This is a genomic window from Variovorax sp. MSC1_012 (assembly GCF_023667525.1).
Classification (GTDB): domain Bacteria; phylum Pseudomonadota; class Gammaproteobacteria; order Burkholderiales; family Burkholderiaceae_C; genus Variovorax; species Variovorax beijingensis_B.
Genome location: NZ_CM174443.1, coordinates 2,751,395 through 3,204,323, shown reverse-complemented (window position 1 = coordinate 3,204,323; position 452,929 = coordinate 2,751,395). Strand labels below are relative to the sequence as shown.

General features: G+C 67.4%; 423 protein-coding genes and 2 tRNA genes (2 of these 425 cut by a window edge). 261 read left to right on the top strand and 164 right to left on the bottom strand.

The window, feature by feature from the left end; translation table 11 throughout:
- A protein-coding gene (gene ilvA, locus L1081_RS15185; protein WP_489412922.1) for a threonine ammonia-lyase, biosynthetic crosses the window boundary here: on the bottom strand, positions 1-218 show its start. 1,396 nt of this gene lie to the left of the window's left edge; only the first 218 of its 1,614 coding nucleotides appear in the window; its start codon is at positions 216-218; its stop codon lies off the left edge, out of view.
- Between the two features lie 50 nt (positions 219-268).
- Between ilvA and L1081_RS15180 the strand changes: the two genes are divergently transcribed.
- Complete coding sequence (locus L1081_RS15180) at positions 269-1,399, top strand: hypothetical protein (RefSeq protein ID WP_489412921.1); 1,131 nt, start codon at positions 269-271, stop codon at positions 1,397-1,399.
- Between the two features lie 91 nt (positions 1,400-1,490).
- Here L1081_RS15180 and L1081_RS15175 read toward each other — a convergent pair whose 3' ends face one another.
- On the bottom strand, positions 1,491-2,696 hold the full coding sequence (locus tag L1081_RS15175) for a porin (RefSeq protein ID WP_489416786.1): 1,206 nt from the start codon (positions 2,694-2,696) through the stop codon (positions 1,491-1,493).
- 266 nt (positions 2,697-2,962) lie between these two features.
- Here L1081_RS15175 and L1081_RS15170 point away from each other — a divergent pair, with 266 nt between their 5' ends.
- A complete protein-coding gene (locus L1081_RS15170) occupies positions 2,963-3,412 on the top strand; it encodes an OsmC family protein (RefSeq protein ID WP_124960948.1) in 450 nt (149 codons plus the stop codon).
- Positions 3,413-3,424: 12 nt separating this feature from the next.
- Here L1081_RS15170 and coq7 read toward each other — a convergent pair whose 3' ends face one another.
- Positions 3,425-4,054, bottom strand: a complete 630-nt coding sequence (coq7, locus tag L1081_RS15165) for a 2-polyprenyl-3-methyl-6-methoxy-1,4-benzoquinone monooxygenase (protein ID WP_489412920.1) — start codon at positions 4,052-4,054, stop codon at positions 3,425-3,427.
- A 281-nt stretch (positions 4,055-4,335) separates the two neighbouring features.
- On the opposite strand from coq7, the gene L1081_RS15160 reads away from it, so the two are divergent.
- From L1081_RS15160 to ygiD, 8 genes are all read left to right on the top strand, one after another.
- A complete protein-coding gene (locus tag L1081_RS15160) occupies positions 4,336-5,523 on the top strand; it encodes a porin (RefSeq protein WP_489412919.1) in 1,188 nt (395 codons plus the stop codon).
- A 197-nt stretch (positions 5,524-5,720) separates the two neighbouring features.
- On the top strand, positions 5,721-6,701 hold the full coding sequence (locus tag L1081_RS15155) for an ABC transporter permease (RefSeq protein ID WP_012746238.1): 981 nt from the start codon (positions 5,721-5,723) through the stop codon (positions 6,699-6,701).
- Between the two features lies 1 nt (position 6,702).
- Positions 6,703-7,977, top strand: coding sequence for an amidohydrolase (locus L1081_RS15150; RefSeq protein WP_489412918.1), 1,275 nt, complete (start codon positions 6,703-6,705; stop codon positions 7,975-7,977).
- Between the two features lie 33 nt (positions 7,978-8,010).
- The gene (locus tag L1081_RS15145; RefSeq protein WP_489412917.1) at positions 8,011-9,597 is read left to right on the top strand and encodes an ABC transporter substrate-binding protein; all 1,587 of its coding nucleotides are present in this window, start codon (positions 8,011-8,013) and stop codon (positions 9,595-9,597) included.
- A gap of 119 nt (positions 9,598-9,716) precedes the next feature.
- On the top strand, positions 9,717-10,628 hold the full coding sequence (locus L1081_RS15140) for an ABC transporter permease subunit (protein WP_489412916.1): 912 nt from the start codon (positions 9,717-9,719) through the stop codon (positions 10,626-10,628).
- Between the two features lie 22 nt (positions 10,629-10,650).
- Positions 10,651-11,721, top strand: coding sequence for an ABC transporter ATP-binding protein (locus tag L1081_RS15135; RefSeq protein ID WP_489412915.1), 1,071 nt, complete (start codon positions 10,651-10,653; stop codon positions 11,719-11,721).
- Positions 11,718-12,716, top strand: coding sequence for a dipeptide ABC transporter ATP-binding protein (locus L1081_RS15130; RefSeq protein WP_489412914.1), 999 nt, complete (start codon positions 11,718-11,720; stop codon positions 12,714-12,716). The genes L1081_RS15135 and L1081_RS15130 overlap by 4 nt, the downstream gene beginning before the upstream one ends.
- Positions 12,717-12,775: 59 nt before the next feature.
- The gene (gene ygiD / locus L1081_RS15125; RefSeq protein ID WP_489412913.1) at positions 12,776-13,708 is read left to right on the top strand and encodes a 4,5-DOPA-extradiol-dioxygenase; all 933 of its coding nucleotides are present in this window, start codon (positions 12,776-12,778) and stop codon (positions 13,706-13,708) included.
- 10 nt (positions 13,709-13,718) lie between these two features.
- On the opposite strand, the gene zwf is transcribed toward ygiD, so the two are convergent.
- A complete protein-coding gene (gene zwf / locus L1081_RS15120; RefSeq protein ID WP_489412912.1) occupies positions 13,719-15,188 on the bottom strand; it encodes a glucose-6-phosphate dehydrogenase in 1,470 nt (489 codons plus the stop codon).
- Between the two features lie 144 nt (positions 15,189-15,332).
- Here zwf and L1081_RS15115 point away from each other — a divergent pair, with 144 nt between their 5' ends.
- The 4 genes from L1081_RS15115 to L1081_RS15100 are packed head-to-tail and all read left to right on the top strand — an operon-like array spanning position 15,333 to position 20,352.
- Complete coding sequence (locus tag L1081_RS15115; RefSeq protein ID WP_489412911.1) at positions 15,333-16,346, top strand: extracellular solute-binding protein; 1,014 nt, start codon at positions 15,333-15,335, stop codon at positions 16,344-16,346.
- A complete protein-coding gene (locus L1081_RS15110; RefSeq protein ID WP_489412910.1) occupies positions 16,347-18,620 on the top strand; it encodes an ABC transporter permease subunit in 2,274 nt (757 codons plus the stop codon).
- Between the two features lie 19 nt (positions 18,621-18,639).
- Complete coding sequence (locus tag L1081_RS15105) at positions 18,640-19,689, top strand: ATP-binding cassette domain-containing protein (protein WP_489412909.1); 1,050 nt, start codon at positions 18,640-18,642, stop codon at positions 19,687-19,689.
- Between the two features lie 12 nt (positions 19,690-19,701).
- Positions 19,702-20,352: an HAD-IA family hydrolase gene (locus L1081_RS15100; RefSeq protein ID WP_489412908.1), complete on the top strand. Its 651-nt coding sequence runs from the start codon at positions 19,702-19,704 to the stop codon at positions 20,350-20,352.
- Here L1081_RS15100 and L1081_RS15095 read toward each other — a convergent pair.
- On the bottom strand, positions 20,339-21,016 hold the full coding sequence (locus tag L1081_RS15095) for a lipocalin family protein (RefSeq protein WP_489412907.1): 678 nt from the start codon (positions 21,014-21,016) through the stop codon (positions 20,339-20,341). The genes L1081_RS15100 and L1081_RS15095 overlap by 14 nt on opposite strands.
- Before the next feature lie 250 nt (positions 21,017-21,266).
- On the opposite strand from L1081_RS15095, the gene tal reads away from it, so the two are divergent.
- The 3 genes from tal to L1081_RS15080 all read left to right on the top strand — a co-directional run bounded on the left by tal (position 21,267) and on the right by L1081_RS15080 (position 24,276).
- Complete coding sequence (tal, locus tag L1081_RS15090; RefSeq protein WP_489412906.1) at positions 21,267-22,223, top strand: transaldolase; 957 nt, start codon at positions 21,267-21,269, stop codon at positions 22,221-22,223.
- Positions 22,224-22,225: 2 nt separating this feature from the next.
- Positions 22,226-23,788 carry a glucose-6-phosphate isomerase gene (gene pgi / locus L1081_RS15085; protein ID WP_489412905.1) on the top strand — a complete coding sequence of 521 codons (1,563 nt, stop codon included), beginning with the start codon at positions 22,226-22,228 and terminating at the stop codon, positions 23,786-23,788.
- 158 nt (positions 23,789-23,946) lie between these two features.
- Positions 23,947-24,276, top strand: coding sequence for a DUF805 domain-containing protein (locus tag L1081_RS15080; protein ID WP_319430038.1), 330 nt, complete (start codon positions 23,947-23,949; stop codon positions 24,274-24,276).
- Positions 24,277-24,284: 8 nt separating this feature from the next.
- Here L1081_RS15080 and L1081_RS15075 read toward each other — a convergent pair whose 3' ends face one another.
- Both L1081_RS15075 and L1081_RS15070 read right to left on the bottom strand, forming a co-directional pair.
- Positions 24,285-25,349: a 4-hydroxythreonine-4-phosphate dehydrogenase PdxA gene (locus L1081_RS15075; protein ID WP_489412904.1), complete on the bottom strand. Its 1,065-nt coding sequence runs from the start codon at positions 25,347-25,349 to the stop codon at positions 24,285-24,287.
- 53 nt (positions 25,350-25,402) lie between these two features.
- Positions 25,403-26,380 (bottom strand): tripartite tricarboxylate transporter substrate-binding protein, encoded by a 978-nt coding sequence (locus L1081_RS15070; RefSeq protein ID WP_489412903.1) that lies wholly within the window; start codon positions 26,378-26,380, stop codon positions 25,403-25,405.
- A gap of 91 nt (positions 26,381-26,471) precedes the next feature.
- Here L1081_RS15070 and L1081_RS15065 point away from each other — a divergent pair, with 91 nt between their 5' ends.
- The 11 genes from L1081_RS15065 to xylB all read left to right on the top strand — a co-directional run bounded on the left by L1081_RS15065 (position 26,472) and on the right by xylB (position 38,556).
- Positions 26,472-27,407, top strand: a complete 936-nt coding sequence (locus L1081_RS15065) for a LysR substrate-binding domain-containing protein (RefSeq protein ID WP_489412902.1) — start codon at positions 26,472-26,474, stop codon at positions 27,405-27,407.
- 175 nt (positions 27,408-27,582) lie between these two features.
- The gene (locus L1081_RS15060; protein WP_489412901.1) at positions 27,583-28,893 is read left to right on the top strand and encodes an extracellular solute-binding protein; all 1,311 of its coding nucleotides are present in this window, start codon (positions 27,583-27,585) and stop codon (positions 28,891-28,893) included.
- Between the two features lie 153 nt (positions 28,894-29,046).
- The gene (locus L1081_RS15055) at positions 29,047-29,904 is read left to right on the top strand and encodes a carbohydrate ABC transporter permease (RefSeq protein ID WP_319430049.1); all 858 of its coding nucleotides are present in this window, start codon (positions 29,047-29,049) and stop codon (positions 29,902-29,904) included.
- Between the two features lie 5 nt (positions 29,905-29,909).
- Complete coding sequence (locus L1081_RS15050; RefSeq protein ID WP_489412900.1) at positions 29,910-30,734, top strand: ABC transporter permease subunit; 825 nt, start codon at positions 29,910-29,912, stop codon at positions 30,732-30,734.
- 17 nt (positions 30,735-30,751) lie between these two features.
- Positions 30,752-31,789: a sn-glycerol-3-phosphate ABC transporter ATP-binding protein UgpC gene (locus L1081_RS15045; protein WP_489412899.1), complete on the top strand. Its 1,038-nt coding sequence runs from the start codon at positions 30,752-30,754 to the stop codon at positions 31,787-31,789.
- A 79-nt stretch (positions 31,790-31,868) separates the two neighbouring features.
- Positions 31,869-33,260, top strand: a complete 1,392-nt coding sequence (gene dalD, locus L1081_RS15040) for a D-arabinitol 4-dehydrogenase (protein WP_489412898.1) — start codon at positions 31,869-31,871, stop codon at positions 33,258-33,260.
- Positions 33,257-34,045 carry an L-iditol 2-dehydrogenase gene (locus L1081_RS15035; protein WP_489412897.1) on the top strand — a complete coding sequence of 263 codons (789 nt, stop codon included), beginning with the start codon at positions 33,257-33,259 and terminating at the stop codon, positions 34,043-34,045. The genes dalD and L1081_RS15035 overlap by 4 nt, the downstream gene beginning before the upstream one ends.
- 381 nt (positions 34,046-34,426) lie before the next feature.
- Positions 34,427-35,098: a transaldolase family protein gene (locus L1081_RS15030; protein WP_489412896.1), complete on the top strand. Its 672-nt coding sequence runs from the start codon at positions 34,427-34,429 to the stop codon at positions 35,096-35,098.
- A gap of 20 nt (positions 35,099-35,118) precedes the next feature.
- Positions 35,119-36,087 (top strand): PfkB family carbohydrate kinase, encoded by a 969-nt coding sequence (locus tag L1081_RS15025; RefSeq protein WP_489412895.1) that lies wholly within the window; start codon positions 35,119-35,121, stop codon positions 36,085-36,087.
- 12 nt (positions 36,088-36,099) lie between these two features.
- Entirely contained in the window at positions 36,100-37,038 is a 939-nt protein-coding gene (locus L1081_RS15020; protein WP_489412894.1) for a helix-turn-helix domain-containing protein, read from the top strand.
- A 45-nt stretch (positions 37,039-37,083) separates the two neighbouring features.
- Positions 37,084-38,556 carry a xylulokinase gene (xylB, locus tag L1081_RS15015; protein WP_489412893.1) on the top strand — a complete coding sequence of 491 codons (1,473 nt, stop codon included), beginning with the start codon at positions 37,084-37,086 and terminating at the stop codon, positions 38,554-38,556.
- Between the two features lie 152 nt (positions 38,557-38,708).
- Here the strand turns inward: xylB and groL are convergent, their stop codons facing one another.
- The 5 genes from groL to L1081_RS14990 form a co-directional block, all read right to left on the bottom strand.
- Positions 38,709-40,361 carry a chaperonin GroEL gene (gene groL, locus L1081_RS15010; RefSeq protein ID WP_021005833.1) on the bottom strand — a complete coding sequence of 551 codons (1,653 nt, stop codon included), beginning with the start codon at positions 40,359-40,361 and terminating at the stop codon, positions 38,709-38,711.
- Positions 40,362-40,391: 30 nt separating this feature from the next.
- The gene (locus L1081_RS15005) at positions 40,392-40,682 is read right to left on the bottom strand and encodes a co-chaperone GroES (protein ID WP_021005834.1); all 291 of its coding nucleotides are present in this window, start codon (positions 40,680-40,682) and stop codon (positions 40,392-40,394) included.
- A gap of 168 nt (positions 40,683-40,850) precedes the next feature.
- On the bottom strand, positions 40,851-41,600 hold the full coding sequence (locus L1081_RS15000; protein ID WP_489412892.1) for a DUF4198 domain-containing protein: 750 nt from the start codon (positions 41,598-41,600) through the stop codon (positions 40,851-40,853).
- A gap of 46 nt (positions 41,601-41,646) precedes the next feature.
- Positions 41,647-43,746: a TonB-dependent siderophore receptor gene (locus L1081_RS14995; protein WP_489412891.1), complete on the bottom strand. Its 2,100-nt coding sequence runs from the start codon at positions 43,744-43,746 to the stop codon at positions 41,647-41,649.
- 65 nt (positions 43,747-43,811) lie between these two features.
- A complete protein-coding gene (locus L1081_RS14990) occupies positions 43,812-45,416 on the bottom strand; it encodes a phospholipase D-like domain-containing protein (protein ID WP_489412890.1) in 1,605 nt (534 codons plus the stop codon).
- Positions 45,417-45,599: 183 nt separating this feature from the next.
- On the opposite strand from L1081_RS14990, the gene L1081_RS14985 reads away from it, so the two are divergent.
- The 4 genes from L1081_RS14985 to L1081_RS14970 all read left to right on the top strand — a co-directional run bounded on the left by L1081_RS14985 (position 45,600) and on the right by L1081_RS14970 (position 51,325).
- A complete protein-coding gene (locus tag L1081_RS14985; protein ID WP_489412889.1) occupies positions 45,600-47,702 on the top strand; it encodes a TonB-dependent siderophore receptor in 2,103 nt (700 codons plus the stop codon).
- 30 nt (positions 47,703-47,732) lie between these two features.
- Positions 47,733-48,932 carry a PepSY-associated TM helix domain-containing protein gene (locus L1081_RS14980; RefSeq protein ID WP_489412888.1) on the top strand — a complete coding sequence of 400 codons (1,200 nt, stop codon included), beginning with the start codon at positions 47,733-47,735 and terminating at the stop codon, positions 48,930-48,932.
- Positions 48,929-49,111, top strand: a complete 183-nt coding sequence (locus L1081_RS14975) for a hypothetical protein (RefSeq protein WP_319441010.1) — start codon at positions 48,929-48,931, stop codon at positions 49,109-49,111. Before L1081_RS14980 ends, L1081_RS14975 begins: the two co-directional genes overlap by 4 nt.
- Before the next feature lie 63 nt (positions 49,112-49,174).
- Complete coding sequence (locus L1081_RS14970) at positions 49,175-51,325, top strand: TonB-dependent receptor domain-containing protein (RefSeq protein WP_489412887.1); 2,151 nt, start codon at positions 49,175-49,177, stop codon at positions 51,323-51,325.
- Positions 51,326-51,328: 3 nt separating this feature from the next.
- On the opposite strand, the gene L1081_RS14965 is transcribed toward L1081_RS14970, so the two are convergent.
- The 6 genes from L1081_RS14965 to metK form a co-directional block, all read right to left on the bottom strand.
- A complete protein-coding gene (locus tag L1081_RS14965; protein WP_489412886.1) occupies positions 51,329-52,633 on the bottom strand; it encodes an FAD-dependent oxidoreductase in 1,305 nt (434 codons plus the stop codon).
- Positions 52,634-52,642: 9 nt separating this feature from the next.
- The gene (locus L1081_RS14960) at positions 52,643-53,374 is read right to left on the bottom strand and encodes an amino acid ABC transporter ATP-binding protein (RefSeq protein ID WP_319430083.1); all 732 of its coding nucleotides are present in this window, start codon (positions 53,372-53,374) and stop codon (positions 52,643-52,645) included.
- Entirely contained in the window at positions 53,371-54,021 is a 651-nt protein-coding gene (locus L1081_RS14955; RefSeq protein WP_145740976.1) for an amino acid ABC transporter permease, read from the bottom strand. Before L1081_RS14955 ends, L1081_RS14960 begins: the two co-directional genes overlap by 4 nt.
- Positions 54,022-54,057: 36 nt before the next feature.
- On the bottom strand, positions 54,058-54,819 hold the full coding sequence (locus tag L1081_RS14950) for a transporter substrate-binding domain-containing protein (RefSeq protein ID WP_489412885.1): 762 nt from the start codon (positions 54,817-54,819) through the stop codon (positions 54,058-54,060).
- A 30-nt stretch (positions 54,820-54,849) separates the two neighbouring features.
- A complete protein-coding gene (locus L1081_RS14945) occupies positions 54,850-55,497 on the bottom strand; it encodes a helix-turn-helix domain-containing protein (RefSeq protein ID WP_319430089.1) in 648 nt (215 codons plus the stop codon).
- A gap of 149 nt (positions 55,498-55,646) precedes the next feature.
- The gene (gene metK, locus L1081_RS14940) at positions 55,647-56,828 is read right to left on the bottom strand and encodes a methionine adenosyltransferase (RefSeq protein ID WP_124957455.1); all 1,182 of its coding nucleotides are present in this window, start codon (positions 56,826-56,828) and stop codon (positions 55,647-55,649) included.
- 216 nt (positions 56,829-57,044) lie between these two features.
- On the opposite strand from metK, the gene L1081_RS14935 reads away from it, so the two are divergent.
- On the top strand, positions 57,045-57,941 hold the full coding sequence (locus tag L1081_RS14935) for a lysophospholipid acyltransferase family protein (protein ID WP_489412884.1): 897 nt from the start codon (positions 57,045-57,047) through the stop codon (positions 57,939-57,941).
- Positions 57,938-58,822: an LpxL/LpxP family acyltransferase gene (locus tag L1081_RS14930; RefSeq protein ID WP_489412883.1), complete on the top strand. Its 885-nt coding sequence runs from the start codon at positions 57,938-57,940 to the stop codon at positions 58,820-58,822. The genes L1081_RS14935 and L1081_RS14930 overlap by 4 nt, the downstream gene beginning before the upstream one ends.
- A 12-nt stretch (positions 58,823-58,834) precedes the next feature.
- On the opposite strand, the gene L1081_RS14925 is transcribed toward L1081_RS14930, so the two are convergent.
- Entirely contained in the window at positions 58,835-59,746 is a 912-nt protein-coding gene (locus L1081_RS14925; protein ID WP_489412882.1) for an alpha/beta fold hydrolase, read from the bottom strand.
- Between the two features lie 75 nt (positions 59,747-59,821).
- Positions 59,822-60,565, bottom strand: coding sequence for a ribosome biogenesis GTP-binding protein YihA/YsxC (yihA, locus tag L1081_RS14920; protein ID WP_489412881.1), 744 nt, complete (start codon positions 60,563-60,565; stop codon positions 59,822-59,824).
- Between the two features lie 70 nt (positions 60,566-60,635).
- Between yihA and L1081_RS14915 the strand changes: the two genes are divergently transcribed.
- The 5 genes from L1081_RS14915 (at position 60,636) to msrQ (ending at position 66,728) form a co-directional block, all read left to right on the top strand.
- The gene (locus L1081_RS14915) at positions 60,636-61,301 is read left to right on the top strand and encodes a c-type cytochrome (RefSeq protein WP_124957450.1); all 666 of its coding nucleotides are present in this window, start codon (positions 60,636-60,638) and stop codon (positions 61,299-61,301) included.
- Between the two features lie 116 nt (positions 61,302-61,417).
- The gene (locus L1081_RS14910; protein WP_489412880.1) at positions 61,418-63,586 is read left to right on the top strand and encodes a cytochrome c biogenesis ResB family protein; all 2,169 of its coding nucleotides are present in this window, start codon (positions 61,418-61,420) and stop codon (positions 63,584-63,586) included.
- Positions 63,583-64,899, top strand: a complete 1,317-nt coding sequence (ccsB, locus tag L1081_RS14905) for a c-type cytochrome biogenesis protein CcsB (protein ID WP_489412879.1) — start codon at positions 63,583-63,585, stop codon at positions 64,897-64,899. The genes L1081_RS14910 and ccsB overlap by 4 nt, the downstream gene beginning before the upstream one ends.
- A 115-nt stretch (positions 64,900-65,014) precedes the next feature.
- On the top strand, positions 65,015-66,025 hold the full coding sequence (msrP, locus tag L1081_RS14900) for a protein-methionine-sulfoxide reductase catalytic subunit MsrP (protein ID WP_489412878.1): 1,011 nt from the start codon (positions 65,015-65,017) through the stop codon (positions 66,023-66,025).
- A 28-nt stretch (positions 66,026-66,053) separates the two neighbouring features.
- Positions 66,054-66,728, top strand: a complete 675-nt coding sequence (gene msrQ, locus L1081_RS14895; RefSeq protein ID WP_489412877.1) for a protein-methionine-sulfoxide reductase heme-binding subunit MsrQ — start codon at positions 66,054-66,056, stop codon at positions 66,726-66,728.
- A gap of 28 nt (positions 66,729-66,756) precedes the next feature.
- On the opposite strand, the gene lysA is transcribed toward msrQ, so the two are convergent.
- Together lysA and lptM are read right to left on the bottom strand one after the other, a co-directional pair.
- Positions 66,757-68,034: a diaminopimelate decarboxylase gene (lysA, locus tag L1081_RS14890; RefSeq protein WP_489412876.1), complete on the bottom strand. Its 1,278-nt coding sequence runs from the start codon at positions 68,032-68,034 to the stop codon at positions 66,757-66,759.
- Positions 68,031-68,249 (bottom strand): LPS translocon maturation chaperone LptM, encoded by a 219-nt coding sequence (gene lptM, locus L1081_RS14885; protein ID WP_489412875.1) that lies wholly within the window; start codon positions 68,247-68,249, stop codon positions 68,031-68,033. Before lptM ends, lysA begins: the two co-directional genes overlap by 4 nt.
- Positions 68,250-68,312: 63 nt before the next feature.
- On the opposite strand from lptM, the gene cyaY reads away from it, so the two are divergent.
- Complete coding sequence (gene cyaY, locus L1081_RS14880) at positions 68,313-68,645, top strand: iron donor protein CyaY (protein WP_012746287.1); 333 nt, start codon at positions 68,313-68,315, stop codon at positions 68,643-68,645.
- 22 nt (positions 68,646-68,667) lie between these two features.
- Here cyaY and L1081_RS14875 read toward each other — a convergent pair whose 3' ends face one another.
- The gene (locus L1081_RS14875) at positions 68,668-71,076 is read right to left on the bottom strand and encodes a PBP1A family penicillin-binding protein (protein ID WP_489412874.1); all 2,409 of its coding nucleotides are present in this window, start codon (positions 71,074-71,076) and stop codon (positions 68,668-68,670) included.
- A 238-nt stretch (positions 71,077-71,314) separates the two neighbouring features.
- Between L1081_RS14875 and pilM the strand changes: the two genes are divergently transcribed.
- From pilM to L1081_RS14715, 32 genes are all read left to right on the top strand, one after another.
- Positions 71,315-72,394 (top strand): pilus assembly protein PilM, encoded by a 1,080-nt coding sequence (pilM, locus tag L1081_RS14870; protein WP_012746289.1) that lies wholly within the window; start codon positions 71,315-71,317, stop codon positions 72,392-72,394.
- Positions 72,391-73,011: a PilN domain-containing protein gene (locus tag L1081_RS14865; protein ID WP_489412873.1), complete on the top strand. Its 621-nt coding sequence runs from the start codon at positions 72,391-72,393 to the stop codon at positions 73,009-73,011. The genes pilM and L1081_RS14865 overlap by 4 nt, the downstream gene beginning before the upstream one ends.
- Positions 73,012-73,018: 7 nt before the next feature.
- Positions 73,019-73,702, top strand: a complete 684-nt coding sequence (pilO, locus tag L1081_RS14860; RefSeq protein WP_124957440.1) for a type IV pilus inner membrane component PilO — start codon at positions 73,019-73,021, stop codon at positions 73,700-73,702.
- Entirely contained in the window at positions 73,699-74,241 is a 543-nt protein-coding gene (locus L1081_RS14855; protein WP_124957439.1) for a pilus assembly protein PilP, read from the top strand. The genes pilO and L1081_RS14855 overlap by 4 nt, the downstream gene beginning before the upstream one ends.
- Positions 74,238-76,376, top strand: coding sequence for a type IV pilus secretin PilQ (locus L1081_RS14850; RefSeq protein ID WP_489412872.1), 2,139 nt, complete (start codon positions 74,238-74,240; stop codon positions 76,374-76,376). The genes L1081_RS14855 and L1081_RS14850 overlap by 4 nt, the downstream gene beginning before the upstream one ends.
- Positions 76,377-76,399: 23 nt before the next feature.
- Positions 76,400-76,948, top strand: a complete 549-nt coding sequence (locus L1081_RS14845; RefSeq protein WP_489412871.1) for a shikimate kinase — start codon at positions 76,400-76,402, stop codon at positions 76,946-76,948.
- A gap of 33 nt (positions 76,949-76,981) precedes the next feature.
- Complete coding sequence (gene aroB / locus L1081_RS14840) at positions 76,982-78,094, top strand: 3-dehydroquinate synthase (protein ID WP_489412870.1); 1,113 nt, start codon at positions 76,982-76,984, stop codon at positions 78,092-78,094.
- 22 nt (positions 78,095-78,116) lie between these two features.
- A complete protein-coding gene (locus L1081_RS14835) occupies positions 78,117-79,247 on the top strand; it encodes a deoxyguanosinetriphosphate triphosphohydrolase (RefSeq protein ID WP_489412869.1) in 1,131 nt (376 codons plus the stop codon).
- The gene (locus L1081_RS14830; protein WP_489412868.1) at positions 79,244-80,506 is read left to right on the top strand and encodes an MFS transporter; all 1,263 of its coding nucleotides are present in this window, start codon (positions 79,244-79,246) and stop codon (positions 80,504-80,506) included. Before L1081_RS14835 ends, L1081_RS14830 begins: the two co-directional genes overlap by 4 nt.
- Positions 80,503-81,078: a DUF1415 family protein gene (locus L1081_RS14825; RefSeq protein WP_489412867.1), complete on the top strand. Its 576-nt coding sequence runs from the start codon at positions 80,503-80,505 to the stop codon at positions 81,076-81,078. Before L1081_RS14830 ends, L1081_RS14825 begins: the two co-directional genes overlap by 4 nt.
- Positions 81,075-81,959, top strand: coding sequence for a methyltransferase (locus L1081_RS14820; RefSeq protein WP_489412866.1), 885 nt, complete (start codon positions 81,075-81,077; stop codon positions 81,957-81,959). The genes L1081_RS14825 and L1081_RS14820 overlap by 4 nt, the downstream gene beginning before the upstream one ends.
- A gap of 49 nt (positions 81,960-82,008) precedes the next feature.
- A complete protein-coding gene (locus tag L1081_RS14815) occupies positions 82,009-82,704 on the top strand; it encodes a transposase (RefSeq protein ID WP_489412865.1) in 696 nt (231 codons plus the stop codon).
- 182 nt (positions 82,705-82,886) lie between these two features.
- The gene (locus L1081_RS14810) at positions 82,887-87,635 is read left to right on the top strand and encodes a glutamate synthase-related protein (RefSeq protein WP_489412864.1); all 4,749 of its coding nucleotides are present in this window, start codon (positions 82,887-82,889) and stop codon (positions 87,633-87,635) included.
- A gap of 32 nt (positions 87,636-87,667) precedes the next feature.
- Positions 87,668-89,146: a glutamate synthase small subunit gene (gene gltD, locus L1081_RS14805; protein ID WP_489412863.1), complete on the top strand. Its 1,479-nt coding sequence runs from the start codon at positions 87,668-87,670 to the stop codon at positions 89,144-89,146.
- Between the two features lie 65 nt (positions 89,147-89,211).
- Positions 89,212-90,072: an ATP-binding cassette domain-containing protein gene (locus L1081_RS14800; RefSeq protein WP_489412862.1), complete on the top strand. Its 861-nt coding sequence runs from the start codon at positions 89,212-89,214 to the stop codon at positions 90,070-90,072.
- Positions 90,073-90,097: 25 nt separating this feature from the next.
- Positions 90,098-90,880: a lipid asymmetry maintenance ABC transporter permease subunit MlaE gene (gene mlaE, locus L1081_RS14795; protein WP_018906525.1), complete on the top strand. Its 783-nt coding sequence runs from the start codon at positions 90,098-90,100 to the stop codon at positions 90,878-90,880.
- 38 nt (positions 90,881-90,918) lie between these two features.
- The gene (mlaD, locus tag L1081_RS14790) at positions 90,919-91,410 is read left to right on the top strand and encodes an outer membrane lipid asymmetry maintenance protein MlaD (protein ID WP_012746305.1); all 492 of its coding nucleotides are present in this window, start codon (positions 90,919-90,921) and stop codon (positions 91,408-91,410) included.
- Positions 91,407-92,153 carry an MlaA family lipoprotein gene (locus L1081_RS14785; protein WP_489412861.1) on the top strand — a complete coding sequence of 249 codons (747 nt, stop codon included), beginning with the start codon at positions 91,407-91,409 and terminating at the stop codon, positions 92,151-92,153. Before mlaD ends, L1081_RS14785 begins: the two co-directional genes overlap by 4 nt.
- A 186-nt stretch (positions 92,154-92,339) precedes the next feature.
- Entirely contained in the window at positions 92,340-92,999 is a 660-nt protein-coding gene (locus tag L1081_RS14780; protein WP_124957424.1) for an MlaC/ttg2D family ABC transporter substrate-binding protein, read from the top strand.
- Between the two features lie 4 nt (positions 93,000-93,003).
- A complete protein-coding gene (locus tag L1081_RS14775; protein ID WP_124957423.1) occupies positions 93,004-93,276 on the top strand; it encodes an STAS domain-containing protein in 273 nt (90 codons plus the stop codon).
- An 87-nt stretch (positions 93,277-93,363) separates the two neighbouring features.
- Positions 93,364-94,311 (top strand): ABC transporter ATP-binding protein, encoded by a 948-nt coding sequence (locus tag L1081_RS14770; RefSeq protein ID WP_124957422.1) that lies wholly within the window; start codon positions 93,364-93,366, stop codon positions 94,309-94,311.
- Between the two features lie 82 nt (positions 94,312-94,393).
- Entirely contained in the window at positions 94,394-95,158 is a 765-nt protein-coding gene (locus tag L1081_RS14765; protein ID WP_319441038.1) for an ABC transporter permease, read from the top strand.
- A gap of 19 nt (positions 95,159-95,177) precedes the next feature.
- Positions 95,178-95,420: a BolA family protein gene (locus L1081_RS14760; protein ID WP_012746311.1), complete on the top strand. Its 243-nt coding sequence runs from the start codon at positions 95,178-95,180 to the stop codon at positions 95,418-95,420.
- Between the two features lie 37 nt (positions 95,421-95,457).
- Complete coding sequence (gene murA, locus L1081_RS14755; RefSeq protein WP_489412860.1) at positions 95,458-96,747, top strand: UDP-N-acetylglucosamine 1-carboxyvinyltransferase; 1,290 nt, start codon at positions 95,458-95,460, stop codon at positions 96,745-96,747.
- Positions 96,744-97,385, top strand: coding sequence for an ATP phosphoribosyltransferase (hisG, locus tag L1081_RS14750; RefSeq protein ID WP_021005882.1), 642 nt, complete (start codon positions 96,744-96,746; stop codon positions 97,383-97,385). Before murA ends, hisG begins: the two co-directional genes overlap by 4 nt.
- A 19-nt stretch (positions 97,386-97,404) precedes the next feature.
- Positions 97,405-98,775, top strand: coding sequence for a histidinol dehydrogenase (hisD, locus tag L1081_RS14745; protein ID WP_489412859.1), 1,371 nt, complete (start codon positions 97,405-97,407; stop codon positions 98,773-98,775).
- 112 nt (positions 98,776-98,887) lie between these two features.
- Entirely contained in the window at positions 98,888-99,178 is a 291-nt protein-coding gene (locus tag L1081_RS14740; protein ID WP_489412858.1) for a hypothetical protein, read from the top strand.
- The gene (gene hisC / locus L1081_RS14735) at positions 99,175-100,266 is read left to right on the top strand and encodes a histidinol-phosphate transaminase (RefSeq protein WP_489412857.1); all 1,092 of its coding nucleotides are present in this window, start codon (positions 99,175-99,177) and stop codon (positions 100,264-100,266) included. The genes L1081_RS14740 and hisC (L1081_RS14735) overlap by 4 nt, the downstream gene beginning before the upstream one ends.
- Positions 100,263-100,886: an imidazoleglycerol-phosphate dehydratase HisB gene (hisB, locus tag L1081_RS14730; protein WP_489412856.1), complete on the top strand. Its 624-nt coding sequence runs from the start codon at positions 100,263-100,265 to the stop codon at positions 100,884-100,886. Before hisC (L1081_RS14735) ends, hisB begins: the two co-directional genes overlap by 4 nt.
- Before the next feature lie 19 nt (positions 100,887-100,905).
- The gene (gene hisH, locus L1081_RS14725) at positions 100,906-101,562 is read left to right on the top strand and encodes an imidazole glycerol phosphate synthase subunit HisH (RefSeq protein ID WP_319441045.1); all 657 of its coding nucleotides are present in this window, start codon (positions 100,906-100,908) and stop codon (positions 101,560-101,562) included.
- A gap of 63 nt (positions 101,563-101,625) precedes the next feature.
- Complete coding sequence (hisA, locus tag L1081_RS14720; protein WP_126745541.1) at positions 101,626-102,369, top strand: 1-(5-phosphoribosyl)-5-[(5-phosphoribosylamino)methylideneamino]imidazole-4-carboxamide isomerase; 744 nt, start codon at positions 101,626-101,628, stop codon at positions 102,367-102,369.
- A 23-nt stretch (positions 102,370-102,392) separates the two neighbouring features.
- Positions 102,393-103,568 carry an AAA family ATPase gene (locus L1081_RS14715; RefSeq protein ID WP_489412855.1) on the top strand — a complete coding sequence of 392 codons (1,176 nt, stop codon included), beginning with the start codon at positions 102,393-102,395 and terminating at the stop codon, positions 103,566-103,568.
- A 12-nt stretch (positions 103,569-103,580) separates the two neighbouring features.
- Here L1081_RS14715 and L1081_RS14710 read toward each other — a convergent pair whose 3' ends face one another.
- On the bottom strand, positions 103,581-104,498 hold the full coding sequence (locus L1081_RS14710) for a transporter substrate-binding domain-containing protein (protein WP_489412854.1): 918 nt from the start codon (positions 104,496-104,498) through the stop codon (positions 103,581-103,583).
- Between the two features lie 8 nt (positions 104,499-104,506).
- Positions 104,507-105,814: a cation:dicarboxylate symporter family transporter gene (locus L1081_RS14705; RefSeq protein ID WP_489412853.1), complete on the bottom strand. Its 1,308-nt coding sequence runs from the start codon at positions 105,812-105,814 to the stop codon at positions 104,507-104,509.
- Positions 105,815-106,003: 189 nt separating this feature from the next.
- Here L1081_RS14705 and L1081_RS14700 point away from each other — a divergent pair, with 189 nt between their 5' ends.
- From L1081_RS14700 to tatC, 9 genes are all read left to right on the top strand, one after another.
- Complete coding sequence (locus tag L1081_RS14700; protein ID WP_489412852.1) at positions 106,004-106,840, top strand: aldose epimerase family protein; 837 nt, start codon at positions 106,004-106,006, stop codon at positions 106,838-106,840.
- Positions 106,841-106,860: 20 nt separating this feature from the next.
- Positions 106,861-107,640, top strand: a complete 780-nt coding sequence (gene hisF, locus L1081_RS14695) for an imidazole glycerol phosphate synthase subunit HisF (RefSeq protein WP_489412851.1) — start codon at positions 106,861-106,863, stop codon at positions 107,638-107,640.
- Between the two features lie 30 nt (positions 107,641-107,670).
- Positions 107,671-108,069, top strand: coding sequence for a phosphoribosyl-AMP cyclohydrolase (gene hisI / locus L1081_RS14690; RefSeq protein ID WP_489416785.1), 399 nt, complete (start codon positions 107,671-107,673; stop codon positions 108,067-108,069).
- Complete coding sequence (locus L1081_RS14685; protein ID WP_012746326.1) at positions 108,066-108,446, top strand: phosphoribosyl-ATP diphosphatase; 381 nt, start codon at positions 108,066-108,068, stop codon at positions 108,444-108,446. Before hisI ends, L1081_RS14685 begins: the two co-directional genes overlap by 4 nt.
- Before the next feature lie 12 nt (positions 108,447-108,458).
- The gene (locus L1081_RS14680; RefSeq protein WP_489412850.1) at positions 108,459-108,848 is read left to right on the top strand and encodes a DUF4870 family protein; all 390 of its coding nucleotides are present in this window, start codon (positions 108,459-108,461) and stop codon (positions 108,846-108,848) included.
- Positions 108,838-109,197, top strand: a complete 360-nt coding sequence (locus tag L1081_RS14675; RefSeq protein WP_012746328.1) for a histidine triad nucleotide-binding protein — start codon at positions 108,838-108,840, stop codon at positions 109,195-109,197. The genes L1081_RS14680 and L1081_RS14675 overlap by 11 nt, the downstream gene beginning before the upstream one ends.
- Positions 109,198-109,262: 65 nt before the next feature.
- Positions 109,263-109,514, top strand: a complete 252-nt coding sequence (gene tatA / locus L1081_RS14670; protein WP_124957406.1) for a Sec-independent protein translocase subunit TatA — start codon at positions 109,263-109,265, stop codon at positions 109,512-109,514.
- Positions 109,515-109,527: 13 nt separating this feature from the next.
- The gene (gene tatB / locus L1081_RS14665) at positions 109,528-109,986 is read left to right on the top strand and encodes a Sec-independent protein translocase protein TatB (protein WP_124957405.1); all 459 of its coding nucleotides are present in this window, start codon (positions 109,528-109,530) and stop codon (positions 109,984-109,986) included.
- Positions 109,987-110,064: 78 nt separating this feature from the next.
- A complete protein-coding gene (gene tatC, locus L1081_RS14660; RefSeq protein WP_124957404.1) occupies positions 110,065-110,880 on the top strand; it encodes a twin-arginine translocase subunit TatC in 816 nt (271 codons plus the stop codon).
- Between the two features lie 4 nt (positions 110,881-110,884).
- Here the strand turns inward: tatC and L1081_RS14655 are convergent, their stop codons facing one another.
- Complete coding sequence (locus tag L1081_RS14655) at positions 110,885-112,045, bottom strand: trypsin-like peptidase domain-containing protein (protein WP_319430181.1); 1,161 nt, start codon at positions 112,043-112,045, stop codon at positions 110,885-110,887.
- A gap of 288 nt (positions 112,046-112,333) precedes the next feature.
- Between L1081_RS14655 and L1081_RS14650 the strand changes: the two genes are divergently transcribed.
- The 3 genes from L1081_RS14650 (at position 112,334) to pdxA (ending at position 115,562) form a co-directional block, all read left to right on the top strand.
- Complete coding sequence (locus L1081_RS14650) at positions 112,334-113,677, top strand: MFS transporter (RefSeq protein WP_489412849.1); 1,344 nt, start codon at positions 112,334-112,336, stop codon at positions 113,675-113,677.
- Positions 113,674-114,447 carry a Nif3-like dinuclear metal center hexameric protein gene (locus tag L1081_RS14645; protein WP_124957401.1) on the top strand — a complete coding sequence of 258 codons (774 nt, stop codon included), beginning with the start codon at positions 113,674-113,676 and terminating at the stop codon, positions 114,445-114,447. The genes L1081_RS14650 and L1081_RS14645 overlap by 4 nt, the downstream gene beginning before the upstream one ends.
- Positions 114,448-114,509: 62 nt before the next feature.
- Positions 114,510-115,562: a 4-hydroxythreonine-4-phosphate dehydrogenase PdxA gene (gene pdxA / locus L1081_RS14640; RefSeq protein ID WP_489412848.1), complete on the top strand. Its 1,053-nt coding sequence runs from the start codon at positions 114,510-114,512 to the stop codon at positions 115,560-115,562.
- A 32-nt stretch (positions 115,563-115,594) separates the two neighbouring features.
- Here pdxA and mscL read toward each other — a convergent pair whose 3' ends face one another.
- On the bottom strand, positions 115,595-116,026 hold the full coding sequence (gene mscL / locus L1081_RS14635; protein WP_489412847.1) for a large conductance mechanosensitive channel protein MscL: 432 nt from the start codon (positions 116,024-116,026) through the stop codon (positions 115,595-115,597).
- A gap of 111 nt (positions 116,027-116,137) precedes the next feature.
- On the opposite strand from mscL, the gene L1081_RS14630 reads away from it, so the two are divergent.
- From L1081_RS14630 to L1081_RS14590, 9 genes are all read left to right on the top strand, one after another.
- A complete protein-coding gene (locus L1081_RS14630) occupies positions 116,138-116,830 on the top strand; it encodes a phosphatase PAP2 family protein (RefSeq protein WP_489412846.1) in 693 nt (230 codons plus the stop codon).
- Positions 116,831-117,201: 371 nt separating this feature from the next.
- Entirely contained in the window at positions 117,202-118,365 is a 1,164-nt protein-coding gene (locus L1081_RS14625; RefSeq protein ID WP_489412845.1) for a polysaccharide biosynthesis/export family protein, read from the top strand.
- The gene (locus tag L1081_RS14620) at positions 118,362-118,817 is read left to right on the top strand and encodes a low molecular weight protein-tyrosine-phosphatase (protein ID WP_124957396.1); all 456 of its coding nucleotides are present in this window, start codon (positions 118,362-118,364) and stop codon (positions 118,815-118,817) included. Before L1081_RS14625 ends, L1081_RS14620 begins: the two co-directional genes overlap by 4 nt.
- The gene (locus L1081_RS14615; protein ID WP_489412844.1) at positions 118,814-121,066 is read left to right on the top strand and encodes a succinoglycan biosynthesis protein ExoP; all 2,253 of its coding nucleotides are present in this window, start codon (positions 118,814-118,816) and stop codon (positions 121,064-121,066) included. Before L1081_RS14620 ends, L1081_RS14615 begins: the two co-directional genes overlap by 4 nt.
- A 342-nt stretch (positions 121,067-121,408) precedes the next feature.
- On the top strand, positions 121,409-122,122 hold the full coding sequence (locus L1081_RS14610; RefSeq protein WP_489412843.1) for a sugar transferase: 714 nt from the start codon (positions 121,409-121,411) through the stop codon (positions 122,120-122,122).
- A gap of 22 nt (positions 122,123-122,144) precedes the next feature.
- Complete coding sequence (locus tag L1081_RS14605; protein WP_489412842.1) at positions 122,145-123,308, top strand: polysaccharide pyruvyl transferase family protein; 1,164 nt, start codon at positions 122,145-122,147, stop codon at positions 123,306-123,308.
- Positions 123,309-123,317: 9 nt separating this feature from the next.
- A complete protein-coding gene (locus tag L1081_RS14600) occupies positions 123,318-124,385 on the top strand; it encodes a glycosyltransferase (protein ID WP_489412841.1) in 1,068 nt (355 codons plus the stop codon).
- The gene (locus L1081_RS14595; RefSeq protein WP_489412840.1) at positions 124,385-125,662 is read left to right on the top strand and encodes a glycoside hydrolase 5 family protein; all 1,278 of its coding nucleotides are present in this window, start codon (positions 124,385-124,387) and stop codon (positions 125,660-125,662) included. The genes L1081_RS14600 and L1081_RS14595 overlap by 1 nt, the downstream gene beginning before the upstream one ends.
- Positions 125,663-125,678: 16 nt before the next feature.
- A complete protein-coding gene (locus L1081_RS14590; RefSeq protein WP_489412839.1) occupies positions 125,679-126,908 on the top strand; it encodes a lipopolysaccharide biosynthesis protein in 1,230 nt (409 codons plus the stop codon).
- Between the two features lie 58 nt (positions 126,909-126,966).
- Here L1081_RS14590 and L1081_RS14585 read toward each other — a convergent pair whose 3' ends face one another.
- The 3 genes from L1081_RS14585 to L1081_RS14575 form a co-directional block, all read right to left on the bottom strand.
- Positions 126,967-130,059: a YjbH domain-containing protein gene (locus L1081_RS14585; protein ID WP_489412838.1), complete on the bottom strand. Its 3,093-nt coding sequence runs from the start codon at positions 130,057-130,059 to the stop codon at positions 126,967-126,969.
- The gene (locus L1081_RS14580) at positions 130,056-130,676 is read right to left on the bottom strand and encodes a YjbF family lipoprotein (RefSeq protein ID WP_489412837.1); all 621 of its coding nucleotides are present in this window, start codon (positions 130,674-130,676) and stop codon (positions 130,056-130,058) included. Before L1081_RS14580 ends, L1081_RS14585 begins: the two co-directional genes overlap by 4 nt.
- A gap of 134 nt (positions 130,677-130,810) precedes the next feature.
- A complete protein-coding gene (locus tag L1081_RS14575; RefSeq protein ID WP_021005916.1) occupies positions 130,811-131,104 on the bottom strand; it encodes a hypothetical protein in 294 nt (97 codons plus the stop codon).
- Positions 131,105-131,387: 283 nt separating this feature from the next.
- Between L1081_RS14575 and petA the strand changes: the two genes are divergently transcribed.
- From petA to L1081_RS14545, 6 genes are all read left to right on the top strand, one after another.
- A complete protein-coding gene (gene petA, locus L1081_RS14570; protein WP_489412836.1) occupies positions 131,388-132,005 on the top strand; it encodes a ubiquinol-cytochrome c reductase iron-sulfur subunit in 618 nt (205 codons plus the stop codon).
- Positions 132,006-132,019: 14 nt separating this feature from the next.
- Complete coding sequence (locus tag L1081_RS14565) at positions 132,020-133,456, top strand: cytochrome b N-terminal domain-containing protein (RefSeq protein WP_489412835.1); 1,437 nt, start codon at positions 132,020-132,022, stop codon at positions 133,454-133,456.
- 29 nt (positions 133,457-133,485) lie between these two features.
- A complete protein-coding gene (locus L1081_RS14560) occupies positions 133,486-134,259 on the top strand; it encodes a cytochrome c1 (RefSeq protein WP_012746351.1) in 774 nt (257 codons plus the stop codon).
- Positions 134,260-134,354: 95 nt separating this feature from the next.
- Positions 134,355-134,966 (top strand): glutathione S-transferase N-terminal domain-containing protein, encoded by a 612-nt coding sequence (locus L1081_RS14555; RefSeq protein ID WP_012746352.1) that lies wholly within the window; start codon positions 134,355-134,357, stop codon positions 134,964-134,966.
- 157 nt (positions 134,967-135,123) lie between these two features.
- Positions 135,124-135,717 (top strand): ClpXP protease specificity-enhancing factor, encoded by a 594-nt coding sequence (locus tag L1081_RS14550; RefSeq protein ID WP_319441067.1) that lies wholly within the window; start codon positions 135,124-135,126, stop codon positions 135,715-135,717.
- Positions 135,718-135,795: 78 nt separating this feature from the next.
- Positions 135,796-135,871 (top strand) — tRNA-Thr (locus L1081_RS14545).
- Positions 135,872-135,957: 86 nt separating this feature from the next.
- On the opposite strand, the gene L1081_RS14540 is transcribed toward L1081_RS14545, so the two are convergent.
- Positions 135,958-136,353 carry a hypothetical protein gene (locus tag L1081_RS14540; RefSeq protein ID WP_489412834.1) on the bottom strand — a complete coding sequence of 132 codons (396 nt, stop codon included), beginning with the start codon at positions 136,351-136,353 and terminating at the stop codon, positions 135,958-135,960.
- A 159-nt stretch (positions 136,354-136,512) separates the two neighbouring features.
- On the opposite strand from L1081_RS14540, the gene L1081_RS14535 reads away from it, so the two are divergent.
- On the top strand, positions 136,513-137,301 hold the full coding sequence (locus L1081_RS14535; RefSeq protein WP_489412833.1) for a DUF1275 family protein: 789 nt from the start codon (positions 136,513-136,515) through the stop codon (positions 137,299-137,301).
- Here L1081_RS14535 and L1081_RS14530 read toward each other — a convergent pair.
- The 3 genes from L1081_RS14530 to L1081_RS14520 all read right to left on the bottom strand — a co-directional run bounded on the left by L1081_RS14530 (position 137,276) and on the right by L1081_RS14520 (position 141,099).
- Positions 137,276-138,289, bottom strand: a complete 1,014-nt coding sequence (locus L1081_RS14530) for an SDR family oxidoreductase (RefSeq protein WP_489412832.1) — start codon at positions 138,287-138,289, stop codon at positions 137,276-137,278. The genes L1081_RS14535 and L1081_RS14530 overlap by 26 nt on opposite strands.
- A 123-nt stretch (positions 138,290-138,412) precedes the next feature.
- A complete protein-coding gene (gene recJ / locus L1081_RS14525; protein WP_489412831.1) occupies positions 138,413-140,134 on the bottom strand; it encodes a single-stranded-DNA-specific exonuclease RecJ in 1,722 nt (573 codons plus the stop codon).
- Positions 140,131-141,099: a hypothetical protein gene (locus tag L1081_RS14520; protein WP_489412830.1), complete on the bottom strand. Its 969-nt coding sequence runs from the start codon at positions 141,097-141,099 to the stop codon at positions 140,131-140,133. The genes recJ and L1081_RS14520 overlap by 4 nt, the downstream gene beginning before the upstream one ends.
- 74 nt (positions 141,100-141,173) lie before the next feature.
- Between L1081_RS14520 and L1081_RS14515 the strand changes: the two genes are divergently transcribed.
- From L1081_RS14515 to L1081_RS14505, 3 genes are all read left to right on the top strand, one after another.
- Positions 141,174-142,430 (top strand): lipoprotein-releasing ABC transporter permease subunit, encoded by a 1,257-nt coding sequence (locus L1081_RS14515; protein WP_021005926.1) that lies wholly within the window; start codon positions 141,174-141,176, stop codon positions 142,428-142,430.
- Complete coding sequence (gene lolD / locus L1081_RS14510) at positions 142,423-143,130, top strand: lipoprotein-releasing ABC transporter ATP-binding protein LolD (protein ID WP_489412829.1); 708 nt, start codon at positions 142,423-142,425, stop codon at positions 143,128-143,130. The genes L1081_RS14515 and lolD overlap by 8 nt, the downstream gene beginning before the upstream one ends.
- Positions 143,131-143,224: 94 nt before the next feature.
- Positions 143,225-143,818: an ATP-dependent Clp protease proteolytic subunit gene (locus L1081_RS14505; RefSeq protein WP_489416784.1), complete on the top strand. Its 594-nt coding sequence runs from the start codon at positions 143,225-143,227 to the stop codon at positions 143,816-143,818.
- A 16-nt stretch (positions 143,819-143,834) separates the two neighbouring features.
- Here the strand turns inward: L1081_RS14505 and L1081_RS14500 are convergent, their stop codons facing one another.
- The gene (locus L1081_RS14500) at positions 143,835-144,221 is read right to left on the bottom strand and encodes a RidA family protein (RefSeq protein ID WP_489412828.1); all 387 of its coding nucleotides are present in this window, start codon (positions 144,219-144,221) and stop codon (positions 143,835-143,837) included.
- A gap of 184 nt (positions 144,222-144,405) precedes the next feature.
- Between L1081_RS14500 and L1081_RS14495 the strand changes: the two genes are divergently transcribed.
- The 11 genes from L1081_RS14495 (at position 144,406) to L1081_RS14445 (ending at position 160,923) form a co-directional block, all read left to right on the top strand.
- The gene (locus L1081_RS14495) at positions 144,406-145,980 is read left to right on the top strand and encodes an ABC transporter substrate-binding protein (protein ID WP_489412827.1); all 1,575 of its coding nucleotides are present in this window, start codon (positions 144,406-144,408) and stop codon (positions 145,978-145,980) included.
- 22 nt (positions 145,981-146,002) lie between these two features.
- Positions 146,003-146,944, top strand: a complete 942-nt coding sequence (locus L1081_RS14490) for an ABC transporter permease (protein ID WP_489412826.1) — start codon at positions 146,003-146,005, stop codon at positions 146,942-146,944.
- Between the two features lie 9 nt (positions 146,945-146,953).
- Positions 146,954-147,793, top strand: coding sequence for an ABC transporter permease subunit (locus L1081_RS14485; RefSeq protein ID WP_489412825.1), 840 nt, complete (start codon positions 146,954-146,956; stop codon positions 147,791-147,793).
- Positions 147,793-148,830: an oligopeptide/dipeptide ABC transporter ATP-binding protein gene (locus L1081_RS14480; RefSeq protein ID WP_489412824.1), complete on the top strand. Its 1,038-nt coding sequence runs from the start codon at positions 147,793-147,795 to the stop codon at positions 148,828-148,830. The genes L1081_RS14485 and L1081_RS14480 overlap by 1 nt, the downstream gene beginning before the upstream one ends.
- Positions 148,831-148,978: 148 nt before the next feature.
- Positions 148,979-149,956 (top strand): ABC transporter ATP-binding protein, encoded by a 978-nt coding sequence (locus L1081_RS14475; RefSeq protein WP_012746367.1) that lies wholly within the window; start codon positions 148,979-148,981, stop codon positions 149,954-149,956.
- The gene (locus L1081_RS14470; protein ID WP_489412823.1) at positions 149,953-151,266 is read left to right on the top strand and encodes an alanine racemase; all 1,314 of its coding nucleotides are present in this window, start codon (positions 149,953-149,955) and stop codon (positions 151,264-151,266) included. Before L1081_RS14475 ends, L1081_RS14470 begins: the two co-directional genes overlap by 4 nt.
- Before the next feature lie 10 nt (positions 151,267-151,276).
- On the top strand, positions 151,277-152,188 hold the full coding sequence (locus tag L1081_RS14465) for a MurR/RpiR family transcriptional regulator (RefSeq protein ID WP_319441078.1): 912 nt from the start codon (positions 151,277-151,279) through the stop codon (positions 152,186-152,188).
- Positions 152,185-153,660 (top strand): amidohydrolase family protein, encoded by a 1,476-nt coding sequence (locus L1081_RS14460; protein WP_489412822.1) that lies wholly within the window; start codon positions 152,185-152,187, stop codon positions 153,658-153,660. The genes L1081_RS14465 and L1081_RS14460 overlap by 4 nt, the downstream gene beginning before the upstream one ends.
- A gap of 36 nt (positions 153,661-153,696) precedes the next feature.
- Positions 153,697-154,302, top strand: a complete 606-nt coding sequence (locus L1081_RS14455) for a flavin reductase (protein WP_489412821.1) — start codon at positions 153,697-153,699, stop codon at positions 154,300-154,302.
- A 303-nt stretch (positions 154,303-154,605) separates the two neighbouring features.
- Positions 154,606-156,762 (top strand): type VI secretion system tip protein TssI/VgrG, encoded by a 2,157-nt coding sequence (gene tssI / locus L1081_RS14450; RefSeq protein WP_489412820.1) that lies wholly within the window; start codon positions 154,606-154,608, stop codon positions 156,760-156,762.
- 24 nt (positions 156,763-156,786) lie between these two features.
- Positions 156,787-160,923 carry an RHS repeat-associated core domain-containing protein gene (locus L1081_RS14445; protein ID WP_489412819.1) on the top strand — a complete coding sequence of 1,379 codons (4,137 nt, stop codon included), beginning with the start codon at positions 156,787-156,789 and terminating at the stop codon, positions 160,921-160,923.
- A 12-nt stretch (positions 160,924-160,935) separates the two neighbouring features.
- Here the strand turns inward: L1081_RS14445 and L1081_RS14440 are convergent, their stop codons facing one another.
- The 15 genes from L1081_RS14440 to L1081_RS14370 all read right to left on the bottom strand — a co-directional run bounded on the left by L1081_RS14440 (position 160,936) and on the right by L1081_RS14370 (position 175,908).
- A complete protein-coding gene (locus tag L1081_RS14440; protein WP_489412818.1) occupies positions 160,936-161,496 on the bottom strand; it encodes a methyltransferase in 561 nt (186 codons plus the stop codon).
- 30 nt (positions 161,497-161,526) lie between these two features.
- The gene (locus L1081_RS14435; protein ID WP_489412817.1) at positions 161,527-162,285 is read right to left on the bottom strand and encodes a glucose 1-dehydrogenase; all 759 of its coding nucleotides are present in this window, start codon (positions 162,283-162,285) and stop codon (positions 161,527-161,529) included.
- Positions 162,285-164,339, bottom strand: coding sequence for a phenylacetic acid degradation bifunctional protein PaaZ (gene paaZ, locus L1081_RS14430; protein ID WP_489412816.1), 2,055 nt, complete (start codon positions 164,337-164,339; stop codon positions 162,285-162,287). The genes L1081_RS14435 and paaZ overlap by 1 nt, the downstream gene beginning before the upstream one ends.
- A 142-nt stretch (positions 164,340-164,481) precedes the next feature.
- Positions 164,482-165,210 carry an ATP-binding cassette domain-containing protein gene (locus tag L1081_RS14425; protein WP_489412815.1) on the bottom strand — a complete coding sequence of 243 codons (729 nt, stop codon included), beginning with the start codon at positions 165,208-165,210 and terminating at the stop codon, positions 164,482-164,484.
- 124 nt (positions 165,211-165,334) lie between these two features.
- A complete protein-coding gene (locus tag L1081_RS14420) occupies positions 165,335-167,221 on the bottom strand; it encodes an ABC transporter permease subunit (RefSeq protein WP_489412814.1) in 1,887 nt (628 codons plus the stop codon).
- On the bottom strand, positions 167,218-168,246 hold the full coding sequence (locus L1081_RS14415) for an ABC transporter permease subunit (protein WP_489412813.1): 1,029 nt from the start codon (positions 168,244-168,246) through the stop codon (positions 167,218-167,220). Before L1081_RS14415 ends, L1081_RS14420 begins: the two co-directional genes overlap by 4 nt.
- 138 nt (positions 168,247-168,384) lie before the next feature.
- Positions 168,385-169,533, bottom strand: a complete 1,149-nt coding sequence (locus tag L1081_RS14410; RefSeq protein WP_489412812.1) for an ABC transporter substrate-binding protein — start codon at positions 169,531-169,533, stop codon at positions 168,385-168,387.
- 37 nt (positions 169,534-169,570) lie between these two features.
- Positions 169,571-170,665, bottom strand: a complete 1,095-nt coding sequence (gene paaE, locus L1081_RS14405) for a 1,2-phenylacetyl-CoA epoxidase subunit PaaE (RefSeq protein WP_489412811.1) — start codon at positions 170,663-170,665, stop codon at positions 169,571-169,573.
- A gap of 3 nt (positions 170,666-170,668) precedes the next feature.
- Positions 170,669-171,199, bottom strand: coding sequence for a 1,2-phenylacetyl-CoA epoxidase subunit PaaD (paaD, locus tag L1081_RS14400; protein ID WP_489412810.1), 531 nt, complete (start codon positions 171,197-171,199; stop codon positions 170,669-170,671).
- Complete coding sequence (gene paaC / locus L1081_RS14395) at positions 171,196-171,975, bottom strand: 1,2-phenylacetyl-CoA epoxidase subunit PaaC (RefSeq protein WP_489412809.1); 780 nt, start codon at positions 171,973-171,975, stop codon at positions 171,196-171,198. The genes paaD and paaC overlap by 4 nt, the downstream gene beginning before the upstream one ends.
- Before the next feature lie 10 nt (positions 171,976-171,985).
- A complete protein-coding gene (gene paaB, locus L1081_RS14390; RefSeq protein WP_489412808.1) occupies positions 171,986-172,282 on the bottom strand; it encodes a 1,2-phenylacetyl-CoA epoxidase subunit PaaB in 297 nt (98 codons plus the stop codon).
- Positions 172,279-173,292 (bottom strand): 1,2-phenylacetyl-CoA epoxidase subunit PaaA, encoded by a 1,014-nt coding sequence (gene paaA / locus L1081_RS14385; protein ID WP_489412807.1) that lies wholly within the window; start codon positions 173,290-173,292, stop codon positions 172,279-172,281. Before paaA ends, paaB begins: the two co-directional genes overlap by 4 nt.
- Before the next feature lie 40 nt (positions 173,293-173,332).
- On the bottom strand, positions 173,333-174,643 hold the full coding sequence (gene paaK / locus L1081_RS14380) for a phenylacetate--CoA ligase PaaK (RefSeq protein WP_489412806.1): 1,311 nt from the start codon (positions 174,641-174,643) through the stop codon (positions 173,333-173,335).
- A 14-nt stretch (positions 174,644-174,657) separates the two neighbouring features.
- Entirely contained in the window at positions 174,658-175,101 is a 444-nt protein-coding gene (paaI, locus tag L1081_RS14375) for a hydroxyphenylacetyl-CoA thioesterase PaaI (RefSeq protein WP_489412805.1), read from the bottom strand.
- A 3-nt stretch (positions 175,102-175,104) separates the two neighbouring features.
- Positions 175,105-175,908: an enoyl-CoA hydratase-related protein gene (locus L1081_RS14370; RefSeq protein WP_489412804.1), complete on the bottom strand. Its 804-nt coding sequence runs from the start codon at positions 175,906-175,908 to the stop codon at positions 175,105-175,107.
- A 130-nt stretch (positions 175,909-176,038) separates the two neighbouring features.
- Here L1081_RS14370 and L1081_RS14365 point away from each other — a divergent pair, with 130 nt between their 5' ends.
- Positions 176,039-176,641, top strand: coding sequence for a phenylacetic acid degradation protein PaaY (locus tag L1081_RS14365; protein ID WP_489412803.1), 603 nt, complete (start codon positions 176,039-176,041; stop codon positions 176,639-176,641).
- 68 nt (positions 176,642-176,709) lie between these two features.
- The gene (locus L1081_RS14360; protein WP_489412802.1) at positions 176,710-177,366 is read left to right on the top strand and encodes a TetR-type transcription factor C-terminal domain-containing protein; all 657 of its coding nucleotides are present in this window, start codon (positions 176,710-176,712) and stop codon (positions 177,364-177,366) included.
- On the opposite strand, the gene L1081_RS14355 is transcribed toward L1081_RS14360, so the two are convergent.
- The 4 genes from L1081_RS14355 to L1081_RS14340 form a co-directional block, all read right to left on the bottom strand.
- Positions 177,350-178,387 (bottom strand): VWA domain-containing protein, encoded by a 1,038-nt coding sequence (locus L1081_RS14355; protein WP_489412801.1) that lies wholly within the window; start codon positions 178,385-178,387, stop codon positions 177,350-177,352. The two genes, L1081_RS14360 and L1081_RS14355, sit on opposite strands and share 17 nt — an antisense overlap.
- On the bottom strand, positions 178,384-179,373 hold the full coding sequence (locus tag L1081_RS14350) for a DUF58 domain-containing protein (protein WP_489412800.1): 990 nt from the start codon (positions 179,371-179,373) through the stop codon (positions 178,384-178,386). The genes L1081_RS14355 and L1081_RS14350 overlap by 4 nt, the downstream gene beginning before the upstream one ends.
- A 109-nt stretch (positions 179,374-179,482) precedes the next feature.
- Positions 179,483-180,496, bottom strand: coding sequence for an AAA family ATPase (locus L1081_RS14345; protein WP_319441100.1), 1,014 nt, complete (start codon positions 180,494-180,496; stop codon positions 179,483-179,485).
- A gap of 46 nt (positions 180,497-180,542) precedes the next feature.
- On the bottom strand, positions 180,543-181,535 hold the full coding sequence (locus tag L1081_RS14340; protein WP_489412799.1) for a S1C family serine protease: 993 nt from the start codon (positions 181,533-181,535) through the stop codon (positions 180,543-180,545).
- 91 nt (positions 181,536-181,626) lie between these two features.
- On the opposite strand from L1081_RS14340, the gene L1081_RS14335 reads away from it, so the two are divergent.
- From L1081_RS14335 to L1081_RS14305, 7 genes are all read left to right on the top strand, one after another.
- Complete coding sequence (locus tag L1081_RS14335) at positions 181,627-182,487, top strand: TatD family hydrolase (RefSeq protein ID WP_489412798.1); 861 nt, start codon at positions 181,627-181,629, stop codon at positions 182,485-182,487.
- 58 nt (positions 182,488-182,545) lie between these two features.
- The gene (locus L1081_RS14330) at positions 182,546-183,013 is read left to right on the top strand and encodes a hypothetical protein (protein ID WP_489416783.1); all 468 of its coding nucleotides are present in this window, start codon (positions 182,546-182,548) and stop codon (positions 183,011-183,013) included.
- Positions 183,014-183,092: 79 nt separating this feature from the next.
- Positions 183,093-183,620 carry a DNA-deoxyinosine glycosylase gene (locus L1081_RS14325; protein WP_489412797.1) on the top strand — a complete coding sequence of 176 codons (528 nt, stop codon included), beginning with the start codon at positions 183,093-183,095 and terminating at the stop codon, positions 183,618-183,620.
- Positions 183,620-184,402, top strand: coding sequence for a spermine/spermidine synthase domain-containing protein (locus L1081_RS14320; RefSeq protein WP_489412796.1), 783 nt, complete (start codon positions 183,620-183,622; stop codon positions 184,400-184,402). The genes L1081_RS14325 and L1081_RS14320 overlap by 1 nt, the downstream gene beginning before the upstream one ends.
- Positions 184,399-186,186, top strand: a complete 1,788-nt coding sequence (tfpB, locus tag L1081_RS14315; protein ID WP_124957340.1) for a type IV pilus assembly ATPase TfpB — start codon at positions 184,399-184,401, stop codon at positions 186,184-186,186. The genes L1081_RS14320 and tfpB overlap by 4 nt, the downstream gene beginning before the upstream one ends.
- A gap of 116 nt (positions 186,187-186,302) precedes the next feature.
- A complete protein-coding gene (locus tag L1081_RS14310; RefSeq protein ID WP_319430317.1) occupies positions 186,303-186,791 on the top strand; it encodes a tripartite tricarboxylate transporter TctB family protein in 489 nt (162 codons plus the stop codon).
- 16 nt (positions 186,792-186,807) lie between these two features.
- A complete protein-coding gene (locus tag L1081_RS14305; RefSeq protein ID WP_319430318.1) occupies positions 186,808-188,319 on the top strand; it encodes a tripartite tricarboxylate transporter permease in 1,512 nt (503 codons plus the stop codon).
- A gap of 86 nt (positions 188,320-188,405) precedes the next feature.
- Here the strand turns inward: L1081_RS14305 and L1081_RS14300 are convergent, their stop codons facing one another.
- The gene (locus tag L1081_RS14300; RefSeq protein WP_489412795.1) at positions 188,406-189,332 is read right to left on the bottom strand and encodes a LysR substrate-binding domain-containing protein; all 927 of its coding nucleotides are present in this window, start codon (positions 189,330-189,332) and stop codon (positions 188,406-188,408) included.
- 98 nt (positions 189,333-189,430) lie between these two features.
- Here L1081_RS14300 and L1081_RS14295 point away from each other — a divergent pair, with 98 nt between their 5' ends.
- From L1081_RS14295 to L1081_RS14280, 4 genes are read left to right on the top strand one after another with little or no spacing between them, the layout of a single operon-like run.
- On the top strand, positions 189,431-190,408 hold the full coding sequence (locus L1081_RS14295; RefSeq protein WP_489412794.1) for a tripartite tricarboxylate transporter substrate-binding protein: 978 nt from the start codon (positions 189,431-189,433) through the stop codon (positions 190,406-190,408).
- A gap of 11 nt (positions 190,409-190,419) precedes the next feature.
- Positions 190,420-192,033, top strand: a complete 1,614-nt coding sequence (locus L1081_RS14290; RefSeq protein WP_489412793.1) for a gamma-glutamyltransferase — start codon at positions 190,420-190,422, stop codon at positions 192,031-192,033.
- Between the two features lie 21 nt (positions 192,034-192,054).
- Positions 192,055-193,005: an EamA family transporter gene (locus L1081_RS14285; protein WP_489412792.1), complete on the top strand. Its 951-nt coding sequence runs from the start codon at positions 192,055-192,057 to the stop codon at positions 193,003-193,005.
- A 26-nt stretch (positions 193,006-193,031) separates the two neighbouring features.
- Positions 193,032-193,826, top strand: coding sequence for an SDR family oxidoreductase (locus L1081_RS14280; protein ID WP_489412791.1), 795 nt, complete (start codon positions 193,032-193,034; stop codon positions 193,824-193,826).
- 37 nt (positions 193,827-193,863) lie between these two features.
- Here the strand turns inward: L1081_RS14280 and L1081_RS14275 are convergent, their stop codons facing one another.
- Complete coding sequence (locus L1081_RS14275) at positions 193,864-194,772, bottom strand: EamA family transporter (RefSeq protein WP_489412790.1); 909 nt, start codon at positions 194,770-194,772, stop codon at positions 193,864-193,866.
- Between the two features lie 101 nt (positions 194,773-194,873).
- Here L1081_RS14275 and L1081_RS14270 point away from each other — a divergent pair, with 101 nt between their 5' ends.
- A complete protein-coding gene (locus tag L1081_RS14270) occupies positions 194,874-195,857 on the top strand; it encodes an NADPH:quinone reductase (protein WP_489416782.1) in 984 nt (327 codons plus the stop codon).
- 16 nt (positions 195,858-195,873) lie between these two features.
- Here L1081_RS14270 and L1081_RS14265 read toward each other — a convergent pair whose 3' ends face one another.
- Positions 195,874-196,830: an IS110 family transposase gene (locus tag L1081_RS14265; RefSeq protein WP_489412789.1), complete on the bottom strand. Its 957-nt coding sequence runs from the start codon at positions 196,828-196,830 to the stop codon at positions 195,874-195,876.
- A 292-nt stretch (positions 196,831-197,122) separates the two neighbouring features.
- Here L1081_RS14265 and L1081_RS14260 point away from each other — a divergent pair, with 292 nt between their 5' ends.
- Complete coding sequence (locus tag L1081_RS14260; protein WP_489412788.1) at positions 197,123-197,533, top strand: response regulator; 411 nt, start codon at positions 197,123-197,125, stop codon at positions 197,531-197,533.
- 16 nt (positions 197,534-197,549) lie between these two features.
- Here L1081_RS14260 and L1081_RS14255 read toward each other — a convergent pair whose 3' ends face one another.
- The 10 genes from L1081_RS14255 to L1081_RS14210 all read right to left on the bottom strand — a co-directional run bounded on the left by L1081_RS14255 (position 197,550) and on the right by L1081_RS14210 (position 209,830).
- The gene (locus tag L1081_RS14255) at positions 197,550-199,211 is read right to left on the bottom strand and encodes a Na/Pi symporter (protein ID WP_489412787.1); all 1,662 of its coding nucleotides are present in this window, start codon (positions 199,209-199,211) and stop codon (positions 197,550-197,552) included.
- A 64-nt stretch (positions 199,212-199,275) separates the two neighbouring features.
- Positions 199,276-200,139 (bottom strand): metallophosphoesterase, encoded by an 864-nt coding sequence (locus L1081_RS14250; protein WP_489412786.1) that lies wholly within the window; start codon positions 200,137-200,139, stop codon positions 199,276-199,278.
- The gene (locus L1081_RS14245; RefSeq protein WP_489412785.1) at positions 200,136-201,197 is read right to left on the bottom strand and encodes an ATP-binding cassette domain-containing protein; all 1,062 of its coding nucleotides are present in this window, start codon (positions 201,195-201,197) and stop codon (positions 200,136-200,138) included. Before L1081_RS14245 ends, L1081_RS14250 begins: the two co-directional genes overlap by 4 nt.
- Positions 201,187-201,987 carry an ABC transporter permease gene (locus L1081_RS14240; RefSeq protein WP_021005985.1) on the bottom strand — a complete coding sequence of 267 codons (801 nt, stop codon included), beginning with the start codon at positions 201,985-201,987 and terminating at the stop codon, positions 201,187-201,189. Before L1081_RS14240 ends, L1081_RS14245 begins: the two co-directional genes overlap by 11 nt.
- A gap of 16 nt (positions 201,988-202,003) precedes the next feature.
- Positions 202,004-202,825, bottom strand: coding sequence for an ABC transporter permease subunit (locus L1081_RS14235; RefSeq protein ID WP_489412784.1), 822 nt, complete (start codon positions 202,823-202,825; stop codon positions 202,004-202,006).
- 169 nt (positions 202,826-202,994) lie between these two features.
- Positions 202,995-204,014 (bottom strand): extracellular solute-binding protein, encoded by a 1,020-nt coding sequence (locus tag L1081_RS14230; RefSeq protein ID WP_489412783.1) that lies wholly within the window; start codon positions 204,012-204,014, stop codon positions 202,995-202,997.
- Between the two features lie 51 nt (positions 204,015-204,065).
- Positions 204,066-205,079: a substrate-binding domain-containing protein gene (locus L1081_RS14225; protein ID WP_489412782.1), complete on the bottom strand. Its 1,014-nt coding sequence runs from the start codon at positions 205,077-205,079 to the stop codon at positions 204,066-204,068.
- Positions 205,080-205,293: 214 nt separating this feature from the next.
- Entirely contained in the window at positions 205,294-205,806 is a 513-nt protein-coding gene (lspA, locus tag L1081_RS14220) for a signal peptidase II (RefSeq protein WP_028254282.1), read from the bottom strand.
- Entirely contained in the window at positions 205,806-208,670 is a 2,865-nt protein-coding gene (gene ileS, locus L1081_RS14215) for an isoleucine--tRNA ligase (protein ID WP_489412781.1), read from the bottom strand. The genes lspA and ileS overlap by 1 nt, the downstream gene beginning before the upstream one ends.
- Before the next feature lie 122 nt (positions 208,671-208,792).
- Positions 208,793-209,830, bottom strand: a complete 1,038-nt coding sequence (locus L1081_RS14210; protein ID WP_012746418.1) for a bifunctional riboflavin kinase/FAD synthetase — start codon at positions 209,828-209,830, stop codon at positions 208,793-208,795.
- Positions 209,831-209,996: 166 nt separating this feature from the next.
- Here L1081_RS14210 and L1081_RS14205 point away from each other — a divergent pair, with 166 nt between their 5' ends.
- A complete protein-coding gene (locus L1081_RS14205) occupies positions 209,997-210,557 on the top strand; it encodes an HNH endonuclease (RefSeq protein WP_012746419.1) in 561 nt (186 codons plus the stop codon).
- Here the strand turns inward: L1081_RS14205 and L1081_RS14200 are convergent.
- The 4 genes from L1081_RS14200 to L1081_RS14185 all read right to left on the bottom strand — a co-directional run bounded on the left by L1081_RS14200 (position 210,554) and on the right by L1081_RS14185 (position 215,110).
- The gene (locus L1081_RS14200) at positions 210,554-211,342 is read right to left on the bottom strand and encodes an enoyl-CoA hydratase (protein WP_489412780.1); all 789 of its coding nucleotides are present in this window, start codon (positions 211,340-211,342) and stop codon (positions 210,554-210,556) included. The two genes, L1081_RS14205 and L1081_RS14200, sit on opposite strands and share 4 nt — an antisense overlap.
- A 21-nt stretch (positions 211,343-211,363) precedes the next feature.
- Positions 211,364-212,716: an alpha/beta fold hydrolase gene (locus L1081_RS14195; protein WP_489412779.1), complete on the bottom strand. Its 1,353-nt coding sequence runs from the start codon at positions 212,714-212,716 to the stop codon at positions 211,364-211,366.
- 84 nt (positions 212,717-212,800) lie between these two features.
- A complete protein-coding gene (locus L1081_RS14190; RefSeq protein WP_489412778.1) occupies positions 212,801-213,916 on the bottom strand; it encodes an acyl-CoA dehydrogenase family protein in 1,116 nt (371 codons plus the stop codon).
- Positions 213,917-213,928: 12 nt separating this feature from the next.
- The gene (locus L1081_RS14185) at positions 213,929-215,110 is read right to left on the bottom strand and encodes an acyl-CoA dehydrogenase family protein (RefSeq protein WP_489412777.1); all 1,182 of its coding nucleotides are present in this window, start codon (positions 215,108-215,110) and stop codon (positions 213,929-213,931) included.
- Positions 215,111-215,253: 143 nt separating this feature from the next.
- Between L1081_RS14185 and purN the strand changes: the two genes are divergently transcribed.
- Both purN and L1081_RS14175 read left to right on the top strand, forming a co-directional pair.
- A complete protein-coding gene (purN, locus tag L1081_RS14180) occupies positions 215,254-215,850 on the top strand; it encodes a phosphoribosylglycinamide formyltransferase (protein ID WP_489412776.1) in 597 nt (198 codons plus the stop codon).
- A 35-nt stretch (positions 215,851-215,885) separates the two neighbouring features.
- The gene (locus L1081_RS14175; protein ID WP_489412775.1) at positions 215,886-216,200 is read left to right on the top strand and encodes an I78 family peptidase inhibitor; all 315 of its coding nucleotides are present in this window, start codon (positions 215,886-215,888) and stop codon (positions 216,198-216,200) included.
- Between the two features lie 37 nt (positions 216,201-216,237).
- Here the strand turns inward: L1081_RS14175 and L1081_RS14170 are convergent, their stop codons facing one another.
- On the bottom strand, positions 216,238-216,474 hold the full coding sequence (locus tag L1081_RS14170) for a DUF1653 domain-containing protein (protein ID WP_489412774.1): 237 nt from the start codon (positions 216,472-216,474) through the stop codon (positions 216,238-216,240).
- Between the two features lie 44 nt (positions 216,475-216,518).
- Between L1081_RS14170 and L1081_RS14165 the strand changes: the two genes are divergently transcribed.
- From L1081_RS14165 to L1081_RS14155, 3 genes are all read left to right on the top strand, one after another.
- Entirely contained in the window at positions 216,519-218,372 is a 1,854-nt protein-coding gene (locus L1081_RS14165; RefSeq protein ID WP_489412773.1) for a M48 family metalloprotease, read from the top strand.
- 28 nt (positions 218,373-218,400) lie between these two features.
- Complete coding sequence (locus L1081_RS14160) at positions 218,401-219,672, top strand: RsmB/NOP family class I SAM-dependent RNA methyltransferase (RefSeq protein WP_489412772.1); 1,272 nt, start codon at positions 218,401-218,403, stop codon at positions 219,670-219,672.
- A 133-nt stretch (positions 219,673-219,805) separates the two neighbouring features.
- Positions 219,806-221,020: a DesA family fatty acid desaturase gene (locus L1081_RS14155; RefSeq protein ID WP_489412771.1), complete on the top strand. Its 1,215-nt coding sequence runs from the start codon at positions 219,806-219,808 to the stop codon at positions 221,018-221,020.
- Positions 221,021-221,167: 147 nt separating this feature from the next.
- Here the strand turns inward: L1081_RS14155 and rpmG are convergent, their stop codons facing one another.
- From rpmG to trxB, 3 genes are all read right to left on the bottom strand, one after another.
- Complete coding sequence (rpmG, locus tag L1081_RS14150) at positions 221,168-221,341, bottom strand: 50S ribosomal protein L33 (RefSeq protein ID WP_007830291.1); 174 nt, start codon at positions 221,339-221,341, stop codon at positions 221,168-221,170.
- A gap of 11 nt (positions 221,342-221,352) precedes the next feature.
- Complete coding sequence (rpmB, locus tag L1081_RS14145) at positions 221,353-221,586, bottom strand: 50S ribosomal protein L28 (protein ID WP_007830293.1); 234 nt, start codon at positions 221,584-221,586, stop codon at positions 221,353-221,355.
- A 179-nt stretch (positions 221,587-221,765) separates the two neighbouring features.
- Positions 221,766-222,725: a thioredoxin-disulfide reductase gene (trxB, locus tag L1081_RS14140; protein WP_489412770.1), complete on the bottom strand. Its 960-nt coding sequence runs from the start codon at positions 222,723-222,725 to the stop codon at positions 221,766-221,768.
- Positions 222,726-222,906: 181 nt separating this feature from the next.
- Between trxB and L1081_RS14135 the strand changes: the two genes are divergently transcribed.
- The 8 genes from L1081_RS14135 (at position 222,907) to L1081_RS14100 (ending at position 232,149) form a co-directional block, all read left to right on the top strand.
- The gene (locus L1081_RS14135; RefSeq protein ID WP_319441129.1) at positions 222,907-223,581 is read left to right on the top strand and encodes a Crp/Fnr family transcriptional regulator; all 675 of its coding nucleotides are present in this window, start codon (positions 222,907-222,909) and stop codon (positions 223,579-223,581) included.
- Between the two features lie 94 nt (positions 223,582-223,675).
- Positions 223,676-226,075, top strand: coding sequence for a DNA translocase FtsK 4TM domain-containing protein (locus tag L1081_RS14130; RefSeq protein ID WP_489412769.1), 2,400 nt, complete (start codon positions 223,676-223,678; stop codon positions 226,073-226,075).
- 154 nt (positions 226,076-226,229) lie between these two features.
- The gene (lolA, locus tag L1081_RS14125) at positions 226,230-226,862 is read left to right on the top strand and encodes an outer membrane lipoprotein periplasmic chaperone LolA (protein ID WP_489412768.1); all 633 of its coding nucleotides are present in this window, start codon (positions 226,230-226,232) and stop codon (positions 226,860-226,862) included.
- Positions 226,863-226,882: 20 nt separating this feature from the next.
- Positions 226,883-228,175, top strand: coding sequence for an AAA family ATPase (locus L1081_RS14120; protein WP_489412767.1), 1,293 nt, complete (start codon positions 226,883-226,885; stop codon positions 228,173-228,175).
- A 239-nt stretch (positions 228,176-228,414) separates the two neighbouring features.
- A complete protein-coding gene (locus L1081_RS14115; protein WP_215246055.1) occupies positions 228,415-229,344 on the top strand; it encodes a branched-chain amino acid ABC transporter permease in 930 nt (309 codons plus the stop codon).
- A 13-nt stretch (positions 229,345-229,357) separates the two neighbouring features.
- On the top strand, positions 229,358-230,554 hold the full coding sequence (locus L1081_RS14110; protein WP_489412766.1) for an ABC transporter permease subunit: 1,197 nt from the start codon (positions 229,358-229,360) through the stop codon (positions 230,552-230,554).
- 19 nt (positions 230,555-230,573) lie between these two features.
- Positions 230,574-231,347, top strand: a complete 774-nt coding sequence (locus L1081_RS14105) for an ABC transporter ATP-binding protein (protein WP_124957304.1) — start codon at positions 230,574-230,576, stop codon at positions 231,345-231,347.
- 16 nt (positions 231,348-231,363) lie between these two features.
- Positions 231,364-232,149, top strand: a complete 786-nt coding sequence (locus tag L1081_RS14100; protein WP_124957497.1) for an ABC transporter ATP-binding protein — start codon at positions 231,364-231,366, stop codon at positions 232,147-232,149.
- Positions 232,150-232,254: 105 nt separating this feature from the next.
- On the opposite strand, the gene L1081_RS14095 is transcribed toward L1081_RS14100, so the two are convergent.
- Both L1081_RS14095 and L1081_RS14090 read right to left on the bottom strand, forming a co-directional pair.
- Complete coding sequence (locus L1081_RS14095) at positions 232,255-233,229, bottom strand: tripartite tricarboxylate transporter substrate-binding protein (RefSeq protein WP_489412765.1); 975 nt, start codon at positions 233,227-233,229, stop codon at positions 232,255-232,257.
- Between the two features lie 36 nt (positions 233,230-233,265).
- Positions 233,266-234,330 carry a 2Fe-2S iron-sulfur cluster-binding protein gene (locus L1081_RS14090; RefSeq protein ID WP_489412764.1) on the bottom strand — a complete coding sequence of 355 codons (1,065 nt, stop codon included), beginning with the start codon at positions 234,328-234,330 and terminating at the stop codon, positions 233,266-233,268.
- 53 nt (positions 234,331-234,383) lie between these two features.
- On the opposite strand from L1081_RS14090, the gene L1081_RS14085 reads away from it, so the two are divergent.
- A complete protein-coding gene (locus L1081_RS14085) occupies positions 234,384-235,316 on the top strand; it encodes an SDR family oxidoreductase (RefSeq protein ID WP_489412763.1) in 933 nt (310 codons plus the stop codon).
- Between the two features lie 42 nt (positions 235,317-235,358).
- On the opposite strand, the gene L1081_RS14080 is transcribed toward L1081_RS14085, so the two are convergent.
- Positions 235,359-235,443: transfer RNA gene (locus L1081_RS14080), tRNA-Leu, on the bottom strand.
- A gap of 130 nt (positions 235,444-235,573) precedes the next feature.
- On the opposite strand from L1081_RS14080, the gene cysM reads away from it, so the two are divergent.
- From cysM to L1081_RS14065, 3 genes are read left to right on the top strand one after another with little or no spacing between them, the layout of a single operon-like run.
- Entirely contained in the window at positions 235,574-236,476 is a 903-nt protein-coding gene (gene cysM / locus L1081_RS14075) for a cysteine synthase CysM (protein WP_145741265.1), read from the top strand.
- An 8-nt stretch (positions 236,477-236,484) separates the two neighbouring features.
- On the top strand, positions 236,485-237,063 hold the full coding sequence (locus tag L1081_RS14070; RefSeq protein ID WP_319430422.1) for an NUDIX hydrolase: 579 nt from the start codon (positions 236,485-236,487) through the stop codon (positions 237,061-237,063).
- Positions 237,053-237,280: a sulfurtransferase TusA family protein gene (locus L1081_RS14065; protein WP_012746445.1), complete on the top strand. Its 228-nt coding sequence runs from the start codon at positions 237,053-237,055 to the stop codon at positions 237,278-237,280. Before L1081_RS14070 ends, L1081_RS14065 begins: the two co-directional genes overlap by 11 nt.
- 40 nt (positions 237,281-237,320) lie before the next feature.
- On the opposite strand, the gene galU is transcribed toward L1081_RS14065, so the two are convergent.
- Positions 237,321-238,211 carry a UTP--glucose-1-phosphate uridylyltransferase GalU gene (gene galU, locus L1081_RS14060; protein ID WP_489412762.1) on the bottom strand — a complete coding sequence of 297 codons (891 nt, stop codon included), beginning with the start codon at positions 238,209-238,211 and terminating at the stop codon, positions 237,321-237,323.
- 109 nt (positions 238,212-238,320) lie between these two features.
- Positions 238,321-241,200, bottom strand: a complete 2,880-nt coding sequence (locus L1081_RS14055; RefSeq protein ID WP_489412761.1) for a valine--tRNA ligase — start codon at positions 241,198-241,200, stop codon at positions 238,321-238,323.
- Positions 241,201-241,307: 107 nt separating this feature from the next.
- Here L1081_RS14055 and yaaA point away from each other — a divergent pair, with 107 nt between their 5' ends.
- The 10 genes from yaaA to L1081_RS14005 all read left to right on the top strand — a co-directional run bounded on the left by yaaA (position 241,308) and on the right by L1081_RS14005 (position 250,759).
- Positions 241,308-242,090: a peroxide stress protein YaaA gene (gene yaaA, locus L1081_RS14050; RefSeq protein WP_489412760.1), complete on the top strand. Its 783-nt coding sequence runs from the start codon at positions 241,308-241,310 to the stop codon at positions 242,088-242,090.
- 1 nt (position 242,091) lies between these two features.
- Entirely contained in the window at positions 242,092-242,931 is an 840-nt protein-coding gene (locus L1081_RS14045; RefSeq protein WP_489412759.1) for a 2OG-Fe(II) oxygenase, read from the top strand.
- A 15-nt stretch (positions 242,932-242,946) separates the two neighbouring features.
- Complete coding sequence (locus L1081_RS14040; RefSeq protein WP_489412758.1) at positions 242,947-243,846, top strand: alpha/beta fold hydrolase; 900 nt, start codon at positions 242,947-242,949, stop codon at positions 243,844-243,846.
- Positions 243,843-244,721, top strand: coding sequence for an NADPH-dependent 7-cyano-7-deazaguanine reductase QueF (gene queF, locus L1081_RS14035; protein ID WP_489412757.1), 879 nt, complete (start codon positions 243,843-243,845; stop codon positions 244,719-244,721). Before L1081_RS14040 ends, queF begins: the two co-directional genes overlap by 4 nt.
- Positions 244,722-244,835: 114 nt before the next feature.
- Positions 244,836-245,741: an SDR family NAD(P)-dependent oxidoreductase gene (locus L1081_RS14030; RefSeq protein ID WP_489412756.1), complete on the top strand. Its 906-nt coding sequence runs from the start codon at positions 244,836-244,838 to the stop codon at positions 245,739-245,741.
- Positions 245,742-245,837: 96 nt separating this feature from the next.
- Complete coding sequence (locus tag L1081_RS14025) at positions 245,838-246,728, top strand: LysR substrate-binding domain-containing protein (protein ID WP_489412755.1); 891 nt, start codon at positions 245,838-245,840, stop codon at positions 246,726-246,728.
- Positions 246,729-246,747: 19 nt separating this feature from the next.
- On the top strand, positions 246,748-247,635 hold the full coding sequence (locus L1081_RS14020; RefSeq protein WP_489412754.1) for a LysR substrate-binding domain-containing protein: 888 nt from the start codon (positions 246,748-246,750) through the stop codon (positions 247,633-247,635).
- Positions 247,636-247,741: 106 nt separating this feature from the next.
- A complete protein-coding gene (locus tag L1081_RS14015) occupies positions 247,742-248,896 on the top strand; it encodes an enolase C-terminal domain-like protein (protein ID WP_489412753.1) in 1,155 nt (384 codons plus the stop codon).
- 141 nt (positions 248,897-249,037) lie between these two features.
- Positions 249,038-250,045, top strand: coding sequence for a tripartite tricarboxylate transporter substrate-binding protein (locus L1081_RS14010; protein ID WP_489412752.1), 1,008 nt, complete (start codon positions 249,038-249,040; stop codon positions 250,043-250,045).
- Entirely contained in the window at positions 250,046-250,759 is a 714-nt protein-coding gene (locus tag L1081_RS14005; RefSeq protein ID WP_489412751.1) for an arylmalonate decarboxylase, read from the top strand. It abuts the gene before it with no gap.
- Positions 250,760-250,783: 24 nt separating this feature from the next.
- Here L1081_RS14005 and L1081_RS14000 read toward each other — a convergent pair whose 3' ends face one another.
- Genes L1081_RS14000 through L1081_RS13990 form a run of 3 tightly spaced genes read right to left on the bottom strand, consistent with a single transcriptional unit; the run spans position 250,784 to position 254,112 of the window.
- Positions 250,784-252,145 (bottom strand): MmgE/PrpD family protein, encoded by a 1,362-nt coding sequence (locus L1081_RS14000; protein ID WP_489412750.1) that lies wholly within the window; start codon positions 252,143-252,145, stop codon positions 250,784-250,786.
- Positions 252,146-252,154: 9 nt separating this feature from the next.
- A complete protein-coding gene (locus L1081_RS13995) occupies positions 252,155-253,318 on the bottom strand; it encodes an acyl-CoA dehydrogenase family protein (RefSeq protein ID WP_489412749.1) in 1,164 nt (387 codons plus the stop codon).
- Between the two features lie 5 nt (positions 253,319-253,323).
- A complete protein-coding gene (locus L1081_RS13990; protein ID WP_489412748.1) occupies positions 253,324-254,112 on the bottom strand; it encodes a citryl-CoA lyase in 789 nt (262 codons plus the stop codon).
- Positions 254,113-254,218: 106 nt separating this feature from the next.
- Here L1081_RS13990 and L1081_RS13985 point away from each other — a divergent pair, with 106 nt between their 5' ends.
- The 3 genes from L1081_RS13985 to L1081_RS13975 are packed head-to-tail and all read left to right on the top strand — an operon-like array spanning position 254,219 to position 259,098.
- Positions 254,219-256,546, top strand: a complete 2,328-nt coding sequence (locus L1081_RS13985) for an acyl-CoA dehydrogenase family protein (protein WP_489412747.1) — start codon at positions 254,219-254,221, stop codon at positions 256,544-256,546.
- 44 nt (positions 256,547-256,590) lie between these two features.
- Entirely contained in the window at positions 256,591-257,583 is a 993-nt protein-coding gene (locus L1081_RS13980) for a tripartite tricarboxylate transporter substrate-binding protein (protein WP_489412746.1), read from the top strand.
- 3 nt (positions 257,584-257,586) lie between these two features.
- On the top strand, positions 257,587-259,098 hold the full coding sequence (locus L1081_RS13975) for an AMP-binding protein (RefSeq protein ID WP_489412745.1): 1,512 nt from the start codon (positions 257,587-257,589) through the stop codon (positions 259,096-259,098).
- On the opposite strand, the gene L1081_RS13970 is transcribed toward L1081_RS13975, so the two are convergent.
- Entirely contained in the window at positions 259,095-259,511 is a 417-nt protein-coding gene (locus tag L1081_RS13970) for a nuclear transport factor 2 family protein (RefSeq protein ID WP_489412744.1), read from the bottom strand. The two genes, L1081_RS13975 and L1081_RS13970, sit on opposite strands and share 4 nt — an antisense overlap.
- A gap of 143 nt (positions 259,512-259,654) precedes the next feature.
- On the opposite strand from L1081_RS13970, the gene L1081_RS13965 reads away from it, so the two are divergent.
- On the top strand, positions 259,655-259,834 hold the full coding sequence (locus L1081_RS13965) for a DUF3606 domain-containing protein (protein ID WP_021006041.1): 180 nt from the start codon (positions 259,655-259,657) through the stop codon (positions 259,832-259,834).
- Between the two features lie 183 nt (positions 259,835-260,017).
- The gene (locus tag L1081_RS13960) at positions 260,018-260,695 is read left to right on the top strand and encodes a hypothetical protein (protein WP_489412743.1); all 678 of its coding nucleotides are present in this window, start codon (positions 260,018-260,020) and stop codon (positions 260,693-260,695) included.
- Here the strand turns inward: L1081_RS13960 and L1081_RS13955 are convergent.
- Positions 260,641-261,879 (bottom strand): DNA topoisomerase IB-related protein, encoded by a 1,239-nt coding sequence (locus L1081_RS13955; protein WP_489412742.1) that lies wholly within the window; start codon positions 261,877-261,879, stop codon positions 260,641-260,643. The two genes, L1081_RS13960 and L1081_RS13955, sit on opposite strands and share 55 nt — an antisense overlap.
- A gap of 121 nt (positions 261,880-262,000) precedes the next feature.
- On the opposite strand from L1081_RS13955, the gene L1081_RS13950 reads away from it, so the two are divergent.
- On the top strand, positions 262,001-263,059 hold the full coding sequence (locus L1081_RS13950; RefSeq protein ID WP_489412741.1) for a phosphorylase family protein: 1,059 nt from the start codon (positions 262,001-262,003) through the stop codon (positions 263,057-263,059).
- A 6-nt stretch (positions 263,060-263,065) separates the two neighbouring features.
- On the opposite strand, the gene L1081_RS13945 is transcribed toward L1081_RS13950, so the two are convergent.
- Both L1081_RS13945 and L1081_RS13940 read right to left on the bottom strand, forming a co-directional pair.
- On the bottom strand, positions 263,066-263,746 hold the full coding sequence (locus tag L1081_RS13945) for a TIGR02117 family protein (protein ID WP_489412740.1): 681 nt from the start codon (positions 263,744-263,746) through the stop codon (positions 263,066-263,068).
- 13 nt (positions 263,747-263,759) lie between these two features.
- Positions 263,760-265,010 carry a Y-family DNA polymerase gene (locus L1081_RS13940; RefSeq protein WP_489412739.1) on the bottom strand — a complete coding sequence of 417 codons (1,251 nt, stop codon included), beginning with the start codon at positions 265,008-265,010 and terminating at the stop codon, positions 263,760-263,762.
- Positions 265,011-265,129: 119 nt separating this feature from the next.
- Between L1081_RS13940 and L1081_RS13935 the strand changes: the two genes are divergently transcribed.
- A complete protein-coding gene (locus L1081_RS13935; RefSeq protein WP_489412738.1) occupies positions 265,130-265,969 on the top strand; it encodes an RNase A-like domain-containing protein in 840 nt (279 codons plus the stop codon).
- A 27-nt stretch (positions 265,970-265,996) separates the two neighbouring features.
- Here L1081_RS13935 and L1081_RS13930 read toward each other — a convergent pair whose 3' ends face one another.
- Positions 265,997-266,617 (bottom strand): hypothetical protein, encoded by a 621-nt coding sequence (locus L1081_RS13930; protein ID WP_489412737.1) that lies wholly within the window; start codon positions 266,615-266,617, stop codon positions 265,997-265,999.
- A 125-nt stretch (positions 266,618-266,742) separates the two neighbouring features.
- Between L1081_RS13930 and L1081_RS13925 the strand changes: the two genes are divergently transcribed.
- Positions 266,743-267,306, top strand: coding sequence for a putative glycolipid-binding domain-containing protein (locus L1081_RS13925; RefSeq protein WP_489412736.1), 564 nt, complete (start codon positions 266,743-266,745; stop codon positions 267,304-267,306).
- On the opposite strand, the gene L1081_RS13920 is transcribed toward L1081_RS13925, so the two are convergent.
- Together L1081_RS13920 and L1081_RS13915 are read right to left on the bottom strand one after the other, a co-directional pair.
- Complete coding sequence (locus L1081_RS13920; RefSeq protein WP_489412735.1) at positions 267,303-268,304, bottom strand: tripartite tricarboxylate transporter substrate-binding protein; 1,002 nt, start codon at positions 268,302-268,304, stop codon at positions 267,303-267,305. The two genes, L1081_RS13925 and L1081_RS13920, sit on opposite strands and share 4 nt — an antisense overlap.
- Entirely contained in the window at positions 268,301-269,221 is a 921-nt protein-coding gene (locus tag L1081_RS13915; protein WP_489412734.1) for a LysR substrate-binding domain-containing protein, read from the bottom strand. The genes L1081_RS13920 and L1081_RS13915 overlap by 4 nt, the downstream gene beginning before the upstream one ends.
- Positions 269,222-269,341: 120 nt before the next feature.
- On the opposite strand from L1081_RS13915, the gene L1081_RS13910 reads away from it, so the two are divergent.
- Genes L1081_RS13910 through L1081_RS13900 form a run of 3 tightly spaced genes read left to right on the top strand, consistent with a single transcriptional unit; the run spans position 269,342 to position 274,462 of the window.
- The gene (locus tag L1081_RS13910) at positions 269,342-272,104 is read left to right on the top strand and encodes a tannase/feruloyl esterase family alpha/beta hydrolase (RefSeq protein WP_489412733.1); all 2,763 of its coding nucleotides are present in this window, start codon (positions 269,342-269,344) and stop codon (positions 272,102-272,104) included.
- Entirely contained in the window at positions 272,104-273,459 is a 1,356-nt protein-coding gene (locus L1081_RS13905) for an alpha/beta hydrolase (RefSeq protein WP_489412732.1), read from the top strand. The genes L1081_RS13910 and L1081_RS13905 overlap by 1 nt, the downstream gene beginning before the upstream one ends.
- Before the next feature lie 28 nt (positions 273,460-273,487).
- Positions 273,488-274,462, top strand: a complete 975-nt coding sequence (locus L1081_RS13900; RefSeq protein ID WP_489412731.1) for a tripartite tricarboxylate transporter substrate-binding protein — start codon at positions 273,488-273,490, stop codon at positions 274,460-274,462.
- A 27-nt stretch (positions 274,463-274,489) separates the two neighbouring features.
- On the opposite strand, the gene L1081_RS13895 is transcribed toward L1081_RS13900, so the two are convergent.
- The 3 genes from L1081_RS13895 to L1081_RS13885 all read right to left on the bottom strand — a co-directional run bounded on the left by L1081_RS13895 (position 274,490) and on the right by L1081_RS13885 (position 277,282).
- Entirely contained in the window at positions 274,490-275,647 is a 1,158-nt protein-coding gene (locus tag L1081_RS13895; RefSeq protein ID WP_489412730.1) for an alpha-hydroxy acid oxidase, read from the bottom strand.
- A 137-nt stretch (positions 275,648-275,784) separates the two neighbouring features.
- Positions 275,785-276,669: a LysR substrate-binding domain-containing protein gene (locus L1081_RS13890; RefSeq protein WP_489412729.1), complete on the bottom strand. Its 885-nt coding sequence runs from the start codon at positions 276,667-276,669 to the stop codon at positions 275,785-275,787.
- Between the two features lie 22 nt (positions 276,670-276,691).
- A complete protein-coding gene (locus L1081_RS13885; protein ID WP_489412728.1) occupies positions 276,692-277,282 on the bottom strand; it encodes a TetR family transcriptional regulator in 591 nt (196 codons plus the stop codon).
- A 93-nt stretch (positions 277,283-277,375) separates the two neighbouring features.
- On the opposite strand from L1081_RS13885, the gene L1081_RS13880 reads away from it, so the two are divergent.
- The 7 genes from L1081_RS13880 (at position 277,376) to cynS (ending at position 283,826) form a co-directional block, all read left to right on the top strand.
- Positions 277,376-277,798: a DUF1348 family protein gene (locus tag L1081_RS13880; RefSeq protein WP_489412727.1), complete on the top strand. Its 423-nt coding sequence runs from the start codon at positions 277,376-277,378 to the stop codon at positions 277,796-277,798.
- Positions 277,799-277,874: 76 nt separating this feature from the next.
- A complete protein-coding gene (locus tag L1081_RS13875; RefSeq protein WP_489412726.1) occupies positions 277,875-279,062 on the top strand; it encodes a PAS domain S-box protein in 1,188 nt (395 codons plus the stop codon).
- A gap of 378 nt (positions 279,063-279,440) precedes the next feature.
- A complete protein-coding gene (locus L1081_RS13870) occupies positions 279,441-280,109 on the top strand; it encodes a response regulator (RefSeq protein WP_489412725.1) in 669 nt (222 codons plus the stop codon).
- Between the two features lie 149 nt (positions 280,110-280,258).
- Positions 280,259-281,614 carry an ABC transporter substrate-binding protein gene (locus L1081_RS13865; protein ID WP_489412724.1) on the top strand — a complete coding sequence of 452 codons (1,356 nt, stop codon included), beginning with the start codon at positions 280,259-280,261 and terminating at the stop codon, positions 281,612-281,614.
- 3 nt (positions 281,615-281,617) lie between these two features.
- Positions 281,618-282,487, top strand: a complete 870-nt coding sequence (gene ntrB / locus L1081_RS13860; protein WP_489412723.1) for a nitrate ABC transporter permease — start codon at positions 281,618-281,620, stop codon at positions 282,485-282,487.
- Positions 282,488-282,509: 22 nt separating this feature from the next.
- Entirely contained in the window at positions 282,510-283,337 is an 828-nt protein-coding gene (locus L1081_RS13855) for an ATP-binding cassette domain-containing protein (protein ID WP_489412722.1), read from the top strand.
- Positions 283,338-283,382: 45 nt separating this feature from the next.
- Positions 283,383-283,826 carry a cyanase gene (gene cynS / locus L1081_RS13850; RefSeq protein ID WP_215246153.1) on the top strand — a complete coding sequence of 148 codons (444 nt, stop codon included), beginning with the start codon at positions 283,383-283,385 and terminating at the stop codon, positions 283,824-283,826.
- A gap of 17 nt (positions 283,827-283,843) precedes the next feature.
- On the opposite strand, the gene L1081_RS13845 is transcribed toward cynS, so the two are convergent.
- Positions 283,844-284,596: an SDR family NAD(P)-dependent oxidoreductase gene (locus L1081_RS13845; RefSeq protein WP_489412721.1), complete on the bottom strand. Its 753-nt coding sequence runs from the start codon at positions 284,594-284,596 to the stop codon at positions 283,844-283,846.
- A gap of 88 nt (positions 284,597-284,684) precedes the next feature.
- The gene (locus L1081_RS13840; protein ID WP_489412720.1) at positions 284,685-286,148 is read right to left on the bottom strand and encodes an aminotransferase class I/II-fold pyridoxal phosphate-dependent enzyme; all 1,464 of its coding nucleotides are present in this window, start codon (positions 286,146-286,148) and stop codon (positions 284,685-284,687) included.
- A 134-nt stretch (positions 286,149-286,282) separates the two neighbouring features.
- Between L1081_RS13840 and L1081_RS13835 the strand changes: the two genes are divergently transcribed.
- Positions 286,283-287,431, top strand: coding sequence for an aminotransferase class I/II-fold pyridoxal phosphate-dependent enzyme (locus L1081_RS13835; RefSeq protein WP_489412719.1), 1,149 nt, complete (start codon positions 286,283-286,285; stop codon positions 287,429-287,431).
- 66 nt (positions 287,432-287,497) lie between these two features.
- On the opposite strand, the gene L1081_RS13830 is transcribed toward L1081_RS13835, so the two are convergent.
- Positions 287,498-288,433, bottom strand: coding sequence for a serine hydrolase (locus tag L1081_RS13830; RefSeq protein WP_489412718.1), 936 nt, complete (start codon positions 288,431-288,433; stop codon positions 287,498-287,500).
- Between the two features lie 121 nt (positions 288,434-288,554).
- Here L1081_RS13830 and L1081_RS13825 point away from each other — a divergent pair, with 121 nt between their 5' ends.
- Positions 288,555-289,352, top strand: coding sequence for a hypothetical protein (locus L1081_RS13825; RefSeq protein ID WP_489412717.1), 798 nt, complete (start codon positions 288,555-288,557; stop codon positions 289,350-289,352).
- A gap of 24 nt (positions 289,353-289,376) precedes the next feature.
- On the opposite strand, the gene L1081_RS13820 is transcribed toward L1081_RS13825, so the two are convergent.
- From L1081_RS13820 to pbpC, 3 genes are all read right to left on the bottom strand, one after another.
- Positions 289,377-290,657: an MFS transporter gene (locus tag L1081_RS13820; protein WP_489412716.1), complete on the bottom strand. Its 1,281-nt coding sequence runs from the start codon at positions 290,655-290,657 to the stop codon at positions 289,377-289,379.
- Between the two features lie 55 nt (positions 290,658-290,712).
- Positions 290,713-291,405 (bottom strand): FCD domain-containing protein, encoded by a 693-nt coding sequence (locus L1081_RS13815; RefSeq protein ID WP_489412715.1) that lies wholly within the window; start codon positions 291,403-291,405, stop codon positions 290,713-290,715.
- 103 nt (positions 291,406-291,508) lie between these two features.
- On the bottom strand, positions 291,509-293,773 hold the full coding sequence (pbpC, locus tag L1081_RS13810) for a penicillin-binding protein 1C (protein ID WP_489412714.1): 2,265 nt from the start codon (positions 293,771-293,773) through the stop codon (positions 291,509-291,511).
- Positions 293,774-294,039: 266 nt separating this feature from the next.
- Between pbpC and L1081_RS13805 the strand changes: the two genes are divergently transcribed.
- Positions 294,040-294,246: a hypothetical protein gene (locus L1081_RS13805; protein WP_489416781.1), complete on the top strand. Its 207-nt coding sequence runs from the start codon at positions 294,040-294,042 to the stop codon at positions 294,244-294,246.
- A gap of 18 nt (positions 294,247-294,264) precedes the next feature.
- Here the strand turns inward: L1081_RS13805 and L1081_RS13800 are convergent, their stop codons facing one another.
- The 5 genes from L1081_RS13800 to mnmH are packed head-to-tail and all read right to left on the bottom strand — an operon-like array spanning position 294,265 to position 297,254.
- Positions 294,265-294,891, bottom strand: a complete 627-nt coding sequence (locus L1081_RS13800) for a LysE family transporter (protein WP_489412713.1) — start codon at positions 294,889-294,891, stop codon at positions 294,265-294,267.
- A 28-nt stretch (positions 294,892-294,919) separates the two neighbouring features.
- A complete protein-coding gene (locus tag L1081_RS13795; RefSeq protein WP_489412712.1) occupies positions 294,920-295,189 on the bottom strand; it encodes a DUF2277 family protein in 270 nt (89 codons plus the stop codon).
- A gap of 37 nt (positions 295,190-295,226) precedes the next feature.
- A complete protein-coding gene (locus L1081_RS13790) occupies positions 295,227-295,721 on the bottom strand; it encodes a GNAT family N-acetyltransferase (RefSeq protein WP_489412711.1) in 495 nt (164 codons plus the stop codon).
- The gene (locus tag L1081_RS13785; RefSeq protein ID WP_489412710.1) at positions 295,718-296,143 is read right to left on the bottom strand and encodes a GNAT family N-acetyltransferase; all 426 of its coding nucleotides are present in this window, start codon (positions 296,141-296,143) and stop codon (positions 295,718-295,720) included. The genes L1081_RS13790 and L1081_RS13785 overlap by 4 nt, the downstream gene beginning before the upstream one ends.
- A 37-nt stretch (positions 296,144-296,180) precedes the next feature.
- Positions 296,181-297,254, bottom strand: coding sequence for a tRNA 2-selenouridine(34) synthase MnmH (mnmH, locus tag L1081_RS13780; protein WP_489412709.1), 1,074 nt, complete (start codon positions 297,252-297,254; stop codon positions 296,181-296,183).
- A 198-nt stretch (positions 297,255-297,452) separates the two neighbouring features.
- Here mnmH and L1081_RS13775 point away from each other — a divergent pair, with 198 nt between their 5' ends.
- The 5 genes from L1081_RS13775 (at position 297,453) to L1081_RS13755 (ending at position 301,258) form a co-directional block, all read left to right on the top strand.
- Complete coding sequence (locus L1081_RS13775) at positions 297,453-297,929, top strand: hypothetical protein (RefSeq protein WP_489412708.1); 477 nt, start codon at positions 297,453-297,455, stop codon at positions 297,927-297,929.
- Positions 297,930-297,942: 13 nt separating this feature from the next.
- Complete coding sequence (locus L1081_RS13770; protein WP_489412707.1) at positions 297,943-298,389, top strand: reverse transcriptase-like protein; 447 nt, start codon at positions 297,943-297,945, stop codon at positions 298,387-298,389.
- A gap of 42 nt (positions 298,390-298,431) precedes the next feature.
- Positions 298,432-298,680 carry a DUF3297 family protein gene (locus tag L1081_RS13765; protein WP_431123796.1) on the top strand — a complete coding sequence of 83 codons (249 nt, stop codon included), beginning with the start codon at positions 298,432-298,434 and terminating at the stop codon, positions 298,678-298,680.
- Positions 298,681-298,907: 227 nt separating this feature from the next.
- Positions 298,908-300,713: a pectate lyase gene (locus tag L1081_RS13760; protein ID WP_489412706.1), complete on the top strand. Its 1,806-nt coding sequence runs from the start codon at positions 298,908-298,910 to the stop codon at positions 300,711-300,713.
- 23 nt (positions 300,714-300,736) lie between these two features.
- Positions 300,737-301,258, top strand: a complete 522-nt coding sequence (locus L1081_RS13755; RefSeq protein ID WP_489412705.1) for an O-acetyl-ADP-ribose deacetylase — start codon at positions 300,737-300,739, stop codon at positions 301,256-301,258.
- Between the two features lie 34 nt (positions 301,259-301,292).
- On the opposite strand, the gene L1081_RS13750 is transcribed toward L1081_RS13755, so the two are convergent.
- Together L1081_RS13750 and L1081_RS13745 are read right to left on the bottom strand one after the other, a co-directional pair.
- Positions 301,293-301,937 carry a putative DNA-mimic protein gene (locus L1081_RS13750; protein ID WP_489412704.1) on the bottom strand — a complete coding sequence of 215 codons (645 nt, stop codon included), beginning with the start codon at positions 301,935-301,937 and terminating at the stop codon, positions 301,293-301,295.
- Positions 301,938-301,981: 44 nt separating this feature from the next.
- A complete protein-coding gene (locus L1081_RS13745; protein WP_489412703.1) occupies positions 301,982-308,014 on the bottom strand; it encodes an alpha-2-macroglobulin family protein in 6,033 nt (2,010 codons plus the stop codon).
- 151 nt (positions 308,015-308,165) lie between these two features.
- Here L1081_RS13745 and opgC point away from each other — a divergent pair, with 151 nt between their 5' ends.
- Positions 308,166-309,308 carry an OpgC domain-containing protein gene (gene opgC, locus L1081_RS13740; protein WP_489412702.1) on the top strand — a complete coding sequence of 381 codons (1,143 nt, stop codon included), beginning with the start codon at positions 308,166-308,168 and terminating at the stop codon, positions 309,306-309,308.
- A gap of 18 nt (positions 309,309-309,326) precedes the next feature.
- Here the strand turns inward: opgC and L1081_RS13735 are convergent, their stop codons facing one another.
- On the bottom strand, positions 309,327-310,103 hold the full coding sequence (locus L1081_RS13735) for a GDSL-type esterase/lipase family protein (protein WP_489416780.1): 777 nt from the start codon (positions 310,101-310,103) through the stop codon (positions 309,327-309,329).
- 183 nt (positions 310,104-310,286) lie between these two features.
- On the opposite strand from L1081_RS13735, the gene L1081_RS13730 reads away from it, so the two are divergent.
- A complete protein-coding gene (locus tag L1081_RS13730; RefSeq protein WP_489412701.1) occupies positions 310,287-310,823 on the top strand; it encodes a hypothetical protein in 537 nt (178 codons plus the stop codon).
- 17 nt (positions 310,824-310,840) lie between these two features.
- Positions 310,841-312,142, top strand: a complete 1,302-nt coding sequence (locus tag L1081_RS13725) for a tetratricopeptide repeat protein (RefSeq protein WP_489412700.1) — start codon at positions 310,841-310,843, stop codon at positions 312,140-312,142.
- A 13-nt stretch (positions 312,143-312,155) separates the two neighbouring features.
- Here the strand turns inward: L1081_RS13725 and L1081_RS13720 are convergent, their stop codons facing one another.
- Positions 312,156-313,634 (bottom strand): rhomboid family intramembrane serine protease, encoded by a 1,479-nt coding sequence (locus L1081_RS13720; RefSeq protein ID WP_489412699.1) that lies wholly within the window; start codon positions 313,632-313,634, stop codon positions 312,156-312,158.
- A 15-nt stretch (positions 313,635-313,649) separates the two neighbouring features.
- A complete protein-coding gene (gene argH / locus L1081_RS13715; RefSeq protein ID WP_489412698.1) occupies positions 313,650-315,047 on the bottom strand; it encodes an argininosuccinate lyase in 1,398 nt (465 codons plus the stop codon).
- 22 nt (positions 315,048-315,069) lie between these two features.
- Here argH and L1081_RS13710 point away from each other — a divergent pair, with 22 nt between their 5' ends.
- From L1081_RS13710 to L1081_RS13700, 3 genes are read left to right on the top strand one after another with little or no spacing between them, the layout of a single operon-like run.
- On the top strand, positions 315,070-316,170 hold the full coding sequence (locus tag L1081_RS13710; protein ID WP_124957226.1) for a sensor histidine kinase: 1,101 nt from the start codon (positions 315,070-315,072) through the stop codon (positions 316,168-316,170).
- On the top strand, positions 316,167-316,913 hold the full coding sequence (locus tag L1081_RS13705) for a LytR/AlgR family response regulator transcription factor (protein ID WP_489412697.1): 747 nt from the start codon (positions 316,167-316,169) through the stop codon (positions 316,911-316,913). The genes L1081_RS13710 and L1081_RS13705 overlap by 4 nt, the downstream gene beginning before the upstream one ends.
- Positions 316,910-318,172: an AI-2E family transporter gene (locus L1081_RS13700; protein ID WP_489412696.1), complete on the top strand. Its 1,263-nt coding sequence runs from the start codon at positions 316,910-316,912 to the stop codon at positions 318,170-318,172. Before L1081_RS13705 ends, L1081_RS13700 begins: the two co-directional genes overlap by 4 nt.
- 4 nt (positions 318,173-318,176) lie before the next feature.
- On the opposite strand, the gene L1081_RS13695 is transcribed toward L1081_RS13700, so the two are convergent.
- A complete protein-coding gene (locus L1081_RS13695; protein ID WP_489412695.1) occupies positions 318,177-319,430 on the bottom strand; it encodes an MFS transporter in 1,254 nt (417 codons plus the stop codon).
- A complete protein-coding gene (locus L1081_RS13690; protein WP_489412694.1) occupies positions 319,417-319,950 on the bottom strand; it encodes a GNAT family N-acetyltransferase in 534 nt (177 codons plus the stop codon). The genes L1081_RS13695 and L1081_RS13690 overlap by 14 nt, the downstream gene beginning before the upstream one ends.
- 49 nt (positions 319,951-319,999) lie before the next feature.
- Between L1081_RS13690 and L1081_RS13685 the strand changes: the two genes are divergently transcribed.
- Positions 320,000-320,941: a LysR substrate-binding domain-containing protein gene (locus L1081_RS13685; protein WP_489412693.1), complete on the top strand. Its 942-nt coding sequence runs from the start codon at positions 320,000-320,002 to the stop codon at positions 320,939-320,941.
- Here the strand turns inward: L1081_RS13685 and L1081_RS13680 are convergent.
- The 5 genes from L1081_RS13680 to ppc form a co-directional block, all read right to left on the bottom strand.
- Positions 320,925-322,160, bottom strand: coding sequence for an MFS transporter (locus L1081_RS13680; RefSeq protein ID WP_489412692.1), 1,236 nt, complete (start codon positions 322,158-322,160; stop codon positions 320,925-320,927). The genes L1081_RS13685 and L1081_RS13680 overlap by 17 nt on opposite strands.
- A 158-nt stretch (positions 322,161-322,318) precedes the next feature.
- The gene (locus tag L1081_RS13675; RefSeq protein WP_489412691.1) at positions 322,319-322,858 is read right to left on the bottom strand and encodes a hypothetical protein; all 540 of its coding nucleotides are present in this window, start codon (positions 322,856-322,858) and stop codon (positions 322,319-322,321) included.
- Between the two features lie 29 nt (positions 322,859-322,887).
- Positions 322,888-331,077 (bottom strand): GH36-type glycosyl hydrolase domain-containing protein, encoded by an 8,190-nt coding sequence (locus tag L1081_RS13670; RefSeq protein ID WP_489412690.1) that lies wholly within the window; start codon positions 331,075-331,077, stop codon positions 322,888-322,890.
- A 94-nt stretch (positions 331,078-331,171) separates the two neighbouring features.
- The gene (locus L1081_RS13665; protein WP_489412689.1) at positions 331,172-331,390 is read right to left on the bottom strand and encodes a hypothetical protein; all 219 of its coding nucleotides are present in this window, start codon (positions 331,388-331,390) and stop codon (positions 331,172-331,174) included.
- 184 nt (positions 331,391-331,574) lie between these two features.
- Positions 331,575-334,418: a phosphoenolpyruvate carboxylase gene (ppc, locus tag L1081_RS13660; RefSeq protein WP_489412688.1), complete on the bottom strand. Its 2,844-nt coding sequence runs from the start codon at positions 334,416-334,418 to the stop codon at positions 331,575-331,577.
- Positions 334,419-334,500: 82 nt separating this feature from the next.
- On the opposite strand from ppc, the gene hemC reads away from it, so the two are divergent.
- The 4 genes from hemC to L1081_RS13640 all read left to right on the top strand — a co-directional run bounded on the left by hemC (position 334,501) and on the right by L1081_RS13640 (position 338,679).
- Complete coding sequence (hemC, locus tag L1081_RS13655) at positions 334,501-335,427, top strand: hydroxymethylbilane synthase (protein ID WP_489412687.1); 927 nt, start codon at positions 334,501-334,503, stop codon at positions 335,425-335,427.
- Between the two features lie 17 nt (positions 335,428-335,444).
- The gene (locus L1081_RS13650) at positions 335,445-336,218 is read left to right on the top strand and encodes a uroporphyrinogen-III synthase (RefSeq protein ID WP_489412686.1); all 774 of its coding nucleotides are present in this window, start codon (positions 335,445-335,447) and stop codon (positions 336,216-336,218) included.
- On the top strand, positions 336,215-337,306 hold the full coding sequence (locus L1081_RS13645; protein ID WP_489412685.1) for a uroporphyrinogen-III C-methyltransferase: 1,092 nt from the start codon (positions 336,215-336,217) through the stop codon (positions 337,304-337,306). Before L1081_RS13650 ends, L1081_RS13645 begins: the two co-directional genes overlap by 4 nt.
- 89 nt (positions 337,307-337,395) lie before the next feature.
- A complete protein-coding gene (locus L1081_RS13640; protein ID WP_489412684.1) occupies positions 337,396-338,679 on the top strand; it encodes a heme biosynthesis HemY N-terminal domain-containing protein in 1,284 nt (427 codons plus the stop codon).
- A gap of 117 nt (positions 338,680-338,796) precedes the next feature.
- Here L1081_RS13640 and L1081_RS13635 read toward each other — a convergent pair whose 3' ends face one another.
- Positions 338,797-341,991 carry an Rne/Rng family ribonuclease gene (locus L1081_RS13635; protein ID WP_489412683.1) on the bottom strand — a complete coding sequence of 1,065 codons (3,195 nt, stop codon included), beginning with the start codon at positions 341,989-341,991 and terminating at the stop codon, positions 338,797-338,799.
- 559 nt (positions 341,992-342,550) lie between these two features.
- On the opposite strand from L1081_RS13635, the gene L1081_RS13630 reads away from it, so the two are divergent.
- Genes L1081_RS13630 through L1081_RS13615 form a run of 4 tightly spaced genes read left to right on the top strand, consistent with a single transcriptional unit; the run spans position 342,551 to position 345,755 of the window.
- A complete protein-coding gene (locus L1081_RS13630) occupies positions 342,551-343,663 on the top strand; it encodes an RluA family pseudouridine synthase (protein ID WP_489412682.1) in 1,113 nt (370 codons plus the stop codon).
- On the top strand, positions 343,656-344,327 hold the full coding sequence (locus L1081_RS13625) for an HAD family hydrolase (RefSeq protein WP_018903243.1): 672 nt from the start codon (positions 343,656-343,658) through the stop codon (positions 344,325-344,327). Before L1081_RS13630 ends, L1081_RS13625 begins: the two co-directional genes overlap by 8 nt.
- A 10-nt stretch (positions 344,328-344,337) precedes the next feature.
- Positions 344,338-344,709 carry a Rieske 2Fe-2S domain-containing protein gene (locus tag L1081_RS13620; RefSeq protein ID WP_489412681.1) on the top strand — a complete coding sequence of 124 codons (372 nt, stop codon included), beginning with the start codon at positions 344,338-344,340 and terminating at the stop codon, positions 344,707-344,709.
- Positions 344,710-344,711: 2 nt separating this feature from the next.
- Positions 344,712-345,755 (top strand): S49 family peptidase, encoded by a 1,044-nt coding sequence (locus L1081_RS13615; RefSeq protein WP_489412680.1) that lies wholly within the window; start codon positions 344,712-344,714, stop codon positions 345,753-345,755.
- Positions 345,756-345,774: 19 nt separating this feature from the next.
- Here the strand turns inward: L1081_RS13615 and L1081_RS13610 are convergent, their stop codons facing one another.
- The 3 genes from L1081_RS13610 to L1081_RS13600 are packed head-to-tail and all read right to left on the bottom strand — an operon-like array spanning position 345,775 to position 348,274.
- Positions 345,775-346,929, bottom strand: coding sequence for an MFS transporter (locus tag L1081_RS13610; RefSeq protein WP_489412679.1), 1,155 nt, complete (start codon positions 346,927-346,929; stop codon positions 345,775-345,777).
- 2 nt (positions 346,930-346,931) lie between these two features.
- Positions 346,932-347,696, bottom strand: a complete 765-nt coding sequence (locus L1081_RS13605; protein ID WP_489412678.1) for an SAM-dependent methyltransferase — start codon at positions 347,694-347,696, stop codon at positions 346,932-346,934.
- The gene (locus tag L1081_RS13600) at positions 347,693-348,274 is read right to left on the bottom strand and encodes a Maf family nucleotide pyrophosphatase (protein WP_489412677.1); all 582 of its coding nucleotides are present in this window, start codon (positions 348,272-348,274) and stop codon (positions 347,693-347,695) included. The genes L1081_RS13605 and L1081_RS13600 overlap by 4 nt, the downstream gene beginning before the upstream one ends.
- Positions 348,275-348,357: 83 nt before the next feature.
- On the opposite strand from L1081_RS13600, the gene L1081_RS13595 reads away from it, so the two are divergent.
- The 22 genes from L1081_RS13595 (at position 348,358) to nagZ (ending at position 367,814) form a co-directional block, all read left to right on the top strand.
- Positions 348,358-348,915, top strand: a complete 558-nt coding sequence (locus L1081_RS13595; RefSeq protein WP_489412676.1) for a YceD family protein — start codon at positions 348,358-348,360, stop codon at positions 348,913-348,915.
- A 146-nt stretch (positions 348,916-349,061) separates the two neighbouring features.
- Positions 349,062-349,244 (top strand): 50S ribosomal protein L32, encoded by a 183-nt coding sequence (rpmF, locus tag L1081_RS13590; RefSeq protein WP_007830466.1) that lies wholly within the window; start codon positions 349,062-349,064, stop codon positions 349,242-349,244.
- Between the two features lie 61 nt (positions 349,245-349,305).
- On the top strand, positions 349,306-350,403 hold the full coding sequence (gene plsX, locus L1081_RS13585) for a phosphate acyltransferase PlsX (protein ID WP_405547132.1): 1,098 nt from the start codon (positions 349,306-349,308) through the stop codon (positions 350,401-350,403).
- Positions 350,403-351,380 (top strand): beta-ketoacyl-ACP synthase 3, encoded by a 978-nt coding sequence (locus L1081_RS13580; RefSeq protein ID WP_489412675.1) that lies wholly within the window; start codon positions 350,403-350,405, stop codon positions 351,378-351,380. The genes plsX and L1081_RS13580 overlap by 1 nt, the downstream gene beginning before the upstream one ends.
- A 52-nt stretch (positions 351,381-351,432) precedes the next feature.
- Complete coding sequence (fabD, locus tag L1081_RS13575; RefSeq protein WP_489412674.1) at positions 351,433-352,386, top strand: ACP S-malonyltransferase; 954 nt, start codon at positions 351,433-351,435, stop codon at positions 352,384-352,386.
- 26 nt (positions 352,387-352,412) lie between these two features.
- Positions 352,413-353,156, top strand: a complete 744-nt coding sequence (gene fabG / locus L1081_RS13570) for a 3-oxoacyl-ACP reductase FabG (protein ID WP_145741438.1) — start codon at positions 352,413-352,415, stop codon at positions 353,154-353,156.
- Between the two features lie 99 nt (positions 353,157-353,255).
- Positions 353,256-353,495 (top strand): acyl carrier protein, encoded by a 240-nt coding sequence (gene acpP, locus L1081_RS13565; protein WP_007830471.1) that lies wholly within the window; start codon positions 353,256-353,258, stop codon positions 353,493-353,495.
- 99 nt (positions 353,496-353,594) lie between these two features.
- Positions 353,595-354,839, top strand: coding sequence for a beta-ketoacyl-ACP synthase II (gene fabF / locus L1081_RS13560; protein WP_319430652.1), 1,245 nt, complete (start codon positions 353,595-353,597; stop codon positions 354,837-354,839).
- A 13-nt stretch (positions 354,840-354,852) separates the two neighbouring features.
- Positions 354,853-355,335 (top strand): hypothetical protein, encoded by a 483-nt coding sequence (locus tag L1081_RS13555; RefSeq protein ID WP_489412673.1) that lies wholly within the window; start codon positions 354,853-354,855, stop codon positions 355,333-355,335.
- Positions 355,336-355,344: 9 nt separating this feature from the next.
- Positions 355,345-356,019 carry an RNA polymerase sigma factor RpoE gene (gene rpoE, locus L1081_RS13550; RefSeq protein WP_012746540.1) on the top strand — a complete coding sequence of 225 codons (675 nt, stop codon included), beginning with the start codon at positions 355,345-355,347 and terminating at the stop codon, positions 356,017-356,019.
- 29 nt (positions 356,020-356,048) lie between these two features.
- The gene (locus tag L1081_RS13545; protein ID WP_489412672.1) at positions 356,049-356,702 is read left to right on the top strand and encodes an RseA family anti-sigma factor; all 654 of its coding nucleotides are present in this window, start codon (positions 356,049-356,051) and stop codon (positions 356,700-356,702) included.
- A gap of 20 nt (positions 356,703-356,722) precedes the next feature.
- On the top strand, positions 356,723-357,793 hold the full coding sequence (locus L1081_RS13540; protein ID WP_489412671.1) for a MucB/RseB C-terminal domain-containing protein: 1,071 nt from the start codon (positions 356,723-356,725) through the stop codon (positions 357,791-357,793).
- A 99-nt stretch (positions 357,794-357,892) separates the two neighbouring features.
- The gene (locus tag L1081_RS13535; protein ID WP_489412670.1) at positions 357,893-359,383 is read left to right on the top strand and encodes a Do family serine endopeptidase; all 1,491 of its coding nucleotides are present in this window, start codon (positions 357,893-357,895) and stop codon (positions 359,381-359,383) included.
- A 522-nt stretch (positions 359,384-359,905) separates the two neighbouring features.
- Positions 359,906-361,717, top strand: coding sequence for a translation elongation factor 4 (gene lepA, locus L1081_RS13530; protein ID WP_319430660.1), 1,812 nt, complete (start codon positions 359,906-359,908; stop codon positions 361,715-361,717).
- A 9-nt stretch (positions 361,718-361,726) separates the two neighbouring features.
- Positions 361,727-362,692 (top strand): signal peptidase I, encoded by a 966-nt coding sequence (gene lepB, locus L1081_RS13525; protein WP_124957193.1) that lies wholly within the window; start codon positions 361,727-361,729, stop codon positions 362,690-362,692.
- Between the two features lie 31 nt (positions 362,693-362,723).
- Positions 362,724-363,092, top strand: a complete 369-nt coding sequence (locus tag L1081_RS13520; RefSeq protein WP_489412669.1) for a DUF4845 domain-containing protein — start codon at positions 362,724-362,726, stop codon at positions 363,090-363,092.
- A gap of 17 nt (positions 363,093-363,109) precedes the next feature.
- Positions 363,110-363,796, top strand: a complete 687-nt coding sequence (gene rnc, locus L1081_RS13515) for a ribonuclease III (RefSeq protein WP_012746547.1) — start codon at positions 363,110-363,112, stop codon at positions 363,794-363,796.
- A 7-nt stretch (positions 363,797-363,803) separates the two neighbouring features.
- Positions 363,804-364,769, top strand: coding sequence for a GTPase Era (gene era, locus L1081_RS13510; protein WP_489412668.1), 966 nt, complete (start codon positions 363,804-363,806; stop codon positions 364,767-364,769).
- Position 364,770: 1 nt separating this feature from the next.
- Complete coding sequence (gene recO, locus L1081_RS13505; RefSeq protein WP_489412667.1) at positions 364,771-365,544, top strand: DNA repair protein RecO; 774 nt, start codon at positions 364,771-364,773, stop codon at positions 365,542-365,544.
- Positions 365,541-366,305 (top strand): pyridoxine 5'-phosphate synthase, encoded by a 765-nt coding sequence (locus tag L1081_RS13500; protein ID WP_489412666.1) that lies wholly within the window; start codon positions 365,541-365,543, stop codon positions 366,303-366,305. The genes recO and L1081_RS13500 overlap by 4 nt, the downstream gene beginning before the upstream one ends.
- A gap of 13 nt (positions 366,306-366,318) precedes the next feature.
- Positions 366,319-366,711, top strand: coding sequence for a holo-ACP synthase (gene acpS / locus L1081_RS13495; protein WP_489412665.1), 393 nt, complete (start codon positions 366,319-366,321; stop codon positions 366,709-366,711).
- Positions 366,708-367,814 carry a beta-N-acetylhexosaminidase gene (nagZ, locus tag L1081_RS13490; protein ID WP_489412664.1) on the top strand — a complete coding sequence of 369 codons (1,107 nt, stop codon included), beginning with the start codon at positions 366,708-366,710 and terminating at the stop codon, positions 367,812-367,814. The genes acpS and nagZ overlap by 4 nt, the downstream gene beginning before the upstream one ends.
- On the opposite strand, the gene L1081_RS13485 is transcribed toward nagZ, so the two are convergent.
- From L1081_RS13485 to L1081_RS13470, 4 genes are all read right to left on the bottom strand, one after another.
- Entirely contained in the window at positions 367,799-368,347 is a 549-nt protein-coding gene (locus L1081_RS13485; RefSeq protein ID WP_489412663.1) for a YgjP-like metallopeptidase domain-containing protein, read from the bottom strand. The genes nagZ and L1081_RS13485 overlap by 16 nt on opposite strands.
- Positions 368,344-369,606 carry an Hsp70 family protein gene (locus L1081_RS13480; RefSeq protein ID WP_489412662.1) on the bottom strand — a complete coding sequence of 421 codons (1,263 nt, stop codon included), beginning with the start codon at positions 369,604-369,606 and terminating at the stop codon, positions 368,344-368,346. The genes L1081_RS13485 and L1081_RS13480 overlap by 4 nt, the downstream gene beginning before the upstream one ends.
- 2 nt (positions 369,607-369,608) lie before the next feature.
- Positions 369,609-371,171, bottom strand: coding sequence for a lysine--tRNA ligase (gene lysS, locus L1081_RS13475; protein WP_489412661.1), 1,563 nt, complete (start codon positions 371,169-371,171; stop codon positions 369,609-369,611).
- A gap of 124 nt (positions 371,172-371,295) precedes the next feature.
- Entirely contained in the window at positions 371,296-371,943 is a 648-nt protein-coding gene (locus tag L1081_RS13470) for an LON peptidase substrate-binding domain-containing protein (protein WP_489412660.1), read from the bottom strand.
- Positions 371,944-371,992: 49 nt separating this feature from the next.
- Here L1081_RS13470 and L1081_RS13465 point away from each other — a divergent pair, with 49 nt between their 5' ends.
- Entirely contained in the window at positions 371,993-372,553 is a 561-nt protein-coding gene (locus L1081_RS13465; RefSeq protein ID WP_124957183.1) for a YggT family protein, read from the top strand.
- Between the two features lie 12 nt (positions 372,554-372,565).
- On the opposite strand, the gene accD is transcribed toward L1081_RS13465, so the two are convergent.
- From accD to L1081_RS13370, 19 genes are all read right to left on the bottom strand, one after another.
- On the bottom strand, positions 372,566-373,438 hold the full coding sequence (gene accD, locus L1081_RS13460) for an acetyl-CoA carboxylase, carboxyltransferase subunit beta (protein ID WP_489412659.1): 873 nt from the start codon (positions 373,436-373,438) through the stop codon (positions 372,566-372,568).
- Positions 373,439-373,501: 63 nt separating this feature from the next.
- Entirely contained in the window at positions 373,502-374,347 is an 846-nt protein-coding gene (gene trpA, locus L1081_RS13455) for a tryptophan synthase subunit alpha (RefSeq protein ID WP_489412658.1), read from the bottom strand.
- Positions 374,347-375,621, bottom strand: coding sequence for a tryptophan synthase subunit beta (gene trpB / locus L1081_RS13450; protein ID WP_489416779.1), 1,275 nt, complete (start codon positions 375,619-375,621; stop codon positions 374,347-374,349). The genes trpA and trpB overlap by 1 nt, the downstream gene beginning before the upstream one ends.
- Before the next feature lie 61 nt (positions 375,622-375,682).
- Entirely contained in the window at positions 375,683-376,378 is a 696-nt protein-coding gene (locus tag L1081_RS13445) for a phosphoribosylanthranilate isomerase (RefSeq protein WP_489412657.1), read from the bottom strand.
- On the bottom strand, positions 376,375-377,187 hold the full coding sequence (gene truA, locus L1081_RS13440) for a tRNA pseudouridine(38-40) synthase TruA (protein ID WP_489412656.1): 813 nt from the start codon (positions 377,185-377,187) through the stop codon (positions 376,375-376,377). Before truA ends, L1081_RS13445 begins: the two co-directional genes overlap by 4 nt.
- 30 nt (positions 377,188-377,217) lie before the next feature.
- Entirely contained in the window at positions 377,218-379,944 is a 2,727-nt protein-coding gene (locus L1081_RS13435) for a FimV/HubP family polar landmark protein (protein WP_489412655.1), read from the bottom strand.
- Between the two features lie 224 nt (positions 379,945-380,168).
- Positions 380,169-381,311, bottom strand: a complete 1,143-nt coding sequence (gene asd, locus L1081_RS13430; protein ID WP_489412654.1) for an aspartate-semialdehyde dehydrogenase — start codon at positions 381,309-381,311, stop codon at positions 380,169-380,171.
- Between the two features lie 89 nt (positions 381,312-381,400).
- A complete protein-coding gene (leuB, locus tag L1081_RS13425) occupies positions 381,401-382,489 on the bottom strand; it encodes a 3-isopropylmalate dehydrogenase (RefSeq protein ID WP_319441242.1) in 1,089 nt (362 codons plus the stop codon).
- A 40-nt stretch (positions 382,490-382,529) separates the two neighbouring features.
- Positions 382,530-383,180 (bottom strand): 3-isopropylmalate dehydratase small subunit, encoded by a 651-nt coding sequence (gene leuD, locus L1081_RS13420; RefSeq protein ID WP_489412653.1) that lies wholly within the window; start codon positions 383,178-383,180, stop codon positions 382,530-382,532.
- A gap of 19 nt (positions 383,181-383,199) precedes the next feature.
- On the bottom strand, positions 383,200-384,618 hold the full coding sequence (leuC, locus tag L1081_RS13415) for a 3-isopropylmalate dehydratase large subunit (protein WP_489412652.1): 1,419 nt from the start codon (positions 384,616-384,618) through the stop codon (positions 383,200-383,202).
- Positions 384,619-384,661: 43 nt separating this feature from the next.
- On the bottom strand, positions 384,662-385,615 hold the full coding sequence (locus L1081_RS13410; RefSeq protein WP_489412651.1) for a LysR substrate-binding domain-containing protein: 954 nt from the start codon (positions 385,613-385,615) through the stop codon (positions 384,662-384,664).
- A 116-nt stretch (positions 385,616-385,731) separates the two neighbouring features.
- Positions 385,732-385,872 (bottom strand): entericidin A/B family lipoprotein, encoded by a 141-nt coding sequence (locus L1081_RS13405; protein WP_319430678.1) that lies wholly within the window; start codon positions 385,870-385,872, stop codon positions 385,732-385,734.
- Between the two features lie 123 nt (positions 385,873-385,995).
- Positions 385,996-387,306: a citrate synthase gene (gltA, locus tag L1081_RS13400; protein ID WP_489412650.1), complete on the bottom strand. Its 1,311-nt coding sequence runs from the start codon at positions 387,304-387,306 to the stop codon at positions 385,996-385,998.
- A 24-nt stretch (positions 387,307-387,330) separates the two neighbouring features.
- The gene (locus L1081_RS13395) at positions 387,331-387,654 is read right to left on the bottom strand and encodes a succinate dehydrogenase assembly factor 2 (RefSeq protein WP_489412649.1); all 324 of its coding nucleotides are present in this window, start codon (positions 387,652-387,654) and stop codon (positions 387,331-387,333) included.
- 18 nt (positions 387,655-387,672) lie between these two features.
- A complete protein-coding gene (locus tag L1081_RS13390; protein WP_012746572.1) occupies positions 387,673-388,374 on the bottom strand; it encodes a succinate dehydrogenase iron-sulfur subunit in 702 nt (233 codons plus the stop codon).
- Between the two features lie 27 nt (positions 388,375-388,401).
- Positions 388,402-390,210: a succinate dehydrogenase flavoprotein subunit gene (gene sdhA / locus L1081_RS13385; RefSeq protein WP_431123662.1), complete on the bottom strand. Its 1,809-nt coding sequence runs from the start codon at positions 390,208-390,210 to the stop codon at positions 388,402-388,404.
- A gap of 16 nt (positions 390,211-390,226) precedes the next feature.
- Positions 390,227-390,592 (bottom strand): succinate dehydrogenase, hydrophobic membrane anchor protein, encoded by a 366-nt coding sequence (gene sdhD / locus L1081_RS13380; protein WP_028254163.1) that lies wholly within the window; start codon positions 390,590-390,592, stop codon positions 390,227-390,229.
- A 13-nt stretch (positions 390,593-390,605) separates the two neighbouring features.
- Positions 390,606-391,052 (bottom strand): succinate dehydrogenase, cytochrome b556 subunit, encoded by a 447-nt coding sequence (sdhC, locus tag L1081_RS13375; RefSeq protein WP_489412648.1) that lies wholly within the window; start codon positions 391,050-391,052, stop codon positions 390,606-390,608.
- Positions 391,053-391,277: 225 nt separating this feature from the next.
- Positions 391,278-392,036: a UTRA domain-containing protein gene (locus L1081_RS13370; protein ID WP_489412647.1), complete on the bottom strand. Its 759-nt coding sequence runs from the start codon at positions 392,034-392,036 to the stop codon at positions 391,278-391,280.
- Between the two features lie 184 nt (positions 392,037-392,220).
- On the opposite strand from L1081_RS13370, the gene L1081_RS13365 reads away from it, so the two are divergent.
- The 6 genes from L1081_RS13365 to L1081_RS13340 all read left to right on the top strand — a co-directional run bounded on the left by L1081_RS13365 (position 392,221) and on the right by L1081_RS13340 (position 400,701).
- On the top strand, positions 392,221-393,207 hold the full coding sequence (locus tag L1081_RS13365; protein WP_018903264.1) for a malate dehydrogenase: 987 nt from the start codon (positions 392,221-392,223) through the stop codon (positions 393,205-393,207).
- Positions 393,208-393,222: 15 nt separating this feature from the next.
- Positions 393,223-394,002, top strand: a complete 780-nt coding sequence (gene tam / locus L1081_RS13360) for a trans-aconitate 2-methyltransferase (RefSeq protein WP_489412646.1) — start codon at positions 393,223-393,225, stop codon at positions 394,000-394,002.
- On the top strand, positions 393,999-394,997 hold the full coding sequence (locus L1081_RS13355; protein WP_489412645.1) for an aldolase/citrate lyase family protein: 999 nt from the start codon (positions 393,999-394,001) through the stop codon (positions 394,995-394,997). The genes tam and L1081_RS13355 overlap by 4 nt, the downstream gene beginning before the upstream one ends.
- Before the next feature lie 31 nt (positions 394,998-395,028).
- Positions 395,029-395,580, top strand: coding sequence for a hypothetical protein (locus L1081_RS13350; protein WP_489412644.1), 552 nt, complete (start codon positions 395,029-395,031; stop codon positions 395,578-395,580).
- 81 nt (positions 395,581-395,661) lie between these two features.
- Positions 395,662-398,250, top strand: coding sequence for a bifunctional aconitate hydratase 2/2-methylisocitrate dehydratase (locus L1081_RS13345; RefSeq protein ID WP_489412643.1), 2,589 nt, complete (start codon positions 395,662-395,664; stop codon positions 398,248-398,250).
- Positions 398,251-398,442: 192 nt separating this feature from the next.
- On the top strand, positions 398,443-400,701 hold the full coding sequence (locus L1081_RS13340) for an acyl-CoA dehydrogenase (RefSeq protein WP_489412642.1): 2,259 nt from the start codon (positions 398,443-398,445) through the stop codon (positions 400,699-400,701).
- Here the strand turns inward: L1081_RS13340 and L1081_RS13335 are convergent.
- Positions 400,607-401,452, bottom strand: coding sequence for an MmyB family transcriptional regulator (locus L1081_RS13335; protein WP_489412641.1), 846 nt, complete (start codon positions 401,450-401,452; stop codon positions 400,607-400,609). The genes L1081_RS13340 and L1081_RS13335 overlap by 95 nt on opposite strands.
- Before the next feature lie 132 nt (positions 401,453-401,584).
- Between L1081_RS13335 and L1081_RS13330 the strand changes: the two genes are divergently transcribed.
- The 7 genes from L1081_RS13330 to L1081_RS13300 all read left to right on the top strand — a co-directional run bounded on the left by L1081_RS13330 (position 401,585) and on the right by L1081_RS13300 (position 409,355).
- Positions 401,585-401,998 (top strand): hypothetical protein, encoded by a 414-nt coding sequence (locus L1081_RS13330; protein ID WP_489412640.1) that lies wholly within the window; start codon positions 401,585-401,587, stop codon positions 401,996-401,998.
- Positions 401,999-402,151: 153 nt separating this feature from the next.
- Complete coding sequence (locus tag L1081_RS13325) at positions 402,152-405,019, top strand: aconitate hydratase AcnA (RefSeq protein WP_489412639.1); 2,868 nt, start codon at positions 402,152-402,154, stop codon at positions 405,017-405,019.
- Complete coding sequence (locus L1081_RS13320) at positions 405,016-405,468, top strand: YfcE family phosphodiesterase (protein WP_489412638.1); 453 nt, start codon at positions 405,016-405,018, stop codon at positions 405,466-405,468. Before L1081_RS13325 ends, L1081_RS13320 begins: the two co-directional genes overlap by 4 nt.
- A gap of 146 nt (positions 405,469-405,614) precedes the next feature.
- Entirely contained in the window at positions 405,615-405,923 is a 309-nt protein-coding gene (locus L1081_RS13315; protein ID WP_319430691.1) for a FeoA family protein, read from the top strand.
- Entirely contained in the window at positions 405,916-407,811 is a 1,896-nt protein-coding gene (feoB, locus tag L1081_RS13310; RefSeq protein WP_489412637.1) for a FeoB small GTPase domain-containing protein, read from the top strand. Before L1081_RS13315 ends, feoB begins: the two co-directional genes overlap by 8 nt.
- Positions 407,812-407,874: 63 nt before the next feature.
- Positions 407,875-408,165: a DUF6587 family protein gene (locus tag L1081_RS13305; protein WP_489412636.1), complete on the top strand. Its 291-nt coding sequence runs from the start codon at positions 407,875-407,877 to the stop codon at positions 408,163-408,165.
- A gap of 5 nt (positions 408,166-408,170) precedes the next feature.
- Positions 408,171-409,355, top strand: coding sequence for an FAD-dependent monooxygenase (locus L1081_RS13300; RefSeq protein ID WP_489412635.1), 1,185 nt, complete (start codon positions 408,171-408,173; stop codon positions 409,353-409,355).
- 29 nt (positions 409,356-409,384) lie between these two features.
- Here the strand turns inward: L1081_RS13300 and L1081_RS13295 are convergent, their stop codons facing one another.
- The 7 genes from L1081_RS13295 to L1081_RS13265 all read right to left on the bottom strand — a co-directional run bounded on the left by L1081_RS13295 (position 409,385) and on the right by L1081_RS13265 (position 415,956).
- Positions 409,385-410,635, bottom strand: coding sequence for a carbohydrate kinase family protein (locus L1081_RS13295; RefSeq protein ID WP_489412634.1), 1,251 nt, complete (start codon positions 410,633-410,635; stop codon positions 409,385-409,387).
- A gap of 72 nt (positions 410,636-410,707) precedes the next feature.
- On the bottom strand, positions 410,708-411,556 hold the full coding sequence (gene kynA, locus L1081_RS13290) for a tryptophan 2,3-dioxygenase (protein WP_489412633.1): 849 nt from the start codon (positions 411,554-411,556) through the stop codon (positions 410,708-410,710).
- A complete protein-coding gene (kynU, locus tag L1081_RS13285) occupies positions 411,553-412,830 on the bottom strand; it encodes a kynureninase (protein ID WP_489412632.1) in 1,278 nt (425 codons plus the stop codon). The genes kynA and kynU overlap by 4 nt, the downstream gene beginning before the upstream one ends.
- A gap of 11 nt (positions 412,831-412,841) precedes the next feature.
- Positions 412,842-413,495 carry an arylformamidase gene (kynB, locus tag L1081_RS13280; protein WP_489412631.1) on the bottom strand — a complete coding sequence of 218 codons (654 nt, stop codon included), beginning with the start codon at positions 413,493-413,495 and terminating at the stop codon, positions 412,842-412,844.
- 78 nt (positions 413,496-413,573) lie between these two features.
- The gene (locus L1081_RS13275) at positions 413,574-413,885 is read right to left on the bottom strand and encodes a YkgJ family cysteine cluster protein (RefSeq protein WP_489416778.1); all 312 of its coding nucleotides are present in this window, start codon (positions 413,883-413,885) and stop codon (positions 413,574-413,576) included.
- A 32-nt stretch (positions 413,886-413,917) separates the two neighbouring features.
- Positions 413,918-415,303 (bottom strand): ATP-binding protein, encoded by a 1,386-nt coding sequence (locus L1081_RS13270; RefSeq protein ID WP_489412630.1) that lies wholly within the window; start codon positions 415,301-415,303, stop codon positions 413,918-413,920.
- On the bottom strand, positions 415,300-415,956 hold the full coding sequence (locus L1081_RS13265) for a response regulator (RefSeq protein ID WP_489412629.1): 657 nt from the start codon (positions 415,954-415,956) through the stop codon (positions 415,300-415,302). Before L1081_RS13265 ends, L1081_RS13270 begins: the two co-directional genes overlap by 4 nt.
- 116 nt (positions 415,957-416,072) lie before the next feature.
- Here L1081_RS13265 and L1081_RS13260 point away from each other — a divergent pair, with 116 nt between their 5' ends.
- Positions 416,073-418,067 (top strand): prolyl oligopeptidase family serine peptidase, encoded by a 1,995-nt coding sequence (locus L1081_RS13260; RefSeq protein WP_489412628.1) that lies wholly within the window; start codon positions 416,073-416,075, stop codon positions 418,065-418,067.
- 21 nt (positions 418,068-418,088) lie between these two features.
- On the opposite strand, the gene argF is transcribed toward L1081_RS13260, so the two are convergent.
- Both argF and L1081_RS13250 read right to left on the bottom strand, forming a co-directional pair.
- Positions 418,089-419,024 (bottom strand): ornithine carbamoyltransferase, encoded by a 936-nt coding sequence (gene argF, locus L1081_RS13255; protein ID WP_055799605.1) that lies wholly within the window; start codon positions 419,022-419,024, stop codon positions 418,089-418,091.
- Positions 419,021-420,229, bottom strand: a complete 1,209-nt coding sequence (locus L1081_RS13250; protein ID WP_489412627.1) for an acetylornithine/succinylornithine family transaminase — start codon at positions 420,227-420,229, stop codon at positions 419,021-419,023. Before L1081_RS13250 ends, argF begins: the two co-directional genes overlap by 4 nt.
- 159 nt (positions 420,230-420,388) lie before the next feature.
- Between L1081_RS13250 and L1081_RS13245 the strand changes: the two genes are divergently transcribed.
- The gene (locus tag L1081_RS13245; RefSeq protein ID WP_319430704.1) at positions 420,389-420,709 is read left to right on the top strand and encodes a DUF3579 domain-containing protein; all 321 of its coding nucleotides are present in this window, start codon (positions 420,389-420,391) and stop codon (positions 420,707-420,709) included.
- A 139-nt stretch (positions 420,710-420,848) separates the two neighbouring features.
- Here L1081_RS13245 and rpsT read toward each other — a convergent pair whose 3' ends face one another.
- Positions 420,849-421,163: a 30S ribosomal protein S20 gene (gene rpsT / locus L1081_RS13240; protein ID WP_007831346.1), complete on the bottom strand. Its 315-nt coding sequence runs from the start codon at positions 421,161-421,163 to the stop codon at positions 420,849-420,851.
- Between the two features lie 105 nt (positions 421,164-421,268).
- Between rpsT and murJ the strand changes: the two genes are divergently transcribed.
- The 6 genes from murJ (at position 421,269) to L1081_RS13210 (ending at position 426,519) form a co-directional block, all read left to right on the top strand.
- Positions 421,269-422,822, top strand: a complete 1,554-nt coding sequence (murJ, locus tag L1081_RS13235; RefSeq protein ID WP_489412626.1) for a murein biosynthesis integral membrane protein MurJ — start codon at positions 421,269-421,271, stop codon at positions 422,820-422,822.
- Positions 422,823-422,922: 100 nt separating this feature from the next.
- A complete protein-coding gene (locus L1081_RS13230; protein WP_124957143.1) occupies positions 422,923-423,774 on the top strand; it encodes a SirB1 family protein in 852 nt (283 codons plus the stop codon).
- Positions 423,774-424,202 (top strand): bleomycin resistance protein, encoded by a 429-nt coding sequence (locus L1081_RS13225; protein ID WP_438998520.1) that lies wholly within the window; start codon positions 423,774-423,776, stop codon positions 424,200-424,202. Before L1081_RS13230 ends, L1081_RS13225 begins: the two co-directional genes overlap by 1 nt.
- 129 nt (positions 424,203-424,331) lie before the next feature.
- On the top strand, positions 424,332-424,754 hold the full coding sequence (locus tag L1081_RS13220) for a YciI family protein (protein ID WP_489412625.1): 423 nt from the start codon (positions 424,332-424,334) through the stop codon (positions 424,752-424,754).
- Between the two features lie 28 nt (positions 424,755-424,782).
- Entirely contained in the window at positions 424,783-425,202 is a 420-nt protein-coding gene (locus L1081_RS13215) for a YciI family protein (RefSeq protein WP_307654747.1), read from the top strand.
- A 3-nt stretch (positions 425,203-425,205) separates the two neighbouring features.
- Positions 425,206-426,519: a DUF6596 domain-containing protein gene (locus tag L1081_RS13210; RefSeq protein ID WP_489412624.1), complete on the top strand. Its 1,314-nt coding sequence runs from the start codon at positions 425,206-425,208 to the stop codon at positions 426,517-426,519.
- Between the two features lie 24 nt (positions 426,520-426,543).
- Here the strand turns inward: L1081_RS13210 and L1081_RS13205 are convergent, their stop codons facing one another.
- The 4 genes from L1081_RS13205 to purM all read right to left on the bottom strand — a co-directional run bounded on the left by L1081_RS13205 (position 426,544) and on the right by purM (position 430,377).
- Entirely contained in the window at positions 426,544-427,533 is a 990-nt protein-coding gene (locus tag L1081_RS13205) for a helix-turn-helix domain-containing protein (RefSeq protein WP_489412623.1), read from the bottom strand.
- A complete protein-coding gene (locus L1081_RS13200) occupies positions 427,503-428,108 on the bottom strand; it encodes an isochorismatase family protein (RefSeq protein WP_489412622.1) in 606 nt (201 codons plus the stop codon). The genes L1081_RS13205 and L1081_RS13200 overlap by 31 nt, the downstream gene beginning before the upstream one ends.
- 121 nt (positions 428,109-428,229) lie before the next feature.
- Positions 428,230-429,294: an AI-2E family transporter gene (locus L1081_RS13195; RefSeq protein WP_489412621.1), complete on the bottom strand. Its 1,065-nt coding sequence runs from the start codon at positions 429,292-429,294 to the stop codon at positions 428,230-428,232.
- A gap of 42 nt (positions 429,295-429,336) precedes the next feature.
- Complete coding sequence (purM, locus tag L1081_RS13190) at positions 429,337-430,377, bottom strand: phosphoribosylformylglycinamidine cyclo-ligase (RefSeq protein ID WP_489412620.1); 1,041 nt, start codon at positions 430,375-430,377, stop codon at positions 429,337-429,339.
- 119 nt (positions 430,378-430,496) lie between these two features.
- Between purM and hda the strand changes: the two genes are divergently transcribed.
- The 5 genes from hda to L1081_RS13165 all read left to right on the top strand — a co-directional run bounded on the left by hda (position 430,497) and on the right by L1081_RS13165 (position 435,259).
- Positions 430,497-431,183: a DnaA regulatory inactivator Hda gene (gene hda / locus L1081_RS13185; RefSeq protein ID WP_489412619.1), complete on the top strand. Its 687-nt coding sequence runs from the start codon at positions 430,497-430,499 to the stop codon at positions 431,181-431,183.
- Positions 431,184-431,202: 19 nt separating this feature from the next.
- Positions 431,203-432,843: a polynucleotide adenylyltransferase PcnB gene (gene pcnB / locus L1081_RS13180; protein WP_489412618.1), complete on the top strand. Its 1,641-nt coding sequence runs from the start codon at positions 431,203-431,205 to the stop codon at positions 432,841-432,843.
- Positions 432,840-433,475 carry a 2-amino-4-hydroxy-6-hydroxymethyldihydropteridine diphosphokinase gene (folK, locus tag L1081_RS13175; RefSeq protein WP_489412617.1) on the top strand — a complete coding sequence of 212 codons (636 nt, stop codon included), beginning with the start codon at positions 432,840-432,842 and terminating at the stop codon, positions 433,473-433,475. Before pcnB ends, folK begins: the two co-directional genes overlap by 4 nt.
- Before the next feature lie 115 nt (positions 433,476-433,590).
- Positions 433,591-434,235: a DUF47 domain-containing protein gene (locus L1081_RS13170; RefSeq protein WP_012746613.1), complete on the top strand. Its 645-nt coding sequence runs from the start codon at positions 433,591-433,593 to the stop codon at positions 434,233-434,235.
- Positions 434,236-434,248: 13 nt separating this feature from the next.
- Positions 434,249-435,259, top strand: a complete 1,011-nt coding sequence (locus L1081_RS13165) for an inorganic phosphate transporter (RefSeq protein WP_319430716.1) — start codon at positions 434,249-434,251, stop codon at positions 435,257-435,259.
- Positions 435,260-435,289: 30 nt separating this feature from the next.
- Here the strand turns inward: L1081_RS13165 and L1081_RS13160 are convergent, their stop codons facing one another.
- Together L1081_RS13160 and L1081_RS13155 are read right to left on the bottom strand one after the other, a co-directional pair.
- Positions 435,290-435,736: an NINE protein gene (locus L1081_RS13160; RefSeq protein ID WP_489412616.1), complete on the bottom strand. Its 447-nt coding sequence runs from the start codon at positions 435,734-435,736 to the stop codon at positions 435,290-435,292.
- Complete coding sequence (locus tag L1081_RS13155; RefSeq protein ID WP_489412615.1) at positions 435,733-436,257, bottom strand: GNAT family N-acetyltransferase; 525 nt, start codon at positions 436,255-436,257, stop codon at positions 435,733-435,735. The genes L1081_RS13160 and L1081_RS13155 overlap by 4 nt, the downstream gene beginning before the upstream one ends.
- Before the next feature lie 183 nt (positions 436,258-436,440).
- On the opposite strand from L1081_RS13155, the gene rpsP reads away from it, so the two are divergent.
- The 7 genes from rpsP (at position 436,441) to hisC (L1081_RS13120) (ending at position 441,566) form a co-directional block, all read left to right on the top strand.
- Positions 436,441-436,704 carry a 30S ribosomal protein S16 gene (rpsP, locus tag L1081_RS13150; RefSeq protein ID WP_007831311.1) on the top strand — a complete coding sequence of 88 codons (264 nt, stop codon included), beginning with the start codon at positions 436,441-436,443 and terminating at the stop codon, positions 436,702-436,704.
- Positions 436,705-436,720: 16 nt separating this feature from the next.
- Positions 436,721-437,275: a ribosome maturation factor RimM gene (gene rimM, locus L1081_RS13145; protein ID WP_489412614.1), complete on the top strand. Its 555-nt coding sequence runs from the start codon at positions 436,721-436,723 to the stop codon at positions 437,273-437,275.
- 16 nt (positions 437,276-437,291) lie between these two features.
- Positions 437,292-438,038, top strand: a complete 747-nt coding sequence (gene trmD, locus L1081_RS13140; protein ID WP_489412613.1) for a tRNA (guanosine(37)-N1)-methyltransferase TrmD — start codon at positions 437,292-437,294, stop codon at positions 438,036-438,038.
- A 123-nt stretch (positions 438,039-438,161) separates the two neighbouring features.
- Positions 438,162-438,545, top strand: a complete 384-nt coding sequence (rplS, locus tag L1081_RS13135; protein WP_018903298.1) for a 50S ribosomal protein L19 — start codon at positions 438,162-438,164, stop codon at positions 438,543-438,545.
- A 146-nt stretch (positions 438,546-438,691) separates the two neighbouring features.
- Positions 438,692-439,411 (top strand): CoA pyrophosphatase, encoded by a 720-nt coding sequence (locus tag L1081_RS13130; protein WP_489412612.1) that lies wholly within the window; start codon positions 438,692-438,694, stop codon positions 439,409-439,411.
- A gap of 48 nt (positions 439,412-439,459) precedes the next feature.
- Positions 439,460-440,461 (top strand): CobD/CbiB family protein, encoded by a 1,002-nt coding sequence (locus L1081_RS13125; protein ID WP_489412611.1) that lies wholly within the window; start codon positions 439,460-439,462, stop codon positions 440,459-440,461.
- A gap of 16 nt (positions 440,462-440,477) precedes the next feature.
- Positions 440,478-441,566 carry a histidinol-phosphate transaminase gene (hisC, locus tag L1081_RS13120; protein ID WP_489412610.1) on the top strand — a complete coding sequence of 363 codons (1,089 nt, stop codon included), beginning with the start codon at positions 440,478-440,480 and terminating at the stop codon, positions 441,564-441,566.
- On the opposite strand, the gene rsgA is transcribed toward hisC (L1081_RS13120), so the two are convergent.
- Genes rsgA through L1081_RS13105 form a run of 3 tightly spaced genes read right to left on the bottom strand, consistent with a single transcriptional unit; the run spans position 441,560 to position 444,173 of the window.
- Positions 441,560-442,516, bottom strand: coding sequence for a ribosome small subunit-dependent GTPase A (gene rsgA / locus L1081_RS13115; RefSeq protein WP_436301456.1), 957 nt, complete (start codon positions 442,514-442,516; stop codon positions 441,560-441,562). The genes hisC (L1081_RS13120) and rsgA overlap by 7 nt on opposite strands.
- Positions 442,517-442,531: 15 nt before the next feature.
- Positions 442,532-442,879 (bottom strand): 4a-hydroxytetrahydrobiopterin dehydratase, encoded by a 348-nt coding sequence (locus L1081_RS13110; RefSeq protein ID WP_489412609.1) that lies wholly within the window; start codon positions 442,877-442,879, stop codon positions 442,532-442,534.
- A gap of 28 nt (positions 442,880-442,907) precedes the next feature.
- Positions 442,908-444,173: a M48 family metalloprotease gene (locus L1081_RS13105; protein WP_489412608.1), complete on the bottom strand. Its 1,266-nt coding sequence runs from the start codon at positions 444,171-444,173 to the stop codon at positions 442,908-442,910.
- Between the two features lie 58 nt (positions 444,174-444,231).
- Between L1081_RS13105 and orn the strand changes: the two genes are divergently transcribed.
- The 6 genes from orn (at position 444,232) to L1081_RS13075 (ending at position 450,950) form a co-directional block, all read left to right on the top strand.
- Positions 444,232-444,828, top strand: coding sequence for an oligoribonuclease (orn, locus tag L1081_RS13100; RefSeq protein ID WP_012746626.1), 597 nt, complete (start codon positions 444,232-444,234; stop codon positions 444,826-444,828).
- 233 nt (positions 444,829-445,061) lie between these two features.
- A complete protein-coding gene (locus tag L1081_RS13095; protein WP_489412607.1) occupies positions 445,062-446,990 on the top strand; it encodes a DEAD/DEAH box helicase in 1,929 nt (642 codons plus the stop codon).
- A 214-nt stretch (positions 446,991-447,204) separates the two neighbouring features.
- Positions 447,205-448,278, top strand: coding sequence for an NAD/NADP octopine/nopaline dehydrogenase family protein (locus L1081_RS13090; protein WP_489412606.1), 1,074 nt, complete (start codon positions 447,205-447,207; stop codon positions 448,276-448,278).
- Complete coding sequence (locus L1081_RS13085; RefSeq protein ID WP_489412605.1) at positions 448,268-449,275, top strand: 3-hydroxybutyryl-CoA dehydrogenase; 1,008 nt, start codon at positions 448,268-448,270, stop codon at positions 449,273-449,275. Before L1081_RS13090 ends, L1081_RS13085 begins: the two co-directional genes overlap by 11 nt.
- A complete protein-coding gene (locus tag L1081_RS13080) occupies positions 449,272-450,075 on the top strand; it encodes an alpha/beta fold hydrolase (protein WP_489412604.1) in 804 nt (267 codons plus the stop codon). The genes L1081_RS13085 and L1081_RS13080 overlap by 4 nt, the downstream gene beginning before the upstream one ends.
- Entirely contained in the window at positions 450,072-450,950 is an 879-nt protein-coding gene (locus tag L1081_RS13075; RefSeq protein ID WP_489412603.1) for a zinc-binding dehydrogenase, read from the top strand. The genes L1081_RS13080 and L1081_RS13075 overlap by 4 nt, the downstream gene beginning before the upstream one ends.
- On the opposite strand, the gene L1081_RS13070 is transcribed toward L1081_RS13075, so the two are convergent.
- Positions 450,947-451,423, bottom strand: a complete 477-nt coding sequence (locus L1081_RS13070; protein WP_489412602.1) for a MarR family transcriptional regulator — start codon at positions 451,421-451,423, stop codon at positions 450,947-450,949. The genes L1081_RS13075 and L1081_RS13070 overlap by 4 nt on opposite strands.
- Positions 451,424-451,582: 159 nt before the next feature.
- Here L1081_RS13070 and L1081_RS13065 point away from each other — a divergent pair, with 159 nt between their 5' ends.
- Positions 451,583-452,929, top strand: partial view of a thiamine pyrophosphate-dependent enzyme gene (locus L1081_RS13065; protein ID WP_489412601.1) — the 5' portion only. The gene runs 846 nt beyond the window's last position; only the first 1,347 of its 2,193 coding nucleotides appear in the window; its start codon is at positions 451,583-451,585; its stop codon lies beyond the right edge, outside the window.

Sequence of the window (452,929 nt, the reverse complement as noted above, 5' to 3'; positions counted from 1 at the left end):
TAGGCGCCCCGCAGCTTGAAGCTGAACACCGGCTGCTGGTCTTCGCGCTTGAGCAGCACGGTATTGCCGAGCCGTTCGCTGAGCGCATTGGCTTTCTCGAGCCCGGATTCGACTGCCACGTCGTAAACGCGGGCGTTCAAGATTTTCCTGAGATAGTCGGCGGGCGTCAGTGCCGGCACAGGTACGTCGCGCACGGTTTTGTCCAAGGGAGTCTTCAATTGATAAATGACGATGATAAGAGGCATCGGGACTGCGTACGGGATATGGCATGGACACAAATGTCATAAACCTCATCCAGAGAGCCCCGGCGGCGAACGATTCCGGTTTTTTTGCGCGCAGCTATCCCGCGAACCACGGGCCCGCCAGTCATTCAGCAAATGAGCAAAATCTGTTAACCGTTTTTGTCAGCGACCTTTCCAAAGGGTTGATGCAGGCGGAGGCCGCCCGCGTGCAGCGCGGCGAAATCGGACGGCCGACCTGGCAGGTGATGGGCAACAGATTGCGCGCGCACATCATTCCTTTGCTGGGCGCTGTGCCGGCGCAGGCATTCGCTACTTCCGATGCGCAGCGGCTGATCGACCATCTCGGAGCGCAGGGCTTCACCAGCACGACGATCGCGCAGTACCTTGTGTTGCTGCGAAAGGTGTTGATGCACGGCGTGAACATCGGCGTGCGTCGCGATGCACCTGCCTTTCCGAAGGTCAAGGTGCGCAGCCAGCCGCGCGGGAGCTTCAGCGTTGCGGAATACCGGAGCATCGTGGCGGCCGCGCGCAGGTTGCGTGGACAGCCGCATCCGGTGCTCGATCAGCTGGCGTCCGGCGAGCGCTTCTGGATCGCGCGCGAACTGCTCGTCATGCCGGAAGAGCTGCCATGGCTGATCCGCTGGATGGTCAACACCTTCGTGCGCCCAAGCGACATCAAGCTCATGAAGCACCGGCACATAGAAACCGTGCGCGGCAAGCACGTCTATCTGCGCATGAACCTGCCCGAAACCAAGCGGCACAGCCAGCCCATCGTGAGCCTGCGTCCGGCGGTACGGGTCTATGAATGCCTGCTTGCGCATCGTCGCGAGCAGGGCCTTGGCGGCGCGGAGGACTACATCTTCATGCCGCAATTGAAGAACCGCGAACACGCCCTGGCCGTGCTCAACTTTCTTTTCCATTGGGCCTTGGAAGCAACGTCGCTCCAGAAAGGCCCGCAGGGCCAGTCGAGGACGCTCTATTGCCTGCGCCATACCGCCATCACCTTGCGGCTTTTGTACGGGCAGGGCATCGACATGCTGACCTTGGCGCGCAATGCGCGCACGAGCGTCAACATGGTCGAACGTTTCTACGCTTCGGTTCTGAGCGGAGAAATGAATGTGGGACTGCTGCAAAGCAGGCGTGGCCGCGCGAACTGAGCAAAGCCAAAAAGCCGCCCGGCTTGCGCTGGGCGGCTTGATACTGGACTGATTCGAACTGGCTGAAGCCAGCATTGGAATCAGGCCGCGATCAGAAGGCGTGGCGGATGCCGAAGTCGTAGCCGGTCGAGGTCTTCGGGGTGAAGATGCTGTTGCTGACGAACTTCGGGCTGAAATCGCCGCTCACCCTCAAGTCCGCACCGTTCTTGTTGCTGATGCGAGCAACCGTTGCGTACAGGGCCGTGCGCTTCGACAGGTTGTGCACGTAGCCGAGTGCCAGCTTGTTGGCCTTGGGGTTCGGCTCGTTGAAGAACGGGTTGTTGTCTTCCGTCTTGTACTTCACGGCCGAATACGATGCGCGGATCAAGCCGGCGCCCACCGGGACCGTCACGCCCAGCAGCCAGCCATCGAGCCTGTCCGAAGCCACGGAGGCCGGGCGGGCGAAGAAGTCGCCGTCGATATCGGTCCTCTCCCTGGCCCGGGACAGTTCGCCGAAGAGCTTCACGGGACCGAAGTCGTACGAAGCGCCGAGGTTGAGGGTGTTGACCTTGGTGGTGGTGCCGTCGTAGTAGTTGTCGCCGACGGTGTTGCTGCCATAGGCCAGCGCAACGTCCAGGGGACCGTTGGCATAGCCGAAGCGGCCGCCCACGTATCGGCCGGTGCGCGAGTTGTTGGCCTCGTCGGGCGTGGCCAGGCCCGGGCTGTACTTGGTCTTCTCGTGGAAGCCGTACATCACCTGGCCGTAGAAACCGCCCAGGTTCGCCGGCAGGAAGTAGCTCACCGAGTTGCTCGCGCGGGTGGGGTTGCCGAATGCGCTGGTGGCCGTCTGGATCAGGTTGGTGCCGACGCCGTTGGTGCCGAACGGATCGAACACGGAGTTGTTGTAGAACGACGGCGTGTAGTCACGGCCGAGGCGGACTTCACCGAAACCACCCGACAGGCTCACGGTCGAACGGCGAGCGAAGGTGGCAACACCCTGGCTGCCGTCGTCATTGGCGACCGGGGCTTCGAGCCAGAAGCTGGCTGCCAGGCCGCCACCGAGGTCTTCCGTACCGCGGAAGCCCAGGCGGCTACTGCTGTTGCCCGAATGGGACATGCCGCGGCTACTGGTCCTGACGCTGCCCCGGTTGACGTAGAAGGGGTCATAGGCGACCGGGAAGCCGAAGGCGTTGTACGTCACGCCGTTGTTCAGGTCGCGCGAGCTGTTCGAATAGCCGCTGATCGAAGCGTCGACCACGCCGAACAGCGTAACGGACGACTGGGCCGAGGCAACACCGGCAACAGCCAGGGCAGCCAGAGCAACTGCCCTTCAGGTCCAAAAACTAGAGTGGGCCCGCAGCCGTTGCAGGCTTTGAAAAGAAAAAAGCCCCGAGCCTTGCAGCTCGGGGCTAAATCCACCAATTGGAAGGGTGGAGGAGACAACCGGTGCGCACGGTTTCGTACGCCATGAAATAAAGTATATCGGTTGTTTGTTGCGTTGCAACAAGCAAGTGACGCTTTTCCCACACACAAACGGATGTTGGCGTGATTTTTTGCTGAACATCCTGAATGGATCTGACACAGATGGAATGCACAGTAAGTTGGACCGGCGACGCCGGAACGCGCTCGGCCATGGGTTTCGTGGCCGAGACAGGCAGCGGCCATGTCTTGATGATGGACGGCGCGCCCGATGCCGCCAAACCCGAGAACGGCGGCCAGAACCTGGCGGCCAGGCCCATGGAAACCGTGCTCGCGGGCACGGGGGGCTGTACTGCCTACGACGTGGTGCTGATACTGAAGCGGGGCCGCCACCGCGTCGAGCGCTGCAGCGTCAAGCTGACCAGCGAGCGCGCAGAAAAGGACCCCAAGGTCTTCACCAGGATCCACATGCACTTCACCGTGGCGGGCAAGGGCATTCCTGCCGCGGCCGTCGAGCGTGCGATTGCCCTGAGCCACGAAACCTATTGCTCGGCCAGCATCATGCTCGCGAAGACCGCCGAGATCACCACCAGCTTCGACCTGATCGAAACCTGAGTCCGCAAGGCCTCAGATCCGGTGCGCCACCGTAGTCATCACGCGGGAGGCGAGCCGCATCAGGGCCTTGGCCGGGGCTGGCAGTTCCGCCGCGCCGGCGTCGATGGCCTGTGCGGCGTGCTGCGCCTCGTCGATCTTCATCTGCTCGACCACGGCCCTGGAAGCACTGTCGGCGGCCGGCAGGCGGCCGAGATGGCTCTCCAGGTGGGCTTCCACCTGGCGTTCGGTCTCTGCAACGAACCCGAGGCTCAGTGGATCCCCCAGGCGTCCGGCTATCAGGCCCAGGCCGAAGGCACCCGCATACCAGAGCGGGTTCAACACAGAAGGCCGGGCACCGAGTTCGTCCAGCCGCTGGCGCGTCCAGGCCAGGTGGTCGGTTTCCTCGTGCGAGGCCTCGAGCAGGCGGGCCCGCAGGACCGGGTCGCGCGCCACTGCGGCCTGCGCGGTGTAAAGCGCCTGGGCGCACACCTCGCCCACGTGGTTCACCCGCATCAATGCCCCGGCCTCGCGCCGCTCCGAATCGGTCATTTCGCCCGGCGCCTGGATGGGCGCAGGCGTGGCCCGTGTTGCATGGGGCCGGGCAAAAAGGGTGCGCAATGCCGCATCAGCCGCAGTCAGAACGGGGTCGAACGTGGAAGTCATGCCCGTATTTGAACGTATGCGGAAAGAGCAGCGCGAAACAGTTGCTTCATTTCACATCGTGGTTTGTGAGCGCGCCAAAGTCCTTTGTTGCAGGACTGCAACGAAACGCGCGGGCCACTGGAGATTTCGGGCGATTTGTTTTGCCCTGCCGCAGCGGCTCTGGTGCAATAGCATCAACTTCCCAAAAGGAGGTTGGCCCGGGGTCCGGTGGGAGCACAAAGTGCCAGTCACGGTGAGCCCTTCGCACCGGAGCCCTATGTTTAACCTTGGAGAAACTTGCAATGAAAAAATCTCTAGTTGCTCTGGCTGCCCTGGCTGTTGCCGGTGTTGCCTCGGCCCAGTCGTCCGTTACGCTGTTCGGCGTGGTCGACGCTTCGATCAGCAGCTATTCGAGCACCTCGCGTGACCTGAACGGTGCCACGTTCCTGAACCCGTTCTACCTGAACCAAGGCAGCGTCAAGGTCAGCCGTCGTGAACTGGCTAACTCGGGCTACAACTCCAGCCGTCTGGGCTTCCGTGGTACGGAAGACCTCGGTGGTGGCCTGGCAGCGAGCTTCTGGCTCGAAGCCCCGATCAAGAACGACGACGGCTCGGAAGGCGTTCAAACGTTCAACCGTCGTTCGACCGTGAGCCTGTCGGGTGGTTTCGGTGAAGTTCGCCTCGGCCGTGACTACAGCCCCACGTTCTGGAACGACACCGTGTTCGATCCGTTCGGCACCAACGGCGTTGGTACCAACCTGATTCACACGGCCTCCGCCGAATTCGGTCGCCCCACCCGTGCAAGCAACACCATCGGCTACTTCCTGCCGCCGAACCTGGGTGGCTTCTACGGTCAGCTGCAGTACGGCTTCCATGAGAAGACCAAGTACGATCCGGGCACCGCTACGCCTAACGTCGCGAACAACTCGCGCACCGGCCGTAACATCGCTGGCCGCTTCGGCTACGCGAACGGTCCTCTGGACGTCGCAATCGCTTACGGCAGCAGCACGGTTGGCGACCAGTTCTACGCTGGCACGACCACCAAGGTCAACACGCTGAACCTCGGCGCTTCGTATGACTTCGGTCCCGTGAAGCTCTTCGGTGAAGTGTCGCGCAGCAAGAACAAGGTCGACTACGAAGTCACCCCGTTCGCATCTGCTGCAGACGTCGACCTCACCGGCTACCTGCTCGGCGTGACTGTGCCGGTCGGCGCTGGTTTGATCCGCGCTTCGTATTCGCACGTCAAGTACGACTTCAACGAAGTCCAACTGCCGTTCGAACCGTCGGTTGCAGACCCGAAGGCCAACAAGCTGGCTCTGGGCTACGTGCACAACCTGTCGAAGCGCACGGCTCTGTACGCAACGATCGCTCGCGTGAGCAACAAGAACGGTGCAGCTCTGACCGTTGGTGGCCCGGCTTTCATCAACAACGCCGTCTTCACCCCGAAGAACTCCACCGGCTACGACTTCGGTATCCGTCACGCTTTCTAATTTGAGGCTGGCCTTGCGCCAGCTTTGATCGAAAGACTCAAAAGCCACTCGACGAAAGTCGGGTGGCTTTTTTATTTGTGGCTTCGCTGATGTTGCATGGCTACATCCGAAGCGCACCATCCGCGTGCACCCCCGGGGAATCACCGTGCGGGCACGCACCTTGCACTGCTAGCATGCCTGTTCACTTTGCTTGCTGAATGATTGCCTTCGTCCTGCGCCGCCTGATCCAGGCCGTGATCGTCATGATCGCGGTCGCGTTCATCGCCTTTCTTCTCTTCCAATATGTGGGCGACCCCGTCGTCTTTCTGCTGGGCCAGGACGCCAAGCCCGAGCAGATCCGCGAGCTGCGCGCCGCATTGGGGCTCGACCAGCCCTTCTTCGTGCAGTTCTGGCACTTTCTCGTCAATGCAGCCCAGGGCGAGTTCGGCCTGAGCCTGCGCCAGGGCGCGAAGGTGTCGCGCCTCATCGGCGAGCGCTTTCCGGCCACGCTCGAACTCGCGCTCGTGGCTGCGGTGCTGGCGCTGTTCATCGGCATCCCGATGGGCGTGTACACCGCACTGCGCCGCGGTACCTTCCTGAGCCAGGTGTTCATGACCGTGTCGCTGCTCGGCGTGTCTCTGCCCACCTTCCTGATCGGCATCCTTCTGATCCTGGTCTTTGCTGTGATGCTGGGCTGGTTTCCGAGTTTCGGGCGCGGAGAGACCGTGCAGTTCGGCTGGTGGAGCAGTGGCCTGTTCCGGGCCGACGGATGGCATCACATCATCCTGCCGGCCGTCACGCTCGCGATCTTCCAGCTGACCCTGATCATGCGGCTGGTGCGCGCCGAGATGCTCGAGGTGCTGCGCACCGACTACATCAAGTTTGCGCGCGCACGCGGCCTGACGAACCGCGCCATTCATTTCGGCCATGCGCTCAAGAACACGCTGGTGCCGGTGATGACCATCACGGGCCTGCAGCTCGGCGGCCTCATCGCCTTTGCCATCATCACCGAGTCGGTGTTCCAGTGGCCCGGCATGGGGCTGCTGTTCATCCAGGCCGTGACCTTTGCCGACGTGCCGGTGATGGCGGCCTACCTGTGCCTCATTGCCTTGATCTTTGTGGTGATCAACCTGGTGGTCGACCTGCTGTACTTCGTGGTCGATCCGCGGCTGCGCGTGGGCAAGGCGGGAGGACATTGAAATGACGGTTGTCGCAGCAGCTGCAGCACCGCGACTGCAAGCCTCGGGCAGGGCGTTTGCGCACATCGCGAGCTTCTACCCGGAGATCACGGCCTTTCGCCGCGACCTGCACGCCCATCCCGAGCTCGGCTTCGAAGAGGTCTATACGGCCCGCCGCGTGCGCGAAGCGCTGCGTGCCTGCGGCGTGGACGAGATTCACGACGGCATCGGCAAGACCGGCGTGGTGGGCGTCATCCGCGGCCGCTCCACGGCGAGCGGCCGGATGATTGGCCTGCGCGCCGACATGGACGCGCTGCCCATGCGCGAGGACAACGACTTCGGCTGGCGCTCCGCCAACGACGGCCTGATGCACGGCTGCGGGCACGACGGGCACACGGCGATGCTGGTCGGCGCGGCGCGCTACCTGGCCGAAACCCGCAGCTTCGACGGCACTGCGGTGCTGATCTTCCAGCCTGGCGAAGAAGGCTTTGCCGGTGCGCGCGTGATGATCGAGGACGGCCTGTTCGACCGCTTTCCGGTCGACTCTGTCTATGCGATGCACAACTGGCCCGCCATGCCCGCAGGCACGGTGGGCATCAACCGCGGCGCCATGATGGCGGCGGCCGACCGCATCACGATCGAGATCAAGGGCAAGGGCGGCCACGGCGCCCATGCCTACCAGACCATCGACCCCGTGGTGGTTGCCGCGCACATCATCACGGCCGCGCAAACCATTGTCTCGCGCAGCGTGCGGCCGATCGATGCAGCGGTGGTCAGCATCTGCGCGGTGCAGGCGGGCGACCTGGGCGCGATGAGCGTCATTCCGGGCGAGGCCACGCTGGTGGGCACCGTGCGCACCTTCAGCGCGCGCGTGCAGGCGCAGGTCGAGCAGCGCCTGACCGAACTGTGCACGGCCGTGGCCGCGGGCTTCGGCGCCACGGCCACCATCAGGTACGAGCGCATCTATCCGGCCACCATCAACACCGCACCGGAGGCGATGTTCGCGGCTGACGTGGCCGAGTCGCTGGTGGGCGCCTCCAACGTCGAGCGCAGCATGGAGCCCAGCATGGGCGCCGAGGACTTCTCCTTCATGCTGCAGAAAAAGGCCGGCGCCTACCTGCGCATCGGCCAGGACGCCAAGTGCGGCGCCTTCCTGCACAACAGCCGCTACGACTTCAACGACGAGATCCTGCCGCTCGGCGCCGCATTGCATGCGGGGCTGATCGAGCAGGGCATGCCGCTGGCTGCTACCCGCAGCGAGCAGCCCGTGAGAGACGCCGCTACCGCGACGCCTTGATGTATTTCAGATTCCAACCCGAGGAGTGTTCCCATGAGTTTCCAGAAGAAGGCGGCCGCGGTCGCAGTTTTGTGCCTGCTGGGCGCCACCAGCCTGATGGCCGGCGCGCAGACCATTCGCGTCGCAAACCAGGGCGACGCGCTGTCGCTCGACCCGCACTCGCTCAATGAGTCGCTGCAGCTGAGCACCACCGCCAACGTCTATGAAACGCTGGTCGGCCGCAACAAGGACCTGAGCGTTGCCCCGCTGCTGGCCACCAGCTGGAAGCAGACCTCGCCCACCGTGTGGCGCTTCGAACTGCGCAAGAACGTCCAGTTCCACGACGGCACGCCTTTCACGGCCGACGACGTGCTCTTCAGCTTCGCCCGCGCCGCCGGCGAGGGCTCGGACATGAAGTCCAACACCACCGACATCAAGGAAGTGCGCAAGGTCGACGCGCACACCATCGAGATCGAGACCAAGGGCCCGTTCCCCATCCTCCCGGACGTCATCACCCAGCTCATGATCATGAGCAAGAAGTGGTGCGAGGAGAACAAGGCGGTCACGCCCGTCGACCGCCGCAAGGGCATCGAGAACACCGCCTCGTTCAAGGCCAACGGCACGGGTCCGTTCCGCGTGCGCGAGCGCCAGCCCAACGTGCGCACGGTGTTCGTGCGCAATCCCACCTACTGGGGCAAGATCGAAGGCAACGCGCAGGAGATCATCTTCACGCCCATCGCCAATCCCGCCACTCGCGTCGCGGCGCTGGTGTCCGGCGAGATCGACGTGATGGAGCCGGTGCCGGTGCAGGATGTGGCGCGCATCAATGCGAGCCCGAGCGCGCGCGTGATCTCCGGCCCCGAACTGCGCACCATCTTCCTGGGCATGGACCAGAAGCGCGACGAGCTGCTGTACTCCAGCGTCAAGGGCAAGAACCCGTTCAAGGACAAGCGCGTGCGCCAGGCCTTCTACCAGGCCATCGACATCGCCGGCATCCAGCGCACGGTGATGCGCGGCGCATCGCGTCCCACGGCGCTGATGGTCGGCCCCGGCATCAACGGCTGGAACGAAGCGCAGGACAAGCGCCTGCCCTTCGACGTGGAGGCCGCCAAGAAGCTGCTGGCCGAAGCCGGCTATCCCAGCGGTTTCGAAGTGACCATGAACTGCCCGAACGACCGCTACGTGAACGACGGCCAGATCTGCCAGAGCGTGGCTTCCAACCTCGCGAAGATCGGCGTCAAGATCAACCTCGCGGCGGAAACCAAGGGCACCTACTTCCCCAAGATCCTGCGCCGCGACACCAGCTTCTACCTGCTGGGCTGGACCCCGACCACCTACGACTCGCACAACGCGCTCACGGCGCTGATGGCCTGCCCCGACGACAAGACCGGCGCCGGCCAGTTCAACCTGGGCGCCTACTGCAATCCCAAGGTCGACGAGCTGACCAAGAAGATCCAGTCGGAGACCGACAAGCCCAAGCGCGACGCGATGATCAAGGAAGCCTTCGACCTGCACACCGCGGACGTCGGCCACCTGCCGCTGCACCAGCAGGCGCTGGCCTGGGGCGTGAGCAAGAAGGTGGCGCTGACGCAGATGGCCGACAACTACATGCCCTTCAAGTGGATGAGCATCAAGCCGTAAGGATGTCTGCCCCCCGGCTTTTCACTCCGCTGCGCTGCGTGTAATTCGCCACCCCCCGAGGGGGTGGCACGGCCGCCTTGGGGCGGCCCGGCGGCGGCCTTACGCGGATTTGCCTCACGATGAAAAAAACACTTGCCCGCTGGCTCGACAGCGACGTCGGCTACAGCTTTCGCACTTCGCCCGTGGCAATGGTGGCAGCGCTCATCGCGCTGGCCTGCCTGTTCTGCGCGGTCTTTGCCGGATGGGTCTCGCCGCACAACCCCTTCGACCTTGCGACGCTCGAACTCGGCGACGCGCGCCTGCCGCCCGCATGGAGCGCCGAAGGCTCTTCCAAGTACCTGCTGGGTACCGACGACCAGGGCCGCGACATCCTCTCGGCCGTGATCTACGGCGCGCGCATCTCGCTGATCGTCGGCATCGTATCGGTGGCGCTGTCGATCACGGTGGGCGTGGTGCTCGGCCTGCTGGCGGGCTTCCTCGGCGGCTGGCTCGATTCGTTCCTCATGCGCCTGTGCGACGTGATGCTGTCGTTTCCGCCCATCCTGGTGGCGCTGCTGATTGCCGGCGTCGGCCGCGCGCTGTTCCCCAATGCGCATGAGTCGCTGGCCTTCGGCGTGCTCATCATTTCCATCTCGCTGACCGGCTGGGTGCAGTACGCACGCACGGTGCGCGGCTCCACGCTGGTGGAGCGCAACAAGGAATACGTGCAGGCCGCCCGCGTGACCGGCGTGGCGCCGCTGCGCATCATGTTGCGCCACGTGCTGCCCAACGTGATGGGGCCGGTGATGGTGCTGGCCACCATCCAGGTGGCGACGGCCATCATCACCGAGGCGACCCTGTCGTTCCTCGGCGTCGGCGTGCCGCCGACCTCTCCTTCGCTGGGCACGCTGATCAGCATCGGCAACCAGTACCTGTTCTCGGGCGAGTGGTGGATCACCGTGTTCCCGGGCCTGATGCTGGTGCTCATCGCGCTCAGCGTGAACCTGCTGGGCGACTGGCTGCGGGACGCGCTGAACCCGCGGCTGCGCTGATGGAAAAAAGGACAACGCCACCATGACGCTGCTCCAGGTCAAGAACCTTGTCGTCGAGTTTCCGCACCGCCGCGGCACGCTGCGCGCGCTCGACGGAATTTCATTCGACATCGCGCCCGGTGAAATCCTCGGCGTGGTGGGCGAGTCGGGCGCCGGCAAGTCGCTCACGGGCGCGGCCATCATCGGGCTGCTCGAGCCCCCGGGCCGCGTGGCCAGCGGGGAGATCGTGCTCGAAGGCCAGCGCATCGACAACCTCGGCTTCGATGCGATGCGGCCGATCCGCGGCCGCAAGATCGGCGCGATCTTCCAGGACCCGCTGACCTCGCTGAACCCGCTCTACACCGTCGGCCGGCAGCTGGTGGAAACCATCCGCGCCCACCTGCCGGTGACCGAGGCCGAGGCGCGGCGCCGCGCCATCGGCCTGCTGCAGGACACCGGCATTCCGGCCGCCGAGCAGCGCATCGACCACTTCCCGCACCAGTTCTCGGGCGGCATGCGGCAGCGCGTGGTGATTGCCCTGGCGCTGGCGGCCGAGCCCAAGCTCATCGTGGCCGACGAGCCGACCACGGCACTCGACGTGTCGATCCAGGCGCAGATCATCCAGCTGCTCAAGCGCATCTGCAAGGACCGCGGCGCTGCCGTGATGCTGATCACGCACGACATGGGCGTGATCGCCGAAACCTGCGACCGCGTGGCCGTGATGTACGCGGGCCGCATTGCGGAGATCGGCCCGGTGCACGAAGTGATCCACCAGCCGGCGCATCCCTACACCTCGGGCCTGATGGCCTCGATTCCCGACATGACGAGCGACCGCGAACGGCTCAACCAGATCGATGGCGCCATGCCGCGGCTCAATGCCATCCCGCAGGGCTGCGCCTACAACCCGCGCTGCCCGCGCACCTTTGCGCGCTGCCTGGCCGAGCGGCCCGAGCTCATGCATGCGGGCGCCACGCGCGCCGCATGCTGGCTGCACGATGCCACCGATCCGCACAAGGGCCAAGCCGAGCTGGCGGCCCGGCACCACGACGCGCAGCTGGCCGGCGAGCGCGCCGTGCCCGATGCGGCCGCACCGCTTGCGGAGGTGACCCGATGAGCGCCGCACCGCTCGTGGTGGCGCACGACCTCGCCCGCACCTTCGATGTCTCGCCGCCGTGGCTCAACCGCGTGCTCGAACGCAAGCCGCGCGTGCTGCTGCATGCGGTGGACGGCGTGAGCTTTTCAATCGAGCGCGGCAAGACGCTGGCGCTGGTCGGCGAATCGGGCTGCGGCAAGAGCACCGTGGCGCGGCTGCTGGTGGGCCTTTACGCCCCCACGCGCGGCGGCCTGCAGTTCGACGGGCAGGACGCGCATGCCGCGTTCAAGACGCCCGAAGGTCGCAAGCTGCGCCGGCGCATCCAGATGATCTTCCAGGACCCGTATGCGAGCCTGAACCCACGCTGGATCGTGGAAGACATCGTCGGCGAGCCGCTGCGCGAGCACGGCATTCTCAGCGACAAGGCCGAGCTGCGCGAGCGCGTGGGCCAGCTGCTCAAGTCGGTCGGCCTCTCGCCGCTGGACATGAGCAAGTATCCGCACCAGTTCTCGGGCGGCCAGCGCCAGCGCATCTCCATTGCGCGCGCGCTCGCCACCGAGCCCGAGTTCCTGGTGTGCGACGAACCCACCTCGGCGCTCGACGTCAGCGTGCAGGCGCAGGTGCTCAACATCATGAAGGACCTGCAGCGCCAGCAGGGGCTGACCTATCTCTTCATCTCGCACAACCTCGCGGTGGTGCGGCACGTGGCCGACCAAGTCGGCGTGATGTACCTGGGCCGGCTGGTCGAGGTGGCCGACAAGCAGAAACTCTTCGCCGAGCCGCAGCATCCGTACACGCGCATGCTGCTCGACGCGATTCCGCAGATGAAGCACACCGGCCGCGCGCGCACGCCGGTGCAGGGCGAAGTGCCGAACCCGCTGAATCCGCCGACCGGCTGCGCGTTTCATCCGCGCTGCCCGCACGCGAATGCGCGGTGCTCGGCCGAGCGGCCGAAGCTGCTGAACATCAGGGGCGTGCAGGTGGCCTGCCACGCGGCGGAGGAAGGCCGGATCTAGCCCGAGGAGGTGTGCGTAAACGCACCGACAAGCACGGCAAAGCGGCGCAGAGTGCGGCCATGACGATGAAGCAGAACACAGGCACCGGCGGCAGCCCGGCGATCCCGTCGGCGCTGGGCCGACGCGAATTTCTCATCGGTTCCGCGCTAGCGGCCACTGCAACGCTGGCTTCGCTTTGTTCGCTGTCGCACGCCGCCACCGGGGCGCCGTCGCAGCGGATGCCGGTCATCTTCATCGGCCACGGCTCGCCCATGAATGCGCTGGCCGACAACGCCTTCACGCGCCGACTGGCCGCCTGGGGCAGGGAGCTTCCGCGGCCCTCGGCCATCCTGAGCGTTTCGGCCCATTGGTTGAGCCGCGGCGCCACAGGCGTCGGAATGCAGGAGCGGCCAAAGACCATCCACGACTTCGGCGGCTTTCCGCAGGCGCTCTTCGACATCGAATACCCGGCGCCCGGCCACCCCGCGCTCGCGCGCGAAGCCGTCGGCGCGGTGAAGCAGGCCGCGGTGGTCGGCACCCAGCAGTGGGGCCTGGACCACGGGACGTGGACGGTGCTGAAGCACCTCTACCCGAAGGCCGACATTCCGGTCTTCCAGCTCAGCATCGACTACGACCAGCCGGCCGCCTTCCACTACGCGGTCGGACGCGACCTGGCGGCACTGCGCGAAAAGGGCGTGCTCGTGATGGGAAGCGGCAACGTGGTGCACAACCTGCGGGCCACCGACCGCGGCACGGCCGATGGGCCCGCGGCCAGCCGGCCGTGGGCGCAATCGTTCGACGACGCGGTGAAGGCCGCGCTCGCGGGGCGGGACGACCGCGCGCTGGTCGGCTATGAAAAGCTGGCGGGCGCGTCGACCGCGGTCGCCACGCCGGACCACTACTTTCCGTTTCTCTACGCGCTCGGTGCCGCGGGGACGAGCGAGCGTGCAAAAACGGTCTACGAGGGATTCCAGTCGGGCACGTTGAGCATGCGCTGCGTGCAGTTCGGCTGAACGCGCAGGCCTACTGTTCCTCGCTCCACGCGAACCCGTCGCGCGCAATCATCGCGCTCGAGGCGCTCGGGCCCCAGGTGCCCGCGGCGTAGGGGCGCGGCCCGCCGTCCGATGCCCAGCTGTCGATCAGCGGCTCGACCCAGCGCCATGCCTCTTCCTGCTCGTCGCTGCGCACGAACAGGTTCAGGCGGCCGTCGATCACGTCGAGCAGCAGCCGCTCATAGGCACCCACGCGCTCGGCGCCGAAGCGCTTGTCGAAGTCGAGGTCGAGCTGGACGGGCGCGAGCTGTGCGGCACTGTGGTGGCCGTTGCTGCTGCGGCGGTTGTCCTGCGCCTGCGCGAGCATGTGCAGTTCCAGGCCGTCCCGGGGCTGGAGGTTGATCACCAGCTTGTTGACCGCTCCGGCGGGCGCGCGGTAGATCGCATGCGGCGTGGGCCTGAAGTTGACCTCGATGCGCGCGTCGCGCGAGGCCAGCCGCTTGCCGGTGCGGATGTACAGCGGCACGCCGGCCCAGCGCCAGTTGGCGATCTCGGTGCGCAGCGCCACGAAGGTCTCGGTGCGGCTGTCGGGGTCGACGCCCGGCTCGTCCTTGTAGCCCGGCACGCGTTCGCCGTAGGCCGTGCCGGCCGTGTACTGGCCGCGAATGGCATGCAGCCCCAGCGTCTCGGGCGTCCAGGGCTTGAGTGCGCGCAGCACCTTGAGCTTCTCGTCGCGGATGGCGTCGGCATGCGAGTTGATCGGCGGCTCCATGCCGATGGCGCAGACCAGCTGCAGCGCATGGTTCTGCACCATGTCGCGCAGCGCGCCGGTCTGGTCGTAGAAGGCGCCGCGCTTTTCGACGCCCAGGTCTTCGGCGATGGTGATCTGGATGTTGGCAATGTGCTCGCGGCGCCAGATGGGCTCGAACAGCGCATTGCCGAAGCGCATGGCGAACAGGTTCTGCACCGAGGGCTTGCCCAGGTAGTGGTCGATGCGAAAGACCTGCTTCTCGTCGAGCACCTTGCAGACCGCGGCATTGATCGCGCGGTTGGATGCCAGGTCGTGGCCCAGCGGCTTTTCCAGCACCACCCGGGTCGACGGGCCATTGAGGCCGGCCGCGGCAATCTGCTCGACCACCTGGGTGAAGAGCGCGGGTGCCGTGGCCACGTACATCACCACGGTGTCGGCGTTGCGCTGCTTGAGCAGGTCCGAAAGCCGCGCGTAGTCGGCCGGCTTGGACAGGTCCATGCGCAGGTAGTGCAGCAGCGAGGCGAACTTCTCGAACTCCTCGGCCGAAGGGCGCTTGGCGCCTTCGACGGCATTGAAGCGCGACTGGATCAGCTCGCGGTACTGGTCGTCCGAGAGGTCGTCGCGCGCCACGCCGACGATGCGTCCGTCTTTCGGGAGGCTGCCGTGCCTGAAGGCCTGGAACAGCGCGGGCATCAGCTTGCGCCATGCGAGATCGCCAGTGCCGCCGAACAGAACGAGATCGAAGCTCATGAGTCGAATTTCCTTTGGTCTTGGTGCCGAGTGGGCTCTCCGGTTCAACCGAATGGTACTTGTACCAATTCATGAAACCTGTACGAAAGCTACGCTCAACCCCGGCCGGGAGGCCTATTTTTGTTTTGGAGGCGGGGTTTTCACATGAAGAAGCTTTTTACTGCAGCGGCCTTGCTGGGTTTGTCGGCCGCCGCGTCGGCGCAGGGCACGGTCAACGTGATCTGCTCGGTCCAGGCCGAATGGTGCAACGTGATTGCCACCGTGTATGCGCGCACCACCGGTACCCGCATCAACATGTCGCTCAAGGGCTCGGGCGAGGCGCTGGCCCAGCTCATCGCCGAGAAGGACAACCCCAAGACCGACATCTGGTTCGGCGGCACCGGAGACCCGCACCTGCAGGCGGCCGAACAGGGCCTGACGCTCGAATACAAGTCGCCCACGCTGGCGCAGCTGCACCCCTGGGCCCAGCAGCAGGCGAAGCAGTCGGGCTACAGGACGGTAGGCATCTATTCCGGCCCGCTGGGCTTCGGCTACAACCCCGAGCTGCTTGCCAAGAAGAAGCTGCCGGTGCCCAGGACCTGGACCGACTTGCTCAAGCCCGAATACAAGGGCGACATCCAGGTGGCCAACCCGGCGTCCAGCGGCACGGCCTACACCATGATCGCCACGCTGGTGCAGCTGATGGGCGAGGACAAGGCCTTCGACTACCTGAAGGCGCTGCACAGGAACGTGGGCCAGTACACCCGCTCGGGCACTGGCCCCATCAAGGCGGTGGCGCGCGGCGAAACGGCTGTGTCGATCAGCTTCGTGCACGACGGCCCGGGCGAGAAGATGCAGGGCTTCCCGGTCGAGACCATCACGCCGAGCGACGGCACCGGCGCCGAGATCGGCTCCATGAGCATCATCAAGGGTGCCCGCAATCTGGAGGCCGCGAAGAAGTTCTACGAATGGGCGCTCACGCCCGGTGCGCAGGAACTCGGTGCCGCCAACAAGCAGTTCCAGCTGCCGAGCAACGCGAATGCCAAGCTCGACCCGCGCATTCCCGACTTCAAGAAGATCAGGTTCATCAACTACGACTACGCGAAGTACGGCGCCAGCGCCGAGCGCCGGCGCCTGATTGCGCGCTGGGAAAAAGACGTCAATTCGCTGCCGCGCTAGGTGCAAGCCCCTTCCATCGGCGGCGCGCCGATCAACCCGGCGTCGGTGGCCGCCGCCCGGCGGGCGCAGCGCTGGATTTGGGCCTGGGTGGCGCTGGGCCTTGCGGCCTACCTGCTGCTGCCCTGGTACGCGATCCAGGACGCCACCTGGTACGAAGCCATTCCGCAGGTCTTCGGCCAGGCCGAGGGCGCCAACGGCCTGATGCAGGCGGCCACGCAGGGGCGCGGCTGGCTCTTCATCGGGCTTGCCGGCCTGGCAATGTGCGCCGTGGGGGCCTGGCTGCCGGCCGGCCGCGCGCAGGGGCGCTGGCTGCTGGCGGGCGGCGCCATCGGTGCCTTCGGCCTTGCCATCGCCGGCTTCGCCATCGGCGCGCGCGGCTGGAGCTTTGCGGCGCTCAACGCGCAGTTCGGCGAACTCGCGGTCAACCAGTTCGGCATCGGCGCGGGCGGCTTCGTGGCGCTCGCGGCGCTCACAATGCTGGCGGCCTTCGGCATTGCGCGGCTCGGGCTTTTCAAGGGCGACCTGTTCGTGGCGGCCGCAGTCATCGGCTGCGGGGTGCTGATGGCGCTGTTCATCGCCTATCCGGTGAACAAGGCGCTCGCAGGAGCGTTCCTCGACGAAGACGGCCGCTGGTCGATTGCGGCCTTTGCCGCGCGCGTGTTTGCCGAGCGCATCTGGGGCGTGGGCTGCCTGGCGGGCGGCGTGCGCTGCGGCGTGGCCTGGAACACGCTCGTGCTGGCGCTGCTGACGGCCGCCGGCACCACCTTCCTCGGCACCCTGATGGCGCTGATGGCCGAGCGCGGCAGCAAGCGCGGCCAGGGCGCGCTGCGGGTGCTGGCGCTGCTGCCGATCATCACGCCGCCCTTCGTGGTGGGGCTGGGGCTGATCCTGCTGTTCGGCCGCGCGGGCATCGTCAACCAGCTGCTCGAGAGCGTGTTCGGCATCGAGCCGACGCGCTGGTTTTACGGCATGCCGGGCGTGCTGGTGGCGCAGCTGTTCGCCTTCACGCCCATTGCCTTCATGATCATGCGCGGGGTGGTGCAGGGCATTGCGCCCAGCCTCGAAGAGGCGGCGCAGATGCTGCGCGCCGACCGCCGCCGCACCTTCTTCACCATCACGCTGCCGCTTTTGAAGCCCGGGCTGGCCAATGCCTTCCTGGTCGGCTTCATCGAGAGCATTGCGGACTTCGGCAACCCGGTGGTGGTGGGCGGGCAGTTCTCGGTGCTGTCGACCGACATCTTCTTTGCCATCGTCGGCGCGCAGTACGACCAGGGCCGCGCGGCCTCGCTGGCGTGGGTGCTGACGATCTTCGCGCTTGGCGTGTTCGCGCTGCAGCGCGGGGTGCTCGGCAGGCAGAACTACACCACCGTGAGCGGCAAGGGCGACGCGGGCATTGCGATGGCGCTGCCCGACGGCGTGCGGCGCACCATCCAGTGCATCGCGCTGCCGTGGATCGCGTTCACCGCGGTGGTCTACCTGTTCGCCTTTGCCGGCGGCTTCGTGCAGACCTGGGGGCGCGACTACAGCTTCACGCTCGATCACTTCAAGAATGCGTTTGCGCTCGAATGGGGCCAGTTCGGCCTGGTGTGGGCCGGCACCGCGTGGAATTCGCTGCTCACCACGCTCAAGCTCGCGGGCATCTCCGCGCCCATCACGGCTGCGCTGGGCCTGCTGATTGCCTGGCTGCTCGCGCGCAACGAGTTCAAGGGGCAGGGCGTCTTCGAGTTCGGCGCGCTGCTGGCCTTTGCCATTCCGGGCACCGTGCTGGGCGTGAGCTACATCCTGGCCTTCAACGTGCCGCCGTTCGAACTCACGGGCACCGGGCTGATCATCGTGCTGTGCTTCATGTTCCGGAACCTGCCGGTGGGCGTGCGGGCCGGCACGGCGGCCTTCAAGCAGCTGGACCGGTCGCTGGACGAAGCCTCGCTGATGCTGCGCGCCTCCACCGCCCAGACGCTCTTCAAGGTGGTGCTGCCGTTGCTGAAACCCGCGCTGGTGGCCGCGCTGGTCTACAGCTTCGTGCGCGCCATGACGACGGTGAGCGCAGTGATCTTCCTGGTCACGGCCGAGAACGAACTGGCCACCACCTACATCATCGGCCGCGTGGGCAACGGCGACTACGGCATCGCGCTGGCCTACTGCACGGTGCTGATGGTGCTGATGTCGCTGGCGATTGCGCTGGTGCAGGTCGTGGTAGGAGAGCGTCGGCTGGGGCGGCGCGGGGCCACGCCGCCGCACCAGGGGCATCACAAGATGGAAAACCTGGCGGCATGAGCCGCGCGGAGATCATGGAATGAACGGCATCGAATTGCGCAACGTCACCAAGCGCTACGGCATCGACAGGAACGCGCCGCTGGCGGTCAAGGGCATCAGCTTCGAGGTGCCGGCCGGAACGCTCACCACCATCCTCGGGCCTTCGGGCTGCGGCAAGACGACCACGCTGCGCATGATCGCGGGGCTCGAATCGGCCAGCTCGGGCTCGATCTTCATGGGTGGCCGCGACGTGACCACGCTGGGTCCGGCCGAGCGCAACGTGAGCATGATGTTCCAGAGCTACGCGCTGTTCCCGCACATGAACGTGATCGAGAACGTGGGCTATGGCCTGCGCATGAGCGGCGTGAAGAAGGACGAGGCCGCCCTGCGGGCGCGCGGCGCGCTCAAGGGCGTGGGGCTGGTCGGCTTCGACGAGCGGCTGCCCAGCGAACTCTCGGGCGGCCAGCAGCAGCGCGTGGCACTGGCGCGCGCGCTGGTGCTGGAGCCCGCGGTGCTGTTGTTCGACGAGCCGCTGTCCAACCTCGACGCCCGGCTGCGGCGCGAAATGCGCGAGGAGATCCGCGCCCTGCAGCAGCGCCTGAAGCTCACGGTGGCCTACGTCACGCACGACCAGAGCGAGGCCCTGGCCGTGAGCGACCAGATCATCGTGATGGACCACGGCGTGATCGCCCAGCGCGGCACGCCCGAGCAGCTCTATGCCCGGCCCGAGAGCGAGTTCGTCGCCGGCTTCATGGGCGAGGCGATGGTGTTCCCGGCGATGGCCGAGGCCGACGGCAGCGTCGCGCTCGGCCCGCTGCGCCTGCAGCCGCGCCATGCGGTGCCGCCCGGCACGGTGAAGGTGGCGGTGCGGCCCGAGGCCTGGGAAATTGGGGCGGGCGGCGCCAGCGAGGGCCTGCCGGCCACGCTGCGCAAGGCGGCCTACCTCGGCAGCTTCTACGAATACGGCTTCGACACGCCGCTGGGGCCGGTGTTCGTGGTGTCGACCGATCTGTCGAGGCCCCTGGCCGCGGGCGCCGAGGCCACGCTGTCGCTGGCGGCGCATGGCGTGAGCGTGGTGCCCGGCGCGTGAAACAATGGCGCCATGAACGTGGTTTTCGATCTTGGCGCCGTGCTGCTGGCATGGGAGCCCACCCGGCTGGTGCAGACCCATCTTCCCGAGCATGCCCCCACCGAGGCTGCCGCAGCGGCGCTGGGCCGGGCGCTTTTCCACCATGACGACTGGATGAGCTTCGACTGCGGCATGCGTTCGCTGGACGAGGCCATCGCGCGCATGGCCCGGCGGCTGTCGCTGCCGGCGGCCCGGCTCGACGACATGCTCGGCACGCTCGGAGAGCGCCTGGAGCCCATAGCCGTCACCGTGGAACTGCTGGAGGGCCTGTTCGCCCGGCGCGAGGCCGGCGAGGCCCTGCGCCTGTACTACCTGTCGAACATGCCGGCGCCTTACGCGCGCGCGGTCGAGCACCGGCACGGCTTCATGCGGCGCTTCGACGGGGGAGTGTTTTCAGGCGATGTGAAGTTCATCAAGCCGGAGCGCGAAATCTACGAACTGCTGGCGGTGCGCCATGCGCTCGATCCCGCCGAGACGGTGTTCATCGACGATTCGGCCGCCAATGTGGAGGCCGCGCGCGCCTTCGGCTGGCACGCCATCCACTGCACCCATCCCGCGGCGCTGGCGGCGCAGCTGGCGCGCCATCTGCCGGCTGTCCCGGTTGCCCCGTCTATCGGCCGGTGAGCACCACCTTGGACGTGTCGAACCCCAGGCTGGCGGCGTAGTCCAGCTCGGCCTGCAGCGCGTCGTCCTCCAGGCGCGGCGCACGCGAAAGCACCCAGAGGTATTCGCGGTCGGGCGTGCCGACCAGCGCGACCTGGTAGTCGCGGTCGAGCTTCAGGATCCAGTAGTCGCCCCAGGCCATCGGCAGCCAGCTCAGCCACGAGGGCGCAAAGCGCACTTCGAGCCGGCCCGCGCCGGGCTGGCCCGCCACCGGCACCACGCGGGCCGTTCCCACCGCCTCGTCGAAATTGCCATCGGGCCGCACGCAGCGGTTGAGCACCTGCATGGTGCCATCGGCCTGGAGCGTGTACTCGGCGCTCACGGGACCGGCGCACTGCTTCTGGAAGCGGTTGGGCAGGCGGGCCTGTTCGTGCCAGATGCCGGCATAGCGCTGCAGATCGACCGGCGCCACCACCTGCAGCGGCGCACGCATGAGCGGCGCGCCATCGGCCGGCCCGGGCAGCTGCGTACGCGCAGTGCGGCCCGCACCCATGGCGACCCAGGTGGCGACACCGCCCACCACGAAGGCCGCGGCCAGGGTGCCGATGGAACGGCTGGTGCGGCGGTCGTCGAATGGCGCGCGGCTGGCGGCGGCAGGCGCGGCGGAGCGATGGCGAAAAGGCATGGGCGTGGCACTCCTGTGGTCGAAAGCATCAATCGGAAACAGCCAGCCTAGTCCCCGACCAGGGCGGCGCGCCGTCAGCGGCGGACCACAGCCGCTGTAGGGCAGCGCGGCCGGACGGCTGCGTACAACCCTGTCGGCGGCAGGCTGATGCAGGGCGGTGAAAACCCGTGCTACGGTGCGCATGAAAACATCGGCCCCGGCGCAACAGCGTGCAGGACTTGTCATCACCCGCACTGGATAATCTTTCTCCATGAATCAACTCGATGCTCTCCGCCAATGGACCACCGTGGTCGCCGACACCGGCGACTTCAAGCAACTTGCCATTTCCAGGCCGCAGGACGCGACCACCAATCCCTCGCTCATCCTGAAGGCGGTGCAGAAGCCCGAGTACCGGCCGCTGCTCGACGAAGCCGTCAGCAAGCACGCGGGCAGGCCGCTCGACGAGGTCATCGACCGGCTGCTGGTGCGCTTCGGCACTGAAATCCTCTCGATCATTCCGGGCCGCGTGTCGACCGAAGTCGACGCCCGCCTTTCGTTCGACACGGCCGCCACCATTGCGCGCGGCGAGCGCATCGTGGCGCTCTACAGGGCCGAAGGCATCGACACCGAGAAGCGCCTGCTGATCAAGGTGGCCTCCACCTGGGAGGGCATCGAGGCGGCGCGCGCCCTGGAGCAGAAGGGCATCCGCACCAACCTCACGCTGCTGTTCTCGTTCGCGCAGGCCGTGGCCTGCGGTGCGGCCGGCGTGCAGCTCATCTCGCCCTTCGTGGGCCGCATCTACGACTGGTACAAGAAATCGGCCGGCGCCCAGTGGAACGAGGCCGCCAGCGCGGGTGCGAACGATCCGGGCGTCAAGTCGGTGCGCCAGATCTTCGAGTACTACAAGCAGCACGGCCTCAAGACCGAGGTGATGGGCGCGAGCTTCCGCAATGTGGGACAGATCCGGGCCCTGGCCGGCTGCGACCTGCTGACCATCAGCCCCGAGCTGCTGGCCGAGCTGGCCGCGAGCAACGAGCCGCTCGCGCATGCGCTCGATGCCTCCGCCGCGCCCACGGCCGACATGCAGAAGCTGAACTACGACGAGGCCGGCTTCCGCTTCGCGCTCAACGAAGACGCCATGGCCACCGAGAAGCTCGCCGAGGGCATCCGCGCCTTCGCGGCCGATGCCGTCAAGCTCGAAAAACTCATGCAGGAAAGCGGCAAGTAAGCATGGCCATGACCCTTCGCTGCGACCGCGCGCCCGCCTGGGCGCAACTGCAGGCCGCCTTCGAGACCGCGGGCCGCCAGTTCGACGCGCGCCATGCCTTTGTCGACGACGCCGGCCGTTTCGAACGCTTCAGCCAGGAGGCACCGTACCTGTTCGCCGACCTGTCGAAGAACCTGATCGATGCACGCACGGAAGAACTGCTCTTCGCGCTGGCCCGCGAGTGCGGCCTCGAGGCGCACCGCGACGCGATGTTCGCGGGCGAGCACATCAACAACACCGAAGACCGCGCCGTGCTGCACACGCTGCTGCGCGCCCCCGCCGATGCGAAGGTGGGCAAGACGGCCGACAAGTTGCGCGAGGTGCACGAAACGCTCGACGCGATGCTGGCCTATGCCGAGAAGGTACGCGCCGACCACACGATCACCGACGTGGTCAACATCGGCATCGGCGGCTCCGACCTCGGGCCGCAAATGGCGGTATTGGCACTGGCCGAGTTCGCCGCACCGGGCAAGCGCTTCCACTTCGTCTCCAACGTCGACGGCCACGAGCTGGCGGGCGTGCTGCGCGACCTGGCGCCGGAGCACACGCTGTTCCTCATTGCCTCCAAGACCTTCACCACGGCCGAGACCATGACCAACGCGCTCTCGGCCAGGCGCTGGTACGAGCAGTCGGGCGGCACCGACATTGCCGGGCACTTCGCCGCGCTCACCACCAACGTCGAGGCCGCGAAGCAATTCGGCATCGACACCACCTTCGGTTTCTGGGACTGGGTGGGCGGGCGCTATTCGCTGTGGTCGGCCATCGGATTGCCGATTGCGCTGGCCATCGGCGCCGACGGTTTCCGCCGGCTGCTGGCGGGCGCGCACGCGATGGACGAGCACTTCCGCAGCGCGCCGCTCGAGCAGAACCTGCCGGTACGGCTCGGCCTGCTCGACGTCTGGTACCGCAACTTCCACAAGTTCACGAGCCGCGGCATCGCGCCGTACCACAGCGCCCTGAAGCGCCTGCCGGCCTACCTGCAGCAGCTCGAGATGGAGAGCAACGGCAAGCAAGTCGATGCGAGCGGCGCGCCGCTGCCCGCCGGCCTGGGCACCTCGCCCGTGCTCTGGGGCGAGCCCGGCACCAACGGCCAGCATGCCTACTTCCAGATGCTGCACCAGGGCACCGACGTGATCCCGCTCGAATTCGTGGCGGTACGCGATGCGGCGCACGACCTCGACGGCCATCATCCCAAGCTGCTGGCCAATGCACTCGCGCAGGCGCAGGCGCTGATGGTCGGCAAGCTCGATGCCGGCGGCCACAAGAACTTCCCGGGCAACCGGCCGAGCACCTTCTTCGTGTTCGAGAAGCTCACGCCCGAGGCGCTGGGCGCCTTCCTCGCGCTGTACGAGCACCGCGTGTTCACCAGCGGCGCGCTGTGGGGCATCAACAGCTTCGACCAGTGGGGCGTGGAGCTCGGCAAGGTGCTCGCGAAGGACATCGAGCCGCGCCTTGCCTCGGGCGACATCATGGGGCTCGACGCCTCGACGGCCGGCCTCCTGAAACGCCTGGGCACGCAGGCCTGATCCGCTGAAAGGCCGGGGCAGCAGGCCCGGATAGGCCGAGATAGGCCGATCCATAGGCCATTTGTTTGCGAACTGATGGCCGAATTTGCCGTTGAATGATGCGTCGATATGATCGGCCCGGGGAATTTCCCTGGGATTCAATCAAGAGGAGTCGATCAATGGACTTTCAGACAGCGGTCAAGACCTGTTTCAGCAAATACGCCGATTTCAAGGGACGCGCATCGCGTTCGGAGTACTGGTGGTTCGTGCTGGCCGAGGTCGTCATTCTCATCGTGGCGAGCCTGATCCATGAGTATGTGTACGTCATCGCGGCGCTGGGCTTCCTGCTGCCCGTGCTGGCCGTGGGCGCGCGCCGCCTGCACGACATCGGCAAGAGCGGCTGGCTCCAGCTGTTGATGCTCATTCCGATCGTCAACCTGGTGCTGATCTATTTCTACGTGCAGCCCTCGCAGCCCGAAACCAACCCGCACGGCGCGCCCGCCGCCTGAGCCTCGCGTCAGGCTGCAATTTCCGCGCTGGAAAGCGCGCGTACCGGCCCATCGCTGGCCATGCGCACGCACAGGTCGAAGGCCTGCTGCAGTCCTTCGACCTGCGCGACGCCCTTGCCCGCGATGTCGAAGGCGCTGCCGCTGGCCGAGGTGGCCACCGGAACGGGCAGGCCGCCGTGCAGCGTCACACCCTGCTCGAAGCCCATGAGCTTCATCGCGATCTGGCCCTGGTCGTGGTACATCGATACCACCGCGTCCACATCACCGCGTCGCGCGCCGATGAACACCGTGTCGGGCGAGAACGGGCCGCGCGCATCGTAGCCCTCGGCGCGCAGCCGCTCGATGGCCGGCGCGATGATCTCGATCTCTTCCATGCCGATCGAGCCGCCGTCGCCCGCATGCGGGTTGAGCCCCGTCACCGCGATGCGCGGCTGCGCGACACCGGCGCGGCGCAGCGCCGATGCAATGATCTTCACCGCATCGCTCACGCCCTCCACCGTGATGTGGCTTGCCACCTCCTTCAGCGGAATGTGCGAGGTCACGCGCGAGGTCCACAGCGAGCCCGTGAGGTTGAACTCGCAGACGAAGCCCGTCACCGCGAAGCGCTCCTGCATGTAGCGCAGCTCGTCCTCGTGCACGAGGCCGCCCAGGCGCAGCGAATGCTTGTTGAGCGGCGCGAAGAGAATGCCCTCGGCCTGGCCGCGCTGCACGGCCGCGGTGGCCAGTTCCAGCGCCTCGAAGGACGCGCGGCCCGAGGCCTCGTTCGACTCGCCGAGCACGGGCTCCCGGCCCCCCATCCAGTCGTGCTGCAGCAGGGTGGGGCGGCCGTCCTCGAAACGCAGGTCGTCGAATCCGTCGATTCGCAGCGGGTCCAGCTTCATGCCCGCCGCGCGCTCGCCCGCGGCCAGCACCACCGGGTCGGCAATCAGCAGCACGCGCGCGGCGTCCAGGTTGCGCTGGCGCGCGAGCAGCTTCACGGCCATCTCGGGGCCGATGCCGCCGGGGTCGCCGAGCAGCACGGCGATGCGGGGCTTGGCGGAGATCGGGTTCGGGGTCTTCGATGGGGTGGGCATGAAGTCGGAAATGAAGTGGAGGAATGAAGTGAAGGAATGGAAGGGAGAAGGCCTCATTCGGCCTTGATGTTGGCGTCGCGCACGAGCTGGCCGTAGTGGTCGAACTCCTGCCTGTTCATCGCCGCGAAGGCTTCGCCGGTCAGCGTGCCGGGCTCGCCGCCCAGGGCCTTGATGCGCGTTTGCACGTCGGAAAGCTTCAGCGTGCGCACGAGCTCGGCGTTCAGCCGCTCGACCGCGGGCCGCGGCGTGCCGGCCGTCACGTAGAGGCCATACCAGGTGGACACATCGGCGCCCTTGATGCCCTGCTCGGCCAGCGTGGGCACGTCGGGCAGCTCGGGCGAGCGCTGCGGCGCGCTCACGGCCAGCGCGCGGAACTTGCCGGCCTTGATCTGGCCCATGGCGGAGGAGGTGCTGTCGAACATCATGTCGACCTCGCCGCCGATGATGTCGACGTGCGCCTGCGAACTGCCCTTGTAGGGCACGTGGATCGACTTCATGCCGGTGGCCAGGTTGAAGGCCTCGCCGCCCACGTGCTGCGTGCTGCCGATGCCGGAGGAGGCGTACTTGAAGCCGCCCGGCTTGGCGCCCATGGCCGCCACCAGCTCCTTCACCGATTTGTAGGGCGAGCTGGCCGAGACCACCAGCACGTTGGGCATCACCGCCACCAGGCCGATCGGCTGCAGGTCTTTCAGCGGGTCGTACTTGAGCTTGAGGATGTGGGGTGCCACCGCCTGCGCGGTGTTGGTGGCCAGCAGCAGCGTGCTGCCGTCGGCCGCGGCGCGCGCCGTGAGCTCGCCGGCAATGGTGTTGGAAGCGCCGGGCCGGTTCTCCACCGTCACGGGCTGCTTGAGCACCGGCGCGAACTTGTCGGCCAGCACGCGCGCCAGGATGTCGGTGCCGCCGCCGGGCGAGGCGCCGACCAGGATGCGCAACGGCTTGTCGGGGTAGGCCGGCTGCTGCGCACCGGCGGTGGCGGCCATCAGCGCCAGCGCAGCCGCGCCCGCCGCGCGGGCCAGAAAAGATTGTTTCATCGGTGTGTCTCCTGCTTGTTTGGCGCGAGCTTAGGGAGCTTCGTACGGCCGATCCAATCGAAAAAGCCCGAAACTCCATATACTTTTGTGCATGACTTCCGGTTCCGGCCTGACCGACACATCGCTGATGCTCCACGTGCGGCCGCGCCAGTTGCTCCTGCTGGCCCGGCTCGATGCCCACCGCCACCTGGGCCGCGCGGCGGAGGCCATGAACATCAGCCAGCCGGCCGCCACCAAGCTGCTGCAGCAGCTGGAGGATTCGCTCGGCGAAAGGCTTTTCGAGCGCCTTGCGCGCGGCATGGAGCCCACGCCCTACGGCGAGATCCTGATCCGCTACGCCCGCCGCGTGCTCAGCGACTTCGGCAGCGCCCGCGAGGAAATGCTCGCGCTGCGCTCGGGCCTCAGCGGTTCGCTGCGCGTGGGCAGCGTGCCGGGCGCCGTGCCCGAGCTGCTGGCGCCGGCGCTGGTCGAGTACCACCGCCGCCATCCGCAGGTGGCCGTGTCGGTGGTGGTCGAGACCAGCGACGTGATGCAGGCGCAGCTGGAGCAGGGCGATGTCGACCTGGTGCTGGGCCGGCTCACCGACAGCCACGACGAAGCGAAGTACGCGAGCGTGCCGCTGCTGGGCGAATCGCAGGTGGTCGTGGTGCGCGCCGCGCACCCGGTGTTCGAGCGCGCCACCGTCACGCTGGCCGAGATGGCGAACTGGTCCTGGGTGCTGCAGCCGCCGGGCTCGCCGCAGCGCGGGCGCTTCGAGGCGGCGATGCGCGAGGCGGGCATCCAGGCGCGGCTCGACATCATCGAAACGGCATCGCCCATCGCCATCACCGCCTTGCTGGAAAACTCCGACATGGCGGCCGTGATGCCGGCTTCGCAGGCCAGCCACTACGCCCGCCTTGGCGTGCTGCGCACGGTGCCGGTGGAGCTGCCGGTGCGCGTGCCGCCGATCTGCCTCGTCACCCGGCAGGACCGCGCGCTCTCACCGGCCGCGGCGCAGTTCCGGCGCCAGCTGCTGGGTGGCACCTGAAGCCTTTGGATTGAGCTTTTCCATGCTGTATTGCATCAACTAGGGAATCTCCTAGCCAACTGGTGCATGAAAGTACCAAGGCGAGCCGGCGAAGTACCAAACCCGCAAGCACGTTTCTCCAGAATCCCGCCACGGCGACCCAAACACAGGGCGTCGCTCACCTCTAGGAGACAACATGAAGCGTTTTCTGAAAGCGGGCCTCGTCCTCGCACTCGCCGGCACGGGGCTCGCCTCCCAGGCCGCAACCGAACTCGTGATCGCGACCGTCAACAACGGCCACATGATCGAGATGCAGAAGCTCACCCCCTTCTTCGAAAAAGCCAACCCCGACATCAAGCTCAAGTGGGTCACGCTGGAAGAAGGCACGCTGCGGCAGCGCGTGACCACCGACATCGCCACCAAGGGCGGCCAGTTCGACGTGATGACCATCGGCCTGTACGAGGCGCCGATCTGGTCGAAGAAGGGCTGGCTCCAGCCGATTGCCACCGACGCCGCCTACGACGCCGACGACCTGCTTCCCGCCATCCGCGCCGGCCTGTCGCATGAAGGCAAGCTCTACGCCGCGCCGTTCTATGGCGAGAGCTCGATGCTCATGTACCGCAAGGACCTGGCCGACAAGGTCGGTTTCCAGATGCCCGAGCAGCCCACCTGGGCGCAGGTGAAGGAGCTGGCCGGCAAGGTCCACGACCCGAAAGCCGGCGTGTACGGCATGTGCCTGCGCGGCAAGCCCGGCTGGGGTGACAACATGGCCTTCCTGACCACGCTGGTCAACACCAACGGCGGCCAGTGGTTCGACATGCAGTGGAAGCCGCAGATCGATACCAAGCCGTGGAAGGACGCGATCAACTTCTACGTCGACCTGATGAAGTCCTATGGCCCGCCCGGCGCCTCGGCCAACAGCTTCAACGAAAACCTCGCGCTCTTCAACGAGGGCAAGTGCGGCATGTGGGTGGACGCGACCATCGCCGCCTCGTTCATCAGCGATCCGAAGCAGTCGAAGGTGGCCGACAAGGTCGCGTTCGCGCAGGCGCCCGTGGCCGTCACGCCCAAGGGCGCCAACTGGCTGTGGACCTGGAACCTGGCCATTCCCGCCAGCTCGACCAAGGGTGCGGCCGCGCAGACCTTCGTGAAGTGGGCCACTTCCAAGGAATACGTGAACCTGGTCGCCAAGGAACATGGCTGGGGCACGGTGCCCACCGGCACGCGCAAGTCGACCTATGCGAACCCCGAGTTCCAGAAGGTTGCCAAGTTCGCCGCGGCCGAGAAGAAGGCCATCGACACCGCCAACCTCAGCGACAGCACCTTGCCCAAGTCGCCCTACGTGGGCGTGCAGTACGCGGCCATTCCCGAGTTCCAGGCCATCGGCGTGGCGGTGGGCCAGCAGATGAGCGCGGCGCTGTCGGGCAAGGTCACGGTCGACCAGGCGCTGAAGACCTCGCAGACGGCGGCCGAGCGCGAGATGAAGAAGGCTGGCTACTACAAATAAGCCGGGCTTTCTTTCTTGCTCCCTCCCCTCCCGGGGAGGGTTGGGGTGGGGGCACGCGGCGCACCAACCGCCGCAGCGCTCGAGCAGCGAGCCCCCATCCCCGCCTTCCCCCAGAGGGGGAAGGAGCCAGAGACAACGAGAAGGAACCTCTTCATGAAACGACTCCTGCCCCGCGCCCTCATGGCGCCCGCCGTGCTCACGCTCCTCTTGTGGATGATCGTGCCGCTCGCGATGACGCTGTACTTCTCGTTCGTGAACTACAACCTCATGCAGCCCGGCGAGCGCACCTTCGCGGGCATCGAGAACTTTCACTACTTCGTCACCGATCCGGACTTCTGGCCCGCGACCTGGAACACGCTGATGCTGATCGGCAGCGTGATCGTCATCACGGTGGTGTTCGGCGTGCTGCTCGCGCTCTTGGTGAACGAGCCCTTCCCGGGCCGCGGCATCGTGCGGGTGCTGCTCATCTCGCCCTTCTTCGTCATGCCCGCGGTCAATGCGCTGCTGTGGAAGCACATGATGATGAACCCCATCTACGGCATCCTGGCCGACGTGTGGCGCTTCTTCGGCGCGCAGCCGGTCGACTGGCTCACCGACGTGCCGCTGTTCTCGGTGATCGTCATGGTGGCCTGGCAGTGGCTGCCCTTTGCCTGCCTGATCTTCATCACCTCGCTGCAATCGCTCGACCGCGAGCAGATGGAGGCCGCGCGCATGGACGGCGCGAGCGCGTTCCAGCGCTTCTTCTACCTGACCATCCCGCACCTCGGCCGGCCGATGGCGGTGGTGATCATGATCGAGATGATCTTTCTGCTCAGCGTGTTCGCCGAGATCGCCATCACCACCAACGGCGGCCCGGGCAACGAGAGCACCAACATGACCTACCTGATCTTCAAGCAGTCGCTGATGAACTTCGACGTGGGCGTGGCCTCGGCCGGTGCGCTGTTCGCGGTGGTGCTGGCCAACATCGTGGCGGTGTTCCTGATCCGCATCATCGGCAAGAACCTGGACTAACGACCATGCAACCCAGCAACTTCCTTTCGCAACTGCTGCGCACCGTGGGTGCCTGGGCCGTGGCGCTGCTGCTGTTCTTTCCGCTCGGCTGGCTGTTCCTCACGGCCTTCAAGACGGAGCTACAGGCGATCCACGTGCCGCCGCTCTTCATCTTCGAGCCCACGCTCGGCAACTTCAGCGAAGTGCAGCGCCGCAGCGACTACCTGCTGTATGCGCGCAACTCGCTCATCACCAGCCTGGGCTCGACCGTCATCGGCCTGCTGATTGCGGCGCCCGCCGCGTACTCGATGGCCTTCTTCCGCACGAAGAAGACGCGCGACATCCTGATGTGGATGCTCTCCACCAAGATGATGCCGGCCGTCGGCGCGCTGGTGCCGATCTACGTGCTCGCGCAGACGGCGGGCCTGCTGGACTCGCTCACCGCGCTGACCATCGTGTTCACGCTGTCGAACCTGCCGATCATGGTGTGGATGCTCTACAGCGCCTACAAGGACATTCCGAACGAAATCCTCGAAGCCGCGCGCATGGACGGCGCCAGCCTGTGGACCGAGTTCCGCCATGTCGTGCTGCCGCTGTCGGTGGGCGGCCTCGCATCGACCGGCCTCTTGTGCCTGGTGCTGAGCTGGAACGAGGCCTTCTGGGCGCTCAACCTCAGCTCGGCCAAGGCCGGCACGCTGGCCACGCTGATCGCCTCGTACTCCAGCCCCGAGGGCCTGTTCTGGGCCAAGCTGTCGGCCGCCTCGCTGATGGCCATTGCGCCGATCGTCGTGTTCGGCTGGTTCAGCCAGAAGCAGCTCGTCCAGGGCCTGACCTTCGGCGCCGTCAAGTAAAGAAAGGGAGACACCTCATGGCCTACCTGCAACTCAAAGACATCAAGAAGAGCTTCGGCGACGTCGACATCATCAAGGGCGTCGATCTCGAAATTCAGAAGGGCGAGTTCATCGTCTTCGTCGGGCCTTCGGGCTGTGGCAAGTCGACGCTGCTGCGCCTGATCGCGGGGCTCGAGCCGATCACCAGCGGCAATCTGCTGCTCGACGGCAAGGACATCACCTGGGCGCCTTCGGGCAAGCGCGACCTGGCGATGGTGTTCCAGAGCTATGCGCTCTATCCGCACATGAGCGTGTACGACAACATGTCCTTCGCGCTCAAGCTCGCGGGCGTGCCCAAGGACCAGATCAAGACCAAGGTCGAGTACGCGGCCAGGACGCTCAACCTCACGCAGTACCTCGACCGCACGCCCAAGGACCTGTCGGGCGGCCAGCGCCAGCGCGTGGCCATCGGCCGCGCCATCGTGCGTGCGCCCAAGGTGTTCCTGTTCGACGAGCCGCTGTCCAACCTCGATGCGGCGCTGCGCGGCAACACGCGCGTCGAGATCCACAAGCTGCACCGCTCGCTCGGCGCCACCACCATCTACGTGACGCACGACCAGGTCGAGGCCATGACGCTGGCCGACCGCGTGGTGGTGCTCAGGGACGGGCTGATCGAGCAGGTCGGCACGCCGCTCGAGTTGTACGACCATCCGGCCAACCAGTTCGTCGCGCAGTTCATCGGCATGCCGTCGATGAACATGGTGGCGGCAAGCGCCATTCCGAGTTTTTCCGCCGCCACCGGCGGGCGCCTGCCGAGCGACGGCTTCCTGGGCGTGCGGCCCGAAGGCCTGCGCGTGCATCCGAAGCAGGCCGCCGCCACGGGCGTGCCGGGGCGTGTCGAGCTGATCGAGGCGCTGGGCGCCGACACGCTGATCCACGTCGACGTGGGCGGCGTGCCGCTGATCGCGCGCCAGAACGAGCGCACGCCGCTGCATGCGGGCGACGACGTGGCGGTCGAGCTCGATCCGTCGGTGCTCCATTTGTTCAACCGCGAAGGCCGTTCGGTCTCCGCCTGATTTCTTCCGGAACATTCCCGTGACCCTCGCAGCAGCGCCTCTCGGTGCGCCAACTCCACCCCCGGCTCCTTCGGAGTTCATGGTGCTTCACCTTGGACTCGGCTCGTTCCATCGGGCCCACCAGGCCGTTTACCTGCAGCGGCTGATCGATGCGGGCGACACCCGCTGGTCGCTCTCGGGCGCCAACATCCGTCCCGACATGGCCGAGGTCGTCACCGCGCTGCAGGCCCAAGGCGGGCGCTACACGCTCGAAACCGTGTCGCCGGCCGGCGAGTACCGCTACGAACAGATCGAGGCCATCCGCGAAGTGCTGCCTTATGAGCCCTCGCTGGCCGCGGTGGTCGCTCGCGGCGCGGCACCGTCCACGCGCATCGTGTCCTTCACCGTGACCGAAGCCGGCTACTACCTCGACACCAAGGGCCGGCTGGACCTGTCGTTCGGCGATCTCGCGGCCGATATCGAGCGCGCGCGGCGCGGTGAGGCGGGCGGCGGGGGCTTGACCATCTATGGCGCCGTCTGCGCGATCCTGCGTGCACGCAAGGCCGCGCAGGCCGGCCCGGTGACGCTGCTCAACTGCGACAACCTGCGCCACAACGGCGACCGCTTCCGCGCCGGACTGCTCGAATTCATCGAGCGCGCGGGCGATAGCGATTTGCTGGCATGGGTGCAAGCGAACACGGCCTGCCCGAATGCGATGGTCGACCGCATCACGCCGCGCCCGCCGCCCGAACTGCGCTCTCGCGTGAAGGCCGCGACCGGCCGCGACGATGCGGCAGCCATCACCGGCGAGAGCTTCATCCAGTGGGTGATCGAAGACAACTTCGCGGCCGGTCGGCCCGACTGGGGCCGCGTGGGCGTGGAACTGGTCGATTCGGTGCAGCCTTATGAAGAAGCCAAGATCCGCATCCTCAATGCCACGCACAGTTGCATCGCCTGGGCCGGCACGCTGGCGGGGCTGAACTTCATCCACGAAGGCACGCACCACGCCGCCATCCGCAAGATGGCGTTCGACTACGTCACCGACGACGTGATCCCATGCCTGAGCCCAAGCCCGATCGACCTCGCGGCCTACCGAGACGTGGTGCTCGACCGCTTCGGCAACCCTGCGATCCGCGACACCAACCAGCGCGTGGCGGCCGACGGCTTCTCCAAGATCCCGGGCTTCATCGCGCCCACGGTGCGCGAGCGGCTTGCCGCGGGGCAGCCGATCGACAGCGTCGCGATGCTGCCCGCGCTGTTTTTGGCCTTCCTGCAGCGCTGGCATCGCGGGGCGCTGCCCTATGCCTACCAGGACCAGGGCATGGACGAGGCCGTGGCGCATGCGATCTGCGACGTCGCCGATCCGGTGCTCGCGCTGTGCTCGGACCCGGCACTGTGGGGCGCCGCCGCGGGCGATGCGCGGCTGGTGGGCGCGGTGCGCGCGGCGAGTGCGCGCGTGGCAAATTTCCTGAACCCTGGAGCAACGACATGAGCGAACGTTTGAAGAACCGCCACGTGCTGCTGACCGGCGCCGGTGGCGGCATCGGCCTGGCCGTGGCAGAGGCCTGCATTGCAGAGGGCGCGCGCTGCAGCGTGATCGACCGCGCCGCGGCGGCGCCCGAGGCGGTGCGCGCGCTGCAGCAGCAGCGCCCCGACAAGCTCGCCTACATCGCGGCCGACGTGACCGATACGCAGGCCATCGCGCACATGCTGGCGGAGGCGCAGGTCGCCTTCGGTCCGATCCACACGCTGTTCAACAACGCCGCGGTGTTCGACCTGGCGCCGCTGCTCGACAGCGACGAAGCTTCGTTCGACCGGCTGTTCGCGGTCAACGTGAAGGGCATGTTCTTCGTGATGCAGGCCGTGCTGCGCCACATGGTGGAGGCCGGCACGCAGGGGGCGTCGGTCATCAACATGGCCTCGCAGGCGGGGCGGCGCGGCGAGGCGCTGGTGTCGCACTACTGCGCGACCAAGGCCGCGGTCATCAGCTACACCCAGAGCGCGGCGCTGGCCATGGCGCCGCACGGCATCCGTGTCAACGGCATTGCACCCGGCGTGGTCGACACGCCGATGTGGGACCATGTCGACAGCCTGTTCGCCAAGGCCGAGGGGCTGCCGCCCGGCGAGAAGAAGCGCCGCGTGGGCCTGGAGGTGCCGCTCGGCCGCATGGGCGTGCCGGCCGACATCGCGGGCGCGGCCGTGTTTCTTGCCAGCGACGAGGCGCGCTACATCACGGCGCAGACTCTCAATGTCGACGGCGGTAATGTCATGAGCTGAGATGAAAGCTTGTTTGTTGATTCGTTGCGTTGTGGGGCGTTCGGGGCGCGATCCCGCCGACGGGGTACCTTGCTCCGCGAATGTCCCCCGGCCTTCGGCCTCCTCCTTTATTTCGCTGCGCAAGGCACCCCATCGACGTGATCGTTGGACAGCGCGTTGGTTGATCGGCGGTACACCGGCAGCGTGCCCAGGTGCACAGGGCATCGGGTGCTCCCCGCAGCGAAATCAAGGAGGAGGCCGCAGGCCGGGGGACATTCGCGGAGGGGAGTACCCGGTGGCCTGGGCACACGCCCTGAACAACAGCGCCCCGAACAACATTGCCAAGAACAACAGCACCAAGAACAAGAGCACCAAGAACAAGAGCACCAAGAACGCACAGTCATGACCGAAGACTTCCATCTGTACCTCGACAGCGCCGACCTGTCTGAATTGCAGGCCTGCCTGCCGCACCCGGTGGTGCATGGCGTGACGACCAACCCGACGCTGCTCAAGCGCGCCGGCATCGGCCGCGGCGAAGTGCTCGGTTTGCTCAAGCGCTGCATCGAGCTGGGCGCGCGCCAGGTGCAGGCGCAGGTGTATTCCAGTGAAGTCGACGGCATGCTCGAAGACGCGGCCGCCTTGCTCCCGCACTTCAACCGGGGCCAGCTGGTCGTGAAGATTCCCGCCACGCGCCAGGGCCTGGATGCCGGCGCGCGGCTCATCGCGCAAGGCGTGCCCGTCACGTGGACGGCCGTGTACGCGCCCGAGCAGGCGCACTTCGCGGCGCAACTGGGCGCGGCCTATGCGGCGCCGTATCTCGGGCGGCTCGACGACGCCGGCGTCAATGGGCTGGTGCTGATCGCGCAGATGCAGGCGCTGGTGGCGCGGTGCCCTTCGTCCGGCACGCGCCTGCTGGTCGCCAGCATCCGCTCGCGCGAGGCCTATCTTTCGTTGCTTGCGCTGGGCGTGGACGCCATCACGATTCCGCCGCGCCTCTTTGCCGAACTGCTCGACCATCCCGCCACGCTGGCCGCGGAGCGCGGCTTCCTGGCCGATGCGCGCGCCTTGCCCTGACAGAAGAGAATCCGAGAACCATGCGCATTGCACTCACGGGCGAAGCCCTCATCGATTTCACCGCCAGCGAGGCCGGCACGCTCGCATTCCTGGGCCACGAGGGCGGCTCACCGCTCAACACCGCCGTGGCCTGCGCGCGCCTCGGCCAGCCCACCGGCTTTCTCACGCAGCTGTCGACCGACCTGTTCGGCGAACGGCTGATGCGCTTTCTCGAACGCAACGGCGTCGACACCAGCTTCATCCTGCGCAGCAATGCGCCGTCGACGCTGGCCTTCGTCGAGCGCACGCCGCAGACCAACCGCTATGCCTTCTACACGCGCGGCAGCGCCGACGCCACCTGGGCGCCCGAGCCGCCGCCGCAGCTGCCGACGGAGTGCCGCTTCCTTCATTTCGGCTCGATCTCGCTGCTTCAGGAGCCGGCGGCCACGCGCATTGCCGAGCTGGTCACGGCCAACGCCGGGCGCCGCGTGATCGTGTTCGACCCGAACGTGCGGCCCAGCCTGATTCCCGACATGGCGGCCTACCGCGAGCGCGTGACGGGCTGGCTGGCCATGGCCGACCTGGTCAAGCTCAGCGACGAGGACGCCGAACTGCTCGCCCCCGGCCAGCCGGTCGATGCGCTGGCCGCGGAGTGCCTCCAGGCCGGCGCGCATGCCGTGGTCGTCACGCGCGGCGGCGCGGGCGCCACGCTCTGGCGCACGGGGCATGCGCCGCTCGCCGTGGCGGCGCCGCAGGTCAAGGTGGTCGACACCATCGGCGCGGGCGACACCTTCACGGCCGGCCTTTCGGTGGCGCTGCTTGCGCACGGCGTCGAGCACCCGGCCCAGCTCGGCGCGCTCGGCGACGACGCCTGGCGCGAGGTGATGCGCTTCGCCGCCACCGCCGCCGCCCTCAACTGCACCCGCGAAGGTGCCGATCCACCCACGCTCGACGCGGTTCACGCCGCGCTGGCGCAGGAAGACAATGAGGCCGTCGCTTCCCGGCCCTGACCCCGTGCTGCCATGACAACGTCCACACGCAAACGCTCGATTCCCCGTCAGCGCCAACCCGAGCTGGAGCGCGACATCGCGCGCTCCCCGTCTCTGGGCTACGAGGCCCCCGAAACCGGCCTGGTGCGCTGCCTGGCGCACGGCTTTCCGAGCCCGCTGGTGCGATGGCACTTCCATGAAGACTACGAGCTGCACCTGATCACCGAGACCTCGGGCAAGGCCTTCATCGGCGACTGGATCGGGCCGTTCCAGCCCGGGCACCTCGTGCTCTGCGGGCCGCGGCTGCCGCACAACTGGATCTCGCTGGACGTGCCCGAAGGCGGCGCCGCGGGACGCGACCGGGTGATCCAGTTCCGCCACGAGCCCATCGAGCGCGCCGCGGCCGAAATTCCGGAACTGCGCGAGGTGATGCAGCTGTTCGAACGCGCGCGGCATGGCATCGAGTTCTTCGGCATGTCGCAGCAGGCGCAGACGCACTGGGACAACATCAAGGCCGCGCGCGGCGTGCGCCGGCTCGGGCTGTTTCTCGAGTTCGTGGCCGACCTCGCGCAATGCACCGACTACCGGCTGCTCTCCAGCGTGCAGATGCAGGGCGCGCACGGCGTGGAGGGCGATGCTCAGGTCGACCAGATCAACGACATCGTCAACCGCATCACCAGCAACATGGCCGAGCCGATCTCCATGTCGGATGTGGCGGCCGAACTCGGCATGAGCGAAAGCCGCTTCAGCCGCTTCTTCCGGCGCTCCACGGGCAACAGCTTCACCGACTTCGTCAACCGCGTGCGCATCAACAGCGCCTGCCACCTGCTGATGCAGACCGACCACTACGTGACCGACATCTGCTACCAGGTCGGCTTCAACAACGTGGCCAACTTCAACCGGCGCTTCCTCGAGATCAAGGGCATGACGCCGAGCGAGTTCAGGCGCCAGGCCGACACGCGGTTCGGCTGACGTCGAGACCAAGCGCTTTCAAGGCACCAATCAGGGAGCACCATCTTGTATCTGGGACTCGACCTCGGCACGTCCGAGCTCAAGGCGCTGCTGCTCGCCGGCGACCACCACATCGTCGGCGTGGCGCGCGCGCCGCTCACGGTCGACCGGCCCCAGCCGCTCTGGTCGGAGCAGATGCCGGGCCGGTGGTGGCAGGCGCTCGAACAGGTCATGGCCGAGCTGCAGGGCGCGCATGCCGAAGCGCTGCTCGCGGTGCGCGCCATCGGCCTGTCGGGCCAGATGCACGGCGCCACGCTGCTCGATGCCGCGGGCGAGGTGCTGCGACCCGCCATCCTCTGGAACGACGGGCGCAGCGGCGCGCAATGCGAGGCGCTCGCGCGCGCCGTGCCGCGCCTGGGCGAGATCGCGGGCAACCTCGCGATGCCCGGCTTCACCGCGCCCAAGCTGCTGTGGGTGCGCGAGCACGAGCCTGAAATCTTCAACCGCACGGCGCGCGTGCTGCTACCGAAGGACTGGCTGCGCTTCATGCTCAGCGGCGAGGCCGTCAGCGAAATGTCCGATGCGGCCGGCACGCTGTGGCTCGATGTCGGCGCGCGCGACTGGTCCGACGAACTGCTCGCGGCCACCGGCCTCACGCGCAGCCACATGCCGCGGCTGGTCGAGGGCAGCGAGGTGTCGGCGCAGCTCAAGCCCGAACTGGCCGCGCGCTGGGGCGTGGGCAATGGTGGCGCGGTGCTCATTGCCGGCGGTGCGGGCGACAACGCCGCGAGCGCGGTCGGCATGGGCTTGGTGGAACCGGGGCAGGGCTTCGTGTCGCTCGGCACCTCGGGCGTGGTGTTCGTCTCGACCGACCGCTTTTTGCCCAACCTCGCGCAGGCGATGCACGCCTTCTGCCATGCGCTGCCCGGGCGCTGGCACCAGATGTCGGTGATGCTTTCGGCCGCGAGCGCCGTGAGCTGGGCCGCCAAGGCCTTCAGGTTCGCCGACGAGGCGGCATTGCTCGAAGCTGCCGCGTCGGTTGCACCGGCACAGCGCGAGCGTTGCCCGTTGTTCCTGCCGTACCTCTCGGGCGAGCGTTCTCCGCACAACAACCCGAACGCGCAGGGCGTGCTGTTCGGGCTCACGCATGCGCACGGTCCGGCGGAGATCGCCTATGCCGTGGTCGAGGGCGTGAGCTTCGGGTTGCGCGACGGCTTCGACACCCTGCGCCTGCCGGCCGGCATGCCGCTGCGCGAAGTGGCGCTGGTGGGCGGCGGCGCGCGCAGCGTCTGGTGGGGTCAGCTGCTGGCCGACATCTTCGAGCTGCCGCTCACGCTCTATGCGGGCAGCGAGACGGGTGGGGCGCTGGGTGCGGCTCGCCTTGCCTGGCTGGCCGACGGAGGCACCGTGGCCGAGGTGTGCACGCTGCCGCCGGTCAAGCAGCGGCTCGTGCCCTCGCAAGACGGCGCCACCGCGCACGCGGCGCGCCATGCGCGTTTCAAGCGCCTCTACACAGCATTGCGCGATCAGTTTCGATGAGCGACGCATTGTGAAGCGCCCATAAAAAAACCCGTCGAGAGACGGGTTTTTTCGTTCGGGAGACACCGCGGATCCGGCTCCGCCGGTCCGCAGGTGTCGCCCCCTGGAGGGGGAGGCGGCTACACGCAGTGAGCCGCTTCGGGGGTGGGCAATTACATGCCCATGCCGCCCATGCCGCCCATGCCACCCATGTCGGGCATGCCGCCGCCGGCACCGGCCTCATCCTTCGGTGCGTCTGCGACCATGGCTTCGGTCGTCAGCAGCAGCGAGGACACCGATGCTGCGTTCTGCAGCGCGGTGCGGGTGACCTTCGTCGGGTCCAGGATGCCCAGCTCGAGCATGTCGCCGTACGTGTCGTTCGCAGCGTTGAAGCCGTAGTTGCCCTTGCCGGCCAACACAGCGTTCACCACCACCGAGGCTTCGCCGCCGGCGTTGTTCACGATTTCGCGCAGGGGTGCTTCGATGGCCTTGAGCACCAGCTTGATGCCGGCGTCCTGGTCGGCGTTGTCGCCCTTGATCGAGTCGCCCACGGCTTGCTTGGCACGCAGCAGAGCCACGCCGCCGCCAGCCACGACGCCTTCTTCCACTGCAGCGCGGGTGGCGTGCAGGGCGTCTTCGACGCGAGCCTTCTTTTCCTTCATTTCGACTTCGGTGGCAGCGCCAACCTTGATCACTGCAACGCCGCCGGCCAGCTTGGCCACGCGCTCTTGCAGCTTTTCACGGTCGTAGTCGCTCGTGGCTTCTTCGATCTGCACGCGCACTTGCTTCACGCGGGCTTCGATGTCGGCCGCAGCGCCCGAACCGTCGATGATGATGGTGTTTTCCTTGCCCACTTCGATGCGCTTGGCTTGGCCCAGGTCGGCCAGCGTCACCTTTTCGAGCGTCAGGCCCACTTCTTCAGCGATGACCTTGCCGCCCGTCAGGATGGCGATGTCTTCCAGCATGGCCTTGCGGCGGTCGCCGAAGCCAGGTGCCTTCACGGCCACGACCTTCAGGATGCCGCGGATCGTGTTCACGACCAAGGTAGCCAGGGCTTCGCCCTCGACTTCTTCGGCAATGATCAGCAGCGGACGGCCAGCCTTGGCGACTTGTTCCAGCGTGGGGAGCAGGTCGCGGATGTTGCTGATCTTCTTGTCGAACAGCAGCACGAAGGGGTTGTCGAGCAGCGCCGATTGCTTCTCGGGGTTGTTGATGAAGTAGGGCGACAGGTAGCCGCGGTCGAACTGCATGCCTTCGACGACGTCGAGTTCGCTGTCCAGCGACTTGCCGTCTTCCACGGTGATCACGCCTTCCTTGCCGACCTTGTCCATCGCGTCAGCGATGAGCTTGCCGATGGTTTCGTCGCTGTTGGCCGAGATCGAGCCGACTTGAGCGATTTCCTTCGACGTGGTGGTGGGCTTGGAAGCCTTCTTCAGCTCGGCGACCAGGGCCGTCACGGCCTTGTCGATGCCGCGCTTCAGGTCCATCGGGTTCATGCCGGCAGCCACCAGCTTGAAACCTTCGCGAACGATGGCCTGAGCCAGCACGGTCGCGGTGGTGGTGCCGTCACCGGCGTTGTCCGAAGTCTTGGAAGCCACTTCCTTCACGAGCTGGGCGCCCATGTTCTGGAGCTTGTCCTTGAGTTCGATTTCCTTGGCGACCGACACACCGTCCTTGGTGACGGTGGGGGCGCCGAACGAGCGCTCGAGCACCACGTTGCGGCCCTTGGGGCCCAGGGTCACCTTGACGGCGTTGGCGAGGATGTTGACACCCTCGACCATGCGTGCGCGGGCTTCACCGCCGAAGACTACGTCTTTTGCTGCCATGTTTTATTACTCCGAATGGGGATGGATGGATTACTTCTCGACGACCGCGAACAGGTCGTCTTCCTTCATGACCAGCAGTTCGTCGCCATCGACCTTGACGGTCTGGCCGCTGTACTTGCCGAACAGGACGCGGTCGCCGACCTTGACGGTCAGTGCGGTCAGGTCGCCCTTGTCGGTGCGCTTGCCCGGGCCCACGGCCAGGACTTCACCCTGATCGGGCTTTTCGGCGGCTGCGTCGGGGATGACGATGCCGGAGGCGGTCTTGGTTTCGCTGTCGATACGCTTGACGATCACACGATCGGCCAAAGGACGAAGTTTCATTGCATCTCCTGGATAAGAAACGGGGTTGTGGTCGGGCGCTGGCGGGAAAAACCGGCAGCCCATCGACTGGAAGCGAGGCTTGTTAGCACTCGTCAGCAGCGAGTGCTAATCATAAGGGCAATCGGCGGACTTTCAAGGGCCGGGGCGCGACCCCCGGGCGCTGCCCGCCTATTCCGGCGCGTGCGCCAGCACAAAGGACAGAGATGCCAGGTGCTCCACCTTGTCGGTCTTGAGGGGATCTTCCGGCGGTGCGGCCCACTGGGCGGTCACGACGTTCAGTCCCTGGTTTCGCACCTTGATGACCACGCTGCCGTCGGCGCCGCTTTCCATGGGCCGGGCGTCGGGATCGTTGACGAAATCACTCAGCACCAGGGCGCCCGCCACGGGCTTGCCCTGGTAGAGCACGCGCAAGCGCAGGTCTTGCCCGAGCTTCTCGGGCAGGGTGGCATCGACCGGGACGATCTGCAGCGTGTGCCCGGGCAGCGGCGGCAAGGCATTGCGCAGCGGGCTGCGCAGGTGTACCGCATATTTGAAGTTGTGGCCGCTGGTGAGCGCGCCGGGAACTTCGTTCTTGCCCCTCTTGAGCCACTTGCCTTCCGGCGTCTTGCTCCAGATGCCGTTGTCCAGCACCGCCGCAACGATGGCGGGTTTCTCCTTCGTGTCCACCAGCAGCAAGCGCCCGTTCACCTCCAGGGCAGTCGGCACGGGCTTCCCGAATGCGTCGTAGGCGCTGACCGCGGTGATCAGCGGCTGCCGCTTGACCGTGTCCAGGTCGTCGGCGCCTTCGCCATAGATCAACGCGAGTTCGCCCGAGCGCTGGGCAAACCAGATGCCGTGCGCCTGCGCGCCCGCGGAAGAAAGTACGGCCGCCGCTGCGAGCGTGGCCAGGGCGGCGATCCGGTGCAGCCTGTTCATCATTGGGTGTCCAGTCGAAAAAATACGGGTACGGGAGGAATGCACGGCTTCAGAGGTCCAGCTTCAGGCTGGCCACGACGCTGCGCTTGGCGCCCGGAATCACATACAGGTTGCCCCACGAGGCGGTGTAGAAATTCCTGTTGAAGAGGTTGTGCACGTCGATCGATACGCGGGCGGTCCTGTTGATCTGCCAGAAGCTCACCAGCTTGACGGTGGTGTAGGCCGGCAGCGCGTAGGTGTCGGCGCTGTTGCCCGAACGGTTGCCCACGTAGTTGATGCCGGCACCCACGCCATAGCGGCTGCCGTCGGCCAGCGCATCCTCGCGGATGGCGAACAGGCCGGCGCTCGTCTTCGGGATGTTCACGATGCGCGTGCCGGGCGCAAGCGTTGCGTCCTTCGATATCCGGGCGTCGACGTAGGCGAAATTTCCGCTCACCCGCCAGTTCTTGTCGATCTGGCCATAGACATCCGCCTCGAAGCCGCTGCTCTTGACCTCGCCGGCCGCAACGGAGAAGCCGGGCGTGTCGCTGGCCGTCAGCACGTTCGTCTTCTTGATGTCGAACACGGCCAGGTTGGCGCCCAGGCGCTGGTCCCGTGTCTGCAGCTTCACGCCGGCTTCCAGCGCGGTGGAGCGCTGCGGATCGAAGGCCTGGCCGTTCTTGTCGGTGCCGCTGTTGCCGCGAAACGACTTGCCGGCGGAGACGTACCAGGAGCTCCAGTCGTTCGGCAGGTAGGTCAGGCCGGCCCGCGGCGAAACGGCATCGTGCTTCTGGGCGCTGTTGCGGTTCACGCGGTCCTCGATGCTCTGCCTGAAGTGGTCGTAGCGGGCGCCCACCAGCAGCTTCCACTGCGGCGAAAGGCTGATCTGGTCCTGCAGGAAAACGGCGCTCGCACGCTGGTGCTCGTCCGAGCTGGAGGTGAGCGACGTGAGCGGCGGCTGGGGCCTGCCATAGACAGGCAGGTAGATATCGATCGGATAGTTGCCCGAGCGGAGGATTTCGGTGTTCATCCACAGCCTGGACGCTTCCACGCCGACCAGCAGCGTGTGGGCCAGCGCGCCGGTCGTGAACTTGCCTTCCAGCTCCGCCTGGAAAGAAGTGTCGCGCGACGGCAGCTGGCGCCAGGTGGCGCGGCGGTTGAGCGTCCGGTTGTTGCTGGCCAGGGAAGTCGCTTCGGTGTAGTTGCCGGAGAAGGTGCTTTCCTTGTAGCTCGCACCGATGCGCGCGCGCCAGTTTTCCGACAGCTGGCGGTCCAGCGTGAGCTGGTGCGTATTGCTGGTGAGCGTCATGTTGCCGTCGCCGGGCTCGTTGAGCACCCGGTCGCGCGGCAGGGTTCCGAGCAGGCCGCGAACATTGATCAGCCCGCGGTCCAGCGGCGTTTTCGAACGCAGGAACTCGGACTCGTAGTTGAGGACTGTCTTGTCGTCGATGACCCAGGTCAGCGCGGGCGCCACCAGCGTGCGCCTGTTGCTCAGCAGGTCGCTTCGGCTGTCGCCTTCTTCCACCGCCAGGTTCAGCCGGTAGGCCACGTTCTGGCTCAGCGCGCCGGTGCTGTCCAGCGTGCTGCGGCGCAGGCCCTGGCTGCCGATGCTGAAATCGGCGGTGTTGCGGCGCGTGAACTCCGGCTTCTTCGTGACGATGTTGATGGTGCCGCCTGGCTCGCTGCTGCCGTAGACGGCCGAAGCCGGGCCCTTGAGGAATTCGAAGCGCTCGACGGTGGCGGTGTCGCGCGGCGGGTTGTAGCCGCGCGAGCCGGGAAAGCCGTTGACCAGGAATCCCATGTCGGTACTGCTGAACCCGCGGATGCCGAAGTTGTCCCAGGTGCCGCCGAAGTCGTTGAGGCGCGTGATCCCGCTCACAAAGCCCACCGTGTCGGCCAGGCGCGTTGCACCCATGTCTTCGATCAGCTGGCTGGAGACAATGCGCACCGACTGCGGCACCTCTCGCAGCGGCGTGCTGGTGCGCGTGGCGCCGCTGCTGCTCGTGGGGTTGTAGCCGCCGGATTCGGGCTCTGCGACAACATGCACTTCGGGCAGCGATGTGTTCGCAGGGTCCGGCTGTCCGGTGCCTTGTGCCATGGAGAGCGGGGAAATGGAAGCGAGGGGGAGCAAGGCAAAAGCGATGCGTGACGAGCGGATGCGGGATCTCATTGCAATTTGTTGACGTTTTATTTACAGTTAATGAGAATAACTCTCATTACCTATTGTAGACGTCCCTACAGCTGGTCGGTCGGCACGAACCAGGAAAACAGCAGCAGCTGCAGCCGCGTGAGCAGGCTCGAATCGGGCTCGCTGTCGAGCACCTCGTTGTCCACGTCGCCGGTGCCTATCCATTGCACGTTCTCGCCGTCGGGCAGCAGCACGACGCGGTAGACGCCCTCGATGTCGTCCAGCTGGTAGGCATAGAGCAAGGCCTGGGTCAGCTCGAAACTTCGCACGCGAACGCCGAATTCGGTGTTCAGCCGCGCCGAGCGCGGGTCGAGATTCATCGAGCCGAGCAGCACCCATTCGCGGTCGACCAGCGCGAGCTTGGCATGCAGGCGGCCGCGCGCCTTCTTGAGCAGGTCGCGTAGCTGCCGGTTGCGCCTGAGCTGCCGGGTGCTGACCTCGTACAGGTTCACGCCCAGCTTCAGCATGTCGACGCGATAGCGGTTGTAGTTGATGTTGACCAGCGGCTCGTCGCTGTCGGCCAGCGAATTGGTGACGACGCTGATGCGCACGCCGCGCTCCCGGCCCTCGCGGATGCGGGCCATGCCTTCGTCGCCAGGGATGAAGTAGGGCGAGATCACCACGACGTCCGAGCGCGCCGTGGCGGTCATTTCATGAAAGCGCGCCGCCAGCGATTCGGCCGGCGACGCGAGGGTGCCCAGCGCCTTGTTGGGGCTGTCGGCCGCGGCATGGGCGTCGGCTCGCATCCACTTCATGCGGCCGATGTCGGCCAGCTGGGCGCCGAGCGGCGGATCGCCCATCAGGTCGGTGCCCTGCAGGGCGGCGGGCGGCGGGGCATGGGCTGGCGAGGTGGCGGCGTCGAACTCCGACTTCAGCGCCTCCGGTGTGCCGCTGGCGCCGGCGATCCGCTGGAGCGGGTAGACGACGTCGCTGTTCCAGTAGGTGTCGAAGATGCGGGCGGCTTCCGGAACCACCGGGCCGGCCATGATCAGTTCGAAGTCGATGAAGTTGGCGCCCTCGCTGCGCAGGAAGTATTCGTCGGCCAGGTTGCGGCCGCCCGCGATGGCCATGGCGCCATCGGCCACGAAGAGCTTGTTGTGCATGCGATGGTTGAGCCGGCGGAAATCGCCGAAGAACTCGAGCCAGCGCGTGGCCGAGTGGTCGCGGGCATTCACGAACGGGTTGAACAGCCGGACCTCGGCGTTGGGTTCCGCGGCCAGGCCGAGCAGCAGGCGGTCCATGCCGGTCGTGTGGAAGTCGTCGAGCAGCAGGCGCACCCGCACGCCGCGCCGCGCGGCATCGCGCAGTTCGCGCAGCAAGAGGCGGCCGGTCTTGTCGTTGCCGAGCTGGTAGGTCTGCACGTCCAGCGAGGCCTGCGCCCGCCGCATCAGCTCGAAGCGCGCATCGAGCGCAAAGGACGCCTCCACCAGCGGCTGGATGCTCGACAGGCCGTCGTGCGCGGCGTTCAGGCTGGCCGCTGCACGGCCGAGCGTGGTGGAAGGGGAGGCGGCAATCGACAGCGTTGGCGGCTCGGGCGTGCGCGGAGGAAGGCCGGCGCAGCCGGCGAGCACCCAGGCGATGCCAGCGGCCATCAGCCACAGCGCCAGGCCGCGCAGCGCGGGAAACGAAGAGGCGATGAGCTTGTCGGGCATGGGCCAGGGGACGCACACGGCGTGCGGCCGGGATCGTAGCCGCTTTGCCCTGTGCCACGCCGCACCGTCGGCGCAAGCGCTGCCGGAACGCCCCCTTGCCGATGCGGGGAAATCGGAACAAATGAGACTTTATAACTATTAGAATGCGAATCGTTCTTAATAATCTTACGGAGTGGAGCAGGAATGAAGAGGTTGATGGCGGGGCGCAAAGTCGCATCGGTGCTGGCAGGCTGCATGGCGATTTACGTGCATCACCAGGTTCTGGCCCAGACCACGGCGCCCGGCGCCTTGCCGGAAGTGAAGGTCGATGCAAGCGCCGAAGTTGAAACCGCAACCTCGCCGGTGATCGGCTACCGCGCCAGGAACGCCGCAACCGCCACCAAGACCGACACGCCGCTGGCCGAAACGCCCCAATCGGTGACCGTGGTCACGCGCGACCAGATGGTGGACCAGGGCGCGGGCAATCTTCAGGACGCGCTCAACTATGCGGCCGGCGTGCGCTCCGATGCCTATGGCCAGGACTCGCGGACCGACTCCGTGCGCATCCGGGGCGCCACGCCCGACGTCTACCTGGACGGCCTGCGCCAGTCCTATGGCTACTACACCAGCACCACGCGCACCGAGCCCTACACGCTGGAGCGGCTCGAAGTGCTGCGCGGCCCGGCGGGCATGCTGTTCGGCGCGGGCACCGCGGCGGGCGTGGTCAACATGGTCAGCAAGCGTCCGCTGCAGGAAACCCAGCGCGAAGTGGGCGTGCAGTTCGGCAGCTTCGGCCGCAAGCAGATCCAGGCCGACCTCACGGGGCCGCTGAATGCCGACGGCAGCCTGTCGTACCGTCTGATCGCGTTGCAGCGCAAGTCGGACTCGCAGGTCGACCACGTGCCCGACGACCGCAGCGTCATTGCGCCCTCGCTGACCTGGCGGCCCAACGCGGCGACCTCGCTCACATTGCAGGGGCTGTGGCAAAAGGACAAGAGCGGCAGCAGCTCGCAGTTCCTTCCGTGGGAGGGCACCTTGCTGCCGAACCCGAACGGACGCATTCCCGCCAGCCGCTTCATCGGCGAGCCGGGCTTCGACTACTACAACAGCGAACGCAAGACTTTCGGCTGGCAGTTCGAGCACAAGTTCAACGAGAACTGGCGCGTGCGGCAGAACTTCCGCTACGCCAAAAACGAGAACGACAACCGCTACCACTATGGCGCCGCCTTCAGTGGAGCCGAAAGCTGGGACGCCACCGATCCGATCTTCAAGCGCGTGCTCGGCCGCTACTACGACAGCTACCTGACGCGCAACCGCACGCAGACGCTCGACAACCATGTCGAAGGCCATTTCCAGACCGGCGCCCTGAAGCACACGCTGCTGGTCGGCGCGGATTTCGCCAGGCAGCGCGAGAACGTGTGGGGCGCAACGACCTTCGACACCATCGACGTCTACGCACCCGTGTACGGCCATGTCGACCTGCCCGAGCGCGCGCCGCTGCCGCGCACCCGCCAGCGCCAGACCGGCGTCTATCTGCAGGACCAGATCAAGCTCGACAACTGGATCTTCGTGGCGGGCCTGCGGCATGACAGGGCGGTGTCCAGCACGGCAGGCAGCGACGAGCAGAAGAGCAGCGCAACCACCAAGCGCTTCGGCCTGATGTACGCCATGCCCTCGGGCTGGTCGCCGTATGTGAGCTACACCGAGTCGTTCACGCCGCAGTCGCCGCGCAACGGACAGATCTTCACGCCCTTGCGCGGTGAGCAATGGGAAGCCGGCGTGAAATACGAGCCGAAGGACCGCGCGCTGGCGTTCAGCGCGGCGGTCTACGATCTGCGGGAGAAGAACCAGATCACTTCGCCGTCGCCGAATGTGTACACGCAAGCCGGCAAGACCAAGACCAAGGGCGCGGAGCTCGAGGCCAAGGGCTCCATCGGACCGAACCTCGACCTCATCGCCCACTACAACTACACCGATGCCGACGAGCAGATCGAGGGCCTGCCCAAGCACCAGGCGAGCGTCTGGGCCAAGTACCGTTTCTCGATCGGCGGCGTCAGCGGCTTCTCGGCCGGTGCGGGCGTGCGCGTGATGAGCTCGTTCCGCGACCTGCAATTCGGCGTGGGACCGCGCGTGCCGGGCGTTGCGCTGGCCGACCTCGTGTTTGCCTACGACACTGCGCAGTGGCGCTATGCGCTCAACATCAACAACGTGACGGACAAGACGTATTTCAGCACTTGCCTGTCGCGCGGCGACTGCTGGTACGGCTCGCGCCGCAACGTCGTGGCCAGCGCGACCTATCGCTTTTGATATTTTCCTTTCGACAAGGGCAGCAACGACATGAACAGCCGAAAGATCAAGACCTGGGCCTGGGTGCACAAGTGGAGCAGCCTCGTGTGCACCGTGTTCATGCTGCTCCTGTGCATCACGGGCTTGCCGTTGATCTTTCACCACGAGATCGGCCACCTGCTGGGCACCGAGGTCGAATCGCCCAAGATGCCCGCGAATACGCCGCGCGTGAGCATGGACCGCGTGCTCGAAACGGCGCGCGCGAAGCATCCCGACCGCGTAGTGCAGTTCGTTTCGCAGCCCGAGGATGACGACGGCCTCTGGTTCGTCACGCTCACGCCAACGCCCGCACCCACCGATGACTTCAAGTCGGTGGTGGTCGACGCGCGTACCGGCGCCGTGCTTGCGCAGCCGAAGTTCGACGAAGGCTTCATGTACGTGATGTTCAAGCTGCACGTCGATTTGTTCGCCGGACTCGCGGGCAAGCTGTTCCTGGGATTCATGGGCTTGCTGCTGCTGGTGGCCATCGTCTCCGGCGTGGTGCTCTATGCGCCGTTCATGCGCAAGCTCGACTTCGGCACCGTGCGGCGCGAGAAGCGCCCGCGCCTGAAGTGGCTCGACCTGCACAACCTGCTGGGCATCGTCACGCTGGTCTGGCTGTTCGTGGTGGGTTCCACCGGCATGATCAACACCTGGGCCGACCTGGTCATCAAGTACTGGCAATACGATCAGCTCAGCGCGCTTCTTGCACCCTACAAGAACGAGCCGACGGTGCCCGTAGCCCAGCGCGCATCGGTGCAGCGCTCGATGGAGGTTGCGCTCCAGCAGACGCCCGACATGAAGCTGTCCTTCATCGCGTTCCCCGGCACGGCGTTCTCGAGCCCGCACCACACCACCTTCTTCATGCGCGGCAACGAGCCTTTCACCTCGAAGCTGCTGCAGCCGGTGCTGGTCGACGCCAAGACGGCCCAGGTGACCGCGGCGCCGAAGATGCCTTGGTACCTGACGGCGCTGCTCGTGTCGCAGCCGCTGCACTTCGGCGACTACGCCGGCATGCCGATGCAGATCATCTGGGCGCTGCTCGATATTGCGACCATCATCGTGCTGGGCAGCGGGCTGTACCTGTGGCTCAAGCGCGGCAACACCGTGCCTGCCCCGGCCGCACCGGTGCCGGCAGGCCCCGGGCACAGGCCGCAGCAGCATGGCGGGCAGCAGCCTGACCCGGCGCCTGCGATGAAGGTGCAGGCATGAAGCAGCGCCACAGCTTCTGGCACATGTGGGGCTGGCCGATCGTGCTCGGCGTGCTGACCACCGTCGGGTTGATCTCGGCGCTGTTCAGCGACGGCGGCCTTGGAGACATGCTGGCCTGGTTCGCGCTGGGCATTCCCGTTGCCGTGTGCGGCTGGTACGGCTGGCGCAGAAGAAGCTGAATCCGGCCCGATCGGGTTCCTGCTAGTACGGGCAGGTGCTCGCGCCGAAGCAGAATCGGCGCAATGAAGCCTGCACTTTCCGCTACCGCCACTGCCGCTGTCCGCCTGCTCCTGCTGGGGGTTCCGCTCGCTGCCCAGGCGCAGCAGCAGCTGGAAATGCAGCCGCAGGCCGACCGCGGCAGCCTGCCCCCAGTCACCGTCTCCACGCCGCGCGGCGAGGTCGCTCCGTTCAACGTGCCGGGCTCGGTCGATCGCGTCGATGGCGCCGAGATGCGCGACAGCCGGCTGCAGGTCAATCTTTCCGAAAGCCTGGGCAACGTTCCGGGCCTGCAGGTGCAGAACCGCATGAACTATGCGCAAGACCTGCAGCTGTCGATCCGCGGCTTCGGCGCGCGTTCCACCTTCGGCGTGCGCGGCGTGCGGCTGTATGTCGACGGCATTCCCGCCACGCTGCCCGACGGCCAGGGCCAGACCTCCAACATCGACATCGGCTCGCTCGACCGCGTCGAGATATTGCGGGGTCCGTTCTCGGCGCTCTACGGCAACTCGTCGGGCGGCGTGCTGCAGGCCTTCACCGCATCGGGCGAAGGGGCGCCGCGGCTTTCGTACTCGGCGGCCGGAGGGAGCTTCGGCACCTGGCGCCAGTCGCTCCAGGCCAGCGGGTCGCAGGGCGCGGTCGACTACCTGCTGAACGCGAGCCGCTTCCAGACCGACGGCTGGCGCGAGCACAGTGCGGCACGGCGCGACATTGCGAACGGCAAGCTCGGCATTGCGCTGGACAACGGCGACAAGCTCACGCTGGTGCTCAACAGCGTGCGCATCAGCGCGCAGGATCCGCTGGGTCTCACGGCCGGGCAGTACGCGCTGGCGCCGCGTAGCGCACCGCTCGCCACGCAGTTCGACACTCGCAAGACGGTGGAGCAGACGCAGGCCGGCATGCTCTATGAACGGCGCATCGCCGCCGCGCAATCGCTGCGGCTCATGGTCTACGGCGGCGAGCGCAAGACCGTGCAGTACCAGTCGATTCCGCCGTCGGCGCAGCAGAATCCGCTGCATGCGGGCGGCGTGATCGATCTCACGCGCCAATACGGCGGGGTCGATCTGCGCTGGACCGCCGCGCTGCAACTGGCCGACCGGCCGCTCGAATTGGTGGCGGGCCTGGGCTACGACAGCCTGCGCGAACAGCGCCGTGGCTACGAGAACTACTTCGGCCGCGTGGCCTCGCCCGTACTGGGCGTTCAAGGACGCCTGCGGCGCAGCGAGCGCAACGAGGTCTGGAACCTCGACCCCTATGCCCAGGCCACCTGGCACCTCGCGGAACAATGGACGCTCGAGGCCGGCGTGCGCCGAAGCAGCGTGCACTTCGATTCGCAGGACCGCTACATCGTGGGCGCCAACCGCGATGACAGCGGCAGCGCGCGCTACAGCAAGACGCTGCCGGTGGCTTCGCTGCGCTACCAGGCCACGCCCGATCTCGCGCTGTATGGCTCGATCGGCCGGGGCTTCGAGACGCCGACGCTCAACGAGTTGTCGTACCGCGCGGGCGGCGCCAGCGGGCTCAATTTCTCGCTGCGGCCCTCGGTCAACGACAGCATCGAGCTGGGTGCGAAGGCAAGGCTGGGCGGAGGGCTGCTGACGGCGGCGCTGTTCCAGACCCGCACGCGCGACGAGATCGTGACCGACACCAACACCGGCGGCCGCGCCACTTTCCAGAATGCCGGCCGCACGCGGCGCAACGGCTTCGAACTGGCCTGGCAGCACGAGACGGCCAACCACTGGCGCACCCAGCTGGCCTACACCTGGCTCGACGCACGCTATCGCGATGCCTTCTGCTCGCCGTCGCCCTGCGCAGCATCCAACACGGTGGAGGCGGGCAACCGCATTCCGGGGATCGCGCGGCAGTCGCTCTTCGCATCGCTGGGCTGGGTGCCGCCCGAAGGCTGGCGGGCCGGCGTCGAGATGCGTGCGCTCGGGCGCATGCAGGCCAACGATCTCAACACCGCCAGCGCGCCGGGCTATGCCGTCGCCGCGCTGTACGCCGGCTACCTGAAGAAATGGGAACGCTGGGAGTTCAACGCCTTTGCGCGCGTCGACAACCTGTTCGACCGCCGCTACGTGGGCTCGCTGATCGTCAACGAGGGCAATGCGCGCTACTACGAGCCCGCGCCGGGCCGCAACTGGACGGTGGGCCTGAGCGGCGCCTACCGCTTCTGAGGCTCAGACGCCGCCGTCCGTCATCCGGTACCAGCCGATCACGGCCGACACATAGAGGCGGCGCAGGCCATAGAGCGGGAATGGCCGCATCTCCGAAGGCTGCACCGGCAGCGCCTTCCTGTCTCCCGTGGCGATGTACTGCGCCAGGGCCTGGCCCATGCGCGTCTGCAGGCCGACACCACGGCCCTGGCAGCCGATGTCGATCAAGAGGCCCGGTGCGGGCTCGTGCAGGTGCGGCAGGTAGTCGCGCGTGATCGCGACGTGGCCGCACCAGCGGTAGGCAATGGGCACGCCCGCCGCCTGCGGGAACAGCTTGGCAACCACGTGCTCCAAGTGCGACCAGTCGCCCGGCTGGCCGGCGTCGGGCTCGCGGAAAGTGCCGCGTCCGCCCATCAGCAAGCGGCCGGCGTGGTCCAGGCGGTAGTACAGCAGCAGGTTGCGCGCATCGGAGGACACGTGGCCTTCGGGCAGCACGGTCTTGCGTATTGCCTCGGGCAGCGGCTCAGTTGCCACCTGGAACGAGTTCGCGTTGATGATGGTCTTGCGCAAGCCGGGCCACAGGCCGTCGGTGTAGCCGTTGGTGCACATCACCACGCGCTCGGCCGTCACGCGCGGGCCGCGCGCGGTGGCGGCCTGCCATTTGCCGTTGGCCTGGATGAGCTGCGTCACGGGCGTGCCGGTGTGGATGGTCACGCCGGCCGCCTGGGCCGCGCGCGCCAGTTCGCGCGCATAGCTCAGCGGTTGCACGCCGCCGCCGCGCGGATCGAGCCAGCCGCCGAAGTACTTGTCGGTGCCCAGCAGGTGCGCGGTCTCGTTGCGGTCGAGCTGGCGCGCGGCCACGCCCTGTGCCTGCCACTCGCGCGTGCGGCGCTCGGCCAGCTGCAAGGCGGCCGGCGTGTGCGCGCCCTGGATCCAGCCCTGGCGCGTGCGGGGCACGTCCATGCCGTGCTTCTCGATGAGCTCGAACACCGCGTCTGCTGTGCCCTTGGCAAAGTCGACCAGGCGCTGGCCTTCTTCGGGGCCGAACATGCGCAGCAGTTCGCTCGGGTCGTGCTTGAGGCCCGGGATGACCTGGCCGCCGTTGCGGCCCGAGCCGCCGAAGCCGATCTCCTTCGCTTCGAGCACCACCACGCGCACGCCGCGCTCGGCCAGGTGCAGCGCCGTGCTGAGGCCGCAGTAGCCAGCGCCAACGACGATCACTTCGGCCTGCGTGTCGGTGTCCAGCGGCGTGGTTGCTGGCGCGCGCGCCGCGGTGGCGGCCCAGAGCGACGGTGCAAGCGGAAAGAAATCCTGCGACGCGTTCGGCATGAAAGGCCTTCAGAGCGGATGGAGCACGCGGCGCAGGAAGTCCTGCGTGCGCGGGTTCTGCGGGTTGTTGAGCAAGCCGGCGGCGGGGCCCTGCTCGACGATCACGCCGCCGTCGATGAAGATCACGCGGTCGGCCACTTCGCGCGCGAACTGCATCTCGTGCGTGACCACCACCATCGTCATGCCGGTGCCGGCGAGCTTGCGCATCACCTGCAGCACGTCGCCGACGAGTTCGGGGTCGAGGGCCGAGGTGGGCTCGTCGAACAGGATGGCCTTGGGCCGCATGGCCAGCGCGCGCGCAATGGCCACGCGCTGCTGCTGCCCGCCCGAGAGTTCCGGCGGATGCGCCGCGGCCTTGTCGGCCAGGCCCACGCTCGCGAGCAGTTCCTTCGCATGCACGATGGCGGCGGCGCGGTCTTCGCCCTTCACGTACACAGGCCCTTCGATCACGTTCTCGAGCACCGTGCGGTGCGGAAACAGGTTGAAGCGCTGAAACACCATGGCCACTTCGGCGCGGATCGCCTTGATCGATGCATGGCGGTTGTCCACGCGGCGGCCGTCGATGTCGACGCTGCCGCCCGAGTAGCTCTCGAGCCCGTTGATGCAGCGCAGGATGGTCGACTTGCCCGAGCCCGAAGGCCCGACGATGCAGACGACCTCGCCCTGCGAGATCGAAGCGTCAATGCCCTTGAGCACGTGGTGGCTGCCGAAGGATTTCTGCAGCCCGCGGATCTCGATCATTTCCTGCCCCGCTTCTCGAAGTGGCGCACCAGCAGGATGAGCGGCACGCACATGATCAGGTAGAGCAGCGCCACCAGCGAGAACACGGTGGCGTTCTGGAAAGTGGAGGTGGCGATCAGCTTGCCCTGCAGCGCGAGCTCGGCCACGGTGATGGTCGAGGCCTGCGACGAGTCCTTGAGCATCATGATCATGATGTTGCCGTAGGAGGGCAGCGTGATGCGGAAGGCCTGCGGCAGCACCACGCGACGCATCGTGAGCCGCCAGCTCATGCCCATGGCCTGTGCCGCCTCCACCTGGCCGTGGTCCACGGCCTCGATGCCGGCGCGGAAGTTTTCCGACTGGTAGGCCGAGTAGGCGATGCCGAGCCCGAGGATGCCCGCCTGCAGCGCTGTCAGCGAGAGGCCGAAGTCGGGCATCACGAAGTAGATGAAGAACAGCAGCACGATGATCGGAATGCCGCGCAGCAGGTTGATCACGCCTGCGCTGATCTTTGCGAGCAGCGGAATGCCCGAGACCCGCATCGCGGCCCAGACCAGGCCGAGCAGCGTGGAAATGACCAGCGAGCCCAGCGTCACCAGCACCGTGAGCTTGGCGCCCTGGAGCAGGATCGGCAGGAACTCCCAGACGTTGTGCAGGAAGGTGCTCATGCGCAGGGTCTGTCAGTGGGCAGGCAGAAATGCCGCTCAGCTGTTGAGGCCCCATTTCTTGAGGATCGCGTCGATGCTGCCGTCGGCCTTGAGCTTGGTGAGCGCCGCGTTCACCTTGGCCATGGTTTCGGTGTCGCCCTTGCGGGTGGCGATGCCGATGCTGTTAACCATCGTCGGCTGGTAGGTCGTCACCAGGCGCAGGTTCGGGAACACGTTCTTGGAGATCGCGTAGGCGGCAATCGGCGAGTCGAGCACGCCCGCGTCGATGCGCCCGGCATTGGCGTCGCGCATCAGGTCGGCGGTGGTGTCGTAGAGCTTGACCTCGCTGAAGATGCCGAGTTTCTGCAGCGGCTCGACAAAGGCCGTGCCCACCTGCACGCCCATGCGCTTGCCTTTGAACTCGGCGAAGCTGCGGTAGGCGGTGGTGTCCTTCACGGGCACTACGATGCCTTCGCCATAGCTGTAGATCGGCTGCGAGAAGTCCACCACCTCCTGGCGCACCGGCGTGATGAACATCGCGGCCGAGATCAGGTCGATGCGCTTGGAAGTGAGCGAGCCGATCAGCGCCGAGAACTGCATCGGCTCGATCTGCACCTCGAAGCCCGAGGTCTTGCCGACGGCCTTGACGATGTCAGCCATGATGCCGTCGATAGTGTTGGTCTTGGTGTCGAGAAAGGTGAACGGGTTGCCGGTGGGCGTGGACCCGACCTTGAGCACGGTCTGAGCCGAGGCCTGGCCGCCGAAGACCAGGGTGAACGTGGCCAGCACGAAGGCTGCGAGGGAAGAAGCGATTTTCATGGGGGTTCCTCTTCAAAAAAATATCGGGGCCTATGCAGGTGAACACGTGATCGCCCAAAGGACAGTGGTGGGTGTGGTGCCGGGATTGCGCCAGCGGCGCGGCATGCCCCCGTCGTAGCAAAAACTGTCGCCGGCCTTCAGCTTGAGCAGGCGCTCGCGCACGAAGAGTTCGAGTTGCCCCTCGATGACGTAGCCGACCTGTTCGCCCTTGCGCGTGAAGAACAGGTCGTCGCCCGTGGAGCCGCCCGGATCGATCACCGCCCGGTACATCTCGACGCCACCCGCGGCGGCGGGCGGCGTGAGGTTTTCCTTGTGGATGCCCTTGTCGCCGAGGTCGATGCGCTTGTGTGTGCCGGCGCGTGCCACCGCGCCCTCGGCCTCGCCTTCGCTGTACTGGGTGTTGCGCACCAGGGTCTCGATGGGCAGCTGCAGTTCCTGCGCCAGCGCGCCGAGCGTGCGCATGGAGATGGAGCGGTGCCCGCGTTCGAGCTGGCTCAGCAGACTGACCGAAATGCCGCAGGCCTGAGCCACCTGCTGCAGCGAGCGGCCGAGGGCCTGGCGCCTTCTGCGCAGTTGTTCCCCAAGCCAGAGGTCGATGACCGAATGGATGCGCTGTGCCCGGCCGGCATCGGGTGCCGGAACAGGGGCGGGAGGCGGACGAACCGGCAATTGCGACACCAGAGCCTTTGTAAAATTTTCACAAGACGCTCAAGTTTTACACACAACGCAGCGCACCGCCAGCAAATTCGGCCGGGGTATTCCAGAAGCGCAAATGCCGGCGCGAGGCCGGCATTTGCGTGGGAGGAGGGCGGAAAGCCCCCGGGGAATTACAGGCCGGCCGCAGCGCGCAGCGCAGCCGCCTGCGTGGTCGCTTCCCAGGTGAACTCGGGCTCCTCGCGGCCGAAGTGGCCGTAGGCGGCGGTCTTCTGGTAGATCGGGCGCAGCAGGTCGAGCATCTGGATGATGCCCTTGGGGCGCAGGTCGAAGAACTCGCGCACGAGCTCGGCGATCTTGGCGTCCGGGATCACGCCGGTGCCTTCGGTGTAGACCGTGATGTTCATCGGCTGGGCCACGCCGATGGCGTAGGCCACCTGGATCTGGCACTGGCGCGCGAGGCCCGCGGCGACGATGTTCTTGGCCACGTAGCGTGCGGCGTAGGCGGCCGAGCGGTCGACCTTCGACGGGTCCTTGCCCGAGAACGCGCCGCCGCCGTGCGGGCAGGCGCCGCCGTAGGTGTCGACGATGATCTTGCGGCCCGTGAGGCCGCAGTCGCCCTGCGGACCGCCGATGACGAAGCGCCCGGTCGGGTTGATCAGGTAGCGCGTGTCCTTGAGCCATTCCTTCGGCAGCACGGGCTTGATGATCTCCTCGATGATGGCTTCGTTGAACGAGGCCTTCATCTTGGTGGGCGTTTCGCTCTGGTCGGGGCTGTGCTGGGTGGAGAGCACCACGGTGTCGATGCTGTGGGGCTTGCCGTCCACGTAGCGCATCGTGACCTGGCTCTTGGCGTCGGGCCGCAGGAACGGCAGGCGGCCGTCCTTGCGCAGCTGGGCCTGGCGCTCCACGAGGCGGTGCGCGTAGTAGATGGGCGCGGGCATGAGTTCGGGCGTCTCGTCGCAGGCATAGCCGAACATCAGGCCCTGGTCGCCGGCGCCGGTGTTCAGGTGGTCGTCGCTTGCGTGGTCCACGCCCTGGGCGATGTCGTTGGACTGCTTGTCGTAGCAGACCATCACGGCGCAGCCCTTGTAGTCGATGCCGTAGTCGGTGTTGTCGTAGCCGATGCGCTTGATGGTGTCGCGCGCCACCTGGATGTAGTCGACGTGCGCGTTGGTCGTGATTTCGCCGGCGAGCACCACGAGGCCGGTGTTGGTCAGCGTCTCGGCGGCCACGCGGCTGCGCGGGTCCTGCTCGAAAATCGCGTCCAGGATGGCGTCCGAGATCTGGTCGGCGACCTTGTCGGGGTGGCCTTCGGAAACCGATTCGGACGTGAAGAGGAAGTCGTTCGCCATTTTGTTCAAAGCTCCTTGAAGTGATTTGGCGCGTTGCCAACTCTGCGGAGCCCTGGCGAACGCTTTAGCAGATGCCGATGAATCGGCGGGGCACAATCGCTTTTGCGCTTGTGTTTGTCGCCCTGCAAGTTGTTCCGTAACTCGGCGACAATTTGCATTCTATTCGAGCCGCGCCAAATCGTGCGCGCGCGTCCTGGTTTTCACTCCCTGTTGCCCATGGTCACCCTGTTCCGCCTGCTTGCCCGCGTACCGATGCCCGTGATGCATCGGCTCGGCGCGCTGCTGGGCTGGATCGTCTGGTATTGCGCGCCGGACTACCGCCGCCGCTTCAAGGCCAATGCCGAGAGTGCCGGGTTCACTCCCGGGCAGTACCGCCCCGCCATCGCGGCCGCCGGCCAGATGGCTGCCGAGCTGCCGTGGCTCTGGCTGCGTCCGCAAGGCAAGAGCGTGCTGCGGCGCGTGGTGCGTTGGGAAGGCGTGGAGGCCTTCGAGGCGGCCATGCGGGAGAAGAAGGGCGTGATCCTCGTGGCCCCGCACCTGGGCAGCTGGGAGATGTGCGGCCAGGCGATCGGCGAGCGCTTTCTCGAGACCTTCGGGCCGATCACCGCGCTGTTCCGGCCCGCGCGCAAGAAATGGATGGCCGAGCTCATCGCCGCGGGCTCGCGCGACCGGCCCGGCCTGCAGACGCTGCCCACCAACAACACCGGCGTGCGCGGCCTCATCCGCACGCTGCGCAGCGGCGGCTACACCGGCATCCTGCCCGACCAGGTGCCGCCGCTGGGGCAGGGGGTGTGGGCGCCCTTCCTCGGCCGGCCGGCCTACACCATGACGCTGCTGCCGCGGCTCGCGCAGCAGACCGGCGCCGCCTGCTTCCTGAGTGTGTGCGAAAGGCTGCCGCGCAGCGCGGGCTATGTGATCCGCTTCGAGCCGATCGTGGGCACGCCGCTCACCGATCCGGCCGCGCCCATCGAGGCCGCGGCTGCCGCCATGAACGACGCCATCGGGCGCCTGATCCACAGCCTGCCGGGACAGTACGTGTGGGACTACGCGCGCTACAAGGAGCCGCGCGGTGAAACCGCAGCGGCGGCCCAGCCCGGGGAGCAGGCACGATGAGTCTCGGTTCCCGGCTCGGCATCGCCTTCATGCGCGCGATCGCGCCGCTGCCGCTGCCGCTGGTGCGCGGTTTCGGCGCGCTGCTCGGCCGCGTGCTGCACACCATCGCCTTGCCGCGGCGGCGCGTGGTCGATACCAACCTGGCGGTGTGCTTTCCAGAAAAATCCGAAGCCGAACGCCGCCGCATCGCGCGCGAGACCTTCGTGTACGTGGCGCAGTCGTGGCTCGACCGCAGCTGGCTCTGGCATGCGCCCGAAAAGGTGGTGGCCAGCCGGCTCAAGGTGGTCGGCGCAGCGCGGGAGATCCGCGAGATTGCCGATGGCGACGAGCCGATGATCCTGTTCGCGCCGCACTTCTACGGCCTCGACGCCGCGGCCACGGCGCTGACCATGCACACGGCCCGGCCCTCGGCCACCATCTACACGACCCAGCGCGATCCGATGGTCGACGAATGGATTCGCGAAGGCCGCACGCGCTTCGGCAACGTGGCGGCGCTCAACCGCGTCGACGGCATCAAGCCGGTGCTCGGAGGCTTGCGCAAGGGCGGCCTCCTGTACCTGCTGCCCGACATGGACTTCGGCCGCGACCAGACGATCTTCGTGCCGTTCTACGGCGTGCAGGCGGCCACGGTGCCCTCGCTCTCGCGCTTTGCGCGGCTGGGCAAGGCGAAGGTGGTGCCGGTCGTCGCGAAGCTCACGCCTGAAGGCTACGAGATCGAAGTGAGGCCGGCCTGGCAGAACTTTCCGACCGACGACGTCGAAGCCGACACGGCGCTCATGAACCAGCGGCTGCAGGGCTACATCGACACGATGCCCTCGCAGTACTACTGGGTGCACCGCCGCTTCAAGACGCGACCCGAAGGCGCGCCGCCGATCTATTGAAGCGAAGCGATCTCAGTTCCTTCCGAGAAAGGCCTCGATCTCGCCCGCGACCAGCTGCGGCTGCTCGTGCACGATCCAGTGGGTGGCGTTGGGCAGCTTCTTGACCTCGAGCTTCGGCACGTAGTCCTCCAGGCCTTCGAGCAGGCCCGGCAGCAGCGCCGCATCGTCGAGCGCCCAGAAGACGAAGGTCGGCACGTCGATGGTGAGCCGCTCGCGCGGCAGCACCGGAATGCCGTCGATGGTCTGGCCCGGCAGCGGTGGCTTCATCGGCGTGACGCGATAGAGATTGCAGGCGCCCGTGAGGCCTGCGTTCCACACCTCGCGGTACTGCTGCTTCACGTCTTCGGTCAGCCAGCCGAAGCCGTCGGGCCCGGCCTTCATCAGGGTGAAGAAGGGCCACATGCGCTTGAAGTCGTCGGCCGAGAGCAGGGCTTCGGCATCGGGCCGCGCGAGAAAGTTCATGTAGGCGCTGGCCTGCTGCTGCGCCGGGTTGTGGCGCAGCTCGCGCGTGAAGGTGCCGGGGTGCGGCGAATTGATGATGACCAGCCGGCCGACCTGCTCCGGAAAAGCATTGGCATAGCCCCAGCCGAAAGCGCCACCCCAGTCGTGCGCCACCAAGGCAGCCATGGTGCCGTCGGCGCTTTCGGTGGTCACGAGCTGCTGGATGTCCTGGATCAGCAGGTGGGCCTTGTACGCTGCCACTTCGGTGGGCGCGCTCGATTTCTCGAAGCCGCGCAGATTGGGCGCAATGCAGCGGTAGCCACCGTGTGCGGGCTCGGCAAAGTATTCGAGCAGTTCGTCCCAGATGAACGCGGCCTCGGGAAAACCATGAAGGAACACCATCAACGGGCGCCCGGGCGTGCCGGTTGCGCGGCAGCTCAGCGTGATTCCGTTGGGCAGGCTGCGCTGGAACGTCTCGATCATGCCTAGTCTCCTTCGTTCGTTGCTATTGTTCTGATAGCGGATCACGCGCATGGGACGGCAACGAGCCGGGTTTCCCTAGGCGTCTTCCGGCCCCACGGGCGGCTCGGCTTCTACCGGTGCTTCGCCGGGCGGATGCGCCCAGCGCCACAGCAGCTCGGCGGCTTCGCCCACACCTTGCTTCTTGAGGGCGGAGAACAGTTTGACCTCGCCGCCGCCGGCCTGCAGTCGCGTAATGGACAGCACCTTGGCGCCCTCGCTGCGCGTGAGCTTGTCGGCCTTGGTCAGGAGCACGAGGAACTTGAGCCCCTGCTCCACGCGCGGACGGATCACGTCGAGCAGGATCTCGTCGAGCTCGGTCAGGCCGTGGCGCGGGTCGCACATCAGCACCACGCCGCGCAGGTTCTCGCGCGTCATCAGGTAGTTGCCCATGACACGCTGCCAGCGCAGCTTGGCTTCCTTGGGAACCGCCGCATAGCCGTAGCCGGGCAGGTCGGCCAGCACGGCATCGTCGGCCTTCTGCTTGCCGACGCCGAACAGGTTGATGTGCTGCGTGCGGCCTGGTGTCTTGGAAGCGAAGGCCAGGCGCGTCTGCTGCGTGAGCGTGTTGATCGCGGTCGACTTGCCCGCGTTCGAGCGGCCGACGAAGGCGATCTCGGGCAGGTCGAGCGGGGGCAGATGCTCCAGCTGCGGGGCGCTGGTGAGGAAGTGCGCCGTGTGCAACCAGCCGAGCGCGATGCGCTCGCGCTCGGCGACAAGGGGGTCGACGGCAGGGGTCGCGCGGGAAGGGGGAGCAGCGTGCTTGCGCGACGGGGTGATCATCAATGAGCTTTCGGAACGGGCTGCCATTGTAGAATCGCGCGGTTTTGCGCCAATAAATCGAGCCCCCGATATGAAGTTGTTTGCCAATTTTCTGCTTGCAGCCCTCATGGGCGTCGCAGCCAGCGCGAGCCTTGCGGCTGACGATCCTGCCGCCGCACCGGCTGCAGCCGCCGCGGCCAAGCCGGCCAAGCCCGATCCCGCCAAGGGCGACGCGGTCTTCAATTCCGCCGCCCAGGCCTGTGCTTCCTGCCACAACGCAGACGGCAACTCGGCCATTGCGGCCAACCCCAAGCTGGCGCAGCAGCACCCCGAATACATCCTCAAGCAGCTGCAGGACTTCAAGTCCGGCAAGCGCAAGAGCCCCATCATGCAGCCCCTGGCCGCCAAGCTGTCCGACGAGGACATGCGCAACATCGCCTGGTTCGTGGGCTCGAAGAAGGTCAAGACCGGCTTCTCCAAGGAGAAGGACCTGGTCGCGCTGGGCGAGAAGATCTACCGCGGCGGCATTGCCGATCGCCAGATCCCGGCCTGCGCCGGCTGCCACAGCCCCAACGGCGCCGGCATGCCCGCGCAATACCCGCGCCTGGGTGGCCAGCATGCCGACTACACGGTGGCACAGCTTGTTGCTTTCCGGGACAACGTGCGCCAGAACAGCGCTCCCATGACCGGCGTGGCCGCAAAGCTCAACGACCGCGAAATCAAGGCTGTTGCAGATTACATCGCCGGCCTGCGCTGACACCACGCGCTTCAGCGTGAACTAACCGCCGATAAAAAACCCAAACAGAGGGCGGGCCGATCCAGCTGGATGGCCCGCCCTTTGCTTTTTCCCTGTTCCTTTTTCCCCACCGACCGATGTCTGTCTCCACCCACGGCCTTCGCGTTCATCGCGGCCCGCAAGTGCTTCGCGCTGCGGTGGAACTGTTTTCGTCGATGCGCTTCGCGATTGCGCTGCTCACCGTCATCTGCATCGCATCGATCATCGGCACGGTGCTCAAGCAGCACGAGTCGATCAACAACTACATCAACCAGTTCGGGCCGTTCTGGGCCGAGCTGTTCCGTGCGGCCAAGCTCGATTCGGTCTACAGCGCCTGGTGGTTCCTGCTGATCCTGCTGTTCCTGGTGATCAGCACGACGCTCTGCATCGCGCGCAACACGCCGCGCATCTTCATCGACCTGAAGACCTTCAAGGAAGGCATCCGCGCGCAGAGCCTCAAGGCCTTCGGCCAGCGCGCCGAGACCCGGCTGGACGAGGCGCCCGCCGCGGCGGCCAACCGCATCGGCCAGCTGCTGGTGAGCGGCGGATGGAAGGTCAAGCTCCAGCAGCGCGAAGCTGCCGGCGGACATGCCGAAGCCGGCTGGATGGTGGCCGCGCGCGCGGGCGGCGCCCACAAGCTGGGCTACATCGCCGCCCACAGCGCGATCGTGCTGGTGTGCATCGGCGGCCTGCTCGACGGCGACCTGGTGGTGCGGGCCCAGACCTGGTTCAATGGCAAGAGCGTGTTCACTGGCGGCGGCATGATTGCCGACGTGCCGGCGCAGCACCGGTTGTCGCCGCGCAACCCGACCTTCCGCGGCAACATCCTGGTGCCCGAGGGCGCGCAAGGCAGCGTGGCCATCCTGCAGCAGTCCGACGGCGTGCTGCTGCAGGAGCTGCCGTTCTCGATCGAGCTCAAGAAATTCATCGTCGACTACTACTCGACCGGCATGCCCAAGCTGTTCGCAAGCGAGGTGGTGCTGCACGACCGCGAGACCGGCGCCCAGGTGCCCGCGCGCATCGAGGTCAACCATCCGGCCAGCTACAAGGGCGTGGAAATCTACCAGTCGAGCTTCGACGACGGCGGCTCCAAGGTGAAGCTCAAGGCGGTGCCGATGGCGGCTGCGGCCAAGCCCTTCGAGGTCGAGGGCGTCATCGGCGGGCCGAGCACCGAAATTACCAACGGCCGCGAAAAACTCACGCTCGAATACGCCGCGCTGCGCGTGATCAACGTCGAGAACTTTGCCGACGGCGGCGCCATGGGCAGCGGCGCCGACGTGCGCAAGGTCGACCTGCGCCACGACATCGAATCGCGCCTGGGCGCCGCCAACAAGACCAGCAAGCCGAAGGTGCTGCGCAACATCGGGCCGAGCATCGGCTACAAGCTGCGCGATGCCGCGGGACAGGCGCGCGAATACCAGAACTACATGGTGCCGGTCGATACCGGCGATGGGCAGCCGGTGTTCCTGCTCGGCATGCGCGAGAAGCCCGAGGAGCCGTTCCGCTACCTGCGCGTGCCGGCCGATGAGCAAGGCTCCATGGACAGCTTCGTGCGCATGCGCACCGCGCTGGCCGACGCCGACACCCGCAACCGCGCGGTCGAGCGCTACATCGCCAAGGCAGTCGATCCGAAGCGGCCCGAGATGGCCGAACAGCTGCGCGTTTCGGCGGCGCGCGCGCTCGCCCTCTTTGCCGGCAGCGAGCGCGCCAAGGCCGACGCCACCACCCTGGGTGGCTGGCAGGCGATTGCGGAATTCATGGAAGCCAACGTGCCCGAGGCCGAGCGCGAACGTGCCGGTGCGGTGCTGGTGCGCATCCTCAACGACGTGCTGTTCGAGGCGCTCAACCTGAGCCGCGAGGGCGCGGGGCTCGCAGCCTTGCCGAGCGACGAGAAGTCGCAGGCCTTCCTTACCCAGGCGGTGCTGGCCATCAGCGACGCGTACTTCTATCCGGCGCCGGTCGCCATGATGATGACCGACTTCACCCAGGTGCAGGCCAGCGTGTTCCAGGTGGCGCGCGCGCCCGGCAAGAACGTGGTCTATCTGGGCTGCCTGTTGCTGATCGTCGGGATTTTTGCCATGCTGTACGTGCGCGAGCGCCGGCTCTGGGTGTGGCTCACCCCCGACGGCGCGGGCTCCGGAGACAACACCACGGCCGCCACGATGGCCTTCTCGGTCAACCGCAAGACCATCGACAGCGATCGCGAGTTCGAGCACCTCAAGCACAAGCTGCTTGCCTTGAAGAAAGAAGGACCGGCGTCACCATGAACACCACCACCCTCACGCTGCACGAAAGCTGGTTTTCGCGGCGCAACCTTTTCGACTGGGTGTTTGCGGCGCTGGTGCTGGCAGGCGGTCTTTTTGCCTTTGCCCGGTACGCGGGCTCGATGGACTCGTACGAGAAACCCATCCTCGCCGCCGCGATGATCTCGGTCATTGCGATCGGCTGGTTCTGGCGCCCGCTGCGGGTGTTGGCCATCGTGGTGGCTGCGGCCTCGCTGCTGGCCATCAGTTCCTACCAGGGCGACCTGGCGCGCGCGGACACGGTGTTCTGGCTCAAGTACTTCCTGTCGAGCCAGTCGGCCATTCTCTGGATGAGCGTGCTGTTCTTCATGAGCACGCTTTTCTACTGGCTCGGTTTCTTCGGCGGCAAGCAGGGCGACACCTTCGACCTGATCGGCTCCCGGCTGGCCTGGGCCGCCATTGCCATGGCGCTCATCGGCACCATGGTGCGCTGGTACGAGAGCCACCTGCTGGGGCCGGACATCGGCCACATTCCCGTCAGCAACCTGTATGAAGTGTTCGTGCTCTTTTGCTGGCTCACGACGGCCTTCTACCTTTACTTCGAATCGCGCTACGGCACGCGCACGCTCGGTGCCTTCGTGATGCTGGTGGTGAGCGCGGCGGTCGGCTTCCTGCTCTGGTACACGCTGGTGCGCAATGCGCACGAGATCCAGCCACTGGTGCCGGCGCTGCAGAGCTGGTGGATGAAGCTGCACGTGCCGGCCAACTTCATCGGCTACGGCACCTTCGCGCTCGCGGCCATGGTGGCCTTCGCTTATCTCATCAAGGAGCAGGCGCAGGAAGCGCGCTGGTACAAGCTCACGCCGATCTGGCTCCTGGGCGTGGCGCTGTGCTTCGTGCCGGTGGCCTTCCGCCAGCGCGTGCAGGAGGCCGGCGGCAGCTACTGGGTGATCTATGCGGGCATCTCCGCGCTCATTGCCGCGGGCATTTTGCTCGGCCGCAAGCGCATTGCCGCTCGGCTGCCCGCCAACGAGGTGCTCGACGACGTGATGTACAAGTCGATCACGGTCGGCTTCGCCTTCTTCACCATTGCCACCGTGCTCGGCGCGCTGTGGGCGGCCGACGCCTGGGGCGGCTACTGGAGCTGGGACCCGAAGGAAACCTGGGCCCTGATCGTCTGGCTCAACTACGCGGCCTGGCTGCACATGCGGCTGGTCAAGGGCCTGCGCGGCACCGTGGCGGCCTGGTGGGCGCTGGCTGGCCTCGCGGTAACCACCTTCGCGTTCCTGGGCGTGAACATGTTCCTGAGCGGACTGCACAGCTACGGCACGCTGTAGGTAGGGTTGCGGCTTTTCGCGAAGAATTGAGACCACGCGCAGCGATCGCGCGTAACCGGATCAGGGGATTCCACGAACTACCCTGAGCACAACGATTCACGCGAAAGGCCATCACATGTCGTTCCATTTCCGACCGCAGGGTCGCAGCAGCGGTTTCATCCATCCGCTCTCGAGCGAAATCACGCCGCGCGCCGTCTACGAAGGCCGGCGGGATCTGCTCAAGCTGATGGCCAGCGGCGCAGCCGGTGCCGCGCTGGCGAGTTTCGCGGGACGCGAGGCTTTCGCCCAGGCCACGGGCCCGCACAAGCTGGCGCTGCTTCCGGGTGCGAAGTCCGCCGTGCCGGGCGCGCAAACGATGGAAAAGCTCACCGACTACAAGGACGCGACGAGCTACAACAACTTCTACGAGTTCGGCACCGACAAGGGCGACCCGGTCAAGAACGCCGGCACGCTCAAGACCCGCCCATGGACCGTGGAGGTCGAGGGCCTGGTCAAGAAGCCCGGCAAGTACGGCATCGAAGACCTGCTCAAGCTCAGTGCCCAGGAAGAGCGCATCTATCGCCTGCGCTGCGTCGAGGGCTGGTCGATGGTCATTCCCTGGGTGGGCTATTCGCTGGCCGAACTCGTCAAGAAGGTCGAGCCGCAGGGCAATGCGAAGTACGTGGAGTTCGTGACCCTGGCCGATCCCAAGACCATGCCCTTCGTGGGCTCGCGCGTGCTCGACTGGCCCTACACCGAAGGCCTGCGCATGGACGAGGCCATGCACCCGCTCACGCTGCTGGCTTTCGGCATGTACGGCGAAGTGCTGCCCAACCAGAACGGCGCGCCGGTGCGCATCGTGGTGCCGTGGAAGTACGGGTTCAAGTCGGCGAAGTCGATCGTCAAGATCCGCTTCGTCGAGAAGGAGCCGGGCACGGCCTGGAACAAGGCGGCGGCACAGGAATACGGTTTCTATTCGAACGTCAATCCGAACGTCGACCATCCGCGCTGGAGCCAGGCCACCGAGCGCCGCATCGGCGACGGCGGCGGACTCTTCGCCAAGAGGCACAAGACGCTGATTTTCAACGGCTATGAAGCCCAGGTCGGCCAGCTCTATGCGGGCATGGACCTGAAGAAGAACTACTGAGCCGCCGCCGCCACGCGGCCCTTGCCCTATGAACAAGCTGCTCATGCATCCGGCGGCCAAGCCGGTCATCTTCCTGCTGTGCCTGCTGCCGTTCGCGCGGCTGGCCTATGGCGCGTTTGCCGGCGGGCTGGGTGCGAATCCGGCCGAGTTCCTGATCCGCGCCACCGGCGACTGGACCCTGCGCTTCATCTGCATCGTGCTGGCGGTGACGCCGCTGCGCGTGATGGCCAGGGCCAATGCGCTTGCGCGCTTTCGCCGCATGCTCGGGCTGTTCGCGTATTTCTATGTGGTGCTGCACCTGCTGTGCTACAGCTGGTTCGACATGGGCTTCGAGTGGGCCGACATCGCCAAGGACATTGCCAAGCGGCCGTTCATCCTGGTGGGGTTCTCGGCCTTCGTGCTGCTGACGCCGCTGGCGGCCACCTCGTTCAACCGCGCCATCAAGGCCATGGGCGCCAAGCGCTGGCAGATGCTGCACAAGCTGGTCTACCTGATCGCCGGCCTGGGCCTGCTGCACTTCTTCTGGATGCGCGCGGGCAAGAACGACTTTGCCGAGGTGTTCGTCTATGCCGCGATCATCGCGGTGCTGCTCGGATGGCGTGTGTGGAACTATGCGAGCAAGCGCAGGCCGAAGCCATCGGCCGGCGTGCGCGAGGGTAGCCGCAACAGCAGCGAAAAGTCGCTGCGCAGCAGCACCGGCTGACCGGCGCGAATCACGCGGATCGCGCGGATCAGATCTGCTCGCTGCGCAGCTGGTCTTCCATCGTCTCGCGGCGGCGGATCAGCGTGGCGCTCTGGCCGCTCACCAGCACTTCGGCGGCACGGCCGCGCGTGTTGTAGTTGCTGGCCATGCTCATGCAGTACGCACCGGCCGACAGCACCGCCAGCAGGTCGCCGGACATCACGTTGAGCGCGCGGTCGCGGCCGATCCAGTCGCCGCTTTCGCAGACCGGGCCGACCACGTCGTAGGTGGGCGCGTCGCCGGCGCGGATGCGCAGCGGTACGATTTTCTGGAACGCCTGGTACATCGCGGGGCGGGGCAGGTCGTTCATGGCCGCGTCGACGATGCAGAAATTCTTGTCTTCGCCCGGCTTGGTGTAGAGCACCTCGGTCACGCACACGCCCGCATTGCCGACCAGCGAACGGCCGGGCTCGATGACGAGCTTGCGCTGTCCGAAGCCGCGCGCATCGAGTCGCGCGAGCAGTTGCTGCCAGAGCGCATCGGCCTTGGGCGGCACTTCGCCGTTGTAGTCGATGCCCAGGCCGCCGCCGAAGTCGAGGTGGTGAATGGGCACGCCGGCCGCCTCGATGGCCTCGACCAGGTCGAGCACCCGGTCGCAGGCGTCCAGGTAGGGCGAGGCCTCGGTGATCTGCGAGCCGATGTGGCAGTCGATGCCGACCACCTCGAGCCCCGGCAGCCTGGCGGCGTGGCGATAAGCCTCGACCGCGCGGTCGTGGGCAATGCCGAACTTGTTGCCCTTGAGGCCGGTGGAAATATAGGGATGCGTCTTCGGATCGACGTTCGGGTTGATGCGGATGCTGATGGGCGCGCGACGCCCTTCGGCCAGCGCCACTTCGTTGAGCACGTCGAGTTCGGCTTCGCTCTCGACGTTGAAGCAGGCGATGCCGGCCGCGAGCGCCTGCCGCATTTCGGCGCGGGTCTTGCCCACACCCGAGAAGATGATCCTGGCCGGGTCGGCGCCCACCGCCAGCACGCGCGCAAGCTCTCCGCCCGAGACGATGTCGAAGCCGCAGCCGGCTTCGGCGAACACGCGCAGCACGCCGAGCGACGAATTCGCCTTCATCGCGTAGCAGATCAGGGCGCTGCGGCCCTCGAAGCCGCGCTGGTAGGCGGCCAGCGCGTCGAGCATCCACTGCTTCGAATAGACGAACAGCGGCGTGCCATGCTCGCGGGCCAGCGCTTCCAGGCCAAGGCCTTCAACGTGGAGCGCGCCGTCGCGATGCGCAATGTGCGGATGGCCGGGAAGGGGCGAGGAGGCGTTGGTCACTTTTGCGTTCCGGTGCTGGTGGCCGGAGCCGGGGCGCTGCTGGCCGCAGCGGGCTTGGGCGCGGCTTCGGCTTCGGAGGCGGCGCGCGGGCCGCCGGGGGTCAGCAGCTGAGGCAGGGTGGCACGCTGGGCCGCTGCCGGATCGGTCGGCAGGAACAGCGGTCCGCGCTGGCCGCAAGCAGCCAACGCGACCGCCGCCGCGGCAAGACTGACCATGAGCACAGCGCGGGCGGGGGCGCTCACTAGAATTTGACGAACATTCAACATAACGAAATTGTAATGACCGACTCCGAATACATGGACCGCGCCGAAGCCGCACTCGCCGCCATCGAGCAAGGCTGCGACCGCATCAACGATGCGACCGACGCCGACATCGACAACCAGCGCGTGGGCGGCATGATCACGATTTCATTCAAGAACGGCAGCCAGCTGATCGTGAACCTGCAGAAGCCCCTGCAGGAAATCTGGCTTGCCGCGCGCTCCGGCGGCTATCACTACCGCTACGACGGCAAGGCCTGGGTCGACACCAAGACGGGCGAGGAATTCTTCGGCAATCTTTCCCGTGAGGCGAGCCTTCAGGCCGGGCAGCCGCTGGAGTTTGCGGCCGCCTGAACCGTCGTCGTCAGGGTCTTCTTCAGTTCCTGAAAAGGTCGAGGATGCGGTTGCGCTCCTCGGGCGGCGGGGGCGGGCTCACCGGAACGCCGCTCAGGGACTCCGCCGGCGGCGATGAAGGGGCATCCACGCCAAGGCTGGACACGCCGCGGCCCGGCGCGTAGTCGTCGTAGTACCACTCGCCGCCCACACTCACGACGCCCGACGGCGGCGTGGCGGAAAGGTCGGTCACGGGCACGCCCTTGATCGCCGTTTCCATGTAGTTGATCCAGATCGGCAGGCTCAGGCCGCCGCCGGTTTCGCGGTCGCCCAGGTTGCGCGGCGTGTCGTAGCCGATCCAGGAGATGGCCGTCATCGTGGGCTGGAAGCCGGCGAACCAGGCATCGAGCGAGTCGTTGGTGGTGCCGGTCTTGCCGTAGAGGTCGGGCCGCTTGAGCATCGCCTGGGCCTTGGCCGCAGTGCCGGCGCGCGCCACCGATTGCAGCAGCGTGTCCATGATGAACGCATTGCGCTGGGGAATGGCGCGGATCGTTTCGTTGAGCAGCGGCGGCTGCTTGTCGACCAGCACCCTGTCCTTGTGGTCGGTGATGCGGGTCACCAGGTAGGGGTTGACGCGGTAGCCGCCATTGGCGAACACCGAATAGGCGGTGGCCATCTGCATCGGCGTGACCGCGCCGGCGCCCAGCGCCATCGGCAGGTAGGCCGGGTGCTTGTCCTTGTCGAAGCCGAAATTGGTGATCCATTCCTGGGCGTAGCGCGTGCCGATCGATTGCAGGATGCGGATCGAGACCAGGTTCTTCGATTTCATGAGCGCAGTGCGCATCGACATCGGGCCGTCGTAGCCTCCGCCGTAGTTCTTGGGCTCCCAGGGCTGGCCGCCGGTGGTGCCGGCATCGAAGAACAGGGGCCCGTCGTTGATGACCGTGGCCGGCGTGAAGCCCTTCTCGAGCGCGGCCGAGTAGATGAAGGGCTTGAAGCTCGAGCCCGGCTGGCGCCAGGCCTGCGTGACGTGGTTGAACTTGTTCTTGCCGAAGTCGAATCCGCCCACCAGCGCCTTGATGGCGCCGTCGCGCGGGTCCATGGCGACGAAGGCGCCTTCCACTTCGGGCAGCTGGGTGATTTCCCAGGTGTTCTTGGGCGTCTTCACCACGCGGATCACCGCGCCGCGCCGAATCTTGATGTTGGGCGGTGCCTTGTCGGCAAGGCCGGACTGCGCGGGCTTGAGGCCGTCGCCGGTGATCTGCACCGGGTCGCCGTTGCCGCGCACGGCCGAGATTTCCTTGGCGTTGGCCTTGAGCACCACCGCCGCCATCACGTCGCCGTTGTCGGGATGGTCGGTCAGGGCGTCGTCCACTGCATCGTCGAGTTCCTTCGGGTCGTTGGGCAGCTCGACGAACTTCTCGGGGCCGCGGTAGATCTGGCGCCGCTCGTAATCCATGATGCCCTTGCGCAGGGCCTTGTATGCCGCAGCCTGGTCGGCGGCGACCAGCGAGGTGTACACCTTGAGTCCGCGTGTGTAGGTGCTGTCACCATACTGCGCATACATCAGCTGGCGCACGGTTTCGGCCACGTATTCGGCGTGCAGCCGGTTCGGGTCGGCCGCATCGCGCAGGTGCAATTCCTCCTTCTTGGCTTCGGCGGCCTGTTCGGCGGTGATGAAGCCTGCGTCCTGCATGCGGTCGATCACATAGAACTGGCGACCCCGCGCGCGCTGCGGATTGTTGACGGGGTTGTTCGCGCCCGGCGCCTTCGGCAGGCCCGCCAGCATGGCCGCCTGCGCAATGGAGAGTTCCTGCAGCGGTTTGCCGAAATACGCCTCCGAGGCCGCCGCGAAGCCGTATGCGCGGTTGCCGAGGTAGATCTGGTTCAGGTAGATCTCGAAGATCTGGTCCTTGGTGAGCAGGTGCTCCAGCTTGAAGGTGAGCAGCACCTCGTAGATCTTGCGGGTCAGCGTTTTCTCGGAGCTCAGGTAGACGTTGCGCGCCACCTGCATCGTGATGGTCGACGCGCCCTGGCTCTTCACGCGGTTCATGTTGGCCAGGCCGGCGCGCACCATGCCCTTGTAGTCGACGCCGCCGTGGTCGTAGAAGCGCGTGTCTTCGGCAGCCAACACCGCCTCCTTCACGAGCTTGGGGATTGCCGCGATCGGGGTTAGATTGCGTCGCTCTTCGCCGAATTCACCAATCAGGATGCCTTCCGCGGAGAAGACCCGCAACGGCAGTTTCGGCCGGTAGTCCGACAGCTCGGAGATGTCGGGAAGGTTGGGGTAGGCGACAGCCAGGGCGACGGCGATCACGCACAGCAGCGCCAGAACACCGGCCGCGGCAATGCCGAACCCCCAGACCATGAAGCGCAGCAGCCATTTCAGCCAGGCTGGTCGTGTGGAAGGAGGGGTCTTGGCTGGCCCTTTGGGGCGTGAAGTTTCTTGCATGTGGGCCCGGGGAGTCACCGCACATTATAAAAAGCCGCCTCCTTGCCACGGGCCGAACTTGGGCGCATCGTTGCGGGCTAAACCAAAAGTTACCAAATGTGGCTTCAGCGTCAGCTTTTGACAACGGTCCGCCATTTTGCCGGCGTGGGTTGTTTGGTCGCCGCTACGTCTGCTGCTAGCATGCAACCGAACGCAAATTTTTCCATTGGTTACAAATGCAGGGGTAAAGGGACCTAACTTGGCTGCTTTCGGATCATTGTTTCGCCGACAGAACGCCCCCATGCTCGGCCTGGATGTCAGCTCTTCCAGCGTGAAGCTGGTCGAGCTCGGCCGTGAAGCCAGTGGCAAGCTGGTTCTCGAGCGCTGCGCGATCGAACCCCTGGAACGGGGCTGGATCACCGACGGCAACGTCGAGAAGTTCGACGAAGTGGCCGAAGCCGTCCGCCGCGTCGTGCGCAAGAGCGGTACCCGTACCCGTAACGTCGCGCTGGCGCTGCCTCCCTCGGCCGTCATCACCAAGAAGATCATTCTTCCGGGCGGCATGAGCGAGCAGGAGCTCGAAATCCAGGTCGAGTCCGAAGCCAACCAGTACATCCCGTTCTCGCTCGACGAAGTCAGCCTCGATTTCTGCGTGACCGGGCAGAGCACCGCTTCCGCTGGCGATGTCGAGGTGCTGATTGCCGCGTCCCGCAAGGAAAAGGTCCAGGACCGTGAAGGCCTGGCCGAAGCGGCCGGGCTGAAGGCGGTGATCCTCGACGTCGAGTCCTATGCCTCCCGCCTCGCGACCGCTCGCCTGATCGAGCAATTGCCCGGCAAGGGCCTCGATGCCGTGGTGGCGCTTTTCGAAGTGGGCGCCTTCACTACCAGCATGCAGGTGCTGCGCAACCAGGAAGTGCTGTACGACCGCGACCAGGCCTTCGGCGGCGCGCAGCTGACCCAGCTGATCGTGCGCCAGTACGGTTTCTCGGCCGAAGAGGCCGAAGCCAAGAAGCGCAGCGGCGATCTGCCCGACGACTACGGCTCGGGCGTCCTGAAGCCCTTCGTGGAAAGCATCGCGCAGGAAATTGCCCGTGCGCTGCAGTTCTTCTTCACCAGCACGCCCCACAACCGCGTGGACTACGTGCTGCTTGCAGGCGGCTCGGCCTCGCTGCCCAGCCTCACCAGCGCCGTGACGCGCCAGACCTCGTTCGCCTGTTCGCTCGTGAACCCGTTCGACGGCATGGAACTGGGTCCGAACATCCGCGAGAAGAAGGTCCGGCGCGAAGCGCCTTCCTACCTGACCTCTTGCGGCCTGGCCATGCGGAGGTTCGTGCAGTGATCCTCATCAACCTGCTTCCGCATCGCGAAGCCGCGCGCAAGCGGCGCCGCGAAGCGTTCTACGGCACCCTGGGCGCGGCCGCCGTGCTCGGCGTGCTGATCGCCGGCCTGGGCTATCTCTGGTTCGAGGCGCAGATCTCGGCCCAGCAAGACAAGAACAATTTCCTGAAGACAGAGATCACCAAGCTCGAAGTCGAAATCAAGGAAATCTCGACCCTGCAGGAAGAAATTGCCGCGCTGCGCGCGCGCCAGCAGGCGGTCGAAGACCTCCAGGGCGACCGCAATCTGCCGGTGCACCTGCTCAACGAACTGGTTCGCCAGCTGCCCGACGGCGTCTACCTGACCAGCATGAAGCAGGACAACCAGACCGTCACGCTGCAGGGCATGGCGCAGTCGAACGAGCGCGTCTCGGAGCTGCTGCGCAACCTGGGCAACAACAGTCCGTGGCTGGTCAAGCCCGAACTGGTCGAAATCACTTCCGCGACGGTGAGCCTGAGTCAGCGCGACCAGCGCCGCGTGGCGAACTTCACGATGCGCATCGGCCTCAAGCGGCCGACCGACGCGCAGAAGGCCGCAGCCGACAAGGCGCTGGCTGCAGCGGCGCCAGCCAAGGGGTAGACGGATCATGGCAAGCAATCGCCCCTCTCAAAAAATGGACGTCGGCGCTGCGCTGCGCGGCTTCGGCGACCAGTTCCGCAACCTGAATCCGAACGACCCGTCCGCATGGCCGGCGGTGCCCCGCTACGCCCTGTGCCTGGCGGTGACCGCCCTGGTGCTCGCCGGCCTGTGGTTCCTGTGGCTGACCAACTCCAACGACGAGCTCGAGAGCGAGCGCGCCAAGGAAGTCACGCTGCGGGCCGACTACCAGAAGAAGGTGGCGCTGGCCGCCAACCTCGATCTGCTGAAGAAGCAGCGCGAGCAGGTGCAGCAATACGTGACGCTGCTCGAGAAGCAGCTGCCCAGCAAGGCGGAAATGGACGCATTGCTGTCCGACATCAACCAGGCCGGCCTTGGACGCAGCCTGCAGTTCGAACTGTTCCGTCCGGGACAGGTTTCGGTGAAGGACTACTACGCAGAGCTGCCGATCGCCGTGCGCGTGACCGGCCGCTACCACGACATCGGCTCCTTCGCCGCCGACGTCGCGAGCCTCTCGCGCATCGTGACGCTGAACAACCTCACGATCACTCCGCAACAAAAAGACAAGGACGGCACCCTCACGATGGATGCCACGGCACGCACCTACCGCTATCTCGATGACGAAGAGCGCGCGGCCCAGAAACGCGCCGCGGCGCCGAAGGCGAAGAAATGAGGACGACCGCCAACCTCCTGTGGCTGGTCGCGGCCGCCCTGGGCCTGAGCGCCTGCGCCGATTCGGAGCAGGAAGACCTGCGCCGCTGGATGGTCGAGCAGCGCGCCCAGGTCAAGCCTACGGTGCCGCCGATCACGGAACCCAAGAAATTCACCCCCCAGGCCTACACCGAGGGCGCGGCATTCGAGCCGTTCAACCTGCTGAAGCTGACCCAGGCGCTGCGCCGGGAATCGAACCAGCCCAGCACGTCGGAACTGATCGCACCCGAGCTGGTGCGCCGCAAGGAAGCGCTCGAAGCCTTCCCGCTCGACTCCATGGCCATGGTGGGCAGCATGAACCGCAACGGCCAGCCGGTGGCGCTGGTTCGTGTCGACAAGCTGCTCTACAAGGTGCGGGTGGGCGAGTACCTGGGCCTCAACTACGGGCGCATTACCCGTATCAACGAAACCGAAGTCGCCCTGCGTGAAATCGTGCAGGACGCCGCCGGTGAATGGATCGAACGCGTGGCGACATTGCAGCTGCAAGAGAGTGCGAAATGAATCAGAAAAAATCAACGATGGCACAGCGGCTGCGAGCTGCGGGGCTGGGTCTGCTGGCACTTGGCGCTTTCGCTTTGGCCCATGCGCAAAACGCCATCGAGGCGGTGACCAGTTCGACGCAGTCCGGCGCGGAGGTGATCCGCATCGACCTTGCCCAGCCGCTCGCGGCCTTGCCGACCGGCTTTGTCGTGCAGACGCCGGCGCGCATCGCGCTCGATTTCCCGGGCGTCACCAACGCCATCGGCCGCTCCGCCATTGAGGTGAACCAGGGCAACCTGCGTTCCGTCAATGTGGTCCAGGCCGGCGAGCGCAGCCGGGTGGTGCTCAACCTCAAGCAGGCAACCGCATACAAGACCGAGATCCAGGGCAAATCGCTGCTGGTGATTCTCGAGCCGGCGGCCGGCACCGCGCTGGCGTCGTCCACGCCCACCGTCTTTGCCGAGAACCGCAACCGCGACACCCTGCCGCTGCGCGACGTCGACTTCCGCATGGGTGCGGACAACACCGGCCGCGTGATCGTCGACCTGCCGAACAACCAGGTGGGCGTCGATGTCCGCCAGCAGGGCAAGAACCTGGTGGTCGAGTTCACCAAGTCGACCCTGCCCGAGGGGCTGCGACGCCGCCTCGACGTGGCCGACTTCAACACGCCGGTCCAGCTGATCACTTCGCAGCAGTCGGGCGACCGCGTGCGCATGACGATCGAGGCCAAGGGCGACTGGGAGCACAGCGCCTACCAGAGCGAGAACCAGTTCGTCGTCGAAGTGCGTGCCCGCAAGGTGGACCCGACCAAGCTGACGCAGGGCGTGGGCTACACCGGCGAGAAGCTCTCGCTGAACTTCCAGAACATCGAGATCCGCTCGTTGCTGCAGGTGATCGCCGACTTCACGAACTTCAACATCGTGACCTCCGACTCGGTCACCGGCGCGCTGACGCTGCGGCTGAAGGACGTGCCCTGGGATCAGGCCCTGGACATCATCATGCAGGCCAAGAACCTGGGCATGCGCAAGAACGGCAGCGTGCTGTGGATTGCGCCCAAGGACGAGATCAACGCCAAGGAAAAGCTCGAATTCGAAGCCAAGGCCGCGATCGAGAACCTGGAGCCGCTGCGCACCCAGTCGTTCCAGCTCAATTACACCAAGGCGATTGCCATTGCCCAGGGCCTGACCGGCACCGGCGCCTCGGCCGGCGGCGGTGGCGGCTCCGGCACCACCACGCGCATCCTGAGCCCGCGCGGCAGCGTGATCGCGGAGTCGCGCACCAACCAGCTGTTCGTGTCGGACATTCCCTCGCGCCTGGCGCAAGTGGCCGACCTGATCCAGAAGCTCGACATTCCGGTTCGCCAGGTGCTGATCGAAGCGCGCATCGTGGAAGCCTCCGACACTTTCGGCAAGTCGCTGGGCGTGCGGCTGGGCGGCGGCATTGCCGGCGAGCGCATTGCCTCGTCGTCCGGCAACCGGGCGTTCGGCACCGTGGGCGTGATGCCTGTCACAGGCACCGGCACCACCGGCCCGACCACCACCTGGACCAACTCCAACTTCATCAACCTGCCCGCAGGCGACGCCGGCGGTACGGGCAATGCGGCGGGCACCTTCGCGATCTCGCTGTTCAACTCGAGCTTCTCACGCATGCTCAACCTCGAGATCTCGGCGCTCGAGGCCGACGGCAAGGGCAAGCTGGTGTCCAGCCCCCGCGTCATCACCGCCGACCAGACCAAGGCGCTGATCGAGCAGGGCGAGGAAATTCCCTACCAGCAGGCCACGTCCAGCGGCGCCACCTCCATTTCGTTCCGCAAGGCGGTGCTGAAGCTCGAGGTCACGCCGCAGATCACGCCCGAAGGCAACATCATCCTCACGCTCGACGTGAGCAAGGATGCCCGCGGCGTCAACACCTCGGCCGGCCCGGCCATCAACACCAAGCACGTGCAGACCGAGGTGCTGGTCGAGAACGGCGGCACGGTCGTCATCGGTGGTATCTTCGAACTCACCGAAACCAATGACGAATCGCGCGTGCCGGTGCTGGGTGAAGTGCCCTACCTGGGTGCACTGTTCCGCAAGCGCGAACGCGTTGCCAACAAGACCGAAATGCTCGTCTTTATCACTCCGAAGATGATTACCGACCGCAACGCCGCGCGCTGACGCGCAGGCGTAGCAGCCACCGCGTGGCGGTCGCACTCGTCGGGTTGCCCGGCGCCGGCAAGTCCGCAGTGGGCCGGCGCCTGGGTGCACGCCTGGACCTTCCCTTCATCGACACCGATCACGTGATCGAGCAGCGCATCGGCTGCTCGATCCGCGACTACTTCGAGCGGGAGGGCGAAATCGCCTTCCGCGACCTCGAGCAGACGGTCATTGCCGACCTCGCCGCCCAGCCCCACGGCGTGCTGGCCACGGGCGGCGGCGCCGTGCTGCGGGAAGCCAACCGCCAGCAGCTGCGGGACCACTTCCACGTGATCTACCTGCGCTCCTCGCCCGAGGACCTGTTCCGGCGCCTGCGCCATGACGTCAAGCGGCCCCTGCTGCAGGTGGCCGATCCGCTGGGCCGGCTGCGCGAACTGCACGATGCGCGCGATCCGCTCTACCGCGAGACGGCCCACGAGGTGGTCGATACCGGGCGCCCCTCGATCGCCATGCTGGTCAACATCATCGTGATGCAGCTGGAGCTCGCCGGCATCGTGGCTGCGGGCACGCCGCCGGAAGAGCCCTCCGACTGAAGCGCCGGGCGCGCAGCGCCTAAACTCGCTGCCATGCCATTGCCCGCACCTTCCGTACCGCCAGAACGCGTCGACATCCAGCTCGGCGAACGCAGCTACCCGATCCTGATCGGCGCCGGCCTGCTGGGCGAACCCCAGAGCTTCGCCGCCGTGCCCGCGGCCGCCAGCGCGCTGGTCGTCAGCAACACCACGGTGGCGCCGCTCTACGCCAAGGCCCTGCGCCAAGCGCTGGCCGGGCGCTTTCGCACCGTGCACCTGCTCGAGCTGCCCGACGGCGAGGTGCACAAGAACCTCGAGACCCTGAACCTGATCTTCGATGCCTTGCTCGGCCACGGCAGCGACCGCAAGACCGTGCTGTTCGCCCTGGGCGGCGGCGTGGTGGGCGACATGACCGGCTTCGCCGCCGCGAGCTACATGCGCGGCGTGCCCTTCGTGCAGGTGCCGACCACGCTGCTGGCGCAGGTCGATTCGTCGGTCGGCGGCAAGACCGCCATCAACCACCCGCTCGGCAAGAACATGATCGGCGCTTTCTACCAGCCGCAGCTGGTGGTGTGCGACCTGGGCACGCTGCAGACGCTGCCGCCGCGCGAGCTGAGCGCGGGCCTGGCCGAGGTCATCAAGTACGGCCCGATCCACGACATGGCCTTCTTCGACTGGATCGAGGCGAATGTAGGCGCCCTCGTGGCACGCGAGCCGGCGGCGCTGGCCTACGCGGTCAAGCGCAGCTGCGAGATCAAGGCGCTGGTCGTCGGCCAGGACGAGCGGGAGACCGGCCTGCGCGCCATCCTGAACTTCGGCCACACCTTCGGCCATGCGATCGAGTCGGGCCTGGGCTACGGCGAGTGGCTGCATGGCGAAGCGGTCGGCTGCGGCATGGTGATGGCGGCGCACCTGTCGCAGCGGCTCGGCGGCGTCGATGCGGCATTCGTCGAACGGCTCACGCGGCTGATCGAGCGTGCCGGCCTGCCGACCGTCGGCCCCGCACTGGGCGCGGACCGGTACCTCGAACTGATGCGGGTCGACAAGAAGTCCGAGGCGGGTGAAATCCGCTTCGTGGTGATCGACAAGCCGGGCTCCGCCGTCGTCAGCAGCGCGCCCGATGCGCTGGTGCGCGAAGTGCTCGCGCGCTGCTGCCAGGCGGAATGAGCGCAGCGCCGAGGGTGCACCGATGAGCCTCGCGGCCTATGCCTGCCACCCGGCGCGCTCGCGCGGGAGGCGCCATGCCGAGCCGCCGGCGCCCACCCGCGACGCCTTCCAGCGCGACCGCGACCGCATCGTGCATTCCACCGCGTTCCGGCGGCTGGTCTACAAGACGCAGGTCTTCCTGAACCACGAAGGCGACCTGTTCCGCACCCGGCTCACCCATTCGCTCGAAGTCGCGCAGCTGGGCCGCTCCATCGCGCGTGCCCTGCGCATCAACGAAGACCTGGTGGAAGCGATTGCCCTCGCGCACGACCTCGGCCACACGCCGTTCGGCCATGCGGGCCAGGACGCGCTCAACGCCTGCATGGAAGGCCACGGCGGCTTCGAGCACAACCTGCAGAGCCTGCGCGTGGTCGACGCCCTGGAGCACCGCTATCCGCAATACGACGGCCTGAATCTCAGCTTCGAGACCCGCGAGGGTATCCTCAAGCACTGCTCGCGCGCCAATGCCGAGCGCCTGGAGGCCGGCGAGCCCCATGGCGTGGCGCGCCGCTTCCTCGACCGCACGCAGCCGGGCCTCGAGGCGCAGCTTTGCAACCTGGCCGACGCGATTGCCTACAACGCGCACGACATCGACGACGGCGTGCGCTCCGGCCTCGTCAACGTCGAGCAGCTCGGCGAGGTGGAGCTGTTCGAGCGCTACCGCCGCGAAGCGCTGGCCGAATACCCCCAACTGGAAGGGCGGCGCGTGCTCTACGAAACCATCCGGCGCATGCTGAGCGCCCAGGTCTACGATGTGATCGACGCCACCCGTGCGGCACTCGAAACGGTGAAGCCGGCCGATGCCGATGGCGTGCGCAGCGCGCCGCCTCTCGTTGCGTTCAGCGAAACCATGCAGACGCAATCGAACGAGCTCAAGGCCTTCCTGTTCCGCAACCTCTACCGCCATCCGCAGGTGAGGCAGACCACCGACCAGGCGCAGCAGGTGGTGCGGGAACTGTTCGAGGCCTATCTGGAGCGTGGCGCCGAGATGCCTGTTTCCTATGCAGACCGCCGCGACCGGCATCGCGCCGTGGCCGACTACATCGCCGGCATGACCGATCGCTTCGCCATGCGCGAGCATGAACGACTGACCGGCCGACGCGGGATTTCATGAGTTCTGCGGCCGCTGCTTCCGCGCGCGTTCCGGCCGCCGCCTTTGCGGTGGTGCTCGGCGGCGTCAGCGCCGCGCTGCACCTGGGCAAGCTGCCGCCCGCGGTGCCGGCGCTGCAGGCGTCGCTCGGCATCGACCTGGTCGAGGCCGGATTCCTGCTGTCGCTGGTGCAGGTGGCGAGCATGAGCCTGGGACTGATCGCCGGGCTCGCGGCCGACACCATCGGCCTGCGGCGCAGCATGCTGACCGGGCTCGTGGTGCTGACGGCGGCGAGCCTGCTGGGCGGCGCCGTCGGCGCGGGCTTGCTGGGTGGCGCCTTTGCGGTGCAATGGCTGCTCGGCCTGCGCGCGCTCGAAGGCATCGGCTTTCTGCTGGCGGTCATGCCGGGGCCGGGGCTGATCCGCGCCCTCACGCCACCGGGCGCGGACAAGGCCGCGCTCGGTGTATGGGGTGCCTACATGCCGCTGGGCGTTGCGCTTGCGCTGCTCTTCGGGCCGGCGCTGATCGCCTGGGGCGGATGGGCCGACTGGTGGTGGACGCTGTCGGCCGTTTCGGCCGCCGCGGCGCTCTGGCTGTGGCTGGCGGTGCCTGCGGACGCATTGCGCACGGGTGCGGCGGGCAGCGTGGCCGGCGGCTGGCCGTTGCGCCTGCGCGCCACGGTCGGCGCACGCGCACCCTGGATGATCGCGCTGACCTTCGCCGTGTATTCGGCCCAGTGGATGGCGGTGATCGGCTTTCTTCCGGCCATCTACGCCGGCGCCGGCGTGCCGGCCGGCTGGGGCGCGGTGCTCACGGCGGTGGCGGCCGCGATGAACATCGTCGGCAATGTCGCGGGCGGCCGCTGGCTGCAGCGCGGCGTCGCGCCCGAGCGCCTGCTCCAAGCGGGTTTCCTGGCCATGGCGCTGGGCGGCTTTGCGGCCTTTGCGCAGGTGGGGCAGGGCGCCGACGCACTCGGCCTGCCGCCGGTGCTTCGATATGCTGCGGTCTGCGTCTTTTCACTGGGCGGCGGCATGGTGCCGGCGACCCTGTTCCTGCTCGGGGTCCGGCTGGCGCCCGGCCCGTCCACGGTTTCCACCACCGTCGGGCTCATGCAGCAGGCATCGTCCCTGGGGCAGTTCCTGGCGCCGCCGGCGGTGGCCTGGGTCGCCTTGCGTGCCGGCGGCTGGCACTGGACGTGGACCGCCACGCTCGCATGCTCGCTGGCGGGCATGGCCCTGGCGCGGCACCTCGGCAAAATTCGCCCTTCGGCGGAGGTGGCATGACCAGCCCGACGACAATCGATGCCATCCAGGCCGAAGCCGACATGCGGCGCTGGCTCGAACGCGCGGTGATCGGACTCAACCTATGCCCGTTCGCGAAGGCGGTGCACGTGAAGGCGCAGATCCGCTATGCCGTGTACCTGTCCGCTGACGAAGCCGCGCTGATCGACATGCTCCTGGCAGAGGCCGATGAACTCGCCGCGCTCGATGCCTCCGTGCGCGACACCACCTTGCTGATAGCACCCAACACCTTGGCCGATTTTCTGGATTTCAACGACTTCACGGCACGCGCCGAACGCAGGCTCGCGCGCGCGGGCTTCGACGGCATGTTCCAGCTCGCGAGCTTCCATCCGCGGTTCCAGTTCGCAGGCACCGATGCCGACGACATCGGCAACGCCACCAACCGCGCGCCTTACCCCACGCTGCATCTGCTGCGCGAAGACAGCGTGAGCCGCGCGGTCGAGGCCTTTCCCGAGGCTGAAGCCATTTTCGAACGCAACATCGAGACGCTCGAAGCGTTGGGGCCGGACGGCTGGGCCGCGCTGGACGTGGGCCCCGGGAGCGCCCGGCCATGAGCGCGCCGGCAGCAACCAAGGCCGTGAAGACGGCCAAGACCGCCAAGGCCGAAGCCGAGCTGACGGAGGTTCTGCGTCCGGGCCAGTCCATCGAGCTTTTGAAGGAACTGCACATCCTCACGCGCGAAGGGCGGCTCAACCAGGATTCGCGGCGCAAGCTCAAGCAGGTCTACCACCTGTTCCAGTTCATCGAGCAGCTGCTGCGCGAACTGCCGGGCGGCGGCGCGGAGGCCACGCTGGCCGACCATGGCGCCGGCAAGTCGTACCTGGGCTTCATCATCTACGACCTGTTCTTCCGCTCGCGCGAGGGCGGCCATGTCTACGGCATCGAGACGCGCAGCGAGCTGGTCGAGAAATCGCGCGCGTTGGCACGCCAGCTCGGCTTCGACCGCATGTCTTTCCTGAATCTCACCGTGGCCGAATCGGCCCAGGCGAGCGAGTTGCCCGAGCGCATCGACGTGGTCACCGCGCTGCACGCCTGCGACACGGCCACCGACGACGCGATTGCCTTCGGGCTCGCAAAGAAGGCGCGCTGCATGGTGCTGGTGCCCTGCTGCCAGGCCGAGGTGGCAGCCTGCCTGCGCGAAACCAAGGCGCTGGCACTGTCGCGCACGCCATTGGCCGAGCTCTGGCGCCATCCGCTGCACACCCGCGAAATCGGCAGCCAGCTCACCAACGTGCTGCGCTGCCTGTACCTTGAGGCCAATGGCTACAGCGTCACCGTCACCGAGCTGGTGGGTTGGGAGCACAGCATGAAGAACGAGCTGATCCTGGCGCGCCACACCGGGCAGCGCAAGGCCGGTGCAGCGGCACGGCTTCGCGAGCTGCTGTCGCAGTTCGGCCTCGACACCCTGGGCGAGACGCGGTTTCGCCTGCCCTGAACTCCCGCCGAAGCGCATAGCGTCACGTCACGTCACGTCTCGTCACGCCATGGCCCGCCTGCCCCGCCTCACGCTCCCCGGCCTGCCGCACCACGTGATCCAGCGTGGCAACAACCGCCAGGCCATCTTCATCGACCGCGCGGACCACGAGCGGCTGCTCGGCCTGATGGCGGACGCGGCCCCGCGCTTCGGCGTGGCGCTGCATGCCTACGTGCTGATGGACAACCATTTCCATCTGCTGGCCACGCCCGACACGACCACCGGGCTGCCGCAGTTCATGCAGTCGGTGGGGCGCAGCTACGTGCGCTATTTCAATGATCGCCACGGCCGCAGCGGTACCCTGTGGGAAGGGCGCTACAGGTCGACGCTGATCCAGACCGACCGCTATCTGCTGATCTGCATGGCGTACATCGACCTGAACCCTGTGCGGGCCGGCATGGTGTCGGACGCGCGCGACTTTCCATGGTCCAGCCATGGGCACTACGCGGGCCTGCGGCACGACAAGCTGCTGACGCCGCATCCGCTCTACTGGGAGCTGGGCAACACGCCCTTTGCCCGCGAGGCGGCCTACGTCGAACTGGTGCGCGGCGGCGTGCGCGCGGCCGACCAGGGCACGCTGACCGAGGCCACCTTGCGGGGCTGGGCGGCCGGCGATGCGGATTTTCTTGCATCGCTTCAGAAAGCGACAGAGCGCCGCGTCGCCAAGGCCAAGGCCGGGCGTCCGCCGGCGGCCTCCGATTCCTGAGCTGATGCTTTCTCTTCTTCGCGGGAGATAGAAGTTCTGCTCCCTTTTTTGATATGTCCCTAATTTTATTCTGACAAGAAGAGTCGGGATTTAATTGGAATCTGACCCCATTTAAAGTGTTTGGCATTCTTTGTGCATCGCAATATCCTTCTCATCCCTGCGAAAAACTGAAGGAGTGCGCCATGACGACGGCTGCCGAGATCGAACATCTCCAACAACACGGTCTGTATTCCGGTGCCGATGAACACGATGCCTGCGGCGTCGGCTTCGTCGCGCACATCAAGGGCGAGAAAAGCCATGCCATCGTGCTGCAGGGCCTGAAGATCCTCGAGAACCTCGACCATCGCGGCGCAGTGGGCGCTGACAAGCTGATGGGCGACGGCGCCGGCATCCTGATCCAGCTGCCCGACCGCCTCTATCGCGAAGAGATGGCAAAGCAGGGCGTCACGCTGCCTCCGCCCGGCGAATACGGCGTCGGCATGATCTTCCTGCCCAAGGAGCACGCCTCGCGCGAAGCCTGCGAACAGGAAATGGAACGCGCCATCAAGGCCGAAGGCCAGGTGCTGCTGGGCTGGCGCGATGTGCCGGTCAACCGCGACATGCCGATGTCGCCCACGGTGCGCGCCAAGGAGCCGCTGCTGCGCCAGGTGTTCATCGGCCGCGGCAACGACGTGATCGTGCAGGACGCGCTGGAACGCAAGCTCTACGTGATCCGCAAGACCGCCAGCGCCAACATCCAGCGCCTGAAGCTCAAGCACAGCAAGGAATACTACGTTCCGAGCATGTCGAGCCGCACCGTGGTCTACAAGGGCCTGCTGCTCGCCGACCAGGTCGGCACCTACTACCTCGACCTGCAGGACAAGCGCTGCGTCTCGGCCCTGGGCCTGGTGCACCAGCGCTTCTCGACCAACACCTTCCCCGAGTGGCCGCTGGCCCACCCGTACCGCTATGTCGCCCACAACGGCGAAATCAACACGGTCAAGGGCAACTACAACTGGATGAAGGCGCGCGAAGGCGTGATGTCGTCGCCCGTGCTGGGCGCCGACCTGCAGAAGCTCTACCCGATCAGCTTTGCCGGCCAGTCCGACACCGCCACCTTCGACAACTGCCTCGAGCTGCTGACGATGGCCGGCTATCCCATCAGCCAGGCCGTGATGATGATGATTCCCGAGCCCTGGGAACAGCACGCCACCATGGATCCGCGCCGCCGCGCGTTCTACGAATACCACGCCGCCATGCTGGAGCCCTGGGACGGCCCGGCCTCCATCGTGTTCACCGATGGCCGCCAGATCGGCGCCACGCTCGACCGCAACGGCCTGCGCCCCTCGCGCTATTGTGTGACCGACGACGACCTGGTCATCATGGCCTCCGAATCGGGCGTGCTGCCCGTGCCCGAGCAGAAGATCGTGCGCAAGTGGCGCCTGCAGCCCGGCAAGATGTTCCTGATCGACCTGGAGCAGGGCCGCATGATCGACGACGAGGAGGTCAAGGCCACCCTCGCCAACAGCAAGCCCTACAAGCAGTGGATCGAGAACCTGCGCATCAAGCTGGACAGCGTCGAGGCCGAGCCGGTTCCCGCGCCGCTCTCGCAGGTGGCACTGCTCGACCGCCAGCAGGCCTTCGGCTATACCCAGGAAGACATCAAGTTCCTGATGAGCCCGATGGCGCAGGCCGGCGAAGAGGGCATCGGCTCCATGGGCAACGACAGCCCGCTGGCCGTGCTCTCCAGCAAGAACAAGCCGCTCTACAACTACTTCAAGCAGTTGTTCGCGCAAGTGACCAACCCGCCGATCGACCCGATCCGCGAGGCGATCGTGATGTCGCTGGTGTCCTTCATCGGCCCCAAGCCCAACCTGCTGGACATCAACCAGGTCAACCCGCCGATGCGGCTCGAAGTGAGCCAGCCGATCCTCGACTTTGCCGACATGGCCAAGCTGCGCGACATCGGCACCTACACGCAGGGCAAGTTCAAGAGCTACGTACTCGACATCACCTACCCGCTCGCCTGGGGCTACGAGGGCGTCGAAGCCAAGCTCGCATCGCTGTGCGCCGAAGCGGTGGACGCCATCAAGGGCGGCCACAACATCCTGATCGTGAGCGACCGCGGCGTGAGCCCGACGCAGGTGGCGATCCCCGCCGTGCTGGCGCTGTCGGCCGTGCACCAGTACCTGGTGCGCGAGGGCCTGCGCACCACGGCGGGCCTGGTGGTGGAAACCGGCTCGGCGCGCGAAGTGCATCATTTCGGCGTGCTGGCAGGCTACGGCGCGGAAGCCGTGCACCCCTACCTCGCGATGGAAACGCTGGCCGCGATGCACGCCGACCTGCCGGGCGACATGAGCGCGGAGAAGGCGGTCTACAACTACGTCAAGGCGATCGGCAAGGGTCTGTCCAAGATCATGTCGAAGATGGGTGTCAGCACCTACATGAGCTACTGCGGCGCGCAGCTGTTCGAAGCCATCGGCCTCAACACCGAGACGGTGAACAAGTACTTCACCGGCACCGCCAGCCGCGTCGAGGGCATCGGCGTGTTCGAGATTGCCGAGGAAGCCATCCGCATGCACAAGGCGGCTTTCGGCGACGACCCGATTCTTTCCAACATGCTCGACGCCGGCGGCGAATACGCCTGGCGCACGCGCGGCGAAGAGCACATGTGGACGCCCGACGCCATCGCCAAGCTGCAGCACAGCACGCGCTCCAACAACTGGAACACCTACAAGGAATACGCGCAGCTCATCAACGACCAGAACCGCCGCCATCTCACGCTGCGTGGCCTGTTCGAGTTCAAGCTGGATCCGGCCAAGGCCATTCCGGTGGACGAGGTCGAGCCTGCCAGCGAGATTGTCAAGCGCTTTGCCACGGGCGCGATGTCGCTCGGCTCGATCAGCACCGAGGCGCACTCCACGCTCGCCATTGCCATGAACCGCATCGGCGGCAAGAGCAACACGGGCGAGGGCGGCGAAGACCCAGCGCGCTACCGCAACGAACTCAAGGGCATCCCGATCAAGCAGGGCGACACGCTCAAGAGCGTGATCGGCGCGGCCAACGTCGAGGTCGATCTGCCCCTGAAGGACGGCGACTCGCTGCGTTCGCGCATCAAGCAGGTGGCGTCGGGCCGCTTCGGCGTCACGGCCGAGTACCTGCATTCGGCCGACCAGATCCAGATCAAGATGGCGCAGGGCGCCAAGCCGGGCGAAGGCGGCCAGCTGCCGGGCGGAAAGGTCACCGAGTACATCGGCAAGCAGCGCTACGCGGTGCCGGGCGTGGGCCTGATCTCGCCGCCGCCGCACCATGACATCTACTCGATCGAAGACCTCGCGCAGCTGATCCACGACCTGAAGAATGCCGCGCCGCACGCGAGCATCAGCGTCAAGCTGGTGAGCGAAATCGGCGTGGGCACCATCGCTGCGGGCGTGGCCAAGTGCAAGAGCGACCACGTGGTGATCGCGGGCCATGACGGCGGCACGGGCGCCTCGCCCTGGTCGTCGATCAAGCACGCGGGCAGCCCGTGGGAAATCGGCCTGGCCGAAACTCAGCAGACGCTGGTGCTCAATCGCCTGCGCAGCCGCATCCGCGTGCAGGCCGACGGCCAGATGAAGACCGGCCGCGACGTCGCCATCGGCGCGCTGCTGGGCGCCGACGAGTTCGGCTTTGCGACCGCACCGCTGGTGGTCGAGGGCTGCATCATGATGCGCAAGTGCCACCTGAACACCTGCCCGGTGGGCGTGGCCACGCAAGACCCGGTGCTGCGCAAGAAGTTCTCGGGCAAGCCCGAGCACGTCGTCAACTACTTCTTCTTCGTGGCCGAAGAAGTGCGCCAGATCATGGCCCAGCTCGGCATCCGCAAGTTCGACGACCTGATCGGCCGCGCCGACCTGCTCGACATGCGCAAGGGCATCGAGCACTGGAAGGCCTCGGGCCTCGATTTCAGCCGCCTGTTCGCGCTGCCGATCGTGCCGGCCGAAGTGCCGCGCTACCACGTCGAGAACCAGGACCACGGCCTGGAGCGTGCGCTCGACGTCAAGCTCATCGAGAAGTCGCGTCCGGCCATCGAGCGGGGCGAGAAGGTGCAGTTCATCGAGGTGGCGCGCAACGTCAACCGTTCGGTGGGCGCCATGCTGTCGGGCGCGCTGACCAAGGTGCATCCGCAGGGCCTGCCCGACGACTCGATCCGCATCCAGCTCGAAGGCACGGGCGGCCAGTCGTTCGGCGCCTTCCTGGCGCGCGGCATCACGCTCTACCTGATCGGCGATGCCAACGACTACACCGGCAAGGGCCTGTCGGGCGGCCGCGTGGTGGTGCGCCCGAGCCTCGACTTCCGTGGCGAAGCGGTGCGCAACACCATCGTGGGCAACACTGCGCTCTACGGCGCGACCACCGGCGAGGCTTACCTCTGCGGCGTGGCAGGCGAGCGTTTTGCCGTGCGCCTCTCGGGTGCCACGGCCGTTGTCGAAGGCACGGGCGACCATGGCTGCGAATACATGACGGGCGGCACGGTCGCGGTGCTCGGCAAGACGGGCCGCAACTTCGCTGCCGGCATGAGCGGCGGCGTGGCCTTCGTCTACGACGAGGACGGCCAGTTCGCCACGCGCTGCAATCTCTCGATGGTGTCGCTCGACAAGGTGCTGACCTCGGCCGAGCAGACGGCGAGCATGCACCGCAAGGTCTGGCACGGCGGCGAGACCGACGAGGCCCAGCTCAAGAAGCTGCTCGAAGAGCACCACCGCTGGACCGGCAGCAAGCGCGCGCGCGAACTGCTCGACAACTGGGCGGTCTCGCGCACCAAGTTCGTCAAGGTGTTCCCGAACGAGTACAAGCGCGCGCTTGCCGAGCTGCACGACCGCAAGGTCGAACTCACGAGCAGCGGCAACAACGCGCACATGGGCCTCGAGCCGCATGCGTTGGTCGCACCGGCCACGACGGCTGCGGTCTGAGCGGCAACGAACGAAGAACAGAGGAAAGCACGATGGGAAAGATCACCGGCTTCATGGAGCATGAGCGTATCGAAGAGGGCTACAAGCCCGTCGAGGAGCGCGTCAAGCACTACAAGGAATTCGTCGTCGGCCTGACGCCGGAGCAGGCCAAGGTGCAGGGCGCGCGCTGCATGGACTGCGGCACGCCGTTCTGCAACAGCGGCTGCCCGGTCAACAACGTCATTCCGGACTTCAACGACCTCGTGTACCGCAACGACTGGCAAAACGCCTTCGCGGTGCTCGACTCGACCAACAACTTCCCCGAGTTCACCGGCCGCATCTGCCCCGCGCCCTGCGAGGCGGCCTGCGTGCTCAACGTGAACGACGACCCGATCGGCATCAAGTCGATCGAGCACGCGATCATCGACCGCGCCTGGGATGAAGGCTGGGTGGCGCCGCGCGTCGCCAAGCACAAGACCGGCAAGAAGGTCGCAGTGGTGGGTTCAGGGCCAGCCGGCATGGCGGCGGCGCAGCAACTCGCGCGCGCCGGCCATGACGTGACGCTGTTCGAGAAGAACGACCGCATCGGCGGCCTGCTGCGCTACGGCATCCCCGACTTCAAGATGGAAAAGACCCACATCGACCGCCGCGTCGAGCAGATGAAGGCCGAGGGCGTGACCTTCCGCACCGGCGTCGTCGTCGGTGCAGCGAAGGATCCGCTCGGCAAGGGGTCCAAGGTCACGAACCTGGCCAAGGAAACCGTCACGCCCGAGCAGCTGCAGAAGGACTTCGACGCCGTGGTGCTCACCGGCGGCGCCGAGCAGTCGCGCGACCTGCCGGTGCCGGGCCGCGACCTCGACGGCATTCATTTTGCGATGGAGTTCCTGCCGCAGCAGAACCGCGTCAACGCGGGCGACAAGGTCAAGGGCCAGCTGCGCGCCGACGGCAAGCACGTGATCGTGATCGGTGGCGGCGACACCGGCTCCGACTGTGTGGGCACCAGCAACCGCCATGGCGCGGCCAGCGTCACGCAGTTCGAGCTGATGCCGCAGCCGCCCGAGGAAGAAAACCGCCCGCTGACCTGGCCCTACTGGCCGATCAAGCTGCGCACCAGCTCCAGCCATGAAGAAGGCTGCGAGCGCGAGTTCGCCATCTCCACCAAGGAATTCATCGGTGAAAAAGGCAAGGTCACCGGCCTGAAGACCGTGCGCGTCGAGTGGAAAGACGGCCGCATGCAGGAAGTGGCCGGCAGCGAGCAGATTCTCAAGGCCGACCTCGTGCTGCTGGCCATGGGCTTCGTGAGCCCGGTGGTCAACGTGCTGGATGCCTTCGGCGTCGAGAAGGATGCACGCGGCAACGCCAAGGCCACGGTCGACTTCATTGGTGGCTATGCCACCAGCGTGCCGAAGGTGTTTGCTGCGGGCGACATCCGCCGCGGCCAGTCGCTGGTAGTCTGGGCAATTCGCGAAGGCCGCCAGGCCGCGCGCTCGGTGGACGAGTTCCTGATGGGATTCAGCGACCTGCCGCGCTGATTTTTGTTTCAGTTTTGCGGGGCCGGCCACGGCCCCGCTATCATTCGCGGAAACCGCATGCCGGGATGCCTGAGAAGGTGCCCGGCTTTTTTATTGAGATGGAATCAGCCGCACCACTGCCACACCCCTTTGTCGAGTTCCGCGACGTTTCGTTCGGCTACGGCGCACGGGCGATTCTCGGCGGTGTGTCGTTTGCCGTGCCGCGCGGCAAGGTGACGGCGCTGATGGGCGCCTCGGGCGGCGGCAAAACCACCGTGCTGCGGCTCATCGGCGGCCAGCAGCGGGCGCAGCGCGGCGAGGTGCTTTTCGATGGCCAGGACGTCGGCAAATTTGACGCCGCCGGGCTGTACAAGGCCCGGCGCCGCATGGGCATGCTGTTCCAGTTCGGTGCCCTGTTCACCGACATGAGCGTGTTCGACAACGTCGCGTTTCCGCTGCGCGAGCACACGCAGCTCTCGGAAGCGCTGGTGCGCGACATCGTGCTCATGAAGCTCGACGCAGTCGGCCTGCGCGGCGCGCGCGACCTGATGCCCAGCGAGGTGTCCGGCGGCATGGCACGGCGCGTGGCCCTGGCGCGCGCCATTGCGCTCGACCCCGATCTCGTGATGTACGACGAGCCCTTTGCCGGCCTCGACCCGATTTCCCTGGGCACGGCGGCGCGGCTGATCCGCCAGCTCAACGACACGCTGGGGCTGACCAGCATCGTCGTGTCGCACGATCTCGAGGAAACCTTCCGTATCGCCGACCACGTGATCATCCTGGCCAACGGCGGCATCGCCGCACAGGGCACGCCTGAAGAGGTGCGGGGGAGCGCCGATCCATTGGTGCATCAGTTCGTCAATGCGCTGCCCGACGGGCCGGTGCACTTTCACTACCCCGTGGTCGGCATCGAGGAAGATTTCGGCGATGAAGGAGGGCGGTCATGAGCGCAGCGCTGAGCAGGGGGCAGGCATGAGCTGGTGGAAGCCCGCCGACATCGGCTTTGCCGTGCGCAGCAAGCTGGCCGACCTGGGCTATGGCGCCAAGCTGTTCCTGCGCCTGCTGGTGCAGGGGGCACGAAGCTTGCAGCGCTTCGGGCTGGTGCGCGACCAGATCCATTTTTTGGGCAACTACTCGCTGGCCATCATCGCGGTGTCGGGGCTTTTCGTCGGCTTCGTGCTGGGCCTGCAGATGTACTACGCGCTGCAGCGCTACGGTTCCTCCGAGGCGCTCGGCCTGCTGGTGGCGCTGAGCCTGGTGCGCGAGCTCGGGCCCGTGGTGGCCGCCTTGCTGTTCACGGGGCGTGCCGGTACTTCGCTCACCGCGGAGATCGGCCTCATGAAGGCCGGCGAGCAGCTCAGCGCCATGGAGATGATGGCGGTCGACCCGGTGCAGCGCATTCTTGCGCCGCGTTTCTGGGCCGGCGTGATCACGATGCCGCTGCTGGCGGCCGTGTTCAGCGCGGTCGGCATCATGGGCGGCTATGTGGTGGGCGTGCTGATGCTGGGCGTGGACCCGGGCGCGTTCTGGGGCCAGATGCAGGGCGGCGTCGACGTCTGGCGCGACGTGGGCAACGGCGTGATCAAGAGCATCGTGTTCGGCTTCACCGTGACCTTCATCGCGCTGCTGCAGGGCTACGAGGCTCAGCCCACGCCTGAGGGCGTGTCGCGCGCGACCACGCGCACGGTGGTGATGGCGTCGCTTTCGGTGCTGGGGCTCGACTTCCTGCTCACGGCCATGATGTTCAGTATTTGACGGAGCCCCGGCTCCAATCGTTCTAGAGAGTGCAAACCATGCAACGTTCCAACAACGACATCTGGGTCGGCCTGTTCGTCCTGATCGGCGGCGCGGCGCTGCTGTTCCTCGCGCTGCAGTCGGCCAACCTGCTGAGCCTGAACTTCCAGAAGACCTACAACGTCACCGCGCGTTTCGACAACATCGGCGGCCTCAAGCCGCAAACGGCGGTCAAGAGCGCCGGCGTGGTGGTCGGCCGTGTGGAATCCATCTCGTTCGACGACAAGTCTTTTCAGGCCAGCGTCACACTGGCATTGCAAAACCGTTACAGTTTTCCCAAGGACAGCTCGCTCAAGATCCTGACCAGTGGCCTGCTCGGCGAGCAGTACATCGGAATCGAGGCGGGCGCCGAGGAGAAGAACCTGCAAGCCGGCGACACCGTCACCTCGACCCAATCGGCCGTGGTGCTGGAAAACCTGATCAGCCAGTTCCTCTACAGCAAGGCGGCCGAAGGAAATACCTCGACGCCGGGAACAGCCAATAAGAAATGAAAACAAGCCTTTTTTCGTCCTTCGCTATTAATAACATGGCGAAATATGCTCGCTGGGCGAGTGCTGCAGCTGCTTTTTCGCTCGTTGCAGGATGCGCGACCGGTCCCGGGGCCAATCCGGCCGACCCTTTCGAGCCCATGAACCGAGGCGTCACCCGCTTCAACGACACAGTCGACGAGGCCGTGCTCGTGCCCGTGGCCACGGCCTACCAGCGCGTGCTGCCTTCCATGGTGCGCACCGGCGTGAGCAATTTCTTCGGCAACCTGGGTGACGTCTGGAGCTTTGCCAACAGCGTGGCCCAGCTCAGGCTGCAGAACAGCGCCGAGACCTTCATGCGGGTCAACGTCAACACCCTGTTCGGTCTTGGCGGCCTTCTCGACATTGCCACCGAGGCAGGCATCGACCGCCACGAGGAAGATTTCGGCCAGACGCTCGGCCGCTGGGGCGTGGGCGCCGGCCCGTACGTGGTGCTGCCGGTGTTCGGCCCGTCGACCCTGCGCGATACGGCGGCATTGCCGGTCGACCGCGCCGGCAGCGTGCTCGGCAGCATGAACGACGTGGCCTGGCGCAATTCGCTGTCGTTCCTAGAGGCTGTCGATACGCGGGCGAAGTACCTGCGCGCCGGCCGCCTGCTCGATGATGCGGCGCTCGACAAGTACACCTTCACGCGCGACGCCTTCCTGCAGCACCGCCGCAACGACGTCTACGACGGCAATCCGCCTGGCGACGAAGGCGGAAAATAAAGCACAAAAAGGCGCGGAATAGGGGCTTTTCGCGGACGGACGAGCAGTTTTCCTGCTTGCATCCCGTTTCAAGGCTTCACCTGCGCTTCAGGAACCCGGTCGGCCGGGAGCCTGTCGAACACGTTCTTTCCAGGAGGCGCGGCTTCAATCCGTGTCTTGCCGGATTTTCAACTCGAGGGAATTGCCATGAACAACAAGATCTTGCAACGACGCGGCTTTGGCCGCCTGGTGCTGGCCAGCGCCTTGCTTTTCGGTGCCGCCACGGCTTTCGTGCGTCCGGCCCATGCCGCCGACGAAGCGCCCGATGCACTGGTCAAGCGTTTGTCGACCGATGTGCTCGAAACCATCAAGGCCGACACTTCCATCAAGGCTGGCGACGTCAGCAAGATCATGGTGCTGGTCGACAGCAAGATCATGCCCAACGTCAACTTCCAGCGCATGACGGCTTCCGCTGTCGGCCCGGCATGGCGCCAGGCCACGCCCGAGCAGCAAAAGCGGCTGCAGGAAGAATTCAAGACCCTGCTGGTGCGCACCTACGCCGGCGCGCTCGACCAGGTGAGCGACCAGACCGTCACGGTGCGTCCGTTCCGCGGGTCGCCTGAAGACACCGAAGTGCTGGTTCGCACCGAGGTCAAGGGCCGCGGCGATCCGGTGCAGCTCGACTACCGGCTCGAGAAAACGCCCGGCCAGGGCGGCGGCTGGAAGGTCTACAACCTCAATGTGCTGGGCGTCTGGCTGGTCGACACCTACCGCACCCAGTTCTCGCAGGAAATCAACGCCCGCGGCATCGACGGCCTGATTGCAGCGCTGGCGGCGCGCAACAAGGGCAACAACGGCAAGAGCTGAGGCCATGCTGGTCCTGCCCTCCAAACTCACCCACGACGAAGCCCCGGCCTGCATGCGCATGCTGCAGCAGGGGCTGACGGGGCAGACCGATACATCCACGGTGGTGGACGCCAGCGCGCTGGCGCAGTTCGATTCCTCGGCCTTGGCGGTGCTCCTGGAGTGCCGCCGCGAATCGAGCGCGCTCGGCCGGGGCTTCGCGGTCAAGGGGCTTTCGCCGCGGCTGCGCGAACTGGCCGCGCTCTACGGCATCGCAGGGCTTCTGCCGGCGGCGCCCTGATCGCCGGCGGCCCGGCAGCGGCCGCGTCAGGGCATCCGGCCGCCGCCGAGCGGCCTGCGGGGCGGGCCCGTAAAATCGCCGGCTCCCATGCCCGCGATCTCATTCCAATCGGTCTCCAAGACCTACCCTCCCTCCAGACAACAGCGGGCCCAAGGCAAGCAGGGGCTGCGCGCCGTCGACGAGGTCAGCTTCCAGATCGAGCCGGGCGAGTTCTTCGGCCTGCTCGGGCCCAATGGCGCGGGCAAGACCACGCTCATCAGCATGCTGGCAGGCCTGTCCCGCCCCACGGCCGGCGCCATCAGCGTCCATGGCTTCGACGTGCAGCGCGACTATGCCGAGGCCCGGCGCCAGCTCGGCATCGTGCCTCAGGAGCTGGTGTTCGACCCCTTCTTCAATGTGCGCGAATCGCTGCGCATCCAGTCGGGCTACTTCGGCATCAAGAACAACGAGCCCTGGATCGACGAGCTGCTGCAAAGCCTGGGCCTGGCCGACAAGGCCACGGCCAACATGCGCCAGCTCTCGGGCGGCATGAAGCGCCGGGTGCTGGTGGCGCAGGCGCTGGTGCACAAGCCGCCGGTCATCGTGCTGGACGAGCCCACCGCCGGGGTCGACGTCGAGTTGCGGCAGACGCTCTGGCAGTTTGTCGCCAGGCTCAACAAGGAGGGCAGCACCGTGCTGCTCACCACTCATTACCTCGAAGAGGCCGAGGCGCTGTGCAGCCGCATCGCGATGCTCAAGCTCGGCAAGGTGATCGCCCTGGACCGCACCAGCGAGCTCTTGAAGTCGGCCGCCAGCAACGTGCTGCGCTTCAAGACCGACGCCATGCTGCCCTGGGCCATTGCGCAGCATGCGCGCATCACCGGGCGCATCGTGCAGCTGCCGGCGCAGAACGCCCATGAAGTCGAACAACTGCTGGCCGCGATCCGCGAAGCCGGCGTCGCCGTGGAAGACGTGGAAATGCGCAAGGCCGACCTGGAAGACGTGTTCATCGACCTGATGGCGGGCGAGCAGACGCCGCTGGAGGTTGCGAGATGAGCGCCGCGCCGGGCCGCCCCAAGCAAGCGAAGCTCCCCCTCGGGGGGACGCGAGGACACGCAGTGCCGAGCAAGGGGGCCCTATGATGGCCGTTACAGGGTGGCGCGCGCTGCTCTACAAGGAAACGCTGCGCTTCTGGAAGGTCGGCTTCCAGACCGTCGGCGCGCCGGTGCTCACCGCGCTGCTCTACCTGATGGTGTTCGGCCATGTGCTCGAAGACCATGTGAAGGTCTACGGCTCGGTCGGCTACACCGCCTTCCTGGTGCCGGGCCTCGTGATGATGAGCGTGCTGCAGAACGCCTTCGCCAACAGCTCGTCGTCGATCATCCAGAGCAAGATCATGGGCAACCTGGTGTTCGTGCTGCTCACGCCGCTGTCGCACTGGGGCTGGTTCTTCGCCTACGTGGGCTCGTCGGTGATCCGCGGGCTGGCCGTGGGGCTCGGCGTGTTCGCGGTCACCGTGTTCTTCGCGATGCCGAGCTTCGTTGCGCCGCTCTGGATCCTGGTGTTCGCGCTGCTGGGCTCCGCGATGCTCGGCACGCTGGGCCTTATTGCCGGGCTCTGGGCCGAGAAGTTCGACCAGATGGCGGTGTTCCAGAACTTCCTGATCATGCCCATGACCTTTCTGTCTGGCGTTTTCTATTCGATCGGTTCGCTGCCGCCGTTCTGGCAGGGCGTGAGCCACCTGAACCCGTTCTTCTACATGATCGACGGCTTCCGCTACGGCTTCTTCGGCGTGAGCGACGCTTCGCCCTGGCTCAGCCTGGGCATCGTCGGCGCCGCATGGCTGGTGGTGAGCGCCATCGCCGTCCACCTGCTGCGCATCGGCTACAAAATCAGAGGCTGAAAGGCCCTTTCCAATTCCCATGACCGCCGAACAACTCCAGGCCCTGATCCAGTCCCACCTTCCCTGCGAGCACATCACGCTCGAAGGCGATGGCCGGCATTGGTACGCCACCATCGTCTCGGCCGAATTCGAGGGCAAGCGCGCGATTCAGCGCCATCAGCGGGTCTACGCGACCCTGGGTGCGAAAATGCATACCGACGAGGTGCATGCGCTCTCGATGAAGACCTACACGCCGGCCGAATGGGCGGCGTTGGAAAAATAACTCTCCGGCCCCCGGGCCCTGATTCGCTGGAAATTCGATGGACAAACTTCTGATTCGCGGCGGGCGCCAGCTCCGCGGCGAGGTACTCATTTCCGGCGCCAAGAACGCAGCCCTGCCAGAGCTGTGCGCCGCGCTGCTGACCGACCAGCCCGTGACGCTGCACAACGTGCCGCGCCTGCAGGACGTGTCGACCATGCTCAAGCTGGCGCGCAACATGGGCGTTGCGGCCGAGCGCGACGACAACGGCACGGTGCGGCTCGATGCGGGCGACCTCAGCAACCCCGAGGCGCCCTACGAACTGGTGAAGACCATGCGCGCCTCCGTGCTGGCCCTGGGCCCGCTGCTCGCGCGTTTCGGCCATGCCAAGGTGTCGCTGCCCGGCGGCTGCGCCATCGGCTCGCGGCCGGTCGACCAGCACATCAAGGGCCTGCAGGCGATGGGCGCCGAGATCGTGGTCGAGCACGGCTACATGATCGCCAGCCTGCCGGCCGGACGCACCCGCCTGAAGGGCGCGCGCATCCTGACCGACATGGTGACCGTCACCGGTACCGAGAACTTCCTCATGGCCGCCGCGCTCGCCGAGGGCGAAACGCTGCTCGAAAACGCTGCGCAGGAGCCCGAGATCGTCGACCTGGCCGAAATGCTGATCCGCATGGGCGCGAAGATCGAAGGCCACGGCACCAGCCACATCCGCATCCAGGGCGTCGAGAAGCTGCACGGCTGCGAGCACGCCGTGGTGGCCGACCGCATCGAAGCCGGCACCTTCCTGTGCGCCGTTGCGGCCACCGGCGGCGACGTGTTCCTGCGCCACGCGCGCGCCGACCACATGGACGCGGTGATCGACAAGCTGCGCGACGCCGGCTGCACCGTCGCGGCGCAAGAGGGCGGCGTGCGCATCAGCTCCAGCGCCCCGGCCTGCGAGCACCTCAAGGCGCAGAGCTTCAGCACCACCGAATACCCGGGCTTCCCGACCGACATGCAGGCCCAGTTCATGGCCCTGAACGTGATCGCGCGCGGCGCCTCGATGGTCACCGAGACCATCTTCGAGAACCGCTTCATGCACGTGAACGAGATGGTGCGCCTGGGCGCGACGATCCACGTGGAGGGCAAGGTGGCGATGGTCGAGGGCGTGCAGCAGCTCTCGGGCGCCACCGTGATGGCGACCGACCTGCGTGCCTCGGCCAGCCTGGTGATCGCCGGCCTCGTGGCCGATGGCGAGACGCTGGTCGACCGCATCTACCACCTGGACCGCGGCTACGATCGCATGGAAGCCAAGCTGCGCGGCCTGGGCGCCGACATCGAACGCATTTCGGGAGCCGCCGCATGATCACCCTGGCGCTCTCGAAGGGCCGCATCTTCGAAGAGACGATGCCGCTGCTGGCCGCGGCCGGCATCGAGGTTACCGAAGACCCCGAAAAATCGCGCAAGCTGATCCTGGCCACCACCCGGCCCGACGTGCGCGTGGTGCTGGTGCGCGCCTCCGACGTGCCCACCTACGTGCAGTACGGCGGCGCCGACCTCGGCGTGACCGGCCTGGACGTGCTGCTGGAAAACGGCAACCAGGGCATGTACCAGCCGCTGGACCTGCGCATTGCGGCCTGCCGTCTCAGCGTGGCGGTGCGCGCCGACTACGACTACGCCTCGGCCGTGAAGCAGGGCTCGCGCCTGCGCGTCGCCACCAAGTACGTGGGCCTGGCGCGCGACTTCTTCGCCACCAAGGGCGTGCACGTCGACCTGATCAAGCTCTACGGCAGCATGGAGCTCGCACCGCTCACCGGCCTGGCCGACGCCATCGTCGACCTGGTCTCGACCGGCAGCACGCTCAAGGCCAACCACCTGGTCGAGGTCGAGCGCATCATGGACATCAGCGCGCGCCTCGTGGTCAACCAGGCCGCGCTCAAGCTCAAGCGCGAGCCGATCCGCCGCATCATCGACGCCTTCGCGTCGGCCATTCCTTCCGCCTGACTTCCGCCCGAACCCTCCCATGACCCCGAAAGCAGCCCCCGTCCGCCTCTCCACGGCTTCAGCCGGCTTCGACGCTGAATTCAAGGCGCGGCTGCATTGGTCCGCGGATGCCGACGCGGCCATCGAGAAGGTGGTGGCCGACATCCTGGCCGATGTGCACAAGCGCGGGGACGAAGCGGTGCTGGAGTACACGCGCCGCTTCGATGGCCTCGGCGCTGCGGCCGTGCCGGAACTCGAACTGACGCAGGCCGATTTCAAGGAGGCCTTCGACTCGCTCCCTGCCGCTCAGCGCGATGCACTGCAGGCCGCGGCCGATCGCGTGCGCAGCTACCACGAGGCGCAGAAGAAGGCCAGCGGCGAGAGCTGGAGCTACCGTGACGTGGATGGCACCCTGCTGGGCCAGAAGGTCACGCCGCTCGACCGCGTAGGCATCTACGTGCCGGGCGGCAAGGCCGCCTATCCGTCCAGCCTGTTGATGAACGCCATTCCGGCCCATGTGGCGGGCGTCGGCGAAATCATCATGGTGGTTCCCACGCCCGTGAAGGGCAGCGTGGCCACGGGCGGTTCCGGCGGACAGTCGTCCAGCAAGGGCGAACGCAATGTGCTGGTGCTCGCCGCCGCCTACGTGGCGGGCGTCACGCGCGCCTTCACCATCGGCGGCGCGCAGGCCGTGGCCGCGCTGGCCTACGGCACCGCCACCATCCCCGCGGTCGACAAGATCACCGGCCCCGGCAACGCCTATGTGGCAGCCGCCAAGCGCCGCGTTTTCGGCACCGTGGGCATCGACATGATCGCGGGTCCGAGCGAGATTCTCGTGCTGGCCGACGGCAGCACGCCGCCCGACTGGGTGGCGATGGACCTGTTCAGCCAGGCCGAGCACGACGAGCTCGCGCAGAGCATCCTGCTGTGCCCCGACGCCGCATACATCGACCGCGTGCAGGCCGAGATCGACCGCCTGCTGCCCGGCATGCCGCGCGCCGAAATCATCGCGGCTTCGCTCAACGGCCGCGGCGCGCTCATCCACACGAAGAGCATGGAAGAGGCCTGCGAGATCAGCAACCGCATCGCACCGGAGCACCTGGAGGTGAGCAGCAGCGAGCCGCAGCGCTGGGAGCCGTTGCTGCGCCACGCCGGCGCGATCTTCCTCGGCGCCTTCACCAGCGAGAGCCTGGGCGACTACTGCGCGGGCCCCAACCACGTGCTGCCCACGAGCGGCACGGCGCGCTTCTCGAGCCCGCTCGGTGTGTACGACTTCCAGAAGCGCTCCAGCCTCATCGAAGTCAGCGAAGCCGGCGCACAGGTGCTTGGCCCCATCGCCGTCACGCTGGCCGAAGGCGAAGGCCTGCAGGCGCACGCCGAAGCGGCGCGCATGCGCCTGCACAGGATCTGAAGCCCTCCGGCCGCGGACAGGGCAAAGCAAGATGGCTCGATGCCGTTCTTTTCATCGTTCGCGCGCGGCGGCATGGCTGCTGGCGCTCGCGGCTGCGGGCTCGGCGCACGCCATGAGCATCCGCGAACTACGCACGCTGGAAGCAAACGAGAAGGACGGCAAGGCCTACGCGAGCTACTACCTCGTCGGCGTGCTCGAAGGCCTGCGCGAAGGCGCGGAAGCCTCGCAGCGCAACGGCCAGAAGCCGGTCTTCTGCGTCGAGGGCCGGCGCCTCGAGCCTTCGATGGCACGCTCCCTCTACCAAACAGAGCTGACCCGCAACGCCGACAGCTACGAAGCCGACATGCCCGTTCAACTGGTCATGTCCGGCGCCCTCAGAAACAGCTACCGCTGCACCCGATGACATCTTCTCTGCCCGCCGCCCGACCGATCGACCGCATCCGCTGCGACGTGCAGTCCATGCATGCCTACGCGGTGCAGGATGCACGCGGCTTCGTCAAGCTCGACGCCATGGAAAACCCCTTCGGCTTGCCGCCCGCATTGCAGGCTGAGCTTGGCGCACGGCTCGGCGCGTTGGCGCTCAACCGCTATCCGGGCGAACGCGGCGCCGACCTTCAGCGCGCGCTGGCCGCGCACGCGCAGATGCCTGAAGGCTTTTCGCTGATGCTGGGCAACGGTTCCGACGAACTGATTTCGCTGCTCGCCATTGCCTGCGACATGCCCGGCGCCACGGTGCTCGCGCCCGTACCCGGCTTCGTGATGTACGCGATGAGCGCGCAACTGCAGGGCCTGCGCTTCGTTGGCGTGCCGCTCACGGCCGACTTCGAGCTCGACGAGGCAGCCATGCTCGCCGCCATCGCGCGCGAGAAGCCGGCCATCGTGTACCTGGCGTATCCGAACAATCCCACCGCCAACCTCTGGGACGATGCCGCCATCGAGAAGATCGTGCAGGCCCAGGGCGAGCAGGGCGGCCTGGTGGTGATCGACGAGGCCTACCAGCCCTTCGCGGCCCGAAGCTACATCGACCGCATCGCGCGGCACGGCCACGTGCTCCTGATGCGCACGCTCAGCAAGTTCGGCCTGGCCGGCATCCGCCTCGGCTACCTCATGGGCCCCGCCGCGCTGGTCGCCCAGATCGACAAGGTGCGCCCGCCCTACAACATCAGCGTGCTCAATTGCGAATGCGCACTGTTCGCGCTCGAGCATGCCGAGGTGTTCGAGGCCCAGGCAAGGCAGATCCGCGACGAGCGCCACCGCCTCATGATGGGGCTGGGCCGCCTTGCGGGCGTGAAGGTCTGGCCAAGCGACGCCAACATGATCCTCGTGCGCGTGCCCGATGCCGCCAAGGCCTTCGAGGGCATGAAGGCGCGCGGGATTCTTGTGAAGAACGTTTCTAAAATGCACGAACTGCTCGCAAACTGCCTGCGCCTCACCGTCGGAACGGCCGACGAGAATGCGCGGATGCTTGCGGCACTCGAAGCCTCACTATGACCACCCCCCAAACAGCCGACACGGGCACTGCCGATCGCACCGCATCGGTCACCCGCAACACCGCCGAAACCAGGATCACCGTCAGCGTCAACCTGGACGGCACGGGCAAGGCCAGGCTCTCCACGGGCATCGGCTTTTTCGACCACATGCTCGACCAGATCGCCCGCCACGGCCTGATCGACCTCGAGATCGATTGCCAGGGCGACCTGCACATCGACGGCCATCACACGGTGGAAGACGTGGGCATCACGCTGGGCCAGGCGGTGGCCAAGGCCGTGGGCGACAAAAAGGGCATCCGCCGCTACGGCCATGCCTACGTGCCGCTCGACGAGGCGCTGAGCCGCGTCGTCATCGACTTCTCGGGCCGCCCGGGCCTGGTGATGCACGTGCCGTTCACGAGCGGCATGATCGGCACCTTCGACAGCCAGCTCACCTACGAATTCTTCCAGGGCTTCGTCAACCACGCCTTCGTCACGCTGCACATCGACAACCTCAAGGGCGTCAATGCGCACCACCAGTGCGAGACCGTGTTCAAGGCCTTCGCGCGCGCGATGCGCGGTGCGCTCGAACTCGACCCACGCTCCGTGGGCGTCATTCCATCGACCAAGGGCTCGCTCTGAACGCCCCTGCCGCCAAGCTATGAAATCTGTAGCAAATACCGTCGCCGTGGTCGACTACGGCATGGGCAACCTGCGCTCCGTCTCGCAGGCCGTGCAGCATGCGGCCGACCAGGTGGGGGTGCAGGTCTTCGTCACCTCCGACCCCGAGGTGGTGCGCAAGGCCACGCGCGTGGTGCTGCCGGGGCAGGGCGCCATGCCCGACTGCATGCGCGAGCTGCGCGACTCCGGCCTGCAGGAGTCGGTGCTCGAGGCTGCGGCGAGCAAGCCGCTCTTCGGCGTGTGCGTGGGTATGCAGATGCTGCTGTCGCGCAGCGACGAAGGCCCGACCGACGGGCTCGGGCTGATTCCGGGCGAAGTCGTCAAGTTCGACCTGGCGGGACGCTTGCAGCCGGACGGCAGCCGCTTCAAGGTGCCGCAGATGGGCTGGAACCAGGTGCGCCAGGCCCGGCCGCACCCCGTGTGGGCGGGCGTGCCGGACATGAGCTATTTCTATTTCGTGCACAGCTTCTATGCCCGGCCGGCCGACATCCGGCACAGCGTGGGCGAGGCCGATTACGGGGCATGCTTTACCGCTGCCGTCGCACGCGATAACATTTTTGCCACCCAGTTCCACCCGGAGAAGAGTGCGGACCATGGGTTGCAGCTCTACCGAAATTTCCTCCACTGGAATCCCTGACCTTATATTTCCGCCCGGGCCGAACCTTCCTCAGCCCGGATTCCGCACACTCGCGTCACTTCCATGCTCCTCATTCCCGCCATTGATCTCAAAGACGGCCACTGCGTTCGCCTCAAGCAGGGCGACATGGACCAGTCCACCATCTTCAGCGAAGACCCCGCCGCCATGGCCCGCAAGTGGGTCGAGGCCGGCGCGCGGCGGCTGCACCTGGTCGATCTGAATGGCGCATTCGCCGGAAAACCGCAGAACCATGCGGCCATCAAGGCGATCCTGCGCGAGGTGGGCGACGACATTCCGGTGCAGCTGGGCGGCGGCATCCGCGACCTGGACACCATCGAGCGCTACATCGACGATGGCCTGCGCTACGTGATCATCGGCACCGCCGCGGTCAAGAACCCGGGCTTCCTGAAGGACGCCTGCGTGGCCTTCGGCGGCCACATCATCGTGGGGCTCGACGCCAAGGACGGCAAGGTGGCCACCGACGGCTGGAGCAAGCTCACGGGCCACGAGGTGGCCGACCTGGGCAAGAAGTTCGAGGACTACGGCGTCGAATCGATCATCTACACCGACATCGGCCGCGACGGCATGCTCTCGGGCATCAACATCGATGCGACCGTCAAGCTCGCGCAGGCATTGACCATCCCGGTGATTGCCTCGGGCGGCCTGTCGAACATGGCCGACATCGACCAGCTCTGCGCGGTCGAGTCCGAAGGCGTCGAAGGCGTGATCTGCGGCCGGGCCATCTATTCGGGCGACCTCGACTTCGCCGCCGCGCAGGCCCGCGCGGACGAGCTGGCCGGCGTCTGAGGCGCTTCCTTCCGTAGCGCGGCGTGCTTTCCGCGCTTGCCATCGCCAACTACCGCTCGCTGCGCCAGCTGACGGTGCCGCTCGGGCGGCTCACGGTGGTGACCGGGCCCAACGGCAGCGGCAAGTCCAGCGTCTACCGCGCGATGCGACTCCTGGCCGACATTGCCAACGGCGGCGTGATCCGCTCGCTGGTGCGCGAGGGCGGGCTCTCTTCCACCCTCTGGGCCGGGCCGGAGCGTTTTTCGGCCGCCATGCTGCGCGGCGATGTGCCGGTGCAGGGCACCGTGCGCAACGAGCCCGTGAACCTGCGGCTCGGCTTCTCGGGCGTCGAGACGAGCGACTTCGGCTACGCCATCGACATCGGACTTCCGGTGCCGCGTGAAACAGCCTTTGGAGGAGATCCTGAAATCAAGCGCGAGGCCATCTGGAGCGGCCCGGTTCTGCGGCCCGCCACCCAACTGGTCGACCGCAAGGGCGCAGCGCTGCGGCTGCGCGGCGAGCGCAGCGGAAGCTGGCAGGCGGTGGGGCGGCCTATCGCCCACTTCGCCAGCATGATGACCGAGTACGCCGATCCGCACGCCGCGCCCGAGATGCTCGCGCTGCGCGAGCAGATGCGCTCCTGGCGCTTCTACGACCACTTCCGCTCCGACGCCGATGCGCCCGCGCGCCAGCCGCAGCTTGGGACCTACACCCCGGTGCTCGCCAACGATGGCGCCGACCTCGCGGCCGCGCTGCAGACCATCCGCGAGATTGGCGACGGCGAGGCGCTCGACCGCGCCGTGGACGACGCATTTCCGGGCGCCCGCATCCAGGTGCGGGTGAACGAAGACCGCTTCGAAACGCTGATGCACCAGCACGGCCTGCTGCGTCCGCTGACGGCGGCGGAGCTTTCGGACGGCACCCTGCGCTACCTGCTCTGGATTGCCGCGCTGCTGACGCCCCGCCCGCCGGCGCTCCTGGTGCTCAACGAGCCCGAGACCAGCCTGCATCCCGACCTGCTGCCCGCGCTCGGCCGGCTGATCGCGCAGGCCGCGCGCGGGTCGCAAGTGATCGTGGTGTCGCATGCCGCGCGGCTGATCGCCGCGCTCGAAGACAGCAACGATCTGCAATCGGTGGTGCTCGAGAAGCGCTTCGGCGAAACCCGCATCGCCAACCTCGACATGAGCGAGATCCCGCATTGGGCGTGGCCGGCGCGCTGACCGCCGGAGCGGTTATTCCGCCTTCACCGCCATCGTCTGGATGATCGCTTGCAGTTGCGCGCTCATCGGCAGGTCGATGCTTTCTCCGGTGGGCAGCTTGCGCAGGAACCAGCGCTTGTATTGGCGCTCGATTTCGCCGTCCTGCGCCAGCACCTGGAAGGCGTCGTTGATCACCTTGGCCAATTGCGTATCGCCCTTGCGGTACATGATGCCGTAGGGGTCGTAGGAGAGGTAGTCGCCGACCACCTCGTACTGGGCCTTGGCGGCTTCCCGCGCGATCAGGCCGTAGAGCAGCACGTCGTCGGTGGCAAAGGCGTCGGCCTGGCCGCTTTTCACCAGCCCGAAGGAATCGGCATGGTCGCGCGCCACCCGCAGGTCGATATCGAGCCTGAACTTCTGCGACAGCTCGCGCAGCGTCTTCTCGTTGGTGGTGCCCGCGGTGACGGCCACCCGCTTGCCGGCCAGGTCGCGGAATGACTTGATCGACGCCCCCTTCTTCACCAGCACCTTGGTGCCCGAGACGAAGATCGTGGGCGAGAAGCTCACGCGCTTTTGCCGCTCGAGGTTGTTGGTGGTCGAGCCGCATTCGAGATCGACCGTGCCGCGCTCGACCGCATCCATGCGCGAATCGGAGGTCACCGGCACCCACTTGATCGCGAGGCTCTTGTTCACCGCATCTTCAATGGCCGTGACCAATTCGCGGCAGAGCTCGATCGAATAGCCGACAGGCTCCTGGCGTGCATTGAGAAAGGAAAACGGCACCGACGACTCGCGGTAGCCGATGGCGATGGCACCGCTCTCGCGCACCTTGGCAAGGGTGCCGGTCAGCGTTTCAGGAGCTTCTTGCGCCTGCACGGGAGCGCCCGTGGCAAGGGCGGCCGCCGCCAGCAGTCCGGCGATGAAAACCGGCAGCGTGGCCCTGGGCTTCATGGCGAGCCTCACGCGTGGGCCGGATGGGCGAGGGTGGCCGCGGCTTCGGCGTCGAGCGCCTTGGCATTCACCGCCGCGTCGCTCTCGGAGAGCAGTTCGCCCTCCCACTTGGCGACCACGGCCGTCGCGATGGAGTTGCCCACCGCGTTGGTGGCCGAACGCCCCATGTCCAGGAAGGTGTCGACGCCCAGGATCAGCAGCAGGCCGGCTTCCGGAATATCGAAGTGGTTGAGCGTGGCGGCAATCACCACCAGCGAGGCGCGCGGCACGCCGGCCATGCCCTTGGAGGTGAGCATGAGGATGAGCAGCATGGTGATCTGCGTGCTCAGCGGCATGTGGATGTTGTAGGCCTGCGCGATGAACAGCACGGCAAAGGTGCAGTACATCATCGAGCCGTCCAGGTTGAACGAGTAGCCCATCGGCATCACGAAGCTGGAGATCTTGCGCTTGACACCGAAACGGTCGAGCGCCTGCAGGATCTTCGGGTAGGCCGCTTCCGAGCTGGCCGTGGCGAACGAAAGCAGGAAGGCTTCCTTGATGAGCGCCATCAGCCTGAACACCCGGCGTCCCAGGAACGACACCCCCGCGAGAATCAGTACGCCCCACAGCACAAACAGGCCCAGGTAGAAGTCGCCCATGAAGACAGCGAACTTGAGCAGGATGCCCAGGCCGTTCGTCGCAACGGTGGCGGCCATGGCGGCCATGACGGCAAGCGGCGCCAGCTTCATCACGTAGCCGGTGATCTTGAGCATGGCGTGCGAGAGTTCGTCGATGGCGGCCACCAGCGTCCTGGCCTTGTCGCCGAGCGAGGCGAGCGCCACGCCGAAGAACATCGAGAACACCACGATCTGCAGGATCTCGTTGTTGGCCATGGCCTCGGCGAAAGACTTTGGAACCAGGTGGCTCACGAAGTCCTTGAGGGTGAACTTCGCGGTGGCCAGGTTGGCCGAAGCGCCGATGTCCGGCAGCGGCAGTCCCAGGTTTTCGCCGGGCTTCAGAAGGTTGGCCATGACCAGGCCGATGAGCAGCGAAATGAGCGAAGCGGTAAAGAACCATCCGAGCGACTTGCCGAACACGCGGCCCACCGACTTGGCGTCTCCCATGTGCGCAATGCCCACCACCAGCGTGGAGAACACCAGCGGCCCGATCAGCATCTTGATGAGGCGCAGAAACACGTCCGACACAATCGACACGTAGCCTGCGATCTGCGCCGCTGCCTTCTTGTCGGGAAAGCTCGTGAAGATCATGTAGCCGACAAGAATGCCGACCACCATGGCGATCAGGATCCAGGCGGCGGCCGGCAGTTTTCTCTTCATGTGTATCCCTTCGAGGTGTGTGTGGTTCCGGAGCGGGCGCGCATCGGCCGGCGCCCTGTTCTTGCGCGGCAGCGAAGGGTATCCAAGAAGGTCCCCTGCATGCAACCGGCACCGGCATGGCCGCGATGAAGCCTTAAGTGTCCAATGCCAATTCCGTGCCACGGAATTTCCGCTGCCTACAATTCTCCAATGGATATCAGCTCGATCGAGTTTCGCGGCCAGCCCGCGCTTCGTGCCGCCGGCGCCGATGGCAGCACCTTCACCGTGTCTGTGCACGGGGCGCAGCTGCTTTCCTGGACCACGGCCAATGGGACGGAAAGGCTCTACCTGAGCCCCTCTGCGGTGTTCGACGGGCAGGCGGCGATCCGCGGCGGCGTGCCCATCTGCTGCCCTCAATTCAACCAGCGCGGCATGTTGCCCAAGCATGGATTCATGCGCAATCTGCCTTGGGAAAACAGAGGTATCGACGCCACATCGGGCGAACTGACGCTGCGGTTGCGCGACAGCGAGGCCACGCGCAAGCTCTGGCCGCACGCTTTCGAGGCGCGCCTGCAGATCGGCATGGCTGCGGGCCGGCTGCGCACCACGCTGACACTGCTCAACGTCGGCCATGGCCCGTTCAGCTTTGCAGCGGCCCTGCACACCTACTTGCGCGTCGACGATATCGCGCAGGTGCGCCTCGAAGGCCTGCAGGGTGCCAACCGCTGGGATTCGCTGCGCGACGACCGCCATGTGGAAACGGCCCCGGCGCTGCATTTCGATGCCGAATTCGACAGCGTCTACGCCGCTCCCGCGAAGCCGCTGCACCTGGTGCAGCCCAGCGGCACGCTCGAAATTGCGCAAAGCGCCAGCTGCAGCGAAACCGTGGTCTGGAACCCCGGTGCCGTCCTTGGTGCGAAACTCGCCGACATGCCCGAAGATGGCTACAGGCACATGCTCTGCGTGGAGGCCGCGCGCATCGACGAGCAGGTGTTGCTCGCGTCCGGCGCCCAATGGCAGGGCTGGCAGCAGCTTCGCGTTCTCTGATTTTTCCCTTACGACCGACCATGCTCGCAAAACGCATCATTCCCTGTCTCGACGTCACCGGCGGCCGCGTGGTCAAGGGCGTCAACTTTCTCGAGCTGCGCGATGCCGGCGACCCGGTCGAGATTGCGGCGCGCTACAACGCGCAGGGCGCCGACGAGCTCACTTTTCTCGACATCACGGCCACCAGCGACGGGCGCGACCTGATCCTGCCGATCATCGAGGCGGTGGCCTCGCAGGTCTTCATTCCATTGACGGTGGGGGGCGGCGTGCGCACCGTGGCCGACGTGCGCCGGCTGCTCAATGCGGGGGCCGACAAGACCAGCTTCAATTCGGCGGCCATTGCCGATCCGCAGGTGATCAACGACGCCTCGCAGAAGTACGGCTCGCAATGCATCGTCGTGGCCATCGACGCCAAGCGCCGCAGCCCCGAAGAAGCCGCCACGCGCGGCGCGGGCTGGGACGTGTACAGCCACGGCGGCCGCAAGAATACCGGCCTGGATGCCGTCGAATGGGCGACCGAGATGGTGCGCCGCGGTGCCGGCGAAATCCTGCTCACGAGCATGGACCGCGACGGCACCAAGAGCGGCTTCGACCTCGAACTCACCCGCGCGGTCAGCGATGCCGTCAACGTGCCGGTGATCGCCTCGGGCGGCGTGGGCAGCCTCGACGACCTGGCCGACGGCATCCAGACCGGCGGCGCCGACGCGGTGCTCGCCGCCAGCATCTTCCACTACGGCGAGCACACGGTCGGCGAGGCGAAAGCCCGCATGGCCGCGCGGGGCATTCCCGTTCGGACCTGATCCGCTTCAGGGCCGCTCCGGGGTGGGACAATACCTGCCATGAATTGGCTTGACGAAGTGAAATGGGACGCGAACGGGCTGGTGCCCGTGATCGCGCAGGAACAGGGCAGCAACGACGTGCTGATGTTCGCCTGGATGAACCGCGAGGCGCTCCAAAAGACCGCCGAGCTCGGCCGAGCGGTGTATTTCAGCCGCTCGCGCAGCAAGCTCTGGTTCAAGGGCGAGGAATCGGGCCACGTGCAGACCGTGCACGAGATCCGCCTGGACTGCGACAACGACGTCGTGCTGCTCAAGGTCACCCAGCTCGGCCACGAGCCTGGCATTGCCTGCCACACCGGCCGCCACAGCTGCTTCTTCAGCAAATACGAGAACGGCCAATGGACCGTGGTCGAGCCGGTCTTGAAAGACCCGGAGTCGATCTACAAATGACGGCCACAGTGAACACCTCGGACGCCCTCGCACGCCTTGCCGCGGTCATCGAAAGCCGCCTGCCCGCGCGCGGCGGCGACCCCGACAAGAGCTACGTGGCGCGCCTGCTGCACAAGGGCCCCGACGCCTTCCTCAAGAAGATCGGCGAGGAAGCCACCGAGGTGGTCATGGCCGCCAAGGATGCCGACCATGGCGGCGACCGCACAAAAATAGTGAACGAAGTGGCCGACCTGTGGTTCCACACCATGGTGGCGCTGGCGCACTACGGTTTCTCGCCCGGCGAGGTGATTGCGGAGCTCGAGCGCCGCGAGGGCACCAGCGGCATCGAGGAAAAAGCCTTGCGCAAGGCGCAGGCCCGCGAGGCATCCAACGACTGAAAGGACGTCCCAATGGCCAACGACATCGTGAATGTGGAACCCGACGACTCGCTCAAGACCTGGGGCTGGATCAGCTATATCCTGCACCTGATCGTGGCCATTGGCGCCGTCCTGCCGGGGGCGCAGGCCTCGGTGGCGCTGCTGCTGCTGGCGCTGCTGATCGATTTCATCAAGCGCGACAACGCGGCCGGCACCTGGCAGGCCACGCATTTCAGCTGGCGCATCCGCTCGGTGCTGTGGGCGGGCCTTCTGTACATCCTGACCTCGTGGCTCTGGCTGCTCTTTCTCGTGCCGGGCTGGATCGCCTGGAGCCTCATTTCGCTGTGGTTTCTCTACCGGATCGTGAAGGGCATGATCCGCATGAACGGCAACCGTCCCATGGAACCCCAAGATGTCATCTGATCCGAACTGCGTCTTCTGCAAAATCATCGAAGGCAAGATCCCTTCGCGCAAGGTCTACGAGGACGACGAACTGTTCGGCTTTCACGACATCGCGCCCTGGGCGCCGGTGCATTTCATGCTGGTGCCCAAGCGGCACATCGCCTCGATGGCGCAACTCACCCCCGACGACGCCGCGCTGATGGGCCGGATCATGACGCTGGCCCCCAGGCTCGCGCTGGAGCAGGGCTGCAGGCCCTATCCGGAGGGCGGCTACCGGGTCGTCGTCAACACCGGCGCCGAGGGCGGGCAGGAGGTTCACCATCTCCATGTGCACGTCATGGGCGGCCCCCGCCCGTGGCTGCGCGGCTGAATCCCATTAATCCGAACTGTCACATTCAGCCCGACTAAAATCGGACACATTCTTAGGAGTCTTCCATGGGTTCTTTTTCTATCTGGCACTGGCTGATCGTGCTGCTCGTCGTGGTCATGATCTTCGGCACCAAGAAGCTGCGGAACATGGGTTCCGACCTTGGTGGCGCCGTCAAGGGCTTCAAGGACGGCATGAAGGACGGCACCACCACCGCCGATGCACCTGCCGCTTCGTCGGCCCCTGCAGCGCAGGTGACCGGCCAGCCGGCCAACAGCGACAAGTCCACGATCGACGTCGAAGCGCGTCAGAAGTCCTGAGCGCGGGTCATAAGTGCTCGACCTCGGCATTGAGAAGCTGGCGCTCATCGGCGTCGTGGCTCTGATCGTCATCGGGCCGGAAAAGCTGCCCCGGGTGGCCCGCACCGTCGGCACCCTGCTGGGCAAGGCGCAGCGCTACGTGAACGACGTCAAGGCTGAAGTCAACCGCTCGATGGAGCTGGACGAACTGCGCAAGATGAAGGGCACGGTGGAAGATGCCGCGCGGGACGTCGAGCAGAGCATCCACAGCGGCGCAAGCGAACTCGAGAAGCAGTTCTCCGGCTCGGGCGAGACGCTTTCGGCCTTGGCCGAACCCGAGCCCGCGGTGCCGGAATACAGGCACCCCCGCAAGAACTGGCGCCTGAAGCAGGGCGCCACGCCGCAGTGGTACAAGGCGCGCAACGGCGTGCGCACCAAGGCGCTTTCGGGTGCCGCGCGCGTCGCCCGCTTCCGTCCCCACAAGATCAACTAGCGGCTTTCCCACCAGCGCGTTCCTCGTGCGCCGCACGCCGGCCGAAGCCACGCTTTTCTCCTGCTTTTTCTCCTTCCAATGGCCGATTCCGACAACAAGAACAAAGACGCAGAAGACGAGCTGGCGGGCACCGAACAACCGTTCGTGCAACATCTGGTCGAGCTGCGCGACCGGCTGCTCTATTGCGTCTACGGCCTGGCGGTCGCGGGCATCCTGCTGGCCATCTGGCCCGGCCCGGGCGGGCTGATCGACCTGATCGCGATGCCGATCCGCGCGCACATGCCGCCTGACGCCAAGCTCATCGCCATTGGCGTGTTCTCGCCGTTCTTCGTGCCGCTCAAGGTGCTCATGATGACGGCGGTGCTGCTGGCGCTGCCCTGGCTCATGTACCAGGCCTGGATGTTCATTGCGCCGGGGCTCTACAGCCATGAAAAGCGTTTTGCGCTGCCACTGATCTTCTTCGGCAGCCTGCTGGCCTACGGCGGCATCGCCTTCGTGCAGTTCTTCGTGCTGGACAAGATGTTCAGCTTCATCCAGAAGTTCACGCCGGCCGCGGTGGCGGCCACGCCCGACATCTCCTCGTATGTCGAGGCCATTCTCTCGCTCTACATCGCGTTCGGCGTCGCCTTCCAGGTGCCCATCGTCGTGATGCTGCTGGTGCGCTTCGAGATGGTCACCATCGAAAAGCTGCGCTCGTTCCGCGGCTACTTCATCGTGGTGGCCTTCGTGATTGCCGCGGTGCTCACGCCGCCGGATGTGGTGTCGCAGCTCGCGCTGGCGGTGCCGATGTGCCTGCTCTACGAGGTGGGCATCATCGGCGCCCGCTATTTCGCCGGGGGCAAGAAGTCATCCGAAGAGAAGGAAGAAAGCGCGGATTCCTCCGCCTCTTCCTGACCGGTCATTCGGGCTGGTTCGGCACCTGCCGCATCGGGCTCTTGGGCCGCAGGCCCGGCGTCACGTCCAGTTCCATCTTGTCGGTGCCGCGCTGCAGCGCGAAGCGCGCGGTGCTGCCGGGCTTGAGGCCGGCCACGGCGGTCAGCAGGGCCTGCACGTTGTCGGTCTTCTTTTCGCCGACCGAGGTGATCACGTCGCCCGGACGAATGCCGGCCTTGGCTGCGGGGCCGTTCTGCAGCACGCCGGTGATGATGACGCCGGCATCGGCCTTCACGCCGAAGGTTTCAGCCAGTTCGGGCGAGAGTTCGTTCGGCTCGACGCCGATCCATCCGCGGCGCACCTGGCCGTCCTTCACGATGCCTTCGAGCACGATCTTCGCCATGGAAACCGGAATCGCGAAGCCGATGCCCATGCTGCCGCCCGAGCGCGAATAGATGGCGGTGTTGACGCCCAGGAGGTTGCCGCTGACGTCGATCAGCGCGCCGCCCGAATTGCCGGGGTTGATGGCCGCGTCGGTCTGGATGAAGTTCTCGAAGTTGTTGATGCCGAGCTGGTTGCGCCCGAGCGCCGAGACGATGCCGCTGGTGACCGTCTGGCCCACGCCGAAGGGGTTTCCGATGGCCAGCACCTGGTCGCCCACCTGGAGCTCGTCGGAATTGCCCAGCACGATCGCGGGCAGCTTGTCCATTTCGATCTTGAGCACGGCAAGGTCGGTGTCCGGGTCGGTGCCGATCACCTTGGCGCGCGTGTGGCGGCTGTCGTTGAGCGTGACCTCGATTTCGTCCGCGCCTTCGACCACGTGGTTGTTGGTGAGGATGTAGCCCTCGGCACTCACGATCACGCCGCTGCCCAGGCCGACCTGGGGCTGGTCGCCCTGGTCGCCGAAGAAAAAGCGGAACCACGGATCGTTGCTGCGGGGATGGCGCTGCGCGGCCTTGCTGGTGTTGATGCTCACGACGGCCGGCGAGGCTTTCCTGGCCGCCGCGCTCAGGCTGCCGGCGACCGGCACGGACGGGGCGCCCGCCGGCGCCTCGACGATCGACACCACGCCACCCAGGGAGGTGGCGCGGCGATTGATCCACTCGGGCTTGAGCGTGGCAACAACGAAGTAGGCCGCCAGGAGGACGGTCACGGCTTGGGCAAAGAGCAGCCAGGTGCGTTTCATGAAACTTTGGATAAAACGGGGGGAATACGCCGTCCACGCGGCGCCAACGGGTCCATTGTCCCTCAACCCCCATCCGCCAGAAACCGCGCGGTGCGGTCGAGAATGACAAGGTCTCGTGCGCCAATAAGGGATAACCCTTAGTATCGCGCAGCGAGCCCACACGGCTCCGAGCTCCGGCCTTCCGCGCCGCCCATCCGGTGGACGCGGCCAGGCGTTTCGCCGGCGCGCCGACTCTCCGCTCCCCATCCCTCGGCGGCCCGGCGCGCGGCAACGACCTTCCTGCCCGCCATGACTTCTCACGCAATTTCCCCGGACGGCACGCAGCCGGCGCCGGCGCGCTCGCTCGGCGCGCGCGACTACAAGACCTTGGCCCTGTCCGCGCTCGGCGGAACGCTGGAGTTCTACGACTTCGTCATCTACGTGTTCTTCGCCACCGTGCTGGGCGCGCTTTTCTTTCCCGCCGACATGCCCGACTGGCTGCGGCAGCTCCAGACTTTCGGCATCTTCGCCGCCGGCTACCTGGCCCGCCCGGTGGGCGGCATCGTCATTGCGCATTTCGGCGACCTGCTCGGCCGCAAGCGCATGTTCACGCTGTCGATCTTCCTGATGGCGGCGCCCACGCTGGTCATCGGCCTCCTGCCCACCTACGCGAGCATCGGAATCGCCGCACCCTTGCTGCTGCTCGCGATGCGCGTGCTGCAGGGCGCGGCCATCGGCGGCGAGATGCCCGGCGCCTGGGTGTTCATCGGCGAGCACGTGCCGGCGCAGCGCTACGGGTTCGGCATCGGCGCGCTGACTTCGGGCATCACCGGCGGCATCCTGCTGGGCTCGCTGGTGGCCGTGGCCATCAACCGCCACTATTCGCCGGCGGAGGTGAGCGGCTTTGCCTGGCGCATTCCCTTCGTGCTGGGCGGGGTGTTCGGCCTCGTCTCGGTGTACCTGCGCCGCTTCCTGCACGAGACGCCGGTCTTCAAGGAACTGGCAGACCGCAAGACGGTGGCGCGCGAGCTGCCGCTGCGCACCGTGCTGCGCGAGCACCGCGCGGCCAGCGTCTACGTGGCGCTGCTGACCTGGGTGCTGTCGGCCGCTATCGTGGTGGTGGTGCTGTACACGCCCACTTACCTGCAGAAGGTGCACCACATTCCGGCCGCGCTGGCGCTGGAAGCCAACGCCCTTGCCACGCTGACCCTGACCATCGGCTGCGTGCTGGCCGGCTGGGCCAGCGACCGCATCGGCACGCGCGCCGTGATGCTCATCGGATGGGGCGGATTGTTCGCGACGGCCTATCTTTTCTACACGGGACTGCCCGGCACGCCGGCCACGCTGTTCTGGCACTACGGCCTGGTGGGATTGTTCGTTGGCACCATCGCCACGGTACCGATTGCCGGCGTGCGCGCCTTTCCGGCGCCGGTGCGCTTCACGGGGCTTTCGTTCGCCTACAACATGTCGTATGCCGTGTTCGGCGGCCTCACGCCGGTGATCCTCACGCTCTGGCTGCAGCACGACACCATGGCGCCGGCGCATTACGTCGCCGTGCTGGCCGCGCTGGGCTTCGTGCTGGCCCTGTGGCCACTGGCGGCGCGCGGCCATGCGATGCGCGACGGCATCGGGAGCGCGACAATGGCGCGATGAGCACCACTCGCCATGAATTGCTGCATGCCTTCGACCTGCTCCTTGCGCCGTCGCGCTTCAAGGACTACGGACCCAATGGCCTGCAGGTCGAGGGCCGCACCGTGGTGCGGAAGATCGTCTCCGGCGTCACGGCGAGCCGCGCGCTCATCGAGGCCGCAATCCATGCCGAGGCCGACGCCATCTTTGTGCACCACGGCCTGTTCTGGCGCGGCCAGGACGGCTGCGTTACCGGCTGGATGAAGCAGCGCCTGGGGCTGCTGCTGGGCGATGACGTCAACCTCTTCGCCTATCACCTGCCGCTCGATGCGCATCCGGAGCTTGGCAACAACGCGCAGCTCGGCCTGCAGCTCGGCTTGCTCGCCCATGCCGGATCGGCCGGGCGCTTCGGCGACCAGGAGCTCGGCTTCCTGGGCGCACTCGAAAACGCAGAGACCTTTCCCAATGCCAAGGCGCTGGCCGCCCATGCGGAAAAGGTGCTGAAGCGGCCCGTCACCCTGGTGGATACGGCGCACCGCCCCATCAGGAACATCGCGTGGTGCACGGGTGGCGCCCAGGGTTACTTCGAGGCCGCGATCGCTGCCGGCGCTGACGCCTTCATCACCGGGGAGATCTCCGAACCGCAGGCCCACTACGCCCGCGAGATGGGCGTCGCCTTCCTGGCCTGCGGCCACCATGCCACCGAGCGCTACGGCGCCCAGGCGGTGGCCGGGCACGTGGCGGCCCAGCTCGGGCTGAAGCACGAGTTCATCGACATCGACAATCCGGCATGAGCGTAGCGCCGGGCCGCCCCAAGCAAGCTCGCACCGCAGCCCGTCAGGGCGAAGGTATTCCAATGAGCGGTCCAGCGGCTGCCATCGCCATCACGCTGGGCGATCCCGCGGGCATCGGCCCGGAAATCATCGCCAAGGCCTTCCACCAGGCGCCCGACGCCACGCGCGGCGCTTTTGTGGCCGGCGACGTGGCCACGATGCGCCGGGCATCGCAGGCGCTGGCGCTGCCCGGGCAACCCGCCTGGCCGGTGGCGCAGATCGAGCGCATTGCCGAAGCGGCCGCGGTGCCGCCGGGCTGCATCCCGGTGCTGCAGGTGGTGGCCGCGCCGGCGGAAGACATCATGCCGGGCCGGATCGGCGCCGAAGCCGGCCGCGTGGCCGGCGACTGCGTGGTCTGGGCTGCACGCGCCGCATTGCGGGGCGAGATCGCCGCCATCGTCACGGCGCCGCTGCACAAGGAAGCACTGGCCGCGGCCGGGTTTCCCTATCCCGGCCATACCGAGCTGTTGCAGGCCGAGGCCGCCGCGCATTCGGGCGTCGCGGTGGACGGCATGCCGGTGCGCATGATGCTGGCCAACGACGAGCTGCGCACCGTGCTGGTGAGCATTCACATGTCCTTGCGCGATGCCATTACGGCCGTGAGTTTCGGCAGCGTGCTGGAGACGCTGCGCATCACCCACCGGGCCTTGCAGCGCATGCTCGGGCGGGCGCCGCGCATCGGCGTTGCGGGCCTCAACCCGCATGCGGGCGAGGGCGGGCTGTTCGGCTCCGAAGAGCGCGACATCATTGCACCGGCCATTGCGGCCGCCCATGCCGAGGGCATCGACGCCCACGGGCCTTACGCGCCCGACACCGTCTTCATGCGTGCGCGTGCCAGGCCCGGGGTGCCGGGAAGCGGCGAGTTCGATGTGGTGATTGCGATGTACCACGACCAGGGCCTGATCCCGGTCAAGTACCTTGGCGTGGAGAAGGGCGTGAACGTGACGCTGGGCCTGCCGCTGGTGCGCACCAGCCCCGACCACGGCACCGCATTCGATATTGCGGGCACCGGCCGGGCCGATGCGTCGAGCCTCATCGAGGCGCTGCGCATGGCCAAAACGCTGGCGGGCGCCTGATCAGAAGGGCGCGCGAGGGCGGCTCAGGGGCCTCAGGGGCGCTTCAGGCTGTCGCGGATTTCGCGAAGGAGGGCGATGTCTTCCGGCGGTGCCACCGGTGCCGCGGGCGCCTCCGCCTGCGTCTTGCGCAGCTTGTTGATCTGCTTGACCATCATGAAGATGATGAAGGCAAGGATCACGAAGTTGACCGCGATGGTGATGAAGTTGCCATAGGCCAGCACCGGCACGCCGGCCTTCTTGAGGTCGGCCAGGTTGTTGGCGACACCCGCCGGCGCCGTGCCCAGCACCACGTACAGGTTCGAGAAATCCAGCTTTCCGAAGACCAGCCCGACGATCGGCATGATGATGTCGGCAACGATCGAATCGACGATCTTCCCGAATGCCGCGCCAATGATCACGCCGACCGCGAGATCGATCACGTTGCCCTTGACGGCAAATTCCTTGAACTCACTGAGGATGCTCATGATTTCAATATGCTCCAGGAGCGCTGGTGTTGAAGGTGCCGCAAGTATGCCTTCGGAACGGCTCCGACCGGCGCTGGCGCACCAATAGAAAAGCGCACTTATTTCACGTTAATGAATAATTTCTGGTTAATTGCCACCGGCTTCGGTGACAGTGGCTTCCTGTTGCCTACCGCATTGGGAATTGCAATTTGGCTTGCCATCGATCGCAGCACGCGCCCGGCAGCGGTGCGGTGGACGCTGCTATTCGGCGGTTGCGGCTTCATCGTGATGCTGTCCAAGCTTCTCTTCATGGGCTGGGGCATTGGCAGCGCCGATTTCGATTTCATCGGCTTCAGTGGGCATACCGCGCTGGCAACCAGCGTCTGGCCGGTCGTTTTCTGGCTGGCGGCACGGCGCCGCGCACCAAACGTGCGCATGGCGGCCGCGGTAGGGGGATGGGTATGGGGCGTCTTCATCGGTGTGTCGCGCCTGGCCCTCGAAGTTCACTCCACCGCGGAGGTCGTCACGGGGGCCATGCTTGGAACAGTTGTAAGCGCAAGCTTTTTGCTGTTGCATTGGCACCAGTCCATGCAGGTCAAGACACCGCGCTGGCTCGCCTTGGCGATGGCGCTGCCGCTCCTCTTTTTCATAGTGGGGCGGCCTGCATCCACACAGGACGCGCTGGAGGCCCTCGCAGCGTGGATGGCGGGCATCGAGCGTCCCTTCACCCGCGCCGATCTCCTGCAGAACCGAAGGGCCGTGCGTCAGCCTGCCAACAGCACACAGTTCCTTACAAAAGAGCAAAGCTTTCCAACCGGCGATTGACGCCGAAGATTTGTGGTCGGAGCGCCACAATTGCTCCGCGCAGCCGGTTAATTGATAGTTCACATTTGCAAACTGCAGGACACAGTTGCAAGCGTGCCATTGAAGCCCTTTTCTCCAATGAAAGAGGGACTTCAGGCATTGATCCCCGAGATAACCCCACCGAGCCTTGGGTTAATCCGCATATAGACACATTTTTTGCATCTATTGAACGGAAAAGGGTCAATGTGCGGGCAGCGACAATTCGCTCCAGCCCGCCTGTCGACGATGCGCGGGCTTTGCTTTGACAAACCGCGGCAAAAAAAGTCCTGCCCAATATCAACTGGGCTCGGGCCTTGCATATGAATCGCGGCTGCTGAAAACCAATTTGTGCAATGGGGATCAATTTGACACGCTTCGTGAACCCGATGGGGTGGGGTTTTGCCCTAATGGGCGCGTTATTGCTGCAGGGCTGCGCACCGGGCTTCAATTCCGTGGGCGCCTACGAGGCGGACCAGAGCCTGCCGCCGGAGTTCCAGTACCTGCCGGCCGATGGCGCGCCAGATGGCGTCATCACGTCCATTTCGCCGGCTTTGATCCGCACGATGGCCGAGTCCCAGCCGACCGCCGTTGCGCCGGAGGTGAAGGCGCTATTTGGCGAATCGCCGGTCTACACCATCGGCCCGGGCGACGTCGTGGGCGTGATCGTCTATGACCATCCGGAACTGCTGCCGAATGCCGGCGCGGTGATCACGCAGCAGGCAGACCCCACGGGCATCAGCGTGGCGCCCGGCTTCATCGTCGGCGCGGACGGGCAGATCACATTCCCCTACATCGGCCGCGTCAAGCTCCAGGGGCTGACCGAAATCGAGGCTTCCGACCTCATCGCGAACCGCATCGCCACCTACATCAAGGCTCCGCAGGTGACGGTGCGCATCCAGTCCTTCCGAAGCCGCCGCGCCTTCGTCGAGGGTGAAGTGCGGAACCCGGGGCTGCAGATCTTCACCGACGTACCGATGACGCTGGCCGAAGCCATCAGCCGGGCCGGCGGCATCACCGCCAACGGCGACCGCTCGTTCGTGACGCTCACGCGCGGCGACAAGACCACGCTCATCAACCTGCCCAACCTGCAGGACCTGGGCGCCGATGCCAGCAGGATTCCGCTGCGCAACGGCGACGTGGTCCAGGTGCGGCACCGCGACGAGAGCAAGGTGTTCGTGATGGGCGAAATTGCCCGTCCGTCGGCGCTGCTCATGCACAACGGGCGGCTCAGCCTCAACGAGGCGCTGGGCGAGGCCGGCGGCCCCAACCTGACTTCGGCCAACACGGGCCAGATCTACGTCATCCGCAACAACGCGCGGGGCTTGCCGGCCATCTTCCACCTGAACGCCAAGAACCCCGCGGCACTGGGCCTGGCCGAGCGCTTCCCGCTGCAGCCGCGCGACGTCGTCTACATCGATTCGGTGCCGCTGGTCACCTGGAACCGCCTGGCCAGCCTGATCCTGCCGGCCGCGCAGGTGATCAACGCCGGCGACGAAGTCTGGAGCCGCCACAGATGAAATCCGTCCTGACAGTCTGCATCGGCAACATCTGCCGCAGCCCGATGGCCGAAGGCATCCTGGCCGCGGGCCTGCCGCATCTTCGCGTGGTGTCGGCCGGCACCGGCGCTCTCGTGGGCAAGCCGGCCGATGCGATGGCGCAGAAGCTCATGCAGGAGCGCGGCATCGACATTTCCGGCCACCTGGCGCAGCAGGTGAACCAGCTGCTGTGCCGGCAGGCGGACCTGATCCTGGTCATGGACATGGCGCAGCGCCGCCACCTCGAGTCGGCCTACCCCTTCGTGCGCGGCAAGGTCTTTCGCATTGCCGAGGCCGCCAAGCAGGACGTGCCCGATCCCTACAAACAGGACGAGGCGGCCTTCGAGCATGCCCTGGCGCTCATCGACGTGGGAGCCAGGACATGGATCGACCGCATTTTGAAAATTACAAAACCTGAGCAGCAACCGACATGAACGCACCCCAGCAAGCCGCCCTGCCGATGCCCGCGCTGGAAGAGGAGAACGACGGGTTCAAACTCGTCGAGTACCTGGACATCCTGATCGACCACCGGTGGTTCATTGCCATCGTGGTTGCCATGGCCTTGCTGCTTGGCATGGCCTATGCCCTTTTCGGGCAGCCGATGTACGAAGCCAACGTGGCCGTGCAGGTCGAGGACTCCGGCAATTCGGCGGGCAGCTTCCTGGGCGATGCAGCGTCGTCGCTGCTGAGCGTGAAGACGCCGGCCGCGGGCGAGATCGAAATCATCAAGTCGCGCGCCATCCTCGGCCAGGCGGTGGAGAACACCAAGCTGTACATCAGCGCGCAGCCGCGCTATGCACCCATCGTGGGCAGCTGGCTCGCGCGGCGCGCCACCGAGCTGTCGGACCCGGGCTTCATGGGGCTTTCCGGCTACGTGACCGGGGCCGAGACGATCATGGTTCCGCAGTTCGACGTGCCCGCGGATCTCGAAGCGAAACAATTCAGGCTGACTCTCGGCGCGGACAACCGCTACGAATTGCTCGTTCCCAATGTCGAAGCCCCGCTCAAGGGCACCGTCGGAACCCCGCTCGTGGCCAACGTCCCGGGCGGCAGCCTCCGGCTGCTGGTCAGTTCCATCAGCGCCAAGCCCGGCGCGCAGTTCCAGCTGGTCCGCAGTTCCAGGCAATTGGCGCTGCTGTCGCTGCAGGACAACCTCAAGGTCGTCGAAAAAGGCAAGCAGTCCGGCGTCCTCGATGTCAGCCTGAAAAGCCCGAATCCGGAAAAGTTGACGCAGCTGCTCAATGAAATCGGGCGGCTCTATGTGCGCCAGAACATCGAGCGCAAGGCTGCCGAGGCCGAGAAGACCCTGGGCTTCCTGGACACCGCGCTGCCGCAGTTCAAGAAGCAGCTCGAGCAGTCCGAAGACCTCTACAACCGCTATCGAAACGAGAACGGCACCGTCAGCCTCGACGACGAGGCCAAGAATGCGCTGGCCCAGACGGTCGACCTGCAATCCAAATTGCTCGAAGCCGAACAGAAGCGGCGAGAACTTTCGGCCCGCTTCACCGACAAGCACCCGAATCTCCAGACGCTGGACGCGCAGATTTCGGCATGGCGGGGCCAGATCTCGGCGGTCGATTCGCGCATCCGGAAGATGCCGCTGCTGCAGCAGAACACCGTGCAGATGCAGCGCGACATCAAGGTCAACACCGACCTCTACGTGTCGCTCCTGAACAGTTCGCTGCAGATGCGGCTGGCCAAGGAAGGCAAGGTCGGCAACGTGCGCCTGCTGGACGACGCCATCGTTCCCGAGGAGCCCGTCTGGCCCAAGCGGCCGCTGATCATCGCGCTGGCCCTGCTGCTGGGCCTGGCGGCCGGCGTCGTGCTCGCCATTGTCAAGAACTCGCTGTTCGGCGGCATCCGCAATCCGAGCGAGATCGAGATGCACACGGGCCTCAATGTGTACAGCAGCATCCCGTTGAGCCCCGCCCAGCGGATGATCGACAAGAACATCGAGAACAAGTCGCCCGGGATGCACGTTCTGGCCCTCCAGCAATCGGAGGATCCCGCGGTGGAAAGTCTGCGCAGCCTGCGGACCGCATTGCAGTTCGCCATGCTGGAAGCGCCCAACAACCGCTTGCTCATCTCCGGCGCGACGCCGGGAGTCGGAAAGACCTTTGTCTCGGTCAATTTCGCGGCCATCACCGCTGCCTCGGGAAAGAAGGTCCTGCTGATCGACGCCGACTTGCGCAAGGGCCGGGTCAATCAATTCTTCTCCCTTTCCCGCTCGTCCGGCCTTTCGGAATTGATTGCCGGAACGCTGGGCTACGAAAAAGCCATTCGCTCGTCGATCCTGCCGAACCTGGATGTCATGACGACGGGGATGCTGCCGCCCAATCCGGCGGAATTGCTCATGAGCGATTCTTTTTCCCAGATCCTGGAAAAACTCTCGCCCAATTACGACCTTGTGATTATCGATACGGCGCCAGTGCTGGTGGCAGCAGACACCGCGTCGGTGGCGCCGCTCGCGGGCTCTCTTCTCCTCGTGGCCCGGGCGGAAAAGACGCACCTTGGCGAATTGAACGAAAGCGTGAGAAGACTGGCACACGCAGGCTGCTCGGCCAATGGCGTAATTTTGAATGCTATGGACTTATCCCGGCGCCACGCAGGTAGCAGCAGCTACAAATACGGCGGTTACCGTTACACACACTATAAATACAAAAACAACAGGGATACCACCTAGTCTGATGGACAGTTTCTGAGAAAATTCAGCGAGATTGTGATAATTATCACATTACGCACTAAATCGGTGCCATCAATCAAACGCTAATAACAAAGGATTAGGGGCAACTGCGTCGCTCTTTTGTATTACGTATTTGGATCGCTCGACCTGCGCATTGATTTTTCTGCGCAGCAACCTTCACGGCTTCCGTGCAAGGCCCTATTGGCCTGAAAACCAAGCCGCCGCGTATCACTGAACCCGAAAGGGACAAGCTCCTGCTTGTAAGACGAAAGGTTCTCCTGCAATGAGAGTTCTCAAGCTGCAAATTTGCCTCCGCTTCGAATGTGAGAAGGGAGCATTCCTATGACGAATTTCCGCCACGAAGAGTCGATGGCAGCCGGAGGCGAGGAAGCAGTCGGCGTCATCGCGGACGACATGGCATGGGTCAGAGTCCACCATCCCGCCATGCTGCGGGCCGGAAAAAGAGCGGTGGACGTTGCCGCTGCGCTGTTCTTTTTCTGCGCCTTCGGCTGGCTTTACGTCCTGATCGCCCTTGGGGTGTTCATCACGTCCGGAGCGCCTGTCCTGTACTCCCAGCCGCGATTCGGGCGGGGAGGGCGTGTGTTCAAGTTCTACAAGTTCCGCTCGATGCTGCCGAACTCCGCCCAGATCCTCGAGGAGCACCTCAAGAACGATCCGGTCGCGCGCCAGCAGTGGGACGACTATCAAAAGCTCGAAAACGACCCGCGCATCACGCGCTTCGGCAAGTTCATCCGCAAGACCAGCCTGGACGAACTGCCGCAGTTCTGGAATGTGCTCGTGGGCGACATGAGCCTGGTCGGACCCCGGCCGTGCATGCTCGACCAGAAGATCCTGTACGGGGCGGACTGGTCGTTCTATTGCGCTGTGAGGCCCGGCATCACGGGCCTGTGGCAGGTCAGCGGGCGCAACCAGCTGAGCTACAAGAAACGCGTGGCGCTGGATGTCGCCTACGTCGAGACGCTCTCGGTGGGCCGGGACATCGGCATCTTCATCAGGACCATCTGGGTGGTCGCCGTGGGCCACGGTTCGCGATGAATGGCTGCCTTCGATCGCATCGATGCCTGATTCACAGATGAAAAAGATACTTATCTGCGCCGTGCCCTTCAGCGACAACCTGGGGGACGGGGTCATCGCGGCATCGCTGGCTCATATTGCCGGCCTGAAATATCCGCAGGCGAGGGTTGAATTCCTGGACATTGCCGGCCGGCTCGGCTTCGAGGAAGAAAACCTGCGTGGCGGCGGCGCATTCCGGCTCTTTGCGAAGCTGCCTTCGTTCATCAGGTCGGTGATCGTGTTCCTGTATTGCCTCAAAGGCTATTTTCTCGGCTGGCGGAAGAACTGGAAGGCCGCGGTCGACGACGCGGACCTGATCGTCATTGGCGGCGGCCAGCTGTTTTGCGATGTGGCGCTCAATTTTCCGGCGAAGCTGTTTCTCCTGAGCCGGCTGCTGCGTGGAAAGAAGGTGGTGATCCTGTCGGTTGGCGTGACGGCGAAATGGTCTTTTCTCGGGCGCTTTCTCGTCGGGCGATTCCTGAAAAATGCGAGGCCCACCTTCTACGCCACGCGCGACCAGGAATCGGCCAGCAATCTGCACAATTACTTCCGAATTCCTAGAAGCGACATACAGGTCGTGCCCGACCCGGCGCTCATTTGCGCCGACGCTTTCTCGGAAGAGCTTTCGCCGGAAAAGAATTGGGACATCGGAATTTGCGTCAGCAGCCTCGATGCGCTGGTCATGAATTCTGAATACGAAGGCTCCAATTCGACGCAGTCGGCCAAGTTTTTTGCCACTCTGGCCGAATCGCTGCGGGCCGAGGGAAAGCGGGTGCTCTATTTCACGAACGGCGCTTCTGAAGACAACAAGGTCCTGGAAGAAATTTCCTCGACCTCCGATGCGCCGAAGTCCATTTTTCTTGTTCCCCGGCACCCGGACGAACTCGTTGCCTTGATCAGCGCCTGCTCGTGCATCGTGGCGCACCGGCTGCACGCGAATATCGTGGCCTACGGTTTGAACATTCCGTCCATAGGAATGAATTGGGACAAGAAGGTTGAGTCGTTTTTCGAATTGACCGGCAGGAAGCGCTACCTCTTCGACTTGTCGCCCCGGGTCGAAAAGCTGGGCACCTCGGTGCTGGGCCTGCTCGACGACCGGCACCCGGACCGGAAAGCGCTCGACGCATTGAGAAGCCAGGTGGTGGCCGGTATCCATGCATTGATCTGATTGGCACTTATGAAGATATTGCACGTTGCCGAAACGCTCAAGGGCGGGCTCGAAACCTATCTTCGGCTGGTTTCGGGCTTTCAGCAGAACTCTCCCGTGATCAGCCAGGCCAAGTTCATATTGCCCGGCCCGGTGGAGTGGCTGAGCTCGCAGGACACGCATGTGGTCCCCACGGCCCGCAGTCCTCTTGCCCTTGCGAGCTATGCCGCCGAGATCAAGAAAATCATCCGCTCGGAGCGCCCCACGGTGCTGCACCTGCACAGCTCGATTCCGGGCGGGATCGTTCGTGCCATGGCGCTGCTCGGCCAGGTGCCGGCCGAGACCAAGATCGTCTATTGCTCGCACGGCTGGGCCTTCGACCAGGTCGGGCCTTCGTACAAGAAGTCGATCTATCGATGGATCGAATGGCTGCTTTCCCATTGGAGCGACGCGATCATCTGCATCAGCGGCCACGAGTTCCGGGTTGCCGAAAAATTCGGCATCAAGCGGTGCAAGTGCATTCCGAACGGAATTCAGCCCACCGCTCCCATTGCGGAAAACACGGTGGCTCCCAAGGTTCCGGCACGGCCGCGACGGGTTCTTTTCGTGGGGCGGCTCGATCGGCAGAAGGGCATCGACGCCTTGCTCGACGCCTATGCCCGCGTCCAGCCCGGCTTCAAGCTCGTGATCGTGGGTGGCGCCGTCAGGAACGATCTTTCCCTTGCGCGCTCCAGCGAGATCGAGTTCGCCGGATGGCTCGAGAAGGACGAACTCGAAGAAGCCTACAGGTCGTGCGACGCGGTCATCGTGCCCTCCCGGTGGGAAGGCTTCGGCCTTGTCGCGGTCGAGGCCATGGCCCGGAGCAAGCCGGTTTTTGCGTCCGCCGTGGGCGGGCTTGTCGATATCGTCGAAGACAACAGGAGCGGCCGGCTGTTTTCGCTCGACGCGCTGGACGATGTGCTGCGCGAGATCGATCGGATCTCCGATGAGGAATTGCAGCGGATGGGGCGTGCCGGCCGGGAGATTTTCGAAGAGAAATACACCGCCGACCGAATGAACGCCGCCATCCTGGACTTGTACAAGGAGTCGGTACAGTGATGAAGTCTTCGTCTCTTTCTTCCGTTGCGGGGCGTTTGCTGAATGCTTTCAGGCTGCTGTGTGCTTCGGCGGCGCTGGCGGCCGTGGTCTGCCCGGCGCAGGCCCGCGGCATCGCCGAACTGGGCACGGAATATCCGGTCGCGCTGAGCGTGCAGATCGACCCGGCCACCATCACGAACGAGGATCTGAACGAGATCAGGGCATCGGGCTTCGAATTCGTGAGATTCGGCGCGCGGCCGCCGCTCAAGAGCGTCAACCCTGCATCGGTCGACTATTCGGGCCTGATCAAGCGCGTGAAAAACGCCAGGCTCCAGGCGATCGTGACCTTGTTCGGGGGCCGGGAGATCTGGGGGCAGAGTCCGGCAGAGGCGGGCGAAGGCCAGCGCGAAAAGCTGTTTGCCAAGTTCGCGCTCGAGTTCATGAGCGCGCACGCGGCCGATGTCGCCGTCTGGGAGCTGTGGAACGAGCCCGACCACAAGACCTTCCTGAACCCGGCGCTTTTTTCGAGCTTTGAAACCGCGACCGCCGAGTTCTGCCGCAGCATCGCGCAAATGAAGACCCCGCCGAAGATCCTCATGGGATTCGGCTTTGCGAAGCTTCCCTTCAGCCCGGGCCAGGTTCCCTCGCAGCTCGAGAATGCCTTCGTGTCGGCGGCCAAGGCCGACTGCCTGACGGACATATCGATCCATCCTTACCGCTCCATTCCGGAGACCGCCATTGCGGACTATGCAAAGCTGCGCGCGAAGCTGGACCAGCAGCAGCTCGGAAAGATCGGGATCGTCGCTTCCGAGTGGGGCTATGCCTCCTACCTGCCGGTCCGGGACCGCAACACCCAGGCTTCGCTGATCCTGCGGGAATACCTGACCAACGTGGCCGCGGGCATCAAGCTGCTGAATCTCTATGCCTGGCAGGACCGGGGAACCTCCGTCATCTCGAGGGAAGACAATTTCGGGCTCAAGTCGAAGGGCGGCGAGAAGAAGGAAGCCTTTTCGAGCCTCACCGAATTCCTCAAGATCGCCCGGAATTCGAAGAAGGTTTCATACCAGAGCAATGCCGGCCTGAACAAGCTGGTGCTGAGCCGCGGAAATTCCTTGCTGCATGTGGTGTGGACGCAGAGCGCCGAGCAGAACGTGCTGGTTCCCGCCGAGAAGGGAAAGAAGTGCACGCGGGTCGACTTCTTCCCGCAAGTGCGCCACGGAAGCTGCGGCAGCCCCGTCGACGGGGGCTTTGCTGCCAAGGCCACCGACTATCCGGTCCTGCTTTCCATTTCGGATTAGGGTGAACAGGCCCAGGATGGCGTCCCTGTCCGGAATTCGAAAACGCCTCGGAGGTCCGATCTATGCAGTTGCAGACCAGTGCATCTACAGCGCGAGCCAGCTGCTGCTGAGCTTTGCGCTGGCACGGGCGTTGTCGCCCTCCGACTTCGGCATTGCCTCGGCGTTCCTGGCGATCGTCAGCTTCCAGTACATCGTGCATACGGCGGTGGTGCACGAGCCGCTGCTGATCAAGCGCTATTACGCAGGCCGGTCCGCCGCCTGGTGGAGCTGGGCGCTCGTGCTGGCGGTTTCCATTGCCGGCTTCCTGGCCTGGCAGTTCACGAGTTTTCCGGGGCCGCTGAGCTGGGCCGGCGTGGCCCTGATCGCGGGCTATGAAGTATTCTGGATTTCCCGAAGCATCCTGCTCGTGGGACGCCGCTACCTGGTGCTCTGCGCATCCGGCGTGCTGATCTGCATCGGATACGTGGCGGTCCTGATCGGCCTGAAGCCTGCCTCATGGGCCCAGGCGCTGCTGTGGATTGCCGTCATCCAGCTGCCCTTTGCCATCCTGGTGGCGATGAGCCTGCGCCAGGTGATGGCGCCGCTGCCGGCACCCGCCAACGCGCAGGCCCTGACGCTCGGGGAGGCTGCCAGCTACGGCTGGAAGGCAAGCCTCTCGCAGTTCATGAGCTGGATCATGACGGGAGGCTCCATCCTGCTGCTGGGCTCCTCGGCGGACTCGGTGCAGGGCGGCCTGCTGAAGATCTACATCACCTTCCTGCTGCCGATGCAGTATGTGCTGCTTGCGCTGGGCTACTACATCCTGCCGAAGCTGGCGGCTGGCTGGAAATCCGAGCGGCGCAAGGACGCCTTCCGCCTGTTCGTCAAGTTCGTCGTCTTCGGCTTCGTGGTGGCCGAGATCGGCGGAATCCTGCTGGGCCTGCTGGGCCCGTACCTCGTGGTCCTGGCCTTCGGCAAGAACTACGGCGGCATGGATTTTTCGCCGTTCTTCTATGCGCCCGCCATCTTCGGCCTGACCATGTGCTTGCGGACGGGATTCAGGGCCGCAGGCCGGCCCGGTGCTCTTCTGTGGTGCTCGATCTTCGGCGCGCTGGTGTTCGCCGCCGCCATGCTTGCAGCCACACCGCCGATCTCCTACATCCAGACCATCAACGCCATGACGCTGGGCTTTGCCTGCATGGCGGCCGTGATGATGGCCTGGCTGTTCTTCATCATGCGCGGCGCCCCTGCGGCGCCGGCCCGCTGAGCCGGCAACGCACGAAAACGGCCCGGCCCTGGTAGCGAGCGAGGGGCGGGGGTGGGTCTTACCGCCGTTCGAAGTTCAGGATGTTGTCGCCCGTGCCCGGCGTGCCGCTGTCCGGCGGTGCGAACTTGTAGGCGCTCGGGTCGCGGGCCGAGGTCATTTCGTAAAGCGGGTGGATCCGGCCGAGCCGCGCACCGCCGTCGCGCACCAGCGGCGCCCAGGCGAAATTGGCGGTGAACTTGTTCGAACGCGGCAGCAGCGCGTCGAACGGAATGGAAAGGTAGATGCCCTTGTCGAAGCTGCCTTCGCCGAACTGTCTGGCCGATACGTTGGTCTTGGTGGCATAGGCGCCGAGCACCACGCCGTTGTCGAAGCGGCGGCTGATGTCGATGGTGACGCCACGGTCGCCCGCCAGGTACTGGCCGGCGCTGATCTTGGCCAGCACGCCGTGCCAGCCGGTGTCCCAGTAGAGCGTGGCGTGGCCGGTGTTCACCTTGTAGTCGCGCAGGCCGAAGTCCTGTTCGAAGTCGCGCTGGCGCACGTGGTTGAAGTCGACGCCGAAGGCGATCCGGCTGCGCCATGGCCGGTAGAGCCATTCTCCGCCAACGCCCGCATACATGGTTTCGAGGGCACCGCCGTACACGCTGAAGTATTGGTTGTCGGAGAGCCTGCCGACGTGCGTCAGCTGAAGCACCGGCATGGTCAGGCGCTTGGAGGTGACGTACTCGCGCTGGAGGGTTCGTGCGCGGGGCAGGTTGCTGCCCGCCGTGTAGGTGAACTTGTCGAAGTTGTCGACCATGCGCAGGTTCAGCGCGCCGTTGACCCAGGTGCTGGGCGTGAAGCGGTATTCCGCCACCGCCTGCACGCCGATCTGGTAGAGCAGGAATGCATTGGGCCCGCCTAGGATCTGGCCGAGGCTGGGCGTGAGGCCGATGCTGAACTTGTCGCTACGGCGCTCCCACGGGCCGAGGGCCTTGTTGTCGGCCGTGGTGGAAGAGGCGTCTGCGGATGCGGTCGCAGTGTTGGCGCTGCTGCCCGGCGGAACGAAGGTGGCCGGATCGCCCGAGCCCACGGGCGGGGGCGCATAGTCGCGCTGGCTGGCTGCACGAACCTCGCCGGGCGTCCGTGCCTGGTAGTGCGCCGTCACCCATTCGTTGCGGTTGACCACTTGCGCGTGCATCGGCAAGCCTCGCTCCGAGTAGTGGAGCACGAAGTTCTTGATCGAGGCCGGGGCATCGCGATGCAGCACGGCAATGATCTTCTCGACCCGCACATCCCGGTAGACGGTGGCGCTTTCGGTGATCCACACATGCAGCATCTGGCCTTGCGGTGCGATGCGCTGGATGGTCCAGTCCGTGCGGCTTTCGATGTCGGCCGCGGTGGCGGCCCAGCCCGGCGAGGCGGCCGGCGGGTCCGGCGAGAAGCTCGGCGCCGGCGGATCTGCCGCCTTGGGCATTTGCATCGTGGCCAGGTTGGTCTGCAGCGTGACGCCCAGCATCACCTTGTTGCCGCGTTCGAAGCCGGCCGAGAAAATCACGCCGGGGGAGTAACGGTACTCCAGGCCGACGTTGAACGGGGAGCGCTGCCGCTGGGGGTTATTGAGCGGCTCGTTCTTGTAGTCGTTGCCGTCGTATTCGAGCTTGAGCGTCAGCGGGTCCCAGGGCGTGCGCCATTGCACGCCGCCAAAGAGCGCGGCAGGTCCGCGAAAGAGCCGGCCGAAGTTGGCGCCGCCCCAGGTCGTCTCGCTCACGCGGGTCTTGAAGCGGCTGTTCAGCAAGCCGAAGGGATTGCTGATGTTGCCGCTGCTCCCCAGGTAGCCCCAGCCGATGCCAAGGCTGAAATCAAGGTCGCCGTGGCGCTTGCTGGCCACCAGGTACTCGGACGAAAAGAGGCCGGTACCGCCGATGTCGCGAAAGCCCAGGGCCACTTCGGGCAGGTAGGCCGACTCCTTCCACAGGCGCGCCTTCAGGTCGATGCTCTTGTCCTTGTAGCCCTGGTTGCTCAGGCCGATGCCGTAGATCCGGTTGCTGATGGAGGTGTAGCGAAAGCCCGCTTCCAGCCAGTCCAGCGGCTGGAACATGACGTTCAGCCGCGTGTAGGGCGAGACGTGCGTGAGCGATGTCCGCATGTCGCCCGCCTGGCCCATGCGGGCCGTGGGTGTCTGCAGCAGGCCGGTTTCGCCCCAGTCGTTGCCGCTGGTGCGCAATGCGCGGTATTGCGGCGCCGGCTCGGGGCGCACGGAGATGACGGTCGATAGCGCCGGCGCAGCGGGTGCCGGCGGTACGTCGGGCAAGGCAGGTAGGGCGGGTGGCGCAGCGGGTGCGGTGATGGCGGCGGCCGGTACAGCAACATCCGCCGAAGGCTGCAGGATCGCGCCGCCTTGCGGCGAAGGCCCTTGCGTGGCCAGAAACTTGATGATGCCCTCGGAGATCGCCTCCAGGTCGTCCATGCCGCGCGGCGCGGCCCAGACCCATGCGCCCGGTGCCGGCTCGTTCGAGGGATGCGCATTCCAGGGCGCCACGCCCACGCGGGCGGTGCGTCCGTCGGGCTGGGCGACCCAGGCCCAGTCGTGCTTGCCCTCGGGGCTGCAGGCGGCGACATAGTCCCACGCCGTGCGGCCGGGTTCGTGGGCCACCTGGCAAAGCCGCCCATCGGGCTGCAGGACCGAGATGGTCTTCAGCGCGGGCGGCGGCGCCACCAGTTGCTGGCCGGCCGTCAGCACCGGGTCTTCTTCCGGATGCGCCTGCAGCCAGCGCGGATCGACGATGCCGAGCGCGACGCGGCCGGTCACCGGCAGGCCCTGCAGCCAAGCCATCAACTGCTTGCGCCGGCCCTGCTCTTCGCGCGGCACGCGCCGGCCGGCGGCATCGAGCCGCAGCAGCAGGGTGTTCTTCAGGAACTGCTGCGCCAGGCGCTCTTGCGGGATGCGCCATGCCAATCCCGGGGAAGCCGTTTCGGCCGGCTGGCGCAGCAGCCAGGCGCTCAGCCGCTCGCCGGGACGGATGTCTGCGTCGTCGGCGGGTGATTTGTTGTCGACGGGGCTGTTGCCCAGGGGCTGCGCGCCGGCGGCGCAACTCGCCGCCAGTGCGCAGGCCACCGCCGCGCGAAGAGGCCAGGGATGTCTGCCGAAGCCACGCAGGAGCGAACTGCTCATGTACCAGCGCTCGCCGCTGCGACGGGTGCTGGAGGGGAAGGCGTCCACTGCTCGAAGCTCATACACAGATCATTGGAAATACATTGCTCGGAATAGACGACCCGAGGCGCGCCGCCCGCTTGCGAAACGCCGAAGCGCGCCGGAGGCAGCGAGGCGCTCGCCGGATGCGAAACGCTGCGCTCCTCGTACCAGCGCAGCGACGCGGAAGCCGTGCCGGCCAGGGCGGTCTGCTGCGGTGCAGCAATGGGCGTCCGCACGATCTCGTCGCGAATACCGAACCGGTAGCCCGGCATCATGTCGCGCTCGCGCTGGTAGGTCTTCGATGCGACGCCGTTCGCATCGCCGGTCCACGCGGGCAGGCTGGAAAAGCGCACCTCGCGCCAGTCGGTGCCGAGACCGGTGGTTCCCACGAGACGCCCGTCGAGCAGCCTCACGACCTCGCCGTTGCCGCTGTACCAGACCTCGACCGCGCCTTCGGGGCGCTTGTCGATATAGCCGAGCACCATGAAGACCGTCTGCTTACCGACGGTGACCCGCAAATAGCGGTAATTCGGGTTGAAGGTGGGCTGGGGCGCCGCGGCGCTGCCGCTATAGATATGCCGCGCCGTGGCCAGCATGGCCGAGGATCCGGAAGAACAGCCGCCAACGCCCAAAAGAAATGCCGACAAAAGGCAGCATTCAATAAGTCGCGTGGCCAGACCAACGCGCGGAGCCTTCGGCGAATGCCCTCCCGCGAAGAGGGCCCGCACGTTTAATTCGTGCCGGTCGTGCCTGTACCCGTGCCCGTGCCGCCGGTGCCGCCCGTGCCGCTGCCGCCACCGCTGTTGCCGCCATTGCCGCTGCCGACGGCAGCCGCCAGTCCAACGGCGGCCGCGACGCCACCGGCTTGCTGCGCGGTGATGCGGCCGAACGCGGAATTGGTTGCACCCGTGGCGCTGGCCGGCTGAGGACCGGGCGTCTGGACCGGCGGGGGTGTTTGTGCCAAGGCCGAGGAAATGCTCAGCGCAGCAATGAAGGTGGCGGAAATCAGGGGGGCGATTCGCATGGCAAATATCCTCTCAATTAGCAGTTAACAGTTGGGACAAGATTAGCAGTTAGCGAAGTGTGCCGCAACTAATTTAGCCCTTGAGACATCTTTTACGCGTGCAAATCGTTGTGTCGAAATGTCTTGTAAATCAGGACTAATTCATTGTTATTAATTGCCTCTTTCGCAGGGTCGGGAATGCGCATTCGGACAGCTCCCGGCCGGCCCCGTTGAATATGCGCGCAGCAGCCCGCTACAATCGCCGGTTGACCCTGCTCCAGCGAAGAAGACTTAGAGGATCCCCATGAGTGACATGACCTCCGGCTCCCCCCGGATCGACACAAGCAAGCGGACGTGGTTAATCGCATCCAGCTGTGCCGGCGTAGCGGGAGGCGTGGCCACCGCGATTCCCTTTGTGAGTACGTTTCAGCCCTCCGAGAAGGCCAAGGCCGCGGGCGCTGCCGTCGAAGTGGACATCGGCGGCCTCAAGGTCGGCGAGAAGATCACTGTCGAGTGGCGCGGCAAACCCGTCTGGATCCTCAAGCGCTCGCCCGAGCAGATTGCCGAGCTCCCCAAGCTCGACGGCCAGCTGGCCGATCCGCTCTCCAAGCGGCACCCCGACGAATTCACCCCCAAGTACGCGCAGAACGAACACCGTTCGATCAAGCCCGACGTGCTGGTGGTGGTGGGCATCTGCACCCACCTCGGCTGCTCGCCGGTCGACCGCCTCCAGGCCGGCCCGCAGCCTTCGCTGCCGAGCGACTGGGAAGGCGGCTTCCTCTGCCCTTGCCACGGTTCCACGTTCGACCTGGCAGGCCGTGTCTTCAAGAACAAGCCCGCGCCCGACAACCTGCCTGTGCCCCCGCACATGTACCTGTCGGACACCAAGCTCCTGATCGGTGAAGACTCCAAGAAGGCCTGAGGCAGAAGAACAACATGGCTGAATTCCACGAAATTTCCCCCAACGCGCCCGCGGGCGAGAAGCTGCTCAACTGGGTCGACAACCGCTTCCCGCTGAGCAAGCTCTGGAACGACCAGTGGGGCAAGTACTACGCACCGAAGAACTTCAACTTCTGGTACATCTTCGGCTCGCTCGCGATGCTGGTCCTCGTGATCCAGATCGTGACCGGCATCTTCCTCGTGATGCACTACAAGCCCGACGCGAACCAGGCGTTCGCATCGGTCGAGTACATCATGCGCGACGTACCCTGGGGCTGGCTCATCCGCTACATCCACTCGACGGGCGCCTCGGCGTTCTTCATCGTGGTGTACCTGCACATGTTCCGCGGCCTCATGTATGGCAGCTACCGCAAGCCGCGCGAGCTGATCTGGGTCTTCGGCTGCGCGATCTTCCTGTGCCTGATGGCCGAGGCCTTCATGGGCTACCTGCTGCCATGGGGCCAGATGAGCTACTGGGGCGCCCAGGTGATCGTGAACCTGTTCGCGGCCATCCCGTTCATCGGTCCTGACCTCGCGCTGCTGATCCGCGGCGACTACGTGGTGAGCGACGCCACGCTGAACCGCTTCTTCAGCTTCCACGTGATCGCCGTGCCGCTGGTGCTGCTCGGCCTGGTGGTGGCCCACCTGATCGCGCTGCACGAAGTGGGTTCCAACAACCCCGACGGCATCGAGATCAAGGCCAAGCGCGGCCCCGACGGCCATCCGCTCGACGGCATCCCGTCGCATCCGTACTACACGGTGCACGACATCTTCGGCGTGGTGGTGTTCCTCACGATCTTCTCGGCCGTGATCTTCTTCGCGCCGGAAGCGGGCGGGTACTTCCTCGAGTACAACAACTTCATTCCGGCCGATTCGCTCAAGACGCCGAACCACATTGCGCCGGTCTGGTACTTCACGCCGTTCTATTCGATGCTGCGTGCAACCACCGACGACATGGTCAACGTGTTCGCGCTGATCATCGCTGCAGCGGCCGTCCTGAACTTCGTCAAGGGCAAGTCGGGCATGGCCCTGAAGATCGCGCTGGTCGTGGTGGCGGCCGTGGCCATCTTCCTGCTCAAGGCCTTCGACGCCAAGTTCTGGGGCGTGCTCGTGATGGGCGGTTCGGTCATCATCCTGTTCTTCCTGCCATGGCTCGACAAGAGCGAAGTCAAGTCGATCCGCTACCGTCCGGGCTGGCACAAGTATGTCTACGGTGTCTTCGTGTTCTTCTTCCTGATCCTGGGCTACCTGGGCATCCAGGCGCCTGGCGTCTGGGGCAGCCTGGTCATCGGGTCGTTCGCGCTGGACATCGCGCAGACCATTTCCCAGATCGGCACGCTTTTCTACTTCGGTTTCTTCCTGCTCATGCCCTGGTGGAGCAGCAAGGGCGAGTTCAAGCCCGTGCCCGAGCGCGTGACCTTCGCCGCCCATTGAGAAGCCCAAGAGAGCTCGAGAGAAACACGATGAAGAAAAGCATTTCTGGCTGGCTCGCGGTTGTGGGCCTGGCCTTGGGCCTGACCTTTTCCGCCGCCGCATCGGCCGAGTCCGGCGGCATGGCCTGGGACAAGGCGCCCAACAAGACCACCGACGTCGCCTCCCTGCAGAACGGCGCCAAGCTGTTCGTCAACTACTGCCTGAACTGCCACTCCGCGGCGTTCATGCGCTACAACCGGCTGCAGGACATCGGCATTACCGAGCAGCAGATCAAGGACAACCTCCTGTTCGCGACCGACAAGGTCGGCGAGACCATGAAGGCCAACATCGACGCGCGCCAGGCCAAGGAATGGTTCGGCACGACGCCGCCCGACCTGACCCTGGTGGCCCGCTCTCGCGCCGGCCATGGCGGCACGGGCGCAGACTACCTGTACACCTACCTGCGCACCTACTACCGCGACGACACCAAGGCCACCGGCTGGAACAACCTCCTGTTCCCGAGCGTTGCCATGCCCAACCCGCTGTGGGAGCTGCAGGGCGAACGCCGTCCTGTCTACACCAAGATCTCGCAGCATGGCCACGAGACCGAAGTGTTCAAGGGCTGGGAGCAGGTGACCCCCGGCACCATGACGCCGCTGCAGTTCGACACTGCGGTCGGCGACCTGGTGAGCTACCTGCAATGGATGGCCGAGCCGGCACAGAACACGCGCATCCGCATCGGTGTGTGGGTGCTGCTGTTCCTCGTCATGTCGTTGGTCTTCGTGTGGCGACTGAACGCCTCGTACTGGAAAGACGTCAAGTAGTTCCGTCCACGCCGACCGCGCGCCTGGTGCGTGCGGTCCCGCAGAGTGGGTTGCCAACGCGACCCACTCTTTTTGATTTTTAGGAGTCTCTCGCCATGATGGTCTTGTATTCAGGAACGACCTGCCCCTTTTCCCACCGCTGCCGCTTCGTGTTGTTCGAAAAGGGCATGGACTTCGAGATCCGCGACGTCGATCTCTACAACAAGCCCGAAGACATCAGCGTGATGAACCCGTACGGCCAGGTGCCGATCCTGGTCGAACGCGACCTCATCCTGTATGAGTCGAACATCATCAACGAGTACATCGACGAGCGCTTCCCGCATCCGCAGCTGATGCCCGGCGACCCGGTCGATCGCGCGCGCGTGCGCCTGTTCCTGCTCAACTTCGAAAAGGAACTGTTCGTGCACGTGGCCGCGCTCGAGAACCGCACCGCCAAGGGCAACGAGAAGGCGCTCGAAAAGGCTCGCTCGCACATCCGCGACCGGCTCACGCAGCTGGCCCCCGTGTTCCTCAAGAACAAGTACATGCTGGGCGACAATTTCTCGATGCTCGACGTGGCGATTGCGCCGCTGCTCTGGCGCCTCGACTACTACGGCATCGATCTCAGCAAGAACGCGGCGCCGCTCCTGAAGTACGCCGAGCGCATCTTCTCGCGCCCGGCCTACATCGAAGCACTGACCCCGTCCGAAAAGGTCATGCGAAAGTAATTAAGATCGCCCCCAGTCTTCGCGCACTTCGTGTCGCTTCGCCAACCCCCGTCCGGGGGCAACACCAGCGGCCCGGCAAAGCCGGTTCCGCGGTGTTCCGCGAAGAGGCAGTAGCCAATTCGGGGCCGCGAATTAGTGGCTGCACGGTACCAATTTCATGATCAACGCGCTCGAGTCGTCCTCCACCCGCCCGTACCTCATACGGGCGCTGTACGAATGGTGCACCGACAACGGGTTCACGCCCTATGTCGCGGTGCAGGTCGACGACACCGTCCAGGTGCCGCGCGAGTACGTGAAGAACGGCGAGATCGTGCTGAACATCAGCTTCGACGCGACCAGTTCGCTCAAGCTCGGCAACGATTTCATCGAGTTCAAGGCCCGTTTCGCGGGCAGTGCGCGCGAAATCGTCGTGCCCGTGGGCCGCGTGATCGCGATCTACGCGCGCGAGAACGGGCAGGGCATGGCGTTTCCAGCGCCGGTACCTGCCGGCAGCGGTGCCGAGGGCGGCGGGCCATCCCCGGCGGCCGGGGCGCCTTCTTCGCCCCAGGGGCCTGCGCGCATGCCGCTGCGCGACGCGTCGCGCGGCACCGAAGGCGATGCCGGCAAGATCGTTCACCTGGTGACGGGTGAAGACGCGGACGAAATGGTCGATGTCGGCGACGACGCCGGCTCGCCCACCGATCCCTCCGATGAGCCGCCGCGCCCGCCGGCAGGCGGCGGCAGCCGCCCGTCGCTCAAGCGCGTGAAGTAGCCAGCAGCCAGTCAACGCACAAACGGGCCCGGGCGGACCGCTGGTCCTGCACCGCTAAAATCCCGCAAGAGAATCCGTGCCGCTTTAGCTCAGTTGGTAGAGCACCCGCCTTGTAAGCGGAAGGTCGTCAGTTCGATTCCGACAAGCGGCACCATATCGAACATACCGGAAAGCACTCGCGCTGACCGGGCAAGAAAGAAGCGGCGGCCTGCCCGCTCCTTTCATCCCCGCTGCTGAAGATCAGCAGCGCCCCTTCTTGGCCTGTCCCGGCGGGCAGTGGTAGCCGCCAGAATGATCGTCGCGATCGGCATGGCGATGCGGCTCTGCACGGCGCCAGTTGCCCTCCATCCACCGCCATCCGCCGTCCGCCTGCACCCAGCGGCCTGGCGCATACGCGTAGTCGGGCCGTGCCGCCTGCCAGTAGCCCGAGCGCCAGACGTAGGCGCGCTCGTTCCACCGCCAGTGCCCAGGCACCCACACCTGGCCGGCTCTCGGCCCGGGCATGGGTTCATAGCGCGGCGCGGGAGGCGCCACCTGGACCAGGCCGGGCACGTTGATGTGAACCGAAACCTGCGCCGCGGCGGGCAAGGCCGACGCAACGAGTGCGGCTGCGGCCAGGAGAGCTGAGACTTTCATTGAAACCCTTGAACGTGTGTACAGGCCTGCACAACGCAGGCAAGCTGGAAAGTGTAGTCAGCACATTCCCTTGGGGCGTCGGGTAGGGCAAAACGCGGTCGATGGGCCTCGGCCGTTCGTTCGTCCGGGTGCTAGAGTGCAGGCGCAAGTTGCACGCCGATGCGCAGACTACGCTTTCTTACCCACCGCCACCGCGCTCCCTCCACCAACCGGCTGCTCGGCCTGCTGCTGGCCTTCAATGCCGGAGCAGTGAATGCAGGCGGGTTCCTGGTGCTGCACATGTACACCTCGCACATGACGGGTTTCGCGTCGCAGTTCGCGGACGGGCTGGTGCTGGGCAACACCAAGCTGCTGCTCAATGCGCTGGGCGCCATCCTCGCATTCCTGTCGGGAGCGGCGGTCTGCGCCATTCTCGTGAACTGGGGCCGCCAGCACCGGCTGCGCAGCGTCTATGCGGTGCCGCTGCTGCTGGAAGCCGCGCTCATGTTCCCGTTCGGATTGATGGGCGCCATCACGCTGACCTGGCCGACGCCGTTTGCCGTTCCACTCACGGTGCTGCTGCTGTCTTTCATCATGGGACTGCAGAACGCAGTCGGCTCCAAGACCTCCGGCGGCAGCGTCCGCACCACCCACATGACGGGCAACATCACCGACGTGGGCATGGAACTGGGCAAGCTGCTCTACTGGAACCGGCATGCCACGCCGGCGCATGCGATGGTGCGGCACGACCGCCGCCGCATGCAGATGGCGGGCGGGCTGATCGGCATGTTCGTGCTGGGCGGCATCGTCGGCGCGCTCGGCTTCAGCTACATCGGCTTCGTCTGCGTGGTGCCGCTGGCGGCGCTGCTGCTGGCCATCTCCATTCCGCCGCTCATGGAGGACGTGCCGCGCTCCAGGCCGCTGCAGAAGCTGCTGGCCGCTTTCAGACGGCGCCCACGCTGCCCGTGACCGGCAGCACGATGCCGGTGATGTAGCTGGCGCAACTCGGCGCGGCCAGGAACACGTAGGCAGGCGACAGCTCTTCCGGCTGCGCGGGCCTTTGCAGGTCGGTCTTCTTGCCGAAATCCTTGATCTTCCCGGGCGGGCTGTCGGCGGGATTCAGCGGCGTCCACACCGGCCCGGGCGCCACCGCGTTCACGCGGATGCCCTTGGGCAGCAGGTTGCTCGCCAGCGACTTGGTGAAGGCGTGGATCGCGCCCTTGGTGGTCGAATAGTCGAGCAGGTGCGCACTGCCCTCCAGGCCCGTGACCGAGCCGGTATTGATGATCGAGGCGCCTTGGCCCAGGTGGGGAACCGCAGCGCGCGCCATCTGGAAGTAGCCGAAGACATTGGTCCTGAGCGTGAGTTCGAAGCGCTCGTCGGTGATGTCCTCGATGGACGCTGCATGCAGCTGGAAGGCCGCGTTGTTCACGAGGATGTCGAGCTTGCCGAACGCGTGGAGCGTCCGTTCGACCGCCTCGCGGCAGAACGCCGGGTCGCAGACGTCGCCCTTGATCGTGATGCAGCGCGTGCCCTCGACCTCCACGCAGCGCCGGGTTTCCTCGGCGTCCTTGTCTTCCTCGAGGTAGGCGATGGCGACGTCGGCGCCTTCACGGGCGTAGAGCACCGCCACGGCGCGGCCGATGCCGGAGTCGCCCCCGGTCACCAGGGCCGCCATGCCTTCGAGCTTGCCGCTGCCCTTGTAGTGAGGTGCTTCGAAGCGCGGGCGCAGCGCCATCTCTGCCTCGAGCCCGGGCTTGCTCAAGTGCTGCGCCGGCATAGGATTGCCCGGCTGGGGCCGTGGCCCCGCCTGCGCGGGCGGGCTGGTCTTCCTGGCGGCGGGTTTGGCGCTGTCCTTCGCGTCCTGCGTGCGTTGAACAGCCCGCTGCCGTGTGGCCGTGTGGGCCGCTCCGCGGGACTTGGCGGATTTTGCGGGTGATGCGGTGGTCGATTTCATGTGCGTGGGCTCCTGCATGTGAAAGACAACCGTAGGGCGCCGCCGCGCGGCCCGCGTAGGAATCCGTCCCGAATGCACGCCCACGGAGGCTGACCCGGGAGCCCCCGGGTCGATGGGGGCGAGCTAGATTTCAGCGCCCTCGACCAGGAAGCGCACGCGGCGCACACCCTGCCATTCGTCGGCATCGAGCCTGAAGGCGAGCTTCACGCGTGCGGGCAGCGGCTCGGTGTGGCCGAACCAGATGCCGTCGACCGGCTGCCCCTGGTGCCGCAGCTTGAGCGCCAGGTGTTTCTCGCCCACGAGGCGCTGCGACACCACCTCGACTTCCTCGCTGAAGGTGGGCGGTGCAAAGCCCTGGCCCCACACTTCGCGGTGCAGCGTGTCGACCAGGTCGATGCGCATGTACTCGCGCGCGATCGGGCCATCCGTTTCGATCTGGCGCGTGAGCGCGGAGGCGGCCAGCCATTCGTGCGCGACCTCGGCCAGCGCGCGCTCGAACACCTCGAACTTCTCGCGCGCCACGGTGCAGCCGGCGGCCATGGCATGGCCGCCGAAGCGCAGCAGCACGCCCGGATGGCGCTTGGCCACGAGGTCGAGCGCATCGCGCAGATGGAAGCCCGGAATCGACCGGCCCGAGCCCTTGAGCTCGTGCTCCTTGCCGGGTGCGCCGCTGGCGGCAAACACGAAGGTCGGGCGGTGGAAGCGGTCCTTGATGCGCGAGGCGACGATGCCGACCACGCCTTCGTGGAAGTCGGCATCGAACACGCTGATGGCCGCGGGCGGCGCCTCGCTGCCGTCGGCCGTGGCGCCGAACAGCGATTCTGCGAGCAGCAGCGCCTGGTCGCGCATGCCGCCCTCGATGTCGCGCCGCTCGCGGTTGATGCCGTCGAGCAGGCGCGCGAGCTCGTCGGCGCGGCCCGCATCGTCGGTCAGCAGGCATTCGATGCCCAGCGTCATGTCGGCGAGCCGGCCGGCCGCGTTGATGCGCGGGCCGAGCGCAAAGCCGAAGTCGAAGGTGGTGGCCACCGCGGCGTTGCGCCCCGCGGCCTTGAACAGCGCCGCGATGCCCGCGGGCAGCGCGCCGGCGCGGATGCGCCGCAGGCCCTGCGCCACCAGGCGGCGGTTGTTGGCGTCGAGCTTCACCACGTCGGCCACGGTGCCGAGCGCGACCAGCGGGAGCAGCACGTCGAGCTTGGGCTGCGCGGCCGCGGTGAAGACGCCGCGCGCGCGCAGTTCGGAGCGCAGCGCCAGCAGCACGTAGAACATCACGCCGACGCCGGCGATGCTCTTGCTCTCGAAGCCGCAGCCCGGCTGGTTGGGGTTCACCAGCACGTCGGCGGCCGGCAGCTCGGGGCCGGGCAGGTGGTGGTCGGTGACCAGCACCTGCAGGCCGCGCGCCTTGGCGGCGGCCACGCCCTCGACGCTGGCGATGCCGTTGTCGACGGTGATCAGCATGTCGGCGCCGCTCGCGGCCACGCGCTCGGCAATCGGCGGCGTGAGGCCGTAGCCGTCGACCACGCGGTCGGGCACCAGGTAGCTCACGTTCTTCGCGCCGAGCAGGCGCAGGCCGCGCACCGCGACGGCGCAGGCGGTGGCGCCGTCGCAGTCGTAGTCGGCCACGATGCACAGGCGCTTGTCCTGCGCCATCGCGTCGGCCAGCAGCACCGCAGCCTCGCGCGTGCCGTGCAGCGTGTCGGGCGGCAGCAGGCGTGCCAGGCCGTCGTCGAGTTCGTCCTTGGCCAGCACGCCGCGTGCGGCGAACAGGCGGGCCAGCAGCGGATGCACGCCGGCCTGTTCGAGCGCCCAGACCGTGCGGGGCGGAATTTCGCGGGCAATGATCTTCACAGGACCTCCAGCACGCTGGCGGCGCGCGGCCGGTCGAACAGACTCCGGGCCCAGCCCTTCAGCCCCCGCGGCTGCACCGCATAGCGCTGCGCGGCGCGGTCGCCGCACAGCGTGAGCGTGATGTCGGCACCTGCGGTGCAGTCGGCCAGCAGACCGGCGATGGTGCTTGCGTCCAGCGCCTGCCAAGCCTCGGCCCAGCCCGCGCCGTCGTCGCGCAGTGCCGCCACGCGCAGCGCGTCGCTCACGGTCGGCGCGGCGGTGTCGCCCGGTGGAACGCCAGGCTCCAGGGCGCCAGTGCCGCTGAGCCAGAAGGAGTTGATCGGCGGCACGCCGCGCGCGGCGCGATCGTCGTTCACGTGCTGGGTGTAGAGCAGCATCTGCATCTCGTTCTGGAGACGGCGCAGCGGCCGCGCGGCTTCGGCCAGCGGCGACCATTGCGAGATCGGATGGCCCACCGCGCGGTCGATGGAGGCCGTGGCGAGGCCCTCGAAGATGTGCGCGCGCGCGAGCCAGCGGCCGGGTGTGGGGGAAGGGTGCAGCGCGATGCCGTCTTCCTCGAAGAAGGGATGGGCGGCGGCCAGCAGCGCGGCCGATTCGGCGGCGTCGATCTCGATCGCGGCCGGGTCGCCGAGCACCACGTCATCGATGCCCACCTGCCAGTTGCACAGCGAGACCAGGCCCCAGCCTTCGCTGTCCCCGGGTTCGGCGATGCCGGCCTGACGGGCTTCCAGCGCGGCCCAGGGAATGCAGCCATCGGGTGCGGAAATGCCCATCGCCCGGGCCAGCGCCCGTTCATGGGGCGGCGAGCGCGTGCTTTCGTCCTGCGTATCGGCCTCGGCGAGCGAGAGCCGCGAGAGCAGCGCTTCGAGATTGGGCAGCCGGAGCGCGGGCAGTGCCGCGCGGCACGCCGGGGAACCGCGGCCGGCAAAGGGGATCAACAAGTGACGTGGGGAAGGTTCGGCCATTCCCCCTATTGTCCGGGATGCCACAATCCCGGCATGAAACGCCGCCCGAAGCGCGTTGGGAATAACTGATAAATATGCGACTTCCTTATGAACTGAAGCTCGGCTGGCGCTACACGCGTGCAGGCCGGGCGACGCGGCGCAATGGCTTCATCTCCTTCATCTCCGGCGTGTCGATGCTCGGCATCGCACTGGGGGTGGCGGCGCTGATCATCGTGCTCAGTGTGATGAACGGCTTCCAGAAGGAGGTGCGCGACCGCATGCTCGGCGTGGTGTCGCACATCGAAATCCTGTCGCGCGACGGCCAGGCGCTGCCCGACATCGACGCCATCACGGCCGCCGCCCGCAAGAACCCCGAGGTGATCGGCGCGGCGCCCTTCATTGCCACGCAGGCGCTCATTGCGCGCGGCGAGGACATGAAGGGCACGTTGGTGCGCGGCATCGTGCCCAAGCTCGAACCCGAGGTGACCGACATCGCCACCACGGCGCAGAAGGGCACGCTCGACAAGCTGGTGCCGGGCGAGTTCGGCATCGTGCTCGGCGGCGAGCTGGCGCGCTCGCTGTTCGTGCAGCCGGGCGACCAGGTCACGCTGGTGGCGCCGGGCGGCCAGGTCACGCCGGCCGGCGTGGTGCCGCGGCTCAAGCAGTTCACCGTGGTGGGCACCTTCGATTCGGGCCACTACGAATACGACTCGGCGCTGGCCATGATTCATGCGGAAGACGCCCAGCGCGTGTTCCGGCTCGAAGGCCCGACCGGCATCCGCATCAAGCTCAAGGACCTGAACGAGGCGCGCGAAGTGGCCGACCAGATGGCCGTCACGCTGCCGGGCCAGTTCCTCATCCGCGACTGGACGCGCCAGAACAAGACCTGGTTCGCGGCCGTGCAGGTCGAGAAACGCATGATGTTCATCATCCTCACGCTCATCGTGGCGGTGGCGGCCTTCAACCTGGTGTCCACGCTGGTCATGACGGTGACCGACAAGCGCGCGGACATCGCCATCTTGCGCACGCTGGGCAGTTCGCCGCGCAGCATCATGGGCATCTTCGTGGTGCAGGGGGCGATGGTCGGCGTGATCGGCACGGTGGCCGGGCTGCTGCTGGGGCTGGGCATTGCCTACAACATCGACGTGATCGTGCCGGCGCTCGAGCAGCTCTTCCATGCGAGCTTCCTGCCCAAGGACATCTACCTGATCAGCAAGATGCCGAGCGATCCGCAGCGCAGCGACATCATGCCGATCGCGATCATTTCGCTGGTCCTGGCTTTTCTTGCAACGCTGTATCCCAGCTGGCGCGCGAGCCGCGTCAATCCCGCCGAGGCCCTGCGCTATGAGTGAACGACAAGAGACCGCCGCGCCAGGCAATGGCGTGGTGCTGAAGGCGCGCGGCCTCACCAAGCGCTTTCACGAAGGGCGCATCGACCTCACGGTGCTGCACGGCGTCGACCTGGACGTGCGCGCCGGGGAAACGCTGGCCATTGTCGGCGCTTCGGGCTCGGGCAAGAGCACGCTGCTGCACCTGATGGGCGGGCTCGATGCGCCGACCGCCGGCAAGGTCGAACTGCTCGGCAAGGACATCGCGCATGCCGACGCGGCCGAGCAGGGGCGGCTGCGCAACAAGCACCTGGGCTTCGTCTACCAGTTCCATCACCTGCTGCCCGAGTTCAGCGCGCTCGACAACGTGGCGATGCCGCTCAAGATCCGGCGCATGGATTCCGCACCGGCGGCGGCGGCGGCCACGAAGATCCTCGAAAGCGTGGGCCTGGGCGAGCGCCTGCATCACCGGCCGGCCGAGCTTTCGGGCGGCGAGCGCCAGCGCGTGGCCATTGCGCGTGCGCTGGTCACGCAGCCGGCCTGCGTGCTGGCCGACGAGCCCACGGGCAACCTCGACCGCAGCACGGCGGACACGGTGTTCGCGCTGATGATCGAGCTCGCGCACAGGCACCGCACGGCCTTCGTGATGGTCACGCACGACCAGGAGCTCGCGAAGCGCTGCGACCGCGTGCTGCAGCTGGTGGCGGGGCGATTGGCGGGCTGATTCGCCGATGCCGCTTGCCACGGCGCATGCAATGTCGCGAAACTGTCCGCCTGCGCGGCACGAGGCCGTGCAATCACAGGAGCGCTTCTTCATCATGGAAACCGACGACGACACCCCACCCGCGGCCACCGCCGAGCCGCGCAATTCGTACCTCGAAGAAAAAGCCTTCAAGTCGCGCACGCTGCTGATCTTCGGCAGCATCACCGATTCGGTGGCCGCCGACGTGACGCGCAGGCTCATCGCCCTGGACGCCGACAGCGCCGACAAACCCATCGACATCCTGGTGAGCTCGCCCGGCGGCCACCTGGAGTCGGGCGATGCCATTCACGACATCGTTCGCTTCATCTCCGCGCCGGTGAACATGATCGGCACCGGATGGGTGGGCAGCGCCGCCACGCACCTGTACCTGGCGGTGCCGCGCGAGCGGCGCGTGTGCCTGCCGAACACGCGCTTCCTGATCCACCAGCCCAGCGGCGGCGCGGGCGGGCAGGCGACCGACATCGCGATCCAGGCGCAGGAAATCATCAAGGCCCGGCACCGCATTGCGCACGAGATTGCGCGGGAAACCGGCAAGCCCATCGACGTGGTGCTGGCCGACATCGAGCGCGACCGCTGGCTCTCGGCCGCGGAGGCGGTCGAATACGGGCTGGTCTCGCGCATCATCCAGCGCAAGACCGAGCTGCTGTAGCAGCCGCCGGGGCTGGTTACTTGGGCTTGTAGGCCACGACGTCGATCTCGACCTTGGCGTCGACCATCAGGCGCGCCTCGGTGGTCGAGCGCGCCGGCTTGTTTTCACCGAAGTAGCTCATGTAGATGCGGTTGAAGGCACCAAAGTCGCGCGCGTCCTGCAGCCAGACGGTGCTCTTGCACACGTCGTCGAGCGTGGCGCCGGCCAGCGCGAGCACCTTCTTCAGGTTTTCCATCACCTGGCGCGTTTGCGCCTCGATGCCGCCCACCACGATCTCGCCTTCGGCATTGGCCGGCACCTGGCCCGACACATAGACGAAATCGCCGGCGCGCACGGCCGGGGAGAAGGGGCGGGCCTGGCGGTCCGAGGCGACGGGCGGGGCGCCGAGGTATTCGAGCGGCATGGGAGGACTCCTGAAAAGAATGAAGAAAAGAGGGATCGCAAGTATCGATCCAATCTGAAAATTTGTTTCAGAAAAACCCACAAACAAGGGTTAACACGGATGATTTGGCATGGATAGTGCTTCAAAGTTCGGGCCGAAAAGAAAATTTCTTTCACAATCTGCCAGCCCCACGAAGGAGTTCTCCATGTCCCAAGCCGGTCTTGTCCAGCGCCTGCCGAAGCTGTCGAAGCGCAGCCTGCTGGGTGCCTCCCTGCTCGCCATGCTGTGTGCCGCGTTGCCTTCGCAGCCCGCGCATGCCCAGGGGCCGCGCAACTTTGCCACGCTGGCCATGGTGGCCGAACCGCAGACGCTCGACCCGATGGCGTCCACGGCCGACCTGGTCGGAACCATCATGCAGCACGTGTACGAGACGCTCTACACCTTCGATGCCAAGTGGAACGTGGTGCCGATGCTGGCCGAGAGCAGCCCCAAGATCTCGGCCGACGGCAAGACCTACGCGATCACGCTGCGCAAGGGCGTGATGCTGCACAACGGCCGCGAACTCAACGCCGACGACGTGGTGGCCAGCCTGCAGCGCTGGATGGACCAGTCGCCGCGCGGCAAGGCCGTGGGCAAGGAGATCGAGAGCCTCAAGGCCAAGGGCCCGCTGGGCGTGGAGATCGTGCTGAAGGCGCCGTATGCGCCGCTCCTCTCGCAGCTGGCGCTGCCCAGCGGCATGGCCGCGATCATGGCGAAGGATTCCATCGCTTCGCCGCTGAAGGATTTCGTCGGCACCGGCCCCTACAAGTTCAAGGAACGCCGCCCCGACCAGTTCGTGCTGCTCACGCGCTTCGACAAGTACACGGCGCGCAAGGAACCCGCGAGCGGCTACGGCGGCAAGCGCGAAGCGGCCATCGAGGAGCTGCGCTTCGTGCCGGTGCCCAATGCCAGCACGCGCGTGGAAGGCGCACTGGCCGGCCAATACGACTTTGCCGACCTGCTGCCGGTCGAAGCGCTGCCGCGGCTGGAGAAGTCGGGCGGCAAGACCGTGCCGATCATGACGCCGTCGTTCGGCTTCCCGTACCTCGTGCTCAACACCAAGGAAGGCGTGGCTTCCAGCCAGGCCGTGCGCCAGGCGATCCAGTCCGCGCTCGGCGAAGGCGAGATGCTCGCCGCGGGCTTTGGCGACACGCGCTTCTTCGTGGCCGAGGGCAACCACTTTCCCAAGGGCTCGCCGTTCTATTCGACCGCCGGCACCACGCTCTACAACGAGCGCAATGCCGCCAAGGCCAAGGAGGCCGCGGCCAAGGCCGGCTACAAAGGCGAGCCGATCCGTGTGCTCACCAGCCGCCAGTACGACTTCCACTACAACATGTCGCTCCTGATGGCCGAGCAGCTCAAGCGCGCCGGCTTCAAGGTCGACCTGAACGTGGTCGACTGGGCCACGCTGGTGCAGCGCCGCAACGACCCGAAGCTGTGGGACATCTACGTGACCCACTCCGGCCAGTTCCCCGAGCCGATGCTCTCGCCGCCGCAACTCGGCGACGGCGCCCCCGGCTGGTGGGATTCGCCCGCCAAGAAGTCGGCGCTGCAGGCCTTCAATGTCGAGAGTGATCCGGCCAGGCGCGGCGCGCTGTGGGGCAAGGTGCAGCAGGTGGTCTACGAAGAAGTGCCGTACATCAACGTCGGCAAGTTCAACGGCCTCTCGGCCAAGAGCCCGGCGCTGGACAACTACCAGCCCGCGACCTGGCCGTTCTTCTGGAACGCAAAAATCAAGTAAACCCTCGCGGCGCCATCCCCACATGTTTCGCTACCTCGCTTCCCGCGCCGCCGGCATGCTCGTCGTGCTCGCGATCGTGGCGGTGCTCGTCTTCGTGCTCACGCGCGCGGCCTCGGGCGACCCGGTCTCGGTGCTGCTGGGCGACCAGGCGACGGCCGCCGACATCGCGCGCGTACAGAAGGAATACGGCCTCGACAAGCCGCTACCCCTGCAGTTCGGCTACTGGCTGCGCGAAGTGCTGCAGGGCAACCTCGGCACCTCGATCTTCCTGCAGCGGCCGGTGACGCAGGCGCTGTGGGAGCGTGCCGAGCCCACCACATTGCTCGCGCTGATGGCCGTGGCCATCGCGGCGCTGATCGGCGTGCCGTGCGGCATCGTCTCGGCGGTGTTCCGCGGGCGCGTGGTCGACCAGCTCTTCACCGGCATCGCGATGCTCGGCGCGAGCATTCCGAGCTTCTGGCTCGGCATCGTGCTGATACAGATCTTTGCCGTGTCCTTCGGCTGGTTTCCTGTCTCGGGCTACGGCGCGCCCGATGCGCCATTCGCCGAGCGGCTGCATGCGCTGGTGCTGCCGGCCACGGTGCTGGGCCTCTTGAACTCGGCGCTCATCATCCGCTTCACGCGCGCCTCGATGCTCGACGTGCTCGGCGAAGACTATGTGCGCACCGCGCGCTCCAAGGGCCTGAGCGAGAGCACCGTCGTGCTCAAGCATGCCCTGCGCAATGCGCTGGTGCCCATCGTCACGGTGATCGGCCTCACGGTCGCGCTGATGATCGGCGGCGCCGTCATCACGGAGACGGTGTTCGGGCTGCCCGGTGTCGGCAACCTGGTGGTGAGCGCGGTGCTGCGGCGCGACTATCCGGTGATCCAGGGCGCGCTGCTCGTGATTGCGGCGATCTACGTGCTGATCAACTTCTCGATCGATCTGCTCTACGCCGTCGTCGATCCGCGCGTGAAAGTCTGAGAGAACACAATGCAAATGCCCCGAATGCTCCGCCAGCTGATGCATCGCCGCATCGTGATGGTTTCCGCGCTGGTGCTGCTGGTCATTGCGGTGCTTGCCATCGGCGCGCCGCTGTTCGCCTCCATCGACCCCAACGACACGGCCGTGCTGCAGCGCCTGAAGGGGCCGAGTGCCGAGCACCTGCTGGGCACCGACGAGCTCGGCCGCGACATGTATTCGCGCATCGTGCACGGCGCGCGCTATTCGCTCGCCATCGCGGCGCTCACTGCGCTGGGCGCGGTGGTCGCGGGCACGGTGCTGGGCCTCGCGGCCGGCTTCTTCCGACGGCTCGACGCGCCGCTGATGCGCGTGGTCGACGCGATGATGTCCTTCCCCGACATCCTGCTGGCCATTGCCCTGGTGGCCATCTTGGGACCTTCGCTGATGAACACCGTGCTCGCATTGGTGCTGGTCTACACGCCGCGCGTGGCGCGGGTGGTGCGGGCCTCGACGCTGGTGGTGCGCGAGCTGCTGTTTGTCGAGGCGGTGCGCGCGCTGGGCGTGCGTACCTCGCGCATCCTGTGGCGCCACATTCTGCCCAACCTGATGTCGCCGATCCTCGTGCAGGTGTCGTTCATCTTCGCCTACGCCATCCTGGCCGAGGCGGGGCTGTCGTTCCTCGGCGTCGGCGTCCCGCCCGAGATTCCGACCTGGGGCACCATGGTCGCCGGCAGCCAGCAGTACGCGCACCAGGCCTTCTGGGTGGTGCTGTTCCCGGGGCTCGCGATCATCTTCACCGCGCTTTCGCTGCAGTTGCTGGGCGACGGCGTGCGCGACCTGCTCGACCCCAAGCTCAAGAAGACCCTGTGATGACGAACGCCACGAACACCCCGCGTCTCACGGTCAGCAACCTGAGCACCAGCTTTCCCACCGAGGACGGCCTGATCCGTTCGGTGGCCGATGTGAGCTTCTCGATCCAGCCCGGCAAGACCACGGCGCTGGTCGGCGAATCGGGCTCGGGCAAGTCGGTCACCAGCCTCACGCTGATGCGCCTCTTGCCCAAGACCGCGAACGCGCAGGTCAGCGGCTCGGCCTCTTTCGTGACCCGCGAGGGCAAGACGCTCGACCTGCTGCAGATCGGCGAACGCGAGATGCGCAGCCTGCGCGGCAACCAGCTGTCGATGATCTTCCAGGAGCCGATGACCAGCCTGAACCCGGTCTTCACCATCGGCGAGCAGATTGCCGAGAGCGTACGGCTGCACAAGGGCCTGGACCGCAAGGCGGCCATGGCCCATGCGCTGCGCATGCTGGAGCTGGTGGAGATTCCGGCGGCTGCGCAGCGCATCCACGAGTACCCGCACCAGCTCTCGGGCGGCATGCGCCAGCGCGTGATGATCGCGCTGGCCATGGCCTGCGACCCGACGCTGCTGATTGCCGACGAGCCAACCACCGCGCTCGATGTCACCATCCAGGCGCAAATCCTCGATCTGATGCGCCGGCTGCAGGCCGAGACCGGCATGAGCATTCTCTTCATCACCCACAACCTCGGCGTGGTCGCGCACCATGCGGACGACGTGGTGGTGCTCTATGCGGGCCGCGTGGTCGAAAGCGCGCCCGTGCGGCCGCTGTTCGCGCAGCCCGAGCATCCGTACACGCAGGGCCTCCTGGCCTGCCTGCCGGGCAAGGCGCGGCTGCCGGGGCAGCCCAAGCCCAAGCGGCTGTTCGCGATCCGCGGCCAGGTGTCGAGCCCGCTCGCGCCGCCGCCGGGCTGCGCCTTCGAGCCGCGCTGCGACCATGCGCTGGCGGGTTGCAGGGAAGCGATCCCGCCGCTGATCGACATCCGCCAGGACCGCCAGGCGCGCTGCATTCGCGTGCAGCCGGATGCAACTCTCGCGAGAGCCGCATGAGCCGTGCGCTGTTGTCCCCGTCTTGCTCCCTCCCCTCCCGGGGGAGGGCCAGGGCGGGGGCACGCGGCCGCTCCATCGTTGCGACGGTCTCCACCGCCCAGAGCCCCCACCCCAACCCTCCCCCGGAAGGGGAGGGAGAAAGCCCACGATGACCACCGCCGCTCCCCTCATCGAAGTCCGCGGACTCAAGAAATACTTCGGCGCCAGCGATCGCCCGGTGCGCGCGGTCGACGACGTGTCTTTCGCGATCCAGCCCGGCGAAACGCTGGGCCTCGTCGGCGAATCGGGCTCGGGCAAGAGCACCATCGGCCGCACCGTGCTGCGCCTGGTCGAACGCACCGAGGGCCAGGTGCTCTACCGCGGCGACGACATCGGCGCGCTGTCGGGCGAGCGCATGCGCCGGCTGCGCAGCAAGCTGCAGATCATCTTTCAAGACCCGTATGCGAGCCTGAATCCGAAGATGCGCATCAGCGCGATCCTCGGCGAGGCGCTCTCCACGCACGGCCTGCACAAGGGCGCGGCCGCACGCGACAAGCGCATTGCCGAGCTGCTCGAAACCGTGGGCCTGCGCGCCGAGCATGCGAGCCGCTTTCCGCACGAGTTCTCGGGCGGCCAGCGCCAGCGCATCGGCGTGGCGCGCGCGCTCGCGGTCGAGCCCGAGTTCATCGTGGCCGACGAGCCGCTGTCGGCGCTCGACGTGTCGATCCAGTCGCAGGTCATCAACCTCTTGGCCGACCTGCGCGAGCGGCTCGGCCTCACCATGCTCTTCATCTCGCACGACCTCGACGTGGTCGAGTACCTGTGCGATCGCGTGGTGGTGCTGTACCTTGGCAAGGTGATGGAGGTGGCGACCACCGACGAGCTGTTCGCGCGGCCTTCGCACCCCTACACCCAGGCGCTGCTGGCCGCGAGCCCGAAGCCCGACCCCACGCTTGCCACCGAGCGTATCGCGCTCAAGGGCGACATCCCGAGCCCGATCTCGCCGCCCTCGGGCTGCGTGTTCCGCACCCGCTGCCCGCATGCCATCGAAGCCTGCGCACAGACCGTGCCGCCGCTCGACGAGATTTCCGCCGGACACTACAGCGCCTGCATCCGAAAAGAGCTGCTATCCAACATTGCCGCATGAACACCATGACCGACACCACCGCCGACCAGGATTTCAACGACCCGCTGCTGGGCAGCAGCTTCAAGGGCTACCCGCGTACCCAGCCGCCGCGCCGCCGCAGCGAAGTGGGCGCCGCGGGATGGAACGTGCTCGCGGGCGACCTGCCGCTGCCGCTGGCCGTGCTCAAGCGCGAGGCGCTCGAGCACAACCTGGCCTGGATGCAGTCGCGCGTGCGCGCATGGGGCATCGACCTGGCGCCGCACGGCAAGACCACCATGTCGCCGCAGCTCTTCCAGCGCCAGCTCGATGCCGGCGCCTGGGGCCTGACCTTCGCCACCGTCACGCAGCTGGCGGTCGGCGTGGCGGCCGGCGCGCGCCGCACGCTCATCGCCAACCAGGTGGTGAGCGACGAAGACCTGGCCGGCATCCAGCTGCTGCTGCAGGCGCACGTCGACCTGCGCGTGGTGTTCCTGGTCGATTCGCTGGCGCAGCTCGCATTGATCGAGGACTGGTCGAAGCGCCATCCCGAGAGCGTGCCCTTCGAGGTGATGCTCGAAATCGGCGTCGAGGGCGCACGCACCGGCTGCCGCACGCATGAAGAAGCCGTGGCGCTTGCCACGCGGCTGCGTGCCAGTGATGCGGTCAAGATTGTGGGCATCGAAACCTACGAAGGGCAGGGCGCCACAGGTTCCAGCGAAGCCGACACGGCCTACGCCAGCACGCTGATGGACCGCGTGGAAGCCATCGCGCGCCATTGCGACACGCAGCAATTGTTCGAGACCGACGAGGTGCTGGTTTCGGCCGGCGGCTCGGCCATCTTCGACCTGGTGGCCGGGCGCCTGAAGCCCGTGCTGGGTTCGCCGGTGCGCGGCCTGCTGCGCTCGGGCTGCTATGTGACGCACGACCATGGTTTCTACAAGCGCATGGTGAGCGCGGTGGACGAGCGCCTGGGCTGCGATTGCGGCGAGAGCCTGCGCCCCGCAATGGAAGTGTGGGCCACGGTGCAGTCGCGGCCCGAGCAGGGCCTGGCGATCCTGGCCGTGGGCAAGCGCGACATCTCCTTCGACCTGTCGATGCCGGTGCCCATTGCGCGCGCCGCACGCGGCATGCTCGAAGCGCAGGCCGTGCCCGCCGGCTGGAAGATCACCGCGCTCAACGACCAGCATGCCTACCTGCGCTGGGACGCCGCCGAGGAGGCGCAGGCGCCCGCCGTCGGCGACCGCGTCGGCCTCGGCATCTCGCACCCCTGCACCACCTTCGACAAATGGCACTGGATGCCGGTGGTCGAAGAAAACTACCGCGTGAGCGACGCCGTCGCCATGCATTTCTGAACCTGCCGCGATGACCCCTTCCCTGCTTCAGAAGATCGCGCAGGCCCGCGGCAGCGCGCCGGCCACGCGGCGCGCGATTCTCGACCTGATCCTCGAAGACCCCGACCGCGCGCTCGAAGAGAGTTTCGAGCAATTGGCCGAGCGCTCGCGCAGCTCGGTGCCCACCATCATGCGCACCTGCCGCGACCTCGGCTTTGCGGGGCTGCGCGAATTCAAGCTCGCGCTCGCGCAGGAGCTGGCGCTCGGCGGCTCGCCGCTGCACCGGCGCGTGAACATCGAGGATGCGGCCGACGAAGTCGTCGGCAAGATCGCGCGCAGCGCGGCGGCCTCGGTGTCGGGCGTGCGCGGGCAACTCGACATGCAGGTGCTCGAAGGCGCAGTGGCCGCCATCGCGGCCGCGCCGCACGTCGACCTGTACGGCGCGGGCGCCACCTCGTGGTTCATGGCCAACGACCTGCAGGCGCGGCTCTTCAGGCTCGGCCTCTCGGCCAATGCCTGGGCCGACTACCACCTGCAGCAGGTGGCGGGTGCAGCGCAGCGTCCGGGCGGCGTGGTCATCGCCATCTCGCACGTGGGCGGCATGCCTTCGCTGCTCGACGCGGTGGACATTGCGCGCGGGCAGGGCGCCAAGGTGGTCGCGCTCACGCGGCCCGGCACGGCCCTGGCGGCCAAGGCCGACTTCCTGCTGGGCCTCTCGGTGCCCGACGACGCCGTGATGCACGTGGGCATCGATGCCTACCTGACGCACCTCACCGCCATCGAGATCCTCACGGTGCTGGTGGCACAACGCCGCGGCGAGCCCGCGGTGCAGCGCCTGCAGCGCGCACGCGAGGCCTTTCAGCGCCACGGCATCGACGCCACCACGCATCCGCTGCAAAGCTGGGACGGCGGCGGCATCAACACGGGGGGCCGCGCATCGTGAGCGATCGACCGAAAGCCATCCTGCTCGAGGCCGGACTCGTGGTCGACGGCTCAGGCGGGCCTTCGTGGCCTGGCGATGTGCTGCTGCGGGGCGACCGCATCGTCGCGCTCGGCGAAGGGCTGCGCGGGCGGCTGCCCGAAGGCTTGGCGCTCGAAGACGTCGAGACCGTCGACTGCCGCTCCAAGGTGATTGCACCCGGCTTCATCGACGCGCATACGCACGACGACGCGATCGTGCTGCGCGATCCGCTGTGCCTGCCGAAGGTGTCGCAGGGCATCACCACCGTGGTGACGGGCAACTGCGGCATCTCGCTCGCGCCGTACCGCACGCCGCAATCGAAGCCGCCACTCACGCTGCTCGGCGCGGAATCGTTCAAGCATGCGACCATGGCCGAGTACCGCGCGGCCGTCGATGCCGTGCAGCCCGCGCTCAACGTGGCGGCGCTGGTGGGACACACCACCTTGCGCTTCGCGGCGATGGAAGCGCTCGACCGGCCCGCGAGCGGCGACGAGCTTGCGCGCATGGCGGCGCTGCTCGAGGGCTGCATGACCGAAGGCGCGCATGGGCTGTCTTCGGGGCTGTTCTACGAAGAAGCGTTTGCCGCGCCGGCCGAAGAAGTGACTGCGCTCGCGCGCGTCGTGGCAAGGCATGGCGGCGTCTACGCGACGCACCTGCGCAGCGAGATGCAGCAGATCATCGAGGCGCTGCACGAGGCGGGCGACACGGCCTTCAGTGCAGGCGTGCCGCTGGTCATTTCACACCACAAGTGCGCGGGTCCCGCCAACTGGGGCCGCACGAAGGAAACGCTGCCGTTGATCGAAGCGCTCGCGCAGCGGCAGAAGATCTCGATGGACGTGTACCCCTACGTGGCCGGCTCCACCGTGCTGCGCGAAGACCTGGTCGACGGCGTCATCGACGTGCTGCTGACCTGGTCCGACCCGCACCCCGAGATGACCGGCCGCCTGATCTCCGACATCGCGCGCGAGTGGGGGACGACCGAGCAGGAGGCCTGCCTGCGCCTGAAGCCCGGCGGTGCCTGCTATTTCCAGATGCAGGAAGAAGACGTGGAGCGTGTCATTGCGCACCCGCTCACCATGATCGGCAGCGACGGCCTGCCGCACGACCGCCATCCGCATCCGCGGCTGTGGGGCGCGTTCCCCCGCGTGTTCGCGCGCTACTGGCGCGAGCGCCGCCTGTTCACGCTCGAGCAGGCCGTGCACAAGATGACCGGCATGACCGCGCGCAACCTGCGCATTGCCGAGCGTGGTTTGCTGCGTGTGGGTGCGCTGGCCGACGTGGTGGTGTTCGACCCCGAGACCATCGCCGACACCGCCACCTACGACAAGCCGCATGGCGTGAGCCTGGGCGTGGAGCGGGTGTTCGTGAACGGGGTACTGGCGTATCGGGGCGGCCAGGGCGGATCGGCCAGCGTGCTTGCGCGCGCGGGGCGGATGCTGACGCGCGGCACATAGCAGGTGCTTGGCGGCGCGGCCGGTACGATGGGGTGCATGAACGCCATTCACCGCAAGCCCGTTCCGCTCGCCAAGGCCTACCGTCTCCTGAACCACGGCCCCACCGTCCTCGTGAGTGCCGTGCACGGCGGCCAGCGCAACATCATGGCCGCCGCCTGGGCGATGCCGCTGGATTTCGACCCGCCCAAGGTGGCCGTGGTGCTCGACAAGAGCACCTGGACGCGCGTGCTGCTCGAAGGCGCAGGCAGTTTCGCGCTGCAAGTGCCCACGCGGGCGCAGCTCGACCTGACTGATGCGCTGGGCAACAGCTCGGGCCGCGAGATCGTGGAGCGCGACGGGCACGACAAGTTCGCGGCCTATGGCCTGCAGACCTTCGAGGGCGTTGCGACCGAGGCGCCGCTGCTGGAAGGCTGCGCGGCCTGGCTCGAATGCCGCCTGCTGCCCGAGCCGCCGATCCAGCAGCGCTACGACCTGTTCCTGGGCGAGGTGATCGCGGCGCAGGCCGATGCGCGCGTGTTCGCCGATGGCCGATGGAACTTCACCGGGCACGACGAGCTGCGCACGCTGCACCACGTCGCGGGCGGCCACTTCATCGTCGATGGCGAGGCCGTGGACGCGAAGGCGCTGCCGCGCGAGCGCTAGCGTGCTGTCCCGCAAATAGATGCGCAGAGCGAAAGCTGCGCATTTCGTGCCAGGGCCGGTAGCCGCCGGGGTCGTTGGTCGAAACCCGAACCGAATCGATGCCGATGAAAGAATTAATCCGCGGCGTGCGGCGCTTCGATTTGTACGTGCTTTGTATGCATGCGCGCGGTCGTCCTTGCAATCGCGGAAGTTTTTCGCTCTACTGCGGTTGGCTGGCCCGCACCCCTCGCGATGCCCGCCGGTCGCGCGAAGGCCGGCCGGGCACGCATCGGGGCAATCCGTGCAGGCATGGGAGAACCACGAATGCCCCGAAGTTTCCTCGCCCACACCGCGGTGGGCCCTCGTCTGAAGTTTCGATCCGTCACGGGCCGTGAACGCATCTCGAACCTCTTCGAGTTCGCGGTGCGCCTGATCGGCGACAAGCCCGACGTGCCGGCCAAGAGCATGCTGGGCTCCGACTTGAGCATCGAAGTGGACCTTGCCACCGAAACGGGTGGTTCGGACAAGCGCCTCCTCAGCGGGCAGGTCACGCGCTTCTCTTACGTGGGCAAGGACGACGGCGACATGCACGTCTACGAAGCGGTGCTGCGCCCGTGGCTCTGGTACGCCACGCGCCGCTCGGACTTCAAGATATTCCAGTTCAAGACGGTGCCCGACATCCTGCAGGAGGTGCTCGCGCCCTACGGCTTCGGCATCGACAGCAAGCTCAATGGCAGCTACCGGCGCTGGGACTACTGCGTGCAGTACGGCGAGACCGACTTCAATTTCGCGAGCCGGCTCATGGAACAGGAGGGCATCTACTACCACTTCGCGCATGCGAAGGGCAGCCACCGGCTGGTGCTGTGCGATGGGCCGGCGTCGCATTCGCCGCTGCCCGCGGGGCCCATGGGCATCCCGTATCACGCGGGCGTGCTGGCGGCGCAGATCCTCGTGCAGGACTTCATCGACACCTGGCACCATGGCGAGGACATCGTCTCGGGCCACTTCGCCGCCGACGACTACGACTTCAGGAAGCCGCAGGCCGAGATCGACACCCTGCGCCAGCAGCCCGCGGGCCACAGCCGCGACAGCTACGAGGTGTACGACTGGCCGGGCGGCTACGACGAGATGGCCGACGGCGAGAACTATGCGCGCGTGCGCATCGAGCAGCAGGCCGCGCGGCGCGACCTGATCGAGGGCCGTGGCAACCTGCGGCACCTCGCGCCGGGCTACCTGTTCGATCTCTCGCGCCATCCGCGCGAGGAAGACAACCGGCGCTACCTGATCGAGGCCGTGACCGTCGATTTCCAGGAGAACGCGTTGCGCCCGGACGGCGCGGCCGGCGCGGCCTACGCCGAGGCCACCGGCAGCACTAGCTGGCAACAGACCTTCGAGGTGCTGCCCGACAGCACCGACTACCGCGCCGCGCGCACCACGCCCAAGCCGCGCACCACCGGCCCGCAGACCGCGGTGGTGGTGGGGCCCGCGGGCGAGGAGATCTACACCGACGAGTACGGCCGTATCAAGGTGCAGTTCCACTGGGACCGGTACGGCCGGATGGATGAGAACTCCTCCTGCTGGATCCGCGTGTCGCAGACCTGGGCCGGTAGCCAGTACGGCACCATGCACGTGCCGCGCATCGGCCAGGAGGTGATCGTCGACTTCCTCAACGGCGACCCCGATCATCCGATCGTCACAGGCCGCGTCTACAACGCGGCACAGATGCCGCCGTGGGAGCTGCCGGCCAACAAGACGCAGTCGGGCATCCTCACGCGCTCGTCGCAGGGCGGCACGGCGGGCGACGGCATGAGCGACTCGCCCGGCACCGCGAACGCGCTGCGCTTCGAGGACAAGGCCGGCGAGGAGCAGCTCTGGCTGCACGCGCAGAAGGATCAGCTCACCGAGGTCGAGCACGACGAGGACAAGTGGGTGGGCAACGATCGACGCAAGACCATCGACCGGGACGAGTTCAACACCATCCACCGCGACCGCACGGAGGTCGTCGACCGCAACGAGAAGATCGACGTCCACGGCTGGCGCACCGAGGAAGTCGACCTCGACGAGACCATCACCATCCACCAGAACCGCATCGAGCGGGTGGACCTCAACGAAACCATCTCCATTGGCCGCTTCAAGATGCAGACCGTGGGCATGGGCTACACGCAGAACGTGGGCATCTTCAAGATCATGTCGATCGGCGTGACCTACATGGAGAACATCGGCATGACCATGATGACCAACGTCGGCATCGATCAGACCCTGAACGTGGGCCAGACGCAGACGGTGCGCGTGGGCGACGTGCGCGACACGGTGGTGGGACGCAACGACACGCTCGCTGTGGGCGACACGCTCCGGATGCACGGCAAGAAGGTCGCGATCTCGGCCGACGACGAGATCACGCTGAGCTGCGGCGCCAGCACTGTCCGCATCACGGCGCAGCGGATCGATATCCTTTCGCCGCTCGACAAGCTCAACTGCTAGCCCCTGGACCGGGAGGATGAACCAATGAGCGGCAAACCAGCGGCGCGGATTTCCGACAGCGTCTCCGGCAGCAAGATCGTCAGCGGATCGGGCACGGTCATGATCGGCAGCCAGGGCGGTGTTGCCTGCTCGCAATGCCCGGGGGGCGTGGCCGTGGGCCATCCGGTGAGCCCGGCGCTCGGCGCGAAGCTGCTTATGGGCGCACCTGAACTCGACTTCGCGTTGCCCGGCGCGCTGGCGCTGACATGGCAGCGCCAGTACAGCAGCTACGTGAACGCCGAGCACGGCGCTCCCTGCAGTCCGCTGGGCTACGGCTGGAGCCTGCCCGGCACGATGCGCATCGAGGCCGGCGATGACGCCTGCCTGGTGATCACCGCGATGGGCCGCGTGATCTCCTTCGACGCCCTGCCGGAAGGCGGATCGGTCTACAGTCCGAGCGAGGACCTATGGCTGCTGCGCGGCGGCCCCGGCGCCGAGGCGGCCTGGACGCGCGAGCCGCGCTTCCGGCGCATTCCCCCCGAACTCGGCGCCGATCCACGCCGCATCGTGGTCACCAACGGCCAGGCGCAGACCTTCTGGGAGCTGGAATGCGCGGAGGGGCCGCACGCGGGCGGCGCGGACGCCGATACGGGCCCCGCGCGAGGCCCCTATCTGTTGCGTCACATGCAGGACCGCTTCGGCCGGCGCCAGAGCTTCCAGCGCGACGACTTCGGGCGCGTGGCCGGCATCGTCGACGGCGTGGGCCGCCACTACCGCCTGAGCTACCGTCAGGTGCGCTCGCCGACGGCGGCCGAGGGACTCTGGCGGGCCGACAGCGGCTGGCGGCTGACCGGCATCGAGCTGTCTGCGGACCCCCTGGCACCCGATGCCGCCGAGCCCGTCGCGCTGGTGCGCTATGGCTATTCGCCCGACGGCGACCTGTTGACCGTGTACGACCGCGCGGGCCGGCTGGTGCGCGAGTTTGCCTGGAAGCGGCACCTGATGGTGGGACATCGCCACCTCGGGGGACCGCGCCACGGCTACCGCTACGAGCACCTCGGGCCGGGCGCGAAGGTGGTGGAGCACTTCAACGAGGAAGGGCTGAGCTACCGCTTCGATTACGAAGGCACGTCCACCGGCCGGCAGACGCGCGTCACGGACAGCCTGCGGCGCGTCGAGCTCTACCGCTTCGAGGGCGAGGGCGGCCTGTCACGGCTGGTGGAGCACGTGCGCGCCGATGGCAGCCGGCTGGGCTACGCCTACGATGCGGCGGGGCGCCTCGTCGAGGCGACAGATCCGCTCGGCGCCGTCACGCGGCTGCGCTACGACGGACAGGGCCGTCCGCTTGGCAGCCAGGCGCCCGACGGCGGGCAGTCGCGGCTCGACTATGACGAGGCGACCGGACTCCTGGTGCAGGCCGTCGATGCGGCGGGCCGCGCGACCCGCATGGCGTACGACGAGTGGGGCCGGCTGACGCACATCACGCGCCCTGACGGACACGTCGAGCGCCGCGAGTACCCCTCGCCCGAAGCGGCTCCGCTGAACTGCGAGCACCCCACGCAGCTCGTCGACGCGAAGGGTGGCACCACGCAGCTCGCATGGAACGCCGCGGGCCAGCTGGTGCGCCGCACCGACTGCTCGGGCCGCAGCAGCGAGGCGCAGTTCAACGCGCGCGGCCTCCTTATCCGGCAGACCGATGCGCTCGGGCAGAGCACGCGCTACGAATACGACGCAGCCGGCAATCTCAACGCGGTGCACCACCCCGACGGCCACACCACGCGCTACCGCCGCGACGCCGCGGGTCGTGTCGTGCGCATCTCGTTCCGCGACGAAGGAGCGGACCAGGACATCGGCTTTGCGTACGACCTCTGGGGCCACGTCACGCGGCGCTGGCACCGCGGCCTGGAAGTGCGCTTCACCTACGACGAGGCCGGCCGGCTGGTGCGGCTGACCAACGAGAACGGGGCCGCGAGCCGCTTCGCATGGGACGCGATGGACCGGGCTGTGGAAGAGGAGGGCTTCGACGGCCGCCGGCAGGCCTTCCGCTACAACGCGGCCGGCCGGCTCGTCGAGGCCTCGGACGGCAGGGGCCGCGACGAGCTGTGCACGCGCTACGTGTGGGACGCGCTGGGCCGGCTCATCGAGATCCATGTGCCCGCCACCGCGCACAGTCCCGCGCGCCTCGAGCGTCTGCAGTGGAACGCCGCCGGCCAATTGACCGCCACGCGCAGCTACCTGCTGGGCGGGGACCTGCCGGAACGGCTGCAGGCCGAGGCGCTGATCGAGCGTGACCTCGCGGGCCACTTGGTGGCCGAGACGCAGCGCATCTACGCGCCCGAGAGTGCGGTCGCGGGCGAGGCGGCCGAGAGCGTTCTCGCATTCGAGCACACCATCTCGCACACGCTCGATCCGCTCGGCAACCGCGAGACCAGCCTGCTGCAGGACCTGGGCCGCCTCGACTACCTGATGTACGGATCGGGCCATGTGCACGGGCTGCTGCACAACGGCCGCGGCATCCTGGACGTCGAGCGCGACGGCCTGCACCGCGAGATCCGCCGCCGGCTGCTGCCGCCTTCGGGCGGCGGGACGCTGGAAGCGCATCGCCAGTGGGATGTGCTGGGACGCACGCAGAGCCTCGGCCTGGCCGGGCTGCAGCACTGGGAGGCGGCCGGCGAGGGCGTTCCGGCGCCGCTGGTCGGGCAGCTTGCGCAGCGCGACTACGCCTACGACGGCATGGGCCAACTGACGGCGATCCGCTCGCCCGGCGGCCACAGGCAGTTCCGCTACGACGCGGCGGGCCGGTTGGTGGGAGCGAGTGCCGGCCCTGCCGAACAGCGCTGGCGCTTCGACCCCGCGGGCAACCGCCTGCCCTCGCTGGACGACGCGCAACTGCAATCTGCGCTGGCCCGAAGCGACGACGGCTGGGCGGCCGAAGTCCGCAACCGATGGCGCGACCAGGACTTCGACCTGCTCGGCCGCGGGGACTTGACACCGCCTTCGGCCCGCTCGCTGGCGGACATCGTGCGCTGGCACGACAACCGCATCGGCCACGGCGACGACGCGGTGTTCGGCTACGACAGCCGCGGCAACCGCATCGAATCCATCGAGCGCGACGGCCGGCGCCTGCTGCTGCGCTACGACGGCGCCAATCGGCTGGTGGAGGCGCAGTCGAACGGTCCGGATGCGGCCGTCGTCAGCAGCTACATCTACGACGTCCACGGTCGGCGGCTCTGCAAGACGGTGAAGGAGCAGCCGCGTGGCCGCGGCCAGGCGATGCGCGAAAGCCGCACCTTCTACGGCTGGGACGGCGACCGCCTGGTGCATGTGGAGCACTGGAGTCCGGCGCGCGAGCGGCAGGTGGCCCATACGGTGTACGAGCCCGGCAGCTTCACGCCGATGGTGCAACTGAGCACCGGCGGCGCCGCCGCGCCTGCCGGGCTCGCGGCCCTTGCGGCGCAGGCTCGCGATCCGCGCATGCAGCAGGCGCTGCACGAGGCCTTCGATGCCCTGCCGCGGGACATGCGCGAGCGCATGGACGCGCAGGCCCGCAAGCTGCAGTGCGAGGGACTGCCTGCGGCGGCGAAGGCGCTCGACGCGGTGCCGCTCTCGGACGAGGCGCGGCCTGTCACCGTGCGCCACTATCACTGCGACCACCTCGGAACGCCGCAGGCGCTGACCGACGAGCAGGGCCGGCTCGTGTGGATGGCCCATTGCGATCCCTGGGGCCGGCTGCTGCAGGAATACAACCCGCACGGCATCAGCCAGCCCATTCGCCTGCCGGGCCAGCACCACGACGCGGAGACCGGGCTTTGCTACAACCGCCACCGCTACTACGACGCGAACCTGGGCAGCTACGTCAACCAGGACCCGATCGGGCTGGCGGGCGGCATCGCTCCCTTCGCCTACGCGCAGCAGAACCCGCTGCAGGTCGTCGATCCGATGGGGCTCTATGCCGATGCGGGCGCGCCCCTGCCGGGGCTCGGCGACGCGCCCGCACAGGACGGCACGCAGAACTGCCCCGACTGCGTGCAGGTGGCCGACGCCAAGAGCATCGCCGCGACCTGCCTGATCGGCATCTTCCTTATCTTCGGCTTGCCGACCGGCGGCCGGATCAACTTTCCGGCGCCGCCGCCGCGGCCCATCCGCGTGGAGCAGCAGCAGGAACCGAAGAAGTGCGTGTGAGCGCCCAGCGTGCTACAGCACGAAGGGCACGAAGCGCTTGGTGCGCTGCATGTAGTCGCGGTAGGCATCGCCGAAGTGCGCGATGCATTCCTTCTCGTCGCGCAGCGCCGTCAGGAACAGCAGCACCGTGGCCGCCAGCACCAGCGCCAGCGTGAGCCAGGTGAACTGCTTCAGGAAGGCGCCCCAGGCCAGCAGCATGAGCGCCGTGTACATCGGGTGGCGGATGTAGCGGAAGGCGCCGGTGGAAACGATGGAGGACGTCTTTTCGAAACCGTAGAGCGCCGGATCGTCGCTGCGCGCCTCGGTCGGCTTGCCGTGGGCCTTGAGCAGCTTCACCGCATGGATCGGCAGCCAGATCGACAGCGCGAGGAACACGCAGGAGAGCAGCTGGGTGAACGACAGCGGGTCGACGTGCCACACCGGCAGGTTCACGATGATCAGCACCAGCATGCATTCCCACGCGAAGAAGCGGTAGAAGCCATGCGAGCCGGGCTGGCGCAGCGGGCCGCGCGAAACGTACAGCAGCGCGGCCGTGCCGGCAATGAAGAGAAAGATCTGGAACCAGAGAAGCATGGCGGCCGAATTTACACGGGCCGCCCGGCTTCAGCCAGAAATGGAGAATCCGCCGTCGACCGGGATCGCGGTGCCGGTCACGTAGTCGGAGGCGGGGCTCGAAAGGAACACCGCGGTGCCGGCGATGTCGGCCGGCTGGCCCCAGCGCCCGGCAGCGGCGCGGGCCACCACGCGGTCATAGAGGCCCGGGATCTGGCTGCGGGCGCCGTCGGTCAGCTCGGTCTCGAACCAGCCCGGCAAAATTGCGTTGACCTGGATGTTGTCGGCCGCCCATGAAAGCGCGGTCGACTTGGTGAGCTGCACGATGCCGGCCTTGCTCGCGGCATAGGCAGGCGCATAGGGCGCGCCGAAGATCGACATCATCGAGCCGATGTTGATGATCTTGCCGCCACCCGCCGCCTTCAGGTGCGGATGCGCGGCGCGGCTGCAGAGAAAGGCGCTGGTCAGGTTGGTGTCCAGCACCAGGTGCCATTCGTCCAGCGCGAGCTGGTCGACGGGCTTGCGCACGGTGGTGCCGGCGTTGTTGACGAGGATGTCGAGCCGGCCGCAGCGCGCGGCCGCTTCGTCGACCGCCTTCTGCACCGAGGCTTCGTCGGCCACGTCGACTTCGAGCGCGAAGCTGTCGCTGCCCAGGGCCCTGAGCGCCTCGACCGCGGCGGCCGACTTCTGCGCGTTGCGCGCGGCAATGACCACGCGGGCGCCGGCCTTGGCCAGCCCTTGGGCCATGCCCAGTCCGATGCCGCCGTTGCCGCCGGTGACGAGCGCTGCTTTTCCCGTGAGATCGAACATCAGGTGGTTTCTGGTTTCTTGGAGACGAGGGTCAGGATATCGTAGCTCGCGACGAGTTCGCCGTCCTGGTTGGTCACCTCCACGTCCCAGGCCACCACGCCCTGTCCCTGGCCGCTCGCGTCCTTCCTGTTGCGGTCGATCTTGCGCTTGCAGGTCAGGCGCGCACGGATGGTGTCACCGATGCCCACGGGCTTGACGAAGCGCAGCGTATCGAGGCCGTAGTTGGCAAGCACCGGGCCCGGCGCGGGCGACACGAACAGGCCGGCCGCCGCCGACAGCACGAAGTAGCCGTGCGCGATGCGCTTGCCGAACGGCGACTCCCTGGCCGCGACCTCGTCGAAGTGCATGTAGAAATAGTCGCCCGAGATGCCGCCGAAGGCCACGATGTCGGCCTCGCCAACCGTGCGGCGGTGCGTGAGCAGCGAGTCGCCGATGCGCAGGTCCTCGAAGTGGCGGCGGAACGGGTGCACCTCGCTCTCGCGCACGGCCGCGCCGCGCACGTGTTCGCCTGTGATCGCGGCCAGCATGGTGGGCGAGCCCTGCACTGCGGCGCGCTGCAGGTAGTGCTTCACCGCGCGCAGGCCGCCGAGTTCTTCGCCGCCGCCCGCGCGGCCCGGGCCGCCATGCTTGAGCTGCGGCAGCGGCGAGCCGTGGCCGGTCGATTCGGCGGCTGCCTCGCGGTCGAGCACCAGCAGGCGGCCGTGCCATGCGGCGGCCACCGGAATGGCCCTGGCCGCGATGGCCGGGTCGCGCGTGACCAGCGTGCCGACCAGGCTGCCGCGCCCGCGCGCGGCCAGCGCCAGGGCTTCGTCGATGCCGTCATAAGGCATCAGCGTGCTGACGGGGCCGAAGGCTTCGACATCGTGTGCGGCGTCGTGCTCGAGGGGCTTACGGCTCAAGAGCAGCGTGGGTGCGAAGAAGGCGCCATCGGCCGCGCCGTCGCCCACGGGCGAGAAGCCGTCGCGCTCGCCGTAGACCAGCTCGGCGCCCTGCAGCAGCGTCGCCACGCGCTCGGCCACGTCGGCCTGCTGCGCGCGCGAGGCGAGGGCGCCCATGCGCACCTCTTCGCGCGACGGATCGCCGACAACGGTCTTGGCCAGCCGCGCGCGCAGCCGCTCGGCCACGGCATCGAGGTGCTGGCGCGGCACGATCGCGCGGCGGATGGCCGTGCATTTCTGGCCGGCCTTGATGGTCATCTCGCGCGCCACCTCCTTCACGAAGAGGTCGAACTCCTCGTCGTCCGGCGTCACGTCGGGTGCGAGGATCGCGCAATTGAGCGAGTCGGCCTCGGCATTGAACGGGATCGACTGGCGCACCAGGTTCGGATGCACGCGCAGCCTGGCGGCGGTGTCGGCCGAGCCGGTGAAGGTGACCACGTCGGCCCCTTCGAGCCGGTCGAGCAGGTCGCCTGTGCCGCCGATCACGAGCTGCAGGCTGCCTTCGGGCAGGATGCCCGACTGCACGATGAGCCGCACCAGCGCTTCGGTGAGATAGCTGGTGGCCGTGGCCGGCTTGCCGATGCAGGGCATGCCCGCGAGGAAACTGGGCGCGAATTTCTCGAGCAGGCCCCACACCGGAAAATTGAAGGCGTTGATGTGCACCGCCACGCCGCCGCGCGGCACCAGGATGTGCGTGCCCGCGAAGCCGCCCTTCTTGCCGAGCGCAAAGGCCGGGCCTTCGTGCACCAGGTTGCCCGAGGGCAGCTCGTTGCTGCCGATGCCCGCATAGGCGCTCAGCGTACCGGCACCGCCTTCGATGTCGATCCAGCTGTCGGTGCGCGTCGCGCCCGTGTGGGCCGAGATCGCGTAGAGCGTTTCCTTGTGGGTTGCGAGGTACTTGGCCAGCGCCTTCAGCCGCTCGGAGCGCTGCTGGAAGTCGAGCGCCATCAGCGCGGGCAGGCCGACGCGGCGCGCATAGGCCAGCGCCTCGGCAAAGTCGATGGCCTCGGCGTGGGTAGCGGCCACGGGCGTGCCGTTGACGGCGCTGCGCAGCTGCTGCGCGCTCTGCTGGCCGATCCAGCGGCCGGCAATGTAGCTTTGGAGGAGGGTGGTCATGGTCGATGTCCTTTCCGTGTTGCTCCTTCCCCCGCTGGGGGAAGGCTGGGATGGGGGCTGTCCCCGAATTCAAGCCGTGTGGAGCTGGAGGTCGCGTGCCCCCACCCCCGCCCTCCCCCGGAAGGGGAGGGAGAAAAGCGGGTCATTCCTTCTTGCCGATGCCGAGGTAGGTATCGATGATCCGTTGGTCATGCAGCAGGTCGCGCGCCTTGCCTTCGAGCGCCACGGCGCCCATCTCCAGCACATAGGCACGGTCTGCCACCTGCAATGCGGCGCGCGCGTTCTGCTCCACCAGCAGCACCGAGACGCCATGGCTTCGCAATTGCGAGACCACGCGCAGCACTTCGCGCACCACCAGCGGCGCCAGACCCAGCGAAGGTTCGTCGAGCATCAGCAGCCGCGGGCGCGCCATCAGCGCGCGGCCGATGGCCAGCATCTGGCGTTCGCCGCCCGAGAGCGTCGAAGCCAGCTGCGGCTTGCGTTCGCGCAGCCGCGGAAAGATTTCGAACACCTCTTCCATGCACGCACGCTGGTCGCGCTTGCCCTTGCGCCACTGGTAGAAGCCGCCGAGCAGCAGGTTGTCCTCGACCGACATATCGCCGAACAGCTCGCGCCGCTCGGGCACCAGCGCCACGCCGCGCGCCACCATGGTCTCGACGCTCGGGCGCGCGATGCGCTCGCCATGCAGCGCGAGGCCGCCGGTGGAGGGCAGGAGTCCCATCGCCGCGCACAGCAGCGTGGTCTTGCCGGCGCCGTTGGGGCCGATGACAGTGACGATCTCGCCTTCGTTCACATGCAGCCGCACGCTGTGCACCGCTTCGACACTCCCGTAGGCAACGCTGAATTCTTCGAGTTGGAGCAGGTTGCTCATTTGCCTATCTCCGGACAACGTTCTGTTTCAAGGGGCCGCCGCGCACGGCCGCCCGAAGCGGCCGGCCCGCCCCCGGTAGGAGGTTGGCGAAGCGACACGAAGTGTGCGCAGACCGGGGGCGAGCTCATGCTTCGCCGCCCAGGTAGGCTTCGAGCACGCGCGGATTGGCCTGCACTTCGGCCGGCGTTCCGGTGGCGATGACGGTGCCGAATTCGAGCACCGTGATGCGGTCGGCCAGGTTCATCACGAATTCCATGTCGTGCTCCACCACGAGGATGCCAAGGCCTTCGGCGCGCAGCTGGCTCAGCAGCACGGAAAGCGCGCGCTTCTCCAGGTGGCGCAGGCCCGCGGCGGGTTCGTCGAGCAGCAGCACCGAAGGCTGTCCGGCCAGCGCGCGCGCGATCTCGACCACGCGCTGCTGGCCCAGCGAGAGCGATGCGGCCGGCGTGTCGGCATGCGCGCCGAGGCCGCAGCGTTCGATCTGGCGGCGCGCCTCGGCCATCAGCGCGGCTTCCTCGGCGCGGTCCAGCCGCAGCATCGCGGCGATCCAGCCCCGCCTGGCACGCAGATGCGCACCCAGCGCCACGTTCTCGACCACGCTGCGCTGCCCGAGCAGACGCACGTGCTGGAAGGTGCGGCCCAGGCCGAGCGCGGCGAACACGCGCGATGGCTTTGCCGTCATCGGCTGGCCCGCAAGCCGCACTTCGCCGGAGCTCGGGTCGTCCACGCCCGAGACCATGTTGAAGAAGGTGCTCTTGCCCGCGCCGTTCGGTCCGATCAGTGCGTGGATCTCGCCGGCCTTCAGCGTCATCGAGATGTCGTTGTTGGCCACCAGGCCGCCGAAGCGCTTGCTGACCTTGGTGGCCTGCAGCAGCACCTCGCCCCTGGCGGGCAGGTCGCGGTGTGCGAGCTGCACGGGCGGCGCGGCGGGCCGCGCGCTGTCGGTGGCGGCAACGGCATGCGGGCGTACCCAGCGGCTGGCAATGCGCGCGAGCGTGGGCCACAGGCCGTCCGCAAAGCGCTGCAGCACGAAGAGCATGAGCAGGCCGAACACGATCACTTCGAAGTTTCCGCTGCTGCCCAGCAGCGAGGGCAGCAGATCCTGCAGCTTTTCCTTCAGCAGCGTGATGAGCGCGGCGCCCAGCACCGCGCCCCACAGGTGGCCCGCGCCGCCCACCACCGCCATGAACAGCAGTTCGATGCCGATGTTCAGGTTGAAGGGCGTCGGGTTCACGAAGCGCTGCAGATGCGCATAGAGCCAGCCCGAGACGGCCGCCAGCAGCGCAGCCAGCACGAACAGCTTCACACGGTGGCGCGCCGTGTCCACGCCCATCGACTCGGCCATCAGCCGGCCGCCCTTGAGCGCGCGGATGGCCCGGCCTTCGCGCGAATCGAGCAGGTTGTGCATGGCCCACAGCGCGAGCAGGAGCACGGCCCAGATCACCACGCCCAGCGCGCGCGGCGTGGCCAGCGAGTAGCCGGCAATCACCAGCGGCGGCACGCCGGTGATGCCCGTCTGCCCGCCAAGAAAATCCATGTTGCCGAGCAGGTAGTACAGGCTCAGGCCCCAGGCGATGGTGCACAGCGGCAGGTAGTGGCCCTGCAGCTTGAGCGTGACCGCGCCCAGCGCCCAGGCGAGCGCAAAGGTGAAGACGAGGCCGAGCACCAGCCCGGCCCACGGCAGCAGCGCAGGGCTCACGGCGCCGCCCATCCATGCGGCGGCCGTGGGCGAGGTGCAGATCCACGCGGTGGCGTAGGCACCCATGCCGACGAATGCGGCCTGGCCGAAGGAGGTCATGCCGCCCACGCCGGTGAGCATCACCAGGCCGGCCGCGACCAGGGCATAGAGCCCGATGTTGCTGAGGACCGAGACCGTGAACTCCGGCAGGAAGCCCCAGGCGAGGGCCAGCGCCGCCACGCAGGCGAGCGTCAGCTGCCGGGGCGTGACGAGCGCGCCGCCGGCCGGTGCGGCGGTGGCTGTTGCGGTTTTGCTGGACGGGGTGTTGTTCATTCCTCGTCCTCCACATGGTGGCTGTGCAGCGAACGCCACCACAGCACCGGAATGATCAGCGTGAAGACGAGCACCTCCTTGAAGGGGCTGGCCCAGAACGAGGCAAAGGCCTCGAGCTGCCCGACCAGCAGCGCGCCCGCCAGCGCCAGCGGATAGCTCGCCAGCCCGCCCACGATGGCTGCGACGAAGCCCTTCAGCCCGATCAGGAAGCCGGTGTCGTAGTACACCGTGGTGAGCGGCGCAATGAGCAGGCCGGAGACCGCGCCGATGAGCGCCGCGAGCGCAAAGCTCAGGTCGCCCGACAACTCCGTCGGAATGCCCGACAGCCGCGCGCCCACGCGGTTGATGGCCGTGGCGCGCAGCGCCTTGCCGATCATCGAGCGGCCGAAGAACAGGAACATTGCAAGCACCAGCAGCAGCGTGACGCCGACCACCACCAGCGACTGCCCGCTGACCGGAATGCCGCCGATGTCGAAGCGCTCCTCGGAGAACGCGGTGGTCCGGTAGCCCTCGGCACCAAAGAAGAGCAGGCCCAGCCCCACCAGCACGCCATGCAGCGCGACCGAGACGATCAAGAGCATCAGTACGTTGGCGCTGGCCAATGGCCGGTAGGCGAGGCGATAGAGCAGCGGCCCGAGCGGCATGATGAGCAGCAGCGTGGTGAGCGTCTGGCCCGCCATCGAGTCTGGCTTGAGCAGCAACACCAGCGCGGCGGCGGCCAGCGGCAGCACCACGCACCATGCGAGCGCGGAGGCCCAGTCGACCACCGCGCCGCGCTTCCAGCGCCAGAACTCGACCACCAGCACCATCGCCGCCAGCGCGAGCAGCAGCCACAGCGTGGCCGGCACGCGGCCGGCCTGCAGCACCGCCATCGAGAGCGCCCCGAAGGCGACGAACTCGCCCTGGGGAATGAAGATGACGCGCGTGACGGAGAACACCAGCACCAGTGCGAGCGCCATCAATCCGTAGACGGCGCCGTTCACGATGCCGTCCTGCCCCAGCAACAGGGCGATCTGCAGATCCATATAACTACAGCCTTCGGGCAGCGCCCGTGAGTCAGGTCAGGAACACCGAGGAACCGGCTTTGCCGGGCCTCTGGTATTGCCCCCGGTAGGGGGAGAGAAGCGACACGAAGTGCGCGAAGCCTGGGGGCGAGCCGAGTTTCAGGGCTGGTATTTCCAGGCGCCGTTCTCGATCTTGACCATCACGCGTGCGCGCTGGTCCAGGCCCAGGTGGTCGTTGGCGGTCATGTTGAACACGCCGTGCGCGCCCGACACTTCCTTGACTTGCTCGAGCGCATCGCGCAGCGCGGCGCGGAATTCGGGCGTGCCGGGCTGCGCCTTCTTGAGCGCCACCGGCACGGCCGAGGTCATCAGGAGGCCCGCATCCCAGGCGTGCGCGCCGAAGGTCGACACCGAGTTCTTGCCGTTCGCGGCCTCATAGGCCGTGACATAGGCCAAGGCCGACTTCTTCACCGGATGGCTCGCGGGCAGCTGCTCGGCCACCAGCACCGGGCCGGCGGGCAGCAAGGTGCCTTCCACGTCCTTGCCGCCGACGCGCAGGAAGTCGGCATTGGCCACGCCGTGCGTCTGGTACATCTTGCCGGTGTAGCCGCGCTCCTTGAGCGTCTTCTGCGGCAGTGCGGCCGGCGTGCCCGAGCCCGCGACCAGCACCGCGTCGGCCTTGGCGGCCATGATCTTCAGGGCCTGCCCGGTCACCGAGGTGTCGGTGCGCGCATAGCGCTCGTTGGCCACGATCTTGAGCTTCTTCAGTTCCGCCGCCTTGGCGAATTCCTGCGACCAGCCTTCGCCGTAGGCATCGGAGAAGCCGATGAAGGCCACCGTCTTCACCCCGCTCGCGGCCATGTGCTCGGCAATCGCGAGCGACATCATGATGTCGTTCTGCGGCGTCTTGAAGACCCACTGCTTCTTGGCGTCCATGGGCTCGACGATGCGGGCCGACGCGGCAATGGAGATCATCGGCGTCTTGGCTTCGCTCACCACGTCGATCATCGCGAGCGAGTTGGGCGTGGTCGTCGAGCCCAGCACGATGTCGACTTTGTTCTCGGCGATGAGCTTGCGCGTGTTGGCCACGGCCGCCGTGGTGTCGGAAGCGTCGTCCAGCACGATGTAATTGATCTTCTGGCCGCCGATGGTCTTGGGCATCAGCGCAATGGTGTTCTTCTCGGGAATGCCGAGCGAGGCGGCCGGGCCGGTGGCCGACAGCGTCACGCCGACATTGACGTCGGCCCAGGCCGCGGCGGCGGTGGCGCACAGCGCGGCGATCAGCAGGGGCTTGAAGAAGAATTTCATTTTGGACTTGTCTCCGGGTTGAAAAATCGTTGTGGTGTCATCGCTCGTCGAAGGACAAGGTGACACGTTCTGTGAGAGGGTGGGCCTGGCAGGTCAGCACGAATCCCGCGGCTACTTCATTCTTGTCGAGCGCAAAGTTTCTTTCCATGCGGACTTCCCCCTCCACCAGCTTGGCGCGGCAGGTGCCGCACACGCCGGAGGTGCACGAGAACGGCACTTCGAGTCCGGCGGCCGACGCTGCATCGAGGATGCTCGGCTGCCCTTCGGTGAAAGTGATCTCGCGCTGCAGCCCGTCGCGCACGATGGTGATGCGCGCCTGCTTGGCATCGCCGGGCAGCGCTTCGTGCACCACCGCACCCACCTGGCCTGCCGACGCGGCCGAAGGCAGCGCGACGCCGAAGCGTTCGATATGGATGCGCTCCTCGGGCACGCCGGCGGCGAGCAGCGCGGCCTCGGCCTCGTCGTTCATCTGGAACGGGCCGCAGATGTAGGCGTGGTCGATGCTGGCGGCCGGCACCAGCGCATTCAGGAACTCGCCGATCTTCTCGCGGTTCATCACGCCGCGGCCGAGCGGCGAATCCGTCTGCTCGTCGGAGAACACCAGCTGCAGCGCGAGCCGCGTCATGTAGCGGTTCTTCAGGTCCTCGATCTCTTCTTTGAACATCGTGGACTGCAGCTGCCGGTTGCCGTAGATCAGCGTGAAGCGGCTCAGCGGCTCGCGCGCCAGCACGGTCTTCATGATCGAGAGAATGGGCGTGATGCCGCTGCCGCCCGCAATGCCGACGTGATGCCGTGCGGAGCCCGGCTCGATCGGCACGAAGAAGCGGCCCTGCGGCGCCATCACCTGCACCGTGTCGCCGGGCTGCAGGTGTGCGTTGATCCAGTTGGAGAACACGCCGTCGCGTACCTTGCGCACGCCCACGCGTAGTTCGCCGTCGTCCAGGCCGGCGCAGATCGAATACGAGCGGCGCAGGTCCTGCCCGTCGATGTCGCGGCGCAGCGTGAGGTACTGGCCCTGCGTGAAGCCGAAGACCTGCTGCAACTCGGGCGGCACCTCGAACGAGACGATGACAGCCTCCGAAGTGTCGGGCTCGACGGCCTTCACGCGCAGGGGATGGAAGAGGGTGCTCATCGCTCAGATCGGCTTGAAGTGTTCGAAGGGTTCGCGGCAGGCAAGGCAGCGGTAGAGCGCCTTGCATGCGGTGGAGCCGAAGGCGGAGAGGCGTTCGGTGCGCTCGCTCGCGCAGCGCGGGCAGGCAATGCGTTCGCCGCCGGCGATGCGGCCGAAGAGGCGGATGGGCACGGCGGTGCCGGCCGCAGCTTCTGGCGTGAGGTGGGCCGGCGGCGCGATGCCATAGGCATTGAGCCTGGCGCGGCCTTCCTCGCTGATCCAGTCGCTGCTCCAGGCGGGCGCGCGCCGCAGGGTGGCGCGTGCGCGGCCGAGGCCTGCCTTTTCGATGGCAGCCAGCACGTCGTGCTCGATGGCTTCGGTCGCAGGGCAGCCCGAGTAGGTCGGCGTGAGCACGATCTCCAGCCCGTCGTCATGGTCGATCACCTCGCGCACGATGCCCAGGTCGCAGACCGACACGGCCGGCACTTCGGGGTCGAGGACCGTGTGCAGCACGGCCCAGGCCGCGTCGACGCGCGATGCAATGGCGGTGTTCACCACACGCCTCCGGGATAGCTGCGCTGCAGGTGCTGCATCTCGGCCAGGATGTAGCCCATGTGCTCGCTGTGCACGCCCTGCTTGCCGGTGCTGCGGAAGGCAGTCTCCTGCGGCATGGCGAGCCCGGCGGCGTCGAGCACCTGCTGCATCTCGGCAAGCCATGGCTCGCGCAGTTCGCTCCATGCAGGGCCGAGGCCGCTCGCACTGGCTTGCGCATCGACCGCATCGCTCTCGAACAGCTCGGGCATGTAGAGCCAGAGCTGCTTCAGCGCCTTTTCCGTGCGGCGGCGCGATTCATCGGTGCCGTCGCCGAGCCGCACGACCCAGTCGCCCGAATGCTGCTGGTGGTAGCGCGCTTCCTTCACGGCCTTGCCGGCGATGGCGGCCACTTCGGCATCGCTCGATGCTGCGAGGCGTTGCCACAGCAGCTTGAGCAGCGTGGCGACCATGGTGTTGCGCACCACGGCAAACGCGAAGTCGCCGCGCGGCAGCTCGACCAGCGTGAGGTTGAAGTAGTCGCGCTCGTCGCGCAGGTAGGCGAGCTGGTCTTCGTCGTGCTCATAACCGGCGCCTTCGAGCTTGCCGGCGTGCGTGAGCAGCGCGCGGGCCTGGCCGACGAGGTCGAGCGCGATGTTGGCCATCGCGATGTCTTCCTCGAGCACGGGCGCATGGCCGCACCATTCGCCAAGGCGCTGCGCGAGCACCAGGCACGTATCCCCTATGCGCAGCAGGTATTGCACGGCAGGCGTGCGGTTCAGTTCGATCGATGCTTGCATGGCGTGCAGCTCACATGTGGTCCACGGACTTGGGCAATTTGTAGAAGGTGGGATGCCGGTACACCTTGTCCTCCGCCGGGTCGAAGAACATGTCCTTGTCCCCGGGGTCGCTCGCCACGATCTGGTCCGAGCGCACCACCCAGATGCTGCTGCCCTCCTGGCGGCGCGTGTACACATCGCGCGCCATCTGGATCGCCATCTTCGGGTCGGCCGCGTGCAGGCTGCCGCAATGCTTGTGATCGAGCCCGGCCTTGCTGCGCACGAACACTTCCCAGAGCGGCCATTCCTGTTTCGTATCGGTGCTCATGCAGCCTCCTTCATCGGTTGCTTGTTGGCGTGCGCCATGGCGGCCTCGCGCACCCAGGCGCCTTCTTCCCAGGCATCGACGCGAGCTTGCAGCCGTTCGCGGTTGCAGGGGCCGTCGCCGCCGATCACGCGCCAGAACTCGCTCCAGTCGATCGCGCCGAAGTCGTGCGCCTGGCGCTCTTCGTTCCACTTCAGGTCGGGGTCGGGCAGGGTCACACCGAGGATGCGCGCCTGCTCGACGGCGGCATCGATGAACTTCTGGCGCAGCTCGTCGTTGCTGAAGCGCTTGATGCCCCAGCGCATCGACTGCGCCGAGTTGGGCGACTGGTCGTCGGGCGGGCCGAACATCATGACCGAGGGCCACCACCAGCGGTTGACCGCGTCCTGCACCATCGCCTTCTGCGCTTCGGTACCGTGCGTCATCATCGTCAGCAGCGCTTCGTAGCCCTGGCGCTGGTGAAAGCTCTCCTCGCGGCAGATGCGAATCATGGCGCGCGCATAGGGCGCATACGAGCAGCGGCAGATCGGCACCTGGTTCATGATGGCCGCGCCATCGACCAGCCAGCCGATGGTGCCCATGTCGGCCCAGGTGAGCGTGGGGTAGTTGAAGATCGAGCTGTACTTGGCCTTACCGCTGTGCAGCGCATCGAACATCTGGTCGCGCGAGGTGCCCAGCGTTTCGGCGGCCGCGTACAGGTACAGCCCGTGGCCGCCTTCGTCCTGCACCTTGGCCAGCAGGATGGCCTTGCGCTTGAGCGTGGGCGCGCGGCCGATCCAGTTGCCTTCGGGCAGCATGCCGACGATTTCGGAATGCGCATGCTGGCTGATCTGGCGCACCAGCGTCTTGCGGTAGTGCTCGGGCATCCAGTCCTTCGCCTCGATGAAGTCGCCGGCGTCGATGTGCGCGTCGAAGCGCTCCTCGAGCCGCATTTCCTCGGCGGAACGCACGGCTTTCTTCTGCTTGCCGTCGCCTGCGTCCTTGCCCATGGTGTCCATTGCCTGGGTGTACATGTGCGTGTCCTTTCTGTGCGGTGTGTGGGCGCGCGGGCGCTCAGCGCGGGCGCGTGTCGATCACGCGGCGGGCCTTGCCGGTCTGCGTGCGTTCCATTTCGTCGGGGCTGTGCACGACCACGCGGGTGGAGATGCCGACGAGCGTCTTCACGCGTTGCTGCACCCAGTCGGAGATGGCGTTGCGGTCGGCCGCGGCGGCCTCGTGCGGTGTGAGTTCGCAGTGCACCTCGACCTGGTCGAGCAGGCCTTCGCGGCTCACGCGCACCTGGTACAGGCCGGTGAGCGCGCTGTGCGCGAGCACGATCTCTTCCACCTGCGTGGGAAAGACGTTGACGCCGCGGATGATCATCATGTCGTCGCTGCGCCCGACGATCTTGCCCATGCGGCGGAACGAACGCGAGGTGGGCGGCAACAGGCGCGTGAGGTCGCGCGTGCGGTAGCGCACGATCGGCATGGCTTCCTTGCTGAGCGAGGTGAAGACCAGTTCGCCTTCCTCGCCGTCGGCCTTGAGCTCGCCGGTGTCGGGGTCGATGATCTCGGGGTAGAAGTGGTCTTCCCAGATGACGGGGCCGTCCTTGCTCTCGACGCATTCGCTGGCCACGCCGGGGCCCATCACTTCGGACAGGCCGTAGATGTCGACCGCATCGAGGCCGGCCTTGGCTTCGATGTCGCGGCGCATGGCCTCGGTCCACGGCTCGGCGCCGAAGATGCCGATCCTGAGCGAGCTGTCCTTTGCATCGAGGCCCAGGCGCTCGAACTGCTCGATGATCACCTGCATGTAGCTGGGCGTGACCATGATGATGTCGGGCTTGAAGTCCTGGATGAGTTGCACCTGCTTCTCGGTCTGGCCGCCCGACATCGGAATGACGGTGCAGCCCGCGCGCTCGGCGCCGTAGTGCGCGCCCAGGCCGCCGGTGAACAGGCCGTAGCCGTACGACACGTGCACCATGTCGCCGGCGCGGCCGCCCGCCGCGCGGATCGAGCGCGCGACGAGGTCGGCCCAGGTGTCGATGTCCTTCAGCGTGTAGCCCACCACGGTCGGCTTGCCGGTGGTCCCCGACGAGGCATGGATGCGCGCCACCTGCGCACGCGGCACGGCGAACATGCCGAAGGGGTAGTTGTCGCGCAGGTCGGTCTTCACGGTGAACGGAAACTTCGACAGGTCGGCGAGCGACTTCAGATCATCAGGGTGCACGCCCTTGGCATCGAAGGCCTGGCGGTAATGCGGCACGTTGTCGTAGGCGCGCTGCAGCGTGGCGCGCAGGCGCTGAATCTGCAGCGCGGTGATCTCGTCGCGGCTTGCGGTTTCGATGGGCTCGAGCTCGCCGGGTGCGGGGTGTCTGGCTGTCATGGGCTTGTGTCTCCTCAGGCGGCAACGGCGGGGCGGCCCTTGGCGGTGTAGGAACGGCCGCGGAACATGGCGACGCGCTCGCCGCGCTGGTTGATGATCTCGGTGTCGTACACGCCGGTGCGGCCGGCCTTCGACACTTCGAAGCAGCGCGCGGTGAGCACGTCGCCTTCGCGGGCCGGCGCGATGAAGTCGATCGAGAAGCCCGAGGCCACGGTCAGCTCGTTGTACGAGTTGCAGGCGAAGGCAAAGGTGGAGTCGGCCAGCGTGGCCATGAAGCCGCCGTGGCAGATGGCGTGGCCGTTGAGCATGTCGGTGCGCACGCGCATCTCGAGCGTGGCCTGGCCGGGGCCGACCTCGACGATGCGCATGCCCAGGCCCTTGCTGGCGTTGTCGTTCTCGAACATGCCGTCGCGGACGTACTCGGCGGTTTGCTGGGGGGTGCGGGTCTTGTCTGTCATGGCCTAGCGGTCCTTGAATTGCGGTGCGCGCTTGGCGCGGAAGGCCTCGACGCCTTCGCGGTAATCGTTCGCATTGCCCATCTCGCGCTGGATGCGTGCTTCTTCGGCCAGCGCCGTTTCCAGGTCCATGTCCTGCGCCGCGGCCATGGCCTGGCGCGTGGCGACAAGGGCGCGGGTGGGCATGCCGGCCAGCTTCGAGGCGAGTGCGGCGGCCGTTTCGGGCAGTGCCGCGTCGTCCACGCACTGCCAGATCAGCCCGATGCGCGCGGCCTCCTCGGCCGGCAGCTTGTCGCCCAGCATCGCCATGCCCAGCGCCCGCGCCGAGCCCACGAGCCGCGGCAGCAGCCAGGTGCCGCCGGTGTCGGGCACGAGGCCGATCTTGGTGAAGGCCTGGATGAAGCTGGCCGAACGGCCGGCCACGACCAGGTCGCAGCACAGCGCGATGTTGGCGCCCGCGCCGGCGGCCACGCCATTGACGGCGGCAACCACGGGCATCGGCATCGAGCGCAGGCGCGCGACGAGCGGGGCGTAATAAGCGGAGATGACGTGGCCCAGGTCCTTGGGGACGGCACCAGGCGCGGGGTCGGGCGCGACCGAGGGATCGGCCAGGTCCTGTCCGGCGCAGAAGGCGCGGCCTGCACCCGTGAGCACCAGGCAGCGCACTTCCGGATCAGCGGCCGCAAGGTCCAGCGCCGCCATCAATTCGCCATGCATTTCGGTCGTGAAGCTGTTGAGCGCCGTGGGCCGGTTGAGGCTCAGCGTGCGAACGGCGCCGGCATTGCTGGTGAGAACTAAAGGTTCTGGCATGGGCTTGTCTCTGATCCTTAAACACTATTGACCGACCGTCCGGTAGATTTTAAGATCGACCCCGATGCCAGCACAAGCGGGTGGCTTCAGGGCAAACCCTGAGCCCGCAACAACAAAGGAGACCGATCGAATGCCCAGCTACTCCATCGACGGCGTGATTCCCGTCGTCGACCCGACGGCCTATGTGCACCCCAGCGCCGTGCTGATAGGCGACGTGATCGTCGGCCCCGGCTGCTATGTCGGCCCCTGCGCCAGCCTGCGCGGCGATTTCGGCCGCATCGTGCTGCAGGAAGGCTCGAACGTGCAGGACCACTGCTGCATCCACGGCTTTCCGGACCAGGACACGGTGGTCGAGGTCAACGGCCACATCGGCCACGGCGCGATCCTGCACAGCTGCATCGTGCGGCGAGATGCGCTGGTGGGCATGAATGCGGTGGTGATGGACGAAGCCGAGATCGGCGAGCAGGCCATCGTGGCGGCCTGCGCCTTCGTGCCGGCCGGCATGAAGGTGCCGGCGCGCACGCTCGTGGCGGGCATTCCGGCCAAGGTGAAGAAGACACTGAGCGAGGAAGAAATCGCCTGGAAGCTCGAAGGCACGCAGACCTACCAGGCGCTCACCGTGCGCAGCCTGGCCAGCCTGCGCGAGGTCGCGCCGCTGCAGCAGATGGAACCCGGCCGCCCGCGCCTGCCCGCCTCCGAGGTGCGTTCGCTCATTGCGACCCGGCGCGGCTAGCCGGCGCGCTTCGTGCAAGATCGCAGGTTGCCCGCAACAACTGCCAATCAAGGAAGAAAGAAGACCCGATGCCGCGTGGAAGATCCGCCACCTACGACGACCAGCGCGAGTTCATCCTGGCGCAGGCCGCCCAGCTGTTCGCGCGCCGCGGCTATCCCGCCACCTCGATGAACCAGGTGGCCGAGGCCTGCAATCTCTCGAAGGCCACGCTCTATCACTACTACAAGGACAAGAGCAGCCTCTTGATCAGCATCGCCGAGACGCACGTGTCGAAGCTCGCAGCGCTGGTGGCCGAGGAAGAGGCGTCGACTCACACCGACGAGGAGCGTCTGCGCCGCTTCATCTACCGCATCGTCGAGGAATACGCCGGCGCGCAGGACGCGCATCGCGTGCTGACCGACGACGTGCGCTTTCTGGAAGAAGAAGACCGCGAGCGCGTGCTGAACCAGGAGCGCGAAGTGGTGGCGGGGTTTGCACGTGCCGTGTCGGCGTTGCGCCCGGGCGCGCCGAGCGACGATCTCGCCAAGCCGCTGACCATGCTGCTGTTCGGCATGATCAACTGGATGTTCACCTGGATGAAGCCCGGCGGCCGGCTCGACCATGCGTCCATTGCGCCGATCGTGGCCGACCTGTTCCTGGGCGGTATCGGGGCGGTGAAGTCGCCCCCGCCGGCAGGTTCGGCGCCGCCGGCGCGCCAGCTGGACTCCGTCAAAGAATCCGGTTGAACCAGAGCAGCGACAGCCCCGCCGACAGCAGCGTGAGGATGGCCGCGCCGAGCGCGAAGAGCGCCGAGACCTCGGTTTCCTTCTTCTCGACCGTGAGCCGCGAGCTCAGGGTTTCGTAGACCTTCTTCAGGTCGGCTGCGGTGCCGGCGTAGAAGTATTCGGCCTGCGTCTTGTTGGCCACGGCCTTGAGCGTTTCCTCGTCGAGCCGCACGCGCATCGACCAGCCTTCGAAGCCGATGGTCTCGCCATCGATCGTGCCCACGCCCACCGTGTAGATGCGCACGCCGCGGTCCGCCGCGGCCTTGGCGGCATCGAGCGGATCGACGCCGGTGGTGCGCTGCCCGTCGGTCAGCATGATGACCGCGGCCGAGCTGTAGGAGCCCGGCGCCACCGGGGTGAACTCCTTGGCCTGCTTCTCCGCCTGGTCGATCGGCGTGCCGCGCTGGCGGCTGGGGGCGCTGAACTGCGAGACGTCGATGCCCGCATCGGGGAACAGCGTGGCGAGCGAGACGACGATCGCGTTGCCGGTGGCAGTGGCGCGCTGCAGCTGGAAGCTGTCGATCGCGGTGATCAGATCGTCGTGGTTGGTGGTGGGCAACTGCGCCACCTGCGCGCTGCCCGCGAAGGCCACGATGCCCACCTTGACGTGGCGCGGCAGGTCCTTGATGAAGCTCTTGGCCGCTTCCTGCGCCGCGACCAGCCGGTTGGGCAGCACGTCGGCGGCGCGCATGCTGCCCGAGACGTCCATCGCCAGGATGATGGTCTGCTGGTTCGACGGCAGCAGCACCACCGCCATGGGGCGCGCGGCGGCCACCAGCATGGCGGCCATGGCCAGCAGGAACAGGAACGGCGGAATGTGCCGGCGCAGGCTCTGGCCGGCGCCCATCGCCTCGCGCACGATCGACAGGCTCGCATAGCGCACCGCGAGCTTTTTCTTGCGGCGGATCAGCCAGATGTAGAGCAACACCAGTAGCGGCAAGGCCGCCAGCAACCAGAGGAATTGAGGCCAGAGAAATGTCATGCTGCCACCGCCTTCATGCTGCCCGGGCCGATGCGCATGCGGCGCTTGCGCAGGTCGGCGAAACGAACGATGGCTTCCACCAGGTCGTCGCTGGTCGAAAGCTCGAGTGCGTCGACACCCGCTTTCGCGAGCGCAGCGCGCAGCGCTGCCTCGCGCTCGGCCGCCAGCCGTGCGAAGCGCTTGCGAAAGCCGGCGTCGTGCGTGTCGACCCAGAGCTGCTCGCCGGTCTCCGCGTCGCGCAGCGGGACGAGGCCGAGGTCGGGTAGCTCGAGTTCGAGCGGATCGAACAGGCGCACGGCAATGACTTCATGCCGCTGCACCAGCTGGCCGAGCGGGCGTTCCCAGCCGGGCTCGCTCAGGAAGTCGGACACCACGAACACGGTGGAGCGGCGAGGCATCAGCGTTGCAGCGGATTTCAGCAGGTCGGCCAGGCGCGTCATGCCTTTTTGGGCGGGCGCGGCCTCGGCCTTGTCGGCGCGCCGCTCCATCGCATGCAGCAGGTGGAGCACGTGCCGGCGGCCGCTGCGCGGCGGAATCACCGCCTCGAGGTCGGTGCCGTAGACCAGTGCGCCCACCCGGTTGCCGTGGCGCGTGAGCAGGCGCGCGAGCACGCCGACGAAGCCGGCCGAGATCTCGCGCTTGGCTTTGAGGCCGGAGCCGAAATCGACCGAGCGGCTCAGGTCGAGCACGAACCAGGCCGCCATCTCGCGGTCTTCGGTGAAGACGCGCACATGCGGCGTCTGCAGGCGGGCGGTGACGTTCCAGTCGATGTGGCGCACGTCGTCGTGGTGCTGGTATTCGCGCAAGTCGGCCAGGTCGAGCCCGGTGCCGCGCATCAGCGTGCGATAGTCGCCCTGCAGCAGGCCATCGAGGCGGCGGATCACGGTCCACTCGAGCCGGCGCAGCGCGCGTTCCGCACCGCCGGCTTGCGCAATGAGCCGTTCGTCGTTCGCGGCCGCAGGGGCCTTACGCCACCAGCTTTTCATATGGAGCCAGGGAACACCGCGGAACCGGCTTTGCCGGGCCGCTGGTGTTGCCCCCTTGAGGGGGGAGTCGAGCTACACGAAGTGAGCGAGGGACGGGGGTGGGTTTCATTCAGGCCACCAGCTTTTCATGTTCCAGAGGTTTGGGAGGAGCGGGAACGGCCTTCATGATCTTCTCGATCAGGCTGTCGGGTGTGAGGCCTTCGGACAAGCCTTCGTAGGAAAGCGTCACGCGATGGCGCAGCACGTCGGGCACCAGCGCGGTCATGTCCTCGGGCAGGGCATAGCTGCGGCCGCGCAGCAGCGCAAGCGCGCGTGCGCCCTCGGTCAGGCTGATGCTCGCGCGCGGGCTCGCGCCGAAGGTGATGAAGCGGCGCATGTCCTTCAGGCCGTGCTTGTCGGGCGTGCGCGTGGCCGACACCAGCTTGACCGCGTACTGGATGAGCGAAGGGTCGACGTACACGCGCCGCGCCTCGGCCTGCAGGGTGGCGAGCTGCTCGGTGGTCGCCACCGGATTGACCTCGACCAGCGAGCCGATCACGCGCTGGACGATGACGAACTCTTCCTCGTCGCTCGGGTAGTCGACCAGCACTTTCATCATGAAGCGGTCGACCTGAGCTTCGGGCAGCGGATAGGTGCCTTCGGTCTCGATCGGGTTCTGCGTGGCCATGACCAGGAAGGGGCGCGGCACGCGGTGCGTTTCGCCGGCAATGGTGACCTGGCGCTCCTGCATCACTTCGAGCAGCGCGCTCTGCACCTTGGCCGGCGCACGGTTGATTTCGTCGGCCAAAAGCAGGTTGGCGAACACCGGGCCGAGCGAGGTGCTGAACTCGCCGGTCTTCTGGTTGTAGATGCGCGTGCCCACCAGGTCGGCCGGCACCAGGTCGGGCGTGAACTGGATGCGCTTGAACTGGCCGCGCACGGTGTCGGCCAGCGTCTTGATGGTGAGCGTCTTCGCGAGGCCCGGCACGCCTTCGACCAGCAGATGCCCGCCCGCGAGCATGGCCACCATCACGCGCTCCAGGAAGCGGTCCTGGCCCACCACCACGCGCTTGACCTCGTAGAGGATCTGCTCCATCAGCTCGGCCGTAGCGGGAGAGGTGGAAAAGGGGTTCTCTGTGCTCATGCGAGGGCCTCTGTATAAACAATCGAAAGCGTGGGGATGTTCCTGGCTAGAACGGCGGCGAGCCCGCGGCCGAGGCCGCGTTCTCTATGGGCACCGCAAAGCCGATGCCGATGAAGGTGCGCTGCTGCGTGGGGTTGAGGATGGCGGTGACGATGCCGAGCACCTCGCCGTCCATGTTGATCAGCGGGCCGCCCGAGTTGCCGGGGTTGGCGGCCGCGTCGAACTGGATCAGGTTGCCCAGTTCCTGCTTGCCCTCGGGCGAGCGGAACGAGCGCTTCAGGCCCGACACCACGCCGGCCGACACCGAGGGGCCGATGCCGAATGGAAAACCGACCGCGGCCACCTGGTCGCCAGGCTGCAGGTCTCCGGTCGAGCGCATGGCGGCGGGAATCAGGTCGTCGGGGATCTTCTGGGCCTGCAGCACCGCGAGATCGTTCTCGGGCTGCACGCCGGTGATGGTGGCCACGGCCTCGAGCCCGTCGGAGAAGGTGACCTTGATGGTTTCGGCGCCGGCAACCACATGCAGGTTGGTGAGGATCACGCCCTTGTCGACGATGACCACCCCGGTGCCCACGCCGCGTTCGACCTCGCCCGGCGGCGCATCGGCTTCGGGCGGCTTGCCCTTGGCCATGTTGCGGCCGCGCTTCTGGGTCTTGGCCTCGGGCGTAGCCTTCTCGGGGCCGTAGCCGACCACCCGCACCACCGAGGGCCGCACGATCTCGGCGGCCTTTGCGGCGGGCGAGGGGAGCGTATGGGTCTGCAGCGTGCGCAGCACGGCCGAATCGATGTCCTTCTGCGTCAATGCCTTGCCCTGCCGGGGCCACCAGGTGGCGCCGCCCGCAACCAGCGCGGCGCACAGCACGAGGAGGAATGCGAAGCTGCGCCGGCCCGGCTGCCAGCCGGCCTTGGCGTGCGGCGGGGGCGGTGCGCCGTTGCCTGCTGCGCCCTCGGGCGACGGCACGGCAGCCTCTTCGGCCGCGGGATCGGCCGCTTGAGGCAGCGTGCGGGGCGAACGGCTGTAGAAAGCGGGCCTGCGCATCGGGGCACCTCCGGCAAGGGATGACGGGTGAGTAGGGAGTCACAGTAGCACGCTTTCTTCTGCCTTGCATCCCTTCGGGCATCATCTCGCCATGGCTGTTTTTGTCGATACCCACTGCCACCTCGACGCGCCCGAATTCGGTGCGGAGATGCCGCTCATCCGTGCACGGGCCGCCGAAAAGGGCGTGGCGCTGTGCGTCATTCCTGCCGTGGCGGTCTTCAACTTTGCGACCGTGCGCGAGCTGGCGCAGGTGCAGGGCGACGCCTATGCGCTCGGAATCCACCCGCTGTGCACCGGCAATGCAGAGGAGGCCGACCTGGAGGCACTCGATGCCGAGCTGGCCGCGCACCACGGCGATCCACGGCTGGTCGCGGTCGGCGAGATCGGCCTCGACTACTTCGTGGAAGGGCTGGACAGCGACAAGCAGCAGCACTTTTTTCACACTCAGTTGCAACTCGCGCGCAAATACGATCTGCCGGTGCTCATCCATGTGCGCCGCTCGGTCGACAAGGTGCTCAAGCACCTGCGGCAGACCGCAGCCGGCCGGCCGTGGCAGGGCATTGCCCATGCGTTCAATGGCAGCGAGCAGCAGGCCACGGCCTGCATCGAGATCGGCCTGAAGCTGGGATTCGGCGGCGCCGTGACCTTCGACCGCGCATTGCAGCTGCGGCGGCTGGCGGTCACGCTTCCGCTCGAATCGATGGTGATGGAAACCGACGCGCCGGACATTCAGCCGCACTGGATCTATCGCACGCAGGCGCAGCGCGCGGCCGGTGAATCGCAGGGCCGCAACGAACCTGGCGAACTGCCGCGCATCGCAGAAGTGGTGGCGCAATTGCGCGGCATCGGTATCGATGAACTGGCCGAGGCCACGACTCAAAATGCGCTCAGAGCCCTGCCTCGGCTCGAAAGTCTTCTCCCCTTGTCGGAGGCCCGGCCGCACCGCGCGTAGGTCGATATCCCGTCTTGCGGTTGCGCAAGCGAGGCGTGCATTTTTACTGTCATCCTTGGTGTTCGAACTGGCGTTGCTTGTTCAGTGGCAAGTCTGTCACTCCAACTCTTCATCCAACAAGGAGTCTTTACACATGACCACATCTTTCGTTCGCACCGTGCCCGTTGTGCTTGCCCTCGCGCTTGCTTCCATCGGCGTCTCCGCCGTGGCGCAAACGGCGGCGCCCGCAACCGCCGAACCCACCACCACCGAAAAGGTGAAGGAAGCCGGAAAGGACGCGATCGATGCCACCAAGAGCACGACCAAGAAGGCCGTGAACGCGACCGAACGCGGCACCAAGAAGGCTTGGGACGCCACCAAACGCACCACCAAGAAGGCCACCAACGCCACCAAGAACGTGGCCGCCAAGACCGGCGACGCTGTTGAAACCGCAGGCCACAAGACGGCCGACGGCATGCGCAGCACCGGCAAGGCGATTGGCGAAAAGGTCCCCGGCACGGCGGAACACGACGCTGCCAAGAAATAATCGGAGCTCGCCTTCAGCAAGAACCCGCTTCGGCGGGTTTTTTCATGGCCGGACGACAGTGCCAAGATAGAGCCTGTCCATGAACCCACCCAACGCATCCGACACCGGCAGCCCCGTGCTCACGGGCCTGGCCCCCATCGTCTCGCCCGCCACCGTCGTGCTGATCCTGGGCAGCTTCCCGGGCGTGCGATCGCTCGAACTGCAGCAGTACTATGCGCATCCGCAAAATCAGTTCTGGAAAATCTTGCAAGCCGTTTGGCCCCATCATCCGCTCCCCATGGGCGCAGACAGCTATCCCGAGAAGAAAAAGTGGCTGCTCGAGCGTGGCCTGGGCGTATGGGACGTGTATGCCGCCTGCGAGCGCGAGGGCAGCCTCGACTCCGCCATCCGCGCGCCCGTGGCCAACGACATCGCGGGCCTGCACCTGCCCCGTCTGGCGGCCATTGCGCACAACGGCGGCGAGAGCTTCAAGCATGCGCGCCACACGCGCACCCTCGGGGTGCCGGTCTACCAGCTGCCTTCCACCAGCCCCGCCAACGCGTCGTGGAGCTTCGAGCGCAAGCTCGCAGCCTGGCGCGAGGTCTTTGACGCCCACAACCTTCTTTGATGGCCACGAGCAAAACTCCCGTTCTCCCCGAAGTCAACTTTTCCGACTGGGGCGACATCCGCTACCTGCACCTTGGCACCGAATGGGTCCAGGGCTCGATGAAGCTCGACGCGCCATTCGAAATCGAGCTCGAATACGTGCAGCGCATGATGGCCTGGCTGCTGTTCGCAGATCCCAAGAGCCTGGCCAGCCGCCATGCGATGCAGCTGGGCCTCGGCGCGGCCACGCTCACCAAGTTCTGCCGCAAGACGCTGCGCATGCGCACCACTGCGGTGGAACTGAATCCGCAGGTGGTGTCGGCCTGCCGCGGCTGGTTCAAGCTGCCGGCCGACGACCCGAAGCTGCGCGTGGTCATCGCCGATGCCGCGCAGGAGATCCGCAAGCCCGAATGGCAGGGCACGGTCGATGCGCTGCAGGTCGACCTGTACGACCATGAGGCCGCCGCGCCGGTGCTCGACAGCGAAGGCTTCTATGCCGATTGCCGCGCGCTGCTCAGCGAGGACGGCTGCATGACGGTCAACCTCTTCGGCCGCTCGTCGAGCTACGAGCGCAGCCTCGAGAAGATCGCCAGTGCATTCGGCGCCGATGCAGTCTGGGCCTTCAAGCCGACGCGCGAAGGCAACACGGTGGTGCTGGCGCAGCGCGCACCCAGCCGGCCCAAGCGCGAAGCCCTTGCCGAGCGCGCCCAAACGATCCAGACTCGATGGGGCCTGCCCGCGCCCAAATGGCTGCGCGTATTCAAACCGCTGAATCCCACCCTCACCCGACCGTCCGGCCCATGAGCGCTGTTTCCGTTCCCGCATCCCCGGCCGCCCGCCACGAAGGCCCGCTCGACCTGCGCCGCCTGATCGAATGGCTCGCCGCCGACGGCGTGATTTCTCCGGTGGAAGCCAAGCGCACCATCGCGCGCTGCGCCCAGGCCGAGAGCCGGCAGGCGCCGCTGGTGCGGCTGGCCAACGTGGCCATGACGCGCGAAAGCGACGGCAAGCCGCTCGATCTCGAAATGCTCACGCAGTGGCTCTCCGGCCGCGCGGGGCTTGCCTACCTGCGCATCGATCCGCTCAAGGTCGACGTGGGCAAGGTGGCCGACACCATGAGTGCGGCCTACGCCGAGCGCCACAAGGTGCTGCCGGTGCAGGTGCTGCCCAACGAGGTGGTGGTGGCCACGGCCGAACCCTTCCTGACCGACTGGATCGCCGAGGTGGAGCGCCAGTCGCGCCGCACCGTGCGCCGCGTGGTGGCCAACCCGACCGACATCCAGCGCTACACGGCCGAGTTCTTCGCGCTCGCCAAGTCGGTGCGCGCCGCGCAGAAGGCCGGCGGCAATACCGGCGGCGCGAGCTTCGAGCAGCTGGTGGAACTGGGCAAGAGCACCAAGCAGCTCGATGCCAACGACCAGAGCGTGGTGCAGGTGGTCGACTGGCTCTGGCAATACGCCTTCGACCAGCGCGCGAGCGACATCCACCTGGAGCCGCGGCGCGAACAGGGCGTGATCCGCTTTCGCATCGACGGCATCCTGCATCCGGCCTACCAGATGCCCATGGGCGTGATGAACGCCATGGTGTCGCGCATCAAGCTGCTGGGCCGCATGGACGTGGTCGAGAAGCGCCGCCCGCTCGACGGCCGCATCAAGACGCGCAACATGCGCGGCGACGAAGTCGAAATGCGCCTGTCCACCCTGCCGACCGCCTTCGGCGAGAAGATGGTGATGCGCATCTTCGACCCCGACACCGCGGTGAAGGACCTCGATGCGCTCGGCTTCGCGCAGCACGACGCGCAGCGCTGGGAGCAGCTCGTCACGCGTCCCAACGGCATCATCCTGGTGACCGGGCCCACTGGCTCGGGCAAGACCACCACGCTGTACTCCACGCTCAAGCGCGTGGCCACCGAAGAGGTCAACGTGAGCACGGTGGAAGACCCGATCGAAATGATCGAGCCTTCGTTCAACCAGACGCAGGTGCAGCCGCAACTCGATTTCGGCTTTACCGAAGGCCTGCGCGCGCTGATGCGGCAGGACCCGGACATCATCATGGTCGGCGAGATCCGCGACCTTGCCACGGCCGAGATGGCGGTGCAGGCCGCGCTCACCGGCCACCTGGTGTTCAGCACGCTGCACACCAACGACGCACCGAGCGCCATCACGCGGCTGATGGAGCTCGGCGTGCCTTCCTACCTGATCAACGCCGTGATGCTCGGCGTGCTGGCCCAGCGGCTGGTGCGCACGCTGTGCCCCAACTGCAAGCAGCCCGACGACACGGTCACACGCGAAAAGCTCGAAACCATCGTCAAGCCCTGGCAGATCACTGGTTCGGTGCGCGCCTACAAGCCCGTGGGCTGCGTCGACTGCCGCATGACCGGCTACATGGGCCGCATGGGTCTGTACGAGCTGCTGAGCATCAGCGAGGACTTCAAGGCCCAGGTCACCAAGGAGCCCAATCTTGCGGGGCTGCGCCGGCAGGCCGTGATCGACGGCATGCGCCCGCTGCGCCTGGCCGGGGCGCTGCGCGTGGCCGAAGGCGTCACCACCATCGAGGAAGTACTGAGCGCGACGCCGCCGCTGGAGTGAGGCAGCGGCCAGACCCCTGGGGTTATCCCTAGGCTTTCGGTTAGTGGAATCCACATCGGGCTGACCACCAGCTGACTCGACAATCTCGCATCGAAATTTGTTCGAGGAGACTGTTCGTGAAAATCAAGAGTCAGAAAGACTTTTTCTCGGGTCTGATGTTTGCGGTCGTGGGCGTGGCGTTCGCATGGGGCGCCACCACCTACAGCGTAGGTAGCGGCGCCCGCATGGGGCCGGGCTATTTCCCGTTGATGCTGGGCATCCTGATGGCCGTCATCGGCCTGGGGATCATGTTCAGCGGCCTGACCGTCGAAACCACCGACGGCGAGAAGATCGGCAAGTGGGCCTGGAAGCAGGTCGTGTTCATCCTGGGCGCCAATCTCGCGTTCGGCATCCTGCTGGGCGGCCTGCCGAGCCTCGGCGTGCCGGCCATGGGAATGATCATTGCGATCTACGCGCTCGTGATCATCGCCAGCCTCGCGGGCCACGAGTTCAGGCTGCGTACCGTGCTGATCCTGGCCACCGTGCTGGCCGTCGGCAGCTATGTCGCATTCATCTGGGCTCTCAAGCTGCAGATCCAGGTCTGGCCGACCTTCATCACCGGTTGAGAAGAAAGCTGCTCACATGGAATTGATTGACCACCTCTCGATGGGTTTTGGCGTTGCCTTTACCTTCACGAATCTGCTGTACTGCCTTGGCGGCTGCATTCTGGGCACGCTGATCGGCGTGCTGCCGGGCATCGGCCCGGTCGCGACCATCGCGATGCTGCTGCCCGCCACCTACGCGCTGCCGCCCGTGTCGGCGCTGATCATGCTGGCCGGCATCTACTACGGCGCGCAGTACGGCGGCTCGACCACCGCGATTTTGGTGAACCTGCCGGGCGAATCTTCGTCGGTGGTGACCGTGATCGACGGCTACCAGATGGCGCGCAAGGGCCGTGCCGGTCCGGCGCTGGCCGCTGCGGGCCTGGGTTCGTTCTTTGCCGGCTGCGTCGGCACGCTGATCCTGGCGGCCTTCGCACCGCCGCTGACCGAACTGGCGTTCAAGTTCGGTCCGGCCGAGTACTTCTCACTGATGATCCTGGGCCTGATCGGCGCCGTGGTGCTGGCCTCGGGCTCGCTGCTCAAGGCCATCGGGATGATCGTGCTGGGCCTCTTGCTGGGCCTGGTGGGCACCGACGTGAATTCGGGCGTGGCGCGCTACAGCTTCGACGTTCCTGAACTGACCGACGGCATCGGCTTCGTGGCCATTGCCATGGGCGTGTTCGGCTATGGCGAAATCATTGCCAACCTTTCGCGTCCCGACGACGAGCGCGAAGTGTTCACCGCCAAGGTCTCGGGCCTTTTCCCGACCAAGGAAGACTTCAAGCGCATGGTTCCCGCCGTGCTGCGCGGCACGGCGCTGGGCTCCTCGCTCGGCATCCTGCCCGGCGGCGGCGCGCTGCTGTCGGCCTTCGCGGCCTACACCATCGAGAAGAAGACCAAGCTGCATCCCGGCGAAGTGCCGTTCGGCAAGGGCAACATCCGCGGCGTGGCCGCACCCGAGGCCGCCAACAACGCCGGCGCGCAGACCTCCTTCATCCCGCTGCTCACGCTGGGCATTCCGCCCAACGCGGTGATGGCGCTGATGGTGGGCGCAATGACTATCCACAACATCCAGCCCGGCCCGCAGGTGATGACCAGCAACCCCGAGCTGTTCTGGGGCCTGATCGCCTCGATGTGGCTTGGCAATGCGATGCTCGTCATCCTGAACCTGCCGCTGATCGGCATGTGGATCAAGCTCCTGACGGTGCCCTACAAATTCCTGTTCCCGGCGATCGTGCTGTTCTGCGCCATTGGCGTGTATTCCACGAACAACAACACCTGGGACATCTGGATGGTCGGCATCTTCGGCTTCGTGGGCTACACCTTCTTCAAGCTGGGTTGCGAGCCTGCGCCGCTGCTGCTGGGCTTCATCCTCGGGCCGATGATGGAAGAAAACCTGCGCCGCTCGCTGCTGCTCTCGCGCGGCGACTGGAGCGTGTTCGTCACGCGTCCGATCTCGCTAGGCCTGCTGCTCGCCGCGGCGCTGCTGCTGGTGATCGTGCTGCTGCCGGCGGTGAAGGCGAAACGCGAAGAAGCCTTCGTCGAGGACTGACCAGTGGCAACACCAGCGGCCCGGCAAAGCCGGTTCCGCGGTGTTCCACGAAAATACGGCGGCGCCTTCGGGCGCCGTTTTCTTTTTCAGGCTCTGGCAGCTCTTGGTGGTTTCATGTGCTGTCGTGCCATGGCCAGAAAGGCCAGCGCCGCCGGGCTCAGCGGATGCTTGGCCAGCCGCACTGCGACGACCGGGTATTCGAGCGTAGGGCGCGTCACCGCCACGGCACGCAGATTGCCCGGCATCAGCACCTCCACATAGCGCGGCAGCAACGCCACGCCCGCGCCCGCCTGAATGAGGCCGAAAGCCGTCGACAGCATCGAGACGTGATGCACCACCTGCGGATAAACGTTCGCCACGCTCGACAGCTGGCGGCTCACCGCGCGCCAGATGTTTGCGTCCGGGTTGACGTGGATGAAGGGCAGCGCATCGAGGTGCTTCGCATCGACAACCACGCGCTGCGCGAGCGGATGGTCGTCGCGTACGAAGAGGGCCATCCGCTCGGTGAACAGCGGCTCGGTCGCGAGTTCGGAGTGTTTTTGCCCGATGTCAGAACCGAAGCCCAGGTCGGCCTCTTGCGAGAGGATGCGCGAGATCATCTGCTCGGCCGTGCTGTCGAGCAGCGTGATCGCGAGCGTCGGGTGCTTCTGCGAGAAGCGGTCGAGCATCGGCGGCAGCAGGGCGCCCGCCGTGAGGTGACCCACGGCCAGAATCACGCGCCCTTCGCGCAGCTGCGACTGGGAGCGGCAAGCGCCGACCGATTCATCGATCATCCGCAGCGCCCGCACGGCCGTCTCGACCATCACTCGGCCCGCGCTCGTGAGCTGGATACGGCGGCCGCGCACGATGAGCGGCTGTCCGAGCTGCTCTTCCATGCGCTTGACCAGATGACTGATGGCCGGCTGCGTCAGCTGCAGGCTTTCCGCGGCCAATGTGAAGCTGCCCGATTCGGCGACCGCCGCCAGCGCCCGCAGCTGCTGCAGCGAGACTTCTTCCGTGGCGTTCTTTGTCATAAGCAGCGCTCATAGTTGAATAAGCTGGATTATCTGGCTTGATGTGCAGCGGCTGCATAGCATGCGAGCTTTCTCCACGGGGCCAGAATCCAAGCACCATGAAAAGAATTCAGTTCCTTCAAGGGGCCGCCGTTGCGCTGCTGTGCATGGCCGCCTCGTCCGCCAGCCTGGCCCAGGGCTACCCGAACAAGCCGGTGCGGCTCATCGTGCCGTTCCCGGCGGCCGGCGCAACCGACCTTTTCGCCCGCACGCTCGGGCAGAAGATGAGCGAGAAACTCGGCACCACGCTGGTCATCGACAACAAGCCGGGCGCGGGCGGCGCCATCGGCTCCGACATGGCCGCGAAGGCACCGGCCGACGGCTACACGCTGCTGCTGGCCACCACCAGCACCCATTCCATCGGGCCGGCCATCACCAGCAAGCTGCCCTATGACACGGTGCGCGACTTCACGCCCATCGCGCATGTGGGCGACGCGCCGAGCATCATGCTGGTGCCGGTCAACTCGCCCGCGAAGACCGTGCGCGAATGGATCGACCATGCGAAGAAGAACCCCGGCAAGCTCAACTACGCGTCGAGTGGCAACGGCACCATCGTGCAACTCACGGCGGAGCTCTTCAAGTCGCAGGCCGGCGTGTTCGTGACGCACATTCCCTACAAGGGCACGGCGCTGGCCATTCCCGACCTGATCAGCGGCAAGGTCGACGTGCTGTTCGACTCGCTGCCCACCGGCATGCCGCACGTGCGCGACGGCCGGTTGCGCGCATTGGGCGTCACCACGCCCAAGCGCAGCCCGCTCGCGCCTGAACTGCCGCCGATCGCCGACACGCTGCCGGGCTTCGAGTCGAACACCTGGTTCGGCTTCTATGGCCCGAAGGGTTTGCCTGCGGACATCGTGGCGCGTATCAACAAGGCCGCCAACGAGGCGCTGGCCGATCCCGAAGTGAAGGAAAAGCTTTCGCGCCTGGGCATCGAGCCTGCTGCTGCCGGAACGCCCGACCAGTTCGCCAGGATGGTGGCGGCCGACGCCGCCAAGTGGAAAAAAATCGTGGTCGAGCGCAAGATCACCAACGAATAGCGAGACACCCCATGAACTTCGACTTCAACAACCCCTATCTGTCCACCCGCATTCCGATCTTCGCGCGCAACGTGGTGTCAACCTCGCACCCACTCGCCTCGCAGGCGGGGCTGCGCATGCTGCAGCAGGGCGGCAATGCCGTCGATGCGGCCATTGCCACGGCGGCCGTGATGACGCTGGTCGAGCCCGTGAGCAACGGCCTCGGCAGCGACGCCTTCTGCATCCTGTGGGACGGCAAGGAACTGCACGGCCTCAACGCCTCGGGCCCCGCGCCCAAGGCCTGGACGCCCGACTACTTCAAGGCCAAGTACGGCGCCGATGCCGCCGCGCCGCCGATGCGCGGCATCGATTCGGTCACCGTGCCGGGCGCGGTGCGCGGCTGGGTGGCGCTGAGCGAGCGCTTTGGCAAGCTGCCTTTCGCCGACCTGCTGGCACCGGCCATCGACATCGCCGAGCGCGGCTACCTGGTGCCGCCGGTGGTGCAGCAGAAGTGGGCCGCTGCCGCGCCGGTGCTGGCATCGATGGCAGGCTTCGCGCAGACCTTCATGCCCTGGGGCCGTGCGCCCGAAGTGGGCGAGCTGTTCCGCTTCACGGCCGCTGCGCGTGCGCTCAAGGCCATTGCCCGCACCAAGGGCGAGGCCTATTACAACGGCGAGATCGCCGAAGCGCTCGCAAGGTTTTCGAAGGAGCAGGGCGGCTCGCTCACGGTGGCCGACCTCTCGGCCTACCAGCCCGAATGGGTCAAGCCGATCTCGCGCGACTACCGCGGCCACACGCTGCATGAGATTCCGCCCAACGGGCAGGGCATCGCGGCGCTGATCGCGCTCGGCATCCTCGAGAAGTTCGACATCGCCTCGCTGCCGGTCGACTCGGTGGCTTCGCAGCACCTGCAGATCGAGGCGATGAAGCTCGCCTTCGCCGACGTCTACCGCTATGTGTCGGAGCCATCGTCGATGACGGTGACACCCGCGCAAATGCTCGATGACTCCTACCTCGCATCGCGTGCGAGACTCATCGACGTGAAAAAGGCACAGGACTTCAAGGCCGGCAACCCCGTCAAGGGCGGCACCATCTACCTCACGGCCGCCGACGAGAGCGGCATGATGGTGAGCTTCATCCAGAGCAACTACATGGGCTTCGGCTCGGGCTGCGTGGAGCCCGAGTTCGGCATCAGCCTGCAGAACCGCGGCCATGGCTTCAGCCTCAAGGCCGAGAGCCCGAACGTCGTGGCGCCGGGCAAGCGGCCGTTCCACACCATCATTCCGGCCTTCCTCACAAAGGACGGCGAGCCGGTGATGAGCTTCGGCGTGATGGGCGGCAACATGCAGCCACAAGGCCACATGCAGACGCTGGTGCGCATGCTCGACTACAAGCAGAACCCGCAGGCCGCATGCGACGCGCCGCGCTGGCGCTTCAACGCGGGGCTCGAGATCAACGTCGAGGCCGCGATGAACCCGGCCACGGTGCAGGGCCTGCGCGAGCTCGGCCACCACCTGGACGTGATCGACGACTCCTACCAGGACTTCGGCGCCGGCCAGTTCATCTGGCGCGCGGGCGATCCGGCGGTCGAAGGCTACGTGGCGGCCAGCGATCCGCGCCGCGATGGCCTGGCTGCAGGCTTTTGACGGCCGCGCGATGATCGGGGAATGACCAAGTCCGCCGTACAGACCGGCATTCCCTCTTCTTCCGCCAGCGGTGCAAGGAGCCTTGCGCCGGGCCTTATCCTGGCCTCGCTGGGCGCGGTCGCGTTCAGCGGCAAGGCCATCATCGTCAAGCTGGCCTACCGCTACGGCGTGGATGCGATCACGCTGATCATGCTGCGCATGCTGTTCGCGCTGCCGCTGTTCGCGGTGATGGCGTGGTGGGCCGGGCGCGGCAAGCCTGCGCTCACCTTGCGCGACTGGCTCGGCGTGGCCGGGCTCGGCTTCTCGGGCTATTACCTTGCGAGCTTTCTCGACTTCGCGGGGCTCGCCTACATCTCGGCCAGCTTCGAGCGGCTGATTCTCTATCTCAACCCCACTCTGGTGCTGCTGTTCGGCTGGCTGCTGTACCGGCGGCGCGCCACGCGGCCGCAGGTGCTCGGCATGATCGTGAGCTACGCCGGCGTGTTGCTCGTGTTCGGACACGAGCTCTGGATCGGTGGCGGCGGCAAGGGCGGCGGGGCGGCGGCCTGGGGCACCTTCCTCGTGTTCCTGAGCGCCGTGAGCTATGCGGCCTACCTCGTCTACAGCGGCGAATTCGTCAAGCGCCTCGGGTCGCTGCGGCTCGTGGGGCTGGCCACCACCGTGGCCTGCCTGCTGTGCATCCTGCAGTTCGTGCTGATGCGGCCGGTGAGCGTCGCGATGCAGGTGGCGCCCGAGGTCATCTGGCTGTCGGTGCTCAACGCCACGCTGTGCACGGCGGTGCCTGTCCTCATGGTCATGATGGCCATCGAGCGCATCGGCCCCGCCATGGCCGCGCAAACCGGCATGATCGGGCCGCTGTCGACCATCCTCATGGGCGTGGTCATACTCGGCGAGCCGTTCACCGCGTGGATCGCGGCCGGCACGGTGCTCGTGATCGCGGGCATCTTCGTTTTCACACGCACGGGGCGCTAGCGCCCCTGCAGTTCAGGAGCAACAACATGGATTTGGGCATTGCAGGCAAGACTGCGCTGGTGTGCGGCGCGAGCAAGGGACTCGGCTACGGCTGCGCCGAGGCGCTGGTGCGCGAGGGCGTCAACGTGGTCATCGTGGCGCGCGGCGCCGAGGCGCTCGAAGCGGCGGCTGCGAAGCTGGCCGCAGCGGCAGCCGGTTCGCCGGGGCCGTTCGTCAAGCACGTGGCCGCCGACATCACCACCGAGGCCGGCCGCGCGGCGGTGTTCGCGCTCGGCCACGACTTCGACATCGTCGTCACCAACGCCGGCGGCCCGCCCCCCGGCGATTTCCGCAACTGGGACCGCGAGGCATGGATCAAGGCGGTCGACGCCAACATGCTGACGCCCATCGAGCTCATCAAGGCCACGGTCGACGGCATGGCAAAGCGCGGCTTCGGGCGCATCGTCAACATCACCTCGAGCTCGGTGAAATCGCCCATCGACATCCTCGGCCTCTCCAACGGTGCGCGCAGCGGCCTCACGGGCTTCGTGGCCGGCGTGGCGCGCACGCCCATTGCCGCGCAGGGCGTGACCATCAACAACCTGCTGCCCGGTTCCTTCGACACCGACCGCCTCAAGGGCACGATGGCCGGCGCGGCCCAGAAGACCGGCCAGGACTTCGACACCGTGTGGGAAGCCCGCAAGAAGAACATTCCGGCCAAGCGCTTTGGCACGCCCGCCGAGTTCGGCGCCATCTGCGCCTTTCTCTGCAGTATGCAGGCGGGCTACATGACGGGGCAGAACATCCTCGCCGATGGCGGCGCGTACCCCGGCACGTACTGAGCTCGCCCCCAGGGTGCGCGCACGTCGTGTCGCGCGCCTATGGGCGCCGTGAGGACACCACGATCCCGCCCACGATCAGCGCGAAGGCCGCGCCGTGGTACCAGTGCGGCGGCTCGCGCAGGAAGGCCGCGGACAGCAGCGCGGCGAACAGCGGCGTGAGGTTCATGAAGAAGCTCGCCGCCTGCGGCCCCGCTTGCTGCACGCCGCTGCCCCAGCAACGATAGGCCAACACGGCCGGGCCGATGCCGATGAAGGCCAGCGCCGCCAGCAGCGGCCATCCGAGCTCCATGCGGGCGTCGGTCAGCGCCCATTCCCCGGCCGCGAACAGGCCCGACCATGCGAGGCCGAACACCAGCTGCGCCATCAGGAACGCGGCCCAATCCTGCCGCACGCCCTGCGGCTCCTGCGTGCGCGCGAGGAACCAGCTGTAGAACGCCCAGGCGATGGTGCCCAGGATCATGTAGAGATCGCCCGGCACCAGCCGCAGCGCGAGCAGCTGCCGCCATTCGCCCCGGCTCAGCACCAGCAGCACGCCCAGCATCGAGAGCAGCGAGCCGCCGATCTCGCGCCCGCTGACACGCGCGCCGAAGAAAATGCCGCCTACCGCCAGCATCCACAGCGGCAGGCTGGAACCCACCAGCGTGACGTTGATCGGCGCGGAGGTCTGCAGCGCCAGGTACTGGAATGCGTTGTAGCAGCCGATGCCCAGCAGCCCCAGCAGCGAATAGCGCTTCCAGTGCGCCCACATCGGGCTGCCCGGGCGCAGCACCGGCCATGCGAGCGGCAGCAGCAGCACGAACGCGATGACCCAGCGCACGAAGTTCAGCGTGAGCGGCGACACCAGGTCGCGCACCAGGCGGCCGACCACCGCATTGCTCGCCCACAGCAGCGGCGGCACGGTGAGCAGGAAGACAGTGGAAGGCGTGAGGCGCTGCTGGATCTGCATGGCAGCCGACTCTACCGGGCATTCCCCGCCGCCGTCGTGCGAAGGCCAAACGTGGCACCATGCGCCTCTTCTTTTCTGTGCGACTGGAGACTGCAAAGATGATGAGCAAAGCCGTCCGTATCGACCGCCATGGCGGCCCCGAGGAACTGAAGATCGTCGACGTCGAGGTGGGCGAGCCCGGCCCCGGCGAGATCCGCATCCGCCACAAGGCCGTGGGCCTGAACTTCATCGACACCTACCAGCGCAGCGGGCTCTATCCGTTCCAGATGCCGCTGCAACTGGGCATGGAAGCCTCGGGCGTGGTCGAGGCCGTGGGCGATGGCGTGGCGCACCTGAAGGCCGGCGACCGCGCCGCCTATGCGAGCCAGCCGCCCGGTGCCTACAGCGAGTTGCGCGTGATGCCGGCCAAGAACGTCTGCAAGCTGCCCGATGCGATCTCCTTCGAGACCGGCGCGGCCATGATGCTCAAGGGCCTCACGACGCAATACCTGCTGAAGAAGACGCTGCCCGCGGAAGGCCTGCAGCCCGGCGACTTCATCCTGTTCCACGCGGCGGCCGGCGGCGTCGGCCTGATCGCCTGCCAGTGGGCCAAGGCGCTCGGCCTGCAGCTGATCGGCACGGCCGGCAGTGACGCCAAGTGCAAGCTCGCACTCGAATACGGCGCGGCGCATGCCGTCAACTACAGCACCGAGAACTTCGCGGCCCGCGTGAAGGAGATCACCGGCGGCAAGGGCGTGAAGGTGGTGTACGACTCGGTCGGCAAGGACACCTGGGAAGGCTCCATCGACTGCCTGCGCCCGTTCGGCCTTCTGGCCGTGTTCGGCAACGGCTCGGGCCCGGTGCCGCCGATCAGCCTGGGCACGCTCGCTTCCAAGGGCTCGCTCTATGTGACGCGGCCGACGCTGTTCACGCACATCGCCACGCGCGAGAGCACGCAGGCCATGGCCGACGACCTGTTCGCGGTGGTGCAGAGCGGCGCGGTGAAGATCCCGATCGACCAGCGCTATGCACTGGCCGACGTGCAGCAGGCCCACCGCGACCTGGAAGCGCGCAAGACCACCGGCTGCACCATCCTCACGCTCTGAGCAACCGTCTTGGCAGTCAAGCGATATGCATAGTCGAATCCCATGTGGAGCCGTGTTTGGCGATGGCATTGAGCATGGTCAGCAGCTTGCGCATGCAGGCCACCAGGGCGACCTTCTTGCGCTTTCCTGCCGCCAGCAGGCGCTCGTAGCAGGCCTTGAGCGCCGGGTTATGCCTCACCGCCGTCAGCGTGGCCATGTACAGGGTTCGCCGCACATCGGCGCGCCCACCCCAGATGCAGCGCTGGCCACGCATCTGGCCGGAGTCGCGGTTCAAGGGCGCAACGCCCACCAGCGCAGCGATGCGGCGCCGGTCGAGCTTGCCGAGTTCGGGAAGTTCGGCCAGCAGCACTGCAACGCTGGCAGCGCCGATGCCCGGCACGCTGGCCAGCGCCTGGGCCAATTGGGCGTGATGGCGCTGCACATGCGCGGCCACCTCGGCTTCGCTGTCGCCGAGTTCGTGCTTCAAGAATTCAATGAGCCGCTCGATGCTCGGGCGCGCCGCCGCGTGAGCCAGGCGCAGGCGCTGCCGCTCGGAGGTCAGCATCTGCACCAACTGGCGCCGACGCAGCACCAAGGCCTGCAGTTGCTGCAACTCGGCATCAGCCAGCGGCTTGACGAAGCGCTCGCGCTCGGGGTGCTGATGCAGCACGCGGGCGAAGGCCGCCAGCATGCGCGCATCCAGCGCATCGGTCTTGGCCAGCGCGCCCATCGCGCGGGCGAAGTCGCGCGCGGTGCGCGGGTTGACCACCGCCACCGCCAGGCCCGCGGCCTGCAACGCGCAGGCCGCTTCGAACTCGTAGCCGCCCGTGGCCTCCAGCACAACCAGCGCGGGCGCCAAAGCCGATGCCTGGTTGACCAGTTGCTCGATGCCAGCCACGTCATTGGCGAGCTGCCAAGTCTTGGCCTGATCGCTGCTGGCGATCTCCAGGGTCTGGCTGGAGACGTCAATACCGATAAAAACAGAGTCGGACACGTCCTCTCACTCCCATCCTTGTCTATGCGAACTTCAAATTCCTACAACCGTTCGGGCTGCAGAGAAGGACGGTCCGGCTCGGGCGCCCAGTGCTCAGAGGCGGGCTTCAACAAATGGCCCAGAGGCCGCTCGGGCTACCCGAGCCGGTCCGAGGCTTAAAGATACAAGGCCGGACCGCGGCGGGCCCGCTGCAGGGCCGCCAGCCCTGTCCTACCCGCGGTGGGGTGTCATGCCTGCGTCTTATGCACGGTGCACTTTGTAGCCTTCAGCAAAGCCAGTGAAGGCCAGCGCCATGGACACCGTCAGAACCTTCATCGTCGAGGACAACGCCGCCATCCGCGAGAACCTGGCCGGCACGCTGCGCGAGGTGGCGCGGGTCGATCCGGTGGGCCAGGCCGAAACCGAGAACGAGGGCGCGCGCTGGCTCGCGGGCAATCTCTCGCAATGGGACCTGGCCATCGTCGACCTGTTCCTGAAGGATGGCACCGGCTTCGGCGTGCTCGAAGCCTGCCGCAACCGCGATCCGAACCAGAAGATGGTGGTGCTCAGCAACCACCTGACGCCGCAGATGCGGCGCAAGTGCGCGCAGCTGGGCGCCGACGCAGTGTTCGACAAGGCCACCGAGCTCGACGACCTGATCGACTTCTGCCTGCGCCGCCGGCAGGAGCAGTTCATGGCCTCGCCGTTTCCGGTGGCGCACTGACCGCGCCCGCGCGAGATCAGCCCTCGATCTTCCCCAGCCGCGATTCGCGCAGCCGGCTCGGCGCCAGCGCGCCCGCCGATTCGAGGATCGGATAGGCAATGGAGCAGATGTGCGAGTTGACCCGCTTCAGGTCGCTGATCAGGTCGATGTGCAGCGAGCTGGTCTCCATGCTCAGCGTGGTGCGGTCGGAGAGCCGGTCGAGGTGGGTGGTGGCGTAGGCCCGCTCGAGGTCGCGGAAGCGCGCCTTTTCCTCGAGCAGCCGCTGCGCGTCGCGCACGTTGCCGTTCAGGAAGACGCTCATGCTCAGCCGCAGGTTGGCGACCAGCCGCCCGTGCAGCTCCACGATTTCCGCCATGCCCGCTTCGGAGAAATTGCGCTGCGGCTTGATCTTCTTGTCCTCGATGTCGATGATCACGCGCTCGATGATGTCGCCGATCTGCTCCATGTTGATGGTGAAGCTGATGATGTCGGTCCAGCGCCGGCTTTCTTCCTCGCCCAGCGCCTCGCGCGAGATGCGCGTCATGTAGTACTTGATGGCCGAGTAGAGCTCGTCCACCGTGTCGTCGAGCTGCCGCAGCTCCTGCGCGAGGCGCAAGTCGTTGTGGCGGATCACGTCGAGCGTGCCGATGAGCATGGTCTCCACCACGTCGGCCTGGTGCAGCGCCTCTCGCGCCGCGTTCGAAATGGCGAGCGAGGGTGTCGAGAGCGCGGAGGGGTCGAGGTGATGCGGCCGCGTGGAGGAGGCCGGCACCGGCGGCACCGGCAGCATTTTCGTGACCAGCGTGGCCACCCACTGCGTGAGGCCGATGAAGCCCACGCTGATGATCACGTTGAACGCCAGGTGGAACAGCACCACGCCGTGCGTGGCGTTCGGCACGTGCGGCTGCACATGGCGCAGCCAGAGCCCGACGAAAGGCGCGAGGATGGCCACGCCCAGCACCTTGAACAGCAGGTTGCCCACCGTGACCTGCCGCACGGGCACCGCGGACTTGGCCGTGGTCAGCACCGCCAGCAGGCCGCTGCCGAGGTTGGCGCCCAGCACCAGCCCGAGCGCGACGTCCAGCGGCACCACGTTGGAGCTGGCCATGGCCGCCACCAGCAGCACCACGGCCAGGCTCGAATAGGCCACGATCGCCAGCACCGCGCCGATGGTGATCTCGAGCAGCACGTCGCTGTTGAGCGAGGCCAGCAGCACGCGCACGGCTGGCGCTGAAAAGAGAGGCTCGGTCGCTTCCACCACCAGCTGCAGCGCCAGCAGCATCAGCCCCAGGCCGATGAGCACCCGGCCCACGCGGCCCGCCACGCTGGCCGAGCGGGAAATGAACAGCACCACCCCCACGAAGATGAACATCGGCGAAAGCCACGAGAGGTCGGCCGAGAACAGCACCGAGATGAGCGCCGTGCCCACGTCCGCCCCCCGCATCACCGCCAGCGCCGCCGGCAGCGTGACCAGGCCCTGCCCCACGAAGGAGGAAGTCATCAGCGAGGTGGCGGTGCTCGACTGCACCAGGGCCGTGACGCCGATGCCCGACAGCGCGGCCGTGAAGCGGTTGCGCATGCTCTGCACCAGGATCTTGCGCAGGTTGGCGCCGAACACGCGCAGCACGCCCGTGCGCACGAGGTGCGTGCCCCACACCAGGAGGGCGACGGCGGCGAGCAGGTTCAGGAGATGCTTCATGGATGCCGGTTTCTATCCTTTTCGTTTTTGTTCGTTTGCGGCCCCATTTTCCACATGTATGGCCTCAGTCGATCAACGCTCCGTTGTCATGGAAGGGAAAAGGCCCTTCGAAGCTGCCGGAAGCCGCCAGATGGGTGACGAGCCGGCCGTCCCGGGCCGACCAGGCGTGGACCCTGAAGCCCGGCGGCTCCAGCGTCCAGGTCGAGGCTGCATCGGGCGACAGGTCCAGGCAGACCTGGTGCGCCGGCGCCGGCGAAGTCGATGCGATGGTGCCGCCGAAGCGCACGTCGATGGCGCGGTGCAGGTGGCCGCAGATCACGCGCTCCACGTTGCGGTGCCGCGCGACCAGCGCCTCGAGCGCCTCGGTGCCCTGCAGCAGGCCGATCTCGTCCATGTGGCCGATCAGCGTGCGGAAAGGCGGGTGGTGCATGGCAATCACCACCGGCTCGCCGCGGCAGGCATCGAGCTGCTCCTCGAGCCAGGCCAGCCGTTCGCCGCACAGCTCGCCGTGGCTCGCGCCCGGCACGCAGGTGTCCAGCGTGAGCAGGCGCAGCGCGCCCACGCGCACCGCGTACTGCACGAAGCCGGCCGAGCCGACGCCCGCCGCCAGGTAGGCATGGCCGGGAAAACTGCGGCGCAGCTGGTCGCGCTCGTCATGGTTGCCCGGCATCAGGTAGACCGGCATCGTGAGCGGCGCCAGCAGGCGCGCCAGGTGCTCGTATTCGGCCGCGCGGCCGAAGTCGCTGAGGTCGCCCGTGATCACCACGGCGTCGGGCTGCTGCGGCAGCCGCAGCACCGACTGCACCGCGCGCTCCAGGTAGGGTGCGGTGTCGATGCGGCCATAGGCCAGGCGTCCCGGCTCGCGGATGTGCAGGTCGGTCAGCTGGACCAGGAAGGCGGTGTCTTGTGTCGTCGTTGTTGTCGTCATGCGATGGTCTCCTGCGACGTCATCAGGCGATCGGGCAGGATGCGCAGGCCCACAGGATCGCCGGGCCCGAAGGGCGTGTCGCGGCCCACGTCGGCCACGAGCAGGGGCTGGTCCTGCAGGCGCAATTGCAGCTGCACGCGGTCGCCGAGGAAGGTGCGGCGCTCGACCGTGGCAGCGCCCCAGTCGGGCCGCGGCGCACTCACTTCGACGTCTTCGGGGCGCACCAGCAGCATCGCATGGCTGCGCCAGGCGGGTGGGCAAGGCAGGGTGCTTCCGCCGAGTCGGACAATGCCTTGCGCAATGGCGTCGGCTTCGCGCGCGAGGCGGTTGACCCGGCCCAGGAACTCCGCAACGAAGGGATGTGCCGGCGCGCGGTACAGCTCTTCGCCACGGCCGATCTGCACGATGCGCCCGGCGCTCATCACCGCCAGGCGGTCGGCAATGGCCAGTGCCTCCTGCTGGTCGTGCGTGACGTGGATGGCCGTGATGTGCAGGCGGCGCAGCAGCTCGGCGAGCTCGTCGCGCAGCGACTCCTTGAGCTTGGCGTCGAGCGCGGCCAGTGGCTCGTCGAGCAGCAGCACGCGCGGGCGCACGGCCACGGCGCGCGCCAGCGCCACGCGCTGCCGCTGGCCGCCCGAGAGTTCGGCGGGGCGCTTGTTCTCCAGGCCGCCCAGCCGCGTCAGGTCGACCAGCTCGCCCACCGCGCGCCTTTCCTCTTCCGGCGCCACGCCGCGGATGCGCAGCCCATAGCCGATGTTGGCCGCCACCGTCATCTGCGGAAAAAGCGCATAGCTCTGAAACACCATGCCCACGCCGCGATGCTCCACGGGCCGGTCGGTGACGTCCTGCCCGCCGAACACAATGCGGCTCCCCGCATCGGGCGCTTCGAGCCCCGCGATCAGCCGCAGCAGCGTGGTCTTGCCGCAGCCCGAGGGTCCGAGCAGCGCAAGCACTTCGCCGGCTTCCACGTGCAGGTGGGTGGGCAGCAGGCCGCGCGTGCCGTCGGCATAGGTTTTCGCGCAGTTCGTGATATCGATGGGAATGCGTTCAAGTTCCATGGCGTTTCTGCATCAGGTTGGCAAGATATTGAAGGCCCCACAGCACCGGAAGGATGACCGCGAAGAAGACCAGCGTGTAGGCCGATCCGATCTCGATGCGCATCGAGGCATAGCTGTCGGCCAGGCCCACGGGCAGGGTGCGCGTGAGCGGCGTGTGCAGCATCCATGTGAGGTTGAACTCGCCCACCGAGAGCGTGAACACCATCAGGCTGCCGGCCACGATGGCGGGGAACACGGCGGGCACGAGGATGCCCATGAAGCGCTGGCGGAAGTTCGCGCCCAGCGAGCGGGCCGCCTCCTCGAGCGCGAGCAGGTCGTCGCGCTGGAAGGCTGAACTCACGGTGCGCACCATGAACGGCAGCGTGAACACCATGTGGCCCACGAGGATGAAAGCGAAGCTCTGGCGAAAGGCCGTCAGCTGGCCGTACGCAAGGATCAGCGCCAGCGCCGTGGCCAGCCCCGGCACCGCCACCGGCAGCGTGAGCAACTCCTCGAAGATGTGCGCCGCACGCGAGCGGCTGCGTGCCAGCGCATAGGCGCAGGGCACGCCCAGCAGCACGGTGCCCACCACGCAGGCCAGCGCCAGCGCGAGCGACCAGCCGACGGTGCCGCCGTAGTTCTCCCACACTTCGCCGAGCCAGCGCAGCGTGAGGCCGCTCTTCAGGCCCGCGCTGTAGTTGTTGACCAGGCCCGCCATCACCGACAGCAGCATCGGCGCGATCATGAAGAGGCTCACGAGCACGGTGATGGCCAGCAGGAAGGGCGCCCTGGGTTGCGTGTTCTTTCGCATGAGGGAGTTCCTTGATTCAGCGCGCCACCGGGTTGGCGCCGAAGCGCCGCGCGGCGAACAGCACCAACCAGGTCACGAGGCCCAGCGCAATCGACAGCGATGCGGCGAGCGCGAAATTGGCGTAGTTGGTGAACTCGTTGTAGATGGTGATGGGGATCACCTCGAACTTGCTGGCCAGCGTGAAGGCGGTGCCGAAGGCTCCCATCGAGGTGGCGAACAGGATCGCGCCGCATGCGAGCGTGGTGGGCGCGAGTTCGGGCATCCACACGTCGCGCGCCACGCGCAGGCGCGAGGCGCCGAGCGAGCGCGCGGCTTCTTCCAGCTGCATGTTCATGGCCTCGGCCGCGGCGGCATAGGTGGCAATGGCGCGCGGCAACGAGAAGTAGAGGTACGCGAGGAACAACCCGAGCAGGCCGTAGGCGAAGGTGATGCGTTCGCCGAACAGGCTGTCGCCGATGTCGGCCACCAGCCCTTGCCGCCCGCCGAGCAGGATCACGAAGAAACCGATGATCACGCCCGGAAAGGACAGCGGCAGCGTGAGCAGCGACAGCAGCATGCGCTTGCCCGCGAAAGCGTGCCTCGCAAGGTAGATGCCGACGGCGGCGCCCAGCACCAGGGTCGTCAACGTCACCGCCACCGACAGTGCGACGGTGTTGGCCATGCTCTGCAGGTAGCGCGAGTCGGTGAGCACAGCGAAGTAGGTGGACCAGCCCTTGCTCGCCGGCAGCGTGAGCAGGCGCACCACCGGCAGCAGCCAGAAGGCAGCGAAGAACACGGCGGCGGGGGCTGCGCAGGCGAGCAGGCGCCAGCGTGGGTTCCAGGCGTTGGGTTGCTTCATCTCAGTTTTTTATTTCGCGCTGTTGCTCCTGGCGCTGTTGTCTTGTTCGGGGCGCGTGCACAGGCCACCGGGTGCTCCCCGCAGCGAAATCAAGGAGGAGCCCGAAGGCCGGCGGACATTCGCGGAGCAAGGTACGCCATCGGCGGGTGCGGGCCCTGAACAAAGAACCTCAGCGCACTTCCTTGAGATAGCGATCAGAGAACGCACGCTGCGCCTCGGCCATGCGCGCGTAGTCCACGCTCTTCGCGCGGGCGTATTCGGTAGCAGGCAGGAACTGCGCCTCGATGTCCTTCGGCATCGCGCTCGCGCGCACTGGCCGCAGGTAGGCCTTGGCCCAGATCGCCTGGCCCTCGTCGGACAGCACGAAGTCGAGCACCTTCTTGCCTTCTGCTGCATGCGGCGCCTTGGCGACCAGGCTCATTACGTAGGGCACGGCCAGCGTGCCTTCGCTCGGGATGACGAAGGCAACGTTGGCCTTGTCCTTGTACTTGGCGCGGTAGGCATTGAAGTCGTAGTCCAGCAGGATCGCGATCTCGCCCGACAGCACCCGCGCGTAGGACGTCTGCTTGGGCACGATGGGCTCGTTCTTCTGCAGCGCCTTGAAGTAGTCGATGGCCGGCGCGAAGTTGTCCAGCGTGCCGCCGCGCGCCTCGTTCACCGCCACCGCGCCGACATAGCCCACGAAGGCCGAGGCCGGATCGAGGTAACCGATCAGGCCCTTGTATTCGGGCTTGAGCAGGTCGGCCCACGACTTCGGAACCGGCTTGCCCTTGAGTGCATCGACGTTGACCATGAAGCCGAGCGTGCCCGAGTGGATGGTGAACCAGTTCCCGGCCGGGTCCTTCAGGCCGTCGGGAATGTCTTTCCACGCGGCCGGCTTGTAGGGCTCGACCACGCCGTCCTTCTGGGCCTGCACCGCGAAGGTTACGCCCAGGTAGGTGACGTCGGCCACGGGGCTGGCCTTCTCTGCCACCAGCTGCGCGAGCGACTGGCCCGAGTTCTTGTTGTCGGCCGGCACCGTGATGCCAGTCTTGGCCTTGATGGCCTTGAGCTGCGTGCCCCAGTCGGCCCATTCGGTGGGGCAGTTGTAGCAAATGGCGGTCTGGGCCATGGCCGCCGTGCTGCCGGCGGCAAGCGTGGCGGCGAGCATGCCCAGGCGGGCCATGCGGGAGAAACGGAAAGACAACATGAAAGAACTCCTTGGATGGTGAGGGGCGGGCGGTGGTAGCGAGGTGATCGGTCAGCGGGTGGCGGTGGTGTTGCGCGCGGCCGCGCACGACTCGCCGTCCCGGAAGAAGTACGGCAGCAGCAGGCTCGCATCGGCCTGCAGCGCGGTGCCGCCGGCCATGGCCTGGATCAGCAGCTCGACGCTGCGGCGGCCGATGTCGTCGTTGGGCTGTGCGATGGTGGTGAGCGCCGGCGTCAGGTCTTCGCCGAGCGCGATGCCGTCGAAGCCGATGACGCTGAGGTCGTCCGGCACGCCAAGGCCGCCCAGGTGCGCGGCGCGGATGCTGCGGATGGCGAGCAAGTCATTCGAGCAGACCAGCGCGGTGGGCCGGCCAGGCGCCTGCAGCACGCCGGCGAGGGCATCGACCGCGCTTTCGACAAACGGCACCTCGATCAGCGAAGGCGCCTTGAGCCCGGCATCGGCCATGCCCTTGCGGTAGCCGCGATAGCGCTGCTGCGCGCGGTCGGAGGCGGCGAGCGTGCCGCTGACCATCGCGATGCGGCGATGCCCCAGCAGCACCAGCCGCGCCACCGCATCGGCCACGGCCGCTTCGCCATCGACGGTCACGCAGGGATGCTCGGGGTGCCTGTTGTAGGCCAGCACGTAGGGCGTGCCGGCGCTGCGCAGCCGGGCCAGCGCGGCCGACGTGGAAGGATTGGAAACCACGAGGATCAGCCCGTCGACATTGCCGGCGAGCAGCAGGTGGACCGCACGCTCTTCCTCGTCGAGCTGGTAGCCCGTGGTGACCGGAATGATCGCGTAGCCGCCGGCGATGGCCGCGCGCGCGATGCCCTGCAGGCATTCGGCAAAGGTCGGATTCAGCAGCGTCGGCAGCACCACGCCCAGCGCACGGCTGCGCTGGGTGCGCAAGGTGCGCGCACTGGCGTTCGGCACGTAGTCGAGTTCACGCGCGACGCGTTCCACCAGCTCCCGCGTGGAGCGGGTCACCTTGTCGGGGAAATTAAAGGCCCGCGACACAGTGGCCACGGAAACCCCGGCTTTGGCTGCAACGGCTTGGATGCTCATTCGTCCGGTGTCATGTAATCGATTACATTTCACCGCGGCAGTATGACCCCGCCATGACAGGCTGTGAAAGTGGGGAGAAACCCTCGCGTGCGAGCCCCGTCTTGCTCCCTCTCCCTCCGGGAGAGGGCCGGGGTGAGGGCAGCGGCATCCACGACACCGCACCGCCTGCCGGGCGCGCTGCCAAAAACCGCCAGCGCGCTCCTAGATAAAGGCGCTACTTCCCCCGCCGAACCCGCCGTATCTCATCCAGGACCAGGCAGATCGCCCCCAACGTGATCGCACTGTCCGCCGCATTGAACGCCGGGAAGTACCAGTTGCCGACGTGGAAGCTCAGGAAGTCCACCACGTAGCCATGCATCATCCGGTCGATCACATTGCCGATCGCCCCGCCAAGGATGCAGGCCATCGAGAACGAAAAGAGCTTCTGCCCCGCGTGCGATTTCAGCATCCAGACGATGAACACCGCGGCCGCCACGCCAATGGCCGTGAAGAACCAGCGCTGCCAGCCCGAGTGGTCCGCCAGGAACGAGAACGCGGCGCCCGTGTTGTGCGCGCGAACCACGTTGAAGAAGCTCGTCACGTAGGTCGCATCGCCCAGCTTGTAGTAGCCCAGGATCAGCGTCTTGGTGAACTGGTCGATGATCAGGATGATCGCCGCCAGCCCGAGCCATGGCCAGATGCTGCCGCTGCGCGAGCGCGATGCCGACATGGTGCGTGCCGCCGCCATCAGGCAAAGCTCCGCGGCTCGCCGGCACCGAACAGGTTGCTCGTGCAACGGCCGCAGATCGTCGGATGCGCCGGGTCGTGGCCCACGTCGTCGCGGTAGTGCCAGCAGCGATCGCATTTCTGCGCGCTGCTCGGCGTCACCACCGAAGACAGCGCCTCGCCCGCCGCCAGTTCGATGGCGGAAGTGATGAAGACGAACTTCAGGTCGTCGCCCAGCGAGCCCAGCAGCGCGAAGTCGTCGGCCGGTGCGCTGAGCTGCAGCTTGGCCTGCAGCGACGAGCCGACCTTGCCTTCGGCGCGCACGGCTTCGATGTCCTTGTTGACCACATCGCGGATCTCGCGGATGCGGCCCCACTTCGCAAGCAGTGCTTCGTCGGGCGCGGCGAACTTGCTGTAGGTCTGCGCAAAGATCGACTCGCCCGGCTTGCCCGTGCTCACGAACTTCCACGCCTCTTCGGCCGTGAAGCTCAGGAAGGGCGCCATCCAGCGCAGCATTGCCTGCGAGATGTGCCAGAGCGCCGTCTGCGCACTGCGGCGCGCCAGCGAGCCCGGTGCGGTCGTGTAGAGCCGGTCCTTCAGGATGTCGAGGTAGAACCCGCCCAGGTCTTCCGAGCAGTAGATCTGCAGCTTGGCCACCACAGGATGGAACTCGTACACCTTGTAGTGCGCGAGGATCTCGGCCTGGAACTGCGCCGCGCGCGAGAGGGCATAGCGGTCGATCTCGAACAGCTCTTCGAGCGGCACGGCATCCTTCGCGATGTCGAAGTCGCTCGTGTTCGCCAGCAGGAAGCGCAGCGTGTTGCGGATGCGGCGGTAGGCATCGACCACGCGCGCGAGGATCTTGTCGTCGCCTGCGATGTCGCCCGAATAGTCGCTCGCGGCCACCCACAGGCGGATGATTTCCGAGCCCAGCTTGTTGCTGATTTCCTGCGGGTCGATGCCGTTCTTGAGCGACTTGCTCATCTTGATGCCCTTGGCATCCACCGTGAAGCCGTGCGTAAGCAGGCCGCGGTACGGTGCGCGGTCTTCCAGCGCGCAGGCGATCAGCAGCGACGAATGGAACCAGCCGCGGTGCTGGTCATGGCCTTCGAGGTACAGGTCGGCTTCGGGGCCGCTCTCGTGGTGCACGTTCGGGTGCGTGCCGCGCAGCACGTGATAGAAGGTCGAGCCCGAGTCGAACCACACCTCGAGGATGTCGGTGCTCTTGGTGTAGTGCGGCGCGTCTTCGGCGCCCAGGATCTCTTCAACCGTGACGCGGCTCCAGGCCTCGATGCCGCCCTTCTCGACGATGTCGGCGGCCTGGTCGAGGATTTCCATGGTGCGCGGATGCAGCTCGCCCGAATCCTTGTGCAGGAAGAACGGGATCGGCACGCCCCAGCTGCGCTGGCGGCTGATGCACCAGTCGGGCCGCCCGGCGATCATGTCGTGCAGGCGCGCCTTGCCGTTCTCCGGATAGAAGCTGGTCTGTTCGATGGCGTCGAGCGCGGTCTGGCGCAGCGTCTTGGGCGCCTTGTCCTTGGTGAACACGCCTTCGCCTTCGTCCATGCGGATGAACCACTGCGCCGCGGCGCGGTAGATCACCGGCGTCTTGTGGCGCCAGCAGTGCGGATAGCTGTGCGTGATGGTCTCGGTGGTCAGCAGGCGGTTGGCATCGCGCAGCGCGGCGATGATGACCGGCACGGCCTTCCAGATGTTCTGCCCGCCGAAGAGCGGGAAGTCGGGCGCGTAGCTGCCGTTGCCCTGCACCGGGTTCAGGATGTCGTCGTAGGCCACGCCATGCGCGATGCAGGAGTTGAAGTCGTCCACGCCATAGGCGGGCGAGGAGTGGACCAGGCCGGTGCCGTCGGTGGCGGTGGCGTAGTCGGCCAGGTACACCGGCGACAGGCGCTGGTAGCCGCGGTTTCCGTTCTCATCCTTCATGTCGTACAGCGGATGCTCGAATTCGAGCCCGCCGAGCTTCTCGCCCTTGACCGTGGCCAGCACCTTGCCGTCGAGCGCATAGCGCGTCATGCACATCTCGACCAGCGAGTTGGCCAGGATCAGCAGGCCGCGCTCGGTGTCGACCAGCGAGTATTCGATCTCGGGGTTCAGGTTGATCGCCTGGTTGGCCGGGATGGTCCACGCGGTGGTGGTCCAGATCACGGCAAAGATGTCGCCGAGGATCGTGTGGTCGGTCTCGAAGGCCTTGAGCACCTTCTCGCGGTCATGCGCCTTGAAGGCCACGTCGAGGGTCTGGCTCTTCTTGTCGGCGTATTCGATCTCGAACTCGGCCAGCGACGAGCCGCAGTCGAAGCACCAGTACACCGGCTTGAGGCCCCGGTAGACGAAGCCGCGCTCGATCACGCGCTTGAAGGCGCGCAGCTCGCCGGCTTCGTTGGCGAAGTCCATCGTCTTGTAGGGATGGTCCCATTCGCCCAGCACGCCCAGGCGCTGGAAGTCGGCCATCTGCTGCGCGATCTGTTCCGTGGCGTAGGCGCGGCTCTTGGCCTGCATCTCGTCGCGGCTCAGGTTGCGGCCGTACTGCTTTTCGATGGCGTTCTCGATCGGCAGGCCGTGGCAGTCCCAGCCTGGCACGTAGAGCGCGTCGTAGCCCTCGAGCTGGCGCGCCTTGGTGATCATGTCCTTGAGGATCTTGTTCACCGCGTGGCCCATGTGGATCTGGCCGTTGGCGTAGGGCGGGCCGTCGTGCAGGATGAACTTGGGCGCGCCGTGGCGGGCGTCGCGCAGGCGGTGGTAGCGGCCTTCTTCGTTCCATTCCTTGACCCAGCCCGGTTCGCGCTTGGGCAGGTCGCCGCGCATCGGGAAGGGGGTGTCGGGCAGGTTCAGCGTGGAACGGTAATCGGTGGGGGAAGCGGCGTCAGACATGTTGGGGTGCGAAACAGAGGGGCTTCGACAGGCTCAGCCCGAACTGCATTTGAGCGGTCGGTGCGGAAGAAAAGCCGTTCGCCCTGAGCTTGTCGAAGGGCGGCAGCACGGTGCGTGCAGGGCTAAATTCGATCGCGCGTGGTCTGGCGGTGGGTTTCGGCGTGGGTCGACGCAAAGAACGCGCGCGCGTCGCGCCCATCCTTTGCGATGCCCGCAGTCAGGGCCTCGAGGCTGGTGTAGCGCAATTCGTCGTGCAGTTTGTGCAGGAGTTCCACGCGGACGATTTTACCGTAGGCCCCTTCGGCTCCCAGATGCGAGGGCCACTCCAGGCAATGCGTCTCCAGCAGCACGCGGCCGGCATTGACGTCGTTGGCGTCCAACGAGGGCCGCACGCCGAGGTTCGCCACGCCGGGCAGCGGCTGGTCGGCCAGCCCGTGCACCAGCACCGCGAAGATGCCGCTGGCCGCCGGTTTCCAGTGCTTGAAGCGCAGGTTGAGGGTGCGAAAACCGTCGTCCTTGCCGGGTGCCGAGGCGCCCAATGCGCGGCCGAGCTTGCGGCCATGAACCACGTGGCCCGAGATCGTGTAGGGCCGGCCGAGCAGATGCTGAGCATCGGCCATGCGGCCTTCGGCCAGCGCCTCGCGCACGGCCGAACTGGAAACGCGCAGGCCGTGGACCTCGTAGCTGTTCATGCGCGCCACGTCGAAGCCGTGCGCATCGCCGGCCGCGTCGAGCATGGCGTAGTCGCCGGCCCGCCTGGCGCCAAAGCGGAAGTCGTCGCCCACCAGCACGTAGCGCGCACCCAGGCCGTCGATCAGCACGTTCTGGATGAATGCTTCGGGCGACTGGGAGGCCAGCCGGCCGTCGAAGGGCAGCACCACCGTCTGCGCCACGCCGCAGGCCGCAAGTTCGGTGAGCTTGTCGCGCAGCGTGCCGATGCGCGCGGGCGCCAGGTCGGGTTTTTTGGTGACGGCGGCAAAGTAGTCGCGCGGATGCGGCTCGAAGGTGAGCACGCAGCTGGGCAGGCCGCGATGGCGCGCCTCGGTCTGCAGCAGCGCCAGCATGGCCTGGTGGCCACGGTGGACGCCGTCGAAATTGCCGATGGTGAGGGCGCAGGCCGGAGCCACGCCCGGGTGCCGGAAGCCGCGGAAAACCTGCATGGGTGGGTATCTTTTTGATAGCGCCTTTTGCCCGTCGAATGGGCACATCAGGCCGTTTTGTCACAAAGCCGGTATATTGTGACTCAGTGCGTCGCTTGAAGTGGTCTCCGGCGCGCTCCGTGTCCCTGGTCTTTCCGTGATTCTTCCCTTTTTGAGGAGGCGTGTGGTGAAGGTCTTGAAGCTGTCGGCCCAAGGGCTGCCCCAGTCATGGATATCGCTCGAACAGGCGGTCATCCACTATGCAGCGGACGAAGTCCGCTGGGAGGTGGGCGCGCAGGTGGCCGTGTTCCGTGGCGGCCACAATGCCATCACCGGCCAGCAATCGCAGATCGCGATCAACAGCATCATCGGCACCAAGGGCGTGCCGCGCATCAACCCCTTCACCCAGCGCCCGGGGCTCACCAACAGCAAGCTGTTCTCGCGCGACCGCAACATCTGTGCTTACTGCGGCGGGCATTTCCACGAAGACGAGCTCACGCGCGAGCACATCATTCCGTTCGCGCAGAACGGCATCGACACCTGGATGAACGTGGTCACGGCCTGCAGGCCCTGCAACCACCGCAAGAGCAGCCGCACGCCCGAGCAGGCCAACATGCCGCTGCTGTACGCACCCTACGTACCCAGCCTCTGGGAAGATTTCATTTTGCGAAACCGCCGCATCCTGGCGGACCAGATGGAATTCCTGATGGCGCACCTGCCGCAGAGTTCGCGGCTGCACGACACCTAGCGCTTCCAGTCCGGGGGGCGCTTCTCGATGAAGGCCTGGACGCCTTCCAGCGCGCTCTCGTCCATCATGTTGCAGGCCATGGTCTGGCTGGCGTCGGCCAGCGCGGCCTCGATGCCGGTTTCGAGCTGCCGATAGAACAGCGCCTTGCCGAGCGCGAGCGCCTGGCGCGGCTTGGCGACGATGCTGGCCACCAGCGCCTCCACTGCGGCGTCGAGTTCGCCGGGCGGGGCCACCCGGTTGACCAGGCCCTTCTCGAGGGCTTCCTCCGCGCCGATGAATTCTCCGGTCACCAGCATCTCGAATGCCTGCTTGCGGCCGAGGTTGCGCGACAGGGTGACGCTCGGCGTGGCGCAGAACAGGCCCACGTTCACGCCGCTGACCGCAAAGCGCGCCTCGCTCGAGGCCACCGCCAGGTCGCATACCGCGACCAGCTGGCAACCCGCGGCCGTTGCAATGCCGTGCACGCGCGCGATCACCGGCACGGGCAGGCGCTGGATCGACAGCATCATCGCGCCGCAGCGCTCGAACAGCCGCTGGTAGTAGCCGAGCGAGGGTTGGGCGCGCATTTCCTTCAGATCGTGGCCCGCGCAGAACGCCTTGCCCGCTGCCGCAATCACCACGGCGCGCACCGTATCGTCGGCTGCAATTTCGCCGAGCGCCTGTTCGAGCGCGCCGAGCATGCCCTCGGAAAGGGCGTTGAACGAGGCCGGGCGGTTCAGCGTCAGCGTGGCCACGCCGCGCGCATCGCGTGCCGCCAGCACGAAGGGAGAGGTTGCGTCGCTCATGTCCTTGGCCTCATCGATGGATCAGTAAGTCAGTTCGAGCACCGTCACGTGCTGCTGCGCCGCAGGCCAGGTCAGGCCGGTGATGCGCTCCGCGTTGAATTCGCCGGTCACCGCGCGCTGGGGTTGCGCGGCGGCCACCCGCAACCGCGAACTCGACACGCCGGAGCCTCTGGGCGGCACGCCGGGCGGCGGGCTCTGGCCGTCGAAGCGCATGGTGTCGCGCTCTGCATCGAAGTAGCCGCGCGGCCGCGTGAAGACGACCACCGCCTGGGCGCTGCCATCGGCCGGCGCGAGGCGTTCGGGCCGCAGGTTCACGACGCGGCTGCTGCGCGGAAACGGGCTGCGGTAGATGTGCGTGATGCCGTAGCCGGGTGCGCCAAGGACGAACTCGTAGGCCGTGTCGCCGCGCGCATTGAACGGACCCCAGCGGCCATCGGCGCCGATGCTCTTGCTGTGCACCGCATTGCCGCGCCGTGCGCCCGTGGCCGGATCGACGGCGTACACGGTGACCTGCCCGCCATTGAGCGACAGGTTCTCCGCGCCCACCGCCCTGCCGTCGAGCACGACCTTCGCCTCGGGCGCCACCGCCGTGCTGCGCGGCGCTTCGCCGGTCAGGAACTGCCAGGTCGCCGCGAACGCCGCGGGAGAGAACGAGGTTTCCCGGTGGTCCACGCGCGGCAGCACCACATTGGTCGCGCCCTTGAGCGCCGGTCCGTCGAAGCCGATGTTCGTCGGCTGGCCCGGCACCCCGATCCACACGCCGTCGGGCTGGGCGTACTTGTCGTTGTTGTCCGAGCGCAGCGTGAGCCACTTCACGCCCGGCGTAACCTCCTCGCCGTTTGGCCCCTTCGGCGCGTTGAGCTGCTGCATGAAGCCCGAGAGCCCCGAGAACTCGTTGTTCTCGCGGAAGCCCTTCACGGCCCAGATGCCGTGCGCCGGATTGCCGCCCAGCACCACATGGCTCACGACAGCTGCGCCGCCGCCGTTCTGCACGTAGTTGCGGATCGTGTTGCCGCCGCGCGAATTGCCGATCAGCACCACCTTGGCGGCGCCCGTGGCCTTCAGCACCTTGTCGACCTCGGCCTTCAGGAAGAGGGCCGAATCGGTGGTCGAACTGCGGCCGGGCTGGGCCACGGCATCGTCGTCGCGCGCCAGCGGGTAGGGTTGGTCGAGCGCGAAGAGCCGGTCGCGCGGCCAGCCGTTCGACTCGAAGCGCCAGATCGTGGTCAGCCAGAGCGCGGCCGAATCGCCGTTGCCGTGCATGAAGACGATCGGCGGGCGTTCGGTGTACGAAGGCGAGGGGGCGGTGGCGCAAGCGGTCAGCATGGCGGTCGATGCGAGGCCGAGGGCCAGTAGGGTGCGGCGTGATGGCATGTGATGTGTGTTCCTGGCAGGTTCCAGTAAGAACGCCCGCCGGCGCAAGGCGGGCGGGCGTTGGATGCTATGGGAAAAACAGCGTCAGGCGAAGACGCCGGCCGTGTCCTGCATGCGCGCCGACACTTCGCCCAGGTGGTGCAGCGTGTCGCCGAAGGTCATTTCGAGCTGCGTGAGCTTGCGGAAATAGTGGCTGCCGATGTATTCATCGGTCACGCCGATGCCGCCATGCAACTGCACCGAGTTCGCGGCGACATAACGCATCGACGTGCCGAGCTGGTACTTGGCGCGCGCCATTGCCTGGCGCCGCTCCTCGGCGGGCGCATTGAGCTTGAGCGTCGCGTAGAAGCTCATCGAGCGCGCGAGCTCGAGCTGCATCTTCATGTCGGCCACGCGGTGGCGCAGCGCCTGGAAGGTGGAGATGGTCACGCCGAACTGCTTGCGCTGGTTCATGTAGTCGACGGTGAGGGCCACGGTCTTGTCCATCACCCCGACCGCTTCGGCGCAGGTGGCGGCAATGCCGACGTCCACCGCATATTCGAGCGCGGCCAGGCCATCGGCCGTGACCAGCGTGGCGTCTGCCTTGTCGAACACCACCTCGGCCGCGCGCCCGCCGTCCTGCGTGCCGTAGCCGCGGGCCTCGACGCCGCTGGCGCTGCGTTCGACCAGGAAGAGGGCGATCCTGCCGTCGACCTTGGCCGGCACCAGGTAGGCGTCGGCCTCGTCTCCCACGGGCACCACGCTCTTGGCGCCCGTCAGCGACCAGCCGTCGCCGGCCTTCGCGGCCTTGGCCTCGCATACGTCGAGGCGATAGCGCGACTTGCGTTCCTGATGAGCCAGCACCACGATGGCCTGGCCGCCGGCGATGCGCGGCAGCCAGTTGTCCTTGGTGTCGGCACTGGCGTAGCCGCTGAGCACGGCGCCGGCGATCAGCGTCTGCGCAAAGGGCTCCAGCACGATGCCGCGGCCCAGCTCTTCCATCACCACCATGCCGGCCACCGGGCCCATGCCCAGGCCGCCGTCGTCCTCGGCGATGTAGAGGCCGCCCAGGCCGAGCTCGGCCAGTTCGTCCCAGGCCTCGCGCGAGAAGCCGCCCTTGGCCTCGATGCCGCGGCGGCGTTCGAAGTCATAGCCCTTGTCGACCCATTTGCGAACGGCGTCGCGCAGCTGTTCCTGGTCGTCGGTGAAATTGAAATCCATGTTCTTGTCTCCTCAGCCCAGCACCGTCTGCGCGACGATGTTGCGTTGCACTTCGTTCGAGCCGCCGTAGATGGTGGTCTTGCGCATGTTGAAAAAGGTCGACGCGAGCGGCGCAAGGGCAGGGTTGCCTCCGGGGAAGTCGCCCTGCCAGCCGGCTTCCATCGCTTCGCGGACGAGCGGCAGCGAATAGGCGCCGCCCGCCAGCATCATCAGTTCGCTGTAGCGCTGCTGGATCTCGCTGCCGCGGATCTTGAGCAGGCCCGCGACGTCGAGCGAGTTCTTGCCCGATGTGGCAGCCGAAAGCACGCGCAGCACCATCATCTCGAGCGCGACGATGTCGACCTCGAGCTTGGCGATCTCGTCGCGGAAGCGCTGGTCTTCATAGACGCCTTCGCTCTTCGCGATGCGCTTCAGGCGCTCGAGCTCGCGCTTGGCGCGGTTCACGTCGGCGATGTTGGTGCGCTCGTGCGAGAGCAGGTGCTTGGCGTAGGTCCAGCCCTTGTTCTCCTCGCCGATCAGGTTCTCGGCCGGCACTTCGACGTTGTCGAAGAACACCTCGTTCACTTCATGGCTGCCGTCCAGCAGCTTGATCGGCCGTACCGTGACGCCGGGCGACTTCATGTCGAGCAGCAAAAAGCTGATGCCGGTCTGCGGCTTGCCCTCGTTGCTGGTGCGCACGAGGTTGAACATCCAGTCGCCGTACTGGCCGAGCGTGGTCCAGGTCTTCTGGCCGTTGACGATGTACTTGTCCCCCTTGCGCTCGGCCTTGGTCTTGACCGAGGCCAGGTCGGAGCCCGAACCCGGTTCGCTGTAGCCCTGGCTCCACCAGACCTCGCCGCTCGCGATGCCGGGGAGGAAGCGCTTTTGCTGCTCGGCATTGCCGAAGGCCATGATCACCGGCGCGACCATCACGGGGCCGAACGGGACGATGCGCGGCGCGCCAGCCAGCGCGGTTTCTTCCTCGAACAGGTGGCGCTGGATCGCGGTCCAGCCGGGGCCGCCGAATTCCTTCGGCCAGCCGTAGCCGAGCCAGCCTTTCTTGCCGAGGATCCTGGCCCAGCCCTGCAAATCGTCGCGCGTCAGTTCGAGCGCGTTGTGCACCTTGTGCGAAATCTCTTGGGGAAGGTTTTCTCTGACCCAGGCGCGAATTTCTTCGCGGAACTTCTGTTCTTCGGGCGTGAAGCTCAAATCCATGCGTGCCTCGCTGTGTTGATCGGTCCGCCGCCGTCGCGGTTGCGGCGGCGTGTCTCCGGACTTCGAGTTTTAGCACGGTCGTGCTGTGAATCGGTGTCCGCGCGGCGACAAGCCGGGCGGAGCACAGATAATCCCGGCCTCCCATGAAGAACATCGTGATCCTGATCTCCGGCGGCGGCTCCAACATGGCGGCCATCGTGCGTGCCGCCGAGCGCGACCGCTGGTCCGAGCGTTTCGGCGCCCGCATTGCCGTGGTCGTCAGCAACAAGGCCGAAGCAGGGGGGCTTGCGATCGCGAGGACCCACGGCATCGAAACCGCCGTGGTCCCGCACAAGGAGTTTGCGACACGCGAGGCTTTCGACGAGGCGCTGGCGAAGGCGGTCGACGCGCATTCGCCGGCGCTGGTGGTGCTGGCGGGCTTCATGCGCATCCTGACCCCGGGCTTCGTCGAGCGCTACGCCGGCCGCCTGGTCAACATCCACCCCTCCTTGCTGCCGGCCTTTCCGGGGCTGAACACGCACCAGCGGGCCATCGACGCAGGCTGCAAGGTGGCGGGCGTCACGGTGCACCAGGTCACCACGGAACTCGACCATGGCCCGATCCTGGACCAGGCGGTGGTGCCGGTGCTGCCGGACGACACGGCCGCCACGCTGGCAGGCCGGGTGCTCGCGCAGGAGCATCAGTTGTATCCACGCGCCATTGCCGCATGGCTTGCAGATACATCAAGTCACACGTCTTAAATTTGTTTATATTCGCGGGTTTTCGGGAGCACGAATTGAGAACCCAATCGCTACTGTCCGCGGTCGCCGGCGCTTTCCTGTTGTCGGCCTGCGCCGCGCCAGCCCCCGCACCAGCCCCCGCATCCGCTGCACCGCCCGAGCCGGTGTTCCAGTGCAATGCGGACGGCGCGCGCTTCGCTGTCGGCCAGCCGCTGTCGCCTCAGCTCGAGGCCGCAGCCCGCGTGCGCGCCGGCGCTGGCACGGTCCGCGCACTGAAGCCCGGCGAGGCAGTGACGATGGAACTCAACGGCGGGCGCCTGAACCTCGATGTGGATGCGCGCGGCCGCGTAGCGGACGTTCGCTGCGGCTGAGGCGCGCTGGGGCCGGTGCTGTCGAATACCTAGCGTTCTAGATCGGCGCGAAGCGCCGTTGGGGGACGCCATCGATCTCCACGGTGCCCTCGAACATCGCAGCCGGGCGGACCCACAGCCCCTTCGCGCCATAGAGCGTGCGGTACAGCGTCATCGGCTCCAGCGTTTCGCTGTGGCGCACGGTGCCCAGCACCTCGTATTCGCCGCCCTTGTAGTGCCGATAGCGGCCGAGGGGCGTCTCGATCAGGGGTGGCAGGTCGTTGTCGTCGTTCATGTTCTTGCTGGCCTTTCAATGTGAGGCTGGTGGAGGAAAGTCGGATGGATCGCGCTGATTTTGTTCACCTCGTCAGGCTGAGCGAGCATGCCAGCGCGGACGACAGCGCGCGCTACCGGCGCGGCGTCGCGGCCTTTGCGGCGCTCGGCTATCTCTGGGTGCTGGCCTGCCTTGGGCTTTCCGTCGGCATCATCGCCTGGGTCGCGCTGGCCGCCGGACGCGGGCGTTTCAGCTTCACGCGCGGCTGGCTGCTGCTGTTCGCCCTGGGCCTGCTCTGGGCTACGCTGCGCGCGCTCTGGGTCCGGTTCGACGAACCCGAAGGGCGCGAGCTTTCGCGCGCCGATGCGCCCGCGCTGTTCGAGGCGCTCGAGCGCATCCGCAAGAAGATCAAGGGACCGCCGGTCCACCGCGTCTATCTCGACGACGAGTTCAATGCCAGCATCCGGCAGGTGCCGCGCTTCGGGCTGTTCGGCGGGGCGGTCAATTCCCTGAGCATCGGGCTGCCGCTGCTCATGATGCTGGACCGGCGGCGGCTGCTTTCGGTGCTCGCCCATGAATATGGGCATCTGCGCGGCAACCACGGCAAGCTCAGTGCCTGGATCTACCGCACGCGGCTCTCGTGGCTGAAGCTGGACGCCAGCCTGCAGCGCGACGAAGGCGTGATGGCGCTGGTCTCGCAGGCGTTCTTCCGCTGGTACTTTCCGCGCTTCGCAGCCCGGACCTTCGCGCTGGCGCGGCAGGACGAATACGAAGCCGACCGCATCTCCGGCCGCCTGCTGGGCACGCCCGTGGCCGCGGCCGCCCTGACCGAGATAGCCATCAAGGCCAGCTGGTATGCCGACGAGTTCTGGGCCTCGCACTGGGCGCGCGCCGAGCGGGAGCCACAGCCGCCCGGTCCCTTCGAGGCCCTGAGGGAGCGCGCCGCCACGCCGCCGGACGCCGAATTCGCGCGCCAGGCCCTGCGCGAAGCCATGCGGTGCGTGAGCGACCTGGAGGACACCCATCCGGTGCTGCGCGACCGGCTCGAGGCGCTCGGCCAGAAGGCCGTGGTGCCGCCCTGGTCGGTCGAACCCGCGCTGGCCATGCTGGCCGACAGCGCCAAGTGGATCGCGCACTTCGACAACCAGTGGCGCCGTGCCCATGCCGGCGACTGGAAGCAGCACCACGCGCATCGGTTGCGCATTCGCGAGCGCGTCGACCTGCTCGCGGCGCGGGGCGAGCGCAACACGCCCGACGAGCTGGTCGAGTGGGCGGATGCCGAGCGCCGACTCGATCCCGCTGCCCCGGTGCGTCCCCGCTATGAGCGCGCACTCCAGATCGCGCCCGAGCACTCCGGCGCGCTGCGCGGACTGGCCCAGATGCTGCCCCTGCGCGACCGCGCGGCGCGCCTGGCCGTGCTCGAGCGCCTGTACGACTCCAGCGCGGCGAGCCGCTGGTGGGCCGCGAAAAGTGCCGTGGCTGCGCTCGAGGACCCCGATGCGGGCGCGCACGACGAAGAAGCGCTCAAGCTGTGGCGCGGCCGCCTCAAGGAGGCCGAGGAAGCCGAGGCCCGCGCCTGGGAAGAGATCACCGAAACGCCTTTCTTCAGCCAGATCGCCCGGCACGATCTGAACGACCACGAACTGGGCGAACTGCGGGCCGACCTCTCGCGCTGCCTGCCCATTTCGCGCGCCTGGCTGGTGCGCAAGATCCTGCGCGAATTCCCGTGGCGCCGGGCCTATGTCGTGTTCGTCGAACTGCCGGGGCTGGACGACGACGACCGCTGGCAGCTTTGCCGCCAGCTCGAACAGACGCTGAGCCTGCCGGGCGTGGCGCTGGTGCTCTGGGCCGGCCATTCGCCCACCCTGGACGAAATCGAGCGGCAGGCTTTCGGGGCGATCTGGACGCGCACGGCGTAGCAGGCCGCCCGGCTGAGACAATCGGGGCATGCACCCCAAAGCCCTGTTGGAGGCCACCGCCGATCTGGTCGGCCTTGTCCTGAAATTCGATCACCCGGCCGACCAGGTCGTTTCGCGCTTTTTCCGCGACCACCGCGAGTTCGGTCCGCGCGAGCGCGCCACGCTTGCCGAGACCGTCTACACCGTGCTGCGCAAGAAGCTTCTGTTCGACCACCTCTCGCCCTCGGGCAGCGGTTCGAAGGAGCGTCGCATGGCGATCCTGGGCTTTCATGGCCCGCGCGACTTCCTGAAGAGCGCCCTCAACGACACGGAAAAGCGGTGGCTCGACAATTGCGACGCCGTCAAGCCGGACGATCTGCTCGAACGCCATCGCCACAACCTGCCCGAATGGCTGGTGGGGCCGCTCAAGGCCCAGCTGGGCGACGGTTTCTGGCCCCTGGTCGAAAGCCTGCAGCAGCCCGCGCCGCTCGATCTTCGCGTCAATGCCCTGACCGACAAGCGCGCCGAGGTGAAGGCGGAGCTTGCGAAGGCTGCTATCAAATCGGAAGCAACACCGTTCTCGCCCTGGGGCCTGCGCATCGACGGCAAGCCCGCGCTGACCAAGCTGGACGCCTTCGCCCGCGGCGCCGTCGAGGTTCAGGACGAGGGCTCCCAATTGCTCGCGCTGCTGCTGGATGCCAAGCGGGGCGAAATGGTGGTCGATTTTTGCGCCGGCGCCGGCGGCAAGACGCTGGCCATCGGCGCGACCATGCGCAACACCGGCCGGCTCTATGCCTTCGACACCTCGGCCCACCGGCTCGACGCGCTCAAGCCGCGGCTCGCGCGCAGCAAGCTGTCGAACGTGCATCCGGCCGCCATTGCGCATGAGCGGGACGACCGCATCAAGCGCCTGGCCGGCAAGATCGACCGCGTGCTGGTGGACGCGCCCTGCTCGGGCCTGGGCACGCTGCGCCGCAATCCGGACCTGAAATGGCGCCAGTCGCCCAAATCGGTCGAGGAATTGACGGTCAAGCAGGCCGCCATCCTGCAAAGCGCGGCACGCCTGCTGAAATCGGGCGGACGGCTGGTCTATGCCACCTGCAGCGTGCTGCCCGAGGAAAACGAGGCCATTGCCGAGGCTTTCAGCGCCGCCAACCCCGATTTCGTGCCCCAGGACGCCGCGGAGTTGCTGCAGGGCCTCAAAGTGGAGGGTTTTGAGGCGCTCTGCGCAGGCGGAGCGGACGGCCGCCGCTATCTGCGGCTGTGGCCGCACCGCCACGCAACGGACGGTTTCTTTGCGGCGGTGTGGAACCGCAAATAGGCACGGCACTCCAAATTAGGGTAAATCTGCGCCTTTAAGGAAGGGCAAAGGGCCTCATTTAAGCCCTGCCGCCTTAAAATCGCGGGTTAACTGAAAGGCTGCACCTTCGTGTGGCCATGGAGCACTTAATTCAATGTTGATTCCTGACTCTGCCGTTTTGAGCGCGGCCATCGACTGGCTCGGACACGGCTTGTGGGACCTCACATGGTGGCAAGTCGTGCTGTACACGCTCGTCACCACGCACATCACGATCGCTGCGGTCACGATCTTCCTGCACCGCACGCAGACGCACCGGGCCATGGATCTGGGCCCGATCCCCTCGCATTTCTTCCGCTTCTGGCTGTGGCTCGGCACCGGCATGGTGACCAAGGAATGGGTGGCCATCCACCGCAAGCACCACGCCAAGTGCGAAACCGAAGAAGACCCGCACAGCCCCCAGGTCAAGGGCATCGACGAAGTCCTTTGGCGCGGCGCCGAGCTTTATCGCGCCGAGTCGAAGAACAAGGAAACGATGGAGCGCTACGGCCACGGCACGCCCGACGACTGGCTCGAACGCAACCTGTACACCCGCTACAGCTGGCAGGGCGTGGGCCTGATGCTGGTCATCAACCTGGCGCTGTTCGGCGCGCTCGGCCTGACGGTCTGGGCTGTCCAGATGCTGTGGATCCCGATCACCGCGGCCGGCATCATCAACGGCATCGGCCACTACTGGGGCTACCGCAACTTCGAGGCGCCGGACGCCAGCCGCAATGTCTCGCCCTGGGGCCTGATCATCGGTGGCGAAGAGCTGCACAACAACCACCACACGTATCCCACCTCGGCCAAGTTCTCGGTCAAGAAGTACGAATTCGACATCGGCTGGGTCTACATCCAGATGATGCAGAAGATCGGCTGGGCCAAGGTGAAGAAGGTGCCGCCGAAGATGCAGATGGGCGACATCCAGCCCGTGGCCAACGAGAAGACGCTCGAGGCCGTCATTGCCAACCGCTATGAAGTTATGGCCGGCTATGCCCGCGAGATGCGCCGCGTCACCAAGGCCGAACTGGCTGCGCTCAAGACCAAGGGCGGCGACATTTCGGTGCTCAAGGCGGCCAAGAACTGGCTGCATCGCGACGACGACAAGGTGCCCGCATCGGCCCGCTCGCACCTCGTGCAGGCGCGCGCTGCCCACCCGGTGATCGACAAGATGGTCACCATGCGCGAGGAGCTGCGCCAGCTCTGGCTCAACACCTCGCAGTCGCGCGAGCAGCTGGCGGCCGACCTGGCGGCCTGGTGCCATCGCGCGGAGGCCAGCGGCATTGCCGGCCTGCGCGAGTTCTCGACCCGCCTGCGCGCCGCACGCGCCTGATCAGGCAGGCGGTCCGCGCCCATCAAAAAGCCGGCTCTCGGGCCGGCTTTTTTGTGCCTGCCGCACTGCGCTGCGCGTGATTCGACAGGCAACAAAAAACCCGCTGGGGTGAGCAGCGGGTTTTCTTGCGGGGGAAGCCGGGCCGAATTACTTCAGCTTGATTTCCTTGTATTCGACGTGCTTGCGTGCCTTGGGGTCGAACTTCATGATCGACATCTTTTCAGGCATCGTCTTCTTGTTCTTGCTGGTCGTGTAGAAGTGGCCGGTACCCGCGGTGGATTCCAGCTTGATCTTTTCGCGTCCGCCTTTGCTCGTTGCCATGATTCAGCTCCTTAAGCTTGGCCGCGTGCACGCAGGTCTGCGAGCACGGCGTCGATGCCGTTCTTGTCGATCAGGCGCAGTGCGGCGCTCGAAACACGCAGGCGAACCCAGCGGTTTTCGGTCTCGACCCAGAAACGGCGGTATTGCAGGTTCGGCAGGAACCGGCGCTTGGTTTTGTTGTTGGCGTGGGAAACGTTGTTTCCGACCATCGGGCCTTTGCCCGTTACGTCGCATACGCGTGCCATGAGGACACTCTTTCTTGAACAGCTGGCACCGGCGCAATCGTGGCGATTGCAGGTGTTTTGCAGCTTGACCTCGCCAGAAAACGGGTGGCGGTACCCCGGCTTTGCCTGGATTCTCGGCCCCGGTTGAAAGGGGCTATTTCGGCAAAGCCTTGGATTATAGCCCTTTTGGGGCCGCTCGCTTAAAGCGTGCCGTCCTGCTCGAGGAAGCGCTGGGCGTCCAGCGCGGCCATGCAGCCGGTGCCGGCGCTCGTGATGGCCTGGCGGTACACGTTGTCCTGCACGTCGCCGGCGGCGAAGACGCCCGGAATGCTGGTCATCGTGGCAAAGCCCTGCAGGCCCGAGCGGGTCAGGATGTAGTTGTCCTTCATCTCCAGCTGCCCCTGGAAGATGTCGGTGTTGGGGTGGTGGCCGATGGCGATGAAGCAGCCCTTGAGGTCGATCTGCTCGGTGGCGCCGTTCTGCGTGTTCTTGATCCGGATGCCCGTCACGCCCGTGTCGTCGCCCAGCACCTGGTCGAGTTCGTTGTGCAGCTTCAGGACGATCTTGCCCTCGGCGACCTTCTCCATGAGCTTGTCGATCAGGATGGGCTCGGCGCGGAACTTGTCGCGGCGATGCACCAGCGTGACCTTGTTCGCGATGTTGGCCAGATACAGGGCTTCCTCGACGGCGGTGTTGCCGCCGCCGATCACGCACACTTCCTGCTCGCGATAGAAGAAGCCGTCGCAGGTGGCGCAGGCCGAGACGCCGCGGCCCATGAACTTCTGTTCCGAGTCGAGCCCGAGGTACTTGGCGGAAGCGCCGGTGGCAATGATCAGCGAGTCGCAGGTGTAGGTGCCGCTGTCGCCGGTGAGCGTGAACGGGCGCTTGCCGAGGTCGACCTTGTTGATGTGGTCGAAGACGATCTGCGTCTTGAAGCGCTCCGCATGCTCGAGAAAACGCTGCATCAGGTCGGGGCCCTGCACGCCATGCACGTCCGCGGGCCAGTTGTCGACCTCGGTGGTCGTCATCAATTGGCCGCCCTGTGCAATGCCTGTGATGAGCAGGGGCTGGAGGTTTGCGCGGGCTGCGTAGACGGCGGCGGTGTAGCCGGCCGGGCCGGAGCCCAGAATCAGGACCTTGGCGTGTTGGGGAGCGGACATGAGTGGAAAACCTAGGATTTGCGCTGCTTCAGCGTGTACATTTTCAGGGTGGTAGCGATATATGTGGAGTATCACCGCTCGGTTCAACACCGGGTGCACGGTGTTTTCAATGCGCGCGATTGTAGTAATCCATCGGGCCGACGGTGGACGAGCTTGCGCACGCCGTATCAGGGATTGATAAATGTCGATGCTGTCCAATCTTGAGTTGCTGCGGCGTGTTCCGCTGTTTGCCTCGCTCACGTCTTCGCAGTCTGCAAGCATTGCGGATGCGATCATCAAGAAGCGCTTCAAGCGAGCCGAAGTCATCGTCGAGCAGGGCAAGAAATCCGACGCGCTCTACATCATCCTGACCGGCCGCGCGCGCGTGACGAGCGCCGACAACCGCGGACGTGAGGTGATCCTTGCCACGCTGCATCCGGGCGACTACATCGGCGAGATGAGCCTGATCGACGACGAACCCCATTCGGCCACCGTGCGCACCGAGATCCAGTGCGACGTCCTCATGCTCGACCGCGATGCGTTCGCGCGCTGCCTGCCCGAGAACTCCTCGATGGCCTACAACATCATGCGCGGCCTGGTGCAGCGGCTGCGCCACGCGGACCGCAAGATCGAGTCGCTCGCGCTGATGGACGTCTATGGACGCGTGGCGCGCTCGCTGCTCGAGTTCGCGATCGACGACGGCGCGGGCAACATGAAGGTGCGCGACAAGATCTCGCGCCAGGATCTCGCGAAAATGGTGGGCGCCTCGCGGGAAATGGTGAGCCGCGTGATGAAGGACCTGGAGGAGCGCGGATTCGTCCAGACCCAGGACGACGGCTCCATGATCGTCAAGGAGCGGCTCCTGTCCCTGACTTGAGCCGCCGGCACCGGCGCTTCTTGCGGCCGCGCCCTTTTGTTGTAGTGTTCAGGCACCCAGCCGCCGCTTCGAAAGGCTCGGTGCCGCGTTTTTCATGACTTATTCGCTCAATACGCTTCAATCTTCTTCCGCCGCCGAAGGGCAGCCCGTGCGCATGCGCGCGATGCGCTTCGCCCACGAGATCACGCTGATCGCAGGCTTTGCGGGGCTCCTGTTCTGGCTGCTGGCCATGCTGAGCTTCACGCCCTCCGATGCGGCCTGGTCGACCTCCGGCACCGGCGGCGAGATCAAGAACTGGGGCGGCCGCATCGGCGCCTGGCTGGCCGACGGCAGCTATTTTCTGGCCGGCTATTCGGTGTGGTGGTGCCTGGCGGCGGGCCTGCGGGCATGGCTCTCGTCGCTGGCCAACTGGCTGCGCGGCGGCGACGCTGCGCCGACCGAGCAGCCGGTGCGCGGGCGCTTCAACCGCAGCCGCCTGGCTTTCTGGTTCGGCCTGGTGCTGCTGCTGTGCGCGAGCGCGGTGCTCGAGTGGTCGCGCCTGTACCGGCTCGAATCCCACCTGCCGGGTTCGGGCGGCGGCGCGCTGGGCTACCTGGTGGGCCCGGCCAGCGTGCGCTGGATGGGCTTTACGGGCTCGGCGCTGGTGGCCATTGCCGCCGGCGTGATCGGCTCGGCGCTGGTGTTTCGCTTCTCGTGGAGCCAGATCGCCGAGCGCATCGGCGCGCGCGCCTATTCGCTGTTCGAGTCGCGCCGCGAAAAGCGCGAAATGGCGGCCGACATCGCCATGGGCAAGCAGGCCGCCCGCGAGCGCGCGGAAGCCGAAGACCTGCCGTTCTCGCGCGCAGCGGCCGGCGGCGAGCTGGCGGATGCCGATGGCGACGAAGAACTGCGCATCGAGCCGCGGCCGAAGCGCCGCGCGGCGTCGCCGCCGGTGCAGATCGAGCCCGCGATGACCGAGGTGCCCCGCAGCGACCGCGTCGTCAAGGAGCGCCAGAAGCCGCTCTTCAAGGAACTGCCCGACAGCAAGCTGCCGCAGGTCGACCTGCTCGACGCGGCCCAGGCGCGCCAGGAAACGGTCTCGGCCGACACGCTCGAGATGACCTCGCGCATGATCGAGAAAAAGCTCAAGGACTTCGGCGTCGAGGTGCACGTCGTGCTGGCTTCGCCGGGGCCGGTGATCACGCGCTACGAGATCGAGCCGGCCACCGGCGTCAAGGGCTCGCAGATCGTCGGCCTGGCCAAGGACCTGGCGCGTTCGCTCTCGCTGGTGTCGATCCGCGTGGTGGAAACCATTCCGGGCAAGAACTACATGGCGCTCGAGCTGCCGAACGCCAAGCGTCAGTCGATCAAGCTCAGCGAAATCCTCGGCTCGCAGGTCTACAACGAGGGCAAGTCCTTCCTCACGATGGGCCTGGGCAAGGACATCATCGGCAACCCCGTGGTGGCCGACCTTGCAAAGATGCCGCACGTGCTGGTGGCCGGTACCACCGGTTCGGGCAAGTCGGTGGGCATCAACGCGATGATCCTTTCGCTGCTCTACAAGGCCGAGGCACGCGACGTCCGCCTGCTCATGATCGACCCGAAGATGCTCGAAATGTCGGTGTACGAAGGCATCCCGCACCTGCTGGCGCCCGTGGTCACCGACATGCGGCAGGCCGCCCACGGCCTGAACTGGTGCGTGGCCGAGATGGAGCGCCGCTACAAGCTCATGAGCAAGCTGGGCGTACGCAACCTGGCCGGCTACAACACCAAGATCGACGAAGCCAAGGCGCGCGAGGAGTTCATCTACAACCCCTTCAGCCTCACGCCCGACGATCCCGAGCCGCTCAAGCGCGAGCCGCATATCGTGGTGGTGATCGACGAGCTGGCCGACCTGATGATGGTGGTGGGCAAGAAGATCGAGGAGCTCATCGCCCGCCTCGCGCAGAAGGCGCGCGCCGCCGGCATCCACCTGATCCTGGCCACGCAGCGGCCCAGCGTCGACGTGATCACCGGCCTCATCAAGGCCAACATTCCCACGCGCATCGCATTCCAGGTGTCGAGCAAGATCGACAGCCGCACCATCCTCGACCAGATGGGTGCCGAGGCACTGCTGGGCATGGGCGACATGCTCTACATGCCCAGCGGCACGGGCCTTCCGATCCGCGTGCACGGCGCGTTCGTGAGCGACGAGGAAGTGCACCGCGTGGTGGCCTACCTCAAGAGCCAGGGCGAGCCCGACTACATCGAAGGCGTGCTCGAAGGCGGCACGGTCGATGGCGACGGCGACATGCTGGGCGAGGGCGGCGATGCCGAGAAGGACCCGATGTACGACCAGGCGGTCGAAGTGGTGCTGAAGAACCGCAAGGCCAGCATCTCGCTGGTGCAGCGCCATCTGAAGATCGGCTACAACCGTGCGGCGCGGCTGGTGGAAGACATGGAGAAGGCGGGCCTCGTCAGCGCCATGAGCGGCAGCGGCCAGCGCGAGATCCTGGTGCCGGCGCGCGCCGAATAGCCGGCAGATGCCTGCGGACCCCGGCGTTACGCACTGACAGCCACTTTGCAAAAGCTGCAATAACGTTGCAAAACTTCATGAAGCCCCGTACATGGCGCAACGCGCAGCGGGGTATGGTCATGTCAACGCCATCGCTTTTTCCGAGGAACCCCAATTGAAAATTCGCCATTGGCTGTTGATCGGCCTCCTGTGTTCCGCCAACGCCTGGGCCGGCGGCCTTGAAAGCCTCGAGGCCTTCGTGAAGACGGTCAAGTCGGGCCGTGCCGAGTTCACTCAGACCGTGACCGCGCCGCCGCGCGAAGGGCAGCCCGGCCGCACCAAGACCTCCACCGGCACCTTCGAATTCCAGCGGCCCGGCAAGTTCAAGTTCGACTACCAGAAGCCCTTTGCCCAGAGCATCGTGGCCGATGGCAAGACGCTGTGGCTCTACGATGCCGACCTGAACCAGGTCACGCAGCGCGCCCAGTCGCAGGCGCTGGGCTCCACGCCCGCCGCGCTGATTGCCGCGGCACCCGACCTGCGCGCGCTGCAGGCCGACTTCACGCTCGAGGCCGCGCCCGAGCGCGACGGCCTGCAGTGGGTCAAGGCCACGCCGAAGAACAAGGACGGCCAGCTGCAGAATGTGCAGGTCGGCTTCCAGGGCGACGCTCTGGCCGCGCTCGAAATTCTTGACAGCTTCGGGCAGCGCTCGGTGCTCAAGTTCAGCAAGGTCGAAGTGAATCCGGCGCTGCCTGCCAGCGCGTTCGAGTTCAAGACGCCCGCTGGCGCCGACGTCATCAAGCAATAGCCACCAGACGCACCGCAGGTTTGGCCACCAGTTCGCATCAACCCCTTGCCGAGCGCCTGCGTCCGAAGACGCTCGGCGAGGTCATCGGCCAGCAGCACCTGCTGGGGCCGGGCATGCCGCTGCGCATTGCCTTCGAATCGGGCCAGCCGCATTCCTGCATCCTCTGGGGGCCGCCCGGCACCGGCAAGACGACCATCGCGCGGCTGATGGCCGATGCCTTCGATGCGCAGTTCCTCAGCATCAGCGCCGTGCTCGGCGGCGTCAAGGATATCCGCGATGCGGTCGAGCGTGCCACGGCCGTGCGCGACGGCCTGGAGCAGCGGCGCACGATCGTCTTCGTCGACGAGGTGCACCGGTTCAACAAGAGCCAGCAGGATGCGTTCCTGCCGCATGTGGAATCGGGGCTGTTCACCTTCATCGGCGCCACCACCGAGAACCCGTCGTTCGAGGTCAACTCGGCCTTGCTTTCGCGCGCGGCCGTGTACGTGCTGCAACCGCTCACCGAGGCCGACCTCAAGCAGATCGTGGCCAAGGCGCAGGCCATCCAGGCGGTGCCGGACGTCGAGGACACGGCCATCGACCGGCTCGTCGCCTATGCCGACGGGGATGCGCGGCGCCTGCTCAACACGCTCGAGACGCTGGCCGTCGCGGCCCGCGCCGAGAAGCTCGGCCACATCACCGACGAATGGCTGCTGCGCGTGCTCGGCGAGCGCATGCGGCGCTACGACAAGGGCGGCGAGCAGTTCTACGACACCATCAGCGCGCTGCACAAGTCGGTGCGCGGCAGCGACCCCGACGCCTCGCTCTACTGGTTCGTGCGCATGCTCGACGGCGGTGCCGATCCGCGCTACATGGCGCGCCGGCTGGTGCGCATGGCCAGCGAGGACATCGGACTGGCCGATCCGCGCGCGCTGCGGCTCGCGCTCGACGCCGCCGAGGTGTATGAGCGCCTCGGCACGCCCGAAGGCGAACTCGCGCTGGCCGAGTGCGTGGTCTACCTGGCGATGGCGCCCAAGTCGAACGCCGTCTACACCGCCTACAACGCCGTGCGTGCGCTCATCAAGAAGGACAGCACGCGTCCCGTGCCGATGCACTTGCGCAACGCGCCCACCAAGCTCATGAAGGACCTCGACTACGGCAAGGGGTACCGCTACGCGCACGACGAGGAGGGCGGCTTTGCCGCGGGCGAGCGCTACCTGCCCGATGGCCTGGAGGGCCAGGTCTTCTACCAGCCCGTCGAGCGCGGGCTCGAAATCCGCATCGCGGAAAAACTGCGCGAGCTTCGCCGCCTGAACGGCCAGCGCGAGGAGTGATACGCCTTTTCACCATGCGCGTACGCCATGCATGACTTCACTCGCATACAGCATGGCGTGAGCGGGTAAACCCCGGGCAAGGCGCACCAAATCGGCGCTGGTGGGTGCTTACAATCCCGCCCACAAATCAGCCAGCGGCACATGTTGGCTGGTTTTTTGCTTATCAAGCCAAGGTGCCAAACCGGTGCCAAGGTGGGTGAACAGCACCCCGCAACGGTGCAACAAATAGGGAACGAGTTATGGAAATATTGCTGCAGCAGATCATCAACGGTCTGGTCCTGGGCAGCATGTATGCCTTGATAGCCTTGGGCTACACCATGGTGTACGGCATCATCAATCTGATCAATTTTGCGCACGGCGAAGTGCTGATGGTGGGGGCGCTCACGAGCTGGACCATCATCGGACTCATGAAGGAATCCATGCCCGGCACGCCCGGCTGGCTGATCCTCATCATCGCGCTGATCATCGCCTGCATCGTTGCAGCCACGCTCAACTTCGTGATCGAGAAGGTCGCCTACCGGCCGCTTCGCAACAGCCCCAAGCTCGCGCCGCTCATCACGGCCATCGGCATGTCGATCCTGCTCCAGACGCTGGCCATGATCATCTGGAAGCCCACCAACAAGGCCTATCCCAACCTGCTGTCGACCACGCCCATCGAGGTGGGCGGCGCGGTGATCTCGCCCACGCAGGTCATGATCCTGAGCGTCACGGCGTTCTCGCTCGTGGTGCTGATGTGGCTGGTCAACTACACCAAGCTCGGCCGCGCGATGCGCGCCACCGCCGAGAACCCGCGCGTCGCGGCGCTGATGGGCATCCGGCCCGATATGGTCATTTCGGCCACTTTCATCATCGGTGCCGTGCTCGCGGCCATCGCGGGCGTCATGTACGCCTCCAACTACGGCATCGCGCAGCACGCGATGGGCTTCCTGCCCGGCCTCAAGGCCTTCACCGCGGCAGTGTTCGGCGGCATTGGCAACCTGGCCGGTGCGGTGGTCGGCGGCATCCTGCTCGGGTTGATCGAGGCCATCGGCTCCGGCTACATCGGTTCGCTGACCGGCGGCGTGCTCGGCAGCAACTACAGCGACATCTTCGCTTTCATCGTGTTGATCGTCATGCTCACGCTGCGGCCCTCGGGCCTGCTCGGCGAGCGCGTGGCGGATCGGGCCTGAGGAGCAGCACACCATGAAAAACAGCAAGAACCTCGCTCTCTACGTTCTCGGCGTCGTCGCCGTGCTCGCGCTGCCGATCTTCCTGCAGAGCCAGGGCAACGCCTGGGTGCGCATTGCCGACATCGCATTGCTCTACGTGATGCTCTCGCTCGGCCTGAACATCGTCGTCGGCTACGCCGGCCTGCTCGACCTGGGCTATGTCGCCTTCTTTGCCGTGGGGGCCTACCTCTTCGCGCTGATGGGCTCGTCGCACCTGTCCGACACCTTCCCGTGGTTCAAGGCCATGTTCCCGAACGGGTTGCATACCTCGCTGCTCATCGTGATACCGCTGGCGCTGGTGGTGGCCGGGGTGCTGGGCGTGATGCTCGGCGCGCCCACGCTCAAGCTGCGCGGCGACTACCTGGCCATCGTGACGCTCGGCTTCGGCGAGATCATCCGGGTGTTCCTGAACAACCTCGACCAGCCGATCAACATCACCAACGGGCCGAAGGGCATCACCGCCATCGACTCCGTCAAGTTCTGGGGCCTCGACCTGGGCAAGGCCTGGAAGTTCGACGGCTTCACGATCTCGTCGGTCACGCTCTACTACTACCTGTTCCTTGCGCTGGTGGTGGCCACGATCATCATTTCGCACCGCCTGCAGATGTCGCGCATCGGGCGCGCCTGGATGGCCATCCGCGAAGACGAGATCGCGGCCAAGGCCATGGGCATCAATACCCGCAACATGAAGCTGCTGGCCTTCGGCATGGGCGCGAGCTTCGGCGGCGTGTCGGGCGCCATGTTCGCGGCCTTCCAGGGTTTTGTCTCGCCCGAGTCGTTCAGCCTCATGGAGTCGGTGATGATCGTCGCCATGGTGGTGCTGGGCGGCATCGGCCATCTGCCGGGCGTGATCCTGGGCGCCGTGCTGCTGGCTGCGCTGCCCGAGGTGCTGCGCTACGTGGCCGGGCCGCTGCAGGCCATGACCGACGGCCGCCTCGACGCGTCCATCCTGCGCCAGCTCTTCATTGCGCTGGCCATGATCGTCATCATGCTGGTGCGTCCGCGCGGCCTCTGGCCTTCGCCCGAGCATGGCAAGACCTTGCAGCGCAAGGGCGTGGCTTCCGATGCGCCGGTGGCGCCGGGTTCGCTGCAGACTCACGGGCCGGGCATCGAGACGCCCGCCGACGAGCTGCCGGGTGCGGCCTCGCGTCCCATGTCGATCAATCCGTGAGCCGAAGGAAGCCATCAACATGACGACTGACACCATCCTCGACGTCCGCGGAATTTCCAAGCGCTTCGGCGGCCTGCAAGCGCTTTCCGACGTCGGCATCACCATCAAGCGCGGACAGGTCTATGGCCTCATCGGCCCCAACGGCGCCGGCAAGACCACGTTCTTCAACGTGATCACCGGGCTCTACACGCCCGACAGCGGCAGCTTCGAGCTGGCCGGCAAGCCCTACCAGCCCACGGCCGTGCACGAAGTGGCCAAGGCAGGCATTGCGCGCACCTTCCAGAACATCCGCCTGTTCTCCGAAATGACGGCGCTCGAGAACGTCATGGTCGGGCGCCATATCCGCACCCATTCGGGCGTGTTCGGCGCCATGCTGCGCACCCGTTCGTTCAAGGCCGAGGAAAAGGCCATTGCCGACCGCGCGCAGGAACTGCTCGACTACGTGGGCATCGGCAAGTTTGCCGACTACAAGGCGCGCACGCTGTCGTACGGCGACCAGCGCCGACTCGAGATTGCGCGCGCACTGGCCACCGACCCGCAGCTCATCGCGCTCGACGAGCCCGCCGCGGGCATGAACTCGACCGAGAAGGTGCTGCTGCGCGAGCTGATCGACCGCATCCGCAAGGACGACCGGACCATTCTCATCATCGAACACGACGTCAAGCTCATCATGGGCCTGTGCGACCGCGTCACCGTGCTCGACTACGGCAAGCAGATTGCCGAAGGCACGCCCTACGACGTGCAGAAGAACGAGAAGGTGATCGAGGCCTACCTCGGCACCGGAGGACACTGAAATGGCGACGACGACAATGACGAGCGCAGAAGAAACAACGACAGCAACGGCAACTGCAACCCCGCCCAAGACCGCGGCCAATGCTCCTGGCAAGACGCTGCTCAAGGTCAGCGGCCTCAAGGTCGGCTACGGCGGCATCCAGGCGGTGAAGGGCGTGGACTTCGAGGTTCACGAAGGCGAACTGGTGTCGCTGATCGGCTCCAACGGCGCCGGCAAGACCACCACCATGAAGGCGATCACCGGCACGCTGCCGGCGGGCGCCGGCACCATCGAATTCCTGGGCCGCAACATCAAGGGCCGCGGCGCCTGGGACCTGGTGGGCGAGGGCCTCGTGATGGTGCCCGAAGGCCGCGGCGTGTTCACGCGCATGACGATCACCGAGAACCTGCAGATCGGTGCCTACATCCGCAACGACAAGGCCGAGATCGCCAGCGACATGGAGCGGGTGTTCGTGACCTTCCCGCGCCTGCGCGAGCGCAAGGACCAGCTCGCAGGCACCATGTCGGGCGGCGAACAGCAGATGCTGGCCATGGGCCGTGCGCTCATGGCGCGCCCCAAGGTGCTGCTGCTCGACGAGCCCACCATGGGTCTTTCGCCGATCATGTGCGACAAGATCTTCGAGGTGGTCCAGACCGTGGCCGCGCAGGGCGTGACCATCCTGCTGGTGGAACAGAACGCCAACCGGGCGCTGCAGCTGGCCGACCGCGGCTACGTGATGGAGTCGGGTCTCATCACGATGACGGGCGACGCCAAGGATCTGCTGAGCGACCCGCGCGTGCGGGCCGCCTACCTGGGCGAGTAGACGACAGCCCCCCGGCTTTTCACTCCGCTTCGCTTCGTGTAATTCTCCACCCCCCGAGGGGGAGGCGCGGCTCGCCTTGGGGCGGCCCGGCGGCGGCCGCCTCTTTCAGTCGACCCTGGCGCCGGTTGCCTTCACGACGGCTTCGTACTTGGAGAGCTCGCTCTTCATGAACGTGCCGAACTGCTCGGGCGAATTGGCGACCGGCTCGGCCAGCAGCGTGGCGAAACGGGCCTTCGTCTCCGGCGCGTTCAAAGCGGCCACGAAGGCCTGGTTGAGCTTCACGACCACGTCGTGCGGCGTGCCGGCCGGTGCCACCAGGCCCCACCAGGTGTCGATCGAGAAGCCCTTGAGCGTGTCGGCCACCGGCGGCAGCTCGGGCATGGCGCTGCTGCGCTGCAAGGTCGTGACCGCAATGGCCTTGAGCTTGCCCGAGCGGATGTTCGGTGCCGCCGTGGCAAGGTTGTCGAAGTTGAAGTCGACCTGGCCGGAGAGCAGCGCCAGCTGCGCCGGATTGCCGCCGTTGTACGGAATGTGCAGCGCGAAGATGCCGGCCTGCTTCTTGAACAGCTCGCCTGCCAGATGGCCGGCGCTGCCGTTGCCGCCGCTGCCGTAGTTGAGCTTGGCGGGGTTGGCCTTGGCGTAGCGGATCAGGTCGGCCACGGTGTTGATCTTCAGGCGCTGCGCCGTTTCCGCATTCATCACCAGCACGTTTGGCACGCGCACCATCTGCGTGACGGGCGCGAAGTCGGTCGCCGCATTGAACGGGATCTTGCTGTAGAGCCACGGATTCACCGCATGGGTGGCGGTGGCCGCAATGCCGATGGTGAGGCCGTCGGGTGCCGCCTTGGCCACGATGTCGGCGCCGATGTTGCCGCCCGCACCGGGCTTGTTGTCGATGATGACAGTGCCCAGGGCGTCCTTCACGCGTTCGGCCAGCATGCGGGCCGTCACGTCGATGGGGCCGCCGGCGGCGTAGGGCACCACGAGGCGGATCGGGCGCTGCTGCTGGGCCGCGGCCTGGCCGGTGGCCATCAGCGTGGCGCTGGCGAGCAGCGCGAGGAGGAAGTGTCTCGTCTTCATTCTTTTATGTCTCGTCTCGGGGAAGGGGAAGCGGGATCAGGGAAGCGCCTTGTCGGCCTCGGTGGTGAATGCGTCGGCAAAGAACTCTTCGTCGGGCAGGCCGGCTAGCGCCACGTAGTCGTGCCGGGCCGAGTCGACCACGATCGGTGCGCCGCAGGCATACACCTGGTGGCCCGAAAGATCGGCAAAGTCTTCCAGCACCGCGCGATGCACGAAGCCCGTGCGGCCGGTCCAGTTGTCTTCCGGCGTGGCGTTGGAGATGACCGGCACGTAGCGCAGGTTCGGCGTCTCCTTCAGATGTTCGCGGACCCAGGCATCCATGTAGAGGTCTTCGGGCCGGCGGCCGCCCCAGTAGAGCGTGGCGGGCCGCTCGAGCCCCAAGAACTTCATGTGCTCGAGCAGCGCCTTGATGGGCGCGAAGCCGGTGCCCGAGGCCAGCAGGATCATCGGCTTGGCCGAGTCCTCGCGCAGGAAGAAGCTGCCGTAGGGGCCTTCGATGCGAAGGATTTCCTTTTCCTTCATGGCGCCGAACACATGGTCGGTGAACTTGCCGCCCGGCAGATGCCGCAGGTGCAGCTCGATGCCCGTGCCCGGCTCGGCCAGCGTGTGCGGCGCATTGGCCATCGAGTAGCTGCGGCGCGCGCCGTCGCGCAGGATGAATTCCACATACTGGCCCGCATGGAACTGCAGCGGCTCGCCGGCCGGCAGCTGCAGGCGCAGCTTCATCACGTCATGGGAGAGCCGCGTGAGCGCCAGCACCCGCACCGGCATCTTGCGGATCGGCAGGGCGCCGGCCTCGGTGACCTGGCGCGACTCGAGCACTACGTCGCTCTTGGCATGGGCGCAGCAGGTGAGCACGAAGCCCGCCAGCTGTTCTTCGGCGCTCAGCGCCTTGCTCTGGTGCGGACCGAGTTCGACCTCGCCCGAGAGCTTCCTGCACTTGCACGAGCCGCAGGCGCCATCCTTGCAGCCATAGGGAAGGCCGATGCCCTGGCGGATGCCGGCCGCGAGAATGGTTTCGTCGCCATGCACCACGAAATGACGCCCGCTGGGCTCGACGGTGATGGAAAAGCCCGCTTCATGCGGCGCTGCAACAGTCATCGGTATTCTTCGGCTTGTTTCAGCCTGGCTGAAAAGGGAAAGGAACTCGGATTTTGCCTTCAATCAATAGCCCTTCCGGCGCGCTGCCGGCGCGCTTTCGCCGCGAACGCCTGCTGATCGTGGGTTGCGGCGACGTCGGCCAGCGCGTGGCGCGCAGCCTGCGCGGCCGCGTGCAGCTGGTGGCGCTCACTTCATCGAGCGGCCGGGTGCCGGCCCTGCGTGCAGCCGGCATCCGTCCGCTCGTGGGCAACCTGGACGATCCGGCCACGCTGCGCCGCCTGGCCGGCGTGGCCACCCGCGTGCTGCACCTGGCGCCACCGGCGCGCGACGGCGGCGCCGCCTGGTGGCGGGACCAGCGCACCACCGCGCTGGCGCGCGCGCTGCGGCTGCGCTCCGTGCCGCTTGCGTTCGTCTACGGCTCCACCAGCGGCGTCTATGGCGACTGCGGGGGGGCGCGGGTGAGCGAAACGCGCCCCGTGCGGCCCGACACCCCGCGTGCCCACCGCCGCGTGGACGCCGAGCGCGCGGTGCGCTGGCTCGGCCGCAGCGCGGGCGTGCGCGCCAGCATCCTGCGCATCCCGGGCATCTATGCGCCCGACCGCGAGGGCGGCACGCCGCGCCAGCGGCTCGCGCGCGGCACGCCGGTGCTGCGGCGCGAGGACGACGTGTTCACCAGCCACATCCATGCCGACGATCTTGCGCGGGCCTGCGTGGCGGCGCTGTTCCGCGGCCGGCCGCAGCGCATCGTGCATGCCTCGGACGACACCGAGCTGCGCATGGGCGACTACATCGACCTCGCGGCCGACCTCTATGGCATGCCGCGCCCTCCGCGCGTGGCGCGCGAGGAAGCCCAGCGCCAGCTGCCGTTGCAGCTGCTGAGCTTCATGGGCGAATCGCGCCGGCTCGACAACACGCGGCTCAAGCGCGAGCTGCGCGTGCGGCTCGCGCACCCGACGGTGCACACGGGACTGCGCGAGCAGGGCTGAAGGCGGGTACTGCGAGGCGCCCGAAAGCGAAGGAGGAAGAGGTGGTGCCCGGGGCCGGAATCGAACCGGCACACCTTTCGGTGGGGGATTTTGAGTCCCCTGCGTCTACCAATTTCACCACCCGGGCAGGGTTCTGAACGAAGCCTAAAATTATGGCACAGTGGGAATATGAATTGCCCCCACGCTCACCACTTCGCGTATTCGCTGCCCCCCGAGGGGGCGCTCAACGTCCTTTGGGCGGCCATGCGGACGTTGCCATGAATTATCCGACCATCGAAGACGCCATCGGCAAGACCCCCCTGGTGGCACTGCAACGCATCGATGCGGCCGAAAACGCCAGGCGCGGCAACGTGATCCTCGGCAAGCTGGAAGGCAACAATCCCGCGGGTTCGGTGAAGGACCGTCCCGCGCTTTCGATGATCAAGCGCGCCGAGGAGCGCGGCGAGATCAAGCCCGGCGACACGCTGATCGAAGCCACCTCGGGCAACACCGGCATCGCGCTGGCCATGGCCGCGGCCATCAAGGGCTACCGCATGGTGCTGATCATGCCGGAGGACCTGTCGGTCGAGCGCGCCCAGACCATGAAGGCCTTCGGCGCCGAGCTGGTGCTCACGCCCAAGAGCGGCGGCATGGAATACGCGCGCGACCTGGCCGAACAGATGGTGGCGCAGGGCAAGGGCCGGGTGCTCGACCAGTTCGCCAATGCCGACAACCCGCGCATCCACTACGAGACCACCGGCCCCGAGATCTGGGCCGACACCAAGGGCAAGATCACGCATTTCGTGAGCGCCATGGGCACCACCGGCACCATCACCGGCGTCTCTCGCTTCCTGAAGGAAAAGAACCCCGCGGTGCGCATCATCGGCGCGCAGCCGGCCGAAGGCTCGCGCATCCCGGGCATCCGCAAGTGGCCGGCCGAATACCTGCCCAAGATCTACGAGCCGAGCCGGGTCGATGAAGAAATCAGCGTGAGCCAGGACAACGCCGAAGAGATGTGCCGGCGCCTTGCGCGCGAAGAGGGCATCTTCGGCGGCATCTCCGCGGCCGGCGCGCTGTGGGTAGCGCTCGAGGTTGCCAAGACGGTCGAGAATGCGACCATCGTGTTCGTGGTGTGCGACCGCGGCGACCGGTATCTCTCGACCGGCGTTTTTCCCGCCTGACCGAAGCCATGGCCCACCCCAAGTTCTGCCAGGCCTGCGCCACGCCGCTCGAATGGATCGCGCTGATGGAAGACGGCGGTCCCAAGGAGCGCCTGCGCTGCCCGTCCTGCGGCCACACGCACTGGAACAACCCCACGCCCGTGCTCGCGGCCATTGTCGAATACCGCGGCCAAGTGCTGCTGGCGCGAAACGCCGCCTGGCCGGTGAAGATGTACGCGCTGATCACCGGCTTCATGGAAGCCGGCGAAACGCCCGAGGAAGGCATTGCGCGCGAGGTCAAGGAAGAAACCAACCTCGACGTGAGTGCGACCAAGCTCGTGGGCGCGTACGACTTCCAGCGCATGAACCAGATCATCATCGCCTACCACGTGGTGGCCGATGGCGAGGTCAAGCTTTCGCCCGAGTTGCTGGACTACCGCCTCTACGATCTGCCCGACCTCAAGTGCTGGCCCGCGGGCACCGGCTATGCGCTGGCCGACTGGCTGCGCACCCGGGGGCACGAGCCGGTGTTCTTTACCGCGGCGGAAAACGAGGAGCGGCGGCGCGGCCTGAACCTGCCGCCCGAGGAGCCGAAGAATGCAGGTTGATCGCGAACTCGACACGCGGGGCCTGAACTGCCCGCTGCCCATTCTCAAGGCCAAGAAATCGCTCAACGACATGGCGAGCGGCCAACTGCTGAAGGTGGTGTCGACAGACCCGGGCTCGCTGCGCGACTTTCAGGCCTTTGCGCGGCAGACCGGCAACGAGCTGGTCGAGCAGCAGACGATCGGCAGCGACTTCATCCACGTGCTGAAGAGGCGCTGAGCGCCAGAAAAGAGAAGGGCCCCGTCGGGGCCCTTTTTCTTCAGAGCTCCAGGCTCTTGAGGTATTCGCGGAACTGCGCACCGACCTCGGGGTGCGCAAGCGCAAGCTCCACCGAAGCTTGCAGAAAGCCTTCCTTGCTGCCGCAGTCGTAGCGCGTGCCCTTGTAGGCATAGGCGTAGACCGCTTCCTTCTTCATCAGCGCCGCGATGCCGTCGGTGAGCTGGATCTCGCCGCCCGCGCCCTTGGGCTGGTTGCGGATCTCGTCGAACACGCCGGGCGTGAGGATGTAGCGGCCCGCCACGCCGAGGCGCGAAGGCGCCTTGTCCGGCGAGGGCTTCTCGACCATGCGATCGACCTTCACGAGGTCGTCGCCGATGGATTCGCCCGCCACGATCCCGTAGCGCTTGACGTGTTCGAGCGGCACTTCCTGCACCGCGAGCAGCGAAGCACCGAGCTTGCCGAAGGCGGCCGTCATCTGCGCGAGCACAGGTGCGCCGCCCACGGGGCCGACCATCAGGTCGTCGGCCAGCAGCACGGCGAAGGGTTCGTTGCCCACCAGGTGTTCGGCGCACAGCACCGCATGGCCGAGCCCGAGCATGCGCGGCTGGCGCACGTAGGAGCAGGTCATGTCGTCGGGCATGACGGAACGCGCTATTTCGAGCAGTGCGTGCTTACCGCTGGCCTCGAGCTGGCTCTCGAGTTCGTAGGCGGTGTCGTAGTGGTCTTCGATGGCACGTTTGTTTCGGCCAGTTACGAAAATCATGTCGCGAATGCCCGCCGCGTAGGCTTCCTCAACCGCGTATTGGATGAGTGGCTTGTCGACAACCGGCAGCATTTCCTTGGGCTGCGCCTTGGTGGCGGGCAGAAAGCGGGTGCCGAAACCTGCAACAGGAAATACGGCCTTGCGGATGCGTGTCGAGGGAGTGGGCATGGACAATTTGGGCGTCTGTTCGTTCAGTTGAAGAAGAAGGTTCGATGGATCAACGGCGGCACGGAAATGCCGTCGTTGCCATGCTAAACCTTGCCCAGGCCCGCGTGTGTCAGCCGAGACGCACAAGCTGGTCGCGAAGACGCTCCAACATGGTGCTGAAATCGGCCAGGCGCTTGCGCTCCTGCTCGATCACGGCCGGCGGTGCCTTGGCCACGAAGGCTTCGTTGCCGAGCTTGCCGTTCACCTTGAGGATCTCGCCCTCGATGCGGGCAATTTCCTTGCCGATGCGCGCGCGCTCGGCGGCCTTGTCGATCTCCATGTGCAGGCACAGGCGCGCCGTGCCGACCACGGCCACGGGCGCCGCTTCGGCCGCCGCCGACCACGAAGCCTCGTCGTCGAAGACCTTCACTTCCTTGAGCTTGGCCAAGGCCTGCAGCACCGGCGCCGCGTCGCGCAGGAAGGCCGCGCCCTCGGCATCGTCGGCCACCGCATAGAGCGGCAGGCGCACCGCGGGCGAGACGTTCATTTCGCCGCGCAGCGTGCGGCAGGCATCGACCAGCGCCTTCAGGCGCGCCACATGCGCTTCGGCCGCTTCGTCGATCTTCTCGGGCTGGCTCTTGGGGTAGGCCGCGACCATGATCGATTCGCCCTCGCGTCCGGCGACGGGCGCCACCTTCTGCCAGAGCTCCTCGGTGATGAACGGAATCACCGGATGCGCAAGGCGCAGCAAGGCCTCGAGCGTGCGGATCAGCGTGCGGCGCGTGGCGCGCTTCTGCGCATCGTCGCCGGTCTGGATCTGCACCTTCGCGATCTCCAGGTACCAGTCGCAGAACTCGTCCCAGGCGAACTGGTAGATGGCGTTGGCCACGTTGTCGAGCCGGTATTCCTCGAAGCCCTTGGCCACTTCGGCCTCGACGCGCTGCAGCTGCGATGCGATCCAGAAATCGGCGCGGCTGAACTTCAGGTAGCCGTGCGCCGGTCCGCCGACCGCGCACTCTTCCTTGGTGTGCTCGCGCAGGCCGCAGTCCTGCCCTTCGCAGTTCATCAGCACGAAGCGCGTGGCGTTCCAGAGCTTGTTGCAGAAGTTGCGATAGCCCTCGCAGCGCTTGCTGTCGAAGTTGATGCTGCGGCCGAGCGATGCGAGCGACGCGAAGGTGAAGCGCAGCGCATCGGCGCCGAAGGCCGGAATGCCGTCCGGAAATTCCTTCTGCGTGTTCTTGCGCACCGCGGGCGCGGTCTCGGGCCTGCGCAGGCCCTGCGTGCGCTTGTCGAGGAGTTCGGGCAACGCGATGCCGTCGATCAGGTCGACCGGGTCGAGCACGTTGCCTTCGGACTTGCTCATCTTCCGGCCCTGCGCATCGCGCACCACGCCGTGGATGTAGACGTCCTTGAACGGCACCTTGCCGGTGAAATGCTTGGTCATCATGATCATCCGGGCGACCCAGAAGAAGATGATGTCGTAGCCCGTCACGAGCACGCTCGAGGGCAGGTACAGCTCGAGTTCCTTGGTCTTCTCGGGCCAGCCGAGCGAAGAGAAGGGCACCAGTGCGGACGAATACCAGGTGTCGAGCACGTCCTCGTCGCGGCGAAGCGTCTTGCCCGGTGCCTTGGCCTGCGCCTCGGCCTCGTCGTGCGCCACGTACACCTTGCCGTCTTCGTCGTACCACGCCGGGATCTGGTGGCCCCACCAGAGCTGGCGCGAGATGGTCCAGTCCTGGATGTTCTCCATCCAGTGGTTGTAGGTGTTGACCCAGTTCTCGGGCACGAAGCGCACCTCGCCCGACTTCACCACGTCGATCGCCTTCTGCGCGATCGACTGGCCGTCGGCGCCGGGTCGCGTCATGGCCACGTACCACTGGTCGGTGAGCATCGGCTCGACGATGGCGCCGGAGCGCGCGCAGCGCGGCACCATGAGCTTGTGCTTCTTCACCTCGACCAGGAGGCCGAGCGCATCGAGGTCCGCCACGATGGCCTTGCGCGCCACGAAGCGGTCCATGCCGCGGTATTTCTCGGGCGCGTTGTCGTTGATGGTGGCGTCGAGCGCGAGGATGCCGATCAGCTCGAGCTTGTGGCGCTGGCCGACCGCATAGTCGTTGTAGTCGTGCGCGGGCGTGACCTTGACCACGCCGGTGCCGAATTCCTTGTCGACGTAGTCGTCGGCAATGATGGGAATCAGCCGGTCCACCAGCGGCAGCCGCACCTGCTTTCCGATCAGCTGCCGGTAGCGCTCGTCCTCGGGGTGGACCATCACGGCCGTGTCGCCGAGCATGGTTTCGGGCCGCGTGGTGGCCACCGTGAGCGTGCCGCTGCCGTCTGCCAGCGGATAGGCGATGTGCCAGAGCGAGCCGTCTTCCTCTTCGCTTTCCACTTCGAGGTCGCTCACCGAGGTCTTGAGCACCGGGTCCCAGTTGCCCAGGCGCTTGCCGCGGTAGATCAGGCCCTCTTCATAGAGCGAGACGAAGGTCTGCGTGACCACCTTGGACAGGTCCTCGTCCATCGTGAAGTATTCGCGGCTCCAGTCGACCGTGTCGCCCATGCGGCGCATCTGCTCGGTGATGGTGTTGCCCGACTTTTCCTTCCATTCCCACACGCGTGCCACGAAGTTCTTGCGGCCCAGGTCGTGGCGGCTGATCTTCTGCTCCTGCAGCTGGCGCTCCACCACGATCTGCGTCGCGATGCCTGCATGGTCGGTGCCCGGCACCCACACGGTGTTGTCGCCCTTCATGCGGTGGTAGCGCGTGAAGCTGTCCATGATCGTGTGGTTGAACGCATGGCCCATGTGCAGCGTGCCCGTCACGTTGGGCGGCGGTAGCTGGATGGCGAACGAATCGGCGCCTTCCTTGGGCGCCTGCGTGCCGCGGAAGCCGGCCTTGGCGTAGCCGCGCTTCTCCCACTCGGGGCCCCAGTGCGCCTCGATGGCGGCGGGTTCGAACGACTTGGAGAGGCTCTCCAGTCCAGGCTGGGCGGAAGGGGTGGTGGGTTCGCTCATGGGAAATGCAGAAGCGGCGCCTTCGGGGGTGCCGTGGGGACAAGATGGGATAGCCGGCGATTTTACCGGGGCCGCCCCGGGGCAGGCCCACCCCACATAATTCCGGGATGCTCTTCCTGCTCTCCCCTGCGAAATCGCTCGATTACGACACCCCCGTTCCCGCCGAAATCCCCGCCACCCAACCCCATTTCGAAGCTCCCCGCGGCCCCTCGGCCGAACTGATCAAGCTGCTGCGCGAGAAGTCGCCGCAGCAGATCTCCGAACTCATGCACCTGTCGGACAAGCTCTCCGCGCTCAACGTGGCGCGCTACCAGGCCTGGTCCGGCAAGAGCACCCCCAGGAACGCCCGCCAGGCCGCCTTCGCATTCGACGGCGATGTCTACGGCGGGCTCGATGCGCGCTCGCTCACGCCCGCTCAGCTGGGCTGGGCGCAGGAGCACGTTTGCATCCTGAGCGGCCTCTACGGCCTCCTGCGCCCGCTCGACCTGCTGCAGCCCTACCGGCTGGAGATGGGCACGCCGCTTGCCAATCGGCATGGCAAGGACCTGTATGCCTTCTGGGGCCCGCGCATTGCGGAGCACCTGAACCAGCGCCTGGCGGCGGACCGCACGCCCGTGGTGGTCAATGTGGCCTCGCAGGAGTACTTCAGGTCGGTGGACCGGAAGGCGCTCAAGGCGCGCGTGGTCGAATGCGTGTTCGAGGAATGGAAGGGCGACCGCTACAAGATCGTGAGCTTCTACGCCAAGCGCGCCCGCGGCCTGCTCGCGCGCTGGGCGGTGCTGCACAAGGCCGCCACGCCCAAGGCGCTGGAAAAATTCGATCTCGAGGGTTATGGTTTCGACGCCACGGTATCGACAGCCGAAAGGCTGGTGTTCAGAAGGAAGACTTGATATGTCGCAACCGATCAGTCCGGAGCTCCGGGAATGGCTGGTGTCGCAGCTCGCGGCGGGGCATTCTGTGCCTGCGCTGCGGGCCTCGATGCGCGCGGCCGGGTGGCAGGACGCGGCCACCGACCTTGCGCTGGCGCAGCTCGAGGCCGGCTTTCCCCACGTGGAAGTGGCCAGGCCGCGGCGCACCGAGATGCCCGGCCCCGACCTCGAAGGCGCGCCGCTCTACATCGACGCGGGCGACCGCCGCGTGCAGGTGCTGCAGACCATGCGGCATCCGCGCGTCGTCGTGTTCGGCAACCTGGTGTCGCCCGATGAGTGCGAAGGGCTGATTGCCGCGGCGCGGGTGCGGCTCGCGCGCTCGCTCACGGTCGAGACGCGCACCGGCGGCGAGGTGCTCAACGTCGACCGCACCAGCGAGGGCATGTTCTTCGAGCGCGGCGAGAACGACATCGTCGCGCGTCTCGAGCAGCGCATCGCCGTGCTGCTGCGCTGGCCGGTGGAGTTTGGCGAAGGCCTGCAGATCCTGCGCTATGCGCCCGGCGCCCAGTACCGCCCGCACTACGACTATTTCGACCCCGGCGAACCCGGCACCCCCACCATCCTCAAGCGCGGCGGCCAGCGCGTGGCCACGCTCGTGATGTACCTGCAGGAGCCCGGGCAGGGCGGCGCCACCACCTTCCCCGACGTGGGCCTGGAAGTGGCGCCCGTGCGCGGCACCGGCGTGTTCTTCAGCTACGAGGAGCCCGATCCCGCCACCCGCACGCTGCATGGCGGCGCGCCCGTGCTCGCAGGCGAGAAGTGGGTGGCCACCAAGTGGCTGCGCGAACGCGAATTCAAATAAACAGACAGGAGCGCCATGAAGCTGCTGGCCAACGGATTGCAGATCGAGGTCGACGACACCGGCGGCGAAGGCCGCCCGGTGGCTCTGCTCATCATGGGCCTGGGCATGCAGCTGGTCGGCTGGCCGCAGGACTTCGTGCAAGCGCTGGTCGATGCGGGCTTTCGCGTGGTGCGCCATGACAACCGCGACATCGGCCTGAGCCAGGGCTTCGACCACGCGGGCACTGGCAACATCGTGTGGGAGAGCATCCGCCAGCGCCTGGGCCTGCAGGTGCGCTCGGCCTACACCCTGCAGGACATGGCGCGCGATTCGCTGGGCGTGCTCGACGCATTGGGCATCAAGCAGGCGCACGTCATCGGCGCATCGATGGGCGGCATGATCGCGCAGCACCTGGCCGCCGAAGCGCCCGATCGCGTGACCAGCCTCGTGAGCATCATGAGTTCCAGCGGCGCACGCGGCCTGCCCGGACCGCGCAGCGACGTCGCCGCCATGCTGCTGCGCCGGCCGCTGGGCGGCGGCGAGGCCGAACTGGTGGCGCACAGCATCCGGCTGCTCAGGATCATCCAGAGCCCCGCCTATCCGCAAAGCACCGAGGCGCTGACCGAGCGCCTCACCTTCAGCATGCGCCGCGCCTACCGCCCGGCCGGCATGTTCCGCCAGATGCTCGCCATTGGCGCCGATGCGCGCCGGCCCGAACTGCTGCCGCGCATCAAGTGCCCGACGCTGGTGCTGCACGGCGAAGCGGACGCGCTGGTGCCGATGGCCTGCGGGCTGGACACCGCCAAGCGTATTCCGGGCGCGAAGTTCGTCAGCATTCCCGGCATGGGCCACGACCTGCCGCCCGAGGTCTGCGCCATCCTCGCCCACCACATCGCGCCGTTCCTGCATGCGGCCGAAGAACACCACAAGCCATGAGCCTGGACAACATTCCCCCTACCAACCCCAACACGCCCGAGCAGTCGCAGCTGGGCCGCGCCTCGGCCTATGCCGACCAGTACGACCCGACCCTGCTCTTTCCGATTGCGCGCAGCACCCAGCGCGAAGCCATGGGTATCGCCGCCGATGCGCTGCCCTTCTTCGGCGCCGATCTCTGGACAGCGTTCGAGGTGAGCTGGCTCAACCTGCGCGGCAAGCCGCAGCTGGCCATCGCGCACTTCACCATCCCCTGCGAAACGCCCAACATCATCGAGAGCAAGTCGTTCAAGCTGTACCTCAACAGCTTCAACAGCAGCGCCTTCGCGAGCGTCGACGCCGTGCGCGACCGCCTGCGCGCCGACCTGTCCGAGGCGCTCTGGCGCGGCAGCGACCAATCGGCCGGCATCGGCGTGAAGCTGCTGGCGCCCGACCTGTTCGACCGCGAGCCGGTGCACGAGCTCGACGGCCTGGACCTCGACCGGCTCGACATCGAGTGCACCCACTACCAGCCCGCGCCCGAGCTGCTGTCCAGCGACAGCACCCAGCCGCCGGTGAACGAGACGCTCACCAGCCGCCTGCTCAAGAGCAACTGCCTCGTCACCGGCCAGCCCGACTGGGGCAGCGTGCAGATCCACTACAGCGGCCCGGCCATCGAGCAGGCCGGCCTGCTCGCGTACATCGTGAGCTTTCGCAACCACAACGAGTTCCACGAACCCTGCGTTGAGCGCATGTTCACCGACATCTGGCGCCGCTGCCAGCCCCACAAGCTCGCCGTGTATGCGCGCTACACGCGGCGCGGCGGGCTCGACATCAACCCGTTCCGCACCAGCTGGCCGCAGGCGCTGCCGCCGAACATCCGCACCGCGCGGCAATAAGAGGCGAGGGCGTCGCCGAAGCCCCTCTTCGGAAATCCGGAACCCGCAGCCCGGACCCTGTGGCATTCTGGAACTGCCCGCGACACTGCGGGCGGCTATCCGGAGCAGACACACATGGTTGAAGGAAAAGTAGTCGTCGTCACCGGCGCAGGCGGCGGCATCGGGCGCGACATCGCGCTGGCCATGGCGAGCCATGGCGCGAGAGTGGTGGTGAACGACATCGGCGCGGCCCTTGATGGTGCGGGCGGCAGTGCCGGCCCCGCGCAGCAGGTGGTCGACGAGATCCGCGCCGCAGGTGGCCAGGCCGTGCCCAACACCGACAGCGTGGCCGATGCGGCCAGCGCGGCGCGCATCGTCGAATGCGCGGTCGAGAGCTTCGGGCGCATCGACGCGGTGGTCAACAACGCCGGCATCCTGCGCGACCGCTTCTTCCACAAGATGTCGGTCGACGAGTGGGACGCCGTGCTCAAGGTGCACCTGTACGGCGCCTACTACGTGAGCCGCGCGGCCGCCACGCACTTCAAGGAACAGAACTCGGGCGCCATGGTGCACATGACCTCGACCTCGGGCCTCATCGGCAACTACGGCCAGGCCAACTACGCAGCGGCCAAGCTCGGCATCGTGGCGCTGTCGAAGTCGATCGCGCTCGACATGCTCAAGTTCAACGTACGCTCCAACTGCATCGCACCGTTTGCATGGAGCCGCATGATCGGCGCCATTCCCACCGACACCGACGAGCAGCGCGCCCGCGTCGACAAGATCAAGCAGATGACGCCCGCCAAGGTGGCGCCGCTCGCGGTGTACCTGGCAAGCGATGCGGCCGGCGCGGTCAACGGCCAGATCTTCTCGGTGCGCAACAACGAGATCTCGCTCATCAGCCAGCCGCGGCCGGTGCGCTCCATCCATCGTTCCGAAGGCTGGACGCCCGAGAGCATTGCCGAGCACGCCATGCCTGCCATGCGCGCGAGCTTCCATCCGCTGGACCGCTCGGCCGACGTGTTCAGCTGGGACCCGGTCTGAGCGGGGCGGGCTCCTGAGGTCAAACCCTGAGGCCGGCGCGCGCCGCGCCATTCGCCGGACAATGCACGCTTCCTTTCTTTCTGGCGCGCCTGTCCGGTGAACCTGCATTTCGACCTGTTCGACCTGAGATTGTTCGTCTACGTGGCGGACGCGCGCAGCCTCACGCGCGGCGCCGAGAAGGCCTGCATCTCGCTGGCGGCCGCTTCCACGCGCATCAAGCAGATGGAAGAGGCCGTGGGCGGCAAACTCCTGCACCGCAGCGCGCAGGGCGTGAGCCTCACGGCGGCAGGGCAGGCGGTGCTCTACCATGCCAAGCGCGTGATGCAGCAGATGGAGCACCTGCGCTGCGACATGCAGGACTTCGGCAAGGGCATCAAGGGCCATGTGCGCGTGTTCGCCAACACCACCTCGATCACCGAATACCTGCCGCAGAAGCTGGCCGGCTTTCTCACGCAGCATCCGGCGGTGCAGGTGGACCTGCGTGAATACCTGAGCGAGGAAATCGTGCGCGCCGTGGCCGACGGCGAGGCCGACATCGGCATCCTGGCCGGCGACGTGCACACCGGCGAGCTCGACGCGCGCCCCTTCGGCCGCAACCAGCTCGTGCTGGTGGTGCCCGCCGCGCACCATCTTGCGGGCGCGCCCTCGGTGGCCTTTGCCGACACGCTCGACGAGCAGCACGTGGGCCTGCACCACGGCAGTGCCATCCACCGCTTTTTGCAGCGCCGGGCCGAGCTGGCCGGCCGCGGCTTCAACCCGCGCATCCAGGTCAGCAGCTTCGAGGCGATCTGCCTGATGATCGAGGCGGGCGTGGGGGTAGGCGTGCTGCCGGCCTCGTCGGCGCAGCGGCTGTCGATGGCCATGCGCATCGCGACCGTGGCGCTCAGTGATGCCTGGGCGGAGCGCGAGCTCAAGCTCATCGCGCGCAGCCGCGAGCAGCTGCCGGCCTCGGCGCGCGAGCTGTTCGACCACCTCGTTGCGCCCTGAAGAAGAGGGCGCGCAGGCCATGTCCGCCGACCTGAAGTCGCTGCGCCTGTTCGTGGCCGTGGCCGACCACGGCAGCATCAGCGAAGGCGCCAAGCGCTGCCACATCGCGCTCGCGGCTGCGAGCAAGCGCATCTCCGACCTGGAAGCCCGCGCGCGGCTGCCCCTGCTGGTGCGCCATGCGCGCGGCGTGACGCTCACTTCGGCAGGCCATGGCCTGCTGCTGCATGCGCGCGCCGTGCTCTCGGCCATGGACCGGCTGGGCGCCGAGCTCGACGACTTCCAGAACGGCGTGGCGGGCGTGGTCAGCATCACGGCCAACGCGTCCACCATCGCGCAGTTCCTGCCCGCACAGATCGGCTCCTTCCTGCGCCTGCATCCGGTGCTCAAGATCGACCTGCAGGAGCGCGCTAGCACCGAGGTCGTGAAGGCCGTGCAGGCGGGCCTGGCCGACATCGGCGTGATCGAGGGCAACACGCCCGCCGAAATGCTCGAATGCCTGCCCTACCGCAGCGATGAACTGGCCGTGGTGGTGGCGCGCGACCATCCGCTGGCCAGGCGCAAGCGCATCGGTGTGGAGGAGGTCCTGCGGCACGACCATATCGTGGTGCGCGAAGGCACGGCGCTGCACCGCGTGCTGCTGAACGCGGCACTGGAGGCGCAGGCGCCGCTCAAGGTGCGCATGCAGGTGGGCAGCTTCGACATGGTGTGCCGCATGGTGGAGCAGGGGGTGGGCATCGGCGTGCTGCCCTACGCGGCCATCCTGCCGCAGCTGCAGATCCTGAAGCTGCGCTGCCTGAAGCTCGATGCGCCGTGGGCGGTGCGCCGCCACCTGCTCTGCGTGCGGCGGCAGCAGGACCTGACCGCGGCCGCGCGCTCGGTGCTGGAGCACCTCGGCCGGCCGGACTGAGTCCGAGCCTTCGCGCGGCGCGAAGCCTCGCGCCCGCCAAAAACGAATTGTTCTCCACGGCCTGCGCACCAAGAATCGTGCAGCCGCAAAGTAAAAGGAGACATTCTTGAAGATCACCCGCGTCAGCGCCACGCCGCTGAACATTCCCGTCACCATCGATGTGCTGGGGCTCAACCAGCAGACCTCGCTCTCGCTCTGCCTGACCGAGATCGAGACCGACACCGGGCTCGTCGGCCATGGCATGACGGCCATCACCGAAGAGGAAATCATTGCCGCCGCCGTGCGCGAGGTGGCCGGCCCGGCATTGATCGGCGAAGACCCGATGGCCACCGAGCGCCTGTGGGACAAGCTCTACTGGCTGCTCTCGCCGCGCGGCCAGACCGGCTATGCGAGCCACACCATCGCCGCGCTCGACATCGCGCTGTGGGACCTGAAGGCCAGGGCGCTGGGCCAGCCGCTGTGGCGCCTGCTGGGCGGTGCCCGCTCCAAGGTGCCGGTCTATGCGACCTTCGGCTTCGGCTTCTTCGAGCGCGACCAGCTCGCCGCGGCCGCCAAGCTCTGGGTCTCGCAGGGCTTCCGGCGCCTGAAGATGACCGTCGGCGGCCATGCGCTCGCGCGGCGTGACGAGCCGCGGCCCATCGACGAGGTCATTGCCGAGGACGTGCGCCGCGTGGCGGCCGTGCGCGAGGCCGTCGGCCCCGACGTGAAGCTGTATGTCGACGCCAACTGCGGCCTCGACCTGTTCCACGCGACCGAGCTCGCGCGCCGCATCGAACCCTACGGCATCAGCTTCTTCGAGGAGCCGCTCACGCAGAACGACGTGCAGCAGATGGCCCAGCTGCGCGCGCGCACCAGCATTCCGCTGGCCTGCGGACAGAACGAAGGGCTGGCCTTCCGCTTTCGCGACCTGTTGGTGAACCAGGCGGCCGACGTGCTGCAGCCCAACGTGACCATCTCGGGCGGCTACACGCAGTGCCTGAAGATCGCGGGCATGGCGCAGGCCTTCAATGTGCCGATCGACAACGGCGGCGCCTGGCCCTTCCACAACATGCACCTGCATGCGGGCGTGTCGAACGGCGGCATGGCCGAATACCACTACGTGGCGGTGCAGATGCTCAAGCAGGTCTTCGACGGCCTGCCGGTGCCGCAGGACGGCTGGCTGCAGCTGCCCGAAACGCCGGGCCTGGGCTTCGCGCCCAATGCGGAGCGCGTGCGCGAACTCGCGAAGCTCCCCACTTCGCGTGGCAAGGGCAAAGCCTAGGGATGGACGCCCCCCCGAAGCGCCCTTGGCGCTTCCCCCCCCCACTGGGGGGCGCACCCGGCGGCCCGGCAAAGCCGGTTCCGCGGGTGCACTTGAAGGAGCCGCGCAGACGGCGACGGACCAACGACATTTGGAGACACGATGAAAAAAGCTGCAGACCTTGTTCGCCCTGCACGCCGCGAGGCGCTGCGTGCCGCCATGGCCCTGGGCCTTGCTGGCGCGCTCGCCGTGCCCGCCGCCTGGGCCCAGAAGTACCCCGACAAGCCGATCCGCCTCGTGGTCGGCTATTCGGCCGGCGGCGGCGTCGATGCGGTCGCGCGCCTGCTCGGCACGCGCCTGTCGGCGGTGCTCGGACAGCAGGTGATGGTCGACAACCGCACCGGCGCCACCGGCATGATCGCCGCCGAATACGTTGCCAAGTCGGCGCCGGACGGCTACACGCTGATGATGGGCGACAGCGCGCTGCTGGCCGCCAAGCTGCTGCAGCCGAAGGCGCCGGTCGATCCGCTCACCAGCTTCAGGCCCGTCGCGGGCGCCTTCGTCTCGCCGCTGATGATCGTCACAGGCAACGACTTCCCGGCCAGGACGCCGGCCGAATTCGTGAAGGAGATCAAGGCCCGGCCGGGACACTATTCCTACGCCACCTCGGGCGTGGGCACGGTGCACCACCTGGGCTTCGAGATGCTCAAGCAGACCAGCGGCAGCAAGGTGGTTCATGTGCCCTACCGCGGCGCCGCGCAGATCGTGCCCGATGTGGTCGGCGGGCAAGTACCCATCGGCGTGGTCAGCGCCACGGCCGGCATGGCGCAGGCCAAGGCGGGCAAGCTGCGCGCCATCGGGCTGATGAACACCGCACGGCTCGAAGGCGCGGAAAGCGTGCCGCCACTGGCCGATGCGCTGCCGGGCTTCGACGTGGCGCCGCGCATCTTCGTGCTCGCGCCCGCCGGCACGCCGGACGAGATCGTCGACAAGCTCTCGGCCGCGGTGAAGACGGTGCTCGACACGCCCGAGGCCGGCGCCGCGGCGGCCGCGCAAGGCACGCTGCGCGCCTACGCCGCGCCGGCGCAGCTCGGCAAGGACATGGCCGAGGAGACAAAGCGCTGGCAGCGCATCATCGCCGAGCAGAACATCGTGGCGGAGGGCAAGTAGATGGCACTGCCGCACCTGGGCCTGATCGTGCCGCCGGCCGCCGGCGCGGTGCCGGTGGACGGCCCGCTGCTCTATGGCGAGCGTATCCGCTTCAGTGCGCTGGGGCTGGGCCTCGGCGAAATTTCCACGCGCGGCTACACCGAGGTGATCGACTCGGTGGTCGAGAAGGCGGTGGCGCTCAAGGCCGAGGGCGCTGCCGCGGTCTCGCTCATGGGCACCTCGCTGAGCTTCTTCCGCGGCGCCGCGTTCAACCGGCAGCTCGAAGTCGAGATGGCGCGCGCCACCGGCCTGCCCTGCACGACCATGAGCAACGCCATCGTCGGCGCGCTGCGCCATCTGGGCGTGCGGCGCGTGGCGGTGGCCACGGCCTACATCGACGAGGTCAACGCACATCTGCGGCGCTACCTCGAGCAGAGCGGCTTGGAGCCGCTGGCGCTCGAGGGGCTGGCCATCTCCGACGTGCAGGCCGTGGGCCGGGTGCCCACGCAGGTGCTGGTCGACCTGTGCCTGCGGGTGTTCGATGCAGAACCCGGCGCGGACGGCATCCTCATTTCATGCGGCGGGCTGGTCACGCTCGATGCGGTGCGCGAAGTGGAAGCGCGGCTGCAGTTGCCCGTGGTGTCGAGTTCGCCCGCGGGTTTCTGGGACCTCGTGCGCACCGCGGGCCTCGATGCGCGCTCGGCGGGGCAGGGCCGGCTGTTCGCCGAGGCCTGAGCCCCAGAGATACGAGGCGGCCCCTCAGCCGAGCCAGCGGCCCACGCGCGGCGCGGCCGCCAGCTGCCAGATGCGCTGGCACAGCGCCTTCGCCTCGTCGGCCGTGGCGCCTTCGCCGTAATGCGCGAGGCGCTGCATCTTGTCCTCGATCTCGGCGCGGCTCAGGCTGTTGCCCGGGTCGCCCTTGGGCTCGTCGACGCGGCCTTGCAACGTGCGGCCATCGCGGGTTTGCACGCTGACCTTGCCGATCCAGCGCGCGGGGTAGGCGGTGTCGACCTCGGCGTCGAGCTCCATCGCCACCTTGTCGCGGAATGCGGCCACCTCGGGCGCGAGAAAGTCGCGGTCGAACTCGCCCAAGCCGGCGCGCCCATGCACGGCGATAAGGCCCAGCACCGTGCCCATCGAGAACTTGCCCTGGTGCACGGTGGCCGGCACAGTGACGCGGCCCAGCACGTCGATGGCGCCCTGGTGCACATGCGCGGTCACGCGGGCCACGTCGCCGTGCGCGAGCTTGTGCTCGCTCATCACCTGCAGCAGCGCATCGGCCGCGGGATGCGTGTGGCGGCACGAGGCGTGGTACTTGAACGAGGTTTCGGCCAATGCCCAGCGCGTGCCGAGGCGGTCGGTGAGCCGTGCCGGATCGGCATCGCTCGACATGCCCACGCCGAGGCCTTGCGCGCCTTCGAGAACTTTCGCCGCGCCCGTGAAGCCATCCTGCGCAAGGTAGGCCGACATCAGCCCGCTCGCGGCCGCATGCGCGCAGTGCAGCTGCTTGGAATCGGCCGCGTCGCGCAGGAACTCCCACACGCCGGCCGACTGCGTGCCGGCCGAACCGAAGGCGTGCAGCATCTGCTGCGGCGTGAGCTCGAGCAGCCGGCCCACGGCGGCGGCCGCTGCGAGCGTGCCCGCCGTCGCGGTGGTGTGGAAGGTCTTGTAGTGCGAGCGTCCGAGGAATTCGCCGACGCGGATGCCGACCTCGTAGCCCGTCACCACGGCCGTCAGCAGCTGCACACCGCTGGCGCCGATGCTCTGCGCCACGGCCAGCGCGGGCGCGATGACCACGGCCGCGGGATGGAACACCGAGCCGTTGTGCACGTCGTCCTGCTCCACGTAGTGCGAGGCCGCGGCGTTGACCAGTGCGGCGAACACCGGCGAGGTGGTGCGGCGCGAGGTGAGCATTTCGCTCGGCCCCTCGGCCGGCCCCATCGTCTGCGCGAAGCGCTCGATGCTGCGCACCGGCCGCGCGGTGCGGGCCGCAAGCACCGAACCCAGCCAGTCGAGCATCAGGTCCTCGGTGCGGCGCAGCACGGGCGTGGGGATGTCGGCGAACTGAAGTTCGGCGGCGAAGGTGGCGAGCTCTCGGCCGGGATGATTCGATGAGGTCATGGCGCGCCTTCAGAACGAACGGGGGAGGCCGAGCATGTGTTCGGCGACATAGCTCAGGATGAGATTGGTAGAGATCGGCGCCACCTGGTAGAGCCGCGTCTCGCGGAACTTGCGCTCGATGTCGTATTCGCAGGCAAAGCCGAAGCCGCCATGGAACTGCAGGCAGGCATTGGCGGCCTCCCAACTGGCCTTGGCCGCAAGGTACTTCGCCATGTTGGCCTGCGCGCCGCAGGGCTCGCGCGCATCGAACAAGCGACAAGCCTCGTAGCGCATGAGGTTGGCGGCTTCTATCTCGATGAAGGCCTCGGCAATCGGAAACTGCACGCCCTGGTTCTGGCCGATGGGCCGGCCGAACACCACGCGCTCCTTGGTGTAGGCCGTGACCTTGTCGATGAACCAGTAGCCGTCGCCGATGCATTCGGCCGCGATCAGCGTGCGCTCGGCATTGAGGCCGTCGAGGATGTACTTGAATCCCTGGCCCTCTTCGCCGATCAGGTTCTCGGCCGGGATCTCGAGGTTCTCGAAGAACAGCTCGTTGGTCTCGTGGTTCACCATGTTCAGGATGGGCCGCACCGTCATGCCTTTGCCGATGGCTTCGCGCAGGTCCACGATGAAGATCGACATGCCTTCGGACTTCTTCTTGACCTCCGCAAGCGGCGTGGTGCGCGCCAGCAAGATCATCAGGTCCGAATGCTGGATGCGCGAGATCCACACCTTCTGGCCGTTGACGACGTAGCGGTCGCTCTTCTTCACGGCCGTGGTCTTGATCCTGGTGGTGTCGGTGCCGGTGCTGGGCTCGGTCACGCCCATCGACTGCAGGCGCAGCTCGCCGGTGGCGATGCGCGGCAGGTAGTTGCGCTTCTGGGCCTCGCTGCCGTGGCGCAGCAGCGTACCCATGTTGTACATCTGGCCGTGGCAGGCGCCCGAGTTGCCGCCCGAGCGGTTGATCTCTTCCATGATCACCGAGGCCTCGGTGAGCCCGAGGCCGGAGCCGCCGTATTCCTGCGGAATGAGCGCGGCCATCCAGCCGGCCCTGGTGAGCGCGTCGACGAACTCGGCAGGGTAGCCCCGGGCCTCGTCGATCTTGCGGAAGTACTCGTTCGGAAACTGCGCGCACAGGTCGCGCACGGCATCGCGGATGTCGGCAAAGCGGGTGTCGTTGCTGTTGTTCATCTCGTTCAATCCTGGCGCGGGCCGCCGGCTTCCTTTTCCACGCGTTGCCAGATCTCGATGGCCATCGGGTCGTCGATCTCCTCGAGGAGGTGGCCCACGAGCCCGATGGCGCGCGCCATCACGCCGAGGCCGCGGATGATCTTCCACGGAAAGCCGAACTCGGCCGCAATCGCGCCGATCGCGCCCGTCGCATTGATGGGCAGCGATTTGCCCGAGACGCGCTCGGCCTCCTGCTGCACTGCCTGCATCAGCGCCACGTAGTGGCCCGAGAGGCCGTTCTCCTCGGCGATCTGGAACAGGCGCGGCGTGCGCGGGTCGATGGGCTTGTGCAGCGGATGCCCCAGGCCGGGCACGATCTGCTTGCGCGCGCGATGGTCGGCGACGATCTCCTGCGCCATTTCGGCCAGCGGCCGCGCCGGCTTCTCGCCGAAGGGAATGGCCTCGTAGAGCATCCTGGCCGCGCCTTCGGTGCTGCCCACGAACACCGTGCCCAGCCCGCACAGGCCCGCGGCCACCGCGGCCTGCAGCGCTTCGGGCGCACCCGCATAGGTGAGGCGCGCGGCCAGCGCGCTGGGCGTGATGCCATGCTCGACCAGCGTGACGACGATGGCATTGAAGGTGACCGATTCCTGCGGCGTCGGGATGCGGCCCGTGAGCTCCAGGAAGGCCATGTCGCCGAGGTTCAGGTGGCCGAGGATCTCGGAAGGCAGGTCGCGCCCGCGCACGGTGATCCGGTCGGGTGTGCTGTGGCCGAGTTCGGTGTGCAGGGATTTCTTGATCTTTGTGGTGGTCATGCGCCGAATCTATGCCGCCCTCGCGCGAGGCGGGTCTGTGAATGCGAAACCCTCCCTTCGGCAAATGCAAATGCCGCGCGGCGGGCCGTTCTGTCACGCTGCGGCGATGGACACTGAATCACTTTCCGCCGTGCGCGATGCCGCGCTCGACTACTTCGTTCGCAGCCGTGCCATCCAGCGGCGGCGCGAGCGCATGGAACGGCCCGAGGCCGACGAGGCGCAGGGCTGGAGCGCCATTGCCGAGCTGGGCTGGACCGGCATGCTGGCACCCGAATCCGCAGGCGGCCTGGGGCTCGGGCTCACGGGCGCCGCGCAGATCCTGCGAGCCGCGGGCGAGCATGTGGCGCCCGAGCCGCTGCTGGCGGTGGCGGGCTTGAGCGCGATGCTGCTCGCACGGCTCGAAGCCCCGGCCGCGCAGTCGCTGCTGGCGGACCTCGTCGCGGGCCGCAGCCTGCCCGCGCTGGCCTGGCAGGAGAGCGCCGGCGACCTGAGCGCCGTGCCGCTGGCCTGCGGCTGCGAGCCGCGCGCGGGGCATGCGGGCGGCATGCTGCTGCAGGGCGAGAAGCTCATGGTGCTGCCCGGTGCGGCCGCCAGCGGCTGGCTGGTGTCGGCGCGCGGCAGCGACGATGCGGTGTTGCTGTGGGTGTCGCGCGGCACCACCGGCGTGAGCGAAACCCTGGTGCCGCTGGTGGACGGCAGCCAGGCCGCGAGTCTGCGCTTCGAGCAGGTGGCGCTGCCGGCGGACGCGGTGCTGGCCGAAGGCCCCGCCGCGCAGGACGCGCTGCGCCATGCGCTCGCGGCCAGCCAGATCCTGCAGGCGGCCGAGCTGCTGGGCGTGGGCCAGGCGATGCTCGCGCAGACGCTGGCCTACCTGCGCACCCGTTCGCAGTTCGGCAAGCCGATCGGCAGCTTCCAGGCGCTGCAGCACCGCTGCGTGGACATGTTCATTCACCTCGAAGTGGCACAGGCCGCGCTCGCCGAGGTGCTGGTACTGGCGGACCAGGGGCTCCCGGCCGAACGGCTCGAAGCCGAAGCCAGCCGCGTCAACGCCCGCTGCACCGCCGCGGCACTGCAGGCCTCGCGCACGGCGGTGCAGCTGCATGGCGCCATCGGCTACACGCAGGAGTGCGACCTGAGCCTCCACTACAAGCGCACGCTGTGCCTTTCGGCATGGCTCGGCAACGTGGCCGCACACCAGCGCCGCCATGCCGTGCTGGCCGACGGCGGCGAGGCGCGGGCGGGCGCCGCCGCATGGGAAGGCGAGTTTCCGCGCAGCGCCGACTGGCATGCGATGCCAGAGGCCGAGTTCCGGCGCATGGTGCGCGCCTTCCTGCTGCAGCGCTATCCGCAGCAGCTGCGCTACCTGTCGCACCGCGCGCGCTGGAGCGAGATCCGCGAGTGGTACCTCACGCTGTCGGCGCAGGGCTGGATCGCGCCGGCCTGGCCACAGGCGCATGGCGGCATGGGGCTGCCGGCCGACAAGCTCATTGCATGGATCGAAGAACTCGAGCAGCACGGCGTGGCACGCGCGCCGGACCAGGGCATCGTGATGATCGGCCCGCTGCTGATCCAGCATGGCACGCCGGAGCAGCAGCAGCGCTTCCTGCCGCGCATCCTCCGCGGCGAGCATGTGTGGTGCCAGGGCTATTCGGAGCCCAACGCCGGCTCCGACCTGGCGGGCCTTCGCACCGAGGCCGTGGCGGGGCGCGATGCCGAGGGCGATCACTTCATCGTCAACGGCCAGAAGATCTGGACCACGCTCGCGCAGGACGCCAACCATATCTTCATGCTCGTGCGCACCGACAAGGCCGCGCGCAAGCAGGAGGGCATCAGCTTCCTGCTGTGCGACCTGCGCACGCCGGGCATCACGGTGCGGCCCATTCACACGCTTTCGGGCGAGCCCGAGTTCTGCGAAGTGTTTTTCGACAACGTGCGCGTGCCGGCCGAAAACCTCGTGGGCCGGCTGCATGGCGGCTGGACGATTGCCAAGGCGCTGCTCGGCTTCGAGCGCATCTTCCTGGGCAGCCCCAAGCAGTCGCAGTACGCGCTGGGCCAGCTCGCGCGGCTGGCGCAGGCGCGCCGCCTATTCGCCGACCCGGTGTTCGCGCAGCGCTTCGCTGCATTGCGGCTCGACGTGCTCGACCTGTCGGCCGCGTACACGGGCTTTGCCGACATCGTGCGCGCGGGCCAGCCGCTGCCTGCGTCGGTGTCCTTGCTCAAGATATGGGCCAGCGAAACCTACCACCGCATCGGCGCACTGCTGGTCGAGGCCGGCGAAGAGCAGGGCGCCGTTACGGGCGACCAGCTGCTCGACGGACAGAGCTTCAACGTGCTCTCGCCGCTCATCGGCTCCACCGCCGCAATGATCTACGGCGGCACCAACGAGATCCAGCGCAACATCCTTGCGCGGCAGGTCTTGGACCTGCCCGCCTGATCGATGCGAGACGCCGAAGAAATACACAACAGGAGACAACGCTCATGGAATCCCTCGACTTCACTCGGCGCCATGCCATGGCCGCGCTGGCAGGCGGCGCACTGTTGGCCGCGCTGCCTTCGCGCGCCCTGGCACAGCAGCAGCAACAGCTGCCGCCGCTCGTCAAGCTGGTGGTCGGCTATTCGGCCGGCGGCCCGGTGGACGGCGCGGCGCGCCTGCTTGCGCCCGCGCTGAGCCAGGAGCTCGGCACGCAGGTCATCGTCGACAACCGCCCGGGCGCCAGCGGTTCCGTGGGCGGCGACGCAGTGGCCAAGGCCGCGCCCGACGGTGCGCTGCTCTTCTTCGGCGCAAGCCCGACCATCACCATCAATCCGAACATCCAGCGCAAGATGCCCTTCGATCCGATGAAGGACCTGACGCCCATCGCGCCGCTGGTCGACTACACCAACGTGCTCGTGGTCAACAAGGACCTGCCGGTGCACAGCATTGCCGAGCTGCTGGCCTATGCGAAGGCGCGGCCGGGCAAGGTGTTCTACGGCTCGGCCGGCATCGGCGCGTCGAACCACCTGAGCGGCGCGCTGCTCGAGAAGATGACCGGCGTGCAGCTCACGCACGTGCCGTACAAGGGCAGCGCACCCGCATTGGCCGACGTGATGGGCGGCACCGTGACCATGATGTTCGACATCATCGCCACCTCGCGGCCCTTTATCCAGTCGGGAAAGATCCGCGCGCTGGCCGTTACCTCGCGCCAGCGCAACCGCATGCTGCCCGAGGTGCCGACCATGATCGAGTCGGGCGTGGCCGGCTACGACGTGGGCGGCTGGTTCGGCCTCTACGGCCCGGCGCGCATGGACCCGGCGCTGGCCGCGCGCCTGAATGCCGCCGCGCACAGGGCGCTCGCGCGCGAGGACATCGCCCATCGATTGCGCGAACAGGGCTACGAAGTCTGGAGCGGCGGCGCGGATCTGCTCGCGGCCAAGGGCCAGGCCGACCGCAGGCTCTGGGCCGTGGCGGCCCAGGGCATCGAGGCGGAATGAGCGATGCCGGCACCCACGCGGATCCACGAACTGCTCGAAGCGCGCGCATTGCAGTCGCCGGGCGCGGCGTTTCTCTTCGAACCAACGGGCACCGTGTCGTACGGCGCGCTGCAGGCCATGGCCGAGGCGGCCGCGCAAGACCTGCTGGCCGCCGGGGTGCGGCCGACCGACCGCGTGCTGCTGGTGGCCGAGAACTGCGCCGCGCACATCGCGCTCATCATGGCGTGCAGCCGCATTGGCGCATGGTCGTGCGGGGTCAACGCGCGCATGTCGCCCGGCGAGATCGCGGCCATTGCCGGGCGCGCCGATGCGCGGGTGTGCTGCTTCACCAGCGATGCCTCGGACGCCGCGCGCCAGCATGCGCAGCGGGCCGGGGCGGTGCCGTCGGCGCTGCCCGGCGTGATGCGCTCGACCGTGCGCGCCGAGGCCAGTCCGGAGGCCGATCCCGCGCTGGTGGACACCGCGGCCATCATCTTCACTTCAGGCACCTCGGGCACGCCGAAGGGCGTGATGGTGTCGCACCGCGGCCTGCTGCATTTCGGCCGCGTGTCGGCCGGCGTGCGATCGCTGGGCGAACGCGACCGGGTCTACGCCTTCCTGCCGATGACGCACATCTTCGGCATCGGCACGGTGCTCATGGCGGCGCTCACGGGCGGCGCCGCGCTGGTGCTGCGCGCGAGCTTCTCGCCGGCCGACATGCTGCATGCGCTGGCGCATGAAGAGGTGTCGAACCTGCTCGGGCCGCCCACGATGTATGCGCGCCTGCTGGCCCACATCGAGGCCGGGCACGGCGCGCCGCACTTTCCGGCGCTTCGCTATGTCTATACCGGATCGGCGCCGCTCGATCCCGGGCTCAAGCAGCGCGTCGAGGCGCTGTTCGGCCAGCCGCTGCACTATGGCTATGGCCTGTCGGAGTACGCGGGTTCGGTGTTCCTGACGCGCGTCGAGGCGCCGCGCGCGGACACCGCCGCGGGCCATGTGGTTGAGGGCGGCGAGGCGCGCATCGTGGGCGCCGATGGCCAGGACCTGGCGCAGGGCGAGACCGGCGAGATCTGGCTGCGCGGGCCCGGCCTCATGCTGGGCTACTTCCGCGATGCGGCAGCCACGGTGCAGGTCATGCGACCGGGCGGCTGGTATGCGAGCGGCGACATCGGGCGCTTCGATGCGGCCGGCGCGCTGTTCGTGGTCGGCCGGCTCAAGGAAATGATCATCCGCTCGGGCTTCAACGTGTATCCCGCGGAGATCGAGGCGGTGATCGGCCGCTTTGCGGGCGTGCACCTCTGCGCGGTGGTGGGCGTGCCCGAGGCCGACGGCAACGAGCGGATCGTCGCCTTCGTCGAGATGAAGCCCGGCGCCGTGCTCGACGAACCGGCGCTGCGCGCCTATCTCGCGGAGCACCTGTCGCCTTACAAGCGGCCCGCGCGCATCGAGACCGTCGACGCCATGCCGACCACGGCCAACGGCAAGCTGCTCAAGCGCGAGCTGCAGGCGCGCGCCGCCCAGGCCGCCGGCTAGCCGAAGATGCAGGCGTGGCCCTTCTGCGTGTCCATGTACTCGCGCATGCGGGCGATGCGCCCGTTGCGCAGTTCGAAGATGAAGCAGTAGTCGTTGTCGTAGCTGCGGCCGTTCGCGAGCGTGGCCTGCATGCGCAGCTCGACGATCACGGTATCGCCCTCGCAATAGCGGCTGCGGAAATCGACCGCGACATCGGAGACGAAGAGCGCCGGAAAACTTTCGGCCAGGAAATGCACGATGGCGTCCGGGCCGATCATGCGGTCGGGCACGTCGAGCGCCAGTGCGGTGGCATTGCCACGTGGCGCCAGCCATTCGGCATCCTCGGTGAACCAGGATGCGATGCGTTGGGGGTCGTGGCTTGCGAAAGCCTTCCATGCGTCGGAGACGGTGCGTTTGTTCTGTTCGGAGGTCATTCGCCGACCATAGGCGCGGCCCGCGGTGCCCGCACGCCGGTTTCGGACATTTCCTGCAAGGAGCCGCGCCGCCGTCCGCCAGTGCCGCGCAGCAAGCGCGCGCATCGTCTATGCATCGACACACCAGACACAGGAAGCACGCCATGGCAGACGACCCGAACAAGCGCGGCCCGCAGGACCGGACCCGCATCAATGTCAACGAGCCGCACGAGGTGCGCTACTGGACCCAGACGCTGGGCGTGACCGAGGCGCAGCTGCGTTCGGCCGTGGCCGCCGCGGGCGTCGAGGTGAAGGACGTGCGGGTCTACCTCGGCAAACCCTAGGCGGGTGGCGAAAGCGTAGGCACGCTCCTACACCCGCTGCGGGGGGCGGGACCGATACTTTGGCTTTCTTCGCTTCAGGACGCGCAAAGTGAACGAGCCGATTGCCGAACCCCGCACCAGCAGCAGTGGTCCGCGGGCCTGCCACCCCCCCACCGAGGCGAAGCCTTCGGCTCCCCGCGCCCAATGAAGGCCTCGCCCGGAGCCCGAAGCTGGATCGCCGCCGGCGTACGCCACGAACTGCTCACCCGTGCCTTGCCGGCACTGCGCCACGACATGGCGGCGCCGGTGTCGGTGATACGCATGGCGCTGCTCATGCTCAAGCGCCAGATCGGCGCGCCGGTCATCGATGCACCGGTCTGCGAGGAGCGCGTGGCACTGATCGACAACCAGGTGTCCGAACTCGTGGAAGGCATCCGCTCGCTGCGCGACTGGGAGCTGGCCACGACGGATGACGGCATCACGCGCAGCGCGCTGGTGGCGCAGTGCGTGGGTCTGATGCGCGCGGCCTTCGACATGCATGGCGTAGAGCTGGCTGTCGATGCCGCGCTCGAGCCGCAAGCGGACGAAACGCGCTGGCCCCAGGGCGCTGCGCTGCGTTACCTGGTGCTTGGCGGCCTCGGGTACCTGCACGACGGCCCGTCCGAAGCCGGCGCGATCCGCATCGAGGCCGATGGCGGCAACGCGCTTCGCCTCAGCGCCTTGCCGCGCGAATCCGCCGGTGCCAGCCCGGTGCTCGACGCGCACCGCGCCCCGCGTGCGCTGGCCATCGACGCAATTGCACTCCAGAGCCTGGCGGAAGACCTGGGCTACACCGTGGCGCTGGAGCGCGACAGCGTGCGCTTTTCGCTCGATCCGGGCTGAGGCCTTCGCTGCGCATCGCGCCTGCCGTTGGCCCTGCGCGCTTCGCGCTGTTCGCGCGCCTGGTTTTGCCGATGCATCCGCAAGAAGGCGAGCAGCCGCTGTTCGGCGGCGTGGAGCCCGCGCGTCTTGCGCGCCGCGGTGCGGGCCGACATCTTTCGCAGCAGCTCGGCCGCGGGGTCTTCCTGGTCACTCGCGAGCGCGCTGCCCAGCGCCAGCACGGCCGGGTGCACGTAGGCCTTCTTGCAGACGGCGGGCGTGTTGCCCAGCTGCTTCGCCACGGCGGCCAATATTTCCTTGGCGCTGTAGCGCGTGCCGTCGGCGGCCGTGCGGCCCGGTTCGCAGGCCAGCCGCGTGAGTTCCAGCGCCTGCACCGTGCCGTGCCAGGTCCGGAAGTCCTTCGCCGTGAAGCGTTCGCCGGGCGAGGCTTCGGCGATGTAGTCGTTCACGTCGGTGGATGACACGCTGCGCAGTTCCCCGTCCTCTTCCTGGTACTGGAACAGCGCCTGGCCGGGCAGCTGCTGGCATTGCCGCACCACCTTGGCCACGCGCGAATCGTCGAGCCGGGCTTCGTGCATCACGCCGCTTTTTCCCCTGAAGCGCAGCCGCAGCGCCGCGCCCTGCACGGCCGCATGCCGGTTGCGCAGCGTGGTGAGGCCGAAGGAGCCGTTGCTGCTGGCGTATTCCTCGTTGCCCACGCGCAGCAGCGTGGTGTCGAGCAGGCGCACCAGGGCTGCCAGCACCTGCTGGCGCCCGGGCGCCTTGGTCGTTGCCGCGCCTTCCTGCAGGTCGCGCGCGACGCGGGCGCGGATGCGCGGCATCGCAAGCCCGAAGGCCTCGAGGCGCTCGAACTTGGTCTCGTCCTGGAAAAGCCGCCAGTCGGCGTGGTAGCGGTATTGCTTTCGTCCGCGGGCATCGATGCCGGTGGCCTGGAGATGGCCATTGGGCAGCGGGCAGATCCACACCTGCGTGTAGGCCGGCGGAATCGCCAGCATGCGGATGCGCGAGAGCTCGTCCGCATCGCGCACCCAGCGGCCCTGTGCATCGCGGTAGCGAAAGTGCTCACCGTGCTTCAGGCGCCGGATGCCCGGCATGTCGGGGTTCACGTAGACCAGGCCGTTGGCAATGGGCGCGGCCGTCGGTGACGGTCTGGAGGGCGGTGCGGTCGATCTGGAGCGGGCCGGCATGGGGTTTGCGTGGTGACGGTACCCAGCGCTTGTGCCTGCACCGACAATCGCCGCCTGTAGGACGCCGCAATCGCCGCTGGTGCGATGGAGGCGCTTTGTTCTTTCCTGGAGTCCCAAAGAAATGATGTTCTTCCATCGGCTGTTCCCGTCTTCGTGCGTGCGCTGGCTCCCGGCTTGCGGCGCGGCGCTGCTCGTCGCGGCCTGCGTCTCGCCGACTTCGCCGGTATCGGCAGCACGCCCAGCTGCTGCTGCGCCCGTCAAGGTGAAGGTCTTCGTCGCGGCCATGTTCGAGATCGGCCAGAACACCGGCGACCGGGCCGGCGAGTTCCAGCACTGGTACGAGCGCTACTGGAAGGGCGCCGCGCCCATGGCGGTGCCCGGCGCGCTGCAGCCGGTGTACTGCAATGCCGACGGCGTGTGCGGCGCGGTGCTCGGCATGGGCAAGGTCAACTCCTCGTCGTCGATGCAGGCCATCCTGCTGAACCCGCAGTTCGACTTCTCGCAGGCCTACTACGTGATTTCCGGCGTGGCCGGCACGCCGCCTGCGCGCGGCACCATCGGCGAGGTGAGCTGGGCCACCTGGCTCGTGGACTACGACCTCGGCCACCGCTGGGCACCCGAGGAGAACAGGCCCGGCGAGCCCACCTTCATGCCGCGCAAGGGCTACGAGGAGTACCGCCGCTTCAAGCTCAACCCCGACCTCGTGGGCTGGGCCATGAAGCTCTCGTCCGACACGCCGCTCAAGGATTCGGACAGCGCGCGCAAGTATCGCCTGCGCTACCCCGATGCCGCCGCGCGGCGCGCGCCCTTCGTGGCCACCGGCACCCACATGACCGGCGACACCTTCTTCCATGGCCCCGGCATGTCGAAGCAGGCGCAGTACATCGCCAGGCTCTACGGCGCCGACGACTACGTGATCACCGAAATGGAAGCCGCCGCCATCACGCTCGTGATCAAGCGCAGCCACGGCACCGACCGCGTGACGAGCCTGCGCGGCGCCGTCAACTTCGACCAGGGCAACCCGAAGGAAAGCACGCTGCAGCACCTGGACCCGGCCCCGGGTGAGACGGCGGGCGGCTTTGCCGAGACGGTGGAGAACATCGCGCTGGTGGGCACGCGCGTGGTGGACCACATCGTGGCGAACTGGCCGCAATGGCAGGCCGGTGTGCCGAAGCCCTGATCGGATTCAGGGCCGCACCGGCTGCAGGTGCCACGTCACGTTGAAATCGAAGGGCGTCCAGCGGCTCACCGTGACGCCCGCCTGCCGCAGGCCGCGGCCGGTCCAGGTGTTGCAGGTCTCGAAGAGGTGGTAGCCGCCTTCGGCTTCATAGAAGGCGTCGTCGTTGCCGTAGTGGGCACCGGCAACGGGTGTGGCGCGGCCCGAGACGAGCGTCGCTTGCACGTAGCCCGCGAGCTGCGCGTACTGCGCCTGCGAGAGCGGCAGGTGGAAGGCGTTGCTGCGCAATGAGGCGCGCGTGAGATAGGTCACGTGCAGCAGCGCACGGTTGCCGCCGAGCAGGGCGCCCAGGGCGCGCGATGCCGTGAGGTCGGCCCAGGTGGGCGTGTGCAGGTAGAACTCGCGGTCGCCCCAGCCGATCGCGATGAACTCGGCATCGGGTGGCACGGCCCTGAAGTGCCCGAACGGAAAGAGCTGCTGCCAGTCGATGGTGGCCGAGCGGATCGGAAACACCAGGTCGGTGTGGATGCCGTTGCTCAGCACCCAGGCCTCGACGGCGGGCGGCTGCGCGGGCGCCTCTGCGTTGGCCGGCCAGAGCATCAGCGCGCAGGCGGCGCCCACGTACAGCCCCACCGCAAGCGTGAACCCCAGCAGCGTGATTGCGATGCGCCGGAGCCAGCGTTTGATCACGATGCCGGGCGTTTCAGAAGAGCGACGCGGTGGCCGAGGCCGCCTCCGCGGATGCGCGCGAGGCCGGGCCGCCCGCGGCCGGCGCCGTGGCCTCGGGGCTGCCGGCCTTCGCAAGCGCGCCCACGCGCACGCCCAAAAGGCGCAGCGGCCGCTCCAGCGGCACGCGCTTCAGGCACAGCCCGCCGACCTGGCGGATGGTCTTGCCGTCGGCGGTGTGGCGCTCGATGGTCTGGTCGCGCGTGGCGATCTTGAAATCGTCGTAGCGCAGCTTGATGCCGATGGTCTTGCCCACATAGCCCTTGCGCTGCAGGTCTTCGGCCACTTTCTCGCACAGGTGGGTGAAGATCGCGCCCAGCTCGGCACGGTCGCGCACCGCATGCAGGTCGCGGTCGAAGGTGGTCTCGCGGCTCATCGACACGGGCTCGCTCTCGGTCACCACCGGCCGGTTGTCGCGGCCCCAGGCCACCTCGTGCATCCACGCGCCAGTGGACTTGCCGAAATTCTGGATCAGCCAGTCGCGCTCGCGCGCCGCGAGCTCGCCCACCGTCTCGATGCCGAAGCGCTTGAGCTTCTCGTCGGCCTTTGGCCCGATGCCGTTCACCTTGCGGCAGGGCAGCGGCCAGATGCGCGTCTGCAGGTCGTCTTCGTAGACCACCGAGATGCCGTTGGGCTTGTTGAACTCGCTCGCCATCTTGGCAATGAGCTTGTTGGGCGCCACGCCGATGGAGCAGGTGAGGCCGGTGGCGTCGAGGATGGCTTTCTGGATGAGCCGCGCGAGCGAACGGCCGCCTTCACGCTGGCCGCCGGGCACATCGGTGAAGTCGATGTACACCTCGTCCACGCCGCGGTCTTCCATCAGCGGCGCGACCTCCCTGATGACCTGCTTGAAGGTGCGCGAGTATTTGCGTATCTCCTCGAAGTCCACCGGCAGGATGATGGCCTGCGGGCACAGCTTGGCGGCCTTCATGAGCCCCATGGCCGAGCCCACGCCGAACTGCCGCGCCGGGTAGGTGGCGGTGGTGATCACGCCGCGGCCCACGTAGTCCTTCAGCCGCGGAAAGGCGTCGACCGGAATGTCGGCCAGCGTGCCGCCCTCGGGCACGTGGCGGATCGCCTCATCCACGCTGCGCCGCCCGCCGCCGATCACCACCGGCAGGCCCTTGAGCTGCGGATAGCGCAGCAACTCGACCGACGCGTAGAAGGCGTCCATGTCGAGGTGGGCGATACGGCGGATCGGGGGTGCTGGAACGGTCGGGGAGCTCACGGCACGGATTGTCTCGCGGCCGGCCCGAGCCTGCCGCGCGGCGCACGCATGCCAGAATGCGCCGACTGCGGTTTTTGACCGTCCGATGACACAAGGCATGGGAAGGAAGGGGATCTGGCATGGATGACGAAGTCGAAGGCATGACCGTTGCGCTGACGCCGGTCCAGATGGCGGCGGTGCTGGGCGGGCAGGACGTGCCCGAATCCGCGAGCCTGAGCAACCGGCTCTGGGGCACGGTGGGGCTGGTGGGCGGCGTCGTCGAACTGGTCGGCGCCGGCGTGCTTTGCATCGCGCCCGAGCCGACGATGGTGACCAAGGCCGGCTGCGTGGTGCTGGGCGTGCACGGCTTCGACACCCTGGCGACCTCGGGCCGCCAGGTCTGGACCGGGACCCCGCAGCGCACGGCGACCTCCGTCACTGCCAGCTCGGCGGCCGAGGCGCTGGGCGCTTCGCGTGAAACGGCCGATGGCATCGGGCTTGCGGTGGACGTGGCAGTGCCGCTGGTCGTGGCTTCGGGGCTGGGAGCCGCACGCATCGTCGCCGTGATGCGCGGCGGCCGTATCCGGCTGGTGGAGCACGAGGCTGCAGCGGGATCGAGGCTGGGCGGCCACACCATGGCGCGCCACGTCGGGCAGACCGATGCCCAGCTGCTGGCCAGGGTGCGGACCGCCACCCGGCCAGGCCCCCGGGCGGTGTCCACCTTTGCCGACCTGGCCACCGCGGAACGCGCGATCACCGAGACGCTGCGTGCCAACGCCGCCGCGGTGCGCGCGTGGTCGCGCGGGGCGGCCGCGGGCAGCAAGTCGCCGGAGCTGGAGCACGTGCTGGGCTACGTGGTGGGGCGGGGCGTGCAGTTCGGCAGCACGGCCGTCAATGACCTCTCCGGCGTGCGGATCATCCTCAAGATGGAAAGCTACAACGGCAAGCCGTTCTACATCCTCACGGCCTATCCGATCTGAGCCGTGCGGCGCCTCGGGCGCCTGCACCTACAGGAAGGAAGGGGCCTCGCCCGTGGTCCACACGTCGGCACCGAACTCCTCGGCAAGGCGGGCCAGGAGTTTCGAGGTGCGCTCGCGCAGCGGGGCAATGCGGGCCTGCAGGCCGGCCCGGGGCAGCGCAACGGCCAGGCCGGGTTCATCGGAATCGGGGTCGCTCTCGCGGATGTAGAGCGTGCCGTTGCGGGCCCAGGCTTCCACCGCCCAACCCTGGTCCTGATCGTCGTAGACCATGCCCTCGTCGTCTCCGGCCACGGCGGCGAGGAAGTGGTCCATGGTGGCGAAGGTGTCGTACCAGGGGAAGGACAGGTGCACGTCCGCGTCCTCGTTGTCGAGCCGCAGGTCCAGCCAGAAGTACTGGCGCACCTGGTGGAGTTTCAGCCCCTGCTGCAGGGCCAGTGCGGCCACGCGGCCGTAGTACGCCGCAAGCTCCGGCTCGTGCCCGATGGCCTCCAGGGTGCACACCCGCAAGCGCTCGGCACGCGGGAATTCCGGCAGCGCGAGCGGTTCGGCCGGCCGGTCCCGCACAGGCTGGAACTCGTCCCACAAGTGAAACGCGATCTCGGGCTCCAGCGAGTTGATCGGCTTGGCGTCTGCGAACCAGGGTTCCACTTGCGCGCTCCTCTGAATGGTCGAGCGATCGATATTAGCCCGGGTCGAGGCGCGGCATGGCTGAACCGACTCGCCCGCGGTGACAAGGCTTGCCTGTTGCGCCCGCTGGGGCCATCATCCGCGCCATGCAAACCGTCGCTTCCATCCTGTGGCGCAGGCTCGATGCACCGGGCCATGACGCCTGCCGTCTCGAGCGCAACGCGACCGCGTGGCAGCTCGACGGCGCCGCCGTGTTCCGCCTCGAGGACGGCCGCATCGGCCAGCTGCACTACCGCGTGCGCTGCGACCTGCACTGGCACACGCAGTGGGGCACGGTGCGCGGCTGGCTCGGCGGCAGCGCCATCGACCTGGCCATTGCCCGCGATGCGCGCGGCCACTGGAAGCTCAACGACGAGGCCGTGCCCGACCTGTCGCACTGCACCGACCTCGACCTGGGCTTCACGCCCGCCACCAATCTGCTGCAGCTGCGCCGGCTCAACCTGGCGAAGGGCGAGGGCGCCGACGCGCCGGCCGCCTGGGTCGACCTGGACGGCGGCGGCGTGCTCAGCGAACTGATGCAGCGCTACGAGCGAACCGCGGACGACGCCTATGCCTACGAGGCCAAGCGCTTCGACTATGCGGCAACCCTGCGCGTCACGCCGGATGGCTTCGTGCGCGACTATCCCGGCCTCTGGAGCGCCGAAGCCTAGTCGAACTGCGACCGGTCCCCCGCCACCAGTTCGCGGTTGCGCCGCCGGTCGATGGCAATCTCGCGCGCGAAATCTTCGCTGGGGCCGCCGGCCGGAATGTTGTGCGCGTCGCGCAGCCGGGTGTGCAGCGGTTCGCTGCGCAGCAGGCGGTTGATCTCCGCGTTGAGGCGCTGCACCACGGCCGTTGGCGTACGTGCCGGCGCGAAGATGCCGAACAGCGAATCGCGGTTGGCCTTCTCGAAGCCCAGTTCCGCGAGCGTGGGCACCGAAGGCAGCGCCTCGATGCGCGCCGGCGCACCCACGGCCAGCGCGCGCAGGCGGCCGCTTTCGATGTATTGCAACTGCTGCGCCGCGACGTTGGTCGAGAGCACCTCGAACTGCCCGCTGAGCGCATCGTTGAGCTGCGGACCGCCGCCCTGATACGGGATGTGCGTGATGTCGGTGCGGCTTTGCATGCGCACCTGCGCCAGCACCATGTGTCCGATGGTGGCCACGCCCGAGCTGGCCCAGCGCAGCGCGCCCGGCCGGCTGCGCGCCATGGCGACCAGGTCGCCGAAGCTGCGGCCCGCGAAGGCCGGCGTGCCGACCACCAGCACCGGCGTTCGCATGACGCTGGCCACGGGCGCGAAGCCGCGCAGCGGGTCGTAGGCCACGCGCGCGAGCAGCGGCTGCAGCGTGAGCGGGCTGATGGCCGAGAAGGCGAGCGTGCAGCCGTCGGGCGCGGCGCGCGCGAGCACGTCCATGCCCACGCTGCCGCCGGCGCCCGCGCGGTTCTCGACCAGCACCGGCACGCCCAGCGCCTGCGCGAGCGGCTCGGCCAGCGCGCGCGCCATGCCGTCGCTCACGCCGCCGGGCGGATACACCACGATCAGCCGCACCGGCCGCTGCGGCCAGGGCGGCGCGGCGGCATGCAGCAGGCGCGACAGCGCGCACGAGGCCGCGAGCAGCGCGCCCATGTGGCGAACGAAGCGGCGGCGCTGCAGCAACTCGGGGCTCATGATTCGGAGTGCTCGCTCGCGAGCCGGCGCAGCAGCGCGGCAAAGTGCTGCGCAGGCAGGTTGTCTTCTTCGGCGCGCAGCACCAGCGTGAGCGGCGCGTCGAGCTGGCCGCCATCGGCCAGCCGCGCATAGGCGATGGCATGCGCATGCACGCCGCTCATCGAGGCCGGCACCACCGAGAGGCCGACCCCCGCCGCCACGAGGTTCAGGTTGGTCATCATGCGATCGACTTCGGCCACCACGCGCGGGCGCAGGCCCTTGGCGTGGCACAGCGCGAGCAGCTCGGCATAGAGGCCGGGCGCGCCGGGGCGCCGCACCAGGATGATGCCCTCCTCGCACAGCTTCGCGAGCGGCAGCGCACGCGAGGCCTTGCTGCGCGCGAGGGCAAGCCGATGGTCGATCGGCATGGCCACCAGCACCGGCTCGCGCAGCAGCGTTTCGAACACCAGGCCTTCGGGCCGCGCCACCGGGACGCGCAGCAGGCCGCAGTGCAGGCGGCCGGCGGCCAGCGCCTCGGTGAGCTCGGCGGCGTTGTCCTCGCGCAGCTGCAGCTCCACGTCCGGATGCGCGCGGCGAAAGGCGCGCAGGGCCTCGGGCATGAAGCGGTGCGCCGCGGCCGAGCTCGTGAAGCCCACCGCCAGCGTGCCGGCCTGCCCCTTGGCCACGCGCGCCATGCGCTGCTTCATGGCTTCCATGTCCTGCAGCATGCGCAGCGCCTCGGCCTGGAACAGCCGGCCCGCATCGGTGAGCGCCACGCCGCGCGGATGGCGCCTGAACAGCAGCACGCCGAGCTCGCGCTCCAGCGCCTTGATCTGCAGGCTCAGCGGCGGCTGCTGGATGCCCAGCTGCTCCGCGGCGCGCGTCATGTGGCCGGTGCCGGCCACGGCCGTGAAGTAGCGCAGCGCTCGGATATCCATATGTTTTTTGTATTGAAAGTGCCTTGTTATTTTATTTGACCCCAGGTCACCCGTGCACCTATCGTCCGGCCGCCTGTTCAAAAAAGCGGTCCTTCGAGGCCGCATGCCGGAGACAAATCCATGCGCACACCGCGCCCCTCATCGATGATTCGCGCCGCTTTCCGCGCCGGCCGCCCGCTCGGCACCGCGATCGGCCTTTCCCTGGTCCTGGCCGCGTGCGGCGGTGGCGGTGGCGGTGGTGGTGGTGGTGGTGGTGGTGGTGGAGGCGGCGGCTTCTTCTTCCCGGCGCCGCCTGCAGGCAACAGCCCGCCCGACGCCGGCCCGCCGGACAACGTGCCGCCGCCCCCCGTGGTGCCGGTGCTCTCGTGCGCGGAGCTTGCCGGCAAGAGCCTTCCCGCCTCGGCGATCGGCTTGCCCACGCAGGGCGCCACCGTCACCAGCGCCACACCGGTGGCCGCGGGCGACGCCGGCAACCTGATGGGCGACTACTGCCGCGTGCGCGGCACCATCCAGCCCGTCGACCCTGCCTCCCAGGCGATCAACTTCGCGCTCAACCTGCCCGAGAAGTGGAACCGGAAGACCATCCACTTCGGCGGCGGCGGTTTCGACGGCGTGCTCATCGACGGCACCGAGACCATCCGCTTCGGCCCGGCCGGCAAGCCCGCGCCGCTCGCGCTCGGCTATGCCACCTACGGCGACGATTCGGGCCACCAGGCGAGCAGCATCACCGACGGCCGGTTCGCGGCCAACGACGAGCAGCTGGCCAACTATGGCGGCCTGTCGCTCAAGAAGACCCGGGACGTGGCGCAGGCGCTGGTGTTCGCGCGCTACGGCGTCAAGCCGAAGAAGGCCTACTTCCTCGGCACCTCCACCGGGGGGCGCGATGCGCTCGGGTACGTGCAGCGCTGGCCGCTCGACTACGACGGCATCATCGCCAACGAGCCCGCGCTCAACTACACGGGCACGCGGCTGTCGAACGTGGCGGTGGGGCGCGCGCTCTATGGCAACGGCGGTGCCGGCTGGATGAACGTGGCCAAGACGCTGCTGGTGCAGAAGGCCGCGATGCAGGCCTGCGACAAGCTCGACGGCGCGGCCGACAACATCGTGAGCAACGTGGAAAGCTGCCGCCAGCTCAATGCGCCCATCCTCGCATCGCTGCGCTGCAGCGGCGGGCTCGATGCCGGCGACACCTGCCTGTCGGACGCGCAGATCGCCACCGTGCGCACCATCGAGTCGCCGCTGGTATTCACCGGCTACGCGCTCGCCAACGGCGTGCGCCGCGCGGGCGGCTACAACCTGCTCGAGGGCGCATTGGTGGCCGGGCCGTACACCACGCGCGACCTCGGCACGCGCAAGGTGCCGGCCAATCCGGCCACCTCGGCCGATGCCAACATGTACGTGACGGGCGACCAGTGGGTGAAGTACTTCGTCACGCGCATCGACAGCTTCGACACGCTCGGCTTCGATCCACTGGACCCGGCCGGCTACACGGCGCGCGTTGCGGAGGTGTCGAGACTCACCGATGCCACCAACCCGGACCTCGCGCCCTTCTTCGCACACGGCGGGCGCATCATCATGCTGCACGGCCTGGCCGACGAAGTGATCAGCCCCAACTCCACCATCGACTACTACCGGCAGCTCGTCGCCACGCTGGGCCAGGCCGCGGTGGACGAGAGCGTGCGCTTCTACACCGTGCCCGGCATGGGCCATGGCACGGGGGTGTTCATTCCCAACTGGGATTCGCTCGCAGCGCTCGAAGGCTGGGTGGAGGAGGGCCTCGCGCCGGCCACCGGCGTGGCGGTGGATGCCGTGGCCGGCACTTACGGCCGCACGCGTCCGCTGTGCCGCTTTCCGTCATGGCCCAAGTACCGCGGCAGCGGCAGCCTCGACGCGGCGGTCAACTACAGCTGCGTGACCGAGATCGGCGATCCGCTCGCCTGCCCGCACCTGCCCGCGGCCGCCACGGCCTACAAGGGCGGCAACGGCTTCGGCGAAGAGCTCAGCGTGCAGGTCGACCCCGCCACCATGGCCTACACCGTGACCATCGACGCCAGCCTGCAGCGCGCCGCCGGCACGCAGCGCAGCGGCACGCTGGTGGCGCAGGGCCAGTGCAGCTACGCCAGCGGGGAGAGCGGCGCGGTCTTCAGCTTCGCGCCGGGCGGCGTGCTGCTCGGCGGCGTGAACGCGCCGGCCGGCGGCGGCTTCACGCCGCTGCTGGCTTTCCAGGCCACCTTCGAGAATGCGGCCACGCCTACTGTGTTCAACCCGGTGGCGAACATCTTCAATGCGGTGGGCGTGCAGCAGGGAACCGGCACGGCGGCGGCGCATGCGTCGTCGGTGCGGCTGCGCAATGCGGGCACCTTCCAGTACTGCCGCGACGCGGCCACCGGCAGCTTCATGGCCTACGACCCCAGCTGCACGCAGACCGAGAAGGGCTACATCAGCTACAACGCCGCGCGCAATGCCTTCGACCTGCGCACCACCTCGCCGACGGGTGGCGCCACCACCACGGGCGGCACGCTCACCGGCTCGATGGTGATCGGCCTGGTCAACGGCAGCGCGGTGCCCCTGCACCTGGTGCGCGAATCGGCCGCCAACACCGGGCTGCGGCTGCTGGCGCCGCAGCAGAGCCTGCTGGCAGGCGCGGCCGACGGCAGCTACGCCATGGCCAGCGTGCAAGGCGAAAGCCGCGAGGCCACGGTGGCGGGCGGCGCCTTCAACCTGGGCGGCGCCGCCGCGGCGCTGAGCTACGACACGCCAGTGCCCGGCGTGGTGCAGGCCGACGCAGGCCGCCCCGGCAATCTCATCTTCACCCACGGCGTTCTCGGCTTCGTCTCCGCATCGGGGACGGCCGCGGCGCTGGAACTCGGAGCACGGCATTGATGAACAACAACGGCAAACCACTTCTTCGCACCTTCGCTTTCGCGCTGCTCGGCACCCTGGCCGCACTGTCGGCCGAGGCCGCTGCCTGGGGGCCCAAGCCCACGGCCTGCCCGGCGCCGGTGCCCGCGCAAACGCGCTGCTACACCGGCGCCGATGGCGCCGGCGCGCTTTACTGGATCGCCATACCGCAGGCATGGAACCGCGTGCTCGTGATGCACGCCCATGGCGGCCCCGAGACCGGCCCGCCCAGGCTCGAGCGCAGCGAGGAAGACCTGAAGCGCTGGGCCGTCACCGTGAAGGCCGGCTACGCATGGGCGGGCTCCACCTACCGCCGCGGCGGCTACGGCGTGACCATGGCCGCCGAAGACACCGAGCGCCTGCGCCGCCTCTTCGTGCAGCGCTTCGGCCCGCCGCGCCGCACGCTGCTGCATGGCCAGAGCTACGGCGCGGGCGTGGCCGCGAAGGCCGCCGAACTCTATGCGCCGGCGGGCGATGCCAGGAGCCCGTACGACGGCCTGCTGCTCACCAGCGGCGTGCTCGGCGGCGGCAACAGCGCCTACGATTTCCGGCTCGACCTGCGCGTGGTCTACCAGTACGTGTGCCGCAACCATCCGAAGCCCGACGAGCCGCAATACCCGTTGTGGCAGGGCCTGCCGATGGAATCGAAGCTCACGCGCGCCGAGCTGGCCGCGCGCGTCAAGGAGTGCACCGGCGTCGGCATGCCCGCGGCGCAGCGCACGCCCGAGCAGGCCGCGCGGCTCAAGACCATCCTGTCGGTCGTGAAGATCCAGGAGCGCTCGCTGGTGGGCCACCTGAACTGGGCCACCTGGCTGTTCCAGGACCTGGTGCAGCAGCGCCTGGGCGGACGCAACCCGTTCGGCAACATCGGCGTGGCCTACCAGGGCTCGGCCGACGATGCGGCGCTGAATGCCGGCGTGGCGCGCTATGCGGCCGACCCGCAGGCCAAGGGCGCGCTCGCCGCCGACAGCCAGCCTTCAGGCCGCACCGCGCTGCACACCGTGGCCCTGCATGCCATCGACGATCCCACCGCTTTCGTCGAGCTCGAAGATGCCTACAGGCGCATCCGCGATGCCGCCGGCACGGGCGACAAACTGGTGCAGAGCTTCAGCGCTGAGCGCGAGCACAGCTACCTGAGCGATTCGGAATACCCCGCTCTCTTCGGCGCGCTGCTCGACTGGATCGACAAGGGCGAGAAGCCCACGCCCGCGAGCCTGGCGCAGCGCTGCGCGGCGCTGATGCCGAGCTACGACACCGACGGCAAGAACGGCTGCCACATCAAGCCCGAGTGGCAGGCGCCGGCGCTCGAAACCCGCGTGCCTGCGCGGGCACCCTGATTTTTTTATCGACTCGATGGAGACCCCCATGAAGAAACTGTTCGCCCTTGCGGCAATCGTCCTGGCCGCCGGCGCGCATGCGCAGGACTTTCCCGCGGGCAAGCCCGTGACCATCGTCGTGCCCTTTGCCGCGGGCGGCCCGACCGACCGCGTGGCGCGCGACCTGGCCGAGGCATTGCGCAAGCCCCTGGGCGGCGCCAGCGTGATCATCGACAACGTGCCCGGCGCGGGCAGTTCGATCGGCGCGGCCAAGGTGGCGCGCGCCGCGCCCGACGGCTACACGCTGCTGCTGAACCATATCGCGATGGCCACCGTGCCCACGCTGGTGCGCAACCTGCCGTTCAAGGTGGAGAGCGACTTCGAACACCTCGGCATCGTCAACGACGTGCCCATGACGCTGATCGCCAGGCCGAGCCTTCCGGCCGGCAACTACGCAGAGCTTTCCGGCTGGATTGCCGCCAACAAGGGCAGGATCAATATCGGCAACGCGGGCATCGGCTCGGCCTCGCACCTGTGCGGGCTGCTCTTCCAGAGCGCGACCAAGACCGAGATGACGCCCGTGCCCTACAAGGGCACCGCACCGGCCATCACCGACCTGATCGGCGGGCAGATCGACCTGCTGTGCGACCAGACCACCAACACCTCGCCGCAGATCGAGGCGAAGAAGGTCAAGGCTTATGCGGTCACCACGCCCCGGCGCCTCGCGATGCCGCTGCTGAAGGATCTGCCCACGCTCGACGAGGCCGGGCTGAAGAACTTCCAGGTCACCATCTGGCATGGCCTGTACGCGCCCAAGGGAACGCCGGCGCCGGTGCTGAAGAAGCTCAACGATGCATTGAAGGTGGCGTTGAAGGACCCCGACTTCATCAAGCGCGAAGAAGCGCTGGGTGCCGTGGTGGCCGCCGATGGCCGGATCGAGCCCGACGGCCACAGGAAGGTCGTGGCGGCCGAGATCGCCAAGTGGAGCCCCATCATCAAGGCCGCGGGCGTCTACGCGGACTGACGAGGTGCGTGCGGCGGGCCCGATGCCCTAGAAGGTCCCCGGCAGCAGGATGCCCGAATCCACGTTCTCGATATTCGTGTGCCCGCAAAAGGCCATGGTGATGTCGAGTTCCTTGTGGATGATCTGCAGCGCGCGCGTCACGCCGGCCTCTCCGTAGGCGCCCAGGCCGTAGAGAAAGCTGCGGCCGATCAGCGTGCCGCGGGCGCCGAGCGCGCGGGCCTTGAGCACGTCCTGCCCGCTGCGGATGCCGCCGTCCATCCACACCTCGATCTCGCGGCCCACGGCATCGACGATGGCGGGCAGCGCCGCGATGGAAGAGGGCGCGCCGTCGAGCTGGCGGCCGCCATGGTTGGAGACGATGAGCGCGTCGGCGCCGCTCGCGACGGCCAGGCGCGCGTCTTCGGCGTCCATGATGCCCTTGAGGATCAGCTTGCCGCCCCAGCGCTTCTTGATCCACTCCACGTCGGCCCAGCTGAGGGCCGGGTCGAACTGCTCGGCCGTCCAGGACGACAGCGACGACAGGTCCTTCACGCCCTTGGCATGGCCCGCGATGTTGCCGAAGGTGCGGCGCTTGGTGCCGAGCATGCCCAGGCACCAGTGCGGCTTGGTCGCCAGGTTGATCATGTTGGCGATGGTCGGCTTGGGCGGCGTCGACAGGCCGTTCTTGATGTCCTTGTGGCGCTGGCCGAGGATCTGCAGGTCGAGCGTGAGCTGCAGCGCCGACACGTTCGCGGCGCGGGCACGCTCGATCAGGCGCTCGATGAAGTCGCGGTCCCTCATCACGTAGAGCTGGAACCAGAACGGATGCCGCCCGGTGTGCTCGGCAATGTCCTCGAGCGAGCAGATGCTCATGGTCGACAGCGTGAATGGAATGCCGAAGGCCTTGGCCGCGCGCGCGCCAAGAATTTCGCCATCGGCATGCTGCATGCCCGTGAGGCCGGTGGGCGCAATGGCCACCGGCATGGCAACGTCCTGGCCGATCATGGTGGTGCGCGTGGAGCGGCCCTCCATGTTCACGGCCACGCGCTGGCGCAGCTTGATTTTCTGGAAGTCGCTCTCGTTGGCGCGGTAGGTGCTTTCGGTCCACGCGCCGGAATCGGCGTAGTCGTAGAACATCTTCGGCACACGCCGCTTGGCGACCACCCGCAGGTCTTCGATGCAGGTGATCTTGGAAAGGTCGGGCACGGGGAGTCTCCTGGATAGTCTCTGTTGTTCGATCGCGCGAGCAGGGATTATGGGCAAGCTCCGCCGCGGGCCGAGTGTGGCGTCCGAAACGGACCCCGATCTGAAAAATACCCGGACCGGACCTGAAAAGAATTCAGTCAGTCCCGCAGTGCCTGCCGCAACCACTCGACGAAGGTCGCGCACTCCCAGCGCTCCATCGCCCCCGGCCGCCAGCACAGGAAGTAGGCGTTGGGCGAGGGCACGCTCTCTGCCGAAAGCCGCACGAGGCGGCCGTTCTCCAGCCAGGCGCTGCCGAGCTTCAGGTGCATCAGCACCACGCCGAAGTCTTCGGCCGCCGCATCGAGCGCGAGCCCCAGGTCGTTGAACTGGTGGCCTGTGGCCGGCTCCGGCAAGCCGATGCCGCGGGCCTTGAACCAGGTGCGCCACGACTCGAGCGGCGTGCGCAGCAGCTGCACGCGCGAGACCTCGGCATCGGTCGCAAAGCCGTCGAACGGCCCGTGGCGCTGCAGGTACGCCGGGCTGCAGGCGGGCGCGACGTCGTCGGCCAGCAATTGGCAGAACTCGCGGTCGTGAAAAGGCCCGGTGCCGAAGCGCAGTTCCAGGTCGGCCTCTTCGGCCGTCATGTTGCGCACCGGCATGGTCACCTGCAGCATCAGCTCGATGTTCGGATAGGCATCGCGAAACCGCGCGAGCCGGGGCAGCAGCATCTGGCGGGAGAACGTGGGCGTGACGGCCACCCGCAGCCGCCGCACCTGCGATGCGGGCTCGCGGCCGGGCACCTGCTGCAGCGCCGCAATGGCCTCGCGCACGCGGGCCAGGTAGGCCACGCCGTCGGCGCTCAGGCCGAAGTCGCTGCCTGTGAAAAGCTTGAGTTCGAGCAGCGTCTCGAGCTGGCGGATGCGGTGGCTCACCGCGCTGGGCGTGACGCTGAGCTCTTCCGCCGCGAGGTTCACGCTGCGCAGGCGCGCCACGGCCTCGAAGGCCTGCAGGCCCTGCATGGAGGGAAGTCGCATCGATGCCATGGGGTGTTTTCCGGCAGCGATCTTATCGATGCAGCGTGGCGGCCAGTGCCTCGAGCAGGCGCCGCAGATCGTCGACCGCTTCGCGCGCCGGGGCCGCGCCGCCCATCTGCGCCTTGACGATGGCGCCGTCCACGCCCAGCGCCGCGGCCTGGGCGAGCGCCATGCGTGCGGGCAAGGCCGCGGGCAGCAGGCCGGCAATGACCTCCACCATCTCGCGCTTGTGTTCGCGCGCGCGCTCGGCGGCGCCCTCCACGCTGCCGCCCACCTCGGCCACCGCGTTGATGAAGGCGCACCCGCGAAACGCGGGGTCGGCGAACCATTCGGCCATCACGTCGGCGAGCAGCAGCAGGGCCCCGGCATTGCCGGCGCGTTCGTGCGCGCCGCGGCGTCCGAGTGCGTCGACGAACCATGCCATCCATCGCGCATGCCGGTGATCGAGAAAGGCGCGCACCAGGTCGTCCTTCGACGGGAAGTGCCGGTAGAAGGTGACCTTGGTGACGCCCGAGGCGGCAATGACGCGGTCGATGCCGGTGGCGCGGATGCCATCGGCATAGAAGAGGTCGTGCGCCGTGAGCAGGATGCGTTCGCGCGCGGGGAGTGCGGAGATGTCCATGGCGCCATTGTAGGCATGTAGACAGGTCTGTCTACATGTGGCACATTGCGGGCCTTCGCCATTTCCTCACGTCACCTTCAACGAAAGACCACCATGGAATCACGTCCCCCGCTGCCGCCCTTCACCCTCGAGACCGCCCTGAAGAAGGTCCAGGCCGCCGAAGACGCCTGGAACACGCGCGACCCGGTGCGCGTGAGCCTGGCCTACACGCCCGACACCGAATGGCGCAACCGCGCCGACTTCGTCAACGGCCGCGAGCAGGTGGTGGAATTCCTCACCCGCAAGTGGGAGCGCGAGCACGACTACCGCCTGAAGAAGTCGCTCTGGGCCTTCATGGACAACCGCATCGCGGTGCGCTTCGAATACGAATGGCACGACGCGGCGGGGCAGTGGTTCCGCAGCCACGGCAACGAGAACTGGGAATTCGCCGAGAACGGCCTGATGCAGCGGCGCTACGCGAGCATCAACGACCAGACCATTGCCGAATCGGAGCGCAAGTTCCGTTGGGAGCGCTGAGCACCCTCACCCCAACCCTCTCCCCGAGGGGAGAGGGAGCAAGGAACCAGGAACGTTTGTTGCTTGCTTTTGGTGCATGGAAACGCCCGTACTGAACCCCACCGCCAGCCACCCGCTCTGGCAGCACCAATTAGGGTTGCTGCTGGAATCGACCGGCGAAGGCATCTTCGGCATCGACCTCGACGGCCATTGCATGTTCATCAACCGGGCCGGCGCGCAGATGCTGGGCCACGAGGCGCGCGACGTGATCGGCAGCAACATGCACGAGCTCACGCACCATTCGCACCCCGACGGCTCGCATTACGCCGACACGGACTGTCCCATCTTCAACGCCTTTCGCCGCGGCCTGCCGTGCCGCATCGACACCGAGGTGTTCTGGCGCCGCGACGGCAGCGCCTTCGCGGTGGAGTATTCGAGCCATCCCATCATGGATGGCACGCAGGTGCGCGGCGCCGTCATCACCTTTGTCGACATCACCGAGCGCCGCCGCCAGGCCGAGGCGCTGCAGCAGGCCAAGGATGAGCTGGGCCTGCGTGTGCAGGAGCGCACGCGCGAACTGAGCGACGCGCTGGTGCAACTGCGCGAGCTCTCGGCCTGGCTCGACAAGGTGCGGGAAGACGAGCGCACGCGCATCGCGCGCGAGGTGCACGACGAGCTCGGCAGCCTGCTGGTGGCGCTCAAGATGGATGTCAACTGGATCGGCAAGCGCCTGGGCGAGCAGCAGGAGCGCACGCCCGATGCCGCGCAGGCCATGCGCGACCAGATGCGCGGCAAGTGCGGCAACATGAGCCAGCTGATCGAGCGCGCGGTCGACAACGTGGGCCGCATCATCACCGACCTGCGCCCCAGCATCCTCGACCACCAGGGCCTGTGGGCGGCGCTCGAATGGCAGGCGCACGAGTTCGTGCAGTCGGCCGAGCTGTCGCTGCAATGGCACTTCGACGTGCCCGCGGGCGTGGAGCTGCCCGAGCCTGCGGCCATTGCGGTGTTCCGGATCTTCCAGGAGATGCTCAGCAACGTCGGGCGCCATGCGAAGGCGCATAGCCTCGACATCCGCATCGGCGTCGAAGACATGCAACTGAGCATCAGCGTGCGCGACGACGGCGTGGGCGCGCCGATGCAGGCCTTCGAGGCCACCACCTCCTATGGAGTGCTCGGCATGCGGGAGCGTGCGCGCCACTTCGGCGGGCGCATCGATATCGACAGCCGTGTGGGCGAGGGCAGCACTTTCTGCCTGCATCTGCCGCTGTTGGGGAATGCTTGAGGTGAAGGCTAGTTTTTCTTTGCGTCATGTCGGGGTTGACGTGCGCTGCTGTTCAGGGCGCGCTCCCGCCGACGGGGTACCTTGCTCCGCGAATGTCCTCCGGCCTTCGGCCTCCCCCTTGATTTCGCTGCGCAAGGCACCCCATCGACGGAAGCGTTGGACAGAGCGGTCGTTAATCAGCTGTGCACTCAGAGCGTGCCCAGGTGCACAGGGCATCGGGTGCTCCCCGCAGCGAAATCAAGGAGGAGGCGAAGCCGGGGGACATTCGCGGAGGGGAGTACCCGGTGGCCTGTGCACGCGCCCTGAACAAAAGCACCAAGAACAAGAGCACCAAGAACACAGACAATCCCCCACCCACCCCTCATCGCGTCATTTGAAATGAACGACATCCGCGTACTCATCGGCGACGACCACCGCATCGTGCGGGAAGGCCTGAAGCAGATGCTCGGCGACCTCTCCAACGGCCTGCCCTCGATGACCGTGCGCGCTGAAGCCCAGACCGGCCCCGAGGTGCTCGCCGCTGTACAGGAACTCGGCGGCCCCGACGGCCTCGACGTGGTGCTGCTCGACATCGCGCTGCCGGGACGCGACGGCCTCGATGTCTTGCAGGCATTGCGGAAAGACTGGCCCACCCTCCCGGTGCTGATGCTCAGCACCTACCCGGAGAAGCAGTACGCCGTGCGCTGCATCAAGCTCGGCGCCTCGGGCTATCTCAACAAGAGTGCCGATGCCGACGACATGGTGGGCGCCGTGCGCAAGGTGGCCGCCGGCGGCCTCTATGTCTCCGCGGCCACGGCAGAAGCGCTGGCCGCTGCCGTGGGGCGCAACGTGGGACAGGGCCCCGAGCAGCTCTCGCACCGCGAGCACCAGGTGTACCGCCTGCTCAGTACCGGGCACAGCGTGAGCGAAATTGGTGCGCAGCTCGGCCTGGCGCCCAATACCGTGAGTACCTATCGCGCGCGCATCCTCGAAAAGACCGGCACCAGGAACGACGTCGAGCTCGCGCTGTATGCCGAGCGCCACGGCAAGGCCGCCCCCGCGGCCTGAAAACGCAGCCGGCGGGCACCGCCTTGTAGTGCCAGCCCTACAAGGCCTCGACAAGCGCGGCACGATCTGCGGCCCCTGGGCCTTTGGGCCTCGCTTCCGGCCCGGGGCTTGCATCGTGGCAGGCATCTTTTCACCGAGGTGCATCCACCATGTCCAGTCCATCCGATTCGACCGCCTGCGATCTCTACGACGCCGACCGGCCACTGAACATGCGCTGCGCCTGCGGCCGCAACCATGGCCGTGGTTCAGAGATCGACGTCAGCCCCGATGACAAGCTCGAAGCCAGCCTCATGAAGGCGCTGTTCCCGGTCGACAGCGTGCGCCGCGGCTTCCTGCGCGCCGTGGGCGCCAACACCGCGCGCGCGGCCATTGCCTCGGTATTGCCGCTGGGCGCACTGCAGGCCATGGCGCAGGACAAGGCCCCGCTCGAAAAGACCAATCTCAAGATCGGCTTCATTCCCATCACCTGCGCCACGCCGCTCATCATGGCGCACCCGCTGGGCTTCTATCAGAAGCAGGGGCTCAACGTCGAGGTGGTCAAGACCGCAGGATGGGCGCTGATCCGCGACAAGATGCTCAACAAGGAATACGACGCCACGCATTTCCTGTCGCCCATGCCGCTCGCCATCTCGATGGGCGCGGGCTCCAACCAGGTGGCGATGAACGTCGCCACCATCCAGAACACCAACGGCCAAGCCATCACGCTGGCCAACAAGCACAAGGACAAGCGCGACCCGAAGATGTGGAAGGGCATGAAGTTTGCCGTTCCCTTCGAGTACAGCATGCACAACTTCCTGCTGCGCTACTACGTGGCCGAGGCGGGACTGAACCCCGACACCGACATCCAGATCCGCGTGGTGCCGCCGCCCGAGATGGTGGCCAACCTGCGCGCAGGCAACATCGACGGCTACCTGGGGCCCGACCCCTTCAACCAGCGCGCCGTGTTCGAGGAAATCGGCTTCCTGCACCTGCTGACGCGCGATCTGTGGAACGGCCATCCCTGCTGCGCGTTCGGCACCTCGGCCGAATTCATCGAGAAGAATCCCAACACCTTTGCCGCGCTGGTGCGCTCGGTGCTCACCGCATCGGCCATGGCGCGCGACCCGAAGAACCGCGAGCTCATCGCCAAGGTGATTGCGCCCGCGCAGTACCTGAACCAGCCCGAGACCGTGCTGACGCAGGTGCTCACAGGCAAGTTCGCCGACGGGCTGGGCAACATCCGCACCGTGCCCGACCGCGCCGACTTCGATCCGATTCCTTGGCAGTCGATGGCCGTGTGGATGCTCACGCAGATGAAGCGCTGGGGCTACGTGAAGGGCGACGTCAACTACAGGCAGATTGCCGAGAAGGTGTTCCTGCTGACCGACGCGAAGAAGCGCATGAAGGAGCTCGGCCAGGCCGCGCCCGAAGGTGCATACCCCAAGTTCACCATCATGGGCAAGGTGTTCGACCCCGCGAAGCCCGACGACTACGTCAAGAGCTTTGCCATCGGCAAGATGGCCTGAACCATGCGCGGCAAGAAAACCCTTTCGTTGAAGGCGGCGCTGGTGTCGCTCCTGATGTTCCTGCTGCTGATCGGCGCGTGGCAGCTGGCCACCCTGCCCACGGCCGGCACCGGTGCCGCAGCGGGCATGACCGCCGAGCAGATCGAATACCAGAAGATGCTCGGCAAGGATCCGGGCGGGCAGGTCAAGAGCTCGGGCTTTCCCACGCCGGCAGAAATGGCCGTGACCGCCTGGAAGCATCTCTCGAACCCCTTCTACGACAACGGGCCCAACGACAAGGGCATTGCCATCCAGCTGGCGTACTCGCTGGCCCGCGTGGGGCTGGGTTTTCTGCTGGCCTGCGTGGTGGCGGTGCCGCTCGGCTTCGTGATCGGCATGTCGCCGCTGCTGCACAAGGCCTTCGATCCGTTCATCCAGGTGCTCAAGCCCATTTCTCCGCTGGCGTGGATGCCGCTTGCGCTCTACACCATCAAGGATTCGTCGGTCAGCGGCATCTTCGTGATCTTCATCTGCTCGGTGTGGCCGATGCTGCTCAACACCGCCTTTGGCGTGGCCTCGGTCAAGCGCGAATGGCTCAACGTGGCCAGCACGCTCGAAGTGAAGCCGCTGCGCCGCGCGTTCCGCGTGATCCTGCCGGCGGCCGCGCCCACCATCCTCACGGGCATGCGCATCAGCATGAGCATCGCGTGGCTCGTCATCGTGGCGGCCGAGATGCTGGTGGGCGGCACCGGCATCGGCTACTTCGTCTGGAACGAGTGGAACAACCTCTCGCTCACCAACGTGATTTTCGCGATCCTGGTGATCGGCATCGTCGGCATGCTGCTCGACCAGGCCTTCGCGGGCCTGCAGCGAAAGGTGACCTATGTGGAGTGATCGATCGGCACGAGGCGCCCCCATGACAACTGCTCCCGCCCTGCGGCCCGCCACCAGCGGCTTCCTGCGCATCGAGGGCCTGGCCAAGGCCTTCGTGCCGGCGCGGCCGGTATTCGCGGACGTGTCGTTCACGCTCGACCGCGGCGAGTTCGTCTGCATCATCGGCCACTCGGGCTGCGGCAAGACCACCATCCTCAACGTGCTGGCGGGCCTGGACCAGGCGAGCGCCGGCCATGTGTTCATGGACGGCCGCGAAGTGGCCGGACCGAGCCTGGAGCGCGGCGTGGTGTTCCAGAGCCATGCGCTGATGCCGTGGCTCACGGTGCGCAGGAACATCGCCTTCGCGGTGGCTTCGCGCTGGCCCGGCTGGCCGGCCGCGCAGGTCAACACGCAGGTGGAGCGCTTCGTGGCCATGGTGGGCCTGCAGGCCGCCATCGACAAGAAGCCCGCGCAGCTTTCGGGCGGCATGAAGCAGCGCGTGGGCATTGCGCGCGCCTTTGCCATCCAGCCCAAGATGCTGCTGCTCGACGAGCCCTTCGGCGCGCTGGATGCGCTCACGCGCGGCACCATCCAGGACGAGCTCATGGCCATCGTGCGCCAGACGCAGCAGACCGTCTTCATGATCACGCACGACGTGGACGAAGCGATTCTGCTGGCCGACCGCATCCTGCTGATGACCAACGGCGCCGACCAGCCGGGCGGCGGCTGGCGCGCCGGCAACATCGCGGAGACCGTGGTCAACCCGCTGCCGCGCGAACGCACGCGCGCCTCGCTGCACCACCTCGAAGGCTACTACGCGCTGCGCAACCACATCGTCGATTTCCTCGTCACGCGCGCCAAGGCGTCGTGACTCTTTCTTCTTCCTCTTCTTCATTTCAATCAGGAGCAAACCCGCATGAACCGCAACGACGTCACCGAGAAGATCATCACCGTGAAGGTGTCCAAGGGCATCCAGTGGGCCGACGTGGCGAAGAAGGTCGGCCTCTCCAAAGAGTGGACCACCGCCGCCTGCCTCGGCCAGATGACGCTCGACGACAAGCAGGCCAAGATCATCGGCAAGATCTTCGGCCTGACCGTGGAAGAGCAGAAGTGGCTCCAGGTGGTGCCCTACAAGGGCTCGCTGCCCACGCCCGTGCCGACCGATCCACTCATCTACCGCTGGTATGAGGTGGTGAGCGTGTACGGCACCACCATCAAGGAGCTGATCCACGAAGAGTTCGGCGACGGCATCATGAGCGCCATCGACTTCAGCATGGACATCCAGCGCCAGGCCGATCCCAAGGGCGACCGCGTCAACGTGGTGCTCTCGGGCAAGTTCCTGCCCTACAAGACCTATTGACGCGGTTCCTCAGAACGTCAGAACGCCGCGTGCTCGGCCGGCCTCGGCCGCCATGCGGGGCGGCGCGGGGCCGAGATGCTGCCGCCCTCGATGGCGCCCGCAATCGAGCGCGCCACGGCCTCCGCGGGCACCGCGATGCGCCGCCGCGTGACCATGCGCTCGAAGCTGCTGCAGGCCGCGATGCGGTCGGCCAGCGTGCGGTCGGCCTCGCTCACGTCGGGGCGCACCACCGTCACGCGCAGCTTGCCTGCGTGTTCCTGCCGCAGGCCTTCGGAGATGGCGTCCACCGCGTACTGCGTGCCGCAATACACGGCCGAGTTCGGCGACACGCCCTGCGCGGGCACCGGCGCCACGTTGACGATGTGGCCCCAGCCCTGTTCCTGCATGGTCGGCAGCACTGCCGCAATGCCCAGCAGCACGCCGCGCAGGTTGACGTCGAGCATCAGCTCCCATTCGTCGACCTTGCGTGACCACAGCGGCGACAGCGGCATCACGCCCGCGGCGTTCACCAGCACGTCGATGCGGTCGTGGGTTTCGAGTGCGAATTCGGCAAACGCTTCCACGTCGGGCCGGTAGGTGACGTCGAGCCGCTGGAAGCTCGCGGTGCCGCCGGCGGCGGTGATTTCTTCGGCCAGCGCTTCGAGCCGGTCGGTGCGGCGCGCGCCGAGCACCACCTTGGCGCCGCGCCGCGCCAGGAGCCGCGCGGCCGCCGCGCCGATGCCACCACTTGCGCCCGTGATGAGGACGACTTTTTCCTGGATTGCGCTCATGAGACTCTCCTCGTGCGATGGATGTGGACCATGGCGCAACGCTGCGCCGGGCATGGAGGCAAGTCTCTCGCGGATGGGGCTGCGGGCGTTATCCGGATCGAACAAGCTTCTTGCCTGATCCTGCAAGACCTGCGGCCCGGCCCGCCATGGCGCCGAGCGTGCGCAGGCCTTTCTCGATGCGCGCGTCCCAGCCATGGCCGCCGCTCAGGCGCAGGCAGTGGGCGTACTTGCCGCTCGCCGAGAACACCACGCCTGGCGCAAAGCAGATGCCTTTTTCGAGTGCCTGCGCAAACAGGAGCCGCGTGTCCGCGGGCTCGGGCAGCTCGACCCACAGCACGAAGTTGCCGGCCGGCCTCGACACCTTGGTGCCCGGCGGGAACGCCTGCTCGATCACCCGCGTCATGCGCTCCAGCGTGTCGGCGAACTCGCGCCGGACGCGGCGCAGGTGGCGGTCGTAGTCGCCGTTCGACAGGAAGGTGGCGAGTGCCACCTGCGTCAGCACCGGCGTCGCGAGGCTGGTGGCGAACTTGGTTTCGAGCACCCGGGCCATGTGGCGGCGCGTCGCGATCCAGCCGATGCGGTAGCCGGGCGCGAGCGTCTTGGAGAACGAGCCGCAATAGATGACGTTGTCGTGCGTGTCGAGCGCGCTGAAGGGCGGGGGCCGCTCCTCGCCGAAATGGACGTCGCCGTACACGTCGTCCTCGATCAGCGGCACGCCGTGTTCGGCCAGGATGTGCAGCACAGCGCGCTTGTTTTCTTCGGGCATGGTGCAGCCGAGCGGATTGCTGAAGCTCGACGCCAGCACGCAGGCGCGCACCTTGCCTGAGGCCACGACTTCGCGCAGCGCATCGACCGCGACGCCGGTGTCGGCATCGGTCGGCAGCTCGACCACCTTCAGCCGCTTTGCGCGCAGCACCTGCAGCAGCCCGAAGTAGGTCGGCGATTCGATGGCGACCGTGTCGCCGGGCTCCGTGACCGCATCGAGCGCCAGCGCCAGCGCCTCGGTGCAGCCGCAGGTGATGGCGATGTCGTCCGGCGCCAGCACCTGCCCGAAGCGCAGTGCGCGGCGCGCGATCTCCAGCCGCAGCGACATCTCGCCGTGCGGCGGCGAGTAGGTGTTGCACCGGCTGCCCTTCACGCGGGCCGTGCGGGCCAGCACGAGGTCGAGCCTGGAGGAAGACAGCAGGCGCTGGTTGGGAATGGCGCAGCCGAGCGGCACGAAGGCTTCGTCCGACGCGTGCTTCAGCAGGTCGAGCATGAGGCCCGACAGCTCCACCTTGGCGGGGCGGATCGAATGGCGCGCGGTGGTGGGCACGGGCAGGGCGGGCGGGGCCTTGGCAACGTAGTAGCCCGACTGCGGCCGCACTTCGAGAATGCCGCGGTCTTCGAGCAGGCGGTAGGCCTGCACCGCGGTGCTCAGGCTGGTGCGCTGCAGCGTGCTGATCTCGCGCAGCGACGGCGCCCGCGCGCCCGGCTTCAGCGTGCCGCGGCCGGCCAGGCCGGCAACGAAATCGGCGACTTCTTCATAGCGGAACCGGGGAGATTGCGACACGGATCACTCCTGCTTGCGTGGATGGCACTGCATGCAACTGTACTGCACTTAATTTCAGGAAAGTGTGGCTGTTATCGTCGGTCATGAAACTGCAACATCGGTGCCATCGACAGCAACGGATCAAGCAGCAGTTCATGGCACGGTTTCCCGACAACGAAATCATTTCCCTCGTCAGCAAGGCGCCGCGCTTCGACCTTGCCGAAAGCGTGGGGCCGAGCGTGCGGCTGTCGGAGCTGGTCGACATGGCCTTCGGCGACGATGCCGACTTTTCGCTGGACTACGGCACGGCGGCGGGCAGCCCCGCCCTGCGCCAGGAAATCGCGAACGAACATGGCGTCGATGCCGACGACGTGGTGGTCACGGTCGGCGGTGCCCACGCGCTGTTCCTCATCGCCTTCACGCTGTGCCAGGCGGGCGATGAGGCCGTCGTGGCCGAGCCGGTGTTTCCGCTGGCGCGCAACGCGCTGGCCGCAGTCGGCGCCACCACGCGCGCGCTGCCGCTGAATTTCGACACCGGCTACCGCATCGACCTGGATGCGCTGCGCAAGCTGCTCTCCCCGAAGACCAAGGTGCTGAGCCTGGCCTCGCCGCAGAATCCGTCGGGCGTCGCGATTCCGGCGCAGACCTTGCACGAGATCGTCGCGATGCTGGCCGAACATGCGCCAATGGCCTGGCTCGTGATCGACGAGACCTACCGCGAGGCGGCCTACGGCGACGACGCCGCGGCGCCGGGAGCCGCCAGGCTGGGCGACAGGGTGATCTCGGTGTCCTCGCTGTCCAAGTGCCACGGTTCGGCGGGCCTGCGCATCGGCTGGGCCATCACGCGCGACGCGGCGCTGCGCCAGGCGCTGGTCACGGCGAAGTTCAGCACGGTGATCTCCTGCTCGCCGGTCGACGAGGCGCTTGCGCTGGCCGTGTTCAGGCAGCGCGACCGGATCATCGGCGAGCGGCGAAAGCTCCTCGCGCAAAACCTGCAGCTCACCGAAAGCTGGGTGTCGCGTCACGCCAGCCACATCGAGTGGGTGCGCCCGGATGCCGGGGCGCTGTGCTGCATGCGGCTCAGGCGCGAGCTGTTCGATGCCGCGGCGGTCGAGCGCTTCTATGCCGCGCTGGCCAGGTACAGCACCCGCGTCGCGCCCGGCCCGTGGTTCGGCGACGACCCGCTGGTGTTCCGGCTGGGATTCGGCTTGCCGACGCTCACGCAGCTGGCGATTGCGCTGGAGTGCGTGTCGGTAGCGCTGACGGAGGCTGCGAAGGCCACCAACGCTTTGCTCATTCGCTGACGCCGTCCGCCAGCCAGCGAATCGCTGCATGTGGGGCAGGCAAGGCTTCGCGCGCGAGATCCTCCATCAAGCGCAGCCCGGTGTTGCTGTTGTGAGAAGCACGACGCCGGACTCCTGCTCGGGGCTGCCCATCACGAATGCCCGGATGCCGGTCATCTTTCCCCACTGGAAGAAGGTGCCGCGGCTGGGCTCGACGCCCCAACCCAGGCCCCAGCCTACGTCCGGCTCGGTGGCCGCGGGTTCGCCGTCCAGGTGAACGATGGCGCCGTCCGGCACCATGATGCTCGCGGTGAGCCATTGCTTCCAGGTCGATGGCCTCAACCCCTCGCCCCTGAACACGGCTGCGACAAAGGCACCGTAGTCGCCAGCCGTGGTCTGGAGCGAGTAGGAGGCGTTCGCGGTCGGTGGCCGATGCGTCTCGAGCCGCTCCTGCGCTTCATGCGGGAAGGCCATGTTGTCGAGGAACCGATCCTGCCACTCGAGGCTCGATGAACGCATCCCGAGCGGCTCGAACACCAGGCGCCGCATCGTCGTCTCCAGCGTTTCGCCAGTTCTTGCTTCGACGGCAGACTGGAGAAAAGTGAATCCCACGCTCGAGTAGCTGAACCGCGAACCCGGATGAAAATGCATCCGCAGCGGATTCTTGTCGCGCAGGTTCTGCAGGCCGCAGGTGTGCGTGAGCACATGGCGAAAGGTGATGAGAGCCGAGGTCGCGTCTTCCGGCACGATCGATCGTTCCGGGGCAAAAAGAGGTTCATCAAGATCGAGCACGCCGGCGTCGGCCAGCTGCAGCACGGCGTACGAAACGATCGGTTTGGTGAGGGACGCCACGCCGAACACGGTCTCGGCATCGATCGGCTCGGCGGCTTCCTTGTCGCGCATGCCGGCCACTGCCAGCTCTATCGAGTTCTTCCGCACCTGCGCCATCGAGGCACCGGTGACAGAACGATCGGCCAACAGGCCTTGAAGCCGCTTTTCCAGCGATGGGTTCGTACGCCGCATGTCAGCCACCTTTGCTCCGTTCGAGGCCGGGACGGCCGTGCGGCGAAGGCTACAACATCGACTCTCCCGCGCCGCAATTGGTTGCAGCATCCTGCGGGCGGGCTGGCTACCATGCCGGTCCATGAACCCGCTGCCCATTCTTCGCACTGCCGCCTTGCCGATGTTCGTCCTGCTGTTCGCGGGGCATGCGGGCGCCGCGCCGTCGGCGCAGCTTTTCGATGCGGTGAAGAAGCCGGAATCGCTGGATGCGGACTGGCGCGCGCGCCTCTGTGCGCTGTTGCCGCAGCCCTGCGATCCGCAGGCGCTGGGCCTGTACCGGCCGCGCGGCGCCGCGTCGGGCGACTATGCGGTGTTCTCGAGCGAGCCGCTGGCCATGGCGCGCATCAGGCGCGTCGCCGCCGCCGGCACGTGGCAGCTGAGCCGCCTGCATGACCTCAGCGGCTATGCGGCCGCATTGATGAAGAAGGCGGCGGCCCCCGGCATGGCGGACTCGCGCATTTCCCTTGCGCCGGCGCTCTATCCGCTGGCCGAAGGGCGGTGGGCCGCGGCCGTGCTCCAGACGGTGTCGGAGATGTACTCGGGCGGCGGCGCTTCGTTCAGCAAGGCCGACTTCGTGCCGCTCGAGGACACGAGCCGGGCCGTGTACGAAGGCATTCCTTTTTCGTGCTCGAAGATGGTCCGCGCCTGCTTCAGCGAAAGGGAATACAAGCAGTCGAAGCACTGCCACGACGAGAGCAGCGGCAGCCTTCGCATCAGCTACGGCGAGCCCGCGAAACCCGGCGAGGCCTACAGCTGGCAGTACACCTGGCTGCAGAGCGAATGGCCGCAGAACACGCCCGCCAGCGACGTCACCACCACGCGCCTTCACTTCACCGCCAGGACCACCGAGAGGGCGAGCTTCTGCGGCGGGCCGCAGTAGACGGCGCGCCGCGCACTCTGCTCCTCAGCGCCGCGGAACCGTCACTGCACCCACGTGCATCGAGCGCCCCGCGCCGAGGCCCGCCATCACCAGCGCAATGCCCAGCCCGATGAAGAGCCATGACGACGCGCGGAAGCTGCCGGTCCAGCCGTGCAGCAGGCCGGCGATCAGCGGCCCGCAGGCGGCCACGACGTAGCCCACGCCCTGCGCCATGCCGGAGAGGTGCGCCGCCACGTGCGAATCGGGCGAGCGCAGAACCATGAACGTGAGCGCCAGGGCAAAGGTGCCGCCCTGCGCAATGCCCAGCAGCACAGCCCACAGCCACACGCCGCCGAGCGGTGCGAACAGCATCGCCAGCATGGCGGCCACGGTGACGACGGCCAGCGCCACCGCCAGCCCGCGCTGGTTGCGCAGCCTCACGGCCAACGCGGGAACGACGAGGCAGGTCACCACCTGCGTCATGACCGCCACCGACACCACGTAGCCGGCGGTTTCGCCGCCGAGCCCGCGTTCGCGCAGGATGGGCGCCAGCCAGCCCATCACGGTGTAAGCCAGCGCCGATTGCAGGCCCATGAAGAAAGTGACCTGCCAGGCCAGCCGGTCGCGCCACAGCCCGCGCACGGTGAAGCCCGATTCGCTGGCCACCGGCTTCAGCGGCAGGGCCTGCGGCGCCCAGATCAGCGTGACCAGCAGGGCAGGCACCGCCCACATCGCGAGCGCATAGGTCCAGCCGCCGCCCAGCGCATGCTCGAGTGGCACCGTGAGGCCCGCCGCGCTGGCCGCGCCGCCGCACACCGCCATGGTGTAGAGGCCCATCATCAGCGCCGCCTGCTTGGCGAAGTCGCGCTTCACGAGGCCCGAGAGCAGCACGTTCGACACCGCGATGCCGCTGCCCGCGATGGCCGAGGCCACGAACAGCAGCGGGATGCTGCCGGTGCCCCGCAGCAGCGTGCCCACGAGGATGAGCACCATGCAGCCGAGCAGCGTGCGCTCGGTGCCGAAGCGCCGGCCCAGTCCCGGTGCCAGCGGCGCGAACAGGCCCAGGCAGACGATGGGCAGCGTGGTCAGCAGGCTCGCAGCGGTGGCCGAGAGCCCGGTGGCCGCGATGATCTCCGGCAGCACCACCGAAAGGCTGGCAAACACCGGCCGCAGGTTGAAGGCGATCAGCACCACGCTCGCGCCCAGCAGGATGCGGCGGCCCAGGCTGCCCGCGGGCGTGGGGCGCGGCGCGGGCGTGCTGTCGGCCTCGGCGTCGATCAGCAGGTCGTCGGCGGCGCGCGCCGCACGGAATGCCGCCGCGCTCATACGCCAACCTCCGTGCTACGCACTGCGGCATTCGCCTTGGGAGCGGCCCGGCGGCTCATCGGGCAGGCTCTGCGGCTTCTTGCGCCAGCGCGTCGATCATGGGGGACATGAAGGCGCGCACCGCCTCGGCGGCGCGGTCGGGGTCGCGGCTTGCAATGGCCTCGACGATGGTGATGTGCGCGGCCGTGTCGGGTTCGGGCAGGCTGGTGCCCATCGTGCTCGCGATGGTTTCCTTGATGTAGCCCGCGATGAAACGGCAGGTTTCTGCCAGCGCCAGGTTGCCCGAGATGTCGACGATGGCCAGGTGAAAGGCCAGGTCGCGCTCGATGAAGCCCGCGCCGTCGTCGCTCGGGTCGGGCACGCCGCGTTTTTCGAGCAGGGTCTTCAGGTTGCGCAGGTCCTTGGCGGTGTGGCGCACGGCGGCCAGCCGCGCGGCCTCGACCTCGAGCGCGCGACGCACCTCGAACTGGTCGCGCAGGCTCGCGCGCCGCATCTTCTGCAGGCTGACCGAAGGATCGAAGCCGGAGCGCACATAGGTGCCCGAACCTTGCCGCACTTCGAGCAGGCCGCGCGAGACCAGCGTCTTCACGGCTTCGCGCACGGTGCCGCGGCTCACGCCGAGCAATTGCGCGAGCTGCGGCTCGATCGGAATGCGCGATCCGACGGTCCAGCGGCCGGCCGCGATCTCGGCGCGGATGCTGTCGGCGGCGCTGTCGGCCAGGGAGGTTCGGGGGGCTTGGAGGAGCATATGAATAAGAAAGACCTAATTCATTGAATCATTGGATGAATTCTCGCGCGACTGCAATGCCGCAGTCGAAAGCAGGGGGATTGGCAGCGGGCGGGCGCAGCGTCTACCGGCGCGCGCTCTTCGCGACCACGCCCGCGCCGCGCACTTCGAGCTTGCGCTGGTCGACCACCTTGCCGGTGGCGTCGACGAGTTCGATCACATGGCGGCCGGGCCACGGCAGCCACTGCGCGCTGTTGCCGCGCGCAAAGTGCTTGCCGTCGATGCGCCATTGCACGCCGCGGCCTTCGGCCTCGAAGCGCACGCGCTGGTGCAGCGGCGGAATGTCGGGGTCCAGCGCGATGATGGTGCCGTCGGCCGGCGCGGTGATGCGCGGCGCGGCCGCGGCGCCCGCCGGCGTGCCGGCGCCGGCGTTGTCGAGCGCGAAGAGCGGCTGCTCCGTGCCCTGCAGGAACCATTCGCTGCGCGCCGCCTCGAGCGCGTTGCCGTCGGCGCCGGGACCGAACGTCACCTGCGCCTCGACCAGGCCGGCCGGCGGCCGGGGCGCGCGGCTCGGCTCGCGCGCGTGCAGGAAGCTCATCACCTCGGCCCACACCGGGGCCGCGCCGCTGGTGCCGCTCACGTCCCACATCGATGCACCGCTCGCGTTGCCGATCCACACGCCGACCGTGTAGCGCTGCGACCAGCCCACGGCCCAGTTGTCGCGCATGTCCTTGCTGGTGCCCGTTTTCACCGCGGTCCAGAAGCGCGTGGAAAGAATGCTGTCGAGCCCGAAGGTGCGCGTGCGTGCGTTCGCGTCGGACAGGATGTCGCCGACGATGAAGGCCGCGCGCGGATCGATGACCGTGGCGGGCGCGGCGGCCTTGTCGCCGGCCTTGTCCTTTGCAGCCGGAGCCGGCGCAGCCAGCGTGGGCTGCCCATAACGCCCGCCATTGGCCAGCGTGCGATAGGCGTTGGTGAGCGACAGCAGCGACACCTCGGCACTGCCGAGCGCAAGGCTGTAGCCGTAGTAGTCGCCGCTTTCGCGCAGCGGCAGGCCGGCCGCGCGCAGCTGGCGCGCGAACGATTCGGGCGACACCATCACTAGCGTGCGCACGGCCGGCACGTTGAGCGAGGCGGCCAGCGCGGTGCGCGCCGACACCGGTCCCTTGAACTGGCGGTCGTAATTCTGCGGAATGTAGAGCCCGCTCGCGGTGCTGATCTGCGCCGACGAATCGTCGATCAGCGAGGCCGCGGTGAGCCGCCGCTCGGCGATGGCCTGCGCATAGAGCAGCGGCTTGAGCGTGGAGCCGGGCTGGCGCAGCGCGGTGACCGCATCGACTTCGGCGGCCTGGCTCAGCGGGCCCGACGAGCCGACCCAGGCGAGCACTTCGCCGCTCGCGTTGTCGAGCACCACGAGCGCGCCATCCTCTACGTGGCGGCCGCGCAGTTCCTTCAGGTGGCGCTGCAGCGTGGCCAGCGCAAAGCGCTGCAGCGGTGCGCGCAGCGTGGTCCGCACGGCGGCTTCCTTGCCGGCTGCCTGGCGCGAGGGCTGCGCGGCCGTTTCGCCGGCCTCGCGCAGTTCCTTCAGCACACGCCGCGCCGCGTGCGGCGCAATGCCTTCGGTCGCATCGAAGGCCCGCCGCTGTACCGCCGCGCTCGTGAACATGTCGAGCGCATCGCAATCGATCTTCTGCCCCGGCTCCATCGCACGCATCACCTCGCAGGCGCGCTGCGCCACCAGTGCGGGCTTGGCATTGGGCGCGCGCACCAGCGCTGCGGCCACGCTGGCCTCGCGCGCGTCGAGGCCGCTGGGCGCCTTGCCGAACAGCGTGCGCGAGAGCGCGTCGATGCCCACGATCTCGCCGCGGAAGGGCACGGTGTTGAGGTAGGCCTCCAGGATCTGGTCCTTGCGCCAGCTGCGCTCCAGCTGCGTGGCCGCCACGCTCTGGCCGATCTTCTGCGTGAAGCTGCGCCCGCTGTTGGCGCGGCGCAGGTCTTCGTCGAGCAGGCCCGACAGCTGCATCGTGATGGTCGATGCGCCGCGGGTGCGGGAATTCCACAGGTTGCCCCAGGCGGCGGACGACACCGCGCGCCAGTCGATGCCGCTGTGCTCGTAGAAGCGGCGGTCTTCGCTCAGCACCATGGCCATGCGCAGCGCGGGCGAAACATCGGCCAGCGCCACCCATTGGCCGCGCCGCACGCTGGCATCGGTGCGCACGCGCTGCAGCAGCTCGCCGTTGCGGTCGAGCACCGCGGTGTCGGAAGGGCGGAACTCTCGCTTCACCTCGTCGAAGCTCACGGCGCCCGCCAGTGCCGGCAGCGCGCAGGCGATGGCCGCCAGCGTTGCGGCAAGGCAGCTGCGGCTGGCGGAGAAGGGCAGGCGGGGCATGGCGGTGGGAAGCGGAAATCGGCGGCGTGGCGGCGCCATTCTCGGCGAAGCGGCCACGGGAACTGCACCTACTTGCGGACGGGTGCGCCGCCGCCTGCGGCAGCAGGAACTTGGCGCCAAAGTTTGCAGCACGTTCCACATCCGGTAACGAACTTCACGCTTCGGCCTCATGGCGGATACGCAGCGGAGACGGAGCTGGCCTTCAATGCAGATGCCGGCTTGCGGAGGCAAGCCGTCTTTCTAGAACTCCAAGGAGAAATCAAATGATGATGAAGACATTGGCCATTCTGCTTGCCGCATCGGCCGCCCTGGCCGGCTGCGTCGTTGCACCCTACGACCGCCCGGCGCCGCGCCCGAACTATGGCTACGGAGACCGCGACCGCGACGGTGTGCCCAACCGCTACGACCGCGACCGCGATGGCGACGGCGTGCCGAACCGCTACGACCGCAACCCGAGCAACCCGTACCGCTGACCTTGGCGGGGGCGCGCCTCAGGCGGGCCGGCGCGCGAGCAGCGCCCACACGCCCGCCGCGCTCAGCAGCGAGCCGCCCGCAAGATTGAAGCGCCGCTGCGCGCGCGGCGAGGAAAGCAGCTTGCGGGCCGATCCCGCGAACACGGCATACAGCGTGGCATTGAGCGCCGCCATGGCTACGAAGGTGACCGCCAGCACCCAGAGCTGGCGCGTCACGTCGGCCGCGGGGCTCAGGAACTGCGGCAGGAACGCCACGAAGAACACGATGCCCTTGGGGTTCAGCGCCGTCACCAGGTAGGTGTTGGCGAACAGCCGCCAGCGCGAATCGGGCGCGGCGGGCGCCGCGATTTCGGCGCCGCCGATGCCCGCGCGCAGCAGCTTGATGCCGAGATAGAGCAGATACAGACCGCCCGCCCACTTCACCACCGTGAACCAGAACGCCGACGCGGCCAGCAGCGCGCCAAGGCCGAGCAGCGACACCACCAGCGCGGTGGAATCGCCGAGCGCCACCGCGGCCACCAGCGGCACGTTCGCGCGCCGGCCGTGCGACATGGAATAGCTGATCACCGTGAGGATGGTCGGGCCGGGAATGATCAGCAGCACGGACGATGCGGCGACGAAGGCGAGCCAGAGTTCGATCGGCATGGGTTCTCCAGAAAATGACGGTTGGCTGTCAGGTGCCGAAGCGCGCGGCCGACCTGGCCTTCGCGCGTTCGGCCTCGATGGCGCGGTCGCGCGGCTCGGCGGTGGTGACCAGCGAGCCGATCAGCCGTCCGGCGCTCGCGGCCACCTCGTCGACCGCGCGTTCAAAGGCTTCCTGGTTGGCCTTGGACGGCACGCTGAAGCCGCTGAGCTTGCGCACGAACTGCAGCGAGGCGGCGCGGATCTCCTGCTCGGTGGCGGGAGGCTCGAAGTTGTAGAGGGTCTTGATGCTTCTGCACATGGGGCGCTCTCCGGTTGCATGCAGTGGATGCTTCAGTCTAGCGAAGCAGCGCCATCGCGTGGGCGTCGTGGTAGATGCCGTCGATCAGGCTGGCGCGGCGCAGCAGGCCTTCGTGCTCGAAGCCGAAGCGCTCGTACAGCGCCTTCGCATTCAGGTTGTCGGCGCGAACGGAAAGCTCGAGGCGGGTCAGTCCGCGCGCCCATGACTTGTCGATGGCCGACTGCAGCAGCTGCGCGCCGAGTCCGCGGCCGCGTGCCTCGGGCAGCAGCGCGATGCCGAGCAGGCCGATGTGGGCCCTCGAGTGGCCGAAGACCGGCGATACGTCGCACCAGCCCAAGACCTTGCCGCTGCCATCCACCGCCACGAAATGAGGAAAGCCCACCGCCAGCACGTTGCGGTAGAAGGCCAGCGATTGCTCCCAGGGCGGCGCCTGCGTCAGCGCGAGGTACTTCCGCTCGCGTGCCACCACGCCGAGCGCCTTGTGCAGGCTTTCGAAATGGTGCTCTTCGGTGGAAACGACGGGATGGTTCACTCGATCAGCCCGCGCTCGAAGGCCTGCGGCTGGTTCTCGAAGATCGCCATCGCGGTCTTCATGCGCCTGAAGCCGAGCTTTTCGTAGAAAGGCTCCTTGCCGGCCACCGCATAGAGAATGATCTTGCGGTGCCCGCGCGAGAGTTCCAGCAGCCGCGAGACGATCTGCCTGCCCAGGCCGATGCCCTGGTGGCTGGGGTGCACCGCCACGTCGCAGATGTAGGAGCAGTCGAGCCCGTCGGCCATGGCGCGGCCCGCGCCGACGAGGCGGCCCGTGTCGAACACCAGGCACTTGAACATGCTGTTGCCGAACACGAGCTTCAGGCCGTCAGGCTGCTTGTTGCCCAGCGGTGCGGCCTGGTAGAGCCGCGAGAGTTCGTTCCAGTCGAGGCCTTCGAGCGAATCGCGCCATTCGAGTGTCATGGAGCCTGCCTTGGTTGTTGCCGTGGATGCGCGCCCGCTACCCCGCGGCGTTGAGCCGGAGGATGGCATCCGCCACCGCGTCGATGCCCGCGTCCGCCAGGTCGGGCGCCGCCACCTGCTGGCGCAGCGGCCACTTCTCGAAATGGCGCGCCTGCGAGCGTTCATAGTGCGGATCGTAGTGAAGCGCCATCAGTTCGGCAAAGAGCTGCGGCAGGTTGCCCGCGAGCGCCCATTCCTGCCAGCGCTGCACCACCGCCTTGCCCTGCATCTCCTTGAGCCTGTCGAGCTGGCCCGCCAGTGCGGCGCGGTCGTCGCCCAGGTAGGCGTAGTCGCGCAGCAGATAGTCGAGCCGCGCGGCCGCGTCGGCCTGGACTTCGATGCAGGCGGCGGCGCGCATGTGCGCGACCAGTGGAATCGGCACCGAGAGCCGGCCGATGCGCGCGCTTTCGCCTTCCACGTAGAGCGTGCGCGACAGGTCGAGCGCATCGAAACAGGTGGCGATGCGCGTCTCGAACTGCTTTTGCGAGGGCTGCGGCACGCCGGGCAGCGCGCCCAGCAGCGAACCCTTGTGGCTCGCGCAATGCTCCAGGTCGAGCACCTGTTCGCCGCGCGCGGCCAGCGCCTGCAGGATGCGCGTCTTGGCGCTGCCGGTGGCGCCGCAGATCACCTTGAGCCGGAGCTTGGGCACCGTGGCCTCGATCTGCGCCAGCACGTGCTGACGAAAGCTCTTGTAGCCGCCGGCGAGCTGCTGCGCGTCCCAGCCGACCAGCCGCAGCCAGGTCACCATCGAGCCGCTGCGCAAGCCCCCGCGCCAGCAATACACGAGCGGGCGCCAGTTGGCGGGCTGCTCGGCGAAGCGTTCGCGCAGGTGCCGCGCGAGGTTGGCCGCCACCATGGCGCCGCCCACGCGCCGCGCCTCGAAGGCGCCGGTCTGCTTGTAGATGGTGCCGACGATGCGGCGCTCCTCGTCGTCGAGCACCGGGCAGTTGATGGCGCCGGGAATGTGGTCGAGTGCGAACTCGGAGGGGGAGCGCGCGTCGATGAGGGTGTCGAAGCGGTGCAGGTCGGCCACGCGCGTGGGCTGGTGGCGCGGGTTGTCGTGCTCACGCATGGGCCTGCCCCTGGCGGCGCCGCGGCCGGCCGCTTGCCGGGCCGGCACCGGCCGCCAGGGCGAACATTGCAATCGATACGGTCATGGCCTGGTGCGGTTGGAGGAAGGAGCGGACAACCTTCGATTGTAGAAACCCGGCCAGAATGCAGGGCAGGGGAGACACTGTCGTCTTCGGCTGCCAACGGCGGAGGTCGCATGATGCGCACATCGGTTCTGTTCATTCCGGTTTTCTTCTTCGGTGCGGCCGCCGCCATGGGCGCGCAGGCGGCCGAGGTGGTGCGCTGCACCGATGCGAGCGGAGGCATCGTCTACACCGACGGCCCTTGCCCCGCCGGCAGCCGGCTCTCGCGCCAGGTTCCCATCACCGAGCCGCTGACGGTAACTCCGCCCGCTTCTGCCGAAGAAGCGCGCCGGCCGGCGTATACACCACCGCCGCCCCCGCCCCCGATCAGCAACGCGCCGCAGGGCCCGGCCATCATTCCGCGCAACGTCGACGAGCCGCAGCGCCCCGCGCCCGAATCGCCACCGGTCTATAGCTGGGGGCCGGACCCGTACTACGACCCCGGCCGCCCGATTGTTCGCCCACCACGGCCTCCGCGCCCGCAGGATCCTGGACCGCCTCCGGGCCAGCGGCCCTGCCAGAACCTCGCGGGCATCAAGCGAAGCAACTGCTGAATCGACGGAGCCGATGCAACTTCGCCACTGGACCGTGTACTGCGATGGCAGCGCGATGCCGAACCCCGGCCGCATGGGCGCCGGCGCGGTCATCACCGAGCCCGACGGCACCCGCCACACCCTGTCGCTGGCCAGCCATGCGACGGGCTGCAACAACGAAGCCGAACTCAGGGCGCTGACCCTCGCGCTCGAGGACCTCAAGGCCAAGGGTGCGACCGCCGTGCAGGCCTATACCGACAACAGCATCCTCGTCGAGCAGCTCGGCACGCCCGGCGCCAGGCCGATCGCGCGCATGGCCGGGTTGTTCGAGGATGCTCGCGCTTTGCTCGGCTCTTTCGAGGAGGCGAGCCTGCATTGGGTACCGCGGCACCGCAACCACGAGGCCGATGCGCTCGCGCGCGCCTCGCTGGGCTTTGGGCCCAAGCCGGCGGCCCGGACGGCGAAGAAGAAGCGGCGCTAGCTGCGGCCAGGGGCGCGGGACAGAGGCCATATCATCCGCGTCATGACCGAAGCCAATCCACTTCCCCCTCTTCCCGACCACCTGTCCACCGACCCGCGCAGCCCCCACCACGTGGCGGCCGTCTTCGAGCACGACATCGGCATCCGCTTCAACGACAAGGAACGCCTCGACGTGGAGGAATACTGCATCAGCGAAGGCTGGATCAAGGTGCCCGCGGGCAAGACGGTGGACCGCAAGGGCAAGCCGCTGCTGATCAAGCTGAAGGGCAGGGTCGAGGCGTTCTACCGCTAAGGCCCGCGGCACCGGGCACATGCGCAGTGCCCCGGGCCCGCCGAGTGCGCTCCGCTCGGCCAAAAACCACCGATTGAACACAAAAAGTTAGCCTTCTTGCATCTTTAGTTGTCGTACAACTAAGCCCAAAAAGGCCCCGGACATGGCAGAATTTCCTTGACTCATCGGACATCGTATGAGTTGAAAAGTATCAAAGCGGTCGAACCGCTGCCTAACTGGAGACAAAGATGAAACGCAGGAACTTCGTCATTTCGACACTTTCCCCCTTGGCGCTGAGCGCGTGCGGCGGCGGAGGGGACGGCCCCGGCTTTCCGCCGTTCCCGGTTCCGCCGCCGGCTCCGGAACCCCCGCCGAGCACCGAGGTGCTGGCGCGCAAGGCGATGCGGCGCGCCGCGGGCTTCATGGACGAGACGGTGTCCTATCGCGGCGGCTACGTCTGGGCCTACCTGCCCGACTTTTCCACCCTCTGGGGCGAAATGGAGGCGCGTCGCACCATGTGCTGGATCCAGCCACCCGGCACGCCCACGGCAGGGCACTGCATGCTCGACGCCTACCACGCCACGGGCGACGAACTCTTCTACAGCGCCGCCGAGCGCACCGCGCTCGCGCTGGTCGAGGCGCAGCATCCGGCGGGCGGCTGGAACTACATCCACGACTTTGCCGGCGAAGCCTCGCTGCGCGAGTGGTACGCCACCGTGGGCGCCAACGGCTGGCGGCTCGAAGAGTTCCAGCACTACTACGGCAACGCGACCTTCGACGACGCGGGCACGGCGGTGTCGTCGCAGTTCATGCTGCGCATGTACCTGGAAAAGCGCGATCCGCGCTTCCTGGCGGCGCTGCAGAAGGCCATCGGCTTCGTCACGCAGGCGCAGTTCAGCTCCGGCATGGCCGACGGCGGCTGGCCGCAGCGCTACCCGCCATCGCCCGATGCGATCTCGTCGATGCCGCTGCCCAACCCGGAGCAGTTGCCTCTGGGCGCGACCGCGGGCATGGAAGACGGCGACTACACGCGCCACGTCACGTTCAACGACGACGTGGCGGGCGAGAACATCAAGTTCATGCTGATGTGCGTGGTGGCGCTGGGCGACCAGAGCCTGGTGCCGTACATCACCCGCGCGATGGAATGCCTGCGCCGCATGCAGCAGCCCGGACCGCAGGCCGGCTGGGGCCTGCAGCACCTGGCCACGGACCAGAACGGGCGCCCGGCCGGAGCGCCCGCCGGCGCGCGCAGCTACGAGCCGCGATCGCTGGCCACGCACACGACGCAGACCAACGTGCAGCAACTCTTCAACTATTTCCGCCTCACGGGCGACCGCGGCTACCTCGCGCGCGTGCCCGAGGCGCTCGACTGGCTGGACAGCTGCAAGCTCACCGACACCATGATCGCGGAGAACCCGCTGCTCAAGGGCCGCACGCATCCCACCTTCGTGGAGCTCGGCACCAACCAGCCGCGCTTCGTGCACCGCTACGGCTCGAACATCCACAACGGTGCCTACTATTTCGACCATGACCATCGCAACACGCCCAGCCACTACTCGGCCGGCCGCGCCATCGACATTGCGGGCATGCGCCAGACCTACGCCCAGCTCAATGGCATGAGCGACACCGCCATCCAGCAAATGGTGGCGGCTTCTCCGCTGCGCCACGGCGAGCAGCGGCCGCTGCCCAAGTACTTTTCGCTGCGCGAAGTGGACTTTGCCGACCTGTTCGCCGACCGCGTGATGACCAGCCCCGTGGTGAGCGCCGCCGATGCCACTGCCGTGATGGACAAGCTCGACCCCAAGGGCTACTGGCTGGCGCCGCTGTCGGCCGTGACCAACCCCTACAAGGGCGATGGGCCCTCCACGCCCTACCTGGGCGATGCCTACCGCAGCAAGCATGTGGGCGACGTGTTCGACACCTCGCCCTACGATCCGGCGGACCCGCCGCTGATCGAGCCCTACGTCAAGAAGGAGCAGCCGCAGGCGATCACGGTGGCCAGCTTCGTCAGCAACATGGGCAAGCTCATCGCCTTTACCGCGCCTGTCGTCTAATTTGCCCTGAAGGGGCCCACATCATGCAGAAAGCTCTTCGCGCCACGCGCGGCAACATCACCACGCTGCAGGTCGATGCCATCGTCAATGCGGCCAATTCGTCGTTGCAGGGCGGAGGCGGCGTCGATGGCGCCATCCACCGCGCCGCGGGGCCCGAGCTTCTGCATGAGTGCCGCCTGCTGGCGGGCTGCAAGACCGGCGACGCCAAGCTGACCAAGGGCTATCGACTGCCGGCCCGGTTCATCATCCACACCGTCGGGCCGGTCTGGCGCGGCGGCTCGAGCGGTGAGCCGGAACTGCTGGCGTCGTGCTATCGAAAGTCGATGGAAATCGCAGCGCAGTGCGGCGCACGGACCGTCGCGTTTCCGTCGATCAGCACGGGCATCTATGGCTACCCGATCGAACTCGCAGCGCCCATCGCGGTGGCCACGGTTCAATCGGCGCTGGCTGCAGGTTCCAGCGTGGAGGAGGTCACGTTCTGCTGCTTCTCGGACGCGGACCTTGCCGTGTACCAGGCGGCGCTTGCCGCGGCGGGGGCTGCATGAATCAAAAATGTAGCCATGCCGGCGGCAAAGTCGCTCAGCTAAAAACGATGGCCGTCCTGTGCGCGATGCTCAGCCGTGCCGATTCGTAGAGCAGCAGCCACGACGCATATTCGCGGTAGAGGCCTTCGTCGGCATCGATCAGGCCCTCGATGCGCTCGGCTTCCTCGTCCGACAGCTGGCCGTCGGTGAGGGCGATGCCGAGCGCGGGCGCCACCAGCACCAGCTCGTCGCGCAGACGGTAGGACGAGCCGAGCATGCCGCCGCTCAGTTCTACGTCGTCGGAATCGGAGAACAGCACCTCGTCGAATTCGACCGGCACATAGAACCCTTCCGCGTCCGAGTGGCAGATGAGGTGGCTGTCCAATTCGTCGAGCGCGGCCTGGATCGCCGGATCGTCCGCGGGATCGATACCGTCTTCCACCGGCGTCGCCACCCAGTGGGACGACACCAGCCGGTGCGCATAGGCCCGGCGCAGGTGGTGGATGAACGAGTACGGAAAGCTGTCGAGCGACGCACGGGAATCCAGTGGTGGCAGCTCACGGGGCTCGGCATGCGGCGGAAGTCCCGCCGCTGCCAGCACCTTGTTCACTACCACCAGGTCTTCCTGGAGCCACTCGGCTCCTTCGGTGTCGTTCTCTAGCAAGTCGGCAAGTGCGCCGACGCTGATGGCCAAACCCATGGTGTTCCTTCACTCCTTGCCTGGTTGGTCGTTTGCGGCGCGGCTTACTTCGCCGCCTCCACCTTCACGCGCGCATTCGGCGTCTCGCCGAACATCTCGGGCGCGTACATCGCCTCGACGCGGCTCGGCGGCAGCGCGAAGTCGCCGACGTTGTTGAGGCGCACGGTGTATTCGATCTTCACGACGCCCTTGGGCAGGTACTCGTAGTAGCTGCGGAAGGCCTCGAAGCTGCGCTCCTCGAAAGCCAGCCAGCCCGCGCCCGACTTGCGCTCGCCCTGCGTGGCGATCTGCGAGTCGCGGCCGAGGCCCGTGCCCAGGATGGTGGCGCCGCCCGGAATCGGGTCGCTCACCACGACCCAGGTCATGTCGGTGCTGGCGTTCACCTCCACGGTCACGCGCAGCACGTCGCCGCGCGTGTACTTGCCCGCGGTGGCCTGCTCGACCGGCGTGATGGTCTTCTTGATGGCATAGCCGGCGGCGAACGGCGCCTTCAATTGCACCGCGGCAATCGACTGCATCGTGAGCCAGGGCTTGCCGCTGCCCTGCTGCGTGACCAGCAGCGTGTCGCGCACCGGCGCGCCGGAAGGCGAGGCTGCCCAGGGCAGGAACATGGTGTTGTTCTTCAGGTTGCCCGGCGACGCGGGTGCGCCGAAGAAGGTGCTCTGGTTGGGCGCGCCGGCCGCGTCGGTGGTCTTCACGCGCTCGACGCTGCGCCAGTCGACCTGCGCCTTCACGGCGCCGAGCGTGGCGGCCGTGACGCCGGCCACCGGCGTGCTTTCGAACACCTTCGAGAACTTCTCGAGCGCGAGCCCGCCCCACAGGTTGGCGGTGGTGGTGTGCCAGGCGCCGTTCTGCTGGCGGCCGATGAAGCCGTTGGCGAGTTTGCCGACGTCGTCCTTCCAGGCCGGATCGTCCATCACGCTGAGCAAGAGGCGCGCAGTGTTGACGTCGCCGTTGGTCATGAGCCACCACCAGTAGTCGTCCTGCTCGGTGCTGAAGACCAGCTTGGTGCCCTGATAGGACAGGCGTGCCTTGAGCACGTTGTTGGCTTCATCGAGCCGCTGCTGGCGCTGCGGCACGTCCTGCACGCGCTTCAGGATGTTGAGCCAGTCGATCACGGCGCTGGTGGGCCACTGGTTGGGCGCGATGGTGATGCTGCCGAGCATGCTGCCCTTGGCCGTGCCGTAGCGCGACAGGGCCTCGAGCGCGGCGAGCTTGCGCACGTCCAGGTCCTTGCGCGGGCTCCAGAACTCGCGCTGGATGCGGCCTTCGACAAAGGCGATGAGGCCCGACTCCATTGGCGCGCGCGCCGCGTCGGGCAGCGCGAAGGCGGGGTTCAGCGCCGCCGCCTCGTGCGTGGCCGCCAGCAGGTACGAGGTGAGGATGTCGCTGCCGCGGTTCGATTCGCCATCGCGCGGCGGAAAGTAGCTGGCGAGGCCGTCGCTGTCGAGGTAGGTCGGCAGCTGGGCCAGCACGCCCTGCCACATCTTCGCGTCGCGCAGGCCGACCGACTTGCTGGTCTTCTGTTCGAGGCAGATGAAGGGGTAGTTGGCGAACCAGTCGCGCACGCCCGGCAGGCCTTCGGCCAGCTTGGGTTGCAGAGAAAGCTTCAGGCCGCCGCGGCCGGGCAGGGCGTCTGCGGGCGGTGCCACGTCGATGGTGAAGGGACCTTCGAGCTGCACCAGCGTGGCCTGCTGCACCGTGAGCGGCACCGACGGCACGATGCGCTGGCGCACCTTGAGCGCGTCGCGCGCGCCGCCGATGGTGTCTTTCGCCTCGATCTCCCACAGGATGGCTTCGGCGCGCGTCTGCGCGAGCTGCGCAGGCGCGGTCACGGTCCACGCGACTTCGCGCGCTTCGCCGGCCGGAATGTCCACCGTCTGCGGCTCGAGCGCGAGCAGCGTGGCGCGCGGCGCGGCCTCCACCTTCATCGGTTTCTGCGTGGTGTTGCGCAGCGTGATCTGGGCGCGGAACTGGTCGTCCTCGCGCACCAGCGGCGGCAGGCCGCTGATGATCTGCAGGTCCTGCGTGGCCTGGATGCTGGCCTGGCCGGTGCCGAACAGGCTGGTGCCCGAATCGGCCACGGCCACGATCTTGAAAGTGGTCAACGCATCGTTGAGCGGCACCGTCACCACGGCCTGGCCGTTGGCGTCGAGCACCACCTTCGGGTTCCACAGCAGCAGGGTGTCGAGCAGCTCGCGCGTCTGGCCCTTGCCGCCGCCGCCGCCCGCGGGCACGGCCTTGCGCCCGTAGTGGCGCCGGCCGACGATTTCCATCTGCGCGGTGGAGGTGGCAACGCCCCAGCTGCGCCGCTGCAGCATCGCGTTGAGCAGGTTCCAGCTGTCGTTGGGCATCAGCTCCAGCAGCGCCTGGTCGACCGCCGCCAGGGCCACTTCGGCGCCGGCCGCGGGCCTGCCGTCGGGCAGCTTGGCGGAGATGGTGATCTGCGCCTTGCTGCGCACCGGGTAGCTGGGCTTGTCGCTGGTGACGGTCACGTCGATCTGGTGCGCGCGCGTGCCGACGCGGATCTCGGCCATGCCCAGGCGGTAGGCGGGCTTGCTCAGGTCGACCATCGCGGTGGGCGCGACGTATTCCTTGCCTTCGTACCAGAACGCGGTCCACCACTCGCGCGGCGCCTTGAAGCCCCAGGTGAAGAAGCTGTACCACGGCACCTCGCGCAGCCGCCCGCGCAGCGCGAGCACGCTCACGTAGGCGTTCGGCCCCCATTCGGGCTTGACCTGCAGGCTCACGGTCGGGTCCTTGCCGTCGAGCTTCACCACGTGGGTCTCGATGATGCCTTCGCGTTCCACCGACACCAGCGCGGTGGCAAAGCGGAAGGGGCTCCTCACCTGGAACTTGGCAACCTCGCCGGGCTGGTAGCTCTTCTTCTCGGGCAGCACGTCGATGCGGTCGTTGTCCTCGCCGCCGAACCAGAGTTCGCCCTGCTTGGTCACGTACACCGAGCTGGCGGCGCGGCTGTCGCGGCCTTCGCCGTCGGTGGCGCTGGCCACCAGCTCGACCTCTCCGGCTTCCTTGAGCTCGGATTCGCACAGCAAGAGGCCGCGCGCATCGCTCTTGCCGCTGCAGACGGTGCCGATGTCCTTCGTCTCGGTCTTGTTGTCGTAGGTGTAGAAGCCGCCCACCATGCGCTTGCGGCTGGTGGTGGTGATGCGCGCCACGGCGCGCACGTTGAGCGTGACGCCGGCCTGGGGCTTGCCCGAGAGGTCGAGTGCGAGCGCCTGGTACTTGAGCTTCTGGCTGGTCGAAACCCAGCCCTCGGTCTTGATGCCGGCGATCACCGAGGCGGGCCACAGCGTCTGCGTGTTGCGGATGGTCTGCACCTCGCCGTTCGGGTCGGCATAGGTGGCTTCCAGCAGCAGCTCGCGCGCGGCCTTGACCTTGGGCACCTTGTCGATCGTGACCTTGCCGGCGCCGTCCTTGTTGAGGGTGAGCGGCAGCTTGTCGGCGATCACGCGGGTGTCGCTGGCGCTGTTGATGTCTTCCTCGCCGCCTGCAGTGTCGGCGGCGGGCGCGGCGGGCGCCTGCGAGCCCTCGGGCTGCACGCGCGGCGGATTGAAGCTGAAGGCGTCGTGGTCGGCAAAGCTCAGGCTCTTGCCGCGCACCATGGCCGACACGCGCACCGGCAGGTTGGCGGCGCCACCGCCGGCCACGTAGTTGATCTGCACGTCGGTGGGCACCGAGGCCACGCTCACCAGCGGCTTCTTGTCGGTGGGCGCGATGCGGCCTTCGAGCACGGGCAGGCGGAATTCCTCGACGCGGAACTGGCCGGTGGAGAAGCTGCGGTTGTAGTCGCTGTCGCCGCCTTCACCTTCTTCCGAGTCGCCACTGTTCGCGTCCTTGCCCTTGCCGGTGCGCAGCATCACTTCGTACAGGCCGAGCTTGGCGGCCGGCGGAATGGCGAAGGTGTTCTCCGCGCTCAGGCCGCCGGTCGGCGTCTTGCGCCAGGCCAGCGGCTGCGTGAAGCGCTGGCCGCTGCCGGTGTGGGTGACGACCAGCGTGTCGGGCCGGTTCTCGGGCAGGCCGAAACCCTTGCTGGTCTGGGTGCGGAGCAGGTGCTTCATCGACACCGTTTCGCCGGCGCGCAGCAAGGTGCGGTCGAAGATGGTGTGGGCCACGCGGTCGGGCTCGGGCTGCAGGCTGGTGGGCACGTTGAAGCGCCAGGGCTCGATGCCGCGCTGCCAGTCGCTCCAGGTGAAGGCCAGGTCCTCGATGCCCTTGTCGTCCTTGGCGCGCGCGCTGACGAACCATGCGCCCGCGTTGTATTCGTCCGGCCCGTTGCAGTTGGGCGCCTCGGGCGCGACGCCCGTAAGGTTGACGATGCCGTTGGTGTCGGTCTTGCCCGTTGCGACGGCAACGCCGCGGCAGTCGGACACGCGCACTTCCGCGTTCGGCACCACCTTGCCCTTGTCGAGCGTGGTGACCCAGGCCATCGAGTTCTCGCGGCCGAGCTTGAAGTGCACCGCAAGGTTGGTGGCCAAAGCAGTGGTGCGCACGTACATCGTGCGGCTGGCGCCATAGCGCTCGTCGAGCAGCGCGTCGCCGAGCTTTTGCGAAGCGATCTCGAGCACGTGGAAGCCCGGCGTCAGCGGAATGCCGATGACTTCGAACGGGCGCGGATCGCCGCTCTCGGCCTTGGGCATGTCGAGCGCCTTCACGCCCGGCTGGCCCGCGAGCAGGGACAGCATGCGGCTTTGCACGCGGCTGCGCTCGCTGTTTTCGATGACGGCGGGCAGCGCGCCCTTGATGTCCTTGCGCGCCTGTTCGCGGCTCACGGTGTATTCGTCGTAGCGGCGCACCTTGCGGAACCACGCGATGATCTCGGCGTCGGTCTTTGGGTTCATGTCGCTGACCTTGCCGGGCGTGAGCGCCTGCACCATCAGCGCGGGCTCCACGCGGCGCACGGTCACTGGCATCATGGCCGGCGTGCCGGGTTCGGCCAGCCGCTCGACCACGCCGAAAGGCGAGGCCGCGAACTTGGCCAGCGGCGGCATCGCGCCGGTCGCCACCTTCAGCGGAAAGCTGCCGGGCGAGGCCAGCGGCCGGCCCGAGGCGTCCTCGAACTTGGCGGGCAGTTCGACGGTGTACTGGGCGTCTTCGGCGAACGGCGGGCCGAAGCTCGCCGCGCTGACGACGTCGTCTTCGCTGGGCGTGCCGCCGTCGTTCTGGAGCGTCACGGCGATCGACTTGCCGCCGCCCTTGAGCTGGATCTGCGCGGCCATCTTGCGCGTGACCGGCGCATTGAACTGCAGCTGCATCGGCCGCAGCGGCAGGCAGGCGGCCTGCGCGTTCTCGCGCTCGCAGCTGAAAGACACGGCAAAGGGTTCGCGCACCTGGAAGTTCAGGCGGCGCTCCACGTTGTTGGCCACCCCCGACGGCGTGGCCACGCCCTTGCCGTAGACGATCTGCACCTTGCTGCCCGGCGTGAGCGTGCGGTTGCATTGCAGCGCAATGAAGCGCAGCGGGTCCTTGGCGGCTTCCTTCTCGCGGCCGAAGGCCTTCAGCAGCCCGGTGCGCTGCTCGCCTTCGAGCAGCCGCACGGGAATGCGCTCGCCGATGCCGTCGGCCGCGCACCAGACGTTCTGGCGCACGCTCTCCACGGTGGCCGCGCCGTTGAGCTCGAGCACGAACATCTGCTGCTCGTCGATCCGGCCATAGCTGCCGGGCATGAAGTTGCGCACGAACGGCCCGCCGCTATTGAATTGGTAGCGCTCCGGCCCGGTCAGCTCGCCGCCCGAGGCGGGCTTGAAGCCGGGAACCCGGGTGACGGTGCAGCGCACGCCGGGCGGCAGGTCGTTCTCGAAGTCCCAGACCCAGGCCTTCGCATCGGTCCAGCGGCCGGCGCCCTTGCCGGCCTGCGCGTCGGTGCAGCTCACGGCCAGCGGCGCGGGCGCCTTCGGATCGCCGAAGTTGACCGCGGGCTGGTCGAACTTGGCGACCACCTGGCGCACGCGCGCCACTTCGCCCTGCGGCGTCAGGCTGGTGATCTGGAGGGCGAGGGCCGGGCCGGCGAACAAGGCGCTGCCGGCCAGAAGCAGCGCTGGAATGGTTCTTTTCAATTTTTTCTCCACCTGGAAGCAGCGCGCAGCGTAGCCGATTTGAATGGCGCTTCGGCAGTGCCGGACGTCATATGCCTCGGCCGCTCTTCATACAATCGGCACTGTCGTGCGTGCGCCGCGCGGACCGCCACCAAGACCTCGCCGCCGACCGATGAAACGCTACTGGGAAATAGACGCCTTGCGCGGGCTGATGCTCGTGCTGATGACCGTCACCCATCTGCCCACCCGCCTGACCGACCCGCTGGGCCAGCCCTTCGGCTTCGTCTCGGCTGCCGAAGGCTTCGTGCTGCTGTCGGCCTTCGTGGCCGGGCTGGTCTACAGCCGCATCGGCTATGTGCGCGGCGTCGACCCGATGCGCCAGGCTTTCTGGCGGCGCGTGCTCAAGGTCTACCTGTGCCAGGCGGCGATCCTGCTGTTCCTGTTCACCGTGATTGCCGCGCTCGGGCTGCACATCGACCAGCCCGCGGTGAAGAACCTGGTCTCCTACTACCTGGCCGAGCCGCGCGACGGCTTTCTCTTCGGGCTGCTGCTGATCTACGAGCCCGCGCTGCTCGACATCCTGCCGATGTACATCTTCTTCATGCTGATGAGCCCGTGGGTGCTGGCCTTTGCCATGCGCCACGGCTGGACGCTGGTGATGGCAGCCAGCGTTGCCCTCTGGGCACTGGCGCAGTTCGGCCTCAGCGAATGGATCTACGGACTGGCGGTGCACTACCTCGGCCTGCCGGTTCCATTCCACGAGATGGGCGCCTTCAACAGCTACGCCTGGCAGTTCCTGTGGTTTGCGGGCCTGTGCCTCGGTGCCGGCCGCAACCTGCCCGGTGCGCAGCCGCTGCGCTTTCCGGCCTGGCTGTGGGTGCCCGCGCTGGCCATCGCGCTCTACGGCTTCTGGTGGCGCCACCACGGCATCAACGGCCAGGCACCGTTCGGCGGCGACGTGGAACTGAACCTGCTGTTCGACAAGTGGCAGCTCGGGCCGCTGCGCCTCGTGAACCTGGTGGCGCTGGGCATCCTGGCGGTGCGCTTCGGGCCCGGGCTCATGCGCAGGATTCCGCGCCTGCACTGGCTCGAGGCCATGGGCGCGGCCTCGCTGCCGGTGTTCTGCGCGCACCTGGTGGCGGTGCTGCTGGTGCTGGCCTTCTACGGCGACAGCCAGACTGCGCGGCCCTGGTGGGGCGACGGCCTGCTGCTGCTCACGGTGTTCGCGGGCATGTACGCGGTGGCGCGCTTCACGCGCGGGGCCGACCTGCCGCCGCCGGCGGAAGACGTGCCGGCGGAGCCAGCACGGGCCTGAGCCCGGCCAGCGAGCCGGTCAGGGCAGGGCAGCCGCCGGGGCCGCGGCCGGCGCGGCCCCTGGCAAGTACCCCGCGATGACCGACTGCCAGAGCCGGTAGCCCTCGTCGGTCATGTGCAGCCGGTCGCTCCTGAACAATTCCGGCCGCGGCCGGCCATCGGCGCCGAGCATGGGCGTGAAGATGTCGATGTATTCGCTGTCGGGCAGCCGGTTGAGGTAGGCCGAGATCACGTTGTTGGTTTCGCGGATCTTCGGCATCAGGTGCTCGCGCGAGGGGCTCGGCTTGATCGAGATGAAGCTGATGCGCGTGTCCGGCAGTTCGGCACGCACCGTGTTGGCAAAGCGCGCAAAGCTCTCGAGCACCTGCAGCGGCGTGCGGCCTTCGGCCAGGTCGTTGTCGCCGGCATACACCAGCACCTGCCGCGGCCTGTAGCGCACCACCAGGTCGCGCGCGAACAGGCTGCAGTCGGCCAGCGTCGAGCCGCCGAAGCCGCGGTTGACGATGGCGCCGGGCACCTGGCGGAAATCCTGCCCCAGGTTCTTCCACATGCGCACGGTGGAACTGCCCACGAACACCACGCCGCCGGGCGCCGGGAACTGCTGCTGGTCGGCCCGGAAGAAGGCGGCCAGCTCGTTGTGCCAGCGCGCCTTGGCCGCGAGGTATTCGGAGGAGGCGGCGGCGGCATCGGCCGCCGTGCTGTCCAGCGACTCGTAGGGCAGCACGGCGTTGTGGTTCTGGGCCTGCGAGGCGAGTGCGGTTGTCAGCAGCAGCGCGGCGGCCAGCGCGGTTTTCATCGAAGGCATCGGAAAGGCGGAACGCTGATCGGATCGTATCCGCGGATTGTGGGGCATGAAGCGGCAGCCCGGATGCGACTGCGCCATGCCGTCCGGACCCGCCCGAGGCGCCCTCAAGAAACATTCCGCAACGTATACTGCCTCGCAAAATCGGAGCGGGGCGCACAGGCGTGCGGGCGGGGAATGAAGCAAATTGCGATCGTTGTCGCGCTCTGCGTGGGCGCGTGGTACTTTTTCATCGGCGGGCGCAAGCTCGACGAGGCCATGGTGCGCAAGTACTACGAGAAAGAGGCGCACGCCATCTACTCGCGTGACGCGGAGAAGCTGTGCAAGCAGCTCAGCAGGAAGGCCGTGATCCAGAGCAAGACGATCATGATGGGCCAGACGCAGGAGACCACCAGCGACCGCGAGCAGGCCTGCGAGGGCATCCGCAAGTCTTTCAAGATGTTCGAGTCGGTGGGCGAGCGCATGGGCGGCATCCTCACCATCGAATACGAGTACCACATCGACAGCATCGACGTGGCGAGCGACCGCAAGAGCGCCACCGTCGAAGGCACCAGCGTGCTCAAGATGGGCGAGGCGGCCATGCAGTTCAAGAGCAGCTTCTCGCAGCGGCTGGAGCGCGAGCTGGGCCAGATGCGGCTGGTGCGCGCCGACGACGTCACGGTGGTGCGCCTGGGCGGGCGCGGCGCCATGAGCCAGAGCGACTTCTTCAAGTAGCCGCAGGCGCCGCCATCATGCTCGCCAACGACTCGCTGCCGCCTCCGCCGCCTTTCTGGCACCGCCTCAACAGCTTCTTCGCGTTTCCGTTCCAGCTGCGGCCGTTGATGTATGGCCTGGTGCTCGCGTTCTGCAGCCTGCTGTTCGAGGCCATTCCTTTTCTGCATCCCGGCCTGTCGCTGATCGTGATCGAGCTGGGCATCGTGCTGGCGGCCAGCCGCTACGGCTTCAAGGTCACCGCGCTCGGTTCGCGCGGCATCTGGCGCTCGGCCGATTTTCCGCGCGAGCTGAATGAAGACTGGGTCAACCTGCCCTGGAAGCTGTTCGCCATTTCGGTGGTGCAGGGCGCCCTCATCGGCTGGCTGGCCTGGTACGAACCGGTGCTGGGCACTGTCGCGGTGTTCGTGGTGTCGTTCACCTTTCCGGCCGCGATGATCGTGCTGGTGCAGTCGGGCAGCTTCTTCCAGGCCATGAACCCCGGCCACGTGATGGATGCGATGCGCATCATCGGCTGGCCCTATGCGCTGCTGTGCTTCTTCCTGTTCCTGCTGAGCGCGGGCGCGCAGATCGCCATCGGCATGCTGCTGCCGATGCTCGACGGCCTCATCGTGCTGCCGATTGCCAATTTCGCGTTCATCTACTTCGGCTGGGTGATGTCCAGCCTGCTGGGCTACGTGATGTACCAGCACCACGACGCCTTCGGCATCGATCTCCTGCCCGGCGGCGGCGTGGACGACGGCGCGCCGGTGGACCGCCGCACGCCCGAGCAGATCGCCGCGCAGCGCACCGATGCCGAAGTGGCGCAGCTGATCACCGACGGCGACGTGGCCGGCGCACTTGGCATTGCCTACGAGGCGCAGCGCGTGGCGGCGGCCGACGACCTGGTGGCGCAGCGCCGCTACCACCGCGTGCTGCTGCTCGCCCCCGAGAAGGCGTCCACCCTGCTCGACCATGCGCGCCGCTTCATTCCGCTGCTGCTGCGGCGCGACCTCGCGTCCGAGGCGCTCAAGGTCTTCAAGGCCTGCCGCGAAAAGGACAAGGCCTTTGCGCTCGACGACGCGCCCACGGTCATGACGCTGGCCAAGGCCGAATGGCGCAACGGCGACGCGCATGCCGCGCTCGCGCTGCTGTCGGGCTTCGACCGGCGTTTTCGCGGGCATGCGGTCATTCCGCAGGCCTACGAACTGGCGGCCCGGGTGCTGGTGCAGGGGCTTGGCCGCGCCGACATGGCGCAGCCGATCCTGGCCACGCTCGAATCGCGCTTTCCGGACAGCGAGCAGACGCAGGAAGTGCGCTGGCTGCTGCGGCCCGCGGCCTGATTTTCAGCCGCAGTCAGGCGCGCTCGAGGGCGCGCGTCACCATGTCGTTGGGCGCAATCCGAAGCAGGTGCGGCAGCCAGCCCACGGCCATGTCGCGCTCTCCGGCGTGCAGCAGGCCGTTGGCGCAGGCCGACAGCGTGTCGGCCAGTTCCGGATGGTCGGGCGCGGTCTTCAGCAGCACGCGGCACAGCTTGTCGGCGTCCTGGAACTGGCGCACGCGCGTGAAGCGGCGGGCCAGGCGGGCCATGTCGTCGGGCTTGAGGCGCGCGCCCGGCTTGGCCTGGTCGAGGTAGGTGGTGTAGCTGGCGTGCTGCAGCGCCAGCGTGTCGGGGTCGGTGGCGGGCAGGCGGAAGATGCGGCGCGCAGCCTGGTGGAAATCTTCGCTCGCGGGCTGCAGCCGCGCGGTGTTGAACCAGGCGCGCAGCGTGTCGGTGTCGCCGGGGCGCAGGGCGGCGGCGGCGCGCCATTCGGCGCAGGCGGGTTCGAACTTCATGGCCGCCGACAGTTTGCGCGCGGCGGCGACGTGCTGTTCGAAGCGATCGTCGTCGGTCACCATTTCCGATTTCACGGTCTCGGGCGTCTTGACGCGGCCCAGCCACATGGCACCGGCCATCAGCGCGGCGCCCGTCAGCAGGCCGCCCAGGTGGGCCATGTAGCCGACGCTCTGATCACCCCACCATTGCTGCATCAGTTCGTTGGCGATCCAGGCCGGCAGCAGCAGGAGGGCGGGCGCGGTGACGTAGTTGAAATAGAAGAAGAGCTGGTAGAAGAACCGGATGCGCCGCAGCCGGTACATCACGGCGTACATGCCCATCAGCGCCGAGATCGCACCCGAGGCGCCAAGGCCGTGGCCGCCGTTGCCGGCATAGGCCCAGCCAGCCAGCAGCGAAGAGCCGACGGCACCGAGCAGGTAGAAGGCCAGGTAGGTGCCGCGCCCCAGCGCCAGTTCGACCGAGAAGCCGAACAGGAAGAGGAACAGCATGTTGCCCAGCAGGTGGCCGGTGTCGGCGTGCAGGAAGGCCGCGGTGATCCAGGTCCAGGGCTTGAGCTCGGCGCCCTTGTTCTGGTCGAGCGACCAGCGCTCGGTGAAGGGCGCGGGCCGCATCGCTTCGTACTGCTGGCGGTCGCGTTTCCATTCGGCGTAGCGCGGGTTCGCGGGCGTGATGACTTCGTCGGCCTGCAGCTTCTGCAGGAACTTCCTGTCGTTCTGCAGGCCGTCCAGCAGCTGCGGATGGGTTTCCTCGTGCGGCAGCATGCGCCGAGCCTGCTTGCCGCGCTGGGGGTCCGTCTTTTCGAGCCACGCCACGAAGGGCGGCAGCTCCAGCTCGGGCAGCACGCTGTTCACGTAGTAGTGGGCCGCGCGCTCCTCGGCCTTTTCCTCGCTGCGCTGCGGCCCCCAGAACACGATCATGTTCACGAGGATCAGCAGCACCGTCATCCACGGTGGATTGCGCCAGCTCGGTTTATTTTCGAGCGGGATGGCGTAGAACAAGTGGGGCCTTGGGCGTCAGGCCAGCCGGACGCGATGGCGCGCGATCTGCGCCTTCACTTGCGCCGGCGCGGTGCCGCCGAGGATGTTGCGCGCGTTGAGCGAGCCGCGCAGGCTCAGCACGTCGTACACGTCCTTCTCGATCTTCGGGTTGAACTGCTGCAGCACGGCCAGCGGCAGCTCCGCGAGGTCGACCTTGTGCGAGGTGGCGGCCTTCACCGCATGGGCCACGGTTTCGTGCGCGTCGCGGAAGGGCAGGCCCTTCTTCACGAGGTAGTCGGCCAGGTCGGTGGCGGTGGCGTAGCCGCGCAGGGCGGCGGCTTCCATGGCCTCGGGCTTCACCGTGATGCCGCCGATCATCTCGGCAAAGATGCGCAGCGTGTCCTTGAGCGTGTCGACGGTGTCGAAGAGCGGCTCCTTGTCTTCCTGGTTGTCCTTGTTGTAGGCCAGCGGCTGTCCCTTCATCAAGGTGATGAGCGCCATCAGGTGGCCGACCACGCGGCCGGTCTTGCCGCGGGCCAGCTCGGGCACGTCGGGGTTCTTCTTCTGCGGCATGATCGAGGAGCCGGTCGTGAAGCGGTCGGCAATCTGGATGAAGCCGAAGTTCTGGCTCATCCAGAGAATGAGCTCCTCGCTCATGCGGCTGATGTGCACCATGCACAGGCTGGCGGCGGCGGTGAATTCGATGGCAAAGTCGCGGTCGCTCACGGCGTCCAGGCTGTTCTGGCACACGCCGTCCATCTTCAGCGTCCTGGCGACCAGTTCGCGGTCGAGCGGGTAGCTGGTGCCGGCCAGCGCGGCGGCGCCCAGCGGCAGGCGGTTGACGCGCTTGCGCACGTCCTGCAGGCGCTCGGCGTCGCGGCTGAACATTTCGACGTAGGCCAGCATGTGGTGGCCAAAGCTCACCGGCTGCGCCACCTGCAGGTGCGTGAAGCCGGGCAGGATGACTTCGACGTTCTTCTCGGCGATGTCCACCAGCGAAAGCTGCAGCGCCACCAGCAGTTCGGCGATCAGGTCGATCTCGCCGCGCAGCCACAGGCGCACGTCGGTGGCGACCTGGTCGTTGCGGCTGCGGCCGGTGTGCAGGCGCTTGCCGGCGTCGCCCACGAGCTGGGTCAGGCGGGCCTCGATGTTCAGGTGCACGTCTTCCAGGTCGAGTTTCCACTCGAAGGCGCCCGATTCGATTTCAGCGCGGATCTGCGCCATCCCACGCTCGATCTCGGCGTGGTCCTGCTTGGCGATGATCCCCTGTGCGGCCAGCATGCCGGCATGCGCGAGAGAACCTTCGATGTCGGCCTGCCACAGGCGCTTGTCGAAAAAGACGCTCGCGGTGTAGCGCTTCACGAGGTCGCTCATGGGTTCGGAGAACAGGGCCGACCAGGCTTCGGATTTCTTGTCGAGTTGGTTTTGAGTCATGGGAGCCGTGGTAGAGGCAATAATGGGTCGGTTACCCGATGTATCTGTGATGCGCAATCCGGCGATTTTATCGGCCACCTCCACCCCCACGCCTGCGGCCCCGCCGGAAAGAGGGCGTTTGCCTGCGCGCGGCAGCCCGGGGCTGTTCGACGCCTGCCAGATCGGGGTGGTGCTGCGCGCGGTGCTGTTCGTGGAGGCGCTGGTGGCGACCGCCACGCTGTTCGTGTCGTCCTCCCCCGGCGAATGGCTGGTGCAGACCGCCACCGTCACCGGGGGCGCGCTGCCTGCCACGCTGCTGTGGCTGGTGGCGGCCTGCGGGCTCAAGAAGCCGCTCGGGCGGCTGCCGCGCCAGGCGCAGTACGCGGCCGGTGCCGCGCTGGGCGCCGTTTCCTCGCTCTATGGCTGCGGCCTGTTGCGGCTGACCGGCGTGCTGGGCACGGCGCCGTGGCTCGCCAGCGCCGTGGCGGGCGCCTTCATCGCGGGCATGGTGATGGCGGCGATGGTGCTGCGCGCGCGCGGCCAGACGCCGGCCGCCATGACGGCCCGGCTGGAGGAACTGCAGTCGCGCATCCGCCCGCACTTCTTGTTCAACACGCTCAACAGCGCCATCGCGCTGGTGCGGGAAGAACCCGCCAAGGCCGAAACCATGCTCGAAGACCTGGCCGAACTGTTCCGCCAGGCGTTGGCCGATCCGGGCGAATCGGGCACGCTGGCCGACGAGATCGCGCTGGCCGAGCGCTACCTGGCCATCGAGCAGGTGCGCTTCGGCGACAGGCTGCGCATCCGCTGGGACCTCGACGCCGCGGCCAGCAGCGCCAGGCTGCCGCCGCTGCTGCTGCAGCCGCTGGTCGAAAACGCCATCAAGCACGGCGTGGAGCCCAGCCCCGAGGGCGCCAAGCTGCGCATCCGCACCGAGCGCCGCGGCAGCGTGGTGGTGATCGAGGTGGTCAACAGCCTGCCGCCGCTGCGCTGGGCCGACGAACCCCTGCCGCGCGGCCATGGCATCGCCTTGGCCAACGTGCGGGACCGGCTGCGGCTCCTGCACGACATGCAGATGCAGTTCAGCGCCGGCATGGACCAGAAGAACTACCGCGTGCGCATTGCCATTCCCGCCGAATCATGACCCTCAAGACCCTGATCGTTGACGACGAAGCCCTGGCCCGCTCGCGCCTGCGCACGCTGCTGCGCGACTGCCGCTCGCCCGCCGCCGAAGTGGTGGCCGAGGCCGCCCAGGGCGCCGAGGCGCAGCAGCATCTGGAGAGCATGGCGCTCGACCTGGTGCTGCTCGACGTCCACATGCCCGGCGTCGACGGCATCGAGGTGGCGCGCGCCCTGCGGGGCCGGGCCGATGCGCCGGCCGTGGTGTTCGTCACCGCCCATGCGGCGCATGCCGTGACTGCCTTCGACCTCGATGCGGTCGACTACCTGACCAAGCCGGTGCGCGCCGAGCGGCTCCAGCAGGCGCTGCAGAAGGCCGAGCGCTTCCTGAAGGAGCGGCGCGCGCTGCAGGCCGACGCGCTGCAGGAAAGCGTGCTCATCCAGGACCGCGGCCGTGCCGAGCGGGTGCCGCTGTCGGAGGTGCTCTACCTGAAGTCCGAGTACAAGTACCTCACGGTGCGCACCGCCACGCGCAGCCACATCCTGGACGGTTCGCTGAACGAATTCGAGGAGCGCTATCCCACGCGCTTCCTGCGCGTGCACCGCAATGCGCTGGTGGCGCGATCGGCCATCCGCGCACTCGAAAAATACGACGACGGGGAAGACGCCGAAGGCTGGGCCCTGCGGCTCGACGCGATTCCCGAACCCGTCGCGGTGTCGCGGCGACAATTGGCTGCAGTGCGCGAAGTGCTGAAGGAAGCGCGATGACCGATGACCACAAACCGGCCGGCGATGCCCCGGCCGCGCAGCCGCCCCCGGAGCCGCCGCCATCGCCGGCGGAGCCCCCGGCCGAGGTGCCGCCGGAGCCCGTGCTGGAATCCCCGCCCGAAGCCGTGCCGCCCGAGCTGCGGCCGGAGCCCGAACGCCTGCTGCTGCACATGCCGGTCGACGTGCGCAGCGCCTCGCTGGTGGTGCTGGCCGTGCTGGCCGCCGTCTTCGCGCTGCGATGGGGCCAGGCCGTTTTCATCCCGCTGATGCTGAGCCTGCTGCTGACCTACGCGCTGTCGCCGCTGGTCGACCGGCTGCATCGCTTGCGGCTGCCGCGCTGGATCGGCGCGGCGCTGATCCTCGTCGGCCTGTTCGGCGGCGTGGGCTGGACCGGCTATTCTCTCTCGGGCAGCGCCACGCAACTGGTCGACTCGCTGCCCGTCGCGGCCCAGAAGCTGGGGCAGGCCATGCGCCGGAACAAGAGCGCCAGCGCCACGCCGCTCGAAAGCGTGCAGCAGGCGGCCGCGCAGCTTGAAAAGGCGGCCGAGGAAAACTCCGCGCGCGTCGCGGCCCGCAAGGGCGTGGCGCGCGTGGTCATCGAGCGGCCATCCTTCAACGTGCGCGACTACCTGCTGAGCGGCACCGTCGGACTGCTCGCGGCGATCGGGCAGCTCACGCTGGTCGCCTTCCTGACCTACTTCGCGCTGTGCTCCGGAGACACCTTCCGGCGCAAGCTGATCAAGATCACCGGCTCCAGCCTGCAGAAGAAAAAGGTCACGGTGCATGTGCTCGACGACATCACCCGCAACATCGAGCGCTACCTGCTGGTGCAGATCCTGATCAGCGGCCTGGTGGGCGTGGCGACGGGCCTCGCCTTTTGGGCCATCGGAGTCGAGAACGCCGCCGTGTGGGGAATCATCGCGGGCGTGACCAACCTCATTCCCTACGTCGGCTCGGTGATCGTGCTGGTGGCCGCGGGGCTGGTGGCCTTCCTGCAGTTCAACAGCCTCGAGATGGGCATCCTGGTGGCCGGCGTGTCGCTCGCCATCCACACGCTGGTCGGCAACCTGCTGATGCCCTGGCTCACCAGCCGCACCAGCCGCATGAACCCGGTGGCCGTGTTCGTGGGCGTGATCTTCTGGGGCTGGCTCTGGGGCGTGTGGGGGCTGCTGCTGGGCATTCCCATCACCATGGTGATCAAGTCGATCTGCGACCGGGTCGAAGACCTGCAGCCGATCGGAGAACTGCTCGGGGAGTAGGGCCTCATCGGGCGCGCCGGCCGCGCTCCAGCCGGCCGAAGCGCACGATCATCCACGGCCCCAGCAGCGCGCCGAGCCCGACCGAACTCCACGCCGCCACCCAGCTGTACGTGCTGCCGAGGCCGAAGCGGGTCTGCCCCCAGTCCAGCGCAAGGCCGAACACCCACGGACTGAGCGCACCTGCACCGAAGCCCATCACCGAGCGCACCGAGTACGCCACGCCCAGCCGGTGCGGCGCCACCACGTCGGCCAGCGCGGTCGAATAGACCGAAGAGTCCGCGATCGCCAGCAGGTTGTAGATGGCGGCTGCCGCGGCCAGCAGCCACAGCGGCCAGGTCCACATCCAGCCGAACGCGAAGGACATGCACAGACTCATGAGCGTGGCGGCCATCATGATGCGCGCGCGGCCGAAGCGGTCGGACGCGGCACCGCCCCCGATGCTGCCGAACACGCTCACCAGGTGCGCGAACGCCGCCAGCGCAATGCCCGCGCCCTGCCATGGCGCGGCGCCGCCGGCCGAGGCAACCAGGTAGGCCGGCAGCCAGGCCCACAAGGCCATCAGCTCCCAGCAATGAAAGGCATAGGCCCAGTTGCCGGCCATGGCGGGCTTGTCGCGCACTGTCTCGGCCAGCGCATGCCAGGTGCCTTCGCGCGGCGTTCCTGTACTGGCGGGCGGCGTGGGCGGCCGCATGCGCCGCAGCGCCGGCACCGTCAGCAGCGCACCCGCGAACGTGCAGCCTGCGGCCACCAGCAGGCCGAGCCTCCAGTGCTGTGCGTGGCTGAAGGCCGCCACCACCGCCAGCGACAAGGCGTAGCCCATCGATGCCGAACCAAGGAAGAGACCCATCGCCCGGCCGCGCACCGCAGGCTCGGCGTTGCGCGCGAGCAGCTGCAGGCCCGGCGTGTACGAGGCGCCCGCGCACAGCCCGGCCAGGCCGTAGAGCAGCAGCGCCGAAAGATGGTCATGTGCGAAGACGGCGAAGGCCAGTGCCGAGCATGCGCTGATCGCGCTGCCGATGAAGAAGACGCGGTGCGGGCCGTAGCGGTCGGCCAGGAGACCCACGGCGAACAGCGAGCTCATGTAGCCGACGTGCCATGCGCTCTGGATCGAGCCGGCCTGGGCGGCCGTCATGTGCCAGTCGGCCATCATAAAAGGCAGCACGCCGGAATAGGCGGTGACCACCATGGCCTGCAGCAGCCGGCTCGCGCACAGCAGCGCGAGCCATCCGCGCGCGGGGGCCAGTTCAGCGCAGCGCACGTTGCATGAGCACGGTGTCGACCCACTGCCCGAACTTGAAGCCGACGTTGCGCAGCACGCCCACCGTCTCGAAGCCCAGGCCCTGGTGCACGCGCTGCGAGCCGGCATTGGCGCTGTTGCCGATCACCGCCACCATCTGCGTGAAGCCGCTTTCGGTGCAGCGCCGGATCAGCTCCTGGAGCAGCGCGCGGCCGATGCCATGACCCTGCAGGCTTTCTGCGACATAGATCGAATCTTCCACCGTGTGGCGGTAGGCGGAGCGGCTGCGGTAGGGGCTCGCATAGGCGTAGCCGGCCACCTCGCCGTCCTTCACCGCGACAAGGTAGGGAAGGCCGCGCGCAAGCACCGCGGCGCGGCGCGCCTGCATCTCGTCGACGCTGGGCACTTCTTCCTCGAAGGAGCACAGGTCGTGCAGAACGTAGCGGCTGTAGATGGCCTGTACCGGGGGCATGTGGTGCGTCCCGGCGTCGAGGATTTCGGTGGAGGCGAGAGCTTGGGTGGCTTGAACGGGCGAAGGCATGGTCCGGATCTTGACGCTGCCGGGTCAATAAGTGAAGCTTCGCCAACTGATGCAAGCGATAAGAAATACTTTGGATAAGACGCTGAACCTCGACCAGCTCCGGTCTTTCGGGCTGGTGATCGAAACCGGCAGCTTCTCGGCCGCGGCCGACCGGCTCGGCCTGACCCAGCCCGCGGTGAGCCTGCAGATCCGCCAGTTGGAGCGCCGGCTCGCGGTGCGCCTGGTCGAGCGTGTCGGCAAGCGCGCCAAGGCCACGCCGGCCGGCGCGGAGTTGCTGCGGCACAGCCACCAGATCGAGACCGCGGTGGAAAACGCCATCGACGCGCTGGCGGACCACGCGAGCGGCATCACGGGCCGGGTCCGGCTGGGCACCGGCGCCACCGCCTGCCTGTATTTCCTGCCGGCCGTGCTGCGCAGCCTGCGCGAGCAGTTTCCGGCGCTCGGCATCGTGGTGAGCACCGGCAACACCGACGACCATGTCCGCAAGGTGGAGGAGAACAGCAGCGACCTTGCGCTGGTGACGCTGCCGGCCGCGGGCCGGTCATTGAGCGTGATGCCGGTGCTCGACGACGAGTTCGTCGCCATCGGCTGCAGCGACCTTGCGCCGCTGAAGGCGCGCGTGGCGCCCGCCCACCTGGCCGCGCTGCCGCTGGTGCTGTTCGAGCCCGCGGCCAACACGCGCAAGCTGGTGGACCGCTGGTTCGCGGCCGAAGGCCTGCAGCCGCAGCCCGTCATGGAGCTGGGCAGCGTCGAGGCCATGAAGGAGATGGTGGCCGCGGGGCTGGGCTACGGCATCGTGCCGCGCATGGCGATGACGGGCCGCGGCGCGCACCCGGGCCTGAAGATCAGCCGCCTGAACCCTCGCATGCACCGCACGCTGGCCGTGGTGATCCGGCGCGACAAGCCGGTCAACAAGGCCCTGCGCGTGGTGCTCGATGCAATCCTGGCGGCCGGCGCACAGGCCGGCAGCGTAGCTACTCGGCCGAAGTAGCCAGCGCGACGCCGCCGCGCGCCCGGCCCAGCGTGCCGACGATCAGCGCCGCAATCAGCACCAGCACGCCGCTGAGCACCATCGCACTGGAGATGCCGTAGCTGTCGACCGTCACGCCGCCGATCAGCGCGCCAGAAGCGATCGCCACCTGGAAGCCGCTCACGAGCAGGGCCTGGCCGGCTTCGGGTGCGTCGGGCACGGCCTCCATCATCCAGCCCGTGAGCGCGACCGGGATCAGGCCGAAGGCCACGCCCCAGATCACGACCACCACCGCGCCGGGCACGAAGCCGGCGCCGATCACCGTCGACAGCAAGAGCGCGGTGGCGAGCATCAGCGCCGCCAGCAGGGTGGTACCGCGCACGCTGCGCGCCACCAGGCTGCCGCCGAGGAAGGTGCCGACAAAGCCCACGGCGCCATACACCAGCAGCAGCGTCGAGACCGAGTTGGGCGCGAGCCCGAACACCTGCTGCAGCAGCGGCTTCAGGTAGGTGTAGGCCGCGAAGTGGCCGGCAATGAAGAACAGCACCGCGAGCAGGCCGACCTGCGCCATGCGGCGCGTGAGCGGCGTGAGCAGGTCGCGCGCACCGATGGCGCGCGCCGGCGGTATGGCGGGCAGCAGCCACAGCTGCACCAGCAGCACCGCGGCCGCGAGCGCACCGGTCACCGCGAACGAGGCGCGCCAGCCGAACAGCGTGCCCAGGAACGAGCCGGCAGGCACCCCGAGCACGGTGGCTGCGGACACGCCCGCCAGCACCAGCGACATGGCGCGTGCCTTGGAGGCGTCCGGCACCAGCTGCGTGGCGGCGGCCGGCGCGAAGGTCCAGAAGCCGCCCACGCACAGGCCGAGCATCAGGCGCGCGACCAGCATGGTCGCGAAATTGGGTGCAAAGGCGGCCAGCAGGTTCGAGGCGATCAGCAAGGTGGTGAGCGCGATCAGCACGGTGCGCCGGTCGAGCCGGCCCGAGGCGACGATCAGCGCGGGGCCGGCAAGGGCCGCCAGCACGCCGGGCATGGTGATCATCAGGCCGGCCGTGCCGTCGGACACGTTCAGGCCGCGCGCGATGTCGGTCAGGAGGCCGATGGGCATGAACTCGGTCGAGACCATGGCAAAGGTGCCGACGGCGATCGAGCCGACTGCAAGCCAGGCGGAGCGGGCGGTCTTGGCCGGTTCGGGCGCAAGATCGTCGATGCAGGGGTTGCTGCTGGGTGAATTCGTCATGGGAAGGGGTCCTGAACCGTGTCGGCAAGCGCGTATCGACACGTTGTTGCGAAAGGCTTCCCAGTGTCGGAGCGGACAGGTCCGCCACCAAGGGGCCTGCCGGCAGTAGTCAGTTTCCCTGCGGCGAACAATCGGCCCTTTGGCCGTTCGTCGCCTTCCTAGATGACTGCCGGGCGAAGTTCCAGCACCCGCCCATCGGCGATGAACGAGTCGCCCACCAGCACGCGAAAGGTCACACCTGCGGGAAACCGCGCTCCTGCGGTCTCCGGCGACAGCAGTTCGATGTCGAGCGCATGCGGCTTTCCCCTTGCCAGCACTTCTCCCTGCGGCACCAGCCAGCGCGCGGAGAAGCCTTCGTTGTCGACCACCAGCGCGCAGCGATATTCGCCCGGGGCCAGCGGCACGTCGTGCGAAGGCAATGCCGGCGGGCGCAGCGTGATCTCGGCCAGGAAGTGGGGCGTGAACGCGCGCGCCGCATCGAAGGTCGCGGGCACGGCCGGCGACGCGCGCCGCGGCAGCTTGCCGATGAGCCAGGCAATGACGTTGCCGATGATCGGCACCCACAGCACCATCAGCAGCGTGCCGATGTCGCGCGTGGTCGTGCCGCGCTCCGCGTAGTGCCGCACGAGCGCCCCCCCGACCGCCAGGCACAGCAGGATGACGACGATGAGCTTGCGGCGGGACTGGATGGTGGTCATGGACAGGCAGGTGGAATCGGCCTGCGACCTTAACTCACGTGCAGCACCGCATCCGCCGGCAGCGCCTGCCAGTCGATCCATTCGCCGATGGCCGCATGGTGCGTGGGCGTTCCGGCGGCATCGGGTGTTCCCCATTGCAGCGTCAGGCGCTGCTGTCCGAGCCGCAGCGCAATCTCGAAGCCCGGCCAGTGCGCGGGCACGCGCGGCGTCAGCGCGAGCATGCGGCCCTTCACGCACAGGCCCAGCAGTGTTTCGACCGCGGCGCGGTGCAGCCATGCGGCCGAGCCCGTGTACCAGCTCCAGCCGCCGCGCCCGACATACGGCGCGGCGCTGTAGATGTCGCCGGCCATCACGTAGGGCTCCAGTTCGTAGGCGGGCCCGCGCTCGCGATGCATCGCGCGGTGCGCCGGGCTCAGGCCCTCGAAGCTGCGCCATGCCGCTTCGTGGTCGCCCTGCAGTGCCTGCGCCATCAGCGCCCACACGGCGCCGTGCGAATACTGTCCGCCGTTCTCGCGCACGCCGGGCGGGTAGGCCTGGATGTAGCCGGGATGGTTGGCCGAGCGGGCAAAGGGCGGCGCCAGCAGGCGCAGCAGGCCGGCCGGCTCGTCGTGCAGGTGCTTCTTGACGGCGGCCATCGCCGGGCCGGTGTGGGCGTCGTCCGATGCGCCCGAGAGCACCGACCACGCTTGCGCGATCAGGTCGATGCGGCACTCGTCGTTGGCCGATGAACCGAGCGGCGCGCCGTCGTCGAAGAAGGCGCGGCGGAACCAGGCGCCGTCCCAGCCGGCGTCGTGCAGCGCGGCGATCCAGCCGCGGCGGGCTTCGTTCCAGCGCGCGGCCCTGGCATGCTCGCCGCGCGCCTGGGCGATCGGCGCGTATTGCTCGACCACGCTGCACAGGAACCATGCCAGCCAGACCGATTCGCCGCGGCCCTCGTGGCCGACGCGGTTCATGCCGTCGTTCCAGTCGCCGGTGCCCATCAGCGGCAGGCCGTGCACGCCGGTCTTCAGGCTGCGGTCGATGGCCAGCGCGCCGTGCTCGAACACGGTGGCCGTGCGGCCGCTGTGCTGCGGCGCATAGTAGGCGTCCTCGGCGCCCTCGGGAATCGCGGGGCCTTCGATGAACGGGGCCGCATGGTCGAGCAGCGCTGCATCGCCGGTCACCTCGACGTAGTGCGCCGTCGCAAAGGGCAGCCACAACAGATCGTCCGAAAAATGCGTGCGCACGCCGGCGCCGCCAGGCATGTGCCACCAGTGCTGCACGTCGCCTTCGGGAAACTGCCGCGCCGCGTTGACCAGGATCTGCTCGCGCAGCCGCGAGGGATCGGTGAGCGCGAAGGCCATCGCGTCCTGCAGCTGGTCGCGAAAGCCGAAGGCGCCTCCGGCCTGGTAGAAGCCGGCCTTCGACCAGAGGCGGCAGGCCAGCGTCTGGTAGATGAGCCAGCGGTTGACCATGGCGTCGAACAGCGGATCGGGCGTGCGCACCTCGAGGCGGCCCAGCAGCTCGTCCCAGAAGCCGCGAGCCTGCGCCAGGGCTTCGGGCACGTCGCGCTGGCGCCAGCGGCGGGCGAGAGCGAGCGCCGCATCGGCGTCGTCGGCGTGGCCCAGAACGAAACTGAAACTGGCGCTCTCGCCGGCACCGACGACCAACTCGCCACCGATGGCCGCGCAGGCGTCGAGCCCGCCGCCGGCGCGCTGCGCCAGCGTGTCCGGCACTTCGACGATGCCGCGCCCGGCGAAGAATTCGTTGCGGTCGCAGGTCCACTGCGTCGCGCCCGGCAAACCCGCCAGCAGCAGGAAAGCCGTGCTGCCGCCGAATCCCGTGCTCGATTCACGCTGCTGGCCGAACACCGCGGGCTGGTCTTCGGGCTTCCAGCAATGAACGGTCCGCCGTTCGCCGCGCGCAGCGCCGAGCTGCCACTCGACCATGCCGAGTGCGCGCAGGCGCCGCGGGCCGGAACCCTGGTTGTGAACACGCACGTGCACCAGCTTGACAGCGTCGTCCCGGTCCGCGAAGAAGGTGGTCTCGAGTGCGAGTTCCTGTTGCCGGCATTCGAAGACCGTGTAGCCCTGGCCATGCCGCACGCGGTGGCGCACTTCGCCGCCATCCCCCGCACCCTGGCCCGCCGGCGTGAGCGGCAGCAGCGCGCCGGAGGCCGCATCCTGCAGCAGGTAGTGTTCGAAGGCCGGGTCCTGCACCGGGTCGTTCGACCATGGCGTGACCTGGTGCATGCGGCTGTTGCCGGCCCAGGTGAAGCCGGTGCCCCATTCGGACACCTGGAAGCCGAAGCCGGCATTGGCGATCACGTTGATCCAGGGGCGCGGCGTGCGGTGGCCGGCGCCGACCTCGAAGCGGAACTCGCCGCTCTCGGCATCGAAAGTTCCCGCGGGGGCTTCCGCGGAAGGCGCCGCCGCGGGCCGTGCCAGCAGCGCGGCACGCGACGATGCGGACGGGATCTCGGCGTCCGCGCTGGCGTCGACCCGCGCCTCGTGCAGCGCCGCCACCTGCATTTCGAGCGAGCGCCCGTCGGCGGTGAACACCACGCGTGCCAGCTTCGAAAGCGCAGCCTTCTCCGAGGGCGCCACGTCGTGGTCGCGCAGCAGGTAGAAGCCCGCCGTGTCGTTGCGCGGAAAACTGTTCTGGGTCTGCTGCGCGACGCGCAGGCACAGGGTTTCGATCTCACGCTGCAGCGGCATCAGGTAGGAATTCGGCTCGCTGTTGAGCACCACCAGGTCGCAGGCGACGCCGCCAAAGCCCCACCACGGCTGCGCGCGCAGCAGTGCATTGAGGAGCCCCATGCCGTTCATCGAATGGATCGCGACCAGCACGATGGGCTTGTCGCCCGAGATGCCGAAGCGCCAGATCTGCCGCCGGTCGATGAGGCCGCGGTCCTTCATCCCGCGCGGCGTGGTGTAGGTGAGGATGGTGGTCAGGTCCTGCAGCGCGAAGGTCTGGACCGGTGCGATGCTCAGGTCGCGCAGCCGCACCTGCGCCAGCGTGGCGGCCATGCGCGTGGCGCGCTCCACATGCATCGGCTCCTGATAGCGGTCGATCCTGGGCATCAGCGCCTCGATGCTTTCGTCGGCGGCGGTCGCGAAGCACAGCCGCGCAGTGGCGCCCGGTGCGATCGACAGGCGCACGCGCAGGCAGGCAATGGGATCGAGTCCGTTCACCGGCGTGCCGTCGGCGGCCAGCGGCTGCGTATCGAGCGCGGGGCTCGCGAGCGAGCGGTTGCGGCCGATGAAGGCGCGCCGGTCGGTCATGCAGTCGATGGAAATCACATGGGCATCGACCGAGGCTAGGAAGTGCGCGGCGGCCACCATCGGGTCGCCATGCAGGCGCGGCTTGCGTGTCAGCAGCAGCGCGCGCCACGCGGGCTCCCAGTGCGATTCGACGAACAGGTTGGCGAAGGCCGGATGCGCCTCGTCGGCCTTGGGATACGACAGTACCGGCTCGAAGTAGGAGACGAGCTCGAGCGTGCGGGTCTGCATGCCGGCGTTGTGCAGCGTGATGTTGCGCAGCTCGGTGTCGTCTTCGGGGCTGATCAGCACCGTGGTGCGCACTTGCAAGTCGTCGCCGGCCGCATCGAACTGCACCTGCTCGGCGAGAAAGCGGGTGCGGTAGGTCCAGCCGGCGCCGGGCGCGGGCAGGGCGGTGAGCGAGACGAGTTCGTGCTTTTCTCCATGCTTTTCGATATTGCGCAGATAGAAGAAGGTGCCGTGGCCGTCGCGCAGCGGATCGTCGCGCCAGCGGGTCACGTTGAACGCGTGCCAGCGGCTCACGCCAGCGCCGTTGGCGCGCAGGGCCACCGTGTAGCGCCCGTTCGACAGCAGGTGCGTGGGCTGGAAGCCGGACACCGTCGGGTCCACCGAGCGGGGCTGGAACAGCGGCGCCAGCTCGGCCATGCTGGGCTCGGGCGGCGTGCGCGGGTCGGCGCTGCCGATGATCTGCCGCGGCGTGCGTTCGTGCAGCAGCGACTCGTGCGCCTGCACCAGCGCGGCGCTGCCGAACCAGCGGCGCGGCGCCTCGGCGCGCAGCACGTGGCACAGCGCCACCAGCGACATGCCCTGGTGGTGCGCCATGAAGTTGCGCACTACGGTGAAGCGCTGGCCATCGGCCTGGCGCGAGGTGGTGAAATCCACCGCGTCGTGAAAGCCGAACTCGCCGCGCGCGCCGAGCGATTCGAGCAGTTCCAGGTTGGCCACCGCCGCGGCCGGTGCCAGCACGGCGGCCATGGCGCTCGCATAGGGCGACACCACGCGGTCGGTGGGCGGCGTGCGGCGCAGCGCGAGGCGCGGCACGCCGAAGGGCGAGTACTGGTAGGCCAGCGAATGGTCCTGCGCGAAGTAGGCCGATTCCGAAACACCCCACGGCATGTTCAGCGAACGGCCGAAGGCCTGCTGCTCGGCGATGGCCGCGCTGTTGGCCACCTGCAGCAGGCCGTCGGCGGGTTCGGGCATCACGAGCGCGGGCATCAGGTACTCGAACATCGAGCCGGACCACGACTTGAGCCCGGGCTGGAAACCCACCAGCAGGAATGGCCGGCCCAGCGCCATCCAGTGGCGGCGAGGTACATCCCCCTTCGCAATCGCCAGGAAGCTCAAGAGGCGCGACTCGGAGGCCAGCAGATCGTAGTAGCTCGCGTCGAGCACGTTCTCCTCGACGCGCAGGCCGATGTGGAACAGGTGCCGCTTGGGGTCGTAGAGGCCGCTGAAATCCATGCCGGCGTGCAGCGCATCGCAGCGCTGTGCGAGTGCCTCCAGCGCGGGTTCCTCATGGCTCTGGCAGCCTTCCGCAGCAAAGGCGCGGCAGGCCTGCGCCACGGCCACCAGGTGGCCCGCGAAGTTGCCGCTGTCCACGCTGGACACATAGGCCGGCGGCAGCAGTTGCAGCGTTTGCGTGTGGTACCAGTTGAAGAGATGGCCCTGGTGCTTCTGCATGCGCTCCACGGTGTCGAGCGTGGCGGTGATGCGCGCGAGCAGCACTGCGGTGTCGATCCAGCCGAACTCGCGCGCGCAGCAGGTGGCCAGCAGGTACATGCCGATGTTGGTCGGCGAAGTGCGGTGGGCGATGGTCGGCTGCGGCTCGAGCTGCAGGTTGTCGGGCGGCAGGTGGTTGTCTTCCGGGCCGACCACGTGCTCGAAGAAGCGCCAGGTGTCGTGTGCGAGTTTCTCGAGGTAGCTGCGTTGTTCGGCGTTCAGCGGATCGGGCACCTGCACATCGACGCGGCTGCTCCACCAGGCCGCGAACGGCGCCAGTGCCCAGGCCACGAACAGCAGCGGCCCGGCCACCGGATAGGCGCTCCAGCGCGCCGCCACCAAGGCCAGCGCCAGGCACAGCACGCTGCTGAGGGCGGCATTGCGCAGGAAGGGCGGCAGCTGCTGGCTGGCTTGGGCCTGCGCCTGTGCCGTCGTGGTCCATTGGAGCAGGTGCCTGCGGCTGACTGTCAGCCGCCATGTCGCAAGGAACATCGCATCGAGCAGCAGGCGCGTCTGCGCCGCCAGCTGTACGAACTGCCAGGCCGCGCCTGCCATGGCCCGCAGCAGCTCGACCGCGCCGACATCGAGGAAGTGGCGCAGCTCGATGGCGCGGCGCGTCGGCACCAGCCCGGCCAGGGCACCGAGCAGCGGGCCGAACGTGAGCGCCGAGGCGACCGCGGCCAGCGCCCATCCGAGCGGCATGGCCCGCGTGAAGACCACGAGCACCAGCAGCGCGAAGGAGGCGGGCACCACCAGCGAGCGGCGCAGGTTGTCGCCCATCTTCCAGAGCCCGAGCGCGTTGATGCCGAAGTGCCTGGCGCGCCACAGCAGCGGCAGCAGCTGCCAGTCGCCGCGCACCCAGCGGTGCACGCGCGATGCGGCCACGCCCGAGTGGTGCGGGTGGTCCTCGATCAGCACCACGTCGCTCACCATCGCGCAGCGCGCGACCGTGCCTTCGAGCAGGTCATGGCTCAGCACTGCGCCTTCGGGCAGGCGCCTGTCGAGCGCGGCATGCACTGCGCACACGTTCAGCAGGCCCTTGCCGGTGAAGGAGCCGCTGCCGAACACGTCCTGGTAGATGTCGGACGCGCCGCTGCCGTAGGGGTCGAGCCCGCACTGCCCGGCAAACATCCAGTGGAAGAACGAGCGCTCGCTGTGCATCGGAAACGGCGTCACGATGCGCGGCTGGAGGATGCCGAAGCCCGCGACCACGCGCCGGCTTTGCGCGTCGATTTCGGGCGCATTGAGCGGGTGGGCGGCAATCGACACCAGCTCGCGCAGTGCGCCGGGCGGCAGGCCGGTGTCGCTGTCGAGCGTCAGCACATAGGGCGTTGGTCCCGGGGCCAGCTGCTGGCCCGGTGCAAGCGGCAGAAAGCCGCTGGCGTCGCCGGTTGCCAGCAGGCGCAGCAGCATTTCGAGCTTGCCGCGCTTGCGCTCCCAGCCCATCCAGCGCTCCTCGGTACCGCTCCAGCTGCGCGGCCGGTGCAGCAGCAGAAAGCGCGAGGCCGCGCCGGCGGGCGCCGGATATTTCGCATTGAGCGTGGCAATGCGCGCAATGGCATCGTCGAGCAGCGCCGCGTCTTCCGGCAGCGAGGCCTGGGGCGCGTCGGCCCAGTCGGTCAGCAGCGCGAACTGGGTGTGCGCCTCGCGATTGGCGAGCCAGTGCAGTTCGAGCCGATGGGCGAGCTGCGCGGTGTTCGCAGGCGAGCTCAGCAGCGTGGGAATGACGACCAGCGTGCGATGCCGCTCGGGAATGCCGGCCGCGAAGTCGAGGCGCGGCAGCGCCTGCACCCGCACCGACTCGGCCATGATGCGCTGCGCCAGCGCGATCAACGCCTCCGAGAGCGGCCATGCGAGCAGCGCCATCGCCGCGAGGGTGGTCCAGCCGCGAGGCTGCGGCAGGCCATGCGCCACGGCCGCCAGCAGCCACGCGGTGCCCATGACGATGAAGAGCACATAGGCCGGCAAGCGCCAGCCGCGGCGGCTGCGTCGCGGCCGGACCTCTGCCGGACGGTCGGCACGGCCCACCGCCGCGTCGGATTGCAGTGCCGCGACCAGCGCGCCGCGCCCCTGGCCGAACAGGTAGCAGCCGGCGGTGCCGTCGGCGCGATCCGTGCCGGCGCTTGCGTCGTCGGCCGGCGCAGCGGCCGCGAGCCGCACCACGGCCTGCGCCACCTCGCGCTCGGACCGGCCGCTGTCGCGCGCGACCCGCTCCATCGCATGCGTGATCTGCTGGCGTGTCAGCTCGCTTTCGCCTGCGAAGCTCGGCAGTTCGCGCAGCACGCGCAGCGAACGGCTCACGGGTTCGATCAGGTCGCTCCACTCGACCTGGCCGATCATGCGCAGCGTGGTGATGATGTTGCCGACCGTGAGGTTGGCGGCGGCCTGCGCGTTCTGCGCCTCACCGATCAGCGCCGGCCCGTTGGGGCAGTGCTGTTCGGTCCAGCGCACCAGCGCCGGCACGTTCTCGCCATGCTCCACCGGCAGGCGCTGCCAGAGCTGCGTGAGGTAGACGTCCTGCAGGTTGTGGCTTTGCAATGCGCGGTACAGCGTGTCGAGGTCTTGCGCCGACAGGTGCGGCGCTGCGTCCCACACCGCGTGCGCTATTTCGCGCGCCACCTTGTTCTCCGCAATGCTCTCGGCCAGGCGGCGCAGGTTCTCGAGCAGCACCACACGCAGGGTGGTGGGCAGCGCCCACAGCTCGCCGAGCGTGAGCTCGTCGATGTCCTGGTAGGCGTTGAGAAAGGCGGTGAACAGCGTCTTGTCGAGCACGCTGTCGGTATGGGACACGTAGGCCCACGCCATGCCGTAGACGCGCGGCAGGCCCGCGAGCGGCGGCGTGGCGAGCTTGGGCAGGCGCGCGTAGTAGCTGCGCGGTACGCCGTCGTGGATTTGCTGGAGCTGCGCTTCCACCAGATGGAAGTTGTCGAGCAGCCATTCGGCCGCGGGAGACACATAGCGCCCGCTCTGCGAGATCAGCGCGATGTAGTCGAAGGCGTTGCGCAGCGATTCGAGGTTCTCGTCCACGCGCGGAAAAAAGGGTGCACCCTCGCGCGCGCGGCGCGGGTCGAGTTCGACCACCTGGGCGCGGGCCAGGCTGTGGCCGTGCTGTTCGAAACGCTGGACTCCGAAGAGCTCGGCGCGGATCGGCGGCGCCACCGGGTCGTGGGGCGCAAGGAGCAGCGCGCGCGCGTATGCACTGAGATCTGCGAGCCGATCAACGACAAAGGCGGCGCTCATCGCGCCGCCTTTGTCTGGAATTCGAGGAGGGTGCTGCCTGTTTGCCCCCTCTCGGGGGAAATTGCAGCCCGTGTCGTTTCAGGGTCTGCCACCCTCAAGCGACGGCGAACAGCCCGATACCGAAAGCGACCGCAACGAAAGCCATCGTGACGATCCGGCCTGCAGCGAGCGCGCGCACCCGCTGCATGTGGCTTCGCACCGGGAACCATCGCCCGTGGGCGCGTGCGCAATGGCGCATGTGGGAGGCCAACGCTTCGAAATCGTTGTTGACGAAATCGATCTGCGAATGGGTCAGTGACTGCGGGGTAGACATTGCAACGGGCTCCTGAATACGACTCGAGCTGCCGCGCGATTGCGAGAGATTGCGAGAAACTTTGAACGTTCCCCGACCCTACTCTCTTAATTGACCTTACGGGTTGCTATTGCGCGATTTCTTGCGTAGGAAAGGGCGCACAAAGGGCGCCCTTTCCTGGCTTTTTCGATCGATCCGGAGCCGCTCAGCCAGTGTTGCGCAAACCGGCCGCAACCCCGTTGATCGAGATATGGATGCCGCGCTGCAGCCGCTCGCCGCCTTCGCCCGCGCGGAAACGGCGCATCAGCTCGACCTGCAGGTGGTGCAGCGGATCGATGTACGGAAAGCGGTGGCGCACCGAGCGCTGCATCTCGGCGTTGCCTTCGAGCCGTTGCTTGGCGCCGGTGATGAGCGTGAGCGCATCGGAGGTGCGGTGCCACTCGGTGTCGATCATCGAGAACACCTTCTGGCGCAGCTTGCGGTCGGTCACCAGTTCGGCGTAGCGCGACGCCAGCGCAAGGTCGCTCTTGGCCAGCACCATGTCCATGTTGGAGAGCAGCGTGCGAAAGAACGGCCACTGCGCATACATGCGGCGCAGCAGCGCGATGCGCTCCTTGCGCGCGGCCGGCGTTGCGGCCGACCCCAGGAACTGCTCCACGCCCGAGCCGAAGCCGAACCAGCCGGGAATGGTGAGCCGGCACTGGCCCCAGCTGAAGCTCCATGGCACGGCGCGCAGGTCGTCGATCTTGTGGCTCGGATTGCGCGAGGCGGGACGCGAGCCGATGTTGAGCTCGGCAATCTCGCGGATCGGCGTGGAGCCGAAGAAATAGTCGCCGAAGCCCGGTGTTTCATAGACCAGCTTGCGGTAGGCCGACATGCTCGCGGCCGACAGCTCTCCCGCCGCCGAAAGGAATGTGGCGGGCGCCGACCTGGCCTGCGGCAGCAGCGTGGCTTCCAAGGTCGCGGCTACCAGCGTCTCGAGGTTGCGCCGGCCGATCTCGCGGTTGGCGTACTTCGAGCCGATGACCTCGCCCTGTTCGGTGAGGCGGATCTGGCCGCGCACCGTGCCGGGCGGCTGTGCCAGGATGGCCTGGTAGCTCGGGCCGCCGCCGCGTCCCACCGTGCCGCCGCGGCCATGGAACATTCGAAGCCGGATTGGATTGGCCTTCTTCTTGTTGAGCTCATCGAACAGCGCGACCAGCGCAATGCCCGCGCGGTAGAGCTCCCAGTTGCTCGTGAAGATGCCGCCGTCCTTGTTGCTGTCGCTATAGCCGAGCATCACGTCCTGCTCGGCGCCCGAGCGCTCGATGAGCGCCTGGATGTTCGGCAGCGCATAGAAGGCGCGCACGATGGGAGCGGCATTGCGCAGGTCCTCGATGGTTTCGAACAGCGGCACCACGATCAGGTCGCAGGTGGCCTTGCCGTTCATCGCGCCGCGCAGGAGGCCCACTTCCTTTTGCAGCAGCAGGGCCTCGAGCAGGTCGCTCACCGTCTCGGTGTGGCTGATGATGTAGTGGCGGATGGCTGCCGCGCCGTAGCGCGCACGCGCGGTGCGCGCGGCCGCGAAGATCGCGAGCTCGCTCTGCGCCAGCGGCGAGTATTCGGCATCGGGCACGCGCAGCGGACGCGCGTCGTCGAGCAGCTTGAGCAGCAGTGTCTGCTTGGCCTCTTCGGCCAGCGAGGCGTAGGCGGGTTCGATTCGCGCCGTGGCCAGCAACTCGGCGATCACGGCCTCGTGCTTGTCGGAACTCTGGCGCAGGTCGACCGTGGCCAGGTGGAAGCCGAACACCTCGACCGCGCGGATCAGCGGCCGCAGGCGGGGTGCCGCCAGCACGCTGCCGTGCTTCTCGGCGAGCGACTGTTCCACGGTATGCAGGTCAGCCAGGAATTCCTCGGCCTTCGCGTAGGGGTTTTGCGGCGGCACGGCGTGGCGCGCGGCTTCGCCTCCGGTGAGGTCGCGCAGCGTGGCCGCAAGGCGCGCATACACACCGGTGAGTGCGCGGCGGTACGGCTCGTCCTTGCGGTGTTCGCTGGTGTCGGGCGAGCGCTCGGCCAGCGCCTGCATCTCGACCGACACGTCCACCAGCGTGGCGGACAGCGAGAGTTCGCCGCCCAGGTAGTGCACTTCGGTGAGGTAGTGGCGCAGCGCCAGCTCGGCCTGGCGGCGCAGCGCGTATTCGAGCGTTTCGGCCGTCACGTTGGGATTGCCGTCGCGGTCGCCGCCGATCCACTGGCCCATGCGCAGGAAGGGCGCGACCGAAGGCACCACGCCGCCCTGGCCCAGTGCCTTTTCGAGGTCGGCATAGACGCGTGGAATCTCGCGCAGGAAGGTGGCTTCGTAGTAGCTCAGCGCGTTCTCGATCTCGTCGGCCACGGTGAGCTTGGAAAAGCGCAGCAGGCGCGTCTGCCAGATCTGCGTGACGCGGATGCGCATCTGCGTTTCGTTCTCGGCAAACTCGATCGGCGTGAGCGCGTCCTTGGCGCCGGCGTAGGCGCTCTGGCGCAGCTTGATCTCGTCGCGCGTGGTGAGCAGCTGCGCAATGGCGCGCTCGGCATCGAGGATGCTCTTGCGCTGCACTTCGGTCGGGTGCGCGGTGAGCACCGGCGACACATAGCTGCGTGCCAGCGAAGCCACCACCTCGTCGGGCTTGACGCCGGCCTTGCGGATGCGCGCGAGGGCGGTCTGCAAGTCGCCGTCGGCGCTTTCGCCGGCGCGCTCGGCCTCGGTGCGGCGGCGGATCAGGTGCCGGTCTTCGGCCAGGTTGGCCAGGTGGCTGAAATAGGTGAAGGCGCGGATCACGCGCACCGTCTCGGCCGCGCTCAGGCCCTTGAGCAGGTTCTTGAGCGCGCGGTCGGCCGCCTGGTCGGCATCGCGGCGGAAAGCCACCGACAGCGTGCGGATCTTCTCGACCAGCGCATAACTTTCCTCGCCCTCCTGTTCGCGGATCACGTCGCCGAGGATGCGGCCCAGGAGCCGGATGTCGTCGATCAGCGGCTGGTCTTCGGCTTGCCGGCGCTTGGGCGGCGCAGGAGTCTTGCTGGCTTTCATTTCGATGTTTTTCCTGGTCTAGAAAAGATGCGCCGCCTGCGTTGTTGCGGCGCAACATGCTAGCATTCCGGAGGTCTTCAACATGTACTTTTTGGGAGCGGCCTTGAGCAATATCGTGATCGCCACGCGCGAAAGCCGGCTCGCCCTGTGGCAGGCCGAGCACGTGCAGGCGCTGCTGCAGGAAAGAGGCCACACGGTCAGCCTGCTGGGCATGACCACGCGGGGCGACCAGATCCTGGACAAGTCGCTCAGCAAGGTGGGCGGCAAGGGCCTCTTCGTGAAGGAACTCGAACTCGCGATCGAGGAAGGCCGCGCCGACATCGCGGTGCATTCGCTCAAGGACGTGCCGATGGACCTGCCCGAGGGCTTCGTGCTGGCCTGCGTGCTGGAGCGCGAAGATCCGCGCGATGCGCTGGTGGCGCCGCGCCATGCCTCGCTCGACGAACTGCCGCACGGCGCCGTCGTCGGCACCTCCAGCCTGCGGCGCGTGGTGCTGCTGCGCGCTCTGCGGCCCGACCTGCGCATCGAGCCGCTGCGCGGCAACCTCGACACCCGCCTGCGCAAGCTCGACGAAGGTCACTACGATGCCATCGTGCTCGCGGCGGCCGGGCTCAAGCGGCTCGGCCTCGAGCACCGCATCCGGGTCGCCTTCGATCCCGACACCATGCTGCCGGCCGCGGGGCAGGGCGCACTCGGCATCGAGGTGCGGGCCGACCGTACCGACCTGATCGCGCTGCTGGCCACCTTGTCGCACTCGCGCGATTGGCTGGCCACCGCCGCCGAGCGCGCGGTGAGCCGGTCGATGGGCGGCAGCTGTTCCATGCCGCTCGCGGCCCATGCGCGCTGGCAGGCCGATGGCGCGCTGCGCGTCGATGCGGCCTGGGGTGACCCCGAAGGCAACGCCGCATTGGTGCGGGTCCACGCGCAAGCGCCGGCCGCCGACTTCGCGCAGGCCGGCGCCCTCGGCGAGCGTGCCGCCGCGCTGCTGCGCGACGCCGGCGCGCACTGAAGATTCTTCAAAGAGCGATGGCTGCCAAGCCCGTCATCGTCACGCGGCCGGCGCGCGAGGCCGCGCAATGGGCGGATGAATTCCGCGCCGCCGGGCTGGATGCCGCGGTGCTGCCGCTGATCGTCATCGAGCCCGCCATCGACGTGGAGCCGCTGCGCGCAGCGTGGAAGCGGCTTGCGGACTACGCAGCGCTGATGTTCGTGAGCGCCACGGCGGTCGAGCATTTCTTCCTGCATGCGGAAAAAGGACAACGCGCGGCCGGCCCGCGCTTCTGGGCCACGGGGCCGGGCACCGCGCGCGCTCTCTTGCGTGCCGGCGTGCCGAAAGAGGCCATCGACGCACCGCCTTCCGACGCCGCCCGCTTCGACTCCGAGGCCCTGTGGGAGCGCGTGAAAGGGCAGGTCGGCCAGGGCGTGCGCGTGCTGATCGTGCGCGGCGGCGATGCGGCCGGCAACCCGAGCGGACGCGACTGGCTCGCCCACGAGATCGACGCCGCCCAGGGGCTGCGCGACACCGTGGTCGCCTACCGGCGCCTGCCCCCATCCTTCGACGCCGCGGCGCGTGCACTGGCACTCGACGGCGCCGCGGGACGCGCGGTCTGGCTGTTCAGCAGCTCGGAGGCCATTGCCAACCTGCGCGATGCCATGCCGGGCACCGACTGGCACGCGGCAAGTGCGGTGGCGACCCATGCGCGCATCGCCGAAGCCGCGCGGGCCGCGGGATTCGGTTCGGTGCGCGTGTGCCCGCCGCTGCGGGAAGCCCTGGTCGCGTCGATAGAATCCTTCACATGAGTGCCGCGTCCCCGTCCGACGACTTCTCCCCCCCAACTGCCGCCGCGCCGGTGCCCGCCACGCTGGCGATGGCGCAGTCGCCCGAGTCGCAGGCCGCCGCCGCAACGATGCTCTCGCGCATCGGCTTCGGCCTGCTGGCCATCGTGGCGCTGGCGGCCCTCGTGATGGCCATCTCGCTGTGGCAGAAGGTCGGCGGCATGCAGGAGCAGCTGGCGCGCCAGAGCGCCGATGCGCTGGCCCAGTCGCTCGAGGCGCGCACGCTCGCCCGCCAGGCCATCGACACGGTGCGGGAGACCGCGGCGCGCGCCGCACTCACCGAAACCCGCGTCGCCGAGGTCGCGCTGCAGCGCTCGCAGCTCGAAGAACTGATGCAAAGCCTCTCGCGCTCGCGCGACGAGAACCTGGTGGTCGACATCGAATCGGCCGTGCGCCTGGCCCTGCAGCAGGCGCAGGTCACGGGCAGCGTGGAGCCCTTGCTCGCGGCCCTCAAGTCCGGCGACCTGCGCATCGCGCGCGCCGCGCAGCCCAGGCTGGCGCCGCTGCAGCGCGCCATGCAGCGCGATGCCGACCGCCTGCGCAGCAGCGCGAGCGCCGACAGCGGTGAGGCACTGCAAAAGCTCGACGAGCTGATGCGCAGCGTGGACGACCTGCCGCCGCTCAACGCCGTGGCCACGCGCGGCTCCGGGCTCAATGCCTGGCAGCCCGAACCCATTCCGGCCGATGCCGCCTGGTGGGAGAGGGTGCTGCTGACGATACGCGCCGAAGCGCGGTCGCTGGTTCGGGTCGGGCGCATCGAGCGTCCCGAGGCGGTGCTGCTGGCACCCGACCAGACCTATTTCCTGCGCGAGAACCTCAAGCTCAAGCTGCTCAATGCGCGGCTCTCGCTGCTGTCGCGGCAGGTGGACGCCGCGCGCAGCGAACTCGCCACGGTGGCCGCATCGCTGAACCGCTATTTCGATCCTGCATCGCGGCGCACGCAGGCCGCCGCCACGCAGTTGCAGCAACTGCAGGCGCTGGTGAAAACCGCCGAACCCCCGCGCATCGACGAGACGCTGTCCGCGCTGGCCACGGCAGCGGCGGGGCGCTGATATGAGCCCCCACGCTCATCACTTCGTGTATTCGCTGCCCCCCGAGGAGGCGCAGGCCTCCCTTGGGGCGGCCCGGCGGGGGGCCTGACATGAGAGCCGCACTCTGGCTCCTCGCGCTGTTCGCCGTTGCGGCGGCGGTGGCGCTGTTCGCGGGCAACAACCAGGGCACGATCACCGTGTTCTGGCCGCCCTGGCGCGTCGACCTGTCGCTGAACCTGGTGCTGGTCATCCTGCTGGCCGCGTTCGTGCTGCTCCATCTTGCATTGCGCGGCCTGGCGGCGTTGTTCTCGCTTCCGACCCAGGCGCGCCAATGGCGGCTGCAGCAAAAGGAACGCATGCTGCATTCGGCTCTGCTCGACGCCATGGTACAGCTGCTGTCGGGCCGCTTCTCCCGGGCGCGCAAGGCCGCGCAGGCTGCGCTGGTGCAGGAAAAAACGCTGGCCGCGCTCGGCGCGAGCCTGCCGCAGGCCCAGCAGGTTCGCGTGCTCTCGCACCTGCTGGCCGCCGAGAGCGCGCAGGCGCTGCAGGACCGGCCCGCGCGCGATGCGCACCTGCAGCAGGCGCTCAACGAGAGCGTCGACCGCATCGTGCTCGCCAGTCCCGAAACGCGCGAGGGCGTGCAGTTGCGCGCTGCGCGCTGGGCCCTCGAAGATCGCGATCCCGCAGGTGCCCTGGCCCGGCTCGAGGAGCTTCCCCAAGGCGTGCAGCGGCGAACTCTCGCACTGCGCATCCGCCTGAAGGCAGCGCGCCAGGACGGGCGCACGCTCGAAGCGCTGGAAACGGCGCGCCTGCTGGCCAAGCACCGGGCCTTTTCCGATGCCGCGGCGCAGAGCATCGTGCGCGGCCTCGCCACCGAACTGCTGTCCGGAGCGCATGACCCGGCACAGCTGCTTCGCGCCTGGGCCGAGCTCGACGACGCCGAGCGCGAAATGCCCGAGGTCGCGATTCACGCTGCCCAACGCATGGTGGCGCTGCGCGGCGACCTGTCGCTCGCGCGCGGCTGGCTGCTGCCGGCCTGGGAGCGCATGGTGTCGCAGCCCCGGGGCCTGGGCGACACGCTGCGCGTCAAGATGGCGCGCGCGCTCGAGGCGGGGCTCGACTCGGTGGATGCCGATTGGCTCGCCCGCATCGAAACGGCGCAGCGCAACAACCCGCGCGATCCGAACCTGCAATACCTCGCGGGCATGGCCTGCATGAAGCGACAGCTCTGGGGCAAGGCCCAGCAGCTGCTGATGCAGGCCGGCCTGGGCCTGCAGGACACCGAGCTCTACCGGCGTGCCTGGTTGGCACTGGCCGAACTGGCCGAAACGCGCGGCGATGAAGAGCAGGCCGCCGAGGCGTGGAAGCGCGCAGCGCAGACCGAGAAGGTTTGAGCGGCATCGGCCGGCCGGCATTGCGGCAGGCACTGCCGCTTCTCTGCAGTCCCAATAAAAAACGGCGCCGATGTGGCGCCGTTCTTCATTGTTCCCGGGCCTCGGGCCCGAGTTTCTTCAGTTCACGCCTTGCGCGTCGGAGGACGGCGCCTTTTCGAACGGCAGCGTCATCGCGCCGAGTTCGCGGCGGGTTTCAACCAGCACCAGCGGACCGTCGTCGAGCACGATCGCGGGCGGGCGCTCTCGCGGCACGCGCACCGGCTTTGGCTCGGCCGCGATCGCTGCACGGGCCTGTGCAATGCGCTCGGCATCCGAGTTCACCCATTGCAGGCCCGAGCTCTCGGCGATCTGCGCGAGTTCGGTCAGCGGCAGTTCGAAGGGCTGCACCTTCGGCAGTGCGCGGCCGTTGGCCGCAGCCGCGGGCTTGCTGCTGCTCTCGACGGCGACAGGCGCCGCCGTGGGTGCGGCTACCGTGGCGACCGCGGCCGCCGCAGGCGCTGCGGCAGGCGCGGGCGCTGCGGCGGGACGGTCGAAGTAGCTTCGCGGCTTCGGTTCACGCGCTTCTTCTTCAGGCATCGCGGCGCGCTCTGCCGTTGCCAGCGGCTGGGCCTGCTCGCGTGCCGGTGCTTCGCTGGTCTCGGCGTTCTCAGCCGATGCGCCGGCCACGCTGGCTTCGCTGTCGTCGCGCGGACCGCGTTCGCGGCGGTCGCGGCCGTAGCGGTCGCGCGAACGGCCACGGCGCTCTTCGCCTTCGCGGCGCGGTGCCTGCTGCTCGCCGGTGCCGGCTTCGCCTTCATTGGCGGGTGCCATCTCGGCGGCTTCGGCAATGCGGATGTCCGCTTCGTCGAGATTGGCCGGTGCTTCGCCGTTGGCGAAACGCGGCTGGCCTTCGCTGCGGCGCTCGCGGCGGCCATCGTTGCGCTCGCCTCGCGGCGCGCGCTCTTCGCGGCCACCGCGCCGTGCGCGCTCGGCTTGCGCGCCGTCTTGCGGGGCGAGGTTGTCGCCGCCGGATGCGTCACGCGGTGCGTCGGTGCCATTGCGCTCGCCGCGCTCGGCCCGCTCGCCACGTTCACCGCGGTCCCGGCGTTCACCGCGGGCGCGCGGCGCGCGTTCAGCCGGCGCATTGCCTTCCTCACCGGCGGGTGCGCCGGATGCCAACTGCCGGGCTTCGAGGCTGCCGTCGATCAGCTCGGCCGGTGCCGGCCGTGCTTCGCGGCCTTCGCCTTCGCGGCGCTCGCCGCGGCCACCGCGGCGCTGTTCGCCTTCGCGCGGGCCGCGTGCTTCACGGGGCTCGCGTTGTTCACGCGGCTGGGCGGCTTCGCTGCGGGTCTCGCTGCCGCGTCCTTCGCGGCGCTCGCCACCGCGGCCGCCGCGGCGTTCGCCGTCGCGGCCACCGGAGCGGCTGCCGTTTTCACCGCGGCCTTCGCCACCACGGCCTCCGCGGCGCTGTTCGCCATCGCGGGCGCCGCGCGCTTCGCCGTCGCGGCCCGGGCGGCCGCCATCACGGCGCGTGGGCTTCGGCGGCTCGACCGGGATCACGGCCGGTGCGGGTGCCGGTGCCGGCGCGCCGCCGAACCAGCTCTTGATGCGGGCGAAGAAGCCGGTCTCGGCCGGTGCCGGTGCGCTCACGACGGGCGGCGCAACCGGTGCCGGGGCCACGGCGGCCGGCGCGCGCGCCGGTTCGGGCCGGGGCGGCACCACGGGCGCGGGCGCATCGGGCAGCACGCCCTTGATGACCGGCGTCTGCTTGTTGGTGGGCTCCTGCGAGCGGCGCGTGACCGAGGTGGGGTCCTCGATCTCGTCGGCCATTTTGTAGCTGGCTTCAATGTGGTCCAGGCGCGGGTCGTCGTGCTTCAGGCGCTCGAGCTTGTAGTTCGGCGTTTCGAGCGTCTTGTTGGGCACCATCAGCACGGTGACGCGCTGCTTGAGCTCGATCTTGGCGATCTCGGGGCGCTTTTCGTTCAGCAGGAACGAAGCCACCTCGACCGGCACCTGCACGTGCACGGCGGCCGTGTTGTCCTTCAGGCACTCTTCCTGAATGATGCGCAGGATCTGCAGCGCGCTCGATTCGGTGTCGCGGATGTGGCCCGAGCCGCCGCAGCGCGGGCAGGGGATCGACGAGCCTTCGCTGAGCGCCGGCTTCAGGCGCTGGCGGCTCATTTCCATCAGGCCGAACTTGCTGATCGAGCCGAACTGCACGCGGGCGCGGTCTTGCCGCAGCGCGTCGCGCAGGCGGCTTTCGACTTCGCGGCGGTTCTTCGACTCGTCCATGTCGATGAAGTCGATGACGATCAGGCCGCCCAGGTCGCGCAGGCGCATCTGGCGGGCCACTTCGTCGGCGGCTTCGAGGTTGGTGCGCGTGGCGGTTTCCTCGATGTCGCCGCCCTTGATGGCACGGGCCGAGTTCACGTCGACCGAGACCAGCGCCTCGGTGTGGTCGATCACGATGGCGCCGCCCGAGGGCAGCTGCACGGTGCGTGCATAGGCCGATTCGATCTGGTGCTCGATCTGGAAGCGGCTGAACAGCGCCGCGTCGTCGCGGTAGCGCTTCACGCGGGCGGCATGCTCGGGCATGACGTGCGCCATGAACTGCTGCGCCTGCTCGTAGATGTCGTCGGTGTCGATCAGGATGTCGCCGATGTCGTGATTGAAGTAGTCACGGATCGCGCGGATGACGAGCGACGATTCCTGGTAGATCAGGAAGGCGCCCTTGCCGCCCTTGGCCGCGCCGTCGATGGCGGTCCACAGCTTGAGCAGGTAGTTCAGGTCCCACTGGAGTTCAGGGGCCGAGCGGCCGATGCCGGCGGTGCGCGCGATGATGCTCATGCCCTTGGGGTACTCGAGCTGGTCCATCGCCTCCTTGAGGTCGGCACGGTCTTCACCCTCGATGCGCCGGCTCACGCCGCCGCCACGCGGGTTGTTGGGCATCAGCACGACATAGCGGCCAGCCAGCGAAATGAAGGTGGTGAGGGCCGCGCCCTTGTTGCCGCGTTCTTCTTTTTCGACCTGGACGGTCAGTTCCTGGCCTTCCTTGATGACGTCCTGGATGCGTGCCTGGCTGGCGGAAACGCCTTCGGCGAAATATTGCTTGGAGATTTCCTTGAACGGCAGGAAGCCGTGGCGGTCTTCGCCGTAGTCGACGAAACAGGCTTCGAGCGAGGGCTCGACGCGCGTCACGACGGCTTTGTAGATGTTGCCCTTGCGCTGTTCGCGCCCTTCGATCTCGATTTCGTAGTCGAGGAGCTTTTGCCCGTCGACGATGGCCAGGCGGCGTTCTTCGGCCTGCGTGGCATTGATCAGCATCCGCTTCATGATGCGTTGTCCTTATATGTATCGTTCTACAGGCCCATGACGGGCCAACGATGCACGGACGACGCCCGCGAAACGAGGGGAATTGCCACTTGGCCCCGGATGCTGCCACTGCCGCGCCAGGCGCGAACAGGCCTCTCGAGCGTCAGCTCAAGAAGACAGCCGGGGTGGGGGCGCGTGGATGGGCGCGAGCCAGGTTCGGTGTTGAGCAGCTATCTTATTGATAGCTGGTTGCGCAGTGGTGGCGCGCGGTGCGGATGATCCAATGCCTGAGGCCGCTGGCAGAAGCCAGGTGGGCCAGCGCAGGCACATTTGAATCAGCAGCATCAACACAAGGGACTCGCTTCGATCCGCCTGCAGCTTGGAAGCTGCAGGCTGGGTATTCCGTATCGGTGTTTCGTGGGTGTCGGCTTGACTTGGGCGCCACGCCTGCCACTTTGCGCAATTGCGCGGGGTTTGCAGGTTCGGCGCCAAAGCGGCATCGACCTCACAGCATGGTCCTGGGCGTTTGACTGCAGTGATCTAAACTTCTGTCTAATCAAGCACTTACACGACCGCGCTGGTGAAAAACATTATAGGTGCGAAGCGAAGCCCCGCGGCCGCTCCAAATCCCGCAGTTCCAGACCCCGCAGTCCAAAAGGCTGCGGCGGAGCCCGGCGCGCCGCATGCGGCCATCAAGTTCATCACCGTCGATGCGGAATCCGCGGGCCAGCGGCTCGACAACTTCCTGTTCCGCCACCTGAAGGGCGTTCCCAAGACGCATGTCTACCGGATCATCCGCTCGGGCGAGGTGCGCATCAACAAGGGGCGGGCGCAGGCCGAGACCCGCATCGAGGCCGGCGACGTGCTGCGGCTGCCTCCCATACGGATATCGCCGCGTGCTGAAGAGGGCGCTACGCCGCCCGCGCCGGCGCGCGAATTCCCGGTGCTGCTGGAGGACGACGCGGTGCTGGCCATCGACAAGCCGGCCGGCGTCGCCGTGCACGGCGGCAGCGGCGTGAGCTTTGGCGTGATCGAACAATTGCGCACGGCGCGGCCGGGCGCCAAGTTCCTCGAACTGGTGCACCGGCTCGACCGCGAGACCTCGGGCATCCTGCTGGTGGCAAAGAAGCGCAGCGCGCTCGTGGCGCTGCAGGACCAGTTCCGCGAGCGCGAGACCGGCAAGACCTACCTTGCGCTGGTCGAGGGCGCGTGGCCCGCCAACAAGAAGGTGCTCGATGCGCCGCTCGCCAAGTACCTGCTGCCGGGCGACGGTGCGGGCGCCGGCGAACGCCGCGTGCGGGTGGTCGCCAAGGATCATCCCGATGCCATGCGGGCCGTGACGCTGGTGCGCGTGCTCGCGCGGCTCACGCTGCCGGGCGACGCCGTGCCGCTGTCGCTGCTGGCGGTCACCATAAAGACCGGCCGCACCCACCAGATCCGCGTGCACCTTGCATCGGCCGGCCACGCCATTGCGGGCGACGACAAGTACGGCGACTTCGATCGCCAGCGCGTGTTGCAAAAACTCGGCCTCAGACGCATGTTCCTGCATGCCTGGAGATTGCAGTTCAACCACCCTGCCACGGGTGAGCGCGTGGCGCTGCAGGCCGGCCTGCCGCCCGAACTGCAAGTCTTGATGCCACCCCAGGCGCTCGAAGCGCTCGCCCAACATCCCACTCCCACGGCCAATGACTGATTCCTCCAGACCCCTGCGCTTCGACCTGATCGCCTTCGATTGGGACGGCACGCTCTACGACTCCACGCGGCTCATCGTGCGCTGCATCCAGGCGGCGGTAATCGACGTCGGCGGCGCCAAGCCGAGCGAGAACGACGCCGCCTGGGTGATCGGCCTGGGGCTGGCCGAGGCCCTGGCGCGCGCCGCGCCCGACGTGCCGAAGGAAAAATACGCCGAGCTCGGCGCGCGCTACCGCTACCACTACCTGCAGCACCAGGACGACCTCGTGCTGTTCGACGGCGTGCTGCAGATGATCGACGCCCTGCGTGCGCGCGGCCACAAGCTCGCGGTGGCCACGGGCAAGTCGCGCCGCGGATTGAACGAGGCGCTGAAGTCGGTTGCGCTGCGCGACCGCTTCGACGCCTCGCGCACCGCCGACGAAACCTTCGGCAAGCCGCACCCGCGCATGCTGCTCGAACTCATGGAAGAACTCGAGGTTCCGCCCGAACGCACCCTGATGATCGGCGACACCACGCACGACCTGCAGCTGGCGCTCAATGCCGGCTGCGCGAGCGTGGGCGTGAGCTACGGCGCGCACGAGCCCGAGAGCTTCGATGAACTGAAGCCGCTGTTCGTTGCCCACTCGGTGGCCAGCCTGGAGGCATGGCTTCTGGAGAACGCCTGAAAATTGCGGCATGAGCGAAGAACAGCGCATTCCCCTGTGCAATGCCGTCGACCTGGTTGAGGGCAGCCGGGCCGTCCCCTTCGATGTGGTCTATGGTGGCGAAACCTGCCGGGCCTTCGCGGTGCGCTTCGAAGGGCAGCCGCATGCCTACCTCAATCGATGCAGCCACGTGGCGATGGAACTGGATTTCCAGCCCGACCGCTTCTTCGACGACAGCGGCCAGTGGCTGCTCTGCGCCACCCACGGCGCGGTCTACCGGCCGGACACGGGCGAATGCGCTGGCGGCCCATGCCGCGGCGGGCTCGTGAAGATCGCCCTCAGCGAACGTGACGGCGTGGTGCACTGGCATACTGCCTGGAACCTCCATCCCCTGAGCTTTTGACAATGACCGACCCGAACCGCACGGAACCCGAAGGTTTTGATCCTTTTGAGCCGGCCACCCCCATTGCGTCCTCGCAGGGCGCGCCGAGAAACATGGCCAAAGACCCCACGCAGCGTCCCGGATGGGAGCGCGCAACGCTCGAGAAACTCGCCTTCGCTTCGCTGAACGAGCAGAAGGCGGCGCGCCGCTGGAAGACCTTCACGCGTCTGTCGTGGCTCGCCTTCTTCATCTTCCTGGTCTGGCTTGCGATGTCGCGCAGCGCGCCGAGCGCCGCCAAGACCACGGCCCACACGGCGGTGGTCGAAATCAAGGGCGAGATCGCCAATGGCGGTGACGCCAGCGCAGAATTCGTGATCGCAGCCATGAAGACCGCCTTCGAGGACGAGGGCGCCAAGGGCATCGTGCTGCTGATCAATTCGCCGGGCGGAAGCCCCGTACAGGCGGGCATCATCAGCGACGAGATCAAGCGCCTGAAGGCCAAGCACAAGAAGCCGGTCTATGCGGTGGTCGAGGAAACCTGCGCCTCGGCCGCCTACTACATTGCCGCCGCCACCGACAAGATCTTCGTCGACAAGGCCAGCATCGTCGGCAGCATCGGCGTGCTGATGGACGGCTTCGGCTTCACCGGCGTGATGGAAAAAGTCGGCGTCGAGCGCCGGCTGCTGACGGCCGGCGAGAACAAGGGCTTCCTCGACCCGTTCAGCCCGATGAGCGATGCGCAGCGCGCCCATGCCCAGGCCATGCTGAACCAGATCCACACGCAGTTCATCAACGTGGTGAAGAGCGGTCGCGGCGATCGGCTCAAGCTCGACACCCCGGGGCTTTTCAGCGGCCTTTTCTGGAGCGGCGAGCAGGCCGTCGAGTTCGGCCTGGCCGACCAGCTGGGCAATGTCGACTTCGTGGCGCGCGAAGTCATCAAGGCCGAGGAGGTCACCGACTACACCCGGCGCGACAACGTGGCCGAGAAGCTCGCGAAGAAATTCGGCGCGGCCATGGGCGCGGCCACCGTGCGCTCGCTGCAGTCCGCCACGCCGGCGCTGCGCTGAGGACGGCGGCAGGGGCGCCTCAGGACCGGATGCCGTCGTCGCCCGTGAAGCGGGCCGAGGCCGCCAGCGCCGCGGCGAAGACCACGACCACATAGAGCGCGGCCGTCAGCGAACTGGCCCGCGCAAGCAGGCCGATCACCGCCGGGCCGGCCATGAATCCCAGGTAGGCCACGGCCGAGACCGCGGCAATGCCGATGGCGGGTTCGACGCCGGGCACGCGCGCCGAGGCGCCGAACAGGATCGGCACCACGTTCGCAAAGCCGATGCCGACGCCCGCGAAGCCGAGCAGCGCGAGCCAGGGCAGGTCGGTCAGCAGCACCAGCGTCATGGCCGCCGCCGCAAGAATGCCGCTGCCGCGCAGCAGCGCAGTCGGCGAGAAGCGAGCGCGCATGGCGTCGCCGCCGAAGCGCGCGGCCGCCATGGCAGCGGAGAAGCTCGCGTAGGCCAGTGCGGCCTGCTTTTGCGGGCTGCCGAGTTCCTGCTGCATGTAGAGCACGCTCCAGTCGTAGATGGCGCCCTCCGCAATCAGGCCTAGCGCGGCGAGCACGCCAAGCACCGCCAGCGTGCCGCGGGGCAGCCGGAAGCGATGGTCGGCCGAGGCCGCATCGCTCGCGGCGGGCGGCTTGGGCAGCATGTGCATCGAGGAGAAGGCGACGACCAGCATCATTGCTGCAGCAACCCACAGCAGATGCGCCTGCGCGCCGAGCCCGGCGGCCAGTGCCGCGCTGCCGCTCGCGGCGCCGGCCATGCCGCCCAGGCTGAACATGCCGTGCATACCGCTCATCAGGGGCGTGCCGCCGCGCAGCTCGAGCTGCGCCGCCTCGGTGTTGATGGCCACGTCGAACACGCTGGTCACAAGGCCGAAGGCCACCAGCAGTGCCAAAAGGAAAAGATAGCCCGGCATCGCGATCAAGCCGGCAAGCAGCAGGGCGTAGACGCAGCCGCAGAGCGCGGCCATGCGCCGGGCGCCGTGGTGGCCGATCCAGCGGCCGGCGCTGGTCAGCCCGAACATCGCACCGGCGCCGGCTGCGAGCAGTGCCAGCCCGAGTTGCGCTTCGTCGATGCCGTAGTGCGCCTTGACCGTTGGGACATGGACGCCCCAGGTCGCAAAGATGAAACCGGACGAAAAGAACTGCGCGCGCGAGGCCCAGCGCGTGCCGGCAGTCACCACCATCGTCAACGCCCGATCGCGAACACTGCCGGCAGGCGTTCGTCCAATGTGCCCGGCTGCGCCTTGGCGCGCCAGGATTTCACGGTTTCGCTGCGCACATGGGCGCTGGCAAGCGTGAGGCCGCGCGCCACCGCGAGCCGCGTGTTGTGCTGCAGCGTTTGCACCAGCGCCTGAAGCAGCGCCGCGTTGCGGTAGGGCGTTTCGATGAACAGCTGCGTCTGGCCTGTCTTGAGCGCCAGGGCCTCGAGCTCGCGGATGCGCGCCTGGCGCTCGCCCGCATCCTGCGGCAGGTAGCCGACGAAGGCGAAGTTCTGACCGTTGAGGCCGCTCGCCGCCAGCGCCAGCAGCAGCGAGACGGGCCCGGTGAGCGGCACCACGGCAATGCCCAGGTCGTGCGCAGCGCGCGCCACCGAGGAGCCGGGATCAGCCACCGCCGGCATGCCGGCTTCGCTCAGCAGGCCGATGTCGTGGCCTTCGAGCGCGGCGGCCAGCAACGGCCGGGCATCGAACTGGCCGGCGTGGTCACCCTTCTTGTGGACCTCGCGCGGCAGTTCGCAGATGTCCTGCGCCTGCAGCGGCGCCGCCAGCGGCGCGACAGCATCGATCCGCTTCAGATAGGCGCGGGCCGACTTGGCGTTCTCGCAGATCCAGTGGGTGATCCCGGCGGCGGCCTGGATCGTGCCCAGGGGCAGGGCGTCCTGCAGCGGCGCCTGGGTGTCGCAGCCGAAGTCGAGCGGCGCGGGAACGAGATAGAGCTTGCCGTGCGTCACAGGAGTTCGACCCCCGCGGCGCGCAGCATCCGGCAGGTGCGGATCAAGGGCAGGCCGACGAGAGCCGTCGGGTCGTCGCTGTCGATCGCGCTCAGCAAGGCGATGCCAAGGCCTTCGCTCTTCGCGCTGCCCGCGCAGTCGTACGGCTGCTCGGCCTGCAGGTACTGCTCGATGGCTGCGTCGCTGAGTTCGCGGAATACGACCCGCACCGGCGCCAGGTCGCGCTGGACGAAGCCGGTGGCCTCGCAGACGACGGCCACCGCGGTCTGGAACACGAGCGTCTGGCCGCGCATCCGGCGCAGCTGGGCCGTGGCGCGCGCGTGGTCGCCGGGCTTGCCGAGCGCCTCGCCCGCAAGATCGGCTACCTGGTCCGAGCCGATGACCACGGCTTCGGGAAAGCGGGCGGCCACGGCGCGGGCCTTTTCGAGCGCCAGCCGCTCGGCCAGCTCACGCGGCGTCTCACCGTCCAGCGCCGTTTCGTCGACTTCAGGCGGCTGTACATCGAAGGGCAGGTGGAGGCGGCTCAGCAGTTCACGCCGGTAGCGCGAGGTCGAGGCGAGGATCAAAGGGCGTTGCATGGGCCAGATTGTGCGGGAGCCGCGCAAAACCCTCAGGCGGGCCTGAGGGACAGTGAAGCGGCCGGCGCGCTAGACTGGCGCGGATGAAGAGAGAATTTGCCCCCCAACGGCTCGACGTGGCCGGCTTTGCCGCCGCTGCCGCCAACCTGGACGCCACCGACCCGGTGCCTAACTATGTGCGCCTTGCCGCCGAACTGGCGGCCCCGGCGCCCGATGCCGTGGTCCGCTGGACGGCGACCGGCGAAGAGCGCCCGGGTGCCGATGGCAAGGCCGTGCCCTGGCTCCATCTGGAAGCCGAAGCGACCGTGCCGCTGACCTGCCAGCGCTGCCTGACGCCTGTCGAGACGCCGCTGGTGGTCGACCGCTGGTTCCGTTTCGTCGCCGACGAGGCAACGGCGGAAGCCGAAGACGAGGAATCCGAGGAAGACCTGCTCGTCGTGAGCCGGGACTTCGACTTGTCCGCCCTGATCGAGGACGAGCTCCTGATGGAGATTCCGGTCATGCCCGTGCATGAAGTCTGCCCGGTCCCGGTGCGGCTCTCGTCCAGCGACGACGACTTCCAGGCGGCCGAAGAGGCCAAGCCGAACCCCTTCGCGGTGCTCGGCGCGTTGCGTTCGCGCAAGCCGGGAGAGGGCAAGTAGCCCTTTTCCGCCGCCTGGGCTATAATCATGGGCTTCGCGCGCGCCGCCGTGAGCAGCAAGACAGACAAGGGCATTCCATGCATGCCCCTGGATTGCCACCGCAAGAGAGCGCATCCAATCACTCACCTAACAGTCCAGGAGCCATCATGGCCGTCCAGCAAAACAAGAAGTCGCCTTCCAAGCGCGGCATGCACCGTTCCCACAATGCGCTGGTCGTGCCCGGCATTGCCGTTGAGCCGACCACTGGCGAAACGCACCTGCGCCACCACATCAGCCCCAACGGTTTCTACCGTGGTCGCCAGGTGCTCAAGAACAAGTCCGAAGCCTGATCTCGCATCCCAAGGCCGAGGCCCGAAGCTACTTTTGCCGTAGCGTCGGGCCTTTGTTTTGATGGCTACGCCTTCTTCCCCCGAATCCACTGCTGCGCCTTCCGCAATCACGCTCGCCGTGGATTGCATGGGAGGCGACCATGGGCCGCGCGTCACGCTTGCGGCCTGCCGCGCGTTTCTCGAGCGGCACAGCGAAGCCTCGTTGCTGCTGGTCGGTGCCCCGGCGGCACTGGCGGGCTTTGCCGCGCATCCGCGTGCCCGCATCGTCGCTGCCAGCGAAGTGGTGGGCATGGACGACCCGGTGGAAATCGCCCTGCGCAAGAAGAAGGATTCTTCGATGCGCATCGCAATCCAGCAGGTCAAGGATGGTGCCGCCCAGGCGGCCATCTCGGCCGGCAACACGGGCGCACTCATGGCCATTGCCCGCTACCTGCTCAAGACGCTCGACGGCATCGATCGTCCCGCCATCGCGCCGCAGCTTCCCAACGCCAAGGGCGGCGCCACCACGGTGCTCGACCTGGGCGCCAACGTCGACTGCGACGCGGAAGACCTGCTCCAGTTCGCCGTGCTCGGCTCCGCACTCGTCTCGGCACTCACGGGTAACGAGGCGCCCTCGGTCGGCCTGCTCAATATTGGCGAAGAAGCCATCAAGGGCAGCGAAACGATCAAAAAAGCCAGCCAACTGCTGCGTACTGCCGCCAACTCGAAGGATCTGAACTTCTATGGCAACGTGGAAGGTAACGATATTTTCAAGGGCACGACAGATATCGTCGTCTGTGACGGTTTTGTCGGAAACGTGGCACTGAAGGCCAGCGAGGGCGTTGCCTCGATGATCGGCGAGTTCATACGTGTCGAATTCTCGCGGAGCATTTTCACGAAGGCGGCGGCAATTGTTGCTTATCCGGTTTTAAAAGCGTTTAAAAACCGACTTGATCACCGTCGATACAACGGGGCGGCGCTGCTGGGCCTGCGCGGCCTGGTTTTCAAGAGCCATGGCTCGGCTGACGAAGTGGCTTTCGGCCATGCGCTGGATCGCGCTTATGATGCCGCTCGCAACAACCTGCTCGATCGCGTGCGGGCCCGTATCGCTCACGCCGCGCCATTGCTCGCGCGGCAGGAGCCCGCGGTGCCAGCCGACGCGACGGCCCTTCACGTTTGATGAGCTCTTATTCACGCATCACCGGCACCGGCAGCTATCTGCCGCCGCGCCGGGTGACCAATGACGACCTTGCCAAGGAATTGGCAACGCGCGGCATCGAAACCTCGAATCAGTGGATCGTCGAGCGCACTGGCATCCATGCGCGGCACTTCGCGGCGCCCGAAGTCACGAGCAGTGATCTCGGCCTCGAGGCCGCCAGGCACGCACTCGAAGCCGCGGGCCGCAAGGCGGAAGACATCGACCTGATCATCGTCGCGACCTCGACGCCGGATATGGTGTTCCCGTCGTCGGCAGCCATTCTCCAGAACAAGCTCGGCGTGGCCGGCTGCCCGGCCTTCGACGTCCAGGCGGTCTGCAGCGGTTTCGTCTATGCGCTGACCGTGGCCGACGCCATGATCCGCACCGGTACCGCGCGCTGCGCGCTGGTCGTCGGCGCCGAGGTGTTCTCGCGCATTCTCGATTTCAACGACCGCACCACCTGCGTGCTGTTCGGCGATGGCGCCGGCGCCGTGGTGCTCGAGGCCAGCGAGGAGCCTGGCATCCTGGCGAGCGACCTGCACGCGGACGGCAAGCACGTCGGCATTCTTTGCGTGCCGGGCCATGTTTCCGGTGGCAATGTGCTGGGCACGCCGCTGCTGCACATGGACGGACAGGCCGTGTTCAAGCTCGCGGTGCGCGTGCTCGAGGACGCCGCCCGCGCCACGCTGGCGAAGGCGGGCAAGACCGAGGCCGACATCGACTGGCTCATTCCGCACCAGGCCAACATCCGCATCATGGAAGGCACGGCCAAGAAGCTGAAGCTTCCGCACGAAAAGCTCATCGTCACCGTCAACGAGCATGGCAACACCTCGGCCGCCTCGATTCCGCTGGCGCTCGACGAGGCCGTGCGGTCCGGCAAGGTGAAGAAGGGCGAAACCGTCATGCTGGAAGGCGTGGGCGGCGGCTTCACCTGGGGCGCTGTGCTATTGAATCTGTAGCGCATGGCGATGCCCTTCCGGGCTGCGATGCGACACGACGCTTTTGATAAAAATGAAATCCTTTGCTTTTGTCTTCCCGGGTCAAGGCTCCCAGGCCGTCGGCATGCTCGACGCCTGGGGCGATCACCCGGCCGTGGCCGAAACCCTGCGCGAGGCCTCCGAAGCGCTGGGCGAAGACATCGGCGGGCTGATCAAGAACGGCCCGAAGGAAGAACTGGCGCTGACCACCAACACCCAGCCGGTGATGCTGGTGGCCGGCGTCGCCGCCTGGCGCGCCTGGCTGGCCGAAGGCGGGCCCACCCCTTCGGTGGTGGCGGGGCACTCGCTGGGTGAATATTCCGCGCTGGTTGCGTCCGGCGTACTGACGCTCGAGCAGGCCGCGCCGCTGGTGCGCTTTCGGGCGCGAGCCATGCAGCAGGCCGTGCCGGTCGGCGTCGGCGCCATGGCGGCGGTGCTGGGCATGGAAGCCGCCAAGGTGGTGGCGGGCTGCGCGGAAGCCACGGCGTCCTTCGGTGCAGGCAGTGCCGAGATCGTCGAGGCGGTGAATTTCAACGATCCGATGCAGACCGTGATCGCCGGCAGCAAGGCGGCCGTCGACAAGGCCTGCGAGTTGCTCAAGGCCGGCGGCGCCAAGCGCGCGCTGCTGCTGCCGGTATCGGCGCCGTTCCATTCGAGCCTGATGAAGCCTGCCGCCGAGGCGCTGCGCGAAAAGCTCGCCACCCTCGCACTGGCTCCCCCGCAGATTCCGGTGCTGAACAACATCGACGTGGCGGTCGAGACCGATCCCGCGCGCATCCGCGATGCCCTGGTGCGCCAGGCCGCCGGTCCGGTTCGCTGGGTCGAAAGCGTGCAGGCCTTGAAACTGCGCGGTGTCGCCTCCATCATCGAGTGCGGGCCGGGCAAGGTGCTGGCCGGCATGGTCAAGCGCATCGCCCCCGAGCTGGAAGCCGCGTCGGTGTACGACCCGGCGACGCTCGCGGACACCCGACAATCGCTCGCCGGCTGAACGGCGCGGGCCCAGACACTTCTTTTATGAGCATTCCCAAATTCGAAGGGCAGGTCGCCCTGGTCACTGGCGCATCGCGCGGCATCGGCGCGGCCATCGCGCTCGAGCTGGCGCAACGCGGCCTCAAGGTGGTCGGCACCGGCACCACCGAAGACAGTGCTGCCAAGATCACTTCGGCGCTCAGCGCCTTCGATGGCCGCGGCCGTGCACTCGACGTCAACGACGCCGTCGCGGTCGAGGCGCTGATCGACGAGATCGTGAAGGCCTACGGCGCGATCCACGTGCTGGTCAACAACGCCGGCATCACGCGCGACACGCTCGCCATGCGCATGAAGGACGACGACTGGGACGCGGTGCTCGACACCAATCTCAAGGCCGTGTTCCGTCTCTCGCGCGCGGTGATCCGCCCGATGATGAAGCAGCGCTACGGCCGCATCATCAGCATCACGAGCGTGGTGGGCGCCTCCGGCAATGCCGGCCAGGCCAACTACGCGGCGGCCAAGGCCGGCGTGGCGGGCATGACCCGCGCACTGGCCCGCGAACTGGGCAGCCGCAACATCACGGTCAACTGCGTGGCACCGGGCTTCATCGAAACCGACATGACGGCGAGCCTGCCCGAGGCACAGCAGCAGGCGCTGCTGCAGCAGATCCCGCTGGGCCACCTGGGCAAGCCGGCCGACATCGCACATGCAGTGGCCTACCTCGCGTCGCCCCAGGCGTCCTACGTGACGGGGCAGGAACTGCACGTCAACGGCGGCATGCACATGTAAGCCGCAAGGCGCAATCTTTTCCCGTACCGGGCGCACGGCAAATGCCACAATGCGCCCGGCTAAAATCCACTGTTACCTACAACCCTCAGAGGGAACCAAATGAGCGATATCGAAGCACGTGTCAAGAAAATCATCGCCGAGCAACTCGGCGTGGAAGAGTCCCAAGTAACCAACGAGAAGGCCTTCGTGGCCGACCTCGGCGCAGACTCGCTCGACACGGTCGAACTGGTGATGGCACTCGAAGACGAATTCGGCATCGAGATTCCCGACGAAGACGCCGAGAAGATCACCACGGTGCAAAACGCCGTCGACTACGCCACCAAGAATCAAAAGGCCTGATCGGGCCAAGCTGGAACTGTCTCGGCCGGCGGCGCTTTTCTTCTTCAGCCCCGTACGCGCCGACCGCAGTCTTCAGCGCTTCCAGAAAGGTTTGCCGGCATGACCAAACGCCGCGTCGTCGTGACCGGACTCGGTTGCATCGCTCCTGTCGGAAACACGGTGGCCGAATCCTGGACCAACCTGTTGGCCGGCAATTCGGGCATCGACACCATCAAATCGTTCGACGCCAGCGCCTTCGCCTGCAAGTTTGCAGGCGAGGTGAAGGGCTTCGACATCACGCAGTACATCTCCGAGAAGGAAGCGCGCCATATGGACCGCTTCATCCACCTCGGGATGGCCGCCGCCATCCAGGCGGTGCAGGACAGCGGTCTCAAGACCGGCGATGCGCTGTCGCCTGAAGAGGCAACGCGCATCGGCTGCAACATCGGCTCGGGCATCGGCGGACTGCCGATGATCGAGGAAACGCACGCGGAACTCGTGAATCGCGGCCCGCGCCGCGTGTCGCCGTTCTTCGTGCCGGCCTCGATCATCAACATGATCTCGGGCCACGTCTCCATCAAGTACGGCTTCCAGGGGCCGAACATCGCGGTCGTCACGGCCTGCACCACCGGCTTGCATGCGATCGGCCTGTCGGCCCGCATGATCGAGTACGGCGATGCCGACGTGATGGTTGCGGGCGGCGCCGAGTCGACCGTCTCGCCGCTGGGCATCGGCGGCTTCGCGGCGGCGCGTGCACTCTCGACGCGCAACGACGATCCCCGCACTGCGTCCCGTCCGTGGGACAAGGACCGCGACGGCTTCGTGCTCGGAGAAGGCGCCGGCGTGGTCGTGCTCGAGGAATACGAGCATGCCAAGGCGCGCGGCGCCAAGATCTACGCCGAGGTCTCGGGCTTCGGCATGAGCGCCGACGCGTATCACATGACGGCGCCCAACGTCGACGGCCCGCGCCGTTCCATGTCGATGGCGCTTGCCAACGCAGGCGTCAACGCCGACGAGGTGCAGTACCTCAACGCGCACGGCACCTCGACCCCGTTGGGCGACCTGAACGAGACCAACGCGATCAAGAACACCTTCGGCGCCCATGCGAAGAAGATGGTCGTGAACTCGACCAAGTCGATGACCGGCCACCTGCTGGGCGGTGCCGGCGGCATCGAATCGGTGTTCACGGTGCTCGCGCTGCATCACCAGAAGAGCCCGCCGACCATCAACATCTTCAACCAGGACCCGGAGTGCGACCTCGACTATTGCGCCAATCAGGCGCGCGATCTCAAGATCGATGTCGCGGTCAAGAACAACTTCGGCTTCGGCGGCACCAACGGCACGCTGGTGTTCAAGCGCGTTTGAATCTTGCTCTTCCATGTACAGCGCACCCTCGGTGACCTATCCGGTGGGGCGCTCGCGCGGTGCGACCCGGATCCTGATTGCTACCTGGGCCCTGGGCGCCTGCTGCGCGGGTCTCTCGTGCTATCTGATCGATAGCGTCGGCTGGCGCCAGCTGCTGCTGGTTCTGAGCGTCCTGTTTTCCGGCGTTGCGGCCGGACTCGGGCTGCGAAGCGACGGTGCCGCCATGCTGCATTTCGACGGCCTGTGCTGGAGCCTGACGGGTGCAGACCCCGGCCGGGCCGTTCACGCGGCGCGCGCCGCCGTGGCGCTCGACCTGCAATCGCTGCTGCTGGTCCGCCTGACCCAGCCGGGCCGCGCCGGACGATGGATATGGATCGAACAGCGCGCCATGCCGGAGCGCTGGCGCGATGTACGCCGTGCGGTATATTCGCGCGCCCCGTCCGCCTCGCCTGCGGGCGAGCCGTGGCGAGCAACCGCGCCTGCCGATGCGCCCTGAACCTCCCCGATGACAACTTCTCCCCCGCCAGTGCCACCGGACTCCGGCTTGCCCGATGGGTCCGCCGAGGCGCCGCGCCCGGGCGAGGTCGACCTCCAACTGGTCCAGCGCACGGTCGCAGGCGACCAGAAGGCCTTCGAACTGCTGGTCATCAAGTACCAGCGCCGGATCGAGCGCCTGATCGGGCGCATGGTGCGCGATGTCGACCTGGTCGAGGACATCGCCCAGGAAACCTTCATCCGGGCCTACCGCGCGCTGCATCAGTTCCGCGGCGACGCCCAGTTCTACACCTGGCTCTATCGGATTGCAGTCAACACCGCCAAGAAGGCGCTGGTCGACATGAAGCGCGACCCGACCATCTCCGAAAGCGCCCTGCGGCCGTCTTCTGACGAGGACGATGAAACTTACCGCCCTGGAAACGAACCAATCAGCGACGAAACCCCCGAATCAGTCTTGGCAGCAAACGAGATCGCCCAGGTGGTCGAGGCGGCGATGGAAGCATTGCCGCCCGAATTGCGCCAGGCGGTCACCCTGCGAGAGATCGAGGGCATGAGTTACGAAGAGATCGCCGAGGTCATGGATTGCCCTATCGGCACGGTGCGCTCGCGTATTTTCCGGGCGCGTGAGGCCATTTCGGCCAGGGTCAAACCGCTGCTGGACAACCAGTCCGGCAAGCGTTGGTAGGTAAGCAGGTGAATGAAATGAATCAGACGATGACGGTTCGTGAACAGGTGTCCGCACTGGCGGACGGTCATTTGCATGGCGAGGACTTCGCGCGGGCCATCGATACCGTCTGCGCGGAAGAAGACGCGCGCGGTGCCTGGCGCGCCTATCACCTGGTGGGCGACATCCTGCGGTCGGGCGCCCATTCGCCCTGCAGCGACACCAATGCATTCCTGGCCCGTTTCCAGCAGCGCCTGGCCGCGGAGCCCGCCATCGCGGCGCCGGCGCTGGTGCCAGCCCCGGCCCCTGCGGTGCTGGCGGCGCGGCACAGGACAGACGCAGCCAACGAGCCGGTGTTCCGCTGGAAGCTGGTGGCCGGCGCGGCGTCGCTGGTGGCGGTTGCCGCGATCAGCTGGACACTGGTCGGAAACGGCATCGGCGTGTCGTCGCCAGGTGCCCAGATTGCAGCCCAGCAGCAGCCGGCGGCCAATTCGGTGCTGGCCGCCGCGGCCGCCAACAGCCAGCTTCCGCCCACCGCCGCGCTGACGCCAACCCGCGTGATGGTCGGCAACGGCAGCCCGCAGGTCATGCTGCGCGATCCGCGGCTCGACCAGCTGCTCGAAGCGCACCAGCAAGCCGGTGGCGCATCGCAAATGCCCTCGGGTTTCCTGCGCAACGCGACCTTCGAAGGCCCTGCGCGCTGATCCGCGCCCGTCTCTCTCCAATGACCGTTCAGATGCCGATCTCCGCACGCGCGTTCGCGCTGGTGTTCGCTGCTTTTTGTTTTGCGCAGATCGCGGCCGCGCAGACCCGGCCCGGGCTGGCGAACGCCAAGGGAACGGCCTCGGCCCAGGCGGGCGATGCACCGCCCTCGATGGGCGTCGTCGAATGGCTGCAGCGCATGCACACGGGGGCCCGGCAGCGCAATTACGTCGGCACCTTCGTGGTTTCGGCCGCGGGTGGCGACCTGTCGAGCGCGCGCATCTGGCATGTGCGCGACGGCGACCTGCAGATCGAGCGCATCGAGGCCCTGTCGGGGCCGCCGCGTTCCACGTTCAGGCGCAACCACCATGTGATGACCTTCCTGCCCGAGGCGAAGGTCGTGAAGGTCGAGAAGCGCGAGAACCTCGACCTGTTTCCCAATCTGCCCGACAAGCCCGATTCGTCGATCGGCGATTTCTACGACGTTCGCGCCATCGGCAAGGACCGCGTGGCGGGCTTCGACGCCGACGTGGTGCAGCTGGTGCCGCACGATGGACTGCGCTTCGGCTATCGCATCTGGAGCGAGCGCCGCTCCGGCCTCGTGGTGAAGCTGCAGACCGTGGACGCCGAATCCCGCGTGGTGGAGCAATCGGCGTTTTCCGAGTTGCAGCTCGACGCACCGATCAAGGCGCAGGCGCTCGCGCAGATGATGACCAACACCAGCGGCTATCGCGTCGAGAAGCTGGAGCTCGAACGCACCAGCGCACAGGACGAAGGCTGGGTGCTCAAGGCGCCGGTGGCCGGTTTCAAGCCGCGCAGCTTCTACCGACGTCCGGCCGGCAGCGACAACAAGGCGGGGCAGGACCGCACCGTCCAGTGGACCTTCTCCGATGGCCTGGCCTCGGTGTCGCTTTTCATCGAGCGGTACGATGAAAAGCGTGCGCCCCGTGATGGAGTGTTGACAATCGGAGCAACCAACGCCATTCGCCGGCGATTGCCCGAGCCGGCGAGCGACTGGTGGCTGACTGCCGTGGGCGAGGTGCCGCAGCAGACGCTCAACGCGTTCGCACAAAGCCTCGCGCGCACGCGCTGATCCGCTTGCCTGCGCGGGAGATCGCGCTGAACCAAGTCTGTATCACCGACTCAATAGCTCTTCTTCTTTTGGCCGCTCTGTTCTTTTGAAAGAAAACCGATGATGTTCAAAGTCGAGGGACACAAGCTTCGTTCCTATCTCTTCGCATTCGGCATGGCCTGTTCGGCAGCCGTGGGTTTCCTGCCGGCCGCGCCGGCCATGGCGCAGACGCCGCAGGCGCGCGGATTGCCCGATTTCGCCGATCTGGTGGAGCAGGTCGGCCCGGCCGTGGTTGGTATCCGCACCGTCGAGAAAGTGACCTCGGGCGGCGGCAGCGGCGAAATGGACGAGGAAATGCAGGAATTCTTCCGGCGCTTCTTCGGGCAGCCGCTGCCCGGCAACCCGCGTCCGGGCCCGCGCCCGAACCGGCCGCAGCAGCCGCAGGAGGAAGAGCGTCCGCGCGGTGTGGGCTCGGGCTTCATCCTGTCCGCCGACGGCTATGTCATGACCAATGCCCACGTCATCGAGGATGCGTCCGAAATCCTCGTCACGCTGACCGACAAGCGCGAGTTCAAGGCCAAGCTGATCGGTGCCGACAAGCGCAGCGACGTCGCCGTGGTCAAGATCGAGGCAACCAGCCTGCCGGTGGTGAAGGTCGGCGACATCTCCAAGCTGCGGGTTGGCGAATGGGTCATGGCCATCGGTTCGCCCTTCGGCCTGGAGAACACCGTGACCGCCGGCATCGTGAGCGCGAAGCAGCGCGACACCGGCGACCTGGTGCCCCTGATCCAGACCGACGTGGCCATCAATCCCGGCAACTCGGGTGGCCCGCTGATCAACCTGCGCGGCGAAGTGGTGGGCATCAACAGCCAGATCTATTCGCGTTCGGGCGGCTACATGGGCATTTCGTTCTCGATCCCGATCGACGAGGCAATCCGCGTCAGCGACCAGCTGCGCGCCACCGGCCGCGTATCGCGCGGGCTGATCGGCGTGACCATCGGCTCGGTCTCCAAGGACGTGGCCGAATCCATCGGGCTCGGCAAGGCGCGCGGTGCGCTCGTGAGCAGCGTGGTGCCGGGTTCGGCGGCAGACAAGGCCGGCGTGCGCGAGGGCGACATCATCACCAAGTACGGCGACAAGGCCATCGAGACGCCCAGCGACCTGTCGCGCTCGGTGGCCAGCACCAAGCCCGGCGCCAAGAACACGCTGACGGTGTTCCGCAACGGCAGCACGCGCGAGCTCTCGGTCACCGTGGCCGAGGGCGATCCGGAAGCCAAGCCGTCCGGCAAGCGCCAGCCCGAGCGCGAGGAGCCGCAGGCCAAGCCGTCGGCGGCCGGCAAGGCGCTCGGCCTGATGGTCAGCGACCTGACCGAGGCCCAGAAGAAAGAACTCAAGATGCGCGGCGGCGTGCGCATCGAGGCGGCAAGCGATGCGGCCGCAAGGGCCGGCCTGCGCGAAGGAGACGTGATCCTTGCCGTGGGCAACATCGAGGTCTCGAGCGTCAAGGAATTCGAGTCCGCGGTCGCCAAGGCCGACAAGGGCAAGCCCCTGAGCGTGCTGTTCCGCCGCGGCGAATGGGCCCAGTACGCCCTGATCCGCCCCGCACGCTGATCCGGCCTTTCCGTCAAGTGGCCCCACCCGTCACTCGGGTTTGGGGCCTATTTTTTGAGGTGTTTGCGACGCTGGAGCGCCCGGTTTCAAAAAAAATTCCGAGCCGAAAGCGGGTCAGTTTTGTTTGTGTTCACTAACTTATAAAGAGGCTTAGGACGATTTTCGGTAGAATAGAAGCCATTGGGCGGCGGGTCCGCGCATAAGGGGAGAGCTTTCCTCCACCATGCGAGATGTCAGACAGCAGTCCACCGGCGCTCCACAGATCGCCCACAAGTTGTTCATGGAGTGCTCCACCGATCTTGTGGATAAGTTGTTTATATCTTTGATGTTGTGGACCTGCAACGACCCGTTTTGACCCTGTCCCCGGATGTACGTGCCTCCCTTTTTGCCTACAATGAAGTTCCAACTACTGCAGTTGCCATTGCTTGTTGGTTCAGGGCGCGTCTCCAGAAGACGCGCCCTTTTTTCTTGCCTGTCGCACTCTGCGCACGAGCCAATTCAAGTACTTAAGCGTTCCCGTTGATGAATCACATCAGAAATTTTTCGATCATTGCGCACATCGATCACGGCAAGTCGACGCTCGCGGACCGTTTGATCCAGCGTTGCGGCGGCCTCGCGGAACGCGAGATGGAAGCGCAGGTGCTCGACTCGATGGACATCGAAAAAGAGCGTGGGATAACCATCAAGGCGCAGACCGCCGCGCTGCACTACAAGGCGCTCGATGGGCAGGTCTACAACCTCAATCTGATCGACACGCCGGGCCACGTCGACTTCTCGTATGAAGTGAGCCGCTCGCTGTCGGCGTGCGAAGGCGCGCTGCTCGTCGTCGATGCATCGCAAGGCGTCGAAGCGCAGACCGTGGCCAACTGCTACACCGCGCTCGACCTCGGTGTCGAAGTGGTGCCGGTGCTCAACAAGATGGATCTGCCCAACGCGGACCCCGACAACGCACGCAGCGAAATCGAAGACGTGATCGGCATCGATGCGACCGATGCGATTCCGTGTTCCGCCAAGACCGGTCTCGGCATCGACGAGATCCTCGAAGCCGTCGTGCACAAGATGCCTGCGCCGCGCGGCAATCCCGACGGCCCGCTGCGCGCGATGATCGTCGACAGTTGGTTCGATCCCTACGTGGGCGTGGTCATGCTGGTGCGCGTGGTGGACGGCCGCCTGGTGAAGGGCGAGCGCATCAAGATGATGGCGTCCGGCGCCATGTACAACGCCGACAACATCGGCGTCTTCACGCCGGCCAACGAACCGCGCGCGTCGCTCGAGGCCGGCGAGGTGGGCTACATCATCGCGGGCATCAAGGAGTTGCAGGCCGCCAAGGTTGGCGACACCGTGACGCTGATCAAGCCAGGCACGGGTGGCGCGGCCGCCACCGCCACCGAGGCGCTGCCGGGCTTCAAGGAAATCCAGCCGCAGGTGTTTGCCGGCCTCTATCCGACCGAAGCCAGCGAGTACGACTCGCTGCGCGACGCGCTCGAAAAGCTCAAGCTCAACGATTCGTCGCTGCGCTACGAGCCCGAGGTGAGCCAGGCGCTGGGCTTCGGCTTCCGCTGCGGCTTTCTCGGCCTGCTGCACATGGAGATCGTGCAGGAGCGCCTGGAGCGCGAGTTCGACCAGGACCTGATCACGACCGCGCCGAGCGTGGTCTACCAGGTGGTGCGCAACGACGGCGAAGTCATCATGGTAGAGAACCCGTCCAAGATGCCCGACGTCGGCAAGATGAGCGAGATCCGCGAGCCGATCGTCACCGTGCACCTCTACATGCCGCAGGAATACGTCGGTGCGGTGATGACGCTGGCCAACCAGAAGCGCGGCGTGCAGATGAACATGGCCTACCACGGCCGCCAGGTCATGCTGACCTATGAGATGCCGCTCGGCGAAATCGTGCTCGACTTCTTCGACAAGCTGAAGTCGGTCAGCCGCGGCTATGCCTCGATGGACTACGAGTTCAAGGAATATCGCGCCTCCGACGTGGTCAAGGTCGACATCCTGCTGAACGGCGAGAAGGTCGATGCGCTGTCGATCATCGTGCACCGCAGCCAGTCGCAGTACCGCGGCCGGGCGGTGGTCTCGAAGATGCGCGAGATCATTTCGCGCCAGATGTTCGACGTTGCCATCCAGGCCGCCATCGGGGTCAACATCATTGCGCGTGAGACAATCAAGGCGCTGCGCAAGAACGTTCTTGCCAAGTGCTACGGCGGCGACATCACCCGAAAGAAGAAACTGCTCGAGAAGCAGAAAGCGGGCAAGAAAAGAATGAAGCAGATCGGCTCCGTCGAGGTCCCGCAAGAGGCCTTCCTCGCGATTCTGCAAGTCGAAGACTGATCTCAAAAAATGGCATTCATCACTTCCCTGGTCCTCGCGGCCTTCGCCGGCTATGTCGGTGCCTGGTACTTTGGTGCCATCGAGGGCAACTTCGCGCTTCTGCTGTTCCTGGCCACGGTGGTCACCGGCCTGTACTGGCTGGCCGAGCGCTTCTACTTCCTGCCCCGGCGCGAGCGCGCCGCCGCGGCGCTCGAAGCCTCCCTGAGCGAGCGCAACGCGCGCCTGGCCGGCCAGGGCATCACGCAGGTCGACACCGTCGACGCCAAGGCCGGCGAACGCCTGCTGATGCAGCCGTGGTGGCTCGACTGGACGGCGGGGCTCTTCCCGGTGATCCTGGTGGTGTTCCTGCTGCGCTCGTTCCTGTACGAGCCCTTCAAGATTCCGTCGGGCTCGATGATGCCCACGCTGCTCACGGGCGACCTGATCCTGGTGAACAAGTTCACCTACGGCCTGCGCTTGCCGGTCATCAACACCAAGATCACCGACGGCACGCCGCTCGCGCGCGGCGACGTGGTGGTGTTCCGCTACCCGCCCAAACCGAGCATGGACTACATCAAGCGCGTGGTCGGCATCCCGGGCGACGAAGTGGCCTACCTGAACAAGAAGCTCACCATCAACGGGCAGCCGGTTTCCAAGAACCCGATGCCCGACTACCTCGACAGCGAGTCGATGCGCCTGCTCAGGCAGTTCAACGAAGACCTCGGGGGCAAGCAGCACAGGCTGCTCAACGACGATGCCGGTCCGGCCTTCGTCCAGGGCGCCACCGACTTTCCGTACCGCGAGAACTGCCGCTACTCCGTCGAAGGCGTGGTGTGCAAGGTGCCGGCCGGCAACTACTTCATGATGGGCGACAACCGCGATAATTCGGCGGACTCCCGTTTCTGGGGCTTCGTTCCGGACAAGAACATCGTGGGCAGGGCGTTCTTCGTCTGGATGAACTTCGGCGACCTGGGTCGCATCGGTCCATTCCAATAAGCAGTCAGCATTGTTCGAGGGGTAAGAGGGCATGAGAACAAATCGGTCCATCCGCAGCAGGGCCGCGCACCAGCGCGGCATCTCGTTCATCGGTCTGGTGTTTGTCGCCGTGGTGCTGGGTTGCGCGGGCGTCGTCGTCGCGCAGGTCATCCCGACGCTGATCGAATGGCAGGCCATCGACAAGGCCGCGAACAAGGCCAAGGAAGGCACCACCGTGCCCGAAGTGCGCGCCATCTTCGACCGGGCCCAGGCCATCGACGACTTTCAGTCGGTCTCGGGCAAGGACCTCGACATCAAGAAGGTCGGCGACAAGGTGGTCGTGTCGTATGCCTACGAGCGCGAGATTCCCTTGTTCGGGCCGGCTTACCTGGTGCTCAAGTACAAGGGCGAAACCCGCTGAACGCGGCGACACGCAAGGTGGACGGCGGCCTCACGGCGCTGCAGGAGCGCCTCAAGCATTCGTTCTCCGACACGCGGCTGCTCCAGCTCGCGCTCACGCACCGCAGTTTTTCGGCCGACCACAACGAGCGCCTCGAGTTCCTCGGCGACTCGGTGCTCAATCTCGCGGTATCGCACCTGCTCTACACCCGCCTCTCGGCCCTGCCCGAGGGCGACCTGTCGCGCGTGCGGGCCAACCTGGTCAAGCAGGACACCTTGCATCGCCTGGCGCTGGAACTGCAGCTGTCGCCGTTGCTGCGGCTCGGCGAAGGCGAAGCGCGCTCCGGCGGGCCCAATCGGCCCTCGATCCTGGCCGACGCGCTCGAAGCGCTGATCGGCGCGGTCTACCTCGATGCCGGCTTTTCGGCTGCCGAGGCGCTGGTGCGGCGGCTCTACGAGTCGGTCGAGATCAATCCGCGCATGGACGCGGTGGCCAAGGATCCGAAGACCGAATTGCAGGAATGGCTGCAGGGTCACAAAATGAAGCTGCCGGTGTACCGCGTGGCGGCCACGCTCGGCGCAGCGCACAAGCAGACCTTCGATGTCGAGTGCGAGGTGCCGGAGCTGGGCCTGCGCGAACGCGGCATCGGTGGTTCGCGACGTGCCGGCGAGCAGGCTGCCGCGGCGGCCATGTTGATCCGGCTCAAGGCACGCGGGGCCGCGTGAAACCAGAATGAACGACGCTATCAAATCAGCAGCAGACTCCCAGGGCCCGGCGGGCGATACGGGCGCAAGCGGCCCTCAGCACTGCGGCCTGATCGCCATCGTCGGCAAGCCCAACGTGGGCAAGTCGACGCTGCTCAATGCGCTGGTGGGGCAGAAGATCAGCATCACCTCGCGCAAGGCGCAGACCACGCGGCACCGCATCACGGGCATGCGCACGCTGGGCGCCACGCAGTTCGTGTTCGTCGACACGCCGGGTTTCCAGACCCTGCATGCCAACGCGCTCAACAAATCGCTCAACAAGACCGTGCAGGGTGCGGTCGGCGACGTGGACCTGATTCTTTTCGTGGTCGAGGCGGGCAGCTTCACGCCGGCCGACGAGCGGGTGCTCAAGCTGCTCGGCAAGGGCATTCCGACCGTGCTGCTGGCCAACAAGCTCGACAACGTGCATCGCCGCGGCGACATCGCACCGTGGCTGCAGACCATGCAGGCGAAGCACCCCTTCGCCGAGTTCGTGCCGATGTCGGCCAAGAACCCGAAGGACGTCGAGCGTTTGTTCGGCATCTGCGAGAAGTACCTGCCCGAACAACCCTGGTTCTACGCCGAGGACGAGCTCACCGACCGCAGCGAGAAGTTCCTCGCGGGCGAGCTGGTGCGCGAGAAGCTGTTCCGCCTGACCGGCGACGAGCTGCCCTACACCTCGACCGTGATCATCGACAAGTTCGAGGAAGAGCCGCCGCAGAAAAAGGGCCAGAAGCGCCTGCTTCGCATTGCCGCCACCATCGTGGTGGAGCGCGACGGCCACAAGGCCATGGTGATCGGCGACAAGGGCGAGCGCATCAAGCGCATCGGCATGGAAACCCGGGTCGAGCTCGAAAAGCTGGCCGACGCCAAGGTTTTCCTCGAACTGTGGGTCAAGGTGCGGTCCGGCTGGGCCGACGACGAAGCCCGCGTGCGCTCCTTCGGCTACGAATGAAGTGGCAACTGCCCACCGCGTTTCGCACGAACCGGCGTACGTGCTCCATCGCTACGACTGGAGCGAGTCGAGCCTGATCCTCGAGGTCTTCACCCGCCACCACGGGCGCATCGCGCTCGTGGCCAAGGGGGCGAAGCGGCCGAGCTCCAATTTCAGGCCGGTGCTGCTGCCGCTGCAGCCGCTGCAGCTCAACTACGGCGGCGACGCCGAGATCCGCACGCTCAAGGGCGCCGAGTGGATGGGCGGCCACGTCATGCCGACCGGCGAGGCGCTGCTCTCGGGCTACTACGTCAACGAACTGCTGCTGCGCCTGTTGGCGCGGGACGATGCCCACGAGGCGCTGTTCGATGCCTATGCGGGCGTGGTGCAGGTGCTGGCGGGCGACCACGCCGGCGCGCAGGCCGCCACCCAGGCCGCCGCGCTGCGCGCCTTCGAGCTGCTGCTGCTGCGCGAAGTGGGCCTGCTGCCGTCGCTCGACGCGCAGACCCTCACGCTCGAGCCGCTCGTGGCCGACGCCCGCTACACCCTGGTGCCGGAAGCCGGCCTGCGGCTGGCGGGCGGGGACGAGGCGGCGCTGGCGGGTGCCGACTGGCAGTCGCTGCAGGGCGTGCTCGACGATCGCGCGCCCTTCACGGCCGCGCTGCGCGAGATCGCCACCATGAACGCCGGCAGCAACAGCGCCCTCAGGAACCAGCTGCGCGCCTTGCTCAACTACCATTGCGGTGTGTCCACGCTGCGCACGCGGCAGATGATGAGAGATTTGCAAGCCCTATGAGCACTCCCGGCCAATCCGCTACCACCTCGCTGTCGGTCAACCTCAACAAGGTGGCCCTGGTGCGCAATACGCGCCATCTCGGCATTCCGAGCGTGCTCACCGCCGCCAAGGCCTGCCTCGCCGCCGGAGCGCAGGGCATCACCGTGCACCCGCGGCCCGACGAGCGCCACATCCGGCCGCACGACGTGAGCGACCTGGCGGCGCTGCTGGCCAGGGATTGGCCCGCGATCGAGTTCAACATCGAAGGCAACCCCTTCCACAACCTGATGGACTTCGTGCGCGCGCTGAAGCCGCACCAGGCCACCTTCGTGCCCGACAGCGAAACCCAGTCGACCAGCGACCATGGCTGGAGCTTCCCCGAAGACGCCGACCGGCTGCGCCCGGTGATCGCCGAAGCCCAGGCCCTGGGCGTGCGCGTGAGCCTCTTCATGGACCCCATTCCCGAGATGATGGCCGCGGCCAAGGCGGTGGGCGCCGACCGCGTCGAGCTCTATACCGAAGGCTATGCCGCATCGCGCGGCACGCCGAACGAGCAGGCCGTGCTGGCGCGCTATGTCGAAGCGGCCCGCGCGGCGCAGGCTGCGGGCCTCGGCCTCAATGCGGGCCACGACCTGAGCCGCGACAACCTCACGCCGTTCCTGCGCGCGGTGCGCGGCGTCCAGGAAGTTTCCATCGGGCATGCCTTCATCGCCGATGCGCTCGAACTCGGCTATGCCGCCACCACGAAGGAATACCTGCGCTGCATCGAAGAAGCGCAGTGAACGCTGGAGCGGCATGATCTACGGCATTGGTACCGACATCTGCGACCTGCGGCGCATCGCCGCGACCTTCGAGCGCCAAGGCGAGCGCTTTGCCCACAGGGTGCTGAGCGACGCCGAATTCGCGGTCTGGAAGGCCCGCAGCGAACGCTGGCCCAAGCGCGGCCTGAGCTATCTCGCCACGCGTTTTTCCGCCAAGGAGGCCTTCAGCAAGGCCATTGGCCTGGGCATGCGCATGCCGATGAGCTGGCGCCTGTGCGAGATCGCCAACCTGCGCAGCGGCAAGCCCGTCATCGTGCTGCATGGCGAACTCAAGCAGTGGTTCGAAGCCCGGGGCCTCACGGCCCATGTCACCGTGACCGACGAAACCGAATATGCCGCGAGCTTCGTGGTAGTGGAGAAGCTATGACCGCCGGGCTCGCCCGTTCCCACGCGCCGCTGATCATCGATGTGGCGGCCACCGGGCTGAACGACGCCGACCGCCGGCGCATCGCCAACCCCCTGGTCGGCGGCGTGATCCATTTCGCCCGCAACTGGCAGGACCGTGCGCAGATGGGCGCGCTCAATGCCGAGATCAAGGCGATCCGCCCCGACCTGCTGATCTGCGTGGACCACGAAGGCGGCCGGGTGCAGCGCTTTCGCACCGACGGCTTCACGCGCCTGCCTTCGATGCGCGCACTGGGCGAGCTGTGGATGCGCGATGCGATGCGTGCCACGCAGGCCGCAATGGCAACCGGCCAGGTGCTTGCCGCCGAACTGCGCGCCTGCGGCGTCGACTTCAGCTTTGCGCCGGTGCTCGACCTGGACTACGGCGGCAGCAGCGTGATCGGCGACCGCAGCTTCCACCGCGACCCGCGCGTGGCGGCGCTGCTGGCCAAGAGCGTGATGCACGGCATGCTGCAGATGGGCATGCGCAATTGCGGCAAGCACTTTCCGGGGCACGGCTTCGTCACCGCCGATTCGCACGTGGAAATTCCGGTCGACCGGCGCAGCCTCAAGGCCATCCTGGCCGACGATGCGCGGCCTTACGACTGGCTCGCGGGCGCGCTCACGGCGGTGATGCCGGCGCACGTGATCTATCCGAAGGTCGACAAGCGGCCCGCGGGCTTTTCGTCCAGGTGGCTGAAGGACATCCTGCGCAACCGGCTGGCCTTCGATGGCGCCATCTTCAGCGACGACCTGAGCATGGAGGCGGGGCGCTACATCGGCGGCGAGCTGCTGAGCTATGCCGATGCCGCGCTGGCGGCACTCGATGCGGGCTGCGACCTGGCGATGCTGTGCAACCAGAGCATCGGCGATGGCCGGCCGCTCGACGAACTGCTCGACGGCTTTGCCGCGGCGACCGGGGCAGGGCGCTGGCAGCCCGATGCGAAGAGCGAAGCGCGCCGCCGGGCGCTGTTGCCGGAAACGCCGCCGCTCGGCTGGAACACGCTCGCCGATTCGGCGGGCTATCGGCGTGCGAGGCAGGTGCTTGCCCAAGCCGGGCTCGCAGCACCTCAGCAGGGCGCCTGAGGGACGGTTGCGGCGCGGTCCGGCAGCGAGCTCGCCCACAGGCGCTCGCCGCCCGAATCCAAATGCGTCAGGTACAGCCGGACATCGAATTCGAGCCGGTGGTAGTCCGGCTCCATGTGCTCGCAGAGCGCATAGAAGCTCTTGTCATGGTCCCGCTCCTTCATGTGTGCGAGCTCGTGGACGACGATCATGCGCAGCCATTCCAGCGGCACTTCCCTGAACAGGCTCGCCACCCGGATCTCGCGCTTGGTCTTGAGCTTGCTGCCCTGCACGCGCGAAACGGTGGTGTGGGTGCCGAGCGCATTGCGGATCACATGCAGCTTGCTGTCGAACGCCACCTTGGAAAGCGGCGGGGCCTTGCGCATGAAGTCGCTCTTGAGTTCGCTCACGTAGTCGTAGAGCGCACGGTCCGTCTGCACCTCGTGAAGCGGCCCGGGATAGCGCTTGCGCAGCAGCGGCGCGAGCCCTTCGGTGGCGACCAGCTGCTGGACCTGCGCCAGCAGCGCGGGTGGGTAGCCCGCAAGATATTTCATGCCACCGGTCCCGCGCAGGCGAGCCCCGTCGCCACGCCGCCGAACAGGTCGCCTTCGACCAGGTTCACGCCCGCGAAGCTCCTGCGCAAGGCCTGCTGGAACGGCCGCAGCGCCGACGAGCCGCCCGTCAGGTAGATGGCGTCGAGATCGCCGCTGCGCAGTCCGGCGCGCTTGACGCAGGCGTGCGCGCAGGCAATCACGTTCTCGAGCAGAGGCGAAAGCTGCTGCGCCATGTCGGCGGGCGAAAGCGAGGCGGCCAGCCCCGGCTCGGCGCACGAGAGGTCGATGGCGGTGGGCGCATCGTTCACCGAGGCATCGATCTTCGCCTGCTCGACCTCGCTCGCAATGCGGTGGCCGTGACGCTCTTCGAGCACCGTCATCAGCCGGTCGTGCAGCCGCGTGTCGCTGTAGCTCGTGCGCAGGTCCTTTGCCTGCCGCACCGCCTTGGCGGCATAGAGCCAGTTGATCAGGTGCCAGGACGAAAGCTCGAAGAACACCTTGCTCGGCACTTCGCGCCCCTGCGCACCCGTGTGGCGAAAGCCGAATTCCGGCATGACGCGGTCGAGGTTCAGGCGCTGGTCGAAGTCAGTGCCGCCGATGTGCACGCCGCTGGTGGCCAGCACGTCGCTGCCGCGGTCTTCGCGCGCGGCGCGCTCCGGACCCACGCGCACGACGGTGAAGTCGGAAGTGCCGCCGCCGACGTCGACGATCAGCACCAGCGATTCCTTCGCGATGCGCTGTTCGTAGTCGAAGGCCGCTGCAATCGGCTCGAGCTGAAAGGCGATGTCGCGGAAGCCGGCCGCGCGAGCCGCATGGCGCAGGCTTTCTTCCGCGCGTTCGTCGCGCCTGGAATCGTCGTCCACGAAATGAACCGGCCGGCCGATGACCACGCGCTCCGGCACCCGGCCCAGCTCGCGGCCCGCGCGCACCGCGAGTTCGCGCAGGAAGCGCGCGATGATGTCCTCGAAGCTCACGAGGCCGTCGTAGATAGCCGTTTTCTCCTGCATCAGCGCACTGCCGAGCAGGCTCTTGAGCGAGCGCATCAGGCGGCCTTCGGTGCCGGCCAGATAGAGCGCGATGGCCTCGCGGCCGAAATGCGTCGTGCGGTCTTCGGCGTTGAAGAAGATCGCGGTCGGCAGCGTGGTAGCCGTGCCCTCGATGGGCAGCAGTCGGGCCGCGCCGTCGACCCGGCAGGCCACGGCGGAATTGGAGGTGCCGAAGTCGATGCCGATCGTCGGCAGCGACGACGGTGACTTCACGCTCAAGATTCCCTGCGCAGCGCCGGGAACAGGATCACGTCGCGGATGCTCGGCGAATCGGTCAGCAGCATCATCAGCCGGTCGATGCCGATGCCGCAGCCGCCGGTGGGCGGCATGCCGTATTCGAGCGCACGAACGAAGTCGTGGTCGTAGTACATGGCTTCGTCGTCGCCGCTGTCCTTGGCGGCCACCTGCGCGTTGAAGCGCGCGGCCTGGTCCTCGGCGTCGTTGAGCTCGCTGAAGCCGTTGCCGAATTCGCGGCCCGTGATGTAGAGCTCGAAGCGCTCGGTGACCTCGGGGCGCTCGTCGTTGGCGCGCGCGAGCGGCGAGATCTCGGTCGGGTGCTCCATGATGAAGGTCGGTTGCCAGAGCTTCTCTTCCACCGTCTCTTCGAAGTACATCACCTGCAGGCTGGCGAGGCTGCGCTGCGAGAGCTTGTCCTTTTCTTCGTTCAGGCCGATCTTGCGCAAGGCGTTGATGAGCCAGGCGCTGTCGTCGACGCCGGTGCCGGCTTCCGTGTACTTGAGGATGGCTTCGCGGATCGTCAGGCGCTCGAAGGGCTGCGTCAGGTCGACCGGCTTGCCCTGGTAGGTGAGCTGCTGCGTACCCACGGCCTTGTCGGCAATGGTGCGGATCAGCGTCTCGGTGAAGTCCATCAAGTCGCGGTAGTTCCAGTAGGCCGCGTAGAACTCCATCATCGTGAACTCGGGGTTGTGCCGCACCGAGATGCCCTCGTTGCGGTAGCTCCGGTTGATCTCGAACACGCGCTCGAAGCCGCCGACGATCAGGCGCTTGAGGTACAGCTCGGGCGCGATGCGCAGGAACATCTCCTGGTCGAGCGCGTTGTGGTGCGTCTTGAAGGGCTTGGCATTGGCGCCGCCGGGAATGGGGTGCAGCATCGGCGTCTCGACTTCGAGGAAGCCGTGGGCCACCATGAACTCGCGCAGCGCGCTCACGGCCTTGCTGCGCGCGGTGAAGCGCACGCGGGCGGTTTCGTCGGTGATCAGGTCGACGTAGCGCTGGCGGTACTTCTGCTCCTGGTCGGCCATCCCGTGGAACTTGTCGGGCAGCGGGCGCAGGCTCTTGGTGAGCAGGCGCAGCTTCGTGACCTTGACCGACAGCTCACCGGTCTTGGTCTTCATCAGCGTGCCTTCGGCGCCCACGATGTCGCCCAGGTCCCAGCGCTTGAACTCGGCGTAGGTCTCTTCGCCGATGGCATCGCGCGTGACGTAGAGCTGAATGCGGCTGGTGGCGTCCTGCACCGTGGCGAAGCTGGCCTTGCCCATCACGCGCTTGAGCATCATGCGGCCGGCCACGCTCACCGCAACGGCCTGCGCCTCGAGGGCTTCGGCATCGACGGCGCCATGCGCCTCGATCAGCGCGGCAGCGCGGTGGCCCGGCTTGAAGTCGTTCGGAAACGCGACCCCCTTGCCCTCGGCTTGCGCGGCGCGCATCAGCTTGAGCTTTTCGCGGCGTTCCGCGATGAGCTGGTTGTCGTCGACGGCAGGCGCGGCAGCTGGAGCCGCGGCGGGCGTGGGAATGGAGGGGATCAGGTGGTCGGACATGGAGAGCGGGTGGGGGCGCAACAAAAAGCGTGCGCAACCGGGCATTTTAGCCGATCGGGTGCAAACGGAACCGGCCTCCAGTGCCCGCCAATCCTGCGCGAAACGCTATGAAAGAAGTAGCAATCTATTCAGTGATGCCCGCACGTGCCAGCAGATCGCTGACCAGTTCGAGCCGCATCAGCGGACTGTCGAGTTCCATGAGCCGCTGCCGCAGTTCGAGCTGCATGGGTACCAGTTCGCACCAGCGGTTGGCCACCCAGCCGCAATCGTCGAAGCGGTAGGGCGCGCCGACGGGCAGGCGCAGGGCTTCTGCACCCTGCGCACGGCGGCGTTCTTCGAGGGTGTCGACGAGGCGCCGCAGCGCCGTGGCGGTGTGCTGGAGGTCGCCTGGAATTTCGAGCGCGGTGTCTTCGGCCACGGCTTCCACTTCGGCAACCCACAAGCCGTATTTCTGCAGCTCGGCGGCGCGGATCCGGAAGCGCTGCGTGCCGACGCACTCGATCTGCAGCAGGCCGCTTTGCGGCGAATCGAATTCGCGGATGGCCGCCAGCGTGCCGACGGCCGCGAAGCTCTCCGCCTCGGCGCCGGCCTTGCGCACCTCGCTGCCGCTCGTGAGGCTGACCACGCCGAAGGGCGCATCGGCCTTGCGGCATTTGCCGATCATGTCGAGGTAACGTACTTCGAAAATACGCAGCGGAAGCACGCCGTCCGGAAACAGGACCGTGCCGAGCGGGAACAATGGCAGTGAATGCAAAAGGGGCTGTGTGGTCATCGAGGAACCTTGCATGGCTATCATCGCATTCCCCTCACGACCACGCCCCATGCTCTACCAGATCCCCTCGTTCCTTCTCGACGTGATCGTCGGCCTGCTCGGCGGCGCCTGCCTGCTGCGCCTCTACATGCAGTATCACCGCGTGCCTTTCGGCAATCCGCTCGGTCGTTTCGTCTTTGCGATCACCGACTGGATCGTGCTGCCGCTGCGCCGTATCGTGCCTTCGGTCAAGCGCTGGGACCTGGCGAGCGCCATCGCGGCCTGGCTGCTCGTGCTGGCCAAGTTCCTGCTGTTGTGGCTCTTGATCGGCAACCTGGGCCGGATTGCCACCCTGCCGCTCGTTTCGCTGGTGGGGCTGCTGCAGCTCGCGGTGTCGGGGCTGACCGCGCTGCTGGTGGTTTATGCCGTGCTGTCGTGGATACCGGGCGCGTCGCCGATGCTGCTCGACCTGATCTCTCGGCTGGCCGAACCGCTGGTCCGGCCGTTCCGCCGGTTCATCCCGCTGATCGGCGGCGTGGACCTGTCGCCCCTGGCCGCGATCGTGGTGCTGCAGGTGATTGCAATCGTGTTGGGCAACCTGCTGGTGCTGGCTTACCAGCTGGGTGCCTGATCGGTCTTTCGTTCAGCTGACCGCGTCGGCTGGCTGGCGCAGCAGCATCGCGAGCGTGCTCGCAATGGTCTTGCGCAGCTCGCGGCGGTCGCTGATGAAGTCGATCGCGCCCTTGGTCTGCAGGAATTCTGCGCGCTGGAAGCCTTCGGGCAGCGTCACGCGCACGGTTGATTCGATCACGCGCGGGCCGGCAAAGCCGATCAGCGCCTTGGGTTCGGCAATGACCACGTCGCCCACGAAGGCGAAGCCGGCCGAGACGCCGCCCATGGTCGGGTCGGTCAGCACGCTGATGTAGGGCAGGCCTTTCTTGGCGAGGCGCGTGAGCGCCGCGTTGGTCTTGGCCATCTGCATCAGCGAGAGCAGGCCTTCCTGCATGCGGGCGCCGCCGGTGGCGGTGACGCAGATGAACGGCACCTTCTGCTCGATGGCCGTCTCGACGCCGCGCACGAAGCGCTCGCCGACCACGCTGCCCATGCTGCCGCCCATGAATTCGAATTCGAAGCAGGCCACGACCACGCTGATGCTGTGGACCGAGCCGCCCATGACGACCAGCGCGTCGGTCTCGCCGGTGTTCTCGAGCGCTTCCTTGAGCCGTTCGGGGTACTTGCGGCTGTCCTTGAACTTGAGCGCGTCGACCGGGAGCACTTCCTGGCCGACTTCGTAGCGGCCCTCGGCGTCGAGGAAGGCGTCGAGCCGTGCGCGGGCGCCGATGCGGTGGTGGTGGCTGCAGCTCGGGCAGACGTTCTGATTGTGTTCGAGGTCGGTCTTGTAGAGAACGGTCTCGCAGGCGGGGCACTTGATCCACAGGCCCTCGGGCACCTGGCGGCGCTCCGACGGGTCGGTTTGTGCGATCTTGGCGGGTAGCAGTTTTTCAAGCCAGCTCATAGGACTCCGAATTAGCTCCCCCCGCCCGCGTGCGGGAGGGGGGCTGGGTGAGGGCAGCAGCGATTATCGGCCAGCCGCGTTCTTGGGGGTAGCCGCCGGCAGGGCATCGAGCGCCTCGCGGATCCCGGCGAGGAATTCGCGCACCGCGGGCATCACCTTCTCGCGCGGCTGCCCGTCGATCAGCTGGATGATCTTCGTGCCGATCACGACCGCATCGGCGGCCGAACCCACGGCCTGCGCCGTGCGCGCGTCGCGGATGCCGAAGCCCACGCCCACCGGGATGCTCACGTGCTCGCGGATGCGCGGGATCATCTGGCCGACCGCTTCGGTGTCGAGGTGGCCGGCGCCCGTCACACCCTTGAGCGACACGTAGTAGACATAGCCGCTCGCGATGCGCGCGACCTGCGCCATGCGCTCGCTGGTGCTGGTGGGGGCGAGCAGGAAGATGAGGTCGATGTCCGCCGCCTTCAGGTCGGCGGCGAAAGCCTCGCATTCCTCGGGCGGGTAGTCGACCACCAGCAGGCCGTCGACGCCTGCGGCCGACGCATCGCGGATGAAGGCCTTCTTGCCGTGCACGAGGTCGTAGCGCTCGACCGGGTTCGCATAGCCCATCAGCACCACGGGCGTCGCCGCGTCCTTCTGGCGGAAGGCGGCCACCATGGCGAGCACCTGCTTCATGCCGACGCCCAGCGCCAGAGCGGCCTCGCCGGCCTTCTGGATCACCGGGCCATCGGCCATCGGGTCAGAGAACGGCACGCCGAGCTCGATCACGTCGGCGCCGGCCTCGACCATGCCGTGCATCAGCTCGGGCGTGATATCGGCGTAGGGAAAACCGGCCGTCACATAGGGAATCAGGGCGCGGCGCCCGTCTTTTTTCAGCGCGTCGAAGGTGGCGGCAATGCGGCTCATCACTTGCCTCCCTTCACGCTCAGGCCGCGCATCGAGGGCCGGTCGTAGAAGTCGACGCCCGACAGGTCGGCCACGGTGCCGATGTCCTTGTCGCCGCGGCCCGAGAGGTTCACCAGAATCGACTGGTCCGGCCGCATGGTCTTGGCGAGTTTCATGGCGTAGGCCACGGCGTGGCTCGATTCAAGGGCCGGAATGATGCCTTCGGTGCGGCACAGGTAGTGAAAGGCTTCGAGCGCCTCGGTGTCGGTGATGCCGACGTACTCGGCGCGGCCGATGTCGGCCAGGTACGCGTGCTCGGGGCCCACGCCGGGGTAGTCGAGGCCGGCGCTGATGCTGTGCGTTTCGGTCACCTGGCCGTCCTCGTTCTGCAGCAGGTAGGTGCGGTTGCCGTGCAGCACGCCCGGGCTGCCGCGCAGGATGGACGCCGAGTGCTTGCCGCTGTCGAGCCCTTCACCGGCGGCCTCCACGCCGATCAGGCGCGTGCCCTCGAACGGGATGTAGGGATGGAAGATGCCCATCGCGTTGCTGCCGCCGCCCACGCAGGCCACCACCACGTCGGGCTGTCGGCCCTCGGCTTCGCCGGTGATGCCCTGGGCCGCGAGCATGGCGGGCATCTGGTCGATGCACTCCGTGCCGATCACGCTCTGGAAGTCGCGCACCATGGTCGGGTAGGGGTGCGGACCGGCCACGGTGCCGATGATGTAGAAGGTGTTCTCCACGTTCGTGACCCAGTCGCGCATGGCCTCGTTGAGCGCGTCCTTCAGCGTCTTGCTGCCCGATTCCACTGGCACCACGGTGGCGCCCAGCAGGTTCATGCGGTAGACGTTGGGGCTCTGGCGCTTCACGTCCTGGCTGCCCATGTAGACCACGCACTCGAGGCCGTAGCGCGCGCAGATGGTGGCGGTGGCCACGCCGTGCTGGCCGGCGCCGGTCTCGGCGATCACGCGGGGCTTGCCCATGCGGCGCGCGAGCATCGCCTGGCCGATCACGTTGTTGATCTTGTGGGCGCCGGTGTGGTTGAGGTCTTCGCGCTTCAGGTAGATCTGCGCGCCGCCCATCTCGCGGCTGGTGCGTGCGGCGTGGTAGATCGGCGAGGGGCGGCCGACGAAGTGCTTGAGCTCATAGTGGAATTCGGCGAGGAAGGCCGGATCGTCCTTGAACCTGGCGTAGGCGTCGCGCAGTTCGTTGATCGCGTGGGTGAGCGTTTCGCTCGCGAAGGTGCCGCCGTAGTTGCCGAAGTGGCCGGTGGCGTCGGGTTGCTGGTAGTCCTGGATATGGCTTTGCATGGTTCTCGATCGTTGGGCCGCAGCCCGAAATCACGATCGGGTGCGGCGGCTAACTGGAGAAGGAGGCGTCGGCGACCCGTACGGCGGCGACGAATTGCCGGATCTTTCCGGCGTCCTTCAGGCCCTTGTTCCCGGGACCGTCGATTTCGACGCCCGAGCTCACATCAACGGACAGCGTCTTGCAGCGCGTCCGCAGGATGCGAATGCCATCGCTCACGTTTGCAGGTGTGAGCCCACCACTCAAGACGAGGTGAGCGTCGACGGCGGGTGGAAGAAGTGACCAATCGAATGCCTTGCCGCCACCGCCATAACCTTCGACATGGGCGTCGAGCAGGATGGCCTGGGCGTGGGAGTAATCGGACGCGTATTTTACGAGGTCGAAGCCGGCTCCGGCGGCGCCCAGCGGAATACGGGCCGCGCGCATGTAGCGAAAGCGCCCCGGGCCGGTGGCCTGCTCGCACTGCTCGGGCGATTCTTCGCCATGGAACTGCGCGATCGCGCCCTTCACGCGGGAAAGCGCTGCTATGACTTTGGGAGCGTCCTCGTTTACGAACAGCAGCACCGGCGTGATGAAGGGCGGCAGGCGCGAGGCAAGCTCGGCGGCGCGCTCGGCCGTCACGGCGCGGGGGCTTTTCTCGTAGAGCACGAAGCCGACGGCATCGGCCCCGGCCTCGATGGCGGCATCCACGTCGGCCTCGCGCGTGAGGCCGCAGATCTTGATGCGGGTGCGGGGAGCGGCAGTCATGGCGGGCCATCATAAGGAGCGCCGCCCGCCTGCAGCGTGGCCTCGGCCGGCAGACCCCACTTGGCGTCGTACAACGGCCCGAGAAAATACAGCCCGTTGGCCGAGAAGGTCGGCGCCGCCACCTTGCGGCTGCGCGCCTCGAGCACCTCGGTGATCCATTCGGGCCGCTCATCGCCGCGGCCAATGCGTACGAGGCAGCCCATCAGGTTGCGGATCATGTGGTGTAGGAAGGCATCGGCCTCGAACTCGAAATGCCAGCGGCAGCGGTCGCCGCTGCCGTGGCGCGTGATCTCGATGCGCCGCAGGTCCTTGACCGGCGAGCGCGCCTGGCAGGCCGAGGCGCGGAACGAGCTGAAGTCGTGCCGGCCCACCAGCAGGGCGGCGGCGGCGCGCATCGCATCGCCATCGAGCGCATGCATCGACCAGCCGACCCGGCCCGAATCGAGGCTGGGCCGCACGGGCGACTGCGACAGCACGTAGAGGTAGCGCCGCGCGAGTGCGCTGGCGCGGCAATGGAATTCATCGGGCACCGGCTGGGCCCACTGCACCGCGATGTCGTCGGGCAGGAAGCGGTTGGTGCCGCGCATCCAGGAGAAGGGCTCGCGTTCGACGGCGGTGTCGAAGTGCACCACCTGCATGAGCGCATGCACGCCGGCGTCGGTGCGGCCGGCGCACAGCGTGCCGATGGGCTGCGCCGCGAACTTGGTGAGGGCCGCTTCGAGCTTGTCCTGCACCGTGCGGCCCGAGCGCTGGCTTTGCCAGCCCTCGTACGCCTGGCCGTTGTAACGGATGCCTAGCGCCAGCCTCACGAATTCAGGAACAGCGGAAAAAGCCGCTCGTCAGCGCAGCTCGGCGAGCAATTGCCTCGCCTGCGACTTGAGGTCGCCGGCGCTTTCGGCTTCGACTTCCTCGACCAGCGAGCGGGCACCTTCGACGTCGCCGATGGCCTGCAGTTCGCGCGCCAGCGACAGCTTGACCGCATGGGGGCTCTCGTCGCCATCGTCGTCCTGCGCGGCTTCGGCGGGCCTTGCTGCTGCATCGGCGGTACCGGCCACCTGGCGGGCCGGAAGCCCGGCCAGCGCACTCATGTCGAATTCGATGAAGCCCGAGTCCGCGGGCAGGTTGCCGCGCAGCCCGGCCGGCCGGGTGTTGGCTTCGGCTTCGCCCAGCGCGCCGGGGCGGGTGATCGGGGACAGCGCGCCGGGGGCGGTGTCGAAGTCGTTTTCCAGGTCGACCGGTGCGGTGGGCGCATGCGCATGGCCGTTGGAGAGTGGGGCGCTGCTGGCCGCCGGCGCCGCATAGGCCGCCTTCGGCAGGCTGGCGCTCACCGGGGCCGGCGCGGGCGCCGGTACCGGCGGCTGGCTCAGGTCCAGATCGAAGTCCAGTGGTGCGACCGAGGGCACGAAGGCTGGGGCGGCCGCCATGACAGGAGCAGGTCCCGCCACCGGGGCGGGCGCGGGCTTGGCCGCTGCCGTGGCAAGGGCGCCGGCAAACGCGGCGCTTTCGGCGGGGGTCACGCCGCGGGGCGCGCCCGATTCGTACAGCGGATTGCCCGGATCGAGGTCCTTGCCCATTTCGACCACGCGGTTCCAGTCGGCACCTGTGCCGTTGGTCAGCTTGTGCACTTCGGTCGCAAGGCCTTCGTAGGCCCGGACGTCGCGGCGCTTGGCATGGATCTCGAGCAGCTTGAGGTGGATCGCCGTGCGGTCCGGATTCACGCGCAGGGCTTCGCGGAGGATTTCCTCGGCCTGCAGGTCCCGGCCGTAGGCCAGGTACACGTCCGCCTCGGCCACGGGATCGACGTCGCCCGCATCGAGCTGGCTCGGAGAGTACGACAGCGACGACACGGTGGAATCGCCGCGCTGCTTGGTGTCGACCGATTCGCCGCCGCTGGCGCCGAAGAACGAGTCTTTGGGAATGCGGCTTTCGAGGAACACGCTTTCGCTCATTTCTTCGCGGCGGCGGCCCAGGACGCGGTAAAGCAGGAAGCCGACCAGCAAGGCGATCAGCGCCGCGCCGCCGAGCATCAGCGGGTTGTCCATCAGCTCTTCGAAGAAGCCGCGCTCCACCGGAGGTGGCGGAGGCGCTGCCTTGACGACCGGCTTGGGTGCCGGTGCAGCGGCCGCGGCACTTGCCGCCGCTGCGGGAGCGGCCGGTGCAACTTCGGAAGTTGCAGCAGGCGCCGGCTCGGCCGCTGGAGCGGCGGGAGCAGCAGCGGCCGGTACCGCTGCAGCAGGCGCGGGAGTCGCTGCCGGTGCCGCTGGTGCCGAAGCGGCGCCGGGTGTTGTGGCGGGAACGACGGGCGCTGCGGCGGGCGCGGCGGCAGCAGGCGCCGCTGTGGCCGGTGCCGTGGTGGCGGCTACGCCCGGATTGGGAACGGGAATGCCGGGGGCTGCCGGGGCAGGTGCCGCCGAACCAGCGGCTGGCGCTGCCGAACCGGTGGCTGCCTTGAGCTTGGCCAGTTCGTTGATGTTCTTCGACAGCTCGGCAACGCGGTTGTTGCTGTCCTGCGCCTGGCGGGTTTGCGCAACCTTTTCTTCGGCGGCACGGGCCGCTGCGCTGCCCTGCGAGATCGTCAGCTTGTCAGGGGCGCTTGCTGCGGCATTGCGGTCCTCGACGTCGGCCTGCAGCTTGCCCGACGCCTTGCGGTCGGCGGCGGCCACGTTCGACGTAGGTGCATTCTCGGCAAGGCGCTGGCGGTAGGCGCCGAAGTCGCGGCTCTGCGCGGTAATGGTTCGCCGCGCTTCCGACGGCAGAATGGCGCCGGCTTCGGCGGCGCTCGGCAGATCGAGCACGGCGCCGGCCTTCATGCGATTGACGTTGCCGCCAATGAAGGCATCGGGATTGGCAAGCAGGAGCGCCACCAGCATCTGGTCGAGCGAGATGTCGGCGGGCTTGTGGACCCCGGCGATCTTGCTGGCGGTATCGCCGCGCTGGACCGTGACCTGTTCGCCCCCGCCAGCCGGACGAGCCGGTGCAGCGGCGCTGGGCGCCTGCGGTGCGGCCGTGGCGGGCACCGGCGCGGCGGGAGCGGTAACCGGTGCGACGGGCGCACGCTCGCGGCGTGCGCGCGCCGCAGCGGCACCCGGGCGTTCCGCGGGCGGCGTGCTCACCTGGGGCGTGGCGGGCGTGATGGGTGCGCTCGGCGCCGGCTGGCGGGTTGCCGGCGGATCGAGCAGCACGGTGTAGTCGCGCACCATGCGGCCCGACGAACCGTTGGCTTCGAGCAGCAGGTCGACGAAGGGATCGTTGAGCGGACGGCTGCCGGTCAGCCGGACGACGTACTGGCCGCCGGCGCGGCGCTGCAGCGTGGCCTTGACGTCGCTGAGCGCGGCGTTGTACGGAACGCCCGCATTCTTGAAGGCGTCGGCGCTGGCAACGTTGATCTTCAGGCTCTCCGCTTCGGCGGCAGCCATTTCAGTCACGTCGATTTCGGCGCGAAGCGGTTCGCCCAGGGCCGATTGCACCTTCAACTGCCCCAGCGCGAAGGCGCTGGCGTCAGTGCTTGCTATACCCAGGACCACGGCAACCGCCGTGCCCAGGACGGAGAGGCGAAGACCGTTCAAGGGCAGGGAGGGGCGAGCGGCCGATGGGCGGGCCGCGGGCAACAGATGTCTTGTCATGCTGATAGGGGCGGCTCAGGCCCAGAATTTGTAAGAGGACGTTAGCATCATCACCGGGTACTGACAAGGCGGTGCGCCCGTTCTACCCAGTGCGCGCATACTTACGCACACATTTTGTGTTGCCAAACGGCAACACTTTGGGTCCGTGGAGAGCCTGCGCGCCCCCATCAAGCCTCGAGCAGGATGCGCAGCATGCGGCGCAGTGGTTCGGCCGCACCCCACAGCAGCTGGTCGCCGATGGTGAAGGCGCCGACGTACTCGGGGCCCATCGCCAGCTTGCGGATGCGGCCGACCGGGATGTTCATGGTGCCCGTCACCGCCACCGGCGTCAGGTCCTTCAGGGTCGCTTCGCGGGTGTTCGGCACCACGCTGGCCCACGGGTTGTCCGCGGCGATCAGCGCTTCGATGTCGGCCACGGGCACGTCCTTCTTGAGCTTGAAGGTCAGTGCCTGGCTGTGGCAGCGCATGGCGCCGATGCGCACACAGAAGCCGTCCACCGGCACGGCGGCAGTGCCGAAGCCCGCGCCCTGGCCGAGGATCTTGTTGGTTTCCGCGCCGGCCTTCCATTCTTCCTTGGACATGCCGTCGCCCAGGTCCTTGTCGATCCAGGGGATCAGCGAGCCGCCCAGCGGCGCGCCGAAGTTGGCGGTTTCGGCGGCGCTGAGGTTCTGCTGCCTGTGCAGCACCTTGCGGTCGATCTCGAGGATGGCCGACTTGGGGTCGTCGAGCAGCGCGCGCACCTCGGCGTTGAGCGTGCCGAACTGGGTCAGCAGCTCGCGCATGTGCTGCGCGCCGCCGCCCGAAGCCGCCTGATAGGTCATGCTGATCATCCACTCGACCAGGCCCGCCTTGTAGAGGGCGCCCACGCCCATCAGCATGCAGCTGACGGTGCAGTTGCCGCCGATCCAGTTCTTGCCGCCCTTGGCGAGCGCATTCTGGATCACCGGCAGGTTGACGGGGTCGAGCACGATGACTGCGTCATCCTGCATGCGCAGGGTGGAGGCGGCGTCGATCCAGTGGCCGCTCCAGCCCGCAGCGCGCAACTTGGGGAACACCTCGCTGGTGTAGTCGCCGCCCTGGCAGGTGATGACGATGTCGCACTTCTTGAGTGCTTCGATGTCGTTCGCATCCTTGAGCGCGGTCTCGTTCCTGGCCATGGCCGGGGCCTTGCCGCCGGCGTTGGAAGTCGAGAAGAAGACCGGCTCGATGAGCCCGAAGTCGCCTTCGGCCTGCATGCGGTCCATCAGGACCGAGCCGACCATGCCGCGCCAGCCCACGAGGCCGACCAGAGGTTGAGATGCGTTCGCCATTTCAGTTTGCCCTTGTGAAAAAGAAAGAAATTGTCTTTTTTGCCCCCGACTCGTCGAGCCGGGGAGGGGCGTGACGAAGCGGGCTGCGGTTAGCCGGTAATCGTCTTTTTGGTGATTGCTGCAACAACCGCGTCGCCCATCTCACGGGTGCCGACGCGCTTCGTACCTTCTGACCAGATGTCACCCGTGCGCAGGCCGGAGGCGAGCACGTGCTTGACCGCCGACTCGATACGGTCGGCAGCTTCGGCTTGGTTGAGTGAAAAGCGGAGCATCATGGCAGCGGACAGTATTGTAGCCAATGGATTGGCAACCCCTTTGCCGGCAATGTCGGGCGCGCTGCCGTGGCTGGGCTCGTACAGGCCCTGGTTGCTCGAATTGAGCGACGCCGAGGGCAGCATGCCGATGGAGCCGGTAAGCATGGCGGCCTCGTCCGAGAGGATGTCGCCGAACATGTTGCCGGTGACGATCACGTCGAACTTCTTGGGCGCCTTCACGAGCTGCATGGCCGCGTTGTCGACATACATGTGGTCGAGCTCGATGTCCGGATAGTCCTTGTGCACCTCGGTCACGATGTCCTTCCAGAACTGGAAGGTCTCCAGCACGTTTGCCTTGTCGACGCTGGTCACGCGCTTGCTGCGCTTGCGTGCGGCCTCGAAGGCGACGCGGGCGATGCGCTCGACCTCGGGGCGCGAGTAGCGCATGGTGTCGAAGGCTTCGTCAGCGCCCGGAAAATGCCCGTCGACGGCCGTGCGGCGTCCGCGCGGCTGGCCGAAGTAGATGTCGCCGGTCAGCTCGCGGATGATGAGGATGTCCAGGCCCGCAATCAGTTCGGGCTTGAGGCTCGAGGCGTCCACCAGCTGCTCGTAGCAGATGGCCGGGCGGAAGTTCGCGAACAGCCCGAGGTTCTTGCGCAGGCCCAGGATGGCCTGCTCCGGGCGCAGCGGGCGGTCGAGCTTGTCGTACTTCCAGTCGCCGACCGCGCCGAACAGCACCGCGTCGGCTTCCTTCGCGAGCTTGAGCGTGGCCTCGGGCAGCGGATGGCCGTGGGCCTCGTAGGCCGCGCCGCCGACCAGCGCCGTTTCCATCTCGAAAGAGAGGTCGAGCGCGTCGAGCACGCGAATGGCTTCGGCCACGATCTCAGTGCCGATGCCGTCGCCCGGGAGAACTGCGATTTTCATGATTGGGTCTTGAGTTTTTTGAAAAAGGAAATGCGGTCGGTCACGAGATCATCGTGTGTGCGAGCCAGGGCTTCTGCGCCAGCCGCTCGGCCTCGAAGGCCTTGATCTTGTCCTTGTGGCGCAGCGTGAGGCCGATGTCGTCCAGCCCGTTGATCAGGCAGTACTTGCGGAAGGCCTGCACGTCGAACGCGAACTCGCCGCCATCGGGCTTCACGACCACCTGGCGCTCCAGGTCGATGGTGAGCGCGTAGCCGGGGAAACCAAAGGTCTCGTCGAACAGCTGCGCCACCTGCGCCTCGGGCAGCACGATCGGCAGCAGGCCGTTCTTGAAGCTGTTGTTGAAGAAGATGTCGGCATAGCTCGGCGCGATGATCGCGCGGAAGCCGTACTGGTCGAGCGCCCACGGCGCATGCTCGCGCGACGAGCCGCAGCCGAAGTTCTTGCGCGCCAGCAGGATCGAGGCGCCGGCGTAGCGCGGCTGGTTCAGCACGAAGTCGGGGTTCGGCTTGCGGCTTTGCGGGTCCTGGCCCGGAAAGCCGGCGTCCAGGTAGCGCCATTCGTCGAACAGGTTCTGGCCGAAGCCGGTCTTGCGGATCGACTTGAGGAACTGCTTCGGAATGATCGCGTCGGTGTCGACGTTCTCGCGATCCATGGGGGCCACGAGGCCCTTGTGCACGGTGAATTTCTGCATGTGAATCTCTCTGCTGTGTTCAGGCGAAGGTGCGCACGTCGACGAAATGGCCGTGCACGGCGGCAGCGGCGGCCATGGCCGGGCTCACGAGGTGGGTGCGGCCACCGGCGCCCTGGCGGCCTTCGAAGTTGCGGTTGCTGGTGGAGGCGCAGCGCTCGCCGGGCTCCAGGCGGTCGGCGTTCATCGCCAGGCACATCGAGCAGCCGGGCTCGCGCCATTCGAAGCCCGCGGCCTTGAAGATCAGGTCGAGTCCTTCGCGCTCGGCCTGTTCCTTCACCACGCCCGAACCCGGCACCACCATCGCGAGCTTGACGTTCTTGGCCACTTTCTGGCCCAGCTTCTTCACCACGGCGGCGGCTTCGCGCATGTCCTCGATGCGGCTGTTGGTGCACGAGCCGATGAACACCTTGTCGATGAAGATGTCGTTCATCGCCTTGTTCGGCTCCAGGCCCATGTAGACCAGCGCGCGCTCGATGGCGCCGCGCTTGCTGGCGTCCTTTTCCTTCTCGGGATCGGGCACGCGGCCGTTGATGTCGACCACCATCTCGGGCGAGGTGCCCCAGGTCACCTGCGGCTGGATCTGCGTGGCGTCGAGTTCGACCACGGCGTCGAACTTCGCACCGGGGTCGGACTGCAGCGTACGCCAGTAGGCCACGGCCAGGTCCCACTCCACGCCCGTGGGTGCGAGCGGCCGGCCCTTGACGTAGCTGATGGTCTTTTCGTCGACCGCCACGAGGCCCGCGCGCGCACCGGCCTCGATGGCCATGTTGCAGACCGTCATGCGGCCTTCCATGCTCAGGTCGCGGATGGCCGAGCCTGCGAACTCGATCGTGTAGCCCGTGCCGCCGGCGGTACCGATCTTGCCGATGATCGCAAGCACGATGTCCTTGGCGGTGCAGAAAGGCAGCTTGCCCTCGACCTTCACGAGCATGTTCTTCGCCTTCTTGCCGAGCAGCGTCTGCGTGGCCATGACGTGCTCGACCTCGCTGGTGCCGATGCCGTGCGCGAGCGCGCCGAAGGCGCCGTGCGTGGAGGTGTGCGAGTCGCCGCAGACCACCGTCATGCCCGGCAGCGTGGCGCCCGATTCGGGCCCGATCACGTGCACGATGCCCTGGCGCTTGCTCAGGAACGGAAAGAACGCGGCAGCGCCGAATTCCGCGATGTTCTTGTCGAGCGTGGTGACCTGCTCCTTGCTGGTCGGGTCGGCGATGCCTTCGTAGCCGCGCTCCCAGCCCGTGGTCGGCGTGTTGTGGTCGGCCGTGGCCACCACCGAGCTGATGCGCCACAGCTTGCGGCCGGCAACGCGCAGGCCCTCGAAGGCCTGCGGGCTGGTGACCTCGTGCACCAGGTGGCGGTCGATGTAGAGGATCGCGGTGCCGTCTTCCTCGGTATGGACGACGTGTTCGTCCCAGATCTTGTCGTAGAGCGTGCGTGCCATGTCGTTCTCTTGTCTTTCGTGGGGAAGTGAATTGTCTTGTGTTCTAGGCGGCGAGCGGTTCGGCGGCATCGTGGGCGGCCGCCGGCGTGTGCAGATGGTTGACCAGCGTGCGCGCGGCCACCGGCAGGGTGGAAAAGTCGCGCGCCACCAGGCGGATCTCGCGCCGGGACCAGGCGTCGTTCAGCGCCACGCTGCGCAGGCGGCTGCCGATGCCTGCCTGCAGCAGTTCGAAGGCGCGCTGCGGCATCACGCCGATGCCCAGCCCGTTGTCGATCATCCGGCACATGGCGTCGAGCCCGGTCACGTGGATGCGCAGCCTGACGCTGCGGCCGGCCTCGAGCGCGGCCTGGTGCATCGCCACGTAGATGGAGCTGTTGGTATGCAGGCCGACGTGGTCGAAATCGAGCGAGGCGGCGAAGTCGATCGGCCCCTGTGTGGTCAACGGGTGCCCGGCCGGCGCGATCAGCACGAGCCGGTCGTGGCGGTAGGGCAAGGTTTGCAGCTCGTTCGTGCCGTCGGGAATGTGGCAGATGCCGAGGTCGGCCGCGCCTTCCTGGACCGCTCGCACCACTTCGTTGCTCAGATGCTCTTCGAGGTCGATCTTGATTGCGTCGTGCTCGCGCGTGAAGGCGCCGAGGTCCTCGGGAAGAAACTGCACGATGGCCGAGATGTTGGCATGCACGCGCACATGGCCGCGCACGCCCTCGGCGTATTCGCTGAGCTCGCCCTGCATCTTCTCGAGGCTGTAGAGCACCGAGCGCGCATGGTGCAGCAGGCTTTCGCCCGCAGGGGAAAGATCGACGCCGCGCGCATGGCGGTAGAGGAGGGTGGTGCCCAGTGTGGCTTCCAGGTCCGACAGCCGCTTGCTGATGGCCGAAGCGGCAATGAATTCGCGTTCCGCCGCCCGCCCGATGCTGCCGAGTTCGCAAACGGCCACGAACAGCTGCAACGACGTGAGGTCGATGCGCCGGGCGAAATTGCGTTCGGAAGAGGTCATACGGGCCTTGGCATCTCGTATGGAGATGGAGGCCCGTATTTTCCCCCTGTTTTCAGGTCTGAGTCATCGTCATGCGCGATGACATTACTGTCGGCGCGCGATGAGCGAAAGAGGCGTCATTGGCGCTTCTTGGACGAATCCTCCATCTTTTCACCTGCCTTCTGCACGTCCTGGCCGGCTCCCCTCCAAGTGTTGCAACCCGACAGTGGCACGGCAAGAGCAAATGCGACGGCGAACAATGCGACAAGCGACTTCATGATGAAACTCCTTCGACTAAGTGCTCTGCAGCCTATCGCCGGCTTCCCGGCGCCGGATGTCAGCCAAGACGCAAAAAAGCTGCCCGAGGGCAGCTTTCCGGCTTGAGCGCAAGCAGCGCGCGTTCAGCGCTTGCCGATGGGCTGCACGTCGCGCTTGGGCGAACCTTCGAACAGCTGGCGCGGGCGGCCGATCTTGTACTCGGGGTCGCCGATCATTTCGTTCAGCTGGGCAATCCAGCCGACCGTGCGGGCCAGCGCGAAGATCGCGGTGAACAGCGGCACCGGAATGCCGATGGCGCGCTGCACGATGCCCGAGTAGAAGTCGACGTTCGGGTAGAGCTTGCGAGACACGAAGTACTCGTCTTCCAGTGCGATCTTCTCGAGTTCCTTGGCAAGCTTGAACAGCGGGTCTTGTTCCAGGCCCAGCTCGGTCAGCACTTCGTTGCAGGTTTCCTGCATCAGCTTGGCGCGCGGGTCGTAGTTCTTGTACACGCGGTGGCCGAAGCCCATGAGCTTGACGTTCGAGTTCTTGTCCTTGACCTTCTTGATGAACTCGCCGATCTTCTCCACGCCACCTTCCTTCTGGATGTCGTAGAGCATGTTGAGCGCCGCTTCGTTGGCGCCGCCGTGGGCCGGGCCCCACAGGCACGCCACGCCGGCCGCAATGGCCGCGAAGGGGTTGGTGCCCGACGAGCCGCACAGGCGCACGGTCGAGGTCGAGGCGTTCTGCTCGTGGTCCGCGTGCAGGATGAAGATGCGGTCGAGCGCGCGCTCGAGCACCGGGTTCACCTTGTAGTCCTCGCAAGGCGTGGCGAACATCATGTGCAGGAAGTTGCCCGCATAGCTGAGGTCGTTCTTCGGGTACATGTACGGCTGGCCGATGGTGTACTTGTAGGCCATGGCCACGAGCGTGGGCATCTTCGCGATCAGGCGAATCGCGGCGATCTCGCGGTGCTCGGGATTGTTGATGTCCGTACTGTCGTGATAGAAGGCCGACAGTGCGCCCACCAGGCCGGTCATGATGGCCATCGGATGCGCGTCGCGGCGGAAGCCGCGCAGGAAGAACTGCATCTGCTCGTTGACCATGGTGTGGTTGGTCACGAGCTTGGTGAAGTTGGTCTTCTTGGCCTGGTCCGGCAGCTCGCCGTACAGCAGCAGGTGGCAGGTCTCCATGAAGTCGCAGTTGGTTGCGAGCTGCTCGATGGGGTAGCCGCGGTACAGCAGCTCGCCCTTGTCGCCGTCGATGTACGTGATGGCCGACTGGCAGGCGGCGGTCGACATGAAACCCGGGTCATAGGTGAACATGCCGGTCTGCGCGTAGAGCTTGCGGATGTCGATCACGTCGGGGCCGACGGTGCCCTTGTAGATCGGCAGTTCGACGCTGTCTCCGCCGTTGCTGAACGACAGCGTGGCCTTGGTATCGGAAGCTTTCATTTCGGGTTTCTTTCAGAGGAGTATTCAGGAGGGCGAAGAGGAAACGGAGGTTGCGGGACGCTGCGCGCCGTCGGTGCGCATCAGCTGCAGCAACTCGACCACCTCGGCCCCGGCCCATGCGGGCTCGGGCTCCTTTCTTCGCAGGAGAAGATCGAGGAGATCGTTGTCCGACAGGTCCATCAAGGTCTCCATCGCTCCCGCCTGGCCATTGGTCATGCGGGATTCGTGCCGCTCGAAGAAGCGGGCGATGAACAGGTCGTTCTCGAGCAGGCCGCGCCGGCAGCGCCACTTCAGCTTGCTCAGTGCGCGTTCGCTGATGGGCTCGGCAAGGTCGGCGGCGGTTTGCATGGTTTCTCTAGCAAAAGTTCAGATGGCGCGGCGCACCATCAGTTCCTTGATCTTGCCGATCGCCTTGGTCGGGTTCAGGTTCTTCGGGCACACGTCGACGCAGTTCATGATCGTGTGGCAGCGGAACAGGCGGTACGGGTCTTCGAGGTTGTCCAGGCGTTCGGCGGTGGCTTCGTCGCGGCTGTCGGCGATGAAGCGGTAGGCCTGCAGCAGGCCGGCCGGGCCCACGAACTTGTCGGGGTTCCACCAGAAGCTCGGGCAACTGGTGGAGCAGCTAGCGCACAGGATGCACTCGTACAGGCCGTTGAGCTCGTCGCGCTCCTCGGGCGACTGCAGGCGCTCCTTCTCGGGCGGCACGTTGTCGTTCTGCAGGTACGGCTTGATCGAGTTGTACTGCTTGAAGAACTGCGTCATGTCCACGATCAGGTCGCGGATGACGGGCAGGCCCGGCAGCGGCTTGAGCACGATCGTGCCCTTGAGCGTGAGCATGTTGGTCAGGCAGGCCAGGCCGTTCTTGCCGTTGATGTTCATCGCATCGGAGCCGCAGACGCCTTCGCGGCACGAGCGGCGGAACGACAGCGTGGGATCCTGCGCCTTGAGCTTCATCAGGGCGTCGAGCAACATGCGCTCATGGCCGTCGAGTTCGATCTCGACGGTCTGCATGTAGGGCTTGGCGTCCTTGTCCGGGTCGTAGCGGTAGATCTGGAATGTGCGCTTCATCGTGAAACCTTGTGATGTTGTTCTTGCTTAGAACGTACGGACCTTGGGAGGAACGGAGTCGACCGTCAGCGGCTTGAGGTTGACCGGCTTGTAGGAGAGGCGGTTGTCCTGGCTGTACCAGAGCGTGTGCTTCATCCAGTTGGCGTCGTCGCGGCCGAGCGGCGCGACCGGGTCGTCGGCCGGGCGTTCGTAGTCTTCGACCGTGTGCGCGCCGCGGCATTCCTTGCGGGCGGCGGCCGAGACCATGGTGGCCTGCGCCACTTCGATCAGGTTGTCGACTTCGAGCGCCTCGATGCGCGCGGTGTTGAACACCTTCGACTTGTCCTGGAGGCCGATGGCGTTGACGCGCTCGCGCACGGCGGCGATCTTGACCACGCCCTCGTCCATCGAGGCTTGCTTGCGGAACACGGCGGCATGCTGCTGCATGACGGCGCGGATCTCGCCCGCCACGTCCTGCGCGTACTCGCCGCCGGTGGCGGCTTCGAGACGGTTCAAGCGCTCCAGCGTGCGGTCGGCGGCATCGGCCGGCAGCGGCTTGTGCTCTTTCAGCTTGTCGTTGAACTCGACGATGTGGTTGCCGGCCGCGCGGCCGAACACCAGCAGGTCGAGCAGCGAATTGGTGCCCAGGCGGTTGGCGCCGTGCACGCTCACGCAGGAGCATTCGCCCACTGCATAGAGGCCGTTCACCACGGCGCTGTTCTGCTCGCCCTGCTGCACCACGACCTGGCCGTTGATGTTGGTCGGGATGCCGCCCATCTGGTAGTGGATGGTCGGCACCACGGGGATCGGCTCCTTGGTGATGTCGACGTTGGCGAAGTTCACGCCGATCTCGTACACCGAGGGCAGGCGCTTGTGGATGGTCTCGGCACCGAGGTGGTCGAGCTTCAGCAGCACGTAGTCCTTGTTGGGACCGCAGCCGCGGCCTTCCTTGATTTCCTGGTCCATCGAGCGCGAGACGAAGTCGCGCGGCGCCAGGTCCTTCAGCGTGGGCGCATAGCGCTCCATGAAGCGTTCGCCGTTGCTGTTGAGCAGGATCGCGCCTTCGCCGCGGCAGCCTTCGGTCAGCAGCACGCCGGCTCCGGCCACGCCGGTCGGGTGGAACTGCCAGAACTCCATGTCCTGCAGCGGAATGCCCGAACGCGCGGCCATGCCCAGGCCGTCGCCGGTGTTGATGAAGGCGTTGGTCGAGGCCTGGAAGATGCGGCCCGCGCCGCCGGTGGCCAGCAGCACGGTCTTGGCCTGCAGGATGTGCAGGTCGCCGGTTTCCATTTCGAGCGCCGTCACGCCGACCACGTCGCCTTCGGCGTCGCGGATCAGGTCGAGCGCCATCCATTCGACGAAGAACTGGGTGCGGGCTTCGACGTTCTTCTGGTAGAGCGTGTGCAGCATCGCGTGGCCGGTGCGGTCGGCCGCGGCGCAGGCGCGCTGCACGGGCTTCTCGCCGTAGTTGGCCGTGTGGCCGCCGAAGGGACGCTGGTAGATCGTGCCGTCGGGGTTGCGGTCGAAGGGCATGCCGAAGTGTTCGAGCTCGTACACGACCTTCGGGGCTTCGCGGCACATGAACTCGATCGCGTCCTGGTCGCCGAGCCAGTCGGAACCCTTGATCGTGTCGTAGAAGTGGTAGTGCCAGTTGTCCTCGCTCATGTTGCCGAGCGATGCGCCCACGCCGCCTTGGGCAGCGACGGTGTGCGAACGCGTGGGGAACACCTTGGAGAGCACCGCCACGTTCAGGCCCGCGCGGGCCAGCTGCAGCGACGCGCGCATGCCGGAGCCGCCGGCGCCGACGATCACGACGTCGAACTTGCGCTTGGTGATTTGTTCTTTTGTGTAGGTCATGGTGGGGATGGGGTCCTCAGATCTTCCAAAGCACTTGAATGGCCCAACCCGCACAACCGACAAGCCAGACGATGGTGAAAATTTGCAGGGCGAGGCGAATGCCGACGGGCTGGACGTAGTCCATCCACACGTCGCGCATGCCGACCCATACGTGGTACAGCAGGGCGGCGATCACCGAGAAGGTCAGCACCTTCATCCACTGCGCGGCGAAGATGCCGGCCCACAGGTCGTAGCCGATGGGGCCGCGCGTGAAGATCAGCTGCGCGAGCAGGATGATCGTGAAGAGCGCCATCAGGCCGCCCGTGATGCGCTGGCTGAGCCAGTCGCGCAAACCGTAGTGCGCACCGACGACGATGCGCTTGGAGCCGTAGTTCACAGACATGGTTGGCTCCTTCTCAGTACAGGCCGAACAACTTGGCGCCGAGCACCACGGTGAGCAACACGCTCAGGACCAGCGTGACCAGGGCGGAGCTGTGTCCGAACTCCTTGGTGACGGCAGCGTGGCTCACGTCCATCCAGAGATGGCGCAGGCCGGCGATGAAGTGGTGCAGGTAGGCCCAGATCAGCGCGAGAGCCACCAGCTTGATGAACCAGCCCGGGGCGAAACCAAGGCCGCTGTTGAACGCGGCCTTGAACCTGGCGAAGGAATAGTCGGACGAAAGCGAGGTGTCGAACATCCAGATGATGAACGGCAGCAGCAGGAACATGAGCACGCCGCTCACGCGGTGCAGGATCGACACGATGCCGGCCGGCGGCAGCCGGTAGGTCGTGAGATCGGTGAAGGCATTGATGTTCCGGAATTCGCGGCGCGGCGGCCGGGGAGGAGTTGCAAGCTCTGTCATTGGGGGGAGGCTTTCGTGGCTTGGTGGCTTGTTCTGAGAGCGAACGCTTTTGTTTCTTCTGCGGAATGCAAACAACGCAAAATTCTATTGCAATGCACCATTGCGTGGCGGAGGTGCCCGCGTCGGCGCAGCGCTGCAGTCGGATGCTAGGGAGTTCGCAGCGGGTTGCGCACGAATCTTTGGCGCTGCCATGCGGTGGGGTCGTGATGCCATCTGGATGCGCGTTCAGCCGAGCTGGTTGCGGTAGTGGTGCGTGTCGGTGCGATAGAGGCCGCGGCGCAGTTCCATCGGCATGTCGTGGTAGGTGTGGGCCAGGCGCTCCACGCTGAGCAAAGGCATCTGCAGCGGCACGTCGAGCAGCGCGGCCTGCTCCGCATCGGGCAGCACGGCGCGGATCTTTTCTTCGGCGCGCACCATGCGCACGCCGAATTCGGTCTCGAACATGGCATACATCGGGCCCGGCCAGGCGCGCAGCCGTTCGGCCGTGAGGCCCTTGAACGGCGCGCCGGGAAGCCAGAGGTCCTCGAGGATGGTCGGAACGCCGCCGTAGGCGAGCACGCGCCGCACCTGCAGCACTGCATCGCCCGTGCGCAACCCCAAAGCGCGCGCCACGTCGGCCGAGGCGCGCTGGCGGCGGCAGTCGACGATGGTGCGCTCGGCCGGGCCTTCGGTGCTTGGGGTGCCGACATCGGGCACCAGCTTGAGGAAGCGGTATTGCACATGCTGCTCGGCATGCGTGGCGACGAAGGTGCCCTTGCCCTGGCGCCGCACCACGAGGTTTTCGGCCGAGAGTTCGTCGATGGCCTTGCGCACCGTGCCCTGGCTCACGCGGTAGCGCACCGCAAGGTCCATCTCGCTTGGAATCGGCTCGCCCGGCTTCCACTCGCCGGCCTGCAGGCTCTGCAGGATCAGCGTCTTGATCTGCTGGTAGAGCGGACTGAAGGAGGGCGTCGCGGAATCTTCGAGGACGGTGGGGGCATTCATGGCAGCGGTGGGATGCGCCGTGGCGGAACCTCGGAGCATATCTTATATAAGACATAAGACGAGGCTCACTGAATCGGCTTAAAATGCGGGTCGGCCTGCGCCGCGGGAAGGATTCCCGCCCTGCAGGACCATCGGCGCCACGCGCGCCCGCCGATACCGTTTCACCACCTTCTGGAGTCTTCCCATGAGCAAAAAACCCGTCCGCGTTGCCGTCACCGGTGCCGCCGGCCAAATCGGTTACGCCCTGTTGTTCCGTATCGCGTCCGGCGAAATGCTCGGCAAGGACCAGCCGGTCATCCTGCAACTGCTCGAGATCCCCGACGAGAAGGCCCAGAAGGCGCTCAAGGGCGTGATGATGGAGCTCGACGACTGCGCTTTCCCGCTGCTGGCCGGCATGGAAGCCCATGGCGACCCGATGACCGCCTTCAAGGACGCCGACTACGCCCTCCTGGTGGGTTCGCGTCCGCGCGGCCCGGGCATGGAGCGTGCCGAGCTGCTGGCCGTCAACGGCGCCATCTTCACCGCGCAGGGCAAGGCGCTCAATGCCGTGGCCAGCCGCAATGTCAAGGTGCTGGTGGTCGGCAACCCCGCCAACACCAACGCCTACATCGCGATGAAGAGCGCACCCGACCTGCCGCGCAAGAACTTCACCGCCATGCTGCGCCTGGACCACAACCGCGCCGCCAGCCAGATTGCTGCCAAGACCGGCAAGGCCGTGGCCGACATCGAAAAGCTCGTCGTCTGGGGCAACCACTCGCCCACGATGTACGCCGACTACCGCTTTGCCACCATCAAGGGCGACAGCGTCGCCAAGATGATCAACGACCAGGAATGGAACGCCAACACCTTCCTGCCGACCGTCGGCAAGCGCGGCGCGGCCATCATCGAGGCGCGCGGCCTGTCGTCGGCTGCCTCGGCCGCCAACGCCGCCATCGACCACATGCGCGACTGGGCCCTCGGCACCAACGGCAAGTGGGTCACCATGGGCATTCCGTCGGACGGCCAGTACGGCATTCCGAAGGACACGATGTTCGGCTTCCCGGTCACCTGTGAAAACGGCGAATACAAGCTGGTCGAGGGCCTGGAAATCGACGCTTTCAGCCAGGAACGCATCAACAAGACGCTGGAAGAACTGCAAGGCGAACAAGCCGGCGTTGCCCACCTGATCTAAGCAGGATCGGCCGGCATGCTCGAATGGAACCCCGCGCTCTACCGTCGCTACGAGGACGAGCGCACCCGCCCCGCACAGGAACTCCTGGCGCGGGTGCCGTTGCCGGAGGCGGCCCGCGTGGTCGACCTCGGCTGCGGCCCGGGCAATTCCACCGAGCTGCTGGCCAACCGGTTCCCGCAGGCGCAAGTCGTCGGGACCGACAACTCCGAAGCCATGCTGGCCAGCGCGCGAGAGCGCCTGCCGCAGGCGCGCTTCGAGTTGAGCGACATCGCGACCTGGGCGCCGCAAGACCAAGCGCCCGACCTTATTTATGCCAACGCAGCCCTGCAGTGGGTGCCGGATCACGAGCAACTGATCCCGCGCCTGTTCGCTGCTCTGGCTCCGGGTGGCGTTCTCGCCATCCAGATGCCCGACAACCGCGAGGAGCCCACGCACCGCCTGATGCGCGCCGTGGCGGTCGAGGCGCCCTGGGCCGAGCCCATCGGTGACGCCGACCGGCTGCGCACCTTGCTGCTGCCGCTGGGCGGCTACTACGACCTGCTCGCGCCCGCCGCGGCCAGGGTCGATGTGTGGCACACCATCTACCAGCACCCGATGGCCGATGCCGCGGCTATCGTCGAGTGGGTGCGCGGCACGGGGCTCAAGCCCTTCGTCGACCGCCTGCCGCCCGACCTGCAGGCGAGCTACCTGGCCGAATACGAGCGCCGCGTGGACCTGGCCTATCCCGCCCGCACCGACGGCAAGCGATTGCTGGCGTTCCCGCGCATGTTCATCGTGGCGCAGAAAAAAGCATGACGAAAGCCGTTCATCCCGCTGAAGTTCTGCTCGGCGCGCAGGCCGGTGCCGTGAGCCTGCCCGTGTGCGACCACTACAGCGGCGTCGAGGCCCGTATGAAGAAGAGCCTGGCGCTGCAGGCCGAGATGGCAGACGAATTCGGCGCCTGCGTGTTCGACGTCACGCTCGATTGCGAGGACGGCGCCCCCGTGGGTGGCGAGGCGGAGCATGCTGCGCTCGTGACCGAACTGGCATTGGCCGCCAAGCCCGGCATGCGCGTGGGCGTGCGTGTTCACCCCGTGGACCATCCCGCCTTTGCCGGCGACGTGATCACCATCGCCGGCCGCGCCGGCCACCGGCTCAGCCACCTGATGGTGCCCAAGGTGGAGTCCGTGGCCGACGTGGCGCAGGCGGTGGCGGCGCTCGAGGCGGCCGATGCCGATGCACTGCCGCTGCATGTGCTGATCGAATCGCCGCTGGCCGTGCACAACGCGTTCGAGATCGCGGCGCATCCGCGCGTGCAGTCGCTGAGCTTCGGCCTGATGGACTTCGTTTCCGCCCATGCGGGCGCGATTCCCGCCGATGGCATGGGCGCGGCCGGGCAGTTCACGCATCCGCTGGTGGTGCGCGCCAAGCTGGCCATCGCATCCGCCGCGCATGCCTATGGCAAGGTGCCTTCGCACTGCGTGGTCACCGAGTTCAACGACACCGCTGCCATGCGCACGGCGGCCCGCAAGGCGGCCGCCGAATTCGGTTACACGCGCATGTGGAGCATCCATCCGAACCAGATCCGGCCCATCCTGGAGGCTTTTGCGCCAGACGAGGCGCAGATTCAAATTGCCACAAAAATCATTACAAATGCGGCCCTCGCAAATTGGGCGCCGACACAAATTGATGGCACATTGCACGACCGCGCGAGCTATCGCCATTTCTGGCAAGTGCTGGCGCGTGCCCACGCAACGGGGCGCGCGCTGCCGCTAGAGGCCCAAGCCTGGTTTGCACTCGCGGCCTCCTGAAACTTCCGAATCCAGCCTCAAGGAAACACCCATGAAGAAAATTGCCCTGATCGCCACCCTGGCCCTGGCGCTTCCGTTCGCCGCCATCGCGCAGACCACCCCTGCCAAGCCGGCTGCCAAGTCCGAAGCCAAGAAGGCGCCCCCCAAGAAGCAGGTCACCCGCAAGGCCGCCAAGGCCGTCGAGGAAGTCACGCCCATTGCCGATGAAACCAATATCGTGCTGACCGACGCCGACCTGGCCGTGGCCAAGCGCGTTTCGCTCGGCAAGGCCCAGTGCGAACTCGGCGCCGACGTGACCGTGGACGCCGACGAGAAGAAGCCCGGCTTCTTCAACGTGTCGACCAAGGGTGTGAAGTACCGCATGCACCCGGTCGAAAGCCGCACCGGTGCCATCCGCCTCGAAGACCCCCGCGCCGGCGCCATGTGGCTGCAGCTGGGCAACAAGTCGATGCTGATGAACCAGAAGGCGGGCCTGCGCATTGCAGACGAATGCCAGACGGCCGAGCAGGTCGCGTTTGCCGAAGAAATGAAGAAAAACCCGCCCAAGAGCCTGTTCGAAGGCGCCGACGCGGCCAAGAAGTAAGAGTCCACACACGGGGTGCGGCGCGGCTCTTGCTTGCCGTACCGCACGCCCGCCAGCCAGCCAGTTTCCGGAGAAAAGAAGATGTTGCAAGCCTACGTTGACCATGTTGCCGAACGCGCCGCGCTCGGTATTCCGCCGCTGCCATTGAGCGCGAAGCAAACCGCCGAAGCGATCGAGCTCCTCAAGAGCGCGAATGCCAAAGACGGCGCATTCCTGCTCGATCTGCTCACCCATCGCGTGCCTGCCGGCGTCGATGACGCGGCCAAGGTCAAGGCGAGTTACCTGGCGGCCGTGGCCCACGGCACCGAGAAGAACGCGTTCATCTCGCGTGCGCGTGCCACCGAACTGCTCGGCACCATGCTCGGCGGCTACAACATCAGCCCGATGATCGACCTGCTCGACGACGCCGAAGTCGGCGCCGTGGCGGCCGAAGGCCTGAAGAAAACCCTGTTGATGTTCGACCAGTTCCACGACGTCAAGGAAAAGGCCGACAAGGGCAACGCCCACGCCAAGGGCGTGCTGCAGAGCTGGGCCGATGCCGAATGGTTCACCAGCCGCCCCGAAGTGCCGCAAAGCATCACGGTCAGCATCTTCAAGGTGGCCGGTGAAATCAACACCGACGACCTCTCTCCCGCACCCGACGCCACCACGCGTCCCGACATTCCGATGCACGCCCTGGCGATGCACAAGAACGCCCGCCCCGGCATCGTCCCTGAAGAAGACGGCAAGCGCGGCCCGGTGAAGTTCATCGAGGACCTGCGCGCGCGCGGCCATCTCGTGGCCTACGCCGGCGACGTGGTCGGCACCGGCTCCTCGCGCAAGAGCGCCACCAATTCGGTGCTGTGGTTCACCGGCGAAGACATTCCCTTCGTGCCCAACAAGCGCTTCGGCGGCGTCTGCCTCGGCGGCAAGATCGCGCCGATCTTCTACAACACCATGGAAGACTCGGGCGCGCTGCCCATCGAGCTCGACGTGAGCCAGATGAACATGGGCGACGTGGTCGAGCTGCGTCCCTACGAAGGCAAGGCGCTGAAGGACGGCAAGGTGATTGCCGAATTCAAGGTCAAGAGCGACGTGCTGTTCGACGAAGTGCGCGCCGGCGGCCGCATTCCGCTGATCATCGGCCGCGGCCTCACGGCCAAGGCGCGCGAGGCGCTGGGCCTGCCGGCCTCGACGCTGTTCCGCCTGCCGACCAGCCCGGTCGACACCAAGAAGGGCTACTCGCTCGCACAGAAGATGGTCGGCCGCGCCTGCGGCCTGCCCGAAGGCCAGGGCGTGCGCCCCGGCACCTACTGCGAACCCAAGATGACCTCGGTCGGCTCGCAGGACACCACCGGTCCGATGACGCGCGACGAGCTCAAGGACCTGGCCTGCCTGGGCTTCTCGGCCGACCTCGTGATGCAGTCGTTCTGCCACACGGCGGCGTACCCGAAGAAGGTCGACGTCAAGATGCACCACGAACTCCCCGAGTTCATGGCCAACCGCGGCGGCGTCTCGCTGCGCCCGGGCGACGGCGTGATCCATTCCTGGCTCAACCGCCTGCTCACGCCCGACACCGTCGGCACCGGCGGCGACAGCCACACCCGCTTCCCGATCGGCATCAGCTTTCCCGCGGGCTCCGGCCTCGTGGCCTTCGCGGCCGCCACCGGCGTGATGCCGCTGGACATGCCCGAATCGGTGCTCGTGCGCTTCAAGGGCAAGATGCAGCCCGGCGTCACGCTGCGCGACCTGGTCAACGCGATTCCGCTGTACGCCATCAAGAGCGGCCTGCTCACGGTCGAGAAGAAGGGCAAGAAGAACATCTTCTCGGGCCGCATCCTCGAAATCGAAGGCCTGCCCGACCTGAAGGTCGAACAGGCCTTCGAACTGAGCGACGCCTCGGCCGAGCGCTCGGCCGCCGGCTGCACGGTGCACCTGAACAAGGAACCGATCATCGAGTACATCAACAGCAACATCACGCTGATGAAGTGGATGATTGCCGAAGGCTACGCCGATGCACGCACGCTTCAGCGCCGCATCGCCGCGCAGGAGGCCTGGCTCAAGGACCCGCAACTGCTCAAGGGCGATGCCGACGCCGACTACGCCGCCGTCATCGAGATCGACCTGGCCGAGATCCACGAACCCATCGTGGCCTGTCCGAACGACCCCGACGACGTGAAGACGCTCAGCGATGTGGCCGGCGCCGTGATCGACGAAGTGTTCATCGGCTCGTGCATGACCAATATCGGCCACTTCCGCGCCGCGTCGAAGCTGCTCGAAGGCAAGCGCGACATCCCGGTCAAGCTGTGGATCGCGCCGCCCACCAAGATGGACGCGCAGCAGCTCACCGAGGAAGGCCACTACGGCGTGTTCGGCAATGCCGGTGCACGCACCGAAATGCCGGGCTGCTCGCTGTGCATGGGCAACCAGGCGCAGGTGCGCGAAGGCGCCACGGTGATGTCGACCAGCACCCGCAACTTCCCGAACCGCCTGGGCAAGAACACCAATGTGTACCTGGGTTCGGCCGAGCTGGCTGCGATCTGCTCGCGCCTGGGCCGTATCCCGACGCGCGAGGAGTACATGGCCGCCACGGGCGTGCTCGATGCATCGAGCGCGCAGATCTACCAGTACCTGAACTTCGACAAGATCGACGACTACAAGACCGAGGCCGGCGCCGCAGTCGCGGCCTGATCCTCAGGCACTTCCGCGCATTGGACACGAGCCCCGCTTCGGCGGGGCTTTCTTGCGTCTGGGATGGCGCTTTTGCGGGCGCCCCGGCAATCTCCGACACGCAAGGGCGCCCTTGGCCGGCCGGGAGAGTCGGCTTTGCCGACAAGAATGGCCTTCATCCGCCGCTCGTCGCGGAGAACAAGGAGACACGCCATGCCTTTGGCCTCCCTGATCGGCCGATGGGCCATGCAGCCGTTTTCGAAGGCGCTGCCGCCGCTCGGCGACACCGAACGTGCCGCGCTCGAGGCCGGCACCGTCGGCTTCGAAGGCCTGCTTTTTGCGGGGCGCCCCGACTTCGACGTGCTCTCGGCCATGGGGCCCAACCGGCTCAGCGAGCGCGAGCAATCCTTTCTGGACCGCGAGGTGCGCGAACTGTGCCGCATGCTCGACGACCACGCCATCGACCAGGCGCGCGACCTGCCGCCCGAGGTGTGGCGATACCTGCGCAGCAAGCGCTTCTTCGGAATGATCATTCCCGAGGAATTCGGCGGCCTCGGGTTCGGCCACTACGCGCACGCCACGGTGGTGGCGCGCATCGCGACCGTCAACATCGCCGCGGCCGTGACCGTGATGGTGCCCAACTCGCTCGGGCCCGCGGAGTTGCTGCTGCGCTATGGCACCGACGCGCAGAAGGTGCGCTACCTGCCGCGCCTGGCCGACGGCCGCGAGCTTCCATGCTTCGGGCTGACCTCGCCCTACGCAGGCTCCGACGCGGCGGCCATTCCGGACCGCGGCGTCCTGGTCGAGCGCGAATTCGGCGGCCGGCGCACGCGCGGCTTCCTGGTCGACTTCGACAAGCGCTACATCACGCTCGCGCCCGTCGCCACCGTCGTGGGGCTGGCCTTCCATGCGGTGGACGAGAGCAGGCCCGAGGGCGAGCGTGAACTCGGTATCACCTGCGCGCTGATTCCGGTGCCGCACGAAGGCATGGAGATCGGCCGGCGGCACCGTCCGATGGACAGCGCCTTCATGAACGGCCCGATCCATGGCCGCCAGGTGTTCGTGCCGGTGGACTGGCTGATCGGCGGCGAAAAGCAGGTGGGCCAGGGCTGGCGCATGCTGATGGAATGCCTGGCCGCGGGCCGCGCCATCTCGCTGCCCGCGCTCGGCTCGGCCATGCAGCAGACGGCGCTCTTCGTGAGCAACGGCTATGGGCAGATCCGCGAGCAGTTCGGCCTGCCGATCGGCAAGTTCCATGCGGTTGCGGGGCTGGTCGCGCAGATGTCGGCCGAGCTCTATGCGAGCGATGCGGCGCGGCGCTTCACCGCGGCCGCGCTGGACAAGGGCGAGCGGCCGAGCGTGGCCAGCGCGATCCTCAAGGTGCAGCTCACCGAGACCGGGCGGCGCGCCGTGAACCACGGCATGGACATCCTGGGCGGCAAGGGCATCATCGCAGGGCCGTCGAACCTGCTGGGCGTGTCCTATCGGCAGGCGCCGATCGCAATTACGGTGGAGGGCGCCAACATCCTGACGCGCGCACTCATCGTGTTCGGCCAGGGCGCGATCCGCTGCCATCCGCACGTGCTGGACGAAATGGCGGCCGTGCAGGCGCGCGACGAGAAGGCGCTGGGGCGGGCGCTTGTCGCGCACGGCAAGCATGTGGCCGCTAATCTGTGGCACAGCCTGTTCGGCGCGCCGGTGCTGGGCGAGCCACCCGAGGCGTTGGCGCGCGAGGCGCGGCTGATCGCGCGCATGAGTGCCAAGTACGCGCTCACCGCCGACCTGGCCATGGGCCTGCTCGGCGGCCGGCTCAAGCGCATGGAGCTGCTGTCGGCGCGGCTGGGCGACGTGCTCGCGCACCTGTACCTGGCCAGTGCCAGCGTGTGGCGCTATCGGGTCGATGCGGCGCCCGAATTGCTCCCCTTTGCGCAGGCCGCGATCCGGCTGCAGCTGGACGAGGCGGGGAAGATCCTGCGCGACCTGTATGCCAACCTGCCGACCGCCGGCCGGCGCGTGATCGGCACGCTGGTGCTGCGCCGCACCGCGCACCTGGCGCCGCTGCGCGACGTGCAGCTGATGGCGCTGGCCGAGCTGCTGCGCATCAATCCGCGCATCGTCCAGCGGCTGGCGCCGGACCTCAGCGAGCCCGCGGCCGGTGGCCTGCGTGACCTGATGCATGCGATGGAACTGGGCGAGCAGCTCGGGGGCGACACCGCGGCCATGCTCAACAAGGCGCTGCGGCGTACCCGCTCGTTCGAGGAGGCCGCATGCTCGGCGCCCGATCCGGGACTGGCGCTCGCGTATCTCAAGGCCGCCGACAAGGTGATCCAGGTCGACGACTTCGAAGGCCTCGCGCAGCAGCAGGCGCGCGCGGCGCTCAGCCGGCCGGCTGCGCCGCCAGTGCAGCCAGCGCCGCGGCCGTCTGCGCATCGGCCGGAAAGAAGGACTCCACCGCCAGTTCCTGCAAAGTGACGTCCACCGGCGTGCCGAAGATGGTGGTGGTGCTGATGAAGCTCAGCACGCCGTTCGGCGTGGCCAGCTGAAAGGGCACCACGACGCCCGAAAGCTCCGTGTCCGCGGCGGGTGTGTCGTGGCTCACCTGGGGTGAGGGATAGGCTTCGAGCTCGTCGTGCAGGGCCTGCAGCACCGTGTCGCCGGTGGCCGCAATCTGCTGCTGCAGCCGTTCGAGCAGATGGGCGCGCCATTGCGCGAGATTGGCGATGCGCGAAGCCAGGCCGTCGGGATGCAGGCTCAAGCGAAGCACGTTGATGGGCGCCTTCACGAGCTCGGGTGCGGCGCCCGCCATGAGCATCGGCACCAGCGCGTTGTGCGCCACCAGGTTCCAGTGCCGGTCGACGGCCAGTGCGGGGAACGGCTCATGGCCCTTGAGCACCAGGTCCACCGCGCGCCGCGCCGAGGCCATGGCCGGGTCGTCGAGCGAGCGCTGCCGGTACATCGGCGCGAAGCCTGCGGCCACCAGCAGCGCATTGCGCTCGCGCAGCGGCACGTCGAGCCGCTCGGCCAGGCGCAGCACCATCTCGCGGCTGGGCGCGGCGCGGCCCGTCTCCACATAGCTCAGGTGGCGGGTCGAGACCTCGGCTTCCTGGGCCAGGTCGAGCTGGCTCAGCCGGCGGCGGGTGCGCCAGTGCCGCAGGTGGGCGCCGAAGGGATCGCGCGCGCCGGGCTGGCCGGCCGGGGTGGAGTGGGTGCGGACGGTGTTCATGGCCCGCATTCTGGCGCGGCGCCGATGCGGCGCCATGACCTCCGAGGTCATCGACGCGACGCAGGCCAGACGGAATCATTGGCTCCAACGCGGCAGGACTGGCTTGCGGCGTACCACCCGAAGGAGAGTCTCATGCCCGTCTTTGCATCCCCCCGCTTCCTGCCCAACGTGATGTGGGCCGACGCCGCCTCGTGCGCCGCGACCGGTGCGCTGCAGGTCGCGTTCACCGGCGCGCTCGCCGGGCTGACCGGCCTGCCGGCGCCGCTGCTCATGGGAACCGGTGTCTTCCTGCTGATCTACGCGGCCGCCGCGGCCTTGATGGCCAGCCGCCGCACGCCGCCGCGCACGCTGATCGGCCTTGTGGTGGCCGGCAACTTCGGCTGGGCCGTGGCCTGCGTCGCGCTGCTGATGAGCGGCGTGTTCGCAGTCACCGCACTGGGCACGGCCTGGGTCCTGGCGCAGGCGCTGTGCGTGGTGGTGCTGGCCGAGCTGCAGTGGACCGGCCTGCGCCGCACGCGGGGCGGCGCGGGCATGGCCCTGGCCTGAGTACGCGGGATGCCGGCCACGCCCATTCATCCGGCATTTTTCGCGATGAGGAACGCCGCGTGTCGAAGGCCTGCGATGGAAGACCGATTACAGCAACTGACATCGTTCCCCGCTATCCTTGAAGAGCTTCCACGAACAATCAGGAGTTCCTCAATGGCCAAAGCACCGGCGCACGCCTTTGCGTCCACCCTCAAGACCTTCAAGACCGCATCGGGCAAGTCCGGCAAGTACTGGTCGCTGAAGGAGCTGGCCAAGCAATATCCCAGCGTCGAACGGCTGCCGGTGTCGATCCGCATCGTGCTCGAGTCGGTGCTGCGCAACTGCGACGGCAAGAAGGTCTCGGCCAAGCATGTCGAAGAGCTGGCTCGCTGGGCACCCAACGCGGACCGCATCGACGAGATCCCGTTCGTCGTCACCCGCGTGGTGCTGCAGGACTTCACCGGCGTGCCGCTGCTGGCCGACCTGGCCGCCATGCGCAGCGTGGCCGCCAAGCTCGGCAAGTCGCCCAAGACCATCGAGCCGCTGGTGCCGGTCGACTTGGTGGTCGACCACTCGGTGATGGTCGACTACTACGGCACGCCCAAGGCGCTCGACCTCAACATGAAGCTCGAGTTCCAGCGCAACAACGAGCGCTACCAGTTCATGAAATGGGGCATGCAGGCCTTCGACACCTTCGGCGTGGTGCCGCCGGGCTTCGGCATCGTGCACCAGGTCAACCTCGAATACTTTGCGCGCGGCGTCTACAAGAGTTCGAGCGACGACGCCGAGGTGCCGGTGTACTACCCCGACTCGCTGGTGGGCACCGACAGCCACACCACCATGATCAACGGCGTGGGCGTGGTCGGCTGGGGCGTGGGCGGCATCGAGGCCGAAGCCGCCATGCTGGGCCAGCCGGTGTACATGCTGACGCCCGACGTGGTGGGCTTCGAGCTCACCGGCAAGCTGCGCGAAGGCGTTACGGCCACCGACCTGGTGCTGTACGTCACCGCCATCCTGCGGGCCGAGAAGGTGGTGGGCAAGTTCGTCGAGTTCTTCGGCCCCGGCGCCGCCTCCATCGCGGTGCCCGACCGCGCCACCATCGGCAACATGGCGCCCGAGTACGGCGCCACCATGGGCTTCTTCCCGGTCGACGAAATGACCGTGGCCTACTTCGAGGGCACGGGTCGCACCAAGGAGGAGGTCGAGCGCTTCGAGGCCTACTACAAGGCGCAGGGCCTGTTCGGCATGCCGGCGCCCGGCGACATCGACTACACCAAGATCGTCAAGCTCGACCTGGGCACCGTGTCGCCGAGCCTCGCAGGCCCGAAGCGGCCGCAGGACCGCATCGACCTGGGCCATCTGTCGACCAAGTTCTCCGAGCTCTTCAGCAAGCCCAACGACGCCAACGGCTTCAACCAGCCGCCCGAGCGCCTGAAGCTGCGCTATCCGCTGGCCGCCAACGGCCAGGGCGACGACGAGGAAGCCGCGCCACCGCCGCCGGGCGCGCCGCGCGACGTGGTCGAGATGGTGGCCAACCGCTCGACCAAGGCAGCGGCCCATGTGAGCGCCACGGCGCCCCCGGCGCCCAAGGGCGGCGTGACCATCGGCAACGGCGACGTGCTGATTGCGGCCATCACCTCGTGCACCAACACCTCCAATCCGAGCGTGATGCTCGCGGCCGGCCTGCTGGCCAAGAAGGCGGTGGAGGCGGGCCTCACGGTCAAGCCGCACGTCAAGACCTCGCTCGCGCCGGGTTCGCGCATCGTCACCGAATACCTCGAGAAGGCAGGCCTCTTGCCGTACCTCGAGAAGCTGGGCTTCTACCTGGCGGGCTACGGCTGCACCACCTGCATCGGCAATGCGGGCGACCTCACGCCCGAGATCAACGACGCCATCGTCAAGAACGACCTGGTCGGCGCTGCCGTGCTCTCGGGCAACCGCAACTTCGAGGCGCGCATCCATCCGAACCTGAAGGCCAACTTCCTGGCCTCGCCGCCGCTGGTGGTGGCCTTCGCGATCGCGGGCAACGTGATGGTCGACCTGATGACCGAGCCCGTGGGCAAGGGCAAGAACGGCAAGGACGTGTACCTGGGCGACATCTGGCCGAGCCCCAAGGAAATCGACCAGAACCTGCGCCATGCGATGAACGCCAAGTCGTTCCGCGCGAACTACGACAAGGTCAAGACCGACCCCGGCAAGTTCTGGAGCAGCATCAAGGGCACGACGGGGCAGGTCTACGACTGGCCTTCTTCCACCTACATTGCCGAGCCGCCGTTCTTCGAGGGCTTCAAGATGGAGCCGCACGCCTCGGACGCGGGCTTCAAGGGTGCGCGGATCATGGCGCTCTTCGGCGACTCGATCACCACCGACCACATCTCGCCGGCCGGCTCCATCAAGGAGAGCTCGCCCGCGGGCATCTGGCTCAAGGCGCACGGCGTGGCCAAGGCCGACTTCAACAGCTACGGTTCGCGGCGCGGCAACCACGACGTGATGATGCGCGGCACCTTCGCCAACGTGCGCATCAAGAACCTGATGATTCCGCCCGACGTCAACGGCACGCAGGAAGAGGGCGGCGTCACACTGTTCCAGCCCGGCAACCAGAAGATGTTCATCTACGACGCCGCCATGAAGTACATGGAGCAGGGCGTGCCGACGGTGGTCTTCGGCGGCGAGGAATACGGCACCGGCTCCTCGCGCGACTGGGCCGCCAAGGGCACGCAGCTGCTGGGCATCAAGGCCGTGGTGGCGCGCAGCTTCGAGCGCATCCACCGCGCCAACCTGGTCGGCATGGGCGTGCTGCCGCTGCAATTCCGCGGCGCCGATTCATGGCAGACGCTGGGCCTCGTGGGCGACGAGAAGATCGACGTGGTGATCGGCGGCGAACTCAAGCCGCAGATGGACGTGAAGCTCGTGGTGCACCGCGCCGACGGCAGCCACCAGGAAGTGACGGTGCGCCTGCGCATCGACACGCCGATCGAGGTCGACTACTACAAGCACGGCGGCATCCTGCCGTTCGTGCTCAGGCAGCTGCTCGCGGCTTGACCCGCGTCGGACTTATTTCCGACACCCACGGCCTGCTGCGACCAGAGGCCGCGGCGGCGCTGCAGGGCAGCGATTTCATCGTGCATGGCGGGGACATCGGCGACGCCGGCATCCTCGAAGTGCTCGCCGCCATCGCGCCGCTGACCGTGGTGCGGGGCAACAACGACCGCGAGCCGTGGGCCGACCGCATTCCGGAAACGGCCTTGCTGAAGGTTGGCGGCGTGCTCGTGCATGCGATACACGACCTGTCCCAGCTCGCGGCCGTCCCCGCCGGGGTTCGCGTGGTGGTCTCCGGACATTCCCACAAGCCGAAGATCGAGGAGCGCGGTGGCGTGCTCTACGTCAATCCAGGCAGCGCCGGCCCGCGCCGATTCAAATTGCCAATTGCCGTGGCCGAGCTCATCGTCGACGGCGATGCCGTGTCGGCACGCATCATCGAACTGGGTTGAGTGCGCCCCGAGCGGCCGGGATCCACGCGAAAAAGAGTCCGCCCCCCGAGGTCAAAGGGGCTTGGTCAGGTTTCTGCGATTGAGAATTGATAGCATCTAGCTTTTGCTCCATTGGCGCGCCCCGAATCCGGGCGCACTTTCTTACCGTGCAAACCAACAATTTCGGGGCCGCGCCGGCATCTTCCGGCCTGCGGCTCGACCAGCTTCCCGACAACCAGTGGGCCACCGTGCTCGACGTGGCCCGCCCCGAGGGCGCGGACGACCGCGAACTCGTGCTGCGCCTGACCGAGATCGGCTTCGTGCCGGGCGAAGCCGTGCGCATCGTCGCCCGTGGCCTGCCCGGGCGCGAGCCGCTGGCGGTGCGGCTGGGCCACACCACCTTCGCGCTGCGGCGCCATGAGGCCGCATTGATCCACGTGGCACCCGGCGTGCCGGAGGGCGCAAGCCATGGTTGAGGCCGTCATCCAGGGACCGGGCCGCCTTGCGGCCACGGCGCAGCCGGCGCGCATCGCGCTGCTGGGCAATCCGAACTGCGGCAAGACGGCGCTGTTCAACCTGCTCACCGGCAGCCGCCAGAAGGTGGCCAACTATGCCGGCGTGACGGTCGAGCGCAAGGAAGGGTCGCTGCGCACCGCGTCGGGCCGGCGCGTGTTCGTGCTCGACCTGCCGGGCGCCTACAGCCTCAACGCGCTCAGCGTGGACGAGGCCGTGACGCGCGACGTGGTCACGGGCAAGAGCAGCGAGCCCTTGCCCGACCTGCTGGTGTGCGTGACCGATGCCACCAACCTTCGGCTCAACCTGCGGCTCGTGCTCGAGGCCAAGCGCCTGGGCCTGCCGATGGTGGTGGCGCTCAACATGACTGACATGGCCAAGAAGCAGGGCATCGCGGTCGACACGGCCGTGCTGTCGCGCGAACTGGGCGTGCCGGTCATCGAGACCGTGGGCGTGCAGTCGGGCGGCGCGCAGGGCCTGCTCGAAGCCCTCGATGCGCCCGTGGCTGCCGCCGCGCCGCTGCCTTGGCAGGCGCCGGGGCTGGACGACGTGCTGGCCACGCAGCGCGAAGTGCGCCGCATCCTCGGCCTGGCCGTGCACGAGCCGGTCGGCAGCCTGGCCACCAGCGACCGCATCGACCGCGTGGTGATGCACCCGGTGTGGGGCCTCCTGGTGCTCGCGGTCACGATGTTCCTGATGTTCCAGGCCGTATTCAGCTGGGCCAACGTGCCCATGGACGCCATCAAGGCCGCGACCGAAGGCCTGGGCGACCTGCTGAAGGCCCACATGCCCGAAGGCATGCTGCAGAGCCTGCTGGTCGACGGCGTGATTGCCGGCGTGGGCGGCGTGATCGTGTTCCTGCCGCAGATCCTGATCCTGTTCCTGTTCATCCTGGCGCTGGAAGATTCGGGCTACCTGCCGCGCGCGGCCTTCCTGCTGGACCGCGTGATGGGCACGGTGGGCCTGTCGGGGCGTTCCTTCATTCCGCTGCTGTCGAGCTTCGCCTGCGCCATTCCTGGCGTGATGGCCACGCGCACCATCAGCAACTGGCGCGACCGCATCACCACCATCATGATTGCGCCGCTCATGACCTGCTCGGCGCGCCTGCCGGTCTATGCGCTGCTGATCGCGGCCTTCATTCCGGCACGCACCGTGGGCGGCGTGTTCAACCTGCAGGGCGTGGTGCTGTTCGCGCTGTATGTCTTCGGCATCGTGTCGGCCATGGCGGTGGCCTGGGTGATGAAGCGCTTCCGCGACAGCAAGCAGCATTCGCCGCTGATGATGGAGCTGCCGGCGTACCGCTGGCCCAACCTGCGCAACCTGGCGCTCGGGCTCTACGAGCGGGCGTGGATCTTCATCCAGCGCGTGGGCACGATCATCCTCACGCTCACGATCCTGCTGTGGTTCCTGTCGACCTTCCCGTCGCCGCCCGAAGGCGCCACGGGCCCGGCCATCCAGTACAGCCTGGCGGGCATGATCGGCCGCGGCCTGGAGCACATCTTTGCGCCCATCGGCTTCAACTGGCAGATCTCCATCGCGCTGGTGCCCGGCATGGCGGCGCGCGAAGTGGCGGTGGGCGCGCTCGGCACGGTGTATGCGCTCTCGGCCAGCGGCGACGACGTGGCCGGCCAGCTCGAGCCGCTGATCGCGGGCAGCTGGTCGCTCGCCACGGCGCTGTCGCTGCTGGTCTGGTATGTGTTTGCGCCGCAGTGCATTTCCACGCTCGCGGCGGTCAAGCGCGAAACCGGCTCATGGAAGTACGTCTGGATCATGGCCGGCTACCTGTTCGCGCTGGCCTACCTGGCATGCTTCATCACCTACCGCGTGGCGGTGGCGCTGGGTGCCGGATGACCCGCCGCAAGGTTTGCGCGATGTTTCTGGGTTAGTCTCGAACGCGCGTTGGAGTAAACGGACATGACACAGCAATTGATCGTCGGATTGATCGTCGCGGCGGCCGCGTTCTATGCGGTCTGGCGCTGGATGCCTGCGGGCTGGCGGCGCAGCGCCGCGCAGAAGCTCGCGGCCGGCACGCACCGCGCCGGGCTGGTCGACCAGGAGCGCGCCGAGCAGCTGGCGGCTTCGCTCGCCAAGACCTCGGGCTGCGGCTCCTGCGACAGCTGCGGCAGTTGCGGTCCCAAGACGCCCGCCAACCAACCCGAATCCGAAAAAGCCGGCCACGACTCGCTGCCCACGCGCAGCCGCTGAGGCCGATGCCCACGCACATCCTCGTCGTCGGGGGCGGCATCGGGGGGCTTTCTGCTGCGCTGGCACTGTCCCGCGGCGGCCACCGCGTCGATGTCTTCGAGCAGGCGCCCGTGTTCGCCGAGATCGGCGCCGGCATCCAGATGGGGCCCAACGTCACGCGGCGCCTCGCGCAACTGGGCTTGGCCGAAGGCCTGGAGTCCATCGCCGCGCGGCCTGATGCCCTGGTGGTGCAGAGCGCGGGCAGCGGCGCCGAACTGGCCCGCCTGCCACTGGGCGATGCCATGCGCGAGCGCTACGGCGCCCCTTATTTCTGCGTGCACCGCGCCGACCTGCATGCGCTGCTGCTCGAAGCGGTGCGCGCCCGCGGCAGCGGCACCCTGGTGACCGATGCGCGCATTGCGCAGGTCGAGACCAGCGACGATCTCGTGTGCATCTCGAGCAGCGGTGCGCGGGCCTGGGAGGGCGAGGCACTGGTCGGTGCCGACGGGCTCTGGAGCCTCGCGCGGCAGCGCCTCGACGTGCCGTCCGCAGCCGAGCCGCCGCGCGCCACCGGCCACACGGCCTGGCGCGCGATGGCCGAGCAGGCCGCGCTACCGCAGGCCCTGCGCCGCGGCCGGATCGACGTGTGGCTCGGCCCGCAGCTGCATGCGGTGGCATACCCGGTGCGCGGCGGCGCCTGGCTCAACGTGGTGGTGATCGCGGAGTCGGCGCCGGCCGGCGATGCGCGCGACTGGGACCAGGCCAGCAGCCTCGCCGCACTGCAAAAGGCCACGGGCCGCAGTGGGCGCGCCTTGCAGGCACTGCTCGAAGCCATGCCCGGCTGGCGCGCCTGGACGCTCAGCGACCGGCCGCCGCTGGCCTCTGCAGCCGAGATGGCCAACGAGCGCGTGGCACTGGTGGGCGATGCCGCGCATCCGATGGTTCCCTACCTGGCGCAGGGCGCAGGCATGGCCATCGAGGATTCGGTGGCCCTGGCCGAGGCACTGGGCCAAGGCAGTGCGGCCGACGTGCCGGCCGCCTTCGCCCGCTATGCCGAGGCACGCTGGCAGCGCAACGCGCTCGTGCAGGCCAAAGCCCGGCGCAACGGCCAGATCTTTCATGCGGCTGGTGCGGTGCGCATCGGCCGCGACTTGGCGATGCGCGCGCTGGGCGCACGGCTGCTGGACCAGCCCTGGCTGTATGGCGGCTGACTGCACGGCGGCAGTCGCGCCGCGTGCACTCAGAGCCTGAAGGTCTGCAGGTGCTCGATGCGTTCGGCCAGGCCCTCGGCACCGAGGTAATGGCCGTGCGTGCCTTCCCGGACCTCGAGCAGCGTGGCTTCGAGTTCGGCGAGCGTCGCATCGCGTTCGATCACGAAGGCGGGCGGCACGTCGATGCCGGCTTCTGCGCATGCATCGGCGATCAGGTGCGCGCTGGCGGGCGCACCGCAGGCCGCGCACTTGACGATGGCCGCCACGCTGGGCTCGGCACCGTTGGCGAGCAGCGCGCCCGTGAGCTCCGGCGAGATCTGCCCGTCGACATTGCCCAGCGCATCGCGCGCCACCGGCGCGCCCGCGCGCACCAGCGCCATGGCCGCGGCGAAGGCGCCCTGGCCGATGGCCACGTCGGTGGCCAGCGCGCTGCCCTGCTGCGGGCCGTCGAAGCTCACGCCGGCGGCCGCGAGTTCGGCCACCAGGTCCGCGTCGTCGGTGCCGATCGCGTGGTGCAGCGCGGCACGCGCAATGGCCGGCAGCCGGCGCAGCGTGCCGTCCGCCAGCGGCGTGCGCCAGTCGACCACGGCGCGGCAATAGAAGGCCACCAGCTTGTCCATCAGGTCGAGGTCCAGCCCGTGGTCCTGGTGCCGGTCGTCGAGGTACTGCAGCAGCGCCTGGCCCGAGAAATAGTCTCCCGTGGGCGCCAGCGGATCCTCGTCCAGGTGCAGGGCCGCGAAGGCGCCGCGCAGGTCGGGCGCGATGGTGCTCACGCTGTCTTCGTGCAGCGCGTGCGTCCAGGCGGGCGGCAGCCCGTGCTTCCACGCGACGATGCGGCCGTGCTCGGGGCCGGGCTCGACCACCGCATAGACGCGGTCGAGGTATTCGAAGCCGCCGAAGGGCAGGTGCGTGAGCTTGCCGCTCCAGGAGCGGCCTTCTTCCTTGGCGGCTTCTTCGGCCAGCTCCTGTTCATGCTCGATCCAGCCCTGCAGGTCGCGGTAGCCGTCGCTGCCGTCCCAGAACAGTTCCGACCAGCTGATGGATTCCACATTGCCGCTCATCGGCAGCGACAGGTCGTAGTCGAGCCGCCCGCCCGCCGTCTGCCGCCACAGCGCGGCCAGCGCCTCGGGGAGCGGGCCGGCGCACAGCGCCTCGATGGCGACGATCCGCTGCGCCGACATGGGCGGCTGGGCCTCGAAGATCACGCGGTCTGCGAACAGGACCACGCCATGCTCGCGCAGGGTCGCGAGCTCGTCGGGCGAGAACTGGACATCGTTCATGGCGGGCTTCCGTTGTTGTTGCCAACCAATGTAGCGCTTCAGGCAGATGGGGCAAGCGGGGCAAGCGATAGCTCACAGATCGGTGCGCAGCTTCCAGATTTCGGGGAACAGCACCACATCGAGCATCTTGCGCAGGTAGCTCACGCCGCCGGTGCCGCCCGTGCCGCGCTTGAAGCCGATCACGCGCTCGACCGTGGTCACGTGGCGAAAGCGCCAGAGGCGGAAGGCGTCTTCGAGGTCGGTGAGTTTTTCGCCGAGCTGGTACAGGTCCCAATGGTCGTGCGGGTTGCGGTACACCGTGAGCCAGGCCGCTTCCACGCCGTCGCTCGCCTGGTAGGGCTGGGTCCAGTCGCGCTCCAGGTGATCGGGGGGCACCGGCAGGCCGCGCCGTGCGAGCAGCTTCAGCGACTCGTCGTAGAGCGACGGCGAGCGGTAGGCTGCAACCACCTGCGCCAGCAGATCGGGCCGGTGCGCATGCGGCTTGAGCATGGCGGCGTTCTTGTTGCCGAGCGCGAACTCGATGCAGCGGTACTGCGCGCTCTGGAAGCCGCTGGAGTTGGCGAGGTAGGGGCGCATCGCCGTGTACTCGGGCGGCGTCATGGTCGAGAGCACGGTCCATGCGCTCACCAGCTGTTCCATGATGCGGCTCACCCGCGCGAGCATCTTGAAGGCGTCGGCCAGCTTCTCCTCGGCAATGCAGGTGGTGGCGGCGCGCAGCTCGTGCAGCATCAGCTTCATCCAGAGTTCGCTGGTCTGGTGCTGCACGATGAACAGCATCTCGTCATGTGCCGGCGAAAGCGGATGCTGGGCGTTGAGGATTTCGTCGAGGTGCAGGTAGTCGCCATAGCTCATCGACGCGCTGAAATCCAGCTGCGCCTTTTCCTCGTGGACGATGTTCTCGGGGCTCTTTTCGGTGCTCATGTCACTGGGTTCTTGCGGTTGAATTCGGCGCGTTGCCACTCGCCCGTCCGGAGCACTTGCACCAGATGCTCGACCGCGTTCCACACATCCTCGAAACCGAGGTACAGCGGCGTGAAGCCAAAGCGAAGGATGTCGGGCATCTGGGAATCGCCGGCGCGGTAGTCGCCGATCACGCCGCGCGCGATCAGCGCCTGCACGATGGCGTAGGCGCCTTCGTCACGGCTCAGGCACACCTGCGAGCCGCGCTGTGCGTGGTCACGCGGCGTGACGAGCGAGAGACCTTGTCCGGCGCAGCGTTCTTCGACCAGTTGGATGAAGAGATCGGTGAGCGCGAGCGACTTGGTGCGCAGCGCGGCCATGGCGCCATTCGAGCCGTTGAAGGATTCGGCCGCGAGCACGGTGTCCAGGCCGCATTCCAGCCCCGCCAGCGCGATCACAGGCTGCGTGCCGCAAAGATAGCGGCCCACGCCCGGCGCAGGGCGATAGTGCGGCGTGAACTCGAAGGGCGCAGCGTGGCCCCACCAGCCCGACAGCGGCTGCTCGAACTTGCCCGCATGCCGCGTATGCACCCAGGCGAAGGCCGGCGCACCGGGGCCGCCGTTCAGGTACTTGTAGCCGCAGCCGATGGCGTAGTCGGCATTGCTGTCGTTGAGCGCCACGGGCACCGCGCCCGCGCTGTGCGCGAGGTCCCACACCGTGAGCGCGCCGGCGGCATGCGCGGCGGCGGTGACGGCCTTCATGTCGTGCATGGCGCCGGTGCGGTAGTTCACATGCGTGAGCATCAGCACGGCCACCTCATCGGTCAGCACCGCGGGCAGTTCGCCCGCATCGATCAACTTGAGTGTGAAGCCACGCTCGCGGCACAGCGACTCGGCAATGTAGAGGTCGGTCGGGAAGTTGCTGCGCTCGCTGACCACCAGCCTGCGCCCGCTGTCCTTCTGCTGCGAGAGCGCCGCGAACAGCACCTTGTAGAGATTGACCGAGGTGCTGTCGGTGCACACCACTTCGCCGGGCGCGGCGCCGATCAGCCGCGCCACCTTGTCGCCCAGGCGCTGCGGCAGGTCGAACCAGCTCGCGGTGTTCCACGAGCGGATCAGGCCTTCGCCCCATTCCTTGGCCACCACTTCGGCGATGCGTGCGGGCGCGGCCTTTGGCAGCACGCCGAGCGAGTTGCCGTCGAGGTAGAGCACGCCCTCGGGAATGGTGAATTGGTCGCGCAAGGCGCGCAGCGGGTCTTGCGCGTCGAGCGCGCGGCAGTCTTCGAGGGTCGTCATGATGGAGGTTTTCAGCGGGGAAGCTCGCGCAACACGGCGCGAACCGGGGAGGCATCGGCGCTGACCAGCTTGAGCGGCAGCGCGATGAGTTCGTAGTCGCCTTCGGGCACGTCGTCGAGCACGAGGTTCTCAAGCACGCGCAGGTCGAGGCGGCGGATGCGCTGGTGGCTTTCCAGCGTCTTGCTGTCGGCGGGGTCGATGCTGGCGGTGTCGATGCCGATGAGCTTCACGCCCATGGCGGCGAGCCGCTCGACGGTGGCGGGCGCGTAGGCCGCGAGCTGCGGGTCCCAATGCCCGACGGGCATGGCGGCATAGGTGCGCACGAGCACGCGCTGCGGCATCTGGCTCGTGACGGCATGCGCGATGTGCTCCCACTCGATCAGCGGTCCCTTGGCGATGGCGTGGATGACCCGGCAAGTGCCGAGGAAGGGCGCAAGGTCGACGAGGCCGATGGCCTGGCCTTCGGCGTCGTAGTGCAGCGGCGCATCGGCGTGTGCGCCGACATGCGGCGAGAGCTTGATCTCGCTGACGTTGACCGGACAGTCCGGCGATATGGTCGCGGCCCAGCGCTGCTGGTAGGGCGTGTCGCCGGGGAACACCGGCGCGCCTTCATGCACGGGCGGCGAGATGTCCCAGAGGCGGAGTTGGGGGTGCAGGGAACGCATGGCGCAAAGTTAGCGCCGGGCGAGGGGTCGTGGTGTCGGTTATTTCCAACACACGGCGTGACGAGATGATCGACCGGCTCAGGAAGGCAGCGCCGGCAGCCCGTGCCGCGCACGGGCCCGCTCGCAGGCGCTGCTGCCGGCCTGCAGCTCATGGCAGGGGTTGGGGCGCCATTCGTAGATGCCGCAGGCCACGGCCTGGCCGATCTTGCCGCTGAGCGCTGCGCAGCGCGGCGGCGTGTGGTCGGTGCCGCGCATCCGACAGAGGGCGCCGTTCACTTCGACCGCGAGGCCCGCCGGCACCCTGCCGCCGTTGTCGTCAAGTTCGTGGACGCTGAAGTCGACGCGGTAGCTGGCGCAGCAGGCGCCGCATTGCTGGCAGGAGGTGGACATGCTCATCGGAAGGAATGCTAGCGCCCGGTGTGTCAGGCCGCGCTCCAGGGCAGGCGGACCCGAAAGCCGATGCCTCGGCCTTGCAGACCCTCCACGATGTCGACGCCGCCGCCCAGGCGCAGCGCCGCCTGGCGCACGATGGACAGGCCCAGACCGGCGCCGCTGGCGCGCGCCTCGCCGCCGCGATGAAAGCGCTCGAACGCATGCGCACGCTGCGCCGCGGGAATGCCGGGGCCATCGTCGCGGACTTCCACGAGCAGGTGGCCGTCGTCGGTGCGCAAGCTCACGGCGATGCTGCTGCCCGGCACGCCGTGCCGCAGCGCGTTGTCCACCAGGTTGCGCACGATCGATTCCATGGCCGGCAGGTCGATGCGGCCGTGCAGGGTGTCGGGCGCATCCAGCGAAAGTTCGCGGCCTTCGCGCAGTGCTGCCTGGGCCGCGTGGCCGAGCAGGGTGCGCATCCAGTGCGCCAGGTCGATGCGGGAGGTTTGCAAGGTGCCGGCGCGGTCCAGCGCGGCCAGGTCGAGCAGTTGCTGTGCGAGATGCGAAGTGCGTGCGATGGCCAGGTTCAGCTCCGCCTCGGCCTGGGCGCGCTGCCCCGCATCGGTGGCCTGCGCCAGCACATGGGCCTGTGCGTTGATCACGGCCAGCGGCGTGCGGATCTCGTGGGCCGCGTCCTGCACGAAGGCGCGTTCGCGTTCCATCGTGCCGCGCAGGCGCAGCAGCAGCGTGTCGAGCGCTTGTATCAGAGGCCTGAGTTCGCGGTAGCGCGCCGGCACGCCGATGGCACTCAGATCGTCGTTCGGCCGCTCTTCGATGCGCCGCGCCAGTTGCTCAAGCGGATGCAGGCTGGCACGCACCGTGAGCCAGACAGCCAGCAGGACAAAGGGAAACGCCACCAGCAGGTAGGGCAGGATGAAGCGGGCGTTATAGCGCAGGAACGCGCTTCCGGTGCGGCGCGGGTTGAGAATCTGCAGGCGCCAGTGCTCGCTCGTTCGGTCGTAGCGCCAGTAGCGGTCCGCCCAGGCGACGTCGGACGCGTCAGACCGGGCGGCGGTGGCCGCCCCCGGCCATCCGCTGGAGGCAAAGACACGGGTACCGTGGCTGTCGCTCAATTCGTAGAGCACGATCCCGTGCAGGCGCTTGTCCTGGGTACGACGGATGGCGGTCCAGCGCTCGGTGGCTGCCATCACCACGCGGGCTTGCAGCGGGTCCGGCGTTTCGTCGAGCGCGGCCAGCAGGGCATCGCCGAACTGCTGCAGTCCAGGTGCCTCGGCAAGGTACTTGCGATTCTCGGCGTAGAGATAGCCCAGCAGGGCACACCAGATCAGCAAGAAGACCAGCAGCGTCGACCAGGTGCCGCGTCGCACCAGCGAGGGCTCGGTCGCCTGTCGCCACAGGGTCTGCCACGCGCTCATGCTTCGAGCAGATAGCCAACCCCGCGCACAGTGCGCACGCGTTCGGTGCCGATCTTCTTGCGCAGGTTGGAAACGTGCACTTCGATGGCGGCAAAGTCGACCGGATCGCCCAGCGGGTCCAGCCGCTGCGCCAGGCTGCTTTTCGCGACCACCGCGCCGGGCTCGCGCGCGAGTTCCAGCAGGATCTGGAATTCGCGCTGCGACAGGGCCACGGCTTGCCCTGCCAACTGCACCCGGTGGCGGCGCGGCTCGATCACGAGCTCGCCCAGGGTCCAGCTGTCGCTGGCCTGGCGCGCGCTGCGCCGCAGCACCGCGCGGATGCGCGAGATCAGCTCGGCGGTGGCAAAGGGCTTGACGACAAAATCGTCCGCGCCACCGTCCAGGCCGGCCAGCCGGTCGTCCAGTGCCGAGCGTGCGGTGATGACGATCACCGGCGTCTGGCCGCCGGCATGGCGCCATCGCCGCAACAGGTCGAAGCCGCTCCCGTCGGGCAGCGACAGGTCGAGCAGCACGCAGTCGAACCGGGCGTCGTCCAGGCGCGGCGGTGCGTCCGCCGCGCGCCGCCGCCATTCGCTGCTGAGCCCTTCGACCTTGAGCGCGGCCTGCAGCGCGGGGCCCAGGTCCAGATCGTCTTCGATGAGCAGGAGGTGCATGGCAGGATTCTGCGGGGACGCAGCCAAAGGGCAGCCAAAGCGCCGTGCGAGGTCTGCTCTTTGGCTGTTCTTAAGCTGGGTTTTCGCAGAATGACAACGCACAAGGAGGAGACCCGATGCACATCACCCCCCGCGCCTGGCTGCCATTGCTGGCGGCAGGCACCCTCTGGCTGGCCGGCTGCGGCACGCCGCCGCGCCATCCCGCGCTGCAGGAAGCGCAGCAGAAGGCGCAACTGCCGCCGCTGATCCCCGTGCGCGACTTCGTCGCCAACACGGAGGGCAGCGGCAACTACCGCATCTCGCCCGACGGCCGGCGCCTGGCCTGGCTCGGCACGAGCGGACTCTGGCCGGCGGTCTGGGTCAAGACGCTGGGGCGCGACGATGCACGCGCTTTGCGGGTGCGGGCAGGGGGCCTGGCCTGGTCGGGCGACGGCCGCCGCCTGCTGCTGAGCATGGATCCGGATGGCAGCGAGAACACCCGCTGGCTCGCGGTGACGGTCGACCAGGCGGAAGGTTTCGGCACGCCGGTGTCGCTGTTCCCCGAGGCGGACACGCGCGCCTCGCTGCAGCGCACGATCCGCGGCACCGCGCGGGTGGTGCTGCAGGCCAACCTGCGCGACAAGAAGGTCTTCGAGCCTTTCCTGGTCGACCTCGAATCCGGCCAGCGCACGCGCATGGCTGCCAATCCGGGCACTGTCACCAATTGGCTGGTGGACCGCACCGGCACTCTGCGCGGCCGCGTGCAGGGCGACGCCGCCGGAGCGTGGCTGCAACTGCCGGCCACGCCGGGCCTGGACGAGGGATGGCACACCACCGTGCGCTGGAGCCGCGAGGAGTCCCTGTACGTCGTCGAGATCGATCCGCAGGGCAGCATGGCCTGGGCGCTGTCGGCGCGCGGACGCGACAAGTCGGCGCTGGTCCGGCTCGATCTTGCGACGGGCCAGGAGACCGTGGTGGAGTCCAACCCCGAGGTCGACATCTCGCGGGTCCTCATCAGCCGCAGCAGCGGACGGCCGCTGATGGTTCATGCCGAGCCGGGCTACCCCGTCCAGAAGTACCTGGATGCCGCCTTGCAGGCACGCCTTGAACCTTTGGGCGAAGGCCGTCCGGCCGCCATCCACGTCAACAGCCTGGACGATGCCGAACAGGCAATGACAGTGAGCGTCGGCACCGATCGCGGCACCCGCTTCTACCTGGTGGAGGGCTCGGGTGCGGCGCCCGAACTGCTGGGACAGACCAGCTTGAACCTTCTCGCCGACGCGTTGGGCGAAAAGCGCCCCGTGCGCTTCCAGGCGCGCGACGGCTTGACGATCCACGGCTACCTGACGCTGCCGCCCGGAGTGCCGGCGCGGGGCCTGCCCATGGTCCTGCTGGTGCATGGCGGCCCGTGGGCGCGCGACGGCTGGTCGGTCGGCGGCAGCAGCCGCGGGCTGCAGCAGTTCCTGGCCAATCGCGGCTATGCGGTGCTGCAGCTCAATTACCGCGGTTCCACCGGCTACGGGCGTGCCTTCATGGAGAAAGCCGTGGGCGAGTTCGCCGGCCGCATGCATGACGACCTGATCGATGGCGTGCGCTGGGCAGTGCAGCAGGGTGTGGCCGATCCGGCGCGGGTGGCGGTCTGGGGCGCCAGCTATGGTGGCTACGCGGCGCTGCTTGGGGCCACGTTAACCCCGGAGGTGTTCGCCTGCGCGGTCGACGTGGTTGGTGTGTCGGACCTGGCGCGCCTGCTTGAAACCGCGCCGCCTTATTGGGCGCTCGGCCTTCCCTGGTGGAAGCGCTACGTGGGCGATCCGGCCGATCCGGTGCAGCGCAAGGCCATGGATGCCAGGTCACCCGTGTACATGGCCGCCAACGCGCGTGCCCCCATCCTGGTCATGCACGGCGTCAACGACGTGAGGGTCAAGCTGGAGCAGTCGCAGCGCATGGTGCAGGCGCTGCGCGAGCATGGAAAGACCGTGCGCTTCGTCACCTTTGGCGGTGACGGACACGGCAACTACAAGTGGAACAACAACCTGAAGATGTACCGCGAGACCGAGGACTTCCTGGCCGGCTGCCTCGGCGGCCGCAGCGCCGGCTTCGACTACTACGAACTGGGCGCCTGGGCCTTCTGACCGAGCCCAGGGCGTTGCCGCCTACAGCCGACCCAGCAGCAGAAACTCCATCAGCGCCTTCTGCGCATGGAGCCGGTTCTCGGCCTCGTCCCACACCACCGACTGCGGGCCGTCGATGACCTCGGCCTGCACTTCCTCGCCGCGGTGCGCGGGCAGGCAGTGCATGAAGAGGGCATCGGGCTGGGCGATGCGCATCATGTCCTCGTCGACGCACCAGTCGGCAAAGGCCTTGCGGCGGGCCTCGTTCTCGGACTCGTAGCCCATGCTGGTCCAGACGTCGGTGGTCACCAGGTCCGCGCCGCGGCAGGCTTCCATCGGGTCCTTGAAGACCTGGTAGCTGTCGGCCGAACGCAGGCCCGCCACCGACTGGTCGACCTCGTAGCCGCTGGGCGTGCTCACGTGCACCTTGAAGCCGAGGATCTCGCTGGCCTGCAGCCAGGTGTTGGCCATGTTGTTGCCGTCGCCGACCCAGGCCACCGTCTTGCCCTGGATGGAGCCGCGATGCTCGATGTAGGTGAAGATGTCCGCGAGTATCTGGCAGGGGTGGAATTCGTTGGTCAGGCCGTTGATGACAGGCACGCGCGAATGCGCGGCGAAGGTGTCGATTTTGGTCTGCTCGTAGGTGCGGATCATCACGAGGTCGACCATGCGGCTGATGACCTTGGCGCTGTCCTCGATGGGCTCGGCGCGGCCGAGCTGGCTGTCGCCGGTGGTCAGGTGCACCACGCTGCCGCCGAGCTGGTACATGCCCGCCTCGAAGCTCACGCGGGTGCGCGTGCTGGCCTTCTCGAAGATCATGGCCAGCGTGCGGTCGGTCAGGGGCTGGTGCTTCTCGTAGGTCTTGAACTTCTTCTTGATGATCGCCATGCGATCGAAAAGATAGGCGTATTCATCGGCCGTGAAGTCCGAGAACTGCAGGTAGTGGCGGATGGCGTTGGGCGTGGTGGCGGTCGTCATTGCGCTGCAGGCTCCGACAGGAATGTTTTGACGATGGGCGCGAGGATCGCGACGATCTCGTCGGCCTCGGCAATGCTCAGGATGAGCGGCGGCACGAGGCGGATCACCTTGTCGGCCGTCACGCTCAGCAGCAGGCCGGCGTCGCAGGCGCGGTTCAGGATGACGCCGCAGGGCCGGTCGAGCTCGATGCCCAGCATCAGGCCCTGGCCGCGGATCTCCTTCACGCCGGCCAGGCCACCGATCTCGCGTTCGAGCGCGGCCTTCAGGTGCTCGCCCACGGTGGCGGCGTTCTCGAGCAGCTTGTGCTCTTCCATGATGCGGATGGTCTCGATGCCGGCACGCATCGCGAGCGGATTGCCGCCGAAGGTGGTGCCATGGTTGCCGGGGCCGAAGATGTTGGCGGCCTTGGGGCCGGCCACCACGGCGCCGATCGGCACGCCCGAGCCCAGGCCCTTGGCCAGCGGCATCACGTCGGGCTTGATACCGGCCCACTGGTGCGCAAACCACTTGCCGGTGCGGCCCATGCCGCATTGCACTTCGTCGATCATCATGAGCCAGTCGCGCTGGTCGCACAGGGCGCGCACCTGCTTCAGGTATTCCCAGCGCATCGGGTTGATGCCGCCTTCACCCTGGATGGTTTCGAAGAACACGGCCACCACGTTGGGGTTGCCTTCCGTGGCCTTCTTCAGCGCCTCGATGTCGTTCAGCGGCACTCGGATGAAGCCCTCGACCAGCGGGCCGAAGCCGGCCTGCACCTTCGGGTTGCCGGTGGCCGACAGGGTGGCGATGCTGCGGCCGTGGAACGCGGCCTCGTACACCACGATCTCGGGCCGCTCGATGCCCTTGTCGTGGCCGAACTTGCGCGCGAGCTTCAGGGCGGCCTCGTTGGCCTCCAGTCCGGTGCAGCAGAAGAAGGCGTTGGTCAGGCCCGAGAGCTCGGTCAGCTTGGCGGCCAGCTGTTCCTGGCCAGGCACGTGGTAGTAGTTGGAGCTGTGGATCAGCTTGCTGATCTGGTCCTGCAGCGCGGGCACCAGCTCGGGGTGGTTGTGGCCCAGCGTGTTCACCGCAATGCCGCCGAGGCCGTCGAGGTAGGCCTTGCCCGTGGTGTCCCAGACTCGGCAGCCCTGGCCGTGCGACAGCGCGACGGCCAAGCGACCGTAGGTGTTCATGACGTGGGGCGAGGTGGGCTGGGCAGTAGCGCTCATTCGGTTCTCCAGATAGGGAACCGCGGATTCTAGGCGTGCGCTTTGACGGCTTCGTTGAGGATTCCGCATTACAGCAATGCCCCCTGGCCGAAGGGCAAAAGCGCCCGGATAGAATCGCTTGTTGCACTGCAGCACCTGCTGCGGGCGCCTCATTCAACGATGATTTCCCCCACTGCCAAAGAAATCTTCATCCAGGGCATCACCCACGATGGCCGGACTTTCCGCCCCAGCGACTGGGCCGAGCGGCTGGCCGGCGTGATGTGCTCCTTCCGCCCCGGCGGCGCCTATCCGGGCAGCCACCTGAGCTATTCGCCCTGGTGCATTCCGACCACCATCAACGGGGTCAAGTGCGTGGTGGTGAACCGCGCACTGCGCGACGCCGAACCCATGGCCTGGGACTTCTGCGTGAACTTCGCGCGCGACAACGACCTGCAGGTGGCCGAGGCCTGCCTGGTGCCCGACGTGCCACCCAAGGCCTGAGCGAGCGGGTTTCCTCCGGCAGGAAGGAAGCGATCGGACATGAAAAAACCGCCCGAAGGCGGTTTTTTACACTTTGCTGCAGCGCACCCCGATCAAACGGCGGACCGGAGAATTCCGGTCCGGGCTTGCCTGACAGGTGTCAGGCGGCGGCCTTTTCAGGCGCGAGGGCGAGGGCCTTGACCTTCGCCGACAGACGGCTCTTGTCGCGAGCTGCCTTGTTCTTGTGGAAGATGCCCTTGTCGGCGACGGTGTCGACGATGCTCTGGGCCTTCGCGAAGAGTTCGCTTGCCTTGGTCTTGTCGCCGGCCAGGACGGCCTTTTCGACATTCTTCACGGCGGTGCGGTATTTGGAGCGCAGCGAGGTGTTCGCAGCGTTGAGCTTGGTGTCCTGGCGGACGCGCTTACGGCCGGAGGCGAGGCGCGGGTTCTTTTTCTTGGGCTTGGCGGATGCCATGATTTAGTTCCTTAGGTGTCTGAGGATGATGCAGCAAAGCCCTCCATTATAGGCCGGGTTGCCTTTTTCGCCGAATCGGGGCTTGGCGGGCCCTACACTCGCCCCGTGTCCCTGTTCAAATCCGCTTCCACCGTATCCCTGCTGACGCTCGCTTCGCGGATCACGGGCCTCGTGCGCGACGTGCTTTTTGCCTCGGTGTTCGGCGTCAGCGCGCTGACCGATGCGTTCAACGTCGCCTTTCGCATTCCCAACCTGTTCCGGCGGGTTTTCGGCGAAGGCGCCTTCAGCCAGGCCTTCGTGCCGGTGCTTGCGGCGCGCAAGACCGAAGCCGGCCAGGAGGGCGCCAAGGCGCTGATCGACCACGTCGCCACGCTGCTGACCTGGGCGCTGGTGGTGGTCTGCGTGGCCGGCGTGGTCGGAGCGCCCCTCTTGGTGTGGGCCATGGCCAGCGGGCTGGCGGGCTTCGACGCGGCCGTGGTCATGACGCGCTGGATGTTTCCCTACATCGGCTTCATGTCGCTCGTGGCGCTGGCGGGCGGCGTCCTGAACACCTGGCGCAAGTTCGCGGTGCCGGCGGCCTCGCCGGTGCTGCTCAACATCGCGCTGATCCTGGCGATCGTCGTCGGGGCGCCGCTGTTCCGCCGCTACGGCATCGAGCCAATCTATGCCCAGTGCGTGGGCGTGCTGGTCGGCGGCGTGCTGCAGCTGGCCATCCAGATTCCGGCGCTGCGCGCGCTGGGCCTCATGCCGCGCGTCGGCGCGAGTTTCAAGGCGCTGGGCGACGCCTGGCGCGACCCCACCACGCGCCAGGTGCTGAAGCTGATGCTGCCCGCCCTGCTGGGCGTGAGCGTGGCGCAGATCTCGCTGCTCATCAATACGCAGATCGCCTCGCACCTTGCGGTCGGCAGCGTGACCTGGGTGAGCAATGCCGACCGCCTGATGGAGTTTCCGACCGCGATGCTCGGCGTGGCGCTGGGCGTGGTGCTGATGCCGCAGTTGGCCGGCGCCCGCGCGGCCAAGGACGACGCGCGCTATTCGTCGCTGCTCGACTGGGGCCTGCGGCTGGTGGTGCTGCTGTCGGCGCCGTGCGCCGTCGCGCTGCTGCTCTTTGCCCAGCCGCTGGTGGCCGTGCTGTTCCACAATGGCGCCTACCAGGGCGAGGACGTGCGGCGCACCACCGTGGCGCTGATGGGCTACGGCGTCGGGCTGATCGGCCTGGTGGCCATCAAGGTGCTCGCGCCCGGCTACTACGCCAGGCAGGACACCCGCACGCCGATGCTGATTGCCGTGGGCGTGCTGGTGCTGACCCAGGTCCTCAATTTCTTCCTGGTGCCGGTGCTGCAGCATGCGGCGCTCACGCTGACCATCGCCATCGGCGCGCTGGTCAATGCGATCTGGCTGCTGGTCGGCCTGATCCGCCGCGGCAGCTACAAGCCCGAACCCGGCTGGGGCAAGTTCGCGCTGCAGGTGCTGGCGGGAATGCTGGTGCTGGCGGCCCTGCTGGCATGGGGTTCGCGCTACTTCGACTGGATCGGGCTGCGCGAGCAGCGCTTCCTGCGCATCGGCTTGCTGGCCGCGCTGATCGCCGGCGCCGCGCTGCTGTATTTCGCGGTGCTCACCGCCGTAGGCGTGCGGCTTCGCAGTTTCATGCGCCGCTGAGAGGCCTCGCGTTGCGGCTTTCCGCAACGCAGCCGATTTCGAATTGCGCAAGCTGAAAACACCGCCTTGACGCTCCCCGAATGCTCCTCTACAAAGACACATGACGTTCAGCTTTCAGGTTCCCACGGCCCTGGCGTATTTCGAATCGCTGGTGCAGAGCGACGAACATTTTCCGCTGCTGGAGGCTGCCGCCAGCCTCGCGCAGGACGAATACCCCGACCTCGACGTGCAGCAGGTGCTGGGCGATGTCGACCAGCTGCTCGCGCGCCTGAAGCGCCGGCTGCCGGCCGATGCCGCGCCGCTCGCCCGGCTGCGGGCGCTCAACCAGTTCTTCTTCAACGACCTGAACTTCGGCGGCAACGTCAACGACTACTACGACCCCGACAACAGCTACCTGAACGCCGTGCTGCGCACGCGCCGCGGCATTCCCATTTCGCTGGCGGTGCTGTGGATGGAACTCGCGCAGGGGCTGGGCCTGCAGGCGCGGGGCATCGGCTTTCCGGGCCATTTCATGCTCAAGGTCACGCTGCCGAAGGGGCAGGTGGTGATCGACCCCTTCACCGGCAAGTCGCTCTCGCGCGAAGAGCTCGGCGAGCGGCTCGAGCCCTACAAGCGCAGTAACGGGCTGGTCGGCGATTTCGACGTGCCGCTGGGCCTGTACCTGCAGCCTGCCAGTTCGCGCGAGATCATCGGGCGCATGCTGCGCAACCTGAAGGAAGTGCACCGCGCGCAAGAAGACTGGCAGCGCGCCATTGCCGTGCAGGACCGCCTCATTGCGCTGCTGCCCAATGCCTGGGGCGAGTATCGCGATCGCGGCATCGCGCATGCCGAGCAGGGCAACACCGCAGCCGCCGTGCGCGACCTGGAAACCTACCTCGAGCATGCGGAAGACGCGCTCGACGTCGACGTCATTGCAGAGCGCGTCGCGGCGCTGCGGCGCGAATCCGACTGATGGCCGCCAGCACCGGCGTGGCCGACGCCCCCGATCTCGGCACCTTGCATGAATTCCACGGCGTGCAGCCCGTGCTACCGGTGTCCGACGCCGCGCGCGCCGCGCGCTGGTTCCGCGACGTGCTGGGCTTCGAGATCGACTTCATCGCCGGCGAGCCGCCGAGCTATGCGCGAGTCAAGAAGGGCGACCGCAGCTACGGCGACCCGGTCTACCTGCGGCTGTGGCAGTGCAATACCCGCGGGGCGCCGCCCTGGCGCGGCGAGATCGTGATCCACGTGGGCAAGGACATCGACGGGCTGCATGCCGCCTATGCGAAGCGCGGCGTCACAGTGATCGAGCCGCCCATCTCGCAGCCCTGGGGGCTGCGCGAATTTGCCATCCGCGAGCCCGACGGGCATGTGCTGCGCTTCTGCGGCTATCTGCCCTGAAGTTCTGATACATAAAATTACAAATAGATCGAGACGGGCGTGTCGATCGGGCTTGCGCTCGTGCGACGTGTGAACAGGAGCGCGCGGTTTCAGTGCCTCCCGATTTCATCAACCTTCAGGAGAAACGACATGCGATTCATGGTTCTGGTCAAGGCCAACAAGGATTCCGAAGCCGGCGTGATGCCGAGCACCGAAGTGCTCACCGCCATGGGCAAGTTCAACGAGGAACTGGTCAAGGCCGGCGTGCTGCTGGCGGGAGAGGGGCTGCATCCGTCTTCCAGGGGCGCGCGCGTGCGCTGCGAAGGGCAGAAGCGCACCGTGATCGACGGTCCCTTTGCCGAAACGAAGGAACTGCTCGCGGGCTTCTGGCTGCTGCAGGTCAAGTCGAAGGAGGAAGCCATCGAGTGGATCAAGCGCAGCCCGTTCCAGGAGGGCGAGATCGAGATCCGCCAGGTGTTCGAAGCCTCCGATTTCGGCGACTCGATGACGCCCGAGCTGCTGGCGCAGGAAGAGCGCCTGCGCGCCGAGGCCCTGGCCAAGGCCGGCAGCTGACAAGCCCCTTGAAGAGAAGGAGACCACCATGCGATTCATGCTGCTGATGATTCCCCACGGCTACGAGACCGCCGCGCCCGGCACCATTCCCGACGACGTCGATGCGGTGGCGGCCATGATGGCCTACAACGAGTCGATGCAGAAGGCCGGCGTGCTGATCAGCTGCGACGGCCTGCATCCGCCCTCGATGGGTGCGCGCGTGAGCTTTCCGGGCCGCAAGCCCAAGGTGGTCGACGGCCCCTTCGCCGAAGCCAAGGAAGTGCTCGGCGGTTACTGGATCATCGACGTGCCCTCGCGCGCCGACGCCATCGAATGGGCCACGCGCTGCCCCGGCAGCGAGAACGAGGTCATCGAGGTCCGCCAGATCCAGGAAATTGCCGACTACCCGCCCGACGTGCAGGCGCTGACCACCGAATTCGCGTCGATGCAGGCGGTCAAGAAGACCTAAGCCATGGGTGCTTCCGAGGGCCGCGGTGACGGCGGCGGCGAGGCCGCCGTCCACCGCAGCATCGAGGCGGTATGGCGCATCGAATCCGCCAGGATCATTGCGACCGTCGCGCGCATGGTGCGCGACGTGGGCCTGGCCGAGGAACTGGCGCACGACGCGCTGGTGTCGGCCCTCGAGCAATGGCCCGCCAAAGGCGTGCCCGACAACCCCGCCGCCTGGCTCACGGCCGTGGCCAAGCGCCGCGCGCTCGACCGGCTGCGCCACCGGCAGCTGGCCGAGCACAAGGCGCCCGAGATCGGCCGCGAACTCGATGCGCAGCATGAGATCGCCCAGGCAGATTTCGCCGAAGCGGTCGATGCGGCCATCGACGACGACATCGGCGACGACCTGCTGCGGCTGGTGTTCACTGCCTGCCACCCGGTGCTCTCGACCGAGGCGCGCGTGGCGCTCACGCTGCGCCTGATGGGCGGCCTCGGCACTGACGAAATCGCCCGGGCCTTTCTCGTGCCCGAAGCCACCGTGGCGCAGCGCATCGTGCGTGCCAAGCGCACGCTGCTCGAAGCGCGCGTGCCCTTCGAAGTGCCGCGCCGGCATGAACTCGAGGCTCGCCTCGCCTCGGTGCTCGAGGTGCTCTACCTGATCTTCAACGAAGGCTACTCGGCCACCGCCGGCGACGACTGGATGCGTCCCGCGCTGTGCGAGGAAGCCATGCGCCTGGGCCGCATCGTGGCCGAGCTCATGCCCGATGCATCGGAAGTGCACGGCCTGGTGGCGCTGATGGAAATCCAGGCCTCGCGCACGGCCGCGCGCGTGGGCGCCTCGGGCGAGCCGGTGCTGCTGCTCGAGCAGAACCGCGCGCGCTGGGACCACATGCTGATCCGCCGCGGCCTGGCGGCGCTGGCGCGTGCCGAGGCGCTCGGCGGCACCTTCGGCCCCTATGCGCTGCAGGCGGCCATTGCCGCTTGCCACGGCCGTGCGCGCACGGCAGAAGACACCGACTGGCCGCGCATCGCCGCGCTATACGACGCGCTGGCCGAGCTGTCGCCGTCGCCCATCGTCGAATTGAACCGCGCGGTGGCGCTCTCGATGGCATTCGGGCCGGCCGCGGGACTCGAAGTGGTGGACACGCTCGTCGGCGAGCCGGCCTTGCAGGACTATCACCTGCTGCCGGCGGTGCGTGGCGACCTGCTCTTGAAGCTCGGCCGCCGCGACGAGGCGCGGAGGGAATTCGACCGCGCCGCCTCGCTCACGCGCAACACGCGCGAGCGGACCCTGTTGCTGGCGCGCGCACGGGCCTGCGCGGCTGTGCAGGGCTGAACTCCTCGCGGGAGCCAGCAGCCGCTACGCCTTCGACGCCGAAGCCGAGGGCGAGCCAGGCAATCCGAACTGATGCCAGGCGCGCCGCAGTTGCGTGTCCGAGCCGAAGCCCGAGATTTCCGCCGCCCGCGTCACGCTCGCGCCCGAAGCCAGTGCAAGCTGCGCGGCCGCCAGCCGCAGCCGCCGCAGGTAGGCCAGCGGCGCCACGCCCGCATGCTCGACGAACAGCCGCGTCAGGTGCCGCGCCGAGGTGTGGGCCACTTCGGCCATCCGCGGCACGTTCCAGTCGGCCTGCGGCTGCTCGCTGACGGCGTCCTGCACGCGGTGCAGTGCGGCGTGCAGGTGGTTGCGGTAGGCCAGGAAGGGCGACAACTCCGGATCGTGCGGACCGCGCCGCTGCGCCACCACCATCGTCTGCGCCACCTGGGCGGCCAGCGCTTCGCCGCACACGTCGGCGATGCGGTGCAGCACCAGGTCGATGCCCGTGGTGACGCCGGCGCTGCTGTACACCGGCGGATCGATCACGAACACACGGTTGGCGACCACCTCGCAGCGCGGCTCCACCGATCGCAGTTCGTCGAGGTGGTGGTGGTGCGTGGTGGCGCGCCGGCCGGAGAGCGCGCCGGCATGGGCGGCCAGCAACGCGCCGGCGCAGACCGTGACCAGTTCGAGCCGGCCGCGTTCGAAGCGCTGGCCGCGCAGCCAATGCAGCAGCTCCTGCGTCTCGGCGTTGTCGATCGGGATGGCGTCTCCGGGCAGCCCGACCAGCACGACCCAGGCCGGGCCATGCCATTGCGTCGGCAAGGGCGCGAGGTTGGCGAGCGCAACGCCGACCGATCCGATCGACGTGGGCCGCGGGCTGGCGAATTCGATCTCGAAGCGCTCGGGCTGGCCCGCCGCACGCAGCCGCTGGTTCGCGATGCGCAGCGCCTCGGCCGGGCCGGCCCAGTCGAGCACCAGGCTGCCCGGCAGCAGCACGAACACTACGCGGATGGGCTGCTGCTGGAGGTCCATGCGTCGTCCATCTGGCGTGTGCCGGCGCGCTGCAGCGCCTGCGCCACGCTGCAGACGGTGGCGAACCGGCCGTCCAGCACGGCCGCCGTGCGCGCCTTGATGTCGGCCGCCGCAAGCGGCTGGCCGTTGGGCTGCAGCATGTCGAAGGTCAGCGTGGCGTCGGTCACGTAGTCGACCTCCCAGCCCAGGTCCGAGGCGTGGCGCGCGGTGGTTTCGCAGCATTGCTCGGTGCGGATGCCGCTCACGATCAGCCGGCCGATGCCCTGCTGCGTGAGCCAGATGTCGAGCCCGCTGTTGACCAGCGCGCTGTGGCGGTGCTTGGTGAAGGTGGCTGCGGCCTCGAAAGGCGCCAGGCCTTCGATCGGCCGCACGAGGCCCGACTCGACCGCGAAGGGATGGCTTGCGGTGGCGGGACCGTCGACGTGGAAGACGCGCACGATCGGAAGGCCGGCGGCCAGGCAGCCCTCGATCAGCGCGTTCTGGGCGGCGAAATAGGGCTGCGCGACGTGTTCGGACCAGTACGCGCGCTGGCGGAACGATTCCTGCGCATCGATCACAATCAGACAGGATTTCATGGCGTGGGCTCGAAAGGGCGGAGTGGATGATGCGGCCTATTCTTCTGCGCCGCCAGGGCGCGGTCCGCGCCGAAGCGGACCAGAACCGATCAAATCAGGACACAGGGCCTGTCAACGGGTCCTAGACCAGGCCCGCGGCCTGCAGCTCTTTCTTGAGGTACGCGTAGAAAAGCGGCGCCGCCACCAGTCCGGCCGGGCCGAACACCGCCTCGGCCACGAACATCACCGCCAGCAGCTCCCACACCCGCATCTGCGTGCGGCTGCCGACGACCTTGGCGTTGATCACGTATTCGGCCTTGTGGATGATGATCAGGAACGCCAGGCAGGCCAGCGCCGTCACGGGCGACACCGACAGCGCCACCAGCGTGATCACCGAGTTGCAGACCAGGTTGCCGACGATGGGCACCAGGCCCGCCACGAAGGTCAGCGTGATCAGGGCCGGCGTGTAGGGCAGGTGAGGGCCCCAGAGCGGCATCAGGAACAGCAGGAAGATGGCAGTCAGCAGCGTGTTGAAGGCGGCGATCCAGAACTGCGCGGCCACGATCTGGCCGAAGGCTTCGCCGAAGATGGCGATGCGCCGGTGCAGCTGCGCCGCGAGCGGCCGGCGCTGCAGCGGCGAGGGTGCGATGGCCGCCAGTCCGCCCACGATGAGCCCCACGTAGGCAAACAGCAGGCCGCCGAGCCATGCCCGTCCGGCCAAGGCCAGCGAACCGGCCTGCGCGCGCAGGTAGTTGGCCACCACGCGCTGCACTTCGGCCGCGCCTTCGGGCAGGTAGACCGCGATTTCGGGCGGGAGCTTGAGCCGCAGTTCGAGCACCGTGCGCGCCGTGTAGTCGAGCAGCTCGCGGTACTGGTCGGGCGCGTCGAGGATGTACTCGCGCGCCTGCGACAGGCCCAGGGAGATCAGCGCGATGGGTGCCAGCAGCACCAGCGTGACCGCCAGCACCCGGGCCAGGACGTCGGCTCGCATTGGCGGCAGCGCGAGCCGTGCCAGGCCGGCGCCGATCAGGCGCGCGAACCGGCGCGTGGCCAGGAAGCCGATGCACACGCACAGGAGGCCGGGCAGCAGGTGCTGCCACATCACCAGCAGCAGCGCGGCCGGCATCAGCAGGTAGCTGGCCAGCACCACGTTGCGCGAGGCGGCCTGGGGCTTGGTTTCGAAGGTGGCGAGGGAGGGTTTGGCCATCAGGGTCCGGGTGCTGCGCTTGCGAGCCTCGGAGCGAGGAGATCAGCCAACCACGACGGCGGCGCCCGCGCCGCGCTCGGCGATGGTGCCGATCTCGAACACCGATTCGCCCCCTGTGCGCAGCGTGGCGGCGCAGGCTGCGGCTTCGGCCGCGTCGATCACCACCACCATGCCGATGCCGTTGTTGAAGGTGCGGTTCATCTCGATGTCGTCGATGCCGGCCACTTTCTGCAGCCAGGCGAAGAGCTCGGTCTGCGGCCAGCTGCCCTTCTTGAGGTGGGCGGCCGTGCCTTCGGGCAGCACGCGCGGAATATTCTCGAGCAGGCCGCCGCCCGTGATGTGGGCCAGCGCCTTGATCGGGTGCTTGGCCAGCGCCTCGAGCACCGGCTTCACGTAGAGGTGGGTGGGTTCCATCACGGCTTCGCGGAACGGCTTGCCGTCGAGCGTGGCGGGCAGATCGGCCCCTGCGCGTTCGATCACCTTGCGCACCAGGCTGAAGCCGTTGGAATGCACGCCGGCCGAGGCCAGGCCCAGCACCACGTCGCCGGGCTTCACGTTCTGGCCCGTGAGGATCTTCGCCTTTTCGACCGCGCCGACCGCGAAGCCCGCCAGGTCGTACTCGCCGGCGGGGTACATGCCGGGCATTTCGGCGGTTTCGCCGCCGATCAGCGCGCAGCCGGAAATCTCGCAGCCGCGGGCGATGCCGCCGATCACGGCCGCGGCCGTGTCCACGTCGAGCTTGCCGCAGGCGAAATAGTCGAGAAAGAAGAGCGGTTCGGCGCCCTGCACCAGCACGTCGTTGACGCTCATGGCCACCAGGTCGATGCCGACCGTGTCGTGCATGTTCCATTCGAAAGCCAGCTTGAGCTTCGTGCCCACGCCGTCGGTGCCGCTCACCAGCACCGGCTCCTTGTAGCGCTTGGGCACCTCGAACAGCGCGCCGAAGCCGCCGATGCCGGCCAGCACTCCTTCGCGCAGGGTCTTCTTGGCGAGCGGCTTGATGCGGTCGACCAGTGCGTCGCCGGCATCGATATCGACACCTGCATCCTTGTAGCTGAGCGGGGTGGGCGTAGGGGAAGTCATGGTCGGACGGTGTCGAGAAGGGCGGGAAGGTGGAGGCGCCGGCGACCGAAGCGGCCGGGCCGATAGAATTCCTCACGATTTTAAGGGCCCTCCGGGCCCCCTCCATGAACCTTCCCGGGATGAAACAGCTCGCGCTCGATATCGGCATTGCGACGGGCCCCAGCTTCGACGCTTTTTTTGCCGGCCCGAACGAGGCGGCGCTGCGGCACCTGCAACTGTGGGTGGGCGGTGCCGGCAGCGCCGTGCCCCACTCTCCCGTACCCACCTACCTGTGGGGCGAAAGCGGCAGCGGCAAGACCCATCTGCTCGAATCGGTGCGTGTCGCACTGCGCGAGCAGGGCGCGAGCGTGGGCTGGCTGCATGCCGGCCTGCTGGAGCCGCCCGAGTTCGACGAGCGCTGGGGCGCCGTGCTGCTCGACGACGTGCACCTCTACACCGCCGTGCAGCAGCACGCGGCCTTCAACTGGTTCGTCAACGCGCAGACGCTGCAGCGCGGCGTGGTGGCCGCGGGCGCGCTGCCGCCGGCCGACCTGCCGCTGCGCGAGGACCTTCGCACCCGGCTGGGCTGGGGCCATGTGTTCCACCTGCAGGTGCTGAGCGAAAGCGAACGCCGCGCGGTGCTGCGCCAGGCCGCCGACACGCGCGGCGTCATGCTGTCGGACGAGGTGCTCGACTACATGCTTCACCGCTTCAGCCGCGACCTGGGCAGCCTGATGGAACTGCTCACGCAGCTCGACGGCTATGCCCTGCAGACGCAGCGCGCGATCACGATCCCGCTGATCCGATCCATGCTCGAAAACGAATAGAGAAGAGCTTCAACCAACAATGATCAAGAAATTCATCGACAAGCTGCTCGGCAAATCGGCCGGCGGCGCACAGGGCAAGAGCCGCTTCGGCAAGCGCCAGGAGGTGCCGGCAGAGGTTCACAAGATCGATCCAGCCCTGGTCGACGAACGTGCCAGGAACGTCGTCACCACGCTCCAGCAGGCCGGCTACGAGGCCTACGTGGTGGGCGGCGCGGTGCGCGACCTGCTGCTGGGGCTGCGTCCCAAGGACTTCGACGTGGCCACCAACGCCACGCCCGAGCAGGTCAAGTCGCTCTTCAGGCGCGCCTTCATCATCGGGCGGCGCTTTCGCATCGTGCACGTGGTGTACGGCCGCGGCCGCGAGCACGAGGTGATCGAGGTCTCGACCTTCCGCGCCTACATGGACAACGCCGCCGCCGAGCAGGTGGCCGGCAACGAGCGCACCAGCAAGGGCGAGCTCGCGAGCATGAAGCATGCGGTGGACGCCAGCGGCCGCGTGCTGCGCGACAACGTCTGGGGCCCGCAGGAGGAAGACGCGGCGCGCCGCGACTTCACCGTGAACGCCATGTACTACGACCCGGCCAACCAGGTCGTGGTCGACTATCACAACGGCATCCGCGACGCCCAGAAGCTCACGCTGCGCATGATCGGCGACCCGGCCACGCGCTACCGCGAAGACCCGGTGCGCATCATCCGGGCGATCCGCTTCTCGGCCAAGCTTGCGGCGCTCGGCTTCAAGATGGAAGCCAAGACGGCCGCGCCGCTGGTCGAATCGAGCAAGCTGCTGGCCGACGTGCCGCAGAGCCGCCTGTTCGACGAAATGCTCAAGCTGCTGCAGACCGGCCATGCCATTGCCACCGTCGAGCAACTGCGCAAGCTGGGCCTGGTCACGGGCATCTATCCGCTGCTCGACGTGGTGGTGGAGCGCGCCGACTCGCCGTTCGTGAAGGCGGCGCTGCAGGACACCGATCGCCGAGTCGGCGAAGGCAAGCCCGTGGCGCCGAGCTTTCTCCTGGCCTGCGTGTTGTGGGCCGACGTGCGCGACGGCTGGGCCCAGCGCGTCGAGGGCCGGCATGGCCAGCGCCCGCAGCCGCCGTTCCCGGCGCTGCAGGACGCGATCGACGACGTGTTCAACGCACGCATCGGCGACGTCTCGGGCCGCGGCAAGCTCGCTGCCGACATGCGCGAGATCTGGATGATGCAGCCGCGCTTCGACAAGCGCACCGGCTCCACCCCCTACAGCCTGGTCGACCAGGCGCGGTTCCGCGCCGCCTTCGACTTCATGCGGCTGCGCGCCGACGTGGGCGAGGTCAGCGAGGCCATTGCCGAGTGGTGGCAGGAATTCAGCACCGCCGACGACCTGCGCCAGCAAGACCTGCTGGAGCAGGTGCGCGACGAGCAGAAGACCCGCCAGCGCGTGCGAACGCGCGACCCGGTGGCGCCCAAGCCCTCCCGCGGCGAACCGGCGGCGCGCCAGCGCCAGCCCGATGCCGACGCGCGGCAGGACGACGAGGCCGAGGAAGTCGAAGTCGAGGCCGGCGCCGTGCCGCCCGATGGCGAGCCGGCCGCGCCGCGCAAGCGCCGCCGTCGCCGCAAGCCGCGCACCGGAGGTGGTGGTGATGGTGGCGGCGAGGGCGGCGGGAGCGCCGCAGCCGAATGAGCGCACCGAACCGGCCGAAGGACGGCAAGAGCGGCGGCGGCCAGGGCCGGCCACCATCGCGCGGCGGCCCTTCGCCGAAGCCGAAGAGCAGCGGACCGGCGCCCGCTCGGCGCGCGGGCAAGGCGGGGTCCGCGGGTGCACCCGCCCGCCGCACGCGCGAGGACTATCCGACCGTGCAGGCCTTCGTCGCCATCGGAGCGAACCTCGGCGACGCCCAGGCCGCCGTGACGGCGGCCATGGACGCCATCGGGACCATCGAGCGCACCGTGGTGACGGCGCGCTCGTCGCTCTACCGCAGCGCGCCGGTCGATGCGACCGGGCCCGATTTCATCAATGCCGTGGTGGCTGTGCGGACCGGGCTCACGGCCGAGGCCTTCCTGGCCGAACTGCATCTGCTCGAGGAGCAGGCCGGCCGCGAACGGCCTTTTCCCAATGCACCGCGCACGCTCGACCTCGACCTGCTGATGCACGGCAACGCGATCAAGGACACGCCCGCGCTGGCCTTGCCGCACCCGCGCATGCGCGACCGCGCCTTCGTGCTGAAGCCGCTCGCCGAGATCGCGCCCGACAAGGTGCCGCGCGCGGCGCTTGCCCGCGTTTCCTCGCAGGTCATCGAGCGGATTCGCGACTGAGCAGGCGGGGCGGTGAACCCCGTCGGCCGGGCGGCTTTGCTCGGCCCATTACACTTGCGCGGTTTTTCATGACGTTGTCACACATCTGTGGCAGCCGCGAACCCAGGAGAGCGCCATGTTCGGCAAGCTGCTGCCCCGCGAGGGGAATTTTTTCGAGATGTTCAACCAGCACGCCGAGCGCATCGTCGAAGCGGCGCGGGCGTTCGAGCAACTCGTGGCCAACTACAGCGACGTGCACCTGCGCGAGCAGTACAACCGCGACGTCGACAATGCCGAGCGTGCGGCCGACCGCGTCACGCACGACGTCAACCGGCTGATCCACAAGACCTTCATCACGCCGATCGACCGCGAGCAGATCCACAAGCTCATCAACACGATGGACGACGTGGCCGACCTGATCCAGGACTCGGCCGAGACCATGGCGCTGTACGACGTGCGCCACATGACCGACGAGATCGTGCGCCTCACCGCCCTGAGCGTGAAGTGCTGCGACCGCCTCAAGGACGCCGTCAAGTTCCTCGGCAAGATCGCCGACCCGGCGGTGGCCGAGGCCACGCTCAAGACCTGCGAGGAAATCGATCGCCTCGAGTCGGATGCCGACCGCGTGATGCGCAGCGCCATGAGCAAGCTGTTCCGCGAGGAGCCCGATGTGCGCGAGGTGATCAAGCTCAAGGCAATCTACGAATTGCTCGAGACGATCACCGACAAGTGCGAGGACGTGGCCAACGTCATCGAGGGCATCGTCCTCGAGAATTCCTGAACGGTAACCATCGATGGCAACGGTTCAGGTCGCCCTCTGGGTGGTGATGATTCTGGTCGCGCTGGCGATCCTGTTCGACTTCATGAATGGCTTCCACGACGCGGCGAACTCGATCGCGACCGTGGTGTCGACCGGCGTGCTCAAGCCGGGCCATGCCGTTCTGTTCGCGGCCTTCTTCAACCTGATCGCGATTTTCATCTTCCACCTGAGCGTGGCGGCAACGGTCGGAAAGGGCATTGCCCAGCCCGGCGTGGTCGATGTGCACGTGGTCTTCGGTGCGCTCGTGGGTGCCATCAGCTGGAACCTCGTGACCTGGTACTACGGCATCCCGAGCAGCTCGTCACACGCACTGATCGGCGGCATCGTCGGTGCCGTGATCGCGAAGACCGGTACCGGCGGCCTGGTGGCTTCGGGCATCTGGAAGACCGTGGCCTTCATCTTCGTTTCGCCGTTTCTCGGCTTTCTGCTGGGCTCGATGATGATGGTGCTGGTGGCCTGGGGCTTCCGGCGCGCCACGCCTTCGCGCGTGGACCGCTGGTTCCGGCGGCTGCAACTGGTGTCTGCCGGGGCCTACAGCCTGGGCCACGGCGGCAACGACGCGCAGAAGACCATCGGCATCATCTGGATGCTGCTGATCGCCACCGGCTACGCCTCGGCCGGCGATGCGGCGCCGCCGACCTGGGTCATCGTGAGCTGCTATGCCGCCATCGCGCTGGGCACCATGTTCGGCGGATGGCGCATCGTGAAGACCATGGGCCAGAAGATCACCAAGCTCAAGCCCGTGGGCGGCTTCTGTGCGGAGACGGGTGGGGCGATCACGCTGTTCCTGGCCACCGCGCTGGGCATTCCGGTGTCGACCACCCACACCATCACCGGCGCCATCGTCGGCGTGGGGTCGGCGCAGCGCGCCAGCGCCGTGCGCTGGGGCGTGGCGGGCAACATCGTCTGGGCCTGGATCTTCACGATCCCGGCGTCGGCCTTCGTTGCGGCGATTGCCTACTGGTTCAGCTGGCAGATTTTCTGAGGCTGCGCAGCCTTCGGGCGCGCGCAACGGCTACTGGGAGATCTTGCGGCCTTCCTCGACCTGGTGTTCGAAGTAGCGCTGGAAGCTGAACACGATGCTGGCCATCAGCACCGTGGTGCCGAACAAGAGCGCCAGCACCACGGCGCCGATCGTGGCCCAGTTCGTTCGGCCAGGCGCCGCGTCCGAAGGCGCGCTACCGTTGAATCGGGCATTCCACTTCTCGGGCGTCATGAGGCCGTAGACGATCGCCGTCAGCGCGCATCCCGCGATGGTGAAGCCCAGGAACGGAATCAGCACCCAGCTCCAGCCGTCGTCCAGGCCGTACATGCGCGCGCGCTCGATGCCGTAGAGACCGAGCGCGGTGGGAATGGGCAGCAGCCAGCCGAGCCAGTCGCCCATGCCGCGCAGGTAGAAGCGGTGCAGGCCCAGCGGGCCGCCCAGGAAGGAGAGCCACGCGGCAATGGTCTTGTTTTTCATTCGGGTTTGGTGGTGCTGCCAGCGCCCAGCACCTTTTCCATCAGGACCACGTCGCGCCATTCGCCGAACTTCCAGCCGCAGTCCTTGAGAACGCCCACGTGCGTGAAGCCCTGGCTGCGGTGTACGCCGACTGACCCGGCGTTGGCCGAATCGCCGATGACTGCGATCAGCTTGCGCACGCCCGCCGCTTCGGCGGCCTGCGAGAGGGCAGCCAACAGCCGGGCGCCCAGGCCCTTGCCGCGTGCGGCTTCGGACATGTAGATCGAGTCCTCGGCCGAAAAGCGATAGGCCGGGCGCGGCTTGAACCAGTTGCAGTAGGCAAAACCCAACACTTCGCCATCTTCTTCGGCAACGAGGTAGGGCAGGTTCTTGCCGAGCACGTCGGCGCGCCGCGCGGCCATGTCGGCGGCAGAGGGGGCTTCGGTTTCGAAGGTGCCGGTGCCGTTGAGCACGTGGTGGGCGTAGATGGCCGTGATGGCCGCGATGTCTTGGTCGCGGCTGGGGCGGATAGTGAGGGTCATGCAGGTGGCAAAAGGAGCGCGGCAAGCGCTGGAATTCGGAGAAAACGCGGGTCGGGCTATAATCGCAGGCTTTTCAGCGTGTCGCTGGCCGGGTGGCCATGTCGCGTGTCTCGACGTTGAAAGAACACTGTGAGCGGGCCTCTTGTCAAAAAACGGGCTTGCTGCACCACCCAAGGATAAATCATGGTCGTCATTCGACTTTCCCGCGGCGGCTCCAAAGGCCGTCCGTTCTTCAACATCGTCGTGTCGGACAAGCGCGTTCGCCGCGATGGCCGCTTCATCGAGCGCCTGGGTTTCTACAACCCGACCGCCAAGGAAAACGAAGAAAGCATCCGTATTGCCCAGGACCGCCTGGCCTACTGGAAGAGCGTCGGCGCACAAGCTTCGCCCACGGTCCTGCGCCTGATCAAGCAAGCCGCTGCAGCGGCTCCCAAGGCGGCGGCCTAAGCCGTCCGGCACGGCAATGCTGCCCGCACTCGAAGCCGCCGAATTGCCGGCGGATGCGATCGAGGTAGGACGCATCGCCGATGCATGGGGCATCAAGGGCTGGTTCAAGGTCCTGCCCCACAGCGCCCAGCCCGAGGCGCTTTTTTCTTCCAAGCGCTGGTTCCTGCAGGCTCCCGGAGCCTCGGCAACCGCAGCTTTCCGGCTCGCGATCCGCGAAGCCAAGGAACATTCCGACTGCATCGTCGCCTCCTCCGAGGACGTGCCCGACCGCAATGCGGCCGAGGCGCTTCGCGGCGCGCGCGTGTTCGTACCGCGCTCGAGCTTTCCGACGGCCGGCGAGGACGAGTACTACTGGGTCGACCTGATCGGTCTCGCGGTGGTCAACCGCGAAGGCGTGGCGCTTGGCACGGTGCGCGAGCTGCTCGCCACCGGCCCGCAGACCACGCTGGTGCTTGCCGCCGAGGAAGACGGCAAGGCCATCGAGCGCATGGTGCCTTTCGTCTCGGTCTTCGTCGACAAGGTCGACCTGGCCGGCCGGCTCATCACGGTCGACTGGCAACCCGATTTCTGATTGGGGTCTCGCGCGCATGCGCTTCGACGTCCTCACACTCTTTCCCGAACTGTTCGCGCCCTTCATGGCCAGCGGCGTGACGCGCCGCGCCTACGAGTCGAAACAGGTCGAGGTGGTGCTCTGGAACCCGCGCGACTTCGCGCAGGGCAACTACAAGCGCGTCGATGACCGGCCCTTTGGTGGCGGACCCGGCATGGTGATGATGGCCGAGCCGCTGTCGGCCTGCCTCGATGCGGCGCTGGCTGCGCGAGGCTCCCAGGCGCCGGTCGTGCTGTTCTCCCCCATCGGCGAAAGCTTGCGCCACGAAGCGGTCGAGCGCTGGTCTGCCAGCGAGGGCGCGGTGCTGGTCTGCGGCCGTTACGAAGGCATCGACCAACGCTTCATCGACACGCGCGTGACGCACCAGATCAGCCTCGGCGACTTCGTACTTTCGGGCGGCGAGATCGTGGCCATGGCGCTGCTCGATGCCGTGGCGCGGCTGCAGCCCGGCGTGCTGGGTGACGAGGCCAGCCATGTGCAGGACAGCTTCAATCCTTCGCTCGACGGATTGCTCGACTGCCCGCACTACACCCGGCCGGAGCAATGGAACGGGCAGGGCGTGCCGGCGCCGCTGCTGTCAGGGCACCACGTGCAGATCGAGCGCTGGCGCCGCGACCAGCGCCTGGCCATCACGGCCGCCCGGCGGCCCGACCTGATTGCCGCCGCGCGGGCCGCCGGCCGCCTGAGCAAGGCCGATGAGGCGGCCCTGAAAAAAAAGCTATAATCCCTGGTTCCCCGATCCTCTGCCCGGCCGCGCCTGGCTTGTTGCTTTCATTCAGCGATGAAAGAGCAATGAAACCGAAGGCGCCTTTTGTGTAGCGCGAGCACGATCGAATATCAGGAAATCATGAACCTCATCGAAACCCTCGAGCAGGAAGAAATCGCCCGCCTCGGCAAGAAGATCCCCGATTTCATGCCCGGTGACACGGTCATCGTCAGCGTGAGCGTCGTCGAAGGCACCCGCAAGCGCGTGCAGGCCTACGAAGGCGTTGTGATCGCCAAGCGCAATCGCGGCCTCAACAGCGGCTTCACGGTGCGCAAGATCTCCAGCGGCGAAGGCGTGGAGCGTACGTTCCAGACCTACAGCCCGCTGATCGCCGGCATCGAAGTCAAGCGCCGTGGCGATGTCCGCCGCGCCAAGCTGTACTACCTGCGCGAGCGCAGCGGCCGTTCGGCACGCATCAAGGAAAAGCTGCCGGGCAAGTCGCAAGCAGCATCGGCCGCCAAGTAAGCTGCCTTCCTGCCGTGCAAAAAGCCGCCGCTCTGGCGGCTTTTTGCGTTGTGCGCCGTGCACGGTTCTTGCAAAAAGACAGCGCGGCTTTTTTACGCTCTACTCCTTCACTGAAACTCTCTCACTTGACCCACTCCACCGCCTCCATGCAATTCGCTCCCGTCGAACCCGTCAATGCCGTGGTGCCGCCCACGCTGCTGCCGTTCGACCCGCGCGAGGCGCCTGTGGTCGGCGGCCCCGACGGCCTGCCTGCCGTGGCAAGCACGCAATTGACCACCGAAGCCCTGCGCAGGCGCTTTGCCGCGCCGCCCGAGTGGACGCCCGAATTGCGGCGCGAGCCGCGCCTGACCGACCGGGCCCCGGCGCAGGCGGCCGTGCTGGTGCCCATCGTGCAGCGCCCGCGGGGTGCCACCGTGCTGCTGACCGAGCGCACGGCGCATTTGTCCAACCATTCGGGGCAGGTGGCGTTTCCGGGCGGGCGCGTCGACCCCGAGGACGCCAACATCGCGGCGGCCGCACTGCGCGAGGCCTGGGAAGAAGTCGGGCTCTCGGCCCAGTACATCGAAGTGCTTGGCAGCCTTCCGACCTACACCACCGTCACCTCGTTCATCGTGACGCCGGTGGTCGCGCTGGTGAAGCCTGGGTTCGAGCTCTCCATCAATCCCTATGAAGTGGCGCTGGCCTTCGAGGTGCCGCTGGCCTGGCTCATGGATCCGGCCAACCACCGCCGCCACACGGTGCCCGCGCCCGACGGCACCCGCCGCGAGTGGTATTCGATGCCCTACCAGGACGGCACCGAAGAGCGCTTCGTCTGGGGGGCCACCGCGGGCATGCTGCGCAATCTCTATCGTTTCCTCAGCGCCTGACCTCGGCCCGCGCCGCGCCTGTGCAGGCGCCCTCGCTATCATCGAAGGATGAGCTTCTTTGCCATCCTGTGTGCGTTGCTGATCGAGCAGGTGAGGCCGCTCGCCTCCCACAACCCGGTGTACGCCGGCGTGCTGGCCTGGACGCGCTGGACCAGCCGCAATTTCGACGCAGGCAAGCCGCACCACGGATGGGTCGCATGGGCCCTTGCGGTGCTTATGCCCACGCTGATGACGCTGGGCATCCACCTGCTGCTGGTGTTCACGCTGGGGCTGCCGTTCGCGGTGCTCTGGAGCGTTGCGGTGCTCTACGTCACGCTCGGTTTCCGGCAGTTCAGCCACCACTTCACGGACATCCGCGATGCGCTCGACGAAGGCGACGAGCCGCTCGCGCGCTCGCTGCTGGCACACTGGCAGGGCGTGGATGCGGCCGAACTGCCGCGCAGCGAAATCGTCCGCCACGTGATCGAGCATTCGGTGATTGCGGCGCACCGCCATGTGTTCGGCGTGCTGGCCTGGTTCTCGGTGCTGGCGGCCCTGGGCCTGGGGCCGGCCGGCGCGGTGTTCTATCGGATGAGCGAGTTCGTCTCGCGCTACTGGCACCACAAGAACGGTGCGGCGGTACAGCCTTCGAGCGTCTCGGTGCAGCGGGCCGCGGAGAGCGCCTGGCACGCGATCGACTGGCTGCCTGCGCGCATCACCGCATTGGGCTTTGCGGTCGTCGGCAGCTTCGAGGAGGCGATCGACTGCTGGCGCAACGATGCGCGGCGCTTTCCGAGCGAAAACGACGGCGTGATCCTCGCCGCGACCTCGGGCGCGGTCAATGTGCGCCTGGGCGGCGGCGCGTTGAGCCCGATCCCGGTCACCGATCCCCTCCCGCGCGCGCAGGCCGGCGATTCGATGGCCGATGGCCGCCGGCCCGACAGCGGCAGCACGCCGGGCCGCGAGCCCGAGCCCGGCCACCTGCGCAGCGTGGTGGGCCTGGTATGGCGTTCGGTGGTGATGTGGATGGTGCTGCTGGCCTTGCTCACCTTGGCTCGCCTGCTTGGCTGAGCGACCAGGAAACGCCATGACCACCGCAGCGCCGGTCTTCTGGAGCCCGCGCATCGGTGCGCTCGAACCCTATGTGCCCGGCGAGCAGCCGCGCATCGCCAACCTGGTCAAGCTCAATACCAACGAGAACCCGTATCCGCCGTCACCGCTGGCCATCGACGCCATCCAGCAGGCGGCGGCGAATGGCCTGGAGCGTTATCCGGACCCCGCCTCGCTCGCACTGCGCGAAGCGGTGGCGCGGCGGCACGGCCTGCAGGCCGACCAGGTTTTTGCAGGCAACGGTTCGGACGAGGTGCTGGCGCACGCCTTCTTCGCCTTCTTCCAGCAGGCCGAGCCGCTGCTGATGCCCGATGTGAGCTACAGCTTCTATCGCGTCTATGCGCAGCTCTACGGCATCGGCTGCGAACTGCTGCCGGTCGACGAAGGCCTGTGCATCGACGTCGATGCCATGGCGGCCCGCGCCTGCGGCGGCTGCGCGGGCCTGGTGATCGCCAACCCGAATGCGCCCACGGGCATCGGGCTGCCGCTCGCGCGCATCGAGCAGCTGCTCGCGGCCTGCCCTGAGCGCGTGGTGCTGGTCGATGAGGCCTACGTCGATTTCGGCGGCGAGAGCGCGCTGCCGCTGATTGGCAAATATCCGAACCTGCTGGTGGTGCAGACCTTGTCCAAGTCGCGTTCGCTGGCCGGCCTGCGGGTCGGCTTTGCCTGCGGGCAGGCGCACTTGATTGATGCGCTGGTGCGCGTCAAGGACAGCTTCAATTCCTATCCGCTCGATCGGCTTGCCACTGCCGGCGCGGTGGCGGCGCTCGAAGACGAGGCTTGGTTCAAGACCACGCGCGACAAGGTCGTCGACACCCGCGAAGGGCTCAGCCTGCAGCTCGAAGACCTGGGCTTCGAAGTGCTGCCTTCGCAGGCCAACTTCGTGTTCGCACGCCATCCGCAGCGCGACGCGGCCGAGCTGGCGGCGCTGCTGCGCGAGCGCGCAGTGCTGGTGCGGCATTTCAGGCAGCCGCGCATCGCGCAGTACCTGCGCATCAGCATCGGCACGCGCGAGCAGTGCGGGGCGCTGGTGCAGGCGCTCGAATCGATCCTGGGGGTTCAGTAGCGCGACTGGCTGAGCTCGGCGAAGAGTTCGCCATAGATCCTGTAGCGCGTGGCGCTGATCGGTCCCGGCTTGCCGGGCGCATCCACATTCGCGATCACGCCGCAGCCCGGCTCGTGCAGATGGGTGCAGTTGTAGAACTTGCAGTCGTTCGCATGCGCGGCAATGTCGGGCATCAGGCCCGCGAGCTGCATCGGCGCGATGTGGTTCAGGCCGAATTCCTGGAAGCCCGGCGAGTCGATCAGGCTGGTGGTGCGCGCCTCGTCCACCCAGTACCAAGTGGTGCTGGTGGTGGTGTGCTTGCCCGAATTCAGCGCCTGCGAGATTTCGCCGGTCAATGCGGTGGCACCGGGCACCAGCAGGTTGATGAGCGTGCTCTTGCCGGCGCCCGAGGGGCCCAGCACCAGCGTGCTCTTGCCAGCTAGCAGTTTCATGAGCGATGCGTAGTCGGCTTCACCCGACGCCTTGAGCGAGAGCGGCAGCACGCCATGGTGCATGCGGCGGTAGGGCGCAAGCTTGTTCCATGCGCGCTCGAAGGGCTCGGCCAAGTCGCTCTTGTTGAGCGCGATGATCGGCGTGATGCGTTCGGCTTCGGCGGCAATGAGCGCACGCGCGAGCTGATGCTCCGAGAACTCCGGCTCGGCCGCGATCAGGATCAGCACGTGGTCGAGATTGGCCGCGAACGACTTGGTGCGGATTTCGTCCTGGCGATAGAAGAGATTGCGTCGCGGCACCACTTCTTCGATGGTGCCTTCGTCTTCGCTGGCCTGCCAGCGCACGCGGTCGCCGACCACGGCCTGGCTCTTCTTGCCGCGCGGGTGGCAGATCAGGCGCTCGCCCGCAGGCGTTTCGACCAGGCAATGGCGGCCATGGCTCGCGATGACCAGGCCGTCGTGAAGAATGCGCGCGGAGGTGCCGGCCCCCTTCGCGGGAGTGCGGCCCGGCTTAGCCAACGGCGGGTTTCCTCATCACGGCGCCGGGCTGGCCACCAGCGCGTTCGCCTGGCGCGCGCACTCGAAGTCGGTGCCCGAGAGCCCGCCCACGTCGTGCGTGTTGAAGCGCACCACGCAGCGGTTGTAGTGCACCGACAGGTCCGGATGATGGTCTTGCGTGTGGGCGATGAAGGCCAGCGCATTCACGAACGCGATGGTCTCGAAGTAGTTGGCGAAGCTGAAGGTCTTCTCGATGGTCACATTGGCACCGTCGCCGTCGAGCTTCCAGCCGTCGAGCTTGGCGAGGCCGGAGACGATCTCGGTGGCGCTCAGTGCGTGGCGGGGGATGTTTTTCCAGTCTTTGGGCTTGAACATGCTGCTCATGGTCTCGGCTTTCCGGCAAATGTCTTCTTCAGGCCGCCGTCATGCGCGCGAGGCGCTCGGAGGCCGGAGGGTGGGAATAGTAGAACTTGACGAACACCGGGTCGGGCGTGAGCGTCGACGCGTTGTCCTGGTAGAGCTTGAGCAGGGCGGCCGACAGATCGGCGCCGCTGGTTTGCGCCACCGCATAGGCATCGGCCTCGAACTCGTGCTTGCGGGACAGGCGTGCGGGCAGCGGCGCGACGAAGAAGCCGAACACCGGCACCGCGAGCATGAAGAGCAGCAGCGCGAGTGCGTCGTTGGGCGCCGTTGCCGCCATGTTCGGCTGCACGCCGAGCCCCGTGTAGAACCAGGCCTGGGTCGACACCCAGCCCAGCAGTGCGAAGCCCGCCAGGCTCAGCGCGAACATCGCAACGAGCCGCTTCACGATGTGGCGGTGCTTGAAGTGGCCGAGTTCGTGCGCGAGCACGGCCTCGACTTCGGCTGCGTCGAGCTGGCGCAGCAGCGTGTCGTAGAACACCACGCGCTTGCTCGCGCCAAAGCCGGTGAAGTAGGCATTGGCATGGGCGCTGCGGGTGCTGCCGTCCATCACGAACAGGCCCTTGGCAGCAAAGCCGCAGCGCTTCATCAGCGCCGTGACGCGCTCCTTGAGCGTGGGGTCGTCGAGCGGCTTGAACTTGTTGAACAGCGGCGCAATGAAGGTGGGGTACACCAGCATCCCGAGAAGGTTGAAGCCCATCCACACGGCCCAGGCCCAGAGCCACCAGGTGGCGCCGGCCGCGCCCATGAGCCACAGGATCAGCGCCGCAATCGGCAGGCCGATCGCGGCGCTGAGCGCCGTGGACTTGAGCGTGTCGGCCAGCCAGAGGCGCAAGGTCATCTTGTTGAAGCCGAAGCGCTCCTCGAGCCTGAAGGTCTGCCAGAGCGTGAAGGGCAGTTCGAGCAGGCCGCCGATGACCGCAAAGGCCGCCAGCAGCGCCAGCTGCTGCACCATGCCGCCGCCGAGCCAGCCCAGCAGCAGCCTGTTGAGCACGTCGAGCCCGCCCAGCAGCGTCCAGCCCAGCAGCAGCGCGGTGCTCCAGGCCATTTCGACGAGGCCGAAGCGCGCCTTGGCAATGGTGTAGTCGGCCGCCTTCTGGTGGGCGGCAAGGCTGATGGTGTGTTCGAAAGCTGCCGGCACCGCACCGCGGTGCCGCGCCACGTGGCGCACCTGCCGCGAGGCGAGCCAGAACTTCACGAGCAGGCCCGCGACCAGTGCAACGGCGAAGGCAGTGGTGAAGATGAGCGAATAGGACATGACCGGCGAGTTTAGCCCTCGGGTCCAGCCCGCGCAGGCCTTCGACGACAATCCAGCCATGTCCGAATCCCTTGACCCCACGACCGTCGCAACCCTCCCTGTCCTCAAGAAAAGCGACCAGAACCTGGTCTGGCTCGACTGCGAAATGAGCGGCCTCGACCCCGAAAAGGAGCGCCTGCTCGAGATTGCCGTGGTCGTCACCGGCCCCGACCTCACGCCACGCATCGACGGCCCCGTGCTGGTCATCCACCAGAGCGACGCGGTGCTCGACGCCATGGACGCCTGGAACAAGGGCACGCACGGGCGCAGCGGCCTGATCGACAAGGTGAAGGCCTCCACGCTGGACGAAGCCGCGGCCGAGCAGCAGCTGCTGGAATTCGTGGCCCGCTATGTTCCCAGGAGCGGTTCGCCCATGTGTGGCAACACCATCGGGCAGGACCGGCGCTTCCTGGTCAAGTTCATGCCCAAGCTGGAGGCGTACTTCCACTACCGCAACCTCGATGTCAGCACCCTGAAGGAGCTGGCCAAGCGCTGGAAGCCCTCCGCCTACAGTGCCTTCAAGAAGCAGCAGGCGCACACTGCGCTGGCCGACGTGCACGAGTCCATCGAAGAGCTCGCGCATTACAGGGAAACCTTTCTGAAATTGACGGATTAGGTAAAAACCCCGAGTCATGCCATAATCGATGGCTTCGCTGATCTGGGGGATTTTCCGGTCAGCGTCTCTTGCATCTCCCTATCTTGCACACCGCGCCCGATCGCATCCGCTGATCAAAAAGGGCCGCAGCCTCCGGCGAAAGCCAGAAGTTGAATGTCGTTGGATGGTTGATGTTTTTAACCACCAACGGGGCGCCGCCTGCGGCAGCGCTCGCGTTTGAGATTGATATTCACATGACCGACGCTTTTGAAGCGCAGGGCGAGTTCGCGCCTGTGCAATCCACCAACAACAACGAATTCATCGCCGCCCCGGACACCGTGTCCGAAGCGCCGATCCTCGAGGCGCTCGACGCCGCAGCGCCCGAAGCGGCAGTGGCCGAAGAAGCCCGCGTGCCCAACGGCTTCATCAAGCTCGGCCTCGCGCCCGAGCTGATCGCCGCCGTGGCCGACCTGGGCTTTACCCAGCCCACGACCGTGCAAGACAAGGTGATCCCGCTCGCCATGGGCGGTGAAGCCGGCCAGGACGGCAAGGCCCGCTTCGTCGACCTGATGGTCTCGAGCCAGACCGGCTCCGGCAAGACCGCCGCCTTCCTGCTGCCCGTGCTGCACACGCTGCTCAAGCGCCAGGCCGAAGCCGAAGAGGCCGCCAAGGCCGAATTCCAGCGCCTGGCCGCCGAAGCCGCCGCGCGCGGCGAAGCCGTGCCGAAGAAGCCCAAGCGCAAGGACCCGACCAACGCGCGCCATTTCAAGGCCGCCACGCCCGGCGCCCTGATCCTGTGCCCGACGCGCGAACTCGCGCAGCAGGTGGCGCACGACGCCATCGAGCTGGTTCGCCATTGCCGCGGCCTGCGCGTTGCCAACGTGGTGGGCGGCATGCCCTACCAGCTGCAGATCGCCAAGCTGCAGAACGCCGACCTCGTGGTTGCCACGCCCGGCCGCCTGCTCGACCTGCAGCGTTCGCAGCAACTCAAGCTCGACCAGGTCAAGTTCCTGGTGGTCGACGAGGCCGACCGCATGCTCGACCTCGGCTTCTCCGACGATCTGGCCGAAGTCAACCAGCTCACCATCGAGCGTCAGCAAACGATGATGTTCAGCGCCACCTTCGCGCCGCGCATCCAGCAGCTGGCCCAGCGCGTCATGCGCGAGCCGCAGCGCATCACCATCGACAGCCCGCAAGAGAAGCACGCCAACATCAAGCAGTCGCTGTACTGGGCCGACAACAGCCAGCACAAGCGCAAGCTGCTCGACCACTGGCTGCGCGACACCAGCATCAACCAGGCGATCGTGTTCGCCAGCACGCAAGTCGAGTGCGACGGCCTCGCCAACGACCTGCAGCAGGAAGGCTTCAGCGCCGTGGCGCTGCACGGCGCCCTGAGCCAGGGCCTGCGCAACCGCCGGCTGATGGCGCTGCGCCAGGGCCAGGTGCAGATCCTGGTGGCGACCGACGTGGCCGCCCGCGGCATCGACGTGCCCACCATCACCCACGTCTTCAACTTCGGCCTGCCGATGAAGGCCGAGGACTACACCCACCGCATCGGCCGCACCGGCCGTGCAGGCCGCGACGGCCTGGCCATCACCTTTGCCGAGTTCCGCGATCGCCGCAAGATCATGGACATCGAGCAATACAGCCGCCAGCAGTTCAAGGCCGAAGTGGTTGCAGGCCTCGAGCCGCAGCAGCGCATGCCGCAATCGCGTCCGCCGATGGGCGAGTACCGCGGCGGCCGTGGCGACAACCAATCGCGCGATCGCAAGTTCGGCAATGGCGGTGCAGGCGGCGGCGGTGGCTACCGCGGCGGCAACAGCGGCGGCTACGCCGGTGCCAGCGGCTTCAACGACCGCAATGCACGCGGTCCTGCCCCGAGCCAAGGTCACCAGGGCCCGCGTGGCCAGGGCGGCAACAACGCCGGCTTCGGCGGCGGCCGTGACGATGGCGGCGCCGGCTATGGCCGCAAGCCGGGCTGGGGCGACAACAGCGCCCCGCGCGGCGGCCACGGCCAGGGTCACCACGGCGGTGGCCGCGGCGACGGCGGCTTCGCGCCCCGTGAAGGCTTCGCTCCGCGCGAAGGTTTTGCACCGCGCGGCAATGGCGCAGGCCATGGCGGCCCGGGCAAGGTGTTTGTGCCGCGCGACGCACAAAAGCGTGCGTTCAAGCCCACGCGCTGATCCATTGCAGGGCGGTCAGCCGGCCACTCGCCCCCAAAAGAAAGCCCGCGCTTCGCAAGAAGCGCGGGCTTTTTCATTGCGGGTTTCCGCGGGGGCCTCAGGCACGAAACTTGATTGACATATGAATCGATGAAAAGTAATGTAATAAGGCATTGCTTCCCCGGTCCGTACCGCGGCTGCCGGTTCATCGACGTCTGCCTTTCAAATTTCGAACATGAAAATTGCAATTCTTGGTGGTGGCCACGGCGCCTATGCGGCCGCCGCGGACCTGTCCGAAGCCGGCCATGAGGTGCGCCTGTGGCGCCGCGATGCGGCCGCGCTCGAGCGGGTGGTGCAAGCCGGCGCCATCACGCTGAAGGACGCCGGCGGCGCGCGCGAGGTGCCGCTGGCGCTGGCCACCGCCGACATCGCCGCGGCGCTCCAGGGCGCCGAGCTCATCGTCATTCCCACGCCCGCCATCGCCCAGCACGACATCGCGCTGGCCATGGCGCCGCACCTGGCCGACGGCCAGGTCGTCTTCCTGCCGCCGGGCACCTTCGGCAGCTATGTGATGGCAAGGACGGTGAAGCAGGCCGGCAGCCGCGCCGACGTGGCCTGGGCCGAAACCGGCACCCTGCCGTACCTCGCGCGCAAGCACGGCGAGCGCGAGGTGAACGTCACGATCCGCGCCATCCGCCTGCCGACCGGCGTCTACCCGGCGCGCAAGGAGGCCAAGGCCATCGAGCTGATCCGCCGCGCCTATCCGGCGGTGCATGGCTGCGGCAATGCGCTCTCGGGCGCGCTCATGAACGCCGGCCCCGTCATCCACCCGCCGCTGATGGTGATGAACGCCGCGCCGCTGCAGCACTTCGAGCGCTGGGACATCCACAACGAAGGCACGCAGCGCGCCGTGCGCGACGTGACCGACCGGCTCGACCAGGAGCGCATGGCCGTGCGCGAGGCCTTCGGGCAGGGCGCGCCGCACTATCCGCTGGCCGACCACTACAACAACGACCAGTGGATGTACGGCGACGCGCACAAGCAGCTCGTCAAGTCGGGCGACTGGCGCGAGAACATCGACCTGCACACGCACCGCTACATCACCGAGGACACCGAGCTCGGCCTCGCCTTCCTGGCTTCGGCCGCGCGCCATGCGGGGGTGGACGCGCCCATCGCGCATGGCCTGCTGGCGATCGTCGGCGGCTTTCTCGGCCGCGACCTGCGGCACGGCCCGCGCACTTTCGAGAGCCTGGGCCTGGCCAATCTGAGCGCGGCGCAGCTCGCGCAGAGGCTGCACGATGGCGAATGAGCGCGCATCGCTGCCCCGCTTCGCGGCTGTCGGCGCGGGCCGCATGGGGCGCGGCATCGCGATCGCCTTCGCCTACGCGGGCCACCGCATCTCGCTGGTCGACCTGCGCCAGCGCAGCGACGAGGCCTGGCAGCGGCTGCAGGCCGAAGCGAAGGCCGAGATCGAAGCCAGCCTCGCCGGTCTGGCGCAGCTCGGCGTGATCGACGCGGCGCAGGTCCAGCCCATTGCCGCCCGTGTGGACTTCGTGAGCGCCGCCGACGCACCGCAGGCGCTCGCCGCCGCCGAGCTGGTGTTCGAGGGCGTGCCCGAAACCCTGGAGGCCAAGCGCGAGGCCTTCGAGCAGCTCAACCGCCATTGCCGCGACGACGCCATCCTCACGTCGACCACCAGCAGCATCCTCGTGACGCAGTTGGCCGCGCTGGTGCGGCTGCCCGCGCGCTTCCTGAACATGCACTGGCTCAATCCGGCCTATGTGATTCCCGTGGTGGAGCTCAGCTGCCATCCCGGCACCGATGCCGCCGTGCTCGCGCGCACCAAGGCGCTGATGGAAGCCATCGGCAAGCTGCCCGTCGTCTGCGGCGCATCGCCGGGCTACATCGTGCCGCGCCTGCAGGCGCTGGTGATGAACGAGGCGGCCCGCATGATCGAGGAGGGCGCCGCCACCGCCGAGGAAATCGACAAGGCCACGCGCTACGGCCTCGGCCTGCGCTTTGCCGCGCTCGGTGTGGTCGAGTTCATCGACTTCGGCGGCTGCGACATCCTGCACCACGCGAGCCGCGAGATGTCGGCCTCGATCGACAAGGGGCGCTACACCGCGCCGGCCATTGTCGATCGCATGGTCGAGGAGGGGCGGCTCGGCCTCAAGAGCGGCAGCGGCTTCTACGACTACCAGGGCCGCGACATCGCGGCCTACCGGCGCGACGTGCTGTCGCGCACGCTCGGCGAGTTGAAGCACGCGGGCCTCTGGCGCGCGCCCGCCAGCGAGACGCTGTCGTGACGATCCGCCGCGCCTTTGCCGACCTGTCGGTGGGGCAGGTGCATTACGCGGCATGCGGCGATGCGAGTGCACCGGCCGTGCTGCTGCTGCACCAGTCGCCGCGCAGCTGGGCCGAATACCGCGAGGTGCTGCCGCGGGTCGGCGCGCGGTATCGCGCCATTGCCATGGACACCGCGGGCTTCGGCGATTCGGCGGATGGCGGCGTACCCGCGAGCATCGCGCAGTGGGCGCGCGTGGCCTGCGAGCTGCTCGACGCGCTGGGCATTGCGCGGGCCGACGTGGTGGGGCACCACACGGGCGGCGTCATCGCGGTCGAGCTGGCGGCCGCGTTTCCGGGCCGGGTGCGCAGCCTCGTGCTGTCGTCCACGCCGTTTACCGGCGAAGCCTTTCGCATCGCGCGGGCCCGGAAGCCGCCCATCGACGAGGTTGCTCCAAGCGAAGACGGAAGCCATCTCGCCGCACTCTGGCAGAAGCGCCGGGGCTTCTATCCACCGGGCCGCGCCGATCTGCTCGAGGCCTTCGTGCTCGATGCGCTGAAGGTCGGCCATCGCGTGGAGGAGGGTCATCGCGCCGTCGCCTCCTATCGCATGGAAGAGCGCATCGGCCGCGTGACGCAGCCCGCGCTGATCATCCGCGCCACCGCTGATCCGTTTGCCGCGCCGCACGCAGAAGAGCTGCGGCACCACCTGCCTCAGGCTCGCATCGTCGACATCGAAGGCGGCATGGTTCCCTTGCCCGACCAGATGCCCGAAGCCTTCGCGCAGGCGGTGTTCGACTTTCTTTCGGCGCTGCCCTCATGAAAGCCATCCGCATCCACGGCTTCGACGCGGAGCCCGTGCTCGAAGACCTGCCCGACCCGGTGCCACGGCCCGGCCGCACCATCGTGCGCATGCACGCCGCCACCGTCGGCCACATCGACCGTACCGTGTGGCGGGGCAACTTCCTGCGCCATCCGCCGCTGCCTTACACGCCGGGCGTGGAGGCCGCGGGCATCGTCATTGCCAGCGGGCGCTTTGCCGCCGGAGCGCGCGTGTGGCTGCGCGGCAGCGGCCTGGGCACCCTATTCGACGGCACCTGGTGCGAGCAGATCGACGCACCCGACGAAGCGCTTGGCCTGCTGCCCGACGCGCTGCCGATGGCGCTCGGTGCCGCGTTCTTCTCGCCCACCACGTCGGCGTGGGTGGCGCTGCATGAAGTCGCAAAGCTGCAGGCCGGCGAGCAGGTGCTCGTCACGGGCGCGAACGGCGCCGTGGGCTCGCTCGCCGTGCAGCTGGCGCGCGAGCTTGGCTGCACCGTGGGCGCGGTCGATCCGGACGCCGAGCCCCCGCCGCCCGCGAGTGCGGACCTGCTGATCGACACGGTTGGCGGCAGCGTTCTGTCGGCGGCCTTGCCGGCCGTGCGGCCCGGCGGGCGCGCCGTGCTCATCGGCTACACCGCAGGCCCCACGCTGCAGCTGGACATTGCGCACTTCCTGCAGCGCGACGTGGCGCTGCTGCCGCTCAACATGTTCAGGCGCGAAGCCGCCGGCCGGGCCGCGGCGCCCGAGCTGCTCGCGCGGCTGGCCGACGGCCGACTGCATCTGGAGGTGCGGAGCTTCGCACTCGCCGATGCTGCTACGGCGCTCGAATGGATCGCGCAGCGCGGCCATCGCGGCCGCGCGGTGCTGGTGCCTTAGTCTTCCTCCGGCTCCTCGACCGGCACGTGCACGTGCAGGTCGATCATCTGCCGCAGGGTCTGCTTCAGTTCCTCGGCGCGCCGCAGGCCGAAGGGTTCGAGCACGCGCCGCTCGTGGTCGCGCGCGAGTTCCATCAGGTGCTCTACCGCCTTCAAGCCCTTGCGCGTGATGCGCACCAGCGTGATGCGGCGATCACTCTCATGGGGCAGCCGCTCGACCTGTCCGCGTGCTTCCATGCGGTCGAGCAGCCGCGTGACGGTCGGCTGCTTGGTCACCGTCACCTGCGCGAGCTGGCCGATGCTGATCGGCTCGCTGCCCGCGAGCGAGGCCATCACGCGCCACTCCGACACCGAGAAGCCCTGCTGCCGCGCCACCTCGTGGAACTCCGAGGAGATCAGCTGGCTGGCCTGCGCGAGCAGCGCCGGCAGGTAGTCATCGACGAAGCGATGTGTTTCAGGAGATTGCTCGGCCATGGGGGCACCTCACGGACAAGCACCTCGAACCTGCCGCGGGCACGCTGTTTGCATGTCTAGGGTAATTCATGATTGTGGATACATTCATTTGTCAACATTATAGAAAGCACGGTGCGGCAGCTTGCACGCACCGTCCCACGAGAGAGAACAAGGACCGACATGGCTGAGCGTTCGTTCGTCGAAGAAGTCAAGAAGCTGCGGCTTTCGGGCGGAGATGTGTTTCGCGGTGAAGGCATTCTGGCGGTCACCAAGGCACTGCTCGAATCGGGAGTTTCCTATGTGGCGGGGTACCAGGGGGCACCCATTTCGCACCTGATGGATGTGCTGGCCGATGCGCAGGACATCCTGGCCGAGCAGGGCATCCGCTTCGAGAACAGCGCGAGCGAGGCCACCGCGGCCGCCACGCTGGCCGCTTCCGTCAACTACCCATTGCGCGGCGCCGTCACCTTCAAGGCCACCGTGGGTACCAACGTGGCCTCCGACGCGCTGGCCAACCTGGCTTCGGGCGGCGTGACCGGCGGCGCGCTGATCATCGTGGGCGAGGACTACGGCGAGGGCTCCTCGATCATGCAGGAGCGCAGCCATGCTTTCGCGATGAAGTCGCAGATCTGGCTGCTCGATCCGCGGCCCAACCTGCCGAGCATTGTCGATGCGGTGAAGCAGGGCTTCGATCTTTCGGAGGCGAGCAACACGCCCGTGATGCTGCAGCTGCGCATCCGCGCCTGCCATGTGCATGGCCACTTCATTGCCGGCGACAACAAGCGCGCGAAGTTCACGCTGAAGGACGCGCTCGAGAATCCGCAGCGCGACGTCGGCCGCATCGTGCTGCCGCCCGCGAGCTTCGTGCACGAGCAGGAGAAGGTGCGGGAACGCTGGCCCGCGGCCGTGCGCTTCATCGAGGAGCGCAAGCTCAACGAGTTCTTCTCGGAAGACGCCGACGACATCGGCATCATCGTGCAGGGCGGCAGCTACAACACGCTGCTGCGCGCGCTGGAGCGGCTCGGCCTGGCCGACGTGTACGGCAACACGCAGGTGCCGCTCTACGTGATGAACGTGGCCTATCCGGTGATCGAGAGCGAGGTCATCCGCTTCTGCGAAGGCAAGCGCGCGGTGCTGATCGTGGAAGAGGGCCAGCCCAACTTCGTAGAGCAGAACCTCGCGACCATCCTGCGGCAGGCGGGTTCAACCACCGCGCTGCATGGCAAGGACATGCTGCCCGTGGCCGGCGAGTACACCGCATCCGAACTGCTGAAGGGTGCGCGCAGCTTCTGCGAGCGCTATGAATGCCTCGCGCCGCTGCCGGTGACTCCGCCGGTGCGCAAGGTGATTCCGCTCAAGGAAGTGGCAGCCATCGGCGTCGATGCCGCACCAGAGCCGGCGCAGCCGTCCACCTCGCTCGCCGAGGTCGTGCATGCGCGCCCGCCGGGCTTTTGCACCGGCTGCCCCGAGCGGCCGATCTTCAGCGCGATGAAGCTGGTCGAGCGCGAGCTGGGTCCGCATCACGTG

Coding starts and splice junctions, on each gene's coding strand:
- L1081_RS13875 (WP_489412726.1), top strand. CDS start 277,875: ATGGAAACGCCCGTACTGAACCCCACCGCCAGCCACCCGCTCTGGCAG.
- L1081_RS13325 (WP_489412639.1), top strand. CDS start 402,152: ATGGCCAAAGCACCGGCGCACGCCTTTGCGTCCACCCTCAAGACCTTC.
- L1081_RS15135 (WP_489412915.1), top strand. CDS start 10,651: ATGACGCTGCTCCAGGTCAAGAACCTTGTCGTCGAGTTTCCGCACCGC.
- L1081_RS14155 (WP_489412771.1), top strand. CDS start 219,806: ATGTTGATTCCTGACTCTGCCGTTTTGAGCGCGGCCATCGACTGGCTC.
- L1081_RS13765 (WP_431123796.1), top strand. CDS start 298,432: ATGACCGAAGCCAATCCACTTCCCCCTCTTCCCGACCACCTGTCCACC.
- paaE (WP_489412811.1), bottom strand. CDS start 170,665: ATGAGCACCCTCTTCCATCCCCTGCGCGTGAAGGCCGTCGAGCCCGAC.
- L1081_RS13580 (WP_489412675.1), top strand. CDS start 350,403: ATGAGCTCTTATTCACGCATCACCGGCACCGGCAGCTATCTGCCGCCG.
- L1081_RS15170 (WP_124960948.1), top strand. CDS start 2,963: ATGGAATGCACAGTAAGTTGGACCGGCGACGCCGGAACGCGCTCGGCC.
- L1081_RS13230 (WP_124957143.1), top strand. CDS start 422,923: ATGACGTTCAGCTTTCAGGTTCCCACGGCCCTGGCGTATTTCGAATCG.
- L1081_RS14335 (WP_489412798.1), top strand. CDS start 181,627: ATGGCTGTTTTTGTCGATACCCACTGCCACCTCGACGCGCCCGAATTC.
- L1081_RS14030 (WP_489412756.1), top strand. CDS start 244,836: ATGGTTGAAGGAAAAGTAGTCGTCGTCACCGGCGCAGGCGGCGGCATC.
- L1081_RS13690 (WP_489412694.1), bottom strand. CDS start 319,950: ATGCCTTCGCCCGTTCAAGCCACCCAAGCTCTCGCCTCCACCGAAATC.
- mlaE (WP_018906525.1), top strand. CDS start 90,098: ATGAGCTGGTGGAAGCCCGCCGACATCGGCTTTGCCGTGCGCAGCAAG.
- rpmB (WP_007830293.1), bottom strand. CDS start 221,586: ATGGCACGCGTATGCGACGTAACGGGCAAAGGCCCGATGGTCGGAAAC.
- L1081_RS13975 (WP_489412745.1), top strand. CDS start 257,587: ATGCCGGCACCCACGCGGATCCACGAACTGCTCGAAGCGCGCGCATTG.
- L1081_RS13340 (WP_489412642.1), top strand. CDS start 398,443: ATGCCTTTGGCCTCCCTGATCGGCCGATGGGCCATGCAGCCGTTTTCG.
- L1081_RS13910 (WP_489412733.1), top strand. CDS start 269,342: ATGCGCACACCGCGCCCCTCATCGATGATTCGCGCCGCTTTCCGCGCC.
- L1081_RS14425 (WP_489412815.1), bottom strand. CDS start 165,210: ATGAGCAACCTGCTCCAACTCGAAGAATTCAGCGTTGCCTACGGGAGT.
- L1081_RS13775 (WP_489412708.1), top strand. CDS start 297,453: ATGCGCACATCGGTTCTGTTCATTCCGGTTTTCTTCTTCGGTGCGGCC.
- cyaY (WP_012746287.1), top strand. CDS start 68,313: ATGACCGACTCCGAATACATGGACCGCGCCGAAGCCGCACTCGCCGCC.
- L1081_RS13245 (WP_319430704.1), top strand. CDS start 420,389: ATGATTTCCCCCACTGCCAAAGAAATCTTCATCCAGGGCATCACCCAC.
- L1081_RS14010 (WP_489412752.1), top strand. CDS start 249,038: ATGAAAAAAGCTGCAGACCTTGTTCGCCCTGCACGCCGCGAGGCGCTG.
- L1081_RS14160 (WP_489412772.1), top strand. CDS start 218,401: ATGCACCCCAAAGCCCTGTTGGAGGCCACCGCCGATCTGGTCGGCCTT.
- L1081_RS13200 (WP_489412622.1), bottom strand. CDS start 428,108: ATGAAATCCTGTCTGATTGTGATCGATGCGCAGGAATCGTTCCGCCAG.
- L1081_RS14255 (WP_489412787.1), bottom strand. CDS start 199,211: ATGAAGCATCTCCTGAACCTGCTCGCCGCCGTCGCCCTCCTGGTGTGG.
- L1081_RS13250 (WP_489412627.1), bottom strand. CDS start 420,229: ATGAGCGCTACTGCCCAGCCCACCTCGCCCCACGTCATGAACACCTAC.
- mlaD (WP_012746305.1), top strand. CDS start 90,919: ATGCAACGTTCCAACAACGACATCTGGGTCGGCCTGTTCGTCCTGATC.
- nagZ (WP_489412664.1), top strand. CDS start 366,708: ATGACCGCCGGGCTCGCCCGTTCCCACGCGCCGCTGATCATCGATGTG.
- L1081_RS13465 (WP_124957183.1), top strand. CDS start 371,993: ATGCTCTACCAGATCCCCTCGTTCCTTCTCGACGTGATCGTCGGCCTG.
- L1081_RS14005 (WP_489412751.1), top strand. CDS start 250,046: ATGGCACTGCCGCACCTGGGCCTGATCGTGCCGCCGGCCGCCGGCGCG.
- L1081_RS14475 (WP_012746367.1), top strand. CDS start 148,979: ATGACCACCGCCGCTCCCCTCATCGAAGTCCGCGGACTCAAGAAATAC.
- L1081_RS14370 (WP_489412804.1), bottom strand. CDS start 175,908: ATGCCAGAACCTTTAGTTCTCACCAGCAATGCCGGCGCCGTTCGCACG.
- L1081_RS13540 (WP_489412671.1), top strand. CDS start 356,723: ATGACCGTTCAGATGCCGATCTCCGCACGCGCGTTCGCGCTGGTGTTC.
- L1081_RS14240 (WP_021005985.1), bottom strand. CDS start 201,987: ATGCGAAAGAACACGCAACCCAGGGCGCCCTTCCTGCTGGCCATCACC.
- opgC (WP_489412702.1), top strand. CDS start 308,166: ATGAAACGCTACTGGGAAATAGACGCCTTGCGCGGGCTGATGCTCGTG.
- hisC (WP_489412610.1), top strand. CDS start 440,478: ATGACCACCGCAGCGCCGGTCTTCTGGAGCCCGCGCATCGGTGCGCTC.
- L1081_RS13700 (WP_489412696.1), top strand. CDS start 316,910: ATGACCGATGACCACAAACCGGCCGGCGATGCCCCGGCCGCGCAGCCG.
- fabG (WP_145741438.1), top strand. CDS start 352,413: ATGAGCATTCCCAAATTCGAAGGGCAGGTCGCCCTGGTCACTGGCGCA.
- L1081_RS14040 (WP_489412758.1), top strand. CDS start 242,947: ATGAAGCTGCTGGCCAACGGATTGCAGATCGAGGTCGACGACACCGGC.
- coq7 (WP_489412920.1), bottom strand. CDS start 4,054: ATGACTTCCACGTTCGACCCCGTTCTGACTGCGGCTGATGCGGCATTG.
- L1081_RS13520 (WP_489412669.1), top strand. CDS start 362,724: ATGAGAACAAATCGGTCCATCCGCAGCAGGGCCGCGCACCAGCGCGGC.
- L1081_RS14230 (WP_489412783.1), bottom strand. CDS start 204,014: ATGTTGTCTTTCCGTTTCTCCCGCATGGCCCGCCTGGGCATGCTCGCC.
- msrQ (WP_489412877.1), top strand. CDS start 66,054: ATGAACAAGCTGCTCATGCATCCGGCGGCCAAGCCGGTCATCTTCCTG.
- L1081_RS13205 (WP_489412623.1), bottom strand. CDS start 427,533: ATGGACCTCCAGCAGCAGCCCATCCGCGTAGTGTTCGTGCTGCTGCCG.
- L1081_RS14115 (WP_215246055.1), top strand. CDS start 228,415: ATGGAAATATTGCTGCAGCAGATCATCAACGGTCTGGTCCTGGGCAGC.
- hemC (WP_489412687.1), top strand. CDS start 334,501: ATGTACTTTTTGGGAGCGGCCTTGAGCAATATCGTGATCGCCACGCGC.
- L1081_RS14295 (WP_489412794.1), top strand. CDS start 189,431: ATGAAAAGAATTCAGTTCCTTCAAGGGGCCGCCGTTGCGCTGCTGTGC.
- L1081_RS15050 (WP_489412900.1), top strand. CDS start 29,910: ATGCAACCCAGCAACTTCCTTTCGCAACTGCTGCGCACCGTGGGTGCC.
- L1081_RS13370 (WP_489412647.1), bottom strand. CDS start 392,036: ATGAATGCCCCCACCGTCCTCGAAGATTCCGCGACGCCCTCCTTCAGT.
- ileS (WP_489412781.1), bottom strand. CDS start 208,670: ATGTCTGACGCCGCTTCCCCCACCGATTACCGTTCCACGCTGAACCTG.
- L1081_RS13395 (WP_489412649.1), bottom strand. CDS start 387,654: ATGCAAACCGCCGCCGACCTTGCCGAGCCCATCAGCGAACGCGCACTG.
- L1081_RS14350 (WP_489412800.1), bottom strand. CDS start 179,373: ATGAAAAGCTGGTGGCGTAAGGCCCCTGCGGCCGCGAACGACGAACGG.
- rimM (WP_489412614.1), top strand. CDS start 436,721: ATGCTGCCCGCACTCGAAGCCGCCGAATTGCCGGCGGATGCGATCGAG.
- plsX (WP_405547132.1), top strand. CDS start 349,306: ATGGCTACGCCTTCTTCCCCCGAATCCACTGCTGCGCCTTCCGCAATC.
- L1081_RS13535 (WP_489412670.1), top strand. CDS start 357,893: ATGATGTTCAAAGTCGAGGGACACAAGCTTCGTTCCTATCTCTTCGCA.
- L1081_RS13815 (WP_489412715.1), bottom strand. CDS start 291,405: ATGCTCCTCCAAGCCCCCCGAACCTCCCTGGCCGACAGCGCCGCCGAC.
- L1081_RS15025 (WP_489412895.1), top strand. CDS start 35,119: ATGCGCATTGCACTCACGGGCGAAGCCCTCATCGATTTCACCGCCAGC.
- L1081_RS13270 (WP_489412630.1), bottom strand. CDS start 415,303: ATGAGCGCGTGGCAGACCCTGTGGCGACAGGCGACCGAGCCCTCGCTG.
- L1081_RS14800 (WP_489412862.1), top strand. CDS start 89,212: ATGCCTGAGAAGGTGCCCGGCTTTTTTATTGAGATGGAATCAGCCGCA.
- pgi (WP_489412905.1), top strand. CDS start 22,226: ATGGCCATGACCCTTCGCTGCGACCGCGCGCCCGCCTGGGCGCAACTG.
- L1081_RS13410 (WP_489412651.1), bottom strand. CDS start 385,615: ATGACCTCTTCCGAACGCAATTTCGCCCGGCGCATCGACCTCACGTCG.
- L1081_RS14625 (WP_489412845.1), top strand. CDS start 117,202: ATGGGGATCAATTTGACACGCTTCGTGAACCCGATGGGGTGGGGTTTT.
- L1081_RS15065 (WP_489412902.1), top strand. CDS start 26,472: ATGACTTCCGGTTCCGGCCTGACCGACACATCGCTGATGCTCCACGTG.
- sdhA (WP_431123662.1), bottom strand. CDS start 390,210: ATGACCTACACAAAAGAACAAATCACCAAGCGCAAGTTCGACGTCGTG.
- L1081_RS14480 (WP_489412824.1), top strand. CDS start 147,793: ATGACGAACGCCACGAACACCCCGCGTCTCACGGTCAGCAACCTGAGC.
- L1081_RS14925 (WP_489412882.1), bottom strand. CDS start 59,746: ATGATCGAGACGTTCCAGCGCAGCCTGCCCAACGGAATCACGCTGAGC.
- L1081_RS14110 (WP_489412766.1), top strand. CDS start 229,358: ATGAAAAACAGCAAGAACCTCGCTCTCTACGTTCTCGGCGTCGTCGCC.
- rpsT (WP_007831346.1), bottom strand. CDS start 421,163: ATGGCATCCGCCAAGCCCAAGAAAAAGAACCCGCGCCTCGCCTCCGGC.
- L1081_RS15100 (WP_489412908.1), top strand. CDS start 19,702: ATGAACGTGGTTTTCGATCTTGGCGCCGTGCTGCTGGCATGGGAGCCC.
- tfpB (WP_124957340.1), top strand. CDS start 184,399: ATGAGCGCTGTTTCCGTTCCCGCATCCCCGGCCGCCCGCCACGAAGGC.
- L1081_RS13165 (WP_319430716.1), top strand. CDS start 434,249: ATGGCAACGGTTCAGGTCGCCCTCTGGGTGGTGATGATTCTGGTCGCG.
- L1081_RS13160 (WP_489412616.1), bottom strand. CDS start 435,736: ATGAAAAACAAGACCATTGCCGCGTGGCTCTCCTTCCTGGGCGGCCCG.
- L1081_RS15105 (WP_489412909.1), top strand. CDS start 18,640: ATGAACGGCATCGAATTGCGCAACGTCACCAAGCGCTACGGCATCGAC.
- yaaA (WP_489412760.1), top strand. CDS start 241,308: ATGCTCTTCCTGCTCTCCCCTGCGAAATCGCTCGATTACGACACCCCC.
- hisF (WP_489412851.1), top strand. CDS start 106,861: ATGCTCGCAAAACGCATCATTCCCTGTCTCGACGTCACCGGCGGCCGC.
- L1081_RS14135 (WP_319441129.1), top strand. CDS start 222,907: ATGTCGATGCTGTCCAATCTTGAGTTGCTGCGGCGTGTTCCGCTGTTT.
- L1081_RS15075 (WP_489412904.1), bottom strand. CDS start 25,349: ATGCCCACCCCATCGAAGACCCCGAACCCGATCTCCGCCAAGCCCCGC.
- L1081_RS13645 (WP_489412685.1), top strand. CDS start 336,215: ATGAGTGCCGCGTCCCCGTCCGACGACTTCTCCCCCCCAACTGCCGCC.
- fabF (WP_319430652.1), top strand. CDS start 353,595: ATGACCAAACGCCGCGTCGTCGTGACCGGACTCGGTTGCATCGCTCCT.
- L1081_RS14770 (WP_124957422.1), top strand. CDS start 93,364: ATGCCCGCGATCTCATTCCAATCGGTCTCCAAGACCTACCCTCCCTCC.
- L1081_RS14835 (WP_489412869.1), top strand. CDS start 78,117: ATGAGCCTCGCGGCCTATGCCTGCCACCCGGCGCGCTCGCGCGGGAGG.
- L1081_RS14910 (WP_489412880.1), top strand. CDS start 61,418: ATGTCTGTCTCCACCCACGGCCTTCGCGTTCATCGCGGCCCGCAAGTG.
- hisD (WP_489412859.1), top strand. CDS start 97,405: ATGACCCCGAAAGCAGCCCCCGTCCGCCTCTCCACGGCTTCAGCCGGC.
- L1081_RS14410 (WP_489412812.1), bottom strand. CDS start 169,533: ATGAAATTCTTCTTCAAGCCCCTGCTGATCGCCGCGCTGTGCGCCACC.
- L1081_RS13965 (WP_021006041.1), top strand. CDS start 259,655: ATGGCAGACGACCCGAACAAGCGCGGCCCGCAGGACCGGACCCGCATC.
- L1081_RS14850 (WP_489412872.1), top strand. CDS start 74,238: ATGAATCAGAAAAAATCAACGATGGCACAGCGGCTGCGAGCTGCGGGG.
- L1081_RS13785 (WP_489412710.1), bottom strand. CDS start 296,143: ATGACACTCGAATGGCGCGATTCGCTCGAAGGCCTCGACTGGAACGAA.
- L1081_RS14440 (WP_489412818.1), bottom strand. CDS start 161,496: ATGCTTCTCTGGTTCCAGATCTTTCTCTTCATTGCCGGCACGGCCGCG.
- L1081_RS15115 (WP_489412911.1), top strand. CDS start 15,333: ATGAAGAAGCTTTTTACTGCAGCGGCCTTGCTGGGTTTGTCGGCCGCC.
- L1081_RS13885 (WP_489412728.1), bottom strand. CDS start 277,282: ATGGACATCTCCGCACTCCCCGCGCGCGAACGCATCCTGCTCACGGCG.
- L1081_RS14285 (WP_489412792.1), top strand. CDS start 192,055: ATGACCAAGTCCGCCGTACAGACCGGCATTCCCTCTTCTTCCGCCAGC.
- L1081_RS13950 (WP_489412741.1), top strand. CDS start 262,001: ATGATGTTCTTCCATCGGCTGTTCCCGTCTTCGTGCGTGCGCTGGCTC.
- L1081_RS13295 (WP_489412634.1), bottom strand. CDS start 410,635: ATGAACGATGTCCAGTTCTCGCCCGACGAGCTCGCGACCCTGCGCGAG.
- L1081_RS13650 (WP_489412686.1), top strand. CDS start 335,445: ATGGCTGCCAAGCCCGTCATCGTCACGCGGCCGGCGCGCGAGGCCGCG.
- L1081_RS14465 (WP_319441078.1), top strand. CDS start 151,277: ATGACCCCTTCCCTGCTTCAGAAGATCGCGCAGGCCCGCGGCAGCGCG.
- L1081_RS13770 (WP_489412707.1), top strand. CDS start 297,943: ATGCAACTTCGCCACTGGACCGTGTACTGCGATGGCAGCGCGATGCCG.
- L1081_RS13445 (WP_489412657.1), bottom strand. CDS start 376,378: ATGACTGCCGCTCCCCGCACCCGCATCAAGATCTGCGGCCTCACGCGC.
- L1081_RS13635 (WP_489412683.1), bottom strand. CDS start 341,991: ATGAAGCGGATGCTGATCAATGCCACGCAGGCCGAAGAACGCCGCCTG.
- L1081_RS15130 (WP_489412914.1), top strand. CDS start 11,718: ATGAGCGCCGCACCGCTCGTGGTGGCGCACGACCTCGCCCGCACCTTC.
- L1081_RS13865 (WP_489412724.1), top strand. CDS start 280,259: ATGTCCAGTCCATCCGATTCGACCGCCTGCGATCTCTACGACGCCGAC.
- leuC (WP_489412652.1), bottom strand. CDS start 384,618: ATGGCACGCACGCTCTACGACAAGATCTGGGACGAACACGTCGTCCAT.
- L1081_RS14785 (WP_489412861.1), top strand. CDS start 91,407: ATGAAAACAAGCCTTTTTTCGTCCTTCGCTATTAATAACATGGCGAAA.
- tal (WP_489412906.1), top strand. CDS start 21,267: ATGAATCAACTCGATGCTCTCCGCCAATGGACCACCGTGGTCGCCGAC.
- L1081_RS14645 (WP_124957401.1), top strand. CDS start 113,674: ATGAGCACCACTCGCCATGAATTGCTGCATGCCTTCGACCTGCTCCTT.
- fabD (WP_489412674.1), top strand. CDS start 351,433: ATGAAATCCTTTGCTTTTGTCTTCCCGGGTCAAGGCTCCCAGGCCGTC.
- L1081_RS14260 (WP_489412788.1), top strand. CDS start 197,123: ATGGACACCGTCAGAACCTTCATCGTCGAGGACAACGCCGCCATCCGC.
- L1081_RS13870 (WP_489412725.1), top strand. CDS start 279,441: ATGAACGACATCCGCGTACTCATCGGCGACGACCACCGCATCGTGCGG.
- L1081_RS14995 (WP_489412891.1), bottom strand. CDS start 43,746: ATGAGATCCCGCATCCGCTCGTCACGCATCGCTTTTGCCTTGCTCCCC.
- L1081_RS15145 (WP_489412917.1), top strand. CDS start 8,011: ATGAGTTTCCAGAAGAAGGCGGCCGCGGTCGCAGTTTTGTGCCTGCTG.
- L1081_RS14685 (WP_012746326.1), top strand. CDS start 108,066: ATGACGGCCACAGTGAACACCTCGGACGCCCTCGCACGCCTTGCCGCG.
- L1081_RS14100 (WP_124957497.1), top strand. CDS start 231,364: ATGACGAGCGCAGAAGAAACAACGACAGCAACGGCAACTGCAACCCCG.
- L1081_RS13545 (WP_489412672.1), top strand. CDS start 356,049: ATGACGGTTCGTGAACAGGTGTCCGCACTGGCGGACGGTCATTTGCAT.
- L1081_RS13640 (WP_489412684.1), top strand. CDS start 337,396: ATGAGAGCCGCACTCTGGCTCCTCGCGCTGTTCGCCGTTGCGGCGGCG.
- L1081_RS14505 (WP_489416784.1), top strand. CDS start 143,225: ATGGAAACCGACGACGACACCCCACCCGCGGCCACCGCCGAGCCGCGC.
- L1081_RS14070 (WP_319430422.1), top strand. CDS start 236,485: ATGGCCCACCCCAAGTTCTGCCAGGCCTGCGCCACGCCGCTCGAATGG.
- L1081_RS14535 (WP_489412833.1), top strand. CDS start 136,513: ATGCGCAGACTACGCTTTCTTACCCACCGCCACCGCGCTCCCTCCACC.
- lepB (WP_124957193.1), top strand. CDS start 361,727: ATGGCATTCATCACTTCCCTGGTCCTCGCGGCCTTCGCCGGCTATGTC.
- L1081_RS14555 (WP_012746352.1), top strand. CDS start 134,355: ATGATGGTCTTGTATTCAGGAACGACCTGCCCCTTTTCCCACCGCTGC.
- L1081_RS13805 (WP_489416781.1), top strand. CDS start 294,040: ATGATGAAGACATTGGCCATTCTGCTTGCCGCATCGGCCGCCCTGGCC.
- L1081_RS14355 (WP_489412801.1), bottom strand. CDS start 178,387: ATGACATTTCTCTGGCCTCAATTCCTCTGGTTGCTGGCGGCCTTGCCG.
- L1081_RS14195 (WP_489412779.1), bottom strand. CDS start 212,716: ATGCCATCACGCCGCACCCTACTGGCCCTCGGCCTCGCATCGACCGCC.
- L1081_RS13210 (WP_489412624.1), top strand. CDS start 425,206: ATGGGTGCTTCCGAGGGCCGCGGTGACGGCGGCGGCGAGGCCGCCGTC.
- L1081_RS14530 (WP_489412832.1), bottom strand. CDS start 138,289: ATGAAATCGACCACCGCATCACCCGCAAAATCCGCCAAGTCCCGCGGA.
- L1081_RS14710 (WP_489412854.1), bottom strand. CDS start 104,498: ATGAAGCCCAGGGCCACGCTGCCGGTTTTCATCGCCGGACTGCTGGCG.
- L1081_RS14415 (WP_489412813.1), bottom strand. CDS start 168,246: ATGGATCTGCAGATCGCCCTGTTGCTGGGGCAGGACGGCATCGTGAAC.
- rplS (WP_018903298.1), top strand. CDS start 438,162: ATGAACCTCATCGAAACCCTCGAGCAGGAAGAAATCGCCCGCCTCGGC.
- rpoE (WP_012746540.1), top strand. CDS start 355,345: ATGACAACTTCTCCCCCGCCAGTGCCACCGGACTCCGGCTTGCCCGAT.
- L1081_RS14935 (WP_489412884.1), top strand. CDS start 57,045: ATGGTCACCCTGTTCCGCCTGCTTGCCCGCGTACCGATGCCCGTGATG.
- aroB (WP_489412870.1), top strand. CDS start 76,982: ATGCCATTGCCCGCACCTTCCGTACCGCCAGAACGCGTCGACATCCAG.
- L1081_RS13130 (WP_489412612.1), top strand. CDS start 438,692: ATGCAATTCGCTCCCGTCGAACCCGTCAATGCCGTGGTGCCGCCCACG.
- L1081_RS14455 (WP_489412821.1), top strand. CDS start 153,697: ATGAACGCCATTCACCGCAAGCCCGTTCCGCTCGCCAAGGCCTACCGT.
- L1081_RS14855 (WP_124957439.1), top strand. CDS start 73,699: ATGAGGACGACCGCCAACCTCCTGTGGCTGGTCGCGGCCGCCCTGGGC.
- L1081_RS13730 (WP_489412701.1), top strand. CDS start 310,287: ATGAAGCAAATTGCGATCGTTGTCGCGCTCTGCGTGGGCGCGTGGTAC.
- L1081_RS14365 (WP_489412803.1), top strand. CDS start 176,039: ATGCCCAGCTACTCCATCGACGGCGTGATTCCCGTCGTCGACCCGACG.
- L1081_RS14245 (WP_489412785.1), bottom strand. CDS start 201,197: ATGGAACTTGAACGCATTCCCATCGATATCACGAACTGCGCGAAAACC.
- L1081_RS13935 (WP_489412738.1), top strand. CDS start 265,130: ATGGATGACGAAGTCGAAGGCATGACCGTTGCGCTGACGCCGGTCCAG.
- trpA (WP_489412658.1), bottom strand. CDS start 374,347: ATGAGCCGCATTGCCGCCACCTTCGACGCGCTGAAAAAAGACGGGCGC.
- zwf (WP_489412912.1), bottom strand. CDS start 15,188: ATGAGCTTCGATCTCGTTCTGTTCGGCGGCACTGGCGATCTCGCATGG.
- L1081_RS14340 (WP_489412799.1), bottom strand. CDS start 181,535: ATGCGCAGGCCCGCTTTCTACAGCCGTTCGCCCCGCACGCTGCCTCAA.
- tssI (WP_489412820.1), top strand. CDS start 154,606: ATGCCCCGAAGTTTCCTCGCCCACACCGCGGTGGGCCCTCGTCTGAAG.
- L1081_RS13155 (WP_489412615.1), bottom strand. CDS start 436,257: ATGACCCTCACTATCCGCCCCAGCCGCGACCAAGACATCGCGGCCATC.
- tatC (WP_124957404.1), top strand. CDS start 110,065: ATGGCCGATTCCGACAACAAGAACAAAGACGCAGAAGACGAGCTGGCG.
- L1081_RS14875 (WP_489412874.1), bottom strand. CDS start 71,076: ATGCAAGAAACTTCACGCCCCAAAGGGCCAGCCAAGACCCCTCCTTCC.
- L1081_RS13985 (WP_489412747.1), top strand. CDS start 254,219: ATGGACACTGAATCACTTTCCGCCGTGCGCGATGCCGCGCTCGACTAC.
- L1081_RS13835 (WP_489412719.1), top strand. CDS start 286,283: ATGGCACGGTTTCCCGACAACGAAATCATTTCCCTCGTCAGCAAGGCG.
- lptM (WP_489412875.1), bottom strand. CDS start 68,249: ATGGTCAGTCTTGCCGCGGCGGCGGTCGCGTTGGCTGCTTGCGGCCAG.
- L1081_RS13670 (WP_489412690.1), bottom strand. CDS start 331,077: ATGAGCGCCGCCTTTGTCGTTGATCGGCTCGCAGATCTCAGTGCATAC.
- L1081_RS15155 (WP_012746238.1), top strand. CDS start 5,721: ATGATTGCCTTCGTCCTGCGCCGCCTGATCCAGGCCGTGATCGTCATG.
- L1081_RS13905 (WP_489412732.1), top strand. CDS start 272,104: ATGAACAACAACGGCAAACCACTTCTTCGCACCTTCGCTTTCGCGCTG.
- L1081_RS13960 (WP_489412743.1), top strand. CDS start 260,018: ATGAAGGCCTCGCCCGGAGCCCGAAGCTGGATCGCCGCCGGCGTACGC.
- L1081_RS14520 (WP_489412830.1), bottom strand. CDS start 141,099: ATGGCCGAACCTTCCCCACGTCACTTGTTGATCCCCTTTGCCGGCCGC.
- L1081_RS13405 (WP_319430678.1), bottom strand. CDS start 385,872: ATGAAGTCGCTTGTCGCATTGTTCGCCGTCGCATTTGCTCTTGCCGTG.
- rpmG (WP_007830291.1), bottom strand. CDS start 221,341: ATGGCAACGAGCAAAGGCGGACGCGAAAAGATCAAGCTGGAATCCACC.
- L1081_RS14540 (WP_489412834.1), bottom strand. CDS start 136,353: ATGAAAGTCTCAGCTCTCCTGGCCGCAGCCGCACTCGTTGCGTCGGCC.
- L1081_RS14105 (WP_124957304.1), top strand. CDS start 230,574: ATGACGACTGACACCATCCTCGACGTCCGCGGAATTTCCAAGCGCTTC.
- L1081_RS13830 (WP_489412718.1), bottom strand. CDS start 288,433: ATGCGGCGTACGAACCCATCGCTGGAAAAGCGGCTTCAAGGCCTGTTG.
- feoB (WP_489412637.1), top strand. CDS start 405,916: ATGGTTGAGGCCGTCATCCAGGGACCGGGCCGCCTTGCGGCCACGGCG.
- era (WP_489412668.1), top strand. CDS start 363,804: ATGAACGACGCTATCAAATCAGCAGCAGACTCCCAGGGCCCGGCGGGC.
- L1081_RS14290 (WP_489412793.1), top strand. CDS start 190,420: ATGAACTTCGACTTCAACAACCCCTATCTGTCCACCCGCATTCCGATC.
- L1081_RS14705 (WP_489412853.1), bottom strand. CDS start 105,814: ATGAAGAGAAAACTGCCGGCCGCCGCCTGGATCCTGATCGCCATGGTG.
- ccsB (WP_489412879.1), top strand. CDS start 63,583: ATGAACACCACCACCCTCACGCTGCACGAAAGCTGGTTTTCGCGGCGC.
- L1081_RS14190 (WP_489412778.1), bottom strand. CDS start 213,916: ATGGATTTCAATTTCACCGACGACCAGGAACAGCTGCGCGACGCCGTT.
- L1081_RS13300 (WP_489412635.1), top strand. CDS start 408,171: ATGCCCACGCACATCCTCGTCGTCGGGGGCGGCATCGGGGGGCTTTCT.
- L1081_RS13595 (WP_489412676.1), top strand. CDS start 348,358: ATGAAGAGAGAATTTGCCCCCCAACGGCTCGACGTGGCCGGCTTTGCC.
- L1081_RS14045 (WP_489412759.1), top strand. CDS start 242,092: ATGTCGCAACCGATCAGTCCGGAGCTCCGGGAATGGCTGGTGTCGCAG.
- L1081_RS14090 (WP_489412764.1), bottom strand. CDS start 234,330: ATGACTGTTGCAGCGCCGCATGAAGCGGGCTTTTCCATCACCGTCGAG.
- L1081_RS14420 (WP_489412814.1), bottom strand. CDS start 167,221: ATGAACAACACCCCGTCCAGCAAAACCGCAACAGCCACCGCCGCACCG.
- L1081_RS15180 (WP_489412921.1), top strand. CDS start 269: ATGGACACAAATGTCATAAACCTCATCCAGAGAGCCCCGGCGGCGAAC.
- L1081_RS14495 (WP_489412827.1), top strand. CDS start 144,406: ATGTCCCAAGCCGGTCTTGTCCAGCGCCTGCCGAAGCTGTCGAAGCGC.
- L1081_RS15055 (WP_319430049.1), top strand. CDS start 29,047: ATGAAACGACTCCTGCCCCGCGCCCTCATGGCGCCCGCCGTGCTCACG.
- L1081_RS14970 (WP_489412887.1), top strand. CDS start 49,175: ATGAAGCCTGCACTTTCCGCTACCGCCACTGCCGCTGTCCGCCTGCTC.
- gltD (WP_489412863.1), top strand. CDS start 87,668: ATGGGAAAGATCACCGGCTTCATGGAGCATGAGCGTATCGAAGAGGGC.
- hisA (WP_126745541.1), top strand. CDS start 101,626: ATGCTCCTCATTCCCGCCATTGATCTCAAAGACGGCCACTGCGTTCGC.
- L1081_RS14980 (WP_489412888.1), top strand. CDS start 47,733: ATGAACAGCCGAAAGATCAAGACCTGGGCCTGGGTGCACAAGTGGAGC.
- L1081_RS14955 (WP_145740976.1), bottom strand. CDS start 54,021: ATGAGCACCTTCCTGCACAACGTCTGGGAGTTCCTGCCGATCCTGCTC.
- L1081_RS13615 (WP_489412680.1), top strand. CDS start 344,712: ATGACCGACCCGAACCGCACGGAACCCGAAGGTTTTGATCCTTTTGAG.
- L1081_RS14550 (WP_319441067.1), top strand. CDS start 135,124: ATGATCAACGCGCTCGAGTCGTCCTCCACCCGCCCGTACCTCATACGG.
- mscL (WP_489412847.1), bottom strand. CDS start 116,026: ATGAGCATCCTCAGTGAGTTCAAGGAATTTGCCGTCAAGGGCAACGTG.
- pbpC (WP_489412714.1), bottom strand. CDS start 293,773: ATGCCCCGCCTGCCCTTCTCCGCCAGCCGCAGCTGCCTTGCCGCAACG.
- L1081_RS14270 (WP_489416782.1), top strand. CDS start 194,874: ATGAGCAAAGCCGTCCGTATCGACCGCCATGGCGGCCCCGAGGAACTG.
- L1081_RS15035 (WP_489412897.1), top strand. CDS start 33,257: ATGAGCGAACGTTTGAAGAACCGCCACGTGCTGCTGACCGGCGCCGGT.
- leuD (WP_489412653.1), bottom strand. CDS start 383,180: ATGCAGAAATTCACCGTGCACAAGGGCCTCGTGGCCCCCATGGATCGC.
- L1081_RS14950 (WP_489412885.1), bottom strand. CDS start 54,819: ATGAAAATCGCTTCTTCCCTCGCAGCCTTCGTGCTGGCCACGTTCACC.
- ppc (WP_489412688.1), bottom strand. CDS start 334,418: ATGAAAGCCAGCAAGACTCCTGCGCCGCCCAAGCGCCGGCAAGCCGAA.
- L1081_RS15150 (WP_489412918.1), top strand. CDS start 6,703: ATGACGGTTGTCGCAGCAGCTGCAGCACCGCGACTGCAAGCCTCGGGC.
- ygiD (WP_489412913.1), top strand. CDS start 12,776: ATGACGATGAAGCAGAACACAGGCACCGGCGGCAGCCCGGCGATCCCG.
- L1081_RS14615 (WP_489412844.1), top strand. CDS start 118,814: ATGAACGCACCCCAGCAAGCCGCCCTGCCGATGCCCGCGCTGGAAGAG.
- L1081_RS14305 (WP_319430318.1), top strand. CDS start 186,808: ATGGAATTGATTGACCACCTCTCGATGGGTTTTGGCGTTGCCTTTACC.
- L1081_RS13330 (WP_489412640.1), top strand. CDS start 401,585: ATGCCCGTCTTTGCATCCCCCCGCTTCCTGCCCAACGTGATGTGGGCC.
- paaA (WP_489412807.1), bottom strand. CDS start 173,292: ATGTACACCCAGGCAATGGACACCATGGGCAAGGACGCAGGCGACGGC.
- L1081_RS15000 (WP_489412892.1), bottom strand. CDS start 41,600: ATGATGAACAGGCTGCACCGGATCGCCGCCCTGGCCACGCTCGCAGCG.
- L1081_RS13260 (WP_489412628.1), top strand. CDS start 416,073: ATGCACATCACCCCCCGCGCCTGGCTGCCATTGCTGGCGGCAGGCACC.
- acpP (WP_007830471.1), top strand. CDS start 353,256: ATGAGCGATATCGAAGCACGTGTCAAGAAAATCATCGCCGAGCAACTC.
- L1081_RS13710 (WP_124957226.1), top strand. CDS start 315,070: ATGGGTCGGTTACCCGATGTATCTGTGATGCGCAATCCGGCGATTTTA.
- L1081_RS13090 (WP_489412606.1), top strand. CDS start 447,205: ATGAAAATTGCAATTCTTGGTGGTGGCCACGGCGCCTATGCGGCCGCC.
- argF (WP_055799605.1), bottom strand. CDS start 419,024: ATGACGACCGCCACCACGCCCAACGCCATCCGCCACTACCTGCAGTTC.
- cynS (WP_215246153.1), top strand. CDS start 283,383: ATGAACCGCAACGACGTCACCGAGAAGATCATCACCGTGAAGGTGTCC.
- murA (WP_489412860.1), top strand. CDS start 95,458: ATGGACAAACTTCTGATTCGCGGCGGGCGCCAGCTCCGCGGCGAGGTA.
- L1081_RS13620 (WP_489412681.1), top strand. CDS start 344,338: ATGAGCGAAGAACAGCGCATTCCCCTGTGCAATGCCGTCGACCTGGTT.
- L1081_RS13825 (WP_489412717.1), top strand. CDS start 288,555: ATGAACCCGCTGCCCATTCTTCGCACTGCCGCCTTGCCGATGTTCGTC.
- L1081_RS14250 (WP_489412786.1), bottom strand. CDS start 200,139: ATGACGACAACAACGACGACACAAGACACCGCCTTCCTGGTCCAGCTG.
- tatA (WP_124957406.1), top strand. CDS start 109,263: ATGGGTTCTTTTTCTATCTGGCACTGGCTGATCGTGCTGCTCGTCGTG.
- L1081_RS13990 (WP_489412748.1), bottom strand. CDS start 254,112: ATGACCACCACAAAGATCAAGAAATCCCTGCACACCGAACTCGGCCAC.
- msrP (WP_489412878.1), top strand. CDS start 65,015: ATGTCGTTCCATTTCCGACCGCAGGGTCGCAGCAGCGGTTTCATCCAT.
- L1081_RS14275 (WP_489412790.1), bottom strand. CDS start 194,772: ATGCAGATCCAGCAGCGCCTCACGCCTTCCACTGTCTTCCTGCTCACC.
- L1081_RS13275 (WP_489416778.1), bottom strand. CDS start 413,885: ATGTCCACCTCCTGCCAGCAATGCGGCGCCTGCTGCGCCAGCTACCGC.
- L1081_RS14700 (WP_489412852.1), top strand. CDS start 106,004: ATGGATATCAGCTCGATCGAGTTTCGCGGCCAGCCCGCGCTTCGTGCC.
- L1081_RS15140 (WP_489412916.1), top strand. CDS start 9,717: ATGAAAAAAACACTTGCCCGCTGGCTCGACAGCGACGTCGGCTACAGC.
- L1081_RS14585 (WP_489412838.1), bottom strand. CDS start 130,059: ATGAGCAGTTCGCTCCTGCGTGGCTTCGGCAGACATCCCTGGCCTCTT.
- L1081_RS14580 (WP_489412837.1), bottom strand. CDS start 130,676: ATGCTGGCCACGGCGCGGCATATCTATAGCGGCAGCGCCGCGGCGCCC.
- L1081_RS13855 (WP_489412722.1), top strand. CDS start 282,510: ATGACAACTGCTCCCGCCCTGCGGCCCGCCACCAGCGGCTTCCTGCGC.
- L1081_RS13305 (WP_489412636.1), top strand. CDS start 407,875: ATGACACAGCAATTGATCGTCGGATTGATCGTCGCGGCGGCCGCGTTC.
- L1081_RS15070 (WP_489412903.1), bottom strand. CDS start 26,380: ATGAAACAATCTTTTCTGGCCCGCGCGGCGGGCGCGGCTGCGCTGGCG.
- L1081_RS14740 (WP_489412858.1), top strand. CDS start 98,888: ATGAGCATCCGCGAACTACGCACGCTGGAAGCAAACGAGAAGGACGGC.
- L1081_RS13265 (WP_489412629.1), bottom strand. CDS start 415,956: ATGCACCTCCTGCTCATCGAAGACGATCTGGACCTGGGCCCCGCGCTG.
- paaC (WP_489412809.1), bottom strand. CDS start 171,975: ATGCAAGCATCGATCGAACTGAACCGCACGCCTGCCGTGCAATACCTG.
- L1081_RS14915 (WP_124957450.1), top strand. CDS start 60,636: ATGAAGTTGTTTGCCAATTTTCTGCTTGCAGCCCTCATGGGCGTCGCA.
- L1081_RS14620 (WP_124957396.1), top strand. CDS start 118,362: ATGAAATCCGTCCTGACAGTCTGCATCGGCAACATCTGCCGCAGCCCG.
- L1081_RS13105 (WP_489412608.1), bottom strand. CDS start 444,173: ATGTCCTATTCGCTCATCTTCACCACTGCCTTCGCCGTTGCACTGGTC.
- L1081_RS14965 (WP_489412886.1), bottom strand. CDS start 52,633: ATGCCGAACGCGTCGCAGGATTTCTTTCCGCTTGCACCGTCGCTCTGG.
- L1081_RS15080 (WP_319430038.1), top strand. CDS start 23,947: ATGGACTTTCAGACAGCGGTCAAGACCTGTTTCAGCAAATACGCCGAT.
- L1081_RS14345 (WP_319441100.1), bottom strand. CDS start 180,496: ATGAGCACAGAGAACCCCTTTTCCACCTCTCCCGCTACGGCCGAGCTG.
- L1081_RS13365 (WP_018903264.1), top strand. CDS start 392,221: ATGAGCAAAAAACCCGTCCGCGTTGCCGTCACCGGTGCCGCCGGCCAA.
- L1081_RS13500 (WP_489412666.1), top strand. CDS start 365,541: ATGAGCACTCCCGGCCAATCCGCTACCACCTCGCTGTCGGTCAACCTC.
- L1081_RS14630 (WP_489412846.1), top strand. CDS start 116,138: ATGAATAATTTCTGGTTAATTGCCACCGGCTTCGGTGACAGTGGCTTC.
- galU (WP_489412762.1), bottom strand. CDS start 238,211: ATGCCCACTCCCTCGACACGCATCCGCAAGGCCGTATTTCCTGTTGCA.
- L1081_RS13335 (WP_489412641.1), bottom strand. CDS start 401,452: ATGAACACCGTCCGCACCCACTCCACCCCGGCCGGCCAGCCCGGCGCG.
- kynA (WP_489412633.1), bottom strand. CDS start 411,556: ATGAGCACCGAAAAGAGCCCCGAGAACATCGTCCACGAGGAAAAGGCG.
- sdhC (WP_489412648.1), bottom strand. CDS start 391,052: ATGACAGAGCTTGCAACTCCTCCCCGGCCGCCGCGCCGCGAATTCCGG.
- rpsP (WP_007831311.1), top strand. CDS start 436,441: ATGGTCGTCATTCGACTTTCCCGCGGCGGCTCCAAAGGCCGTCCGTTC.
- paaB (WP_489412808.1), bottom strand. CDS start 172,282: ATGAGCACCGATACGAAACAGGAATGGCCGCTCTGGGAAGTGTTCGTG.
- L1081_RS14650 (WP_489412849.1), top strand. CDS start 112,334: ATGACTTCTCACGCAATTTCCCCGGACGGCACGCAGCCGGCGCCGGCG.
- leuB (WP_319441242.1), bottom strand. CDS start 382,489: ATGAAAATCGCAGTTCTCCCGGGCGACGGCATCGGCACTGAGATCGTG.
- L1081_RS14500 (WP_489412828.1), bottom strand. CDS start 144,221: ATGCCGCTCGAATACCTCGGCGCCCCGCCCGTCGCCTCGGACCGCCAG.
- L1081_RS13600 (WP_489412677.1), bottom strand. CDS start 348,274: ATGCAACGCCCTTTGATCCTCGCCTCGACCTCGCGCTACCGGCGTGAA.
- L1081_RS13170 (WP_012746613.1), top strand. CDS start 433,591: ATGTTCGGCAAGCTGCTGCCCCGCGAGGGGAATTTTTTCGAGATGTTC.
- L1081_RS13680 (WP_489412692.1), bottom strand. CDS start 322,160: ATGACGAATTCACCCAGCAGCAACCCCTGCATCGACGATCTTGCGCCC.
- L1081_RS13880 (WP_489412727.1), top strand. CDS start 277,376: ATGGAATCACGTCCCCCGCTGCCGCCCTTCACCCTCGAGACCGCCCTG.
- trmD (WP_489412613.1), top strand. CDS start 437,292: ATGCGCTTCGACGTCCTCACACTCTTTCCCGAACTGTTCGCGCCCTTC.
- asd (WP_489412654.1), bottom strand. CDS start 381,311: ATGGCGAACGCATCTCAACCTCTGGTCGGCCTCGTGGGCTGGCGCGGC.
- lspA (WP_028254282.1), bottom strand. CDS start 205,806: ATGGCGGCGGCACGCACCATGTCGGCATCGCGCTCGCGCAGCGGCAGC.
- L1081_RS14470 (WP_489412823.1), top strand. CDS start 149,953: ATGAACACCATGACCGACACCACCGCCGACCAGGATTTCAACGACCCG.
- hda (WP_489412619.1), top strand. CDS start 430,497: ATGAAACAGCTCGCGCTCGATATCGGCATTGCGACGGGCCCCAGCTTC.
- L1081_RS13685 (WP_489412693.1), top strand. CDS start 320,000: ATGCAAGCGATAAGAAATACTTTGGATAAGACGCTGAACCTCGACCAG.
- L1081_RS13980 (WP_489412746.1), top strand. CDS start 256,591: ATGGAATCCCTCGACTTCACTCGGCGCCATGCCATGGCCGCGCTGGCA.
- L1081_RS14765 (WP_319441038.1), top strand. CDS start 94,394: ATGATGGCCGTTACAGGGTGGCGCGCGCTGCTCTACAAGGAAACGCTG.
- metK (WP_124957455.1), bottom strand. CDS start 56,828: ATGGCGAACGACTTCCTCTTCACGTCCGAATCGGTTTCCGAAGGCCAC.
- L1081_RS13755 (WP_489412705.1), top strand. CDS start 300,737: ATGCAGAAAGCTCTTCGCGCCACGCGCGGCAACATCACCACGCTGCAG.
- L1081_RS15005 (WP_021005834.1), bottom strand. CDS start 40,682: ATGAAACTTCGTCCTTTGGCCGATCGTGTGATCGTCAAGCGTATCGAC.
- L1081_RS14185 (WP_489412777.1), bottom strand. CDS start 215,110: ATGGATTTGAGCTTCACGCCCGAAGAACAGAAGTTCCGCGAAGAAATT.
- L1081_RS13920 (WP_489412735.1), bottom strand. CDS start 268,304: ATGAGCCCCGAGTTGCTGCAGCGCCGCCGCTTCGTTCGCCACATGGGC.
- L1081_RS13705 (WP_489412697.1), top strand. CDS start 316,167: ATGACCCTCAAGACCCTGATCGTTGACGACGAAGCCCTGGCCCGCTCG.
- L1081_RS13070 (WP_489412602.1), bottom strand. CDS start 451,423: ATGGCCGAGCAATCTCCTGAAACACATCGCTTCGTCGATGACTACCTG.
- L1081_RS14055 (WP_489412761.1), bottom strand. CDS start 241,200: ATGAGCGAACCCACCACCCCTTCCGCCCAGCCTGGACTGGAGAGCCTC.
- pilO (WP_124957440.1), top strand. CDS start 73,019: ATGGCAAGCAATCGCCCCTCTCAAAAAATGGACGTCGGCGCTGCGCTG.
- L1081_RS14485 (WP_489412825.1), top strand. CDS start 146,954: ATGCAAATGCCCCGAATGCTCCGCCAGCTGATGCATCGCCGCATCGTG.
- mnmH (WP_489412709.1), bottom strand. CDS start 297,254: ATGCGTGAGCACGACAACCCGCGCCACCAGCCCACGCGCGTGGCCGAC.
- L1081_RS14565 (WP_489412835.1), top strand. CDS start 132,020: ATGGCTGAATTCCACGAAATTTCCCCCAACGCGCCCGCGGGCGAGAAG.
- gltA (WP_489412650.1), bottom strand. CDS start 387,306: ATGAAAGCTTCCGATACCAAGGCCACGCTGTCGTTCAGCAACGGCGGA.
- paaI (WP_489412805.1), bottom strand. CDS start 175,101: ATGACAGACAAGACCCGCACCCCCCAGCAAACCGCCGAGTACGTCCGC.
- dalD (WP_489412898.1), top strand. CDS start 31,869: ATGGTGCTTCACCTTGGACTCGGCTCGTTCCATCGGGCCCACCAGGCC.
- L1081_RS13915 (WP_489412734.1), bottom strand. CDS start 269,221: ATGGATATCCGAGCGCTGCGCTACTTCACGGCCGTGGCCGGCACCGGC.
- L1081_RS13610 (WP_489412679.1), bottom strand. CDS start 346,929: ATGGTGGTGACTGCCGGCACGCGCTGGGCCTCGCGCGCGCAGTTCTTT.
- L1081_RS13470 (WP_489412660.1), bottom strand. CDS start 371,943: ATGACCACACAGCCCCTTTTGCATTCACTGCCATTGTTCCCGCTCGGC.
- folK (WP_489412617.1), top strand. CDS start 432,840: ATGAGCGCACCGAACCGGCCGAAGGACGGCAAGAGCGGCGGCGGCCAG.
- lepA (WP_319430660.1), top strand. CDS start 359,906: ATGAATCACATCAGAAATTTTTCGATCATTGCGCACATCGATCACGGC.
- paaK (WP_489412806.1), bottom strand. CDS start 174,643: ATGACAGCCAGACACCCCGCACCCGGCGAGCTCGAGCCCATCGAAACC.
- sdhD (WP_028254163.1), bottom strand. CDS start 390,592: ATGTCTGTGAACTACGGCTCCAAGCGCATCGTCGTCGGTGCGCACTAC.
- rpmF (WP_007830466.1), top strand. CDS start 349,062: ATGGCCGTCCAGCAAAACAAGAAGTCGCCTTCCAAGCGCGGCATGCAC.
- L1081_RS14515 (WP_021005926.1), top strand. CDS start 141,174: ATGCGACTTCCTTATGAACTGAAGCTCGGCTGGCGCTACACGCGTGCA.
- L1081_RS13215 (WP_307654747.1), top strand. CDS start 424,783: ATGCGATTCATGCTGCTGATGATTCCCCACGGCTACGAGACCGCCGCG.
- L1081_RS14575 (WP_021005916.1), bottom strand. CDS start 131,104: ATGCGAATCGCCCCCCTGATTTCCGCCACCTTCATTGCTGCGCTGAGC.
- L1081_RS13995 (WP_489412749.1), bottom strand. CDS start 253,318: ATGAACAACAGCAACGACACCCGCTTTGCCGACATCCGCGATGCCGTG.
- L1081_RS14595 (WP_489412840.1), top strand. CDS start 124,385: ATGAAGTCTTCGTCTCTTTCTTCCGTTGCGGGGCGTTTGCTGAATGCT.
- L1081_RS13750 (WP_489412704.1), bottom strand. CDS start 301,937: ATGGGTTTGGCCATCAGCGTCGGCGCACTTGCCGACTTGCTAGAGAAC.
- pcnB (WP_489412618.1), top strand. CDS start 431,203: ATGATCAAGAAATTCATCGACAAGCTGCTCGGCAAATCGGCCGGCGGC.
- L1081_RS13110 (WP_489412609.1), bottom strand. CDS start 442,879: ATGAGCAGCATGTTCAAGCCCAAAGACTGGAAAAACATCCCCCGCCAC.
- L1081_RS13845 (WP_489412721.1), bottom strand. CDS start 284,596: ATGAGCGCAATCCAGGAAAAAGTCGTCCTCATCACGGGCGCAAGTGGT.
- L1081_RS14325 (WP_489412797.1), top strand. CDS start 183,093: ATGAACCCACCCAACGCATCCGACACCGGCAGCCCCGTGCTCACGGGC.
- L1081_RS13085 (WP_489412605.1), top strand. CDS start 448,268: ATGGCGAATGAGCGCGCATCGCTGCCCCGCTTCGCGGCTGTCGGCGCG.
- L1081_RS14200 (WP_489412780.1), bottom strand. CDS start 211,342: ATGAGCGACGCAACCTCTCCCTTCGTGCTGGCGGCACGCGATGCGCGC.
- L1081_RS13195 (WP_489412621.1), bottom strand. CDS start 429,294: ATGGCCAAACCCTCCCTCGCCACCTTCGAAACCAAGCCCCAGGCCGCC.
- kynB (WP_489412631.1), bottom strand. CDS start 413,495: ATGCGTTCCCTGCACCCCCAACTCCGCCTCTGGGACATCTCGCCGCCC.
- L1081_RS13795 (WP_489412712.1), bottom strand. CDS start 295,189: ATGTGCAGAAGCATCAAGACCCTCTACAACTTCGAGCCTCCCGCCACC.
- yihA (WP_489412881.1), bottom strand. CDS start 60,565: ATGATCACCCCGTCGCGCAAGCACGCTGCTCCCCCTTCCCGCGCGACC.
- L1081_RS14300 (WP_489412795.1), bottom strand. CDS start 189,332: ATGACAAAGAACGCCACGGAAGAAGTCTCGCTGCAGCAGCTGCGGGCG.
- L1081_RS14760 (WP_012746311.1), top strand. CDS start 95,178: ATGACCGCCGAACAACTCCAGGCCCTGATCCAGTCCCACCTTCCCTGC.
- L1081_RS14065 (WP_012746445.1), top strand. CDS start 237,053: ATGCAGGTTGATCGCGAACTCGACACGCGGGGCCTGAACTGCCCGCTG.
- orn (WP_012746626.1), top strand. CDS start 444,232: ATGTCCGAATCCCTTGACCCCACGACCGTCGCAACCCTCCCTGTCCTC.
- L1081_RS14165 (WP_489412773.1), top strand. CDS start 216,519: ATGGATCGCGCTGATTTTGTTCACCTCGTCAGGCTGAGCGAGCATGCC.
- purN (WP_489412776.1), top strand. CDS start 215,254: ATGAAGAACATCGTGATCCTGATCTCCGGCGGCGGCTCCAACATGGCG.
- L1081_RS13800 (WP_489412713.1), bottom strand. CDS start 294,891: ATGCCGATCGAACTCTGGCTCGCCTTCGTCGCCGCATCGTCCGTGCTG.
- L1081_RS14820 (WP_489412866.1), top strand. CDS start 81,075: ATGAGCGCGCCGGCAGCAACCAAGGCCGTGAAGACGGCCAAGACCGCC.
- L1081_RS14170 (WP_489412774.1), bottom strand. CDS start 216,474: ATGAACGACGACAACGACCTGCCACCCCTGATCGAGACGCCCCTCGGC.
- tam (WP_489412646.1), top strand. CDS start 393,223: ATGCTCGAATGGAACCCCGCGCTCTACCGTCGCTACGAGGACGAGCGC.
- L1081_RS14320 (WP_489412796.1), top strand. CDS start 183,620: ATGGCCACGAGCAAAACTCCCGTTCTCCCCGAAGTCAACTTTTCCGAC.
- cysM (WP_145741265.1), top strand. CDS start 235,574: ATGAATTATCCGACCATCGAAGACGCCATCGGCAAGACCCCCCTGGTG.
- L1081_RS15020 (WP_489412894.1), top strand. CDS start 36,100: ATGACAACGTCCACACGCAAACGCTCGATTCCCCGTCAGCGCCAACCC.
- L1081_RS14830 (WP_489412868.1), top strand. CDS start 79,244: ATGAGTTCTGCGGCCGCTGCTTCCGCGCGCGTTCCGGCCGCCGCCTTT.
- L1081_RS14235 (WP_489412784.1), bottom strand. CDS start 202,825: ATGAAGCAACCCAACGCCTGGAACCCACGCTGGCGCCTGCTCGCCTGC.
- L1081_RS14680 (WP_489412850.1), top strand. CDS start 108,459: ATGGCCAACGACATCGTGAATGTGGAACCCGACGACTCGCTCAAGACC.
- L1081_RS13345 (WP_489412643.1), top strand. CDS start 395,662: ATGTTGCAAGCCTACGTTGACCATGTTGCCGAACGCGCCGCGCTCGGT.
- lolD (WP_489412829.1), top strand. CDS start 142,423: ATGAGTGAACGACAAGAGACCGCCGCGCCAGGCAATGGCGTGGTGCTG.
- petA (WP_489412836.1), top strand. CDS start 131,388: ATGAGTGACATGACCTCCGGCTCCCCCCGGATCGACACAAGCAAGCGG.
- L1081_RS13970 (WP_489412744.1), bottom strand. CDS start 259,511: ATGACCTCCGAACAGAACAAACGCACCGTCTCCGACGCATGGAAGGCT.
- L1081_RS14810 (WP_489412864.1), top strand. CDS start 82,887: ATGACGACGGCTGCCGAGATCGAACATCTCCAACAACACGGTCTGTAT.
- L1081_RS14975 (WP_319441010.1), top strand. CDS start 48,929: ATGAAGCAGCGCCACAGCTTCTGGCACATGTGGGGCTGGCCGATCGTG.
- L1081_RS13485 (WP_489412663.1), bottom strand. CDS start 368,347: ATGAAATATCTTGCGGGCTACCCACCCGCGCTGCTGGCGCAGGTCCAG.
- lysS (WP_489412661.1), bottom strand. CDS start 371,171: ATGTCCGACCACCTGATCCCCTCCATTCCCACGCCCGCCGCGGCTCCA.
- hisC (WP_489412857.1), top strand. CDS start 99,175: ATGACATCTTCTCTGCCCGCCGCCCGACCGATCGACCGCATCCGCTGC.
- L1081_RS14675 (WP_012746328.1), top strand. CDS start 108,838: ATGTCATCTGATCCGAACTGCGTCTTCTGCAAAATCATCGAAGGCAAG.
- L1081_RS15060 (WP_489412901.1), top strand. CDS start 27,583: ATGAAGCGTTTTCTGAAAGCGGGCCTCGTCCTCGCACTCGCCGGCACG.
- argH (WP_489412698.1), bottom strand. CDS start 315,047: ATGACTCAAAACCAACTCGACAAGAAATCCGAAGCCTGGTCGGCCCTG.
- L1081_RS14445 (WP_489412819.1), top strand. CDS start 156,787: ATGAGCGGCAAACCAGCGGCGCGGATTTCCGACAGCGTCTCCGGCAGC.
- L1081_RS15160 (WP_489412919.1), top strand. CDS start 4,336: ATGAAAAAATCTCTAGTTGCTCTGGCTGCCCTGGCTGTTGCCGGTGTT.
- L1081_RS13735 (WP_489416780.1), bottom strand. CDS start 310,103: ATGAAAACCGCGCTGGCCGCCGCGCTGCTGCTGACAACCGCACTCGCC.
- L1081_RS15030 (WP_489412896.1), top strand. CDS start 34,427: ATGACCGAAGACTTCCATCTGTACCTCGACAGCGCCGACCTGTCTGAA.
- purM (WP_489412620.1), bottom strand. CDS start 430,377: ATGACTTCCCCTACGCCCACCCCGCTCAGCTACAAGGATGCAGGTGTC.
- acpS (WP_489412665.1), top strand. CDS start 366,319: ATGATCTACGGCATTGGTACCGACATCTGCGACCTGCGGCGCATCGCC.
- L1081_RS15095 (WP_489412907.1), bottom strand. CDS start 21,016: ATGCCTTTTCGCCATCGCTCCGCCGCGCCTGCCGCCGCCAGCCGCGCG.
- L1081_RS14435 (WP_489412817.1), bottom strand. CDS start 162,285: ATGTTCGATCTCACGGGAAAAGCAGCGCTCGTCACCGGCGGCAACGGC.
- L1081_RS14780 (WP_124957424.1), top strand. CDS start 92,340: ATGAACAACAAGATCTTGCAACGACGCGGCTTTGGCCGCCTGGTGCTG.
- L1081_RS14825 (WP_489412867.1), top strand. CDS start 80,503: ATGACCAGCCCGACGACAATCGATGCCATCCAGGCCGAAGCCGACATG.
- L1081_RS14600 (WP_489412841.1), top strand. CDS start 123,318: ATGAAGATATTGCACGTTGCCGAAACGCTCAAGGGCGGGCTCGAAACC.
- L1081_RS13890 (WP_489412729.1), bottom strand. CDS start 276,669: ATGGCATCGATGCGACTTCCCTCCATGCAGGGCCTGCAGGCCTTCGAG.
- L1081_RS14225 (WP_489412782.1), bottom strand. CDS start 205,079: ATGAGCATCCAAGCCGTTGCAGCCAAAGCCGGGGTTTCCGTGGCCACT.
- L1081_RS14560 (WP_012746351.1), top strand. CDS start 133,486: ATGAAGAAAAGCATTTCTGGCTGGCTCGCGGTTGTGGGCCTGGCCTTG.
- kynU (WP_489412632.1), bottom strand. CDS start 412,830: ATGACGACCCTCGAAGACTGCCGCGCGCTCGACGCGCAAGACCCGCTG.
- paaZ (WP_489412816.1), bottom strand. CDS start 164,339: ATGACCACCCTCCTCCAAAGCTACATTGCCGGCCGCTGGATCGGCCAG.
- L1081_RS13820 (WP_489412716.1), bottom strand. CDS start 290,657: ATGAGCGCGGCGGCATTCCGTGCGGCGCGCGCCGCCGACGACCTGCTG.
- hisB (WP_489412856.1), top strand. CDS start 100,263: ATGACCACCCCCCAAACAGCCGACACGGGCACTGCCGATCGCACCGCA.
- L1081_RS14655 (WP_319430181.1), bottom strand. CDS start 112,045: ATGAAACGCACCTGGCTGCTCTTTGCCCAAGCCGTGACCGTCCTCCTG.
- L1081_RS13725 (WP_489412700.1), top strand. CDS start 310,841: ATGCTCGCCAACGACTCGCTGCCGCCTCCGCCGCCTTTCTGGCACCGC.
- queF (WP_489412757.1), top strand. CDS start 243,843: ATGAGCCTGGACAACATTCCCCCTACCAACCCCAACACGCCCGAGCAG.
- hisG (WP_021005882.1), top strand. CDS start 96,744: ATGATCACCCTGGCGCTCTCGAAGGGCCGCATCTTCGAAGAGACGATG.
- L1081_RS13220 (WP_489412625.1), top strand. CDS start 424,332: ATGCGATTCATGGTTCTGGTCAAGGCCAACAAGGATTCCGAAGCCGGC.
- L1081_RS14990 (WP_489412890.1), bottom strand. CDS start 45,416: ATGCCCGACAAGCTCATCGCCTCTTCGTTTCCCGCGCTGCGCGGCCTG.
- groL (WP_021005833.1), bottom strand. CDS start 40,361: ATGGCAGCAAAAGACGTAGTCTTCGGCGGTGAAGCCCGCGCACGCATG.
- L1081_RS13675 (WP_489412691.1), bottom strand. CDS start 322,858: ATGACCACCATCCAGTCCCGCCGCAAGCTCATCGTCGTCATCCTGCTG.
- L1081_RS14610 (WP_489412843.1), top strand. CDS start 121,409: ATGACGAATTTCCGCCACGAAGAGTCGATGGCAGCCGGAGGCGAGGAA.
- L1081_RS13925 (WP_489412736.1), top strand. CDS start 266,743: ATGCAAACCGTCGCTTCCATCCTGTGGCGCAGGCTCGATGCACCGGGC.
- L1081_RS13225 (WP_438998520.1), top strand. CDS start 423,774: ATGGCCGCCAGCACCGGCGTGGCCGACGCCCCCGATCTCGGCACCTTG.
- L1081_RS14960 (WP_319430083.1), bottom strand. CDS start 53,374: ATGATCGAGATCCGCGGGCTGCAGAAATCCTTCGGCAGCCACCACGTG.
- L1081_RS13075 (WP_489412603.1), top strand. CDS start 450,072: ATGAAAGCCATCCGCATCCACGGCTTCGACGCGGAGCCCGTGCTCGAA.
- L1081_RS13555 (WP_489412673.1), top strand. CDS start 354,853: ATGTACAGCGCACCCTCGGTGACCTATCCGGTGGGGCGCTCGCGCGGT.
- L1081_RS13625 (WP_018903243.1), top strand. CDS start 343,656: ATGACTGATTCCTCCAGACCCCTGCGCTTCGACCTGATCGCCTTCGAT.
- accD (WP_489412659.1), bottom strand. CDS start 373,438: ATGAGCTGGCTTGAAAAACTGCTACCCGCCAAGATCGCACAAACCGAC.
- L1081_RS14930 (WP_489412883.1), top strand. CDS start 57,938: ATGAGTCTCGGTTCCCGGCTCGGCATCGCCTTCATGCGCGCGATCGCG.
- L1081_RS14130 (WP_489412769.1), top strand. CDS start 223,676: ATGACTTATTCGCTCAATACGCTTCAATCTTCTTCCGCCGCCGAAGGG.
- L1081_RS14775 (WP_124957423.1), top strand. CDS start 93,004: ATGCTGGTCCTGCCCTCCAAACTCACCCACGACGAAGCCCCGGCCTGC.
- L1081_RS13125 (WP_489412611.1), top strand. CDS start 439,460: ATGAGCTTCTTTGCCATCCTGTGTGCGTTGCTGATCGAGCAGGTGAGG.
- L1081_RS14985 (WP_489412889.1), top strand. CDS start 45,600: ATGAAGAGGTTGATGGCGGGGCGCAAAGTCGCATCGGTGCTGGCAGGC.
- L1081_RS13955 (WP_489412742.1), bottom strand. CDS start 261,879: ATGCCGGCCCGCTCCAGATCGACCGCACCGCCCTCCAGACCGTCACCG.
- L1081_RS13095 (WP_489412607.1), top strand. CDS start 445,062: ATGACCGACGCTTTTGAAGCGCAGGGCGAGTTCGCGCCTGTGCAATCC.
- L1081_RS13665 (WP_489412689.1), bottom strand. CDS start 331,390: ATGTCTACCCCGCAGTCACTGACCCATTCGCAGATCGATTTCGTCAAC.
- ntrB (WP_489412723.1), top strand. CDS start 281,618: ATGCGCGGCAAGAAAACCCTTTCGTTGAAGGCGGCGCTGGTGTCGCTC.
- L1081_RS14000 (WP_489412750.1), bottom strand. CDS start 252,145: ATGACCTCATCGAATCATCCCGGCCGAGAGCTCGCCACCTTCGCCGCC.
- L1081_RS13390 (WP_012746572.1), bottom strand. CDS start 388,374: ATGAAGCGCACATTCCAGATCTACCGCTACGACCCGGACAAGGACGCC.
- L1081_RS13350 (WP_489412644.1), top strand. CDS start 395,029: ATGAAGAAAATTGCCCTGATCGCCACCCTGGCCCTGGCGCTTCCGTTC.
- L1081_RS15045 (WP_489412899.1), top strand. CDS start 30,752: ATGGCCTACCTGCAACTCAAAGACATCAAGAAGAGCTTCGGCGACGTC.
- L1081_RS14020 (WP_489412754.1), top strand. CDS start 246,748: ATGTCCGCCGACCTGAAGTCGCTGCGCCTGTTCGTGGCCGTGGCCGAC.
- pdxA (WP_489412848.1), top strand. CDS start 114,510: ATGAGCGGTCCAGCGGCTGCCATCGCCATCACGCTGGGCGATCCCGCG.
- trxB (WP_489412770.1), bottom strand. CDS start 222,725: ATGTCCGCTCCCCAACACGCCAAGGTCCTGATTCTGGGCTCCGGCCCG.
- L1081_RS14815 (WP_489412865.1), top strand. CDS start 82,009: ATGGCCCGCCTGCCCCGCCTCACGCTCCCCGGCCTGCCGCACCACGTG.
- L1081_RS13760 (WP_489412706.1), top strand. CDS start 298,908: ATGAAACGCAGGAACTTCGTCATTTCGACACTTTCCCCCTTGGCGCTG.
- L1081_RS14490 (WP_489412826.1), top strand. CDS start 146,003: ATGTTTCGCTACCTCGCTTCCCGCGCCGCCGGCATGCTCGTCGTGCTC.
- hisH (WP_319441045.1), top strand. CDS start 100,906: ATGAAATCTGTAGCAAATACCGTCGCCGTGGTCGACTACGGCATGGGC.
- L1081_RS14210 (WP_012746418.1), bottom strand. CDS start 209,830: ATGCAGGTTTTCCGCGGCTTCCGGCACCCGGGCGTGGCTCCGGCCTGC.
- L1081_RS14095 (WP_489412765.1), bottom strand. CDS start 233,229: ATGAAGACGAGACACTTCCTCCTCGCGCTGCTCGCCAGCGCCACGCTG.
- L1081_RS14280 (WP_489412791.1), top strand. CDS start 193,032: ATGGATTTGGGCATTGCAGGCAAGACTGCGCTGGTGTGCGGCGCGAGC.
- L1081_RS14605 (WP_489412842.1), top strand. CDS start 122,145: ATGCCTGATTCACAGATGAAAAAGATACTTATCTGCGCCGTGCCCTTC.
- L1081_RS13900 (WP_489412731.1), top strand. CDS start 273,488: ATGAAGAAACTGTTCGCCCTTGCGGCAATCGTCCTGGCCGCCGGCGCG.
- L1081_RS14360 (WP_489412802.1), top strand. CDS start 176,710: ATGCCGCGTGGAAGATCCGCCACCTACGACGACCAGCGCGAGTTCATC.
- L1081_RS13355 (WP_489412645.1), top strand. CDS start 393,999: ATGACGAAAGCCGTTCATCCCGCTGAAGTTCTGCTCGGCGCGCAGGCC.
- L1081_RS14590 (WP_489412839.1), top strand. CDS start 125,679: ATGGCGTCCCTGTCCGGAATTCGAAAACGCCTCGGAGGTCCGATCTAT.